This is a genomic window from Streptomyces lacrimifluminis, from assembly GCF_014646095.1.
GTDB classification, from domain to species: domain Bacteria; phylum Actinomycetota; class Actinomycetes; order Streptomycetales; family Streptomycetaceae; genus Streptomyces; species Streptomyces lacrimifluminis.
This window is the reverse complement of sequence record NZ_BMMU01000001.1, coordinates 221,532-682,904: the sequence shown is the minus strand read 5'-3', so window position 1 is coordinate 682,904 and position 461,373 is coordinate 221,532. Positions and strand designations below refer to the sequence as shown.

Annotated in this window: 398 protein-coding genes, 4 tRNA genes, 12 pseudogenes and 1 riboswitch (2 of these 415 running past the window's edge); of the genes and pseudogenes, 178 read left to right on the top strand and 236 right to left on the bottom strand. The window is 70.7% G+C overall.

The features are described from left to right. On the bottom strand, positions 1-412 hold the 5' portion of the coding sequence (locus tag IEY89_RS03135) for a DUF3499 domain-containing protein (protein WP_189145638.1). Its footprint begins 8 nt before the window's first position; 412 of the gene's 420 nt are visible here — the first part of the coding sequence; its start codon is at positions 410-412; the stop codon falls past the left edge of the window. A gap of 315 nt (positions 413-727) precedes the next feature. Here IEY89_RS03135 and IEY89_RS03130 point away from each other — a divergent pair, with 315 nt between their 5' ends. Beyond that, positions 728-1,177: a metallopeptidase family protein gene (locus IEY89_RS03130; RefSeq protein WP_189145704.1), complete on the top strand. Its 450-nt coding sequence runs from the start codon at positions 728-730 to the stop codon at positions 1,175-1,177. Between the two features lie 74 nt (positions 1,178-1,251). Here the strand turns inward: IEY89_RS03130 and IEY89_RS03125 are convergent, their stop codons facing one another. The 3 genes from IEY89_RS03125 to IEY89_RS03115 all read right to left on the bottom strand — a co-directional run bounded on the left by IEY89_RS03125 (position 1,252) and on the right by IEY89_RS03115 (position 6,898). Beyond that, positions 1,252-2,745, bottom strand: coding sequence for a DUF5719 family protein (locus IEY89_RS03125; protein WP_189145637.1), 1,494 nt, complete (start codon positions 2,743-2,745; stop codon positions 1,252-1,254). Continuing rightward, positions 2,742-6,419, bottom strand: coding sequence for a glycosyltransferase family 2 protein (locus IEY89_RS03120; RefSeq protein ID WP_189145636.1), 3,678 nt, complete (start codon positions 6,417-6,419; stop codon positions 2,742-2,744). The genes IEY89_RS03125 and IEY89_RS03120 overlap by 4 nt, the downstream gene beginning before the upstream one ends. Before the next feature lie 215 nt (positions 6,420-6,634). Next, the gene (locus IEY89_RS03115) at positions 6,635-6,898 is read right to left on the bottom strand and encodes a WhiB family transcriptional regulator (protein ID WP_010034659.1); all 264 of its coding nucleotides are present in this window, start codon (positions 6,896-6,898) and stop codon (positions 6,635-6,637) included. A 671-nt stretch (positions 6,899-7,569) separates the two neighbouring features. Here IEY89_RS03115 and IEY89_RS03110 point away from each other — a divergent pair. The 4 genes from IEY89_RS03110 to IEY89_RS03095 all read left to right on the top strand — a co-directional run bounded on the left by IEY89_RS03110 (position 7,570) and on the right by IEY89_RS03095 (position 11,675). After that, on the top strand, positions 7,570-8,064 hold the full coding sequence (locus IEY89_RS03110) for a cysteine dioxygenase (protein ID WP_189145635.1): 495 nt from the start codon (positions 7,570-7,572) through the stop codon (positions 8,062-8,064). A 111-nt stretch (positions 8,065-8,175) separates the two neighbouring features. Beyond that, entirely contained in the window at positions 8,176-9,135 is a 960-nt protein-coding gene (gene cofD, locus IEY89_RS03105) for a 2-phospho-L-lactate transferase (protein ID WP_189145634.1), read from the top strand. Beyond that, positions 9,132-10,520, top strand: coding sequence for a coenzyme F420-0:L-glutamate ligase (locus tag IEY89_RS03100; RefSeq protein WP_373287177.1), 1,389 nt, complete (start codon positions 9,132-9,134; stop codon positions 10,518-10,520). Before cofD ends, IEY89_RS03100 begins: the two co-directional genes overlap by 4 nt. 138 nt (positions 10,521-10,658) lie before the next feature. Next, positions 10,659-11,675, top strand: a complete 1,017-nt coding sequence (locus IEY89_RS03095) for a DNA-3-methyladenine glycosylase family protein (RefSeq protein WP_189145633.1) — start codon at positions 10,659-10,661, stop codon at positions 11,673-11,675. Positions 11,676-12,132: 457 nt separating this feature from the next. Here IEY89_RS03095 and manB read toward each other — a convergent pair whose 3' ends face one another. Both manB and IEY89_RS03085 read right to left on the bottom strand, forming a co-directional pair. Next, entirely contained in the window at positions 12,133-13,215 is a 1,083-nt protein-coding gene (gene manB, locus IEY89_RS03090; RefSeq protein WP_189145632.1) for a mannose-1-phosphate guanylyltransferase, read from the bottom strand. A 58-nt stretch (positions 13,216-13,273) separates the two neighbouring features. Next, positions 13,274-14,704 (bottom strand): peptidoglycan recognition protein family protein, encoded by a 1,431-nt coding sequence (locus tag IEY89_RS03085; protein ID WP_229695022.1) that lies wholly within the window; start codon positions 14,702-14,704, stop codon positions 13,274-13,276. 138 nt (positions 14,705-14,842) lie between these two features. On the opposite strand from IEY89_RS03085, the gene IEY89_RS03080 reads away from it, so the two are divergent. The 4 genes from IEY89_RS03080 (at position 14,843) to IEY89_RS03065 (ending at position 20,811) form a co-directional block, all read left to right on the top strand. Continuing rightward, a complete protein-coding gene (locus tag IEY89_RS03080; protein WP_189145630.1) occupies positions 14,843-15,601 on the top strand; it encodes a TIGR03089 family protein in 759 nt (252 codons plus the stop codon). A 280-nt stretch (positions 15,602-15,881) separates the two neighbouring features. After that, complete coding sequence (locus IEY89_RS03075; RefSeq protein WP_229695021.1) at positions 15,882-17,018, top strand: LCP family protein; 1,137 nt, start codon at positions 15,882-15,884, stop codon at positions 17,016-17,018. A gap of 223 nt (positions 17,019-17,241) precedes the next feature. Continuing rightward, on the top strand, positions 17,242-18,996 hold the full coding sequence (locus IEY89_RS03070; protein WP_189145628.1) for an LCP family protein: 1,755 nt from the start codon (positions 17,242-17,244) through the stop codon (positions 18,994-18,996). 132 nt (positions 18,997-19,128) lie between these two features. Continuing rightward, positions 19,129-20,811, top strand: a complete 1,683-nt coding sequence (locus tag IEY89_RS03065) for an LCP family protein (protein ID WP_189145627.1) — start codon at positions 19,129-19,131, stop codon at positions 20,809-20,811. A 78-nt stretch (positions 20,812-20,889) separates the two neighbouring features. Here IEY89_RS03065 and IEY89_RS03060 read toward each other — a convergent pair whose 3' ends face one another. After that, positions 20,890-21,939 (bottom strand): glycosyltransferase family 2 protein, encoded by a 1,050-nt coding sequence (locus IEY89_RS03060; RefSeq protein ID WP_189145626.1) that lies wholly within the window; start codon positions 21,937-21,939, stop codon positions 20,890-20,892. Between the two features lie 151 nt (positions 21,940-22,090). Here IEY89_RS03060 and IEY89_RS03055 point away from each other — a divergent pair, with 151 nt between their 5' ends. Next, positions 22,091-23,569: an LCP family protein gene (locus IEY89_RS03055; RefSeq protein WP_189145625.1), complete on the top strand. Its 1,479-nt coding sequence runs from the start codon at positions 22,091-22,093 to the stop codon at positions 23,567-23,569. A 48-nt stretch (positions 23,570-23,617) separates the two neighbouring features. Here IEY89_RS03055 and IEY89_RS03050 read toward each other — a convergent pair whose 3' ends face one another. Then, the gene (locus IEY89_RS03050; RefSeq protein WP_189145624.1) at positions 23,618-24,166 is read right to left on the bottom strand and encodes an acyl-CoA thioesterase; all 549 of its coding nucleotides are present in this window, start codon (positions 24,164-24,166) and stop codon (positions 23,618-23,620) included. Between the two features lie 119 nt (positions 24,167-24,285). Between IEY89_RS03050 and IEY89_RS03045 the strand changes: the two genes are divergently transcribed. After that, positions 24,286-25,599, top strand: coding sequence for an LCP family protein (locus tag IEY89_RS03045; protein WP_189145623.1), 1,314 nt, complete (start codon positions 24,286-24,288; stop codon positions 25,597-25,599). Positions 25,600-25,702: 103 nt separating this feature from the next. Further along, positions 25,703-27,016, top strand: coding sequence for an MFS transporter (locus IEY89_RS03040; protein WP_189145622.1), 1,314 nt, complete (start codon positions 25,703-25,705; stop codon positions 27,014-27,016). Positions 27,017-27,023: 7 nt separating this feature from the next. On the opposite strand, the gene IEY89_RS03035 is transcribed toward IEY89_RS03040, so the two are convergent. The 6 genes from IEY89_RS03035 to IEY89_RS03010 form a co-directional block, all read right to left on the bottom strand. Further along, a complete protein-coding gene (locus IEY89_RS03035; protein WP_189145621.1) occupies positions 27,024-27,806 on the bottom strand; it encodes a class I SAM-dependent methyltransferase in 783 nt (260 codons plus the stop codon). Then, a complete protein-coding gene (locus tag IEY89_RS03030; RefSeq protein ID WP_189145620.1) occupies positions 27,803-28,747 on the bottom strand; it encodes an HTTM domain-containing protein in 945 nt (314 codons plus the stop codon). The genes IEY89_RS03035 and IEY89_RS03030 overlap by 4 nt, the downstream gene beginning before the upstream one ends. Continuing rightward, a complete protein-coding gene (locus tag IEY89_RS03025) occupies positions 28,740-29,081 on the bottom strand; it encodes a hypothetical protein (RefSeq protein WP_189145619.1) in 342 nt (113 codons plus the stop codon). The genes IEY89_RS03030 and IEY89_RS03025 overlap by 8 nt, the downstream gene beginning before the upstream one ends. A 30-nt stretch (positions 29,082-29,111) precedes the next feature. Continuing rightward, complete coding sequence (locus IEY89_RS03020) at positions 29,112-29,702, bottom strand: DUF5825 family protein (protein WP_189145618.1); 591 nt, start codon at positions 29,700-29,702, stop codon at positions 29,112-29,114. Then, on the bottom strand, positions 29,684-31,618 hold the full coding sequence (locus IEY89_RS03015; protein WP_189145617.1) for a RiPP maturation radical SAM C-methyltransferase: 1,935 nt from the start codon (positions 31,616-31,618) through the stop codon (positions 29,684-29,686). Before IEY89_RS03015 ends, IEY89_RS03020 begins: the two co-directional genes overlap by 19 nt. Positions 31,619-31,961: 343 nt before the next feature. After that, positions 31,962-34,811, bottom strand: coding sequence for an AfsR/SARP family transcriptional regulator (locus IEY89_RS03010; RefSeq protein ID WP_189145616.1), 2,850 nt, complete (start codon positions 34,809-34,811; stop codon positions 31,962-31,964). A gap of 254 nt (positions 34,812-35,065) precedes the next feature. Between IEY89_RS03010 and IEY89_RS03005 the strand changes: the two genes are divergently transcribed. Continuing rightward, positions 35,066-35,803 carry an IclR family transcriptional regulator gene (locus tag IEY89_RS03005; protein ID WP_189145702.1) on the top strand — a complete coding sequence of 246 codons (738 nt, stop codon included), beginning with the start codon at positions 35,066-35,068 and terminating at the stop codon, positions 35,801-35,803. 100 nt (positions 35,804-35,903) lie between these two features. Here the strand turns inward: IEY89_RS03005 and IEY89_RS03000 are convergent, their stop codons facing one another. Further along, entirely contained in the window at positions 35,904-37,061 is a 1,158-nt protein-coding gene (locus tag IEY89_RS03000; RefSeq protein ID WP_268240716.1) for an acyl-CoA dehydrogenase family protein, read from the bottom strand. Between the two features lie 222 nt (positions 37,062-37,283). Between IEY89_RS03000 and IEY89_RS02995 the strand changes: the two genes are divergently transcribed. Next, positions 37,284-38,627, top strand: a complete 1,344-nt coding sequence (locus IEY89_RS02995) for a UDP-glucose dehydrogenase family protein (RefSeq protein WP_189145614.1) — start codon at positions 37,284-37,286, stop codon at positions 38,625-38,627. Between the two features lie 154 nt (positions 38,628-38,781). Here IEY89_RS02995 and IEY89_RS02990 read toward each other — a convergent pair whose 3' ends face one another. Further along, positions 38,782-39,291 (bottom strand): CGNR zinc finger domain-containing protein, encoded by a 510-nt coding sequence (locus IEY89_RS02990; RefSeq protein ID WP_189145613.1) that lies wholly within the window; start codon positions 39,289-39,291, stop codon positions 38,782-38,784. 96 nt (positions 39,292-39,387) lie between these two features. Between IEY89_RS02990 and IEY89_RS02985 the strand changes: the two genes are divergently transcribed. Then, positions 39,388-39,747: a VOC family protein gene (locus IEY89_RS02985; protein ID WP_189145612.1), complete on the top strand. Its 360-nt coding sequence runs from the start codon at positions 39,388-39,390 to the stop codon at positions 39,745-39,747. A 187-nt stretch (positions 39,748-39,934) separates the two neighbouring features. Here IEY89_RS02985 and IEY89_RS02980 read toward each other — a convergent pair whose 3' ends face one another. The 4 genes from IEY89_RS02980 to IEY89_RS02965 all read right to left on the bottom strand — a co-directional run bounded on the left by IEY89_RS02980 (position 39,935) and on the right by IEY89_RS02965 (position 44,499). Then, positions 39,935-41,095 carry a dipeptidase gene (locus IEY89_RS02980; RefSeq protein ID WP_189145611.1) on the bottom strand — a complete coding sequence of 387 codons (1,161 nt, stop codon included), beginning with the start codon at positions 41,093-41,095 and terminating at the stop codon, positions 39,935-39,937. A 418-nt stretch (positions 41,096-41,513) separates the two neighbouring features. Further along, positions 41,514-42,692, bottom strand: a complete 1,179-nt coding sequence (locus IEY89_RS02975) for a dipeptidase (RefSeq protein WP_373287183.1) — start codon at positions 42,690-42,692, stop codon at positions 41,514-41,516. Positions 42,693-42,697: 5 nt separating this feature from the next. Next, positions 42,698-43,252, bottom strand: a complete 555-nt coding sequence (gene purE / locus IEY89_RS02970; protein WP_189145609.1) for a 5-(carboxyamino)imidazole ribonucleotide mutase — start codon at positions 43,250-43,252, stop codon at positions 42,698-42,700. Next, positions 43,249-44,499, bottom strand: coding sequence for a 5-(carboxyamino)imidazole ribonucleotide synthase (locus IEY89_RS02965; protein WP_373287174.1), 1,251 nt, complete (start codon positions 44,497-44,499; stop codon positions 43,249-43,251). The genes purE and IEY89_RS02965 overlap by 4 nt, the downstream gene beginning before the upstream one ends. A 54-nt stretch (positions 44,500-44,553) precedes the next feature. Between IEY89_RS02965 and IEY89_RS02960 the strand changes: the two genes are divergently transcribed. After that, positions 44,554-45,123 carry a GtrA family protein gene (locus IEY89_RS02960; protein ID WP_189145607.1) on the top strand — a complete coding sequence of 190 codons (570 nt, stop codon included), beginning with the start codon at positions 44,554-44,556 and terminating at the stop codon, positions 45,121-45,123. A gap of 31 nt (positions 45,124-45,154) precedes the next feature. Here the strand turns inward: IEY89_RS02960 and IEY89_RS02955 are convergent, their stop codons facing one another. Both IEY89_RS02955 and IEY89_RS02950 read right to left on the bottom strand, forming a co-directional pair. After that, positions 45,155-46,429, bottom strand: a complete 1,275-nt coding sequence (locus IEY89_RS02955; RefSeq protein ID WP_189145606.1) for a sensor histidine kinase — start codon at positions 46,427-46,429, stop codon at positions 45,155-45,157. Positions 46,430-46,608: 179 nt separating this feature from the next. Continuing rightward, positions 46,609-47,286 carry a response regulator transcription factor gene (locus IEY89_RS02950; protein WP_164409730.1) on the bottom strand — a complete coding sequence of 226 codons (678 nt, stop codon included), beginning with the start codon at positions 47,284-47,286 and terminating at the stop codon, positions 46,609-46,611. A 337-nt stretch (positions 47,287-47,623) separates the two neighbouring features. Here IEY89_RS02950 and IEY89_RS02945 point away from each other — a divergent pair, with 337 nt between their 5' ends. Then, on the top strand, positions 47,624-49,120 hold the full coding sequence (locus tag IEY89_RS02945) for an oligopeptide:H+ symporter (protein WP_189145605.1): 1,497 nt from the start codon (positions 47,624-47,626) through the stop codon (positions 49,118-49,120). Between the two features lie 57 nt (positions 49,121-49,177). Here the strand turns inward: IEY89_RS02945 and IEY89_RS02940 are convergent, their stop codons facing one another. Both IEY89_RS02940 and IEY89_RS02935 read right to left on the bottom strand, forming a co-directional pair. Continuing rightward, a complete protein-coding gene (locus IEY89_RS02940; protein WP_189145604.1) occupies positions 49,178-49,387 on the bottom strand; it encodes a DUF397 domain-containing protein in 210 nt (69 codons plus the stop codon). Further along, entirely contained in the window at positions 49,369-50,211 is an 843-nt protein-coding gene (locus IEY89_RS02935) for a helix-turn-helix domain-containing protein (RefSeq protein WP_189145603.1), read from the bottom strand. Before IEY89_RS02935 ends, IEY89_RS02940 begins: the two co-directional genes overlap by 19 nt. A gap of 201 nt (positions 50,212-50,412) precedes the next feature. On the opposite strand from IEY89_RS02935, the gene IEY89_RS02930 reads away from it, so the two are divergent. Genes IEY89_RS02930 through IEY89_RS02920 form a run of 3 tightly spaced genes read left to right on the top strand, consistent with a single transcriptional unit; the run spans position 50,413 to position 50,938 of the window. Next, on the top strand, positions 50,413-50,571 hold the full coding sequence (locus tag IEY89_RS02930) for a hypothetical protein (protein ID WP_189145602.1): 159 nt from the start codon (positions 50,413-50,415) through the stop codon (positions 50,569-50,571). Then, complete coding sequence (locus IEY89_RS02925; RefSeq protein ID WP_189145601.1) at positions 50,568-50,741, top strand: hypothetical protein; 174 nt, start codon at positions 50,568-50,570, stop codon at positions 50,739-50,741. Before IEY89_RS02930 ends, IEY89_RS02925 begins: the two co-directional genes overlap by 4 nt. Then, positions 50,738-50,938: a hypothetical protein gene (locus IEY89_RS02920; RefSeq protein ID WP_189145600.1), complete on the top strand. Its 201-nt coding sequence runs from the start codon at positions 50,738-50,740 to the stop codon at positions 50,936-50,938. Before IEY89_RS02925 ends, IEY89_RS02920 begins: the two co-directional genes overlap by 4 nt. 93 nt (positions 50,939-51,031) lie before the next feature. On the opposite strand, the gene IEY89_RS02915 is transcribed toward IEY89_RS02920, so the two are convergent. The 6 genes from IEY89_RS02915 to IEY89_RS02890 form a co-directional block, all read right to left on the bottom strand. Then, entirely contained in the window at positions 51,032-52,315 is a 1,284-nt protein-coding gene (locus IEY89_RS02915; RefSeq protein WP_189145701.1) for a hypothetical protein, read from the bottom strand. 44 nt (positions 52,316-52,359) lie between these two features. Then, positions 52,360-53,496: a hypothetical protein gene (locus IEY89_RS02910; protein WP_189145599.1), complete on the bottom strand. Its 1,137-nt coding sequence runs from the start codon at positions 53,494-53,496 to the stop codon at positions 52,360-52,362. Continuing rightward, positions 53,496-54,365, bottom strand: a complete 870-nt coding sequence (locus IEY89_RS02905; RefSeq protein WP_189145700.1) for a COG1470 family protein — start codon at positions 54,363-54,365, stop codon at positions 53,496-53,498. The genes IEY89_RS02910 and IEY89_RS02905 overlap by 1 nt, the downstream gene beginning before the upstream one ends. 38 nt (positions 54,366-54,403) lie before the next feature. Continuing rightward, entirely contained in the window at positions 54,404-55,165 is a 762-nt protein-coding gene (locus tag IEY89_RS02900) for an LPXTG cell wall anchor domain-containing protein (RefSeq protein WP_189145598.1), read from the bottom strand. Between the two features lie 169 nt (positions 55,166-55,334). Further along, positions 55,335-55,832: an ATP-binding protein gene (locus IEY89_RS02895; protein WP_189145597.1), complete on the bottom strand. Its 498-nt coding sequence runs from the start codon at positions 55,830-55,832 to the stop codon at positions 55,335-55,337. 182 nt (positions 55,833-56,014) lie between these two features. Continuing rightward, complete coding sequence (locus tag IEY89_RS02890; RefSeq protein WP_189145596.1) at positions 56,015-56,419, bottom strand: STAS domain-containing protein; 405 nt, start codon at positions 56,417-56,419, stop codon at positions 56,015-56,017. Between the two features lie 287 nt (positions 56,420-56,706). On the opposite strand from IEY89_RS02890, the gene IEY89_RS02885 reads away from it, so the two are divergent. The 3 genes from IEY89_RS02885 (at position 56,707) to IEY89_RS02875 (ending at position 60,450) form a co-directional block, all read left to right on the top strand. Continuing rightward, positions 56,707-57,639 carry an RNA polymerase sigma factor SigF gene (locus tag IEY89_RS02885; RefSeq protein WP_229695018.1) on the top strand — a complete coding sequence of 311 codons (933 nt, stop codon included), beginning with the start codon at positions 56,707-56,709 and terminating at the stop codon, positions 57,637-57,639. 176 nt (positions 57,640-57,815) lie between these two features. Next, positions 57,816-59,408 carry a ricin-type beta-trefoil lectin domain protein gene (locus IEY89_RS02880; RefSeq protein ID WP_189145595.1) on the top strand — a complete coding sequence of 531 codons (1,593 nt, stop codon included), beginning with the start codon at positions 57,816-57,818 and terminating at the stop codon, positions 59,406-59,408. 163 nt (positions 59,409-59,571) lie between these two features. After that, positions 59,572-60,450 carry a hypothetical protein gene (locus IEY89_RS02875; RefSeq protein WP_189145594.1) on the top strand — a complete coding sequence of 293 codons (879 nt, stop codon included), beginning with the start codon at positions 59,572-59,574 and terminating at the stop codon, positions 60,448-60,450. Between the two features lie 10 nt (positions 60,451-60,460). On the opposite strand, the gene hutI is transcribed toward IEY89_RS02875, so the two are convergent. The 4 genes from hutI to hutU form a co-directional block, all read right to left on the bottom strand. Beyond that, positions 60,461-61,717, bottom strand: a complete 1,257-nt coding sequence (gene hutI, locus IEY89_RS02870; protein WP_189145593.1) for an imidazolonepropionase — start codon at positions 61,715-61,717, stop codon at positions 60,461-60,463. Positions 61,718-61,791: 74 nt separating this feature from the next. After that, positions 61,792-63,180 (bottom strand): formimidoylglutamate deiminase, encoded by a 1,389-nt coding sequence (locus tag IEY89_RS02865; protein WP_189145592.1) that lies wholly within the window; start codon positions 63,178-63,180, stop codon positions 61,792-61,794. After that, on the bottom strand, positions 63,177-64,424 hold the full coding sequence (locus tag IEY89_RS02860; protein WP_268240718.1) for an allantoate amidohydrolase: 1,248 nt from the start codon (positions 64,422-64,424) through the stop codon (positions 63,177-63,179). The genes IEY89_RS02865 and IEY89_RS02860 overlap by 4 nt, the downstream gene beginning before the upstream one ends. A gap of 290 nt (positions 64,425-64,714) precedes the next feature. Beyond that, complete coding sequence (gene hutU / locus IEY89_RS02855) at positions 64,715-66,379, bottom strand: urocanate hydratase (protein ID WP_189145590.1); 1,665 nt, start codon at positions 66,377-66,379, stop codon at positions 64,715-64,717. A 112-nt stretch (positions 66,380-66,491) separates the two neighbouring features. On the opposite strand from hutU, the gene IEY89_RS02850 reads away from it, so the two are divergent. From IEY89_RS02850 to IEY89_RS02830, 5 genes are all read left to right on the top strand, one after another. Beyond that, entirely contained in the window at positions 66,492-67,991 is a 1,500-nt protein-coding gene (locus tag IEY89_RS02850) for a type III PLP-dependent enzyme domain-containing protein (RefSeq protein ID WP_229695017.1), read from the top strand. Positions 67,992-68,233: 242 nt separating this feature from the next. Next, on the top strand, positions 68,234-68,671 hold the full coding sequence (locus IEY89_RS02845; RefSeq protein WP_189145588.1) for a hypothetical protein: 438 nt from the start codon (positions 68,234-68,236) through the stop codon (positions 68,669-68,671). Continuing rightward, positions 68,668-69,540: a transcriptional regulator gene (locus IEY89_RS02840; protein ID WP_189145587.1), complete on the top strand. Its 873-nt coding sequence runs from the start codon at positions 68,668-68,670 to the stop codon at positions 69,538-69,540. Before IEY89_RS02845 ends, IEY89_RS02840 begins: the two co-directional genes overlap by 4 nt. A gap of 37 nt (positions 69,541-69,577) precedes the next feature. Then, positions 69,578-70,093: a roadblock/LC7 domain-containing protein gene (locus tag IEY89_RS02835; RefSeq protein WP_189145586.1), complete on the top strand. Its 516-nt coding sequence runs from the start codon at positions 69,578-69,580 to the stop codon at positions 70,091-70,093. Between the two features lie 26 nt (positions 70,094-70,119). Further along, positions 70,120-70,494: a roadblock/LC7 domain-containing protein gene (locus tag IEY89_RS02830; protein ID WP_105973396.1), complete on the top strand. Its 375-nt coding sequence runs from the start codon at positions 70,120-70,122 to the stop codon at positions 70,492-70,494. 33 nt (positions 70,495-70,527) lie between these two features. On the opposite strand, the gene IEY89_RS02825 is transcribed toward IEY89_RS02830, so the two are convergent. The 3 genes from IEY89_RS02825 to IEY89_RS02815 form a co-directional block, all read right to left on the bottom strand. Next, complete coding sequence (locus tag IEY89_RS02825; RefSeq protein ID WP_189145585.1) at positions 70,528-71,121, bottom strand: hypothetical protein; 594 nt, start codon at positions 71,119-71,121, stop codon at positions 70,528-70,530. Positions 71,122-71,227: 106 nt separating this feature from the next. Beyond that, positions 71,228-72,151 (bottom strand): MurR/RpiR family transcriptional regulator, encoded by a 924-nt coding sequence (locus tag IEY89_RS02820; protein WP_229695016.1) that lies wholly within the window; start codon positions 72,149-72,151, stop codon positions 71,228-71,230. Beyond that, positions 72,148-73,719, bottom strand: coding sequence for an aromatic amino acid ammonia-lyase (locus IEY89_RS02815; RefSeq protein ID WP_189145584.1), 1,572 nt, complete (start codon positions 73,717-73,719; stop codon positions 72,148-72,150). Before IEY89_RS02815 ends, IEY89_RS02820 begins: the two co-directional genes overlap by 4 nt. A gap of 175 nt (positions 73,720-73,894) precedes the next feature. Between IEY89_RS02815 and IEY89_RS02810 the strand changes: the two genes are divergently transcribed. Further along, a complete protein-coding gene (locus IEY89_RS02810) occupies positions 73,895-74,338 on the top strand; it encodes a hypothetical protein (protein WP_189145583.1) in 444 nt (147 codons plus the stop codon). 417 nt (positions 74,339-74,755) lie between these two features. Here IEY89_RS02810 and IEY89_RS02805 read toward each other — a convergent pair whose 3' ends face one another. Continuing rightward, positions 74,756-76,147 (bottom strand): cystathionine beta-synthase, encoded by a 1,392-nt coding sequence (locus IEY89_RS02805; RefSeq protein ID WP_189145582.1) that lies wholly within the window; start codon positions 76,145-76,147, stop codon positions 74,756-74,758. Between the two features lie 150 nt (positions 76,148-76,297). On the opposite strand from IEY89_RS02805, the gene IEY89_RS02800 reads away from it, so the two are divergent. From IEY89_RS02800 to IEY89_RS02790, 3 genes are all read left to right on the top strand, one after another. After that, positions 76,298-77,341 (top strand): SGNH/GDSL hydrolase family protein, encoded by a 1,044-nt coding sequence (locus IEY89_RS02800; RefSeq protein WP_189145581.1) that lies wholly within the window; start codon positions 76,298-76,300, stop codon positions 77,339-77,341. Between the two features lie 359 nt (positions 77,342-77,700). Further along, entirely contained in the window at positions 77,701-78,921 is a 1,221-nt protein-coding gene (locus IEY89_RS02795; RefSeq protein ID WP_189145580.1) for an acetyl-CoA C-acetyltransferase, read from the top strand. A 319-nt stretch (positions 78,922-79,240) separates the two neighbouring features. Next, positions 79,241-80,038, top strand: a complete 798-nt coding sequence (locus tag IEY89_RS02790) for a hypothetical protein (protein ID WP_189145579.1) — start codon at positions 79,241-79,243, stop codon at positions 80,036-80,038. 116 nt (positions 80,039-80,154) lie between these two features. Here the strand turns inward: IEY89_RS02790 and IEY89_RS02785 are convergent, their stop codons facing one another. Then, positions 80,155-80,466: a hypothetical protein gene (locus IEY89_RS02785; protein WP_189145578.1), complete on the bottom strand. Its 312-nt coding sequence runs from the start codon at positions 80,464-80,466 to the stop codon at positions 80,155-80,157. A 104-nt stretch (positions 80,467-80,570) separates the two neighbouring features. Between IEY89_RS02785 and IEY89_RS02780 the strand changes: the two genes are divergently transcribed. Further along, positions 80,571-80,801, top strand: coding sequence for a DUF4287 domain-containing protein (locus tag IEY89_RS02780; RefSeq protein WP_189145577.1), 231 nt, complete (start codon positions 80,571-80,573; stop codon positions 80,799-80,801). Positions 80,802-80,946: 145 nt separating this feature from the next. On the opposite strand, the gene IEY89_RS02775 is transcribed toward IEY89_RS02780, so the two are convergent. The 3 genes from IEY89_RS02775 to IEY89_RS02765 form a co-directional block, all read right to left on the bottom strand. After that, the gene (locus IEY89_RS02775; protein ID WP_189145576.1) at positions 80,947-81,855 is read right to left on the bottom strand and encodes a Bax inhibitor-1/YccA family protein; all 909 of its coding nucleotides are present in this window, start codon (positions 81,853-81,855) and stop codon (positions 80,947-80,949) included. 239 nt (positions 81,856-82,094) lie between these two features. Beyond that, on the bottom strand, positions 82,095-83,270 hold the full coding sequence (locus tag IEY89_RS02770) for a 4-hydroxybenzoate 3-monooxygenase (RefSeq protein ID WP_189145575.1): 1,176 nt from the start codon (positions 83,268-83,270) through the stop codon (positions 82,095-82,097). Between the two features lie 169 nt (positions 83,271-83,439). After that, positions 83,440-83,523, bottom strand: a tRNA-Leu gene (locus tag IEY89_RS02765). A gap of 447 nt (positions 83,524-83,970) precedes the next feature. Here IEY89_RS02765 and IEY89_RS02760 point away from each other — a divergent pair. Both IEY89_RS02760 and IEY89_RS02755 read left to right on the top strand, forming a co-directional pair. Beyond that, positions 83,971-84,747: an ABC transporter ATP-binding protein gene (locus IEY89_RS02760; RefSeq protein WP_189145574.1), complete on the top strand. Its 777-nt coding sequence runs from the start codon at positions 83,971-83,973 to the stop codon at positions 84,745-84,747. Between the two features lie 68 nt (positions 84,748-84,815). Next, positions 84,816-87,353, top strand: a complete 2,538-nt coding sequence (locus tag IEY89_RS02755) for an ABC transporter permease (RefSeq protein WP_189145573.1) — start codon at positions 84,816-84,818, stop codon at positions 87,351-87,353. An 89-nt stretch (positions 87,354-87,442) separates the two neighbouring features. On the opposite strand, the gene IEY89_RS02750 is transcribed toward IEY89_RS02755, so the two are convergent. The 14 genes from IEY89_RS02750 to IEY89_RS02685 form a co-directional block, all read right to left on the bottom strand. After that, complete coding sequence (locus tag IEY89_RS02750) at positions 87,443-88,741, bottom strand: class I SAM-dependent methyltransferase (RefSeq protein WP_189145572.1); 1,299 nt, start codon at positions 88,739-88,741, stop codon at positions 87,443-87,445. A gap of 503 nt (positions 88,742-89,244) precedes the next feature. After that, on the bottom strand, positions 89,245-90,645 hold the full coding sequence (locus IEY89_RS02745) for an NAD(P)/FAD-dependent oxidoreductase (RefSeq protein ID WP_189145571.1): 1,401 nt from the start codon (positions 90,643-90,645) through the stop codon (positions 89,245-89,247). 409 nt (positions 90,646-91,054) lie between these two features. Next, positions 91,055-91,996: a Ppx/GppA phosphatase family protein gene (locus IEY89_RS02740; protein WP_189145570.1), complete on the bottom strand. Its 942-nt coding sequence runs from the start codon at positions 91,994-91,996 to the stop codon at positions 91,055-91,057. Then, positions 91,993-92,625 (bottom strand): DUF501 domain-containing protein, encoded by a 633-nt coding sequence (locus IEY89_RS02735; RefSeq protein WP_189145569.1) that lies wholly within the window; start codon positions 92,623-92,625, stop codon positions 91,993-91,995. Before IEY89_RS02735 ends, IEY89_RS02740 begins: the two co-directional genes overlap by 4 nt. A gap of 25 nt (positions 92,626-92,650) precedes the next feature. After that, positions 92,651-93,127: an FtsB family cell division protein gene (locus IEY89_RS02730; RefSeq protein ID WP_189145568.1), complete on the bottom strand. Its 477-nt coding sequence runs from the start codon at positions 93,125-93,127 to the stop codon at positions 92,651-92,653. 129 nt (positions 93,128-93,256) lie between these two features. Continuing rightward, on the bottom strand, positions 93,257-94,543 hold the full coding sequence (eno, locus tag IEY89_RS02725; RefSeq protein ID WP_189145567.1) for a phosphopyruvate hydratase: 1,287 nt from the start codon (positions 94,541-94,543) through the stop codon (positions 93,257-93,259). A 371-nt stretch (positions 94,544-94,914) separates the two neighbouring features. Then, entirely contained in the window at positions 94,915-95,631 is a 717-nt protein-coding gene (locus IEY89_RS02720; protein ID WP_189145566.1) for a LysM peptidoglycan-binding domain-containing protein, read from the bottom strand. Positions 95,632-95,634: 3 nt separating this feature from the next. After that, positions 95,635-95,806: riboswitch (cyclic di-AMP (ydaO/yuaA leader) on the bottom strand. Between the two features lie 184 nt (positions 95,807-95,990). Next, positions 95,991-96,929, bottom strand: a complete 939-nt coding sequence (locus tag IEY89_RS02715; RefSeq protein ID WP_308437413.1) for a transglycosylase family protein — start codon at positions 96,927-96,929, stop codon at positions 95,991-95,993. A gap of 229 nt (positions 96,930-97,158) precedes the next feature. After that, positions 97,159-98,466 carry a cytochrome P450 family protein gene (locus tag IEY89_RS02710; protein WP_189145564.1) on the bottom strand — a complete coding sequence of 436 codons (1,308 nt, stop codon included), beginning with the start codon at positions 98,464-98,466 and terminating at the stop codon, positions 97,159-97,161. 151 nt (positions 98,467-98,617) lie between these two features. Further along, entirely contained in the window at positions 98,618-99,670 is a 1,053-nt protein-coding gene (locus IEY89_RS02705) for a nucleoside triphosphate pyrophosphohydrolase (protein WP_189145563.1), read from the bottom strand. A gap of 134 nt (positions 99,671-99,804) precedes the next feature. Beyond that, a complete protein-coding gene (locus tag IEY89_RS02700; protein WP_189145562.1) occupies positions 99,805-100,467 on the bottom strand; it encodes a SurA N-terminal domain-containing protein in 663 nt (220 codons plus the stop codon). A gap of 253 nt (positions 100,468-100,720) precedes the next feature. Beyond that, entirely contained in the window at positions 100,721-102,202 is a 1,482-nt protein-coding gene (locus IEY89_RS02695) for a serine/threonine-protein kinase (protein WP_268240717.1), read from the bottom strand. Between the two features lie 38 nt (positions 102,203-102,240). Then, on the bottom strand, positions 102,241-102,888 hold the full coding sequence (locus IEY89_RS02690; protein ID WP_189145560.1) for a hypothetical protein: 648 nt from the start codon (positions 102,886-102,888) through the stop codon (positions 102,241-102,243). 187 nt (positions 102,889-103,075) lie between these two features. Beyond that, positions 103,076-105,487, bottom strand: coding sequence for an N-6 DNA methylase (locus IEY89_RS02685; RefSeq protein ID WP_189145559.1), 2,412 nt, complete (start codon positions 105,485-105,487; stop codon positions 103,076-103,078). A gap of 303 nt (positions 105,488-105,790) precedes the next feature. Here IEY89_RS02685 and IEY89_RS40365 point away from each other — a divergent pair. Continuing rightward, positions 105,791-106,157, top strand: a pseudogene (locus tag IEY89_RS40365) (hypothetical protein); the annotation flags it as partial. A gap of 24 nt (positions 106,158-106,181) precedes the next feature. Here the strand turns inward: IEY89_RS40365 and IEY89_RS02675 are convergent. Further along, positions 106,182-106,931, bottom strand: a complete 750-nt coding sequence (locus tag IEY89_RS02675; protein ID WP_189145557.1) for an N-acetyltransferase — start codon at positions 106,929-106,931, stop codon at positions 106,182-106,184. Between the two features lie 210 nt (positions 106,932-107,141). After that, positions 107,142-107,885, bottom strand: coding sequence for an HNH endonuclease family protein (locus IEY89_RS02670; RefSeq protein WP_373287181.1), 744 nt, complete (start codon positions 107,883-107,885; stop codon positions 107,142-107,144). A gap of 177 nt (positions 107,886-108,062) precedes the next feature. On the opposite strand from IEY89_RS02670, the gene IEY89_RS02665 reads away from it, so the two are divergent. Next, complete coding sequence (locus IEY89_RS02665; protein WP_189145555.1) at positions 108,063-108,251, top strand: Rv0909 family putative TA system antitoxin; 189 nt, start codon at positions 108,063-108,065, stop codon at positions 108,249-108,251. A 150-nt stretch (positions 108,252-108,401) separates the two neighbouring features. Here the strand turns inward: IEY89_RS02665 and mfd are convergent, their stop codons facing one another. The 6 genes from mfd to IEY89_RS02640 form a co-directional block, all read right to left on the bottom strand. Further along, positions 108,402-111,932 (bottom strand): transcription-repair coupling factor, encoded by a 3,531-nt coding sequence (mfd, locus tag IEY89_RS02660; RefSeq protein WP_189145554.1) that lies wholly within the window; start codon positions 111,930-111,932, stop codon positions 108,402-108,404. A gap of 228 nt (positions 111,933-112,160) precedes the next feature. Next, positions 112,161-112,388 (bottom strand): DUF7848 domain-containing protein, encoded by a 228-nt coding sequence (locus IEY89_RS40360; protein WP_229695015.1) that lies wholly within the window; start codon positions 112,386-112,388, stop codon positions 112,161-112,163. Then, positions 112,385-112,789 carry a hypothetical protein gene (locus tag IEY89_RS02655; protein WP_229695014.1) on the bottom strand — a complete coding sequence of 135 codons (405 nt, stop codon included), beginning with the start codon at positions 112,787-112,789 and terminating at the stop codon, positions 112,385-112,387. The genes IEY89_RS40360 and IEY89_RS02655 overlap by 4 nt, the downstream gene beginning before the upstream one ends. Positions 112,790-112,913: 124 nt before the next feature. Then, a complete protein-coding gene (locus IEY89_RS02650; RefSeq protein WP_189145553.1) occupies positions 112,914-114,155 on the bottom strand; it encodes a helix-turn-helix domain-containing protein in 1,242 nt (413 codons plus the stop codon). A gap of 259 nt (positions 114,156-114,414) precedes the next feature. Next, positions 114,415-116,988: an ABC transporter permease gene (locus tag IEY89_RS02645; protein WP_189145552.1), complete on the bottom strand. Its 2,574-nt coding sequence runs from the start codon at positions 116,986-116,988 to the stop codon at positions 114,415-114,417. Beyond that, positions 116,985-117,773, bottom strand: coding sequence for an ABC transporter ATP-binding protein (locus tag IEY89_RS02640; protein WP_189145551.1), 789 nt, complete (start codon positions 117,771-117,773; stop codon positions 116,985-116,987). The genes IEY89_RS02645 and IEY89_RS02640 overlap by 4 nt, the downstream gene beginning before the upstream one ends. Before the next feature lie 468 nt (positions 117,774-118,241). Here IEY89_RS02640 and IEY89_RS02635 point away from each other — a divergent pair. Beyond that, a pseudogene (locus IEY89_RS02635) lies at positions 118,242-118,698 on the top strand (MFS transporter); the annotation flags it as partial. A gap of 19 nt (positions 118,699-118,717) precedes the next feature. Here IEY89_RS02635 and IEY89_RS02630 read toward each other — a convergent pair. The 3 genes from IEY89_RS02630 to IEY89_RS02620 all read right to left on the bottom strand — a co-directional run bounded on the left by IEY89_RS02630 (position 118,718) and on the right by IEY89_RS02620 (position 123,703). Beyond that, positions 118,718-119,617 carry a cellulose-binding protein gene (locus IEY89_RS02630; RefSeq protein WP_189145550.1) on the bottom strand — a complete coding sequence of 300 codons (900 nt, stop codon included), beginning with the start codon at positions 119,615-119,617 and terminating at the stop codon, positions 118,718-118,720. A 212-nt stretch (positions 119,618-119,829) separates the two neighbouring features. Continuing rightward, positions 119,830-122,679 (bottom strand): SUKH-4 family immunity protein, encoded by a 2,850-nt coding sequence (locus tag IEY89_RS02625; protein ID WP_189145549.1) that lies wholly within the window; start codon positions 122,677-122,679, stop codon positions 119,830-119,832. 7 nt (positions 122,680-122,686) lie between these two features. Continuing rightward, positions 122,687-123,703: an SMI1/KNR4 family protein gene (locus tag IEY89_RS02620; RefSeq protein WP_189145548.1), complete on the bottom strand. Its 1,017-nt coding sequence runs from the start codon at positions 123,701-123,703 to the stop codon at positions 122,687-122,689. 343 nt (positions 123,704-124,046) lie between these two features. Here IEY89_RS02620 and IEY89_RS02615 point away from each other — a divergent pair, with 343 nt between their 5' ends. Both IEY89_RS02615 and IEY89_RS02610 read left to right on the top strand, forming a co-directional pair. Continuing rightward, positions 124,047-124,631 (top strand): YwqJ-related putative deaminase, encoded by a 585-nt coding sequence (locus IEY89_RS02615; RefSeq protein ID WP_189145547.1) that lies wholly within the window; start codon positions 124,047-124,049, stop codon positions 124,629-124,631. 92 nt (positions 124,632-124,723) lie between these two features. Continuing rightward, a complete protein-coding gene (locus IEY89_RS02610; RefSeq protein WP_189145696.1) occupies positions 124,724-125,218 on the top strand; it encodes an SUKH-3 domain-containing protein in 495 nt (164 codons plus the stop codon). A gap of 18 nt (positions 125,219-125,236) precedes the next feature. Here the strand turns inward: IEY89_RS02610 and IEY89_RS02605 are convergent, their stop codons facing one another. Further along, positions 125,237-126,550 carry a sensor histidine kinase gene (locus tag IEY89_RS02605; protein ID WP_189145546.1) on the bottom strand — a complete coding sequence of 438 codons (1,314 nt, stop codon included), beginning with the start codon at positions 126,548-126,550 and terminating at the stop codon, positions 125,237-125,239. A 178-nt stretch (positions 126,551-126,728) separates the two neighbouring features. Between IEY89_RS02605 and IEY89_RS02600 the strand changes: the two genes are divergently transcribed. From IEY89_RS02600 to IEY89_RS02570, 7 genes are all read left to right on the top strand, one after another. Continuing rightward, on the top strand, positions 126,729-127,595 hold the full coding sequence (locus IEY89_RS02600) for a hypothetical protein (protein WP_189145545.1): 867 nt from the start codon (positions 126,729-126,731) through the stop codon (positions 127,593-127,595). 8 nt (positions 127,596-127,603) lie between these two features. After that, positions 127,604-127,676 (top strand) — tRNA-Gln (locus IEY89_RS02595). 115 nt (positions 127,677-127,791) lie between these two features. Continuing rightward, positions 127,792-129,240 carry a bifunctional UDP-N-acetylglucosamine diphosphorylase/glucosamine-1-phosphate N-acetyltransferase GlmU gene (gene glmU, locus IEY89_RS02590; protein ID WP_189145544.1) on the top strand — a complete coding sequence of 483 codons (1,449 nt, stop codon included), beginning with the start codon at positions 127,792-127,794 and terminating at the stop codon, positions 129,238-129,240. A gap of 115 nt (positions 129,241-129,355) precedes the next feature. Further along, positions 129,356-130,339 (top strand): ribose-phosphate diphosphokinase, encoded by a 984-nt coding sequence (locus IEY89_RS02585; RefSeq protein WP_189145543.1) that lies wholly within the window; start codon positions 129,356-129,358, stop codon positions 130,337-130,339. A 233-nt stretch (positions 130,340-130,572) separates the two neighbouring features. Next, entirely contained in the window at positions 130,573-131,157 is a 585-nt protein-coding gene (locus IEY89_RS02580; protein ID WP_189145542.1) for a 50S ribosomal protein L25/general stress protein Ctc, read from the top strand. 70 nt (positions 131,158-131,227) lie between these two features. After that, entirely contained in the window at positions 131,228-131,830 is a 603-nt protein-coding gene (pth, locus tag IEY89_RS02575) for an aminoacyl-tRNA hydrolase (RefSeq protein ID WP_189145541.1), read from the top strand. A 114-nt stretch (positions 131,831-131,944) separates the two neighbouring features. After that, complete coding sequence (locus IEY89_RS02570; protein WP_229695013.1) at positions 131,945-132,451, top strand: hypothetical protein; 507 nt, start codon at positions 131,945-131,947, stop codon at positions 132,449-132,451. Between the two features lie 140 nt (positions 132,452-132,591). Here the strand turns inward: IEY89_RS02570 and ppc are convergent, their stop codons facing one another. Next, a complete protein-coding gene (gene ppc / locus IEY89_RS02565; protein ID WP_189145539.1) occupies positions 132,592-135,333 on the bottom strand; it encodes a phosphoenolpyruvate carboxylase in 2,742 nt (913 codons plus the stop codon). A gap of 322 nt (positions 135,334-135,655) precedes the next feature. Between ppc and IEY89_RS02560 the strand changes: the two genes are divergently transcribed. Genes IEY89_RS02560 through IEY89_RS02545 form a run of 4 tightly spaced genes read left to right on the top strand, consistent with a single transcriptional unit; the run spans position 135,656 to position 137,886 of the window. After that, positions 135,656-136,669: an acyl-CoA desaturase gene (locus IEY89_RS02560; RefSeq protein WP_189145538.1), complete on the top strand. Its 1,014-nt coding sequence runs from the start codon at positions 135,656-135,658 to the stop codon at positions 136,667-136,669. A gap of 7 nt (positions 136,670-136,676) precedes the next feature. Next, positions 136,677-137,342, top strand: a complete 666-nt coding sequence (locus IEY89_RS02555) for a TetR/AcrR family transcriptional regulator (RefSeq protein ID WP_189145537.1) — start codon at positions 136,677-136,679, stop codon at positions 137,340-137,342. A gap of 41 nt (positions 137,343-137,383) precedes the next feature. Continuing rightward, entirely contained in the window at positions 137,384-137,638 is a 255-nt protein-coding gene (locus IEY89_RS02550; protein WP_189145536.1) for a type II toxin-antitoxin system Phd/YefM family antitoxin, read from the top strand. Further along, entirely contained in the window at positions 137,635-137,886 is a 252-nt protein-coding gene (locus IEY89_RS02545) for a type II toxin-antitoxin system RelE family toxin (RefSeq protein ID WP_189145535.1), read from the top strand. The genes IEY89_RS02550 and IEY89_RS02545 overlap by 4 nt, the downstream gene beginning before the upstream one ends. On the opposite strand, the gene IEY89_RS02540 is transcribed toward IEY89_RS02545, so the two are convergent. Then, positions 137,861-138,241 (bottom strand): VOC family protein, encoded by a 381-nt coding sequence (locus IEY89_RS02540; RefSeq protein WP_189145534.1) that lies wholly within the window; start codon positions 138,239-138,241, stop codon positions 137,861-137,863. The two genes, IEY89_RS02545 and IEY89_RS02540, sit on opposite strands and share 26 nt — an antisense overlap. Before the next feature lie 3 nt (positions 138,242-138,244). Further along, positions 138,245-139,066 carry a trans-aconitate 2-methyltransferase gene (locus IEY89_RS02535; RefSeq protein ID WP_189145533.1) on the bottom strand — a complete coding sequence of 274 codons (822 nt, stop codon included), beginning with the start codon at positions 139,064-139,066 and terminating at the stop codon, positions 138,245-138,247. 189 nt (positions 139,067-139,255) lie between these two features. On the opposite strand from IEY89_RS02535, the gene IEY89_RS02530 reads away from it, so the two are divergent. Next, entirely contained in the window at positions 139,256-139,753 is a 498-nt protein-coding gene (locus IEY89_RS02530; RefSeq protein WP_189145532.1) for a MarR family winged helix-turn-helix transcriptional regulator, read from the top strand. Positions 139,754-139,819: 66 nt separating this feature from the next. Here the strand turns inward: IEY89_RS02530 and IEY89_RS02525 are convergent, their stop codons facing one another. Beyond that, entirely contained in the window at positions 139,820-140,593 is a 774-nt protein-coding gene (locus IEY89_RS02525) for a LuxR C-terminal-related transcriptional regulator (protein WP_189145531.1), read from the bottom strand. A 297-nt stretch (positions 140,594-140,890) separates the two neighbouring features. Here IEY89_RS02525 and IEY89_RS02520 point away from each other — a divergent pair, with 297 nt between their 5' ends. Both IEY89_RS02520 and IEY89_RS02515 read left to right on the top strand, forming a co-directional pair. Then, positions 140,891-141,358, top strand: a complete 468-nt coding sequence (locus IEY89_RS02520; RefSeq protein WP_189145695.1) for a GNAT family N-acetyltransferase — start codon at positions 140,891-140,893, stop codon at positions 141,356-141,358. Positions 141,359-141,440: 82 nt separating this feature from the next. Next, positions 141,441-142,352 carry a sulfotransferase family protein gene (locus IEY89_RS02515; protein ID WP_189145530.1) on the top strand — a complete coding sequence of 304 codons (912 nt, stop codon included), beginning with the start codon at positions 141,441-141,443 and terminating at the stop codon, positions 142,350-142,352. Positions 142,353-142,387: 35 nt separating this feature from the next. Here the strand turns inward: IEY89_RS02515 and IEY89_RS02510 are convergent, their stop codons facing one another. Continuing rightward, complete coding sequence (locus tag IEY89_RS02510) at positions 142,388-143,263, bottom strand: LysR family transcriptional regulator (RefSeq protein WP_189145529.1); 876 nt, start codon at positions 143,261-143,263, stop codon at positions 142,388-142,390. 105 nt (positions 143,264-143,368) lie between these two features. Here IEY89_RS02510 and IEY89_RS02505 point away from each other — a divergent pair, with 105 nt between their 5' ends. Further along, positions 143,369-143,734 (top strand): YybH family protein, encoded by a 366-nt coding sequence (locus IEY89_RS02505; protein WP_189145528.1) that lies wholly within the window; start codon positions 143,369-143,371, stop codon positions 143,732-143,734. A gap of 30 nt (positions 143,735-143,764) precedes the next feature. On the opposite strand, the pseudogene galK reads toward IEY89_RS02505, so the two are convergent. From galK to IEY89_RS02470, 7 genes and pseudogenes are all read right to left on the bottom strand, one after another. Next, a pseudogene (gene galK / locus IEY89_RS02500) lies at positions 143,765-144,908 on the bottom strand (galactokinase). Positions 144,909-144,967: 59 nt separating this feature from the next. Next, a complete protein-coding gene (gene galE, locus IEY89_RS02495) occupies positions 144,968-145,930 on the bottom strand; it encodes a UDP-glucose 4-epimerase GalE (RefSeq protein ID WP_189145527.1) in 963 nt (320 codons plus the stop codon). After that, positions 145,927-146,988, bottom strand: coding sequence for a galactose-1-phosphate uridylyltransferase (gene galT, locus IEY89_RS02490; protein ID WP_189145526.1), 1,062 nt, complete (start codon positions 146,986-146,988; stop codon positions 145,927-145,929). Before galT ends, galE begins: the two co-directional genes overlap by 4 nt. A gap of 206 nt (positions 146,989-147,194) precedes the next feature. Next, the gene (locus tag IEY89_RS02485) at positions 147,195-147,911 is read right to left on the bottom strand and encodes a helix-turn-helix transcriptional regulator (protein WP_189145525.1); all 717 of its coding nucleotides are present in this window, start codon (positions 147,909-147,911) and stop codon (positions 147,195-147,197) included. A 262-nt stretch (positions 147,912-148,173) separates the two neighbouring features. After that, the gene (locus tag IEY89_RS02480) at positions 148,174-149,796 is read right to left on the bottom strand and encodes an outer membrane protein assembly factor BamB family protein (RefSeq protein WP_189145524.1); all 1,623 of its coding nucleotides are present in this window, start codon (positions 149,794-149,796) and stop codon (positions 148,174-148,176) included. Between the two features lie 58 nt (positions 149,797-149,854). Further along, positions 149,855-151,636, bottom strand: a complete 1,782-nt coding sequence (locus IEY89_RS02475) for a PQQ-binding-like beta-propeller repeat protein (RefSeq protein ID WP_189145523.1) — start codon at positions 151,634-151,636, stop codon at positions 149,855-149,857. Positions 151,637-151,899: 263 nt separating this feature from the next. Continuing rightward, positions 151,900-153,705, bottom strand: coding sequence for an ABC-F family ATP-binding cassette domain-containing protein (locus IEY89_RS02470; protein ID WP_189145522.1), 1,806 nt, complete (start codon positions 153,703-153,705; stop codon positions 151,900-151,902). Positions 153,706-154,100: 395 nt separating this feature from the next. Here IEY89_RS02470 and IEY89_RS02465 point away from each other — a divergent pair, with 395 nt between their 5' ends. The 5 genes and pseudogenes from IEY89_RS02465 to IEY89_RS02445 all read left to right on the top strand — a co-directional run. Next, on the top strand, positions 154,101-154,547 hold the full coding sequence (locus IEY89_RS02465) for a peptidoglycan-binding domain-containing protein (RefSeq protein WP_189145521.1): 447 nt from the start codon (positions 154,101-154,103) through the stop codon (positions 154,545-154,547). 50 nt (positions 154,548-154,597) lie between these two features. Next, positions 154,598-155,044, top strand: coding sequence for a peptidoglycan-binding domain-containing protein (locus IEY89_RS02460; RefSeq protein WP_189145520.1), 447 nt, complete (start codon positions 154,598-154,600; stop codon positions 155,042-155,044). A 249-nt stretch (positions 155,045-155,293) separates the two neighbouring features. Further along, a complete protein-coding gene (locus IEY89_RS02455) occupies positions 155,294-155,605 on the top strand; it encodes an SH3 domain-containing protein (protein WP_229695012.1) in 312 nt (103 codons plus the stop codon). 615 nt (positions 155,606-156,220) lie between these two features. Then, positions 156,221-157,810: a S8 family peptidase gene (locus IEY89_RS02450; protein WP_189145519.1), complete on the top strand. Its 1,590-nt coding sequence runs from the start codon at positions 156,221-156,223 to the stop codon at positions 157,808-157,810. A gap of 141 nt (positions 157,811-157,951) precedes the next feature. Then, positions 157,952-158,233, top strand: a pseudogene (locus IEY89_RS02445) (IS30 family transposase); the annotation flags it as partial. 121 nt (positions 158,234-158,354) lie between these two features. On the opposite strand, the gene IEY89_RS41640 reads toward IEY89_RS02445, so the two are convergent. The 7 genes and pseudogenes from IEY89_RS41640 to IEY89_RS02420 form a co-directional block, all read right to left on the bottom strand. Next, positions 158,355-158,531 (bottom strand): LAETG motif-containing sortase-dependent surface protein, encoded by a 177-nt coding sequence (locus IEY89_RS41640; protein ID WP_308437415.1) that lies wholly within the window; start codon positions 158,529-158,531, stop codon positions 158,355-158,357. Beyond that, positions 158,528-159,421: a hypothetical protein gene (locus tag IEY89_RS40350; RefSeq protein WP_229695037.1), complete on the bottom strand. Its 894-nt coding sequence runs from the start codon at positions 159,419-159,421 to the stop codon at positions 158,528-158,530. The genes IEY89_RS41640 and IEY89_RS40350 overlap by 4 nt, the downstream gene beginning before the upstream one ends. 169 nt (positions 159,422-159,590) lie before the next feature. After that, positions 159,591-160,121, bottom strand: a pseudogene (locus IEY89_RS40345) (ice-binding family protein); the annotation flags it as partial. A gap of 981 nt (positions 160,122-161,102) precedes the next feature. Next, positions 161,103-162,197 carry a peptidoglycan recognition protein family protein gene (locus IEY89_RS02435; RefSeq protein WP_189145517.1) on the bottom strand — a complete coding sequence of 365 codons (1,095 nt, stop codon included), beginning with the start codon at positions 162,195-162,197 and terminating at the stop codon, positions 161,103-161,105. Between the two features lie 316 nt (positions 162,198-162,513). Beyond that, positions 162,514-163,407 carry a 4-(cytidine 5'-diphospho)-2-C-methyl-D-erythritol kinase gene (locus tag IEY89_RS02430; RefSeq protein WP_189145516.1) on the bottom strand — a complete coding sequence of 298 codons (894 nt, stop codon included), beginning with the start codon at positions 163,405-163,407 and terminating at the stop codon, positions 162,514-162,516. Then, positions 163,404-164,315 (bottom strand): 16S rRNA (adenine(1518)-N(6)/adenine(1519)-N(6))-dimethyltransferase RsmA, encoded by a 912-nt coding sequence (rsmA, locus tag IEY89_RS02425; RefSeq protein WP_189145515.1) that lies wholly within the window; start codon positions 164,313-164,315, stop codon positions 163,404-163,406. The genes IEY89_RS02430 and rsmA overlap by 4 nt, the downstream gene beginning before the upstream one ends. Positions 164,316-164,480: 165 nt before the next feature. Continuing rightward, complete coding sequence (locus tag IEY89_RS02420) at positions 164,481-164,936, bottom strand: Lrp/AsnC family transcriptional regulator (protein ID WP_189145693.1); 456 nt, start codon at positions 164,934-164,936, stop codon at positions 164,481-164,483. A 123-nt stretch (positions 164,937-165,059) separates the two neighbouring features. On the opposite strand from IEY89_RS02420, the gene IEY89_RS02415 reads away from it, so the two are divergent. The 3 genes from IEY89_RS02415 (at position 165,060) to IEY89_RS02405 (ending at position 166,808) form a co-directional block, all read left to right on the top strand. Further along, entirely contained in the window at positions 165,060-165,626 is a 567-nt protein-coding gene (locus tag IEY89_RS02415) for an RBBP9/YdeN family alpha/beta hydrolase (RefSeq protein ID WP_189145514.1), read from the top strand. Positions 165,627-165,716: 90 nt separating this feature from the next. Then, positions 165,717-166,118: a VOC family protein gene (locus IEY89_RS02410; RefSeq protein ID WP_189145513.1), complete on the top strand. Its 402-nt coding sequence runs from the start codon at positions 165,717-165,719 to the stop codon at positions 166,116-166,118. A gap of 126 nt (positions 166,119-166,244) precedes the next feature. Next, positions 166,245-166,808: a hypothetical protein gene (locus tag IEY89_RS02405; RefSeq protein WP_189145512.1), complete on the top strand. Its 564-nt coding sequence runs from the start codon at positions 166,245-166,247 to the stop codon at positions 166,806-166,808. Between the two features lie 152 nt (positions 166,809-166,960). Here IEY89_RS02405 and IEY89_RS02400 read toward each other — a convergent pair whose 3' ends face one another. Together IEY89_RS02400 and IEY89_RS02395 are read right to left on the bottom strand one after the other, a co-directional pair. Then, the gene (locus tag IEY89_RS02400) at positions 166,961-168,163 is read right to left on the bottom strand and encodes a PTS fructose transporter subunit IIC (RefSeq protein ID WP_229695011.1); all 1,203 of its coding nucleotides are present in this window, start codon (positions 168,161-168,163) and stop codon (positions 166,961-166,963) included. Between the two features lie 238 nt (positions 168,164-168,401). After that, on the bottom strand, positions 168,402-169,778 hold the full coding sequence (locus tag IEY89_RS02395) for a chymotrypsin family serine protease (RefSeq protein ID WP_189145511.1): 1,377 nt from the start codon (positions 169,776-169,778) through the stop codon (positions 168,402-168,404). A gap of 966 nt (positions 169,779-170,744) precedes the next feature. Between IEY89_RS02395 and IEY89_RS02390 the strand changes: the two genes are divergently transcribed. Further along, positions 170,745-171,329 carry a DinB family protein gene (locus IEY89_RS02390; protein WP_189145510.1) on the top strand — a complete coding sequence of 195 codons (585 nt, stop codon included), beginning with the start codon at positions 170,745-170,747 and terminating at the stop codon, positions 171,327-171,329. A 114-nt stretch (positions 171,330-171,443) separates the two neighbouring features. On the opposite strand, the gene IEY89_RS02385 is transcribed toward IEY89_RS02390, so the two are convergent. From IEY89_RS02385 to IEY89_RS02375, 3 genes are read right to left on the bottom strand one after another with little or no spacing between them, the layout of a single operon-like run. Further along, positions 171,444-171,635, bottom strand: a complete 192-nt coding sequence (locus IEY89_RS02385; protein ID WP_189145509.1) for a DUF397 domain-containing protein — start codon at positions 171,633-171,635, stop codon at positions 171,444-171,446. Beyond that, a complete protein-coding gene (locus tag IEY89_RS02380; protein WP_189145508.1) occupies positions 171,632-171,832 on the bottom strand; it encodes a DUF397 domain-containing protein in 201 nt (66 codons plus the stop codon). Before IEY89_RS02380 ends, IEY89_RS02385 begins: the two co-directional genes overlap by 4 nt. Before the next feature lie 8 nt (positions 171,833-171,840). After that, complete coding sequence (locus IEY89_RS02375) at positions 171,841-172,692, bottom strand: helix-turn-helix domain-containing protein (RefSeq protein WP_189145507.1); 852 nt, start codon at positions 172,690-172,692, stop codon at positions 171,841-171,843. Positions 172,693-172,924: 232 nt separating this feature from the next. On the opposite strand from IEY89_RS02375, the gene IEY89_RS02370 reads away from it, so the two are divergent. After that, positions 172,925-173,383, top strand: coding sequence for an ATP-binding protein (locus tag IEY89_RS02370; protein WP_189145506.1), 459 nt, complete (start codon positions 172,925-172,927; stop codon positions 173,381-173,383). 23 nt (positions 173,384-173,406) lie between these two features. On the opposite strand, the gene IEY89_RS02365 is transcribed toward IEY89_RS02370, so the two are convergent. The 4 genes from IEY89_RS02365 to rsmI all read right to left on the bottom strand — a co-directional run bounded on the left by IEY89_RS02365 (position 173,407) and on the right by rsmI (position 177,300). Continuing rightward, positions 173,407-174,771, bottom strand: coding sequence for a resuscitation-promoting factor (locus IEY89_RS02365; protein ID WP_189145505.1), 1,365 nt, complete (start codon positions 174,769-174,771; stop codon positions 173,407-173,409). Positions 174,772-174,875: 104 nt separating this feature from the next. Further along, on the bottom strand, positions 174,876-175,754 hold the full coding sequence (locus IEY89_RS02360; RefSeq protein WP_189145504.1) for a TatD family hydrolase: 879 nt from the start codon (positions 175,752-175,754) through the stop codon (positions 174,876-174,878). A 67-nt stretch (positions 175,755-175,821) separates the two neighbouring features. Then, the gene (locus tag IEY89_RS02355; protein WP_189145503.1) at positions 175,822-176,238 is read right to left on the bottom strand and encodes a hypothetical protein; all 417 of its coding nucleotides are present in this window, start codon (positions 176,236-176,238) and stop codon (positions 175,822-175,824) included. Positions 176,239-176,415: 177 nt separating this feature from the next. Then, positions 176,416-177,300 (bottom strand): 16S rRNA (cytidine(1402)-2'-O)-methyltransferase, encoded by an 885-nt coding sequence (rsmI, locus tag IEY89_RS02350; protein ID WP_189145502.1) that lies wholly within the window; start codon positions 177,298-177,300, stop codon positions 176,416-176,418. A gap of 62 nt (positions 177,301-177,362) precedes the next feature. Between rsmI and IEY89_RS02345 the strand changes: the two genes are divergently transcribed. From IEY89_RS02345 to IEY89_RS02335, 3 genes are all read left to right on the top strand, one after another. Then, on the top strand, positions 177,363-179,105 hold the full coding sequence (locus IEY89_RS02345) for a dolichyl-phosphate-mannose--protein mannosyltransferase (RefSeq protein WP_189145501.1): 1,743 nt from the start codon (positions 177,363-177,365) through the stop codon (positions 179,103-179,105). Between the two features lie 99 nt (positions 179,106-179,204). Then, a complete protein-coding gene (locus tag IEY89_RS02340; protein ID WP_189145500.1) occupies positions 179,205-180,836 on the top strand; it encodes a penicillin-binding transpeptidase domain-containing protein in 1,632 nt (543 codons plus the stop codon). A 96-nt stretch (positions 180,837-180,932) separates the two neighbouring features. Continuing rightward, positions 180,933-182,621, top strand: coding sequence for a penicillin-binding transpeptidase domain-containing protein (locus IEY89_RS02335; RefSeq protein ID WP_189145499.1), 1,689 nt, complete (start codon positions 180,933-180,935; stop codon positions 182,619-182,621). A gap of 50 nt (positions 182,622-182,671) precedes the next feature. On the opposite strand, the gene IEY89_RS02330 is transcribed toward IEY89_RS02335, so the two are convergent. Continuing rightward, on the bottom strand, positions 182,672-183,022 hold the full coding sequence (locus IEY89_RS02330; protein ID WP_189145498.1) for an SsgA family sporulation/cell division regulator: 351 nt from the start codon (positions 183,020-183,022) through the stop codon (positions 182,672-182,674). 149 nt (positions 183,023-183,171) lie between these two features. Here IEY89_RS02330 and IEY89_RS02325 point away from each other — a divergent pair, with 149 nt between their 5' ends. The 6 genes from IEY89_RS02325 (at position 183,172) to IEY89_RS02300 (ending at position 188,218) form a co-directional block, all read left to right on the top strand. Beyond that, positions 183,172-184,236: an energy-coupling factor ABC transporter permease gene (locus IEY89_RS02325; protein ID WP_189145497.1), complete on the top strand. Its 1,065-nt coding sequence runs from the start codon at positions 183,172-183,174 to the stop codon at positions 184,234-184,236. Position 184,237: 1 nt separating this feature from the next. After that, positions 184,238-184,999 (top strand): cobalt ECF transporter T component CbiQ, encoded by a 762-nt coding sequence (gene cbiQ / locus IEY89_RS02320; RefSeq protein ID WP_189145496.1) that lies wholly within the window; start codon positions 184,238-184,240, stop codon positions 184,997-184,999. Beyond that, on the top strand, positions 184,987-185,787 hold the full coding sequence (locus IEY89_RS02315) for an energy-coupling factor ABC transporter ATP-binding protein (protein ID WP_189145495.1): 801 nt from the start codon (positions 184,987-184,989) through the stop codon (positions 185,785-185,787). Before cbiQ ends, IEY89_RS02315 begins: the two co-directional genes overlap by 13 nt. Positions 185,788-185,812: 25 nt before the next feature. Further along, on the top strand, positions 185,813-186,301 hold the full coding sequence (locus IEY89_RS02310) for a MarR family winged helix-turn-helix transcriptional regulator (protein WP_189145494.1): 489 nt from the start codon (positions 185,813-185,815) through the stop codon (positions 186,299-186,301). Between the two features lie 247 nt (positions 186,302-186,548). Then, positions 186,549-186,953 (top strand): organic hydroperoxide resistance protein, encoded by a 405-nt coding sequence (locus IEY89_RS02305; protein WP_189145691.1) that lies wholly within the window; start codon positions 186,549-186,551, stop codon positions 186,951-186,953. Between the two features lie 77 nt (positions 186,954-187,030). Then, positions 187,031-188,218 carry a serine hydrolase domain-containing protein gene (locus IEY89_RS02300; RefSeq protein WP_189145690.1) on the top strand — a complete coding sequence of 396 codons (1,188 nt, stop codon included), beginning with the start codon at positions 187,031-187,033 and terminating at the stop codon, positions 188,216-188,218. A gap of 78 nt (positions 188,219-188,296) precedes the next feature. Here IEY89_RS02300 and IEY89_RS02295 read toward each other — a convergent pair whose 3' ends face one another. Then, on the bottom strand, positions 188,297-188,575 hold the full coding sequence (locus IEY89_RS02295; RefSeq protein WP_189145493.1) for a DUF1876 domain-containing protein: 279 nt from the start codon (positions 188,573-188,575) through the stop codon (positions 188,297-188,299). On the opposite strand from IEY89_RS02295, the gene IEY89_RS41455 reads away from it, so the two are divergent. The 4 genes from IEY89_RS41455 (at position 188,574) to IEY89_RS02280 (ending at position 192,664) form a co-directional block, all read left to right on the top strand. Then, positions 188,574-188,705, top strand: a complete 132-nt coding sequence (locus IEY89_RS41455) for a hypothetical protein (RefSeq protein WP_268240715.1) — start codon at positions 188,574-188,576, stop codon at positions 188,703-188,705. The two genes, IEY89_RS02295 and IEY89_RS41455, sit on opposite strands and share 2 nt — an antisense overlap. A 166-nt stretch (positions 188,706-188,871) precedes the next feature. Continuing rightward, positions 188,872-190,341 (top strand): purple acid phosphatase family protein, encoded by a 1,470-nt coding sequence (locus IEY89_RS02290; RefSeq protein ID WP_189145492.1) that lies wholly within the window; start codon positions 188,872-188,874, stop codon positions 190,339-190,341. Further along, entirely contained in the window at positions 190,338-191,003 is a 666-nt protein-coding gene (locus IEY89_RS02285; protein WP_189145491.1) for a GNAT family N-acetyltransferase, read from the top strand. The genes IEY89_RS02290 and IEY89_RS02285 overlap by 4 nt, the downstream gene beginning before the upstream one ends. Positions 191,004-191,125: 122 nt before the next feature. Continuing rightward, a complete protein-coding gene (locus tag IEY89_RS02280) occupies positions 191,126-192,664 on the top strand; it encodes a hypothetical protein (protein WP_189145490.1) in 1,539 nt (512 codons plus the stop codon). A 279-nt stretch (positions 192,665-192,943) separates the two neighbouring features. Here the strand turns inward: IEY89_RS02280 and IEY89_RS40340 are convergent. From IEY89_RS40340 to IEY89_RS40330, 6 genes and pseudogenes are all read right to left on the bottom strand, one after another. Next, a pseudogene (locus IEY89_RS40340) lies at positions 192,944-193,057 on the bottom strand (EamA family transporter); the annotation flags it as partial. 5 nt (positions 193,058-193,062) lie between these two features. Then, complete coding sequence (locus tag IEY89_RS02275; protein WP_189145489.1) at positions 193,063-194,001, bottom strand: bile acid:sodium symporter family protein; 939 nt, start codon at positions 193,999-194,001, stop codon at positions 193,063-193,065. Positions 194,002-194,131: 130 nt separating this feature from the next. Further along, positions 194,132-194,274, bottom strand: a pseudogene (locus IEY89_RS40335) (EamA family transporter); the annotation flags it as partial. Further along, positions 194,271-194,756 carry a YbaK/EbsC family protein gene (locus IEY89_RS02270; protein WP_189145488.1) on the bottom strand — a complete coding sequence of 162 codons (486 nt, stop codon included), beginning with the start codon at positions 194,754-194,756 and terminating at the stop codon, positions 194,271-194,273. The pseudogene IEY89_RS40335 and the gene IEY89_RS02270, both read right to left, overlap by 4 nt. A 10-nt stretch (positions 194,757-194,766) precedes the next feature. After that, positions 194,767-194,964 carry a DUF397 domain-containing protein gene (locus tag IEY89_RS02265; RefSeq protein WP_189145487.1) on the bottom strand — a complete coding sequence of 66 codons (198 nt, stop codon included), beginning with the start codon at positions 194,962-194,964 and terminating at the stop codon, positions 194,767-194,769. Next, positions 194,961-195,098 (bottom strand): annotated as a pseudogene (locus IEY89_RS40330) (transcriptional regulator); the annotation flags it as partial. The gene IEY89_RS02265 and the pseudogene IEY89_RS40330, both read right to left, overlap by 4 nt. A gap of 135 nt (positions 195,099-195,233) precedes the next feature. Here IEY89_RS40330 and IEY89_RS02260 point away from each other — a divergent pair. Next, entirely contained in the window at positions 195,234-195,587 is a 354-nt protein-coding gene (locus IEY89_RS02260; RefSeq protein WP_189145486.1) for a hypothetical protein, read from the top strand. Positions 195,588-195,724: 137 nt separating this feature from the next. On the opposite strand, the gene IEY89_RS02255 is transcribed toward IEY89_RS02260, so the two are convergent. Both IEY89_RS02255 and IEY89_RS02250 read right to left on the bottom strand, forming a co-directional pair. Then, the gene (locus IEY89_RS02255) at positions 195,725-197,968 is read right to left on the bottom strand and encodes an MMPL family transporter (RefSeq protein WP_189145485.1); all 2,244 of its coding nucleotides are present in this window, start codon (positions 197,966-197,968) and stop codon (positions 195,725-195,727) included. A gap of 145 nt (positions 197,969-198,113) precedes the next feature. Beyond that, complete coding sequence (locus IEY89_RS02250; protein WP_189145484.1) at positions 198,114-198,719, bottom strand: TetR/AcrR family transcriptional regulator; 606 nt, start codon at positions 198,717-198,719, stop codon at positions 198,114-198,116. Positions 198,720-198,945: 226 nt separating this feature from the next. Between IEY89_RS02250 and IEY89_RS02245 the strand changes: the two genes are divergently transcribed. Beyond that, positions 198,946-202,212, top strand: a complete 3,267-nt coding sequence (locus IEY89_RS02245; RefSeq protein WP_189145483.1) for a S41 family peptidase — start codon at positions 198,946-198,948, stop codon at positions 202,210-202,212. Positions 202,213-202,329: 117 nt separating this feature from the next. On the opposite strand, the gene IEY89_RS02240 is transcribed toward IEY89_RS02245, so the two are convergent. From IEY89_RS02240 to IEY89_RS02225, 4 genes are all read right to left on the bottom strand, one after another. Further along, entirely contained in the window at positions 202,330-202,575 is a 246-nt protein-coding gene (locus IEY89_RS02240) for a hypothetical protein (protein ID WP_189145482.1), read from the bottom strand. 88 nt (positions 202,576-202,663) lie between these two features. Next, the gene (locus tag IEY89_RS02235; protein WP_189145481.1) at positions 202,664-203,572 is read right to left on the bottom strand and encodes an SDR family oxidoreductase; all 909 of its coding nucleotides are present in this window, start codon (positions 203,570-203,572) and stop codon (positions 202,664-202,666) included. After that, positions 203,569-204,549 carry an alpha/beta fold hydrolase gene (locus IEY89_RS02230; protein ID WP_189145480.1) on the bottom strand — a complete coding sequence of 327 codons (981 nt, stop codon included), beginning with the start codon at positions 204,547-204,549 and terminating at the stop codon, positions 203,569-203,571. Before IEY89_RS02230 ends, IEY89_RS02235 begins: the two co-directional genes overlap by 4 nt. Then, the gene (locus tag IEY89_RS02225) at positions 204,546-206,099 is read right to left on the bottom strand and encodes a flavin-containing monooxygenase (protein ID WP_189145479.1); all 1,554 of its coding nucleotides are present in this window, start codon (positions 206,097-206,099) and stop codon (positions 204,546-204,548) included. Before IEY89_RS02225 ends, IEY89_RS02230 begins: the two co-directional genes overlap by 4 nt. Positions 206,100-206,275: 176 nt before the next feature. Between IEY89_RS02225 and IEY89_RS02220 the strand changes: the two genes are divergently transcribed. From IEY89_RS02220 to IEY89_RS41830, 3 genes are all read left to right on the top strand, one after another. Continuing rightward, positions 206,276-206,902, top strand: a complete 627-nt coding sequence (locus IEY89_RS02220; RefSeq protein WP_189145689.1) for a MerR family transcriptional regulator — start codon at positions 206,276-206,278, stop codon at positions 206,900-206,902. 136 nt (positions 206,903-207,038) lie between these two features. Then, positions 207,039-207,410, top strand: coding sequence for a recombinase family protein (locus tag IEY89_RS41835; RefSeq protein ID WP_373287173.1), 372 nt, complete (start codon positions 207,039-207,041; stop codon positions 207,408-207,410). Beyond that, the gene (locus IEY89_RS41830; RefSeq protein ID WP_373287172.1) at positions 207,311-208,165 is read left to right on the top strand and encodes a recombinase family protein; all 855 of its coding nucleotides are present in this window, start codon (positions 207,311-207,313) and stop codon (positions 208,163-208,165) included. The genes IEY89_RS41835 and IEY89_RS41830 overlap by 100 nt, the downstream gene beginning before the upstream one ends. A gap of 47 nt (positions 208,166-208,212) precedes the next feature. Here IEY89_RS41830 and IEY89_RS02205 read toward each other — a convergent pair whose 3' ends face one another. Continuing rightward, complete coding sequence (locus IEY89_RS02205) at positions 208,213-209,070, bottom strand: exodeoxyribonuclease III (protein ID WP_189145476.1); 858 nt, start codon at positions 209,068-209,070, stop codon at positions 208,213-208,215. Between the two features lie 14 nt (positions 209,071-209,084). Between IEY89_RS02205 and IEY89_RS02200 the strand changes: the two genes are divergently transcribed. Further along, positions 209,085-209,564 (top strand): GNAT family N-acetyltransferase, encoded by a 480-nt coding sequence (locus IEY89_RS02200; RefSeq protein ID WP_189145475.1) that lies wholly within the window; start codon positions 209,085-209,087, stop codon positions 209,562-209,564. A 22-nt stretch (positions 209,565-209,586) separates the two neighbouring features. On the opposite strand, the pseudogene IEY89_RS40325 reads toward IEY89_RS02200, so the two are convergent. After that, positions 209,587-209,661, bottom strand: a pseudogene (locus tag IEY89_RS40325) (DNA-binding response regulator); the annotation flags it as partial. A 741-nt stretch (positions 209,662-210,402) separates the two neighbouring features. On the opposite strand from IEY89_RS40325, the gene IEY89_RS02195 reads away from it, so the two are divergent. From IEY89_RS02195 to fxsT, 4 genes are read left to right on the top strand one after another with little or no spacing between them, the layout of a single operon-like run. Beyond that, the gene (locus IEY89_RS02195; RefSeq protein WP_229695010.1) at positions 210,403-211,524 is read left to right on the top strand and encodes an FxsB family cyclophane-forming radical SAM/SPASM peptide maturase; all 1,122 of its coding nucleotides are present in this window, start codon (positions 210,403-210,405) and stop codon (positions 211,522-211,524) included. Further along, positions 211,521-213,302: an HEXXH motif domain-containing protein gene (locus tag IEY89_RS02190; protein WP_189145473.1), complete on the top strand. Its 1,782-nt coding sequence runs from the start codon at positions 211,521-211,523 to the stop codon at positions 213,300-213,302. Before IEY89_RS02195 ends, IEY89_RS02190 begins: the two co-directional genes overlap by 4 nt. Next, a complete protein-coding gene (gene fsxC, locus IEY89_RS02185; protein ID WP_229695009.1) occupies positions 213,214-214,389 on the top strand; it encodes an FxsC protein in 1,176 nt (391 codons plus the stop codon). The genes IEY89_RS02190 and fsxC overlap by 89 nt, the downstream gene beginning before the upstream one ends. After that, a complete protein-coding gene (gene fxsT / locus IEY89_RS02180) occupies positions 214,386-218,375 on the top strand; it encodes an FxSxx-COOH system tetratricopeptide repeat protein (RefSeq protein WP_189145471.1) in 3,990 nt (1,329 codons plus the stop codon). The genes fsxC and fxsT overlap by 4 nt, the downstream gene beginning before the upstream one ends. A gap of 67 nt (positions 218,376-218,442) precedes the next feature. On the opposite strand, the gene IEY89_RS02175 is transcribed toward fxsT, so the two are convergent. From IEY89_RS02175 to IEY89_RS02155, 5 genes are all read right to left on the bottom strand, one after another. Then, a complete protein-coding gene (locus tag IEY89_RS02175; protein WP_189145470.1) occupies positions 218,443-219,660 on the bottom strand; it encodes a toll/interleukin-1 receptor domain-containing protein in 1,218 nt (405 codons plus the stop codon). 51 nt (positions 219,661-219,711) lie between these two features. Then, positions 219,712-223,020 carry a WD40 repeat domain-containing protein gene (locus IEY89_RS02170; protein WP_189145469.1) on the bottom strand — a complete coding sequence of 1,103 codons (3,309 nt, stop codon included), beginning with the start codon at positions 223,018-223,020 and terminating at the stop codon, positions 219,712-219,714. Then, on the bottom strand, positions 223,017-224,213 hold the full coding sequence (locus IEY89_RS02165) for a hypothetical protein (protein ID WP_189145468.1): 1,197 nt from the start codon (positions 224,211-224,213) through the stop codon (positions 223,017-223,019). Before IEY89_RS02165 ends, IEY89_RS02170 begins: the two co-directional genes overlap by 4 nt. Further along, positions 224,210-225,118, bottom strand: a complete 909-nt coding sequence (locus IEY89_RS02160) for an AAA family ATPase (RefSeq protein ID WP_373287171.1) — start codon at positions 225,116-225,118, stop codon at positions 224,210-224,212. Before IEY89_RS02160 ends, IEY89_RS02165 begins: the two co-directional genes overlap by 4 nt. A 188-nt stretch (positions 225,119-225,306) precedes the next feature. Continuing rightward, complete coding sequence (locus IEY89_RS02155) at positions 225,307-227,736, bottom strand: TIR domain-containing protein (protein ID WP_229695008.1); 2,430 nt, start codon at positions 227,734-227,736, stop codon at positions 225,307-225,309. A gap of 206 nt (positions 227,737-227,942) precedes the next feature. On the opposite strand from IEY89_RS02155, the gene IEY89_RS02150 reads away from it, so the two are divergent. Beyond that, positions 227,943-229,064: a hypothetical protein gene (locus IEY89_RS02150; protein ID WP_229695007.1), complete on the top strand. Its 1,122-nt coding sequence runs from the start codon at positions 227,943-227,945 to the stop codon at positions 229,062-229,064. Next, positions 229,061-229,888 (top strand): AAC(3) family N-acetyltransferase, encoded by an 828-nt coding sequence (locus IEY89_RS02145; protein ID WP_189145465.1) that lies wholly within the window; start codon positions 229,061-229,063, stop codon positions 229,886-229,888. Before IEY89_RS02150 ends, IEY89_RS02145 begins: the two co-directional genes overlap by 4 nt. 73 nt (positions 229,889-229,961) lie before the next feature. Here IEY89_RS02145 and IEY89_RS02140 read toward each other — a convergent pair. The 7 genes from IEY89_RS02140 to galU form a co-directional block, all read right to left on the bottom strand. Continuing rightward, a tRNA-Ala gene (locus tag IEY89_RS02140) sits at positions 229,962-230,035 on the bottom strand. Between the two features lie 105 nt (positions 230,036-230,140). Beyond that, positions 230,141-231,400, bottom strand: coding sequence for a divisome protein SepX/GlpR (gene sepX / locus IEY89_RS02135; RefSeq protein ID WP_189145464.1), 1,260 nt, complete (start codon positions 231,398-231,400; stop codon positions 230,141-230,143). Between the two features lie 188 nt (positions 231,401-231,588). After that, a complete protein-coding gene (locus IEY89_RS02130) occupies positions 231,589-232,194 on the bottom strand; it encodes a GNAT family N-acetyltransferase (protein WP_189145463.1) in 606 nt (201 codons plus the stop codon). A gap of 26 nt (positions 232,195-232,220) precedes the next feature. After that, positions 232,221-232,760: a MogA/MoaB family molybdenum cofactor biosynthesis protein gene (locus IEY89_RS02125; protein ID WP_373287180.1), complete on the bottom strand. Its 540-nt coding sequence runs from the start codon at positions 232,758-232,760 to the stop codon at positions 232,221-232,223. 5 nt (positions 232,761-232,765) lie between these two features. After that, positions 232,766-233,248 (bottom strand): cyclic pyranopterin monophosphate synthase MoaC, encoded by a 483-nt coding sequence (moaC, locus tag IEY89_RS02120; protein WP_164409875.1) that lies wholly within the window; start codon positions 233,246-233,248, stop codon positions 232,766-232,768. 82 nt (positions 233,249-233,330) lie between these two features. Then, on the bottom strand, positions 233,331-234,653 hold the full coding sequence (gene glp / locus IEY89_RS02115; protein ID WP_189145461.1) for a molybdotransferase-like divisome protein Glp: 1,323 nt from the start codon (positions 234,651-234,653) through the stop codon (positions 233,331-233,333). A 5-nt stretch (positions 234,654-234,658) separates the two neighbouring features. After that, the gene (galU, locus tag IEY89_RS02110; protein ID WP_189145460.1) at positions 234,659-235,585 is read right to left on the bottom strand and encodes a UTP--glucose-1-phosphate uridylyltransferase GalU; all 927 of its coding nucleotides are present in this window, start codon (positions 235,583-235,585) and stop codon (positions 234,659-234,661) included. Between the two features lie 119 nt (positions 235,586-235,704). Between galU and IEY89_RS02105 the strand changes: the two genes are divergently transcribed. Beyond that, entirely contained in the window at positions 235,705-236,313 is a 609-nt protein-coding gene (locus IEY89_RS02105) for a 5-formyltetrahydrofolate cyclo-ligase (RefSeq protein WP_189145459.1), read from the top strand. A gap of 91 nt (positions 236,314-236,404) precedes the next feature. On the opposite strand, the gene IEY89_RS02100 is transcribed toward IEY89_RS02105, so the two are convergent. Beyond that, on the bottom strand, positions 236,405-239,155 hold the full coding sequence (locus IEY89_RS02100; RefSeq protein WP_189145458.1) for a penicillin acylase family protein: 2,751 nt from the start codon (positions 239,153-239,155) through the stop codon (positions 236,405-236,407). Between the two features lie 199 nt (positions 239,156-239,354). On the opposite strand from IEY89_RS02100, the gene IEY89_RS02095 reads away from it, so the two are divergent. From IEY89_RS02095 to IEY89_RS02070, 6 genes are all read left to right on the top strand, one after another. Then, complete coding sequence (locus IEY89_RS02095; RefSeq protein WP_229695006.1) at positions 239,355-240,920, top strand: potassium/proton antiporter; 1,566 nt, start codon at positions 239,355-239,357, stop codon at positions 240,918-240,920. A gap of 226 nt (positions 240,921-241,146) precedes the next feature. Continuing rightward, complete coding sequence (locus IEY89_RS02090) at positions 241,147-242,424, top strand: MFS transporter (RefSeq protein WP_189145457.1); 1,278 nt, start codon at positions 241,147-241,149, stop codon at positions 242,422-242,424. Positions 242,425-242,492: 68 nt separating this feature from the next. Further along, entirely contained in the window at positions 242,493-242,828 is a 336-nt protein-coding gene (locus tag IEY89_RS02085) for an FmdB family zinc ribbon protein (RefSeq protein WP_189145456.1), read from the top strand. Positions 242,829-242,931: 103 nt separating this feature from the next. Next, a complete protein-coding gene (locus tag IEY89_RS02080) occupies positions 242,932-243,783 on the top strand; it encodes an S-methyl-5'-thioadenosine phosphorylase (protein ID WP_189145455.1) in 852 nt (283 codons plus the stop codon). A gap of 247 nt (positions 243,784-244,030) precedes the next feature. After that, positions 244,031-244,543, top strand: coding sequence for a hypothetical protein (locus IEY89_RS02075; RefSeq protein WP_308437412.1), 513 nt, complete (start codon positions 244,031-244,033; stop codon positions 244,541-244,543). A gap of 138 nt (positions 244,544-244,681) precedes the next feature. Beyond that, positions 244,682-245,224, top strand: coding sequence for a large conductance mechanosensitive channel protein MscL (locus IEY89_RS02070; RefSeq protein ID WP_189145454.1), 543 nt, complete (start codon positions 244,682-244,684; stop codon positions 245,222-245,224). A gap of 69 nt (positions 245,225-245,293) precedes the next feature. Here the strand turns inward: IEY89_RS02070 and IEY89_RS02065 are convergent, their stop codons facing one another. Further along, positions 245,294-245,479, bottom strand: coding sequence for a hypothetical protein (locus IEY89_RS02065; protein ID WP_189145453.1), 186 nt, complete (start codon positions 245,477-245,479; stop codon positions 245,294-245,296). Positions 245,480-245,790: 311 nt separating this feature from the next. Here IEY89_RS02065 and IEY89_RS02060 point away from each other — a divergent pair, with 311 nt between their 5' ends. The 3 genes from IEY89_RS02060 to IEY89_RS02050 all read left to right on the top strand — a co-directional run bounded on the left by IEY89_RS02060 (position 245,791) and on the right by IEY89_RS02050 (position 249,158). Further along, on the top strand, positions 245,791-246,834 hold the full coding sequence (locus IEY89_RS02060) for a P1 family peptidase (RefSeq protein WP_189145452.1): 1,044 nt from the start codon (positions 245,791-245,793) through the stop codon (positions 246,832-246,834). Positions 246,835-246,989: 155 nt separating this feature from the next. Beyond that, a complete protein-coding gene (locus IEY89_RS02055; protein ID WP_229695005.1) occupies positions 246,990-248,231 on the top strand; it encodes a L,D-transpeptidase in 1,242 nt (413 codons plus the stop codon). A gap of 180 nt (positions 248,232-248,411) precedes the next feature. Further along, positions 248,412-249,158, top strand: a complete 747-nt coding sequence (locus IEY89_RS02050) for a DUF6227 family protein (RefSeq protein WP_189145451.1) — start codon at positions 248,412-248,414, stop codon at positions 249,156-249,158. A gap of 197 nt (positions 249,159-249,355) precedes the next feature. Here the strand turns inward: IEY89_RS02050 and IEY89_RS02045 are convergent, their stop codons facing one another. The 4 genes from IEY89_RS02045 to IEY89_RS02030 all read right to left on the bottom strand — a co-directional run bounded on the left by IEY89_RS02045 (position 249,356) and on the right by IEY89_RS02030 (position 255,212). After that, positions 249,356-251,440 (bottom strand): PTS fructose transporter subunit IIABC, encoded by a 2,085-nt coding sequence (locus IEY89_RS02045; RefSeq protein ID WP_189145450.1) that lies wholly within the window; start codon positions 251,438-251,440, stop codon positions 249,356-249,358. 316 nt (positions 251,441-251,756) lie between these two features. Then, positions 251,757-252,704 carry a 1-phosphofructokinase gene (pfkB, locus tag IEY89_RS02040; RefSeq protein ID WP_189145449.1) on the bottom strand — a complete coding sequence of 316 codons (948 nt, stop codon included), beginning with the start codon at positions 252,702-252,704 and terminating at the stop codon, positions 251,757-251,759. Between the two features lie 12 nt (positions 252,705-252,716). Next, a complete protein-coding gene (locus tag IEY89_RS02035) occupies positions 252,717-253,481 on the bottom strand; it encodes a DeoR/GlpR family DNA-binding transcription regulator (RefSeq protein ID WP_189145448.1) in 765 nt (254 codons plus the stop codon). Between the two features lie 219 nt (positions 253,482-253,700). Then, positions 253,701-255,212 carry an MFS transporter gene (locus IEY89_RS02030; RefSeq protein ID WP_189145447.1) on the bottom strand — a complete coding sequence of 504 codons (1,512 nt, stop codon included), beginning with the start codon at positions 255,210-255,212 and terminating at the stop codon, positions 253,701-253,703. Positions 255,213-255,274: 62 nt separating this feature from the next. On the opposite strand from IEY89_RS02030, the gene IEY89_RS02025 reads away from it, so the two are divergent. Further along, entirely contained in the window at positions 255,275-256,240 is a 966-nt protein-coding gene (locus tag IEY89_RS02025; protein ID WP_189145446.1) for a helix-turn-helix transcriptional regulator, read from the top strand. Between the two features lie 30 nt (positions 256,241-256,270). Here the strand turns inward: IEY89_RS02025 and IEY89_RS02020 are convergent, their stop codons facing one another. Next, on the bottom strand, positions 256,271-256,909 hold the full coding sequence (locus IEY89_RS02020) for a TetR/AcrR family transcriptional regulator (protein WP_229695004.1): 639 nt from the start codon (positions 256,907-256,909) through the stop codon (positions 256,271-256,273). A gap of 411 nt (positions 256,910-257,320) precedes the next feature. Next, on the bottom strand, positions 257,321-258,322 hold the full coding sequence (locus IEY89_RS02015) for a sigma-70 family RNA polymerase sigma factor (protein WP_189145445.1): 1,002 nt from the start codon (positions 258,320-258,322) through the stop codon (positions 257,321-257,323). 224 nt (positions 258,323-258,546) lie between these two features. Between IEY89_RS02015 and IEY89_RS02010 the strand changes: the two genes are divergently transcribed. Next, on the top strand, positions 258,547-259,065 hold the full coding sequence (locus IEY89_RS02010; protein ID WP_189145444.1) for a GNAT family N-acetyltransferase: 519 nt from the start codon (positions 258,547-258,549) through the stop codon (positions 259,063-259,065). 78 nt (positions 259,066-259,143) lie between these two features. Here the strand turns inward: IEY89_RS02010 and IEY89_RS02005 are convergent, their stop codons facing one another. Beyond that, positions 259,144-259,935 (bottom strand): dioxygenase family protein, encoded by a 792-nt coding sequence (locus IEY89_RS02005; RefSeq protein ID WP_189145443.1) that lies wholly within the window; start codon positions 259,933-259,935, stop codon positions 259,144-259,146. A 133-nt stretch (positions 259,936-260,068) separates the two neighbouring features. Between IEY89_RS02005 and IEY89_RS02000 the strand changes: the two genes are divergently transcribed. Next, on the top strand, positions 260,069-260,578 hold the full coding sequence (locus IEY89_RS02000; RefSeq protein WP_189145442.1) for a MarR family winged helix-turn-helix transcriptional regulator: 510 nt from the start codon (positions 260,069-260,071) through the stop codon (positions 260,576-260,578). A gap of 102 nt (positions 260,579-260,680) precedes the next feature. On the opposite strand, the gene IEY89_RS01995 is transcribed toward IEY89_RS02000, so the two are convergent. Together IEY89_RS01995 and IEY89_RS01990 are read right to left on the bottom strand one after the other, a co-directional pair. Next, positions 260,681-262,213, bottom strand: a complete 1,533-nt coding sequence (locus IEY89_RS01995; protein WP_189145441.1) for an MFS transporter — start codon at positions 262,211-262,213, stop codon at positions 260,681-260,683. Between the two features lie 157 nt (positions 262,214-262,370). Next, positions 262,371-263,012: a TetR/AcrR family transcriptional regulator gene (locus tag IEY89_RS01990; protein ID WP_189145440.1), complete on the bottom strand. Its 642-nt coding sequence runs from the start codon at positions 263,010-263,012 to the stop codon at positions 262,371-262,373. Between the two features lie 282 nt (positions 263,013-263,294). Here IEY89_RS01990 and IEY89_RS01985 point away from each other — a divergent pair, with 282 nt between their 5' ends. The 4 genes from IEY89_RS01985 (at position 263,295) to IEY89_RS01970 (ending at position 268,057) form a co-directional block, all read left to right on the top strand. After that, on the top strand, positions 263,295-264,596 hold the full coding sequence (locus tag IEY89_RS01985; RefSeq protein ID WP_189145439.1) for a M6 family metalloprotease domain-containing protein: 1,302 nt from the start codon (positions 263,295-263,297) through the stop codon (positions 264,594-264,596). Between the two features lie 82 nt (positions 264,597-264,678). Next, positions 264,679-266,355 carry an IclR family transcriptional regulator domain-containing protein gene (locus IEY89_RS01980; protein ID WP_189145438.1) on the top strand — a complete coding sequence of 559 codons (1,677 nt, stop codon included), beginning with the start codon at positions 264,679-264,681 and terminating at the stop codon, positions 266,353-266,355. 109 nt (positions 266,356-266,464) lie between these two features. Continuing rightward, positions 266,465-267,817 carry an enolase C-terminal domain-like protein gene (locus IEY89_RS01975; protein ID WP_189145437.1) on the top strand — a complete coding sequence of 451 codons (1,353 nt, stop codon included), beginning with the start codon at positions 266,465-266,467 and terminating at the stop codon, positions 267,815-267,817. 164 nt (positions 267,818-267,981) lie between these two features. After that, positions 267,982-268,057: transfer RNA gene (locus IEY89_RS01970), tRNA-Arg, on the top strand. Between the two features lie 244 nt (positions 268,058-268,301). On the opposite strand, the gene IEY89_RS01965 is transcribed toward IEY89_RS01970, so the two are convergent. Further along, positions 268,302-268,517 carry a hypothetical protein gene (locus IEY89_RS01965; RefSeq protein ID WP_189145436.1) on the bottom strand — a complete coding sequence of 72 codons (216 nt, stop codon included), beginning with the start codon at positions 268,515-268,517 and terminating at the stop codon, positions 268,302-268,304. A 23-nt stretch (positions 268,518-268,540) separates the two neighbouring features. After that, a complete protein-coding gene (locus IEY89_RS01960; RefSeq protein WP_189145435.1) occupies positions 268,541-268,921 on the bottom strand; it encodes a winged helix-turn-helix transcriptional regulator in 381 nt (126 codons plus the stop codon). 145 nt (positions 268,922-269,066) lie between these two features. On the opposite strand from IEY89_RS01960, the gene IEY89_RS01955 reads away from it, so the two are divergent. Continuing rightward, on the top strand, positions 269,067-269,474 hold the full coding sequence (locus tag IEY89_RS01955; RefSeq protein ID WP_189145434.1) for a RidA family protein: 408 nt from the start codon (positions 269,067-269,069) through the stop codon (positions 269,472-269,474). A gap of 506 nt (positions 269,475-269,980) precedes the next feature. Here IEY89_RS01955 and IEY89_RS01950 read toward each other — a convergent pair. After that, entirely contained in the window at positions 269,981-270,427 is a 447-nt protein-coding gene (locus IEY89_RS01950; RefSeq protein ID WP_189145433.1) for an anthrone oxygenase family protein, read from the bottom strand. Positions 270,428-270,517: 90 nt separating this feature from the next. On the opposite strand from IEY89_RS01950, the gene IEY89_RS01945 reads away from it, so the two are divergent. Beyond that, on the top strand, positions 270,518-271,096 hold the full coding sequence (locus tag IEY89_RS01945; RefSeq protein ID WP_189145432.1) for a TetR/AcrR family transcriptional regulator: 579 nt from the start codon (positions 270,518-270,520) through the stop codon (positions 271,094-271,096). A gap of 263 nt (positions 271,097-271,359) precedes the next feature. Next, positions 271,360-272,313, top strand: a complete 954-nt coding sequence (locus tag IEY89_RS01940) for an endonuclease/exonuclease/phosphatase family protein (protein WP_189145431.1) — start codon at positions 271,360-271,362, stop codon at positions 272,311-272,313. A 328-nt stretch (positions 272,314-272,641) separates the two neighbouring features. Here the strand turns inward: IEY89_RS01940 and IEY89_RS01935 are convergent, their stop codons facing one another. The 4 genes from IEY89_RS01935 to IEY89_RS01920 all read right to left on the bottom strand — a co-directional run bounded on the left by IEY89_RS01935 (position 272,642) and on the right by IEY89_RS01920 (position 278,729). Continuing rightward, the gene (locus IEY89_RS01935; RefSeq protein WP_189145430.1) at positions 272,642-273,061 is read right to left on the bottom strand and encodes a roadblock/LC7 domain-containing protein; all 420 of its coding nucleotides are present in this window, start codon (positions 273,059-273,061) and stop codon (positions 272,642-272,644) included. Continuing rightward, on the bottom strand, positions 273,058-275,259 hold the full coding sequence (locus IEY89_RS01930) for a sensor histidine kinase (protein ID WP_189145429.1): 2,202 nt from the start codon (positions 275,257-275,259) through the stop codon (positions 273,058-273,060). Before IEY89_RS01930 ends, IEY89_RS01935 begins: the two co-directional genes overlap by 4 nt. A gap of 676 nt (positions 275,260-275,935) precedes the next feature. After that, entirely contained in the window at positions 275,936-277,615 is a 1,680-nt protein-coding gene (locus tag IEY89_RS01925) for a cellulase family glycosylhydrolase (RefSeq protein WP_229695003.1), read from the bottom strand. A 136-nt stretch (positions 277,616-277,751) separates the two neighbouring features. After that, a complete protein-coding gene (locus tag IEY89_RS01920; protein WP_189145428.1) occupies positions 277,752-278,729 on the bottom strand; it encodes a helix-turn-helix domain-containing protein in 978 nt (325 codons plus the stop codon). Positions 278,730-278,864: 135 nt separating this feature from the next. On the opposite strand from IEY89_RS01920, the gene IEY89_RS01915 reads away from it, so the two are divergent. Beyond that, on the top strand, positions 278,865-279,914 hold the full coding sequence (locus tag IEY89_RS01915) for a saccharopine dehydrogenase family protein (protein ID WP_189145427.1): 1,050 nt from the start codon (positions 278,865-278,867) through the stop codon (positions 279,912-279,914). 41 nt (positions 279,915-279,955) lie between these two features. Here IEY89_RS01915 and IEY89_RS01910 read toward each other — a convergent pair whose 3' ends face one another. Both IEY89_RS01910 and IEY89_RS01905 read right to left on the bottom strand, forming a co-directional pair. Further along, the gene (locus IEY89_RS01910) at positions 279,956-281,377 is read right to left on the bottom strand and encodes an ATP-binding protein (protein ID WP_189145426.1); all 1,422 of its coding nucleotides are present in this window, start codon (positions 281,375-281,377) and stop codon (positions 279,956-279,958) included. 101 nt (positions 281,378-281,478) lie between these two features. Next, positions 281,479-281,853 (bottom strand): cupin domain-containing protein, encoded by a 375-nt coding sequence (locus IEY89_RS01905; RefSeq protein WP_189145425.1) that lies wholly within the window; start codon positions 281,851-281,853, stop codon positions 281,479-281,481. A gap of 71 nt (positions 281,854-281,924) precedes the next feature. On the opposite strand from IEY89_RS01905, the gene IEY89_RS01900 reads away from it, so the two are divergent. Together IEY89_RS01900 and IEY89_RS01895 are read left to right on the top strand one after the other, a co-directional pair. Continuing rightward, on the top strand, positions 281,925-282,365 hold the full coding sequence (locus IEY89_RS01900) for a MarR family winged helix-turn-helix transcriptional regulator (RefSeq protein WP_189145424.1): 441 nt from the start codon (positions 281,925-281,927) through the stop codon (positions 282,363-282,365). A 299-nt stretch (positions 282,366-282,664) separates the two neighbouring features. Continuing rightward, positions 282,665-282,928: a hypothetical protein gene (locus IEY89_RS01895; protein WP_189145423.1), complete on the top strand. Its 264-nt coding sequence runs from the start codon at positions 282,665-282,667 to the stop codon at positions 282,926-282,928. Positions 282,929-283,036: 108 nt separating this feature from the next. Here IEY89_RS01895 and IEY89_RS01890 read toward each other — a convergent pair whose 3' ends face one another. The 4 genes from IEY89_RS01890 to IEY89_RS01875 form a co-directional block, all read right to left on the bottom strand. After that, complete coding sequence (locus IEY89_RS01890) at positions 283,037-283,849, bottom strand: phosphotransferase family protein (RefSeq protein ID WP_189145422.1); 813 nt, start codon at positions 283,847-283,849, stop codon at positions 283,037-283,039. Between the two features lie 489 nt (positions 283,850-284,338). Continuing rightward, positions 284,339-285,871 carry a hypothetical protein gene (locus IEY89_RS01885; RefSeq protein ID WP_189145421.1) on the bottom strand — a complete coding sequence of 511 codons (1,533 nt, stop codon included), beginning with the start codon at positions 285,869-285,871 and terminating at the stop codon, positions 284,339-284,341. Between the two features lie 198 nt (positions 285,872-286,069). Next, positions 286,070-287,932, bottom strand: coding sequence for an ABC transporter ATP-binding protein (locus tag IEY89_RS01880; RefSeq protein ID WP_189145683.1), 1,863 nt, complete (start codon positions 287,930-287,932; stop codon positions 286,070-286,072). A gap of 279 nt (positions 287,933-288,211) precedes the next feature. Then, positions 288,212-289,435 carry an MFS transporter gene (locus IEY89_RS01875; RefSeq protein WP_229695002.1) on the bottom strand — a complete coding sequence of 408 codons (1,224 nt, stop codon included), beginning with the start codon at positions 289,433-289,435 and terminating at the stop codon, positions 288,212-288,214. Between the two features lie 98 nt (positions 289,436-289,533). Here IEY89_RS01875 and IEY89_RS01870 point away from each other — a divergent pair, with 98 nt between their 5' ends. The 4 genes from IEY89_RS01870 (at position 289,534) to IEY89_RS01855 (ending at position 294,235) form a co-directional block, all read left to right on the top strand. After that, positions 289,534-290,529, top strand: coding sequence for an ArsR/SmtB family transcription factor (locus tag IEY89_RS01870; protein WP_189145420.1), 996 nt, complete (start codon positions 289,534-289,536; stop codon positions 290,527-290,529). A 9-nt stretch (positions 290,530-290,538) separates the two neighbouring features. Next, positions 290,539-291,066 (top strand): glutathione peroxidase, encoded by a 528-nt coding sequence (locus tag IEY89_RS01865; protein WP_229695001.1) that lies wholly within the window; start codon positions 290,539-290,541, stop codon positions 291,064-291,066. A 113-nt stretch (positions 291,067-291,179) separates the two neighbouring features. Beyond that, entirely contained in the window at positions 291,180-292,079 is a 900-nt protein-coding gene (locus tag IEY89_RS01860; protein ID WP_189145419.1) for a MerR family transcriptional regulator, read from the top strand. Positions 292,080-292,399: 320 nt separating this feature from the next. Continuing rightward, positions 292,400-294,235 carry a DUF8823 domain-containing protein gene (locus IEY89_RS01855; RefSeq protein WP_229695000.1) on the top strand — a complete coding sequence of 612 codons (1,836 nt, stop codon included), beginning with the start codon at positions 292,400-292,402 and terminating at the stop codon, positions 294,233-294,235. Positions 294,236-294,345: 110 nt separating this feature from the next. On the opposite strand, the gene IEY89_RS01850 is transcribed toward IEY89_RS01855, so the two are convergent. Further along, the gene (locus IEY89_RS01850) at positions 294,346-297,630 is read right to left on the bottom strand and encodes a D-alanyl-D-alanine carboxypeptidase (RefSeq protein ID WP_229694999.1); all 3,285 of its coding nucleotides are present in this window, start codon (positions 297,628-297,630) and stop codon (positions 294,346-294,348) included. 233 nt (positions 297,631-297,863) lie between these two features. Here IEY89_RS01850 and IEY89_RS01845 point away from each other — a divergent pair, with 233 nt between their 5' ends. The 3 genes from IEY89_RS01845 (at position 297,864) to IEY89_RS01835 (ending at position 300,429) form a co-directional block, all read left to right on the top strand. Continuing rightward, entirely contained in the window at positions 297,864-298,619 is a 756-nt protein-coding gene (locus tag IEY89_RS01845; RefSeq protein ID WP_189145417.1) for a GOLPH3/VPS74 family protein, read from the top strand. Positions 298,620-299,099: 480 nt separating this feature from the next. Continuing rightward, the gene (locus IEY89_RS01840) at positions 299,100-299,957 is read left to right on the top strand and encodes a helix-turn-helix domain-containing protein (RefSeq protein WP_189145416.1); all 858 of its coding nucleotides are present in this window, start codon (positions 299,100-299,102) and stop codon (positions 299,955-299,957) included. Between the two features lie 262 nt (positions 299,958-300,219). Then, positions 300,220-300,429 carry a DUF397 domain-containing protein gene (locus IEY89_RS01835; RefSeq protein WP_189145415.1) on the top strand — a complete coding sequence of 70 codons (210 nt, stop codon included), beginning with the start codon at positions 300,220-300,222 and terminating at the stop codon, positions 300,427-300,429. An 89-nt stretch (positions 300,430-300,518) separates the two neighbouring features. Here IEY89_RS01835 and IEY89_RS01830 read toward each other — a convergent pair. The 3 genes and pseudogenes from IEY89_RS01830 to IEY89_RS01820 all read right to left on the bottom strand — a co-directional run. Beyond that, a pseudogene (locus tag IEY89_RS01830) lies at positions 300,519-300,947 on the bottom strand (Scr1 family TA system antitoxin-like transcriptional regulator); the annotation flags it as partial. 193 nt (positions 300,948-301,140) lie between these two features. Continuing rightward, positions 301,141-301,623: a hypothetical protein gene (locus IEY89_RS01825; RefSeq protein ID WP_189145413.1), complete on the bottom strand. Its 483-nt coding sequence runs from the start codon at positions 301,621-301,623 to the stop codon at positions 301,141-301,143. Positions 301,624-301,801: 178 nt separating this feature from the next. Beyond that, the gene (locus IEY89_RS01820) at positions 301,802-302,653 is read right to left on the bottom strand and encodes a hypothetical protein (protein WP_189145412.1); all 852 of its coding nucleotides are present in this window, start codon (positions 302,651-302,653) and stop codon (positions 301,802-301,804) included. A 278-nt stretch (positions 302,654-302,931) separates the two neighbouring features. On the opposite strand from IEY89_RS01820, the gene IEY89_RS01815 reads away from it, so the two are divergent. Beyond that, complete coding sequence (locus IEY89_RS01815) at positions 302,932-303,717, top strand: SDR family oxidoreductase (protein ID WP_189145411.1); 786 nt, start codon at positions 302,932-302,934, stop codon at positions 303,715-303,717. Positions 303,718-303,903: 186 nt separating this feature from the next. Further along, positions 303,904-305,466 carry a sodium:solute symporter family protein gene (locus IEY89_RS01810; protein ID WP_189145410.1) on the top strand — a complete coding sequence of 521 codons (1,563 nt, stop codon included), beginning with the start codon at positions 303,904-303,906 and terminating at the stop codon, positions 305,464-305,466. A gap of 199 nt (positions 305,467-305,665) precedes the next feature. On the opposite strand, the gene IEY89_RS01805 is transcribed toward IEY89_RS01810, so the two are convergent. Together IEY89_RS01805 and IEY89_RS01800 are read right to left on the bottom strand one after the other, a co-directional pair. Continuing rightward, entirely contained in the window at positions 305,666-306,799 is a 1,134-nt protein-coding gene (locus IEY89_RS01805) for an ADP-ribosylglycohydrolase family protein (protein ID WP_189145409.1), read from the bottom strand. Positions 306,800-307,031: 232 nt separating this feature from the next. After that, on the bottom strand, positions 307,032-310,397 hold the full coding sequence (locus IEY89_RS01800) for a tetratricopeptide repeat protein (protein ID WP_189145408.1): 3,366 nt from the start codon (positions 310,395-310,397) through the stop codon (positions 307,032-307,034). A gap of 121 nt (positions 310,398-310,518) precedes the next feature. Between IEY89_RS01800 and IEY89_RS01795 the strand changes: the two genes are divergently transcribed. Beyond that, positions 310,519-311,073 carry a DUF2165 domain-containing protein gene (locus IEY89_RS01795; protein WP_189145407.1) on the top strand — a complete coding sequence of 185 codons (555 nt, stop codon included), beginning with the start codon at positions 310,519-310,521 and terminating at the stop codon, positions 311,071-311,073. 216 nt (positions 311,074-311,289) lie between these two features. Here the strand turns inward: IEY89_RS01795 and IEY89_RS01790 are convergent, their stop codons facing one another. Together IEY89_RS01790 and IEY89_RS01785 are read right to left on the bottom strand one after the other, a co-directional pair. Beyond that, positions 311,290-311,859, bottom strand: coding sequence for a hypothetical protein (locus IEY89_RS01790; RefSeq protein ID WP_189145406.1), 570 nt, complete (start codon positions 311,857-311,859; stop codon positions 311,290-311,292). 123 nt (positions 311,860-311,982) lie between these two features. Further along, complete coding sequence (locus IEY89_RS01785; RefSeq protein WP_189145405.1) at positions 311,983-312,879, bottom strand: calcium-binding protein; 897 nt, start codon at positions 312,877-312,879, stop codon at positions 311,983-311,985. 305 nt (positions 312,880-313,184) lie between these two features. Between IEY89_RS01785 and IEY89_RS01780 the strand changes: the two genes are divergently transcribed. The 3 genes from IEY89_RS01780 (at position 313,185) to IEY89_RS01770 (ending at position 316,622) form a co-directional block, all read left to right on the top strand. Continuing rightward, positions 313,185-314,573: a glycoside hydrolase family 43 protein gene (locus IEY89_RS01780; RefSeq protein WP_189145404.1), complete on the top strand. Its 1,389-nt coding sequence runs from the start codon at positions 313,185-313,187 to the stop codon at positions 314,571-314,573. Between the two features lie 136 nt (positions 314,574-314,709). Continuing rightward, complete coding sequence (locus IEY89_RS01775) at positions 314,710-315,579, top strand: RNA polymerase sigma factor (RefSeq protein ID WP_189145403.1); 870 nt, start codon at positions 314,710-314,712, stop codon at positions 315,577-315,579. Beyond that, positions 315,576-316,622, top strand: coding sequence for a CU044_5270 family protein (locus IEY89_RS01770; RefSeq protein ID WP_189145402.1), 1,047 nt, complete (start codon positions 315,576-315,578; stop codon positions 316,620-316,622). The genes IEY89_RS01775 and IEY89_RS01770 overlap by 4 nt, the downstream gene beginning before the upstream one ends. Before the next feature lie 155 nt (positions 316,623-316,777). On the opposite strand, the gene IEY89_RS01765 is transcribed toward IEY89_RS01770, so the two are convergent. Beyond that, on the bottom strand, positions 316,778-317,740 hold the full coding sequence (locus IEY89_RS01765) for an alpha/beta hydrolase (protein ID WP_189145401.1): 963 nt from the start codon (positions 317,738-317,740) through the stop codon (positions 316,778-316,780). A gap of 156 nt (positions 317,741-317,896) precedes the next feature. Between IEY89_RS01765 and IEY89_RS01760 the strand changes: the two genes are divergently transcribed. After that, on the top strand, positions 317,897-319,414 hold the full coding sequence (locus IEY89_RS01760; RefSeq protein ID WP_444545538.1) for a fused MFS/spermidine synthase: 1,518 nt from the start codon (positions 317,897-317,899) through the stop codon (positions 319,412-319,414). A gap of 136 nt (positions 319,415-319,550) precedes the next feature. Here the strand turns inward: IEY89_RS01760 and IEY89_RS01755 are convergent, their stop codons facing one another. Both IEY89_RS01755 and IEY89_RS01750 read right to left on the bottom strand, forming a co-directional pair. Continuing rightward, positions 319,551-322,166, bottom strand: a complete 2,616-nt coding sequence (locus IEY89_RS01755) for a bifunctional FO biosynthesis protein CofGH (protein WP_189145399.1) — start codon at positions 322,164-322,166, stop codon at positions 319,551-319,553. A 143-nt stretch (positions 322,167-322,309) separates the two neighbouring features. Continuing rightward, a complete protein-coding gene (locus IEY89_RS01750) occupies positions 322,310-323,155 on the bottom strand; it encodes an LLM class F420-dependent oxidoreductase (protein ID WP_189145398.1) in 846 nt (281 codons plus the stop codon). A 229-nt stretch (positions 323,156-323,384) separates the two neighbouring features. Here IEY89_RS01750 and IEY89_RS01745 point away from each other — a divergent pair, with 229 nt between their 5' ends. Then, the gene (locus IEY89_RS01745) at positions 323,385-324,950 is read left to right on the top strand and encodes a CehA/McbA family metallohydrolase (RefSeq protein WP_189145397.1); all 1,566 of its coding nucleotides are present in this window, start codon (positions 323,385-323,387) and stop codon (positions 324,948-324,950) included. 133 nt (positions 324,951-325,083) lie between these two features. On the opposite strand, the gene IEY89_RS01740 is transcribed toward IEY89_RS01745, so the two are convergent. Next, positions 325,084-325,902 (bottom strand): endonuclease/exonuclease/phosphatase family protein, encoded by an 819-nt coding sequence (locus IEY89_RS01740; RefSeq protein WP_189145680.1) that lies wholly within the window; start codon positions 325,900-325,902, stop codon positions 325,084-325,086. A 101-nt stretch (positions 325,903-326,003) separates the two neighbouring features. On the opposite strand from IEY89_RS01740, the gene IEY89_RS01735 reads away from it, so the two are divergent. Continuing rightward, positions 326,004-326,399 (top strand): nitroreductase family deazaflavin-dependent oxidoreductase, encoded by a 396-nt coding sequence (locus tag IEY89_RS01735; protein WP_189145396.1) that lies wholly within the window; start codon positions 326,004-326,006, stop codon positions 326,397-326,399. Between the two features lie 255 nt (positions 326,400-326,654). On the opposite strand, the gene IEY89_RS01730 is transcribed toward IEY89_RS01735, so the two are convergent. From IEY89_RS01730 to IEY89_RS40315, 4 genes are all read right to left on the bottom strand, one after another. Then, on the bottom strand, positions 326,655-326,891 hold the full coding sequence (locus tag IEY89_RS01730; RefSeq protein WP_189145395.1) for a helix-turn-helix domain-containing protein: 237 nt from the start codon (positions 326,889-326,891) through the stop codon (positions 326,655-326,657). Between the two features lie 14 nt (positions 326,892-326,905). Then, positions 326,906-327,244 (bottom strand): helix-turn-helix domain-containing protein, encoded by a 339-nt coding sequence (locus IEY89_RS01725; protein ID WP_189145394.1) that lies wholly within the window; start codon positions 327,242-327,244, stop codon positions 326,906-326,908. Further along, on the bottom strand, positions 327,241-327,624 hold the full coding sequence (locus IEY89_RS01720) for a type II toxin-antitoxin system RelE/ParE family toxin (RefSeq protein WP_189145393.1): 384 nt from the start codon (positions 327,622-327,624) through the stop codon (positions 327,241-327,243). Before IEY89_RS01720 ends, IEY89_RS01725 begins: the two co-directional genes overlap by 4 nt. A 109-nt stretch (positions 327,625-327,733) precedes the next feature. Then, positions 327,734-327,907 (bottom strand): ATP-binding protein, encoded by a 174-nt coding sequence (locus IEY89_RS40315; RefSeq protein ID WP_229694998.1) that lies wholly within the window; start codon positions 327,905-327,907, stop codon positions 327,734-327,736. Positions 327,908-328,434: 527 nt separating this feature from the next. On the opposite strand from IEY89_RS40315, the gene IEY89_RS01710 reads away from it, so the two are divergent. Together IEY89_RS01710 and IEY89_RS41825 are read left to right on the top strand one after the other, a co-directional pair. Next, positions 328,435-329,286 (top strand): helix-turn-helix domain-containing protein, encoded by an 852-nt coding sequence (locus IEY89_RS01710; protein WP_189145392.1) that lies wholly within the window; start codon positions 328,435-328,437, stop codon positions 329,284-329,286. A gap of 11 nt (positions 329,287-329,297) precedes the next feature. Continuing rightward, the gene (locus IEY89_RS41825) at positions 329,298-329,480 is read left to right on the top strand and encodes a DUF397 domain-containing protein (RefSeq protein ID WP_189145391.1); all 183 of its coding nucleotides are present in this window, start codon (positions 329,298-329,300) and stop codon (positions 329,478-329,480) included. Positions 329,481-329,719: 239 nt separating this feature from the next. Here IEY89_RS41825 and IEY89_RS01700 read toward each other — a convergent pair whose 3' ends face one another. Together IEY89_RS01700 and IEY89_RS01695 are read right to left on the bottom strand one after the other, a co-directional pair. Then, positions 329,720-330,559 carry a hypothetical protein gene (locus tag IEY89_RS01700; protein WP_189145390.1) on the bottom strand — a complete coding sequence of 280 codons (840 nt, stop codon included), beginning with the start codon at positions 330,557-330,559 and terminating at the stop codon, positions 329,720-329,722. A gap of 180 nt (positions 330,560-330,739) precedes the next feature. After that, on the bottom strand, positions 330,740-337,876 hold the full coding sequence (locus IEY89_RS01695) for a ricin-type beta-trefoil lectin domain protein (RefSeq protein WP_229695031.1): 7,137 nt from the start codon (positions 337,874-337,876) through the stop codon (positions 330,740-330,742). 372 nt (positions 337,877-338,248) lie between these two features. On the opposite strand from IEY89_RS01695, the gene IEY89_RS01690 reads away from it, so the two are divergent. Further along, on the top strand, positions 338,249-341,752 hold the full coding sequence (locus IEY89_RS01690) for a DNRLRE domain-containing protein (RefSeq protein WP_189145388.1): 3,504 nt from the start codon (positions 338,249-338,251) through the stop codon (positions 341,750-341,752). Between the two features lie 151 nt (positions 341,753-341,903). Here IEY89_RS01690 and IEY89_RS01685 read toward each other — a convergent pair whose 3' ends face one another. Then, entirely contained in the window at positions 341,904-342,641 is a 738-nt protein-coding gene (locus IEY89_RS01685; RefSeq protein WP_229694997.1) for an ANTAR domain-containing protein, read from the bottom strand. A gap of 371 nt (positions 342,642-343,012) precedes the next feature. Here IEY89_RS01685 and IEY89_RS01680 point away from each other — a divergent pair, with 371 nt between their 5' ends. Both IEY89_RS01680 and IEY89_RS01675 read left to right on the top strand, forming a co-directional pair. Next, the gene (locus tag IEY89_RS01680) at positions 343,013-343,387 is read left to right on the top strand and encodes an STAS domain-containing protein (protein WP_373287169.1); all 375 of its coding nucleotides are present in this window, start codon (positions 343,013-343,015) and stop codon (positions 343,385-343,387) included. Then, on the top strand, positions 343,384-344,343 hold the full coding sequence (locus IEY89_RS01675; protein WP_189145387.1) for an anti-sigma factor RsbA family regulatory protein: 960 nt from the start codon (positions 343,384-343,386) through the stop codon (positions 344,341-344,343). The genes IEY89_RS01680 and IEY89_RS01675 overlap by 4 nt, the downstream gene beginning before the upstream one ends. A 119-nt stretch (positions 344,344-344,462) precedes the next feature. Here the strand turns inward: IEY89_RS01675 and IEY89_RS01670 are convergent, their stop codons facing one another. From IEY89_RS01670 to IEY89_RS01655, 4 genes are all read right to left on the bottom strand, one after another. Then, on the bottom strand, positions 344,463-345,914 hold the full coding sequence (locus IEY89_RS01670; protein WP_189145386.1) for an aldehyde dehydrogenase family protein: 1,452 nt from the start codon (positions 345,912-345,914) through the stop codon (positions 344,463-344,465). Further along, positions 345,911-347,641: an N-acyl-D-amino-acid deacylase family protein gene (locus IEY89_RS01665; RefSeq protein WP_189145385.1), complete on the bottom strand. Its 1,731-nt coding sequence runs from the start codon at positions 347,639-347,641 to the stop codon at positions 345,911-345,913. The genes IEY89_RS01670 and IEY89_RS01665 overlap by 4 nt, the downstream gene beginning before the upstream one ends. Positions 347,642-347,721: 80 nt before the next feature. Next, complete coding sequence (locus tag IEY89_RS01660) at positions 347,722-348,840, bottom strand: LLM class flavin-dependent oxidoreductase (protein ID WP_189145384.1); 1,119 nt, start codon at positions 348,838-348,840, stop codon at positions 347,722-347,724. Between the two features lie 136 nt (positions 348,841-348,976). Next, positions 348,977-349,753, bottom strand: a complete 777-nt coding sequence (locus IEY89_RS01655; RefSeq protein ID WP_189145383.1) for an SDR family NAD(P)-dependent oxidoreductase — start codon at positions 349,751-349,753, stop codon at positions 348,977-348,979. A gap of 242 nt (positions 349,754-349,995) precedes the next feature. Here IEY89_RS01655 and IEY89_RS01650 point away from each other — a divergent pair, with 242 nt between their 5' ends. Both IEY89_RS01650 and IEY89_RS01645 read left to right on the top strand, forming a co-directional pair. Further along, on the top strand, positions 349,996-350,736 hold the full coding sequence (locus IEY89_RS01650) for a hypothetical protein (RefSeq protein ID WP_189145382.1): 741 nt from the start codon (positions 349,996-349,998) through the stop codon (positions 350,734-350,736). Between the two features lie 89 nt (positions 350,737-350,825). Further along, complete coding sequence (locus IEY89_RS01645; protein ID WP_189145381.1) at positions 350,826-351,617, top strand: hypothetical protein; 792 nt, start codon at positions 350,826-350,828, stop codon at positions 351,615-351,617. A 62-nt stretch (positions 351,618-351,679) separates the two neighbouring features. Here IEY89_RS01645 and IEY89_RS01640 read toward each other — a convergent pair whose 3' ends face one another. From IEY89_RS01640 to IEY89_RS01615, 6 genes are all read right to left on the bottom strand, one after another. Next, entirely contained in the window at positions 351,680-352,339 is a 660-nt protein-coding gene (locus tag IEY89_RS01640; RefSeq protein WP_229695029.1) for a helix-turn-helix transcriptional regulator, read from the bottom strand. Between the two features lie 206 nt (positions 352,340-352,545). Further along, positions 352,546-353,460, bottom strand: a complete 915-nt coding sequence (locus tag IEY89_RS01635; protein WP_189145379.1) for an LLM class F420-dependent oxidoreductase — start codon at positions 353,458-353,460, stop codon at positions 352,546-352,548. Between the two features lie 259 nt (positions 353,461-353,719). Then, the gene (locus IEY89_RS01630) at positions 353,720-356,047 is read right to left on the bottom strand and encodes a hypothetical protein (protein WP_189145378.1); all 2,328 of its coding nucleotides are present in this window, start codon (positions 356,045-356,047) and stop codon (positions 353,720-353,722) included. Between the two features lie 66 nt (positions 356,048-356,113). Next, positions 356,114-356,962 carry a PP2C family serine/threonine-protein phosphatase gene (locus tag IEY89_RS01625; protein WP_189145377.1) on the bottom strand — a complete coding sequence of 283 codons (849 nt, stop codon included), beginning with the start codon at positions 356,960-356,962 and terminating at the stop codon, positions 356,114-356,116. 2 nt (positions 356,963-356,964) lie between these two features. Beyond that, positions 356,965-357,807 (bottom strand): vWA domain-containing protein, encoded by an 843-nt coding sequence (locus IEY89_RS01620; RefSeq protein WP_189145376.1) that lies wholly within the window; start codon positions 357,805-357,807, stop codon positions 356,965-356,967. A gap of 253 nt (positions 357,808-358,060) precedes the next feature. Continuing rightward, entirely contained in the window at positions 358,061-359,326 is a 1,266-nt protein-coding gene (locus IEY89_RS01615; RefSeq protein WP_189145375.1) for an amidohydrolase family protein, read from the bottom strand. A gap of 209 nt (positions 359,327-359,535) precedes the next feature. Here IEY89_RS01615 and afsR point away from each other — a divergent pair, with 209 nt between their 5' ends. Together afsR and IEY89_RS01605 are read left to right on the top strand one after the other, a co-directional pair. Next, positions 359,536-362,559: an SARP-family global regulator AfsR gene (gene afsR / locus IEY89_RS01610; protein WP_229694996.1), complete on the top strand. Its 3,024-nt coding sequence runs from the start codon at positions 359,536-359,538 to the stop codon at positions 362,557-362,559. Between the two features lie 236 nt (positions 362,560-362,795). Beyond that, on the top strand, positions 362,796-362,996 hold the full coding sequence (locus tag IEY89_RS01605) for a hypothetical protein (RefSeq protein ID WP_189145373.1): 201 nt from the start codon (positions 362,796-362,798) through the stop codon (positions 362,994-362,996). A 105-nt stretch (positions 362,997-363,101) separates the two neighbouring features. Here IEY89_RS01605 and IEY89_RS41820 read toward each other — a convergent pair whose 3' ends face one another. The 7 genes and pseudogenes from IEY89_RS41820 to IEY89_RS01570 all read right to left on the bottom strand — a co-directional run bounded on the left by IEY89_RS41820 (position 363,102) and on the right by IEY89_RS01570 (position 366,781). After that, positions 363,102-363,302 (bottom strand): hypothetical protein, encoded by a 201-nt coding sequence (locus tag IEY89_RS41820; protein ID WP_189145707.1) that lies wholly within the window; start codon positions 363,300-363,302, stop codon positions 363,102-363,104. A 91-nt stretch (positions 363,303-363,393) separates the two neighbouring features. Further along, positions 363,394-363,636, bottom strand: a pseudogene (locus IEY89_RS41815) (ATP-binding protein); the annotation flags it as partial. Between the two features lie 71 nt (positions 363,637-363,707). After that, positions 363,708-363,881, bottom strand: coding sequence for a hypothetical protein (locus tag IEY89_RS01590; protein ID WP_229694995.1), 174 nt, complete (start codon positions 363,879-363,881; stop codon positions 363,708-363,710). Further along, positions 363,878-364,249: a fic family toxin-antitoxin system, toxin component gene (locus tag IEY89_RS01585; RefSeq protein ID WP_189145372.1), complete on the bottom strand. Its 372-nt coding sequence runs from the start codon at positions 364,247-364,249 to the stop codon at positions 363,878-363,880. The genes IEY89_RS01590 and IEY89_RS01585 overlap by 4 nt, the downstream gene beginning before the upstream one ends. After that, positions 364,246-364,473, bottom strand: coding sequence for a hypothetical protein (locus IEY89_RS01580; RefSeq protein WP_189145371.1), 228 nt, complete (start codon positions 364,471-364,473; stop codon positions 364,246-364,248). Before IEY89_RS01580 ends, IEY89_RS01585 begins: the two co-directional genes overlap by 4 nt. Positions 364,474-364,906: 433 nt before the next feature. Then, positions 364,907-365,074: pseudogene (locus IEY89_RS01575) on the bottom strand (CsbD family protein); the annotation flags it as partial. A 123-nt stretch (positions 365,075-365,197) separates the two neighbouring features. Further along, the gene (locus tag IEY89_RS01570) at positions 365,198-366,781 is read right to left on the bottom strand and encodes a FadD3 family acyl-CoA ligase (protein WP_189145370.1); all 1,584 of its coding nucleotides are present in this window, start codon (positions 366,779-366,781) and stop codon (positions 365,198-365,200) included. A gap of 110 nt (positions 366,782-366,891) precedes the next feature. Between IEY89_RS01570 and IEY89_RS01565 the strand changes: the two genes are divergently transcribed. The 4 genes from IEY89_RS01565 (at position 366,892) to IEY89_RS01550 (ending at position 370,296) form a co-directional block, all read left to right on the top strand. Further along, entirely contained in the window at positions 366,892-368,076 is a 1,185-nt protein-coding gene (locus tag IEY89_RS01565) for a lipid-transfer protein (protein WP_189145369.1), read from the top strand. Positions 368,077-368,085: 9 nt separating this feature from the next. Next, positions 368,086-368,502, top strand: a complete 417-nt coding sequence (locus tag IEY89_RS01560) for a Zn-ribbon domain-containing OB-fold protein (RefSeq protein ID WP_189145368.1) — start codon at positions 368,086-368,088, stop codon at positions 368,500-368,502. After that, the gene (locus tag IEY89_RS01555; protein ID WP_189145367.1) at positions 368,499-369,269 is read left to right on the top strand and encodes an enoyl-CoA hydratase/isomerase family protein; all 771 of its coding nucleotides are present in this window, start codon (positions 368,499-368,501) and stop codon (positions 369,267-369,269) included. Before IEY89_RS01560 ends, IEY89_RS01555 begins: the two co-directional genes overlap by 4 nt. Before the next feature lie 67 nt (positions 369,270-369,336). Beyond that, on the top strand, positions 369,337-370,296 hold the full coding sequence (locus IEY89_RS01550; RefSeq protein WP_189145676.1) for an alpha/beta fold hydrolase: 960 nt from the start codon (positions 369,337-369,339) through the stop codon (positions 370,294-370,296). Positions 370,297-370,421: 125 nt separating this feature from the next. Here the strand turns inward: IEY89_RS01550 and IEY89_RS01545 are convergent, their stop codons facing one another. Both IEY89_RS01545 and IEY89_RS01540 read right to left on the bottom strand, forming a co-directional pair. After that, positions 370,422-371,849 carry a vanadium-dependent haloperoxidase gene (locus IEY89_RS01545; protein ID WP_229694994.1) on the bottom strand — a complete coding sequence of 476 codons (1,428 nt, stop codon included), beginning with the start codon at positions 371,847-371,849 and terminating at the stop codon, positions 370,422-370,424. Between the two features lie 339 nt (positions 371,850-372,188). Next, the gene (locus IEY89_RS01540) at positions 372,189-372,332 is read right to left on the bottom strand and encodes a hypothetical protein (protein WP_189145366.1); all 144 of its coding nucleotides are present in this window, start codon (positions 372,330-372,332) and stop codon (positions 372,189-372,191) included. Between the two features lie 27 nt (positions 372,333-372,359). On the opposite strand from IEY89_RS01540, the gene IEY89_RS01535 reads away from it, so the two are divergent. Beyond that, complete coding sequence (locus IEY89_RS01535) at positions 372,360-372,599, top strand: hypothetical protein (RefSeq protein WP_189145365.1); 240 nt, start codon at positions 372,360-372,362, stop codon at positions 372,597-372,599. 227 nt (positions 372,600-372,826) lie between these two features. Here IEY89_RS01535 and IEY89_RS01530 read toward each other — a convergent pair whose 3' ends face one another. Further along, on the bottom strand, positions 372,827-373,132 hold the full coding sequence (locus IEY89_RS01530; RefSeq protein WP_189145364.1) for a hypothetical protein: 306 nt from the start codon (positions 373,130-373,132) through the stop codon (positions 372,827-372,829). Between the two features lie 215 nt (positions 373,133-373,347). On the opposite strand from IEY89_RS01530, the gene IEY89_RS01525 reads away from it, so the two are divergent. From IEY89_RS01525 to IEY89_RS01500, 6 genes are all read left to right on the top strand, one after another. Beyond that, complete coding sequence (locus IEY89_RS01525) at positions 373,348-374,499, top strand: sensor histidine kinase (protein ID WP_189145363.1); 1,152 nt, start codon at positions 373,348-373,350, stop codon at positions 374,497-374,499. Continuing rightward, on the top strand, positions 374,496-375,152 hold the full coding sequence (locus IEY89_RS01520; protein WP_189145362.1) for a response regulator: 657 nt from the start codon (positions 374,496-374,498) through the stop codon (positions 375,150-375,152). The genes IEY89_RS01525 and IEY89_RS01520 overlap by 4 nt, the downstream gene beginning before the upstream one ends. A gap of 204 nt (positions 375,153-375,356) precedes the next feature. Then, entirely contained in the window at positions 375,357-375,734 is a 378-nt protein-coding gene (locus IEY89_RS01515; RefSeq protein WP_189145674.1) for a Tat pathway signal sequence domain protein, read from the top strand. Beyond that, entirely contained in the window at positions 375,731-376,372 is a 642-nt protein-coding gene (locus tag IEY89_RS01510) for a class F sortase (RefSeq protein WP_189145361.1), read from the top strand. The genes IEY89_RS01515 and IEY89_RS01510 overlap by 4 nt, the downstream gene beginning before the upstream one ends. Positions 376,373-376,476: 104 nt before the next feature. Next, positions 376,477-376,968 (top strand): RNA polymerase sigma factor, encoded by a 492-nt coding sequence (locus tag IEY89_RS01505; RefSeq protein WP_189145360.1) that lies wholly within the window; start codon positions 376,477-376,479, stop codon positions 376,966-376,968. Further along, positions 376,952-377,533, top strand: a complete 582-nt coding sequence (locus IEY89_RS01500) for a hypothetical protein (protein WP_229694993.1) — start codon at positions 376,952-376,954, stop codon at positions 377,531-377,533. The genes IEY89_RS01505 and IEY89_RS01500 overlap by 17 nt, the downstream gene beginning before the upstream one ends. 80 nt (positions 377,534-377,613) lie before the next feature. On the opposite strand, the gene IEY89_RS01495 is transcribed toward IEY89_RS01500, so the two are convergent. Next, positions 377,614-378,042, bottom strand: coding sequence for a DUF6069 family protein (locus tag IEY89_RS01495; protein ID WP_189145359.1), 429 nt, complete (start codon positions 378,040-378,042; stop codon positions 377,614-377,616). Positions 378,043-378,215: 173 nt separating this feature from the next. Here IEY89_RS01495 and IEY89_RS01490 point away from each other — a divergent pair, with 173 nt between their 5' ends. After that, on the top strand, positions 378,216-378,743 hold the full coding sequence (locus IEY89_RS01490) for a MarR family winged helix-turn-helix transcriptional regulator (RefSeq protein WP_189145358.1): 528 nt from the start codon (positions 378,216-378,218) through the stop codon (positions 378,741-378,743). Positions 378,744-378,803: 60 nt separating this feature from the next. On the opposite strand, the gene IEY89_RS01485 is transcribed toward IEY89_RS01490, so the two are convergent. Further along, positions 378,804-379,490 (bottom strand): TetR/AcrR family transcriptional regulator, encoded by a 687-nt coding sequence (locus IEY89_RS01485; protein WP_189145357.1) that lies wholly within the window; start codon positions 379,488-379,490, stop codon positions 378,804-378,806. Positions 379,491-379,628: 138 nt separating this feature from the next. Between IEY89_RS01485 and IEY89_RS01480 the strand changes: the two genes are divergently transcribed. Then, positions 379,629-380,756, top strand: a complete 1,128-nt coding sequence (locus IEY89_RS01480; protein ID WP_189145356.1) for an FAD-dependent oxidoreductase — start codon at positions 379,629-379,631, stop codon at positions 380,754-380,756. A 79-nt stretch (positions 380,757-380,835) separates the two neighbouring features. Continuing rightward, positions 380,836-383,985, top strand: a complete 3,150-nt coding sequence (locus IEY89_RS01475; protein WP_189145355.1) for an ATP-binding protein — start codon at positions 380,836-380,838, stop codon at positions 383,983-383,985. Here the strand turns inward: IEY89_RS01475 and IEY89_RS01470 are convergent. The 4 genes from IEY89_RS01470 to kbpA form a co-directional block, all read right to left on the bottom strand. Next, positions 383,966-384,757, bottom strand: a complete 792-nt coding sequence (locus IEY89_RS01470; protein ID WP_189145354.1) for an ABC transporter permease — start codon at positions 384,755-384,757, stop codon at positions 383,966-383,968. The genes IEY89_RS01475 and IEY89_RS01470 overlap by 20 nt on opposite strands. Continuing rightward, complete coding sequence (locus IEY89_RS01465; protein WP_189145353.1) at positions 384,754-385,728, bottom strand: ATP-binding cassette domain-containing protein; 975 nt, start codon at positions 385,726-385,728, stop codon at positions 384,754-384,756. Before IEY89_RS01465 ends, IEY89_RS01470 begins: the two co-directional genes overlap by 4 nt. Before the next feature lie 201 nt (positions 385,729-385,929). Then, on the bottom strand, positions 385,930-388,314 hold the full coding sequence (gene afsK, locus IEY89_RS01460) for a protein serine/threonine kinase AfsK (protein WP_189145352.1): 2,385 nt from the start codon (positions 388,312-388,314) through the stop codon (positions 385,930-385,932). Between the two features lie 240 nt (positions 388,315-388,554). After that, positions 388,555-389,274, bottom strand: coding sequence for an AfsK-binding protein KbpA (gene kbpA, locus IEY89_RS01455; RefSeq protein ID WP_189145351.1), 720 nt, complete (start codon positions 389,272-389,274; stop codon positions 388,555-388,557). Positions 389,275-389,443: 169 nt separating this feature from the next. Between kbpA and IEY89_RS01450 the strand changes: the two genes are divergently transcribed. After that, positions 389,444-390,091, top strand: coding sequence for a TetR family transcriptional regulator (locus IEY89_RS01450; protein WP_189145350.1), 648 nt, complete (start codon positions 389,444-389,446; stop codon positions 390,089-390,091). Positions 390,092-390,214: 123 nt separating this feature from the next. Here IEY89_RS01450 and IEY89_RS01445 read toward each other — a convergent pair whose 3' ends face one another. Both IEY89_RS01445 and IEY89_RS01440 read right to left on the bottom strand, forming a co-directional pair. After that, positions 390,215-390,712: a nitroreductase family deazaflavin-dependent oxidoreductase gene (locus IEY89_RS01445; protein WP_189145349.1), complete on the bottom strand. Its 498-nt coding sequence runs from the start codon at positions 390,710-390,712 to the stop codon at positions 390,215-390,217. Then, the gene (locus IEY89_RS01440; RefSeq protein WP_189145348.1) at positions 390,712-391,926 is read right to left on the bottom strand and encodes an acyl-CoA dehydrogenase family protein; all 1,215 of its coding nucleotides are present in this window, start codon (positions 391,924-391,926) and stop codon (positions 390,712-390,714) included. Before IEY89_RS01440 ends, IEY89_RS01445 begins: the two co-directional genes overlap by 1 nt. Before the next feature lie 172 nt (positions 391,927-392,098). On the opposite strand from IEY89_RS01440, the gene IEY89_RS01435 reads away from it, so the two are divergent. Beyond that, entirely contained in the window at positions 392,099-393,280 is a 1,182-nt protein-coding gene (locus IEY89_RS01435; RefSeq protein ID WP_189145347.1) for a thiolase C-terminal domain-containing protein, read from the top strand. A gap of 15 nt (positions 393,281-393,295) precedes the next feature. On the opposite strand, the gene IEY89_RS01430 is transcribed toward IEY89_RS01435, so the two are convergent. Together IEY89_RS01430 and IEY89_RS01425 are read right to left on the bottom strand one after the other, a co-directional pair. After that, positions 393,296-394,495 carry an esterase-like activity of phytase family protein gene (locus IEY89_RS01430; protein ID WP_268240714.1) on the bottom strand — a complete coding sequence of 400 codons (1,200 nt, stop codon included), beginning with the start codon at positions 394,493-394,495 and terminating at the stop codon, positions 393,296-393,298. 105 nt (positions 394,496-394,600) lie between these two features. Next, a complete protein-coding gene (locus IEY89_RS01425; protein ID WP_229694992.1) occupies positions 394,601-394,795 on the bottom strand; it encodes an isochorismatase family protein in 195 nt (64 codons plus the stop codon). Positions 394,796-395,231: 436 nt separating this feature from the next. On the opposite strand from IEY89_RS01425, the gene IEY89_RS40305 reads away from it, so the two are divergent. Beyond that, a complete protein-coding gene (locus tag IEY89_RS40305) occupies positions 395,232-395,381 on the top strand; it encodes a helix-turn-helix domain-containing protein (RefSeq protein ID WP_229694991.1) in 150 nt (49 codons plus the stop codon). Between the two features lie 123 nt (positions 395,382-395,504). Here the strand turns inward: IEY89_RS40305 and IEY89_RS01415 are convergent, their stop codons facing one another. After that, a complete protein-coding gene (locus IEY89_RS01415; protein WP_189145671.1) occupies positions 395,505-395,915 on the bottom strand; it encodes a Fur family transcriptional regulator in 411 nt (136 codons plus the stop codon). 302 nt (positions 395,916-396,217) lie between these two features. On the opposite strand from IEY89_RS01415, the gene katG reads away from it, so the two are divergent. Then, positions 396,218-398,446: a catalase/peroxidase HPI gene (gene katG / locus IEY89_RS01410; RefSeq protein WP_189145346.1), complete on the top strand. Its 2,229-nt coding sequence runs from the start codon at positions 396,218-396,220 to the stop codon at positions 398,444-398,446. Positions 398,447-398,660: 214 nt separating this feature from the next. Continuing rightward, the gene (locus IEY89_RS01405; RefSeq protein WP_189145345.1) at positions 398,661-399,287 is read left to right on the top strand and encodes a pyridoxine/pyridoxamine 5'-phosphate oxidase; all 627 of its coding nucleotides are present in this window, start codon (positions 398,661-398,663) and stop codon (positions 399,285-399,287) included. On the opposite strand, the gene IEY89_RS01400 is transcribed toward IEY89_RS01405, so the two are convergent. Together IEY89_RS01400 and IEY89_RS01395 are read right to left on the bottom strand one after the other, a co-directional pair. Continuing rightward, positions 399,265-399,966 carry a GNAT family N-acetyltransferase gene (locus IEY89_RS01400; RefSeq protein ID WP_229694990.1) on the bottom strand — a complete coding sequence of 234 codons (702 nt, stop codon included), beginning with the start codon at positions 399,964-399,966 and terminating at the stop codon, positions 399,265-399,267. The genes IEY89_RS01405 and IEY89_RS01400 overlap by 23 nt on opposite strands. Then, positions 399,966-400,442: a Zn-ribbon domain-containing OB-fold protein gene (locus IEY89_RS01395; RefSeq protein WP_189145344.1), complete on the bottom strand. Its 477-nt coding sequence runs from the start codon at positions 400,440-400,442 to the stop codon at positions 399,966-399,968. The genes IEY89_RS01400 and IEY89_RS01395 overlap by 1 nt, the downstream gene beginning before the upstream one ends. Positions 400,443-400,630: 188 nt before the next feature. Between IEY89_RS01395 and IEY89_RS01390 the strand changes: the two genes are divergently transcribed. The 4 genes from IEY89_RS01390 to IEY89_RS01375 all read left to right on the top strand — a co-directional run bounded on the left by IEY89_RS01390 (position 400,631) and on the right by IEY89_RS01375 (position 405,924). After that, entirely contained in the window at positions 400,631-401,806 is a 1,176-nt protein-coding gene (locus IEY89_RS01390) for a flavin-containing monooxygenase (RefSeq protein WP_189145343.1), read from the top strand. A 276-nt stretch (positions 401,807-402,082) separates the two neighbouring features. Continuing rightward, entirely contained in the window at positions 402,083-404,362 is a 2,280-nt protein-coding gene (locus IEY89_RS01385) for an acetate--CoA ligase family protein (RefSeq protein WP_189145342.1), read from the top strand. Positions 404,363-404,393: 31 nt separating this feature from the next. Then, the gene (locus tag IEY89_RS01380; protein ID WP_229694989.1) at positions 404,394-405,254 is read left to right on the top strand and encodes an enoyl-CoA hydratase/isomerase family protein; all 861 of its coding nucleotides are present in this window, start codon (positions 404,394-404,396) and stop codon (positions 405,252-405,254) included. 67 nt (positions 405,255-405,321) lie between these two features. Continuing rightward, entirely contained in the window at positions 405,322-405,924 is a 603-nt protein-coding gene (locus IEY89_RS01375; RefSeq protein ID WP_189145669.1) for a flavin reductase family protein, read from the top strand. Positions 405,925-405,954: 30 nt separating this feature from the next. Here IEY89_RS01375 and IEY89_RS01370 read toward each other — a convergent pair whose 3' ends face one another. From IEY89_RS01370 to IEY89_RS01360, 3 genes are all read right to left on the bottom strand, one after another. Next, a complete protein-coding gene (locus tag IEY89_RS01370; protein ID WP_229694988.1) occupies positions 405,955-406,299 on the bottom strand; it encodes a PIN domain-containing protein in 345 nt (114 codons plus the stop codon). A gap of 20 nt (positions 406,300-406,319) precedes the next feature. Continuing rightward, complete coding sequence (locus tag IEY89_RS01365; RefSeq protein WP_189145341.1) at positions 406,320-406,595, bottom strand: type II toxin-antitoxin system Phd/YefM family antitoxin; 276 nt, start codon at positions 406,593-406,595, stop codon at positions 406,320-406,322. Positions 406,596-406,676: 81 nt separating this feature from the next. Further along, on the bottom strand, positions 406,677-408,029 hold the full coding sequence (locus IEY89_RS01360) for an MFS transporter (RefSeq protein ID WP_189145340.1): 1,353 nt from the start codon (positions 408,027-408,029) through the stop codon (positions 406,677-406,679). A gap of 71 nt (positions 408,030-408,100) precedes the next feature. Between IEY89_RS01360 and IEY89_RS01355 the strand changes: the two genes are divergently transcribed. Continuing rightward, positions 408,101-409,138, top strand: coding sequence for a GlxA family transcriptional regulator (locus tag IEY89_RS01355; protein WP_229694987.1), 1,038 nt, complete (start codon positions 408,101-408,103; stop codon positions 409,136-409,138). 10 nt (positions 409,139-409,148) lie between these two features. On the opposite strand, the gene IEY89_RS01350 is transcribed toward IEY89_RS01355, so the two are convergent. The 3 genes from IEY89_RS01350 to IEY89_RS01340 form a co-directional block, all read right to left on the bottom strand. Further along, positions 409,149-410,198, bottom strand: coding sequence for a Zn-dependent alcohol dehydrogenase (locus tag IEY89_RS01350; RefSeq protein ID WP_189145339.1), 1,050 nt, complete (start codon positions 410,196-410,198; stop codon positions 409,149-409,151). After that, positions 410,198-411,349: an acyl-CoA dehydrogenase family protein gene (locus tag IEY89_RS01345; RefSeq protein ID WP_189145338.1), complete on the bottom strand. Its 1,152-nt coding sequence runs from the start codon at positions 411,347-411,349 to the stop codon at positions 410,198-410,200. The genes IEY89_RS01350 and IEY89_RS01345 overlap by 1 nt, the downstream gene beginning before the upstream one ends. 107 nt (positions 411,350-411,456) lie before the next feature. Further along, positions 411,457-412,371, bottom strand: coding sequence for an SDR family NAD(P)-dependent oxidoreductase (locus tag IEY89_RS01340; RefSeq protein ID WP_189145337.1), 915 nt, complete (start codon positions 412,369-412,371; stop codon positions 411,457-411,459). Positions 412,372-412,477: 106 nt separating this feature from the next. On the opposite strand from IEY89_RS01340, the gene IEY89_RS01335 reads away from it, so the two are divergent. Next, positions 412,478-413,413 carry a cyclase family protein gene (locus IEY89_RS01335; protein ID WP_189145336.1) on the top strand — a complete coding sequence of 312 codons (936 nt, stop codon included), beginning with the start codon at positions 412,478-412,480 and terminating at the stop codon, positions 413,411-413,413. 406 nt (positions 413,414-413,819) lie between these two features. Here IEY89_RS01335 and IEY89_RS01330 read toward each other — a convergent pair whose 3' ends face one another. From IEY89_RS01330 to IEY89_RS01315, 4 genes are all read right to left on the bottom strand, one after another. Further along, complete coding sequence (locus IEY89_RS01330; protein WP_189145335.1) at positions 413,820-414,359, bottom strand: ATP-binding protein; 540 nt, start codon at positions 414,357-414,359, stop codon at positions 413,820-413,822. 514 nt (positions 414,360-414,873) lie between these two features. Continuing rightward, positions 414,874-415,770, bottom strand: coding sequence for an acyl-CoA dehydrogenase family protein (locus IEY89_RS01325; protein ID WP_189145334.1), 897 nt, complete (start codon positions 415,768-415,770; stop codon positions 414,874-414,876). A gap of 9 nt (positions 415,771-415,779) precedes the next feature. Further along, positions 415,780-416,913, bottom strand: coding sequence for an acyl-CoA dehydrogenase family protein (locus IEY89_RS01320; protein ID WP_189145333.1), 1,134 nt, complete (start codon positions 416,911-416,913; stop codon positions 415,780-415,782). Beyond that, the gene (locus IEY89_RS01315) at positions 416,913-418,106 is read right to left on the bottom strand and encodes an amidohydrolase family protein (RefSeq protein ID WP_189145332.1); all 1,194 of its coding nucleotides are present in this window, start codon (positions 418,104-418,106) and stop codon (positions 416,913-416,915) included. The genes IEY89_RS01320 and IEY89_RS01315 overlap by 1 nt, the downstream gene beginning before the upstream one ends. Before the next feature lie 152 nt (positions 418,107-418,258). Between IEY89_RS01315 and IEY89_RS01310 the strand changes: the two genes are divergently transcribed. After that, positions 418,259-419,827, top strand: coding sequence for a class I adenylate-forming enzyme family protein (locus IEY89_RS01310; protein WP_189145331.1), 1,569 nt, complete (start codon positions 418,259-418,261; stop codon positions 419,825-419,827). Here IEY89_RS01310 and IEY89_RS01305 read toward each other — a convergent pair. Continuing rightward, complete coding sequence (locus IEY89_RS01305; protein ID WP_189145330.1) at positions 419,782-420,318, bottom strand: EF-hand domain-containing protein; 537 nt, start codon at positions 420,316-420,318, stop codon at positions 419,782-419,784. The two genes, IEY89_RS01310 and IEY89_RS01305, sit on opposite strands and share 46 nt — an antisense overlap. 241 nt (positions 420,319-420,559) lie before the next feature. Further along, positions 420,560-420,961 carry an STAS domain-containing protein gene (locus tag IEY89_RS01300; RefSeq protein ID WP_189145329.1) on the bottom strand — a complete coding sequence of 134 codons (402 nt, stop codon included), beginning with the start codon at positions 420,959-420,961 and terminating at the stop codon, positions 420,560-420,562. Positions 420,962-421,381: 420 nt separating this feature from the next. On the opposite strand from IEY89_RS01300, the gene IEY89_RS01295 reads away from it, so the two are divergent. Both IEY89_RS01295 and IEY89_RS01290 read left to right on the top strand, forming a co-directional pair. Beyond that, the gene (locus tag IEY89_RS01295; protein ID WP_189145328.1) at positions 421,382-422,014 is read left to right on the top strand and encodes a sigma-70 family RNA polymerase sigma factor; all 633 of its coding nucleotides are present in this window, start codon (positions 421,382-421,384) and stop codon (positions 422,012-422,014) included. Beyond that, entirely contained in the window at positions 422,011-423,405 is a 1,395-nt protein-coding gene (locus tag IEY89_RS01290; protein ID WP_189145327.1) for a zf-HC2 domain-containing protein, read from the top strand. The genes IEY89_RS01295 and IEY89_RS01290 overlap by 4 nt, the downstream gene beginning before the upstream one ends. Positions 423,406-423,413: 8 nt before the next feature. Here the strand turns inward: IEY89_RS01290 and IEY89_RS01285 are convergent, their stop codons facing one another. From IEY89_RS01285 to IEY89_RS01250, 8 genes are all read right to left on the bottom strand, one after another. Continuing rightward, complete coding sequence (locus IEY89_RS01285) at positions 423,414-423,776, bottom strand: DUF6415 family natural product biosynthesis protein (protein ID WP_189145326.1); 363 nt, start codon at positions 423,774-423,776, stop codon at positions 423,414-423,416. Between the two features lie 435 nt (positions 423,777-424,211). Continuing rightward, entirely contained in the window at positions 424,212-424,919 is a 708-nt protein-coding gene (locus IEY89_RS01280) for a DUF1963 domain-containing protein (protein WP_229695026.1), read from the bottom strand. 284 nt (positions 424,920-425,203) lie between these two features. After that, complete coding sequence (locus IEY89_RS01275) at positions 425,204-425,632, bottom strand: nuclear transport factor 2 family protein (protein ID WP_189145324.1); 429 nt, start codon at positions 425,630-425,632, stop codon at positions 425,204-425,206. After that, complete coding sequence (locus IEY89_RS01270; RefSeq protein ID WP_189145323.1) at positions 425,629-426,513, bottom strand: SIR2 family NAD-dependent protein deacylase; 885 nt, start codon at positions 426,511-426,513, stop codon at positions 425,629-425,631. Before IEY89_RS01270 ends, IEY89_RS01275 begins: the two co-directional genes overlap by 4 nt. After that, the gene (locus IEY89_RS01265; protein WP_229694986.1) at positions 426,510-427,463 is read right to left on the bottom strand and encodes a protein-ADP-ribose hydrolase; all 954 of its coding nucleotides are present in this window, start codon (positions 427,461-427,463) and stop codon (positions 426,510-426,512) included. Before IEY89_RS01265 ends, IEY89_RS01270 begins: the two co-directional genes overlap by 4 nt. 116 nt (positions 427,464-427,579) lie before the next feature. Next, complete coding sequence (locus IEY89_RS01260) at positions 427,580-427,903, bottom strand: MoaF-related domain-containing protein (RefSeq protein ID WP_189145322.1); 324 nt, start codon at positions 427,901-427,903, stop codon at positions 427,580-427,582. A gap of 52 nt (positions 427,904-427,955) precedes the next feature. After that, a complete protein-coding gene (locus tag IEY89_RS01255; RefSeq protein ID WP_189145321.1) occupies positions 427,956-428,717 on the bottom strand; it encodes a nuclear transport factor 2 family protein in 762 nt (253 codons plus the stop codon). Beyond that, a complete protein-coding gene (locus IEY89_RS01250) occupies positions 428,714-429,427 on the bottom strand; it encodes a DsbA family protein (protein WP_189145320.1) in 714 nt (237 codons plus the stop codon). The genes IEY89_RS01255 and IEY89_RS01250 overlap by 4 nt, the downstream gene beginning before the upstream one ends. A gap of 109 nt (positions 429,428-429,536) precedes the next feature. Here IEY89_RS01250 and IEY89_RS01245 point away from each other — a divergent pair, with 109 nt between their 5' ends. After that, positions 429,537-430,451, top strand: coding sequence for a helix-turn-helix transcriptional regulator (locus IEY89_RS01245; protein WP_189145319.1), 915 nt, complete (start codon positions 429,537-429,539; stop codon positions 430,449-430,451). A gap of 54 nt (positions 430,452-430,505) precedes the next feature. On the opposite strand, the gene purU is transcribed toward IEY89_RS01245, so the two are convergent. Together purU and IEY89_RS01235 are read right to left on the bottom strand one after the other, a co-directional pair. Then, a complete protein-coding gene (gene purU, locus IEY89_RS01240; RefSeq protein WP_189145318.1) occupies positions 430,506-431,399 on the bottom strand; it encodes a formyltetrahydrofolate deformylase in 894 nt (297 codons plus the stop codon). A gap of 80 nt (positions 431,400-431,479) precedes the next feature. Further along, positions 431,480-431,980, bottom strand: a complete 501-nt coding sequence (locus tag IEY89_RS01235) for an SCO4402 family protein (protein ID WP_189145317.1) — start codon at positions 431,978-431,980, stop codon at positions 431,480-431,482. 117 nt (positions 431,981-432,097) lie between these two features. Here IEY89_RS01235 and IEY89_RS01230 point away from each other — a divergent pair, with 117 nt between their 5' ends. Further along, positions 432,098-433,399: an ABC transporter substrate-binding protein gene (locus IEY89_RS01230; protein WP_189145316.1), complete on the top strand. Its 1,302-nt coding sequence runs from the start codon at positions 432,098-432,100 to the stop codon at positions 433,397-433,399. Between the two features lie 32 nt (positions 433,400-433,431). Here the strand turns inward: IEY89_RS01230 and IEY89_RS01225 are convergent, their stop codons facing one another. Both IEY89_RS01225 and IEY89_RS01220 read right to left on the bottom strand, forming a co-directional pair. Further along, positions 433,432-435,234: a hypothetical protein gene (locus IEY89_RS01225; RefSeq protein WP_189145315.1), complete on the bottom strand. Its 1,803-nt coding sequence runs from the start codon at positions 435,232-435,234 to the stop codon at positions 433,432-433,434. A 130-nt stretch (positions 435,235-435,364) separates the two neighbouring features. Continuing rightward, the gene (locus IEY89_RS01220) at positions 435,365-436,750 is read right to left on the bottom strand and encodes an NsdA family TPR-like regulatory protein (RefSeq protein ID WP_189145314.1); all 1,386 of its coding nucleotides are present in this window, start codon (positions 436,748-436,750) and stop codon (positions 435,365-435,367) included. A 340-nt stretch (positions 436,751-437,090) separates the two neighbouring features. Here IEY89_RS01220 and IEY89_RS01215 point away from each other — a divergent pair, with 340 nt between their 5' ends. The 6 genes from IEY89_RS01215 (at position 437,091) to IEY89_RS41450 (ending at position 441,969) form a co-directional block, all read left to right on the top strand. Then, positions 437,091-437,744: a bifunctional DNA primase/polymerase gene (locus IEY89_RS01215; protein ID WP_229694985.1), complete on the top strand. Its 654-nt coding sequence runs from the start codon at positions 437,091-437,093 to the stop codon at positions 437,742-437,744. A 145-nt stretch (positions 437,745-437,889) separates the two neighbouring features. Then, the gene (locus IEY89_RS01210; RefSeq protein ID WP_189145312.1) at positions 437,890-438,666 is read left to right on the top strand and encodes an ABC transporter ATP-binding protein; all 777 of its coding nucleotides are present in this window, start codon (positions 437,890-437,892) and stop codon (positions 438,664-438,666) included. After that, positions 438,663-440,261 carry a transporter gene (locus IEY89_RS01205; protein WP_189145311.1) on the top strand — a complete coding sequence of 533 codons (1,599 nt, stop codon included), beginning with the start codon at positions 438,663-438,665 and terminating at the stop codon, positions 440,259-440,261. The genes IEY89_RS01210 and IEY89_RS01205 overlap by 4 nt, the downstream gene beginning before the upstream one ends. A gap of 134 nt (positions 440,262-440,395) precedes the next feature. Then, on the top strand, positions 440,396-441,208 hold the full coding sequence (locus IEY89_RS01200; protein ID WP_189145310.1) for a hypothetical protein: 813 nt from the start codon (positions 440,396-440,398) through the stop codon (positions 441,206-441,208). Between the two features lie 177 nt (positions 441,209-441,385). After that, the gene (locus IEY89_RS01195; protein WP_189145309.1) at positions 441,386-441,550 is read left to right on the top strand and encodes a hypothetical protein; all 165 of its coding nucleotides are present in this window, start codon (positions 441,386-441,388) and stop codon (positions 441,548-441,550) included. A gap of 290 nt (positions 441,551-441,840) precedes the next feature. Continuing rightward, positions 441,841-441,969, top strand: coding sequence for a hypothetical protein (locus IEY89_RS41450; RefSeq protein WP_268240713.1), 129 nt, complete (start codon positions 441,841-441,843; stop codon positions 441,967-441,969). 162 nt (positions 441,970-442,131) lie between these two features. Here the strand turns inward: IEY89_RS41450 and IEY89_RS01190 are convergent, their stop codons facing one another. After that, on the bottom strand, positions 442,132-443,013 hold the full coding sequence (locus tag IEY89_RS01190) for an alpha/beta fold hydrolase (protein ID WP_189145308.1): 882 nt from the start codon (positions 443,011-443,013) through the stop codon (positions 442,132-442,134). Between the two features lie 520 nt (positions 443,014-443,533). After that, positions 443,534-444,226, bottom strand: coding sequence for an iron-dependent transcriptional repressor DtxR (locus IEY89_RS01185; RefSeq protein ID WP_189145307.1), 693 nt, complete (start codon positions 444,224-444,226; stop codon positions 443,534-443,536). A gap of 268 nt (positions 444,227-444,494) precedes the next feature. Here IEY89_RS01185 and IEY89_RS01180 point away from each other — a divergent pair, with 268 nt between their 5' ends. Then, positions 444,495-445,283 carry an SIS domain-containing protein gene (locus IEY89_RS01180; RefSeq protein WP_189145306.1) on the top strand — a complete coding sequence of 263 codons (789 nt, stop codon included), beginning with the start codon at positions 444,495-444,497 and terminating at the stop codon, positions 445,281-445,283. Between the two features lie 98 nt (positions 445,284-445,381). Here IEY89_RS01180 and IEY89_RS01175 read toward each other — a convergent pair whose 3' ends face one another. Continuing rightward, positions 445,382-446,818, bottom strand: a complete 1,437-nt coding sequence (locus IEY89_RS01175) for a PAS domain S-box protein (RefSeq protein WP_189145305.1) — start codon at positions 446,816-446,818, stop codon at positions 445,382-445,384. Between the two features lie 251 nt (positions 446,819-447,069). Here IEY89_RS01175 and IEY89_RS01170 point away from each other — a divergent pair, with 251 nt between their 5' ends. Both IEY89_RS01170 and IEY89_RS01165 read left to right on the top strand, forming a co-directional pair. Then, entirely contained in the window at positions 447,070-447,513 is a 444-nt protein-coding gene (locus tag IEY89_RS01170; RefSeq protein WP_189145304.1) for a GNAT family N-acetyltransferase, read from the top strand. A gap of 148 nt (positions 447,514-447,661) precedes the next feature. Continuing rightward, entirely contained in the window at positions 447,662-449,866 is a 2,205-nt protein-coding gene (locus tag IEY89_RS01165) for a WD40/YVTN/BNR-like repeat-containing protein (protein ID WP_189145303.1), read from the top strand. Positions 449,867-450,230: 364 nt separating this feature from the next. Here the strand turns inward: IEY89_RS01165 and IEY89_RS01160 are convergent, their stop codons facing one another. After that, positions 450,231-450,866 carry a lipoprotein gene (locus IEY89_RS01160; RefSeq protein ID WP_189145302.1) on the bottom strand — a complete coding sequence of 212 codons (636 nt, stop codon included), beginning with the start codon at positions 450,864-450,866 and terminating at the stop codon, positions 450,231-450,233. Between the two features lie 118 nt (positions 450,867-450,984). After that, the gene (locus IEY89_RS01155) at positions 450,985-452,085 is read right to left on the bottom strand and encodes a citrate synthase 2 (protein ID WP_189145301.1); all 1,101 of its coding nucleotides are present in this window, start codon (positions 452,083-452,085) and stop codon (positions 450,985-450,987) included. A gap of 285 nt (positions 452,086-452,370) precedes the next feature. Here IEY89_RS01155 and pdxH point away from each other — a divergent pair, with 285 nt between their 5' ends. Continuing rightward, positions 452,371-453,042 (top strand): pyridoxamine 5'-phosphate oxidase, encoded by a 672-nt coding sequence (gene pdxH / locus IEY89_RS01150; RefSeq protein ID WP_189145300.1) that lies wholly within the window; start codon positions 452,371-452,373, stop codon positions 453,040-453,042. Positions 453,043-453,060: 18 nt separating this feature from the next. Here the strand turns inward: pdxH and IEY89_RS01145 are convergent, their stop codons facing one another. From IEY89_RS01145 to IEY89_RS01115, 7 genes are all read right to left on the bottom strand, one after another. Next, positions 453,061-453,699 carry a TetR/AcrR family transcriptional regulator gene (locus IEY89_RS01145; RefSeq protein ID WP_189145299.1) on the bottom strand — a complete coding sequence of 213 codons (639 nt, stop codon included), beginning with the start codon at positions 453,697-453,699 and terminating at the stop codon, positions 453,061-453,063. Next, positions 453,687-454,424: an enoyl-CoA hydratase family protein gene (locus IEY89_RS01140; RefSeq protein ID WP_189145298.1), complete on the bottom strand. Its 738-nt coding sequence runs from the start codon at positions 454,422-454,424 to the stop codon at positions 453,687-453,689. The genes IEY89_RS01145 and IEY89_RS01140 overlap by 13 nt, the downstream gene beginning before the upstream one ends. After that, positions 454,421-456,010, bottom strand: coding sequence for a 4-coumarate--CoA ligase family protein (locus tag IEY89_RS01135; protein ID WP_189145297.1), 1,590 nt, complete (start codon positions 456,008-456,010; stop codon positions 454,421-454,423). The genes IEY89_RS01140 and IEY89_RS01135 overlap by 4 nt, the downstream gene beginning before the upstream one ends. 59 nt (positions 456,011-456,069) lie before the next feature. Beyond that, entirely contained in the window at positions 456,070-457,251 is a 1,182-nt protein-coding gene (locus IEY89_RS01130; protein ID WP_189145296.1) for an acyl-CoA dehydrogenase family protein, read from the bottom strand. Positions 457,252-457,357: 106 nt separating this feature from the next. Next, the gene (locus IEY89_RS01125) at positions 457,358-459,226 is read right to left on the bottom strand and encodes an acetyl/propionyl/methylcrotonyl-CoA carboxylase subunit alpha (protein ID WP_189145295.1); all 1,869 of its coding nucleotides are present in this window, start codon (positions 459,224-459,226) and stop codon (positions 457,358-457,360) included. 28 nt (positions 459,227-459,254) lie between these two features. Next, the gene (locus tag IEY89_RS01120) at positions 459,255-460,859 is read right to left on the bottom strand and encodes an acyl-CoA carboxylase subunit beta (protein ID WP_189145294.1); all 1,605 of its coding nucleotides are present in this window, start codon (positions 460,857-460,859) and stop codon (positions 459,255-459,257) included. Continuing rightward, positions 460,856-461,373 carry the 3' portion of an acyclic terpene utilization AtuA family protein gene (locus IEY89_RS01115; RefSeq protein WP_229695025.1) on the bottom strand. The gene runs 1,126 nt beyond the window's last position, so only the last 518 of its 1,644 coding nucleotides appear in the window; its start codon lies beyond the right edge, outside the window; the stop codon is at positions 460,856-460,858. The genes IEY89_RS01120 and IEY89_RS01115 overlap by 4 nt, the downstream gene beginning before the upstream one ends.

The window sequence follows — 461,373 nt, the reverse complement described above, 5'->3', positions numbered from 1 at the left end:
CCGGGGAGCGCAGGACTCTCAGATGTCCGCGTCGTGCGACCTCGCGCGGGTCCGCCGTGCGCGGTCCGCCGGGCTCGGCCGTGCGACCCGGCGGGCGGGCCGCTTCACGGACCGCGTTGGCAAGCGCTTCCAGATCGTCTCCGCTGGGCCGCGCGGGAGCGGAGCTGTCCAGGAGCCGGACGACCTCCCAGCCACGCGGCGCGGTGAGGCGCTCGGAGTGCTCGGCGCACAGGTCGTAGCAGTGGGGTTCGGCGTAGGTGGCGAGGGGGCCGAGGACCGCGGTCGAGTCGGCGTAGACGTACGTCAGCGTCGCGACGGCGGGACGGCCGCAAGCGGTGCGCGAACAGCGACGTACAGGGCTCACGACGTTGGACGGTACCGCACTCTTGAGCGGGCCGCGACGACTCCCCACCAGGCCACTCTCCCGTGTCGTGGCGTGAAACCGCCCACACGGGTCTTCTGGGACACGTCGTTGACCTGGAGCGACGGCGGGTTACGAGATACCGAACAATGCTGGCTCCGATCGCCAGTTGGCATAAAAACGGTCAATTGCCGTGATATCGACGGCCATCGGCGATCCGGGAGACATATGAAATCGAGCCCAACCTTGGCTGGAATGATCATCCCGCGACAGGTCGTCGATGGGTCGTCCGCCCCCGGCCGATGCCGACGGGCGCAGCGTGCCCGGCGCCCGTGCGGCGGTCGCGGGGACTACGCTTCGTCAGTGATGGACAACCCCGTACCGCCCCGCGCCGCAGGCCCCGGGCCCCGCCGCCGTGATCGCCACGGCCGTGGCATGCGCGGCCCCGTGGCACCGCCGCAGGTTCCGCTCTCCGCGAGCCGCGCCGAGGCGTTCGCGGATCTGGTGCAGGACTCCGTGGAGCGGCTGGAGCGGCGGTGGCCGCAGCTCGCGGACTTCGACTTCCTCGTCCTCGAAGTACCGCAGCTCGAAGGGCCGCCCGAGGCCTGGGCCGACCAAACAGTCCCCCTGGGGGGCACGATCGCCGCCCGCGAGGGTCACCCCGCGCGCGTGGTGGTCTATCGCCGCCCGGTCGAGATCCGGACCAAGGGTCGCGACGAACGCGCGGCCCTGGTCCACGAGGTCGTGGTCGAGCAGGTCGCCGAGTTGCTGGGGCTCACCCCGGACACCGTGGATCCGCGGTACGGCGAGGACTGACGCCGGCCACCACGTGGCGGCCCCCTTCGACACCCCTTTGTCGCCGGGCGGCGGTGGTCACTTCCCGCTGACCGTCACTTCTGCAGTACCGACAGGTCCTGCTCCGCGTCCGGCACCGCCACCGTCCCCCGGTCGTCCGGCAGCGTCTGGATCGTGAACGCCGGGATGCCGTTCGCCGGGGCCGCGAGGGTCCGGGACGCGTAGAGGGGTCCCCCGGAGACCCGCTCCACCGTCAGCGCGTACGTGCCCTTCAGGCCGGCCGGGGCGGGGAGTTCGACGTCCTGGGTGGTCCCGCCCTTGATCGTGTACGTCTTCGTCGCCGCCGTACCGCCCTCGCTGCCCGCGGATGCCGTGACCTTCACCCGGGCGGCGCGGCCCGGGGCGGTCAGGGAGAGCGTGGTGCCCTTGGCGGTGTTGTCGACGACCGTCGCGCGCGCGGAGACCGGGCCCGTGGCCGGGATGAAAGCGGTCTCCTGCTTGGCACCCTTGCCGCGTACGACCTCCAGGGCGGCAACGAACGGCACCGCCCTGTCGGTCGGGGTGAGCACCAGGGAGCCCGCCTCGCCGCGCGTGAGGTCACCGAGGTCGACGGCCGCCGTCATGCCCGCCTTGATGTGCAGCGTCTCGGCGCCGACCGGGGTGATCAGGCCGGTCGGGGAGGCGAGGCGCACCTTCAGGTCGGCGTCGCTGTCGCTGGGCGTGAAGGCGATCAGGCGCACGGAGGTGGCGTCCTTGGGGATGCCCGGCAGGACCAGGCTGCCCGCCGGTTCCGCGGACGCGGTCAGCCAGTCGCCGCCGGTCTTCGCGTCCAGGGCCTGGACGGCGGCGCCGACCCGGCCGCTGCGCACGCTCACGTGCACGGTGAGGTCGGCCTGCGGTCCGTCGGTGAGCGTGGACAGCAGAATCGGCTCGCTGCCGTGCGGCGGAACCGTGATCCCCTCGCCCACCTCGGACTTGAGGCTGCCGTCCTTGCCGTACAGCTCGATGTCGACGACAGCGGCGGAGTCGTCCGGGTTGGTCAGGTGCACGTAGTCCGTGCGGTCGGCGGCGGTGCTGGCGCCCGGGAACCAGAACTCGGTGTCCGGGACGGTGCAGTTGACGCCCAGCAGGCCGCGTCCGGTGCCTGCGGCGACCTGGGTGGTCTCCTGCACGGTCCAGCCCGGCGCCAGCTTTCCCTCGGCGGTGCCGACGAGCGCGGGCGTGTCACCGCCCGAGGCGTCACCGGTGACGGACTTGCCGGGCTCCCCGGGGGTGAGGACGGGCTTGGTGGCCTTCGGCGTGCCCTTCCCCTTGGCCCCGGTGGCCGACTCCGCGGTGGCGGCGGCCAGTTCGGCCTTGCCGTCGCTCCCGGTGCCCTCCGTGACGGGCGTGAAGGACGTGTACGTCGTCTCCGCGAGGTCGGACGTGCTGGGAGCCGGGCAGAGCAGGCTCGTGCGCTCCACGGGCAGCTGGGCGGCGGCCTTGGCCGTGTCCGCGTCGGACGCGTCCGGGGTGCTGAGCGAGGCGAAGCCGGTGACGGCGGCGAGCGCGGTCGTGCCGGCGATCAGGGAGATGGTGGTGCGTTTCACTGCTGGCTCCCGTCGGGGTGCTCACCCTGCGGGTGTGGCTGCTGTGGCTGCTGCGGCTGGGCCGGGTCGTACGCGGGGTCGTAACCCTGGGTGTACGTCTGGTCGTACGCCGTCGGCTGCGGCGAACCGCCGTACGCGTACGGGTCGTACTGGCCGCTCTGGTACGGATCCCCCTGGTACGCCGGGTCGTAGGTGCCCGGCGGGTACTGCTGGGTGTTCTGGTACTGGTCGGCGCTGTAGCCGTCGTACTGGGTGCCCGCGTAGGCCGCCGTGTTCCATTCGTCGCCGTACGGCTGCTGCTGCGGGATCGCGGCCGGGTGCTCCTCCGGAGGAGGCGAGGTGGCGGAGGGGAACTCGGCCTGGTCGTCGGCCTGTTCGGTCTGGTCGGCCTCCGCCTGGGCGCGCAGGCGGCGGGCGCGGCGGCCCTCGCCGGTGGTGTCCTGGGCGGGGATCTGGCGCTCTTCCTCGGGAAGGTCGTCGTCGACGTCCCGGCGGCGGCCCGGCAGGGCCATGACGACGAGGACGACGGCGAGCGCGCCCTGCGTCCACAGCCAGGCGGTGTGGCCGACCGGGGTGTCGAAGGTGACGTCCAGCTTCCCTCCGGAGGAGGGAAGCTCGAAGCCCTGGGCCCAGCCGTCGAGAGTGGTGGGGGTGAGGGGCCTGCCGTCCAGCGTGGCCGTCCATGACTCGTCGACGGCGTCGGCGAGGCGCAGGACGCGGCTGCCGGAGCCGGCCGGGATCGTGGTGTGGATGTCGACGGGTCCGGCGGCGACGGGCTGCGCGTCGCCGGAGCCGGACGCCGGGACGATGGCTGCACGCGAAACCTGCTGGTCGACGCGCCACAGGGCACCGCCGTCCTGCTGGCTGAGCCTGGTCAGGCCTGGTGTGGCGTCGAGGACGCGGCCGACCTGGCGGGGCGCGCCCTTGTGGACGAGGACGTAGCGCACGGCGAAGCCGCCGAGTTCGTCGGCCTGGTCGGCGCCGGAGCCCGCGACGAGGTTGGCGACGACCTTGTCGAGGAGTTCGTTCTCACCGCTCTGTGCGGCGAGTTCGCCGTCGCCGAGGCGGACGCCGGATCCGCGGACGAGGGTGTAGCCGACGCGGGCGGTGGAGTCGCTGGCCAGGACCAGGGTGCGGGCCTGGTCGCGGGTGCCGCTCTCCTCGGCGACGAAGGCGGGCACCTGGACAGGGTCACGCCGTTCCACAGGACCGTCGGCGCCGCCGATCATCCAGCCGGCGGCGAGCAGCAGTGGGCCCGCCGCGGCGGCGAACGCGATCAGCGCGGCGACCGGCTGACGCCAGCCGAAGCTCTGCTCGGCCACGCGCGAGCGTGCCCCGTCGGCGCCGAGCGCGGCGGCGGCCAGCAGGGCGAGGCCGTAGACGAGGGTGGCGGGTCCGGCCCACGTCGAACTGTTCGAGAGGACCGCGAAGACGAGCGCCACCAGGGCGACCGCCCAGGCGGCCCAGATGCCGAACTGGCGCTCGGTGCGCAGCAGGGCGGCCAGTGCGGCCAGCACGACGCCGATGAGCATCAGCCCGCTGACCGTGCCGGGGCCGCCCGGGCTGGCGCTGAGGAGGTCGAGGGCGCCCGCGGAGCCGGAGCCGTACTCCAGGCCGGCTTCCTGGAAGAAGCCGAACGGGAGCAGGGACAGCGACCAGGGGGCCAGCACCAGCAGGGGCACGCCGAGCTGGGCCAGGAAGCGCAGCCCGTAGGCGGTGATCTCGCCCCGCCGCACGACGAGGAGCGCGAGACCGAGCAGCAGGGCGATGGGCCACACGATCGGCGTGAAGGCGGTGGTGATCGTCAGCAGCAGCGTGTACGCCCAGGTGGCACGCCAGCTGCCGCGCGCCCCCGACGCGTGCGTCAGACCGCTTGCCGCGACGCCCGCGCGGGCCATCAGCGGCAGCAGGACGGCGAGTACGGCGGTGCCGATCCGGCCGCCCGCCAGCGCGCCGGTGGTGGCGGGCAGGAAGGCGTAGACGACGGCGGCCCACGCGCGCAGGAGCCGTGATTCGACGAGCGGGCGGGAGGCGAAGTACGCGGTGAAGCCGGCCAGTGGCACCGAGGCGATCAGCAGGACGGTGACCGCGAGGCCCGCCGAGCCGAACAGCGTGGAGGCGAGCATCGCGACGAGCGCCAGATAGGGCGGCGCCGACGATGTGTCGCCCACGCCCACCGGATGCCAGGCGTCCAGATAACGCGCCCAGAGTTCGGCGGAGTCGGCCGGCGCGGGCAGCAGCGCGCCGCCCACGAGGGCGCCGCCGCCGAGCAGTCCACGGCAGGCGACGAGCGAGACGAGCAGGAGGACGAGGAAGAGCACCGGGCCGGGCTTGCGGGCGATGCGCTTGAGGCGGACGAACTGCTCGACCTCCAGGAAGTCGGCGTCGTCACCCCCGGGCCCGGACTCGACAGCGCCGCCGTGCCGGCCCGCGCCCGAGGTGACCTCGGGGTCGGAGCGGCCGCCGAAGTCGCCGGCGACCTGTTCGATGGTGGCCCGCACGGTCGCGCCGGGCGGCGGGAACAGGGCTCGCAGCTCGCCCTTGTCGATCCGGGCGGCGCCTCGTCGGCGGCGCCCCGCGATGATCCGCTCGGGCCGAAGGAGGGTGCCCAGGAGGCCGCGGATCTCGTCGACGGCCTGTCCGGGGACCTTGCCGACCAGGTACGCCACCACGCGGACCAGCGTGCCGAGCACCACGCGCAGCAGCACCCAGGGCAGCTGCGCCGTACGGCTGTTGACGAGCAGGGTGTAGACGGCGCCGGCCTTGTCGACCTTGTGCGGGGACGCGGAGGTGCGGCCCACGCAGTCGACGGTGCGACGCTCGCGGGAGGACGCCTCGGCGTGCCGTACGACCGCTTCGGGGGCGACGAGGACACGGTGGCCGGCGGCGGTGGCGCGCCAGCACAGGTCGACGTCGTCACGCATCAGGGGCAGTCGGCGGTCGAAGCCGCCGAGTGCGTCGAAGACGTCCCGCCGTACGAGCATGCCCGCGGTGGACACGGACAGCACCGGGCGGACGTGGTCGTGCTGGCCCTGGTCCTGCTCGCGGCGGTCGAGGCCGGTCCAGCGGCGGCCGGAGTTGGCGATGGTGACGCCGACTTCGAGGAGCTGTCTGCGGTCGTACCAGCCCCGCAGTTTGGGGCCGACCACCGCGATGTCGTCGCCCCGGCCCAACTCGTGCTCGTGCTCCACGACCCGCAACATCTGGGCCAGGGCGTCCGGGTCGGGGGCGCAGTCGTCGTGCAGCAGCCAGAGCCATTGCACCGGCTCACCGTGGGGCAGCTCGGGCATGTCGTACGCGTCGTCGCGCCAGCTGCGGGTGACGGGGTCCCAGCCGCTGGGGCGCTTCAGGTACGTCAGCTCGTCCGGGGTGAGGACGGGCGCGGTGCGGTTGGCCTCCTCGACGGCCTGGCCGAAGCCGGTGCGGCGGGCGAGGTGCAGGACGCGGTCGGCGCCGAGGGCTTCGGTGACCAGCTGGGCGGAGTCGTCCGCGCTGCCGGTGTCGGCCGCCATGACGTTCTGCACCGGGCGCTCCTGCCCGAGCAGTCCGGCGAGCACCTCGGGCAGCCAGCGGGCGCCGTCGTGGGAGACGAGTACCGCGGTCACCACGTGACGCGGGAACTCGGGCGTGGTGGCAGTGCCGTAGTCGGCTGCCGTGTGGCTGTGCGCGGACATCGAGGTACGGGCCCCGGTTCGGTGGACTGTGGTGGACGCCTGTGCCCTCTGTGAGCGGCGGGGCGTCTCGGACGAACAGCCACACTATCGGCTGGGCAGCACGGCGGCCCGCCGCCTGTGGACAACCCCACCCGCGACGGGCCGTTCGTTGTGCCGCGTTGCCGTGTTCTGCGTAGTCGCTGTGCCGCGTTACGTGGAGCCCGGTGCCGTACGCCTCAGACCGCGGCCTTCTTCAGCCGACGGCGTTCCCGCTCGGACAGCCCGCCCCAGATGCCGAAGCGTTCGTCGTTCGCGAGGGCGTACTCAAGGCACTCGGAGCGGACCTCGCACGCGAGGCAGACCTTCTTGGCCTCGCGGGTCGAGCCGCCCTTCTCGGGGAAGAAGGACTCGGGGTCGGTCTGGGCGCACAGCGCGCGCTCCTGCCAGCCGAGTTCCTCGTCCGCGTCGTCGACCAGCAGTTGCTGCACCGTCTCGGTCATGTGCGCCCCTCGTCTGTCTTTCGCGTCCCCGTGAGGTTGCCGCTGACCGGTATCGGCCGAACGACACGAGTGAAATTACAAGTGTGCTGATCCGGGCGAGTCAAGCCGAGATCTGCTATTGGGCCTCTTATTCACTCTGCGGAACCAAGGCCATGCGGAAAGTGTTCAAATCGGCATAAACCTTGACAGAGCAGAGGAGGCCCCGGGGGACGCCTACCCCCGCACAGCGCCTGTACGGGGGAGGACGCCCAGAAGTTCGATCTCGTTCCGAGCTCAGTGCGCCTGGTTGTGCGCCATGTGTCCCCGAAGGCGGGGGAACAAACCTTTCACCTGGGAGGTGAACCGGATGAGGTGAAACATGTCCCACATACCGGGCGTCGAGTTGACAGTGCTGGTGTGAACCGATGTCCTTGTGGGCATGCTCGCGAACTTGGCACTCACCTCGACCCGCCCCGCGCGGTCCCTCGGTGCTGACCGTGTTCGCTGTAGCTGTTGTTGCTGTTCCAGCTGTTGAGCCCAACGCGCTCCGGCTGCCTTTGAGTCCACCGCGACTCGGCTGCTGTTCCCCGAAGCCCACACCAGGGCGATGCCTTTCCCGCCCGTGACCCGGGCGGACGGTACGCGACACCCAGCCAGCCCCCACACTTCTCCCGCCGAGGACTCCGCACTCCATGAACAGCGACAGCGACCTCCAGATCGCCGGCGACATCCTCGAAGTACCGCACCTCCTCCAGGCGCCGCGCGAGCACCCGGCCACCGTCGCCGACTTCGTCGGCCTGGCCCGCACCATCGCCGCGGACCGCTCCCAGTGGGCGCACCTCGTCCAGTACGACGCGACCTCGCGCTGGTACCACCGGTTGCGCACCGGCCCCGGTTACGAGGTGTGGCTGCTCTCCTGGGTCCCCGGGCAGGGCAGCGGGCTGCACGACCACGGCGGTTCGTCGGGCGTCCTGACGGTCCTGGACGGGCAGCTGACCGAGCGGACCGACCGCGGCACGCGCGCGTTGCGGGCGGGTTCGCAGCGAGTGTTCGCTCCGGGGTACGTCCACGAGGTGGTCAACGACAGCCTCGAACCCGCCGTGAGCCTGCACATCTACTACCCGGGCCTGACGGAGATGCCGATGCACGCTGCGCGCTGCTCGCCGTCGGTGGCCGTGACCGGCTGAGAACGACCGAGAACGGTCGGGAACGGTCGGGAACGGCTGACAGCGGGGCTTCGCGGCCGGGCCCGGCGACCGGTCGACTCGTTGTCGTACCCGCCTGCAAGACTTGGCCGCATGCGCATTGTGGTTCTGGCAGGCGGCATCGGCGGTGCCCGGTTCCTGCGCGGTCTTCAGCGGGCCGTGCCGGACGCGGACATCACCGTCATCGGCAACACCGGGGACGACATTCACCTGTTCGGGCTGAAGGTCTGCCCCGATCTCGACACGGTGATGTACACCCTCGGCGGCGGCATCAACGAGGAGCAGGGCTGGGGGCGGACCGACGAGACCTTCCATCTGAAGGAGGAGCTCGCGGCGTACGGCGTCGGGCCGGAGTGGTTCGGACTCGGCGACCGGGACTTCGCCACGCACATCGTGCGGACGCAGATGCTCGGCGCGGGCTATCCGCTGAGCGCCGTCACCGAGGCGCTGTGCGACCGGTGGAAGCCCGGGGTGCGGCTCATCCCGATGTCCGACGACCGTGTGGAGACGCATGTCGCCGTCGAGGTGGACGGCGAGCGCAAGGCCGTCCACTTCCAGGAGTACTGGGTGCGGCTGCGGGCCTCCGTGCCGGCCGAGGCCATCGTGCCGGTCGGCGCGGAACAGGCGAAGCCGGCACCTGGGGTCCTTGAGGCGATCGCCGACGCCGACGTGATCCTCTTCCCGCCCTCCAACCCGGTGGTGTCCGTCGGGACGATCCTGGCCGTGCCCGGGATCCGCGAGGCGATCGCCGAGGCCGGCGTGCCCGTAGTGGGCCTCTCCCCCATCGTCGGGGACGCGCCCGTGCGCGGGATGGCCGACAAGGTGCTCGCGGCGGTGGGCGTGGAGGCCACGGCGGCGGCGGTCGCCGAGCACTACGGCTCGGGGCTGCTGGACGGCTGGCTCGTCGACACGGTCGACGCGGGCGCGGTGGAGCGGGTGGAGACGGCGGGCATCCGCTGCCGTGCCGTGCCGCTGATGATGACGGACGTGGAGGCGTCGGCGCGGATGGCGCGCGAGGCGCTCGCGCTGGCGGAGGAGGTGCGGGGCGCTTGAGCGGCGAGCTTTCCGGTGAGGGTGCCAGCGGTACCGGTGGCGGTCGCGGAACAGGCGACGGTGGCGGTGGCCGTGGCCGTGGCGGTGACGGGTATCAGGTCTGGGCCGTGGGTGGGCTGCCCGAGGTTCAGCGGGGGGACGACCTCGCGAAGCTCATCGCCGCCGCCGAGCCCGGGCTGCGCGACGGGGACGTGCTGCTCGTCACCTCGAAGATCGTGTCCAAGGCCGAGGGCCGCGTCGTCGAGGCGGCCGACCGGGAGGCCGCCATCGACGCCGAGACCGTGCGGGTCGTCGCCCGGCGCGGATCGCTGCGGATCGTGGAGAACCGGCAGGGGCTGGTGATGGCCGCGGCCGGCGTCGACGCCTCCAACACGCCTTCCGGGACGGTGCTGTTGCTGCCCGAGGATCCCGACGCGTCCGCACGTGCCGTCCGGGACGGGCTCCGGGACGCGCTGGGCGTCAACGTCGGGGTCGTCGTGACCGACACCTTCGGGCGACCCTGGCGCGCGGGGCTCACGGACGTGGCGATCGGCGCCGCGGGCGTGCACGTGCTCGACGATCTGCGCGGGGGCACGGACGCGTACGGCAATCCGCTCTCCGCGACGGTCGTGGCGACCGCCGATGAGCTGGCCGCCGCCGGGGACCTGGTCAAGGGCAAGGCTTCGGGGCTGCCTGTGGCCGTCGCGCGCGGGCTGCCGCATGTGGTGGTCGAGGGTGACAGCGAGGGGACGGGGGCGCGGGCCATGGTGCGCGACGCCCGCGACGACATGTTCCGGCTCGGTACGTCGGAGGCCGTGCGGGAGGCGGTGACCCAGCGTCGTACGGTGCGGGCCTTCACCGACGAACCCGTCGACCCCGGTGCGGTACGGCGGGCGGTGGCCGCCGCGGTGACCGCGCCCGCTCCGCATCACACGACGCCCTGGCGCTTCGTCCTGCTGGAGTCGGAGCGGTCGCGGACCGAACTGCTCGACGCGATGCGGGACGCCTGGATCGCGGATCTGCGCCGGGACGGGAGGAGCGAGGCGTCCGTCGCGAAGCGGGTGCGGCGGGGGGATGTGCTGCGGGGGGCGCCGTATCTCGTGGTGCCCTGTCTGGTGATGGACGGGTCGCACACGTACGGGGACGCTCGGCGGGACGGGGCCGAGCGGGAGATGTTCGTGGTCGCGGCCGGGGCCGGGGTCCAGAACTTCCTCGTCGCGCTCGCCGGTGAGCGGCTCGGGTCCGCGTGGGTGTCCTCGACGATGTTCTGCCGGGATGTCGTGCGGGAGGTGCTGGGGCTGCCGTCCGGGTGGGATCCGATGGGGGCGGTCGCGGTCGGGCATCCGGCGGAGGCGCCGCGAGCTCGGGTGGATCGGGATGCGGGGGCGTTCATCGAGGTGCGGTGAGATGCGGGGCAGGGCTGTGCGGCGCGGGGCAGGGTGGTGCGGGGCTGCGCGGCAGGGCGGTGCGGTGCGTTTGGGGGCTTCCGTCTTTAGAGGGTTTGCTTCTTCTGGGTTTGTTTCTCGCGTGCTAGGAACGGTTTCGTGGCAGGACGGTTCGCTTCTCGGCCTTCGCAGCCCACCCGTACGACTGTGCGGGGTGGGCATGTCGTCGTGCCCGGTGGGGTGCCCCGGCAGGCCGGCGCGCCGGGGCGGACGCGGACCTGGGCGCCCGGTGTGCCGCTCGACCTCGGGCTGGTGCTGGGGCCGTTGCGGCGGGGGCCGGGCGACCCCACGTTCCGTGCGGCGCCGGACGGGTCTGTGTGGCGGGCCAGCCGTACGCCTGCCGGGGCCGGGACGTTGCGGGTCGCGCTGCGGGACTCGGTGGTCCGGGCGGAGGCGTGGGGGCCCGGGGCCGAGTGGTTGCTGGAGCGGTTGCCCGAGTTGCTGGGGGCGGCCGACGATCCCGAGGTGTTCGCGCCTCGGCACCGGATTGTCGCGCTCGCGCGGCATCGGCGGCCGGGGCTGCGGCTGACGCGGACCGGGCTGGTCATGGAGTCGCTGATTCCGTCCGTACTGGAGCAGAAGGTCACGACCGATGAGGCGTATCGGGCCTGGCGGTTGCTCGTACGGAAGTTCGGGGAACCTGCGCCTGGGCCCGAAGGTATGCCCCAAGGGTTGTTTGTTGTGCCTGCGGCTCGGGACTGGGCTCTGATTCCGTCCTGGGAGTGGCATCGGGCCGGGGTCGACGACAAGCGGGCGTCGACGATTCTGCGGGCGGTTCGGGTCGCGGGGCGGCTGGAGGAGGCTGTGGCGCTGGATCCGGAGCGGGCGCGGGCTCGGTTGGAGGTGGTTCCCGGGGTGGGGCCGTGGACCTCGGCGGAGGTTGTGCAGCGGAGTCATGGGGCCGCGGATGCGGTGACCGTGGGGGATCTGCATCTGCCGGGGATCGTCGGGTTCGCGCTGGCGGGGGATCGGGATGCGGATGACGAGGTGATGTTGTCGTTGCTGGAGCCGTATGCGGGGCAGCGGCATCGGGCGGCTCGGCTGATCTTGTTGAGTGGGCGTACACCGGGGAGGCGGGGGCCGCGTATGCGTAAGGGGGATATCGGGCGGCTTTGAGGGGGGCGGTTTCTTCGCCCCCGCCGCCCCTACCCGTCCCATCCTGAACCTGGGGGCTGCGCCCCCAGACCCCCCAACGGCCCTGAACGGGCCTTGTCCTCAAACGCCGGACGGGCTGAAATGCGGGCCGGTGCTGAGGAAGTACCGGCCGACTGGAGGGGTGCCGCCTGGGCTGCCGAACGGCGGGGGCGGGTGGGTGGGAAACACGCTTGAGCTGAACGCGGCCTGGCCTCCGGGCGCTGGGCGGGGTTACGCGCTCGGCGCCGGCCCGAAGACAAAGGGTGAACGGGTGGGTGGGGAACGCCCTTGGGCTGAACGCGCCCTGGCCTCCCAGCGCCGGGCGAGATCACGTGCCCAGGGCCAGCCCGGAGGCAAACGGTGAACGGGCGGGTGCGTGGGTGGGAACCGCCCTTGGGCTGAACGCGTCGCCGGGGACTGGGCTGTGGCCCCTGTTGGGTTATTGGTCGGACGAGAAGCGGAGGGCGCCCGCTGGGATTCTCGCGTCGCACCACACCCGTACGCCTTCCCTGAGTTCGTTGTCGGCGCCGATGATCGCGCCGTCGCCGATCACCGTGCCCGTGAGGACCGAGCGTTCGCCCACGCGGGCCCTCGTGCCGATCAGGGAGTCGGTGATGACCGCGCCCGGTTCGACCACCGCGCCCGCCAGGATCGTGCTGCCCGAGACGCGTGCCCCCTGCGCCACGAACGCGCCCTCGCCGACCACCGTGCCGCCGGTCAGCTTGGCGTCGGGGGCCACCCGGGCGGAGGGGAGGATCAGCCGGTCGCCGCAGCGGCCGGGGACGGCCGGGGACGGGGCACGGCCCAGGACCAGGTCCGCCGAGCCGCGGACGAAGGCCGCCGGGGTGCCCAGGTCCAGCCAGTACGTCGAGTCCACCAGGCCCTGCAGGTGGGCGCCGACGGAGAGGAGTTCCGGGAACGTCTCCCGTTCCACCGACACCGGGCGGCCTGCCGGGATCGTGTCGATGACGGAGCGGCGGAAGACGTACGCCCCCGCGTTGATCTGGTCGGTGACGATCTCCTCGGGGGTTTGCGGTTTCTCCAGGAACGCTGTCACCCGGCCTGTCTCGTCCGTGGGGACCAGGCCGTAGGCCCTCGGGTCCGTTACGCGGGTGAGGTGGAGGGAGACGTCCGCCCGCGTCGACTCGTGGGTGCGGACCAGGGCCCTGATGTCCAGGCCGGTGAGGATGTCGCCGTTGAAGACGAGGACCGGGTCGTCGGGGGCGGAGTGGAGGCGCGAGGCCACGTTGCGGATCGCGCCGCCCGTGCCGAGGGGTTCGTCCTCGGTGACGTACTCCAGGTGGAGGCCGAGCGACGAGCCGTCTCCGAAGTGCGGTTCGAAGACCTCGGCCAGGTAGGACGTCGCCAGGACGATGTGCTCCACCCCCGCCGCTCTCGCTCGCGCCAGCTGGTGGGTGAGGAAGGGGACCCCGGCCGCCGGGACCATCGGCTTCGGGGTGTGCACGGTGAGCGGACGCAGCCGGGTGCCCTTGCCGCCGACCAGAAGGATCGCTTCTGTCACCTGTCGTCTCTGCTTCCTGCCGGGACCGACCGAAACGCCGTCCGGTCGGCCGAAGTCCTCAGCGCCCCTGGTATTTGGCCGCCGTTTTGCGCGCCGAGCCGAGCCTGTCGTACAGCAGTCGGCCCGGGCACTCGGTGGCGAAGCCGTCCCGGTGGCCGGAGATCGTGTTCAGTCGTACGTTCTTTCCCTTTGGGTAGAGATTGCCACCACCCGACTTCAGGTATGTCTTCCCGTTCGGATTGACCCCGTACAGACCCAGCTTCCAGGCGGTCAGCCGGGCGATCGCGCCCACTGACGCTTTGGACGGCTTGGAGCTGCCGAAAGTTCCGAGGACGGCGATCCCCATGCTGTCGGTGTTGAATCCGAGCGTGTGTGCGCCCATCACGGGCTTCGCCAGGCCCCCGGCGCGCCCCTCGTAGATGTTTCCGCACCGGTCGACGAGGAAGTTGTAGCCGATGTCCCGCCAGCCGCTGCTCTCCACGTGGTAGCGGTAGATACCGCGGATGAGGGACGGGACGTCCGAGCACCAGTACCTGTTGCCCGAGGCCGTGTGGTGCACGAAGGCCGCCTTCACCTTCTTCGTGAAGACGAAACCGCGTTCGCGCAGCGTCTCGTCCGCACCCCAGCCGCGACGCGTGACGATCCGCGGGCGCGGGCCGATGTACGGCTTCGCCTGTCGCTCTTCCGATACCGGTACCGATACCGATACCGATGCCGTTCCCGTCTCCTGTCGCCGCCGCAGCGTCAGCGCCTCTTCTTCCGTCTGCTGTCTGGTCAGGGCCGGGATCTCGGTGACGCCGAGGGGAGCGAGGTCCGCGTTGGCCGCGGCCGACTCCGCGGACGCGGCGGACGCGGGGGCGTGTTCGGTCTCCGGCGTCCCCATGGCGCGCGTGCGCTGTCCCACGGGTGCCGCGGGTGCCGTACCCGGGTCCACCAGTTCGAGGCGCAGGCCCGCCGGGAGGGGGGAACCGGCGCCCGGCGCGTCTCCCCCGCCGTCCGCCCGTACGCGAACCTCCACGCCGTCCGAGTCGCCCACCCACAGCGGTGCCGTGGAGCCACGGACCCGGCCCGAGACGCGTTCGGCGGTGTCGGGGTCGGCCGCGTGCTCGTGGTTGTGCGTCTCGACGTCCTGCCAGCCGGACCAGTGACCGCCGCCGGCCTCCCGGGTACGGACCTGGACCCTGCCGTGCAGCTCGGTGTCCGGGTTGTCCCAGACGACGCCGACCAGCGAGAAGTGCCGTACGTCCGGACGGTAGAGGCCCTGTTCGGTGGCCGGGCCGAGGGTGCGGTCGCCGGGGCTGGGGGCGAGCGGGAGCGACTGGGTGCTGCCGGGGACGGCGGAGGCGGCGGGCGCCGCCGGGGCCACCTTCGCCGGTCCTGCCTCGGCGGGTCTCGCCGAGGCGGAGGCCAGGGTTGTGGGCAGGGTCAACGGGAGCGCCAGCGCTGTTGCGCATACGACGCCGATGGAAGAAGAAAGATATCCACGCATGCCCCTGATCCTGGACATAGCCATACATACCTGTCCAACGATGAACTGACGGACCGTCTGCCGCGTTCACCCGAACCGGTGGCTCCGGCGGTCGGCCCGCGCCCACCGCCACGCGCGCTCTTGCGTACCCTTGCGCGGGTGAACGCCACCGACCGTACCCCTGCCGACCTGCTGCGTTCCGCGCTCGCCGCGGACCCCGCACGCCCTCTGGTGACCTTCTACGACGACGCCACGGGCGAACGCGTGGAATTGTCCGTGGCCACCTTCGCCAATTGGGTGGCCAAGACCGCGAATCTCCTCCAGGGCGAGCTGTCCGCCGAACCCGGTGACCGGGTCGCCCTGCTGTTGCCCGCGCACTGGCAGACGGCGGTGTGGCTGCTGGCGTGTTCGTCGGTGGGTGTCGTCGCGGACATGGCGGGTGAGCCCGGCGCCGCCGACATCGTCGTCAGCGGGCCCGACACACTGGACGTGGCGCGCGCGTGTTCGGGTGAGCGGATCGCTCTCGCGCTGCGGCCGTTGGGCGGGCGGTTTCCGCAGGCTCCGGCCGGCTTCGCCGACTACGCGGTGGAGGTGCCCGGACAGGGGGACCGGTTCGTGCCGTACGCGCCCGTCGATCCGGAGGCGGCGGCGTTGATCGTGGCCGGGGCGGAGTTCACGGGGGCGGAGGTCGTGGAGCGGGCCGCGGCGGATGCGGTGGGCTTCGGGCTCACGGGGCCGGGGTCCCGACTGTTGTCGGGGCTGGGGTACGACACGTGGGAGGGGGTCAGCGCGGGGTTGTACTCGCCGCTCTCCATCGGGGGGTCCGTGGTGTTGTGCCGGCATCTTGAACGGGCGAGTGAGGATGCGGTGGCCCGGCGGGTCGAGGACGAGCGGGTTACGGCTACGCGCCGCGGGTGAGAGGTTGCTGTTTCGGCTGCGGCCCGGTGGGGGCTTGTCGCGCAGTTCCCCGCGCCCCTGGGGGATGCCCGACCCCGACGAACAGTCCTCCCGCCCCACCAGCCGGACGCCTCAAGGCCGCCACAGCCCCGATGGGGGTGTTGCGCAGTTCCCCGCGCCGCTGGGTTCGCCCCTGGTCCGGCGTTCAGTCGTTCGGCCCATCAGCGGGGCACCTGGGCGGTGGCTTCGCGTCATGGTCGTAGGAGCACGTGCTCGTACGACCATGAGGGGGCGCCCAGCCGTGACCGACACCGTACGCACCCTCGGGCCGGGCGCCGGTGCCACCGGGCTCGTACGGCGGCGGCGTTGGCTGCGGTGGGCCGTTCTCGGGGCCGGGGTGCTCTCGCTCGGCGCCGTCGGGATCGGGCTGGGGATCTACGCCAGGCTCGACGGGAACATCACGCCGGATCATGACGCCGCCGCCGAGCTCGCCCGGTACGAGAAGGAACGGCCCACCTCGCTCGTGCGCGGGGCCCGGAACATTCTGCTGATCGGGTCCGACTCGCGGGCCGGGGCCGGGAACCGGAAGTACGGGCGGGACTCCGGGACCGAGCGGTCGGACACGGCCATCCTGCTGCATCTCGCCGCCGACCGGCGCAGCGCCACCGCCATGTCCCTGCCGCGCGACCTGATGGTGGACGTACCGAGCTGTCTGCGGCCGGACGGGAGCCGGGGCGAACCCGTGTTCACGATGCTCAACCAGGCCTTCCAGCAGGGGGGTTCGGCCTGCGCGATCCGTACCGTCGAAATGCTGACGGACATTCGGGTCGACCATCACATGGTGGTCGACTTCACCGGTTTCAAGGACATCGTCGATGCCGTCGACGGGGTCGAGATGTGTCTGGCGAAGCCCGTCGACGACCGGGAGGCCGGACTGCGGCTGCCCGCCGGGAGGGTGACGCTCGACGGCGAGCAGGCGCTCGGCTTCGTGCGTGCGCGGAAGTCTTTCGGCAATGGGAGCGACACCGCGCGGATGGACCGACAGCAGCGTTTTCTCGGGGCACTCGTCACCAAGGTGCAGAGCCACGACGTCCTGCTGAACCCGGTGAAGCTCTATCCCGTGCTCGATGCCGCCACGTCCTCGCTCACCACGGACCCCGCGCTGGCCAGTCTGCGTGGTTTGTACGAATTGGTGCGCGGTATGCGTGACATTCCCACCGAACATGTGCAGTTCCTGACCGTTCCGCGGGAGTCGTACGCCTACGACGCAAATCGTGACCAACTCGTCGAGCCGGACGCCGGTCGGCTGTTCGAGCGATTGCGCACGGACGCACCCGTCGCCGTCACGAAGGAAATGCCGGTTCGGGGTGATTCCTTCACCCGGCCGCCCGTCCCCACTTTTCGCGGCAACACCGCCGCCCGGGACACCTGCGGGTAAAGCGCTCGCCAAGTCGGCGAACGTTAGTTCAAGAAAATGGGTGGATTGCCCAGGTGTAGGGAAGTGGAATTTGTCACCGTCGTCGCTTGACACCCAACTGGACGGATAGTGTGAGCGATCCGGTGCGTCAGGACACGTGTCGTGTGCACACCGGCTGACCGAGACCCGAGCGCCTTGGAGGGGGAAAGGCGCCGCGTGGCCCCGACGGAGGATGCAGACAACCGTGGACGCGCAAGGCCGTGGGCGGGCGGACGACATCGACCCCGCAGACCAGTGGGTGCTCAATCCGAGCACCGGCGAATACGAACTGCGACTGACTCCCTCCGCACCGCAATCAGCGGTCCCGGGACCTCGTCGAGCCACACCTGCCAACGCGGGTGCGGGACGCGGGCGTTCGGCGGCACCGGAGCAGGAGCAGGAGACGCACGGGGTGCCCGGCACGCCCGGGCAGGTACCGCCGCCGAGACGGCGCCGCGGTGCGCCCGAGGAGCCGCTGCCCGGGCGGCGCCGCACGCGGGCCCCGGAGAAGAAGAAGTCGAAGGCCAAGAAGGTGGTGCTCTGGACGGGCGGATCCATGGCCTTCGTCCTGGTGGCCGCCGGCACGGCCGCCTACTTCTACGTCAAGCACCTTGAGGGGAACGTCCAGACGACGGACGTCGGTACGGCGGGCAAGGCCGGCTTCAGCAAGGACGAGGCCTTCAACATCCTCGTCATCGGCACGGACAAGCGCACCGGTGCGGGCAACGAGGCCTACGGAGACGCGGGCAGCGTCGGGCACGCGGACACGACGATCCTGCTGCACGTCTCCAAGGACCGGACGAACGCGACAGCGCTGAGCATTCCGCGTGACCTGATCGTCGACATCCCGGACTGTCCGACCGTGCAGGAGGACGGATCCGAGAAGATCATCGCCGGCGCCCAGGACGTCCGCTTCAACACCAGCCTCGGGCAGGACGAGCGTGACCCCGGCTGCACCATGCGCACGGTGAAGGAGCTCACCGGCATCTCGCCGGACCACTTCATGATGGCCGACTTCAACGCGGTGAAGACGCTGACGACGGCGGTGGGCGGGGTCGAGGTCTGCGTGACCAAGGCCGTCAACGACAAGGACTCGAAACTGAAGCTGCCCGCCGGCAAGTCGACGGTCGAGGGAGAGCAGGCGCTCGCCTTCGTCCGTACCCGGCACAGCTTCGGCAACCAGGGAGACCTGGACCGGATCAAGGTGCAGCAGCAGTTCCTCAGCTCACTGATGCGCAAGATGTCCTCCAGCGACACCCTGACCAACCCGTCCAAACTGCTGAAGCTGGCGGAGGCGGCCACCAAGGCGCTGACCGTGGACACCGGTCTCGGCAAGGTCTCCACGCTCAAGGACGTTGCGCTGGAACTGAAGAAGGTGCCGCCGAAGAACATCACCTTCCTGACCGTGCCGGTCATCGACAACCCGGCGGACGGTGTCGTCCGCAAGACGGTGATCGTCAACCCGACGACCGCTCCCCAGGTCTTCGACACCATCAACAACGATGTGTCGTTCACCGCGGTCAAGCAGCAGAAGGCGAAGGAGGCGGCTGCCGTCGCCGCCCGCCTCAAGGGCACCAAGTCCGCGGCCTCCGAGGTGCGGGTGCAGATCATGAACGGCGGCGCCCCCGCCGGCTCCGCACAGGAGACTCTCAGCTACCTGCAGAATGATGAGGGCGTGACCAAGTCCGAGAACGCGGGCAACGCTCCGGCGGAACTCGCGAAGACGACGCTGGAGTACGCGCCCGACCAGGCCGCCCAGGCCCGGCGGCTGGCCGCCATCATGGGGCTGTCCGGTTCGGCGATGAAGCCCGGCAAGAGTGTGACGAACTCCCAGGGGCTGCCCACCATGACGCTGACCCTGGGCAAGGACTTCAAGGGGGCCGGCGTCTCGCTCACCGCGCCGGCGAAGGCACCGGACGTGGACAAGTCCACGGCGGACAAGGTGCAGTGCGCCAGCTGAGCACTTCGATCGACCAATGGCGTCTGCGCCAGATGTTTTGGTGCGCCGGTTGACCTGACAGGCCTGCCTCGCGTCCTACAGGACGCGAGGCAGGCCTGTTCGACGGCGGCGCAAGGGTGGGGAGGCAGGGGAATGACGCAGAGCAGTGTGCACGGGGAGGGGACGCGACCAGGCGTCCGGCCCGCTCGGGTTCCGGGGCAGCGAGACGGCGCGCACGAGCAGGGGAGCGACTCCGGCGACAGTGGCAGCGCCGGCGGTGGTAGTGGCAGCGGTAGCGGTGGTGGTCCGGCGGGAAGACAGCGGCGGCCCGGCAAGCGCAGGGCGCTGCGCTGGTCGGCGGCGACCCTCTCGGTGCTGATACTCGCCACCGCCGGCGTCGGTTACCTGTACTACGAGCACCTGAACGGCAACATCCAGAAGGGCAAGCGCACCAGCGGCGACTCCAAGGCACGGAAGACCGAGCCGAACGCGGCCGGGCAGACTCCGCTGAACATCCTGCTGATCGGCTCGGACAGCCGCAGCTCCGACGCCAACGTCTCCCTGGGCGGTGGCAGGGCCAACCGCGACAACCCGCCGCTGGGCGACGTGCAGATGCTGATCCACGTCTCCGCCGACCGCAGGAACGCGTCCGTGGTGAGCATTCCGCGCGACACCCGGGTCGACATACCGAAGTGCACGGACCCCGACACCGGTGAGAAGTTCGCGGCGACCAACGACATCATCAACACCTCGCTGGCCCGGGGCGGCGCCGGCTGCACGCTGGCCACCTGGCAGAACCTCACCGGGGTCTACATCGACCACTGGATGACGATCGACTTCGCGGGCGTGGTGAAGATGGCCGACGCCATCGGCGGCGTCGAGGTCTGTGTGAAGCAGAACGTGTGGGACCACCCGCTGCCCGGCGTGCCCGGCGGCTCCGGGCTCAAGCTCAAGGCCGGCAAGCAGAAGGTCCAGGGCAAGGAGGCGCTGCAGTGGCTGCGTACCCGGCATGCCTTCTACAGCGACCTGGGGCGCGCCAAGGCCCAGCACATGTACATGAACTCGATGATCCGCACGCTGAAGGCGCAGAACGTCTTCACCGACGCGGGGCGGCTGACCGGTCTGGCCGAGGCGGCCACCAAGTCGCTGACGGTGTCCGAGGAGCTGGGCACGGTCAAGGAGCTGTACGACCTGGGCATGCAGCTCAAGTCGGTGCCGACCGACCGCATCACGATGACGACGATGCCGACGGTCGTGGACCCCCGGAACGCGAACCATCTGGTGGCGGCCGACACCGACGCCGAGCAGATGTGGACGATGCTCCGCGACGACATCGCCTTCGACGACAAGGGCGGCACGACGGCGACGAAGGCCCCGACGGCCGCTGCCTCGGCGACGGCATCGACCGACCCGGCGGCGGATCCCGGAAAGATCGGCGTGCTCGTGCGGAACGGCACCCGGACGGCCACCCTCGCCGCGGTCGGCGGCCGGGCGACCACGATCAGCGAAATCCTCTCGGCCAAGGGCTTCACGAACGCGGCGGCGGACACGTCCGGTTCGCTGTCCGTGGACAGGACGGTCGTGCTCTACCCGAGCGCCGACCTGGCGGGCGACGCCCAGCTCGTCGCCAAGTCCCTGGGGATTCCGGCGAGTTCGGTGAAGAAGTCGACAGATGTCTCCGGTGTGACGGTGACCGTGGGCGCCGACTGGCGCGAGGGCAAGGCGTATCCGAAGAAGACCGCGCCGAAGGCCGGCCAACTGCCCGCCACCGCCGACAAGGTGGTCGGTTCGGACACCAGCGCGTGCATGGAGGTCTACTCGCCCTATCGCTGGTAGAGGGCTGGCAAGGGTGCGGTACAACGAGTCGGGGGCCTGCCGTCGGTGGCTGACGGCAGGCCCCCGACTCGTTGTCGTTCAGGCCGCGTTCGCGCCGTCCAGCACCGCCGGCCGACGGGCCGCGATCACCTTGCGGGCAAGCGACTTCGGGCTCGTCAGGAAGCCCCAGCCCCAGCACATGTGCATGGTGGCGAGGGCGACGGGGATCTGCAGCCGGGCCTTCAGCGAGAGCCCCTTGCCGGCCGGGACCGAGCCCGCCGTGATCGCCGCGAGGTAGCCGCCGGGCACCAGGAGGGCCCACGGCGTCAGTACGGCACCCAGCACCACGCCCGCCGCTATGGCGACCACGGCGGTGGGCGGGGCGAGGTAACGCAGGTTGATGGAACCCTCGTGGTAGCGGGCCACGACATGGCGCCAGCGGCCGTAGTCCTTGTACTGCTTGGCCAGCGCGCGCACGGAGGGCCTCGGCCGGTACGACACCCGCAGCTCGGGCGAGAACCAGATGAGGCCGCCCGCCTCCCGGATCCGGAAGTTCAGCTCCCAGTCCTGGGCGCGGATGAACTCGACGTTGTAGCCGCCCTGTTGTTCGAGGGCGGCGCGCCGGAAGACACCGAGGTACACGGTCTCGGCGGGCCCGGCCGCGCCTCCCGTGTGGAAGGCGGCGTTGCCGACCCCGATCTTCGAGGTCATCGCGGCGGCCACCGCGTGCTCCCAGGCGTTCTCGCCCTCGGCGTGCATGATCCCGCCGACGTTCTGCGCGCCGGTCTCGTCGAGGAGACGTACGGCCGTCGCGATGTAGTCGGGCGAGAGCATGCCGTGCCCGTCGACGCGTACGACCACGGGGTGGCGGGATGCCTTGATCGCGGCGTTCAGCGCGGCGGGCGTACGGCCGGTCGGGTTGGGGACCGTGTGGACGCGTTTGCTCGTACCGGCCGTTTCGCGTACCAGCTCGGCGGCGATCTCGTCCGTGCGGTCCGTGGAGGGACCGAGGGCGATGACGACCTCCATCTCGCCGGCGTACTCCTGGGCGAGGATCGCTTGGACGGCTCCGCGCAGATGCCGCTCCTCGTCGAGGACGGGCATGATCACGGACACGGCGGGCGACTGCACGTCGGGCTTGGCGTTCATAGGGGGCTCACGTTACCGCGAACGGGGGACACCGACGCGCGCCGCCCGCTCCCTGACCCGGGCCTCAGATCGTATGGGCCTACGGTGCTCACGGATCCCACGTTCGGCCCACTCCCCCTCCCCCGGCCTGCCTTCGCGGAGGTGTTCCCCCATGCCCGCGTCCCCCGCATCCCCCCACTCCCCCGGTTCCCCGCAGCGGCGGCCACGGCCGTCGTCCGGCCGCCCGCGTCCCCCCGTACGGCGGAAGAAGCCCCGTTGGGCCATGCGGGCGGTGACGACGCTGTCCGTCGTGGTTCTCGCCGCGGCCGGTATCGGGCACGCGGTGGTCACCAGCCTCGACTCCGACATCGCCCGTGTCGACCCCTTCAAGGACATGAAGAACCGTCCGCGGGCGGGCCACGGCATGAACGTGCTGCTGGTCGGCACGGACGGCCGGGAGAAGATCAGCGAGGCCGAGCGGCGCAGGTACCGGCTGGGCGGCGCGCCCTGCCACTGCACCGACACGATGATGATCGTGCACATCTCGGAGGACCGGGAGCGGGCGAGTGTGGTCAGCCTGCCGCGCGACTCGTACGCACAGACGCCCCCGCACACCGACCGGACCACCGGGCGCCGGCACGGCGGACACGTCATCAAGCTGAACGCGGCGTACGCGGAGGGCGGTCCGAACCTCACCGTGCGGACGGTGGAGCACATGACGCACGTGAAGATCGACCACTACCTGGAGATCGACTTCACCAGCTTCATGAAGACGGTCGATGTGCTGGGGGGCGTCGAGATCTGCACGGCGAAGCCGCTGAAGGACTCGTACACCGGGCTGAACCTGGCCGCCGGTACACATGAGTTGAGTGGCGGGGAGGCGTTGCAGTACGTGCGTTCACGGCACGCCGACGGATCGTCCGACCTGGGGCGGATGCAGCGCCAGCAGCGGTTCATGGCGGCGCTGATCGCGCAGTCCACGTCGTCCGGGGTGCTGCTGAACCCGATGAAGTTCCGGGACATCACCCGGGCGGTGCTCGGGTCGGTGCGGGCGGACAAGGAGTTCGGCACGGGTGAGCTGCTGGACCTCGGGCGGGCCATGCGGAACTTCTCCCCGGCGTCGTCCGAGTTCACGACCGTGCCGATCGGGCGGATGGGATACGCCGTGAAGGGCGTCGGTTCGACGTTGAAGTGGGACGCGGCGAAGGCGGGGCGGCTGTTCCGGGCGCTGCGGGAGGACGAGCCGCTGGCGGTGCGCAAGAGCGGACGCGGCAGCGGCAAGGGAAGCGCGCCGGTACGGGTGGAGGTGGCACCGCAGCAGATCCGGGTGCAGGTCGAGAACGGGACGCGGACGGTGGGGCTGGGGCGGAAGGTGGACCGGGCGCTGGCCGCGACCGGGTTCCGGACGACCCGGGTGCCGGTGAACGCGCGGGAGCGGGGGGCGGCGGTGCGGACGGTGATCGCGTACGACCCCCGGTGGGACCGTTCGGCGAGGTCGCTGGCGGCGGCGTTGCCGGGGAGTTCGCTGCGGGTGGTGCGGGGGCAGGGTGCGTTGATGAAGGTCACTGTCGGGGCGGACTACCGGGGAGTGCGGAAGGTGCGGGTGGGTGAGTTCGGGGTGACTACCGGGGATCAGGTGGGGTGCAGGTGAGACGGCGCTGAGGATTCGGGTGGGCGGGGTCCGAAGGGCTGGGTCGCCTCAGTCGTCCAGGCCCTCCGCCGCTCGCCGTTCCCTCAGCTCCACGATCGCCCTGCGCCGTGCCAACCGGTGCGTGCGGCGGATCTGGGCCTCCTGGTAGCGGCGCTCGTCGCGTTCCGTCTCCGGGAGGACCGGGGGGACCATGCGTGGCTTGCCCTCGGCGTCGACCGCCGCGAAGACCAGGTACGCCGAGCCGACCTGTGTCGCCGGTGTCGACTCGTTCCAGCGCTCGGCGAGGACCCGTACGCCGACCTCCATCGAGGTCCGGCCGGTCCAGTTCACCTGGGCTTTCACATGGACCAGGTCGCCCACCCGCACCGGCTCCAGGAACGCCATCTCGTCCATCGACGCCGTGACCGCGGGCCCGCCGCTGTGCCGGCCGGCCACCGCGCCCGCCGCGTCGTCGACCAGTTTCATGATCACGCCGCCGTGCACCGTACCCAGGAGGTTGGTGTCGGCGTTCGTCATGATGTGGCTGAGGGTGGTCCGGGAGGCGGAGGTCGGCTTGCCCGGGGGTGCCTCGTCCGGCCCGGTGGCCTGGTCTGTCATGGCGTCCACCCTATGCGGGACGTACACATGGGCGATTTGTGTCAGCTTGGCAACAGGCCTGTTCCTAATTTCCTTCGACCCTTGTATAGGGCATGGCCCGGCACTGCACACTGGTCCGCATGAACGATTGGCCCGACGCGTGGTCCGACGACAACCGCAACAACCGCTACGGACGCGGCAGCGCGAACGCACAGCCCGAGAGTGCGCGCGTGATGCGGCAGGTCCAGCGCGGCCAGGGTGGCCAGAACCCGGCCGCCCCGCCGTACGGCGGCGGGGTGCCCCAGCAGCAGCCGTACGCCGGTGACCAGGGCCAGGACCCCTACGGGAACGGCTACGACAGCGGGTACAACACCGGCCAGGTCTACGGCGGCGCGCCGCAATCCGGCGGCTCGGGCCGCGGGCCGGGCGGGCCCGGTGCCATGGGGAGCGGCGGCCACGGCCCCCGCTCCGCCCCGGACTGGCGCAAGCGGATCAAGTGGACCGCGATCACCGTGGTCACGCTGCTGGTCGTGGTGTCCGTCGGTACGTACTTCTGGGCCGACGGCAAGCTGAACCGGCAGGTCGACCTGTCCAAGGTCATCGAGCGGCCGGAGGCGGGCGAGGGCACCAACTACCTGATCGTCGGCTCCGACAGCCGTGCGGGCCTGTCCGCCGAGGAGAAGAAGAAGCTGCGCACCGGGTCCGCCGAGGGCAAGCGCACCGACTCGATGATGATCCTGCACACCGGCGACAACGGCCCGACCCTCATCTCCCTCCCCCGTGACTCGGACGTGGAGATCCCGAGCTTCGTGGGCTCCGAGTCCGGCAAGACGTACAAGAGCACGGGCCGGCACGTGAAGCTGAACGCGGCGTACGCGGAGGACGGGCCCGAACTGCTCGTCCGTACCGTCGAGTTCAACACCGGACTGCGCATCGACCACTACGTGGAGATCGGCTTCGCCGGCTTCGCGAACATCGTGGACGCGGTCGGCGGCGTGGAGCTCACCATCCCCAAGGGCGGGATGAAGGACACCAAGTCCGGCGCCAACTTCACGGCGGGCGAGCAGACCCTCAACGGCGAGCAGGCCCTGGCCTTCGTCCGTACCCGGTACGCCCTCGCGGGCAGCGACCTCGACCGTACGAAGAACCAGCAGAAGTTCCTCGCGGCGCTGGCGAGCCAGACCGCGACGCCGAGCACGATCCTGAACCCCTTCAAGCTGTACCCGACGATGAGCGCGGGCCTCGACACCCTGATCGTCGACAAGGACATGGGCCTGTTCGACCTGGCCGACATGTTCTGGGCGATGAAGGGCGTCACCGGCGGCGACGGCAAGTCCATGAACATGCCGATCTCGGGCTCGAGCGGCGGCAACCTCGTCTGGGACAAGGCGAAGGTGAAGACGCTGGTGAACGAGCTGAAGAACGACGAGAAGGTCACGGTGTCGGGAAACTGACACACACCCTGGACCACCCTGGGCCCGTTGCCGCGGGCTGAACGGTTCCGCTGACCGGACCACGGGTCGACGTGCTCCGGTCGGCTGCACTACACGTGGGTCCGTGGACGAGGACAACGAGGAACGAGCCGCGCCTCCGGAACCGGAGCCCTTACCTCTGTGGCGCAACCGGGACTACACCATCTGGTGGTCCGGAGTGGCGGTGTCCAAGCTGGGCACCAGCATCTCCACGCTGGCGTTCCCGCTGCTGGTCCTGGCCGTCACCGGGTCCACCACGGCGGCCGGTGTCGTCGGTACGTGCGTCGGCGTCGGCGTGGTGGCGGGCCTGCTGCCCGCGGGGGTCGCCGCGGACCGCCTTCCGAGGCGCACCCTGCTCATCGGGGCCTCACTGGTCCAGCTGGCGGCCATGTGCGCCGTCTTCTGGACCGTGGCCGCCGGTCAGGTGCGGCTGCCGCTGATCTCGGCGCTGGCGCTGGTGCAGGGCCTGGCTGCGGCGGTGTTCGGCGGCGCGGCGGCGCCGGTGGTGAAACGTCTCGTTCCTCGGTCGCAGCTCAAGACCGCCTTCGCCCGGGTCGAGGCGCGCGACTTCGGCGCCCAGATGGCCGGAGCACCACTCGGCGGGATCCTGTTCGCGCTGGCGCACTCGGCGCCGTTCCTCGTGGACGCCCTGTCCTTCGGGGCCGTCGCTCTCGCCTGTGTGTTCCTGCGTACCCCGCTGGGACCCGATGTCGCCGACCGTGCCGCCGGGCGGCCTCCGCTGCACCGGGACCTGGGCGCGGGGCTGGCCTTCATCCGGGGCAGCGCGTTCCTGCGGTACGCGGTGCTGTGGTCGGCGCTGATCAACCTGTTCTTCACCGGGCTCGGCTTCATGTTCATCGTCTCGCTGCGGGAGCACGGTGCCTCGCCCTCGGAGATCGGCGCGGCCGAGTCGATCGCCACGGCGTGCGGCCTGGGGGGTGCCCTCGCCGCCGGGTGGGTCGTGCGGCGCGTCTCCGGCTACCGGATCGTCCTGGCCGTCTCCTGGATGGTCCCCGTCGGTGTCGGCGGGGTCGTCCTGCTGGCCTCCCGGCCGTGGCTCGCGGCGCTGTGCCTGGGCGCCAGCATCGTCCTGGTCACCCCGCTGAACATCGTGTTCGCCAGTGGCATGGTGACGACGGTCCCGGACGCGGTGGCCGCGCGCGTCCTGACGTCGGCGAACATGGCGGCGCAGTCCCTCGGCTGGCTCGCCCCGGTGCTGTGCGGAGCGCTGGCGGACGCCTTCGGAGTCGACTTCCCGCTCATCGCCATCGCCGTCGGCCTCGCCCTTCTGGCGCTCACCAACCATCTCGTCCCGGTCGTACGGCAGTTGGGGCAGGCGCCCGACGGGGGCGAGGAGGCGGAGTCCGGCACGGACCCGGCCCCGGAGACCGTCCGGTGAACAGGCCTCAGCCGGCGGCGGACGCCCCCACGACCAGGCACCTGTACACCATGTGGATCTCCCCGCCCGCCTCCGCGTCGAGGCGGGCGGTCACCTCGTTCAGCAACCGCCGCCGTACGGGCTCGGACAGGGCGAGATGGCGGCTCTCGGTGGCCAGCAGGGCGCAGAACTGCCGGGAGGTGAGAACGGTCCGCCAGGGCACGGCGGTCCTCGTCAGCTGCCGGAACCCGTGGGAGCGCAGTTCCTCGGCGTATCCGTCGAGGTCGGACTCCGACAGGGACGCCCGGCCGCCCGAACCGGTCGGCAGTCCGCCCGGCAGGGCGGAGGCGTAGACGCGGCCGAGGAGAGCCGCGCCGTCCGGTTCGTAGGAGCCGAAGTTCCAGGCGAGCAGGATCCGTCCGCCCGCGCGCAGGCACCGCGCCGCCTTGACCGCCCGCTCCCCCGTGCTCAGCCAGTGCCACGCCTGGCCGCACGCCACCATGTCGAACCGCCTGCCACCCGGATCCCACGCCTCGAACGTGCCGACCTCGACCGCCAGTCCCCTGGCCGAGGCGACCTCGGCCATCCGCGCGTCCGGTTCGACGCCGGTGACCTCGTGGCCGAGCGTCGTCAGAGCGGCGCCCAGCTTGCCGGTTCCGCAGCCGATGTCGAGTGCGGTGCCCGGTGGACCGCCACCCAGGGCGGCCAGGGTCTCGGCCAGGGCTTCGGCGGGATAGTCGGGGCGCAGCCGGTCGTAGTCGTGGGCGCGGGCGCCGAAACTGGTGGGCGCCCAGGCGGCCTGGTCCGTCATGCCGGTCCTCCGATCAGTGCCACGAACGAGTGCTGCGGCAGGAAGAGCACGTAGGTACCCGCCGACGCGAGGCCGAAGGGCAGGAGGCGTTTGGGCAGCAGCAGGGTGAAGGCGGCGTGCATCAGCAGGCCGAGAAGTGCGCCGGCCGGCCAGGTGGCGGGGAAGATCAGCAGAAGCGGGAGGGCGGCCTCCACGACGACCGTCGCCAGGGCGGGGATGCGCCAGCGGCGGGCGACGACCGACGGCTCGGCGGTGGCGAAGCGGCGGACGAACCACTCGGGGAAGTAGTTCTCGCGCCGTCCCCGGGGTAGTTCACCGCGTACGGAGGCCAACTGCTCGAACACCTTCTGCAGGACGTCCCCGCTGGTGAACTGGCGGGACGCGGCCTTGAACCAGGCGCTGCTCCAGTACATCTGGAACATCAGCACGACCACGGCGGCCTGCGGCCAGGAAGGCCCGCCGCCGGGCACCCGGGAGGGATCGGCGAACGCGGCCGGGGACGGGGCGTCCAGCAGCGACTGCAGGCTCAGATAGGCGTCGGCCCCGGTCGCGAAGACGAACGGGAGGCACATCATCCCCAGGAACAGGGTGTTGAACTTGCGGTCGAAGGTGAACTCGAACACGCACCAGGCGGCGACGACCGCTGCGGCCAGTGGGGTGAGCACCCCGGCGAACAGGCACACGACCGCCACGGCGCGGGCGGCGTAGAAGACCTTGTACGCGGACGGGCTCAGCAGCAGCTTCACGGCCATCTCGTCGCGCTCGTAGCGCCAGCGCAGCAGGGACCTGGGCCCGATGTCGAAGAACCGTGCCATGCCGTAGAGATGGTCGACGGTGATCTTCCACAGCAGCGCCGTTCCCAGGACCAGGCGGAAGGCGCACAGTGCGGGGCCGGCCGTCGTGCCGTGCACCGGAAGGGCGGCCGACAGCAGTTCAGGCACGGACGATCCGGCCGTTCACGACCCTGATCCTGATTCGGGTGAACGGCGCCAGGACGACACCGTCACCGGCCACCTGCCTGCCGTGCTCCTCGTCCAGGTAGCGCACCAGTGAGCGGAGCGCGTCCGGTGAGGTGAAGAAGTCCTGGGGCGCCTCGTACTCCCACGGGCAGACCGGCTGCCCGTCGCGCACGTCGTGCAGCCGGACATGGCAGGCACCGATGTGGGAGAACATGGCCCAGGAACCGAACGAGCCCGGCGCGGTGAAGAATCCGCGCCACACCAGCCAGCCCACGGCCGCGCAGGCGAGCACCGCGGCCGCGATGTCGTTGATCACCACTCCTCCTTCATGACGCCGGGGGACCGGTCACGCGACCATGGACGGCGCGGGCCACCGGTCGATCAGACAGGGCGCCCACCAGTCGTGGCCGCCGAAGTCCAGGACGAGGCGCTCGGCGCGCAGTGCGGCGAGGACATCGGGGCCGATGCCGTCGGTCCGCTGCTCCTCCAGCAGGTGCACGGCCTGTATGTACGCGGGTTCGGCCAGGTCGAACAGGCCGAGGGCCCCGTCCCGGCGGTCGCGGATCTGGACGAATCCGGGTCCCCGTCGCCATATGCAGCGGCCGACGTAGAAGCGCTCCCGCCACTGGGCGAGGCGCTCGGCGGACCGGGGGCCGTCGAGGGAGACCGGGGGCTGCAGGTGGGACAGGTCGCGGGCGGTCAGGGCGGGGTCCGCCCGCCGGCCGGCCTCCAGCCGCCAGCGCACCAGCAGCCCCCGGGCGGTGGCCACCCGGACGAAGTCGAGGGCCCGCAGGTCGCGCGGGGTGGGGTGCTTCAGGGACACCGGCTCGTCGAGGGCGGTGTACCGCACACCGCTCCGGTAGAGGCCGTGCACGTGCTCGCCGGTGGCAGGGGCGAGGGCGGGCGGCGCGGGCGGGGTCAGGAGATCGTCACGCATGTGGGCTCCTCTGCCAGTTCCAGGGCCAGTTCGGGTCCGCCGTGCTTGTCCGAGTCGCGCCTGATACGGCACATCAGCTGGTTCTCGTCGGCGGTGGCGAGCTGGACCGCGCGACCGGCCTCGACGAAGACCAGCCCGTGGGCGCGCCAGTCGGCCAGCAGCGCCTCGACGCGGCGCTCGTCCCAGGCGCCGTCGCTCCGGGCCGCGCGCTGTGCCAGTTGTCCGACGGACCTGGGGTCGTGCAGCGCGCGGAAGAGTTCGGCCTCGACGGGGTCCCGCAGGGTCAGGGTCCGCCAGGCGAAGCCCGGCCGGGAGTTGGCCAGTTCGATCCGGTCGCCGTGGTCGACGTAGGACAGGCTGCTGCGGACGTAGCTGTCGTGCCACTCCCGGAGGGCCTCGTTGAGCCGGTCGCCGAGCTTCTGGTCGATGCCGTGCGCCTCGGTCTCGAACATGTAGGCGAGATCGGCCAGTTCGGCTTCCGGCAGGTCGTAGGTGACCCGGTACTGCCGGTGCGGGCGCCGTTCGGCGAAGCCCAGCTCGGGGCGGTTGAAGTAGGGGCTGAAGCGCTCCAGCACGATCCGCGAGGCCCCGGTGGCGGGGTAGAGGTGGTGCAGGGCCGGGAACTGCTCGACGAGGGGCAGGTAGTCGTCCTGGGTCTCGCCCGGGAAGCCGAAGAGGTAGTTCCAGGCCACCGACAGACCGCTGCTTTCGGCGTCCCGGAGGAAGCGCACGTTGTGGGTGCCGCTCACTCCCTTGTCCATGATCCTCAGCACCCGGGAGCTGAGGTTCTCGATGCCCGGCTGGACGCTGACCACCCCCGCCTCGCGCATCCGGACGATCTGCGACAGCTTCATGTTCGACTTGACCTCGTACTGGATGCGCAGGTCGAAGGGGGCGTCGGCGAGCTCGGCCAGGACGGAGTCGAGGTAGGACATGTCCAGGATGTTGTCGACGGCGTAGAAGTCCAGTACGCGGTGGCGCCCGGCGAGGGCGAGGATCTCCTCCAGGTAGGTGTGCGGGCTCTTGCTGCGGAAGGTCATCGCCGACCCGTTGAGCCCGCAGAACGTGCAGTGGTGCTTCTCGCCCCACCAGCAGCCGCGCGCGCCCTCGATGACGAGCAGGGGCTCGTACCAGGACCGCACCTTGGAACGCCGGAGCCGGTCGAAGTAGGCGTCGTAGTCGGGCGACGGGATCTCGGCGGGCGACAGGAGCCGCTCGGCCGGCGGATTGCTGACACTGGCGTCGCCGTCCCGCCGGCACAGGGCGGGGATGCGGGACAGGTCCACCGGACCGTCGCCGTCCGCGCGCAGGGCCGCGACGAGCTGGGGGAACGTCCGCTCCGCCTCACCGCGTACGACGTAGTCGAGGAAGCCGAAGTTGCGGTGCAGCGCCTCCCCCTGCGAACCGTCGCAGTTGGCGCCGCCCATCACGGTCTTCGTGTCCGGGGCCAGCTGCTTGATCCGGCGCAGCAGGGCGAGCGACGCCACGTTCTGCTGGAACGTCGAGGTCGCGCCCACGAGATCCGGTTCGCCGGCGACGATCCGCCGGGCGAGCGTGTCGATGAACTCGGGGACCATCCCGTGCAGCCGGAGACTCGTCTCCCGCTGCTCGTCGGTGATCCGGTCCCGCATCGACTCGGTGAACTCGTCGACCCGCCACGTGGGGTCGTCGTAGAGGGCGGAGGAGAAGACCCAGTCGCCGCATCCCTCGAAGTAGCTGTTCAAAGAGTAGAAACTGTATTCCGTGCGGCCCAGTCCGCCTTTCTGGTCCATCCAGTCGGCGAAGTCGATGTTGGCGTAGACGGTTTCCGTCTCGATGTCCGGGAAGGTGTCCGCGATCCTTCGCGACAGGATCCCGAGCGCGAGCGAAGGGGTCGACAGCGAGGCCCACGGCATGCAGACCAACGTGATCTTCATGTGCCCTCCGGCATCCGGCGGTGCTCTGAAGGTGCTCTTTCGGTTCGTCACGCGCCCCTGGTGCGACCTGCGCTTCCGGTCATGAGTCGCGCCGGAAGCGCAGGCGGGTTCACGCGCTGAGGGGGCGTTGTCAGAACCTGACGCTGACCTCGACTATGATCGCGGATTCTTCTCCCGGATCGCTCTGGGGATCGTTGTTCACGACGGTCTTCTCCATGGTTTTCCCTCCCCTCGTCACATCGATGGAAGAGACGCGAACGGCGCACATCCGTGCGGGCGCGCGTCGTCGTTGCCATAGGAGAACGTGGACCAGTCCGGGCCGGTCTGTCGCGCCCGGTTCCGCTCAGCGGACCGGAACGTGGCCCGGCGATTCGTCCGGTGCGACCGCGAGGCGGAGGCGGTCGCGGATTCCGGCGCGGAGGGTGTCGTCGTCGGGCAGGCCGAGTTCGCCGGTGAGAGCGAGGGCCCGGGTCCACGCGTCGCGTGCGACGCCCGGCAGGCCCGCGCTGTGGCAGCTGTCGCCGAGGCCCATCAGACAGGCGGCCTCGGTGTTGCGCTCCCCGGCGGCGTGGAACAGTCGCACCGCCTGCTGGTACCAGTCGATCGCCTGCGGGTGCCGGCCCAGGTGATGGTGGATGTAGCCCAGGCTGTCCGCGATGTGCGCCTGCCCGTCCACGTCCCCGGACTCCCGTGCCAGCACCATGGCCTGCTCGCAGTGGGGCAGCGCTCCGCTGTGGTCGCCCAGCTGCGCCAGCCGCCAGCCGATGTGGTTCAGCGCCGCCGACTGTCCCGCCCGGTCGCCCGCCGCCCGGTAGTGCTCCAGACTCCGGTGCGCGTGCTCCAGCGCCTGCCGGCTTTGTCCCTGTGCCCCCGACATCCGCGCGAGATGCTGGTGCGTACGTGCCTGCCCCGCGTCACTGCCCAGCTCGGCGAACAGCTCCAGTGCCCGCACGTACTGCTCCCGGGCCCGCACGGGGTGCTTCAACCGGTCCAGCGCCAGCCCCAGGCCCCGGTGGGCGTTCGCCCGGCCGGCGCGGTCGTTGTCCCGCGTGGCCGCCTCCAACGCGTTGCGTCCGGCCATCAGCGCCGCCTCCCGGTACCCGTGCCGGTCCAGGTAGGTGTTCAACACCCCGACCAACCGCCACACATGGCCGTCGAAGTCCTCCGGCGGCTGCCGCACGATCTCCAGCAGCACCGAGTGCTCGGCCAGGAACCAGGCCAGCGCGGCCTCGTAGTCCCCGGGCTTCCCCGGATTCGCCCCCGGCCGGGCCGGCGGCAGTGCCACAGGGTTGGGCTGCGGGGTCACCAGTACGTCGGCCGCCCACGCGGTGTGCAGGTAGTGGTCCATCATCCGGTGCAGAGCCGCCCGCCGCGCCCACCCGCTGTCGTGTACGGCGACCAGCTCGGCGGCGTACACCCGCAGGAGGTCGTGGAACGCGTACCGCCCCGGGACGGCCTCGGACAGCAGGTGCCCCCCGGTGAGTTCGGTCAGCAGCACCCGGACCTGCTCCGGCGCGACCCCCGCCAGCGCGGCCACCGCGGCCGGCCCCATGTCCGGCCCGGGGTGCAGGGCCAGCAGCCGGAACACCTGGGCGGCGGGGGCGCTCAGCGCACCGTAGGACCAGGAGAACACCGCCCGCAGCCGGCTCGCCGCCTCACCGCCGTCCAGCGCGTCCAGCCGCCCGCCCGTCTCCCGGAGCTCCTCCGCCAGTGCCCCCAGTGGTCGGTGCGGCTGTGCGGCCGCCCGTGCGGCCACCACCGACAGGGCCAGCGGCAGCCCCGCACACCTGTTCACGATGTCGCCGACCGCCCCTGGCTCGCCGGCCACCCGGCCCGCCCCGAGCCGTTCCGCGAGCAGCTCGCGGGCGGCGTCCGGGGCCAGCAGGTCCACCGTCAGCAGGTGGGCGCCCTCCATCGCGGCCAGCCCCGTCAGCTGGTTCCGGCTGGTCACCAGCGCCATGCAGCCGGTCGCTCCCGGCAGCAGCGGACGGACCTGTTCCGCGTCCCGCGCGTTGTCCAGCACGACCATCATCCGGCGCCCGGTCAGCAGGCTCCGGTACAACCCCACCTGGCCCTGCAGACCGGGCGGCACCCGGTCCGGCGGCACTCCGAGCGCGTCCAGGAAACCCCGTACCGCCTCCGCGGGGTCCACCGCCGCCCGCTGCGGATCGAATCCCTGCAGGTTCACATACAGCTGCCCGCCCGGGAACGCGCGCTCCATCCGGCTCGCCCAGTGCACCGCCAGCGCGGTCTTCCCGACGCCGGCCATGCCCGACAGCACCACCGCGGCAGGCTTTCCCCGTGCCCCCGCGCGGATCCGCTCCAGGCGGACCAGCTCCTCCGCGCGCCCCGTGAACCCTCTTACAGTCAGGGGTAGTTGGGCGGGAAGTACGGCCGGCCACGGCGCCGGCCCCGCCCCGGACTCCTGCCGCCGGACGGGCCCGGCCCGGTGGCCCCGCAGGATCTCCTGGTGCAGTTGTTGCAGCGCCGGACCCGGGTCCGCGCCCAGCTCCTCCGCGATCCGGCGCCGCACCTCGGCATAGCAGTCCAGCGCCTCCGCGCCGCGTCCGGTCTCGTGCAGGGCCCGCATCAGCGCCTCGGCCAGGGGTTCCGCCAGCGGGTACTCGCCGAGCAGACTGGTCAGCGGGGCGATGACCGTCACCGGATCACCGAGGCGCAGCTCCGCGCGGGCCCAGCTGACGGCCGCGTCCTGTCGCTGGCGCCGCCATGTCTCGCGCATCCGGGCCCCCCACTGCCCGTTCAGGCCGGACAGCGGTTCTCCCCGCCACAGGGCGAGCGCCTGGCGCAGCGGTTCCACCTGCGCGGGGTCGGTCCGCCCCATCGCCCGGGCGCGTTCGACAAGTTGCCGGAACCGGTGTGCGTCGACATGGTCCGGGCGGGCGTCCAGGAGGTAGCCGCCGGAGCGGCGCACCACGCGCAGGGGCTGCGCGGCGGTCTCGGAGGCCCGCTCGCACACCCGCCGGATCCGGGCGACGTGGGCGTGCACCGCGCTGCGCGCCCCGTCCGGTGCGTACGCGCCCCACACCCGCTCGATCACCACGTCTATCGCGACGGGCCGACCGACGTCCACGGCCAGGGCGGCCATGACCGTACGCCGCTGCGGTGGCCCCACCTCCACCGCCCGGCCCCCCACCGACAGTTCCACGGGCCCGAGCAACTGCACGCTCACCATGCCGTCCGCCCCCCTCAAGGCAGATTCCCCCCGGGACAGCGTCCTCCATTTTCCGCAAGCATGTGCGAGAAGCGGCAAGCCTTCGACAAGGTTTCGATCCACACCTGGGTGCGAATCTGCTGGGGTGCATACCGACGGGACGGTCGGCAGGTCCCGTACCGCCCCGTCCGGCACGGGGCGGAGCCGTCGCTCGTCGGCTCCGCACGGGGAAACGGGGAAGCGGGGAGGCGACCAGCTTGACCGGACGTGGGGTGATGGCCCCGGCGACACAGGGGCCGGAGACACAGGGGCCGGCCTCGGCAATCGGGGGGCGGAGCGTCCTGGAGGGTGCTTTCGCACTACTGGAAGCGGTGGAACGGAACGGGGAAGCGGGGCCGACCAGGCTGGCGAACGAGTGCGGACTGCCCAAGACGACCGCGTACCGGCTGCTGGAGCAACTGGCCGACCTGGGGGCGGTGGAGCGGAGCCGGGGCAGCTACCGGGTGGGCCCGCGGATGTTCCGCCTCGGCCGCGCATGGCAGCCACACCCCCGGCTACGGGCCGCTACGCGGGCTCCCGTGAACCGGCTGGTGAAGGTCACCGGGGCGACGGTGGGGATCGCCGTGCTCTCCAAGGGCGAGACCCTGATGGTGGACTGGCAGGTCGGCGAGACCGAGCTCCCGATCCCGCCGCACCCCGGCATGACCTGGCCGTGGTTCACCGCGGCGGGGAAGACACTGGTGGCCGCGGCCGATCCGGCCGCTCCGCTGCTGGGCCCGCTTCCCACCGCCTGGCAGCGGCAGGCCGCGGCGATCCGGGACCGCGGTGCCGCGTTCGACCGTGAGGAAGTGGTGGCGGGCGTGTGCTGCGCGGCGGTACCGCTGATCGGCGCGGGCGGCGTCCCGGTGGCCGCGCTGTGCGTCGTGACCGACCCCGCACACCACCTGGAGCGGCTCGCCGACGCCGCCCGACAGACCAGCCGGATGATCGGCGCGGTCCTGCGAGGGCGTTGACCGACGGGCCCCGGCGGCGCCCATGGACCGCGGACCGGACGGAGCCAGGGCCCCACGGGGGTGGTGCCCTGGCTCCGCATCCGCATCCGCCGCGCCCCCGCTACGGCAGGTTCCTCGCCATCACGATCCGCTGGACCTGGTTCGTACCCTCGTAGATCTGGGTGATCTTGGCGTCGCGCATCATGCGCTCCACCGGGTAGTCGCGGGTGTAGCCGTAGCCGCCGAGGAGCTGGACCGCGTCCGTGGTGACCTCCATCGCCACGTCCGACGCGAAGCACTTCGCCGCCGCGCCCTGGAAGGTCAGGTCCTTGTCGCCCCGCTGGGACTTGGCCGCCGCCGCGTACGTCAGCTGCCGGGCCGCCTCGATCTTCATCGCCATGTCGGCGAGCATGAACTGGATGCCCTGGAAGTCGGCGATCGGCTTGCCGAACTGCTTGCGCTCCTTGACGTACCCCTTGGCGTAGTCGAGGGCGCCCTGCGCGATGCCCAGGGCCTGCGCGGCGATGGTGACGCGGGTGTGGTCCAGGGTCTTCATCGCGGTGGCGAAGCCGGTGCCCTCCTCGCCGATCATGCGGTCGGCCGGGATGCGGACGTTGTCGAGGTAGACCTCGCGGGTCGGGCTGCCCTTGATGCCGAGCTTCTTCTCGGGGGCGCCGAAGGAGACGCCCTCGTCGGACTTCTCGACGACGAACGCGGAGATGCCCTTGCTGCGCTTGGTGGGGTCGGTCACGGCCATCACCGTGTAGTACTCGGACTCGCCCGCGTTGGTGATCCAGCGCTTCACGCCGTTGAGGACGTAGAAGTCGCCGTCGCGGACCGCCCTCGTCTTCATGCCGGCCGCGTCCGAGCCCGCGTCGGGCTCCGAGAGGCAGTACGAGAACATGCCCTCGCCCTTGGCGAGCGGTGTCATGTACCGCTTCTTCAGCTCCTCCGAGCCGGACAGGATCACGGGCAGGGAGCCGAGCTTGTTCACCGCCGGGATCAGGGACGAGGAGGCGCACACCCGCGCGACCTCCTCGATCACGATCACGGTCGCCAGCGCGTCCGCGCCCGCGCCGCCGTACGACTCCGGTACGTGCACCGCGTGCAGGTCGTTGGCCACCAGCGCGTCATGGGCCTCCTGGGGGAAGCGGGCCTCCTCGTCCACCGCCGCGGCGTACGGCAAGATCTTCGCCTCGGCCAGGGAGCGGATCGCGTCACGGAGCATGTCGTGCTCCTCGGACGGGCGGTACAGGTCGAAATCAGCCGATCCGGCCAAGGTCTCTCACGCTCCAAAGACGCTGTATGACTGACGCTAACTACCGTTAAGTAACCCAGTAGGTAATCCAAATTTTAAGGGCCTGCCCACCCGAGTGATACGTGAGCTTGGCGACAAGGGGGAATTCTGCCCGGTGCGGGGCCGCAACAGCCCTCAGCAGGCCCGCGACTATGCTCGCCCTCGCACGCACGACCGCCCCCAGGCCATACCCCAGGAGCACCCATGGCTCTCAAGATCACCGTGATCGGCACCGGATATCTCGGGGCCACCCACGCCGCCGCCATGGCCGAGCTGGGGTTCGAGGTGCTGGGGCTCGACGTCGTCGAGGAGAAGATCGACCTGCTGCGGCGCGGGCAGGTCCCGATGTACGAGCCGGGGCTCGAAGAGCTGCTGCGCAAGCATGTCGCCGGGATCGAGGGGTCCACCGGGCGACTGCGCTTCACCATGGACTGGGCCGAGGTCGCCGCGTTCGGCGACATCCACTTCGTCTGTGTGAACACCCCGCAGAAGCACGGCGAGTACGCCTGCGACATGTCGTACGTCGACGCCGCGATCGAGTCCCTCGCCCCGCACCTCACCGCCCCCGCCCTCGTCGTCGGCAAGTCGACCGTGCCCGTCGGCTCGGCGGACCGGCTCGCCCGGACGATCTCCGGGCTGGCGCCGGCCGGCGCGGACGCCGAGCTGGCCTGGAACCCGGAGTTCCTGCGCGAGGGCTTCGCCGTCCAGGACACCCTGCACCCGGACCGGGTCGTGGTCGGCGTACGGAGCGAGCGGGCCGAGAAGCTGCTGCGCGAGGTGTACGCCACACCGATCGCGGAGGGGACGCCGTTCGTCGTCACCGACTTCCCGACGGCCGAGCTGGTGAAGACGTCCGCGAACTCGTTCCTGGCCACCAAGATCTCGTTCATCAACGCGATGGCGGAGGTCTGCGAGGCCGCCGACGGGGATGTGGCGAAGCTCGCCGAGGCGATCGGGTACGACGACCGGATCGGCAAGAAGTTCCTGCGGGCCGGGATCGGCTTCGGGGGCGGCTGTCTGCCCAAGGACATCCGGGCGTTCATGGCGCGCGCCGGTGAGCTGGGCGCGGACCAGGCGCTGACCTTCCTGCGCGAGATCGACTCGATCAACATGCGCCAGCGCGGCCAGATGGTGGAGCTGGCCCGGCAGGCGCTGGGCGGCGGCCCGTTCCTCGGGAAGCGGGTCGCGGTGCTCGGCGCCACCTTCAAGCCCGACTCGGACGACGTCCGTGACTCACCGGCCCTCAACGTCGCCGGCCAGATCCACCTCCAGGGCGGCCAGGTGACGGTGTACGACCCGAAGGGCATGGCCAACGCCCGTCGGCTCTTCCCGACGCTCGCGTACGCCGACACGGCCATGGAGGCGGTACGGGGCGCCGATGCCGTACTGCACCTGACGGAGTGGCGCGAGTTCCGCGAGCTGGACCCGGCGGCGCTGGGCGAGGCGGTGGCCCACCGGCTCGTCCTGGACGGACGCAACGCCCTCGACCCACAGGCGTGGCGAAAGGCCGGCTGGACCTACCGGGCCATGGGACGGCCCACCGCCTGACGGGTGCATGCGGCTGACGGAGTCCGGGCCCGGGGAAGGACGCCGGTCCGGCCGAGGCTCAGTCGGCCGGACCGGCGCCCGCCCATTCTCCACACCCCGGCCACCCTTCGGGAAGCGCATTCCACATCCCGAGCGGCCACCGGGCGCGGACCCGCTACTTCGCGCGGTAGCGCCGCATCTTCGCGCGCGCCCCGCACACCGACATGGAGCACCAGCGCCTGCGCCCGGCGGGGCTGCGGTCGTAGTACGCCCAGTGGCACTCGGGCAGCTCGCAGGCCTTCAGGCGCGGCCACGTGCCGTCGGTGAGCGCCTCCGCGACGGCCGCCGCCACGCGGGAGAGCAGCGGGCCCTCCTCGACGGCGGCCAGGCGGGCCGAGCCGTCCCGTTCGTCGACGGTCACCACCAGCGGGGCGCGGGACAGCAGTTGGCCCAGGGGTGTGACGACGTCGTGCGGCGGATGCCCCGCGTGGGCCAGGCAGACGGCCCGCAGGGACTCCCGCAGCTCCTTCACGGCGGCCAGCTCCCGTTCGGCGATCTCCTCGACACCGAACGCGGCGCGCCCCTCGGCGGTGTCCAGCGCGTCCCTGCCCTGTTCCAGGTCCCTGGTGTTCACCAGGGCCTCCACGAGGGCCAGCCCTCCGGGCGCGGACCCGTTCTCGCTCATGAACCCGACGGTACCTCTTCGCGTTACCGCCTATGCGCGGGCATGCGGTAACCGTTACCGTATGAAGCACATCAACAGGTAACAACGGAGGAAGCCATGGCCATCGCCAAGTTCGACACCGTCGTCCTGGACTGTCCCGACCCCGGCGTACTCGCCGCCTTCTACGCCGGACTGCTGGGCGGCACGCCCGAGGTCGAGGAGGACTGGATCGACCTGCGGATCCCGGACGGGCCGAAGCTGGCCTTCCAGGCCGCCCCCGGCTTCGTACCGCCGAAGTGGCCGGCGCCCGACGCCTCGCAGCAGTTCCATCTGGACGTGACCGTGCCCGACCTGGACGCGGCCGAGCGGGAGGTGCTCGCGCTGGGCGCGAAGCCCCTGGACACGGAGGACCGTGCCCGCTCCTTCAGGGTGTACGCGGATCCGGCGGGGCACCCGTTCTGCCTCTGCGCCGGCTGACCAGGCTGGACAGGCGTGCCGAACAGCCGTAGCGGGGCGGGCCCCGGGCCGGACCGGCCGACGAGGGCGGAGGCGGGACCTCAGGGTGTACGCCGATCCGGCGGGGCATCCGATCTGCCTCTGCCTCCGCCGGATCGAGCACCCTCCGAATCGGGTGGGACTGGACCCTGTCGGTCCCTGAAGCCGGTCAGCCGTCCAGCTCCGCGATCCGTACCGTGGACGGCTCCCGGCGTTGCTGGGCCGCCTTGGCCGTGAAATCGGCGCTGCGCAGGACGCGTTGGACGTTTCCCCAGGTGAGGAGCCCGATGTCGGGCTCCGTCCAGCCGCGGCACAGGAGTTCGGCGATCAGGTTCGGGTAGCAGGAGGCGTCGCCGAGCTCCTGGGGGTGGGCGCTGCCGGAGTCGTACGTGCCGGACAGGCCGACGCACTCCGGGCCCGCGACCGCGCGCACATGGTCGAGATGGTCGGCGACGTCACGGACGGACGGCCCGGTCTGCTCGGCCGTCAGCGGCACCAGGCACAGGCCGCCGGCCGCGCCCAGCTCGGCGAGCGTCCCGTCGGGGAGGTTGGCGGGGTGGGGGCGCAGGGCGCGGGCCGCGGAGCGGGTGCACAGGACCGGCGCCTTGGAGATCGTGACGGCACGGCTGATGGTGGCCGGGGAGGCGCCCGAGAGGTCGGCCAGCACGCCGAGCCGGTTCATCTCGCGGACCACCTCCTCGCCGAACCGGGTGAGCCCGGCCTCGCTCGCCCAGGACGTACCGGCGAGGGTGAGCACGCGCAGGCCCAGGGAGTGCAGGACGCGCAGGATGCCGATCGAGTCGTCGATCGCGGCTGCGGCGGCGGGCCCGAGGACGACGGCGACCCGTCCGCAGTTGCGGGCGTCGGTGACCTGCCCGGCGGTGCCCGCGAGGCGCAGCCCCTCGGGGTGGCTCCGGGCCACCGTCCTGACCAGGTCGAGCTGTTCCAGGGTGGCGCCGACGGCCCGGTCGCCGGTCAGCCCCTCCGGCAGGTGCAGCGCCCAGAACAGCGCGCCCACGTGACCGCGTCGCATCCGGGGCACATCGGTGTCGACGGTGCTCTCACCGAGCTCCAGGTCGTACCAGGGCAGGTGCCGCAGCGCCCAGGGCAGCCCGCTGTAGCCGTCGGCGACGGGGTGTGCGGCGAGGACGGCGTGGGCACGGTCGAGAGGGGTCGCGTCCGGATCGGGCAGGGGTGAGAGGTCGAGCGCCGCCCCGATGTGGTCGTCGGGGTACTCGTCGGGCTCCGGCAAGGCAACGGGCGGTGGGGCCGACTGGTCGAGTTCCCCGACCTCGGCTGTGGTGTGCAGTTCGTCCTGCAGGTCGGCCATGACGGGCTCCGTACGTCGTGATCTACCTCGTGATCGCAATACGGTCACCGTCCCACGGAGCCGAGGGGGCTTCCTGGTGGGTGGGGCGTTCGGGGGTACGCCGGGCCCGGGGCGCGCGTGCGCTCGGCGCCCTTCCGGAGCGGAGGACGGAACGCGCCTCGGGGCGGCGGGCCTGAGGCACCCCGGCCGGCGCCACCCACCCGTCCCGCTCGCCTCGCCCGCCGCGCCAGCCCCGTGCGTCGAGGGGAGCTCGCTCCGCGACGGCCGCAGCCCGACCCGGCCCGGCGCGAGGCGGCGCGAGGCGGCCGGGAGTGGTCGCCGTCCGTCATGGATCTGCGCGCGCTGCCCACGGGGAGGCGGCCCGGGGCGGCAGGAGCCCTGCCGTGGCCCCGGCGCCGGGACAGTCAGCGCCGCCGCGTCACCCGTCCAGCTCCTCCAACGTGGCGTTGGAAGGCCCTCGCCTCCCCCGCTCCTCCCGGGCCACGTCCTCCGCCGCCCCCAGCACCCGTACCGCGTTGCCCCAGGTCAGCTTGGCGAGGTCGGCCTTGGACCAGTTGCGGTCGAGCAGCTCGGCAATGAGATTCGGGTAGCCGGAGACGTCGTTCAGCCCGTCGGGGGTGAACGCCGTGCCGTCGTAGTCGCCGCCGATGCCCAGGTGGTCGATGCCGGCCACCTCGCGCATGTGGTCCAGGTGGTCGGCGACCGTCGAGACCGTGGCGACGGGGCGGGGGTTCGTCTCCTCGAAGGCCCGGTGGACCTTCATCGCCTCGGGGGTCGTGGCGAGGTGGTGGAAGCCGTGGACGCGCATGTTGTCGTCCGCGGCGGCCGTCCAGTCGACGGCGGCCTGGAGGACGAACTTCGGTACGAACGTCACCATCGCCATTCCCCCGTTGCCGGGCAGGCGTTCCAGCACGTCGTCGGGGATGTTGCGCGGGTGGTCGCACACCGCGCGCGAGGAGGAGTGGGAGAAGATCACCGGCGCGACGGACGTGTCCAGCGCGTGCCGCATCGTCGTCGCGGCGACATGCGAGAGGTCGACCAGCATGCCGAGGCGGTTCATCTCCCGGACCACCTCACGGCCGAACTCCGACAGCCCGCCGACGCCCGGCTCGTCCGTCGCCGAGTCCGCCCACGCCACGTTGTCGTTGTGGGTGAGGGTCAGATAGCGCACGCCCAGGTCGTACAACCCCCGCAGGGTGCCGAGGGAGTTGGCGATCGAGTGACCGCCCTCGGCGCCCATGAGGGAGGCGATACGGCCCTCACGGCGGCCCGCCTCCATGTCGGCGGCCGTCAGGGCGGGCCGCAGCTCGTTCCCGTACCGCGCGATCAACTGACGTACGCAGTCGATCTGTTCGAGGGTGGCGGGCACCGCGTCCGGCAGGTCCGAGCGGACGTACACCGACCAGTACTGCGCGCCGACCCCGCCCTCGCGCAGGCGCGGGATGTCGGTGTGCAGGTGGGCGTGCTGGGCGGTGGCGATGTCGCGGGCGTCGAGGTCGTAGCGGACCTGTTCGCGCAGCGCCCACGGGAGGTCGTTGTGACCGTCGACGACCGGGAACTCGCGCAGGAGTTCCCGGGCCTGCTCCAGGGAGCTCACCGACGTCACTTCCCGAAGCCGAAGCCGCCGCCGCCCGCGCCGCTCTCGACCTTGGCGCGCAGCCGCTTGCCCTTCTCGGTGGCCTGGTCGTTCAGCTCCTGCTGGAACTCGCGCATCCGGCCGAGGAGTTCCTCGTCGTGCGAGGCCAGGATGCGGGCCGCCAGCAGGCCCGCGTTGCGCGCACCGCCGACCGAGACCGTGGCGACCGGCACGCCGGCCGGCATCTGCACGATCGACAGCAGCGAGTCCATGCCGTCGAGGTACTTGAGGGGGACCGGGACGCCGATCACCGGGAGCGGGGTCACCGACGCCAGCATGCCGGGCAGGTGGGCGGCGCCGCCCGCGCCCGCGATGATCGCCTTCAGACCGCGCTCGGCCGCGTGCTCGCCGTACGCGATCATCTCGTGCGGCATACGGTGCGCGGAGACGACGTCGACCTCGTACGCGATCTCGAACTCGTCCAGGGCCTGCGCGGCGGCCTCCATGACGGGCCAGTCGGAGTCCGAACCCATGACGATGCCCACGACGGGTCCGGCACCGGGTTCTGCAACGGGGCTCATTCTGTGATCGTGCCTCTCAGATAGCCGGCTGCGTGACGGGCGCGCTCCAGCACGTCGTCCAGGTCGTCGCCGTAGGTGTTGACGTGGCCCACCTTGCGGCCGGGCTTCACGTCCTTGCCGTACATGTGGATCTTCAGTTGGGGGTCGCGGGCCATGCAGTGCAGGTACGCGGAGTACATGTCGGGGAAGTCGCCGCCGAGGACGTTCGCCATGACCGTCCACTTGGCGCGGGGGCGCGGGTCGCCGAGCGGGAGGTCGAGGACCGCGCGGACGTGGTTGGCGAACTGGCTGGTGATCGCGCCGTCCTGGGTCCAGTGACCCGAGTTGTGCGGGCGCATCGCCAGTTCGTTGACGAGGATGCGTCCGTCGCGGGTCTCGAACAGCTCTACGGCCAGGTGGCCGACCACACCGAGTTCCTTGGCGATGCGCAGCGCCAGTTCCCCGGCCTGGAGCGCCAGCTCCTCCGCGATGCCGGGCGCCGGGGCGATGACGGTGTCGCACACGCCGTCGACCTGCTGCGACTCGACGACCGGGTAGGCGACGGCCTGGCCGTGCGGGGAGCGGACGACGTTCGCCGCCAGTTCCCGTACGAAGTCGACCTTCTCCTCGGCCAGGACCGGCACACCGGCCCGGAAGGGGTCGGCGGCCTCCGCCGCGGAGCGGACGACCCACACGCCCTTGCCGTCGTAGCCGCCGCGGACCGTCTTGAGGACTACCGGGAAGCCGTCCCCCTGGGCGCCTTCGGAGAGGCCCTCGGCCGCGAAGGCCACCACGTCCGCGACGTCGCGGACGAGGCGATGGCGCGGGCAGGGCACCCCGATCTCGTCGAGCTTCGCCCGCATCACACCCTTGTCCTGGGCGTGCACGAGCGCGTCGGGGCCGGGGCGGACGGGAATGCCGTCCGCCTCCAGGGCCCGAAGATGCTCGGTCGGGACGTGCTCGTGATCGAAAGTGATCACATCGCACCCCTGCGCGAACGCACGCAGCGTCTCCAGGTCGCGGTAGTCGCCGATGACGACATCGCCGACGACCTGCGCCGCGGACTCCTGCGGGGTGTCACTGAGAAGCTTGAACCTGATGCCGAGCGGGATGCCCGCCTCGTGTGTCATACGAGCGAGCTGCCCCCCGCCGACCATGCCGACTACCGGGAACGTCACCCTCCCAGAGTATCGGTCCGGCCATCCCGGCCTGATTACACGCCTGTGACTCGATGCGCACAGGCAAGCCCCAGAGGGGGTGGTTAGCATGGCTGGGTTGACGAAATCCCACACCGCGATCCCACAGACAGGGGCCGACAGACCATGGAACGTGGTTCCGAAGGTGGTTCCGACGGGCTTCATACAACGCCCCGGAGCGCCGTGCGCCAGCGATTCGACCAGTTCGCGGCCGAGGTGGCGAAGTTCGGGGCGGTGGGCACGGCGGGGCTTCTCGTCAACCTGCTCGTGTTCAACCTGGTACGTACCGCGACCGACCTCCCGGTGGTCCGCGCCGGCGTGACCGCCACGGTCGTCGCGATCTGCACGAACTACATCGGCTTCCGCTACTTCACGTACCGGGACCGCGACAAGAGCGGCCGTACGAAGGAACTGACACTGTTCCTGCTGTTCAGCGCGGTCGGACTGGTCATCGAGAACGGCGTGCTGTACGCGGCGACGTACGGCTTCGGTCTGGACAGCCCGCTGCAGAGCAACGTCTTCAAGTTCGTCGGGATCGGCGTCGCGACCCTGTTCCGCTTCTGGTCGTACCGCACGTGGGTGTTCCGTACGCTTCCGGCGCGTGAGGCTGTGGCCAGCGCCGAGTCGTTCCTGGAGCCTCTCCCCGAGGGGCGGACGATTCCGGAGCGCCGGAACCAGCGCCAGCACGTCGGCTGACAGCCCCCGGACCGCCCAGGACCACCCACCCCTACCTGACCGTCCGCTCCCCCTCGTCTCCCGCCGACTTCTTCAGCGGGGTCCGGGACAGGAAGAGGCCGAAGACCGGCGGCTGGGCCTGGAGCATCTCCAGCCGGCCCGCGTCGGCCTCCGCGAGGTCACGGGCGACCGCGAGGCCGATGCCTGTGGAGTTGCGGCCGCTGATCGCGCGCTCGAAGATCCGGGCGCCGAGGTCGGCCGGGACGCCGGGCCCCTCGTCCGTGACCTCGATCACCGCCTGGTTGCCGATGACACGCGTGCGCAGAGCGACCGTGCCGCCGCCGTGCATGAGCGAGTTCTCGATCAGGGCGGCCAGCACCTGGGCGACCGCGCCCGGTGTGCCGACGGCCTGCAGATGCTGCTTGCCGGAGCTGACTATGGCGCGGCCCGCGCTGCGGTAGGCGGGGCGCCACTCGGCGAGCTGCTGCTGGATGACCTCGTCGAGGTCGAAGGAGACGGCCGAGCCGGTGCGCGGGTCGCGCGAGTTGGTGAGGAGCCGTTCGACGACGTCCGTGAGGCGTTCGACCTGCGTGAGCGCGATCGTGGCCTCCTCCTTCACCGTGTCCGGGTCGTCGGTGAGGGTGATCTCCTCCAGGCGCATGGAGAGGGCGGTGAGGGGCGTACGCAGCTGGTGCGAGGCGTCCGCCGCCAGCCGGCGTTCGGCGGTGAGCATCCGGGCGATACGTTCCGCCGAGCTGTCCAGCACATCCGCGACCCGGTCGAGCTCCGGGACTCCGTACCGCTTGTGCCGGGGACGCGGGTCGCCCGAGCCGAGGCGTTCGGCGGTCTCCGCGAGGTCGGTGAGCGGTGAGGCGAGCCGGTTCGCCTGCCGTACGGCGAGCACGACGGCGGCGATGACGGCGAGCAGCGCGACGGCACCGATGATCAGCAGGGTGCGGCCGACCTCACGGGTCACGGAGGAGCGGGGTTCCTCGACCCGGACGGTCTCGCCCTCCTCGCCGTTCTCCTCGGCGGAGATGACGTCACCGGTGGGCTTGTCCCCGACCTCGATCGCCGCGCGGCCGGGGATGCGCACGACGGCGTACCGGTCGCCGGTGACAAGGCCGCGGAGGACCTTGGAGTTGATCTGCTCGTCCCCGAGGATCCGGCTGTCCACGATGCTGGCCAGCCGCACGGCCTCGGAGTCCACCCGGTCCTGGGCACTCGCACTGATCGTCCGCGTCTCGACGATCACGAGCGACACACCGAACACGGCGATCACCACGAGCACGACGGCAAGGGTGGACTGAATAAGACGACGACGCACGGCCCCTCCGGGCAATGGCAGATGAACGACGAGACGGCCATGGAAGCCGCCCCGCAGGGGCGCTTCCAGGGGCGCGGGGCTGTACCCATAGGCGGCTACCGCCGCGCGGGCGCGAGAAGCCCCACGGGCCGGCAGCCGCCACCACGCACAAGCCCCCCGGCGGCTACGCGCGAGGTCGACTAACTCTTCTCGAACCGGAAGCCCACACCCCGGACAGTCGCGATGTACCGAGGGTTCGCCGCATCGTCGCCCAGCTTCTTCCGCAGCCACGAGATGTGCATGTCGAGCGTCTTGGTCGACGACCACCACGTCGTGTCCCACACCTCGCGCATCAGCTGGTCGCGGGTCACGACCCGTCCCGCGTCGCGCACGAGCACCCGCAGCAGGTCGAACTCCTTGGCGGTGAGCTGGAGTTCCTCCTCGCCCATCCACGCGCGGTGCGACTCGACGTCGATGCGCACCCCGTGTGTCGCGGGCGGCTGCTGCGGCTCGGACGCGCCGCGCCGCAGCAGGGCCCGGACGCGGGCGAGCAGTTCGGCGAGCCGGAAGGGCTTGGTGACGTAGTCGTCGGCGCCCGCGTCGAGGCCGACGACGGTGTCCACCTCGTCGGCGCGCGCGGTCAGGATGAGGATCGGGACCGTCAGTCCCTCGGCACGCAGCCGGCGGGCCACTTCGAGTCCGTCCATGCCGGGCAGCCCCAGGTCCAGGACGACCAGGTCGATACCGCCCTGGATGCCTGCGTCGAGCGCGGTCGGTCCGTCCTCGCGCACCTCGACCTCGTAACCTTCCCGGCGCAGTGCGCGGGCCAGCGGCTCCGAGATGGACGCGTCGTCCTCGGCGAGCAGTACACGGGTCATGACCTGATGGTAGACCGCCCTGGACACCGTCCGGGGTGTGACCAGGCGTTCTTGATTCTTACCTTCGGACGCTAGGGCGAGGGCACTCGGGACGGCGGGACCGGCGCCCGCCGCACGTCGACGCCCGGACCCGTGCCTATACGGTGAATTTCCGCCTCTTACCTTGGAATGAGTGACTAAGACGTGCCCATCACCTGTGATTCACGTCTCAAGTCCTTCCATTTACGACTGTGAACTGTCGTATGGTGAAAGAAAGCTCTTAGTGGCACCCGTGGACCTTTGGCGAGTTTTCTGCTGAAGGTCTTTTTTGTGCGTCCCGACCAGCAAGGAACGACCCATGGCGTCCAGCCTGACGAAGGAATCCCCCACCCCGGGTACCCCCGGCTCCCCGCGATCCTTCTTCGGCCACCCCCGCGGACTGGCCACCCTCTTCATGACCGAGATGTGGGAGAGGTTCTCGTACTACGGCATGCGGGCCCTGCTCCCGCTGTACCTGATCGCACCGAGCGGTCTGCACCTCAGCGTGCCGGCCGCGACCGCGATCGGCTCCGTCTACGTGTCCCTCGTGTACCTGCTCGCCCTGCCGGGCGGCTGGTTCGGCGACCGCGTCTGGGGCCCCCGCAGGACCGTCGCCGTGGCCGGCGGCGTCATCATGCTCGGCCACCTCACCCTGGCCCTGCCGACGGCGGGCACCTTCTACGCCGGCCTCGGGCTCGTGGCGATCGGCTCGGGCCTGCTGAAGGCCAACATCTCCACCATGGTCGGCCACCTGTACGACGGCCCGGACGACCCGCGCCGCGACGGCGGCTTCACCGTTTTCTACATGGGCATCAACCTCGGCGCGTTCGCCGCGCCCCTGGTGATCGGCACGATCGGCGAGAAGGTCAACTGGCACCTCGGCTTCGCCCTCGCCGCGCTCGGCATGGCGCTCGGTCTCGCCCAGTTCCTGCTGGGCAGCCGTCATCTGGACGCGCGTTCGAGCGTCGTCCCGACCCCGCTGTCCGTCGCGGAGAAGTCCGCGACGCTGCGCAGGGCGGCGATCTGGGCGGGCGTCGCGGCCGTCTTCTACGCGTTCGTCGGCTTCTCGGGCCACTACACCCTGAACTGGGTCATGGTTCCGCTGATCCTGCTCGGCCTGATCGTCCCGGTGGTCGTGCTGGCACGGATCAAGCGCGACCAGGACCTGAACGAGTCCGAACAGCGGTCGATGTCGGCGTACATCTGGTTCTTCGTGGCCGCCGCCGTCTTCTGGATGATCTACGACCAAGGCGCCACGACCCTGTCGATCTTCGCCGACGGCAACGCCGAGAACACCGTCCTGGGCTGGGAGTTCCCGGTCTCCTGGTACCAGTCGGTGAACCCGGTGCTGATCATGGCGCTGGCCCCGGTCTTCGCCTGGTTCTGGCTGGCGCTGAACCGGCGCGGCAAGGAGCCGAGCACGATCGTGAAGTTCTCGTCGGGCCTGGTACTGGTCGGCGTCTCGTTCTTCCTCTTCCTGGCCCCGCTGTCGATCGCCGGGGACGGCCACAAGGCGGCGGCGATGTGGATCGTGGCGATCTACTTCATCCAGACGGTCGGCGAACTGACCCTCTCGCCGGTCGGCCTGTCGGTCACGACCAAGATGGCCCCGGCGAAGTACGCCTCCCAGATGATGGGCGTCTGGTTCCTGGCGGTCACGGCGGGCGACGCGACGACCGGCCTGCTCTCCGTAGCGGGCGTCAACCTCGACCGCATGGGCGTGGTGGCCCTGGAGGCGGTGCTCGCGGTGGCGGCGGGCGCTGCGGTGTGGGCGTACCGGGGCAGGGTGAAGTCCCTGATGGGGAACGTGAACTGATCGACGCACACTCGGCCGGCCCGGCCGCCCTGACCTGCTGACGGGCGCGTACGTCCGTCAGCAGGTGGGGAGTTGGTCGCTGCGTACGGCGGTGACGAAGGAGGTCCAGGCGCCGGCCCGGAGTATGAGGGCGGGGGCGTCGGGGGTCTTGGAGTCGCGGACGGGGACGAGGGGGAGGTTGTCGGCGACTTCGAGGCATTGGCCGGCGTCAGTGTTGCTGTAACTGCTCTTGCGCCACGTGACGGTACTCAGATCGATGGATCGCATTGCGCTTCCTCCAACATCTCTCCGATGAACCTCCGCGACTCGGCCGGGGACAACGCCAAGTCACGCATCGCATCGTATGCAGATTGCAGACGCTCGATCTGGCTTCCTTCCACGATGACTTCGCCGTGCAGGTCGTTCTCCGTGTAGGCCACAGAGCGACCGTCTGCGGGCTGCAGGAACATCGCCTCCGTGTTCATCATGCCGAACGGCCCGACGCTGAACGGCAGTACCTGCACAGTTACGTTCGGGCGCTCGGACATCGCCAGCAGGTGTTCCAATTGCTGACGCCACACCTTCTCGTCTCGCAGCATCAGTCGCAGCACTGCCTCGTACAGAATCGTGCGGAACCGGGGCGCATCCTCCCTCACGAGCATCGCGCCACGGTTGAGGCGTGCTTCGACATGGCGGGCCAGTTCCTCGCCCTGCATGCCGCCTGCCGTGAGCACCTCGGTCGCGTACTCCCGGGTCTGCAACACACCAGGCACGCTGTTCAACCCGAAGTGCCACATGCTGAGCGCCTCGGCCTCCAACTGGAAGAACGTACGGTACTGATCCTTGTACTGAGACTGATCCCCCAGTGCCAGTTCCCACAGGATCACCAGGAACCCGTCCGCACCGAAGTACTGGTCAAGTGCCTGCACCACGTCGGCGCTGCCCAGCGTGTGGCCGTTCTCCATCTTCCCGAACAGGGAGAAGTCCCAGCCGACCTTCTCGCCCAGCTGTCGCAGACTGTCCCCCTTCGCCTCCCGCAACGCCTTCAGCTCCTCGGCGAACCGGGCGCGCGGCTGTTGGCTGAGGCTCGTCACGGTGCGTCGTTGTGACATCTCGTTCCCCTCCTGCGGTGACTGTGGGTTGCCGTTGGACGTAGTGGAAATAGCCCCCGCCGAACGTGGGCATCCGGCCCTGTCCACGACGTTTCCGCCCCTCTGAGGCGGCATGCTCGTCGTACCTGAACACGCACCGTAATCCGGCGACCGCATGCAGCACAGGCTTACGCCGGAACCTCCACCCGAGGAGTGACCCGCATGACGACGACCTCCCTCCCCCGTCTCCCCCGCCGTCCCCGCTCCATCACCCACCGCGCCGCCCCCGCGCCCACCTGGACCCCGTCCGGTGCCTGGGCGGCGCCGACCCCCGAGGTCCTGCGCTCCCTGGAGGCGGCTCTCGCACGGTGGTCGGCGTGAACACGTCCGCCACGCCCCCTACGACGGCCAAGGCCCCGCCCTGCGACGTGTGCGAGGCGCTGGCCGCGCAGCGGGACGCGGCTCTGGAGGCCGGTCGTGCGGGCGAAGTGGGCGACTGCGAGAGGGAGTTGATGGAGCACGGCAGAAACGGACGGGGGTGTGCGCCATGACACCGCGCCCGCCGCGCCCGCCGCTCTATCCGTCCTACGAGGAGTACCGCCCACCCGCACCGATGGACGGCTGCGAGGCCTGTCAGGAGTTCGCCGCGCGCCGGAGCGCCGCGCAGGCCGCGTTCGACTACAGCGCGGTCAGCGACGCGAACGTACGGCTCCGGGCCCATCTGCTGGATGCCCACAGCCGCACATGAGCAGCGCGTGAGCAGCACCTTCGAGACAGCGGAGAACGCCGGACCCCGCCCGCGGCAGCACGCTCCGGAGCGGGGTCCTGACGTTGTCGCCGTTCAGCCCAGGCGCCGCCGTCCCGGCATGAACGTGAACACCGCCACGCCCGCCAGGATCACCGTTCCGGCCACCAGTCCCAGCGCCTTCAGGGCGCCGTCGCTCTCGGCGCCCGTGTTGGCGAGGCCGCCGCTGGTCGACGTACCGCCGGAGCCGGACGTCGTGCCGCCGGACGTCGAGGAACCGCCAGCCGCTCCGCTCGCCTGTTCCTCCGTGTCCAGGGTCAGGGAGACCATCGACTCGGACGGGGTGCAGGTGGTCGTCGTGCCGAGGGCGTTCACCGTCAACACGCCTGGTGACAGAGTCGATTCACCGGTCGCGCCCGGCTTGTACGTGCCCGTCATGTCGGAGATCGTCATGGCGTCGCCGGTCTTGATCGGCTCCGTGTTGGCCGGGCCCTCGACATGGACCGTGCCCGTGTCGGACCCGCCAAGGACGACCTCCATGGACGGCTTCACCGAGTCCGCCGGGAGGTCCGCCGGACTGTCCATCACCGAGCCCTTGAACTGGACCGTGATGTCGTAACTCCCGCCGTTCTTCTTGGCGTTGATCTGAATGGGTGACGTCACGTCCTTGTCGCCGATGGGCGTCACGCACTTGTACGGGACCTGCACGAGTTTCCCGGTGAAGTCCGTCTCGCCGCCGTCCGTCGGAGTCGCACTCGGTGTGCTGCTCGGCGACCCGGTCGGAGTCGGCGTCGGTGTCGGGGTCGGGGTCGAGGACTCGGAACCCGTCGGCGTCGGCGTGGGCGAGGTCGACGTGGACGGTGAACCGCCGCCCCCCGCCGTCACCTTGATCGTCGCCGACGACTGCACCGCCTCGGTCGGCGCGCACTTCGTGTCCGTCCCGAAGGCGTTGATCGTGTACGCGTCCGGTGTCAGCGTCACGTCCCCCGCCGTGGTCAGTTTCACCTTGCCCTTCATGTCGGACAGGACCATCGCCCCGCCCTTGGGTATCGCCGGGTTCTCGCGCGGGCCCACCATCGCGATGTCGGCGGTCTGCGCCCCGGCCGCCTTCAACACCCCGCTCGGCTGGACCGAGTTGGCCGGGAGGTCGATCAGGTCCGGGTTCTTGGACGCGGCCTGGGTGAACTTCCAGACCACGTCGACCTCGTCGCCGACCTTCGCCGTCGCGGGCGCGGTGATCTCCACCTTGGTCGTGCCGTCGACCGGGTCCAGGCCGGAGGCCGCCGGTGGCACGCACCTGGTCGCGTACGACACCTCGGCGGCCTGGGCGGGCCCCGCCGCGGCCATGCCCAGCAGGACACCGCCCGCTCCGCCGAGCAGCAACAGGGCCCCTGCCGCGCCCACGCTCCGTCTCCGTTGCGTTCTCACGTGTTCCCCTTCGTCTTCGTCGTGTTGGTCGTCGCAGTGCCCGCGCCGGCGTCGATGCCCGTGTCCACACCCGCACCCGCGCCGGCGCCCGCTCCCGGGTCGGCGTCGGGGGTGAACCACGGCAGGGCGGTGGAAGCGGTCGCCGGCCGGGGCTGTTCGTGGTCCTCCCGTGCGCCCACCCTCGGCATGCGCAGGGTCAGTTCGGGCATCCGCAGCGTCCTGCCACGGCGCGCCGACGGCCGCCCGCCCGCGCCGCCCGCGCCGCCCGGTCCGCGTGGCCGTACCCGGTCCACCACAGCCATCCCGACGCGGAACAGCGCCGCCGGTACGACGACACCGGCCAGGACCCAGAACAGGGTCACGCCCCACGGCCGGCCCACGCCCCACGGCTGCTCGGCGAGCACCTTGTCGCCGTACCTCAGCGAGACCGTGTAGTCACCGTGCGCCCCGCTCGCCAGGGCGACCGGCAGCTCGACGCGTGCCTTCCCGCCCGGCTGGATCGTGCCGCGCCACTGCTGTTCCTCCCACTGCGGGGCGAACACCCCGTGGGAGGTGCCGATCCGGAAGACCGGGTCCTTGACGGCCGCAGTACCGAGGTTGCCGACGGTGACCGTCAGCGTCCGGGTGGGCGGCGCCCCGAACCAGGTCAACAGTCCGCTCGAACCGTCGAGCCGCGGGTCGGTGAGGACCGAGAGACGGCCCGTGCCGGTCTGCGCGGGCAGTGGTTCGACCGGGTGCCCCGCCACCGTGAACACCGCGTCGGCCGCCGCCTGCGACCCTCCCGTCACCGTCGCCACGTGCACCACGCAGGGACACGGCACCGGCGGTTCGGTCACCGGCAGGTTCTTGCTGAAGCCGCCCAACGTGTCGGTGGTGACGGCTCTCGCGTCCGCGTTGGCACAGGAGTTGGTGCCACCGATCACTCCCCGGCCCGGCGCGGACCGGCCGCAGATCAGCATCATCAGCAGCGTCTTCGGCTGCCAGCCGGCCCCCGTGACGACGATGGAGTCACCGGTTCCCGCCTGGGACTTGGAGACCTTGACGGTCGGTGGGTCGGCGGCCGTCGCGGTCGTCGTGGGCACCAGGAAGAGAGCGATCGCCAGTGCCACGACCAGTGCAGGAATCCGCCGCATCACGTCATCGCCCCCGTCAGCTCGTCCGACTTCGCCGCCAACTCCGGGCGCCTGTCCGTCCGTTCGTCGCGCCTACGGCGCCCGATCCGTCGTACGACCGCCAGGGTCCCGCCCGCCGACACCACCCCCGCGACCCCCGCCACCCCGCCCCACGGCACGAACCGCACGGACACGTACTCCTCGTCGCGCACCGTCCCGTCCGCCGCTGTGACCGTCAGACGTATGTCGACCGCGTCGAACCCGGGCCGCCCGGACCAGGGTTCGGTGAGGGCGAGGCGCCGGCCCGGGGGCAGGCGTACGGGGAGGGTGCGCGGCGCCCGGTCGAGGACGGGGCCGAGGACACCGTCCGCGTGGACGGCGAGCGTCGGGGTCAGGTCGGTGGTGCCGCGGTTGACCAGCTCGTACGCGATGCGGTCACCGCGTACCGTCACGTGTTCGACGGTCAGCGCGGGCAACCGGGGTCCCCTGACCCGCAGTCGGACGCCTACCGTCTCGGTCCGGCCCGATGCCCGGGCGGTGATCGTGGCGGTGCGGTCCCCGGGAGGCGTGCCCTGGGGGATGCGCACCGTGAAGGGCACGTCGGCGCGTGTGCGGGCGGGGACGTCGACGCCGGGGACGGCCAGGGTGAGCCAACCGCCACCGGTCAGCCGTACGTTCAGGTTCCGCTTCGTCGGGTTGCGGACGGAGAGCGTGTCCTGGAGAACCGTTCCCGGAGTGCCCTCGGCGTAGAAGTACGGCCGGCCGGTACCCAGGGGCGTGACGGACCAGCCCTCGTCGGCCACGGCCCGCGTCCCCGCGGACAGCAGCACGACGAGGCCGAGCAACCCGAAAAGGCTGAGGTGGCTGGGGCTGGGGCAGAGGACACGCATCGGCGGCTCCCGGAAGTCGTACGGGTCTCGTACGGTCCTCAGCGGCGTGCCGTCGGCTGCCGTCGTGCCGTCGTCCCCGTCTGGTTCCTGCGCGTCAGCCACAGCGTGCCCGCGGCGCCCGCGAGCAGCACGGTGCCGCCGAGCGTGCCCAGCGCGATGAAGGAGTCCTCGGGGCCGGTCTGCGGGAGTCCGCCGCCGGGGTCCGTACCGCCGGTGCCGCCACTGCCGCCCGTACTGCTCGTGCCGCCCGTGTCACCGCCGCCCGCGGCCCCTGTGACGTCGAGCGTCAGGGACGGCCCGGGGTTGTTGGTGGGCGTGCACGTGGTGGTCGTACCGGCGGCCTTGATCGTCAGGATGCCGGCCGTGAAAGTGACCTTGCCGTTCTTCGACGGCTTGTACGTGCCGCTCAGGTCGTTGATCTTTATGGGGGTGTTGGCGGGGAGCGCGGCCTGGTTGGCGGGCCCGCTGACGTTCAGGGTGCCGCTGTCCGCGCCGCCCAGCTTGATCGTGGCGCTCGGGCTCATCGCGCCCTTGCCCAGTTCCACCGGGCTGGACGAGACACCCTTCTGCCAGGACATCGTGACCGTGTAGGAGCCGCCGCTCCCGACCGCCTTGATGTCGATGGACGAGAGGGCGCTCTTGACGCCGATCGGCGTGTCACACCGGTAGTTGACGTCCACGATCTCGGCCCGGGCGGCGGGGGCGGCCAGCAGCACCGCCGATCCGGCCAGGGCCGCGAGGGACGCGAGCGCGGCGCCTCGTTTCGGGTGCGTTCGGCGGCATGTCCGGTGGTACGACATCGTCGTCCCCCATTCCTGGCGGTCCTGGCGGCATTTCTGACGACACATCAGATCGCGGATCGGCCGTCAAGGTACGCCGGGGGACCAACAGTTGGAAGACACAGCACACACCGGATCGCCGGGATCCCGGCCTGATGCGAGCGGTGCGTGCGCGCCGGAACGGCGGGAACTACGCCGGAGCGCCGAGTTCCGCCCACACCTTCTTGCCCGCGAGACCCGGAGTCCGTACGACCCCCCAGTCCAGGCACAGCCGTTGCACGATGAACATCCCGTGGCCGCCGGGGCGCCCGGCCCGGTGCGGGGTGCGTGGGGCCGGCTGGCCCGCGCCGCCGTCCGAGACCTCGACGCGGATCACCTTGTTGTCGCAGGTGATCCACATCTCGTCCGGACCCTCGGCGTGCAGGCAGGCGTTGGTCACGAGTTCGGAGACGACGAGCAGGACATCCTCGGCGGCGGCCCGCCGGTCGGCCGTCTCGGCGGGCAGCCAGCCCCAGGCGTACAACGCCTGCCGGGCGAAGTCCCGGGCGAGCGGAACGACACCGCTCTCGCCCGCGAGACTCAGACTGCGGGTCTGACGACCCCCGGAAGCGCCGCCGGACCCGGGGGACTCCTGGGAGCCCGCCGAGGGCTCCGGGGAGCCCGGCGAGTCGGGCCGGGTGGTGCTCATCAGCGCTTCACCTCACCGATTCACCAGTTCACGTACACGGTCTTCATTCACCACAGTTCCCTACACCCGTCATGGTGTGCGCATTCAGGATGTCTCCTGCCCGGCGGAACCGACAGAACACCCCCAAAAAGGAGCGCGCTCGAGAACCCGCCCGACCGACCGAGGAGACTCGGCCGGACAGGCTAGGAGGATTCAAGGGTCCCAAGGGACTCTGGAGGCTCATCGGCCAGGGCGTCGGCAAGCGTCTCGTGGACGGTGAAAACGGCATCCGCCCCCGTGATCTCGAACACCCGAGCGACCACCGGCTGCATCGCGGCGAGATGCACCCCGCCGCCCGCTTCCTCCGCCTTCAGGCGGGCGCCGAGCAGCACGTTGAGACCGGTGGAGTCACAGAACTCCAGTCCCGCGCAGTCGACGACCAGCCGCGCGATGCCCTTCGCGAGGCAGTCCTCAAGTGGTTCACGCAACAGGTCGGCGGTGTGGTGATCCAGCTCACCCGTCGGCACCACGACGGCACTGGAGCCTTCGTGGCGCACCTCCACCAGAAGCCGGCCAGGCTGTGCGCTGCCGACCGTCTCGCGGTCCATGCCGTCTCTCTCCCGAGCTCGTGTCTGCTTGCCGGCGCACACTCGCGCCCAACTGACGTCCACGAACACTACGCCTTCCCCACACTCTTCGACACCCGAACTAAAGACCATATGCGGACATACAGGAATACAATGCACTTGCGGTGGCCTCGGGAAAGCGGGTAGGGCTAGTACTGAGCCAGTTCCCGCAGTGAGCCGGCCCACGACGAACACCCGACACGGCCGGCTTTGGAGGCGCCGCACACCGCACGGCACGCACCGGCTTCGGCAGCCTTATGCCGAGAACCATGGAGGACACCATGTCACCCCGGCTCGACGCATCGCATACCCAGAGGGCGACGTCGACACCCCCTCCGGAACACACGGACTCCCCAGAGCTGGACCAGCACCTCCCGGGTGCGCGAGTTCCGGACGCCTTGGACGGGCTCCCCGAGATCCCGCCGTTCGACGAGGTGGGGGCGGTCGACGCCCGGGCCCTGTCCAAGACCCTCTTCGCGCGGCTGGAGTCCCTCGAAGAAGGCACCCACGACTACTCGTACGTCCGTAACACCCTCGTCGAGCTCAACCTCGCGCTGGTGAAGTTCGCCGCCTCCCGCTTCCGTTCGCGCAGCGAACCCATGGAGGACATCATCCAGGTCGGCACGATCGGCCTGATCAAGGCGATCGACCGCTTCGAGCTGAGCCGCGGCGTCGAGTTCCCGACGTTCGCCATGCCGACCATCGTCGGCGAGATCAAGCGCTTCTTCCGTGACACGTCGTGGTCCGTCCGTGTACCGCGCCGGCTCCAGGAGCTCCGGCTGGACCTGGCCCGGGCCGGCGACGAACTGGCCCAGCAGCTCGACCGCGCCCCCACCGTGGCCGAGCTGGCCGAACGCCTCGGCCTCTCGAAGGAAGAGGTCGTGGAGGGTATGGCGGCCTCGAACGCCTACACCGCCAGCTCACTCGACGCCCAGGCCGACGAGGACGACTCCGAGGGCGCGCTCTCGGACCGCATCGGTTACGAGGACCACGGCATCGAGGGGATCGAGTACGTCGAGTCCTTGAAGCCGCTGATCGCCGGACTCCCGCCCCGGGACCGGCAGATCCTCTCTCTTCGGTTCGTCGCCAACCTGACCCAGTCGGAGATCGGCGAAGAGCTGGGCATCTCCCAGATGCATGTGTCGCGGCTGCTGTCACGGACGTTGCAGCGACTGCGGAAGGGCCTGACCGCCGAGGACTGACGGTCAGGGTTCGACGGCCGGTCGTCGAGGACCGGCGGTCGTCGAGAAGGGGTTTCCGTTACCTACGGAAACCCCTTAGCTTCTTTTCCCAAAGGCCCCCTGCGTCACCCACACCACCCCCACACTGGCTGGTACGTCAGAACGGGGCGGAGTCGGGGGTGCGAGGAGGCGGACGGATGTCCCAGGACACCGACCACGGCGGGGCGGACGGGGTGTACACCGGCGTGTCCGACGCCCGCCTCACCGAGTTGCTGCGCACCAACTCCCCCACCGCGTATCCGGCGTTGCAGGAACTCCGTACCCGCCACCGCACGTCGGTCCTCGCCTACGCCCGGCTGTGCACGACAAGCGACTCCACGGCGGGGCAGCTGGCGGCCCAGGCGTTCACCGCGGCGGCCCGGGACACGGCACGCGGCACCGAGCCGGGCGTCCCGTGGCGCCACCAACTCCTTTTGCTGGCCGCCGATCTGGCCGCCACCTGGGCGACGGACGAACGCGCGGCGGGCCTCGACCCGAGCCTGCTCCTCGTCCTGAACACACTCGGTCCGTTGAACGCGGCGAACGCGCGGAGCGCTGCGGGCGGAGTCGGTCTGATCCCGCCCCCGCCCATGCTGGGCCCGTTCCAGTCGCTGTCGTCCCGCACCCAGGGCCTCATCTGGTACGGGATCGTGGAGCGCGAACCCGAGGAACGGACCGCCGCCCTCCTCGGCCTGACGCGCGAGGACGTCGCACACGAGACGGATTCGGCCCTCCAGGCCCTGGCACAGGCCTGTCTGCGGTTCCGGCTGGCCGTCTCCGACGATCCGCGCTGCCAGGACTTCCGACGGCTGATCGAGGAGTCGGTCCGGCCGGTCAACCCCCGCCACAGCACGGACCTGAACTCCCACATGGTCATCTGCCCGCACTGCTCGGTGGCGTACGGGGAACTCTCCGCCCTGCGCGACAACCCTCGCACGGCGCTGGGGGAGGGTCTGCTGCCGTGGAGCGGCCCGGCGTACGCGCGCGACGCGCCGACGGTCACGCGCGCCAGCACCCTTTCACCGGAAGGCAGTTGGCCATGGACTCCGGACCGGCCGTCCCGTCGGCGGTTCGTGCTGGCCTCGGCGGTGCTGGGCGTGACGCTGGTCCCGCTGCTGATCGCGCTGCTCTCGCGGGGCGGCGGCTCGCCGGATCCGCAGGGCGTGGCGGACACGCTGCCGGTCACCTCGGTACCCGACGTCCCCGAGGTGACGGTCCCCTCCTCACCTGCTGCCGACTCCCCTTCCCCGACGCCGACTTCACGGCCGCCGACGACTCCGCCCCCTTCTCCCACTCCGACCCCCACACCCACACCCACTCCCACGCCGGCGTTCCGGGCCCCCGGCGCCTCGTACGCCCAGGTGGTGAACGTCGCCTCGGGACGCTGCCTGGACATCCGGGGCGGTGTCCTGGAGAAGAACACGGACGTCGTCACGGCACCCTGCTCCGGGTCCGCCGCGACCCAACGCTGGCAGGTGGACGCCGACTCGGGGTTGCTGCGCTCGGGCGCGGACAGCGACCTGTGTCTGGACAGCCGGGGTGATGTGGACAAGGGCGTGGGCATCTGGGACTGCTCGTCGATCGGGGACCGGGAGAACGGCGACAACCTGCGCTTCACCGTGGACGACGACGGGGTGATCCGCCCGGCGATCGCCATCGCGACGGGGCTCACCCCGGACGTCGACGGCGGTCTGACCCTCGCACCGCTGACGGGGGGATCGGGGCAGCGGTGGCGGGCGGGCGCTAGCTGAAAAGCGCGTGTCCGCCAACCTCCCGCGACGGGGGCGCGTTTCACTCCGTCGGACGGGACCGGACGAGGAGTGAGTGAAATACCGCCGGGGACGCGTCGGCAACCCGCGCGCCACCGGTGACGACCCATGGGTGAATCCCGTTCCCCACAAAGGGAGTTCACCGATGCGCAAGCACATCGCACGTCTGCTGGCCGTCCTCGCGGCGCTGGCCGCGCTGATCGCCGCCCCCGGTCTGCCGGCGGCGTTCGCCGCTCCCACCGTGACGGCGGCACAGGCGCGGGCCGCCGACGACTGGAACCCGCCCGCGAACCTCGTACAGCCACTGAACGAGGTCTGGAACCACGTCCAGTCGACCTACCCGGACCTCTACGGTTTCCGCAACTACGGCTGGGACCAGGTCATGGCCAACCGGGGAAGCGTCAACTACTGCGTCCGCTGGGAGTCGGACGCCCCCGTCAGCGCCGCCCTGCGCGACCGGATCCACACCGCGCTGAAGAAGCAGTTCGGCAAGTGGATGGCTGCCATGGTCGACAACGGCAAGGGGCACAACGCCTGGCCGTACACCAGTGTGCCCGTCAACATCGTCGGCTGGGCGGTGAAGAACCGCTCGACCCTCCAGTGGACCGACAGCTCCGTCGACATCTACGCCGGAAACCTCGACGGCGGCGGCGCCCCGCAGTGCGCTCCCGACTGCGGCCGCTTCTTCCACCAGGACGGCAACTACTCACGGTGTCCCGGCGGCGCGTCCCGCCACTACGACCAGTCGCTGTGGCTGACGAAGGGCTTCCAGGGCGGGGCCGGCGGCGACTGGGGCCAGCGGGTCGGCCAGGAGTACTTCACCGGCACGCTCGACCAGGAGAACATCCACATCTACCTGCACGAGGTCGGCCACACCTTCGGGCTCGACGACTTCTACGACTGGACCCCGACCGGCCAGTGCTGCTTCCTCATGAGGGCGGGCAGCGCGGCCCAGATCACGGAGTTCGACAAGTGGATGTTCCGTGACTTCTGGCGCCACCTGAAGAACCGCTACGGCCTCTGAGCAGCTGGTTTCAGATGATCCGTACGCCCCGCCGCCACACCCCGCTGACCAGCGGAACCCCCGGCCGGTAGGCCAGGTGCACGTGGCTCGGGGCGTCCAGGAGCGTCAGGTCGGCGTACGCCCCGGGCGTGAGGCGGCCGACGTCTGTGCGGCGGAGGGCCCGCGCGCCCCCCGCCGTGGCGGACCAGACCGCCTCGTCCGGGGTCATGCCCATGTCCCGTACCGCCAGCGCGACACAGAAGGGGACGGAGGAGGTGAAGGACGATCCCGGGTTGCAGTCCGTGGAGAGCGCGACCGTGACACCCGCGTCGAGAAGACGGCGGGCGTCCGGCCACTGGGCGCGGGTGGAGAACTCGGCGCCGGGCAGCAGGGTCGCGACGGTGTCGCTGTTCGCGAGGGCGTCCACGTCGGCGTCGGTGAGGTGGGTGCAGTGGTCGGCGCTGGCGGCGTCGAGTTCTACGGCCAGCCGCACCCCGGGACCGTACGAGAGCTGGTTGGCGTGGACGCGCGGACGCAGCCCCTTCGTCTTCCCCGCCGTGAGGATCGCGCGGGCCTGGTCGCCGTCGAAGGCGCCCTTCTCGCAGAAGACGTCGACCCAACGGGCGTACGGGGCACAGGCGTCGAGCATCTCGCCGGTGACCAGGGCGACATAGGCGGCCGGGTCGTCGGCGTAGTCCGGGGAGACGATGTGGGCGCCGAGGTAGGTGACCTCGTCGGTGTGGGCGGCGGCGATGCGCAGGGCGCGGGCCTCGTCCTCGACGGTCAGGCCGTACCCCGACTTGGTCTCGAAGGTCGTCGTGCCCTGGTGGAGGGCCTCGCGGAGGTAACGGGTGAGGTTGGCCTCCAGTTCCGCGTCCGTGGCGGCACGGGTGGCGGCGACGGTCGTGCGGATGCCTCCGGCGGTATAGCCGCGCCCCGACATGCGGGCGTTGAACTCCTGGGTGCGGTCGCCCGCGAAGACGAGGTGGGAGTGGGAGTCGACGAAGCCCGGGAGGACGGCCCGGCCGCCGGCGTCGACCCGATTGTCAGTGGTGGGTGCTTTGCTGGCTTCACCGGTCCAGACGACGCGGTCGCCCTCTATGACGACGGCCGCGTCCTGGATCAGTCCCAGTGGAGAACCGTCGCCGAGAGAGGGGTCGTTGGTGACCAGGCTGCCGATGTTCGTGATGACAGTCGTCGTGCCGGTGGTGGTGTCGGTCGTGCTGCCGATAGCGCTGTTCGTCCGGTTCGGGCTGCCCGGACTGCTCGGTGTGCTGGTGCTGTTCATGGCGTCCTCGTGGGTGGCGGGCCGGGCGGGGGGACTTACCGGCGGGGTGCGTACGGGAGGCGTTCGTACGGGGTTCAGCCGCGCAGGGCTTCGACAGCCGCCGCAAGCGCCTGCGGCACCTCGGGGACGAGGGTGTGCGCCCCGTCCCGCACGACGTGCCGGCCGGCCACGACCGTATGGCGCACATCCGCTGCCGACGCTGCGAATACCGCGGTCTCCGCTCCCAGGCGAGGCACCGGCCCCGCAGTTCTGACCGAGTCGAGCGCGATCGTCGTGAAGTCGGCGAGCGCACCCGCCTCAAGGGTGCCCGCGTCGTCCCAGCCGAGAGCCGCGTGGCCGTCGGCGGAGGCTGCCCGGAGCAGGGCTGCAGCCGTCCAGTGACCACGCGTGCGGGTGCGCAGTCGCTCGTTCAGTTCCATGGCGCGCGCCTCTTCGAGCAGGTCGATGACGGCGTGGCTGTCGGAGCCGAGACTGAGCGGTGAGCCCGCGCGCTGGAGTGCGACGGCGGGGCCGATGCCGTCGGCGAGGTCGCGTTCGGTGGTGGGGCACATACACGTGCCGGTGCCGCTGCCGCCGAGGAGCGCGATGTCCTCGGCGGTGAGGTGGGTGTTGTGGACGCCGGTGGTGCGGGGGCCGAGGACCCCGTGGTCGGCGAGGAGCCGGGTGGGCGTGCATCCGTGTGCGGCCTGGCAGGCGTCGTTCTCCGCCGTCTGCTCGGACAGGTGCACGTGGAGCGGGGCCCGCCGCTCCTCGGCCCAGCGGGCCACGGTCGCCAGCTGCCCGGCGGGCACGGCCCGTACGGAGTGGATGGCGGCACCGATCCGCGCGTGGTCCCGTTCCTTGAGAACTGAACAGCGTTCCGCCCAGGCGTCGGCCGTGCCGTCGGAGAAGCGGAGCTGGTGGCGGTTGGGGGTCTGTCCGCCGCGCTTGTCCAGGATGCCGGCGGAGAGGTAGGCGGTGTCGAGAAGGGTGATGCGGATCCCGGCGTCGGCGGCGGCCTCGACGAGGGCCTCGCCCATCGCGTTCGGGTCGGCGTACGGGGTGCCGCCGGGGGCGTGGTGGACGTAGTGGAACTCGCCCACCGCGGTGATGCCGGCGAGGGCCATCTCGGCGTACACGGCACGGGCGAGGGCGTGGTAGCTGTCCGGGGTCAGCTTGTCGGCGAAGGAGTACATGACCTCGCGCCAGGTCCAGAAGGTGCCGGAGCCGACCTGGACGGTGCCGCGCAGGGCGCGGTGGAAGGCGTGGCTGTGGGCGTTGGCGAGCCCGGGAAGGGTGAGCCCGCGCAGGATCTCGGCGCCGGGCGGCGGGGCGTCGATCCCCGTCCGGACGGCGGCGATGCGGCCGTCCTCGACGTCAAGGGCGACGCCCGGCTCGACGTGGGTGTCGAGCCAGGCGTGCTCCAGCCAGTAGGTGCGCTGCGGATGCGGGTGCCGATGCGGGTCCTGATGAGGGTGCGTCACGTGCAGGCCAGCCCTTCCAGTACGTCGGCGAGTGCGATCACCCCGGCCACGCAGTCGTCCTCGGCGGCGTACTCCGCCGGGGAGTGCGAGACGCCCTTGGGGTTGCGCACGAACAGCATGGCGGTCGGGATGCTCCCGGAGAGAATCCCGGCGTCGTGTCCGGCACCGGTACCGAGGACGGGGACGGTGAGTTCGGTGTCCTTTCCGTCCTGGCCCAGCAGTCGGGCGAGTTCGTCGCGCAGGGCGTGGTCGAACTCGACGACGGGGGTGAACGACTCCCGGACGACGTCGAGATCGACGCCGTGCGCCTCGGCGTACTCGCGGGCCGCCTTCTCGACGCCGGTGACGACGGTGTCGAGGGCGTGCTGGTCGGCGGCGCGGGAGTCGAGCCAGCCGCGTACGAGGGAGGGGATGGCGTTGACGCCGTTGGGCTCGACGCTGATCTTCCCGAAGGTGGCGACGGCACCGGCGAGCTGCGCCTCGCGCCGGGCTGCGAGGACTGTCTCGGCGTAGGACAGCATGGGGTCACGACGGTCGACGAGGCGTGTCGTACCGGCGTGGTTGGCCTCGCCGCGGAAATCGAACCGCCACCGCCCGTGCGGCCAGATGGCGCTGGCGATGCCGACACGGTCGCCGCTCAGGTCGAGAGCCCGGCCCTGCTCGACGTGCAGTTCGACGAAGGCGCCGATGCGGGCGAGCCGCTCGGGGTCCGGCCCGATGGCGTCCGGGTCGTACCCGGCGGCCTCCATGGCCCGCGGCAGGGTGACCCCGTCGCCGTCGGTCAGCAGCCGGGCCTGCTCGACGCCGACGGCCCCGGCGGTGAGCCGCGACCCGACACAGGCCAGCCCGAACCGGGCACCTTCCTCGTCCCCGAAGTTGACGATGGCCAACGGCTTCGCGAACCGCACGCCCCGTCCCCGGAGTTCATCGAGCGCGGCAAAGGAGGAGACGACACCGAGGGGTCCGTCGAAAGCCCCGCCATCGGGCACGGAGTCGAGATGCGACCCGGTGACAACGGCGTCCCCGACGCCGGGATCCCCGAGCCAGGCCCACTGATTGCCGTTCCGGTCGACCTCGTAGGACAGCCCCCGTCCTTCGGCCTGCTCCTTGAACCAGGCCCGACATTCGAGATCGATGCCTGTCCAGGCGTAGCGGCGGTAGCCGCGGGAGTCGGGGTGGCGCCCGATGGGGGCAAGGTCCCGCCACATCTGGTGGAACGAGGCACCGGCCGACCCACCAGGCAGTACGGCTGGCGTGCCAGGCTGCGTGGTCGGGCGGCCGGGGTGTGCGGCTGTCCCGCCCGGGTGCGCAGGCGGCCCACCCTGCTGGCCGGGGGGCGTGCCAGGCTCCACCGCCGGCCCGCCAGGCTGGACGGTCGGCACGCCAGGCTGTGGGCAGTCGTTCCGCGGGGTGATGGGGGTCCCCCCGCTCGCCCGGCGTGGAGAGTGGGGGAGGGTGGGCGCGGCCGAACCCGTAGTCGGCGACGAACCGCCCGCCCCCACCGAGGAGTCGCCGCCCCCGCCCTCACCCTGGCTCACGCGTCACCACCCTCGCGCATCGGCACCCGCACACCCCGCTCGTCCGCGACCGACTCCGCGATGTCGTACCCGGCGTCCACGTGCCGGATCACACCCATCCCGGGGTCGTTGGTCAGCACCCGGCGGATCTTCTCGCCCGCCAGCTTCGTGCCGTCGGCGACCGACACCTGACCGGCGTGAATGGACCGCCCCATACCGACACCGCCGCCATGGTGGATGGAGACCCACGACGCCCCGGACGCCACGTTCACCATCGCGTTCAGCAGCGGCCAGTCGGCGATCGCGTCGGAGCCGTCGAGCATCGCCTCCGTCTCCCGGTAGGGAGACGCGACGGACCCGCTGTCCAGGTGGTCGCGGCCGATCACCAGCGGCGCGGCCAGCTCACCGCTCGCCACCATGTCGTTGAAGCGTTCGCCCGCCTTGTCCCGTTCGCCGTAGCCGAGCCAGCAGATCCGGGCCGGCAACCCCTGGAAGTGGACCCGCTCTCCGGCCATCTTGATCCAGCGGTGCAGGGATTCGTTCTCCGGGAACAGCTCCAGCATCGCCTTGTCCGTCTTCGCGATGTCGGACGCCTCGCCCGAGAGGGCCGCCCAGCGGAAGGGGCCCTTGCCCTCGCAGAAGAGGGGGCGGATGTACGCGGGCACGAAGCCGGGGAAGGCGAACGCCCGCTCGTATCCGGCCAGCTGGGCTTCGCCGCGGATCGAGTTGCCGTAGTCGAAGACCTCGGCACCTGCGTCCATGAAGCCGACCATCGCCTCCACGTGCCGGGCCATGGACTCGCGTGCCCTGGTCGTGAAGCCTGCCGGGTCCTTCGCCGCGTAGGACGCCAGGTCGTCGAAGTCGACGCCGACCGGCAGGTAGGACAGCGGGTCGTGGGCCGAGGTCTGGTCGGTGACGATGTCGATGGGGGCACTCTCGGCGAGCATGCGCGGAAGCAGCTCGGCCGCGTTGCCCAGCAGGCCGATGGAGAGCGGGCGGCGGGCGTCACGGGCCTCCACCGCGAGCTGGAGGGCGTGCTCCAGGGAGTCGGCCCTCACGTCGAGGTACCGGTGCTCGATACGGCGGTCGATGGCGCGCGGGTCGACATCGATACAGATCGCGACGCCGTCGTTCATCGTCACGGCGAGCGGCTGGGCGCCGCCCATCCCGCCGAGGCCGGCGGTGAGGGTGATCGTCCCGGCCAGGGTGCCGCCGAACCTCTTGGCGGCGACGGCGGCGAAGGTCTCGTAGGTGCCCTGGAGGATGCCCTGGGTGCCGATGTAGATCCACGAGCCGGCCGTCATCTGCCCGTACATGGTCAGGCCGAGGGCCTCCAGGCGCCGGAACTCCTCCCAGTTGGCCCAGTCGCCGACGAGGTTGGAGTTGGCGATCAGGACGCGTGGGGCCCACTCGTGGGTCTGCATGACACCGACCGGGCGGCCGGACTGGACGAGCATCGTCTCGTCCTGCTTCAGGGTCCGCAGAGTGCGGACCATGGCGTCGAAGGAGCGCCAGTCGCGGGCGGCCTTGCCGGTGCCGCCGTACACGACGAGCTTGTCGGGGTGTTCGGCGACCTCGGGGTCCAGGTTGTTCTGCAGCATCCGCAGGGCGGCCTCCTGCTGCCATCCCAGGGCACTCAGTTCCGTACCGCGCGGGGCTCGTACGGGGCGGGGTCCTGACATGGTCTGCCTCCCAGCGGACTGAAACCGGCGACTATTGCAGCTGATATTCACATCCTGACCTTCTGAATAGAACTAGTCAATACCCTCTCGGCCCAGCACGCGCGCGCCGCGAATGTTTGGCTTGACCCATCGACATGGATCGATACCGACCGACACCACGGGGGAAGCAGTGGAAAACACGGAGAACAACGGTCCCGATCGCACGGGCCGCCGGAACGAAGCCGTACGCGCCGCCGTGGAGCAGGGGCTGCTCAGCGCCGACGCACCCATCGTCGGTCTGCTCGACGTCATCGGCATCCGCGAGTCCGCCGCCGAACTGCGCGCCGCCTTCGAGGCGGTCGTGGCGCCCGGGACGCCCGTCCTGCACGCCTTCGCGGTGAAGGCGACCCCGCTGGTGCCCGTACTGCGGCTGCTGCGCGAGGAGGGCATCGGGGCCGAGGTGGCGAGCCCGGGGGAGCTGGCGCTGGCGCGGGCGGCAGGTGTGCCGCCGGACCGGACGGTGCTCGACTCGCCCGCCAAGACGCCCGCCGAGCTGCGCGAGGCGCTGGCACTGGGCATCGCCGTGAACGCCGACAATCCGCAGGAGCTGGACCGGCTCGACGCGCTGATGGGCTCGGCGACCAGCCGGTCCCCGATCGGGATCCGGGTGAATCCGCAGATCGGCGGAGGGTCGATCGGGGCCACGTCCACCGCCACCGCGACCTCGAAGTTCGGGGTCGCACTGCTGGACGAGGGGGCGCGCGAGTGGATCGTGGGGGCGTACGCCGAGCGCCCGTGGCTGACCAGGCTGCACGCGCACACCGGGTCGCAGGGCATCCCGCTGTCCCTGATGGTGCGGGGCGTGGCGGAGACGTACGCGCTCGCCGAGGAGATCAACCGGCGGGTCGGGCGGCGGCAGATCGACACCCTCGACATCGGCGGCGGGCTGCCGGTCAACTTCGCGTCGGACGCGACGAGTCCGGCATACGCGCAGTACGCCCGGCTGCTGGGCGACGCGGTGCCGGGACTGTTCTCGGGACGGTACGGGCTGGTCACCGAGTTCGGACGGTCACTGCTGGCCAAGCACGGCACGGTGGTGGCGCGCGTCGAGTACGCGAAGAGCGCCGGCGGGCGGCGGGTCGCGGTCACGCACGCGGGCGTGCAGGTCGCGACGCGGACGGTGTACGCGCCGGCGTCGTGGCCGCTCAGGATCGCCGCGTACGACGGGAAGGGGCTCCCCAAGTCCGGGGCCGACGTGGTGCAGGACGTGGCCGGGCCCGCCTGCTTCTCGGGTGACCTGCTCGCCGAGGGGCGTGAGCTGCCGCTGCTCGAACAGGGCGACTACGCCGCGGCGCTGGACACGGGCGCGTACTACTTCGCGCACCACTACGCGTACAACTCCCTCGCCCGGCCCGGGATCTACGGCTTCGCACCAGGCGGAGGCGCGGGCGGAGGCGCGGGCGGAGGCGCGGGCGGAGGCGAAGGAAGCGGCCAAGAGACCGACGGCAGGGTCGCCTTCGCGGTCGTGCGGGAGCCGCAGACCGTCGCGGAGATCGTGGCCGAATCCGGAGGGGCGCACGCGTCCGCGCTCACCACCCTCGCTCCCACCGGCTTCCCCTCCGCACGCCCTTGACGGACTCCGGGGACCATGCAGGTCAACTGCCCCGAAAACGGGGTCAGTCGACCTACCTTAGTCATCCGCCGCATGTTCCACCGGAAAATGCCAGAACTCTCACTCCTCGCGCACACGTTGCGTAGCGTCTGCGTCACTCAGCCGAACGTCGGCTCGGCCGAACATCTGTCGGCCGAACGCCAGGCGGGACGGCCGAACACCAGCCGGACGGACGCGAGCGGGACAGGCGGGAGGGGCCAAGGGTGCCCGGAATCGACGAGTGCTTACTGGAAGCCATGCGGCTGCCCGGGGCCCGGGGCGCCGCGCTGGTCGACTGGACCAGCGGGCTGGCACTGGGCACCGTCGGGGAATCCCCGGGCGGTGATCCGGAGACGATGGCGGCCGAGGCGGCCGAGCTGGCCCGGCTGGCCGTCGAGCACCGGGCGTTCGCCCCGGAGGAGGAGTACGACACCGGTGCCGCCGCCGACACCGGTGAGTTCACCGGCGGCCGGCTGGAGCGGGATCCTCCGGTCGAGGACCTGATCATCAGCAACCGCGACAGCTACCACGTTCTGCGGTTCGTCACGACGAGCTTCGACAGCAGTGTGTTCCTGCACCTGTGGCTGGCCCGCGCGGAGGGCAATCTCGCGCTGGCCCGCATCCGGCTCGGCGAGATGGCCGGACGGCTGGTGCTGGGATGACGACTCTGCACAGGAATCTGACGACCCCGCCGCCACGTCTGCCGGTGCGGGACAAGGCCGCGGCCCGGCAGCGGGCCTGGGGAGGGGTCTCGCCGATGCTCGGCCGGCTCGCCACCGAGCGGGCCACCGGCGTCCTGGTCCGCGAACGCGGCTCGCTCTACCTGGCCGACGGCCAGGTCGTGCATGCCGAGAGCCCGGCCGTACCGGGCCTCGACGTGCTGCTCACGGCGCGCGGCACGCTGGACGCGGAGGGCTGGCGGGACGCGGTCGGCGCGGCCGGCAAGCTGCACCGGGTCGGGCGGTTCCTCGTCGAGAGCGGCCGGATCGGCGCGGGCGCCCTGGAGGTGTGCCACCTGGGAGCGCTGTACGACGCGGCGTACTTCGCCCTCGCGCCCAGCGGCACGCCGGGGCACTTCAGGTACGGGGACACGCACTGGCTCGGCCCGGTGCGCCCGGTGCCGGTGGCTGCGGTGGAGCACGAGACCCTGCGCCGGCGCGCCCTGTTGCACCGCATCTGGCCCGACCCGGCCCCCGACAGCGCTCCGTTGCTCCTCTCGGGCAGCCCGGCCACGCCGACGGTCACCGCCCGCCAGCACGCCGTACTGGCCCTGGTGGACGGGGTCCGTACGGCGGCGGACATCGCCCTGGCGCTGGCCCGCCCGGCCTTCCACACCCTGGTGGACGTACGGCGCCTGGCCGCCGCGGGAGCCATAGCCCCGGAGGCCGTGCCACCACCCCCTGCTCCCGCTCCTCCACCACCGTCGGAGTCCTCGGCTCCCCCGGCTCCCCCCGGGACACTGCCGCCGTCGTTCGCCGACCCCAACATCACGCTGCTGAAGAGGCTCAGGGATGCGCTGGAGGCCCTTTGAACGGCAGCGCCCGCGTGCCGAGAGGAGACACACGCTCATGGCAGCCGAGGCCGAAGTCATGGACGAACTACGCCGGTTGCGGGCCCGCGTCCCTCAGCTCACCGGCGCGCTCGCGGCCAGCGTCGACGGTCTCGTCCTCGTGCAGGACACCCCGGGGGTCGAACCGGAGACGGTCGCGGCGCTCACCGCCACCGCGCTCAGCGTCGCCGTGCGCATGGCGGACGCCACCGGCCAGGGTGACTTCCGCGAGCTGCTGATACGCGGGGTGTACGGCTATGTCGCGACGTACGCGGCGGGCCGTACCGCCGTCCTGACGCTGCTCGCCCAGGACCGCGTCAACGTCGGCCGACTGCACCTGGAGGGCCGCCGGGCCGGCCTGCGTATCGGCGAACTGGTGGACGCGGCGGCCGAGACGGAACCGGCCACCGCAGCGGCCGGACCGGCCCTCACGCCCCCGACGGCACCCGAACCCATGCCCACCCGAACCAGAACCCCACGCGCGCCACGCACACCGACAACCACGCCCAACGCGCGTACCACCACTGATAGTTGAACCTGAAGCAGGAGAGGAAAACCGTCATGGCCACCACAGAGACCGCGTTGAAAGAAGCGCTGACCTCCATCGAGGGCGCCACCGGAGTAGCACTCGTCGACTACACCAGCGGCATGGCCCTGGGCACCATGGGCGGCAGCAAGACGTTCGACCTGAACGTCGCCGCCGCCGGCAACACCGACGTCGTACGCGCCAAGATGCGCACCATGGAGCACCTGGGCCTGAAGGGCGAGATCGAGGACATCCTGATCACGCTCTCCAGCCAGTACCACCTGATCCGGATGATGAAGGGGCGCGGCGGCAACGGCCTCTTCCTCTACCTCGTACTCGACATGAACCGCTCCAACCTGGCGATGGCCCGCCACCAGCTGAAGCGGATCGAGGCGGAGATCGAGGTCTGAGCCCCTCCCACCCCCGCACCCGAAGCGACGAGGCTAGACCAGTACGCCGCCGCGGCGGCGCGCCCCGCCCGGGGTCGCGTCGCCCGCGGCGATTCCCGTGGCGCGGTAGGCCTTGACCGGCTTGCCCGCCGGGGCTCCGGAGCGCGGGCCGAGCCAGTCCACCCGTACCCACAGCAGTACGTCGTCGGCGCGCTCGCGGCGGCCCAGCCAGGCGGCCTTCAGCCGCAGCCCGGTGCCGGCCCCGGCGAGCAGCATCCCGCCCGCCGCGGGCACGGCGAGGGAGCCGGCCAGGGCGGCGGCGAAGGCGAGCAGCAGCCACCAGCGGTGGCCACGGCGCCAGTTGCGCACGGTCACCGCGCGGTCCTGGAGCACGTCGTGCCTGCCGGCCCGGGCGGGACCTGCGGCGAGCGCGGTGTAGCGCCCGCGCCGCAGGTACGCCACGACACCGGCCGCGACGATGAACAGCGCGGCTCCCGCCATCACCCCGATCCGGCGGCCGGTGATCCCCGGCACCACGACGCCGATGCCCGCCGCGAACACTCCGAGCCACCACATGGGCGCCGCCCCGGCCCGTACGACCACGGCCACCCGAGCGAGACCCTGCCCTCCGCGAACTCCGCGTGCCATGTCCGCCTCCCGGTTCGTCCATCCCGGCACAGTCCTGTCGGAGCGGGAGAGTAGCGAGCGAACGTGAGACGAGTCTGAGAGTCCGGACAGCTGCCTCGCCGGATGTCTACTCGACGAACAGCCCCCGGTTCGCCGCCCGTACGTCGAACTCCTCCAGGCGGGCCTGGGCGTCCGGCAGGTCGTCGCACATGGCCTCCAGCAGGACCCGGCCGAGCAGCATCGGCGCGCAGACGGTGTCGAAGGCGAGCCCGGTGCCCACGGCGGCCGGCAGCAGCAGGTCGGAGACCTTCGCGACCGGCGCGAACGCCGAGTCGGCGACGGTGACGACGGTCAGCCCCGCGGCCCTGGCGTAGGCGAGGGTGTCGACGACCTCGCGCGGATGCCGGGGCAGCGCGAAGCACAGCAGGGTCGTGGCGCCCGCCCGGACGGCGGCGTCGATACGGTCGTGGATCATCGTGCCGCCCTCGTGGAGCAGCCGTACGTCCGGGTGGACCTTGGCGGCGAAGTAGGCGAAGCCGTACGCCTGGGAGGCGGCGGCGCGCAGCCCGAGGACGGGCAGGGGACGGGACGCGGCGAGCAGTCGGCCCGCCCGCCGCACCGGGCGCGGGTCGGCGAGCACCTCGGCCAGGTGCTTGAGGTTCTCGATCTCGGCCTCGACGGCCTGCTGGTACTCGTTGTACGAGCCCGGCTCGGCGCTCTGTTCGGCGGGGGCGACCTCGCGCAGGTGCTTGCGCAGCGCCGGATAGCCGTCGAAGCCGAGGGCGACGGCGAAGCGGGTGACGGACGGCTGGCTGACACCGGCCAGTTCGGCCAGCTCGACGCTGGAGAGGAAGGGCACCTCGGAGGCCCGGCGCACCATGCTGTGCGCGATGCGCCGCTGCGTCGGGGTGAGCCGGTGCCCTTCGAAGAGGGCCTGGAGCCGGACGGCGGCGCTGTCGGACAGGTGTCCGCCCGCGCCCGCCTCCCCCTCCGCCGCCGTGCCCGCGCCCGTACCGGCGCCCCCGCTGTCGTCCGCACTCGGCGTGCTCATGCCCCGCTCCCCCTCCAGATGTCCGTGAACCGGTCCAGCATTGCCGCCGCCGCTGTCACGTCGTCCGTGAGCGGCCGGTCGGCCGAGTCGTCGTCGAGGACCGACTCGGCCAGCTCCAGCGCCCGTCCGGCCGGCAGTTCCGGGTCCGGCCGCAGGTCGCGCTGGCGCAGCGCCCAAACGGCGGAGACCAGTTCGCAGCCGACGACGAGACGGTACGCGGCGCAGGCGCGCAGCGTCTGGCGGGCGGCGAGCGAGGCGAAGCTGGCCTGTTCCTCGACGCCCCGGGAGAGTACAGCGTGCCCGAGCGAGGCGGGCGCGGAGAAGGCCCGCAGGTCACCGAGGGCGGCAGCGGCGGCGTACTCCAGGATCATCACCCCGGAGGCGGCGGGCTCGTGGTCGGCGAGGAAGGGGCGCAGACGGGTGAAGGCGGGCTCGTTGAGGGTGGACAGACGCGAGGTGGACAGCCGCGCCACCTGGGTGACGGCCAGTCTGAAGTGGTCGAGCGCGAGGGCCAGTTGGGCCTGGTAGAAGCCGCCGTGGTGGTAGGCGGTGAGGTCTTCGGGGGAGATCAGCGGGTTCTCGGCGGCGGCGTTGATCTCGATGGCGAGCACCCCCTCCAGGGCGTCGGCCGCGTCGTGCGCGGGCCCGTGGATCTGCGGCAGGCAGCGGAAGCCGTACGGGTCCTGGATGCGCCCGAGGGGCGGGGTGGGCCGGTCCGCGGAACCGATCAGCTCCCGCATCCGGCGGGCGACCTCGACCGAGCCGCGGTGCGGACGGGCGGCGTGCACGGGTGCGGCGTACGCCTCGTGGGAACCGTCGACGGCGAGCAGCGAGAGCGCGGCGACGACCTGTGTGGCGGCGATGAGCCCGCGCAGCTCGTGCAGGGCGAGCGCGGCCTGCCCGAGGGTGAGGGCGTTGCTGCTGATCAGGGCGAGGGCGTCGTTGTTGTCGAGGGCCTGGGGCTCGGGGGCGCCGGCGACACTCCACCCCCGGGGAGCCGATCCGCCGGCCCCGGCCCCCGCCTGCGCCCCGATCCACTCGTGCTCCCCCGCCAGTGCCAGCCCGACCTGTGCCAGCGCCGCGATGTCCCCAGTGCCCACCGACCCGAACTCGTTGACCACCGGGTGCGCGCCGTTCTCCAGCGCCTCGCACAGGGCGGTGACCACCCCGGGCCGGAGTCCGGCACCCCCGGCGAGCAGCTGGTTGGCGCGGACGGCGAGCATCGCCCGTACCTGGCGGGCCGGCAGTTCCGCGCCGATGGCACCGGCATGGCTGCGCAGCAGGCGCAGTCCGTGGTCGGCGGCGGCCTCGGTCGGGACGGCCTCGTTGCGGTTGGCGCCGACGCCGGTGGAACGGCCGTACACCCGGCCGGTCGCGGCGATCCGGCGGGCGATGTCCCAGACCTCCTCGACGCGCTTCATCGCGTCGGTGCCGGGGACCGGCCGCGCGGCTCCGTCGGCGAGGCGTACGACGTCCGCGACGCCGAGGCCGACACCGTCGAGGACGACGATGCCGGTGGCCGCCGGGGGCGCCGCCGGGAGCGATACATCCACAGTCCGAGACGGCATAAGGCGCAGACTCCCATTCCATTCAGTCCCAGAGAACTCTGCATGACGATATACAGCCCCGGCAAGCCCCACCGGTCCACCGGATGGCCGGCGACGTCCCCTGGGGGTCGGCCCAGGGTCAAGAGGGGGGCTAACCCCAGTGCCGGGCGGGTGCCGTTTCTCTACCGTGGTGCGCATGACCGGTATGGACACCACGGGCGCGCACGACGCCGACCTGAAGAAGGAACTCAGCGCCACCCTGCAGGCCCGCAGGGAACTGGGCGAGGAGTACGAGTCCGCGCTGGTCGACTCGTTCCTGGAGAAGGTCGACCAGCGGATAGACGGCTCGGTGGAGCGCCGGGTGCGGCGGCAGCTCGCCGAGCAGCAGATGGTGGTGGCGCGTGACTCACGCGGGCCGAAACCCACCGACACCTTCGGCGAGCGCTTCGGCTTCGCCATCGTCTCGCTGGTCCTGGCGATACCCCTGTCCGCGATCGGCGGCGGCGTCGCGGGCTTCCCCGGCCTGCTGGTCGCGTGGGGCGGCATCGTGGGCGTCAACGCGTTCCAGGCTGCCGGCAGTTCGGCATGGCTCTTCGGCCGGCGCAAGAGGTCCGGCCGAGAGGGCGACTGGGAGGACTGAGGACTGCCGACCGACGACCAGGAGTCACCGCGCGCAGGGAAATCCCCACCGTACGCCGGGTAGTAAAAGCTTGCGCGGGGACCGCCGCACCCCCGTTGCCGGGGGGCGGGACGACGGCGGTCCCCGCGAGGGACGCGGGCCGGGTCAGGGCCAGGCTGGCGCGTCCTTGGCGTCGGTGGAGGTCCGGGAGCCGCTCCGGAGGTCCGTGACGCCGTTTCGGTTGTCGGCCCGGGCGGGGAGCCGCTCCCGCCCTTGCCGACATCCACTACTGTGCCGGTCCCGTGTTAAGCGTGTGCTGCGCGGACGTGACACCCTCGTACCACTTCCACGAAGTCTCCGTCGGAAGGGAAACGGAACGGGACATCGCGGCGGACGCCGCAAGTTCCCCTCCGACACGCTCCGTTCACCGGACGTTCGTTACTGATTGCCGCCCTTGGCCAGGAAGGCCAGGAGGTCCTGGCGGCTGACGACTCCGGTGGGCTTGCCCTCGACCAGCACGATCGCCGCGTCGTGGGCGCCCAGTACGGACATGAGGTCTGCGACCGGTTCACCGGAGCCGACCTGCGGCAGCGGCGCCGACATGTGCTTCTCCAGCGGGTCGTCGAGCGAGGCCAGCTGGGTGAACAGCGCGGCGAGCAGTTCGCGTTCGACGACCGACCCGACGACCTCCGCCGCCATGACGTCGGGGTGACCCGCGCCGGGCTTCACGATCGGCATCTGGGAGACGCCGTACTCACGCAGCACCTCGATGGCCTGACCGACGGTCTCGTCCGGGTGCATGTGGACGAGGGAGGGGATGTGGCCGTGCTCCTTGTAGTCGAGGACGTCGGCGACGCGCGCGGAGGTGCCGGAGTCCTCCAGGAAGCCGTAGTCGGCCATCCACTCGTCGTTGAAGATCTTGCTGAGGTATCCGCGCCCGCTGTCGGGCAGCAGCACGACGACCACATCGTCCGGCCCGAGCCGCTCCGCGACCCGCAGCGCGGCGACGACGGCCATCCCGCAGGAGCCGCCCACCAGCAGGCCCTCCTCCTTGGCGAGGCGGCGGGTCATCTGGAAGGAGTCCTTGTCGGACACGGCGACGATCTCGTCGGCGACGGTCCGGTCGTAGGCGGTGGGCCAGAAGTCCTCGCCCACCCCCTCCACCAGGTACGGCCGCCCGGACCCGCCGGAGTACACGGACCCCTCGGGGTCGGCCCCGACGACCTGGACACGCCCCTCACTGGCGTCCTTCAGATAGCGCCCGGTCCCGGAGATGGTCCCGCCGGTGCCGACGCCCGCCACGAAGTGGGTGATCCGCCCCTCGGTCTGCTCCCACAGCTCGGGGCCGGTGGAGTGATAGTGCGAGAGGGGGTTGTTGGGGTTGGAGTACTGGTCGGGCTTCCAGGCACCCGGCGTCTCGCGCACGAGCCGGTCGGACACGTTGTAGTACGAGTCCGGGTGCTCGGGGTCAACGGCGGTGGGGCAGACCACGACGTCGGCGCCGTACGCGCGCATCACGTTGATCTTGTCGGTGGACACCTTGTCCGGGCAGACGAAGATGCACTTGTAGCCCTTCTGCTGCGCCACGATGGCCAGCCCGACCCCGGTGTTTCCGCTGGTCGGCTCGACGATCGTGCCGCCCGGCCGGAGTTCGCCGCTCTTCTCCGCCGCCTCGATCATGCGCAGGGCGATGCGGTCCTTCACGGACCCGCCGGGGTTGAAGTACTCGACCTTCGCGAGGACGGTCGCCTGAATGCCCGCGGTCACACTGTTGAGCCTCAGCAGCGGGGTGTTGCCGACGAGACTGATCATCGAGTCGTGGAATCGCACCGTTGTCTCCGGTTGCCGCACATAAAAGTGGTTGTCATTGGTGCGGCCAGCCTAAGGCTCCGCCTCAGCATTCACCTCACGTCACGATTGGCGGACCGCAGGTACGGGGCAAGGAGTGGGTGTACGGCTAAGAGGAGGTGGCGGCGACGCATGACGAGCATGTCCAGGGCAAGAGTGGCCCGGCGGATCGCGGCCGGCGCTGCGTACGGCGGTGGCGGGATCGGCCTGATGAGCGCGGCGGCCGTGGGACTGGTGCTGGCCGAGGTCCGGATGGCGAGACGCCAGGTGGGAAACGGCCGCAGTCCGCACGCGCCGAACGCGGACGGCCTGTACGGAAGTGGATACGCCACCCCCGGTGAGCCCCCGCTCCGACTGGTCCTGCTGGGCGACTCCACGGCGGCCGGCCAGGGCGTCCACCGGGCCCGCCAGACCCCGGGCGCCCTGCTCGCGTCGGGTCTGTCGGCGTTCGCGGAACGCCCGGTGGAGCTGCGCAACGTGGCGCTGCCCGGCGCCCAGTCCGACGACCTGGACCGCCAGGTGGGGCTGACCGTCTCGGCGTCCGACTGGATCCCGGACATCTGCGTGATCATGGTCGGCGCGAACGACGTCACCCACCGGATGCCTCCGACGCGCTCGGTCCGCCACCTTTCCTCGGCGGTACGCCGGCTGCGTACGGCGGGCGCGGAGGTGGTCGTGGGCACCTGTCCCGACCTGGGCACCGTCGAGCACGTCCAGCAGCCGCTGCGCTGGCTGGCCCGGCGGGCGTCCCGCCACCTGGCGGCGGCACAGACGATCGGGGTCGTGGAGCAGGGGGGCCGCACGGTTTCGCTGGGCGACCTGCTCGGCCCCGAGTTCGAGGCCAACCCGCGCGAACTGTTCGGCCCGGACAACTACCACCCCTCCGCGGAGGGCTACGCGACGGCGGCGATGGCGGTCCTCCCGACGATGTGTGCGGCGCTGGGTCTGTGGCCGGCGGACGAGGAGCGTCCGGACGTGTCCCGCCGCGAGGGCTTCCTGCCGGTGGCGCGGGCGGCGGCGGAGGCGGTGTCGGAGCCGGGCACGGAGGTCACGGCGGCGATGCCCACGGGACCCAGGGGCCCCTGGGCACTCCTCAAGCGCAGGCGCCGGAGGCGGGTACCGGCAACGGACCCGTCCCCCGCCCCGACCACTCCGAGGGGAGTGTCGAGCGGCTGATCCCGGCGAGGCCGTACCGGATGCGCGACCGCGCCCCGAACGGGGCGCGGGGAACCGCGCGACCAGCCCCCCGTTCCGCCTCAAATACCTCCAGCCCTACGCCGAGGCGGCCCGCACCTGGCTGCACGCCGAGGCCGAGGTCGTCGACACCACCCGCCTCACGCCCGCCCAGGCAGCCCTGCGGATCGCGGAGGCCGTCAAGAGCCGAGGTCCCACCCCCACCCCCTGAGCAAGCGCTTAGAAAAGTGCGGCCCGAGTCACACCGTCACACCCGTGACCGGGGGCATACGTACGGGTAACTTCCCAAGCAGGTCTGCTTACACCCTCGTACCGCACCCACGCACGCCAATGGAGCCGTCATGCCGGAAGCCGTCATCGTCTCGACCGCCCGCTCCCCCATCGGGCGCGCCTTCAAGGGCTCCCTCAAGGAGCTGCGCGCCGACGATCTCACCGCCACGATCATCCAGGCCGCGCTGGCCAAGGTCCCCGGGCTGGACCCGCGGGACATCGACGACCTGATGCTCGGCTGCGGGCTGCCCGGCGGCGAGCAGGGCCACAACCTCGGGCGGATCGTCGCCGTGCAGATGGGCATGGACTTCCTGCCGGGCTGTACGGTCACCCGCTACTGCTCCTCGTCCCTCCAGACGTCCCGTATGGCGCTGCACGCCATCAAGGCGGGCGAGGGCGACGTCTTCATCTCGGCCGGTGTCGAGATGGTCTCCCGGTTCACGAAGGGCAACTCGGACTCGCTGCCCGACACGCACAACCCGCTCTTCGCCGAGGCCGAGGCCCGTACCGCCGCCGTCGCGGAGCAGGAGGGCACCTCGTGGCACGACCCGCGCGAGGACGGCCTCGTGCCTGACGCCTACATCTCGATGGGACAGACCGCCGAGAACCTCGCCCGGGTGAAGGGCGTGACCCGTCAGGACATGGACGAGTTCGGCGTCCGTTCGCAGAACCTCGCCGAGGAAGCCATCAAGAACGGCTTCTGGGAGCGCGAGATCACGCCGGTGACGCTGCCCGACGGCACGGTCGTCAGCAAGGACGACGGTCCGCGCGCGGGTGTGACGCTGGAGGGCGTCCAGGGGCTGAAGCCGGTGTTCCGTCCGGACGGGCTGGTCACCGCCGGCAACTGCTGCCCGCTGAACGACGGCGCCGCGGCCGTCGTCGTCATGAGCGACACGAAGGCACGCGAGCTGGGCCTCACGCCGCTGGCCCGGATCGTGTCGACCGGCGTCTCCGGCCTCTCCCCCGAGATCATGGGCCTCGGCCCGGTCGAGGCGTCCCAGCAGGCGCTGCGCCGCGCCGGCCTCACCGTCGACGACATCGACCTGGCCGAGATCAACGAGGCGTTCGCCGCCCAGGTGATCCCCTCCTACCGCGACCTGGGCATCCCGCTGGAGAAGGTGAACGTGAACGGCGGCGCCATCGCGGTCGGCCACCCCTTCGGCATGACGGGCGCCCGCATCACCGGCACGCTCATCAACTCCCTCCAGTTCCACGACAAGCAGTTCGGCCTGGAGACGATGTGCGTCGGCGGCGGCCAGGGCATGGCGATGGTCATCGAGCGCCTGAGCTGAGCCCCGGGCGCCCGACGCGACGTCGCCGCGATCCCCAACTGGCGGAATCGTTTCGGTAGTCGAGCGAACGCACTGCGTGAGAAAGCGGCCCGGAACCCGGTAACCACCGGGGTTCTGGGCCGTTTTGTGATCCAATCTCCCCCAGGATGTGACCTATCTCGCTCCGGCGAGGCATTTCCGCAGGTCAGGGCAGGTTCGATACCAAACCTCGGGCCCAAAGTCCTGTCCGATTCGTGACGTTACGCACTGACAGGTGGTTAGTCCACCCTTCAAGCTGATGTAGGAAGTCGGGGGTCGACTTTGAACCGGGAGTACGTCAGTGAGCGCTACGCCTCTTGCTCTGCTGCTCGCCACAGCCACCGTCACCACGGCTGTGGGCGTCGCCGTTCTGCGCACCCTGCTGGGGCTGCGTCGACAGATCGCGGCGCTGCACGCGGAGCTCGCCGCCCAGAGTCTCGCCGTCGGCGCGCACGGTCGTGTGCCGCAGGCCCGCACTCCTGGCGACACCGACCAGATACGCGCTGCCGTGGCCGAGGCGCTCGCCGAGGAGCGGGAGCGGGAGCTCGCCGAGGCGCGTGCCTTCTGGGCCGCCCAGGAGGCACGTGACGCCTCCGACGCACCCTCCCTGCTCGGCCTCCCCGACAGCGAGCTGTTCCTGCCGCGCCCGGTGGATTTCGCGGGCCTGGAGGCCCTGGAGCCGGTGACCGAGTCCAGCACGGACACCGACGAGTTCGCGGGAGAGTCCGCCGAGCTGGCCGCCGCCCGGCGCCGGCACCCCTCGCACCCCGACTTCGTACCGGCCCAGTCGCCCATCGTGAACGACCACGAACGCACGGTCGCCTGCCTGGAGGACCTCGCCGAGTCCCGCACCGCCCTGGCCGACGTCCGCCCGGGCCCCCTGGGCACCCTCGACGTCTACGTCTTCACCGACGGCACGACCCTCTGCATGACCCCGGGCCACCGGGAGACAGCGGAACGCCTCTCCGCGGCCCTGCGCACGGGAGAGGCCCCCGTCCTCCTCGGCGGCTCGGGCATCTCGGGCGCCTACGCCCTGACCTTCGAATGCGGCGAGGAAACGGTGTACGTACTGGCGGACAGGGTCATAGCGTCTCTGTGAGACGTGCCTGAGGGGGAGCGCCCCGACAGGGGCGCGGGGCTGTGACATCCACGGCTCCGCCGCGTGCGCGCGACAAGCCCCCACCGGCGAGGCAGGGGCAGTCGGCAACGAACCCCTTACACCGCCGCCCGCTGCTGAGCCTCCGCGACCAGAGCAAGTGCCGCGGCCAGTTCCCCCTCGCTCCTCAGAACGAGCGCCAGATCGTGCGCGGCGACAGTCACCTGATCCGCCGCGGCGAACATCCCCACGTCCGGCATCACCCGGGGCTCACTCCCCGGCGACTCCAGCAGCTGGGCCCGCCGTGCCAACTCCCTGGCCAGCCCCAACGCCTCCGCCGCGGCCCCCCTCTGCAACCGACTCTGCGGCGCCGCCCGCAACCGGTCGGCAAAGTGATCCACTGCGAGCGTCAAAGGCGAGGTATCCAGCACGCCGCGAGACTACGCGTCGTACCTGGACTGTTGCCAACAACCCAACCCTCAGGCACCGTGGCGTGAAGGACCGGCTTACATCCCCTTTGCGTCCGGAGGCGCCGATGTCCCACGTCCTCTCCGAGGAGACCCACCGCAACATGCTCGCCCGCATCCCTCACTGCACCGGTCGTGAAGTGTCCGACTGGTTGCGCACCGTCGACGAAGGCCCCTCCCTCTTCCGCTTCGAGGAGAAGGTCAGCTGGCTCCGGCACGAGCACAATCTCGCGTACGGGCACGCCAAGGCGATCATTCACGAGTACGACCTGAGGAGGGCCGCGCGCAAGTTCCTCTGAGAGCACGGCTCTCTGAGAGCCCAGCCCTCCGAGAAACCCGGGGCGCGCACCGACACCACGACGAGACGAAGGGCCCCGGGATCGCTCCCGGGGCCCTTCTGCTGTCTGCCTGCCGACCACTACGGGCCGGCCCTCTTACTGCCTACTAGTCGTCACCCTGAAGGATGGCGATCAGCCGCAGGAACTCCAGGTAGATCCAGACCAGCGTCATCGTGAGGCCGAAGGCGGCGAGCCAGGCCTCCTCGCGCGGCGCGCCGTAGGCGATGCCGTCCTCGACCTGCTTGAAGTCGAGGGCGAGGAAGCACGCGCCGAGCAGGATGCCGATGACCCCGAAGATGATGCCGAGGGGGCCGCTGCGGAAGCCGAGGCCGTCACCGCCGCCGAACACCGCGAACAGCAGGTTCACGGCCATCAGCAGCACGAAGCCGAGCGCCGCAGCCATCACGAAGCCGTAGAAGCGGCGGTTGACGCGGATCCAGCCCGCCTTGTACGCCACGAGTACGGCGGTGAAAACCGCCAGCGTGCCGATCACGGCCTGCATGGCCGCACCGCTCGCGATGCGGTTGTCGACGACGCTGGAGACGACGCCGAGGAAGACACCCTCCAGCGCCGCGTACGTCAGGATCAGCGCGGGCGAGGCCTTGCGCTTGAAGGACTGGACGAGGCCCAGGACCATCGCGATCAGACCGGCGCCGATGGCGATGCCGTAGGACCGGCTGATGTTCGCGTCGTCCACGGGCAGCAGCGCCCAGGCGAGCGCCGCCGTGACGACCAGCACACCGAGCGTGGTGGCCGTCCGCATGACGACATCGTCGATCGTCATCCGGCCGGTGGTGACCGGGGCCTGCGGCGGCGCGCCGTGCTGAAGGTCCTGCTGGGCGTAGGGGTTGGTCGCGTACGGGTTGCCGCCCTGCTGGGCGTGCTGGTCCGCATACGGGTTGCCCGACTGCGTGCCGACAGCGGCGCCCCCGGCCTGCGGCGCGGTGTGGAAACCCGCGTGGCCGTTGTCGCGGCTGAACCCCCGTCGCGAGAAGACCGGGTTGCTGCTCCTCATTTCACTCCTCCATGGCCACAGTGCGTGGTCTTGGGCTCAAGAGTAATAGGTGGGCAAAGGATTGACCCTAGTGCTTGGGGAGGATCTTTCCCTCGTCCTGTCACGAACACGCTACGCGCCCCCTTGATTCCCGGCCACGGACCCCCGGGACCATGACCAACCCGGTACAGAGCCGAGACCGCCCGCTGATCGACCGGCACCACCGGTCGGCCACCCGCCGGTCTCCCCCGACTTTCCCGTCAGTCCAGGGGGAAACCCGTGTACCCCTCGGCCAGGTCCGTCTCCGCCGAACGGGCGCCCGCGATCCGCTCCAGCCGGGCCAGCTGGAGCCGGTCCTCGAAGGGAGTGGCGTCCGGGCTCCGGTGCAGGAGGGTCGTCATGTCGTACGAGAACCGCTCGGCCTGCCAGACGCGGCGCAGACAGGTCTCGGAGTAGGCGTCGAGCAGCTGGGCCGACCCCGTCTCCTTCTCGTGCGTCAGTGCGCGCGCGAAGGTCACGACGTCCCCGACGGCGAGGTTGAGCCCCTTGGCGCCGGTGGGCGGCACGATGTGCGCGGCGTCCCCGGCCAGGAACAGCCGTCCGTACCGCATCGGCTCGTGGACGTAGCTCCGCATCGGTGTCACGGACTTCTGGGTGATGGGTCCCCGGTCGAGCTTCCAGCCGTCGGCGGTCTCGAAGCGCCGCTCCAGCTCGTCCCAGATCTCCTCGTCGCTCCACGCCTCGGCGTCGGTGCCGTCCGGTACCTGGAGGTAGAGGCGGGAGACGGACGGGGAGCGCATGGACAGGAGGGCGAAGCCGCGGTCGTGGCGGGCGTAGACCAGCTCGTCGTGCGAGGGCGGTACGTCGGCGAGGATGCCGAGCCAGCCGAAAGGGTACGACCGTTCGAAGACCCGGGTGAGTTCGGCGGGGACCGCCGTACGGGCCACCCCCCAGAAGCCGTCGCACCCGACGACGTACTCGCACTCCAGTACGTCCTCGCGCCCCTCGTGCCGGAACCGCACCCGGGGGCTGCCGCTGTCGGGGTCCTCGACGGCGAGCGCCTCCGCCTCGAAGAGCAGCGGGCCGCCCTCCGCCAGCTGGAGGGCGATGAGGTCCTTGCAGACCTCGGTCTGCGCGTACACCATCACGGACCGGCCGTCGGTGAGGGCGGGGAAGTCGACGCGGTGGCGTTTCCTGTCGTAGCGCAGCTCGATGCCGTCGTGACGCAGACCCTCGCGGTCCATGCGCGCGCCGGCTCCGGCCGCGCGCAGCACGTCGACGGTGCCCTGCTCCAGGATCCCGGCCCGCTGCCGGTGCTCCACGTACTCCCGGTCGCGGCTCTCCAGGACGACCGAGTCGATACCGGCATTGTGGAGCAGCCGGGCGAGCAGGAGCCCGGCGGGGCCGGCTCCGATGATGCCGACGGTGGTACGCATCGGTCGTTCCCTTCGTGCGGTGCGGTCACCCAGCTTGTTCGCATGGTGAAATTTTCTTCACGAACTCTCTGCGATGAGTGTCCGACCGCACACGCCCGCTGTCAACGCTTCCGCGATGAAGTCCTCAATGAACACAGCACCGACAAATCCGGCATACGGCAGTCGGAAGTGCCCGGAGCCGGACTTGAACCGGCACGCCCGCGAAGGGGCAGCGAGGTTTAAGCTCGCCGTGTCTGCATTCCACCATCCGGGCAGGCCCTGGGCTCCGCAACGAGGTTCCGAGCCTATCGGGACACCCCACCCGAACTGCGGGTGAGGGGCCCGATGTTGTCTTATTTTATTGACTTCTGAGGGTGCATCAGCACCTGGAACGAGCCATCCGCACTTGCCAATAGCCTTTCGCGAGGAGGCTCGGCGCACATGCGGAATGACGGAATTTCACCGTCTGAACAAGGGGGCTCCACCTGTTCTTGCCATCACCGCGTCCGGCGGTCCGCGCAGAGCTCCTAGGGGACGGCCGTCATCCCCAGGTATGACACAGGCACCCGGGGTCCGCCCCGGGTCTGCCTTCGGAACCGGAACAACGGGTGACTACACGGCGGCCTCGGGCCATGACGATGGGTTCACGAGCTTCAGATCTCGAACCCAGCACACCCCTGGCCCATCGCCGCGCACCGCTGTCCCGACAGGAGCCCCACCCGTGACCACCACTCCCCTCGCCGACCGGCCCACCACCACGGTGGCCGCCCGCGCCACGGAACTGTCCAAGGTCTACGGACAGGGAGAGACACAGGTCGTCGCCCTCGACCGGGTCTCCGTCGACTTCAAACAGGCCGAGTTCACCGCGATCATGGGCCCGTCCGGCTCCGGCAAGTCCACGCTGATGCACTGCGTGGCGGGCCTTGACTCCTTCTCGTCCGGTTCCGTGCGCATCGGCGACACCGAACTGGGCTCACTCAAGGACAAGCAGCTCACCAAGCTCCGCCGGGACAAGATCGGCTTCATCTTCCAGGCGTTCAACCTGCTGCCGACGCTGACCGCCCTGGAGAACATCACCCTCCCGATGGACATCGCGGGCCGCAAGCCGGACAAGGAGTGGCTGGAGTCGGTGATCTCGATGATCGGCCTCGCCGACCGGCTCCGCCACCGCCCGTCCCAGCTCTCCGGCGGCCAGCAGCAGCGCGTCGCCGTGGCCCGGGCCCTGGCCTCCCGCCCCGACATCATCTTCGGCGACGAACCGACCGGAAACCTCGACTCCCGCGCCGGCGCCGAGGTACTGGGCTTCCTGCGCAACTCCGTACGGGAGCTGGGGCAGACGGTCGTGATGGTCACCCACGACCCGGTGGCGGCGGCCTACGCGGACCGGGTGGTCTTCCTCGCGGACGGCAGGATCGTGGACGAGCTGTACGGCCCGACGGCGGACGGCGTCCTGGACCGCATGAAGCGGTTGGACACCAGGACCGTCCGCACCAGCTGACGCGCACTCAATTCCCGCGCCCCCGGCCTGACTTCACACTTCACGACGACGGACTGAGACGACACCCCATGTTCCGTACCGCGCTGCGCAACGTACTCGCGCACAAGGCCAGACTTCTGATGACCGTGCTCGCCGTGATGCTCGGCGTGGCGTTCGTGTCCGGGACCCTGGTCTTCACCAACACCCTCTCGAACGCCCTCCAGAACAGCTCCGCCAAGGGCTTCGACCAGGTCGACGTCGCCGTACTGCCGGGCGTCGGGGACGATGCGGGCGACACGACCGGCCAGCCCCCGCAGCTGACGCAGGCCCTGCTCGACGAGAGCGCGAAGGTTCCGGGCGCCGCCTCCGTCATCGGGGTCGTGAGCGGCTTCACGGCCATCGCCGACAAGGACGGCAATCTCGTCGGCGACGGTTTCCAGTCGCAGGGCGGCAACTACTGGAGCGACAAGGACGCCCGATACCCGCTGAGCGACGGCGCCGCGCCCAAGGGCGCCGGCCAGGTCGCCCTCGACGCGAAGACCGCCGAGCGGGCCGGTTACCAGGTCGGGGACACCGTGCGCCTGTCGGTGGACGGCCCGGTGCTCTCCCCCACCCTCTCCGGCATCTTCACCACGGACGACGGCAACGTGACGGCCGGCGGCAGCCTCGCCCTCTTCGACACGGCGACCGCGCAGCGGCTGTACGGCAAGGTGGGCGCGTACGACGAGATCGACGTCAAGGCGGCGGCCGGGACGAGCCAGGCCGCACTCAAGGCGGCGCTGGACAAGGCCCTGCCGCGAAACGCCGTCGAGACGACGACGGCCACGAAACTCGCCGACGACCAGGCGAGGAACATCGCCTCCGAGATGAGCGGCCTGAAGCAGGGCCTGCTGGTCTTCGCGGGCATCGCGCTGTTCGTCGGTACGTTCATCATCGCCAACACCTTCACCATGCTGGTCGCCCAGCGCACCAAGGAACTGGCGCTGATGCGGGCGGTCGGTGCCTCGCGCCGGCAGGTCACCCGGTCCGTGCTGATCGAGGCGTTCGTGGTCGGCGCGGTGGCGGCGGTGACCGGGCTGATCGCGGGCATCGGCATCGGGGCCGGGCTGAAGGCACTGCTGGGCACGCTCGGCGCGACCGTGCCCGACGGGCCGCTGGTCGTCACCCCGGGCACGGTCGGCGCGGCCCTCGCGGTCGGCATCCTCATCACCATGCTGGCGGCCTGGCTGCCCGGCCGCCGCGCCGCGAAGATCCCCCCGGTGGCCGCCATGAGCAGCGTCCACGCGACCGCGACCACCAAGTCACTGGTGCTGCGCAACACGCTGGGCGCGCTGTTCTCGGGCGCGGGCATCGCCGTGGTCCTGGCCGCGACGTCGATGAGCGGCTCGGACGGCCAGGCCCCCATGGGCATCGGCGCGGTACTGCTCATCATCGGCGTCTTCATCCTCACCCCCCTCCTCTCCCGCCCGCTGATCGCCGCCGCCGGCCCGTTCATGCGCGTGTTCGGCGTCTCCGGGAAGCTGGCCCGCCAGAACTCGGTCCGCAACCCCCGTCGTACGGCCGCCACGGCCTCCGCGCTGATGATCGGGCTCACCCTCATCACCGGCATGACGGTGATGGCGGGCAGCCTCCAGCAGGCGATCGACAAGATGGCGTCGGCCTCGATCAGGGCGGACTACATCGTCTCGATGGCCAACGGCAATGGGCTCTCCCCCGACGTCGCCGAAAAACTGGCGAAGACCCCCGGAGTGACCGCCGTCAGCCCCCTGACCGACGCCGCCGTCCTCATCGACGACACGTCGGAGTGGATCACCGGCGTCACCGGCGGCGCGATCGGCGAGCTGACGAGTCTGACGGTCGACGACGGCACGTTCAAGGTCGGCGGCAGCCAGGTTGTCGTGGACGACCGAACAGCCAAGTCCCGTGGCTGGAAGGCAGATTCGACCTTCACGGTCATCTACGACGACGGGCAGAAGCAGCGGCTGACCGTGGCGGGCGTGTACGAGGGCAACGAGGTGGTGAGCGGCATCATGCTCGACAACACCCAGCTGGCCCCGCACCGCACGGACGCGGCCGACCACACCGACATGCAGGTCATGGTGAAGACGTCGGACGGCGCGACGAGCGCGACGAAGGACAAGCTGGCGAAGGCCCTGGGTGCCAACCCGGCCATCAAGATCCAGGACAAGAAGGACATCTCCAACGAGATCGCGCAGATGTTCACGCTGATGCTGAACATGCTCTACGGCCTGCTGGCCATGGCGGTCCTGGTCGCGGTCCTCGGGGTCGTCAACACCCTGGCCATGTCGGTCTTCGAACGCTCCCAGGAGATCGGCATGCTCCGCGCGATCGGCCTCGACCGCAAGGGCATCAAGCGGATGGTCCGTCTGGAGTCCCTGGTCATCTCCCTGTTCGGCGGCGTCCTGGGCATCGGCCTGGGCGTGTTCTTCGGCTGGGCGGCCGGCGAACTGGTGGGCACGAGCATGCCGACGTACGAACTCGTCCTGCCCTGGGCCAGGATGGCGCTCTTCCTGCTTCTCGCGGCCACGGTGGGCATCCTGGCGGCCCTTTGGCCGGCCCGTCGCGCGGCCCGCATGAACATGCTGGCCGCGATCCAGTCGGAGTAGGAGTTAAGCGGCATCTGTACGGGAGTTGGGTTCCGCCGATACAACAGCGGAGCCCAACTCCCGTCTCGTTGGCGTCAGTTCCAGGTACGTCAGTTCCAGGTACGGGCCCGCAAGGGCATCCCGGAGCCGCCGGCCTCCAAACTCCGCACGGCGAGGATCTGGTTGACGCCGAGCCGGTTGCGTTCGAAGGCGAGGGCGGAGGCGGCCATGTACAGCCGCCAGACGCGGGCCCGCCCCGGGCTGGTGAGGTCCAGGGCCCGCGTCCAGTCGGCCTCCAGGTTGGCGACCCACCGACGCAGGGTCAGCGCGTAGTGCTCCCGGATCGGCTCGACGTCGCGCACCTCGAACCCGGCCCGTTCGAGCTGGGTGACGGTGGTGCCGAGGGGCGCGAGTTCGCCGTCCGGGAAGACGTACGCGTCGATGAACCCGTCGAGGCTGTACGCGTCCTCGTCCGCGTGCGGCCGACGGGCGATCTGGTGATTGAGCAGCCGGCCGCCCGGCTTGAGCAGGGCGTACAGATCGCGCGCGTACGTCAGGTACTGCTCGCTTCCCACATGCTCGGCCATCCCCACGGAGGAGACCGCGTCGAAGGGTGCGTCGGTGACGTCCCGGTAGTCCTGCACCCGGATCTCCACCCGGTCGGCGAGCCCTTCCTCCGCGACGCGCTTACGGGCGTACGCGGCCTGTTCCTGCGAGAGGGTGACGCCGACGACGTGTACGCCGTGCTCGCGGGCGGCGTGGATGGCGAGGGAGCCCCAGCCGCAGCCGACGTCGAGGAGGCGCCGGCCCGGCATCAGGGCGAGCTTGCGGCAGACGAGTTCGAGCTTGTCGCGCTGGGCGTCTTCGAGGGTGTCGCCGCCCTCGGCGGTCTCCCAGTAGGCGCAGGAGTACACCATGGACGGCCCGAGGACGACCTCGTAGAAGTCGTTGCCGACGTCGTAGTGGTGGCTGACGGCGCGTTTGTCGGTGCGCTTGGTGTGGAGCCCTCGGCGCCGCCGCGCAACCTCTTCACGGGGCGGCGCGGGAGGGACGGGGAGCCCGGCCATCCGCACGAGCCCGCGCACCGCGGCCCGCACCCCGGGTTCACGCAGTGCCTCGGCGAGACTCCGGGCGTCCTCCCCACGGTTCCAGACCAGCCCGGACAGGTGATCGAGGGCGGCGTAGAAGTCCCCCTCGATGTCCAGGTCGCCGGCGACCCAGGCCCGGGCGAGCCCCAGTTCGCCGGGTTTCCACAGCAACCGGCGCAGGGCGCGGCGGTTGCGGACTACCAGGGTGGGGGCACCGGGCGGCCCTGCCTGCGAACCGTCCCAGGCGCGGATACGCATCGGGAGCGGAGCCCCCAGCAACTGCTCGGCGAAGCTCTGGAGCCGCGACGCGGCTTCGGGCATGACGCACACCTCCGTGACGACATCACCGGGATTGTCCAACACCCACGAGAACACCACCGCCCTCGACGCGCAGTCCCCGGAAGCGATCAAGACTGGGCAAAGGGAGGCACACGAACGGCGACGCCGGTCCAGACCAGGCCCAGCCCCTCCCAGCCCGCCCGGCGTTTCCCACCCACCCGCCCCCACCGCGTCTACAGCCCGGGCCCAGGCCCACCCAGCCCACCCGACATTCGAGGACGAGGCCGTTCAGCCCAACCGGCGTTTCCCACCCACCCGTTCACCGCCTGTATCCAGCCCAGGCCCAGGCACATCCAGCCCGTCCGGCGCTTGAGGACAAGGCCCCTTCAGGGCCGACAGCGGGGGTCTGGGGGCGCAGCCCCCAGGAACAGGACGGGACGGGTAAGGGCGGCGGGGGCGAACAAACGCCTGAAGGGGCCCCTCGCACCACGGATGGCGAGCGGCCCCTTCAGGGGTGTTTCAGTGACCGGAGGTCGAAGAGGAGGTCAGGAGGCCTTGGCCTCTGCCTTCTTCTCGGCCTTCTCCTCGGCCCTCTTCGCGGCAGCGACCGGCGCCGGCTTGGCGGCCTCGTAGAACTCCTCACGAGGAGTCTCCAGCGCCCCCAGCGCCACAACCTCACGCTTCAGGAACATCGCCAGCGTCCAGTCCGCGAACACCCGGATCTTCCGGTTCCACGTCGGCATCGCCAGACCGTGGTAGCCGCGGTGCATGTACCACGCCAGCCGGCCCTTGAGCGTGATCTTGAGCTTGCCCATGACGATCATCGCGACGCCCTTGTGCAGGCCGAGACCCGCGACAGCGCCCTTGTTGGAGTGCGCGTAGTCCTTCTGCGGGAAGCCCCGCATACCGGAGACCACGTTGTCGCCGAGCACCTTCGCCTGCCGCAGCGCGTGCTGGGCGTTCGGCGGGCACCAGGCGTTCTCCACGCCGGCCTTGCGGGCGGCCACGTCCGGCACCTGGGCGTTGTCGCCCGCGGCCCAGATGTAGTCCGTACCCGTGACCTGGAGCGTCGGCTGCGCGTCCACGTGGCCGCGCGGACCCAGCGGCAGGCCGAACCGCGACAGGACCGGGTTGGGCTTGACGCCCGCGGTCCACACGATGGTGCTGGAGTCGACCTCGAGGCCGTTCTTCAGGACCACATGGCCGTCGACGCACGAGTCCATCGACGTCGAAAGATAGATCTCGACCCCGCGGCTCTCCAGGTGCTCCTTGCCGTACTGGCCCAGCTTCGGGCCGACCTCGGGAAGGATCTTGTCGGCGGCGTCGACGAGGATGAACCGCATGTCCTCGCGGGACACGCTGGTGTAGTACTTCGCCGCGTCGCGCGCCATGTCCTCGACCTCACCGATGGTCTCCGCACCCGCGAAGCCACCACCGACGAAGACGAAGGTGAGCGCCTTGCGGCGGATCTCCTCGTCGGTCGTGGAGTCGGCCTTGTCCAGCTGCTCCAGGACGTGGTTGCGCAGGCCGATGGCCTCCTCGATGCCCTTCATTCCGATGCCCTGTTCGGCCAGGCCGGGGATCGGGAAGGTGCGGGAGACCGCGCCCATGGCGATGACGAGGTAGTCGAAAGGCAGCTCGTACGCCTCACCCACGAGGGGGGCGATCGTGGCGACCTTGCGGTCCTGGTCGATGGTGGTGACCCGACCGGTCAGAACTTCCGCCTTGGGCAGCACACGTCGCAGCGGTACGACGACGTGGCGCGGCGAAATGCTGCCGGCGGCGGTTTCGGGGAGGAAGGGCTGGTAGGTCATGTACGACCGGGGGTCGACGACCGTGACGGTCGCCTCGCCGTAGCGCATCTTCTTGAGGATGCGCCGAGCTGCGTACAGGCCTACGTACCCACCGCCTACTACGAGGATCCTGGGACGCTCCGTGGTGCTCATGCCATCGAGTATCCACCCGCTCCAGGGGGGTCGCTCGTGCGCCCCTTCACAAGCTTCTTCACCACCTCTGCTACACTGCGCGGCCCGCATGGCCGAGGCGGTGCCACGCGAGAGGTACCAGCGGGCGGTACGCCCCGATGTCAATGCCGCGTGAACTGCCCTTCCGGCCCGCCGGAGTGACTGGACCAGCCCTCGCCCGCACCCCCGGGAAACACCACCGAAACGCTCCCCCGAGCAGGCTCCCACCCCAGGTGAGCCCCCGAAAGGGCCCTCCGGACCACGTTCGTCGCCCAACAGGACCGATTTCCTTGTGAAGAACTTCACGAAGTTTCCCGCAGGGACGTCACCGGGGGGCCTCGAACAGCCCCCCAAGTGCGCTCATACGTTGTCCGACCTGCTCAGGCGAGGGTCACGCGACCGACCACGCGATCCCGTCGAGGATGTCGTGCTCGCTCACCACGACCTCCGACGCCCCGATCCGTTCCATGATCGAGAGCAGTACGAGCGCCCCCGCACCGATCACGTCGACGCGTCCCGGATGCATCGAGGGGATCGCCGCCCGCTCGGCGTGGGTGGAGCGGAGAAGGGTCTCGGTGATCTCACGGACGCGGTCGTAGGAGACCCGGGAGTGGTGGATGGCCTCGGGGTCGTACGCGGACAGGTTCTGCGCGATCGCCGACACCGTGGTGACCGATCCCGCGAGCCCCACCAGCGTGCGCGCCTCGCTCAGCGGGACCGTCTCCTCCGCCAGGTCCAGGGCCGCCTCGATGTCCGAGCGGATCGCCGCGATCTGCTCCTCGGCGGGCGGATCGGCGACGGCGCCGTCCCGCACGAGGTGCCGCTCCGTCATGCGTACGCACCCGATGTCCACGGACCGTGCCCCGCGCACCTGGTCGTCGCCGACCACGAACTCGGTCGAGCCGCCGCCGATGTCCACGACCAGGTAGGGCCTGGCCAGGTCGTCACGCCCCGTCAGTTCCCTGGTGGCGCCGGTGAAGGAGAACTCGGCCTCCCGCTCGCCCGTGATGACCTCGGGCTCGACACCCAGGATGTCCAGCACGCCCCGGACGAACTCGTCCCGGTTCTCCGCGTCGCGGGAGGCGGACGTCGCGACGAAGCGGAGCCGCTCCGCGCCGTGCTCCTTGATGACGGCGGCGTACTCACGGCAGGCCGCGAAGGTCCGCTCCAGCGCCTCGGGGGCCAGCCGCCCCGTACGGTCGACGCCCTGACCGAGGCGGACGATGGTCATCCGCCGGTCCAGGTCGACGAGTTCACCCGTCTCCGGGTCCGCGTCGGCGACGAGGAGGCGGATCGAGTTCGTACCGCAGTCGACGGCGGCGACGCGGGTCACTTGCCGCCCTCCCCGGACTCCCCCGGGGCTGCCGGGTCCGAAGACTCCACCGGCTTGAACGCGAAGTGGCCGGACCCGCTCGCGTCCACCTCCCAGCCCTCACCCTCCGGAGGCGCCGAGGGCAGCACGCAGGGACCCTTCGCCCACCACTCGGGCAGCATCGCGATCGCCTCGTCGCCCAGCGGGTTCACGCCGGGTCCGGCGGCCAGCGAGTGGCCCACGAGGACGTGCAGGCACTTCACGCGGTCCGGCATGCCGCCCGCGCTCGGGAAGCCCTCCAGGACCTCGATCGCGTCGCGGCGCTCGATGTAGTCGTCGTGCGCGGCCCGGTACGCGGCGGCCAGCTCCGGGTCCGTCGACAGGCGTTCCGTCATCTCCTTCATCACGCCGTTCGCCTCCAGCGTGCCGATCGCCGAGGCGGCGCGCGGGCACGTCAGGTAGTACGTCGTGGGGAAGGGCGTGCCGTCCGGCAGCCGCGGAGCCGTCTCCACGACGTCCGGCTGACCGCAGGGGCAGCGGTGCGCGATGGCGCGCAGCCCGCGCGGCGGGCGGCCCAGCTGCTGCTTGAAGGCCTCGACGTCCGCGTCGGTCGGCTCGGTGCGCGGGGTGGGAGGCGGGGGCGTGTCCATACCTGTCTTTTCTGTTCCGTTCACTTCACTGGTCGGCGGCGTCGGCCTTGTCCACGCCGTCCCAGACGTTCGCGTACCAGGGGCGGTCCGCCGCGCCCAGGTCGGCGCGCGACTGCTTCGCCGCGTCGGGGTCGATCACGATGTACCCGGTCTCGCCCGGCAGGACGTAGTGCAGCCGCTGCCGGATCTGCTGCTCCGCGTACGCGTCGTCCTGCCAGCGTGCCTTCAGGTCGCGGAGCTGTTCGACCCGCCGGCTGGCCTGGTCGCGTTCCCGTTCCATCTCGGCGATGTCGGCGCGCTGGGAGACGTACTGCCTTATCGGGTAGGCGAGGGCCACGATCAGCGAGCACAGGACCAGGACGAGCAGGGCCGCCCGGCCGGTCAGGCGGGAGCGGCGGGCCTGGCGCTTGGTCTGCGAACGATAGACGCGGGCCGCCGTCTGCTCGCCGAGCAGCTTGATCCTGGTCGCGGTGGAGAACCGGTCCCGGTCCTTCACAGCCATTGTCCCGCCTCCCCGAGCGTCTGCGCCTGTACCTGCTGTACCTCTGCGCACGTGCGTACGTCCCCGCACACGGTACGGGACCGGGTACGGGGACGTACGTACGACTGGCTATGCCTTAACTCTGGCTGGTCAGCCCTTGAAGCGCGGGAAGGCGCTGCGGCCGGCGTACACGGCGGCGTCGTCGAGGATCTCCTCGATGCGCAGCAGCTGGTTGTACTTGGCGACGCGGTCCGAGCGGGCCGGGGCGCCGGTCTTGATCTGGCCGCAGTTCACGGCGACGGCGAGGTCGGCGATGGTGACGTCCTCGGTCTCGCCGGAGCGGTGGGACATCATGCACTTGAAGCCGTTGCGCTGGGCCAGCTCGACGGCGTCCAGGGTCTCGGTCAGCGAGCCGATCTGGTTGACCTTGACGAGCAGGGCGTTCGCCGAGCCCTCCTCGATGCCACGGGCCAGACGCTCCGGGTTGGTGACGAAGAGGTCGTCGCCGACGATCTGGACCTTGTCGCCCAGCTTGTCGGTGATGGTCTTCCAGCCGGCCCAGTCGTCCTCGTACAGCGGGTCCTCGATGGAGATGAGCGGGTACGCGGAGACGAGCTCCTCGTAGTACTCGGTCATCTCGGCGGCCGTGCGGGACTTGCCCTCGAACTCGTACTTGCCGTCCTTGTAGAACTCGGACGCGGCGACGTCGAGCGCGAGGCCGATCTGCTCGCCGGGCACGTAACCGGCCTGCTTGATGGCCTCGATGATGAGGTCGAGCGCGGCGCGGTTGGACTCCAGGTTCGGGGCGAAGCCGCCCTCGTCGCCGAGACCGGTGGACAGGCCCTTGGTCTTCAGCACCTTCTTGAGGGTGTGGTAGATCTCCGCGCCCCAGCGCAGCGCCTCGGAGAAGGACTCCGCGCCGATCGGGGCGATCATGAACTCCTGGATGTCGACGTTGGAGTCCGCGTGGGATCCACCGTTGAGGATGTTCATCATCGGGACGGGCAGCAGGTGCGCGTTCGGGCCGCCGAGGTAGCGGAAGAGCGGCAGGTCGCTGGCCTCCGACGCGGCGTGGGCGACGGCGAGGGAGACGCCGAGGATGGCGTTGGCGCCGAGGGAGCCCTTGTTGTCGGTGGCGTCCAGGTCGAACATGGCCTGGTCGATCAGGCGCTGCTCGGTGGCGTCGTAGCCGACGAGCTCCGGGCCGATCTGCTCGATGACGGCGAGGACGGCCTTCTCGACACCCTTGCCGAAGTAACGGTTGGGGTCACCGTCGCGCAGCTCGATGGCCTCGAAGGCTCCGGTGGAGGCGCCGGACGGGACGGCGGCACGACCGGTGCTGCCGTCATCGAGGCCGACCTCGACCTCGACGGTGGGGTTGCCTCGCGAGTCGAGGATTTCCCGGGCTACGACGACGTCGATGGACGGCAAGAGCATCTCCTTCTGACTGGGATGTGACGCGGGTACGCGGGGCTGCTGGGCCTCGCGAGTACGGGGCCGCGGCGGCTCCGCGATGATGAGCCTAACCGGCTCCGGGGGATCGGCCAGCCTTCCGACCACCCCATGGACGGAACACGAACGGAACCGAGGGTAAACATTGTTCCCCCGGGAAACAAAAAGCCCCGCTCCGGTGCGTACGGGGGAAGACGCACCGAAGCGGGGAGCCCGTGGGGACGGGGGTGACCCTCACAAGGCCTTCACTATGGAGGGCACGGATGTGAGGGCCCTGTGGTTCACCTGCGAGCCGGCCGGGATCCGGGGGAAGCTCCGGCCCGCCGGTGACCGGGGTGGGCGGCGACTCAGCCGTGTCAGCTGAGGTGCAGCTGCTGGCCCGGGTAGATGACGTCGGCGTCGTCGACGATGTCCTTGTTCAGCTGGAAGAGCTTCTCCCAGCCGCCCTTGACGTCGTGCGCCTCGGCGATGGCGCTCAGGCTGTCGCCCTTGACGACCTTGTACTCGCCGTCACCCTTCTCGACCTTCTTGCCGGTCGGGGTGGTGACGGTCTTCTTCGCGGCCGGCCGCTCCTGCGAGCGGGAGGCCTGCTGGTTGTCACTGGAGCGGGTGGAGCTCTCGCCGGAGCCGCTGGAGCTGCTGGAGTTGCCCGAGCTGCTGGAACCGCTGGACGAGTTGTCGCTGGAGCCGCCGTCGTAGGAGGCGCTGGACAGGCCCACACCGCAGACCGGCCAGGCACCCTTGCCCTGGCCCGCGAGGACCTTCTCGGCGATGGCGATCTGCTGGGACTTGGAGGCCTGGTCGGCGGTGGAGGCGTACGCCGAGCCGCCGTACCCGGCCCAGGTCGAGGCGGAGAACTGCAGACCGCCGTAGTAGCCGTTGCCGGTGTTGATGGACCAGTTGCCGCCGGACTCGCACTGGGCGACCGTGTCCCACTCGGCGGAGGTGGCGGCGGAGGCGGAGCCGGCCGCCAGGAGCGGAGCGGCGACCGCGGCGCCGGTGACACCGGCGATGGCGACGACCCGGGTGGCCTTGGACGGACGGCGGTGCTTGCCCTTACCGGTAAACAGCATGCGTGATCCCCTCACCGACGCCTGCGAGGTGAGCTGTCGGGTTCGGGCCGGTTGAGTTGCCCGGCCGTACGTCCCTTGCGGGCGGCGTACGGCTTCACCCCAAGCCGCTCCGGACAACTGCCCGGTGCGGCACTTACCTTGGGTCCCCCGCTCCTGCCTACGGCGCTTGATAGCGACGACTGTTCCCGTACGGCCGTTGGCAGGATTCGGCGTTGCGACCGGCGGGGCCCACTGTGGCGGGCGATGACGACCGTAAACAGCTGATCCTCTGAAATACAAAGACGATCAGGGCTTCTGAGACCTATCTCTCACCGCATCGATAACGGACATTCAGCGCGAAAGTGGGACGTGAACTCCGGTTAGTTTTGCCCCGGTTCGCTACCTACGGCAAGGGTCTGACCGGGAAGGATGAGACCCGAGTCCGCGTCAAGGAAGGACGCGGTCCCGGCGGGCTCCGCGGGCTGTCCGCCCGCGAGATCGAGGGAGTCGGTGACACCCCAGAGGACGTCCCCGATGCTGCCGGTGTACGTGCCCTCGGCCTTGCCACGATGACGGCCGGTGCCGACGGAGGTCTCGGTTCCGCTTTCACCGCCCTCTTTTTCGACACTCTGGCCCGAGTTGCCCAACTCTTGACCCACTGCGACATCTATAGGCGAACTGTCGCTTTCCTTCCCGTCGCCCGCGCCGGGCAACGAGGAGGAAGGCGACGGCGAGGTGACCGACCCGGCGGGGTCGGTGGAGTCGGCGGAGCCTGTCGCCGCCCCCGCGGACGGTGTGGGGGACGGCGACGAGTCGGAGGCCCCGGGCGAGGCCGGGGAGCCGGTGGAGGGGGACGCCGAGGGCGTGGGCGACTCCGAAGTCGAGGAGGAGGGGGAGGAATCCGAGCCCGAGGCCGGACCCAGCCCCAGCCCCAGACCCAGGCCCGAACCCCCGGTCGAGCCCGAGGTGTCACCTTCGACCACGCCGGTGTCGACGTCGGCCGAGCCGGCGTCCTTGCCGAGCCCCGACAACAGCGCACAGGCTCCCCAGGCCCCCGCCCCCTGGTCGGCGAGTATCTTCTCGCCGACGGCGATCTGCTGCGAACGGCTGGCCTGGTCGGCCCTCGCGGCGTACGCGAGGCCGCCGTACTTCTCCCAGTCGTCCTGGGTCAACTGGAGCCCGCCGTAGAACCCGTTGCCGGCGTCGGCACTCCAGGAACCGCCGCTCTCGCACTCCGCGACCCTGTCCCAGGTGGTACCACTGGCCGCGCTGGCGCCTGTCGCGCCGAGCAGCGGGATCGCCATGGCGGAGCTGGTCACGCCGGCCGCGACAAGCAGAGCCGGAGCCTGACGGGGGCGACGGTGACGACCGTTCCCGGAGAGCATGCGGTTGCCTTTCACGAGACAGCGGGGGACCAGTGCGACGGGTGACGCAGAACATCGCACTGATGCACGAACGTATCGACAGACGATCACTTGTCACAAGTTCATGCCGCGCAGATCACGTGAAGATCACATTGCTGAGGGAGTGTCACCTTCGCGCGATCTTCTACGACACCACCGTCGGCGCGTGCCCGGTCCCACGGACCGGCGTGAACTCGACGGGCAGGGTACGCAGTCCACGCATGATGAGGCCGCCCCGCCATCTCAACTCGGCCGGGTCTGAGGCGAGTTGCAGGTCGGGGAGGCGGGTGAGGAGGGTGGCCAGCGCACTGCGCCCCTCCAGGCGGGCGAGCGGGGCGCCGAGGCAGTAGTGGATGCCATGGCCGTATCCGAGGTGCTGGTTGTCCCGACGACCGAGGTCGAGGGTGTCGGGGTCGGCGAACCGCGCCGGGTCACGGTCGGCGGCGGCGAGGACGACGAGGACGGGATCACCGGCCGCGATGCCCTGCCCGCCGATACTGAGCGGCTGGGTGGCGAAGCGCCAGGTGGCCAGTTCGACGGGGCCGTCGTAGCGGAGGAGTTCCTCGATGCCGGTTTCGAGGAGGGAGGAGTCCTTCACGCCGAGGGACGCCTGGAGGCGGGCGCGCTGCTCGGGATGAGTGAGCAGGGCAAAAACGCCATTGCCGATCAAATTCACAGTAGTTTCAAAACCGGCGAACAGTAGGATAAAGGCCATGGCGGCGGCCTCGTTCTCGGTGAGGTGCTCGCCCTCGTCCGAGGCGCGGATGAGCCCGGAGATGAGGTCCTCGCCGGGTTCGGGTACGTCGGACAGCGCCTCGCGCTTGCGGTGGATCAGCTCGGCGAGATAGCCCCGCATCTTCTTGACGGACCGAGCGACTCCACCCCGGGGCCCTCCCCCGTGCCGGATCATCATCCCGGCCCAGTCCCGGAAGTCGTCCTGGTCCTCGCGGGGTACGCCCAACAGGTCGCAGATCGCGTAGATGGGCAGGGGGAACGCGAACTCGTGGATGAGATCGGCGGAGCCGCTCGCCGCGAACTGGTCGATCAGGTGATCGGTGAGCTCCTGGACGCGGGGGGCGAACTCGGCGACCCGGCGCGGCGTGAACGCCTTGGCGACCAGCCTGCGCAGCCTGGTGTGGTCCGGCGGATCGATGTTGAGCAGATGGGTCATCAGCTCGGTCTTGCGCTCACCGGGGATACCGGTCTTGCCCTTGGCGTGCGCGGGCTCGTCGTGATGGGCGGGATTCTTGGAGAGCCGGGGGTCGGCGAGGGCCTGCTTGGCGTCTCCGTACCGCGTGACCAACCAGGCCTCGACCCCGCTGGGCAACTTCGTCCGGTGCACGGGCGCGTGCTCACGGAGCCAGGCGTAGGCGGGGTAGGGGTCCGTCGCGAACTCCCAGGTGAAGAGTTCCGGGGCGGGAGTCGGGGGCGTGGAGAGGGGCTGGTTGGTCACCCGGTGACGGTATCGGGAGGGCGGGAGGCTTCAGCGGGGCCCTGCTCGGCGTCAGGGCGGCCACACTCCCGGCCCGCCCGCACGCCCTCATGTCTCAGCACCGCCCTGGGACATGGGGCAGGGTACTGACGGCCGCCGGGCCCGGCTCAGCTCACCGTCGCTCCTCCGTGGCCGCCCCCGTCGCCCCTTCCCTCACCCGCACCGCATCCCGATAGGCCCGCGCGGCGGCCCGCAGTGCCGCCTCCGGGTCCACGCCCTCCGCCTCCGCCCGGACCGCCATCTCCAGCAGTTCGTAGCCGATGCCCTCGCCCTGCGGCAGGGGGACGTCCAGGGCCGCCGTGTGGACCCGGGACGCCAGTTTCGCCGCGAGGGCCAGCGCGGGCTGGCCTAGTGGGATGCCCTCGGTGACCGAGGTCCGGCGCTTCTCGACCGCCTTGGTGCGCAGCCAGTGTTCCTTGACGTCCTCCGGTGTGGACGCCGTCTCGTCGCCGAAGACGTGCGGGTGGCGGTGGATCAGCTTCGTGACGATGCCGGCCGCCACGTCGTCGATCGAGAACGGGGCTGTGCCCTCCTCGTCCTCCTCCTCGCTGCCCTCCTCGGCGATGCGCGCGTGGAAGACGACCTGGAGCAGGACGTCCCCCAGTTCCTCGCGCAGCTCGTCCCGGTCGCCCTCCTCGATGGCCTCGACGAGTTCGTACGCCTCCTCGATGCCGTACTTCGCCAGGCCCTTGTGGGTCTGGCGGGACGACCAGGGGCACTCCAGGCGGATGCGGTCCATGACCTGGACGAGGTCGAGGAGGCGGGCGCCGGGGAGGTCGTAGGAAGCGGGGAGGAGTTCCAGGTCCGGCATCCGTATGCGGCCCGAGCCAGCGAGGCGTGCCAGGCCGTCGGTGAGGGCCGGGTCGCCCTCGCCTGTCGTCACGACCACGACCGTCCGGCCGCCGGCGCAGGCGTCGATCAGCTCCTCGGCGGTCGGGGAGGTCTCCTCGACCGCCGTGCCGGCGTCCCGCAGATACGGCAGCTGCGGATGCGTACCGTCAGCGCACAGCACCCTGTCTGCCGCGTGCAGCACCTGCCAGGCGGGCCAGGACAGCAGGCCGGGCGCGACACGGTGGCTGGTGGTGAGCAGGACGACACGACCGGGGTCGGGGTCGGTCCCCGTCCCCGTCTCCGGAGCGGTCTCGAAGCCGCTGGTTGCGTTCACCCACCGAACGTATCCCACGCCACCGACAGCCCCAGCGGTTGTCCACAGCCGGTTGTCCACAGGCTGGGCACCGAGGGACACACCGGCGTCCCTACGCCCGGACGCGCGTACGGACGACCGTTACGCCGTGGCCGTCACGCGGTTCCCTGGGCCGTCTGCGGCGCCGTGATCTCCCGTACCCAGGGTGTCTTCGCGTCGACGCGGCTGCTCTTCTGGACGTCCCAGCTGCCGTAGCGCGGGTTGAGGTCGACGTCGAGGGTCTTCGATGCCTCGGACATCGCCTTCCAGAAGGTGGCCTGACCGTCGGGCGAGTTCATGTCGACACCGAGCGCGGCGGCCAGTTTCTGGGCGACGATCTCGGTGTGCAGGCTGTCGTCGAGGCGTGCCGGGGCGACGCCGTACTGCTGGAGCCAGGCGTCCGCCAGCGCCTTCGCACTGCCCGCCTGCTGTTCCAGGGAGGCACGCAGGGTCTGGACGTCCTTGCGGGTCACACTCACGCCCGCGTCCTTGGCGGCCTGGTTCAGGACGCGGTCGAGGACCATCGTGTGCAGGGTGTCCCGGGTGAGGCTGCCGGTCCTGGCGACGGCCTGCGCGTACTGGGCCTGGTCCGGGGTGGCCGCCCGCTGCGCCGCGCGTACCTCGTTCACCCTGCTCTCCAGCTGCGCGACCGTGATCCGCTGCCCGCCGACGACGGCCGCCGCGCCAGGATGCGCGTCGTTTCCGCAGGCGGTGAGGAGGGGTGCCGCGGCGACGATCGCGGCGGAGAGGAGGAGCGCGGTGCGACGGCGGCGGTGCAAGGAAGCCTCCTGAGGAGATTGTGCGGCGGAGCACAAGGTCTTGCGATGATCGATGTTAGGCAGTGGCAGGGCTCCGGCCAAGCCATTCGACCAACGATTCACCGGGACTTCGGGCACCGCCTCGTTCTCCCCGTGGCCTCCGGCCGTCTCGGCCGGTGATCGTGCAGCCGCCTCGCGGTTCCTTGCTGTTGACCATGTACTGGCCGTTGACCATGTACATGGTGGGCCCGGCTGCGGTGGGTCCACCGAGGGGCTACCCCCGCACCTGTCCCAGCCACTCCAGTGTCCGCCGGATCTCCGCCGCCAGGGGATGCCCGGGGCCGCGCAGGCGGTCCACGTCGTGGAGGAGGCGGGCGAGGGTGTCGCGGGCGGCGTTGCGGTCGCCGAGGGCGAGGAGGAGGTGGCCGATGCGGCGGCGGACGTCGAGGGCGAGTTCCGGGTCGCCGGCGACGTACTGGTTCTCGTAGTACGGCAACAGGGCGCGGTACTCGGCGAGGGCCGCCGCGGGTTCGCCGAGCTGTTCGAGGCACTGGGCGGCCTCGTAACGGAAGCGCAGCACCTGGGGGTCTGCCTGGCCGGCCTCGGCGGCGCGTTCGTCGGCGAGGCGGCGCAGCTCGGGCAGGGCGCGGCGGTACTGACCGTCGTCCATGAGGGTGGCCGCGTACTGCTTGCGCAGGGTGCGGACGACCGGGGAGTGCTCGCCGTGCTGGTCGGCGGCGGCGGGCAGGATCCCGCCGAGGATGTCGACGGCCTGGGTGATCCGGCCCTCGCCGAGGAGGCGTTTGACCTCGTCGACGGCTCTGGCGACGTCGGGTCTCTCGGCCGCCGGGACGGCCGTCGGCTGGGGCGCGGGGGTGCGGGCCCGGTCCGGCCAGGGGGCGTGCGGGCGCAGGAAGGGGCGTGTGGGGTCGAGGGGCGCCCCTGTGGGCGTGCCGCGCTCGGGGAGGAGCAGCGCCAGGTGTTCGTACACCTCCTGAGCGGAGGCGGGCCGGTGCTGCGGGTCCTTGGCGAGCAGCCGCAGGACGAGCGCTTCCAGGGACTCGGGCACCTCGGGTCTCTGTCGGCGCACGGGCAGCGGCGGCTCGTAGAGATGGCGGTGGAGCACCCCGAGGGCCGTCGAGCCGGAGAACGGCACGTCCCCGCTGAGGAGTTCGTGGAGGAGTACGCCGAGTGCGTACAGGTCGGTGTACGGGCCGACCGCGCCGCCCATCGCCTGCTCGGGGGCCATGTAGGCGGGCGAGCCGATGGGTGAACCGGTGTGGGTGAGGCGGGTCGTGTCCGTGTCCATGACGGAGGCGACACCCAGGTCGAGGACGGTGACCGTGCCGTCCTGCTTCACCATCACGTTGCGCGGCTTGAGGTCGCGGTGGACGATCGGCACGGCGTGCACGGCGCTCAGCACGGCGCACAGTTGCGCGGCCACCGCGACCGCCCACTGCCAGGGGTAGGGGTCGTGCTCGGCGAGGTGGTCGGAGAGGTCGGCGCCGTCGACGTACTGCATGACGAGGAACAGTTCGTCGCCCTCGCTGCCCGCGTCGTGGACCGTGACCAGGCCGGGGTGGTCGACCTGCGCGGTCACCCGGCACTCGCGCACGAAGCGGCGGCGCAGTTCGTCCGCCTCCTGGCCTGCGACCTTGTCCGGGCGCAGCAGCTTGACCGCCACGCGCCGGTCGAGCCGCTGGTCGTACGCCGTCCACACCTGGCCCATGCCGCCCTGTCCGATGAGCGTGGACAGTTCGTACCGCTCGGCGATGACACGGCCCGCCGCCACGCTCACCGTCCGCCCTCGGGGCCGGCGTCGCGGTTGCCGCTGTCATTACCGCTGCCGTTGCTGTCGTGCTTGCGCAGGTAGTCGCTGAGCTCGTCGAGTTCGGCGCGCACCTGGTCGATACGGGCGGGCGCGGGGCGCTGCGGCGGGGGCGGCACGGAGCCCTGGGCGACGGGTGGCCGGGGGGTCGGCGTCTGGGGTGTGGATATCGGCGTGTGGGGCACGGGGGGCTGCTGCGGCCCGGTCCGCGGGTTCGCGTACGGCGACGGGTAACCGTACCCGGGGGGAACGGTCGCGCCCCGGTCCGGTACGTAACCGGCGTACGGGTGCTGCCGGTTGTTCGGCCGTATGTCCATGACCAGGAAGTACGTGCTGGCGACGGCGCCCAGGAGCATCACGGCGGCGAGGGCGATGTCGCCGTCGGCGTTGCCCTCGTCCACCGTGCCGACCACCGCGAAGCACAGGATGGACAGCGGCAGACTCGCCCAGGCCGCCGTCCAGTTGAACCACCGGCCACGCAGGAAGGCGACGCGGAACAGCGGCAGGCACGCGAGGAGGCCGCACGAGAGGAACCCGGCGGCGGTGATCAGCACGCGAAGGGTGATGACGGTGCCCGCGCTGCGGGTGGGCGGCGGCGCGCCGGGGCCGTACATGACTGCTCCTGGACCGGATGATGCCGACGGGGACGGACGGACGAGTGACAGGTTCGGTGTCGGAGCATGAGCGTATAGGCCGACGCCGACAACGGGTCCGGGTTGTACCGAACCGTTGTCGTCCTGTCGTCCTTCGTCCCGCATCGCGGCGTGTGGGCCGTCGGAACGCCGGAACGCCATCAGCGTGTCAGTCGGGCGCGACGGTCCCGTCCGTCAGCCCGTCGTACATGCCGCGCACGAGCTGTCCGCCGAGCCTGCCCGCGTGCCGCAGGGCCTCCTCGAACTCGGCGAGCGCCCTGAACCGCGCCCCGTAGCGCCGCTGTTCGTCCAGTGACAGCCGGGGCAGCTGCAGTCGGCGTACGTCGAGCCGGGTCGCGGTGGACGCGTAGCTGCTGGCCTGGCGGTTGTTGGCGGTGCCACGCAGGAAGCCGGCGAGGAACCAGGGGTCGAGGGCGGCCGGTTCGGGCCGCAGGAGGACGAGGCTGCGGCCGAGGACGGCCCCCGCGGTCGCGTCGTCGACCACGCGCGCGACGGAGCCGCCGCCCAGCACCGGGACGACGACGTCGCCCGCCGCCACCCGCACGGCCGCCTCGTCGCTCTCGGGGAGCGTGCCGGAGGGGGCGGTTCCGGCGAGGACGTCCTGGTCGGTGAGTACGGGCACGCGCGCGTGGCCGCCGTTTCCGCCCGTACGCATCACCAGGGCGCCCCCGCGCGCGAGTTCGCCGATGGTGATGAGCGGCCAGCGCCCGGGCTGCTCCTCGGTGGGTCCGGCGGGGGCGGGCGGAGTGAGGTCGACGGTCAGCCGCAGGGTCTCGTCCAGCCGCTCCCGTACGTCGCTCAGCTGCTCGCCGTCGCCCGCGGTGGCGGGCGGGAGGTGTCGGGCCGGGGCGAGGTCGACGTCGTCGTCGAGGAGTTCGATGACGGGCACGGAACGCGCCGCTCCCGGCCGCTCGACCGCCGTACCGGCCCGCTCGAAGGGCCGCCAGGCGTCGAGGACGGCGGTGCGCACGGCCTCCCAGTCGAGCCCGCTGTGCCCACTGTGCCCGCTGTGCCCGCTGTGCCCGCTGTGCCCGGCGACGGCCCCGGTGTCGGCGAGCAGCACCTCGGGCTGCGCGGGCGCCTTGCCGGGCCGCTGCAGCACCCACAGGTGCAGCGGGATGTTGTACGGGGGTGCCGCGCCGACCGGCAGCGCGATCACCGCGCGCAGCGCACCCCGCCGCAGCAGATCGGCTCGGATACGGCGTCCCGAACGCCGGGACGCGGCGGCCGGCGGCATCAGCAGTACGGCGGTGCCGCCGTCCCTGAGCCGGGCGAGGGCATGCTGCACCCAGGCCAGCTCGGACTCGTTGCGGGCGGGGAACCCGTACTCCCAACGGGCGTCGTACCCGAGTTCGTCGTGACCCCAGTTGCGCTCGTTGAACGGCGGATGGCAGAGGACGACGTCGGCCCTGAGCCCGGGATAAGCGTCGGCCCGGAGGGTGTCCCCGACGGCCGTACGGACGAGCGCGTCCCGGCCCTGGAGCGCGAGCCGGAGGGCGGTGAGCGCGGCCAGCTCGGGGGCGCTGTCCTGGCCGTACAACTCCCGCTCGGAATGGTCCCGTTCGACCTCCCGCGCACCCCGCACCGGAAGGGCGCGCAGCAGCGCGCCGGTGCCGCAGGCCGGGTCGAGGACGGTGCGCGCCGGACCGGCGAGGTCCCCCATGAGCCGGGCGAGCTCGGCCGGGGTGGGCGTGTACTGCCGCGGGTTGGCGTCGAGATGCCGCCCGACCAGGAACTCGTACGCCTGCCGCGCCCCCATCTTGGCGGCGAGCTCGGCGACACCGCGGAGGAGGGGGACGGAGGGGAGGAGTTGGGGGCCGGTGGGGGTGTGTACGGCGGGGGTGTGTACGGCGGGGACGGCTGCGGGGGCGGTGGTGACGCCGTCGCTGTGTACGGCTGGCGTGCTGTGTACGCGGAGCGGGGCGGGGGTGGTGTGAACGCCGGGTGCGGGAGGGGAGGCGTGAACGGCTGATGCGGGGGGAGCCGCGTGTACGCCGGGCGGGGTGTTCACACCCTCCGGCCCGTTCACAGCCGACGGCGCACCGCGCCCACCCGGAGGAGTGTGAACTCCCCGAACACCAGTCGGACTGTGAACCCCTTGTGCGGCAGACACCGCGTGAACTCCCCGCGCGGCCGGTGAGGCGTGAACGCCCCGCTTCCCGGCAACGCCGAACCGCGGGGCGATCACCTGCTCCAGCGTGGCGGGGAGGCGGGCGGCGAGGCGTTCGTCGGAGACGGCGCCCAGTTCCAGCCAGACGGTCGGGCGGTCATGGATGAGCAGCAGGACACAGCCCGCGTGGACGAGGGCGGTGGCCGGGCCCTCGGGGTGGCCGACGAGTTGCTGCCAGACGCGTTCACGGAGGGGCACTTCGGCGAGTTTCCCCTGGCGACGGAGCCAGGACTCGACCTCGATGAGGGCGAAGGCGGGGCTGGTCTCGGTGCCGCCGACCGGTTTGGGGAAGTCGGCGTGCCGGCGGCGCCAGTTGCTGACGGCGGCGCGGCCGACGCCCGCGAGCCGTGCGATGCCGGCGGCGGTCACTTCCGTGGCGTTGTCCTGCACGCGCCGCGCTCCCCTCGTCCGCGCACGGCTTCGGCGTTCCCGCGTACGGCCTCTGATCCCCGTACACAGCCCTGGTCGTGCAGCCCTCGATCACTGTGAAGCCGAGCATACCGACGTACGCAGGATCTACCCATTCACGGCGTGCACATGAGGCACTTCGCTAACCGTGTTGACTCGGTTCACATGTCTTGCTGTTATTGACCCGGCGAGCGAGCAGCTCGTCAAAAAAGCGCCGCCCCCACCGCAGCGGCGGTGACGAAGCGCCGGGGACTGCGCCACCGCCGCCCGCCCTTGGTCACGCCGGCCGGGAATTGGACCGAGATGTCCGCGACCGGCGCCGACACCAAGGACATCGCCGGCTTCTGCGACCTGGACAGCTCGCTCGCCGAGTTCAAGGACGCCGGTTCCGGGGCCGGTTCGGGTGTGACGCGCGGCGCCACGACGACCGTCGGCGGTGTGCCCGCAGTCGTCGTCGCGGAGAAGGACGGCAAGGACAGCAAGGACACGTACACGATGTACGTCGCCTGGTAAGGGCAAGCCCTATCTGCTGCGGGTCGACAGCAAGTCGGCGAAGGACCCGGGGACCGTCGTCTTCAGCGACTACGACAAGCCTGTCGCGGCCCGGAAGCCCAGCGGGGAGATCCTCGACCTGGACGCGCTGGGCGGTTGAGCCCGGCCGCCGGACCGCGGCCGGTCACAAGGTGTGCCGCATCCACACGTTGGGCTCGACGTAGACCCCGTACCCGTGTTCCAGATCGCACCGCACCGGCACCAGCGCCCCGGGCACCTCCACCTCACCGTCGCTGTCGAAGGGCAGGCCCGTCCAGGCGCGCCACTCCTCCAGCGAGGCCGCGACGCACATCGAGGCGGGCGCCACGGCGACGATCGTGGCGCCGGCCCGGGCGTGCACGCGCAGCCAGGGGTCGTGGGGCAGCCCGTCCTCGCGCACCCGGTACGCGTACTCGGTGATCGGCGTCCGCGGCTCCAGATGCTTGGCGCTGGGCCGCACCGGGGCGACGACCTCGCGGAAGCCGTGCGCGGCGGCGTTGTCCCGCATCGCCGCGAGCATGCGTCCGGACAGTCCGGTGCCCTGTGTGTGCGGGGAGACGACGATCGAGATCGCGCTCACCGTGTCCGGGCGGGTACCGGCGCGCAGGTCCTGGAACGCCCACACCAGCACCTGGTCCCAGCCACGGGCGGGCAGTTCACCCCCGCCCCGCCCCTCGGCGCCGAGGGCGAAGGGCACGCTGTAGGCGTGCGCGACGACCTCGCCCCGCTCGTCCTCGGCGAACAGAACGTGCTCCGGGAGTTCGGTGGCGATCCGGTCGTAGTGGGCGTTGCCCGTGAAGTCGTGCTGCATCACCTCCGGCCAGCTGTCGGGCATTTCGACGACCCGGCGATACATCTCGGGACGCTCGGCGAGGGACGAGACCTTCAACTCCATGGGCGAAACGGTAACCGGATCGCGCGCTGCACCCCAGCCCCGGGCGACACCACCCAGGCCGAGCCGACACCCTCCAGCCCAGGCCGGCACCATTCAGCCCGTCCGGCGATTGAGGACAAGGCCCGTTCAGGGCCGGAGCGGGGGCCTGGGGGCGGCAGCCCCCAGAAGACGCCCACACCGACCCCGGTTCACCAACCCCCGGCAGCCACTTCAGCTCGCGTGGAACCGCGCGGGCGCCTCCGTCGGGTTGCCGCCGGTCGGCAGCTTCTGCCCGGCGCACCCCGACAGCACCTTCTTCATCGCGGTCTTCTCCGCCTCCGTGACCCACAGCTCGTACTTCTTCTTCACGGCGACCTGGTTGGCGACATACGTGCAGCGGTACGCCTTGTTCGGCGGCAGCCAGGTCGCCGTGTCGCCGTCACCCTTGCTGCGGTTGGTGCTCGCGTCGACGGCACGGAGGTTGAGGGGGTCGTTGGCGAAGGCTATGCGCTTGCTGTCGTCCCAGTACTTGGCGCCCTTCTGCCAGGCGTCCGAGAGCGCGACGATGTGGTCTATGTCGACCTCGCTGCGGCCCCGCGTGAACGTCACGTCCTTGCCGCTGTAGGGGTCCGGGTCCAGCTTCCCCGCCGACACCTTGCAGCCGCCGCCGCGGTACCGCACGTCGACCAGGTCGCGTTTGAGGATGTCGTCGCGGGTGCCGCACTTGTTGGAGTCGGTGTCCGCCCACGCGGTGCCGAACCGGTCCCGGTCGTATCCCGTCTTGGGCGCCCGACCCTTCACGGCCAGCGAGTCGACGGCGGCCAGCGCCGGACCCCCGCCACCGCCTCCCCCGCCCGCCGCACCGCTCGCGCTCTCCTCGGGCCCGGCGGACCCCAGGGTCTCGCCGTTGCACCCGCCGACGCCGAACACCACCACGAGCACGGCGGCGGCGACGCCCCCACCCCTCAGACACACCACGTTACGTCCCTCCCCTGCTGCCCCGTACACGTCTTCGCCCGTCTCATGCCCGCTGGCTGACAGGCTATCGGGCAGCCTCTGCCCACCACAGGGGCGCCCACCGGCACTCAAGGGGCGTATTTCCCAAAGCGGGCGTATCGTCGTTGCTGACTCACCTCCGAAAAGGAGTTCTGGATGGGCATCTTCGACAAGTTCAAGGGCCAGATGCGCGGCAGGACGGGACGCCATGCCTCCGACGCCGCGGAGAAGAAGGTCAACGAGAAGACGGGCGACAAGTACACGAGCCAGGTCGACGACGGGCAGCAGCGGGTCGAGGGCGCGATGGGGATGGACCGCGATCGCGACAGGCCCGAACAGCCGTAGCCCCAGCCCCGGAGGTCCCCGAAGCCTGAGATAAAAAGGAAGCCGCCCACGACCCCAACAGGCCACGGGCGGCTTCCTCTTGCCACTCCCTACGCGCTCACGACGACCTCGCGCAGGACCGCGAACTCACCACCTCATTCACGGCCTCGCTCACGACCCCAGGATCGAAGCCAGGAACTCCCCGGTCCAGCCCAGCAACTCCCGCCCGACCAGAGGCTTTCCGCCCACCTTCGCCGTCTTGGGGCGCGGTACGAGGATCTGGTGCGCGGTCGGCTTGATGACCGTCCCCGGGTAGAGACGCTTGAGCCGCAGCTCCTGCGACTCCCTCAACTCCACCGGCGAGAAGCGGATGTTGGTGCCCTGGAGCACGATGTCACCGACCCCGCAGGCCCGCGCGAGCATCCGCAGCCCCGCCACCAGCAGCAGGTTCTCGACCGGCTCGGGCAACTTGCCGTAGCGGTCGACGAGTTCCTCCCGTACGGCCTTGATGTCGGCCTCCGTGTTGGCGGCGGCGATGGCACGGTAGGCCGCGAGGCGCAGCCGCTCGCCGGGGGCGTAGTCGTGCGGGACGTGCGCGTCGACCGGGAGCTCGATCTTGACCTCCAGCGGCGGCTCCTCCTCCACCCCGCCCTCCAGCGAGGCCCGGTAGTCCGCGACGGCCTCGCCGACCATCCGTACGTACAGGTCGAAGCCGACTCCCGCGATGTGGCCGGACTGTTCGCCGCCGAGGAGGTTTCCGGCGCCGCGGATCTCCAGGTCCTTCATGGCGACGTACATGCCGGCGCCCATCTCGGTGTGCTGGGCGATGGTGGCGAGCCGCTCGTGGGCGGTCTCGGTCAGAGGCTTCTCCGGCGGATAGAGGAAGTAGGCGTAACCGCGCTCCCTCCCACGCCCAACTCGCCCTCTCAGCTGGTGGAGTTGGGACAGACCGAAGTTGTCTCCGCGCTCCACGATGAGCGTGTTGGCGTTGGAGATGTCGATGCCGGACTCGACGATCGTCGTCGACACGAGGACGTCGTACCGCTTCTCCCAGAAGTCGACGACGACTTGCTCCAGCGCCTGCTCGGACATCTGGCCGTGGGCGGTCGCGATCCGCGCCTCGGGGACGATCTCCCTCAGCCGTGCCGCCGCCCGGTCGATGGACTCGACGCGGTTGTGGATGTAGAAGACCTGGCCCTCGCGCAGCAGTTCACGGCGGATCGCGGCGCCGATCTGCTTCTCCTCGTACGGGCCGACGAAGGTCAGTACCGGGTGGCGTTCCTCCGGCGGGGTGGTGATCGTCGACATCTCGCGGATGCCGGTGACCGCCATTTCGAGCGTACGGGGGATGGGCGTCGCGGACATGGTCAGCACGTCGACGTTGGCGCGCAGCTTCTTCAGCTGCTCCTTGTGCTCGACGCCGAACCGCTGCTCCTCGTCGACGATGACGAGCCCGAGGTCCTTGAACTTGGTCTCGGAGGAGAACAGGCGGTGGGTTCCGATGACGACGTCCACCGAGCCCTCGCGCAGACCCTCCAGGGTGGCCTTCGCCTCGGTGTCCGTCTGGAAGCGGCTCAACGCCCGTACGTTGACCGGGAATTGGGAATAGCGCTCGCCGAAGGTGCCGAAGTGCTGCTGTACGAGGAGCGTTGTGGGGACGAGGACGGCGACCTGCTTGCCGTCCTGGACGGCCTTGAAGGCGGCGCGGACGGCGATCTCCGTCTTGCCGTAGCCGACGTCGCCGCAGATCAGGCGGTCCATCGGGACCGTCTTCTCCATGTCGTCCTTGACCTCGGCGATCGTGGTCAGCTGGTCGGGCGTCTCCACGTACGGGAAGGCGTCCTCCAGCTCGCGCTGCCAGGGCGTGTCGGGCCCGAAGGCGTGCCCGGGGGCCGCCATGCGGGCGCTGTACAGCTTGATCAGGTCGGCCGCGATCTCCTTGACGGCCTTCTTGGCGCGCGCCTTGGTCTTCGTCCAGTCGGCGCCGCCGAGGCGGTGGAGGGTGGGGGACTCGCCGCCGACGTACTTGGTGATCTGTTCGAGCTGGTCGGTGGGGATGTAGAGGCGGTCGCCGGGCTGGCCGCGCTTGGCGGGCGCGTACTCGACCACGAGGTACTCGCGGGTGGCGGTCTGCACGGTCCGCTGGACCATCTCGATGTACCGGCCCACACCGTGCTGCTCGTGCACGATGTAGTCGCCGGTCTCGAGGGTGAGCGGGTCGATGGTCTTGCGGCGCCGGGCGGGCATGCGGGCGCCGTCCTTGCCGGCGGCCTTCTGCCCGGTGAGGTCGGTCTCGGTGAGCACGGCGAGCTTCAGCTTGGTGTCGACGAACCCGAAGTCGATCGAGCCGCACGCCACCTGTACGACGGAGGGGGTCAGGGAGGTCAGGTCGGCTTCCAGGCGGGCCGCGATGCCCTCCCCGCCGAGCACCTCGACCGTACGGGCCGCCGGGCCGTGCGCCTCCGTGACGAACACCGTGCGCCAGCCGTCCGCGAGCCAGCCCTTGGTGTCGGCGAGCGCCTTCGCGGTGTCCCCGCGGTAGGTCTCGGGCGCGTGCATGCCCAGCTTGAGCGTGTCGGCGTCCAGTTCCTCGTCGGCGGCGAACGGCGACACCGACCACCACATCATGTCCAGCTCGCGCGCCCGGTCCCGGACGTCGGCGATGGACCACAGGGAGGCCGCGCCGACGTCGATGGGCGCCTCGCCGCCGCCCGCGGTGGCCGCCCAGGAGGCCTGCAGGAACTCCTGGCTGGTCGCCACCAGGTCGGCGGCCCTCGTCCGTACCCGCTCCGGGTCGCACACGACGGCCATCGACCCCTTGGGCAGGACGTCCAGCAGCAGCTCCATGTCGTCGACGAGCACTGGAGCGAGGGACTCCATGCCCTCGACGGCGATCCCCTCGGCGATCTTGCCGAGCAGCTCGCCGAGCTCCGGGTGGGCCTCGGCGAGGGCCGCGGCCCGCTCCCGCACCTGATCGGTGAGCAGCAGCTCGCGGCAGGGCGGCGCCCACAGTCCGTGCGCGGCGACTTCGAGGGAGCGCTGGTCGGCGACCTTGAAGTAACGGATCTCCTCGATGTCGTCGCCCCAGAACTCCACCCGGAGGGGGTGCTCCTCGGTGGGCGGGAACACATCGAGGATGCCGCCGCGTACGGCGAACTCGCCCCGCTTCTCGACCAGCTCGACGCGCGAGTACGCGGCGGCGGCCAGCGCCTCGACGACAGCGCCCAGGTCGGCGGTCCGACCGGTGCGCAGTGCGACCGGTTCCAGCTCGCCGAGCCCCTTGACCTGCGGCTGGAGTACGGAGCGGACGGGGGCGACGACGACCGAGACCGGGCCGGTCTCCGGGTCATCCGTGCTGGGGTGCGTGAGGCGGCGCAGTACGGCGAGGCGGCGCCCGACGGTGTCGCTGCGGGGGGACAGCCGCTCGTGCGGGAGAGTCTCCCAGGCCGGGTACTCGGCGACCGTGTCCGGCGGCAGCAGCGTCCTGAGGGCGGCGGCGAGATCCTCGGCCTCGCGGCCGGTCGCGGTCACGGCCAGCACCGGGCGCCCGGCCTCGCGGGCCAGCGCGGCCACGGCGAAGGGGCGGGCGGCGGGTGGTCCGACCAGGTCGACGTGCATACGGTTGCCGTCGCCGGCGGCCTTGATCGCTTCCGCGAGGGCGGCGTCCTTGACTACGACGTCGAGCAGACCGTGCAGGCTCATGAGGGGGCTTTCGTCAGGGGTTCGTCAGGAGTGGGCAACGGGAATCGCCCGACACGTCTAACGGGCCGGGGGTGTCCAGCGTACGACGCCGCGCCAACGGGCGCGGCGCCTGTGGACAACGTCCGCCTCGTCGGCCCCCTGAAATAGTCCGGTCCTCGCAACTCTGTTTCCCGCCCACCCGCCCCCACCGCTTCGGCAGCACAGGCCCGCATCAGCGGACCGGGTTCTCTACTCGTTCCGAGTCACACGGGCGTGGTCGGTCACGACGCGGCGAAAGAGGCCATGACCAGTACGGCCGGTGTGGCGCAGACACCAGTCCTGCGCCGTTTCCTGCTCTTCCTGCGAGCCGGAATTTTCGTCGCAGCCGGGTGTCACACAGAAGGCTTCGAAGGCGACTCCGCCTTCCGGCTCATGTCGGATGGTGTGGGGGACGTAGCGCAGAACGGCACGGCTCATGCGGACGCCTCGGCGGGCTGTGCGGGGCTGTCGTCGGCTTCGTCGCCCTCTTCGTCTTCGCTGCTCTCGGGCAGGGACAGGCGCAGTCCCCGGCTTTCTGCGATCCGCAGGGCGTCCGTCAGGCACTCCGTCAGCCGCAGCAACGTGTAGCGCACCTCTGCATGCGTGGACATGAGGTTGTTCAGCACCTTGGACGCTTCCTTGAGCGTGTCCGCGCCCATTGCGAGCCGCGCGGCTTCGAAATCGTCGGCAAGCCGGGACAAGAACCCGCCTTCGTCGTCAGTGCTCAGCAAGCAGCGTTTGCCGTCCTCCGTCGTCCAGGGCAGCAACCGCGGCCGGTGTCCGGATGGCACCTCGGCCAGGTCGCGCCGCCGCTGCCGACCGCCGTCCGTTTTCTGCATCGCTTCGGCTCCCTCTGATAGTTGCTCGGTAGAGGGAACCTACGGGCGGCTCAGTGGCTCGATCCACGTGCCCAGAGCGATAGTCCAGCGCCCTGCGCGACCGAACTGCTACGCTCCGCAATGCCTAGCCGGCGACCCGGAGATGGGCCGCCATGCTGCGCATGTCTTCCGTCAGCGTCCGCTTACGGGTCTTGAGGACGTCTTCCATCACGCGCCGGGCCATGGGCTGATGCGTCATCCACTCGCTGGACGAACGGCGGATGCGGGTCAGCTCATCCATGGCGTCCTGGTGCGAACCGAGCACCACGTGAGCGCGGGCGACGTCCAGCCGATGCCGGCCCCAACTACTGGGGCTCAACGCCCCGTAGTTCCGCACTGCTCTGGCACTCAGCGGTCCCTCGTCGGCCCGACGGAGCACGCCCCGCGAATCGCCGATCAACGACAGGTCCTCCACGGCCTTCGCCTCAACGGTGACGGGACCGAACGCACCCCAGTGCGCGGGGAAGTCGACGTGTTCACCGTCCAGCGCGCCCCCGGCGGTTCGTGCCATCCGGCGAGCTTCCTGCGCCACGTCCGGCCGGTTGTTCCGCACCGACGCCGCCGCGACCCTCAGCCACAGCTCACCCCACACTGCGAGACTTTCGGGCGTCGCACCGGACATGCGCGGTTCGACCTCCGCCGCCGTCTGCGCCGCGAGCTGCTCGGACTCGTCGAACCGGTCCTGCCGCAACAAGAGCCAGCACAACCCCACAACTCCCGTTGCCGCCAACTGAGTTCGGCTGGCCTCACGGGCAAGGCGAATAGCCTCGGCGAGCGCGAAATAGGCCATGTCGTACTGCCGGACCTGAGTCAGGAACTTACCCGTGAGCAACAGCGCATGCGCCCGCGCGATCGTGGCGTGCTGCTGCTCCTCGCCTTCGAGGACGGCAACAGCGGCTTCGGAAGAACGCAGCAGGCCGGGCAACTTCCGGGCGACAGACGTGTACCGGTCGGCCTGGTAGAGCGCGTGACCGTCCTGCACACCTTGCCGGATGGCGGACACTTCCCCCGCGTCACCGGGCTCGGACAGCGGCACCGAGAGCCCGACCGGAGGCATGAGAGCGCGCCTCAGCTCCGCCAGGTAGCGCCGGTTCTCCTCATCCTCCGTACCCAGTACGGGCTTCGGCGCTTCCGTGGCGAACAGGGCGGACGTCGAGACCCCCAACGCGCGGGCAAGGGCAGCAAGCGTGTCCATGCTGACGTGCCCGCCCTGCTCCACCTTGCGCACGGTGCTCAGCGACAGATCCGCCGCTTCAGCCAAGCCCTCTTGGCTCAGTCCGGCCGTACGCCGAAACTTCCTGACGTTGTCTGCCAACCCTGTGGACATCGGCACTCGCCTCCCGTCAAGCGTATGCCCGTGCCGTAGTCGGGCGACTCCGATCAGTCAAGCAAACCGCTCGCCAGACAATCTGATGCACCGGTGGGGTGGATGCAGGGCGTTCCCCGCGCCACCACAGGTACCGCAAGGTGGAGAGGCCCCTGAACCCACCTCAGCACAAAGCCCGGCGCCAGAGAGTCCGCAGGCTCTCCGACACCGGGCCCTCCCCCGTTCCCCCGTTCCCCCGTTCCCCGCTCCCCCCGGCCAGTCAGTCCGTAGCGATGGCGTTCAGCACGTTCATCCGTCCGGCCCTGAACGCCGGCACCAGCGCCGCGACCAGCCCCACGAAGGCCGATCCGACGAACACGCCGATGATCGTCGGCCAGGGGATCTCCAGGACCTTCAGGCCCTCCAGCGCCAGCAGCCGCTGGGCCGTCGCGCCCCAGCCCATTCCCAGGCCTAGGCCCAGCAGTGCGCCGAAGAGGGCGATCACCACCGACTCCATGCGGATCATCCGGCGCAGCTGGCGCCGCGACATACCGATCGCCCGCATCAGGCCGATCTCCCGCGTCCGCTCCACCACCGACAGGGCGAGGGTGTTGACCACACCCAGGACGGCTACCACGATCGCCAGGGCGAGCAGGCCGTAGACCATGTTCAGGAGCTGGCCGATCTGGTCCTTGAGTTCCTGCTTGTAGTCGGTCTGGTCGCGGACCTGGTACTGCGGGTAGGGGTCGAAGGCCTTCTTCAGCGCCGCGTAGGCCTCCTTCTCCTCGCCCTTCTTCGCCGAGGCGAACATCAGGCTGTTCGGCGGGATCCTGTCCGCCGGCAGGTACTTCTCCACCGTCGCGATGGACAGGTACTGCGAGCCCTTGTCGATCGCCACGTCGTCGTCCGTGATCGCGGCCACCTTGAGCTTCGCCGTCGAGCCGCCCTTGAAGGCGACGGTCATCGTCTCGCCGACCCGCACACCGTGCTCCTTGGCGTAGGCGGAGCCCAGCGACATGGCGTCCTTGCCGTACGCGGCGCTCAGCGTGCCCGAGATGGTCGTGCGGCGCAGGTCGGAGGCGTACGTCGGGTCGGCCGCCGTCAGCTGGGTCTTCTCGGCCCTGCCGTCGGGCGGGGTCAGCGTGACCTCGACCTCCTTGTAGCGGGTGACGTGGGTCAGGCCGGGCGAGCGCTTCATCGCCGCCTCCGCCTGCGGCACTATCCGCTGGTTGCCCTGGACGATGAAGTCCGCGCCGACCGACGCGTCCAGCTCGCTCGTCGCCGAGGCGACCATCGACGAGCCGACCACCGAGAGGCAGGCGACCAGGGCGAGCCCGATCATCAGGGCCGCACCGGTGGCACCCGTACGGCGCGGGTTGCGCAGCGCGTTGCGCTCGGCGAGCCGGCCGACGGGCCCGAAGCCCCGCAGCAGTACGGCGCTGAGCGCCCGTACGACGCCGCCCGCGAGGAGCGGGCCGATGATGACGAACCCGAGGAGCGTGAGCACGATGCCCGCGCCGAGGACCATCGAACCGTCGCTGGCCTTGTCGGCGGTGGCTGCCAGGTAGAGGGCGTAGCCGCCGGCGCCCGTCAGGACCAGGCCGATGAGACCCCGTACGAGGCCCGCCTTGCCGTCGGCCGGGGTGCCGGCGTCGCGGAGTGCGGCCATCGGGGAGACCTTGCCGGCGCGGCGGGCGGGGAGGTAGGCGGCGAGGACGGTGACGACGACGCCGAGGACCAGTCCGATCACCGGGGTGGTCACCTTCACCGTCAGATCGTCGGTGGAGAGGTTCATGCCGGCCATCGACATCAGCTTCATCAGGCCGATCGCGATGCCGACCCCCGCGCCGACACCGAGGACCGATCCTACGAAGCCGAGCAGCAGTGCCTCCACCAGCACGGACCGGTTGACCTGCTTGCGGGAGGAGCCGATCGCCCGCATCAAACCGATCTCGCGGGTCCGCTGGGCGACCAGCATCGAGAAGGTGTTGATGATCAGGAAGATGCCGACCAGGAACGCGATCCCGGCGAAGCCGAGCATGGCGTACTTGATGACGTTCATGAACTCGCCGATGCCCTCACGGCTCTCGTCGGAGTACTCCTTCTGCGTCTGTACCTTGAACGCGCCGCTGGCCGTGAGGGCCTGGGTGACGTTCTGCTTGAGCTGCGTGTCGGTGACCCCGTCGGCCGCCGTGACGTTGAGCTGGGTGAACCGGCCGGTGGCGCCCAGGAGTTCACGCTGTGCGGTGGCGGTGTCGAAGTAGACGACGGCGGCACCGGGGTTGGTCACCTTGAAGGTGGCGATGCCGACGATCCGCGCGGTGATGTCACCGGTCTGCGTGATGGTACGAAGCTCGTCACCCATCTTCAGGTGGTGCTTGTCGGCGGTGTCGGCGTCGACCATGACCTCGGTGGGCCCGCGTGGTGCGTGACCGCTGGTGATCTCCATCGAACGCAGGTCGTTGCGCGTCCAGTTGCCCGCGAAGGTCGGCGCCCCGGTGCTCGACCCCATGTTCTCGTTCTCGCTGTTGACGACGGTCACGTTCATCGAAACGACCGCGCCCTCAGCCGACTTGACGCCCTGGGCCTGCTGCGCCTTCGCCAGCACGGAGGCCGGCAGCGACTCGGGCACCCCGTTCTGCGGGGTACTGCCGTCGCTCTTGGCCGCCTTCGGCGACACCGTGACGTCGGGGGTGCCGACCGCGAACAGCTTGTCGAACGTCGTGTTCATGGTGTCGGTGAAGACGAGGGTCCCGCACACGAACGCCACCGACAGCAGCACGGCCACCGCCGACAGGGCCATCCGGCCCTTGTGCGCGAAGAAGTTGCGCATCGAGGTCTTCAGCACAGTCATGACGTACGCCCCCGCGCGTCGAAGTCCTTCATCCGGTCGAGGACGCTGTCGGCGGTCGGCTTGAACATCTCGTCGACGATCCGCCCGTCGGCCAGATACAGCACCCGGTCGGCGTACGAGGCGGCCACCGGGTCGTGCGTGACCATCACGATGGTCTGGCCCAGCTCGTCCACCGAGCGGCGCAGGAAGCCCAACACCTCCGCGCCCGCACGGGAGTCGAGGTTCCCGGTCGGCTCGTCACCGAAGATGATCTCGGGCCGCGCGGCCAACGCCCGTGCCACGGCGACGCGTTGCTGCTGACCGCCGGAGAGCTGGCCCGGCCGGTGCTTGAGACGGTCCGCCAGCCCGACGGTCTCGACGACCTGTGCCAGCCAGCCCTTGTCCGGCTTGCGGCCGGCGATGTCCATGGGAAGCGTGATGTTCTCCAGCGCGCTGAGCGTCGGCAACAGGTTGAACGCCTGGAAGATGAACCCGATCCGGTCCCGGCGCAGTTGCGTCAGCTTCTTGTCCTTGAGCCCGGTGATCTCGGTGTCGTCGAGATAGATCTGCCCGGACGTCACGGTGTCGAGCCCGGCGAGGCAGTGCATGAGGGTGGACTTGCCTGAGCCCGACGGGCCCATGATCGCGGTGAACTGTCCCCGTGCGATGTCCACGTCCACGGTGTCCAGGGCGACGACGCGGGTCTCACCGGACCCGTACGCCTTCACGACCTGCCGCGCTCGTGCGGCAACGGCCGTACGCCCTCCAGTGCCCCCGTGCCTGGTGATGGTCACAGCCGATGTCACGGTATGTCTCCTCAGTCGGTGAGTGCCGAAAGCGCACTGGCACCCGGCGATGCGTTGCTCTGCGGTATGTGATGAGTCTGCTGGTGGGAGGGGGTCCGGGTCCCTGGTGCCCAGCGCAGTCTTCTGCGGGGGAAAACCCCACCCCCGAAGTTCAGGAACGCCGTCCCCAGCGGCGTAAAGCCAGGTTAAGGACGGCCCGCACCCCGTCTCGTCCTCCGTCGGTACGACCCCTCCCCGAGCCGAAGTAAGGAGGTACCCCTAAGGGCTGTCCACCCTTCGGTGGAGCGGGTCTCGGGGTTGTCTCCACCCTCCGTCCCGGTCACGCTCCACCCTCCCGCCGCGTGAAGGTCAAGTGGCAGGGTGGCCGTCGGCAGATAGATGCAGGGGGAAACGAACCCGGTGGGCAGCAGCCGCCGTACGCGACCCGCGACACCCGGCGCGACGGAGCGCACCGGAAGCGAGAAACGCGGGGCCGTCGTCGCGGCCCTGATCCTGCTGGCGTTCCCCTTCCTCCCCCACCCGGGCTCCCCCTGGCAGCCCACACTTCTGGTGCTGCTGCTCGGCGGCTCCCTGGGTCTCCCCCAACTCCCCCTGACCGTCGGCGTCCAATCGACGGTCGGCCGGTCGGAACGCGGCACGGCGACTGCGTCGGTGCTCCTTCTGCCGCCAGACCGGCCGGACGATCGGCGCGGCCCTGTTCGGCGCGGTGGCCAACGGCGTACTCGCGTCCCGGCCGGGCGGCGCGAGCGACCCGGATTCGGAGAGCCGAGCGCTGGGCACGGGTACCGCGCCGGAGGCGACCCGCCGGGCGATCACGGAGGCGGTGCACGCGGTGTACTTCAGGGCGGCGGGGGCGGCGGCACTGGCGTTGGTGGCACTGCCGGTACTGCCGCCGCGCCGCTTCCCGGTCCTCGACAGCCCCTAGAGGGCTCTCTGCGCGGCGCTCATTCGGCCGCCGCCCGCCCTGTGAGCGAGGTCAGACTGCTGCGCACATGGTCCATGTGGGCCTGGACGTCGTCCCACTCCTCCCCGTGCTCCCGCAGCACGCGCTCGGTCTCGCGGGCGATGCGGTCCTCCTGGACGCGGGCCTCGGCGAGCAGCTCGGCGGCACGAACCCGCGCGTCGTCGTCACTCCGCCGGACCGACTCCTCGGCCTCCCCGAAGGCCCGCTTCGCCTCGGACAGCGCGGCCTCGGCAGCCGTCACCCGCTCCATGTGCCGTGCTTCCAGGGCGACTTCACGCTCGGCGGTGAGCCGTTCCTGCTCGGCCCATCGCTCGGCGTACTCCCTCTCCTGCTCGGCGAGCAGCCCCGAGGTCCGCCGCCGCATCTCGCGCAGCGCGGCCAGCGCCTCCCCCCGCCCCTCCTTGACCTCCCTGCGGGCACCGATCCGGATCTCGTCGGCCTCGGCGCGGGCGGCGAGCAGCCGGTGCCGGGCACGCTCCTCGGCCTCGCCGCGTACGGTCTCGGCGGCGGCGCAGGCGGCCTCCCGCAGGGCGTCCGCGCGGGCCTCGGCCGCCTCGACCAGCCGCCGCGCCTCGCTCCGCCCCCGCTCCCGCACGGCTCCGGCCTCCTCGGCGCCCAACTCCCACAGCCGCCGGGCGCGTTCGCCCAGACTGTCGTACGTCTGCGGGGCGAGCCGCGCCACGGCCTCCCGCAACCGCCCCGACTCCGCCGCCATCTCCCTGGCCAGCACGGTCAGCCGCGCGGCCCGCTCCCAGGCGGCGTCCCGTTCCGCGGAGAGCGCGACGGCGTACGCGTCGACCTGGTCGGGCCGGTAACCGCGCCCCCGTCCAGCCCCGAAACCGGCCACGAAACCGTGCGACGACATCGCTGCGCTGCTCATCCTGCAACCCCTCTCCGCGTACGACGTAATGATTTCGCGCACATCTTGATGGATGGGGATGAAATGTGCCTAACGCGACACTCCGGGCGGAGTCACGGCCGTACGCGGTCTCGGTTCGCGAAGGGCATACGGAAGGGGCATACGGAAGGGGCATACGGAAGGGGGTGGGTGGCCGCCCGGCCACCCACCCCCTTCCGCTTCCGCTCAGCGGGTCAGAGCAACCCGTCCCACATCTCCTCCAGCAGCACCGACCACCAGCTCTCCGGCGAGCCGAGCGCCGCCGGGTCGAGGGAGGCCAGCTGGGCCTGGAAGTCGACCGTCCAGCGGCCCGCCTGTTCCTGGTTGAGGCCGTAGCGCAGCCGCCACATACGGCCGAGCAGCGCGAGGCAGCGCGCGAACTCGGGCAGCCCCGTGTTCACGAACTGCGGCGGTACGGGTGCTCCGCCCGGCCCCGCCTCCACGGGCACCGCGACGATGTTCGCCGTCCCGTACTGCACGCAGATCGCCTTGCCGAAGTCGCTGCCCATGACGAGGTACGACCCGGCGTCCGCCGCCGGCCGCACCCCGCGCTCCTGCGCCAGCTCGGCGAGCGTCGGCACCGGCCGCCCCGGCTGGGCCTGCGCCCAGAAGAACGGCCCCATGTCGGCGGGCAGCCCGGCGACGACCAGGGTGTGCGCCACGATCGGCGGCACCCCCTGCCGCGACACCGCCGCCTGGTCGAACCGGAACACCCCGGGCCCGAACGCGGCGGCCATCTCCTGGGCGACCGCCTCCGGCGGGATCGGCGACGCGGGCTGCACGGGCGGCAGCGGCGTACGCACCGGCCCCGGACGCGCCGGACCGTCCGCCACCTGATGCAACTCACCCTGGTGCGCGAGGAGTTGGGCCATGCCCTGCTGACGGCTCGCGTGATCGGTGCCGTACGGGGCGATGCTCGTGATCCGGGCGTTCGGCCACTGCTCGCGGATCATCCGGGCGCAGTAGGCACCCGGCAGTTCACAGCTCTCCAACTCGGTGTGGAGTTCGAGGACCTGATCCGGCGGAATGTTCATCGCCCGCAGCTCATGGAAGATCTGCCACTCCGGATGCGGCGTCCCCGGCGCGGACCGCCGTATCACCTGCTGCTCGGACCCGTCGGACGCCCGGTAGCGCAGAACGGCCTGATAGCCGGGCCCGACCGTGGGCTGACCGGGCGGGGGGTAGCCGTAGGAGGGCGGCTGGGGGGCGGGCGGAGGCGGCGGCGCGGAGAGGCCGGGGGCGGGCGGCGGCGGGAACCCGGGGGTGTGCGCCGCCTGGGCGGGCGCCCCGGGACCGGGTGCCGCCATGCCTGGCGGCGGGGGCATCGCGCCGGGCGGCACGGGGGGCTGAGGGCCCGGAGTTCTGGGCGTACCGGGGAAGCCCGGGGCGCCCGGAGCACCGGGTACACCGACCGCCGGGGGCGGCGGAGGCACGTGGGGACCGCCGACCGGAGGACCCGCCAGCATGGTCTCGGCGCGGTGCACAGCACCGGGAGCACCGGGAGCGGGCGGTACGCCCGGCGCACCGGGTACGCCGAGGGCACCCGGAGGCTGGGGAGCACCCGGGGCGGCCGGCGGCCGGGGTGCACCCGGGGCGCCGCCCCGCTGAGGGTCGGCGAACATGGTCTCGGCCTGGTGGACACCGCCCGGCGGGGTACTCCCGGGCGAGTGGGGAACGGCGGGCCGGTTCGGGACACCCGGGCCTCCAGGCGGCCCCGGAGGCAACGGAGCACCGGGCGGATTCGGCGCTCCGGGAGGCTGAGGAGCACCGGACGCGCCAAGCCGGCCAGAGCCACCCGGAGCACCCGAAGCCCGGCCCGCACCCGGAACCCCGGGGGCCGCCGGAGGCTGGGGCCCGCCGGGCCCGCCCGGGCCGGAGAACATCGTCGCGGCCTGGTGAACGCCCCCGGAAGGCGCACCCGCAGGCGCGTTGGGGGCACCGGGCGGATTCGGAACCCCCGGGGCACCCGGAGTGCCTGAGCCACCCGGCGCACCGGGCGCACCGGGCCGATTCAGACCGCCGGGCGGATACGCGCCACCGGACCCAGCACCGGAGCCCGGACCACCGACCCCCTCGGCCCCGTCGACACCCGCAGGCCCTTCGGCCCCGAGCGCCGACACGAACTGCGTGGGCACATACCCGCCCGCGGGACCAGGCCCCGGCGGAGGCGGCCCAACTCCCGGACGTGCGCCCGGCGTTCCCGGCGCACCCGGCGGAGGCGGGGTACTCGCACCCCGGGCACCGCGCGGCGGCGGCGCCTTGCTGGTCGCCGCGTCGGCGATCTCGCCCGCGTGGGGCGCCAGCGCACGCGCCGGCGGACCGGGCACATCGGGCGCACCCTGCGGATACCCGTACGAGGGGCCATCCGCCCCCTGCGAATACCCGTACCCCGAAGCCCCCGGACCGCCGTCGAAGGCATCCCGGGGACGCGGAACGTCATCCCGGCCCTCGTCGCCCAACGGCGGCGCGAACACGGTCGCCGGCAACGGCACGGAACGGTCCTCGCCCGCGTCCACACTGGTCGTGTCGGTCCCGGTCCACGGCGTGGCACCCGGCGGCACCGAGTCCACCGGCTCCCCGCCCGAAGACGCGACGGAAACCGAGGGAGCCGGGGGCCCGGCCGAAGCCGCACCGCCACCCGAGGTACCCGAATCCGCCCGCCGGTCAGCGATCCCCAGCTTGTCCGCCGCCTCCTGCAACCACTCCGGCGGAGTCAGCAGGAACGACGTCTGGTTCAGGTCGACCCGGGCAGGCGGCGCCGGTACCGCGTCCTCGACGGAGGCCGCACGGCCGTACTGCTCCTCGTACCGGCGGATCACCTCACCGACCGGCAGAGCCGGCCACAGCGTGGCCTCGCCGCTGTCCCGGGCGAGAACCAGCCGCTGCGCACCACCGTCCGAACGCGGCCCCTCCGCCCGGTCCTCCGCCCAGACCACGAACCCCAGCTCGAACTCCCGCACCCGCACCTCCCGGTGCATGTACGCCGGCACATCCCCGTTGACCCATTCCTCGGCGCGCTCCTGCGCCTGCGCGAACGTCACCATCGGTCAGTCACTCCCCCACCGAAGACACCGAAGACGCCCCCGAAGCCGCAGGCACCGGCACCGCACGCGCGAAGCCGCCGTCCACCATCAGGTTCGCCACCGTCTCCAGCTCCGGCGGATTGCCCGCGAGCCGGGACAGGAACTGGTCGAAGTCGTCGCCGCACGGCAGCAGCAACCGCTGCACCCGGTCGGCCGGCGGCCACGTCGGATCGACGTCCCGCGCGTCGTCGTACGCGCTGAACCACACCGAACCGAGCCGCTCACCCTTCACCTTCACGGCCAGCAGACCACCCTGCACGAAGCCGACACACAGGTAGTCCTTCGTCAGATGATCCCGCAGGCACTTGTTGACGTAGACGAGGTCATTGACCGCCGCCTCGTCCCGCACCGTGAAGAACGGCTGGTCCAGCAGCAGTCCCAGCTCGGCGTCGAGCGCCGTACCCACCGGCGCACACCCGCCCGCCGCCTTCAGGAACGACCGGTACGCCCCCGGCAGCCGGTACCCGAGATCCTCCTCGACGCCCTGCACCTGCAACTCGGTCACCGCCACCGCCGACTTCGGCAGCGCGAAGTGCGCGGGCCGCGTCTCCTGCAGAGGCCGCGTACCGCGCTTGTGCTGGTCCACGGCCGACGTCGCGATACCACCGTGATGCCGCAGCAGCGCCTTCACCTCGACCGGGACAAGCTGCATCCGCCGCCCGCCCGGTACGTGGTGCCACGTCCAGCCGTGCGGGGTCGCCACCGCCGGGACCGTGTCCCACAGCTCGTGCCCGGACGCGGCCAGCGCCGCGTTCGCCGACACATAGTCCGTCAGCCGAAGCTCGTCGACCCCGAAGCCCTCGGGCGGCTCGGCGATCTCCGCCACCGCACGCGCGTAGAGCGAGAAGTCCGGATAGCCGTGTTCGTCGACCCGCACCCCTCTCGGATGCCGAGCCGCCCGTACCGGATCCGGGAAGTGCACGACCTGCCCGGCATAGGCCGCGTTCGGCGGCACGGCTCGCTGCCCGAGCCGACCTGTCGTCATGGCGGTTGCCCCCTGCGGCGTCCTGTAAGGCCTGTACATCAGTACGACCCGTACGTCTGTCACATCACGTCACGACACATCACCCCGTCCCACCTGTCAGCACATCAGTGCGGACAGCAACCCGGACGGTGCTGCGGATCGCGGCTGCCCGACAGCCTATGCGGTACGCCGACACCGGTCACCGGCACCAGTCACCGGCCCCCTGCTTCCGTGACCTGCCGTCACCCCACCGTGACGGTACGACGAAGCCCGGGCGTGTCACACCGCCCCAGCTACCGCACCAGGCACGCCATTTGGCACTCTGTGTCCGCCGAGGGGATGCACGGGGGAGGCACCGGAGGGGATGACGATCATGAACGCGACACAGACGGGGACAGCGACAGGACGGCCGGCAGAAGGCCCCGCGGGACCACCCGCGCCCGGAATGCCCGCTACGACCGGCAGACCCGGCGGCGACCCACGCGTCGGCTGGAGCGCCAACGAGACACCCCGCGTCCCCACCCTCCGCCACCGCCGCGACGGCATACTCCCGACCGTCGCCGCCGCCCTCTCCGTACGCGGCACCACCCTCACCGGCACAGCCGCACGCGCCGACCAGCCACCCACCCTGCACCCACTCGTCCAGGACTTCCTCGACACCCTCCCCAGCACCCAACGCGACCGATCCACCGGCCGCTGCGCCGAAGCACTCCTCATATCCCGCCAGATCACCAGCGCCGACGAAGCCCGCAGCCGACGCGCCGCCCGCAAACCCATGACCAACGGCGAAGCCCGCAGAGCACTCAAACAAGCCAAACTCACCGCCCGCCGCATCCGCGAGGACGGCGACCCCCTCCACGGCAGCTTCGCCCCACCCTGCCGCTCCTGCACAGCACTCAGCGCCCACTTCGGCGTCCGCATAGTCGACTCGTCGGCCCCCACCGACTGACACCCCCACCCCACCCCCAGGCCCCACCGCACGACGGCGCCGCACCAGGCACACCCTCGCGCCGGCCCATGACCTCGACGATCGAAGGGCAGATGCACACCGACCGCACCTCGACCACCCGCTTCCCCGTGGCCGTCGACGCCGCACTGCGCACCGCCGGATGGCAACCCGGCCGCTGGGACATAAAACAGGCCGAGATCTGGGCCGACGCCCTCCGCGGCCACACCTCCCCCGCCGGACACCGCCACGCCGTCTTCCCGGCCGCCGTGGAAGCCTGGGCCGAATTCGGCGGCCTGCACATCACACCCCCCGGCACCGGCCGCCAGATCGCCCCCACAGCCCTGCACCTCGACCCCCTGCACGGCCTCCACATGGCCCGCACCCTCGCCGACCTCGGCCGCGCCCTCGACACCGAGGTCTGCCCCCTCGGAGAGGAACCCGAGACCCAGTCCCTCCTGGCCATCGACACAACAGGCCGCGTCTACGCCCTCGACCACACCGGCGACTGGTACCTCGGCGCCGACCTCGACCAAGCCCTCGCCACCCTGGTCACCGGCCTGGAACCCGCACGCCTGACACCCCCCTGACCGCCGCCGGGCCAGGCCCTACGTCGGAATGACCGCCGACACCCGAAACCCCCCGGCCTCCGTCGGCCCGGACACGAAAACACCGCCCAGCGCAGTGACCCGCTCCTTCATCCCGAGCAGACCATTACCACCGGACGGAAACCGCACCGAGGCCGCCGACGACGGCTCCGGCGGCGGCTCGTTCTCCACCTGCATCGCGATCTCGCCACCCCGATGAGCCAGCCGCACGTGCGTCTTCGCACCCGCCGCGTGCTTGTGGACGTTCGTCAACGCCTCCTGCACCACCCGGAACGCCGTCTGCTCCACCTCCGCGCCGTACAACCGCACATCCCCCTCCACCGACAGCGCCACCACCATCCCCGCCGCCGCCGACTGCCCGACCAACTCCTCCAACTCGGCCAGACAAGGCCCCTCCCCCACACCGTCACCACCCCCGGCAGCACGAGAAGCAGCCACAGCCGCAGCCACCCCCACCGCCGCCAGCGGCACCCCCTGCGCCCGCCGCTCCAGCCCCTCCCCCGACCGCAGCACCCCGAGCATCTCCCGCAACTCGGTCAACGCCTGCCGCCCCATGTCCCCCACCAGAGCGGCATTCCGCACCGCCTTCTCAGGATCCTTCCGGGCAATCGCCTGCAACGCCGCCGCATGCACCACCATCAGACTCACCCGGTGCGCCACGACATCGTGCATCTCACGGGCGATCCGTGTCCGCTCCTCGTTCCGCGCCCACTCCGCCCGCTCCTCGGCCCGCTCGGCCAGCAACTGAAGCTCCCGCTCCAGACTGTAGGCCCGCTCCCGCAGACTCTCCATCAGCCGCCGCCGAGCCCCCACATACAGCCCCAGAAGCAACGGCGGCGCGGTCACACCCAACGACGTGGTGATGGCGACGACAGGAACCAGCCAGTCCCCGATCTTCAGACTCCCGTCCGCCATGTCCTGATGCGACCGCACGAACGTCACGATGAGCGTCCCCACCATCGCCATCCCCGCCAACGCCCCGATGATCCGCCGGGGCAGCTCGGAAGCGGCGAGCGTGTACAGCCCGACGATGCCCATCAGATAGCCCATCTGGGCCGGCGCGACAGCGATGGACACCAGCACGACAGCGATCGGCCACCGCCGCCGCAACACCAGCACGGACCCGGCGACAAGCCCGAACACGATCCCCGCCGCCACCGGGATCCCCGCGTCCCTGGCGAACGAAATCCCCTCCGCCGCGCACTCCCCGGCGGACAGCACCGCGAGACCCACGTCAAACGCCGCACTGCGCCACCGGGCCCACCACAACGGCCCGGTCAGGGCCGCGGTGTGGTCTTCCCCCGTAGTGGTCATGCGTCCAGCCTACGGGCGCCACCCCCCGCTTTTCCGGCGAGTTTCGACGACTGGCCTACACCACACGGGCCGCCGTGACCACAATCGAACAGAAGCGAAACCCACCAGAATCCCTCGAACTGCTGAATCGCGCACCGTTCGACCCCGGAAGCGAGGATTCCGCCGCAAGGGTTTGCCCATGGAACATGCATGTGGCAAGTACGCGGATTTCGAAGTGCTGCGGGAGCAGGCGGTGGCGTTGCGGCGGGAGGGCCTCAGCCGCCGCCAGATCCGCGACCAGCTTCGCGTCCACAACAACGACATCCTCAACCGCCTCCTGGAGGGCGAGCCGCCCCCGGACTGGACGAAGCGCCCGAACGCGAAGGACGATCTCCGGCACCGGGCGAGGGAACTCCGCCTCCAGGGGTGGACGTACGACCGGATCCAGCTGGAGCTGGGGTGTTCGAAGAGTTCGATCTCGCTGTGGGTACGGGACCTACCGAAGCCCGAACCGCGCTACAGCCCCGAGGAGCAGCGAGCACTCATGAACGAGGGGCTCGCACATCTGCGCGCCGCCCAGGACCGAGAGCGTCAAGCCACCAAGGAAAAAGCGGCGGCGGAAGTAGGCACCTTGACCGAGCGGGAGCTGTTCCTGGTAGGCGTGGGCCTGTACTGGGCCGAGGGCGGCAAGGACAAGCCATACGCACGCCGAGAGAACGTCGCTTTCGTCAACAGCGACCCGGTAATGATCAAGGTCTTCCTGTGCTGGCTGGACCTGCTCGGAGTGGAGCGCGAGCGCGTTCGCTACTGCGTGATGATCCACGAAAACGCCGACGTGGCAGGTGCCGAGCAGTATTGGGCGGACCTCGTTGGAGCCAGCCACTCAGCCTTCAACAAGACGACCCTCAAGAAGCACAATCCCAAGACGGTCCGCAAGAACGTCGGCGAGTCCTACCGAGGCTGCCTCGTGATCAAAGTCCGGCAGAGCGCAGACTTGTACCGTCGCATCGAGGGCTGGTGGAACGGAATCACTCTTGGCAGCCCGCCAAGCTCCGGTAAGGTCTGATGCAGCGATCCGCCGTAGTGTAATCGGCAGCACGGCATCCTTTGGAGATGTTCGGTCTAGGTTCGAGTCCTAGCGGCGGAGCTGCAAAATCGGGCCCTGACAGCACAGTCAGGGCCCACTCTCATGTCCCCCACGAAACGCCCCGGTATCCTGCGGATGTCACCCCCGCCCCCTCCGCAGCCGAAGGGCACCACCCGTGAGCGCCAATCGCCCCGCCGCCGTAGTCGTACTCGCAGCGGGTGAGGGCACCCGTATGAAGTCGGCCACACCCAAGGTCCTGCACGAGCTCTGTGGCCGTTCCCTGGTGGGTCATGTGCTCGCCGCCGCAGGCGAGTTGGACCCCGAGAACCTGGTCGTCGTCGTGGGCCACGCCCGCGAGAAGGTCACCGCCCATCTGACCGAGGCCGACGCCGGTGTCCGTACCGCCTTCCAGGCGCAGCAGAACGGCACCGGTCACGCCGTACGCATGGGCCTCGAAGAGCTCGGTGGGGCCGTCGACGGGACGGTGGTGGTCGTCTGTGGCGACACCCCGCTGCTCACCGGGGCGACCCTGCGCAACCTCGCCGCCACCCATGCCACCGACGGCAATGCCGTGACCGTGCTGACCGCCGAGGTGCCGGACGCGACCGGGTACGGGCGGATCGTGCGGGACGGGGCGTCGGGTGCCGTGACGGCGATCGTGGAGCACAAGGACGCGACGGATTCGCAGCGGGCGATCCGTGAGATCAACTCCGGTGTCTTCGCCTTCGACGGGCAGTTGCTCGCGGACGCGCTGGGGAAGGTGCGGACGGACAACAGTCAGGGCGAGGAGTACCTCACCGACGTGCTCGGGATTTTGCGTGAGGCCGGGCACCGGGTCGGGGCCTGTGTGGCCGCCGATCATCGTGAGATCGCCGGGATCAACAACCGGGTGCAGCTGGCGGAGGCGCGTCGGATCCTGAACGAGCGGCTGCTGACCGAGGCGATGCTGGCCGGGGTGAGTGTGATCGATCCGGCCAGTACGTGGGTCGATGTGACGGTGACGTTCGAGCAGGACGCGGTCGTCCATCCGAACACGCAGCTCCAGGGTGCGACGCATCTCGCGGAGGGTGCCGAGGTCGGGCCCAACTCGCGGTTGAAGGACACCCGGGTGGGGGCGGGGGCGCGGGTGGACAACACCGTGGCCGACGGTGCCGTGGTGGGGGCGCAGGCGAACGTGGGGCCGTTCGCCTATCTCCGTCCCGGGACCCGTCTGGGGGTGACGTCGAAGATCGGTACGTTCGTGGAGACGAAGAACACTTCGATCGGCGACGGGACGAAGGTGCCGCATCTGTCGTATGTCGGGGACGCGACGATCGGTGAGTTCACGAACATCGGTGCGGCGAGTGTGTTCGTGAACTACGACGGGCAGGACAAGCATCACACCGTTGTGGGGTCGCACTGCAAGACGGGTTCGGACAACATGTTTGTGGCGCCTGTCACGGTCGGGGACGGTGCGTACACCGCGGCCGGCTCGGTGATCACGAAGGACGTACCGCCCGGTTCGCTGGCCGTGGCCCGTGGCCAGCAGCGGAATATCGAGGGTTGGGTGGCTCGTAAGCGGCCGGGGAGTGCGGCGGCGAGGGCGGCCGAGGCGGCTTCCCGGGAGCCGGGTGGCGAAAGCTGACCGGAAACAGTCCGGTCCGAGTCGGGCTACCGTGATAGGGCACACCCGCACACCCCCAGCTGAGCAGGCCTCTCAGGGCTGATCACGGCTGAGACACCTCCGAGGAGACAGTGCTGTGACCGGGACCAAGACGACCGGCGGGAAGAAGAAGATGATGTTCTTCTCCGGCCGCGCCCACCCCGAGCTTGCCCAGGAGGTCGCCCAGCAGTTGGGGGTCGAGGTTGTGCCGACGAAGGCCTTCGACTTCGCGAACGGCGAGATCTACGTCCGTTACGAGGAGTCGGCGCGTGGCGCGGACTGCTTTGTGATCCAGAGCCACACGGCTCCGATCAACCAGTGGATCATGGAGCAGCTGATCATGATCGACGCGCTGAAGCGTGCGTCGGCCCGTTCCATCACCGTGATCGTGCCGTTCTACGGTTACGCGCGGCAGGACAAGAAGCACCGTGGACGTGAACCGATTTCGGCGCGTCTGGTCGCGGACCTGATGGCGACGGCGGGTGCGGACCGCATTCTGACCGTGGATCTGCATACGGACCAGATTCAGGGCTTCTTCGACGGTCCGGTCGATCATCTGTTCGCGCTGCCGTTGCTCGCCGACTACGTGGGCACCAAGGTGGACAGGAGCAAGCTGACGGTCGTGTCGCCGGACGCGGGCCGGGTGCGGGTTGCCGACCGTTGGTGCGACCGGCTGGGTGCGCCGCTGGCGATCGTGCACAAGCGGCGTGACAAGGACGTGGCGAACCAGGTGACCGTCCACGAGGTCGTGGGTGAGGTCAAGGGTCGTGTGTGTGTGCTCGTCGACGACATGATCGACACCGGTGGGACGATCTGCGCCGCGGCGGACGCGTTGTTCGCGCACGGTGCGGAGGATGTCATCGTGACGGCGACGCACGGCGTGCTGTCGGGTCCGGCGGCGGACCGGCTGAAGAACTCGCGGGTGAGTGAGTTCGTCTTCACGGACACGCTGCCGACGCCGGGTGAGCTGAGTGCCGATCTGGACAAGATCAAGGTGTTGTCGATCGCGCCGACCATCGCGAGTGCGGTGCGTGAGGTGTTCGAGGACGGTTCGGTGACGAGCCTGTTCGACGAGCAGTAGGCCCATCGGGTCTCGCCTGCGGGTTTCTTGTTCCCGGGATCTGCTGGATCGCTTCTGCATGATCGATTTTCCTGCGGCCTCTCGCGCCGAGTACTCTGTCGGAGTTGCTCGGCGAGGGAGGCCGTGTCCGTGTCGTTCACGGGCCGGTGATCCGTTATCGACGCGCTCTTCGTAGCAGGCCGTTCGTGGCCGGGTGACCTGTCCGTCTCTCACCCGTACGAGGAGTGAAAAGCATGTCCGACGTCAAGCTCACCGCCGAGACCCGCACCGAGTTCGGCAAGGGTGCCGCCCGCCGCATCCGCCGCGAGGCCAAGGTTCCCGCGGTCGTCTACGGCCACGGTGCCGACCCCGTCCACATCACGCTCCCGGGCCACGAGCTGCAGCTCGCCCTGCGTACGCCGAACGTCCTGCTGACCCTGGACATCGAGGGCCGCACCGCGCTGGCGATCCCGAAGGCCGTGCAGCGTGACCCGCTGAAGGGCTTCCTGGAGCACGTCGACCTGCTCACCGTGAAGAGCGGCGAGAAGGTCACCGTCGAGGTCTACGTCCACACCGAGGGCGAGCTGGCCCCGGGCGCCTACCTGCTCGAGCACGTGCTGAGCACGCTGACCGTCGAGGCCGAGGCCACGCACATCCCCGAGTCCGTCACCGTGTCCATCGCGGGCCTGGAGGCCGGTGCCGCCATCCTCGCCAAGGACATCCCGCTGCCCGAGGGCACCACGCTGGTGATCGACGAGGACGCGGTCGTCCTCCAGGTCCTGTCCGCGCAGGCGGAGGAGGCCCCCGCCGAGGGCGAGGCCGAGACCACCGAGGCCTGATTTCCCCGGAGTCTTCGTCCGTCGGCCGCCGTTCCCACCAGGGGCGGCGGCCGACGCGTAGCAAGGAGAGATGGACGTGACGACCGACGCGGGCGGCCCTTGGCTGATCGTGGGGCTCGGCAATCCCGGGCCGGAATACGCGATGAACCGGCACAACGTGGGATTCATGGTGGCCGACCTGCTGGCGGGGCGGATCGGCGGGAGGTTCAAGCGGGCCGGGAAGGCGCAGGCGCAGGTCGTCGAGGGGCGGATCGGGCCGCCGGGACCGGCGAGCCGTCGGGTGATCCTGGCGAAGCCGATGTCGTACATGAACCTGTCGGGTGGCCCGGTGAACGCGCTGCGCGAGTTCTACAAGGTGTCGCTCGACCGTGTCGTGGCGGTCCATGACGAGCTGGACATCGACTACGGGGTCCTGCGGCTGAAGCTGGGCGGCGGGGACAACGGCCACAACGGTCTGAAGTCGATGACGAAGGCGATGAGTGCGGACTATCACCGGGTGCGGTTCGGGATCGGGCGTCCGCCGGGTCGTATGCAGGTTGCCGATTTCGTGCTGAAGGACTTCTCGTCGGCGGAGCGCAAGGAGCTGGACTACTTCGTGGACCGGGCGGCGGACGCGGTGGAGTCCCTGGTGACCGAGGGCCTGGAGCGGGCGCAGAGCGCGTACAACTCCTGAGAGTTCGCTGTGAGCTGGTGAGGCGGGCGGGCGCCCGGCGATACGTGCGTACAACTCCTGACTTTTTCGGGCAGGAGTTGACCGATCGCCCGGCCATGGCCAATGATCCCGGCCATGCCAGCCACCGCCCACCGGCGCAAGTCCGCCCCCGCCATGCTGCGGCTCGGGCGTCTTGGGCGTCTGGGTCGGTTCGCGGTGATGGGTACGGTCGCCGCGCTGATCCTGATCGCGGGTGTGTGGGCGTCCTGGGGGTCGGCCCAGCACGTGATGCTCAGCAAGGGGCGCGAGCAGGGCACGATGACCGTGTCGGGGTGCGAGGACGGCGTCTGTACGGGGTCGTACCGGCCGGTGTCGGTGGGGTCGACGGCGCGGGGCCGGGTCGTGCTGGACCAGTCGGTCGGGGTCGGCGAGGGTGAGACGTACACCGTGGTCGTGAAGCCCGGCAGCCTCGATGTCGTGCGGTCGGGGCCGGCCGGTTTCCTGTACGCCTGGGTGCCGTTGGGCGGTGCGCTGCTGCTCGCGTCGGTCGTGGTGGCGGGTGGTCTTGGACTGACGCGGACGGGGTTGGCGCTGGCCGGGAGCGGCCTGGCGCTGGTGACGGCGGCCTGGGTGGCGTTGTGAAGGGCATGGCTTAGTCCCCGTTGTCTCCCTTCTCCCTTTGCCCTTCTCCCTGTTCGGCCTTGCAGACGACGTGAGGGTGCCCTCGTACGCGTGGATCGTGTGTCCGCGTACGAGGGCACCCTCAGCTGTTCGCGTCCGGGTCAGCCGGTGTTGCGCAGGCCCGCCGCGACTCCGTTGACGGTGAGGAGCAGGGCGCGGGCGAGGAGGGGGTCGGGTTCGGCGCCGGCTGCCGCCGCGTCGCGCTGGCGCTTGAGCAGGGTGACCTGGAGGTAGGAGATGGGGTCCAGGTAGGCGTCGCGGATGGTGAAGGTCTGCTGGAGGACGGGGTTGGCGTCGAGGAGCTTGTCCTCGCCGGTGATGCGGAGGACTTCGCGGACGGTGAGTTCGTGTTCGGCGCGGATGGTGTCGAAGACGTGCTTGAGGTCGTCGGGGACGAGGGTGTCGACGTAGTGCTGGGCGATGCGCAGGTCGGTCTTCGCGAGGGTCATCTCGACGTTGGAGACGAAGTTGCGGAAGAAGTGCCACTGCTCGTGCATCTCGTCCAGGACCGTGTCGAGGCCGGCTTCCCTGAGTGCCTTCAGGCCTGAGCCGACGCCGAACCAGCCGGGCACGATCTGCCGTGACTGGGTCCAGCCGAAGACCCAGGGGATGGCGCGCAGGCCGTCGAGGCCGGCGCCGGAGTCGGGGCGGCGGGAGGGGCGTGAGCCGAGGTGGAGGTCGGCGAGCTGGTCGACGGGCGTGGCGGCGAAGAAGTACGACGGCAGATCGGGGTCTTCCACCAGCCTGCGGTAGGCCTCGTGGGCCGCGTCGGAGACGAGGTCCATGGCCGCGTCCCAGCGGGCGAGGGACTCGTCGGACTGGCGGGGGGAGGTGTGCAGGGCGGAGGCCTGGAGGGTGGCGGCGACCGTCAGTTCGAGGTTCTCGCGGGCGAGTGAGGGGACGAGGTACTTGTCGGAGATCACCTCGCCCTGTTCGGTGACCTTGATCTCGCCCTCCAGGGTGCCCCAGGGCTGGGCGAGGATCGCGTCGTGGGAGGGGCCGCCGCCGCGGCCGACGGTGCCGCCGCGGCCGTGGAAGAGGCGGAGCCGGACGCCGTAGCGGTGGGCCACGTCGCGCAGGCGGCGCTGGGCGCGGTGGATCTCCCACTGGCTGGTGGTGATGCCGCCGAACTTGGAGGAGTCCGAGTAGCCGAGCATGACCTCCTGGACGTCGCCCCTGAGCGCGACGAGGCGCCGGTAGGACGGGTCGGAGAGCATGTCCTCCAGGATGGTGTCGGCGGCCTTGAGCTCGTCGGTGGTCTCCAGGAGCGGCACGATGCCGATCTTGGCCCAGCCGGCGTGCAGGTCGACGAGTCCGGCTTCGCGGGCGAGTACGGCGGCGGCGAAGACGTCGTCGGAGCCCTGGCACATGGAGATGATGTACGACTCGATGACCTCGGGGCCGAAGACGGCGAGGGCCTTCTTGACGGTTTCGAACACGCCGAGCGTCTTGGTGCCGGCCGCGTCGAGCGGGGCCGGGGTGGGGGCCAGCGGCCTCCTTGACCGCAGTTCCTTCGCGAGGAGCTTGTTGCGGTACTCGCGGGGCATGTCCTCGTACCGCCAGGACTCCTCGCCGAGGCGGTCGAAGAGCTGGCCGAGGGTGTGGTGGTGGGCGTCGGCGTGTTCGCGTACGTCCATGGTGGCGAGCTGGAGGCCGAAGGCGGCGAGGGTGCGGATGGTGCGGTCCAGGCGGCCGTCGGCGAAGAGGCTGCCGCGGTGTTCGCGCAGGGAGGTCTGGATGAGGGTGAGGTCGGCGAGGAGCTGGCCGGTGCCGAGGTAGTCGCGGCCGGGCTGGTGCGGGGTGTCCCTGGCCAGGCGCTGCTTGGTGTTCTCGAGCTTCTGGCGGATGCAGGTGGCCTTGAGCCGGTAGGGCTCCTCGGCGTTGAGGCGCTTGTAGCGGGGGCTGATCTCGGGCAGGAGTTCGATGTCGGCGCGGAGGGACTCCAGGAGTTCCTCGGTGGCGCCCGTGTAGCGGATCGAGTTGGAGAGGAAGCCGCGCAGTTCGTCGATCAGTTCCAGGGCGTCGTTGATGCCGTGCTCGTGCTGGAGGATCAGGACGTCCCAGGTGACCTGGGGGGTCACGTTGGGGTTGCCGTCGCGGTCGCCGCCGATCCAGGTGCCGAAGGTGAGGGGGCGGGTGTCGTCGGGGAGCTTGACGCCGACGCGTTCGAGTTCGGCGGTGAGGTCTTCGAGCACGTCCCCGACCGCACCCGCGTGCAGTTCGTCGAGGTAGTAGATGGCGTTGCGGGCCTCGTCGGCGGGTTCGGGGCGTACGACGCGCAGTTCGTCGGTCTGCCAGACGAGGTCGATGTTCTCGGCCAGACGGGTGTCGTAGCGGCGCCGGTCCGCCTCGATGACGGGGGTCTCCAGCAGGGCGGCGATGCGGCGCAGCTTGTTGAGGACCGAGCGTCTGGCCGCTTCCGTGGGGTGGGCCGTGAAGACCGGGCGAACGTTGAGGTTCCTGACCGTGGCGCGCAGGTGGTCGGGGTCGGCGTCCTTGAGGCGGTCGGCGGTGCGGGCGAGGAGGCCGCCTTCGGCGGCGCGCTTGGCGCGCAGTTCGCGGCCTCGGTGGACCTGCTCGGTGACGTTGGCGAGGTGGAAGTAGGTGGAGAAGGCGCGGACGAGCTTGGCGGCGGTCTCCAGTTCGGTGCCGCGCAGCAGTTCGGCGGCGGCCTCGCCGTCCTCGCGGGTCAGGTGGCGGACCTTCTCCACGAGTTCCAGCAGCTCAGGGCCCTCTTGGCGGACGAGGGTCTCTCCGAGCAGGTCGCCCAGGCGCCGGATGTCGGCGCGTAGCTCGCTGCTGGTCGTCGTGGTGGCCTGGCCATGGTCGTCGGCACTGCTCACAGGTGCGGCTCCTTGCAGTGTGGAGGCTCGGCGGGTGGGTACCCGGCCGGTGTCCGGGCGGCCGAACCGCCCCGGAACCGGGTGCCGGGCGGCATGGGGGCGGGGCATCCGGGAAGAAAAGAGAGCGGACCGCGCTGTCCGACCGACTCAAGGATAGGTGTCGAGAGGAACGCGCAGAATTTCGGGCTCTTGCCGCCGGGCAACGCGCTGACATACTTACGACGCCGTAGGTTACGCAACCGTAGGGAGCCTGATTCCGATGGCGCCCTCGGATTCCGTACCCCGGCATCTACCTAGACCCATCACCCCCCAGGGGATGCGCATGACCACCTCACCTTCCGATGCGATCGAAGACGCCGGGAAGAAGCCCGACGACTCTTCCCTGCCCTTGGCCACGCTGGGTGGCGAACAGAAGCGTTCGATCGAGCAGATCACGCTTCTCCTCTTCATCACCGTCCCGTTCCTGGCCGTGCTGGCGGCGGTGCCGCTGGCGTGGGGCTGGGGGGTGAGCTGGCTGGATCTCGGCCTGCTCGTCTTCTTCTACTACCTGGGCTGTCACGGCATCACGATCGGCTTCCACCGCTATTTCACGCACGGTGCCTTCAAGGCCAGGCGACCGCTGCGGATCGCGCTGGCGATCGCCGGTTCGATGGCGGTGGAGGGTCCGCTGGTGCGCTGGGTGGCCGACCATCGCAAGCACCACAAGTTCTCCGACGCGGAGGGCGACCCGCATTCGCCGTGGCGGTTCGGGGAGACGGTTCCGGCGCTGATGCGCGGCCTGTGGTGGGCGCACATCGAGTGGATGTTCGACGAGGAGCAGACGCCGCAGGACAAGTACGCGCCCGACCTGATCAAGGACCCGGACATCCGGGCGATCTCCCGTCAGTTCATCTGGTGGGCGATGCTGTCGCTGACGCTGCCGGCTCTGATCGGCGGCCTGGTGACGATGTCCTGGTGGGGCGCGTTCACGGGCTTCTTCTGGGGCTCCCTGGTCCGCGTCTGCCTGCTCCATCACGTCACGTGGTCGATCAACTCGATCTGCCACGCGGTGGGCAAGCGCCCGTTCAAGTCGCGGGACCGCTCGGGCAACGTGTGGTGGCTGGCCGTGCTTTCCTGCGGTGAGTCGTGGCACAACCTGCACCACGCGGACCCGACGTCGGCGCGGCACGGTGTGATGCGCGGGCAGCTCGACTCCTCGGCGCGGCTGATCCGCTGGTTCGAGAAGCTCGGATGGGCCTATGACGTGCGCTGGCCGTCACGCTCGCGTATCGATTCCCGTCGAAACACGGACCAGGACGGCTCTCGGCGCCGGACGGAGCCCGCGAAGGCTGCATGATTGACGCGTGGTGACCGACTCCAGCAACACTCCGAGCAATGAGAAACCGCGGCGCCCCCGCCGCACCCGGATGACGGGTGCCGAGCGCCGGGCCCAGTTGCTGGAGATCGGCCGCACGCTGTTCGCCAACAAGGGCTTCGAGGCCACGTCGGTGGAGGAGATCGCGGCCAAGGCCGGCGTCTCCAAGCCGGTGGTGTACGAGCACTTCGGCGGCAAGGAGGGCCTGTACGCGGTGGTGGTGGACCGCGAGATGCGGCGCCTGCTGGACATGGTGACGAGTTCCCTGACGGCGGGCCACCCCCGTGAGCTGTGCGAGCAGGCGGCGTTCGCGCTCCTCGACTACATCGAGGAGTACACGGACGGTTTCCGCATCCTGGTCCGCGACTCCCCCATCCCCCAGTCGACGGGTTCCTTCGCGTCGCTCATCTCGGACATCGCCACCCAGGTGGAGGACATCCTGGGCCGCGAGTTCAAACGCCGCGGTTTCGACCCCAAGCTGGCCCCGCTGTACGCCCAGGCCCTGGTCGGCATGGTCGCGCTCACCGGACAGTGGTGGCTGGACGTGCGGCGCCCGAAGAAGGCCGAGGTGGCGGCGCATCTGGTGAACCTGGCGTGGCACGGACTGGACGGGCTGGAGGCGAAACCACGCCTGATAGGGCGACGCAAAAGCTGAATGAACGTTCCTCTTGATTCACCTTGTGGCATCATTCGGCCATGACTCAGATTGCGATCAGCGCGGCCCGTTCCCAGCTCGGCGACCTTGTCCGCCGTGCGGCACACAGCCGCGAGACCATCGCCCTCACCGATCACGGGCACGTGGCGGCCCTACTGGTGTCGCCGCAGGTGATAGAGGATTTCGAAGACGCGCTGGCCGTGGCCGACTTCCAGCGACGCAAGGCTGAGGGAGCGCTTGAGCCCGGCATCCCGATGGCTGAGGTACGCAGGCGGCTGGGGCTCGAAACCCGGTGACGCACGAGATCGTCTTCGAGCCACACGCCCTCGACGCCGCGGCTCGATTCCTCCAGGAGGACCCGAGCGGCCTGTCCCTGGTCCTGGACACCATCGACAAGCTGGCCACCGATCCTCGCCCGGCAGGGTCGGTCCCCTATGGGTCACGCGACATTCGGCGCCTGCGCATCAACGACTACCGGGTCCTCTACTTCATCGACCAAGAGACGATCCATATCCTCATCACCCACCTGGGCCGCACGGCCTGATCCCCTCCAGGAACTCCAGCCGGTTGCCCACCGGGTCGTACGAGAAGAACCGTCGGTGGCCAGGGAGTTCGTCGTCCCAGGCCGCCGATGCCCCACCTGCGACCAGCCTTTCCGCGTACGCCTCGATCCCGGTGACCCTCAGCCCCGGGTGGGCCTTTCCCGCCGGCCGGAAGTCCTTCTCGATCCCCAGGTGCAGTTGGACCGGCCCCGCCCGGAACCAGCAGCCGCCCCGCGCGGCCAGGGTCGGCGGTTTCGGGATCTCGGTCATGCCGAGGACGCCGGCGTAGTACGCCCGCAGCGCGTCCTCCGAGCCGGCCGGCGCGGCCAGCTGCACATGGTCGACGGCGGCGATCACCTCTCAGCCCGCCTTCCGGGCCACGGCGAACAGCCGCTGGAAGGGCAGCACCGTGCCGTACGCCTCCGCCGGGTACACCGCGCGCAGCAGGTCCCGGTACTCGGTGACGAACGCGTCCCGGGCCTCCGGGTCGTCCGCCAGGGCGGTGAGGACCGGGCGCAGTCCCGTCCCCTTGACCCAGTCGAGCACCGGGTCCTCGCCCCGCAGGACGTGGAGGTACGTCGTCTCCCACACGTCCGTCTCGCAGCCGAGCCGGGCGAGGCGGTCGAGGTAGACGAGCGGTGCGTGGACGGAGTCGTCGGTGCGGAGCACCTCGCCGAGGCGGTTCTTCCAGCGGGCCCCGGTGCCCAGTTCGCGCATGAGGGTGTGCAGGGGCGCGTCGAGGTTGTGCGGCACCTGGAAGGCGAAGGTCCCGCCGGGCGCGACGGCGTCCAACCAGGCCGGGAACGCGTCGAGATGTCCCTCGACCCACTGGAGGGCCGCGTTGGAGACGATCAGGTCGTACGTCCCGGAGGGCGTCCAGGCCGAGGCGTCCGCGTGGGCGAAGTCGAGGCGTCCGCCGCCCGCCGTGGGGCCCGCGTGGCGCGCCGCCCGTTCCAGCATGGGTGCGGAGTTGTCGTACCCGGTGATGTGCGCGGTGGGCCAGCGGTCGGCGAGTACGGCGGTGACGTTGCCGGGGCCGCAGCCGAGGTCGGCGATGCGCGGCGGGGTGCCGGGGAGGTCGGGGACGCGGGCGAGAAGGTCGGCGAAGGGGCGGGCGCGGTGTTCGGCGTGGCGGAGGTACTGGGCGGGGTCCCAGATGGGGGCGGGGGTGGTGGCAGGCATGTGGGGGCTCTCCCGTGGGTCGCGGTCACCGGCGTCGGCTGTTGTTCGGCGGCCGTCCTGTGGCCGTCCATGGCCATCCATGGCCGTCTGCGGCCGTTCGTGGGTCCAGCCTGACCGAGAAAGTTTCTCGATGTCAAGAAACTTGACGCCAAGAGACTTCACATCGACACAACCACTACACTGATCGCCATGGAGGACGAGGTCGATCGGCTGGTCGCTGCGTGGCGCCGGGAGCGCCCGGACCTCGACGTGGAACCACTCGAAGTACTCAGCCGGGTCAGCAGGCTGGCCCGGCACCTGGACCGGGCGCGCAGGCTGGCGTTCGCCGAGCACGCCCTGGAGCCCTGGGAGTTCGACGTCCTGACCGCGCTGAGGCGCGCAGGAAACCCGTATCAGCTCTCCCCCGGGCAGCTCCTCACCCAGACCCTGGTCACCTCGGGCACGATGACGAACCGTATCGACCGGCTGACGAAGAAGGGCCTGGTCGAGCGCCTCCCCGACCCCAGCGACCGGCGCGGGGTACTGGTCCGGCTCACGGCGGAGGGCCAGGACAGGGCGGATCAGGCGCTCGCGGGCCTGCTGGACCAGGAGCGCGCGATCCTGGCAGAGCTGTCGCGAGGACAGCGCGGCGAACTCGCCGGACTGCTGCGCCAGTTGACGGCGCCGTTCGACAACATCCCCGGCTGACACCGGCGTACGCCGACCGGCGAGGCCGCCGGTCGGACGCTGCCGCCGGTCAGGCGCTGCCGCCGGTCAGGCGCTGCTGCTCTCCTCCACCGTGATCCGCCCACCGTGCCCGAGGTCGACGGGGCCGACCCCGGCCCGCCGGGCGAGTGCGACGGCGGCGAGGGTGGAGTGGACGCCCAGCTTGCCCAGCACGTTCTGCATGTGCGTGCGCACGGTGTGCGGGGAGAGGAACAGCCGTTCGGCGACGGCTTTCCGGCCCAGCCCGGCGACCATGCAGCGCAGCACCTCCCGCTCCCTGGGCGTCAGCGACTCGACGAGTCGCTCACTCTCGGTGCGGTGCTTGCGGGCGGCGGTCAACTCGCGCAGCACACCGGTGAGAAGGGCGGGCGGCAGATGCGTCTCGTCGCGCAGCACGCCCCGTATGACGGTCAGCAGCCGCGACAGCGAGCAGTCCTTGGCGACCCACCCGGAGGCGCCGGCCTGTAGAGCGAGCGCGGCCCTGCGGGGGTCGTCCTTCTCGGCGAGGACGACGATCCGTACGTGCGGATGCGCCGAACGGACGCCCGCGACCAGCGAGATGCCGTCGACAAGACCCTCCGCGTTGCCCTCCTGCACGGGCACCGCCGGACGCGCCCCGGGCACGTTGCCGCCCAGGTCGGAGTCGACGAGCAGGACGTCGAACCGGCGGCCCTCGGCCACCGCGCGCTCCAGACTGCGCAGCGCGGCGGGACCGCTGCCGGCGGCGGAGACGTCGACGTCGGGCTCCGCGGCCAGTGCGGCGGCGAGCGACTCGGCGAAGATGCGATGGTCGTCGACGACCAGGACTCGGATGCGAACCACTGAAACCCCCTTCCCCGAGCTCCTCAAGAGCTGGGGACACCCAATCGTCGGGGGGACAACCCGTGCGGACACGACGCCCGGAGCAGTCCCCGGCTGTTGTTTCTGGCCTGGGACGGGGCTGTCGCGGTCACCGGCCCACGACTGTCGCCGTGCGATGACTGCTACCCCCACTCCGGGCGTCGTACCCGACTGTCTCGCCCCCTGATCAGCACCGGCCCCCACCGGTGCTGTTCATCAGGGTACGGCCGGGAGGCAGGAGCGGAAGGTAATTCGCAGAACTGATTGGCCAGGGCGTTTATGGTGTGCCGCATGTTTCGTATCGAGACAGAAGTCGACAAGGAATGGCTCTCCCTGCTCCGGTCGCGGTTGCGCGACACGAACACGGCGGCTTCGCCCGTCCTGCGCGCCCTGCGGGGCACCCCCGCCGAGCGCGAACTCCCACTCCACGTATGGGCGTTGGACGAGAAAGGAAGCCTGGCCGGCGGGCTGGTCGGCCACACCTGGACGACCTGGCTGCACGTGGCGTACCTCTGGGTCGACACCCCGCACCGGGGCGGCGGCCTGGGCTCCCGCCTCCTCGCGGAAGCGGAGCGCACGGCACACGAGGAGCGCGCGTGCACCCACGCACGCCTGGAGACATGGGACTTCCAGGCACCGGACTTCTACCGGAAGCAGGGGTACGAGGTGGTGTGCGTGATCCCGGACTATCCGCCGGGGGTCACGGAGTACACGCTGACGAAGCGATTGCTGCCGAAGGCTCCCTGAGGCGCTCACCACGGGCCGCCTTTACGCCGGTCTCAGGCAAGACAAAGGCAAGCCTCAGGTAAGAGCTCTAACGTGCCGCCCCATGAGCATCCTGCGGAAGCTGAACTCCAAGCTTGGCGAGACGACCGGCTACCAGATCCGCCGGGTCCCCGCGCCGAAGGCCGCCGCGACCGTCGAGCCCGGGACCCTCGGCGCCGTACCGAAGCCGCGTTCGCCGCGGCCGGCCCGGCTGCCGGCCGCGCCCCGGCATCCCGTGGACCCGGAGGTGGACCGTCTCCTGGACCGCCCGGTCTTCGTGCTGGCCCCCGTGCGCTCGGGCTCGACGCTGCTCCGCATGATGCTGGGCGCCCACTCCGAGCTGCACGCCTCGCACGAGCTGCATCTGACCGGCCTGGAGGTCTACTTCACGTCGGGCAGCCCCACGGAGCGCTCCTTCGAGGCACTCGGCCTCGGCTACGAGGACCTGGAGGGCCTGCTCTGGGACCGCGCCCTGCACCGGGAACTGGTCAAGTCGGGCAAGCCGTTCATCGTGGAGAAGACGCCGGGCAACACCTTCCAGTGGCAGCGCATCGCCGAGACCTGGCCCGACGCCCGGTTCGTCTTCCTGCGCCGCCACCCGGCCGCGGTGTCCCGCTCCTGGCACGAGGCGGTCCCCGACCGCACCCGCGAGGAGGCGGCGACCAGGGTCCTCCAGTACATGGAGGCGATGGAGGAGGCCCACGCGAAACTCGGCGGCCACATCCTCACGTACGAGAACCTCACCGCCGACCCCGCCACCGAGCTCCGCGCCCTCTGCGACTTCCTGGAGCTGGACTGGCAGCCCGGCATGCTGGAGTACGGCGTCAGCCTGGAGGGCGCGGTCCTGGGCGGCGGCTTCGGCGACTGGAACGACAAGATCCGCTCGGGAAGGGTCCAGCCGGGGCGGCCGGCTCCGGCACCCGCGGAGATACCCGAGGTGCTGCGGGAGATGTGCCGGACGTGGGGGTACCTGTAGGGGCGGAGCCCTGTAGGGGCCAGGGAGGGCGGGGGTCAGCCGAACGCCCGGCTGCTGTGCACGAGCAGCTCGCGCAGGGCGGGGCCGGGCGTTCCTCTCCAGGTCAGGGCGAGCAGGGCCGGTGTCTCGACGTCGTCGATGGTGCGGGCGGTGAGGCGGTCGCGGTGGCCCGCGGCCATCGACTCGCTGAGGACGGCGACGCCGAGCCCGCGGGCGGCGAGGTCGGCGATGGCCTCCGCGGAGCTGGCCTGCAACGCGATGGCCGGGTGGATGTCCTGTGCTGCGCAGGCACGGTCGAACACCGCGCGCAGGCCGGTCCCGGGTGGCATACAGACGATCGGGTGGGCGGTCAGGTCGCGGAGAGAGACCCGTCGCTGTTCCGCCAGGGGGTGCCCGGCCGGAACCGCCACGACGAGCCGCTCGCTGATGATCGTCAGTGCGTCGAGCCCGTCGGGGGTGGCGGTCGCGGTACCGATGAGAGCCAGGTCGACGGCGCCGGTGCGCACCCCCTCGACGAGCCGGTCGGAGTTGTCCTCCAGCAGGGAGATCTCCACACCGGGATGGGCCCGGTGAAACGCGGCGAGAGCGTCGAAGAGCGGTGTGACCGTGCACCCGATGACCATTCCGACGGTGAGCCGGCCACGGATCAGGTCGGTCACCTCACCCACCGCCTGGCCGACCGCCTCGGCTGCGGCGAGCGCGGCGCGGGCGGGTCCGAGCGCGGCCTTTCCCGCGACGGTGAGGGTGGCGGTGCGCGTCGACCGGTCGAACAGCTCGGCGCCGAGTTCATGTTCCAGTCGGCGGATCTGGGCGCTGACACCGGACTGGCTGATGTGTACCCGCTCGGCGGCCCTGGTGAAGTTCCGCTCTTCGGCGACGGCGACGAAGTACTCCAACTGCCTCAGTTCCATGACTGCCGATTCTAGTTTCCAGAAGAACCATCTGTTGGACTTCTGACGGCCGGATGACCAGGCTGGGAAGCAGACCGCAGCCCCACGAACCGTCAGGAGGCAACCGTGCCGGAGTACGAGAAGGCCATGCGGCCCGAGGACATCACCCGCTTGTTCGTCGAACGGTCCAACGCGGGTGACGCGGCCGGGGTCGCCGCGCTCTACGAGGAGGACGCGGTGCTGGCGTATCCGCCCGGCGAGCGGACGGTGGGCCGGGAGGCGATCCGCGCGCTGTGGGAGAAGGTGCTGGCCGACCGTCCCCGCTTCGAACCGGAGCAGCCGCTGCCGACGCTGGTCAGCGGGGACATCGCCCTCACCTCGACCCCGCCGAAGGACGGGACCGGCGCCCGGGCCCAGGTCGTCCGCCGCCGGCCCGACGGAAGCTGGCTGCGCCTGCTCGACCAGCCGGAGTTCGCGCCTCCCACGCGCTGACCAGTTACGTCGACCGGCCGCTTCAACCGGTCACTTCACCCTGCGCGCCCCCGCCGAAGGCACCGCCGCGAACACCCGGGGCGCGGTGAACCCGGCCGCGCCGAAGGCCTCCTCCACGGCCTTGCCGACCCGGTCCGCGTCCTCCGCCTCGACCAGGACGATCGCCGAGCCGCCGAAGCCGCCGCCCGTCATGCGGGCGCCCAGGGCGCCGGAGTCGACCGCGGCCTCGACCACCAGGTCGAGTTCCGGGCACGAGACCCGGAAGTCGTCGCGGAGGGAGGCGTGGCCCTCCGTCAGGATCGGGCCGATGGCGCGGGTGTCGCCGCCGGACTTCAGCAACCGCACCACCCTCTCGACGCGGTGGTCCTCCGTCACCACGTGCCGTACCAGGCGCCGCACCTCCTCGTCGGCGCCCGCGTCGGCCAGGCGGGTCAGCGCCGCGTCCAGGTCCTCGTACGCCACGTCCCGCAGCGCGGTCACTTCCAGGAGTTCCGCGCCCCGTTCGCAGCCCGCCCGGCGCTTGCCGTACTCGCCCTCGCTGTGGGAGTGCTTGACCTGGGTGTCGACGACGAGGAGGCGCATGCCCTCGGCCGCCAGGTCGAAGGGGATCTGGTCCTGGGAGAGGTCCCGGGTGTCGAGGAAGAGCGCGTGGCCCGCGGTGCAGCATGCCGACGCCGTCTGGTCCATGATGCCGGTCGGGGCGCCGACGTACACGTTCTCCGCGCGCTGGCACAGGCGGGCCAACTGCCAGCGTTCCAGGCCGAGTTCGTACAGGTCGTTCAGGGCAAGGGCGACCACGACCTCCAATGCCGCCGACGACGAGAGGCCCGCGCCCGTCGGTACCGTCGAGGTCAGGTGGATGTCCGCGCCGGCCGATACCGACGCGTGGCCCGCGTCCCGCAGCGCCCAGATCACGCCCGCCGGGTACGCCGTCCAGTTCTTGTCCGACTCGGGCAGCAGGGCGTCGACCCGCAGCTCCACGACCCCGCCCTCCACGTCCGACGAGTGCAGGCGTACGACGCCGTCCGTGCGGCGGGAGACCGCTGCCACCGCCGTGTGCGGGAGGGCGAAGGGCATGGCCGATCAGGTTGACCCGGCCCGGCGCCGCCCACACTCCCTCCGGTGCCGTCCCGTACAGCCCCTCGAAAACCTCGGCGACATCCGCAGTCGTCATGCCCTCTACCTCTGACCTTTCCTGTCGTACGTGCCAGGCCTGGCAGGCCTTGCTACCTGCTACTTGCTGTGCCGCTGCGCGAACTCCCACGCGTCCGCGACGATTCCGGCAAGGTCGGACCGGGTCGGGTTCCAGCCGAGGCGGGTGCGGGCGCGGTCGGCGGAGGCGACCAGGACCGCCGGGTCGCCACCCCTGCGCGGGGCCACGACCTCCGGGATCGGGTGCCCGGTGACCCGGCGCACCGTCTCGACGACCTCGCGGACCGAGAAGCCCTCGCCGTTGCCGAGGTTGCAGATCAGGTGTTCGCCCGCCGTCGCGGACGCGAGGGCCAGCAGGTGGGCGTCGGCCAGGTCGGCGACGTGGATGTAGTCCCGTACGCAGGTGCCGTCCGGGGTCGGGTAGTCCTCGCCGTAGACCGAGATCGCGTCCCGCTTGCCCTGGGCGACCTGGAGGACCAGGGGGATCAGGTGGGACTCGGGGTCGTGGCGCTCGCCCTGGGTGGCGTACGCGCCGGCCACGTTGAAGTAGCGCAGCGACACGGCGGCGAGGCCGTGGGCCGTCGCCTCGCTGGTGATCATGTGGTCGACGGCCAGCTTCGAGGCGCCGTAGGGGTTCGTCGGGGACGTGCGGGCCGTTTCGACGATCGGGGTCGTCTCCGGCTCGCCGTACGTCGCGGCGGTCGAGGAGAAGACCAGCTTGCGTACGCCGGCCTCGCGCATCGCCGTGAGCAGCGCCATCGAGCCGCCGACGTTGTTGTCCCAGTACTTCTCGGGCTTGACGACCGACTCGCCGACCTGGGAGGAGGCCGCGAAGTGGAGGACGCCATCGAACGAGGAGTCGAGCCACTTGGCGGCGTCCTTGATGTCGCCCTCCACGAACGTGGCACCTGCCGGGACGCCCTCCCGGAAGCCCGTCGAGAGGTTGTCGAGGACGACGACCTCGTGGCCGGCCTCCAGCAGGTGCTGGGCGACCACCCCGCCGACATAGCCCGCACCACCGGTGACCAGGTACTTACCGCTCATGAACTCGCTACCTCTCGCAGTCGCTGGGCCGCGGATTCCGGCTGGATGTCGTTGATGAACACGCTCATCCCCGACTCGGAGCCCGCGAGGAACTTCAGCTTGCCGGAAGTACGGCGAATGGTGAAAAGCTCCAGGTGGAGTCCGAAGTCGTCGCGGTTGACGCCCTCGAACTCGTCCAGCGTGCCGAACGGCGCCTGGTGCCAGGCCGCGATGTACGGCGTCGGCGGCTCTCCTTCACCGAAGATCCGGTCGAAGCGCCTCAAGAGTTCCAGGTACACCTGGGAGAATTCTGTGCGGGCCTCCTCGTCGAGCGCCAGCAGGTCCGGCACCCGGCGGCGCGGGTAGAGGTGCACCTCGTACGGCCAGTGGGCGGCGTACGGCACGAAGGCCACCCAGTGGTCGGTCGCCAGCACGAGGCGCTCGCCCGCCAGTTCCTTCTCCATGATCGCGTCGAAGAGGTTCTCGCCGCCCGTCGCCTCCTTGTGCGCGGCCACCGAGCGGAGCATCAGGGCCGTGCGGGGCGTGGTGAAGGGGTACGCGTAGATCTGGCCGTGCGGGTGACCGAGGGTGACACCGATCTCGGCGCCGCGGTTCTCGAAGCAGAACACCTGCTGGACGGCGGGCAGGTGCGACAGCTCCGACGTCCGGTCGGTCCACGCCTCCAGGACCAGGCGCGTCTGCTCCTCGGTGAGGTCGGCGAAGGACGAGTTGTGGTCGGAGGTGAAGCAGACGACCTCGCAGCGCCCCGAGTCGCCGGCCAGGGAGGGGAAGCGGTTCTCGAAGACGACCACGTCGTACGACGAGTCCGGGATCTCGCTCAGCCGGTCGCCCTCGGTCGGGCAGAGGGGGCACTCGTCGGCCGGGGGGTGGTAGATGCGGCCCTGGCGGTGGGAGGCGATCGCCACCTCGTCGCCGAGCAGCGGGTCCCGGCGTACCTGCGACGTGGTGACCGTGCGCTCCAGGGGGCGCCGGTCCACCGCGTCGCGCACTGTGTCGTCGCGCAGGTCGTAGTAGATGAGCTCACGACCGTCGGCGAGCCTCGTCGAGGTCTTCTTCACGCCGGACTCTCCATCCGTACCCAAACCAGCCATTACAAGCCACGTCATGCCAAGACAAGCGAAGCCAAGCTTCAAACAGAACCGAACACATCAAATCATAAATCCACAACCATCGGTACACCCAGGCGAGCCGTAGAACGTCCGCGGAGCCGGAGTTCACGGGAACTCCGGCTCCGCGGTCCGAAACGTGAGGATGTACGCCGTCGTCAGAAGTCCGGTCCGGGAGGTGCGAGCGGCGAGGGCGGTGAGTGCGGATGCACCGGACCCGCCCGGTCCAGCAGTCCCGTACGGGCCGCCAGCGCCGCCGCCTCCAGCCTCGACCCGACCCCCAGCTTCATCAGCACCCGCTGCACATGCGTACGGGCCGTACTGGGCGCGATCCCCATGCCGGCCGCGATCAGGCGGGTGTCCTCGCCGTCGGCGACCCGGACCAGGACCTCGACCTCCCTCGGGGTGAGCATCTGGAGGAGGCGCTGGCCCTCGTCGTCGGGCTGGGCGGCGGGGTTGAGCAGTTCGCTGAACGCGCCCTGGAGCAGCTGCGGAGCGACCGCGGCCTCGCCCGCCCTGGCCTTCATGATGGCGCGCTCGACGCCTTCTATGCGCTCGTCGTGACGTACGTACCCGGAAGCTCCCGCGGCGAAGGCGGCGGCGATTCCGCGCGGGTTGGGCACCGGGCCCAGCACCACGACCGCCACCTGCGGGCGCTCGCGCTTGATCCGCACGACCGGGTCGAACATGCCCGGCTCGGCCGGGGTCGCCGTGCCCAGCAGGCACACCTCCGGCGCGCGCGTGATCACCAGTTCCGCCGCGCCCGCGGCGGGCGCCGCCGCGGCGAGCACGCGGTGTCCGCGCAGCTTCAACGCCGAGGCGAGCGCCTCGGCGAGCAGTCGGTGGTCGTCGACCACCATCAGCCGCACTCCCATCGAGCCACCCCCCAGTCCCCCCAATGGTTGTCCCTTCTGGATGTCCATTGGTCCCCACGGACGGGAGCCCCCCGGCTCCCCCCGCTTCTCATGACCCCGGAAGCTACACGCTTGTTCGACGTTGCGCTTCCCCTACCGGAGAGAAGTGCCCCGGATCGCGGAAAATCCTCTCATTCGAGGGTGATGAGTAGTACGTGCACGGCCCCGCCCCTGAGCAGGGACGGGGCCGTCAACGCGGCGGTCGGCGATCAGTCGATCGTGTTCACTTCGTGCCGTACGCGATCGCCAGGTACCTGGTCTCCCCCGTGGTGGAGGGCTTGCGGGCGTAGACCTGGGACATGTAGAGGCGTCCGTCGGCGTAGATGAGCTCGGCGTACTCGGGCCGCATGCTGGACTCGACCTGGCGCACCGACTTCGTCGCCGGGTTCTCCATCAGCTTCGTCTGCTCGAAGGAGCCTCCGTCGATGCTGACGATCTGCCCGCCCTTGTCGTAGGGCGGGCTCTTGTACGCGATCACGTTGCCGTCGTCCATGGTCAGCGGCGCGATCGTGTAGCCCTCGCCCGCGTCGGCCCGCCCGCCGTCCTGCCTGCCGGTGGCGAGGTCGAAGGCCACGATCTCGTTGGTCCTGCTGTACTCGCCGGTGCCGTCGTGCTCCTCCGTCGGGAGGTACAGCCGGTCGTTGCCGACGGCCAGCTGGGTGCAGTACTCGATCTTGGTGACGCCCTTGCAGGTGGCGGCGTACCTGTCGCCGGGCGCCGAGATCTTCGTACGCAGCTGGCCCGTCTTGTTGTCGATGGAGAAGAAGTCGGAGATGCCGCTGCCGTCGCCCGCGGAGCGGTTGATGTCGGCGGCCACGACGAGCGGGTTCGTCGACACGATGCTGGCGTACTCGATGCCCTTGGCCATCGCGTACTCGGAGAGCACCTTGCCGGAGACCGGGTCGATGGTCTGGATGTTCAGCTGCCGCGCGTCGTACGCACCGCACTTGCGGACCGCGACCAGCTTCTCGCCGCCGCCGTAGCCCGCGTCGTAGCAGGAGTCGGTGGGCTTCGGGGCCCACAGGGACTTGCCGGTGATGTCGAATGCGGCGCCACCGCTGGTGCTGCCGACGGCGACCGTGTTCGCGCTGACCGTCACGTTGTCCAGGTTGATCGCCTGGTCGCCGGACTTGACCGTGCGGGTCCACAGCTTCTTGCCCGCGACGAGGTCGATCGCCGCGACCTGGCTACAGCCGTTGTAGGGCTTGTCCTTGGTCGGATTGGCGGGCTCGTACAGGATGGCGGTCTTGTCGTCCGCGGTGGTGTGACGGCTCGCCGCGCACACCGGGCCGGGCAGCGGGACCGTCCAGAGCTTGGTGCCCTTCACGGGGTCGTATCCGACGATCTCGGCCCGGCCGCTCTTGGCGTACACCGTGTCGGTGAGCCAGGACCCGACGACGGTGACGCTGTTCTCGTCGGCGCCGACGGCGGGCTCGGGGAGCTGGAAGAGGACCTTGGAGGCGGTGTTCGCGGGCGCCTTGTCCGTACCGCCGCTGCCGCCGGATCCCCCGGTGGTTCCCTCGGTGGTGCCGCCGGTCGTGCCGGAGCCCGTGTTCTTGGCGTCGCTCCGGCCGTCCTTGGAGGAGGAGTACCAGACACCGCCGCCGATGATCAGCGCGATCGCGGCGACGGCCGACACGATGATGACCGCCTGTGCGTTCAACTTCCTTGTGGGCGTGGGAGGTTGAGTCGGGTAGGCGGGCTGCGGCTGCTGCGGACAGCCGTAACCGGGAGGACCCTGCGGCGGCTGGGGCTGCTGCGCGTACGGGTTCGGGCCGGCCTGGGGATAGCCGTAGCCCGGGGGAGGCTGAGGGGGCTGGTTGGGCGGGGGCGGCGGCTGGGTCATGACGTGGGTACCTCGGGAGCGGAGGAGGGGACGGGGAGACGAAGAAGGAGAGGGCGCCTCACTTGCCGTAGGCGAGCATCAGCTTCTCCTTCAGCTCGTCCCTGCCGCTCAGTCGGGTGGTGGAGAGATAGAAGCGGCCGTCGACCCAGTCGTACGCCCTGGAGTAGAAGCCGTTCTCGACGTCGGCCGCTGCCGCCGGGTTCTTCAGGAGCGTCGTCGGGGTGTGGCCGCTGCCGGTGACGGGGATCGACACGACCTGGCCGCCGGCGTCGTACGACGGCTCCACATAGGCGATGAGCTGGGCGCCCTCGACCTTCAGCGGCATCATCGACTCGTCGGCCGGTGACTTGGCGCGCCACTTCTCCTTGCCGGTGGCCAGGTTGATCGCGACGATCTCGTTGGCGCCGGTGGTCGCCTTGGTCGGCAGATAGAGGGTCTCGGCGTCGGTGGTGACGCCCTGGCAGCCCTGGAGGTCACGTTCGAGGATCGCCCAGCCGCACACGGGTGCGAAGGACTCGTCGACGGAGACCTCGGAACGGAAGCTGCCGTCGGCCTTGAGCGTGGAGATGTTCCACGACTTCTTGTCCTTGTTGGTGAGGTAGAGGACGACAGGGTCGACGGAGTACGCGCGCCCGACCGTCCAGCCCTTGGGGATCGGCCGGGTCCACTTGGCCGCACCGGTCTTCGGGTCCAGCTCCTGCACCTCGTCGTGCTCCGTGGAGGTGGACGCCCCGCAGGACGACACGACGATCAGCCGGGCGCCGCCGGCGAAGGCGGCGGGGAAGCAGGCGGCCCCGTACCTCACCTTGTCGAACAGCTTGGCGCCGGTCTTCAGGTCGTACGCCGTGCCGGACTGCGAGCGCCCGACCATCAGGGTCGTCCCGGTGAGCGTCAGCTCGACGCTGAGCGCGCTGTCGAACAGCGCCCCGTCGGCGACCTCGCCGCTCCAGCCCTTCGCCCCGGTGTTCACGTCGAGCACCTGGAGCTTGTTGCACTTGGCGCGATCACTGGCGCCGCTCATGTAGGCGATCACGATCTTGTCGTCGGCCGACTTCTGCGGAGTGACGGCACAGATCTTCTGCGGGAAGGCGACCGGCCCCCAGGCGGTGTTCCCGTCCCCGACCCGGAACGCGAAGACCTCCTTGTACGCCGCCTTCACGGCCACCTTGTCGGTGATCCACATGCCGTTGGCCTCGGCACCGGAGGCGGGCGCGTCCGGGGCGTCCTTGGACCAGAGCACCTTCGCCTCGCCGGCCTGGCGCCCCTCGTTGAGGTTGTCGGGGTCGGCGCCGGCAGCGCCGCCGCCAGCGTCGTCGCCGCCCTCACCGGCGTCGCCGGTGCTGGAGGGGGGCGCGGAGAGATCGGGACCGGTCTGCGTGCCGCCGGCCGCGGGCTTGTCGTCGTCGCCCCCGCCGCTGGTGACGGCGTACACCGTGCCCCCGATGACGAGCAGCGCGGCGACGGCCGCCCCGAGCATCAGCGCGGGCCGCCCCTTGAAGGGGTTACGGGAAGGCGGCGGCGGGGGTACGGGGGCGCCGGGGAACTGCGGGGGCTGCTGGCCCGGGTAGCCGTAGCCGGGGGTGGGCGCCCCGTACGCCGGGGGCTGCTGGGGGTAGGGGCCGGGCTGGGCGCCGTACGGGCCCGGTTGGGCGTACGGGCCGGGCTGCTGCGGATAGCCGTACCCCGGCTGGGGCGTGGGCGGGGCCGGCGGCAGGGGCGGCGGGGCCCCGTACGGCGATCCCTGCGCCCCTGGCGCCTCTGGCTGCGGAGTCTCCGGCGGTGGGCCGAAGCCGCCCTGGGGCGGTCCCTGGGGCGGTTGTTGGCTGGGCGGCTGGGTCATCAGCACGTTCCCCCTTCAGCTGATTTTTAGCCACGCCCCGAGGTACGCGATCGGTGCGCGGACGCACGCGGGAGGTACTCGGGGAGTTCTCAGAGGGCTCTTTCTACCACTCCGCGGCTACCCCTCACCGGACTGTATCCGCCCCTGGACACCTCTGTTCCCAAGGGCGAACCCGCCCGTGATACCCCCGTTATGCGCGTTCACGCGCCCTTCACACCCTGTCTGCGAGTTTCACGGTTCCCGCGCGTCCGCCCGTACGGCGGCTATGCCTCGTCCGCGAGTTCCAGCCACCGCAGCTCCAAGTCATCGCGCTCGCCGGAGAGTTCGCGCAGTTCGGCGTCGAGCTTGGCGACCTTCTCGAAGTCGGTGGCGTTGTCGGCGATCTGGGTGTGCAGCTTGCTCACCCGCTCGGACATCTTGTCCAACTGCCGCTCGATCTTCTGGAGTTCCTTCTTGGCCGCGCGGGTGTCGGCGGCGCTCTTCTCGGCGACGGCCTTGGCGGCGGGAACCGGTACGGCGGCTGCGGCCACCTCCTCCATCCGCCTGCGCCGCTCCAGGTACTCGTCGATGCCGCGCGGCAGCATCCGGAGGGCGGCGTCGCCGAGGAGGGCGAAGACGCGGTCGGTGGTCCGCTCGATGAAGAACCGGTCGTGGGAGATGACCACCATGGAGCCCGGCCAGCCGTCCAGGAGGTCTTCGAGCTGGGTGAGGGTCTCGATGTCGAGGTCGTTGGTGGGCTCGTCGAGGAAGAGGACGTTGGGCTCGTCCATGAGCAGACGCAGGATCTGCAGGCGCCGCCGCTCACCACCGCTGAGGTCCCCGACCGGGGTCCACTGCTTCTCCTTCCCGAACCCGAACGTCTCGCACAGCTGCCCGGCGGTCAGCTCGCGCCCCTTGCCGAGGTCGACCCGGTCCCGGATCTGCTGCACGGCCTCCAGCACCCGCAGGTTCGGGTCGAGCTCGCCGACCTCCTGGGAGAGATAGGCGAGCTTGACGGTCTTGCCGACCGCGACCCGCCCGGCGGCGGGCTGCGTCTCGCCCCCGCTGCGGGCGGCCTCGGCCATGGCACGCAGGAGGGAGGTCTTGCCGGCACCGTTGACCCCGACGAGCCCGATGCGGTCACCGGGGCCGAGCTGCCAGGTGAGGTGCTTGAGGAGCACCTTCGGCCCGGCCTGCACGGTCACGTCGTCAAGGTCGAACACGGTCTTGCCGAGGCGGGTCGAGGCGAACTTCATCAGCTCGCTGGTGTCCCGGGGCGGCGGTACGTCGGCGATCAGCTCGTTGGCGGCCTCGACGCGGAAGCGCGGCTTGGACGTCCGGGCGGGCGCCCCGCGCCGCAGCCAGGCCAGCTCCTTGCGGACGAGGTTCTGCCGCTTGACCTCTTCGGTGGCGGCGATGCGCTCGCGTTCGGCGCGGGCGAAGACGTAGTCGGTGTAGCCGCCCTCGTACTCGTACACATCGCCCTTCTGCACGTCCCACATGCGGGTGCAGACCTGGTCGAGGAACCACCGGTCGTGGGTGACGCAGACGAGCGCGGAGCGGCGCTCGCGCAGATGCCGGGCGAGCCAGGAGATGCCCTCGACGTCGAGGTGGTTGGTGGGCTCGTCGAGAACGATCAGGTCGGGCTCGTCGATGAGCAGCTTGGCGAGCGCGATCCGGCGCCGCTCGCCACCGGAGAGGGGCCCGATGACGGTGTCGAGGCCCTGCGGGAACCCGGGCAGGTCGAGTCCGCCGAAGAGCCCGGTGAGTACGTCCCTGATCTTGGAGTTCCCGGCCCACTCGTGGTCCGCCATGTCCCGGATGACCTCGTGGCGGACGGTGGCGGCGGGGTCCAGGGAGTCGTGCTGGGTGAGTACGCCGAGACGCAGGCCGCCGGAGTGGGTGACGCGCCCGGTGTCGGCCTCCTCCAGCTTGGCGAGCATCCGGATGAGGGTGGTCTTGCCGTCGCCATTACGACCCACGACCCCGATCCGGTCCCCCTCGGACACCCCGAGCGAGATCCCGTCGAGCAGGGCACGGGTCCCGTACACCTTGCTGACGTTCTCGACATTGACGAGGTTGACGGCCATTTCGCTCCTGAGATGGGGGTGGGTCGACCTTCCAGGGTAGTGGGCGGGTGGGGGCAGGGCTTCGGCGCAGTCGCCGGGCGTCCGGTTCGGGCGGTCTCGGTTCGGTGCTCAGCGAGGGCGGCCATCCCGTGCAACTGGTCACCTGGGGCCCGGACGAGTTGCTCGTGACCTCCCCGACGTCCGTAGACGACAGCGGCTGAGTTCCGGAGCCCCACCGTGGGCCTACCACGTGGGGTTGAGAGCGCTGGGAACTACCGCCGTGGTTTACCCGGAAAGTCAACCCAGCGGTGAACGCCCTCATGCCCCGCTCCTGGAAGGCTCCCCCTGATTGCGGGAGACCGCGATCACGACCGCACAACCACGACCGACAGCATGACCGACAGGGGGAACCACCCATGCGCATCCGTATGCTCGCGGCGACCACCACCGCCGTGGCCGCGCTGCTGGCCGGCGCTCCGACCGCGGCCTGGGCCGCACAGCCTTCCGCCGCCGCCGCTCCGACCGCGGCCTGGGCCGCACAGCCTTCCGTCTCCGCCGCCGCAGCCTGTTCCCTCCGCTGGAAGACCAGTGGCGGGTACTCCGGCTTCACCGCGGGCTACAGCTGGGCCTGGAACACGGTGGTCCAGCAGGGCGACGCCGGCAACAGCGTCCGTGAGATCCAGTGCCTGGTGAACAGCCACGTCTCGTACAACGGGCCGGACCTGGCCGTGGACGGTGACTACGGCGCCGCCACCAAGAGCGCGGTGCGGAGCCTGCAGGCCGACTGGAACCGCGACGTGAGTCCCATCAGCGTCGACGGCATCGTCGGCCCGCAGACCTGGCGCGTCCTGCGATCCGCCTGATCCGCACCACACCCACCACCCTGACAAAAACCAACAGGAAAGAGAAAACAGTGCGAGTTTCTCCGACGAGGACCGTTGTAAGCGTTGCTGCCGTCATCGGGATCGCCGCGGGGAGCCTGGCCGGCGCGAGTGCCGGCTTCGCGGCGTCCCAGCCGACTGCCAAGCCTGCGGCCAGAGCCCAGGGCGTCTCCGTCCTCGCGGTGAACAACCTCGGCCTGAACACGACCCAGGCCAAGCACTGGCAGTGCTGGCTGCGTGGATGGGGCTTCAACCCCGGCACGATCGACGGACAGCTGGGCACCAGCAGCTGGAAGGCGGCCCAGAATTTCTTCAACTACTACGGCGAATACGTCGACGGCAGACTCGTCGTGGACGGCGTCGTCGGGACCTCAACGATCAAGGCGCTGCAGAACTGGCTGGACGTCAGCGTCGACGGGGTCGCCGGAGCGCGGACAAGGTCCGCTTTCGCGAGCTTCAACAACACGAACTACTGCTAGGCCGAACCGCGGGTGCGGCCTGCTCGGGCAGTGCCGGGGATCCGGCCGTCCCGCTTCCTTCAGCCGCGCCTTCCGCACTGAAGCACGGTAGTCGACCGACTACGGACCCTTTCTCACCAGCATTTGCTGCCGCACGGCAGGAAAAACGGTAATCCCATCCGAAAGGTACGTGCATCGATGAGGGCCGAACTCTCCAAATACCGCGCACTTGCAGCAGCTCTCACCCTGGCGGCGGCTGTGATCACTCCAGTGGCAACCGCGAGTGGCGCTCAGGCGTACGCGGGCTGCGGGAGAACCGCACCCGACCGGGACGGCGGCGCGTGGCGTGGCACGGCGAACGGTGCCCACATGCGTTCCGGCTCCAGCACCGGGTGTTCCAGCAACGGGCTGGCCTACTCCGGAGACGCGCTGGACTACCACTGCTACACCTGGGGCGCGCAGGATTCACAGGGCACCACGATGGCCTGGACATACGCTCGGAATACCCGCACCGGCGTACAAGGCTGGCTGCGGACCGACGTTCTCAGTGACTTCGGCAGCATGGCCTACTGCGGCTTCTGACCACCGACAGCCGGACATCAGCCGGACATGACGACCCGGCGCCCGGCGGCCACCCGCGTCGTGTGGGCGTGGGCGTGGGCGAGGACTGAGCCGCAAGAACACCTGCCGAGGGCGACCTGAGCCGTAGCAGCCGCCCTCGGCACGTGGCGCACCTTGCCCGCTCCAGCTGCTCATCCGCGCCGTCTCCGCCCCCCCTCTACTACCGCCTGCTGACCACCGGCGACCGCCTCGGCGAAGCCGCCGCCGACCAGGCCGCCGCAGCCGCAGCGCGCGCGGGAGCCTACCTGCGGAGTGAATGAGGTCGTTTTCGTCAGCGTCTTCCCGCGCGGTCGAGGGCGTCCTCGGCCTGCGCGGCCAGGGTGGCGACCATGCCGCCGCACCACCAACAAGCCTGTGAACAAGCCCAGTTGGGGTCACATCTGCCCATCGCCCCACCTCTCGCACCGCCCATTACCCGGACGTAGGGATTCCCCTCATTGACGTGATCCCTTCAATTCCGTCACGGTGTGCCCACGGAGACGCCACCCCCCTCACCCCCCACACGTCCCCGTACCACTCGTGCACCTCGAACAAGAGGGGAACCACCCCGTGTCCGTACCGCACTCCCCCACACGCATGTCCACCGCCGGGCGCCCCAGACGCGGCAGGCTCGCCGCGCTCGCCGCCGTCGCCTCCGCGTTCGCTCTCGGTGGCGCCGCCGTCTCGCCCGCCGCCGCGGCCACCCCGCCCGTCGGGGTGATCCAGGGCGCCGACGCCGAAGGCGCCATCAAGGACAGCTACATCGTCACCCTCAAGGACAGCGCCGGTTTCCGGGCCGCCTCCAGCAAGGGCAGGGCGCTCGCCACCCGCTACGGTGCCGAGGTCGAGCGGACCTACACGTCGGCCCTCAACGGGTACGCGACCGAGATGACCGAGGCCGAGGCCGAGCGGCTCGCCGCCGACCCCGCCGTCGCGAAGGTCGTGCAGAACAAGACCCTGCACATCAACGACACGCAGACCGGCCCCACTTGGGGGCTCGACCGCATCGACCAGGCCGATCTGCCGCTCGACTCCGCCTACACCTACCCGGCCGGCGCGGGCAGCGGCGTGACCGCCTACGTCATCGACACCGGTGTACGGATCACCCACACCGACTTCGGCGGACGGGCCTCCTACGGCTACGACGCCATCGACGGCGACACCAGCGCGGGTGACGGCAACGGGCACGGTACGCATGTCGCCGGGACCGTCGCCGGTGCCACGTACGGTGTCGCCAAGGCCGCCAAGATCGTCGCCGTGCGCGTGCTCGACGACTCGGGGTCGGGGACCACCGACCAGGTCGTCGCCGGTATCGACTGGGTGACCGCGAACCACGTCAGCCCGGCCGTCGCCAACATGTCGCTCGGCGGCAGCGCGGACGCCGTACTGGACGAGGCCGTCGCCAACTCCATCGCCTCGGGCGTCACTTACGCCGTGGCCGCCGGCAACGACAACACCACCGCGTCCTCGAACTCCCCGGCCCGCGTCGCGTCCGCGATCACGGTGGGCTCCAGCACGAGTGCCGACGCGCGGTCCTCGTTCTCCAACTACGGCTCCGCACTGGACCTCTTCGCGCCGGGCTCCAGCATCACGTCGACGTACAACACGTCGAACACCGCCACCGCCTCGCTCTCCGGTACGTCGATGGCGTCCCCGCACGTCGCCGGCGCGGCGGCCGTCTACCTGGGCGAGAACCCCGGCGCCACGCCCGCCCAGGTCACCACCGCGCTGACCTCGGCCGCCTCCGGTTCCACCCTCACCGGCGTCGGCACCGGCAGCCCCAACCTGCTGCTCCAGGTCACCCCCAGCGGCGAGGACGACGACGGTGGCGACACCGGCACCGCCTTCGAGTCGACCACCGACGTGACCATCACGGACGCCGGATCGGCCGTCTACTCGCCGATCACCGTCAGCGGCATCACCGGCAGCGCGCCCAGCGACCTGTCCGTGTACGTCAACATCGTGCACACCTACCGCGGTGACCTCGTCATCGACCTGGTCGCACCGGACGGCTCCACCTACCGCCTGAAGAGCAGCAGTTCCTCGGACTCCACCGACAACGTCGACGCCACCTACACGGTCGACGCGTCCAGCGAGACCAGCGTCAACGGGACCTGGCAGCTCAAGGTCCAGGACGTCTACAGCGCCGACACCGGCTACATCAACAGCTGGAAGCTCACGTTCTGAGTCTGCTGACCTTTCTGGCCTGCTGAGTCACCCCAGCTCAGGGGGCGCGATGGCCTTCGAGGTAACGGTTCACACGCGAACGTCGGCCGGAAAAGGGCGGCGCCTCCGATCTACCAGGAGGCGCCGCCTCCTCCTGGGCCTTCCCTCACCTGGGACCAGGGCTCGGAGATGGCCGCCTACCAGGCGTTCACCATCGCCACCGACATCCCGGTCCACCTCTGCAACCCGGCCAGTCCCTGGCAGCGCGGCTCCAACGAGAACACCAACGGCCTGCTCCGGCAGTACTTCTCCAAGGGCACCGGCCTGTCCGTCCACACCCGCAAGCACCTGGACGCAGCCGCCGCCGAACTCAACAGCCGCCCACGCAAAGCGCTCGGCTGGGAAACCCCAGCCGAGCGCCTGTCGGAACTGCTCGCGGCCTGATCAACCGACCACGTGTTGCAACGACCTCTCGCATTCGCCATATGTCCAGGGGCTCAGTGGCCGAACGGCGGACCGGACGGCATATGTGGTTGATCGAGCTTCAACCCCTGCCTGCGATGGGCTAGTCCTGTCGGGTTGCTGTACCCCGCCGGGTCCGCTTCATGGCGAAGAAGGCCGCACCTCCAATGAATGCCAGCGCGGCCGCAGTAGCGGCCATGATGCCGGTCTCGCTGCTTGAGCCGGTCGCGGCGAGGTCTGGCGACGCCTCCTTCGACGGCTGGCCGGTGGCGGCGCTCACGGGGGCCAAGTTGACGCTCTTGGCTGTGTGGCCGGAACCGATGTGGCCCAGAGCATCGTCGAGGCCGCCTGGCAGGAAGTCGGCCCACGGGGGCTTGCCCTGGTCGTGGACGTCCTGACCGTGGCCGGGCTTGCCGTGGTCGCCCTCATCGCCCTGATCGTCGTGACCGTGGCCAGGCTTGCCGTGGTCGTCGCCGTGACCGTGGTCAGGCTTGCCGTGGTCGTCGCCGTGACCGTGCTCGCCCTCATCGCCTTCGCCGTGGTGACCGTGGTCGTGATCGTGATCGCCCGAGTCACCCTTTTCGCCCTTGTCGCCGCGAGGCCCCTTGGGCCCTGCAGGTCCGGCGGGTCCGGCGGGTCCGGCGGGTCCGGCAGGTCCAGCAGGTCCGGCGGGTCCAGCAGGTCCGGCGGGTCCAGCAGGTCCGGGGGAGCCGATGGGGCCGGCGGGGCCGGGCTTGCCGTTCGGACCAGGGGCACCGGTCGGGCCAGGAGCACCGGGCTTGCCGTTCGGACCAGGCGCACCGGGAACACCCGGGGAGCCATTCGGGCCAGCGGCACCGGGGGCACCAGTCGGGCCAGGGGCACCAGTCGGGCCAGGAGCACCAGTCGGGCCAGGGCTACCGTTCGGGCCAGGAGCACCGGCCGGACCAGGAGCACCGGGCGCACCAGGGCTACCGTTCGGGCCAGGAGCACCAGTCGGACCAGGAGCACCGGGCGCACCAGGGCTACCGTTCGGACCAGGAGCACCAGTCGGACCAGGAGCACCGGGCGCACCAGGGCTACCGTTCGGACCAGGAGCACCAGTCGGACCAGGAGCACCAGGACTACCGGTCGGACCAGGGGCGCCAGTCGGACCAGGGGCGCCAGTCGGGCCAGGAGCACCAGGAACACCCGGGGCACCTGTCGGGCCGGGAGAGCCTGTCGGGCCGGGAGAGCCCGTCGGTCCGGGAGGCCCGCTCGGTCCGGGAGGTCCAGGCGGGCCAACGGCGCAGGCCGCCCTCGTAATGGTGTTGTTGTCCAGCGTGACCGCGCCATTGCGCGCCAGAGCGCGGCCCTCGATCACGGCGCCGTTGTTCAGCGTGATGGATGTCAGGGCCAGGATGTTGCCCTTGAACTGGGAAGTCGTGTCGATGGTGGCGGAACTGCCCACCTGCCAGAACACGTTGCAGGCATTTGCTCCGTTGATGAAGGCCACGACGCTGCCCGGAGCCGTGATCAGGGTGGAGGGGATCTGGAAGATGAAGACGGCGTCGGGGTTGTTCTGGCCGTCGAGAGTGACCGTTCCGGTGATGTTCAGTGTCGACGAGGCCGTGTAGACGCCAGGCGCCAGCGTTTGTCCGCCGATGTCGGCCGAAGTGGCGGTGCCGGGTCCCCGGCTCGCCGCGTCGTTGTAGGCGATGACGAGGTCGGACTTCGCCTGAGCGGCGGCGGCGTCGGTGATGTGCTGCGTTCCGTTGACGATGCCGGGCGGAAAGCCGGTCACCGCGGTGCCCGGATGAAGCCCGAGGTCTCCGTTGATGACGGTGGGGTTCGTATTGGTGATCGTCGAGCCGGCCAGGACCGCGTAGTTGGTGGCGGTCCCCAGTCCCACGGGGGCTTCCAGGGCGCGAGCGAGGTTTGGGACCCCCAGGGTTACCGCCGCCAGGAGCGCTGCGGGGAGCAGTACGAGGGCTCCCCGTCTGAACAGATTGCGTCTAGGTCTTCTGTCGGGTGGACCCGACCGGATGACGTCCGATGCCACAGCATGACCTTTCTTGTTGCTTCGGGTCTCGGTCCCCTCAGGAGGATCCCGAGCGTCCACGACGATGGCTGTTCAGGGCCGCAAGCCCCTCCATTTGCGCCGGTGCGCAGGCTCCCCCTGCGGGGGGGGGACCGAGAGCGACTCCCTGCCCGAGAGGTAGTGATACGCCGTCATGCGGGAGTAGTCACGCATATTTCATAGTAATAGGCCGTAAATCAGAAAAAATAACCTATGCGAGTGACGTGACGTCAGGAACCGGCCGCACCCCATTGCGGCGGGCCGCCCGTGGGAGGTGTGGCGCACTTGCCGTCCTGCCGGGTGGGCGGACCGCCGCGAACCGTGACGTCGACAGCGTGTGCGACTGCGGGCCTCAAGGCCGGCGTCGGACGGGACGCGAAAGAGCCCGGCCGGGATGACTGCGGACCGGCGGGCTCTGGGCGCGTGCTGCTCTGGTCAAGGTTCTCGTCGTGCAGGTCCTCTTCGCGCAGCAGGTCGTCCTCGCGGCGACGCGCGGTCTCCTTCTGGCCCTGCTTCTGCCCCTGCTCGCGGGACGACCCGCCTGGCTGGGGGTGCGCGGGGTCTCCGGGGCGCTGGGCGCTGGTGCTCCTGCGCTTCGCGGCCCGTGCCCGGCTCCTGACGCTTGTCCTGCGTACCGCCAACCTCGACGCCGTCGCTGCCGTCGCCGCCGAACTCAACGGCCGACCACGCAAAACGCTCGACTGGGAAACCCCAGCCGAGCGTCTCTCTGAGCTCCTGGCCACAGCCAGTTGATCACATGTGTTGCAACGGCCCCTGGAATTCGCCAACTCGCCCGGGGCGCACGGCCGTTGGTTACGCGGGCTGGCCGGCGACGGCCGTACGGACCTCGGCGAGGAGGTCGTACATCGTCTGGCCGGGGCAGTCGGTCGCCAGCCAGTCGCGGTGGCCGCTGATCGCGTCGACGTCCTTCGTGACCCCGTTGACCGGGTTCACATAGGTCAGCTTGGCCTGCGGGTCCAGGCCCTTGAAGCGGGCGATCACCTTGATCAGGCGGATCAGCGAGGCCTTGGCCGCGTCCGTCGGCGGCTGGGCGACCAGGTTGCCGAGGAGGGCGATGCCGAGGTTGCCGGAGTTGAAGCCGCCGGTGTGGAAGGCGGTGACCAGCTTGCCGTCCTTGTCGAAGGCGGGGACGAGGTCGTCTCCGGAGTAGCGGCCCTCGTAGACGTTGCCCGCCTCGTCGATGAGGAAGTGGTAGCCGATGTCGCCCCAGTCCAGGGTGACCGCGTGGTACTCGTAGATGCCGCGCACGGTCGACGCCGGGTCGGGGTCGGCGTTCGGGGTGTCCGTGTGGTGGACGGTGACCGTCTGGAACGGGTAGTACACCTCGGGCGAGTTGACCTTCCCGTCCTTGTACCGCTTCGACTCGTCGGCGCCCCACGCCGGCCGCGACAGGTACTCCACCCCGCGCACCCGGGTCGGCTCGGTCGGCACCCGGAACGTCTTGCCGGCCCCGCCGGTCGTGTCGATCGCCAGCGACCGCGCCCCGCTCACGCTCACCCCGTCCGGCAGCCTCAGCTCGTACGCGGTGGCGTCCCCCGCCGCCACCAGCGCCGTGCCGCCGCCCTCGACGGTCGCGCAACCGCCGTTCAGGTCCTGCCACTTGCCGGGCGCGGAGGCACCGTCCGCGAACCTGATCCCGGCACCGTCCGCCGCGCCGCTCCAGCGCACGCCGACATACGAGATGGCGAAGGCGGCGCCCGCCTCGGCGGTGCCGGTGGCGGCCTCGGTGCGGGTGGCCGGGAACTTCTGCGGCTCGGTCCCCGCGGTACCGGACGTGCCGGACGCGCTGTCCGTCGTACCGGGGGCGGAGTCCTCACCGTTGGTGGCCGCGAAGACCACCGGGGTCAGCGCGCCGCCGACGGCGACAGCGCCCGCGGCGCCGATCACGCCGCGCCGGGTGAGGGGGACTTTCCGGCGATGGGAGGGAGCCGGAGAGGAAGAGGAAGAAGGGGGAGGTACGGACACGGAGATGCCTTCCGGAAGTGCTGGGGCAGTTGGCAACCCAAGGGGGACCCCACGCCGCACGCGCACTCTGGAATTCGGTGAACTCCTGGGACTCAGCGAAGACCTGCGACGGACGGCGAGTGCTTGAAGTTGAAAAAACCATACGCGTCACACCCGCCCCACCGCACAGGTCCAGGCCAAAGAACAGTGAATTCCCTGTGGGCGTCCGGCAATTGGGGCGGCCGGCAGGTACGCGCTGTTACAGCAGCCTGGCGCCCTGTACGGGCCCCGCGGTCACCCGTACGGCACGACAGGTACCGGACGCCGACAGCGCCCGCGCCACCTGCCGTGCGGCCTCCGCGTCCCGGGCGAGGAACGCCGTGGTCGGGCCGGAACCCGAGACCAGCGCGGTCAGCGCGCCCGCCGCGCGGCCCGCGTCGAGGGTGTCGGCGAGGGCCGGGAAGAGGGAGAGAGCGGCGGGCTGGAGGTCGTTGGAGACGGACGCGGCGAGCGCGTCGGGATCCCCCTTGGCCAGCGCGTCGAGGAGTTCCGGCGAGGCGACGGGCACGGGAACGTCACTGTCCGCGACCAGCCGGTCGAACTCCCGGAACACGGCCGGTGTCGACAGCCCGCGCTCCGCCATCGCGAACACCCAGTGGAAGGTGCCGCCGGTCTCCAGGACCGTCAGCTTCTCCCCGCGCCCGATCCCTAGCGCGGCCCCGCCCACCAGGCTGAAGGGCACATCGCTGCCCAACTCGGCACAGATGTCGAGGAGTTCGACATGCGAGGCCCCGGTCCCCCACAGCGCGTCGCAGGCGAGCAGCGCACCGGCGCCGTCGGCACTGCCGCCCGCCATCCCTCCGGCGACCGGGATGTCCTTGGCGATGTGGATGTGCACGTCGGGCGTACGGCCGTACCGCTCGGCGAGCGCTACGGCGGCACGGGCGGCGAGATTCGTACCGTCGAGGGGCACTTGGGCGGCGCCGGGCCCTTCACAGGTGATCCGGAGTTCCGCTGCCGGGGTGACGGTCACTTCGTCGAAGAGGCCGACGGCGAGGAAGACGTTGGCGAGGTCGTGGAAGCCGTCGGGGCGCGCGGCACCCACCGCGAGCTGGACGTTGACCTTGGCGGGAACCCGTACCGTCACGCTCACAGCTGCCCGGACTCCTCATCACCAGCGTGCTGTTGGACCTTGTTCTCCGCGATGCGGACGAACTCCTCGACGCTCAGGGACTCGCCGCGGGCCTGCGGGGAGACTCCGGCGGCGACGAGGGCGCTCTCTGCGGCGGCGGCCGACCCGGCCCAGCCGGCGAGCGCGGCGCGCAGCGTCTTGCGCCGCTGGGCGAAGGCGGCGTCGACGACCGCGAAGACGTCGCTCCGCGCGGCGGTCGTCTTCAGCGGCTCGGCCCGCCGGACGAGCGAGACGAGCCCGCTGTCGACGTTGGGCGCGGGCCAGAAGACGTTGCGCCCGATGGAACCGGCCCGCTTGACCTCGGCGTACCAGTTGGCCTTCACGGACGGGACGCCGTACACCTTCGACCCGGGCGGCGCGGCGAGCCGGTCGGCGACCTCCGCCTGCACCATCACGAGCGTCCGCTCGATGCTCGGGAACGTCTCCAGCATGTGCAGCAGCACGGGCACGGCGACGTTGTACGGGAGATTCGCGACCAGTGCGGTGGGCGGCGGCCCCGGCAGTTCGGTGACGCGCATCGCATCGGAGTGCACCAGCGCGAACCGGTCCGCGCGGGCGGGCATCCGGGCGGCGACGGTGGCGGGCAGCGCGCCGGCGAGCACGTCGTCGATCTCGACGGCCACGACCCGGTCGGCGGCCTCCAGCAGCGCGAGGGTGAGGGACCCGAGCCCCGGCCCGACCTCGACGACCACGTCGTCGGGCCGCACACCGGCGGTGCGCACGATACGGCGGACGGTGTTGGCGTCGATCACGAAGTTCTGCCCGCGCTGCTTGGTGGGCCTGACGCCGAGGACATCGGCCAGCTCACGGATGTCGGCGGCGCCGAACAGGGCATCGGAGGAGGCGTCGGGGACGGGGCTGGTACTCACGGGTCCAGGGTACGGGGGGTGGGAGGTGGGGGTGCGCAGGTGGGCCGGGGCCGAGAGCCGGGGGACCGTGACGTGGCAGCCGCCGGTGAGGAAGGGTTACGGGGGCAGGGCCGGTGTGGTGTGAGCTCGCGACCGGTGTAAGGGGCCGCGCCCGGGCGTCACGGGTCATGGCGTTGCCGACGGTGCCGTGGGCAGTGACTTGGGCGGGTAGCCGCGCAGGACGAGGGAGGTGGTGACCGGTCCGTAGCGGGCGAGGGAGTCCACGACCTGCTCAAGGCGTTCGGCGTGCGAACAGTGCACATCGAACAGCAGGCAGTCGTCGCCGGTCACGCGGAGGGTCGAGACGACCTCGGGAGTCCGGGCGGCGAGGGTGAGTGCTCGGGACAGCTGCGCGTGGGTGGTGCGCAGCCGGACGACGGCATGGATGTTCAGCCCCACCGCGGCCGGGGCGACGACAGCCCGGTAGCCGGTGATGATCCCGTTCTTCTCCAGGCGTTGGATACGGGCGCTGGCCGCCGGCTGGGACAGCCCGACCCGGCGTCCGACCTCGGCTCCGGTGAGTCGGCCGTCCGTCTGGAGCAGTTCCAGGATGGCGTGGTCGATCTCGTCGAGTGATTCCATCGTTGTCACCGCCACTTTCCTTGAGATCACTTGCTGTGCCCCGGTTGTCGCCGCTGATCCATCGAGAATCGCTCCGGGTGAGCCCGCGAGGCGCGGGGGACACGAATGGAAAGGCGGTGGGCGATGGTCGCGTACGTCATCATCCCCGGGATCGACGGTTCGGATGAGAGGCACTGGCAGAGCCTGTGGGAGAACCGGTGGGGAGCCTCAGCGGTCCGGATCGCCCCGGCCTCGTGGAGCACTCCGGACCTGCCGGACTGGGTGGCCGCGGTCCAGGCCGCCTACGAGATCGCCTCCGGGCGGGACAGCCAGGTGGCGTTGGTGGCCCACAGCCTTGGCTGCTGGGCCGCCGCTGAGTGGCTGGACCGGGCGCGGCCCGACGGGGCGGCGGCGTTCCTGGTCGCGCCGCCCGATCCCCGGGGACCGGCGTTCCCGCGTCAGGCCGCGTCGACGTTCCTCAACCTCACCGCTCGCCCTCTGCCGTGCCGAAGCCTCATGGTGGCCGGCGACGACGACCCCTACTGCGACCCGACGACATCCGCCTCGTTCGCGCGCGAGTGGCAGGCGCGAGGACATCTCGTCGAGAACCACGGCCACATCAATTCCGACAGCGGCCTGGGCGAGTGGCCGGCAGGGCGGACACTCCTGCGCGCGCTCGTCGGGCGGCCAGGGGGTTCCGGCCGGGCATGAGCGGGCGCGCGTCGCCGAACTCCGCCAAGGCTCACTCAAAAGATCGCCATCGGGCCGGACCTGGAGCCGGAGCCGGGCTAGAAGGTCCGTATGGAACTCACCCAGATACGCCTGTTGGTGTCCGACTTCCCCGCCGTCTACCGCTTCTACCGGGACGTGCTCGGGCTCAAGCCGCAGTTCGAAGCCGAGAGCGGCCCGTACGCCAAGCTCAGCCCCGACACCGGGCATGCCGCGATCGCGCTACAGAACCGGGCGGACATGGCCGGTGTGCTGGAGGGGCTGGGGGCGGAGCCTGCCGGACACCGCGCGCTGGTGGTGCTGCGGGTGGACGACCTGGACGCCGTCCACGCCGAACTCACCGCTCGGGGGGCGGACTTCACCCGCGCCCCCGGCCCGATGGGCGACCGGATGCGGGTCGCCTACCTGGCGGACCCGGAAGGGAACCTGGTCGAACTCCAGGAGTGGCTGGCGCCGCGCGAGCAGGGCGTGTGAGGCGTCGAAACCAGGAGGAGGAACAGCGCTGCGGCCGGCGGAAGAGCTGCTAATTTCACCACCTACATGTGTTCGATACCCGGTAGTGAAGTCGGCTGCCTCCGCCTGTCCACCATAGGAGTCGGCTTGGCACCTCGTACGGGAACCCGCTGGTACGGCGCTCTCCTGTTGACAGCCGCGTTGGCGACGGGAGCCCTCACCGGGTGCCAGACGCTCGCGGATGCCGCTTCCGCCACGGGCTGCGAGGGGACCGAGAGCCGGGTCGGCAAGCTGAAGTCGTACGACGTTCTCGACTCCCCGCCCCAAGGGGCGATCGTGCCCGAGGGCTTCGAGGACCTTGAAGCCGGCTGCTGGGAGGACAGCGGCGAGGCATGGCTGTATGCCGACCGGACCTACGTCTTCCCCGGCGACAAGGCCGACGTGACCCGGCACTACCGGGCCGCGGCGGAGCGCGAGGGCTGGCTGCCGTCGCAGGCCACCCGGCAGTCCTCGAAGGAGGACCGGCCCGCCGGCCTGTGCTTCACCCTCGGCAAGGCGGACGACACGACGATGCTGGACGTCTACTTCCTGACCGAGGAGATCCTCGACGCGGAGGAGAGCACGCCCGGGCCCGAGTTCAGCTCCGGAGCGGGCTATCGCGTAGCCGTCAGCTCCGCGGCCGACGGTTCCGCGACCAGTTGCTCGGACTGAGGCCGTGCCACGTTGTGGAAAACGACCGCGCCGACCCCGGGGGGCGCCCGTGGGGTCGGCGTCTGTCTGTCCTCCCTGTCCTCCCTGTCCTCCTTGGTACGCCGATACGGTGCGGTCACCCGGGCCGGGTCGGGTCGGCGGAGCGATCAGGGTCACCCGACCGCGACGGCCTTCTTGGGGCTGCGGGTGGCGGCACGTGCGGTGCTCGTGGCCGGGGCGGTGCGGCGCAGGCTCTTGAGGCCGATGGTGACGGCGGCGGTGGTGAGGACGCCTGCGGCCACGGCGGCGGCGAACAGCAATGGCGCGCCGATCTGATCAGCGACGAAGACACCGCCCCTGGGATAAGAGACCGTGCTGCCGAGCTGCATGACCAGGGCGCCGGTGACGGCACCGCCCGCCATGGAGGCCGGGATCACCCGCAGCGGGTCGGCGAGGGCGAAGGGGGCAGCGCCCTCGGGGATGAACGCCGCGCCGAACAGCCAGGAGACTTTGCCGTAACGCCGCTCGGCCTCGGTGAACAGGTGGCGGCGCACCACGGTGGCGAGGGTCATGGCCAGCGGGGGCACCATGCCGGCGGCCATGACGGCGGCCATGACGGTCATGTTGAACGGGGTGAACTTCGTCGGGTCGGGACCGCTCAGTAGCACCGCGCCGAAGCGGAATGCCGTCTTGGTGATCAACCCGCCGAAGTCGGCGGAGACCATCAGGCCGAGGACCAGGCCGAGAACGAGGGTGCTCTGGAATTGCACCGCGGCCATTTTGCTGTAAAGGAAGTTTGCCAGGAAGTTGAGGAGCGACCCGACGACCGCGAAGGTCACGAACGCCGTGACCACGGTGGCCAGCAGGGGGAACAGCACGGTGGTGGTGCTCTGTAGCGCCCGCGTGACGGGGATCCGCCGCAAAGCCAGGATGGCCCCACCGGCGATCACACCGGCGATCACACCGCCCAGGACACCGCCCTCGACAATGATGACGGCGACGCCGCCGAGGAAGCCGGGGATGGCCGCCGAGCGGTCTGCCGTGCTGTACGCGACGTAGGCCGCGATGACCGGGGGGAGGGACATCATCGTGGTGAGACCGGTGCTATACAGCATCGCGGCCCACTTCTGGGGCTCAGTCCAGTCGCCGTTGCTCATGGCCGTCGGGGCCCACTCACTGACGTCAGGGCCGCTGATGGCGAAGCTGAGGACGATCAGCCCGGCGGCGAGCGCGATGACGGCGCCGAGGTAGGGGGTGCCGGATACCAGACACCTGCTGAGTCTGTTGCCGGCGGGTCGGCCCCGCACGTCACCCCCGTCCATGGGTGCAGCCGGGTTGGTGGTGCGGTTAGTGGTGCGGTTACGGGGATGAGACACGGTGAAGCTCCAGGTGTGCGCGCCGCCCCCGGGACGGGGCGGTGGGAGGGAACGATGCGATGGGCCGGTGTGAGGTCGGCATCCGCGGCCCGCCCCGCCGGGAGAGCGGGGCGGGCGCAGCCGTGCGGGTGGGGGGCCGCTTCTCGAAGCATGTCCTGGTGTCGGTGTCGGCCGCCCAGGAGGCGGCCGACACCCTCAGGGGCCTGCGGCAGAGTCTGCCGGGGCTGTTCCCGGTGGCCTACTCCCAGTGCTTCACGAGGTCGAGGCGCGCCGCGTCGAGCTCCGGGCCGATCTTCACACCGATCATCTTCCAACAGCCACACTCGCCCCAGATGCGGGCTGAGTGAGTGCCGACGATGGTTGCAAACGCGCCGTACTGGTCCGTGTAGTAGACGGGGGCGCCGGAGTCACCTGGCTCGGTAGCCCTGCCCCACTGCCATCCCCACGGCTGGGCTGTCCCTCCCTGGTCGTAGGTGAACCCACTGTTTCCGCCAATCCAGGTTCCCTGATTGGACTGCGGGTAATAGTTGTAATTGGTTTCCCTGACGGGGTGGCCGCAGTGGTTGAGCGTCACGGCACCGCTCACACACACTTGCAGGCCGGGCCAGACGTTGCTGCCTCCACTGACCCCCATGAAGCTGGTACTCGCTTGGTAGCCCCCGGTCCAGATGTGGCCACCGTACGAGGCACCACCGAGGAGTTCCATGTCGAGGCTGTCCCACCGCGCTTCCACAGCGCCGAAATAGGGGCCCGGAGAATTATCGGAGTAGCGATGGAGGAAAACATCGCCTTCCTTGCCGCAGTGCCCCGCGGTCATCATTTTCCTTGCACCCGTGAAGACGTTCTTGACGGTGACTCCTGCGGTGCAGCCCGCCCAGGGACCTATGGTTTGATTGACGATCGAAGCTCCGCCGGAGAAGGGCGACCAGTCGTTGAACCGACTTCTCTGGGACTCGAATCGGGTCCGGTGCACCCTGATCTTGCCCGGGTTGGCGTCGAGCAGCGACTGCGTCACGGATGCCGGAGCGTCGGTGTCGACCTTGATCTTGTCCTGCTCCGCGTCATAGGCGAAGCCGAAGGCGTACTTGCCTGCGTCTGCGTGCCACTTTTTCGCCGAGAGCGTCTTCTCGGTCTTGTCCAACCCCTCCTTGGTGAACCGGCTGATCTTGACCGTGACGTCCATGCCGACCGGGATCGCCGCGACGAGCTTGCTCTTCTCGGCGGCGGACGTTCCCGCGGGCAGCGAGACCACCTGCTTGGAGGAATCTCCAAGGGCGCCGGCGAGGGAATGGTACTTCTTGGCGGCCTTGTCGAGTTGCTTCCACTGCTCCTGGCTCGGCCCCTTCGAGAAGGTCGCGGAGGAGGAAGAGGCCACCGCTGAGGAGGCGGGTACTGCCAGCGTCACCATCATGGCGACGGTGCTTGCGGCGACCACTCCGGCGAAACGCTTAGATCTCTTTTTCAGTTTCAACGTGCGTCCTTTCGGAAAGGTGGACCAGCGAATGGGATCCACCACGGTTTTCCCGGAGAAGGGTTTTTTCGGTCGACTCCGGATCGGCCGGTTCGGTCCTTCCTCCACTGGAGGCGGTCGGGCCGGCGGCGAATCCGTGCGCATTTCCTGCTTCCTTCCGCCACGCATGGGAGCGCTCCCGTGCGTTCGGTGATGAATAGGCATATTCGCCCTTGGGGTTGATTGCGTGGGTGGGTCAAAAACGATTTCCTCGCGGGATCACCCGGAGTGGACGGGTTTCCCGGCCGCGCTGTTCCGCCTCCCGCGCGGCGACGCACGCCGGTACCGGAGGCACAGAAGGGAGGAAAGTCGTGCGGGGGTAACTGCGTGTCCCACTGATCGCGACAGGTCGAGGCTCCTGGGACGTGCGCGGTCAGCGAGGAACGGCCCTGTTCCCTGCGGACGGGTAGCGCGGGTGACTTCGTGCGGCGCCCATGCCGCGGTGGTGATGTCGCCCGCAGGCGGCGGGGTGGCGTTCCGTGTCAGCTGCGGCCGTCGGCCGTCAACCGCCGCAGGCGCGCTGTCGAGCAGGGGGCGGACTGTCGTGTCGGCACGCGGGCCGTGTTCGACGGAGGTGGTTCTGCAGCGGAGCCGGACACCGTGGCCCCTCCTGTGTGGTTCATGTGAGGACTGTCGCCGCGGGGGTTCCGTCCCGGCAATGGGTACTTCTACCCATTGCCTACCCAGTGCTTGCCCAGTGAGCGCCTGTGTCGACGACACCCCATTCGCCCATAGCGGCGGCAGGGCGAGCGGCGGCGCCACCGCCCTCGTCAGGGATCGGGGCGGCCGCACGAGGCCGTCCAGGCCGCCGCATTCCGCGCAGGTGACAAGGTGCTGTTGAGTCGACCTGACTCCTCCTGATGGCCGGTGATGCCCCCCGCACAGGTCCAGCAGGGAAGACGACAACCGCGATTACCCGCACTCATAGAGGAACCGGGTGAAGGTGAGCCGCTGGACGGTCTGAGAGGTCAGCGGTTTCGTAGGCATGGCCAGGCCTCGGCTCTGCCAGTCGTTGCGGGTCACGTACGGGATCTTGAGGTCACGAGCAGCCCCGTGGCAGGCTCATGCCGCATGACCGATGACTTCGCGAAGGACAACCTGCACGGGAGACTGCGGCGGGACCGCAACGCGCTGCTCTGGAAACTCGACGGCTTGTCCGAATACGACGCCCGCCGGCCTTTGACAGCGACCGGGACCAACCTCCTCGGCCTGGTCAAACACGTGGCCACCGTCGAGGCCAGGTACTTCGGCGAGGTCTTCGACCGTCCTTCCCCGGAACCGCTGTCCCGGTGGCAGGACTACGACGGCAGCGATCTGTGGGCGGCCGAGGACGAGACCCGCGATCAGATCATCGGGTTCTACCGGCGCACGTGGGAACACTCGGACGCGACGATCAACGAGCTTCCCCTCGACGCCCCCGGCCACGTGCCGTGGTGGCCGAAGCCTTGTCCCAACACGAACCTGTTCGCCGTCATGGTCCATGTCCTCGGCGAGTCCAACCGGCATACCGGGCACGCCGACATCCTGCGCGAGGGCCTCGACGGCCGGACCGGATTGCGCGCCGAACACGAGAAGCAGATCGACGAGGAGGCCCGTGCGGCCTACTGCGCGAAGATCGAGCAGGCCGCCAGATCGGCCGCACCGGTCAAGGCGTAGGGCAACGCCGTGACTCTTCAGGTGAGCGTGGAAGACCCCTGGGCCGGAACCACTCCTACCTCGCCCCGGACCTCGACGGTGTGACACCGGGACTCGCAGGGTGCGGAAGCGGCTTTACCGGGTGGGCGACTTGACGGACTCGATGAAGATGGCGAAGGCGCCGCTCGGGAAGGTGAGGGTCGCTCGGGCCGGGACCTTTGAATCGCGGACGGCTATGCGGGTGTGCGAGTTGGCGATCTCCACACAGCCGTTGCCATCGCCGCCGCCGGAGTAGGACGACTTCCGCCAGGCAGTAGGGGCGGTCACTGGAGTTGGGCCGTGGGCGACTTGAGGGCCTCTACGAAGGGTGCGAAGGCGCCGACCGGGAAGGTGAGGGTCGCTCGGGCCGGGGTCTTGGAGTCGCGGACGGCTATGCGGGTGGGCGTGTTGGCGATCTCCACGCAGGCGTTGCCATCGCCGCTCCCGGAGTAGGAAGACTTCCGCCAGTTGTCGGGGGTGGTCACCGGACGCCTCACAGTTCCTTGGCCAGCCTGTGGATGAAGTCACGCGACCGTTCGGGGGCGAGCGACACCGCCTCCACTCTACGGAAGAGCGTTCGAAAGACTCCCAGTTGGGCTTCCGAGTCGATGAAGAGCGCGCCATGAGGGCCGTCGCGCACAACGGTGTCCAGCCTCGGGACAACGCCTCCGGCGTACACCATGTCGGCTGTGATGTCGGCGAAGGCCTCCAGCGCGAAGGGGATGACCCGCACGGTGACGTGGTCCGCTTCGGAGAGTTCCAGGATTCGGGCCAGTTGAGCCCGCGAGGTGGCACGACCGCCGACCTTGATCCGCAACGCTGCCTCGTGGACCAGCGCTTCGTACGGGATCGGCTGCGCCTCCTCGATGACGGCTCGCCGCTGCATTCGGTGGCGTACGCGCAACTCAAGCTCGCTTTCCGGCAGTTCCGGAACGCGGCACGAGAAGACTGCACGAGAGTAGTCCTCGACCTGGAGGAGGCCAGGGACATGCAGGAAGTCCACGTCCCATCGGTGGGTCGCATGGTGTTCCAACTCGGACAGGTCGAGGAACGATGTGGGCAGCAGCCCTCGGTACTCCTCCCACCAACCGCGTGTTCGGTCGGTCGCCATCATCGCCAAGGCGTTGACGAGCACCTCGTCTGTACACGCGTAGTGGGCGGCGAGTCGGCGCAGGCGCTGCTCACTCACGCCGGATACGCCGGACTCGATTTGGCTGATCTGGACAGAGTTGACGCCGAGCAGGGCCGCTGATTCACGGGCGCTGAGGCCTGCCGCCTCGCGGAGCCTGCGCAATTCGACCGCCAGGCGCATCTGCCGCGCTGTTGGTTCGCGCTTGGTCCCCATCGACTGCTCCTTGGCTCAACGCACGTGCGAGTGCGACTCGTTCGGGGGTCAGATTACGCGACCAGCTTGCCGATTCTTAAATCTAAGGTCTACCGTCGGTGATGCGACGCACACTCTGCGGAACGCCGGGGCCCCGGAAGCGCACCACTCCGTCCTGCCACGACGGCTGCGGCATGCCACCGCCCAACCGACCGCATCCCACATCCCCGCACCCCCGAACGGGAGTTGACGCATGCCCGAAACCGAGACAGACACCCAGCCCGAGCCCCAGCCCCAGCCCGAGTCCTGGGAGTACTCCCTCTACATCCCCAACGACCTCCGTGCCGTGACCGTCAGCCGCCGCACCCTCCGGCTGATCCTCACCATGCACGGACTGATCGGCCTCGTCGACACCGCCGAACTCCTCGCCACCGAGCTGGTTTCCAACGCCGTACGGCACACCAAGGGCCCCGCCGCCCTACGCGTCCGCTGGTCCGCCGGCGTCCTGCGCATCGGAGCCTGGGACGCCGACCCCCAACCACCCCAGCCGCCGCAGGAGTTGGACCGGATCATCGACTCGGAGGACGGGCGCGGGCTCGGCATGGTGCGGGCCTGTTCCGATCTCTGGGGGTGGCAGCCGCTGTCCCGATTCGGGAACCGGGGCAAGTTCGTCTGGTGCGAACTCGCCGCCGGTGTCAGCGCCTGCGCCTAGCCGAGCCCCGAAAAAGGACGGGCTCAGCCGTGCAACCGCCCCCCACAATGCGGCCAAGGCCCCGCCCCCCGCTGCACATACAGCCTCTTCGCGCGGAACGTCTGCTCCGTGGCCGTCGCGTCCTGGGGGCGCCCGGAGCCGCCCAGGCTCTGCCAGGTCTGGGTGTCGAACTGGTAGAGGCCGCCGTAGGTCCCCGACGGGTCCACCGCGTTCGGGCGGCCCCCCGACTCGCAGGCCGCCAGCGAACCCCAGTCCAGGTGGTCCGCCCCCTGCACTGAGGTCGGCAGGGGTTTCGAACCCACCCGCACCAACTGGGCCCGAGGTTCGCGCACCACCTCCGTGCGCACCCGGCGTGGCTTCTGCTTGACGCCGTTGACCGAGCGCAGGGCGAAGGTGACCCGGCGCAGACCCGGGCGGCCCGCCTGGTCGACGACCTCCGTGCCCTTGAACAGGGACGCGTCCTGGGTGCGCCGCACGTCGTAGGGGATCAGCTCCTCGCGCACCTCCTTCGAGCCCGTGATCCGCAGCACCGTCACGGTCTGGCCGTCGCGCGGAAAGCTCGCGGCGGCCACCGAGAGGGTGTCCTCGCCCCGGAGCGTGATCCCGGCCGCCTCCACCGCCTCGCCGACCGTCGCCGCGTTCGTACGGATCGTGCGGGCCCGGCCGTCCGCCATGATCGTCACCGTGCGCTCGGTGCGGACGTCGATGGTCAGCCCCTGGCGCCCGATTTTCCGGGAGCGCGCGAGCGACAGATACGCGCCCTCGACACGCACCCCGAACTCCGCGAGCGCTGCCTCCACCGTGTGTGCCGTCGTCCACACCTCGCGCTGTTCACCGTCCAGAGTGATCCGTACGGGTCGCCCGTAGTGGACGCGCACCTCGTCGCCGCTGGCCAGTTCGGTGCCCGGCGCGGGGGCCACCACGTCGTGGGCGCCGACCGCGACCCCCTCGTCGGCCAGCAGTTCGGTCACGTCGTCGGCGAAGGTGTGCAGGGTGCGCGGCTTGCCGTCGACGTTCAGTTCGATCGCCTTGTCCTTGGCGACGAAGGCCGTCGTACCGCCCGCCAGGAACGCCACGACCAGCGCCTGCGGCAGCAATCGCCGGAAGTCGGGTCGTTCGGAGCCCTTGCGGCGCCTGGCCGCCCGTCCCTCGCGGACCCGCCCGCCGGCCACCTGCTGCTGCCGGGGCAGTGTGGGCGACATCGGCGGCGCGGGGGGCTCCGGTGGCGCCGAGGGCTCATAGGCGGGCCTGTACGTGTCCTCGTACGGCACGCCGTACGGCACCCCGTACGCCACCGTCTCGGCGGTGTACGGGTCGTACCCCCCGTAGGGCGAGGGCGGCTGTGGCCCGCTGACGGGGCTGTACGTCTCGTACGGCGAACTGCTCACGACGACACGCTCCAGGTTCCGGCGACGGGCACCAGAACCTAGCGGAGCCGTCGTCACTCTCCAAAGCGACGCGACTACGGAGCGTCAACGCACGTCAGTACGCGTCAGTAATCGAAGGCACGTGCGGTGTTCGCCGAGATGGCCGCCGCCAGGCTGTCCTCGTCGATGCCCCGCACCTCGGCCATCGCCCGCAGGGTGACCGGGATGAGGTAGGGAGCGTTGGGGCGGCCCCGGTACGGCGCCGGGGTGAGGAAGGGCGCGTCCGTCTCCACGAGGACCAGCTCCAGGGGGGCCACCGCGAGCGCGTCGCGCAGGGGCTGGGCGTTCTTGAACGTCATGTTGCCGGCGAAGGACATGAAGTAGCCGTTCGCGGCGCAGACTTCGGCCATTTCGGCGTCGCCGGAGTAGCAGTGGAAGACGGTCCGCTCGGGGGCGCCCTCCTCCTTCAGGACCCGCAGGACGTCGGCGTGCGCGTCCCGGTCGTGGATGACCAGCGCCTTGCCGTGCCGCTTGGCGATCTCGACGTGCGCCCGGAAGGACCGCTCCTGGGCCGCCTTGCCCTCGGGTCCGGTACGGAAGTAGTCCAGTCCCGTCTCACCGACGCCCTTGACCTGCGGAAGCCCGGCCAGTCGGTCGATCTCCGCGAGCGCCTCGTCGAGGGCCGCGTCGCCGCCGGGTACGCGCGCGCCCTGCCGGGACCAGCCGTCGGGGTCGCCGTGGACGATGCGGGGGGCCTCGTTCGGGTGCAGGGCGACGGTCGCGTGCACGCTCTCGTACGTGGCCGCCGTCTCGGCCGCCCACCGGGAGCCCTTGATGTCGCAGCCGACCTGGACGACCGTCGTCACCCCGACCGACGCGGCCTTGGCGAGGCCTTCCGCGACCGTGCCGGACTGCATGTCGAGGTGGGTGTGGGAATCGGCGACCGCCACCCGAAGGGGTTCGGGCAGCGGCGGCGCGTCGACGGCTTGGGACTTGGCAGACATACCCCGATCCTACGAAAGGACCGTGGGACGGGGGCATGCCTGCCCTGCCCGGGGGAGCCAGGGGGAGCTAGCTCGCCCTGCGGTGGAACGGGTGGAGGAGATCCGAGAGGTGCCAGTGATGGTCCGCCTTCGGCTCCCCCAGCTTCCCCGGCTCCCCCGGCTCCCCGGAAGCCGCGTCGGCCGCCGGTGCCGCCTTCGGGGCCGAACGCTGCCGGTGCATCGAGTTCTGCACCGACGACACCTGTCCCGCCCGCATGATGCGGACGACATGGCCGTCGCAGTTCTGGCAGGTGGGCCGGGTGAGCGGCGACGGCACGACCTGGCCGTCCGCCACGTACATCACCATCTCGGCGCCGTTGCCGTCGATGTGGTGCTCGATCTCGTACGACTGTTCCCAGCCGTGCCCGCAGCGCATGCAGGCGAAGGAATACGACTCGTGAACGACGGCGGTGGCCGTGCTGCGGTGGCCGGTGATCTGGCTCATGCCAGCTCCTCTTGTCCGCTGGACAAAGGACGGATGCGTCCCTGTGAACCAGTGGACGCCTCCGCCGACGTGAAGGCATCCGACCTGTCGACTGTTGAAGGCGTCTTGGCCATTCCTTGTGGGAACAGCCCGGATCCGAGGGCTGTGCTTTGCCGTTCGCCGTACTCCTTTACCGGCCTATGGCGTGACCGGCGTCGCATTGCGCGAACCGGCCGTGCCCTCCGCGTTCTTCGCGGCCACCACCGCGTCGAACACCTCCCGCTTGGGCAGCCCCACCTCCGCCGCGACAGCCGCGATGGCCTCCTTGCGCCGCTCCCCCGCCTCCTCGCGCACCCGCACCCGCCGCACCAGTTCCTCGGCCCCGAGCTCCCCGCCGTCCCTCTCCGGGGCGCCCTCGACGACGACGGTGATCTCACCCCGTACGCCCGCCTCGGCCCACTCCGCCAGCTCGGCCAGCGGACCGCGCCTGACCTCCTCGTACGTCTTCGTCAACTCCCGGCAGACGGCGGCCCGTCGGTCCGAGCCGAACACCTCGGACATGGCGGCGAGGGTGTCGTCGAGGCGGTGCGGGGCCTCGAAGTAGACGAGGGTGCGGCGTTCCTCCGCCACTTCGCGCAGCCGGGAGAGGCGCTCGCCGGCCTTTCGCGGCAGGAAACCCTCGAAGCAGAACCGGTCGACGGGCAGCCCGGAGAGCGCGAGCGCGGTGAGCACGGCGGACGGGCCGGGTACGGCCGTCACCCTGATGTCCTTCTCCACGGCGGCGGCGACCAGCCGGTACCCCGGGTCGGACACCGACGGCATGCCCGCGTCCGTCACCAGCAGCACCCGCGAACCGCCGAGCAGCGCCTCGACCAGCTCGGGGGTGCGCGCGGCCTCGTTGCCCTCGAAGTACGACACCACCCGGCCCTTGGGCTGCACACCGAGTGCCTGGGTGAGCCGGCGCAGCCGCCGGGTGTCCTCGGCCGCGATGACGTCGGCGCCCGCCAGTTCCGCCGCGAGCCGGGGCGGCGCGTCCGTGATGTCGCCGATGGGCGTGCCTGCCAAAACCAAGGTTCCTGTCACGTTTCCATCCTCGCAGGGCCCTTCCGCGGGACGCACACAGCGCTGTTCCCTACGATGGCGCGGTGACCAGTACCGCGCCCTCAACGGACACCCGGCAAAGCGCCCCCTCGCCAGAGCAGCGCCCGTCGTGGCAGCAGCGGCTGCGCCGATACGGATACACGGCGAAGCCGAGAAGCGATGTCCGGGACCGGCTGGTGCCGCCGTACACCGAGCCGAACCCCCGCCTGTGGGCGACCCTCGGGCTGCCGCCGACCCTCACCGACCGGATCGCGCGCTGGTCCGGCTGGGGCGGCCCGCTGCTGGTGACGCTGCTGGCGGGCGTGCTGCGCTTCTGGGACCTGGGCAATCCGAAGCGGGTGATGTTCGACGAGACGTACTACGCGAAGGACGCGTGGGGCATCATCCACCGCGGCTTCGAGGTCAACTGGGACAAGGACGTCAACAACCTGATCCTGAGGACCGACGGGCATGTGGCGATCCCGACGGATCCGGCCTATGTCGTGCATCCGCCCGTCGGCAAGTACGTCATCGGGCTCGGCGAATGGATGTTCGGGTTCAACCCGTTCGGCTGGCGCTTCATGACGGCGCTGCTGGGCACGCTGTCGATCCTGATCCTGTGCCGGGTCGGCCGCCGCATCTTCCGCTCCACCTTCCTGGGCTGCCTGGCGGGCGCGCTGATGGCGGTGGACGGCCTGGCCTTCGTGATGAGCCGCACCTCGCTGCTCGACGGCGTCCTGCAGTTCTTCGTCCTCGCCGCCTTCGGCTGCCTGGTCGTCGACCGCGACAAGGCCCGCGAACGACTGGCGGCGGCGCTCCCACCGGACGCGGACGGGTTCGTACGACCGGACGCGCACATCGCCGAGACGACCCGCTTCGGCGTGCGCCCCTGGCGCTGGCTCGCGGGTCTGATGCTGGGCCTGGCCATCGGCACGAAGTGGAACGGCCTGTACATCCTGGCCGCGTTCTGTGTGCTGGCGGTGCTGTGGGACGTCGGCTCCCGCAAGGTCGCCGGCGCCCGTCACCCGTACGAGGCGGTCCTCAAGCGCGACCTGGGCTGGGCGTTCCTGGCCACGGTCCCGGTCGCCGTCGTCACGTACGTGCTCTCCTGGACGGCCTGGATCCTCTCCCCCTCGGACGGCACCGGCGGCTACTACCGCAACTGGGCGGCCACCGAGGGCAAGGGCAGCAGCTGGTCGTGGCTGTTCCCGGACTGGTGGCGCAGCCTCTGGCACTACGAGCACGCGGTCTACGAGTTCCATGTGGGCCTGCACACCCCGCACAACTACCAGTCGAACCCGTGGAGCTGGCTGGTCCTGGGCCGCCCGGTCTCGTTCTTCTACGAGTCCCCCCAACCCGGCGAGGGCGGCTGCCCCGCCAACGCCGGAGAGCAGTGCGCCCGCGAGGTCCTGGCCCTGGGCACGCCCCTCCTGTGGTGGGCGGCCTGCTTCGCGGTCCTGTACGTCCTCTACCGCTGGCTGCTGCGGCGCGACTGGCGGGCGGGCGCCATCGCCTGCGGTATCGCGGCGGGCTACGCCCCCTGGTTCATGTACCAGGAGCGCACGATCTTCTTCTTCTACGCGATCGTCTTCCTGCCCTTCCTCTGCCTGGCCGTGGCGATGATGATCGGCGCGATCGTCGGCCCACCGGGGTCGAACGAACGCCGCCGGGTCGCGGGAGCGGCGGGCGCGGGCGTGCTGGTGCTGCTGATCGCGTGGAACTTCATCTATTTCTGGCCGCTGTACACCGGGACGGCGATTCCCATCGATTCCTGGCGTTCACGTATGTGGCTGGATACCTGGGTCTAGTCACTCTTCGGACAAGAGTTGGGACAAGAGAAGAAACACCCCCCGCATCGGCCCCTCGGGCCACTTAAGGTGCAGTGGCCAACGGGGAGGGGAACACCCATGCGTAAGGGAGCCAAGGCCGCCGTCGTCGGGACCGTGTTCACGGTGATGGTCGTGGGGGCCGGGTACGGCGCGTTCAACATCGTGTCCGCGCTGAGCGAGGACAGCGGTGCGGAGAGCGTGAAGACGGGGCCGCCGTCGAAGGACGAGATCGCGGAGACCAGCGACAAGTTCTTCACGGCCTGGGAGAAGGGGCAGGCGCGGGCCGCCGCCGACCTCACCGACAACGCCGCCCCGGCGGCCACACTGATCGGCGACTACAGGGCGACCGCGCACATCACCGGCGTGAAGATCACCCCCGGAACGGCCACCGGAGCCACCGTGCCCTTCTCGGTGAAGGCCACGGTGTCCTTCCAGGGCAAGAGCAAGCCGCTCGCCTACACCAGCAGCCTGACGATCGTCCGGGGTACGACGACCGGGCGGGCGCTGGTCGACTGGAAGCCGTCGGTCCTCCATCCCGGCCTCGAGGCCGTCGGGGACGCGCTGGTCACCGGGGAGGCCGCGAGCCCGCCGATCGAGGCCGTGGACCGGGACGGCAAGGTCCTGACGAAGGAGAAGTACCCGTCCCTCGGGCCGATCCTGGACACCCTGCGGGCGCGCTACGGCGACAAGGCGGGCGGTACTCCGGGCATCGAGCTGATGGTGCGGCACGCCAACACCGACATCGCCGACACCTCGCTGGTGACCCTCGCCGAGGGCACCCCGGGCAAGCTGGAGACGACGCTGAGCGCGAGCGCGCAGGCCGCCGCCGAGCAGGCGGTGCGGAAGTTCTCCGAGTCGTCCGTGGTCGCCGTACAGCCGAGCACCGGTGAGGTGCTGGCGGTCGCCAACCACCGCGGGGACCAGTTCAACGCGGCCTTCGAGGGCACACTGGCGCCGGGTTCCACGATGAAGATCGTGACGGCGGCGATGCTGATCGACAACGGCGTGACGTCGATGAACGGCCCGGCGCCCTGCCCGCCGACCGCGGTCTGGAAGAGCCAGACCTTCAACAACCTCAAGGGCATGGCACCGAACGAGAACGCCACCCTCGCCAACGACTTCCTGCGCTCCTGCAACACCGGTTTCATCAAGCTGATCGACGGCACCGAGGCGAACCCGCTCACGGACGAGTCGCTGACGACCGAGGCCCAGGAGCGGTTCGGGCTCGGGCAGGACAACTGGAAGACCGGGATCACCTCCTTCGACGGCAGCGTCCCCGCCTCCGGCGGCCCGGACCGCGCGGCCAACGCGATCGGCCAGGGCCAGGTCCAGATGAGCCCGCTGAACATGGCGTCGGTCACGGCGACGGCGATCACCGGCGAGTTCCGGCAGCCGTACCTCGTCTCGCCGGACCTGGACAACCGCCGGCTGGCGACGGCGAAGGGCCTCCCGTCGAGCACGTCCGCGCAGCTCAAGGAGATGATGCGGATGACGGCCGCGCAGGGCACCGCGGCGGCGGCCATGGCCGGGCTGAGCGGGGACATCGGGGCGAAGACGGGGTCCGCCGAGGTGGACGGACAGACCAGGTCCAACAGCTGGTTCACCGGGTTCCGGGGTGACATCGCGGCGGCGGCCATGACCCAGGAGGGCGGCCACGGCGGCGACGCGGCCGGGCCGATTGTCGCAGCCGTGCTACGGACCGGCGGCTGAACTCACCCGCACAGGACGGGACTCTAGGCTGGTCGTTGTCGTTGGGATGGATGAGGGCAACGGGGACCCTGGGGATTTCGCGGAGGATCGGGAGCTGTGGGCAAGAGAAGGCGCGTCGCCGAGCGACGGAGTGCACGCAAGACCAGGCCCGCGGTGATCGGCGGGATGATCGCCGTGGTCGTCGGCGGCGCCGGCTTCGGCGGCTACGCGCTGTACGGCGGCGGAGCGGCGGCCGAGGACGGCTCCTCGACGGCGACGACGGCCGACGGGAAGCCGTCGGTGCCGACCGGCCCGGTGTCCGCGACCCAGGTCAAGACGGTCGCCACGCAGTTCCTGACGGCCTGGCAGACGGGCAAGGTCGCTGCCGCGGCGGCGTCGACGAACGACACCACGTCATCGGCTACGACCCTCCTCACCGGCTACACCAAGGACGCCCGCATCACCGGCGTCACGATCACACCGGGCACGGCCACGGGCGCCAAGGTCCCCTTCACCGTCAAGGGCACGGTGACCTACGGCGGCACGAGCAAGCCGCTGGCGTACGAGAGCGCCCTGACCGTGGTCCGGCGTACGTCCGACGGGAAGCCGCTGGTCGACTGGCACGCCTCGGTCGTCCACCCCGACCTGGCCGACGGCGACAGACTCCTCACCGGGGCGTCCGGCACCCCGCCGATCAAGGCCGTCGACCGGGACGGCGGTGAGCTGACGCTCGCCAAGTACCCGTCACTGGGCACGGTTCTGGACAGCCTCAGGGAGAAGTACGGCAAGAAGGCCGGCGGCAGGGCGGGCATCGAACTGCGCGTCGCGCGCGGTACGGCGTCCAAGGCGGCGAAGTCCGCCGACAAGACGCTGCTGGAACTGAGCAAGGGCACACCGGGCACCGTGAAGACGACGCTGAGCCCGGCCCTGCAGACGGCGGCGGAGGCACAGGTCGCGAAGAAGCCGAGGTCGTCGGTGGTGCTGATCCGCCCCTCGACGGGCGAGATCCTGGCGGTGGCGAACCAGTCGCACGGCTTCAACACCGCGTTCCAGGGCTCGTTGGCGCCGGGTTCGACGATGAAGGTGATCACGTCGTCACTGCTCATCGAGAAGGGGCTGGCGTCGGTGAACAAGGCACATCCCTGCCCGAAGTTCTTCACCTACGGCGGCTGGAAGTTCCAGAACGACGACAAGTTCGAGATCAAGGGCGGCACGTTCAAGGCGAGCTTCGCGCGCTCCTGCAACACCGCCTTCATCAGCCAGGCGAAGAAACTCGACAACGACAGCCTGACCAAGCAGGCGCAGCAGGTGTTCGGCCTCGGTATGAACGACTGGGCGATCGGCGTCTCGACCTTCGACGGGTCGGTGCCGGTGCAGTCGCAGGCGCAGATGGCGGCGTCGCTGATCGGGCAGGGCGGGGTGCGGATGAATCCGCTGAACATGGCGTCGGTGGCGGCGACCGTGAAGTCCGGGGTGTTCCGGCAGCCGTACCTGGTCTCGGCGGAGGTGGACGGACGCACCCTGGCGAAGGCGTCCCGGACGATGTCGTCGTCGACGCTGTCGCAGTTGCGGGAGCTGATGCAGTACACGGCGGGGTACGGGACGGCGGCCGAGGCGATGGCCGGGCTCGGCCCGGACTACGGGGCGAAGACGGGGTCGGCGGAAGTGGACGGCCAGGAGAAGCCGAACGGGTGGTTCACGGCGTACCGGGGAGATCTGGCGGGCGCGGGTGTGGTGGTCCAGGGTGGACACGGGGGGAGTACGGCGGGGCCGATCGTGGCGGCGCTGCTGAAGTCTGGGGAGTAGTCGGTTTCCCACCCACCCACCCGACTCGGCATGTCCATCAGGGCCCGGAGTCAGCTGGTGACCCGCGCTCCCGCCATATACGTACGCCGCAGAAACCTCATCAGCGTCTTCGACTCGAACTGCACCACCGACACACCCCCCGCCGCCGAGTGGAACTCGACCACCGCCTGCACCCGCCCGCACGGCCACACCCGTACCTCCCCCGACCCCACCGGCGCCCGCAGCCCCTCCTCCAGGAGGGACCGCGAGAACGTCCACTCGTGCGGGCCGGGCAGCCCGATGCGGACCGCGCGCGGATCCGCGTCCGGGTCGTAGCGCAGGACCACGGGGACCGCGTCGCGATCGTCGTCCTGTGTGTCCGTGACGATATGGGCTCGCGCGTACTGCTCGACTACGGACATCAGACGGCCCCTTACGCTGCGTGACCTGTGCAGAAGCTGTGTATCCGTTTCCGCTTCCTCTCCAATGTCGCATATTTTCCCAAATACGCAGCAAATTGCTTTCCCATCGCTCTTGCAAGACGTTCGCAACAAGCCACTATCATCGAACGGTGCATGTGCCCGATGGATTCATCAACGCCCCCGTCTCCGTAGCGGCCGGAGTCGTCGCCGCCGGTGCCGTCGCCGTGAGCCTGCGCGGCGCCCGGCGCGAGCTGGACGAACGGATCGCGCCGCTCGCCGGTCTCGTCGCCGCGTTCATCTTCGCCGTGCAGATGCTGAACTTCCCGGTCGCCGCCGGGACCAGCGGACATCTGCTCGGCGGTGCTCTGGCCGCGATACTCGTGGGCCCCTACACAGGGGTCCTGTGCGTGTCCGTCGTGCTGCTCATGCAGGGCATCCTCTTCGCGGACGGCGGCCTCACCGCGCTCGGCGTGAACATCACGGTCATGGCCGTCGTGACGACCGTCGTCGCCTACGCCACCTTCCGCGGACTGGTGAAGGTGCTCCCCAAGAAGCGCCGTTCCGTCACCGTCTCCGCCTTCGTCGCCGCCGCGCTCTCCGTACCGGCCGCCGCCCTCGCCTTCACCCTCGTCTACTCCGTCGGCGGCACGACGGACGTACCGATCGGCCGGGTCCTCACCGCGATGGTGGGCGTACACGTCCTGATCGGGCTCGGCGAGGCCGCGATCACCGCGTTCACCGTCGGCGCCGTCATCGCCGTACGCCCGGACCTCGTGTACGGCGCCCGGGGCCTGACCCAGAAGCTCCAGCTGCGCGTGAACGGCGAACTGGTCGACGCGACGCCCGAGCCACAGCCCGTGCCCCCCGCCCTCACGCCCTCTCACCGCACCCGCAACGTCTGGCTCACCGGCCTCGCCGCCTCCCTCGTCCTCGCCGGAGTCGTCAGCTTCTACGCCTCCGCCAGCCCCGACGGCCTGGAGAAGGTCGCCGCCGACAAGGGCATCGACGCCAAGGTCGAGGAGCACGCCGCCGCCGGCTCCCCGCTCGCCGACTACTCCGTCGAGGGCATCACCGACGGCCGGCTCTCCGGCGGCCTCGCCGGTGTGATCGGGGTCGGCGCCACGATCGTCGCCGGGACCGGCGTCTTCTGGACGGTGCGCAGGCGTCGTACCGACGAGGACACCCCGGCCGTCACTCCACGCGCGAGCGTCTGACATGGGCGCCGGCCACGCCCACCGGCTCTACCGGCACGCGCACTCCCCCGTGCACGCACTGCCGCCGCACACCAAGCTCGCCGCCGCGTTCACCTTCGTGATCGTGGTCGTCTCCACGCCCCGGGAGGCGGTGTGGGCCTTCGCCGCGTACGCCGTACTGCTGGCGGGGGTGGCCCGCGCCGCCCAGGTGCCCGCGGCCTTCCTGCTCAAGCGACTGCTGATCGAGATCCCCTTCGTCGCCTTCGCCGTGCTCATGCCGTTCGTGGCACAGGGCGAGCGGGTGGAGGTGCTGGGCATGTCGCTCAGCGTGAACGGCCTCTGGGGCGCCTGGAACGTGCTCGCCAAGGGCACCCTCGGCGTCGCCACCTCCGTACTCCTCGCCTCCACCACCGAACTGCGCGAACTCCTCCTCGGGCTGCAGCGCCTCAAGCTCCCGCCGCTGCTCGTGCAGATCGCCTCCTTCATGATCCGGTACGGCGATGTCATCGCCGACGAGATGCGGCGGATGCGGATCGCGCGGGAGTCCAGGGGGTTCGAGGCGAGCGGAGTCCGGCACTGGGGGGTGCTGGCGAAGTCCGCCGGAGCACTGTTCATCCGGTCGTACGAGCGGGGTGAGCGCGTACATCTGGCCATGATGAGCCGGGGATACACCGGGTCCATGCCCGTCATCGACGAGGTGACCGCGTCCCGGGCGCAGTGGTCGTACGCCTTCGCCCTGCCCGTCGCCGCGCTCGCCGTCTGTCTGCTGGGATGGTCCTTGTGACACCTTCACCGATCCAGCCACCGATCCCTTCGCCCGCCCCCTCCCTGGAGGTCTCCGGGCTCGCCTACGCCTATCCCGACGGCCACCAGGCGCTCTTCGGCGTCGACTTCTCCGTCGGGCGCGGGGAGCGGGTGGCGCTGCTGGGGCCCAACGGGGCCGGCAAGACGACGCTCGTGCTGCACCTCAACGGCATCCTCACCGGCGGGGCGGGGACCGTCACCGTGGCCGGGATGCCCGTCGGCAAGCGGCACATGGCCGAAATCCGACGCAAGGTCGGGATCGTCTTCCAGGACCCCGACGACCAGCTCTTCATGCAGACCGTCCGCGAGGACGTCGCGTTCGGGCCCGCCGCCGCGGGGATGAAGGGCGAGGAACTGGAGCGGCGCGTCCGTACCGCCCTCGGCCTGGTCGGTATGGCGGACTTCGCCGACCGGCCGCCGCACCATCTCTCCTTCGGGCAGCGGCGCCGGGTGGCGGTGGCGACCGTACTCGCCATGGAGCCCGAGATCCTCGTCCTCGACGAACCGTCCTCCAACCTCGACCCAGCCTCGCGCCGCGAACTGGCCGACATCCTGCGGTCGTTGGACGTCACGGTCCTCATGGTCACGCACGATCTGCCGTACGCCCTGGAGCTGTGCCCGCGTGCGCTGATCCTCAGCGAGGGCGTCATCGCCGCCGACGGACCCACCAACGACCTTCTCGGCGACGACGGCCTGATGCGCGCCCACCGCCTGGAACTGCCCTACGGCTTCGACCCGCGCTCCGTCCCGACCGCCCGCACTCCGTGACGCCGGGCGCGTGGACAATGGGCGCGTGATCGAACAAGAGGACGAGCACAACGACGCACACAGCCCCGGGTCGCCGCGCCTCGACGACCAGTTGTGCTTCGCGCTGTACGCGGCCCAGCGCGCGATGACCGCCGCCTACCGCCCGCTCCTGGACGAGCTGGGCCTCACCTACCCGCAGTACCTCGTGCTGCTGGTCCTGTGGGAGCGCGGCACGGTGACCGTGAAGGAGCTGGGGGCCGCCCTGTGCCTCGACTACGGCACGGTCTCGCCGCTGCTCAAGCGGCTGGAGGCGGCGGGACTCGTCCGCCGGGAGCGGTCGGTGCTGGACGAGCGGTCGGTGTCCGTCGGCGTCACCGGGCGGGGGGCGGAACTCCGGGAGCGCGCGGCGCGCGTACCGGGAGCACTGCTCGCGGCGACGGAACTGAGCGGGGGCGAGGTCGCGCGGTTGCGGGGCGAGCTGTGGGAGCTGGCGGAGCGGGCGCAGGGGGCGGCCGACCGGACCCGTTCGATCTGACGTCCCGCCACGGAGCCGAGGCCGACCACTGACCTGAGGTTACCGGCGGTTCCTACCCCCGGGTAATGGATACATCCCTACCAGCCGGTACCTTGTGCACGATGTAGTTGCGGCATTCGCAGTATCTACACATGTTCCTGTTGTCCGTTTTGGGGGAGGTTCTGCCGTGACTGACGCCGGTATCGACGTCGAGGCCCGTACCGAGGCCCTTACCGATACTCGTCCGGACACTCGTCCGACGAAGATCATGTACGTCGCCGAGGCCACCGCCCACGGCGGCCGGGACGGCGACGTCACCAGCCAGGACGGCCAGCTCGCGCTGAAGGTGGCGATGCCGCCGCAGCTGGGCGGCGACGGCAACGGCACCAACCCGGAACAACTGTTCGCCGCCGGTTACAGCTCCTGCTTCCACAACGCGCTGGTCCTGGTCGGCCGCCGCGAGGGCTACGACCTGACCGGCTCCACGGTCGCCGCGAAGGTCGGCATCGGCCCCAACAAGCAGCGCGGCTACGGCCTCGCGGTCGCCCTGAGCGTCTCGCTGCCGATCCTGGACCAGGACATCGCGGCCAAGCTCGTCGACGCGGCACACATGGTCTGCCCGTACTCCAACGCCACCCGCGACAACATCGATGTGACGATCATCCTGGGCTGATCCTCCTCACATCCTTCCGGGTCGAGGAATCGCGGGCAGCGGGCGCGCGTTGCACCGGCGTGGACTCGAACGTGGGTGTGGGCGTGAACGGCGTGGTGACCGAGGGCTTCGAGCCGGTCCGGGACGCGTTCGTACGGAACTTCGCGACCGGCGGGGAGCGCGGTGCCGCCGTCACCGTGTACCGGGACGGGCGCCGGGTCGTCGACCTGTGGGCCGGGGTACGGGACGTCGACGGGGACGCCGCCTCCGGCTCGGCGCTCTGGGAGCACGGCACCGCGCAGATCGTGCGCTCGGCGACGAAGGGCGTCGCCGCCGCAGTACTCCTCATGCTGGCCCAGCGAGGTGAGCTGGACCTTGACGCTCCCGTGGGCGAGTACTGGCCGGAGTTCAAGGCCGCGGGCAAGGAACGGGCCCTCGTGCGGCACCTGCTCGCGCACCGCGCGGGCGTCCCCGCGCTCGACCGGCCGCTCACTCCGGCGCAGGCCGCCGATCCCGCCCTCGGCGCCGCGGCGGTCGCGGCCCAGACGCCTGCCTGGGAACCGGGTACGGACCACGGGTACCACGCGCAGACGTACACCTGGCTGACGGGCGAGCTCGTACGGCGGGTCAGCGGGCGCCCGATCGGCGACTGGGTCGCCACGGAGATCGCCGGGCCGGCCGGCCTCGGCCTGTGGATCGGGCTGCCGGAAGCGGAGGCCGAGACGGGGCGCGTGGGCCGGGTGGGGCGGGTCCAGACACCGGAGACGGCTGGCCCCGGCCTCAGAACGCGCCCCAAGCGGTCCGTCGCCGACGCCTACGCCGACCCGGACTCCCTCACCAGCCGCGCCTTCGCCGCGATCACCCCGCCGCCGGACGAGAACGACCCCGCGTACCGGGCCGCCGCCCTCCCCGCCTCCAACGGCATCGCCACGGCCGACGGACTCGCCCGCTTCTACGCCTCCCTCATCGGCCAGGTCGACGACGGGACCCGCCTGTTCACCCCCGCGACGGTCGAACTGGGCCGGCGCGAACAGTCGGCGGGCCCGGACCGCGTCCTGGTCATCGGCACCCGCTTCGGCCTCGGCTACATGCTGCACGGCACCGCCTCACCGCTCCTGACCCCCGGCTCCTTCGGCCACCCGGGGCGCGGCGGCCCCCTCGGCTTCGCCGACCCCGACTCGGGCATCGCGTTCGGCTATGTGACGAACGGCTTCCGCAAGAGCGTGACGGCCGACGGGCGCGCGCAGGCGCTGGTACGGGCGGTGCGGGGGGTCGTGGGGCTGTAGGAGGAGGCGGGTCGGCCACCCGCCCACTCAGCCAGTCACTCACTTGGTCGCTCAGTGGCCCATCCACAGGCCTGTGGACTATCCAAGAGCAATGGACCTCGACCTGCGCCCCGACGCCTCGTCGATCTCGTCGTGGGCCTTCGTCAACAGCTTCATCGCCAGCTCGTTGAGGGCGCGGGCCCCGGCGATCTCCTCGCCGATCCGCGGCTGGTTCTCGTCGGACCGGTGACGGCTGGCGTACCCGTTGGCCCGTACCTCGCTCCCGTCGGCGAGCCGTACGAGGGCCGCGGCCCGTGTGCGCTGCTCGTCCTCCTCGAACTCCAGCTCGACATGCCATCCCACTGCGGTGTGCGTCATGACGATCACCTCCGGTACCGCTGCCTGCTTCCAGGGTGCTCCTGTCGACCCCCGCACGCACATGTGCCGCCTGCGCATCGTGGACCGCGCGTACCGGGGCCGCCGTCTCCGCGCGGCGTCCGTTGTGTGACGTTCGTCGCGATTACCCCGGGCGCGGGATGCGTGCTCACCCTCAGTCGTACGCTGCAAGAACCCCCGCACCGACCGCACCGACGCCAAGGAGTTGTCGTGCCCCATACCTCCGGCCGCCCCCGCCCCCACGGCAGCCGTTAACGGGCAACGGGCACGTTCCGATCATGCGCTGCTGTCTCTCCGCTCCCCTCGCCGCTCTGGCGGCGTTCCCCGCCCCCCGCGACCTCGTCCGATCCGGCGCGCTGCTCACGCCCGCCGTACTCCGGTCCGCGCTCGCCGCGCGCCGGGAACGCCTCACGCGCGCCGACGTCGTGACGGCCGTCAACCTTGAGCTGGTCACGCTCACCGAGGACAGTGCCGTCATCACCTGGTACACGGCAGTGCCAGGCACCGACGACGGTTTCGGCCACCTGGTCCCCGCGGTCACCGAGGGCGAGGTCGTGTACGGCACCCACCCCGCCCACCTCGACCGCACGGCTTCGGAGGGCCACCCGACCGCCCACCACTACGTCGAGCTGACGGACCTGGAACCGGGCCAGACGTACTACTACCAGGCCCGTTCGCGGGGCCGGGCGGCCACACCGACCCCGCTGCACCTGGTACGCGGCAACGCGGTGGGCACCTCCCTCCACGGCCTCGGCTCGCACGGCGGCCCCTACTCCTTCACGACCCCCCAACCGCCCCCCGGCCGGCACCTCCTCTCCATCGCGCTCTGCAACGACCTGCACCTCGGCGAGACCACTGCGGGCCGGGTGGCCGGCGTGCCGATGCTGCGCGGGGTCTCGCAGCGGCCCGGCCTCGACCCCTACCCGGAGATCATGAGCCGGGCCATGGTCGAGGAGGCCCACCGGCGCGGGGCGGACGTCCTGCTGGCGGCCGGGGACATCTCGGCGGCCGGGGCACCCCGGGACCTGGCCGAGGCCCGCCGCATCCTGGACGGTTTCGGCACCCACGGACGCGACTACTTCGTCGTCCGGGGCAATCACGACCGCCCGAGGCACCCCGACGACTCCTTCCGCGACGGATTCCTGGGCGGCGCCGACGGCCCCGGTTACTTCGCGCGCGACCTGGGCGGCCTGCGCCTGATCGGCCTGGACACCTACGAGAAGAACGGCAACGGTGGGGACGCGGGCGGGCTGAGTGCAGAGCAACTGGCCTGGCTTCAGGCCGACTTGAGGCGTGAGAGGGACCAGCCGACCGTTGTCTTCGGCCACCACCCGCTCACCACGCGGGACTCGGTCTTCCCCATGGGACGAGGTCAGCGTCTGGACCGTGGCCAGGCCCGCTCGATCGTCGACGCCTACGCCTCCTCCCCCGGTGTCTTCCTCCACCACGCGGGCCACACCCACCGCAACAAGCGCACGGTCCTGGCCGTCGCGCCGCACGTCACCCAGCAGGAGGTGAGCGCGGTCAAGGACTACCCGGGCGGCTTCTGCCTCCTGCGCGTCCACACCGGCGGCTACGCCCTCAACTACTACAAGAACAGCAGCGTTCCGGCCCGCGCCTGGGTCGAACGCAGTCGCCTCACGGCGGGCGGTCTGTGGCCGCACCACGCCCTCGGCCGCTCGGTGACCGACCGCAACAGCATGCGCCTCCACGATCTGTCCGGCGTCCGTGCTTACCTGCGCGGATGACAGGCACACCGGGCAACAGCCCCACCAGCACAGCCCTGTTCCGTATCCGCCCCCGCACGGAGGCCGACCTCGACGCGTGCGTGCGCGTCCTGGCGACCGTCCACGAGCAGAACGGCTACCCCGTCAACTGGCCCACCGACCCGGCCAGTTGGCTGACCCCACGGTCGCTGCTCGCGGTGTGGGTGGCGGAAGGGGAGGGGGAGGGTGGTCAGGGGATCGTCGGTCACATCGCCTTGTCCCGCAGCGAGGAGGGCGACGCGGCGGCGGCCTTGTGGAACCGGGGCCCGACGGCTGTGGTCAACCGGCTGTACGTCGATCCGGCGGCCCGTGGCCGGGGAGTCGGCGCGGCGCTGATGGAACGGGCGGTGGCGGAGGCCAACTCCCGCGCCCTGCACCCCGTACTGGAGGTGGCGTCGACGGACACGGCGGCGGCAGCCCTGTACGAGCGCCTGGGCTGGAAGCTGCTGGCGGCGGAGGTGGAGCAGGAGTGGGGCCCGGGCCAGCGGGTGAAGGTCCGTTGCTACGCGGCGCCGGGTAGGACGGGTTCGGCGCGTTCACCGGTTTCGGCGGGCTCACCGGGTTCGCCGCCGCGTTCGGCAGGTTCACCGGGTTCGGCTAGTCGCCAGACGCCAGGGAATTCCCTGACAGACAGCGCCCGCTGAGCCGGCGGACCTGTTCACCGTCAAGGACGCCCAGCTCACCGTGCCCGGCCGGCGGCGCCGCGAAGACCACCGTCACCGCCGACACGCGCAAGGGTGCCGTCGACGGTGTCTTCGGCGGCACCGTGCTGGCGTCGGGAGGCGGCCAGCAGGTGCGCACCGGTCTCGTCGTCGAGCGGGAGGTGGAGTCGTACAACGTCACGGTGCGGCACATCGACGCCGACGGGGCGAACCCGGCCACCTACGCGACGACGATCAACTCCGTCGGCGGGCAGGGCACCCGCACCGAGCTTCCGTACCGCGCGAACGGCACGGTGGTCCAGCGGCTGCCCAAGGGGTCCTACCAGCTGGACAGCCTGGTCTTCGCCGAGGACAACGAGGTGGGCTTCTTCGTCCAGCCGGTCCTGGAAGTGAACAAGAACGTCGCGGTCACCCTCGACTCCCGCAAGGCGAAGCCGTTGACGGTGAAGGCCCCGGATCCGGCCGCGAAGCTCGTCACCTCCATCGTCGGCTACTCCGACGATGCCGCGGGGGGCAACTCCTGGTCCACCAACGGGGTGCCGCCGATCCGCACCGCCGCCCTCGGCCCGGCTTCCGACACGATGCGGGCCCAGTTCAACGGCGTGTGGAAGACGCCCGGCAAGAACGCCGACTACCGGCTCGCGTTCCACCGCAAGGGGAGCTTCTTCACCGGCCTCAACCGCACCGTCACCCGGGCCGAGGTCGCCGAGGTGAAGCTCGGCTTCGGTGCCTCCGTGACCGGGGCCAAGGGCCAGGTCCACATCACGCCGCTGGACGAGGACGGGAGAAACATCGGCATAGGCGAACCGCAGGAGCAGAGCCTGCCGCTGGCCACCACGCACTACCTCAACACCGCCGGCGTGCGCTGGTCCTGGAGGGCCGCGCAGCTCAACGCCCGCAGCGAGGTGCGCATGGTCCACACGAAGGAGGAGGTGACCTACCGGCCGGGCTCCAGTCACACGCTGAAGTTCAACACCGGTGTGGTCGGCCCCGATCTCGGGGCGGGCAGCCCGTACCAGCAGGGCGCCGAGCGGATGGGGGACTCCATCCTCGCCATGGTCCCGCTGTTCAGCGACGGCACCGGCAACCTGGGGGCCTCGGCGGTCACCCGCGGCTTCACCCGGCTGGAATCCGGTGGGCGGATCCTCGCCGAGGGCCCGGCCACGGAATGGCTGAGCACCGAGGTTCCCGCCACCTCCGCCGCGTACCGCCTGACGGTCGAGGCGAGCCGTTCCGCCGCGGACACCTCCACCAGCACGAAGGTGGCAGGGGTGTGGACGTTCACCTCGGCCCGGCCGGCGTCGGGCACCACGGCCAGGCTGCCACTGTCGACGGTGCGGCTCGCACCGGCGCTGAGCCTGCGCGGAACGGCGCCGGCGGGCGGCACTCTCACGGTGCCGCTGAAGCTGAGCGGCCCGGCCGCCGCCACGGGGCAGGTCTCCACGCTGACCGTGAAGGTCTCCTTCGACGGCGGCCGGACCTGGAAACCGCTCACCGTGACGACCGCCGCGACGGGGGCGCGCTCCGTGAGCGTGAAGCACCCGGCGACCGCCAAGGCCGTGTCCTTCCTGGTGGACCTGAAGGACAAGGGCGGCAACACCACGCGCGAGACGATCACGAACGCCTACCGGCTCGCCCCGTGAGCTGACCCCACCACGGTGACCGTCGCCCGGCACCGATGAACGCTCCGGCCCGGTCCCCGCACCCGCGGGGGGCCGGGCGGAGCCATGTCCGGCCGACCGGCACGCGGTACTGGGCGAAACGGGCCGACGACCGTGCGGGACCGACAGCGTGCGCCCCCCTCAACGGCGCGTGCCAACCACCCCGGCCACCGCCCGGCATGCCTGGGCACCGCGCACAGCCTCACTCGTCGCGCCGACCCCGAACGCCCCCGGAGCCGACCACGCAGGCCCGGGCCCCGGCTACCCGGCGTGCGGCATCAGCCCGATCCCGCTGACGAGCAGCCCGGCCCCGGCGACCCTCGGCGCCCCGAACCGCTCCTTGAAGAACACGGCACCGGTCGCCGCCCCGACGGCGAGGTTCAGACAGCGGAGTCGGACGGGTCGCGTGTCTGGTCCTCTCCGGTCCCGGTCGCCTTCACGGGCTCAGCCCGCCGTCGACTGATTCCCGAGCGGGGCCGGGTGATGGCGTAGCCGAAAGCCGTCGCCAGTACGTACATGAGGACCGAGTAGACAGCACTGGGAACTGCCACCGTGGTGTTGTCGAGGACGCTCAGTGCGATGGTGAGGGCCACAGTGGTGTTGTGAATCCCCACCTCCATGGCGCTGGCGACAGCCTGAGGCTCACTCAGACGAAGGGCCCTGGCACCGCCGTAGCCGATACTGAGGCTCGCCAGGCAGAAGAGGCCGGTGACCAGGCCGACCTGGCGAAGGTAGTCCGCGAGGTTCTCCCGCTCTCCCAGCAGTGCCCCCAGGGACACCGCGACCAGGATGACGATGGAGAACACCCGGACCGGCCGGTCCGCTCGGGCGGCGAAGTCCGCGGAGCGTCTCCGGACGAGCATGCCGAGCCCGACCGGGATGAGCACGATGGCGATCACCTGCAACACCTTGCCGAACTGCAGTCCCAGGTCGCCCTCGGCATCGAAGTAGTTGATGGCCAGGTTGGTGATGAGGGGAATGGTGACGGCTGCCAGCACGGAATTGATCGCGGTGAGGGTGACGTTGAACGCCACATCCCCCCGGAACAGGTGGCTGAAGAGATTGGCGGTGGTGCCGCCCGGCGACGCGGCCAGCAGCATCACGCCCACGGCGAGCAGCGGGTCCACGTCGAAGATCTCGACCAGCCCGAAGGCGAGCAGCGGCAGCACCACTATCTGCACGATCAGGGCGAAAACAACCGCTTTCGGGGACCGGGCGACGCGCCTGAAGTCGGCGGTGGTGAGCGAGAGCCCGAGGCCGAACATGATGATGGCGAGCGCGACGGGCAAGCCGGTCGTGATCAGCGGTGAATCGTTCATGCCCCACGCTTCCTGGATGACAGGCAGCGGAGACTGCGAAATGCCGCCGCACGGCCCGTAGGTCGCCACAGTGAAGCAGTTGCCAAGTCCCTGTCACAAGGCTTGAGCTGGACAGGGCCATGTGTGAGGGCAGAAACGGCACCGCGGCCAGCCCCGAATCAGCATTCCGCCGCCCGCGATGAGCGTGAACCCGACCAGCTTGTCGGTGATGCGGTGCGCGAGCGCGTTCCAGCAGGCGTACGTGACGCCGGCGAGCAGTACGGCGGCGGTCACGAAGCCGCCGACTCGCGTACGTCCACGAGGGTCGCGCCGGCGTGGGCGATCAGGGCCTTCGGCTCCATGGGGAACACGGTGTACGGGGTACCGGCGGCGGCCCAGACGACGTCGTGCTCCAGCAGCGAACGGTCCGCGAGCACACGGGTCCTGGTCCGGTGCCCGAAGGGCGGCACGCCCCCGATGGCGTACCCGGTGGTCTCCCGTACGACGTCCACCTTGGCGCGGGTGACCTTCGCGGCCATGAGTTCGCGCCGGACGAGCTCGACGTCGACGCGGGAGGCGCCGTCCATGAGGACGAGCACCGGGACCCCGTCGGCGGAGAAGATCAGCGACTTGCAGATCTGGCTCAGCTCGCACCCGATCGCGGCGGCGGCCTCGGCGGCGGTACGCGTCTCGTCCGGGAACCGGCGGATACGGGAGTGGAGTTCGCTGAGGCCCAGCTCATCGAGAGCCTCGGCGAAACGGGAAGACGTGGTCATGCCCGGCACGTTAGCTGGCGGACAGATGCGTCACGAACGAATTCCACGTGGTGGGAGCGAGGGTCAGGTGCGGGGTGCTGGTGGGGGTGGGGGACTTGGAGTCCCGGATGTGGATGGCGTGCGGGGTGGTGGCTACTTCCACGCAGTCACCGGGTTCGCTGGTGTCGCTGTAGGTGCTCTTGAACCAGCGGAGTTCCGAGGTGCTCATAACGCTCCAAGCGCTCCCTCGACGAAGGCCAGTGACTCTCTCGGCGGGAGAGCCTGCGCCCGAATCATCCCATAGCGCAGTTCAAGGACCCGAAGATCCCTGGGACTTGAGACCGGGCGGCCGTTGAACGCGCTCATACCCACCTCCAACGGCGACCCGTACCCGAACGGCACTGCGGACAGCCGGGACAGACAGGACAGACCGCGGCGCGTTACCCACAAGGATGCTCTGCACCCGAACAGCAACGTTTCGCCACATACCTGAGCCATATGCTCGCCACCGTTTGCGTGGAGACCCGCGCCCCGGACAGGGCGGGACTCTTCGAGGAATTCACCGACCAGGGCCTGGACAAGACCAAGGCCTTCGAGATCCGGAGGCAACTCTTGGCCACCGAAACCTCGTTCTTCACGTCGTCGCTGTCGCAGGAACTCCGCGAAAAGGGGGAAGTCCGGGGGGAGGTCCGCAGGGCTACCACCAACCTCCTTGAGCTCCTCGAAGGCCGTGGCATTCCCGTCTCCGACGCCGAGCGCGAGCAGATCACCTCGTGCGACGACCTCGACACCCTTGGTCGCTGGTTCCGTCGCGCCATCACCGCAGCCTCCACCGCCGAGGTGTTCGCCTAAGTACCAGTCGGTGCCGAGTACACGGCCTCGACGGGCCGGATCCGTTCGTCGGTCTGGGCGGCAGGAAAGAAAGAGGCCGGTGAGGGCTCCCCGTCCCCACGGGGCCCTCACCGGCCGGTTTCCTCAGAGGCAGTACGTCAGACGCGTACCAGCTCCCGGTCCTCGTCCTTCGGACGGTTGTCGTCGTCCAGGGTGCGCAGCCCCTCGCCCTCCACGTCGACGTTGGGGAGTACGCGGTCCAGCCACCTCGGGAGCCACCACGCCCGCTTGCCGAGCAGGGCCAGGACGGCCGGAACTATCGCCATGCGGACCACGAACGCGTCGAAGAAGACCGCGATCGCCAGGCCGAAGCCGAAGAGCTTGATCATCGACTCGCTGGAGCTGATGAAGCCGCCGAAGACGGCCATCATGATGATCGCGGCGGCGACCACGACCCGGGCGCTGTGCTTGAAGCCGGTCACCACGGCGTTCGACGGCGACTCGCCGTGGACGTACGCCTCCCGCATCCGGGTCACGAGGAACACCTCGTAGTCCATGGCGAGACCGAAGACCACGCCGACCATGAAGATCGGCACCATCGACATGATCGGACCGGTCTCCTCGACGCCGAGCAGGCCGCTCAGCCAGCCCCACTGGAAGACCGCGACCACGGCACCGAGCGCGGCGAGGACGCTGAGCAGGAAGCCCAGGGCCGCCTTGAGCGGGACCAGGATGGAGCGGAAGACCAGGATCAGGAGGAGGAAGGCGAGGCCGACCACCAGGCCCAGGTAGGGGATCAGGGCGTCGTTGAGCTTCTGCGAGAAGTCGATGTTCATCGCGGTGGTGCCCGTGACCAGCGCGGTCGCACCGGTCTCGGCCTTGACCTCGGCGCTCTGGTCGCGGATCGCGTGGACCAGGCTCTCGGTCTGGGTCGAGGACGGCTTGGAGTCCGGGATCACGGTGATCGTCGCGGTGTCGCCGGCCTTGTTGAACTGAGCCGGGGCGACCGTGACGACGTCCTTGAGGCCCTTGATCCTGTCGACCAGCTTGTCGACGCCGGCCTGGGGGTCGGCGGTGCCCTGGGCGTCGTACACGACCATCAGGGGACCGTTGAAGCCGGGGCCGAAGCCCTCCGACAGCAGGTCGTACGCCCTGCGCTGCGTCGTGGACGTCGACTGCGAGCCGTCGTCGGGCAGGCCCAGCTCCAGCTGGGTGACCGGGAGCGCGATGGCACCCAGACCGAGCACGCTGAACATCAGTACGGCGACCGGCCGGCGGATGACGAAGCGCGCCCACCGGGTGCCCATGTTGGGCCCGACCGGCTTGGCCTCGCCTTCCTGGCCCTTCTGGCTCTTCTCGCTCTTCTCGCTCTTCCTGGCCTTCTTCTGGCCCGCCGGCTGGATCTTCCCGCCCGCGTATCCGAGCAGCGCCGGGATCAGGGTCAGTGCGATGAGCACGGCGACCACGACCGTGCCGGACGCGGCGAGGCCCATCTTGGTCAGCATCGGGACGTTGACGACCGCGAGGCCCGCCAGGGCGATCACGACGGTGAGGCCCGCGAAGACCACGGCCGAGCCGGCGGTGCCGGTGGCGCGGCCCACCGCCTCCTCGCGGTCGCGGCCGTCCGCCAGTTCGCCGCGGTACCGGGAGACGATGAACAGCGCGTAGTCGATACCGACCGCGAGCCCGATCATCAGCGCGAGCGTGGACGTGCTGTCGCCGAGGTCGAGCGCGTTGGCGAGCGAGGTGATGGTGGCGCCGGCGATACCGACGCCGATGATCGCCGTCAGCAACGGCAGTCCGGCCGCGACCAGCGAGCCCAGAGTGATGACGAGGACGACCGCGGCGATGGCGATGCCGATGGCCTCGCCGATCGCGCCCGGCTCGGCGGCTGCCTGCAGAGCGTCGCCGCCGACGTCGACGGTCAGACCGGTGGCCCGGGCCTCGGCTCCGGCCTTCTCCAGGGCATCGGTGGTCGACTCCGCGAGCTCCATGCCGGGCAGCTTGTACTGCACCGACGTGTAGGCGACCGTTCCGTCCTTGCTGACGGCGTTCGTCGTGAACGGGTCGGAGACTGAGACGACTTCGGAGCTGTCGCCCAGTTGCTTGACGGTCTTCTCGACGGTCGCCCTGTTGGCGGCGTCCGTCATCTTCTGGCCCTCGGGCGCCTTGAAGACCATACGGCCGGTCGCCCCGTCGGCACTGGCCCCGGGGAACCGCTGTTCCAGCAGGTCGAAGGCCTTCTGGGCCTCCGTACCCGGGATGGAGAAGGAGGTCGTGCCCGCGGTGGGCGCGCTGGCAGCGCCGACTCCCGCGAGCGTGAGCAGCGCCACCCAGAACAGGGCGACCACATGCCGGCGCCTGAAGGCGAGTCGGCCGAGTTTGTAGAGGAACGTGGCCACGAGGGGCTACTCCCGGTCAGGTCGTTGAACAGCAACAGGGCAGGTTTGATCGGCCTGTTGGGGCGCAGGAGTGATCAGCCCGACGGCGTGAGCGGTCGCGTCAGGTACAAGAGGAGTGGTTCGGAGGGAGGAGGGGCAGGCAGCCTTACGGGACCGGCACACCGAGGGCGGGGAGCACCACGGCGTCGATGTAGTCACGCAAGTAGGCCTGGGTCGGAGGCTGTTCGTCGATGAGCGTGCGGGCCACGAAGCCGCCGATCATCATGTGCAGCACATAGCCGATCGCCGGGTTGTCCGCGCTGACCTCACCGCGGTCGATCGCACGCTGCAGCACTTTGTGGAACTCGGCCATCTCCGGCTCGATGAGCAGTTCCCGGAACGCCTGGAGGAGATCCGGATTGGCGTGGATCGCCATGCCCAGGGCCCGCATCAGCGCGGAGCTCTGTTCCATGGCGCAGTCGTCCTCCCGGACCAGCAGGGCCTGGAAGTCGCCGCGCAGGGACCCGGTGTCGATGTCGGTGAGGGCGAGACCTCCCGGCTTGCTGTGCCGCAGCGCCCTGACCACCAGTTCGGCCTTGCCGCCCCACTGGCGGTAGAGCGTGGCCTTGCTGGACTTCGTACGGGCGGCGACGGCGTCCATGGTGAGGGCCTCGTAGCCGACTTCCCGGAGCAGGTCGAGCGTGGCGCCGTACAGCTCGGCCTCGCGCTCGGGCGTGATCCGACTACGACGCGCCGTTGCGACCTCGGTCATGCCACTCACCCTTTCCGGATCCGGTTTCGGACGACACCGTTTCGTCCAGCTCCGCCCTACGTCAATGAACATACCCTGAGAATCATAGAAACGAAACCGTTTCGTACGTGTCCTCGCTCACGGATGACATCCGGGCCCGGTCATGAACCGGATATTTCATGGATTCGACGGAAAAACAGACGCGTCCGAAGTTGCTGGGGTCCCGTTCCCGGAAAAGCATGGGGAGGTGAGCTATCTGCGCCTGCCCCACCTCAGCGGTGACCTGCTGTGCTTCGTCGCCGAGGACGACCTCTGGCTCGCCCGCCTCGACCCGGACGCAGGAGGACCCGGCTCGGCCGGCGACTGCCGTGCCTGGCGGCTCACCGTCGACCGTACGAAGGTCGGGCACCCGCGTTTCTCGCCCGACGGCCGGCACATCGCGTACACGAGCTGGCGCAGTCTCGTGCCCGAGATCCACCGGGCGCCGGTGGACGGCGGCCCCGCGCGGCGGCTCACCTACTGGGGCAGTGCCGACACCCAGGTCTGCGGCTGGTCCCCGGACGGCGACATCCTCGCCGTCGCCTCCCACGGCCAGCCCTTCTCCTACTTCACCTGGGCCTACAGCGTCCCGGCGGGCGGCGGCCCCGGCGGCCGGCTCCCCTGGGGCCCCGTCTCCGACATCCAGGTCGCGGACATCGGAGGGGAGCGAAAGACCCTCCTCCTCACGGGCACCCCGCCCCACGAACCGGCCGCCTGGAAGCGCTACCGGGGCGGCGCGACCGGCCGCCTCTGGCTGCACGGCGAACGACTGCTCCCCGACCTCGACGGCCACCTCCACTCCCCCATGTTCGTCGGCGACCGCATCGCCTTCCTCTCCGACCACGAGGGCGTCGGCAACCTGTACTCGTGCGCGTACGACGGTTCCGGCCTGCGCCGCCACACCGACCACGACGCCTTCTACGCCCGGCACGCGTCCAGCGACGGCACCCGGGTCGTGTACCAGAGCGCGGGCGACCTGTGGATCGTCGACGACCTCGCCGCCGACTCCCTCCCCCGCCGCCTCGACGTACGGCTCGGCGGGCCGCGCGCGGGCCGCCGTACGTACCAGGTACCCGCCGCGCAGCACGTCGACGGCATCTCGGTCGACGAGACGGGCCGCGCGAGCGCCGTCGTCGTCCGCGGCAGCCTGTACTGGCTGACGCATCGGGACGGCCCGGCCCGGACGATCACGGACACACCCGGCGTACGGGTCCGGCTGCCCGAGATGCTCGGCTCGGGCGGGCAGGTCGCGTACGTCACGGACGCCGAGGGCGAGGACGCGATCGAGATCGCCTACCTGCCGAGGGCCAGCGGGGAGCGGGAGCCTAGGCGACTGGCGTCGGGCCGGCTGGGCCGGGTGCTGGAACTGGTGTCCGACCCGGCGGGCGAACGCCTCGCCGTCGCCGCCCACGACGGCCGCCTTCTCCTCCTGGACGCCACCGAGGAGTCGAACGGCGAGGTCACCGAGCTGATCTGCTCCCTCAACGGCCCCGTCACGGACCTCGCCTTCTCCCCGGACGGCGCCTGGCTCACCTGGTCGCACCCCGGCATCGGCCGCTCCCTGCGCCAGATCAAGATGGCCCGCATAAAGGACCGCCTGATCGTCGACGTCACCAACGGCCGCTTCGAGGACGAGAACCCGGTCTTCACCAGGGACGGCCGCTATCTCGCCTTCCTCTCCTGGCGCGGCTTCGACCCCGTGTACGACGTCCACACGGGCGACCTCTCCTTCCCGCTCGGCTGCCGCCCCTACCTCGTCCCCCTCTCCTCCGCCACCCCCTCTCCCTTCGCCCTCTCTCCCGACGGGCGACCGGCCGCCGGTGGCCTGGACCCCGCCGAGAACGAGGGCGCCGACGGCACGGTGACCGTCGAGGCCGAGGGCCTGGAGAGCCGGGTGACGCCCTTCCCGGTCGCCGCCTCCAAGTACTCTGCGCTGTACCCGGTCGCGGGCGGCGGACTGGTGTGGCTGCGCTGGCCGATCTCGGGCGCGCTGGGCGAGACGTTCGCGAACCCGGACGACACGAGCGGCCGGCCGACGCTGGAGCACTTCAACCTCAGCAAGGGCAAGAAGTCCGAACTCGTCGGCCACCTCGACTGGTTCGCGGTGAGCGGCGACGCCTCCAGGCTGGTCGTCGTGGACGACGACGAGCTGCGCGCGGTGCCGTCCACCGACCCGGGCGACGGCGACACGACCGTCTGGATCGACCTGCGCCGGGTCCTGCACGAGGTCGACCCGCCGGCGGAATGGCGCCAGTCGTACGAGGAGGCGGGCCGTCTGATCCGCGCCTACTTCTGGGAACCCGAGATGTGCGGCATCGACTGGGACGCGGTGCTGGAGCAGTACCGCCCGCTCGTCGAACGGGTCGCGTCCCCCGACGAGTTCGCGGACCTGCTCCGGGAGGTCCTGGGCGAACTGGGCACGTCCCACGCGTACGTGACGGCCGCCCGCCGCAACGAGGGCCCGCCCCACTACCAGCGCAGGCAGGGCCTGCTGGGCGCCAACTTCGTTCGCAGGGAAGGCGGTTGGATGCTCGACCGGATCCTCCCCGGCGACTCCTCCGACTCCAAGGCCCGCTCCCCGCTGGCCGGTTCGGGAATCCGGGAGGGCGCGCTGCTCACCCATGTGGACGGGCGCCCGGTGGACCCGGTGACGGGCCCGTTCCCGTTGCTCGCGGGAGCGGGCGGTACGACGGTGGAACTGACGTTCACCGCGGCGGAGGACGCTCCGGCCGAGGGCGCGGGCAGGGCGCGGAGGGTCGCGGTGGTCCCCCTCGTCGACGAACGTCCGCTGCGGTACCAGGACTGGGTGGCCAAACGCCGGGAAGTGGTACGGGAGTTGAGCGGCGGACGGTGCGGCTACCTGCACATCCCCGACATGGGCGGCTCGGGCTGGGCCCAGTTCAACCGCGACCTGCGCATGGAGGTGTCGAGGCCCGCCCTCATCGTCGACGTGCGCGGCAACGCCGGCGGCCACATCAGCGAACTGGTGGTGGAGAAGCTGACGCGCACGATCCTGGGCTGGGACCTCACCCGCAACGCCCAGCCGGTCTCGTACGCCTCGAACGCCCCCCGGGGGCCGGTGGTCGCCCTCGCCGACGAGGCGACGTCCTCCGACGGCGACATGATCACGGCGGCTTTCAAGCTGCTGGAACTGGGCCCCGTGGTGGGCCAACGGACCTGGGGCGGAGTGGTCGGCATGACCGGCCGCCACCGCCTGGGCGACGGCACGGTGATCACGGTCCCGATGAACGCGGCCTGGTTCGACACCTACGGCTGGACCGTGGAGAACCAGGGCGTGGCCCCGGACCTGGAGGTCCTGCGCACCCCGCTGGACTGGGCAGAGGGCCGCCACGTCGAAACGGACGACGCCATCCGACTGGCCCTGGCCCTCCTGGACACCCACCCCGCGGCAACACCCCCGGACTACACCGAGGTCCCGAACAGAGCCAGACCAAAACTCCCGCCACGTTCTTGATCCGGGCGGCGTTCCCCCACCCACCCGCACCCGACAACGCACCCCCAACACCCCAAACAAAAACGCAGGGTGCCCTCGAATAACAGAGGGCACCCCACATCAACCGCTCAAGCCGGACTAGATGTCATAGTCCCGGTTGAGCCGCTCCTCCTCGTCCCGCATCCCCCGCTCCGTCTCCTCGTCGCGCGACCGCCCGCGCTCCGGGTTCTCCTCCTGGCCCGGCCGACGCCGACCCTGCTGGCCCGCCTGACCCGGCTGGCCCGGCTGGCCCTCCTGGCCCTCCTGGCGGTGACCCTTCCGGGCCTGCTCCATCTTCTCCTTGGCCTGGCGAGCCTTGTCCTGCATCTCGTCCTTCATGCCCATGTGGGTTCACTCCCGTAAGTGGGTGAGGGGATGGGGGCTCGACCAGATTTGCACGCCAGGACAACGCACGCATTTCGATCAGTCACGTTCAGTCACCGACCGCGCCGGACCCCCGCCGTGCCCCCGCTCCCCGGGCCTGCTCGTCCGCCGCTCCACCCGCGCCCACGAGCCCGGTGCCCATCCCCTGCAACCGCCCGGAGAACCGCCCGACCTCCCGTTGTCCCACCGCGCCGATCAGCCCCGGCAGATACCCGCGTACCCCCTGCATCCCGCGCAGCCACCACTGCCCGTACACATGGCTGGAGCGCCGCTCGATCCCCGCCACGAGCCGGTCGACGGCGGGCCCCAGCGGATACGTCTTGCCGGCCGGCCACGGCAACCGCTGGCGCAACTCTCGCATGACGTCGTCCTGGTCGGCCCCGCGCACCATGTCGGTGTCGGTCCACGACAGATACGCGACCCCCACCCGGACACCCTTGTACCCGACCTCGGCCCGCAGACAGTGCGCGTACGCCTCGACCCCGGACTTGGACGCGCAGTACGCGGTCATCATCGGCGCCGGGGTGATGGCGGCCAGGGACGCGATCTGGAGCAGGTACCCCCGGCTCTCGGTCAGCACCGGCAGGAACGCCCGGGCGGTGACCGCCGACCCGATGAGGTTCACCTCGATGACCCGCCGCCACGCCTCCGGGTCGGAGTCGGCGAAGGGCCCGCCGCTCGCGACCCCGGCGTTGGCGACGACGATGTCGACCTTCCCGAACCGCTCCTTGACCTCCTCCGCCACCCGGGACATCGCCTCGTGATCCGTGACATCGGCGTACCAGTACGCGCTGTCGGTGTGCAGACGCTCCGAGACCTGCTTGAGCTCGCCGGCCTCCAACCCGACCAGCGCCACCCTGGCCCCGCGAGCGGAGAGCTTGCGCGCGAGCAGCTCACCGACCCCTCGAGCGGCTCCCGTGACGACAGCGACCTGCCCGTCCAGACCGACCTTGCTCATGCGCTCTCCTCGATAGGTACGCCGATGTCCACCTGGGTGCCCCGCGAAGCCGACCGCCCACTCGACCGCCCACCCGACTGCCCATACTCCGCGACGAGTTCACGGATCACCGCGGTCACCGCCCCCGGCGCCTCGACCGGCGTCATGTGCCCGACCCCGGCCAGCTCGGTCACCCCGTGGCAGTGAGGCAGTGCGGCGGCCAGCGCCCGCGCGTGAACGGGCGGGGTCATCCGATCGGCCGTACCGACGACGACAGCGGCCGGAACCGTCAAATCCCGTACATGAGCGTCGAGTTGCACCCCGTCCAGTACCCGCGCCCACGCGTACCGCACCTTGCGCGGGCACGCGTGCACGATGCGGGCGCACGCCTCGACCATGACAGGTGACGAACCGGCGCCCATCGTCGCGTACTTGAGGATGCGCCGGGAGACCGGCGTCACCGGCCCCATCGGCGCGCGTGAGGTGAGGCTCCGCCGGGTGAGCCAGGTGCGCAGTCGCCCGGCACGCATCGGGAGGACCAGTGATTCGACGACCAGCCGTGAACTGCCGGTACTGCACAGCAGTACGGCCGCCGCATGCTCCCGGAACCCCGGACGAGCGGACGCGGCCAGGACCGTCATCGCGCCCATGGAGTGCCCCACGACCACGGCCTTCTCCCCGGGGGCGAGAGTGGCGGCGAGGACGGCGTCCAGGTCGTCGGCGAGTACGTCGGTACTGCAGACGGGGCTCGCCGGGCTGCGTCCATGACCGCGCTGGTCATAGGCGACGACCCGGTGATCGGTGGCGAGTTCGCGGATCTGGGCGGCCCAGAAGGCGGTGGAGCAGGTCCAGCCGTGCGCGAGGACGACCACGGGCCCGTCGTCCACACCGTGCACCTCGACATGCAGCCGGGCCCCGTCCGCCGAAACAGCGGTGAGCTCACGGACGGGGACGGGCGGGGTGTACGGGCCGCCCGCCACAGACATCAGCCGGCTCATGCGCCCACCTCTACCGTCGAGTTGATGTCACCGGTGCTGGTGCTGGTGCTGGTGCTGGTACTGCCGACCGCCCGCAGCACCTCGTACTCGGCGAGATCCACGCGCCGGGTGGCCCGCCGGAACTCGGACGTCGTACCGGGCCAGATGGTGGTGTTGCGCCCGTTCGCGTCGAGGTACCAACTGCTGCACCCACCCGTGTTCCAGACCGTGCGCAGCATCCGCTCCTGGACCCGGTCGTTCCAGGCGTCGACGGCGGCGGGCCGGGCGTCGAGCGCCACCCGCCCCCCGAGAACGCCCAACTGCCTTACGTAGTCGGCCATATAGCTCAGCTGGGACTCGATCATCAGGATCATGGAGGAGTTCCCGAGGCCGGTGTTGGGCCCGATGATCGTCATCCAGTTCGGGAATCCGGCGGCAGAGGCACCGCGCAGTGCCCGCATCCCGCTGCCCGCCCAGGCCTCGGCGAGCGTACGCCCGTCGGCGCCGACGACCCGGTCGGCGATGGGCATGTCGGTGACATGGAACCCCGTACCGAAGACGATGGCGTCGACCTCTGCCGTACTCCCGTCGGCGCCGACCACGGTGGAGCCCCGTACCTCGCTCAACCCACTCGCCACGACATCGACGTTGGGCCGGGTGAGCGCCGGATAGTACGCACTCGACAGCAGGATGCGCTTGCAGCCGATGCGGTAGTCGGGGGTGAGCTTGGCGCGCAGGGCGGGATCCTTGACGGCCCGGCTCATGTTGCGCTTGGCCAGCGCCTCCACCACACCGAGCTCGCCCGGATGCTTGGTGAAGGCCTGGACCTGCAACTCCCGCATGCCCCACAGGAGTCCGCGCCGCAACCGGGTGGTGAAGGGCAGCGCGCGGTGCACGGCTCGCTCGGCGTCGCCGATGGCCCGGTCGACGCGGGGCATCACCCAGGGCGGGGTGCGCTGGAAGACGGTGAGGCGGGAGACGTCGGGCTGGATGGCGGGCACGATCTGGATCGCGGATGCCCCGGTCCCGACCATCGCGACCCGCTTGCCGCGCAGGTCGTAGTCGTGGTCCCAGCGGGCGGAGTGGAAGACCTTGCCGGGGAAGGTGTCGAGCCCCGGGACGTCCGGCACCTTGGGATCGGAGAGGGGCCCGGTGGCGGAGACGACGAGATCGGCGAGCAGGGTCCCGCTACTGGTCTCGATGACCCAGGCCAGCCGGTTCCCGTCCCACGTCATCTTCTTCACCTCGGAGTTGAGGCGGAGATGGGGCCGCAGTCCGAAGAGATCGGTGACGTGCTCCAGATAGGCGCGGATGTGCTCCTGCCCGGAGAAAGCGCGCGGCCAGTCGGGGTTGGGCGCGAAGGAGAACGAATAGAGGTGGGACGGCACGTCGCAGGCGCATCCCGGATAGCTGTTGTCGCGCCAGGTACCACCGACGCTGCCGGCCCGCTCCAGCACGACGAAGTCGGTGACCCCTTCGCGGCGCAGCCGCACGGCGGCCCCGAGCCCCCCGAACCCGGACCCGATCACCGCCACCCGCACATGTTCGTGTTCGGCTTCCCGTTCGGCCATGCCGATGCCCTTCCCTGCGCGACCGCGCCAGTGAACACTGGCGCAATGGGGAGAGTAGAGGAGGACCGTACTGATGGGTAGGGTCCGGAAGAAGGAAAGTTACCGACGGTACGTCCTAAGGTTCCGACGTGGCAGACGCAGACGCAGCGGAGAACACCGAACAGCGTGAGTACCGGATGGAGGAACTGGCCAAACTGGCCGGCATCACCGTCCGCACCCTGCGCTTCTATCGCGAACGCAAACTGATCCCGCCACCCCGCCGCGCGGGCCGCATCGCCTGGTACGACGACCACCATCTGGCCCGACTGCGCACGATCTCGGCGCTGCTGGAACGCGGGCACACCCTCAACGGCATCGCGGAACTGGCCGAGGCCTTCGACAACGGCCGCGACGTCGCTGACCTGCTCGGCCTCGGCGCCCCCACCGAGGAGACCCCGGTCCGCCTCACCCCCGAGGAACTCGCCGACCGCTTCGGCCCGGACGCCACCCCCGAGAACCTCGCGGCCTCGATGGACCTCGGCTACCTGGGCACCGACGGCGAACAGATCGTCCACATCAGCCGCAGCCTCCTGGACGCGTCGGCGGCGCTGGTCCAGGAGGGCATCCCGCTCTCGGCCGTCCTGGCGGCGGGCCGACAGGTGCGCGACCACGCGGACGCCCTGGCCGAGATCTTCACGACCGTCATCCTCACCCACGCCCCGCAAGCGGACCCGGCCCGCCTGCGCCCCCTGGCCCAGCGGGTGGTGGAGGCGGAACTGTCCCTGGCGCTGGACCGCCAACTCAACAGACGGTCGACTTCCTGAAGATTCACTCCATAGAAGTAATTTCCAACCAATAGAGAACAAACCTGAGTTCGCACTCCGAAAGTGGGACCGAAAGACCCCGGCGACTGTCCTACCAGCCCCGGGGCACGGCCGACACTGACTAAGGAGTGCCAACGTGCCCAAGAGTAGTTGCTCACAGGCTCCGCCGACTTCACCTTCCGGCGGTCAACCACGCGCCCTCGCCGCACTACGCCTCAGCAACTTGACCAGCGTGACCACCTCCCCCGCCCGGCAGCGCGCCACCATTCAACTCTGCGCCGAACGCCTCGACTTCGCGCTCATCGGCGAAGCTGCTGACCTTGGCGTCTCAGCGCGCCAGACGTCTCCATTCGAGAGGCCGTCCTTGTCCTCCTGGCTGCGTCGCCCGCAGGAGTACAGCGCTGTCGTGTGGTCCCACGTGGACCGCGCCGTGCGATCCGTGGCACACATGGACGAGTTGTCGGCTACCGCAAGGCGCCGCACCCGTCCGGTAGCGGATGGTGCCTGACTCCTGACCCCGAATCGACCACAGTCGTCCGAACCATCGTGGAAGAAGTTCATGCGGGACTCTCACTGATCGCCATCGCACGGAAACTCAACGAGACAGGCGCACTGGTGCCACGCGACCGCCACGCCCAGCTTCAAGGGCGTCCACTGGGAGGCCGACGCCACGGACGCGACTTCGAACGCTTCCGCTGGACGTCCGGAACCCTGTCCAAGGTGTTGCGCAGCCCGTCGCTCATGGGTCATCGCGTGCATCAAAGGCAGACCGTTCAGACCGTTCACGATGCCACAGGAGCACCCGTACTGATCGGTCCACCGTTGCTCACCGAAAGCGCGTTCCACCTACTCCAGGCCGTTCTCCTGGCCCGTTCGAACGGCACCCGTCGCAAACGCTGGACGGCAAATGCCCTGCTCACTGGAGTGGCTCACTGCGCAGGCTGTAAGGGGCGCATGTACTTCGCCCTACGGAAGGGGTATCCGTACGGCGACTACGGGTGCCGCGCCACTGCTCGAGGCGACGTGTGCCCTGCGCCCTCCTCAGTGCGCTCGGACTGGCTTGAGGAATACGTCCTCAGCCACTACCACCAGACAGCCCCGGCGGAAGCGGAGGTTACCCGGGAGGCCCTTCTTCGCGACGGAGTCCGCGTCACGGTCGCCAAAGGCCGTAAAGGGGGAGACGCCAAGCGCATGACAGGGCCTGACACCTCGCGCCTGGCCTTCACCATGCAAGCACCACCAGCCGTACGGCCTGAGAACTGAGACCACCGGGGCGGGCCGCAGAGATCAGCGCGGTCCGCCCCACACTGTCAGCTCGCGAAGACCACCGTCACCGGAGCATGGTCCGACCACCGCTGCTCATGGCTGGCGGCGCGTTCCACGATCCCCTTGACCGCGCGCCCTGCGATCCCAGCTGTCGCGGCAATCAGGTCGATCCTCCACCCTGAATCGTTATCAAAGGCACGCCCCCGGTAAGACCACCACGAGTACGGCCCCTCGACCTCCGGATGCAGCGCCCGCACCACATCCACGAACCCGCCGTCCGCCGCGTCGAGCACCCGCCCGAGCCACTCCCGCTCCTCCGGCAGGAACCCGGAGTTCTTCTGGTTGGCGCGCCAGTTCTTGAGGTCGGCGGGCTGGTGGGCGATGTTCCAGTCGCCGCAGACGACGACCTCGCGCCCGTCGGCGGCGGCCCGCTCCCGCAGGCCCTTGAGATAGGGCAGGAACTCGTCCATGAAGCGGATCTTCTCGTCCTGCCGCTCGGTGCCGACCTCGCCGGACGGCAGATACAGGCTGGCGACGGTGACGCCGGGCAGGTCGGCCTCGACGTACCGGCCGCTCCCGTCGAACTCGGCGGAGCCGAAGCCGACCTGGACGCGGTCGGGCTCGCGGCGGCTGTAGAGGGAGACACCGGCGCGGCCCTTGGCGGCGGCGGGCGCGTGCGTGACGTACCAGCCCTCGGGGGCGCGGACCTCCTCCGGCAGCTGCTGCGGTTCGGCGCGCACCTCCTGGAGGCACAGCGCGTCGGCGGAGGTCCCGGCGAGCCACTCCACGAAGCCCTTCTTGGCGGCGGCGCGGAGTCCGTTCACATTCACAGTGGTCACAGTCAGCACGCGGGCACGATACCCGGAGAGCGAAATCACCTGGCGACAGCGACATGCATACATGTACCGTGAACGGCATGAATATCCGACGGGTCTCCTTCGACCACCCCGACGCCGTCAAGCTCAACGACCAGGTCCAGGCCGAGTACGCCGCCCGCTACGAGGACGAGGGCGACGCCACCCACCTCGACCCGGCGATGTTCGACCCGCCGTCCGGCCTGTACCTGATCGCGTACGACGAGCAGGACCGCCCCGTCGCCACCGGCGGCTGGCGCGGCCACGACGACGACACCGACGAGGGCTACCTGACCGGCGACGCCGAGCTGAAGCGGATGTACGTCGTCGAGGAGGCGCGCGGACTCGGCCTGGCCCGCCGCATACTCGCCGCCCTGGAGGAGGACGCCCGCGCCGCCGGCCGCACCCGCATGGTCCTGGAGACGGGCGACCGGCAGCCGGAGGCCATCGCCCTGTACACCTCCAGCGGGTACGAACCCGCCGAGAAGTTCGGCTACTACCGCCACCACGAGGCGAGCCGCTGCTACGCCAAGAGCCTGTAGGGCCGACAGAGGGGTCGGTTCCTCACGCCCGCGGAAACGCCGGCACCGCCAGTACCCGGCGATGCGTCTCGTCCGCCGGGGGCAGATCCAGCTTGGTGTGCGCGGTACTGGCCGTGGCCTCGGCCCTGGTCCCGGCGGCGTTGTCGCCGCGGCGGAGGCCGGTGGACCTGGCAGGGATCCGGGACTGACCGCCCCGGGCATGCCGAGGCCGTACAGCCCGGCTTCAGGCCCGCTTCGCCGCCATCGGCTTGGATCGCCGCGTCTACTTATGGGTCACCTCGCCGTGCCGAGGGGAAGACTCATGGTGACGTGGAGTCGCGCGGATGCCGACACCGCGTCGTGAGGGGAAGGCTGGTGGGCGTCATGGCGAGAACCGGCCGCTGGCCGTGGAGCGCGGTCGTGGGCTTCTGGCCGCCGGGCGATCAGTGTGCTTCCCTGAAAGCAGAACTGCATGAATCCGTCCGCAACTCAGCATACTCAAAGCCGAGTTGTGGGCCGACGCACGCCCACAACGACCACATCCACACCGTCGTGCCCGGGGCAACTGCCGGGTGCGGCAGTCCAAGTGAGCACGGGGGGTTCGTGGAGAAGCCACCGACCGACGTGGACCTGGGTATGCCGGACCTGGCCGGACAGTCGGAGCAGGATCTCGGCGCCCTGCCCGCCGGCCCACTCGGTCAGATCCTGAGGCGGGTCGTGTACGGCCACGCGGACCCGAACAGCGGTGCGTCCTCGTTCGATTCAGCACTGCCGCCGGACACCGCGTCGCGCTCGATTCGGATGCGCGCCGGGTCTCGGGAGGTGGCGCATGGAGACGGTACGGCCTTTTCGTGAATGGGTGGTAAAGGTCTCTCAGCAGTGCAACCTCGCCTGCGACCACTGCTACGTGTACGAACTGCGGGACACCAGTTGGCGGCACAAACCCGGGGTGATCGCGGAGGAGTCGGCCGCGCGGCTCGCCGAGAGGGTGGCGGAGCACGCCCGGGTTCACGGCCTGCCCGAGGTCCGCGTCGTGCTGCACGGCGGGGAACCGCTGCTCGCCGGGAGACGGCGGATCGAACACATCGTCTCGGCCTTGAGGTCCGCGCTACAGGGCGTGTCGGATTGTGATATCTCAGTACAGTGCAACGGGACACTCCTCGATCCTGAGTGGCTGGATCTGTTCCGCCGGTACGGGGTGTCTGTGGGGGTCAGCCTCGACGGCGACCGCGCCGCGAACGACCGCCATCGGCGTTCCAGGAACGGCCGGAGTAGCTACACCGCCGTTCTGAAAGGGCTGGAACTGTTGAGGCGACCGGAGAACAGAGCGCTGTACAGCGGTCTGCTCTGCACGGTGGACATAGCCAACGATCCGGTGGCGGTGTACGAGGAGTTGCTCTCCCACGAGCCCCCCATGATCGACTTCCTCCTTCCCCACAGCACGTGGGAGCATCCGCCGCCCGGCCATGACACCGCGGCGACGCCCTACGCCGACTGGCTGCTGGCCGTCTTCGAGCGCTGGTACACCGCGCCGGTCAGGGAGACGGGGATCCGCCGCTTCGAGAACATCATGGAACTGTCGCTCAGCGGCCGGCTCCCGTCGGCGCCCACAGGGCCCGTGGTCTCCGACTTCATCGTGGTGGAGAGCGACCTGTCGGTGGAACTCCCCGACAACCTCAAAGCCGCCTACGACGGCGCCGCGGCGACCGGACTGAACCTGCTCGACCACGACTTCGACACGGTGGCCCGGCATCCGAGTGTGGTGACGGCCCGTGGAGCGGAACCGGCCCCGCTCGCCGCCGACTGCCTCGACTGCCCCGTGGTCCGGCTCTGCGGCGGAGGGCTGCGGGCCCACCGCTTCCACCCCCGCAACGGATTCGACAATCCGAGCGTCTTCTGCGCCGACCTCCGCCCGCTCACCGCGCACATCCGGGACCGAGTGGCGGCCGACGTCAGAGAACTCCTCGGGAGGGCCTCGTGACCGAGCCCATGGGATTACGCATGACGTCCGAGGACTTCGGCGCGCTGGCCCGCTGCCGTCCTGCCGCCTCGGCGCTGGCCGTACTCCGCAGAGGGCAGATCAGCCGACGTCTGCTGCTCCTGAAGGGCCTGGCCGACTCCGCCCGGCGGGCCGTGCCGGGCCTGGGGGCGGAGAGCGCGATCGCGGGCTGGGGGCTGTGCGTCCAGGCGTACGCGGCGAATCCCCAGGCCTTCGAAGAGGTGTTGCTGCACCCGCATGCCGGCGTCTGGCTCGGGCGGAGTCTACGCGCCCTCCACGGCACCGGCACGGACAAGGACCTCGCCGTCGACCTCACCCGGCTGGGGACGTTCGGGCACGCCGCCGCGTTACGCGCCGGGCTGCGGCCGAGACTGACCCTTCCAGCCCATGACGGGCTGCTCTGGCTGCCCACGCTGGGCGGAGTCCGGCTGCCGGAGGGCACGGGCACCGTCCGGCTGGACGGCTGGATCCTGCAGCTCCCGGACCAGGAGACGGACCTTCGCGAGAACGAACGGGACGACGGACATCGTGGCGGCGCGGCGCGCCGGTTCACGCCCTGTCGTCTGACGGTTCCGTCCGCCGCGCCCGTACCCCGCCTGTCGGTGGTGGTGGAAGACATCGATCCGTACCGGGACGTCCACGGTTTTCCGGTCCAGGACCGGCAGACCCCGGCACAACTCGCCGCCTGGCACACCGTGCTGGAGCAGGCGTGGAGACTGCTCGACGACCTGATGCCCGAGCGGGCCGCCGACTGTGCCGTCCTGTGGTCGGCGCTGGTCCCGCTGCAGCCCGGGCCGCGCGGGCGTGGGCGCAGTTCATCCACCCGTGAGGCGTACGGAGCGGTGGCTGCCGCTCCCGAGCGGGATCCGGTGCGGCTGGCCGAGACCGTGCTCCACGAAACGAACCACATAGCCCTGGCGGCTCTGACCGATCTGGTCGACCTGACCGACCCGCACGACCGGACCCTCCTCCGCGTGGGCTGGCGCCCCGATCCCCGGCCGCTGGGCGCCGCGTTCACGGGGACACACGCCCACCTCGGCCTGCTGGAGTTCTGGTCGCGTGTCTACCACGCGCTCGACGGCGCACCGGCCCGTGCGGCCGAGGCACGGCTGCACCGGTACGGCCGGCAGGTGGCCGCGGCCCTGCGGGTTCTGCGGCGCAACGAGGCCGCTCTGACGTCCTGGGGAACCTACTTCCTCGAACGCATGACCGACGAGGCGGAGCTGCACGGCTTCCGGGTGCGTCGACCACGCGTGATTCACCCCTCCGTGGGGTCGGGCATCGAGAGATCGACGCCCGTCCGGGTGATCCAGGGAGAAGGGGAGAACATCCCTCCTTCCGGAACCGCCGAGGCCAGGCCTCCACCGCCGTGGTCGACGGGCAGCGCGGCAAGCAGCGGTTCCGCTGTCGCGCAACGCGCGGACGGGGCGGTCAACCATGGGGAGGAGGGGGCGTGGGCGGAACGGGTTGCGCGGCGGTGCGCCTGCAGCGAGACATCGAATGCCGCCTATTGTGCACAAAAACCCTTTGTCTTTATTTCTCCTATATTCGAATATCAAGCCGTTTTGGTGTGGCTGAAGTCGGGGAGGGTGGCGGCACGCTCCTGGCCTCTGTCCGGCGCAGCCCGAGGCTGCCCGCGCCATGGGGCCGTGCCAAGCAACTGGAGTCACCTTGAGCCACTTCTATCTGAGTCACGTCCGCACCGTCGACGAGGAGTGGGTCGCGTCGTTCTTTCACGACCTCTGCCGGGTGGTCGCTGAGCGCACCGGGCGTTCCCCGGAGGCCGTGGGTGTCCGCGGGAAGCCTCACTCGCCGGACGTGTCGGTGGATCTGCTGGGCCGGTCGACCGTCCTGGTCGTGCTGCACTCATCACGCTACTTCAGCCAGTCCTACTGCCGGGCCGAGTTGTCCTACTTCCAGCGGCGGCTCAACATGCAGTGGTCCAGGACCGGCCGCAGTGCCGACGCGGTCGTCCCCGTCATGTGGGAGCCCGACCCCGCGCACACGCTGGACGCCGTCGCCCCGGCCACACCCCTGAGCGTGCGGTCGGCGGCCTATCGGCGCGACGGGCTGCTGCACCTGCTGCGGCTGAAGGCGCGCTACCGGTCCGAGTACGAGGAGGTGCTGAGGGCCACCGCCGACCGCATCGTCGTCGCCGCGGAACGGCTTCCCGAGGTGCACGGATTCGATGCGACCGGCAGTCATTCCCCCCTCGGCGTGCCCACTCCCGTCGGCGGCCAGACGGTCAGTTTCGTCGTGGCGTCCACCGCCCAGGACGACCTGCCCGCAGAGCGGCACTCCAGCCAGTACTACGGCAAGACGGCCCTGAACTGGTCTCCGTACGCTCCGGGGGAGCACGAGGCCCTGGTGTCGCTGGTGAAGAACACCGCCACGGCACTGGACTTCACCGCCACCGTGCTGCCGCTGAACGAGGAGACCGTCGACCGGATCACCCGGGAACAGGACCCCGAGCAGCTCGTCGTGCTCCTGGTGGACGCCTGGGTGGCCATGCGGCGGGAGGAACGCCGGCTGCTGGCGGCCGTGGACGAGCGAAGTCCCGAGGCGACCACGGCGCTCGAACCCAGGGCCCGCGACGACACCGAGTCGGTCGAACGGACGGTCACCCTCGACGAACTCCTGGACCACACCCTCCCTCTGATGCGCGGTCAGCACAGCGAGGACGAACGCTGGGGGCTGCCGGACGCGGAGAGCTTCACCTCGTCCCTGCGCAAGGTTCTCATCCGCCTCCAGAACGAGGCGCTCAAGTCGGTCGAAGCCGTTCGGTCCCCGGCAACGCCGGCCGATGGCCTCCATACGTTTCCCCTGCTCGGAAGGTATTCCTCATGACGTTCGACTCGGGTGACGCCGACACCCGCGAGTCCGGCACGATCGTCACGTTCTACTCGTTCAAGGGCGGCACCGGTCGCACCATGGCCCTGGCGAACGTGGCCTGGATCCTGGCCAGCAACGGTAAACGTGTACTGGCCATGGACTGGGACCTGGAGGCGCCGGGTCTGCACCGCTACTTCGCGCCGTTCCTCGGCGACCCGGAGCTCGACTCCACTCCCGGTGTCATCGAACTCGTCCGCGGGTTCGACCTGGCCAGGCCGAGGCCCGCCGACGGCGACTACAGCCAGTACGCCCGAGTGGAGCGCTTCGCCTCCACCCTGGCGGTGAACTTCGACAGCGGCGGCTACGTCGACTTCGTGTCCCCGGGACGCAAGACCCCCGAATACTCCGAGACGATCAACACGTACGACTGGAAGGGGTTCTACGACCGTCGGGGCGGCGCGGCCTTCCTGCAGGCCCTGCGTGAGGACATGCGGCGCAACTACGACTACGCCCTGATCGACAGCCGGACAGGCTGGAGCGACACGTCCGGCATCACCACGACGGCCATGCCCGACGTGCTGGTCGACTGCTTCACGCTGAACACCCAGTCGGTGGACGGCAGTGCCAGCGTGGCCGCGGAGGTACGGCGCAGCGTCCCGCACGTCAGGATCCTCCCCGTGCCCATGCGGGTCGAGGACGCCGAGCAGGAGAAGCTCGCGGTCAGCCGGGGCCATGCCCGCCAGCGCTTCCAGGAGTTCCTGAAGGACACACCGCGGGCCGCCGACCCCGACGGTTACTGGGGCGCGGTGGAGATCCCCTACAAGCCGTTCTTCGCCTACGAGGAGGTGCTGGCCACCGTCGCGGACACACCTCGCCAGCCTGCCTCCCTACTGGGCGCCTACGAACGCCTCACCTCGGTGATCACGGACGGTCAGGTGACGGCCCTGCGGCCGGTCGAGGAGCCGGTGCGCAGGCAACTGCTCGCCCGCTTCCAGCGGGTACCGGTACCCGGCGGTCGCCTCGTGCCCCGGGTACGGGTCGACTACGCGCTGCGCGACGGCGCCTGGGCGGAGTGGATCGCGGCCCAGTTGCAGGCCGCGGGGATCTCCGTGGCACTGCGCGGAAGCAGCCCGTCCATGCGGTTGCCCAACGAGCCCGCGGCCGGGGCCGACGTGGTCATCGCGCTCCTCTCGCCCGACTTCGCCACCACACCGGTCGCCGACGAGGTACGCGCGCTGGTGACGGCCCCCGAACCGCCCAAGATCATCGGCCTGCGCACGCGGGAGCACCAGCCGGAGCCGGCGCTGCGCGGGCTGCCGGGATTCACGCTGGTGGACGTGTCCGCCGCTCAGGTGCTCAGCAAGGTCTTCGGCCTGCTCGAACTCGAGGCCCCGGCCTCCGCCGTCAGTGAGTTCGCCTTTCCGGGCCTGGCCCCCCAAATCTTCAACGTGCCGCGCCGCAACAACGCCTTCACCGGGCGCGACGTACAGCTGGACCGGCTGCGGTCCGAACTGAGTTCTGAATCTCTGCGTTCGGACACGCCCGCGGGCAGGGTCTTCCTGTACGGCCTCGGCGGGATCGGAAAGACCCAGATCGCGCAGGAGTACGTCCACCGGTACGGTTCCCAGTACGACCTCGTGCACTGGATCCCGGCGGAACAGCCCAACCGGATCCCGCAGCTCCTCGCGGAGCTCGGACTGGAGCTGGGAATTCCGGGCGACACGGTCGACGAACGTGCCCAGGCGACCATGACGGCGCTGGAAAGCGGCAATCATGGTCGCTGGCTGCTGGTTTTCGACAACGTCACCGAAAGCCAGGGCACGAACGGCGAGACCCAGAACAGGGACGAGGGAGACACGACGGTGGAGCGGTATCTTCCCGCCGACGGGCCGGGGCACGTCATCCTCACCGCCCGGCGTTCGCCTCACGAGGAGAACCGGATCGCCGTGGAGGTCGACGCCTTCAACAGGTCCGAGAGCATCGCCCTGCTGCGCCGCAGGGTGGACGGCCTCTCCGTGGGCGACGCCGACCGGATCGCCGAGACGCTCGGCGACTTCCCGATGGCCATGGAGCTCGCGGCGGCCTGGCTGCGGCAGACAGCCATGCCCCTGGACACCTACCTCCAACAGGTCAGGAGCCGGGTCAGCGCGCTTCTGAGCGGAACCGGCGACAGCGGAGACAGCCAGCAGGGGTCCCTCCTGGCGGTCTGGCGGCTGACCGTCGACCGGCTCGGCAACGAGCGGCCCGCGGCGGTCCGGCTCCTCGAACTCTGTGCCTTCCTCTCTCCCGAGCCGATCGCACACTCCCTCCTCTACAGCGACGCCATGCGCAACCGGCTCGCCGAGGAGACCAGCGACGCATCCGTGCTCGACCCCATGGTGATGGGGTATCTGATCCGTGACCTCGGGCGGTACGCGCTGGCCACCGTGGACCAGCAGAGCGGCTCCATCCAGGTCCACCGCCTGGTTCAGGCCGCGGTGCGCGAATGGCTGGGCGAGGACCCCGAGCGCGAGGAACGGACGCGGCACCAGGCACAACTCGTGCTGGCGGGAGCCCTGCCCTCGGCCTCCTTCCACGAGGACAGCACACCGGCCCAGCAGCGGTTCGCGGAGCTGCTGCCCCATCTGGAACCCTCCGACGCGCTGGCCAACACCGATGCGCGGGTGTGCGAGTGGGTCATCCGCCAGGTCCGCAACCAGTGGCGGATCGGCGACCACCGGGCCGCCGCCGCCCTGGGGCAGAAGGCACTCGACAGCTGGACGGAGTCCCTGGGGGCGGACCATCACCTCCGGCTGCGGCTGGCCGCCCAGGTAGCCAACCCGCTGCGCTCCCTGGGCCGTTACCGGGATGCCCACGCGCTGGACGCCGACACACTGCGGCGTCAGCGCGAGCAGCTCGGCCCCGACGACGGCTACACCCTCGTCACCGCCCGCAACTACGGCGCCGATCTGCGTGGCCTGGGCCGTTATCAGGACGCGCTCGACGAGGACCGCCGAACCTACGAACTTTATCTGCACAGCCCGCGCTTCGGCCTCGACCACGAGGAGACCCTCCGGGCGGCGAACAACCTCGGGGTCTCCCTCAACCTCGCGGGCAAGCCCGGCGAAGCCCTGGATCGGGCCACGGAGGCGTACCAGAGGTGCCGGCAGTCCGTAGGGCTGCGGCAGCGGCTCACCTGGGTCGTGGCCAACGGAGTGGCGCTGGACCGCCGGGAGACGGGCGACTACCAGGGTTCCCTCGACCTCCTCATCGAGGTCCGCAGGCAGTTCGTCAAACTCCGGGGCGAGACGTCCAACGACGTGCTGCGCACGGACGCGTCCCTCGCGGTGACCCAGCGCCGCCTCGGCAACTACGCCGAGGCGGAGGCTCTGACGCGCTCCACCCTGAACGTGTACCGGGAGCTCTACGGCGAGGGGCACCCCGACACCATGTCGTGCACGGCCAATCTCGCCTGTGACCTGCTCGCCCTGTCGCTGCTGGATCCGGCCCGGGGATCGGAGGCGATGGACCTCGGAGAGCAGAACTTCGAGCGCTACCGCGAGCGCCTCGACACCGACCACCCGTTCACCCTGGCAGCCGCGACCAACCTGGTGGCCATCCTCAGGAGCCGCGGCGAGACCGAGCGCGCGATGGCACTCGCCGACGAGACGCTCCCGCTCCTCGTCGCACGACTGGGCGACTCGCACCCCGCCACCATCGGCTGCCGCTCCAACCGGGCCGGCGTGCTGGCCGCGCTGGGCCGGTACGACGAGGCGCTCGCCGAGGACGAGAACGCCCGAGAGGCCTATCGCGTCCTCTACCGCGACCATCACCCACGGGTGCTCTGCGCGGAGTACAACGTCGCCCTGGACCGCAGCCTCATGGGTGACGACAACACCCTCCAGGGCGTGCGCGGGGCGGTGCTGGCCGCCGAGCAGGAGTTCGGGTCGGACCATCCCATGGTCCGGGTCATGAACGACCGGAAGCGGATCGACTTCGACCTGGAGATGCCTCCCACCTGAGCCGGCAGTGCGCGTGACCGCCCCGGGCCGGTACCGGGGCGGGGCGGGGCGGTCACGGCACACCGGGTCAGTTGCTCAGGGTCGACCCGTACCTGCGCACGAACCGGCGGACCGTGCGGTTCATCTCCTCCTCCCGCCAGGCGGGCAGGCCCTCCAGGCGGGTGTGCGCCCCGGTGGCGCCGAGCAGTTCCCCGTCCACCACGAACAGGAACAGCAGCCCCACCGGATACGTCGTGTCGAGCGCCCTGACCAGGTCGGCGTCCGGGGGATGCGGGACGATCACGACCACCGGCCCGAAGTCGTGCTCGTGCTCGCGCAGCGTCTCCTCGTCGTGGATGTCGAACTCCTCCAGCAGTTCCTCTCCGATGCGCTGCACCAGATCACCCAGGACACCTGCGCCCGCGGTCAGCGTGACGACGAAGTGGTCCCAGGGCAACGGCTGTTCACTGGCCCGGTGGATGTACCGGCGTGCCGTGTCCGTGGAGAGCGCGGGCAGCACCGCGACCCTGGGGAAGCCGGTGCCGAGGACTCCGCGCATCCGGTCCGCGTCGTCGGCGGGCACCCGGGCGTGGGTCACGCTCAGCTGGATGAGCTCCCGCGAGGCGTCCGGGCCGGACAGGGGCAGCAGTTCGGTGAGGGCGGCGCGCAGCGGGTCGGTCTCGGGCTCGCTCGGCCGTTCGGACAGGAGCCCCGAGGCGAGCCGGTGACGCATCAGCGGGGACAGTGTCTCGACCGGAACCCCCAGCGTCGCGCCGGCCCGGCTCAGGCTCTGCGCATCCACCTCCCGCAGATGGTGGACCACCCGGTGGTGCACCTTGGCTCCGCTCAACTCGGAGTGCATCAGATCGAGTTGGGGACTGATGTCGCGCCGTACGGATTCGATGTCGGCCTTTCCCGACCACACCACCGTCTGGCGTCTGGTCGGGCTGAGCGACCCGAGCCCGCTCTTCTCCAGCGCGTCCAGGGTCACTTCCGGCAGCATCAGCAGGATCACCGGGAACCCGTCGTGCCGGTTGCGCAGCTCCGCCATGGCCAGCTCGTTCTGCACGTGCTCGGACTTCAGGGCATGGCTCGACACGATCAGGAGCATGCCGTGGGCGCTGCCCATGCCGTCGGAGATGGCCTCCATCCAGTCCTGTCCCGGCACCAGGGACTCCCGGTCCACGACGACCGGCTCGCAGCCCTCCTGGTGCAGCAGTTCCTCCATGGCGCGGCGGGCCGGCCAGCAGTTGCAGGTGCAGCCCACAGGTTCGCTGCGGCTGAGGAAGACATGAGGACCGGGCATGGGACTCCTCGTACTGAACGAGTACTGGACCGAGTACTGGACCGTTGTGTGTCAGGGAGCGGGTGGGGCGAAGGGGTCCGGGGCCCCGTCCGGCGGCGGGTGGGCGTGCGTGCGGATGCGGAACCAGCGGGTGCGGCCGGCGTCGAGGTCGACCGTGACCAGACCGTCGGGAGCCGGCCGCAGGACCCTCGGCGGCGCGGCGGGCGGGTGCTCCGGGGCGTCGTGGGCGATCTCGATCAGCTCGGTCCCGGCGGTGGCCTCCGGCAGGGGCACCCGGGCGGTGACCGGGACGTCGGCCGTACTGGTCAGACACAGGACGGCCTGTCCGGCATGGTCGCGCCGGACGGCGGTCAGGCGCGCGTGGCCGGTGGGCAGTCGTTCCACTCCGCCGTGGCGCAGGGCCAGTTGTGCGGCGCGCGCCGCGAGCAGGGGGCGTAGCGCCGAGGACGCCCGCCCTGCCGGGGCCAGGACCGAGGCGGGTACTTCGTGGCAGCCCGGCAGGGCCAGGAGCAGGCAGGCCTGCGGGTGGGGGAGCCCGTCCGGGAGGAACCAGGTGCCGTACGGGAGGAGCGGTGCGGTGCGGGGTATGCGGACCTCGGCTTCGGTGTTCCCACCCGTACCCCCCGTACCCCCCATACCACCGGTGCTGTTCCCGTCCTCCTCGGGCTCGTGAGGCGGGCCCAGGGTGGTCGCGGGGTCCGGGGCGGCGTTCAGGACGAGGTGGCCGGTACCGAGTGCGATGCGAGGGGTGCCTGTCGTGACCACCGCCGCCTGCGGGTAGGCGTCCAGCAGATGGCGCAGGCGGGTGAGGAGGGACACCGGCCAGTGGGCCGTGTCGCCGATCCGGAGTCCGTCGACCGCTTCCTCCAGCAGGTCGTGGGCCCGCCTGAGCAGTTCGCCGGGCGGCAGGTCCTCGCCCGGGGGCGCCAGTTCCGCCAGTACGCGCAGTCCCTGCTCGCGGGCGCGTGCCAGCAGCGTGGCGAACTCCTCCGAGTCGGGCGGCAGGGAGGCGGGCAGGCAGACGTGCCCGATGCCCCGGCGCCGGATGCCGGTCGGCAGCACGGCGTCACCCGCCGGCAGCACCACCCCGACGCTGTCCCGGAGCCAGCCGGGTCCCGCCTCGTCGGGTGGGGAGGGTACGGGACCCGGGGTCAGCAGATGGGTGCGGCCGTCCTCCGCGCGGATCTCCACCTCGCCACCGTGCCCCGACACCAGCAGCAGCCCGCCCGTCGCCGGATGGACCTCCCGTACCCGGAAGGGCATCGGCACCGCCGTGACCGGCCCGCCCTGCGGCCAGGCGAGCCGTAACAACCGGTCCCCACCGTCCGCGGCGACGACCAGCCCGGCATCGGAGAGCAGCGCGAGCGAGGAAGCGGGCGCCGGCAACATGCCCAGCAGCACGACACCACCGCCCGCACCGCCGACACCGCCGACACCAACTGAGTCACCGGCCACGGCTTCCGCCGCCCGGCCGACGGTGCCGGACACCGGGTCCGCCGCCCCGCCGGCCGGCCCGGACCCGGGATCCGCCGCCTCCGTGGTCGCACCCGCCGGGGAATCCCCCGCCCCCGCAGAAACACCAGACGCAACCCCCGCCCGGTCCGCCACCCCACCAGACCGGCCGGACCCGGGATCCGCCACCCCCGCAATCGCACCCACCGCAGAATCCCCCGCCCCCGCAGAAACACCGGACGCGATCCCCTCCACCCCGCCAGAACCCCCGGACGCCGAATCCCCCACCCCCACGGACACATCCGCCGGGACATCACCCACCCCAGCAGAAGCACCAGGTGCGATCCCCTCCACCCCGCCAGAACCCCCGGACGCGGGATCCGCCCCTCCCCCGGCTGCCCCTGCCGAGCCCCCCGACGTCCTCGCCCTCGTCCCGTACACCCGCCCATCCGCCGAGCCCCACACCACCGCCCCCGACCACGGGTCCCCGCACAGAGTCGTGACCCCGGCCCCCGGACCCTGCTGCCACCGTTCGAGGCCGGCGGCCGGGCTCCCGGCCAGGTCGTGCACGGTCACGCCGCCGTGCGCGTCCGCCACGGCCACCAGGCCCGCCCGGACCGAGGACCACAGGCGCACCACCGGCGCGGGATGCGACAGCGTGCCCAGTGTCCGGCCGGGGTCGGCGTCGTCGACGAGGAGGACGTCGTTCGCGGTGGCCAGGCACAGCACGCCGCGTTCCCGGGTCCGGGACCAGCCCACGGCCGTCGGCCGCACCGACAGCGAGTGCGGTACGGCGTCGGCCGTACCGTCCACGGCCGTCGTCACCACGTGCAGTTCCTTGCCGGTCACCACCGCCGTGGCGGCGGGCCCGGCGTCGGCGACCGCGAGCAGGCGCGGCTGCTCGGGCAGATCGACCGCGAGCACGGACTCGCCGTCGTCGATGCGCAGTACGGTCCGGCCGTCCGCGGTCGTCGCGGCTGCCGCCCGGTGGCCCGCCCGTGCGCACAGCAGCGTGCCGCCCAGCTCCGCCTGCGCGGCGAGGAGCGTACCGTCCGCGCGGGCTTCGGCGGCCACGCCGATGCTCAGGGCGGTGTGCTCGCCGTCGTACAGGTCCAGTTCGTGCCACTGGGCGCCGGGCAGCGCCGCACGCAGTCGCAGCTGGACGCGGCCCGCCCCGCTCGCCCCGCAGACCAGGGCGCCCCGCTCCGGGGGCCGGCTCAGGACCAGGCCGTCCGCCGAGGCCCGGACGCCGATGTCCACCTCGGTGTGGACCAGCGCCCGCACCGTCCGTACCTCGTCGGCGTCGGCCCGGGTCAGCAGACCGCGCGGCGGCTCCATGCCCAGCCGTTCCGCCGCCATCACCTGGAGCCGCCAGGCCGGCAGCGACTCCCGTACGGCTTCCGGCAGCCGGGGGAGGAAGCGCAGGATCCAGCGACTGGCCTCGGCCGCCGCGACGCCCTCGGCGAGCACCTGGCGGAAGAGCGGGGTCAGGGTCCGTTCGACCTCGGCCTCGGCGGGCGGTGGGCCGATGGTCGCCGACCACAGCAGTTCCTCGAAACCGCGGACCAGGGGCGGTGCGCAGCGGTGGGCGGTGAGGGTGAAGTCGCGGACCGAGCCGAGCAGGTCGGGGTCCTGGTGGTACAGCTCGCGCCGCAGCTCCGCGCTGACCTCCGGGTACAGCACCAGTGCGCGGCTGTCGGCGGCCTCCACCAGCGGTGAAAAGTACAGCCTGGCCTCCAGACCGGCGCTGCTGTCCGGGGCGAAGCGGAGCCGGGCGCTTCTGAGGAAGTACGGCTCCGCCTGCGCGGCCAGGCACAGCGACCGCGCCAGCCGTACCACGGCGGGCCGGTGCCGGCGCTCTTCCGCGATCAGCCGGAACGCCCTGCCGTGCTCGGGTGCCGCCGTCATCGCCGCCGCCCCGCCCGGCGCGGGTCCTGGCGGGCCGCGGTCTGCGCGAGCCGTACGGACACCCGGCGGTCCAGCGGAACCAGCGCGACCGTCTGCCGTACGGCCGCCGGGTACTCCTCGGCGGGATAGGGCGTGAGACAGACGACGGGGCTGCCCGCCTCCCGCAGCCGGCGCAGATACGGCAGCCAGCTCGCCGGCGAGGAGTGGTGGCGGCCCGGCGACGGCGGTTGCAGGTGCCCGAGGTCGGAGAGCAGGAGCACCGGCTGCCCGTACGGCGACACCGGGTGGGGTTCCCAGGTGCGCCCCCGGTCGCGGCTGACGCCCTGGGCGATGCGCAGGTCCAGCACGCGCAGCCCGCCCGCCGGCAGGATGCGGGCCGCGAGCCGGGTGATCCACTCCTGGTCGTGCCGGAACGGCCGCATCGACTCGCCGCGGTCGATCAGCAGCAGCGCTCCGGCCCGGGTGGTGGTCCGCTGTCGGTAGGGCACCCGCGGTCGGGCGAGCCGGCCACCGGCGAGACTGCGCACGAAGAGGTCCACCAGCCGCAGGTGGTCGACCGCGCGTCCGGTGGTGTGCGTGCCGGCCATCGCGAGGAAGACGGCCCGCTCGGTCTGCGGGTTCCACGGCGGGGCGGGCCGTGGCAGGGCCGTCGGCCAGGGCACGTCGAACGCCTCGGTGTGGCCGAGGAGTTCCTCGGTGCCGTCGTCCGGGGGACCGGACGGATCCGTCTCGCGCCACCAGCCCTCCGCCTCCCGGCCCGGTGTTGGGCGCGCGGCACGGACCAGCAGCAGCGAACCGCCGGTGGCCGACCGGGTGTCCGGGCCGGGAACCTCCTCGGGCGGGCTCGCGGGCGGGCGGGAGGCCCGGTGGTACGGCCCCGCGGCGGCAGCGTTCTCCTCGGCGGGCCCGGATGGTGCGCTCCCCCCGTGGGCCCGGTCGGAGGAACCGGTGCCGTTCCGCGAGCGGCTCGCGCGGGCCGCCGTACCCTCGCCCCGGGACGGCCGAGCCGGGTCCGCGCCACGGCGGGCGGGGCTGTCGGACGGGGTGTCGGCGCGGGGGGACGGGGTGTGATCGGCGGAGGGAAGCGCCACTCCCAGGGCCGCGGCCAGCGTGGTCAGGCCGTCCGGGTCGGACACCCCGAGGGCACGGGCCGTCCGCAGGAGATCCCCCAGCCGGGCCGGGCCTCGGTTCATGTGTAGGGAAAGGGGTCGGAGGATGCCTTCGTCATGGCGAGGCCCGCGACCGCCCGCCACTCCGGCGACGCGGCCGTCAGGCCCATCTGGCGGCAGGCCCGCAGGGTGTCCAGGAACTCGGCGGTGCTCGCCGTCGGCCGGGTCGCCATCGACTCGTTCTCGAACATGGCGGCCAACTCCACGGTGAGCGCCTCGTCGTAGTCGTCGCCCATGTGCAACCGGGCGACCTTCAGCAGGTGTTCACGGTCGGGCGACTCCAGCCTCAGCAGGATGCAGCGCCGCAGGAAGGCGGCGGACAGTTCCCGTTCCTCGTTGCTCGTGATCACCACCAGGGGTGCGCCCGTGCCCTCGGTCGCCGTCACCGTGCGGCGGTCGGGGCCGACGAAGCGGAGGTTGTTGAGCGGATCGAGAAGGGCGTCCGGGACATCGGGGTCGGCCTTGTCGATCTCGTCGATGAGGACCACCGCGGGACGGTCGCGCAACGCGGGCGGGTCCTCCTCGTCCAGGGTCGGATCGAGCGCCTTCCACAGGGGGCCGGGCCGGAAGTAGGCCCGCGAACCGGGTTCCTGGAGCGTGCCCTGCGTGGCGTCGTTGAGCTGGCGGAACGCCTCCTCGCGCCAGAGCAGGTCGTGCGGTTCGGTGCGGGCGGTGACCACCTCGGCGTAGTAGCGGAAGCGCATCAGCCGTGCCACGTTCGGCGCGAGCGCCGACTTCCCCGAGCCGGGCGGACCGAGCACCAGCAGGGGACGGCCGGACGCCAGAGCGACGTTGACGGCGAGGACGGTCCGGTCGTCGAAGAGGTAGACCTGGTCGTCGAGGCGGCCCGTGCCGCGTGCCGGCGTACGGCCGGCCCTCGCAGGCCGGTAGGTCTCCTCGGCCGGGTCGAAAAGCTTGATCAAGCCCACTGCCCCCCGTCATCAGCCCGCGCCTACGGCGCACCGCACCCCGTTGCACTCTTCCCCATGGGACGTACGGCCACTACTCGGTCGCCGAATATGGCCGACAGCACGGTTCTCCCCGAGAAGCCGAACCGGTCGGGCTCGGAGCGGTCGAATCAGAGGACGCCGGACAAACCGCAGGCCGCGCGAAAGCGTCAGCCATGGAGCCGCCGCCGTATCCGGACCTCGGGCAACTCCGGCATCTCCGACAGCTCTGACAGCTCCGGAAACACAGTGACCGGCTGCCCGGCCGCGCCGACCGACCCCGCCACCCCTACTGCCCCTACTGCCCCGGTCCCCGATCCGCCGGTCACCAGATCCACCCCGCTCAGCCAGGGTGCCCGGCGCAGACCGGCCGGCACCGGGAGGTCCGGCCACGGGTCGATGCCGAGGAACATGACGGCCGAGGACTCCAGCGCCGTCAGATCCTTCAGGTTCGGGCAGCGCAGCACCCGCAGCGACCGCAGCGACCGGCATCCACTCAGCTCCGGCAGGGCCGCGAGCGACGGATCGTCCGCGAGGACCAGCGAGCGCAGTCCGGGCAGCCGCGGCAGTGCCTCGGCCAGCCCGTCCACGGGGCCGGTGCAGCGCAGTTCGGCCACGGCGGTGCCGGCCCGGAGCAGAGCGCGCAGCTCCGCGGCCGACCGTGCGCCCGCCCGCCGCACGGCGGGCCGGGGCGGCGGGCTGCCGGCGGACAGCCGGCGCGGCGGCCCGCCCGTCGTCGCGAGAACACTGCGCGGGGTGCCGGTGCCGGCCTCGGCGGTCCTCAACTGGGCCAACAGTTCGCCGAGTTCGGCGGACGGGTGCCGCCCGAGCAGCTCGTCGGCGTCCGCACCCGGCGCATGCGCCAGGTGGTGGGCCGCCAGGAAGGTCCTGACCTCGGGGCCGGGGAAGGCAACGGTGTCGGGCCCCGGCCGGAACACCACGCCCGCGCGGTCGGCGAGCGCGGCCAGCAGCCGCTCGGCCGGGACACCGTCGGAGTCGGCCGGGTCCCGCACCGCGCCGAGCGCGGTCCGCAGCGGAATGCGGGAGCTGTCCAGCCCGAGTGCGGCGACGGCCAGTCGGCCGGAGGCGGCCCTCAGGACGCTGTCGGGCACCCGGTCGGCGGCAGGGCCGGGCACGGGCACGGAAAAGGAGGACGCCCCGGCCGTCTCCTCCCGCCCTCGGCGCCACATCGCGGAGACTCCGGCACGCAGCAGCCGACGCCGCGAAACCGGCCCCGGCCGGCCCGGACCGCTCACCACTCGCAGCAGTGCCGCGGCGGCGGCCGGGCGGCCGGCGACGCCGAGGAGCAGCGGATCGGTGTCGAACCGCCGCAGCAGCGCGCCGAGGACCCGCCGGTCACCGGGGGACGTCGCCACGAGGGAGTCGAGCAGGGTGCGCACCCCGTCCGGGGGCAGGGGTCCGAGGCCGGCGACCCGGAAGGCGTCCCCGAGCCTGTCCCAGGGCACTCCGGTGCCGTTCGTGGCGATCACGCAGGGCGCCTGGGGGTGGGCCCGCAGCAGGCGCAGGAGCCACTCCCACACGGCGGCGCGATTGCCGGTGGGCACCGCGTCCAGGTCGTCGACGGCCAGGAAGGCCCGCCCGGACCGCAGTTGGCGGGCAGCCCAGCCGGCCGGTTCCCGCGGTGCCGCCCGTGGGGCGAGCATCGGCACCATCCCGTCCAGCCGGGGCAGCGCCCCCGACCTCGCCGACAGCACGAACGGTATCCGGCAGCCCCAGGGCGCTCGGCCCGCGTCGGTCCGCCCCGGCACCAGGTCGGCCAGCGCCCTTCCGGCGAGCCTCGCCAGTTCGGTGCTGTGACCGGCCCCCGGCGGCCCGACGAGGAGGATCCGCCGTCCCAGCTCCGGCATCCGCTCGGCGGCCAGGACACGCTCCGGCGGCGACGCGCCACCGTCCGGTCCGGCGCTCCGGGTGGCCCCGGGGCCACGGGCGTTGAGGGTGCGGGCGACCGGTATCGCGGGCAGGACCGGGGTCACCTCCCTGCGGAACTGCTCGGTGAAGGCGGCGTCCTCCGCCGACAGCGCGTCGGGCGCCTCCCCGCCGGACCGGTCGTCCAGCTCGGGCGCCGGGGTCGTCGCCTCGGCCATCGCCGTCATGCGGGCCACGATCGCGTCGAACACCCGGTCAAGCGCGGCGCGGTAGCGCGGGGCCTGCATCGTCATCAGCGCCAGCCCCAGAGAACGGTACTCGGGCAGCTGGTCCGCGGCGAAGGCGTCGGCCGTCGCGACCGGCCCCGGCAGCCGCCGGTCGACCGGCTCCCAGACCAGGGGCAGGGCCGTCTGCGGGGCGACGCCGGTGCGGGCCTGCCCCAGGCTCCGGCGCAGCGCCAGGACCGCCCAGTCGTGCTGGGCGGGACCCTCGTTGAAATACGCCGGACTGCACAGGGCCAGGACGATGTCCGCCGTCTCGACGCCGTACGACCCCTCCTGTCCGCCGGGCGGGAGGGACGGTGGGACGAGGCGGTGGAAACGCGGTCCGTCCGGGGTCTCCAGACGCCGTCTCAGCTCGTCCAGGAATCTCGCGACCCAGGCCTCGTCCCGGCCGTGCGCGTAGCTGACGGCATAGCGGCACACGGGCACCATCTCATCCCCCGGCGTGTGGCTTGCGTACCTGCCTGGTTTCCAGTTTCGCACGAGCCCGGCGGCCGACCGTGGCACAATCCAGGCCATCAACTCGTAACCATTCGGGCTTTATCAGCGAATTGTCAGGTCCCATGCACAACGCGTCCGAAGGGGTATCACCCCTGGGAAAGAAGCAGGCGAATCTGCTCACTGCCATCTTGCGGGGGGTGCCTGTCCTGGGGCCTGGCAAGGAACCCCGCCTCCTGACCGAGGCGGACGTCCGCGCCGCGCTGGCCACCCTGCCGGCGTGTGCCGACGCGCAGGAGACCGGTGAGGTCAACCGGCTGCGTCCCCGCGTGCTCGACGCGATCATCGGGGCCGGGGCCAGACGCTCGGGTTACCTCCAGGGGCTGCCGGGGCACGGAGTCGTTCCCCTCCTGCGGACCGCCGGCGAAGCCGTCCGCGCCCCGCTGGTCCTGCGGATCGTGTACGGCGCCAGCACCACGGTTCCGCTCCGGGCACTCAGCTATGTCCTCCCGGCCGTGTGCATGGCGTCCCGGCTGACCGCCGCGGGCCATCGCGCCCCCCACCTCCAGATCGTGCTCGCCGGTTCCCTCGGCGGCTGGGTCAACGGCCTGTCCGAGCCCGCCGTGGCCGCCGAGACCGACCTGCTCACCCGCTGTCTCGGCCGGCTCCTGTCGTATCTGACGCCGGGCCGTTACGGGGTGTACGGCACGCTTCCGTCGACCGATGTCGTGGCCGCGCTGGGCGACCTGGTGCGGACGCTGTCCCCCGCCCGGCGGGCGGCTGTCGTCGAACGGCTCGCGGGCAAGGGCGGCGCCATCACCGACGAACAGACCCTGCTGTACGCCGCCGCCCATGTCCTGGTGCACGACCGTTCCACCGTCCCGCTCGCCCTGCTCCAGGGCAGCCCCGTCCCGGACGAAGCGAGGGTGATCGACATCGGCAGCCTTCAGGAGCGTCACTTCCACGACGTACGACGCCTGTTCACGGCCGGGCCGGCCGAGGCCGGTGGACCGGGGGCGCTGGTGCTGTCCCGGCACTCGGTTCCGCCGTACACCATGGCCAGGGACGGGGACATCGGACTGCGCGAGTTCCTGGACGGCACGAACGCGCAGGGCAGGCCCGTGGCCTCCGCCGTCCGCCACGATCTGCGGCTGCTGTGGACCGCGCTGGCGCCGGAGGAACTGCGCCGCGTCGTCGCCCTGCCGCAGGACGACCCGCACCGGATGACCGACCTCCGGTACGCCGACCCACGGCAAACCGCCGCTCTCTCGCCGGACGACCTGTACGGAATCGTCGGCGTCCCGCAGGAAGCCCTGCGATGACCACCGGCATCACCCGTCCGGGCACTCCGGCCGCTCCTCTCGGTTCCGACGAACTCCTGGCCCAGTTCCGCGCGTTGGGAATCCGGCCGAAGGACACCGTGCTCGTCCACGCGTCCCTGAGCGCCGTCGGGCCGGTGCACGGGGGTGCGCGGGCCGTCGTCGACTCCCTGCTGGAGGCACTCGGCGCGGACGGCACCCTCGTCGTCTACACGCAGACCCCCGACAACTCCGACCCCTCCCGCTGGCCCGTCACACGCGGGTACGCGGTCCCGGCGAAGGAGTGGCCCCGACTGCGCACGACCCTGCCCGCGTTCGACCCCGAGCGGACCCCGAGCTTCGGAGTCGGCGTCCTGCCGGAGGAGGTGCGCACCCGCCCCGGCGCGCTGCGCAGCGACCACCCGCAGAGTTCGTTCGCCGCTCTGGGCCCGGCCGCCGCACGGATCACCGCCGGGCACGCCCTGGACTGCCACCTGGGCGAGGACTCCCCTCTGGCCCGCCTCGAGGAACTGGACGCCCGCATCCTGCTGTTGGGCGTGGGCTACTCCGTCTGCACCGCCTTCCACCTGGCCGAGTACCGCGTGCCGGGCCAGGGCACCCGCCTCTACGGCTGCGCGGTCGCCGACGGCCCGGAAGGACGGCGCTGGCACCACTACCGCGACGTGGACTTCGACGCGTCGGCCTTCCCGGCACTGGGCGACTCCTACGCGTCACTGCCGGAGCGTCCGGTGACCTCGGGCCGGGTGGGGGCCGCCGACTGCCTGCTGTTCGACCTTGCTCCCGCGGTGGCGTACGCGTCGAAATGGCTGATCGAACACCGGCAGTAGTTGCCGCACCTCACCGCCGTACGACACCAAAGAGCCCCTGCCGGATCTCCCCGGCAGGGGCTCTGAGCTGCGGTGGACCTGTGGGGATTTGAACCCCAGACCCCCTCGATGCGAACGAGGTGCGCTACCAGACTGCGCCACAGGCCCTTGCAACGAGTGAAACTCTAGCATCCCGATCCGGGTGCTCGGAAATCGGTTCCGCGCCGGTCGGTCGAGGTTGTCGCACGCTCCCCCACCTGCCCGTTCCGCTCGTTACTCGTTGGCCGCGCGGGGCCGCTCGCCGTCCTCGTACTGGTCGAACAGCGGTGTACGGACCCGCTCCCGGGACCGCCGGGCGGAGGCCGCGCGGCGCGCGTCGGTGCGGCCGTCCGAGCCCTCCGGGTCCGCCTCCGAGTCGGACTCCGGTCCCTCCGACAGCTCCGCCTCCGTCGCGTCCTCCGTCGTCTCCGGCTCGTCCGCCGACGACTCCGACTCGCGGCCCACCGTGCTGGACCGCGCCGAACTCCAGGCGTCCGGTGCGCCGAGGTCCACGTCGGACGTGGCGCGGGGGGCGACCGGGGCGGTCACGTACGTCGGCAGGGGTACCGGGACGGGGTCCCAGCTGTCGCCGTGGCCCGGGCGGCGCTGGCGTTCGCGCTGCTGGTCGACCCACTCCGCGTGGTCGGTCTGCTCGACGAGCGCACGCCTGTCGGCGGCGAGTGCGGACAGGCCGGGGTCGGTCTCCGGCTCGGGGTGCTCGTCCTGCTCCTCGGGCCCGGGGTCGGTGGACGGCCGGCGCCGGGGCTGGCGCTCACGCAGGCGCTGCGCGGCGAGTTCGGCCTGGCGCCGGTCCATCTGGTAGGTGAAGCGGCGCCGTTCCTGCGTACGCAGATAGGCGATGTATCCGCTCAGCAGGGCCGCCGGGACCGCGGGGGCCCAGAGGAAGGCGAGTCCGCCGACCGCCGCCACGACCGTGCCGAGCGTGAAGGCGAAGAACAGCATCACCGTCGTACGCCGTCGGCGCGCGAGTACCTTCGAGCGCCGAGCGCGCGCGGCGGCTTCCGCCGATGCGTTCGCGCTCCGACGAGCCACCGGTACGCGCTCCCGCTCCCGTTCCCTGGCCGGGGCCGGAGCGGACACCTGTGCGTGCTGCTCCCGCTTCGGCGCCCTGGCCTGTTCGTGCGCCTGGGCCGACGACTGCTCCTGGTGCGCCTGTTCCTGTGCCTGTGCCTGTACCTGGACCTTCGCCTGGGGGCGGGCCGGGGGCACGGCGAAGGCCCGGACGTCCACCGAGTCGGTGACACCCTCCGGGTCTCCGGCGCTGTGCTCCCCCTCGTCGGTGGAGCGCGCCCGCAGGTCCTTGGCGTACCGGCGCTCCATGCCCGCCCGTCCGGACAGGAGCCGGATGGCGGTGCTGAAGCGTTCCGTCGGACGAGCCTCGTTCAGCTCGTCCTGCCTACGGAGCCACATCGGCACCAAGTAGGCGGCCCAGGCCCCGACAATGACTGCGTAGATGAGGCCGCTGCTGCTCACGCCTCACACGGTAGAGGGGTTTCCGTGAGGCCATCTGCCAATTGAGCCGGTGTGTCGCACGATCTGGCTGATATTTCGAGCTTTTTTTGTGATCGATGCGATCAGCGGGTCATCGAGGGCGGGAATTTGACACAACAAGTCGATCGCCACTCGATCGTCGGCCGATCATTTTCGAACACTTATTCAATTTACGCGGGATTCCGCGGCGTGTTCCGGGAGCGTGCCCGCTGCCAGCGGCTCAGCAGCCCCTCCGGTACCTCTTCGGCGGTCAGCGCGAAGACGAGATGGTCGCGCCAGGCCCCGTCGATGTGGAGATAGCGGGGCCTGAGCCCTTCGTCGCGGAATCCGAGTTTCTCCACGACCCGGCGGCTCGGCCCGTTCTCGGGGCGAATGCAGACCTCGACACGGTGCAGTCCGACCGTACGGAAACAGTGGTCGACCGCCAGCGCGACCGCCGTCGGCATCACGCCCCGGCCCGCCACCGCCTCGTCCACCCAGTAGCCGACATGCCCCGAACACATCGAGCCCCAGGTGATGCCGGCGACGGTCAACTGACCGACCAGCTGCCCCTGGTACTCGATGGCGAAGGGCAGCATCCGGCCCGCGTTGGCCTCCGCGCGCAGATGCCGGATCATCTGGCGGTAGGTCGGCCGGTGGGCGATCGGGCCACTGGGCGTCGGCGGCGGGATCGTCGCCTCCCAGGGCCGCAGCCAGTCCCGGTTGCGCCGGTTGATCTCGCGCCAGATCCGCTGGTCGCGCAGCCTGACGGGCCGGAGGACGATGTCGCCGTCCACCAGCTCGACCGGCCAGGACGGGCTGTTCAGCTCGCACCCCCACTGCTGGCGCCGGGTCTGAGGTGATCGCCGCCCCGGATCTGGTCGACCGCGTGTTTCAACAGGGGCTCCAGCACGGCCAGTCCGTCCTTCACCCCGCCGGTGGAGCCCGGCAGATTGACGATCAGTGTCCCGGCCGCGACGCCTGCGAGTCCGCGCGACAGCGCCGACGTCGGCACCTTCTCGCGGCCGAACGCCCGAATGGCCTCGGCGATGCCCGGCACCTCCCGGTCGAGCACCGCGCGGGTCGCTTCCGGGGTGCGGTCGGTGGGCGAGATGCCGGTGCCGCCGGTGGTGACGACGACGTCGTACCCGGCCTCGACACCGGCCCGCAGGGCGTTCTCCACCGGGTCACCGTCGGGCACGACCCACGGTCCGTCGACGGCGAAGCCGAACCTCTCCAGCCCCGCCGCGATCAGGGGACCGCCCTTGTCCTCGTAGACGCCGGCGGCCGCGCGGTTGGACGCGGTCACGACCATGGCGGCGTAGGCCGTGAGCAGCGGGCCCCCGAAATCGAGAGGCAGCATCTGCGTCATGACCTGCTCCAGGTGCCCGACTTCCCGCCGGTTTTCTCCTCCACCCGGACGTCCGTGATGACCGCCCCCTTGTCGACCGCCTTGACCATGTCGATCACGGTGAGCGCGGCGACCGAGACCGCCGTGAGGGCCTCCATCTCGACGCCGGTGCGGTCCGTCGTCTTCACGGTGGCCAGGATCTCGACGGCGTCGTCCGCGACCGACAGGTCCAGTTTCACACCCGACACCGACAACGGGTGGCAGAGCGGGATGAGGTCCGGGGTCCGCTTGGCGCCCATGATGCCCGCGATCCGCGCGGTGGCCAGGGCGTCCCCCTTGGGAACCCCTTCACCGCGCAGCAGCTCGATCACGCGCGGCGAGACAAGGACACGACCGCTGGCGCGGGCGGTGCGCGCGGTCACGTCCTTGGCGGATACGTCGACCATACGGGCGGCGCCCGCCTCGTCGATATGCGTCAGTCGGTCGTCCTGCGTGCTCATGTGCTGCGGCGCTCCCGGTCGGGCCTGTTGTGCGCGACACGGTACTCCCAACCGGCGCCGTTCAGCCGCCCCCGGCCGCCGGTCAGCCGAGCAGCACGACCTCCACCTCGGCGCCGGGCTCCACGGACTCCAGGTCCTCGGGTACGACGATCAGCGCGTCCGCGTGGGCGAGGGCCGCGATCAGGTGGGATCCGGCGCCGCCTACCGGCGTCACCCGGCCGTCCGCGTAGGTACCGCGCAGGAACTGGCGGCGCCCGGCCGGAGAGGTCAGTGCCTTGTCCGTCGCCAGGACCGCCTTCGTCGTGGGCCGGTGGATGTCCGTCACGCCCATCAGGGCACGGATCGCGGGCCGCACGAACAGTTCGAAGGAGACGTACGACGACACCGGGTTGCCCGGCAGGGCCAGCAGCGGGGTGTGGTCGGGGCCGACGGTGCCGAAGCCCTGGGGCTTGCCGGGCTGCATGGCGAGCTTGCGGAAGTCGACGCCCGCGCCGGGCTCGTCCTCGTCGGCGACGTGCGAGAGGGCCTCCTTCACCACGTCGTACGCGCCGACGCTCACGCCTCCGGTGGTGACGACGAGGTCGGCGCGGACGAGCTGGTCCTCGATGGTGGAGCGGAGGGTCTCGGCGTCGTCGGCGACCGCGCCCACGCGGTAGGCGATCGCCCCGGCGTCCCGGGCGGCGGCGGTGAGGGCGAAGCTGTTGGAGTCGTAGATCTGGCCGTGCGCGAGCTTCTGGTCGGGCTGGATCAGCTCGCTGCCGGTGGACATGACGACCACGCGCGGGCGCGGGCGTACGCGTACGGTGCCGCGGCCGATCGCGGCGAGGAGGGCGATCTGCGGCGGGCCGAGGACGGTGCCCTCGGCGAGGGCGCGGTCGCCGGCCCGGACGTCGCTGCCCTGTTCGCGCACGTGCGCGCGTGCCGGTGCCGGGCGGTGCACGCGCACCTGGCCGTAGGCGCCCTCGGGGTCCGCGCTGCGGGCGCGCATCCCGGTGACGGGGCCCTCGCCGAGGCCGCCGTCGGTCCACTCCACGGGGACGACGGTCTCGGCGCCGGGCGGCAGCGGGGCGCCGGTCATGATGCGGGCGGCCTGGCCGGGGCCCACGTGGAGCAGTCCGTCCTGGCCGGCCGCGACGTCCCCGATCACCGTCAGGGCGGCCGGGTACTCCTCGCTCGCGCCCGCGATGTCGGCGACCCGGACCGCGTACCCGTCCATGGAGCTGTTGTCGAACGGCGGCAGGGAGACCTGCACCGTGACGTCCTCGACCAGGACGCAGCCCTGGGCGTCGAGGATCTGCAGCTCGATGGGTTCGAGGGGGCGGACGGTCGCGAGGATGTCCTCCAGGTGCTCGTCCACCGACCACAGGTGGTCGGGGCCGGCGGTGCGGGGCGCGGCGCTGCTCAACGTTGCTACATCTCCTCGGCTACGTAACTGCGAAGCCAGGTCCGGAAGTCCGGGCCCAGGTCCTCACGTTCGCATGCGAGTCTGACAATGGCACGCAGGTAGTCGCCGCGGTCCCCGGTGTCATAGCGACGGCCCTTGAAGACGACGCCGTGCACGGGGCCGCCGACCTTCCCCGCGGCGGTAGCCGCTGATGAATGCGTCTGGGCGAGCTGCTGGAGGGCGTCGGTGAGCTGGATCTCGCCGCCGCGGCCGGGCTCGGTCTGGCGGAGTATGTCGAAGATGTGCGGGTCGAGGACGTAGCGCCCGATGATCGCGTAGCTCGACGGAGCGTCCGCCTGGTCGGGCTTCTCCACCAGGCCGGTCACCCTGACGACGTCGCCGTCATTCGTCGGCTCCACGGCCGCGCAGCCGTACATGTGGATCTGCTCGGGCGCGACCTCCATGAGGGCGATCACGCTGCCGCCGTGCTGCTCCTGGACTTCGACCATGCGCTGGAGCAGGGGGTCGCGGGGGTCGATGAGGTCGTCGCCGAGGAGGACGGCGAAGGGCTCGTGGCCGACGTGCGGGGCCGCGCACAGGACGGCGTGGCCGAGGCCCTTGGGGTCGCCCTGGCGGACGTAGTGCATGGTCGCGAGGTCGCTGGACTCCTGGACCTTGGTGAGTCGCGCGGCGTCACCCTTCTTCTGAAGAGCCGACTCCAGCTCGTAGTTGCGGTCGAAGTGGTCCTCAAGGGCGCGCTTGTTGCGTCCCGTGATCATGAGGACGTCGTCGAGGCCCGCGGACGCGGCCTCCTCGACCACGTACTGGATCGCCGGCTTGTCGACTACCGGCAGCATCTCCTTGGGAGTGGCCTTGGTGGCCGGCAGGAACCGGGTGCCGAGGCCTGCTGCGGGGATGACAGCCTTGCTGATCCTGGGGTGCGACTCAGTCATGTCGGCAACCTTATCCGGAGCCTTTGTACGGATTCCGTGCCGCCGATTAAATGAAGCTCACATCTCCATATGAAGCACATGAGAAGACCGGACGCGATAGTGGGGAGAGCTGGAGAGCCATGGGGGCAGAGCCTGACAAGCGCACGTCGCGGCGGGACCTCCTCGCGGCGAGAGGCGGGCTGACGGCCGCCGACGTCGAGGCGGCGGGGGCCGCCCTGGCCTCCCGCGCGCTCGACCTGCCGGAGCTCGCGCACGCGCGCACGGTGGCCGCTTACGTCTCCGTCGGCACCGAACCCGGCACCCGGGCACTGCTCGACGCCCTCCACGCGCGCGGGGTACGGGTCCTGCTGCCGGTCCTCCTTCCGGACAACGACCTCGACTGGGGCACGTACACCGGGGAGGGGTCCCTGGTGGAGGTGCGGCACGGCGGGCGGACGGCCCTCCTGGAGCCGGCCGGCGACCGCCTCGGAGCGGACGCCGTGACGGACGCCGACGCCGTCCTGCTGCCCGGTCTGGCCGTGGACGGCCTCGGGCTGCGCCTGGGGCGCGGCGGAGGCTCCTACGACCGTGTGCTGGCCCGGCTGGAGCGCTCGGGCGCCGATCCGGCCCTGGTGGTGCTGCTGTACGACTCCGAGGTCGTCCCCCGGGTCCCGGCCGAGCCGCACGACCGGCCGGTGCACGCGGTGGTCACTCCGTCGGGAGTACGCCGCTTCCGCGACCCCTCCTGAAGCGGAACGGTGCTGAGCGGATGCAGATCAGCGCGCTGCGCAAGAAGGCCCTCCACGCGCGCGTGGAGGGCCTTCCCGGGTTACCGCGTGCTCACGGTTTCAGCAGCAGCGTGTCGCTCGTGCTGTCGTCGACCGCCCTGTCCGTGAAGGACCAGTCCAGCAGTTCGCCCTTGACCCACGAACCCGTCTGGTCGGTGTAGTGGTCGCTGAAGGCGTGCCCGGAGGCTCCTGTCAGGTTGATCCACTTCGACTTGTCGAGGTCGCCGAGGTTGACCACCATCCGCATCGACGGCACCCAGACGACGCCGTACCCGCCAGCCGCGTTCCAGCCGGTCGCGTTGACCGTCGCCTCGCCGCCGCCGAGCTTCCAGGGGCCGCGGTTGAGGATGTACTGAACGAACCCGGGGCCCGCGGTGCCCAGGGTCTGGTTCTTCAGGAACAGGCGGTGCAGCCTGCCCCAGCTCCAGGTGTCGATGTCCTTGCCGAGCTTGGCGGTCAGCTCCCAGCGGGCGTCCGACATGGCCCGCGCGAACAGCTGGTCGCGGTTGGTCGCGGCCTTCTCGGTGCGGGTGGCCGGCGTGCTCCACCAGTCGTTGTCCTGGTCGTTGATGAGCTTGCGGACCACCTCGAACCAGCGGTCGCCGCCGTCCGGCTGCGCCTGGTCCGCGTCCCGCTGACCGCACTCGAGCACCCGCTGGTCCGCGTCGGCGGGGCTGGTGGTGTTCACCGGCTTGACGTACAGGCACTGGCCCTTGACCCGCACCTCCTTGGGCAGCTTGTTGCCGAAGGCGAGCTTAAGGATGTTGCGCCAGACCGAGTTGAAGTAGGCCGCCGCGGCCGAGTCGGCGTCCTGGGTGTAGTCCCAGCCCACGAGGAGCTTCTGCGCCTCACGGACGTACTTGTCGTCGACGTCGATGTCCAGCAGCTTGGGCACCAGCAGCTTGGCGATCTCGCTGCTGTTGTCCAGCTGCATCTGGCGCATGTCGTCGGTGGAGATCTTGCCGCCACCCTTGATCTTCGAGGCGATCAGGTCGGCGATGCGCTGGCTGCGGGCGCCGTAGCCCCAGTCCGTGGTGAGGGTGTACGGGTACTTGGCCTTGTCGACGACAGCCTGGTTGGCGGTCACGATGTAGCCGCGCTTGGGGTTGAGCTCGAAGGGCAGCTCGGCCTGCTTGAGGTAGCCGGTCCAGCGGTACCTGGACTCCCAGCCGGGCACCGGGAGCGAACCGTCGTCGCCCGCCGCGCGCGTGGGGATGCGTCCCGGCAACTGGTAGCCGATGTTGCCCTCGGTGTCCGCGTAGACGAGGTTCTGCGACGGCACGTCGAAGGATGCGGCGCCCGCACGGAACTCGGTCCAGTTCGACGCCTTGTCGATCAGGAAGACGGCGTCCATGGAGGTGCCGGGGTCCAGCGCGGTCCAGCGCAGCGCGATGCCGTAGCCGTCACCCCGGTCGGGGGCCGAGGCGTCGACGGTCGCCTTCCGGCCGACCTTGACGAGTTCGTCGTAGCGGTCGGACAGCAGGGGCCCGTTCTCCGTCTCGCGGACGACGATCTTCTTGGACGCGCCGCCGGCGACCTTGATGGTCTCCTCGCGCGTGGTGAACGGCTTCGTCTTCCCGTCGTACAGGTAGCCGTCGCCGGAGAGCTTCTCCAGGTAGAGGTCCGTGACGTCGGCGCCCGAGTTGGTCATGCCCCAGGCGATGTCGGCGTTGTGCCCGATGACCACGCCGGGCATGCCCGCGAAGGTGTACCCGGAGACGTCGTACTGGCACTTGCTGGAGACGCTGCGGCAGTGCAGGCCCATCTGGTACCAGACGGAGGGCAGCGACGGCGACAGGTGCGGGTCGTTGGCCAGCAGCGGTTTTCCGGTGATGGTGTGGGCGCCCGCGACGACCCAGGAGTTCGAGCCGATGCCGTTGCCGTTCACCCCGACGGCCGTCGGGACGTCGTCGAGGACCCGGTAGAGGCCCTCCAGCTGGCTCTGGAAGGCCTCGGCGTCGGCGGCCGAGGTTCCCGTGCCCGAGGACGCGGACTGCGTGCTCGCGGCGCTGCCGCCCTGCACGTACGTCTGCGTCGTGGCATCGTACGCGCCTTCCTGGACGATCGGCTTGTTCCGGCTGTACGGGTACTCCGGGTACAGGTCGGCGATCTGCTGCGGTCCGAGGCGGCTGGTCAGCAGGGAGCGGTCGATCTCGTCCTGCATGTTGCCGCGCAGGTCCCAGGCCATCGCCTTCAGCCACGCGACCGAGTCGACCGGGGTCCACGCCTGCGGCTTGTAGTCGTTCTCGAACCCGAGGGCCGCGTACTCCAGGGAGATGTCCGCGCCGTCCTTGCCCTTCAGGTAGGCGTTGACTCCCTTGGCGTAGGCCTGGAGGTACTTCTTGGTGGCGGCCGACAGGGTCTTGTCGTACTCCTCCTTGGCCACCCGGTCCCAGCCCATGGTGCGCAGGAACTCGTCCTCGTCGACCTGCCCCTCGCCGAACATCTCGGAGAGCCGGCCCGACGTCATGTGCCGGCGTACGTCCATCTCGTAGAACCGGTCCTGCGCCTGGACGTAGCCCTGCGCCATGAACAGGTCCTCGTCGGAGGAGGCGTAGATCTGCGGGATGCCGTAGCTGTCGCGCTTGACGTCGACGGGCCCGGAGAGGCCTTCGAGCGAGATCGAGCCCTTGGTCTGCGGGAAGGAGGCCCGGACCGTACTGACGGACCAGTAGGCGCCGAAGGCGACGCCTCCGATGACGGCCAGAACCAGGACAATCACGAACAGTCGGGCTTTGCGCCCCTTCTTCCTGCCGGACTTGCCGGACTTGTGGCCGGAAGAGCTGGTGGTGGTGGGGGGCATCGCTGTCCTTGCTGTCCTAACGCGAGCGGCAGGCGGTACTGGAGTGCTGGAGCAACCATAGGCGCAGGGCCCGACACGACTTGACGCGGAGTCGGGTACGCGAACGGACGAGCGTTCGATCATGCCTGGGGAAGTGTCAAGAAATCGTCAAGAGTTAGGTAAGGTAACGAAGTACTTGGGTGCGCGGTGACCTCGACTCGTGTCCGATGTACGTGAGCCCCCGCGCGTGCCGCGCCCGGGCCAGGGAAGGGAACGGCCGCTGACTGTCCACCACCTCAACCAGCTCCTGCTCGTCTGCTCGCTCGTCCTCCTCATCGCCGTGGCGGCGGTCCGGATCTCCTCGCGCAGCGGGCTCCCCAGCCTGCTCGTCTACCTGGGGATCGGCGTCGCCATGGGCCAGGACGGCATCGGCGACATCCACTTCGACAACGCCGAACTGACCCAGGTCATCGGATACGCGGCCCTGGTCGTGATCCTGGCCGAGGGCGGACTCGGCACGAAATGGAAGGAGATCAAACCCGTCCTCCCGGCCGCCTCCGTGCTGGCGCTGGCGGGGGTCGCGGTCAGCGTCGGGATCACGGCGACGGCCGCGCACTACCTGGTCGGTCTTGAGTGGCGGCAGGCGCTGATCATCGGCGCGGTGGTGTCCTCGACGGACGCGGCGGCGGTCTTCTCCGTCCTGCGGAAAATCCCCCTCCCCGCGCGCGTGACGGGCACCCTGGAGGCCGAGTCGGGCTTCAACGACGCCCCGGTGGTCATCCTGGTCGTCTCGCTGTCCACGGCGGGCCCGGTCGAGCACTGGTACACGCTGCTGGGTGTCATCGTCCTGGAGCTGGCCATCGGCGCGGCCATCGGCATCACGGTCGGCTTCCTCGGCTCCTGGGGCCTGAGGCACGTGGCCCTGCCCGCGTCCGGCCTCTACCCCATCGCCGTGATGGCGATCGCGGTCACCGCGTACGCCGCCGGCGCACTGGCCCACGGCAGCGGCTTCCTCGCGGTCTACCTGGCCGCCATGGTCCTCGGCAACGCCAAGCTGCCCCACTGGCCGGCCACCCGGGGCTTCGCCGACGGCCTCGGCTGGATCGCCCAGATCGGCATGTTCGTCCTGCTCGGCCTGCTGGTGACCCCGCACGAGATGGGCGACGACATCTGGCCCGCCCTCGTCATCGGCCTGGTCCTGACCATGGTGGCGCGCCCGCTGAGCGTGTTCATCAGCCTGGCGCCGTTCCGGGTGCCGTGGCAGGAGCAGACCCTGATGTCCTGGGCCGGGCTGCGCGGCGCCGTGCCCATCATCCTGGCGACGATCCCCATGGTGAGCGGCATCGAGGAGAGCCGCCGCATCTTCAACATCGTCTTCGTGCTGGTCGTCGTCTACACCCTCCTCCAGGGCCCGACACTCCCCTGGCTCGCCCGCACCCTGCACCTCGGGAAGGGCGCGGAGGCCGCCGACCTCGGCATCGAGTCGGCCCCCCTGGAGCGGCTGCGCGGGCATCTGCTGTCCGTCGCGATCCCCGACGGCTCCAGGATGCACGGCGTCGAGGTGGGCGAGCTGAGGCTGCCACCGGGCGCCGCGGTCACCCTCGTCGTCCGCGAGGAGAAGTCGTTCGTTCCGCTGCCGACGACCGTCCTGCGCCGGGGCGACGAACTCCTCGTGGTGACCACCGACCCGGTCCGCGACGCGACGGAACGCCGGCTGCGGGCCGTCGGACAGGGCGGCAAGCTGGCGCAGTGGCTGGGGACGGGCGGGAACGGAGCAGAGGCGTGACGCACCTCGCTTCTTCCTTTCACAGGCCTACGGGCCCACTTCCCTGTACAGTGAAGGCGCACCCTGATCGAACCAACTCTGTCTGAAGCAGAGCTGGCGCGACCGTATGGCGGCCGGGACATCCTCTGCGGGGGCGTCGGCATCTACCGCAGTCCGCGCAAGAGGACAGCTCTCGGCGCCGCCCACGCAAGGGGGCCGCGCTACCAGGCGGCAGAAAGGCACGGCCGTGGCATCCACGGTCACCTACGGACAGCTCCTGCGCACCCCCGGCGCCTGGACGTTCCTGCTCCCCGGTTTCGCCGCGCGACAGCCGTTCGCGATGCTCACCATCTCCATCGTGCTGCTCGTCCAGCACACCAGCGGCTCGTACGGGACCGCCGGCGCCGTGGCCGCCGTCACCGGTGTCTCCATGGCCCTGTGCGCGCCCTACGGGGGCCGCCTCGCCGACCGCCACGGGCAGCGCGCGGTCCTCGTCCCCGGTGTCGTCCTGCACGCCCTGTCCGGCCTCACCCTGACGGCACTGGCGCTGACCGGCGCCCCCCTGTGGACGCTGTTCGTCGCCGCCGTCCTGACCGGTGCCTCCACGCCCCAGGTCGGTCCCATGGTGCGCGCCCGCTGGGCGGCGAAGCTCCAGGACTCGCCCCTGACGCCGACGGCGGCGGCCTTCGAGTCCGTCACCGACGAGCTGACCTTCGTCTTCGGCCCGCTGCTCGCCACCGCCCTGTGCACGGCCGTCGATCCGGCGGCCGGCCTGGTCACCGAGGCCGCACTGACCCTCATCGGGGGCCTGCTGTTCGCCGCGCAGAAGAGCACCCAGCCGCGCGCCCTCACCGACAGCCCGCTCGGCGGGCCGCACGCGCGCGTGGAGCGCGTTTCGGCACTGGGTGTCCCCGGGGTACGCGTCCTGATCGTCGCCTTCCTGGGCATCGGGGCCGTCTTCGGCGGTATGCAGGTCTCGCTCGCCGCGTTCAGCGAGTCCATCGGCAACCCCGGCCTGAACGGCGTCCTGTACGGGGTCTTCGCCGCCGGCAACATGCTCTCCGGCCTGGTCTGCGGAGCCGTCGCCTGGCGCATGGCCCCGCGACGGCGCCTGCTCGCCGGATACGCGGCCCTCGCGGTCACCGCCTCCGGTCTGTGGGCGGCGGAGTCCGTGCTGACGCTGGCCGGGCTCGGCCTCCTGGTCGGCATGTGCATCGCGCCCGCGCTGATCACCGGCTACACCCTGGTCGACGGTCTGGTCCCGGCCGGCGCCCGCACCGAGGCGTTCACCTGGCTGAGCGGCGCGGTCGCCCTCGGCCAGGCGGCGGCCGTCACCGTCGCCGGCCAGCTGGAGGACCGGCTCTGGGACGGCGCCGGATTCCTGGTCCCCCTGGGCGGCACGCTGCTGGCCCTCGTGACCCTCGTGACCCTGCGTTCACGGCTGGCCCCGGAGGCGAAGATCCACCCGGCGGGCCGGACTCTCGCACGTGGCGTCGGTCACCGCGTGCCGGTGACAGTGGACTGATCCTCGGGAATACGTCACACTGGACCGTCGTTAGCACTCATCGAGTGAGAGTGCCAGGAGGAAGACAAGTGCCGACCTACCAGTACCAGTGCACCGAGTGCGCTGAGGGCCTCGAAGCGGTGCAGAAGTTCACCGATGACGCCCTGACCGAGTGCCCCAGCTGCGGTGGCCGCCTGAAGAAGGTGTTCTCCGCCGTCGGCATCGTCTTCAAGGGCTCCGGCTTCTACCGCAACGACAGCCGCGGCTCCTCGTCGAGCAGCGCGCCCGCCGCGTCGAAGCCGTCCACGTCTTCGACGTCGTCCTCCTCGGACTCGTCGTCGAGCTCCTCGTCGTCCGGCTCGTCCTCGTCGTCCAGCACCTCGTCGGGCTCCAGCAGCTCGTCGAGCACCAGCTCGGCCGCGTAGACACCACCTCTTGGCCCACGGGACCCTGTCGTCGTACGGCGACGGGGTCTTCGGTGTTCTCGCTCGCGCACAAGGGCTTTCCGCGCCCGGCTAGTGTGCGTGCATGGTGAACCAGGTGAATCCCGCGGGTGCCGAGATCGGCGTGATCGGTGGCTCCGGCTTCTACTCCTTCCTCGACGACGTGACCGAGGTCCAGGTCGACACGCCGTACGGATCTCCCAGTGACTCCCTGTTCCTCGGGGAGGTCGCCGGCCGTCGGGTCGCCTTCCTGCCCCGGCACGGACGCGGCCACCATCTTCCGCCGCACCGCATCAACTACCGCGCCAACCTGTGGGCGTTGCGCTCGGTCGGCGTGCGCCAGGTACTGGCCCCGTGCGCGGTGGGCGGGCTGCGGCCGGAGTACGGCCCGGGCACACTGCTGGTGCCGGACCAGCTGGTCGACCGTACGAAGTCCCGGGTGGGGACGTTCTTCGACGGCCTGCCGCTGCCCGACGGCGCGGTCCCCAACGTGGTGCACGTGTCCCTCGCCGATCCCTACTGCCCGGTCGGCCGCGAGGTCGCCCTGGCGGCGGCTCGCGGGCGCGACTGGGAGCCGGTGGACGGCGGCACGCTGACCGTGATCGAGGGGCCGCGGTTCTCCACCCGCGCCGAATCCCTCTGGTACCGGGCGCAGGGCTGGTCGGTGGTGGGCATGACGGGCCATCCCGAGGCGGCACTCGCCCGTGAACTGGAGCTCTGCTACACGTCGCTGGCCCTCGTCACCGACCTCGACGCGGGCGCGGAGACCGGCGAGGGCGTCTCGCACGAGGAGGTGCTCCAGGTGTTCGCGGCGAACGTGGACCGGATGCGGGGCGTCCTGTTCGACGCGGTGGCCGCGCTGCCGCCGGGCGGGACACGGGACTGCCTGTGCACGAAGGCGCTGGGCGGGATGGATCCGGGGTTCGAGCTGCCCTGACGGGGGTCGGGGGTACGGGGTCGGCGCGCGCGAGGTACGGGGTCGGCGGGGCGGAACTTCCCGTTCGGGTGAGCGAGTTGTCCACAACCGGCGAGTAGTCCACAGGTCTCGGCACGGCTCGCCGAGAAGCCTCATCGTGAGAGCGCAAGCAGCTCCCTCGTCACAGGTGGTGGCCTCCGTGTCCGTGTCCTCCGTACGTCCCGTTTCCCCCGAACGTCCCGTGTCCTCCGCACATCCCGTACGTTCCGTGCGTTCCGTCCCTCTCGTGCCCGCGCCCTGCGAGGTGCCGCACTTCGCCCCCGTGCGGGTGCGCGGCGGGCGGTACCAGCTGCGGCGCCTGGTACGGCACCGGAGGCGGGCGCTGGCCGTCGGCCTCGCCGTCACGGCGGCGGCGATCGTCGCGGCGGGGCCACCGCCCGATGTCGGACGGGTGCGGGGTCACCCCGTGGCGGATCCCGTCCGGGAGCGGCCGGCGGTGGAGATGGTGACGGCGCCGGTACGGATCGCGGACGCGGACACGGTCCGGCTGCTGCGGGCCGGTGACCGGGTCGACGTCATCGCGGCCGAGGAGTCTCCGACGGGCACCGACGCCCGGGTGGTCGCGAGCCGGGCACGGGTGACGCAGGTGCCGCGGGTCCCGACGTCCCAGGACGGCATGGCCGAGGGCGGGGCCCTGGTCGTGCTCTCGGTGCCGCACGCCACGGCGTCCCGGCTGGCCGGCGCGGGTGCGACGGCGAGGCTGGCGGTGACCCTGTGGTGAGCCGTAGCGTGGTCGCCTCGAACCGGCAGGCGTCAAGTCCCTCGTTGGAGTTGTCCGATTGGACATGCCTGCCGGGCGTTGACGTAGGTTGCGGAACGGTTTGTTCCACCATCTGCGTGCATGAGGAGAGGCCCCGCGGTGAGCGAGAAGAAGCAACCGAGCGTCCTGGAGGGCTTCAAGGCCTTCCTGACGCGCGGAAACGTCGTCGATCTGGCGGTCGCGGTAGTCATCGGTACCGCTTTCACCAACGTCGTCAACTCGGTGGTGAAGGGCATCATCAACCCCATGGTGGGGGCGTTCGGGACCAAGAACCTGGACAACTACAGCTCCTGTCTCAAGGGACCCTGCACCGGCACCGGCGACACCGCGACCGGCGTCCGGATCATGTGGGGTTCGGTCCTGGGCTCGACGCTCACCTTCCTGATCACCGCGGCCGTCGTCTACTTCCTGATGGTCCTGCCCATGTCGAAGTACCTGGCCCGGGTGGCCGCACGGCAGAAGGCGAAGGAGGGCGCGCAGGAGGTCGTCGAGCTGAGCGAGCTGGAGGTGCTCAAGGAGATCCGCGACGCCCTGGTGTCCCAGCGGGGCGCCGGGCACAGCGAGGCCCTGGTGTCCCAGCGGGGCGCCGGGCACAGCGAGGCCCTGGTGGCCCAGCGGGACTCCGAGCACAAGGAGCGGTAGGCGCGCGTTCGGCCTCGTGCGGAGACCGTTCGGCCCGGTTCAGAGGCCGTTCGGTCTGGTCCGGAGGTGTCAGAGGTGGTGGGGCGGCTTCTCGTCGAGGAAGCGCTTCAGGTCGGCCGCGCTGTCGCCGCCGCCTTCGCCCGGGCGCTCGCCCCACCCCCGGTCCGTGTCGTCCGACGACTGCTGGTCCAGCGGGTCGTCGAAGATCAGCGCGGGCTTCGGGGCGCGTGGTTCGGGGGCGGCGGGGCTGCTCATGAAGTCCAGGGTACGGCCCCGGGGAGGCCGCCGTCCTGGTCGTCCAGCGGGATCTGCGGGGTCCGGCCGGCGAGGATGCAGTTCTGCACCGAGAGCGCCCGGCCTCGGGGTTACCGGCACCGAGCGGTTCGGGCTGTGCACGAGGGCCGACCCGGCGGTGCTCGCGGCGGGCCGCGTGTCGGCGTTCGCGGTGGCGGCAGGGGTGACACCGACCGCCCGGACGGTGACCGGGGAGCACCGGGCAAAAGACACGGGAGCGGCGAGCCGGGCAGGAGAAGCACGGCAGCGGGCCCTGGACAACACTGGGGGTCATGACAGTTGACGCTCTGACAGATGTCGCCGGCCTGCGCGTGGGACACGCGACCCGTATCGGCGGCGGGTGGCTCACCGGGACGACGGTCGTGCTCGCGCCGGAGGGCGGGGCCGTGGCGGCCGTGGACGTGCGGGGCGGCGGGCCCGGCACCAAGGAGACCGACGCACTGGATCCGCGCAACGTGGTGCGGAGCGTCGAGGCGGTGGTGCTGACGGGCGGCAGCGCGTACGGGCTGGACTCGGCGTCGGGGGTGATGGCCTGGCTGGAGGAGCGGGGCCGCGGGGTGCGGGTCGGGCCCGGTCCCGGGCACGTCGTGCCGGTGGTGCCCGCCGCCTGCGTCTTCGACCTGGGCCGGGGTGGCGACTTCCGGGCGCGGCCGGACGCGGCCACCGGCCGGGCGGCCGTCGAGGCAGCCGCCGCGAGTGAACTCGGCGCGCCCGTCCCGGAGGGGTGCGTAGGCGCCGGTACGGGGGCCGTGGTCGGGCATCTCAAGGGCGGGGTCGGCACCGCGAGCACCGTGCTCGCGTCCGGGATCACCGTGGCGGCGCTGGTGGTGGCCAACGCGGCGGGGTTCCCGGTGGATCCGGAAACGGGGGTGCTCTACGGGGAGTTGTTCGAGGGTCGGCGGGTCGTGTATCCGGCCGCCGGTGTGCACGAGGTGGCGCGGCAGCGGCTGGCCGAGGTCGCCGCGCAGACTCCCCTGCCGCCGCTGAACACCACCCTCGCGGTGGTCGCGACCGACGCGGCGCTGTCGAAGGCGCAGGCGCAGAAGGTGGCCGGCACGGCGCACGACGGCATCGCTCGTGCCGTACGACCGGTGCATCTGCTCACCGACGGGGACACGGTGTTCACGTTGGCGACAGGGGCGCGTCCGCCGGCCGAGGACAACCCCCTCGCGCTGAACGAGATCCTCGCGGCGGGTGCGGACCTGGTGACCCGGGCGATCGTCCGGGCGGTGCGGGCGGCGGAGCCGGTGACGGGGCCGGGCGGGGCATGGCCGTCGTACGGGGAGTTGTACGGGGAAAGGCCCGGGGAACGGTAACTCCGGGCGTTTTCTTCTCGGTTGAGGTGCGATTGTCGCGGTTCTGTCACGTGATGGGCGTGAACATGATCGGTGGGAACCCGGGCCGGGGGTGTTCCCCTCTTTCCTCACGCAGTGGAGCGGATCACCCACATCACACAAAACTGGAGCAGCCCGTGACAACGCCGAACACAACAGCTCGGCGCGCACTGGGGGCATGTGCCGTCCTGATGGTCGGCGCCCTGTCCCTCACCGCGTGCGGTGGCAACAACAGCGGAGGCGACGACGGCAAGGGGGGCAAGAGCGGTAACGGCAAGGGCGGCAGCGGTTCCGTCGCGACGTCGGCCGTGCGGATCGCGATCTCCGCGAAGGACGGGTCGGCGGGCGCGTCGATCAACACCACGGGCGTGAAGGTGAGCGGCGGCACGCTGACCGACGTGAAGATGACCGTCGCCGGGACGGGAGCGGCCGTGGCGGGGGCGATATCCGCGGACGGGCTGAGCTGGCGGCCGGGGCAGCAGTTGGAGCGTGGGACGCGGTACCGAATAGCGGCGACCGCGAAGGATGCCGATGGGCGGGCCGGGGCCGCCGACTCGACCTTCACCACGGTCACCAAGGCGAACAGCTTCATCGGGTCGTACACGCCGGACAACGGGACGACGGTCGGGGTGGGGATGCCGGTCTCGTTCACCTTCGACAAGGCCATCACCGACCAGGCGGCCGTGCGGAAGCACATCACGGTCACGTCGAGCAGCGGGCAGCAGGTGGTGGGGCACTGGTTCGGGGCACAGCGGCTCGACTTCCGGCCCGAGGAGTACTGGAAGGCCGGCTCCAAGGTCACCATGAAGATCGACCTGGACGGGGTCGAGGGTGCCAACGGCGCGGTCGGGGTACAGAAGAAGACCGTGAGCTTCACGATCGGGCGCTCGCAGGTGTCCACGGTCGACGCCGGCACGCAGACCATGACGGTCGTACGGGACGGGCAGACCCTCAAGAACATCCCGATCTCGGCCGGCAGCCCGGAGTTCACCACGTACAACGGGCAGATGGTGATCTCCGAGAAGCTGCGGGAGACGCGGATGGACAGCCGTACGGTCGATCTGGCCAACGCGTACGACATCAAGGACGTACCGAACGCGATGCGGTTGACCACCTCGGGGACCTTCATCCACGGCAACTACTGGTACAAGAAGGGCAATCCGCCCTTCGGGCGCGCGGGCACCAGTCACGGCTGTGTGGGGTTGCAGGACGTACAGGGGGCACAGGGGGACACACCCGCCAGGTGGTTCTTCGACAACTCGATGATCGGGGACGTCGTCGTCGTCAAGAACTCCGCCGACAAGCAGGTCGCGCCGGACAACGGTCTCAACGGCTGGAACCTGCCGTGGAGCGAGTGGACGGCCGGGAGCGACGCCTGAAGTACCGTCCCACCAGGGCGTGTTGACGGATCATTGCCGGTTTTCGGGGCCGTGCGGGAACTTTCCGTGCGGCCCTGGCGTCTTCCTGGCATACGTTTTCTCGGTTCGCGGACATGATGTCCGACCGAGGGGCTACGGTATGCACCCACAAGGTGACATGCAGCAACGCCGGGAGAAGCCTTGAGCGTTCCGTACGAGACGGCAGCGTACGAACAACCCGAGTCGCCCGAGTCTCCGGAGGAGCACCTCGAGCGACTCCTGGGTCGTGCGCTGAACTCCTTCGAACTGCCCGACGACGCGATACGTCGGCTCGACTGCGCGCTGGCGCACGACAGTTCGCTGCACTCCGCGCACCACAGCGCGGGGCTGCACCGCGAGACGTACCGCCACACCTGGCTGCTCGCCGACGGTTCGGCGCTCACCCTCTGGGAGCTGGTGCACAACACGGCGCCCGGGGCGGGTCCGCAGGCCGAGGTGTACGTCGACGAGGAGGAGCTGCGCGCCGCGACGGCCCGGCTACCGCTGCCGGCGGACGCCCCGGACTTCGAGCTGCCGGTGACGGTGCAGCTCACCGCGGTCGTCCAGCCGCGGCACAGGTACGTTCCGGACGACAACTCGGCGGATCACGCGCGCCGGTTACTGAGGCGGGCGGAGAACACGGACCGGCCGGGGACGGAGACCGCCGACCTGCTGCGTACGGCGTTCGCGCACCGGATCACCCAGGCGTTCGGACGCCCGTGCCGCGCGGGCCGGGCCGGTATCGGCTTCTCGCTCTACGAGCACGCCTTCCTGCTGCCCGGTGGTGAGGAGATCTCCCTCTGGGAGATCGAGCACACGGCCACGCCCGACGGCCGGCACATGTGTGAGGTGTATCCGACGGAGGACCGCGCGCGGGACGCGATGGAGCGCCGGGCGGCGCGGACGTAGAGCGAACGTAGGCGGACGTAGGCCGTAGAGCGGACGTTAGAAGTGCGGGAGGCCGCCGCGGCACTTGGCCGCGGCGGCCTCCCGGCTGTCCGGCTGTCCGGTTGTCCGGCTGTCCGGCTGTCCGGCTGTCCGGCTGTCCGGCTGTCCGGCTGTCCGGCTGTCCGGGGAAATCTCAGCCGGTTCGGTCCGGTCCGGCGTTACGCCGCCACCGGCTCCTTCTTCTCGGCCGTCCGCGCGGCGCCCTCCGGTGACTCGGCGGCCGTGGCCCCCGGTGTCGGCTTGCGCATGCTCTTGAGGAGGATCACCAGTGCCGTCGTGACGCAGGTACCGGCCGCGATGGCGATCAGGTAGAGGAACGGGCTGCCGATCAGCGGGACCACGAAGATGCCGCCGTGCGGGGCGCGCAGCGTGGCGCCGAAGGTCATCGACAGCGCCCCGGTGACCGCACCGCCCGCCATCGAGGCCGGGATGACGCGCAGCGGGTCCGCCGCCGCGAACGGGATCGCACCCTCGGAGATGAACGAGGCGCCCAGCACCCAGGCGGCCTTGCCGTTCTCCTGCTCGGCCGGGGTGAAGAGCTTCCGGCGGACGACGGTGGCCAGCGCCATGCCCAGCGGCGGGACCATGCCCGCGGCCATCACCGCGGCCATGACCTTCATCGCGGCGTCGCTCGGGTCCTGGACGGCGATACCGGCGGTGGCGAAGGCGTACGCGACCTTGTTGACGGGGCCGCCGAGGTCGAAGCACATCATCAGGCCGAGCAGGATGCCGAGCAGGACGGCGTTGGTGCCGGAGAGGCCGGAGAGCCAGTCCGTCATGCCCTTCTGGGCCTCGGCGATGGGCTTGCCGACCACGACGAACATCAGGAAGCCGACGATCAGCGAGGAGATCAGCGGGATCACCACGACCGGCATGATGCCGCGCAGCACCGGCGGGATCCTGATCTTCTGGATCGCCAGGACGATGCCACCGGCCAGCAGACCGGCGACCAGACCGCCGAGGAAGCCGGCCGCGATGTTCGAGGCGATCATGCCGCCGACGAAGCCGGGGACGAGACCGGGCCGGTCCGCCATGCCGTAGGCGATGTAACCGGCCAGGACCGGGATGAGGAAGCCGAAGGCCACCCCACCGATCTGGAACAGCAGCGCGCCCCAGCTGTCGACCTGGGTCCAGGAGAAGTGCTCCATGACCGAGGGTGCCTTGTTGATCTCCCAGCCGCCGATCGCGAAGCCGAGAGCGAGCAGCAGACCGCCCGCGGCGACGAACGGGACCATGTAACTCACGCCGGTCATCAGCCACTTGCGCAGCTTGGTGCCGTAGTTGTCACCGGACTCGCCGGCCCGCTCGACGGGCGTGCCGCCACCCGGGGCTCCGGCGGTGACCTCGCCGCGCTCGGCCTTGGCCCGTACGTCGGCGATGAGCTGGGCGGGCTTGTTGATGCCCGCCTTGACGCCGACGTCGACGGTCGGCTTCCCGGCGAAGCGTTCCTTCTCCCGTACGGGAACGTCGTGGGCGAAGATCACGCCGTCCGCGTCGGCGATGACCGCCGGGTCGAGCCGGGTGAACCCGGCCGAGCCCTGGGGCTCGACGACGAGCTCGACGCCCGCCTCACGGCCCGCGTTCTCCAGCGACTCGGCCGCCATGTACGTGTGTGCGATACCGGTGGGACAGGAGGTGACGGCGACGATACGGAACGGTCGCCCGCCCCCGTCGCCGGCCGCACCCGCGTCCGTACCCGTGTTCGCACCCGCGTCCGTACCCGGCGGGTTCGTGCCCGCGGCGGTTTCGGCGGAGGCCGCCGCCGAAACCGCCGCGGAGTCGTCGGCGCCCGTGGCCGGCGCCTCGTCGCCGCGGATCAGCGCGGCGGCGCTCGCCGCGTCGCCCACCGCCCGCAGCGCCGCTGTGAACTCGTCGTTCATCAGCTGCCGGGCCAGTGACGAGAGGATCGTCAGATGGGCGTCGTCGGCGCCGGCCGGCGCCGCGATCAGGAAGATCAGGTCGGCTGGTCCGTCCGGCGCGCCGAAGTCGATCCCGGCGGCGCTGCGCCCGAAGGCAAGCGTCGGCTCGGTCACGTGTTCGCTTCGGCAGTGCGGGATGCCGATACCGCCGTCAAGGCCGGTCGGCATCTGCGCCTCGCGGGCGGCAACGTCGGCGAGGAAACCGTCGAGGTCGGTCACCCGCCCCTTCGCCACCATGCGCTCGGCGAGGGCGCGGGCAGCCGCGTCCTTGGTCTGGGCGGACAGGTCGAGATCGACCAGGTCCGCGGTGATCATCTCGCTCATCGCGGGCTCCTTCGCGCGTGTATCGCCCGGGGCGTGGGGTGGGCGGGGGTGGGGCAGTGGGGGTTCAGGGGGAGGGGGGTGGCTGCGGCGGGGCCGGGGGAACCCCGCCGCGTCAGGGCCGGTTCAGGAGGGACGCGCAGGTGGGAGCTCATGACACCGGCTCCCTCAGCACGCGGTCCACAAGCACCTCGCTCGTCAGCGTCACGGCGCACAGGGCGTGGCAGCCGGGTCCCGGCACCACACCGTCGGCCAACCGGACGACCGCGGCCCGCTCGACAACAGAGAGCCGGATCAGCGAGGACGCACAGGGTGAAGCTCATGACACCGGCTCCCTCAGTACGCGGTCCACGGGAATCTCGCTCGTCACCGTCACGGCCGACAGGTCGAGGTCGGCCGGGGTCGGCATCACGCTGCCGGGCAGCTGGACGGCGGCGGCGCCGTGTGCGACGGCGGAGGCGAGGGCCTCGGGTCCGCTCCCGCCCGCGATCAGGAAGCCGGCGAGCGAGGAGTCACCGGCGCCCACATTGCTGCGTACGGTGTCGACGCGCGCGCTGCCGAACCAGGTGCCGGAGCCGTTGACGAGCAGTTGCCCGTCGGCGCCGAGGCTGGCGAGGACGGCGCCCGCGCCGAGTTCGCGCAGTTCCTCGGCGGCCTTGACCGCGTCGCCGATGGTGGCGAGGGGGCGACCGACGGCTTCGGCGAGCTCCTCCGCGTTCGGCTTGACGACGTCGGGCCGCTCACGCAGGGCCGCCAGCAGGGCGGGTCCCGAGGTGTCGAGGGCGATCCGGGCGCCCTCGGCGTGCGTACGGGCGACGATGTCGGCGTACCAGGACGGGCCGAGCCCCCGGGGCAGGCTGCCGCAGCAGGCGATCCAGTCGGCCGCGGCCGACTGCCGGCGCACGGTCTCCAAAAGCAACTCCTGCTCGGCGGCGGAGAGTTGGGGCCCGGGCGCGTTGATTTTCGTCAGGACGCCGTCGGATTCGGCGAGGGCGATGTTGGAGCGGGTGCCCCCGGAGATCGGCACCGGCGCGACCTCGATGCCCTGGGCGTCGAGCAGGTCGGCGACGAGCGCCCCGGGAGCGCCGCCCAGCGGCAGCACGGCCACGGTGCGCCGTCCGGCGGCGGCGACGGCCCGCGAGACGTTGACGCCCTTGCCGCCCGGGTCCATGCGTTCGCCGGTGGCCCGGATGACCTCGCCGCGGTCGAGCGACGGGACCTCGTACGTCCGGTCGAGGGACGGGTTGGGGGTGACGGTGAGGATCATGCGCACTCGTTTCTAGACACAGAGCACTTCCGTGCCGCCGCCGCGTTCCAGGTCGGTGGCGGCCTCGGGGCTCAGCCCGCTGTCGGTGATCAGCAGGTCCACGTCACCCAGGTCGCCGAAGCGGGCGAAGTGCTCCTGGCCATGCTTCGTCGAGTCGGCGAGGAGCACCACTCGGCGGGCGGCCTCCACGGCGGCCCGCTTCACGGCGGCCTCGGCGAGGTCGGGCGTGGTCAGCCCGTGCTCGGCGGAGAACCCGTTGGCGGCCACGAACAGGACGTCGGCGCGGATCTCGCCGTACGCCCGCAGCGCCCAGCCGTCCACGGCGGCGCGCGTGCGGTGCCGGACGCGCCCGCCGACGAGGTGCAGCTGGATGCCGGGGTGGTCGGCGAGGCGGGCCGCGATCGGGAGGCTGTGCGTGACGACCGTGAGCTTCGCCTCCAGCGGGACGGCGGCGGCGAGGCGCGCGACCGTCGAGCCGGCGTCGAGGATCAGGGTGCCCTCGGTGGGCAGCTCGGCGAGGGCGGCCTTGGCGATGCGGTCCTTCTCGTCGGCGTAGGTCGACTCGCGCTCGGTGAGGTCCTGCTCGAAGTCGAGGCGACCGGCCGGTATGGCCCCGCCGTGCACACGCCGCAGGAGGCCCGCGCGGTCCAGAGCCTTCAGGTCGCGCCGGATGGTCTCCGCGGTGACCTGGAACTGCTCGGCGAGGGACAGCACGTCCACCCGCCCGCCGTCACGGGCGAGCCGGAGGATCTCCTGCTGCCGCTCCGGTGCGTACATGTCCGTTTACCTCCGACCCATGCCCGAGTTTGTGGATTCATTCGGAGGCTACGCCCGGATTTCCGGAAAGTAAACAGGTTCGGGCGCGATGTGGACACCATCAGGCTTCTCCCTCCTCCAGGAAAAAGGCCCGGCACCTGAGGTGCCGGGCCCTGCTCCACCGCCTTGCTCCGCCGTACTAGCTCGCTCCGCCGTACTACTTCGCTCGGCCGTCCTCGCTCAGCCGACGAGGATCTTCTCCCGCTCCTCCTCCGCCACCGCGTCCTGCCCCTCCTCCACCACCGGGGCACGTCCCGGCAGCGCGAACATCACCACGAAGATCACGCCCATCAGCCCGGCCACCCACCCCAGCGCGTGCTGGAACGCGTCCACGAACGCCGGCCCCACCTCGCTCGGCGCCAGCCGGTCCCCCATCGCCCCGAAGAACACCACCGACACCAGCCCGAGCCCCAGCGCGTTGCCCATCTGCTGCACGGTGTTGATCAGGCCGGACGCCGACCCGGCGTGTTCCCTCGGTACCTCCGACAGCACCGCGTCGGTCAGCGGTGCGACGATCAGGCCCATGCCGGCGCCCATGACCACCAGCGGGAGCGCCATCTGCCAGGAGGTGATGGCCAGGCCGTAGCGGCCGGACTCCCAGATGTAGATCAGCACACCGAGGCCCATCACCAGGGCGCCCGCCTGGAGCACCTTGCGGCCGAAGCGCGGGACCAGCTTCTGGACGGACATCCCGGCCGCCACCGACACCGCGATCGAGAAGGGCACGCCGGTCAGCCCGGCCCGCAGGGCGCTCCAGCCGAGCCCCATCTGCATGTACAGCGTCCACACCAGGAAGAAGATGCCGAGGCCGACCCCGAACACGGTCTGCACGGCGATGCCCGCGGCGAAGCTCTTCACCCTGAACAGCGACAGCTCGATCAGCGGGGAGCCGTCGATCCGCGTCTTGCGCTTCTCGTACGCCACCAGCGCGCCGAAGACACCGAGCGCGCCCGCCATCGACAGGTACCCCCACAGCGGCCAGCCCAGCTCACGACCCTGCGTCAGCGGGTAGAGCAGCATCAGCAGACCCAGGGTCACCAGGGCGACGCCGACGAGGTCCAGCTTCATGGCCCGCGGGGCCTTCGACTCGGTGATGAAGCGGCGGCCCAGGATCAGCCCCGCGATGCCGACCGGCAGGTTGATCAGGAAGATCGGCCGCCAGCCGAGGCCGAACAGGTCCCACTCGGTCAGCAGCGCGCCCAGCAGCGGACCGGACACCGCGCCCAGGCCGACGATCGCGCCGAAGAGGCCGAACACCTTGCCTCGCTCGTGCGCCGGGAAGGTCGCGTGGACGATCGACAGGACCTGCGGCACCATCATCGCCGCCATGGCGCCCTGGAGGATCCGGGAGGCGACCAGCATCTCCGGGTTGGCCGCGAAGCCGCAGAGGGCGGAGGCGAGGGTGAAGCCGCCGATGCCGACGAGGAACAGCCGCTTGCGGCCGTGGATGTCGCCGAGCCGCCCGCCGGTGACGAGGCCCGCGGCGAAGGCGAGCGCGTATCCGGCCGTGATCCACTGGATCTGGCTGAAGGAGGCACCGGCCTCGCGCTGGATCGACGGGATCGCGACGTTGACGATCGTGACGTCGACGAGGTCCATGAAAGCCGCGGTCATCACGATGGCGAGGGCGAACCAGCGCCGCCGGTCCGGCACCACGGCCGGCGTGCCCAAAGGGGTCTCGGTGGAGTTCATGTGCTCAACCTAGAAGCCCATTAGGTCAGATCGTGTCCTAGTGGTGCGGCATCCTCTGACTCATGACGACGGACACACCGGCCCGGCTCCTTCAGCTCCTCTCACTCCTCCAGACGCCCCGCGAGTGGCCCGGCGGCGAGCTCTCCGACCGGCTCGGGGTATCGCGGCGTACCGTGCGGCGGGACATCGACCGGCTGCGTGAACTCGGCTATCCCGTGCAGGCGTCCAAGGGTTCCGACGGCGGGTACCGGCTCGTCGCGGGCAAGGCGATGCCGCCGCTGGTGCTCGACGACGAGGAGGCGGTGGCGATCGCGGTCGGCCTACGGGCGGGCGCCGGGCACGCGGTCGAGGGACTCGACGAGGCCTCCGTGCGGGCGCTGGCCAAGCTGGAGCAGGTCCTCCCGTCCCGGCTGCGCCGGCGCGTCTCCACCCTGCAGGCCGCGACCACCCCGCTGACCAGCGGAGACGGCGCGGTCATCGCGCCCGAGACGCTGACCGTGATGGCCTCTGCTGTGGCCGGCCAGGAGCGGCTGCGGTTCGCCTACCGCGCCAAGGACGGCACCCCCACCAAGCGCCTGACCGAGCCCCACCGGCTGGTGTCGACCGGCCGCCGCTGGTACCTCGTCGCCTACGACGTCGACCGCGCCGACTGGCGCACCTTCCGCGTCGACCGGGTCACCGACCCCTTCGCGACGGGCGCCCGCTTCGCCCCGCGCGAGCTGCCGACGGGCGACGCCGCGGAGTATCTGCGCCGGTCGATGTACGTACGGCAGGAGGCCTATGTGTTCGAGGCGACGTTCGCCGCCCCGGCCGCGTATGTCGCCGCACGTGTCCCGGCCTGGCTCGGCGTCCCCGAGCCGATCGACGAGGACAGCTGCCGTATCCGTTCGTCGGTCGGCGACGCGGTGGAGTGGCTGGCGGTGCGGCTCGCGTCGGTCGACTGCGAGTTCACGGTCCGGGAGCCGGCCGAACTCGTCGAGCGAGTACGGGAGTTGGGGGCCCGTATGACCCGCGCGGCGGGGAGCTGACTACCGGCCCCAGCGCCCTGCCGACCGCTCTCAGGAGTGCGCGCCGCTCCACGGGAAGTCCCGCAGCGTGCCCAGGTTGCGCACCGCCAGTGCCGCCGGGCCGGTCGGACCGTCGGCCGGGGCGTCCCCGGCCGACCAGGTCTCGAAGGCGACGCGTACGGCGGCGCCGGCGACGGCGGCGGTGAAGCGCGTCCCGGGTGAGTCGGCCGGCCCCGCGCCCCGGGAGGCCAGCGCCTCGGCCAGCGCGCGTTCCGAGGCACGGCACCGCTCCGCCCACACCCGCAGCAGGCCGGGACTCTCCTCCGCCAGCCGGAGCAGGGTGCGGGCCCGGTCCAGGGCACCCGGCGACACCCCGGCGCCGGGCGTCAGCACCTGCCGTGCCGCGTACTCCAGGGCCTGCGGCACGGACAGTGCGGCCGGGGCCTCACGCACCGCCTGGGCCCAGCGCTCCGTGCCCGCGCCGAACAAGGGGCCGATGGCCTCTTCCTTGGTGGCGAAGTAGCGGTAGAAGGTGCGCGGCGCGACCCCGGCGGCCTGGGCGATGTCCTCGGCGCGGGTGGCCCGCAGCCCGTTCGTCACGAAGAGCCTCCCGGCCACCAGGGCGATCTCCATCCGGGTCGCGTGCTTGCGCCGTTCGGTGAGGGAACTGGGGTGGGACACGGACGCCATGTTATGCCGCTGTGGCACAATCTGCCATTCGGCGGGCCACCCCGGGGTTCAGGTACGGGGTGCCCCGCCCTTGGACGACTCCCTGGACGACTCCTGGGCGCCTCGGGCGATGCCTGGGCACAAGAGAGCCGGGCCCCGGCACCTGGGGGGGGTAGGTGCCGAAGCCCGGCTCGGGGAGAGCCCCGACGCTGGGGGGGTTGCGTCGGGACTCGGCTCAGGGGGGCCGAGGCGTCTCCGCCCGGACCCGAAGTCCTGGGCCCTGAGGTCTTGTGCCCCGGGCCCGCGATTTGAACCAGCCTCGCACCGCAATCTTTGCGCGGCCTTCCGCCACCCCGCGCACGCGACCACCAACAGTCGTACGCCTCCCGGCGCGCGAGGCCCCCGAATGCGCCCCCTGAGGAGCGCGGGGCACTACGCCGCCGCGTCGAACCCGGTGTCCCGGGCCAGCTTCTTCAGTTCCAGGAGCGCGTGCTTCTCGATCTGCCGGATCCGCTCACGGGTCAGCCCGTGCTCCTTGCCGACCTCCGTCAGCGTCCGCTCCCGGCCGTCGTCGATGCCGTACCGCATCTTGATGATGGAGGCCGTGCGCTGGTCGAGGCGTCCGATCAGGTCGTCCAGTTCCTCGCTGCGCAGGAGCGTCAGCACGGACTGCTCCGGCGACACCGCCGACGTGTCCTCCAGGAGGTCACCGAACTGGGTCTCGCCCTCGTCGTCCACCGGCATGTTCAGCGAGACCGGGTCGCGCGCCCAGTCCAGGACGTCGACCACACGCGCCGCGTTCGTGTCCAGTTCGGCGGCGATCTCCGCGGGCTCGGGGTCCCGGCCGTTCTTGCGGTTGAACTCACGCTGGACGCGCCGGATCCGGCCCAGCTCCTCGACCAGGTGGACGGGGAGGCGGATCGTGCGCGACTGGTCGGCTATGGAGCGGGTGATGGCCTGACGGATCCACCAGGTGGCGTACGTCGAGAACTTGAAGCCCTTGCGGTAGTCGAACTTCTCGACCGCGCGCACCAGGCCGGCGTTGCCCTCCTGGATCAGGTCGAGGAGGGGCAGGCCGCTGCGCGGGTAGCGGCGCGCCACGGCGACGACCAGCCTGAGGTTGGAGCGGATGAAGATGTCCTTGGCCCGCTCGCTCTCGGCGACGAGCGCCTCCAGCTCCGGGGCGGTGGCGTCCGCCTTGGCCTCTGTCTCACCGTCGAGGATCTGGCGCGCGAACACACCGGCCTCGATGGTCTGCGACAGCTCGACCTCCTTCGCGGCGTCGAGCAGCGGGGTCCGGGCTATTTCGTCCAAGTACATGCCGACCAGGTCGCGGTCGGCGATCTCGCCGCCATGGGCGCGAACACTGCGTGCGCCGCCGACGGTCCCGCCGGTGGCGGACGACGTACGACGGGCGACGGCACGGGTTGCCATGCTTGCTCCCTTGCGAGTGGGGGTCCCCCCGCTCGAGCGAAGTCGAGAGTGGGGGAGGGCCAGCGGGTGGTCCTTGGTGTCCCTGTTGGTTACTGAACGCTCAGCACACTCCTCGCGTGCCCAGCTTCCGAAGGAAACAACGACTGGAATCAGGACAGAATTCCCCACCCTGCCCCCTGATTTTCTGATCTTGCAGTACCCTGTCCCGCCGCAGAGGAGGCCCAATGCCGTCGGAACGTACAGAGGTGCAGGTCAGACCAGGGGTCGAGGATGATCTCGCGGCCCTCACCGATCTCTACAACCACTACGTGCGGGAGACACCCACCACGTTCGACACCAGAACCTTCACATCGGAGGAGCGCCGGCCTTGGCTGCTCTCCTACCCTGAAGACGGCCCGCACCGCCTGATGGTTGCCACGGATGTGGACTCACAGCGGATTCTGGGGTATGTCACGTCCGGCCCCTTCCGCGCGAAGCCGGCCTACGGCACCACCGTGGAGGTCACCGTCTATCTCGCCCCGGACGCGGGCGGACGCGGTATCGGCACCCTGCTGTACGAGGCCCTCTTCGAGGCCCTGGCCGACGAGGACGTGCATCGCGCCCTCGCGGGAGTCGTACCACCGAACGAAGCGTCCGTGCGGCTGCACGAACGCTTCGGGTTCCGGTACGTCGGCACCTACCGCGAGGTGGGCCGCAAGTTCGGCCGGTACTGGGACGTGGCCTGGTACGAGAAGGAACTGTGAGCCTCTTCCCGCAACCCTTCCGATGCCCTTCCGGCCACCGCACACCCGCCCGAAGGGGCCGACCGCCTACCCCCGGGGTCAGCCGAACTGAACCGACCGCTTGGCCAGCCCCAGCCAGAAGCCGTCGATGACCGACCGCTGCGAGTCCAGCTCACCGGCCACGTCAGCGGCGCCCATCGTCACGAAGAGCGGAGCGAAGTGCTCGGTGCGCGGATGGGCGTACCGGCCCGCGGGAGCCTTGTTCAGGAAGTCCAGCAGGCCGTCCACGTCCCGCGCCTCCAGCGCCCGGCGGCCCCAGTCGTCGAACTCGTTCGACCAGGTCGGCACGCCGGGGCCCGGGTGCCGCAGGGCGGCCAGGTTGTGGGTGAAGAAGCCGGAGCCGACGATCAGCACGCCCTCGTCACGCAGGGGGGCGAGTTTCCGCCCGATGTCCATCAGTTTCACCGGGTCGAGGGTCGGCATCGAGATCTGGAGGACAGGAATGTCCGCCTCGGGGAACATCTCCACCAGCGGGACGTACGCGCCGTGGTCGAGACCGCGGTCCGGGATGTCCTGGACGGGCACACCGGGGGCCCGCAGCAGCTTGCGTACGGACTCGGCGAGTTCGGGGGCGCCCGGGGCGGCGTACTCGACCTGGTAGTAGTGCTCGGGAAAGCCCCAGAAGTCGTAGACGAGGGGGATCGTTTCGATGGCACCGAGGGCGAGCGGGGCCTCTTCCCAGTGGGCGGAGACCATCAGGATCGACTTGGGGCGGGGCAGGTCGGCCGACCAGGCGGCGAGTTCGCCGGGCCAGATCGGGTCGTCCGCCAGCGGAGGGGCGCCGTGACTGATGTAGAGCGCGGGCATGCGCTCCTGGATGTCGGCGGACATGTCGACTGCTCCCTTCCCGGGACCTCTACCACTCCTGCTTCAAGTCTGCACCTTGAAGTCTCAAGCTTCTCGCATACTGAACATACATCGTTTTGGTTTAATATTCAAGGACGGGGAACGTAGAGTGGAGTACATGAACACGGCATCTACACCTGACGAGGAGCCCCGCTGGCTCACCGACGAGGAGCAGCGCACCTGGCGCGCCTATATGCACGCCGTCACCCTGCTCGAGGACCATCTCGACCGCCAGCTCCAGCGTGACGCCGGCATGCCGCACGTCTACTACGGCCTGCTCGCCCGTCTCAGTGAAACAGCGGGCGCGCGGCTGCGCATGACCGAGCTCGCGATGCAGGCGAAGATCACCCGTTCCCGGCTCTCGCACGCCATCGCCCGGCTGGAGAAGAACGGCTGGGTACGCCGCGAGGACTGCCCCTCGGACAAGCGCGGCCAGTTCGCGGTCCTGACCGACCAGGGCCGGGAGGTGCTCCGGCGCACCGCACCCGGCCATGCGGGCGCCGTACGGCAGGCGCTGTTCGACCGGATCAGCGACGAGCAGCGCAAGACGCTCCACGACGTCATGGAGATCGTCGCCGAGGGCCTTCAGCCCACGGACGCGAACGCGGATCTGCCCTGGCTCCGCTGAGCGGAGCCAGGGCAGATCCTGGAGTCGTACGTCACGAGGCGTCCCCACCCCACGTGACGTACGGAGTGGCCCGAAGGGGTACGAGGGGGACGGCAGCCGGGGTCAGTGGGCGACCACCGGAACCTTCAGCTCCTCCTCAGCGCCCTCACCACTGACCGAACTCATGTCCGGGCGACCGGCGTTGATGAAGGTGAAGGCGATGCTCGCCGCGGCGACCAGGATGCCGACGGCGAACCAGATGGCGCTGGTGTAGCCCTCGACCATGGCCTCCAGCTGGACCAGCTGCTGCTGGGAGCGGGAGGTCGCCGTACCGATGTGGTCGGCGATGTACGACGTGGTCGCCGAGGCGGCGATCGTGTTCAGCAGGGCCGTACCGATCGCGCCGCCCACCTGCTGCGAGGTGTTGACCATCGCGGATGCGACACCGGAGTCACGCGGCTCGACGCCCAGCGTGGCCAGGGACATGGCCGGCATGAACGCCGTACCCATGCCGAGGCCGAGCAGGAGCATGGCCGGCAGGAGCAGGGCGGCGTACGAGGAGCCGATCTCCATCTGGGTCAGCAGCAGCATGCCGAGCGCGGCGAGCAGGAAGCCCGGGCCCATCAGCAGGCGCGGGGCGACCCGGGTCATCAGCCGGGCACCGATCTGCGTGGAGCCCGTGATCATGCCCACGATCATCGGCAGGAAGGCGAAGCCGGTCTTGACCGGCGAGTAGCCCTTCACGATCTGCAGGTAGTAGGTCAGGAAGAGGAACAGGCCGAACATCGCGATGATCGCGAGGCCGAGCGAGAGGTAGACACCGCCGCGGTTGCGCTCCGTGATGACACGCAGGGGCAGCAGCGGGGCCTTGACCCTGGACTCGACGAACACGAAGGCCGCGAGGAGCACCACCGAGGCGACGAACATGCCGATCGTCAGGGAGTCGCTCCAGCCCTCGGACTCGGCCCGCGTGAAGCCGTAGACCAGCGAGACCAGACCGAGGGTGGACAGGACGACACCCGGGACGTCGAGCGGCGAGCGGTTGCGGCTGCCGGACGGTTCACGGATGACGTAGTACGCGCCGACGGCGGCGACGATCGCGAACGGGATGTTCACGAAGAACGTCCAGCGCCAGTCCAGGTACTCGGTGAGGAAGCCGCCGAGGATGAGACCCACGGCGCCGCCGCCACCGGCGATCGCACCGTAGATGCCGAACGCCTTGGCGCGTTCCTTGGCGTCGGTGAACATCACCGCGAGCAGGGAGAGCGCGGCGGGCGCCAGCAGCGCGCCGAAGGCACCCTGGAGTGCGCGGGAGCCGAGCAGCATCGCCTCGTTGGTCGCCGCGCCGCCCAGGGCGGAGGCGCCGGCGAAGCCGATCAGGCCGGTGACGAAGGTGTTCTTGCGGCCCCAGATATCGGCGATCCGGCCGCCGAAGAGCAGCAGTCCGCCGAAGGCCAGGGCGTAGGCCGTGATGACCCACTGGCGGTTGCCGTCCGATATCCCCAGGTCCTGCTGGGCCGAGGGCAGTGCGATGTTCACGATGGTCGCGTCGAGCACGACCATCAGCTGGGCGAGCGCGATGAACGTGAGCGCCTTCCAGCGGTTGGAGTCGGGAGTCGGCGCCTTGGCGGCGACGGCCTGGGCTGTTTCGGACATGGAGATACCCACTTCGGGACTTCGGGAAAGAAAAAAGGATGCGAAAAGGATCAGTTCGTCGGCGCTGACGACTGGAAGCCTGGTGTGTGCTGGGGTGAGTGGCGCGAGTGGTGTGTGTGTGGGGGGGGTGACCCGCGTGGTGCTCTGAACTAATCGGTCAGGATCGGCGCAGGTCCTCCATCGTCGCGGGCTTACCGGGCAGTTCGGAGCGGGCCGGGGCCCGCAGCCCGTCCAGGAACAGCTGCAGGTGCCGATGGACGAAGCGGTCGATGTTCATGCACGCCGATCCCGCCGGAGGGCGGCTGAGCTGGGACACGACGACCATCACGTCGCCCACGCCCACGTCGGTGCGGAGCTGCCCGGCCGCCTTGGCGCGGTCCATGATCTCCCCGATGAGCTGCTCGACCCGCTCCCGCGCCGCCTCCAGGTCCGGGTGGTGCTGGTCGAAGGTGCTGGACATCATCGGGCAGAGCGCGCTGATCCGCTCGTCGGCGGCGACGTGCACGAAGCGCGACAGTGCCTCGAAGGCGTCGCCGGTCTCGGCGAGCGCGGACTCGGCCGCCTCGGACGTACGGTCCATGACCGAGCAGACGACCTCCCGCACCAGGGCGTCCCGGTCCGGGAAGTTGCGGTACACCGTGGCATTGCCAACGCCGGCCCGGCGGGCGATCTCGTCGAGCGGCACCTCGGGGCCGAACTCGACGAACATCTCGCGGGCGGCGGTGACGATCCGCTCCCGGTTGCGCAGGGCGTCGGCGCGGGGCCGGGTCACCTTCTGCACGGGGATCGCGGTCTGCACGGCGTACTCCTTCGGTCGAGCGGTGAGGTTCGGGATTCGAGAGTTTCAGATGCGATCCGGGGAAGCAGTCCCCGTTTCGCTCGGACACCTGGCTAAACGGGGAATCGATCCCCGGTTATTTCCCGCATCGGAGGAGAATTCATGTGACCTGAGTCACATACCTCTGGGACGGAGACCCACGATCGGTCTCCTCCAGCGCGCGCCCCCGCCGACCTCGACACAGGGTGATCGAAAGGGCGCAGTCCGAGACCGAACGGCTGCCGTGGCGCGAAGGGTCCGTGCATGCAGCAGCCGTCCAGCCGTGGTCGGATACGTCCGCCGGGCCCCCTGCGCCCCCGCCGGGCGGCGGCCCTCGTGTCCGTGGCCGCGCTGACCCTCGCGGTCAGCACCTCGGCCGGCACCGGGCACCTCACCAGGGGTTCCATGACGGCCGCGGGCTCCGTGCCACTGGCCCGCACCTCCCCGCTCGGCCCCTGCGCGATCCGGGGCGGTCTCGGCGTCCAGATGTCCGAGGGACTGCCCACCCCACCCGGCTACTCCCGCTCCACGGGCACCGTCCGCGCGCTGACCCTGATGGTCGACTTCTCCGACGCCCCCGGCCAGGGCAGCGCCCTCGACCGGCTCGCGGAGTTCTTCCCGCAGACCCGGGACTGGTTCACCACCAGCTCCTACGGCCGCCTCGACTACCGCCCCGAGGCCCCCGTCGCCGACTGGCTGCGGATGCCCCGGACCTTCCGCTCGTACGGCATAGAGCGCGGCGCCCCCTTCGACCCCGGCTACCGCCGCCTGGTCCACGACATCGTGGCCGCCGCCGACCCGACGGTCGACTTCCGCTCGTACGACCTGCTGAACGTGCTGGTCACCCCGAACGCGGGACCCTCCGCCCTGGACACCGTCCTGTCCGTCACCTTCGCCGGAAACAGACAGGCGCCGGTCGCGGACGGGGTGCCCGTCGCCAACGCGTCCTTCGTCTACTCCCGGCAGGACGACGGCTCCGGTTCGTACGACACCACGGGATACCGCGTCCTCCCGCACGAGAACGGCCATGTGTTCGGGCTGCCGGACCTCTACACGCAAGCCGGCGGGGGCGCGGTCGGCCACTGGGACATCATGAGCGAGGACTGGGGGGCCAACAACGACCTCCTCGGCTGGCACAAGTGGAAGCTCGGCTGGCTGGACCCCACGCAGGTCGGCTGCGCGGTGAGGGCCGGGACGAGCGAGTACACACTCACCCCGCTGGCCCGTCCCGGCGGCGCGAAGCTCGTCTTCGTGCCGGTCAACTCCCGTACGGGGTACGCCGTCGAGCTGCGTACGCGCGAGGGCAACGACGAGACGGTGTGCCGGCCGGGCGTGCTGGTCTACCGGGTCGACGCGAACGTCGACACCGGCCGCGGCCCGGTCACGGTGTACGACTCCCGCCGGAACAGCGGCGGCTGCACCCGCAGCCCGAACGTCCACGCGGAGCTCTCCGACGCGCCCTTCGCACCCGGCGAGACCTTCAAGGACCCGAGGCGGGGCATCCAGATCGCCGTGACGAGCGCGGACCTCGACGGCAACTACCGGGTGACGATCACCCGGCGGTGAGCCGGTGGTGGAGTCGGTGGGGAGTCGGCCGACGCCGACGGGCGTACCACCGGCGGTTCCGTACGGGCACTACGGTGTGCCCATGGTTGCCCCCGCCACGAATGTCCCGTCGGTCCTGGACGGTGGTCCCGTGCCCGCCGAGGCCGTCGCCCCGCTGATCCGGGGGATCGCCGTGCTGCGGCAGCTGACCGAGGCGGGCGGGACGCTGAGCCTGAGCGGTCTTGAGCGCGCGACCGGCCTGGCTCGCTCCACGGTGGACCGGATCACGGCGACGCTCGCCCGCATGGGGTACGTCCGTCTCGACGGCCGGGACGCGGTTCTCACCCCTCGGCTGATGGAACTCGGCAACGCCTACCTGGCCGCCCTCCGGCTGCCCGCCCTTCTCGACGCGCACGCGGACGCCCTGGCCGACGAGCTGGACGAGTCGGTGTCGCTCGCGGTCGGCGACCGGGACGGCATCCGGTTCATCCACCAGGCGACCCGCCGCCGCGCGATGTCGCTCAGCTTCCGCATCGGCGACCTCCTCCCCGCCGAACGCACCGCCCCCGGGCCGCTGTTCGCCACCGAGTGGACGCCCGCCGACTGGCACCGCTGGCACGAACGCCGGACGGCGGACCCGGCCGACCTCGGCTTCCCCGCGATACCCCCGCGAACCGACGACTCGGGCGCCGACTTCGAGGCGTACGTCGAGCGGGCCCGCGTCACCGGCTGGGCACTGGACGACCAGCTGATCGAACCCGGACTGGTCGCCGTCTCCGTACCCGTACGGGACCCCCGTACAGGCCGGGTGGCCTGTGTCGCGAGCGTCGTCAGCCATACGAGCCGCCGTACGGCGACCGACCTGCGCGAGGACCTGCTGCCGCGACTGCGCTCGACGGTGGCCGCGATGGAGACCGAACTGCGGGTGCGCCCGCCCGCCGGGACGCCGGCGCCCCCCTCCGGCCTGGCGGCCTGGACCGGGGCCTCGAAGCAGGAACTGGGCCGGGAGTTCATCGAGTCCCTGGCCAGGGGCCTCACCGTCCTGACGGCCTTCGGCGAGGGCCGCGCCGAGCTGACCCTGACGGAGGTCGCACGGGCGACGGGCCTGGCGAGAGCGACCGCCCGCCGGGCCCTGATCACCTACGAGCACCTGGGATACGTCGAGGCCCACGGCCGCACCTTCACCCTCACCCCCCGGGTCCTGTCCCTGGGCTTCCCGCCCCTCTCCCACACCTCCCTGCCCGAGATCGCCGCCCCGCACCTGGCCGAACTCGCGGGACGCGTCGACGAGTCGGCGTCACTGGCGGTCCTGTCCGGGGATACGGGCGCGGAGATCCAGTACACGGCGCGGGTGGCGACGAGGCGCATCGTGAGCGCCAACATCACCGTCGGGACACGGCTTCCGGCGTACCCGACCTCGATGGGCCGGGTCCTGCTGGCCGACACACCGGAGGCGGGGCGTCAGGTGCGGGACCTGGCCCCGCTGACCCCGCACACCGTGACGGACCCGGTGGCCTTCGCGCGCGTGCTGGCGCAGGTGCGGGAGCAGGGATACGCCGTGGTCAACGAGGAGTTGGAGGAAGGGCTGCGGTCGATCGCGGTCCCGGTGCGGGACCGTACGGGACGGGTGGTCGCGGCGGTCAACGTGGCGATGCACACGACCCGGCGCACGGCGGAGCAGTGCGTGGCGGAGGTGCTGCCGGAGCTGTACGGGACCGCTTCGCGGATCGAGGGGGAACTGCGGACTGCGGGACGGTTCACACGGGTGCCGCTGGCGTAGCCGCCGCTCCCATTGCCCCCGTGCGGTCACTCACCTAGTCTCGATCCACATACATGGACAACATCCACATACGCAGTCTGCGCGCAAGGATCGCAAGGATTCGACGACCATGAGTACGCGTACGAGTACCAGCACGAGTCAGCCGACCGTCACCACCCTCTCCGTCTACCCGGTCGCCGGCCGGGACAGCATGGAGCTGAACCTCTCCGGCGCCCACGGCCCCTACTTCACGCGCAACATCGTGATCCTCACCGACTCCGCTGGCCGTACGGGACTCGGTGAGGTCCCGGGCGGCGAGAAGATCACGCGGACGCTGCGTGACGCCGAGTCCCTGGTCGTCGGGGCGAAGGTGGGCGACTACAAGCGCGTCCTGGCGGAGATCGGGGCCCGGTTCGCCGACCGCGACTCGGGCGGACGCGGCGCCCAGACCTTCGACCTGCGCACCACCGTGCACGCGGTGACGGCCGTCGAGTCGGCCCTCCTCGACCTCCTCGGCCAGCACCTCGACGTACCGGTCGCGGCCCTGCTCGGAGACGGCCAACAGCGGGACTCTGTACGGATGTTGGGCTACCTCTTCTACGTCGGCGACCCGGACCGGACCGACCTGGACTACGTCCGCGAGCCGGATTCGGACGTCGACTGGCACCGCGTCCGGCACGAGGAGGCCCTGACGCCGGAGGCGATCGTCCGCCAGGCCGAGGCCACCCACGCCCGCTACGGCTTCCGCGACTTCAAGCTCAAGGGCGGTGTCCTGGAGGGCACGGAGGAGGTGAAGGCCGTACGGGCGCTGAAGGACCGCTTCCCGGAGGCCCGGATCACCCTCGACCCGAACGGGGCGTGGTCGCTGCGCGAGGCGATCGCACTGTGCGCACCCCTGAACGGCACGCTGGCCTACGCCGAGGACCCCTGCGGTGCGGAGGGCGGTTACTCGGGGCGCGAGATCCTCGCCGAGTTCCGCCGGGCGACGGGCCTGCCCACGGCGACCAACATGATCGCCACGGACTGGCGGCAACTGACCCACGCCCTGGCCCTCCAGTCGGTCTCCATCCCGCTGGCCGACCCGCACTTCTGGACCATGCAGGGCTCCGTCCGCGTGGCCCAGCTGTGCAACGCGATGGGCCTGACCTGGGGCTGCCACTCCAACAACCACTTCGACATCTCCCTGGCCATGGTCACCCACTGCGGCGCGGCGGCCCCGGGCGAGTACAACGCCCTCGACACCCACTGGATCTGGCAGGAGGGCCTGGAACGCCTCACGGTCACTCCTCCACAGATCACTGGGGGCGAGATCGCGGTGCCGGACGCGCCGGGGCTGGGCGTCCAGGTGGACATGGAGCGGGTGCTCGCGGCACATGAGCTGTACCGGGAGAAGGCGCTGGGCGCGCGGGACGATGCGATCGGGATGCGGTATCTGGTACCGGGGTGGGAGTTCGACGGGAAGCGGCCTTGTCTGGTGCGGTAGGGGCAGGGGGCAGGGGCGGAACGAGCATGGGGGACGAGCATCGGACCGAGGTGACACCGGCGCGCCCCTCCTCACCTCCGGAGTCCGATCAACGCGCTGGCCTCCCGAGCAGCACCCGCTAGACTGTCGGCGGTGGTGCAGCCGCACGTTGGTCGCGCCGCCTCGCCTTCGTAGCTCAGGGGATAGAGCACGGCTCTCCTAAAGCCGGTGTCGCAGGTTCGAATCCTGCCGAGGGCACCAAAGTAGTTGTATTCGAACCTTCGACACCCCGCACGGGGGCCGGAAGGTGAACAGAGAGACCCCCAGCCGGCGTGCTGGGGGTCTTCTTGTTGGCGGACGATGCGGGCTTGTTCCAGGACTCCGCGCAGCTTGGTTCGTCTCTCCGCACAATCAGCCAGGGCGGTCTGCCCCGCATCCAGTACGTCTGCGCCGAGCGGCGTGTCGAACGGTTCGGCGTACTCGCTGTGGGCGCCGTCCTCGTCGATCACGGGGTGGGTGAAAAACGCCTGGTTGCCAACCTGCGCAGCTGCGGATCGGCTGCCAGGTAAACGGCGTGACAGTTGCGGGCGAGGTCGAGTGCGCGCGGGAGGTCGGTCTCGATCGCGCCAAAGGCGGCCGTGACCACGCCGAGCCCCCGCAGACGCTCACGCACCTCGCGCTCCTGATCAGACGTCAACTCCACACGCGAGATCTTCGGCATGGGCAGCGACGCAATCGCCCCTGTCAGGCGTCGAAGCGGTGGCGGGAGGTCTCAATGTGACCCAGGTACCGGTGAGTCCAGTCGCACAGTCCGTCGATCGTCACCCGCAGGGCCTGGCCCGGCTCGGTGAGTGCGTACTCGACCCGCGGCGGCACGACGGGGTACACCGTCCGCTCGATCAGACCGTTGCGCTCGAGCATGCGCAGGTTCTGAGTGAGCATCTTGTGGCTGATGCCCTCGATCTCGTTCCGCAGCTCGCCGAAGCGCAGGGTGTGCTCCCCCAGAGCCTCGATGATCAGGAGCGCCCATTTGTTGGCGACGTCCGAGAAGATCTCCCGCGCCAGAGAGTCCGCGCGCCTCAGGTCCGCTTCGTCGGGCGAGCCCGTGAACTGCTTGGTCACCATGAGGTTCCCCAGTCACTGAAAAGTGCGTTCTTCCATGTCAGCGGCCACTCTCCTATGGTTCCTGAGTAACCGCAAGAGACCAAGGGAAACGTCTTGGTCGGGTGGAAGCGAGCCCACGGGCTCCCGTGACAAGGAGGCAGGCAGCATGGCCGTCACTCTGGTGAATCCCAGCGGATTGCCCACGATCGATGTCTACCGGCAAGTGTCGATCGCGACGGGGACGAAGCTGGTCTTCATCGCCGGGCAGGTCGCCTGGGACGCCAAGGGGGTCACGGTCGGCGAAGGCGACCTCGCCGCTCAGGTCGAGCAGTGCTACCTCAACATCGCCACCGCCCTGGCCGAGGTCGGCGGTTCCTTCGACGATGTGGCCAAACTGACCGTCCACGTCGTCGACTGGACCCCCGACAAGATGCCCCAGCTCCTGGAGGGGATCGGTCGGGCGTCCGCGAAGCTGGGGGCCGCCCCGGTCCCGCCGGCCACGCTGCTGGGCGTTGCGGCACTGGACGTACCCGACCATCTGGTGGAGATCGAAGCCACCGCAGTCCTCGACTGAACAGATCCTCTTAGCCCGCTGAGCACCGAAGTGGCCAACTACGGAGCTCAGGGGTCAACCACGTGCTCAGTCACATACCCGAACCGCACCCCACATCACCGAGACCGCCCTGGGCCCCGGAACTCCCATGTCAGGGAGGGTCCGGGGCCTATTTCGTGTAGCCGGCTCCCGGTCTGGCAACAGCCCGCTCTCACCCTGGACAGGCCTTCGCCACGAGTGCCGATCTCCCAAGTACCTCCCGAAAACCCTAACCGGATCATGCCGAAGTCGCAGGTCACCGCAGACCTGATCACCCCAGCCCGCGACGGGGGCCAGGCCTGCCCGACGGCGAAACCTGGATCAGCGACTGCCGCCGGGGCCATCGGCGCCCGGAGCTGCCCGTGTCGCTCCTGGCCGCCATCCGGCTACCGGCATTCCCGGATGTCGGGATTTCGGTGGTCCGCTGCTGTCGCCCGGGAGTGGGGATTGCGCAGCCGTCGGCGCGGTGTCGGCCCACGCCCACCGGCTCAGGTGAGGGCGGCGGCGAGCAGGGTGAAGGCGGCGATGATGACGGCGACACGGACGTAGTGGAAGCGGTTCCAGCGGTGGATCTGCTGCTTCCAGTCGGCGGGCCGGTTCTCGGGGGTCCATGTCTTGTTCCGGTTGTTGATCGGGACGAGCAGCAGGAGCGACATGACCACGCTGAGGAGCAGCAGCGCTCCGGCGGTGACGACGAGGCCGGTGCCGGGGTGGTCCCCTCCGGCGATGGCCCAGACCGCGACGAGGACGAGCGAGCTGATGTACCAGACCGGCATCACAGCGCCGAGCATCCGGCCCCCGTGGGCGTGGCCGAGTTGGCCACTGTCCTCCGGGAGTGCGTTGAGGATCGGGTTCATGACGAAGGCGACGGAGAACTCCACCCCCACCATCACGCCGACGACCACGGTGGTGAAGACCTCGAGTGCGTTGAGCATGATGACCCTCCAGGAATCTAGCGTTGCTAGGTACTGAGGCAACGCTAGTGCTGCCGCCGCTCACTTGTCTAGCGGTGCTAGGATCGAATCATGTCGGTACAGGAACGCAAGGAGCGCGAGCGGGCGGCCCGCGAGCGCCTCATCGTGGCGACGGCCCGCGAACTCGCCGAGCAGCAGGGCTGGGACGCGGTCACCACCCGCCGGCTCGCCGAGCGCATCGAGTACAGCCAGCCCGTCCTCTACAGCCACTTCCGCGGCAAACGGGAGATCATCGGCGCCGTTGCCCTGGAGGGCGCCGCCGAGCTGGCCGCGGCGGTGCGCGCCGCGACCGCCGCCGCAGACTGCCCGCGCGAGCGGGTGTACGCCCTCGCCCGCGCCTACCTCGACTTCGCCGCACGCAACCCGGCGGTCTACGACGCCATCTTCCAGCTCGACGGCGGCCTGGCCTTCGCCCACGAGGACACCCCGGAACCGCTCAAGGACGCCTTCGCCGCACTGCTGGAGAGCCTCGGCGAGGTCGCCGGGGACGGCGTCCACCCGGGGCTGTTCACCGAGACGTTCTGGGCCGCCCTGCACGGCCTGGCGACCCTGACCCGAGCGGGACGGCTACCGCCGGAGGACGCCGAGCTGAGGGTGGAGCTGCTGGTGGACCGACTCGCGGTGGTCTGACACACCGTCCCGGCAGGTAGGCGGCGGCGGGGCCCGTACTCCCGGACGGGCACCGGTGCCGGCCTCCGAGATCGATCGTCAACTCCTCGCCGGACGTGCCCGGTGAGGAGTTCGGACCGGAGCACGTCAGGCTGCACGCCGACCCCGCCGGCTGCCCGCCTTCTTCGACCGCGCGCCGACCGGGTCTTGTTGGGCGGGTCACCGTTCACCGTGGGGAACCGTCAGGTGGGCAGGGGCGTCGTCCGTCGGGACGAGGAGGGCGTGTGGTCGTGCGTGGAGATCGGCGAAGCCTGCGCTGGTGGGAGCACGGGCTCGCCGCGGGTGCCATCGGTGTCGCTTGTCTGCTGGCCCTGCACTCCGTCGTGCCCAACGGGGTCGGGCGGATCGGGAGCGCCCTGGAGACGTTTCTGCCGTGGCTGGGCGTTGCCGTGCCGCTCCTCGCGTGTCTCGCCCTGGTCAAGCGGTCGGTGGGAGGGCTGGTCGCCTGTCTGCTGCCCGCGCTGGCCTGGCTCTGGCTGTTCGGCGGGCTCTGGTTCGCCTCGTCCTCCGACGCGTACGACCTGACCGTCGTTCAGCACAACGTCGCCGACGACAACTCCGACCCGTCCGGCACCGCACAGGCGCTGCTCGCCACGGGCGCCGACCTCGTGGCCGTGCAGGAGCTGACGCCCGCAGCGCGGCCCGTGTACGAGGACGTCCTGGGCGCGTCCCATCCCCACCGGGCGGTCCACGGCACGGTCGGGCTCTGGTCCTCGTACCCCCTCACGGACGTGCGGGCCGTGGACATCCGGCCCGCGGGCTTCCCGGGCGGCTGGCAGCGCGGTCTGCGGGCCACGGTCGGCGCGCCCGAGGGAGCGGTCGCGGTGTACGTGGTCCACCTGCCGTCGATCCGTCTCGGCGCGAGCGGCTTCGCGTCGGCGGCCCGTGACGAGAGCGCGGCACTGCTCGGGGCGCGGATCGCGGACGACCCGGCGGTCCGGCTCCTGGTCGTGGGTGATCTCAACGGCACCGTGCAGGACCGGGGGCTGGATCCGCTCACCTCACAACTCGGCGCCCCGGAGGTGGGGTTCGCGTTCAGCTGGCCGGCTTCCCTGCCGGTGGCCCGGATCGACCAGGTGCTCGGCAGGGGGGTCGTGGTGACGGAGGTGTCGGCCCTGGACCCGACCGGGAGCGACCACTTGCCGGTGGTCGGGCGCGTACGCCTGGGTCGTGGCTGAACGCCGGGCGTCTGCGATCACCGCTGTATCGGCCTTGCGTCCCAGGTGAGGGACCCTCCGATCCGGTGGGTCTTTTCCGGCGGGGGCCGGTCGTACGGCTCGCCCGGCGGCGTCGGCCGGATGCTCGGCGGGGGCTGCGGTCCGGGCATCGAGGCTGATGGGGTGCGGCGGTCCGGGGGCACGTTCGTCTCTGGTGTCCGGTCCGCCTGGGGTCAGTAGCCCCGTCAGTAGCCCCGGAAGACCCCGCCGACGCGGCACCGCACCACCGACGGACACCTGACCCGTGCCGGCGGAGCCCCGAGCACGAGTTCCGCGCAGGAGACCGCGCCTATCCCGCCGCCAGGGGTGCCGAGTGGAGTTGGCGTACCAGTTGGGGGGTGAGGAGTTCGCCGGCGCGGTCGGCGAGGACGGACATCTCGTAGCCGACCAGGCCCACGTCACAGCCCTCGGCGGCGAGGACGCCCAGGCAGCTGCCGTCGCGGATGCGGCCGACCATGAGGAAGCCGCCGAACATCTCGATCATGACGAGCTTCATGCCGCGGAAGCCGTGTGTCGTCGACGCGTTCTGGGCGAGGCTGGTGATGCCGGAGACGACGGCCGCCAGGTGGTCGGCGCGGTCCCGGCCGAGGTTGTCGGAGGCGGCCATGAGGAGGCCGTCCGAGGAGACGGCGACCGCGTCGGTGACGCCGTCGGCGGTGCGGACGAACTCCGAGATGAGCCAGCCGAAACTCTGGACGGCGGTGGTCACGATGACGCTCCTTGGGTGCTTCGGGCCTCGGCTCGGGCGACACCTGCTCGGAAGCCGTTGAGCAGGGAGGAGACAGCGGGTGGGGTGGTGGGTGACGTGGTGGGCGGGGGTGTGAGCGGTGCGGCGGGGAGGGACTGGGCCGCGGGGGCGAGCAGGCGGTCGGGCAGGACGAGGAGTGCGGACAGGCCGCCGCCCGGGGTGTCGAAGAGGTGGACCCTCGTGCCCTCGCCGAGCCGGTGGGCGAGCCGGCCGACGACGAGGTGGCCGAGGAAACGGGTGGGCGCGGCGAGGAAGGCGTCCTCGTCCGAGCCGGAGAGGCGGGCGCTCGCGCGTTCCTTGTCCGCCGCGGACATGCCGACGCCGTGGTCGACGACGGCAAAGCTGTACGTGCCGTCCTCGGAGTCGTACCAGCCGTGGACCTCGACCGGTTCGTCCGGTGGCGAGAACGTCAGCCCGTTCTCGATGAGTTCGGCCAGGAGGTGTGCGACATCGGCGACGGCGTGCCCGCGTACGCGCACCGGCTCCACGGCCGCGATCAGGACCCTGCGGTACTGCTCCACCTCGGCGACGGCCGACTGGACGACCTCCAGGCCGCCGGCGGGTGCGGCCGTGGCCCGGGGCGGGTTCTGTCCGGCCAGGACCAGCAGGCTTTCGGCGTTGCGCCGCATACGGGTGGCCAGGTGGTCGAGTTCGAAGAGTTCGGCGAGGGCGTCCGGGTCGAGTTCCTGCCGTTCCAGTCGGGTGATGAGGCCCAGCTGACGGCGAACGAGATTCTGGTTGCGGCGGCCGAGGTTGGCGAGCGATTCGGTGGTGTTGCGGCGCAGGCCGGCCTGCTGGGCGGCCAGTTGGAGAGCGGTGTGTTCCACCTGGCGCAGGGACTCCGCGACTTCGGCGATCTCGGCCGCGCCGCCCAGGGGCTGGGCCTGTGCCTCGGGGAACTCCACCTGGTCCTGCGGTGACTGCTGGATCCGGGCGACGGTGGCGGGGAGCCGGTGCCGGGCCACGTCGTGGGCGGCCTCGGCGAGTGCGCCGAGGGGGCGGGTGAGGGAGCGCGAAGCGAAGGCGGCGAGGGCCGCGACGAGGGCGGCCATGAGCGTTCCGGCGACGAGGTAGGCGGCGAGACCCAGTTCGGCTTCGTGACTGAGGCGGTCGGCCCGGTCGCGTACGTCGTCACCCACCGTCCGCTGGACGGCGTACAGGTCGTCCACGAGTACGGTCATCGCGTCCCACCAGGTGCCGGCGTCGGCGCGCAGCGCGGAGCCGTCGGCGGCGGCCTCCGCCCGGGTCTCGTAGGCGGTGGCGCGTTCGGCGTCCTCGGTGCCGAACGCGCGCTTCAGGGCAGCGAGTTGGGGAGCCGTGGCGACCTGGCGGAAGCGGGCGAGGGCGGCGACGCGGGTGGCGCGCACCTCGGTGAAGGTGAGGTATTCGCGGTCGCGGAAGGCACCGTCGGCGAACACACCGTTGAGGAAGCCGCGTTCGAGGGCGACGGACTCCTTGGCGGCGGCCAGTTCCCGCAACGCCGCCAGTCCGTCGCGCAGTTGACGGTCGTCGCGGGACGCGGTGTCCGCCACCGGGTCGACCGCGTTGAGGGCGTCGACGGCGGTCGTGTAGAAGGTGAGGGTGGCGGTGCGGTCGACGGTGCCCGTTCCCACGGCCTCCCTGTCGGCAGCGGTGCGGATCGCGGTGAGGCGTCGCAGGTGCTTCTGAATGACCGCCTCGACGGCGCGTTCCGGGCGCATGGCCTCCAGTGCCGTGTCGACACGGCGGCGAGTGGTGGTGAGCGGTGTGCGGTAGCTCTTCTCGCCCCCCAACAGGCCGTTCGTCAGGCCGCGTTCGCGTTGCAGCTGGTGCACCAGTGCCTGGACACGCAGGCTGAGGCCGACCTCGGTGCGGGTCGTCCGGGCCTCGCCGACTGCCTCCGCGCGGCCGTACACGGCCAGACCGGCCACCGTCAGCAGCAGGCAGATCGGGACGGTGATGACCACCGCCACCCGGCCCCTGATGCTGCGCCAGCCGGGCAGCGGACGGCGGCCGGGAGTCGTTCGGTCACCGGGTCGGCCCACCGAACCGCCCGTGCCGACAACCCCCTTGCCGACGCCGCGTCTGCCGACGGCACCCTTGCCGGCATCGCGCCTGCCGACTTCGCCGAGTCTGGTGAGCCTGTCGAGCAGCGGCCGTAATGGCGTCCACACCCTCATGTCACGACGCTAGTCCGACTGCCGCAGCGGCCGGTTTCCGCTCTGTTAGGGCCCGTGGGAACTTGGGTTGCGTCACCCTCACACCCCAGGCCGGGGGCTGTGACCGACGCCCTGGTGGCGAACACGGCGCCGACATCGGGGAGTTCAGCGGTCCGACGACAGCGGTCCCGACCACAACGGTCCCGGCTGACAGCGACTCCGGCTGCGGACCCGACGGTCTGATCGGTATGACGTTCACTGTCTGGGGTTGGGACGCCAGGGGTGGCACCAACGGCACGGGGGTCGCCCCGGTTCGGAACACCTTACGGCTGCCCCGGGGCGTGGACATCAGCGAGTTGCGGGTGGACCGGGCGACGGGCTGCGGGGACGACGCCACGGCGACTCCGGGCGACTCTCGGCGTCTCTCAGCGGCTCCGGCGTCTCTCGGCGACCACCGGATCGAGACCTCACGGACGGCATCACCTGGGCCACCACCGCGGAGGGCCACTGCGGGCCCGCCGACCACGGCTGGGAGAACACTCAGGACCGACGGACAGGACCGACGGACAGGACTCGCGGACAGACTCGCGGACAGGACCGGCCGATTCGGTAACGAGCAGGCCGGAGGGCGGCGTTCCGGCTACGGAACGCCGCCCTCCGACGACTGGCGCGGATCAGGTGTTCATCGGACCAGGTATCAACTGGTCGCGCAGGTCGTGCCGTTGAGCGTGAACGACGTAGGCACCGCGTTCGTCGCCCCCTTCGTCCCGATGAAGCCGACCGAGACCGAGCCGGCGGCCGGGATGGTGGCCGTGTAGGCGGCGGGTGTGACGCTCACGTTGGCGCCGCTCTGGGTGGGTGTGCCGCCCCACATGTTGCTGATCGTCTGGCCATTGGCGAAGGCGAAGCCCAGCGTCCAGTTGGTGAGGGCGGTGGTGCCCGTGTTGCGCAGGGTGATGTCGCCCTGGAAGCCGCCCTGCCAGTCGCCGACGACGCGGTAGGCGACCGAGCAGCCGGCTCCTGGGGTGCCGCCGCCCGGGGACGTGGTGACGCTCACCGTGGCCGAGCGGGGCGACCGGTTGCCGGCCGCGTCCCGCGCGTACACGGCGAAGGTGTAGGCGGTGGCCGCGGTGAGGCCGGTCACCGTGACCGTGCTGGTGGTGGAGGCCGCGGCTGCCGTCTCCGTGGTGCCGTTGACGCGGACGACGTCGTAGCTGGCGATGCCAACGTTGTCAGTCGCTGCGGCCCAGGTGAGAGTGGTCGAGGTCGCGGTGGTCGCGGACGCGGTCGGCGTGCCGGGGGCGGTCGGGGCCTGGGTGTCGGTGCCCGTGCCGCCGCCGTAGACCGTGGCCTCCACGGACGTCTGGGCGATGCCGTTGGCGCCGTGGAAGATGCGCTGGCCCCACGTGCTGAGCTGCTTCGGGTCGAAGCCGATCGACAGGTCGAGGATCGGGTCCGTGTTGCCGCTCCACGACCAGGCCAGGTAGCCCAGCTTCAGCTGCTGGGCGGTCGCCATCATGGTGTCCTCGTCCGGATCGCCCCACTGGTCGGGCGGACCGCCGAATTCGCCGATCAGGATGGGGAGTTTGGCCGTGACGAAGGCGTTCAGGTAGTCCGTGATCTCCGCGGCCGTGTCGTAGACGCTGTACATGTGGATCGAGAAGATCAGGTTGCCGGTGGTGTCGGCGTTGTACACGGACTGGGCGTTGGCGCGCATGACGCCCTGCCAGTCCTGGCCCCAGTTGGGCGCGTCCACCATGATCGTGTGCTGGAAGCCCGCGGCGCGCAGCTTCTGTACGGCGGCGATGGTCGGGGCGGTCCAGCCGGCCGGATTCGTGTTGCCCCAGGGCTCGTTGCCGATGTTGATGACGACGTAGTCCTCTTGACCGGTGAGCACGCTCTTGAGGCCGATCCAGTAGTCGGCGGCCTGGTCGAGCGTCCCGGCGGCTGCTTCCTCGCCGTAGCCGGTGGTGTCGTGCACCTCCAGGACGCAGATCAGGCGGTTGGCCTTGCACTGCGCGATGACGGCGGCCACGTCGTCGGCGGTGTTCTTGGTCCAGCGGTGCCCGTCGGCGAGGACGACGCGGACGGTGTTGGCGCCCAACGCCTTGACGTCCCTGAGGGATTGGGTCTGGTTCGGGTACCAGGTGTGGGCGTGGTTGACGCCCCGCATCACGAAGTCGTTGCCGTTGCCTTCGAGGAGACGGCCGTTGGAGATGTGCAGGCCGGTGGCCAGGGCACGGGGTGACTCGGCCTGCGCCTGGGCGGAGGCCGGGGCAAGCACCAGGAGCCCGAGGATCGTGGCGAGCCCGGTCAGCAGGACGGTGATGGGGTTCTTTCGCGTGGAGCTTCGTGTCGTACTTCTCGTTGTTCTCACTGCGACTCCAGAGAATGAGCGCGAAGAGGACTTCAGCATCAGAGGAACAGGGGAGGTCAGGAGGAAGACGGGCAGCGGAAATATGGGAGCGCTCCCATGAACCCACCCCGGCAGGGACACGTCAAGATGTCGCGCATCATCCAGCGCTGGATCCCGCACTGGATCGCGCGTTGCGGAAGGTACGGCGGTACGCGTCCGGGGGCACACCGATCGTGCGGTTGAAGTGGCGGCGCAGAGTCGTGGCGGTGCCCATGCCGACGGCCTCCGCGATGGCGTCGACACTGTCGCCGGTGGCCTCCAGCAGCTCCTGGGCGCGCCGGATGCGCTGGACGAGCAGCCACTGCAGCGGGGTGGTGCCGGTGACCGTACGGAAGTGCCGGCCCAGATGGCGCGAGCTCATGCTCGCCCGGCGAGCCAGGTCCTCCACTGTCAGCGGGCGGTCGAGCCGTTCGATCACCCAGGGGAGCAGTTCGGCGAGCGGATGGTCGTCCCGGGCGGGCACCGGCGCGGTGACGAACTGCGCCTGACCGCCTGCCCGGTGCGGGGGTACGACGAGGCGCCGGGCGACGGTGTTGGCGATCGCCGAGCCGTGGTCGAGCCGTACGAGGTGCAGGCACAGGTCCATCGAGGCCGCCTTGCCGGCGGAGGTGAGGACGCTGCCGTTGTCGACGTAGAGCACGTCCGGATCGACCTCGACGAGGGGATGGCGGGCGGCCAGGACATCGGTGTGCGCCCAGTGCGTGGTCGCGCGCCGTCCGTCCAGCAGTCCGGCGGCGGCCAGCACGAACGCGCCGGTGCACAGGGAGGCGACGCGCGCACCCGCCTCGTGGGCCGCGCGCACCGCGTCGACCAGTTCGGCGGGCGGCTCCTGGTCGACGTCGGCCCAGCCAGGGACGATCACCGTGTCGGCGTACGGGAGCCGGTCGAGCCCGGAGTCCGGCTCCAGCAGGAACCGTCCGGCGCGGATCGGGCCCGGCCCGCAGAGGGCGACGTCGTACCAGGGGTCGACCAGGTGGGAGAGGTCGGAGCCGAAGACCTCGTAGGCGATGCCGAGTTCGAAGTGCAGCATGCCGTCGGTGACGGCGATCGCGACGGTCCTCGTGCCCACCCTCATCCGTTTCTCCTCCCCCTGCCCATGTCCGGAATTGTACGGGGCATGTCGTTCCGGACACTCGTGCGGAGTCGCTGCCGTCGCCAGGATGGTCACAGTCGATCAGCGGATGATCACTCATGACGACGGGGAGAAGCCATGGGATCGGTATCGGAGTCAGCGTCAGGGCAGGCGGTCGTGGTGTTCGGCGCGTACGGGCACACCGGGCGCTTCGTGGTGGCGGAGCTGCTGGACCGGGGGTTCGTCCCGATCCTCTCCGGGCGGGACCCGGAGCAGCTGCGGGAGCTGGCCGCGTCCCGCCCCGGGCTCGACGCCCGGCCGGCCACGGTCGACGACCCGGGCTCGTTGGACCGCGCGCTCGCCGGAGCCTCGGCCGTGATCAACTGCGCCGGGCCCTTCGCCACGACGGCCGCGCCGGTGATCGAGGCGGCGCTGCGGGCCGAGGTCCCGTATGTGGACGTGGCGGCCGAGATCGAGGCCAACCTCGACACGTTCACGCACTTCGCGGAGCGTGCCCGTGCCGCGAACGCGCTGGTGATCCCCGCGATGGCCTTCTTCGGCGGCCTCAGTGACCTGCTGGTCACCGCGGCGATGGGCGACTGGACGTCGGCCGACGAGGCGCACATCGCGTACGGCCTGAGCGGTTGGCACCCGACCGCCGGCACGCGCACCGCGGGCGCGGTCTCCCGGGACCGCAGGAACGGCCGCAGGGTCCGCTACAGCGGAGGGCGGCTGGAGTACCACGACGACGCGCTGCCGACCCTGAAGTGGCCCTTCCCAGATCCGACGGGCCCCCGGGAGGTGATCGGCGAGTTCTCCATGGCCGACGTCGTCACCGTCCCCAGCCACCTGGCCATTCCCGAGGTACGCGGCTACATGGCGGCGGACGCGGCCAGGGAACTGTCTGCGCCGGACACCCCGGCGCCGGTCGCGGTCGACGAGGACGGCCGCTCCGCGCAGACGTTCGTCGTCGATGTCGTCGTACGGTCCGGCGGGGCGGAACGGCGGGCGGTGGCGAGCGGCCGGGACATCTACGCGGTGAGTGCGCCGCTGGCGGTGGAGGCGGTGGGGCGGGTGCTGGCGGGACGGACCCGGACGGTGGGTGTCGCGTCCGCCGGGGCGGCCTTCGACGCGGTCGACTTCCTCGGCGCGCTGTCCGGGCACATCTCGCTCGAACTGTTCCGGTAGGGGGTAGGGGATAGGGAGTATGGGGAGTCGGTGGACCCGACTCAGGTCCTGCGCCAGGCGCCGAGCAGCTCGTCGGGGCCGTAGGTCGCCTGAAGGCCGGAACAGCTGACCCCGTTGCGGGAGACCGCGACGAGCGGTACGGGCTCGTCGGTGATCGCCGCCCGGTGCTTCTGCAGCGCGGCGAGGTCGTGGTTGTCGAACGGGGCACTCCCCAGCCACTTCACGGAGCCGAGGAAGAGCAACTCCTTGGCGACCGGCTGCCGGTCGGCGCCCACGAGGTCGATCTCGACATCGTTGCTGCGGGTCCAGTACCCGCCGATCGCGGGGGCGGCGGGCAGGACCCCGTCCGGCAGAAGACGGGCGAGGGATTCCCGGACCAGGGGTTCGATCGCACGACCCCGCCAGCTCGTCCACCGCTCCCTGATCCGGCTCAGGGTCAGGTCCCCTCGTCCACGTTCGATCTCCGCCATGTGCGGATCCAGGAACGCGAGCCAGAACCGCAGGTAGGGGTCGGTCACCCGGTAGCGGCGTTCCTTCGACGGCCGCAGGGAGAGGGGCAGTTCGGCCGCCACCACCCCCTTGGCGGTCAGGACGTCCGTGGCCCGGGTGAGAGTGGTGTGGCTGATGCCACCGGCGGCGCGCGCGATGTTGGTGAAGGTGCGTTCGCCGGTTCCGATCGCCCGTAGGACTTCCCCGCTCATCGCCTGGGGCGGAAACTCCGCGGCCAGTGAGCGCTCGGCGGAGACCAGCAGTGCCGAGATCGGATTGTCGAGTGAGTCGCGGAGGAACTCCCAGAGGTCCGCTCCGGGCCGCCACTCCGCGCAGATCAGCGGGAGGCCGCCGGTGATCAGGGTGGCGTCGAAGGCGGCTGCGGGTTCCAGGTCGAGCATCTCGCCGATGTCGACCGGGTTCAGCGGCCCCACGACCATCTCTCGCCCGCGCTGGTGGAAGGGACGGTCGTAGCTGTTCAGCGCCTCCATCATCGACAGGTCGGATCCGACCAGGAGGAGAAGCACCGGCTTGCGGCTGAACAGGCGGTCCCACGCCCTCTGCAGCATGCCCTCGAAGGCGTCGATACGGTCCATGAGATACGGGACCTCGTCGATGACGACCACGCTCGGGCGGTCGTCGGGCAGGACCTCGGCAAGCAGCCTGAAGGCCGCGTTCCACTGAGCCGGGGCCTCCTCCGCGAACAGTTCCCTCCCCGGCAGGGTGGACCGGGTGGCGGCGTCGAGGAGCTCCGCCAGCTCATCCTCGGCCGTGCCGCCCGCAGCGGTGAAGAAGAGGGAGGGCGTCTCGGTGCGCCGCAGGAACTCCTCGACGAGGCTGGACTTGCCGACCCGTCGTCTTCCCCGCATGAGGATGCACTGGCCAGGCTTGGCGGACCCGGCGGCGTCCTGAACGGCCTGGAAGGCGGTGCGGAGCACGGTCAGCTCGCGGTCCCTGCCGATAAAACGGCGCATGAGGAGACTCCCGTAGAGAATGGTATCGGCAGCGATACTATCGCCATCGATACCATCTTCCGCGAGTCACGCTCGGCTGCCCTACGCCGTTCGATACGGCCCTAATGAGCCCATGGCGGCGCGATGGTGCTGCCGTCGGCCAGTGTGGCACTGAGTCCGACACGCGTGGTGACCCACATCTGGGCGGGCTGGTCGGTGGTGTTGGCAACCTCCAGCTCGGAGCCTGCCGGAGCCACCGCCGCGTCACCGACGCCGAGTTCGGCGCTCTCGCCGCCGATGGTGAGCCGGAGGCGACCGGAGAGGACGTAGAACGTCTCCTCGTGACTGATCGCGTGGGCCTGGCCCACCATTCCGGCCGGGACCTCGGTGCGCCAGGCGGCGAGGTCCCGGCCGCCCGTGTCCGGACGGATGTAGGAAACGAAGCGGGCACCGTGGATTTCGTGCGCGACGGCCTCCGCGCTGTGAATGAAAGGCATGCGTCAGCTCCCCTCTATAGACAAGTAACTTGTCCATAAAGACAAGCAGCTTGCCGAGTTATAGTCAAGCCATGGACGACGCTCTGGCCTTCTCCGCACTGGTGCTGGCACTCTCCGGACAATTGGTGCAGGAGATCCACGCCGGCGTGTCCGAGCAGGGATTCGAGGATTTGCGGCCCGCGCACGGCTTCGCCTTCGTCCGCATCTCCATGGGCGGCGCCACCACGGCCGCGCTGGCCGAGCATCTGGGGGTGACCAAACAGGCCGCCGCCCAACTGGTCGAGGAGCTGGTCCGCAAGGGGTACGTGGTGCGGCATCCGCACCCCCACGATGCCCGTGCCCGGCTCCTGGCCCTGACCGAGGCCGGCTGGGCCGCCACTCGCGCCGCCGACCAGGCAGCCAAGGCTGCCGTCGAACCATGGCGAGAGGCGCTGGGCGAGGCACGCTTCAGCGAACTCGTCGCCGACCTGACCCGGCTCACGCCACCGGGGCCGATCCGCCCCGCCTGGTGAGCCGCCGGGCCACCCGCCACCCCTCCCCCGGGCAGCAGCCGATGGCCCGTCAGGCAGTCCTCACGCAAACCGCCGACGCGGGCTCGCTACGGGGTCCTGGGACTGGCTGCGTGCGGCGCTCTGGGGAGAAACGGGGCTGAGTTTCGGGGCTCGGAGGTCGGGGCCCGCGTTCCGATGAAGTGGATCGTGAACCTTGAGCCCCTCCCCTCGCGCTCGACGTGCGGACAGGCGCCCGCCGGGCCATCGTGGGCGTAGGGGCGAGACACTCCTCGCCGCCACCTCCATCTCGGGACGGCAACATGCAGCAGTACAACCTGACAGACGCCCAGAAGAAGGCTTTCGAGGAGAACGAGGCCGACTTCCGCAGACTCGACGACCAATTGCGTGGCATCCGGGAAACCGCCCGAGCGCGACTGACGAGCAACGACTGGGAGCCCGACTCCAACGGCACCATCCCGTGTCTGTCCTGCCCGTGCCCCGACTTCCAGTCCGGCGGCCCAGAGGGAAAGTGCAAACGAGTCAGCTGCCGGCACTCATTCAGCGGCCACGACCTGCCCGAGTGAAAGCTGACACAGGACAGTCCGTCCCGTGACAGCGAATCCCTGAGCCCCGAGCTTCGGGCGCCGAGATCCGAGATCCGAGCCTCCTTTTGTCAGGGCGCGCGTAGTCAGTCAGGGCGTCCGTACGCGGTGGTCTGCCCACAACTTGGCGGCCGTACGGACTCCATGGGTCCAGGAGTTGGGCGACTCCTCCGCGATCTGGGCCCAGACGCTTGCGTTGGCCGCCGCGAACGCGTTCAGTCCGACCTCGGGTGCCTCGCGGAAGGCGGGGACACAGGAAGCCCATCGTTCGGCGCTCTCGGGAGTGTGGCCGCCCTCGGCGATCAGCCAGACGACCCAGTAGCCAGCGTCCAGCCACGGCGCGCCTCGGGTGGCCCACGCCCAGTCGACGAGCCACGCACGTCCCTGGTCGACCATGACGTTGGCGGGGTTCGGGTCGGTGTGACAGAGGGCGTCTCCCGCGAAGTGCGCGAGAGCTGCGGCAGGCGCGTGCTCACGCAACCGGTGTCGGGCCTCCTTGAGTTCCACGTCGTCCGGCGCGCGCAGCCCGGCCAGCCGTTCCAGAGTCGCCGCGACGAGTGGGAGGTCGTCCGAGCCGGGCGCGTAGTCGGCGTGGCGGCCGTCGAGTGCGTCGAAGGCGACGAGGTCCCATCCGCCGGCCTGGAGGTGCCACCGCACGCGGGGAGAAATGCCGCCCGCATACGGGCCGACGGCCGCCTCTCGCTGCTGCGTCCACACGCGGGGGTGATCCGTCGGCAATCCCTTGACGTACACCTGACTCTGCTCGGTCGTCAGGCGCGCGGAGATGGCCGAGTTGAAGCCGGAGGACACTGTTTCGACGCGCAGGAGCGGACCAGTGCGGGCGAGTACGGAGCCCTGAACGTCGTCGGGGAGGTCGGCGAAGTCGATGCGGTCGGTCGGCATGGGTGCACTTTCGCAGAGACAGGGTGGCCCCGCACGGCACGACTGTTGCGCGGGGCCACCAGGGGCGTTGTTACTGCCGCACCCTGCTGATGGAGTGCACCGACTGCGGGGTGCCGGGGCGGCCGGAAGCCCTGCCCGGTGGGCTCTGCCGGGGGTGCCGGAACCGGGACGGGAGTGGGCCGACGGCGCCCGATCGGTCGGTACGCCGTCCCGATCCGACCGTCCGCACACTGGCCGCGCAGGTGCGAGCGGGGATGCGCGCGCCTCAGCGCGTCTGAGACCTGGGCCCTGAGACCTGAGATCTGCGGCGGATGGTCCACGCACAGGCTGCCGCAGGGCAGAGTGACAGGGGTGGCCCGGCGCAGCACGACGGCCGTGCCGGGCCGGGGAAGCAAGCAACTGGGCTGACTCCAGAGGCACATGGCCGAAGGGGCCCCTCCGTCCGGTACTGGACGGAAAGGCCCCTCGCGGTGGGACAGCGCGTGTACGTCAGGCCGCCGGTTTCACCGTCGGTGTCGATGCCGACGCCTCGCCCTTCGCCAGTGGCCACTCCTTGTGCAGCTCTCCCAGCGGGATCCGGTGCTGGAAGATCGGGGTGCCGAAGATGGTCAGCTGGATCTGGAGGGCGCCGGAGAGGTCGAGGCCCCCGTACAGGGCCCAGGAGCCGCTCGCCGAGCCCGTGCCGTCGCTGGAGCCCTCGGCCGCGGCGTCCGCCTCCACGCGGAGGTACGGGGCGAGGTCGGCGCTGACACCGACGGTGCCGTACAGGCCGATCGCGGCCTCGGCGCCCAGGGACGCCTTGACGTCGCCCGTCGCCGAGACGCCGACGTCCAGCGGCGTGCCGGTCATCTCGGACTCGCTGACCGACTGCCAGCCCTTGCTCCAGGAGAAGGTGCCGCCGACGCGGAAGTCGCCCTTGAGGTCCTGCTCGACGTCGACCGTCACCTTGCCGTCGGCGTCGACCTGGAAGTAGCAGACCAGGTCGAGGTTGACGACGATCGGGACCGGGCCCGCGTAGATGACGGGGTCGGAGTGGAGTTCCGCGAAGGGGATGCGCAGGGGCTTGCCGTTGGTCGTGGTGGTGCCGGCCGCGCGGCCCTTCAGCGACCACTTCGAGGCCCAGTCACCGGTCAGGCCGAGGAACGCGCCGCCGGGCGCGGAGCCCGTCCCCTTGCCGGAACCGTCGTACGAGAAGGCGACCTCGGGCGCGAGCTGGACGAAGCCCTGCACCGAGGCCGACGCCGAGGCGGGAGCGCCCTCGGCGGTGGCGATGGCGGCGCCCACGTCGATACGCAGGCTGCCCAGCGGAAGCCTGGCGCCCTCGGGGCCGAAGGTGAGGTCGCCGGTCTTCGCCCAGGAGACCTTCACACCCTCCACGAGCGGCTCGACCTCGATGGTCGACGGGTCGACCGGGACATCGCCCTCGGCCTTGCTCTCACCGAGTACGGAGCTGAGCTCGGAGGGCTTGGTGATCACCTCCGTACCGCCGCCCGCGGCGTCACCGACGACCTCGGTCACCTCGGCCAGCAGACCGTCGGGGGCACCGGGAGCGGGGGCGCTGGCGATGACGTCACCGACGGCAACAGCCGCTGCGGGGGCGTCAGTTGTCTCCGACTCGGAGGGCGAGGGAGACGTGGGAGCGGAGGACTCGGGGGATTCGAGTGAATCGGAGGAAGAGGAGGAGGGCGGGGTCGCCTTGCCTTCGGCCGGCGCGGTCACCGACTTCGCGGTGATGACCGCCCGGCCGCTCTTCTTGTCGTAGGAGGCGACCTTGAGCGACGACGTCCGCGCCCCGGCACCCTCCTTGGCCGCGCCCTGGGTTGCCACGGCGGTGGGGGCCCCGTTGCCCAACGGGGCTTGTACGACGGCTAGTTCGTCCGGCGTGTTGGCGGCGGCGGGTATCTCGGCCGCCGCCGCGCCGGCGCTGTCCGCCTCGTTCGACGAGCTTGCGGAGCAGCCTGTGGTGAGCAGCGCCGCGACGGTGACCGACGCCAGCAGGGCATGTCTGGTGAGCTTGTGCACGCGTGGGGGTCCTCGGGATCGAGTTGATCGAATGACGGGACGAGGCACGGGGGTTGGGCCGGGGATCGAGCACGAACGGTTACCCCTCGGTAGCCACGCATGAGCATGCCAGCCCCACACGCCCCCGAGGCACACTTCCTTTACTTTCTTTACATCACGGTCTTGTGATGTGAATCACTGTGCGGTTTACGGCCCGGCTCACCGTTCGGTGTCCAGCCGGTACTGCTCCGACTGCACGAGGTACATCCGCCGGAAAAGCCCCGGTCCGTCACCATCGGGCCTCAACAGGGCCTCGAACGTGCCGTGTTCGGCGACCCGGCCCCGTTCCAGGACGTAGATCTCGTCCGCGTGCCGGACGCTGTGCAGGCGGTGGGTGATCAGGATGACCGTCTGGCCCGCCGCGGCAAGGCTGCGGATCTGGTCGAACACGCGCTGCTCGGTCTCCGCGTCCAGGGCGCTGGTCGGTTCGTCGACGACGAGGACGCGGGCGTCGCGGTGCCGGGCGCGGGCGATGCCGAGGCGCTGCCACTGGCCGCCGGAGATCTGGTGGCCGCCCCGGTAACCGCGGGCGAGAAGGGTGTCCCACCCTCGGGGCAGGGCGGCGATGGTCTCGTCGGCGCCCGCGTACTCGGCGGCGGCGCGCAGGAGTTCGTCCTCGTACGGGGCGTCCGGGCGGCCGATGGCGATGTTGACCCGGGCGGTGAACGGCCAGCGGTAGAAGTCCTGGGCGACGACCGCGATCCGGTCGAAGAGGTCGGCACGGTCCAGCTCGGTGGAGTCGAGGCCGTCCCAGAGGATCCGGCCGGCATCGGGCGCGTACAGCCCGCACAGCAGCTTGGCCAGGGTCGACTTCCCGCTGCCGTTGTTGCCGACGAACGCGACGATCCGGCCGGTGGGGATGGTGACGTTCACCGCGTCGAGGGCGGGTTCGGTGGCCGTGCCCGGGTAGGTGAACGAGACGTTCTCGAAGTGGATGGCGTCCACGTGGGCGGGCAGGGGGCGGCCGGTCTCCGGGATGAGCCGACGGTCCGCCTCCCCGCAGAGCCGCTCCAGGTCGGCGACGAACAGGCTCTCCTCGTAGAGTTGGTTGAGCTGGACGACCAGCGCCTCCAGATTGGCGGACCCGGTCCGGATGGCGATGACCGCCGTACCGGCCACGGCGAGATCCATGGCCCCCGTCCACAGCAGCAGCCCGAGCACGCCGTACGCGCCGGCGGTCGCGATGCCCGTCCACCCGGAGGCGATCAGCCCGGTACGGGCCGCCAGCGAGGCGAGCCGGGTCTGTTCCCGCTCCCCCGTCTCGGCCATGGTCCGGAAGTGCCGCAGCAGAAACGGCCCGATGTTGTGCACCCGCACCTCGGGCGCGGCCTGCGTGTCGATCAGCAGCCGCCCCAACAGCTGCCCCGCGCGGGCGTGTTGGACCCAGGTGTGGAAGGAGACGTACCTCCGTCGGGCGATGGTGAGCGCGCTCCAGGCGCTGGGCAGCGTCATCAGGGCGAGGAGCGGGAGGAGGGCCGGATGCAGCACGGTGAGCACACTGGCCGCTGCGGCCAGCGCGATGCTCGCCGTCATGACGGACGTACAGAACCGGATCATGCGCCGCGCGGACTCGGCCCCCCACTGCGCGGAATCGAGGAGCTTGTGGAACTCCTCGTCCTCCACGGCGGCCAACTCGACCCTGGCCACCCGCTCCAGGTACTCCTCGGTCGCCACCCGGAACACCTTGGGCTCCAGCCGCCCGGTACCGGCGGTGGACGCGGACCGCAGCAGCGCGCCGACGAGCGCGGTGACCGCGACGACGACCAACGCGGGTACGGCGGACCGCAGCCGGTCGGTGGTCTCACCGTCGCCGAGCAGGTGGGTGAGCACCCGGCTGACGGCCACGAGCCCGACCGCCTGCGCCACTCCCCCGCCCAACTCGGCGATCACCACCCGACGCAGGGCGCGTGGGTCGGCGCGGTGGGCGAGCCGGATGGTGGCGCCGACAAGCCGGGGCATCCGCGCGACCATGGTCCGCAACCCCAGCTCCAGAAACGAACCCTGGTGATGGTTCCATCCCATGTCGTACCGCAACGGCCCCCCGAACAAAAGCCGTTCGGACTCGGAGACACCGTCGTCGTCGCTACCGGTTTCCCCTGCGGCTTCCTCCGTCACCTCCTCCGCCGCCTTCTCCGCCCGGTCCTCCCCGTCCCCCTTCTCGGCCTTCTCCGCCTTCTCCGTACGTTCGTCACGCGTCGTCATGCGAGTGGGTCCCCCTTGGCAAGCCGGTCGAGCCGCGCATGTCCTGCCCAGTTCTTCCCGCGCGCGGAATTGCTCACCCGGTCCGGGGACCGCCAGGAGTCACGTACCGGAGCGCGACCACTCCGCCGGGCTCGAAAGCGCGCCCTCCCTTCCGCCCCGGCCGCGCCCCTCCCGCCGCCCCGCCGCCACCAGAGCCGCCGTCACGCACACCGAGCCCGCCGCCATCACCGTCATCGCCGCTCCGGGGGAGGTGAGTTGGGCGATCGTGCCCGCCAGGGCCGCGCTCACGCCCTGCATCGTGAGCATCCCGGCGGAGTGCAACCCGAGGGCGTGACCGGAGAGTTCGGGTGGGGTGAGGGACATCAGGCGTTCCTGCTGGACCAGGCTCGCGCCGTAGCCGACCGAGGCCACGCAGACCGTCACGGCCGCCGCCCACATCTCCGGGGTCAGGGCGAACAGCAGATTCGGCACCGCCAGCAACAGCAGCAGCGGTACGGCCAGTTGACGTCGCAGCCGGGGTGCCACGAACCGGCCGATCGTCACGTCCCCGATCAGCATGCCAAGGGCGGCGCAGGCGAAGAGGGTGCCCGCGGAGCCAGGGTCGTAGGACACGTACAGGGACTCGACGCCGACGATCATGCCGTTGGGAATCCAGAGGCCCAGGTAGGTGAGCCTGCGAGGCCGGGCCGACCACAACTGGGCGTTCGTACGCCAGGTTTGGCCGATGGACGGGCGGCCGGAGAGACGGGGCGGCCGGTGGGTCAGGCCCAGGCGAGTCGTCAGCGCGCCCGTCAGGTAGAGAGCCGCCGAGGTCAGGAGTGCGGTGCGCGGGGAGAGGGTCGCCACCATGACCCCGCCCGTCGCGAATCCCGCGATCTGCATCAGCCCGTTCGACATGTTGAAGACCGAACGCCCCAGCAGATAGCCCTCCTTCGCCAGGATCTCGTTGAGCAGACCCCACCCGACTCCCGCCCCCAGCGACGCGACCAGCCCCAGGACGAACAGCAGGGCGAAGACCGCCCCGATCGGCAGGCCCGGGGTAGCCATGGCCGCCGTACCGAGCGCGAAGGCGAGCGCGATGCCCGTCAGGGTCGCGCGCGGGGGCAGGCGATCGGAGGCGGAGAGGAGGGTCGTCGCGCCCACCACCTGGGCGAGTTGGGGGCCGAACATGCTCAGGGCGGCGAGCAGGGGCGAGCCGGTGGCGCGGTAGGTGAGGGTGGCGAGGGCCAGGCCGCCGATCGTCGAGGCGGCCGAACTGAGCGCTGTGGAAAGGAAGAAGGGTGTGAACTCACGGGTACGGAACAGGGCGGAGTAGCTGCGCATCCGGGGAGTCTGCGAGGGGCTCCCGCTCACCGTTATTGTTTCGCGCACGCGCGAAAGGTCAGTCATGCGCGACGTCGACGGAGGACGGGGATACGGGCATGGGCTGGTGGCAGGTGAACGCCGACACCCTCGCCCGCAGCCGGTTCGTCATCTCGCCCCTCGCCGAGACCTTCGCCAGCCTCCGGCTGCTGCACTCGGGGGCGGCCACGCACCCCGGCGAGCGCGCCTGGCTGGCCGCCCACCTGCCCGCGTACCGCCGGCGTCTCGCGCACGACCCGACGACCGCGCTCCTCGTCCACGCCGGCCTCGGGCGCGACTGGACCGCCGACTTCCTCACCCCCACGCCCCGGTACGGCGAGACGTTCGACGCGGCCGTCGATCGCGTCCGTACGGTCGCCCCCGCCCTCGCCCGCGGCCACCTCACCCTCTCCCGCCCCGGCCCGCTCCCCGCTGCCCTCGTCGGCCGGGACGATCTCCCGGAGCGCGCCGCCGACCTCCTCACGTATGTGTGGGAGGAGGCTGTACTGCCGTACTGGGACCGGCGCCGACGCGTCCTGGAAGCCGATGTGGTCGCGCGGACCGCTCAGGTCAGTCAGGGCGGCTGGGCCACTGTGCTGGACGCGCTGCGGCCGGGCACGCGCTGGCTCGGCGGCAACCGGCTCCAGGTCAACGCGCACGAGTACCCGCCCCGCGAGATCTCCGGCGCCGAGCTGGTCTTCGTCCCCGTGACGCCGAAGTCGGGGTGGGTGGCCTGGGAGGAGCCGGAGCGGTACGCGGTGATCTACCCGTGCGCGGGGGCACTGGCCGAGCAGCGCGGTGGGCGCGGGGCGTCCGCCTCCCTCGGGGCGCTCCTCGGACCGGCCCGGGCCGCCGTGCTCGTCCTCCTCGACTCACCGCACAGCACCACCCAGCTGACCGCCGTGACGGGGCAGACGCTCGGCTCCGTCGGGCGGCATCTGCGGGTGCTGCTGGACGCGGGACTGGTGGACCGGCGGCGGGCGGGGCGGTCGGTGCTGTACTCGCGTACGGCGGCCGGTGAGGTTCTGGTCAAGGCTTCGGGGGCGGGACCCGGGGCCCACACCTACCGGAGTTAGCATCCGCTCATGACCACAGATGCCACCTCCCCTTCCTCCTCCCCCTTCGCCGACTCCCCCCTCGCCGTCGAGATCGGCGCCCTCACCGGCGGTTCCGCGGACCTCGCCCAGTACGCGGGCAAGGCCGTCCTCATCGTCAACGTCGCCTCCAAGTGCGGGCTGACCCCGCAGTACGCGGGGCTGGAGAAGCTCCAGGCGCGGTACGCCGAGAAGGGTTTCACCGTGCTCGGGGTGCCCTGCAACCAGTTCCTGGGCCAGGAGCCCGGCAGCTCCGAGGAGATCGCCGAGTTCTGCTCGGCGACGTACGGCGTGACCTTCCCGATGACCGAGAAGGTCGAGGTCAACGGTGACGCCCGGCACACCCTGTACGACCGCCTGGTCGGGTTCGCCGACGCCGAGGGCCACACCGGCGACATCCGCTGGAACTTCGAGAAGTTCCTCATCGGCCGCGACGGCCAGGTCGTCGGCCGTTTCTCCCCGCAGACCGAGCCGGAGACGGACGAGCTGGTGGGCGCGGTGGAGAAGGCCATCGGCTGACCTGTCCCGGTTCGCTGGCCCGGTTCACTGCTCCGGTTCATGCTCCGGTTCAGTGGTTGACCTTGTCCCTGGGGCAAGGCTGAGCGTCCTTGTCACCGGGCCGACCGTGCCCGGTGACGGAGGATGTCGGGGTGAACGGCTACGGGGACGACGACCTGCTCACCATCGGCGCGTTCGCCGCGCGGGCCCGGCTCTCGCCCAAGGCCCTGCGGCTGTACGACCGGCTCGGGCTGCTCGCCCCCGCGTACGTCGACGAGGCGAGCGGCTACCGCTACTACCGCACCGAGCAGACCGAACGCGCCCGTCTGGTGGCCCTGCTCCGGCAGCTGGACATGCCACTCGCCCTCATCGGCGAGCTGGTGACCCTGGCCGAGCTGGACGGGACGGCCGCCGCCGCGCGGCTCGCCGCCTACTGGGCGGACGTCGAGGCGCGGATCGCGGGTCAGCGGACGCTCGCCGGCTACCTCCGTGGACGACTGTCGGGGAGGAGCTCCGAGATGGAAGAGCTGTACGGAACGTTCGTGGTCGAGACCGTGGACGTGCCCGAGCGGGTGGTGCTGACCGAGACGCGGCACACTCTCGCGGATGAGTTGCCCGCGTGGATCGGGGCGTCGCTGGGGCGGCTGGAGACGGGGGCCCGGGAGTGCGGGGGCGTGACGGCGGCGCCGTTCGTCGTCTACCACTCCGAGGTGTCCATGGAGAGCGACGGCCCGGCCGAGTCGTGTGTCCCGGTCGCCGACGAGACCGCCGCGCGGGCCTGGGCGAAGGCACACGGGCGGACCCGGGAGACGGCCGTACGGGTGGAACCGGCCCGGCGGCTCGCGTACACGCGGATCACCAAGGCGCAGGTGGCCCATCCGCAGATCATCGCCGCTTTCGAGGCGGTGGAGCGGTGGCTGGCCGGGCAGGGGATCGAGCCGGTGGGGCCGTGCCGCGAGGTGTACTTCGCGGACTGGGACGCGGCGGGACCGGACGACGCGGTGTGCGACATCGCGTTCCCGATCGGTTCCTGAAAATGCCCTGGGGGAACCCGTAGGAGACCCTGAGCAGTGCCCTGAGGAGTGCCCTGAGAGGTGACCGGAAGGGCGCGGCCGGAATTATCCGGTCGCGCCCGCCCGGGAACCATCCCAAGCTGATGGGGCTCTTTTTCGTCATGCCTCGGTCACCGCCTGGTCACATGGGGCCGTGCAAACCAACGCCCGGGGTGCGATTAGCGTCTACCTCGGAGAGACCTCCACAGGACAGACACCCGCCCGTCGTCCGCGCGCGCCCGAGCCGAAGCGAAACGGAAGTTGCAGTGGCCTTTGCCGAGCTGACCCCACGCAGACCTGTCATGCGCGCCGACAAGCCCACGCAGGCACGTGAGGTGTGGCACGAGCGCCACCGGGTGGCACTGACGGTGACCGCGTGCGCGGTGCCGCTGTACTTCGTGTGGTGGGCGGTGTTCGCGACCGGCGGCGGCGACCTGGCCGCCCAGGTGGCGTGGGCCGAGTTCGCGAAGATGTACCCGGACTCCGCGTACAACCTGTTCTGGTACGGCGGTCTGCACGCGGCCAACTACAGCCTGATGTCCCCGTACCTGATGGCCGCCATCGGTGTCGTCGCGGCCACCATGCTCTCCGGGGTCGCGGCGACGCTCCTCGGTGCGGAACTCGTCGCCCGCACAGGCGTGCGCAAGCCGCTGTGGCCGGCCCTGGCGGTGGGGTTCTCGCTGTGGTGCCAGGTGATCTCGGGGCGCTCGACGTTCGTGCTGGGCACCGCCTTCGGGATGGCGGCCGTCCTTGCCGTGGTGAACGGGCGCGGCGCACGGCATCTCGGCATCGCCGCCCTGTGCGCGACCCTGGCCACCACCGGCAGCCCCGTCGCCGGTCTGTTCGTCCTCGTCGTCGGCGCCGCCTACCTGCTGTCGCGCGACTGGGGCAGGGCCGCGGCCCTGCTGGTGCCCCCGGTGGCCGTCGTGGGCGTCACGACGCTGCTGTTCCCGTTCGAGGGCGAGCAGCCGATGCCGTTCTCCCGTATATGGCCGCCCGTCGTGCTGTGCGCGATCATCGTCCTGACGGCCCCGAGCGCCTGGCGCACCCTGCGGCTGGGCGCCGCGGTGTACGCGGTCGGCGTGGTCCTCTGCTACCTGATCCCGACCCCGATCGGTACGAACGTCGAGCGGCTCTCGGAGCTGGCGGCCCCGGCGACACTGCTCGCGATCATGATGTACCGGACCGGGTGGGGGAAGGCCGAGGAGGCGGGCGAGGGGCGGCGGAGTGAGGATCCGGGCGAGGAGCGGACCGGGGCAGCTGCCCTGACACCCGCCACCGCCGCTGACACGGCTACCCCTACCCCTGCCGGTACCGGTACCGGTACGACTTCCTGGCTGCCCTTTCCCCTCCCCCACCCCTGGTTCACGTCCAGGCGGCGCATGGTGGCCCTCGGGCTCGCGATGGCCGTCTCCGTGAGCTGGCTGTCGGGCAAGACGATCGCCGACATCGTCACCAACACCACGGTGCCCGAGTGGGCCGTCAAGACGGACGGCGTCGTGAACGAGCTGAAACGGCTGGGCGCCGAGCAGACGCGCGTCGAGGTCGTACCGGCCCGGGACCACCGCGAGGCCGCCATCCTCGCCCCGTACATCAACATGGCCCGCGGCTGGAACCGGCAGGCCGACGTCGAGCGGGGCCGGCTCTTCTACGAGGGCCACGGCGGCACGGCGGAGCCCGAGGGCGGCTTCTCCCCCGAGGCCTACAAGGCCTGGCTGTCCCAGTGGGCGGTGGGCTTCGTCGTCCTCGTCAACGGGGAACCGGACGGCCCGGCGAAGCTGGAACACGCCCTGGTGACCAGCGGGCCGAGCTATCTCCAGCCCGTCTGGGAGGACGCCAACTGGAAGATCTACCGGGTCAAGAACGCGACCCCGCTGGTCGACAAGCCCGCCTCCGTGGTCAGCGCCGACGGAGCCAACCTCGTCGTCCGGATGCCGAAAGCCGGCGAGGTGACCGTACGGATCGCGTACTCGCCCTGGCTGTGGGCGGAGAACGGCTGCCTGACGGACGAGGGCGAGTTCACCAAGCTGACCGTCGAGCAGCCCGGCGACATCCGGATCAGCTCCACATACGGCGGGCCGTCCCGGGAGACGGCCCTGCAGTGCGAGAAGGAAGCGGACGAGAACGAGAAGCAGTAACGGGGCGCGAGTACCAGGACGTGAGGAAGGGACCGCCCCGATCGGGCCGGTCCCTTCCTCACGTCCTGCGCATCCTGCGCGCGTCCTGCACGCTTCCTGCTTCGTACCGGTCAGCCGACCCGTGTCAGCTTCTTGTCGAAGCCGGGCTCGACCAGGTCCTTCTGGAGCTGTACGGGGACCTTCACCGCGCCACCCTTGCCGTCGCCCACGGTGAGGCTGCCCACCGTGGTACCCGCCTTGGCGGAGTGCGGCAGGTCGTCGGCGGCGACGAACGACAGCTCGACCTTCCGCCCGGCCCAGCCGACCGCCGTGACGTCCTTGGACAGCACGACCGGTGTCTGCCCGCCGAGTCCGTCGTCGACATACCCGACGACGTCGCCCTTCTTGAGGATCTTCGACGAGAGCAGCTCCTCCCGGGCGCCGATCAACGCCGTCCGGCTCACGTTGTTGACGGTGTCGATGATCGGCGGCGTGTGCTGGCCGAGGATCGCGCCCACGACGGTGACCGTCTCACCACCGACCTCCTTGGTACCGGCGAAGAGCAGGTTGCCCCCGGCCGCGGTGGTGGTGCCGGTCTTGATGCCGATGGCGCCGTTGTACGGGACGAGGTCGTTGTAGTTCCGCCACTTCTGCCCCGACGGGTCGACCCAGGAGGGCTGCTTGGTGATGTCCATCAGCGCCGGGATCTGCACCAGCTCGTTGCCCAGTTTCACCTGGTCCTCGGCGGTGGAGACGGTGGTCTCCTTGAGGCCGGAGGCGTCGGTGTAGACGGTGTTCTTCATCCCGAGTTCCTTGGCGGTGTCGTTCATCTTCTTGATGAACGCCGCCTCGGTCCCCGCGTCCCAACGCGCCAGCAGCCGCGCGATGTTGTTCGCGGACGGAATCATGACGGCCGAGAGCGCCTGCTTCAGGGTGAGGACGTCGCCCTGTTTGACGGTGTTGAGGGTCGACTCGTCCTGCTTGTAGTAACCGCCCTCCTCCTCGGCGGTCGCGTCGATCTTGATCTTCGGGCCTTCCTCGCCGGCCTTCAGCGGGTGGCTCTTGAGGACGATGTACGCGGTCATGGCCTTGGCGACCGACCCGATGGCGACCGGCTTCTGCTCGCCGAAGTTCCCCATGGTTCCGATGCCGTTGACGTCCATCCAGCCCTGGCCTTCGGTCGGCCACGGCAGCGCGGCGGCCTTTCCGTCGAAGGTGTAGGAGTCCTTGGCGGTCAGCGTGAGCTCGGGGGCCGGCAGCGAACGAAAAGACTGTACGACCGCAAAGACGATCGCCAGCAGGATGACCACCGGGGTCCAGATCTTGACGCGCCGCACAATCGTCCGCACGGCGGTGTCCCGGGGCGGCGGCGTGTTCGTCAGCTCGGCCAGCAGATCCAGCGGGGGCATGGGCGGCAACGGCTGCTGCGTCGTCCGCTCCGGCCCGACCTGCGGGACGACGGCGGTGGCCTCGGCGGCGGCCACCTTGGGCGGCGTCGCGGACGGTTCGGCGGCGGGCGCCTCCGGGGACCCGGCGGCGGGCGGCACGACAGGCGGCGGTTTACGCGTGGCCGGGTCGTCCAGCTGCCTCAGAGCCACGAATTTACTGGTTCGCTCCGAAACGGACTCGCCCTTGACGTCCACCTCGGCGTCCGCCTTGGCGTCCGCGTCGCGCTTGTCGCCCTCGGCACCCGCGTCACCCTTGGCCTTCGCAGCCGCGAGGTCGCCCAGCTTGAGCATCGTCGTCGGCTGGTCGACGGGGGGTGCGGCGGGCGGGCGTACGGCCTTGAAGACGGCGGTGGGCTGGTCGACGGGGCGCCTGGACGCCGGATCGTCGGCGTCCGCGCCGGTGACAGGAGCGGGGGCCGCGCCGCCTTCGGCCCTCACCTCCGACTCGGGCCGCGAACCGGACGCGCTCTGGACCTCGGACGCGGCCTTGGCCCCGGATGCGGCACCGCCCCCGGCGCCGGACCCCGACTCGGCCGCGGCCTCGGTACCGGATCCCGACGTCGCCTCGGTACCGGGCTCGGCCTCGGGCTTCGCCTCGCTGCCGGACTCAGTCTCGGACTTCGGCTCGACCTCGGGTGCGATGCCGGTGGCGGTGACGGGCTTGGCCGCGCCCCCGGATTCGATGCCGGTGGTGGACTTCGACTCGACCGCGCTCCGGGTCCCAGTGCCGGATTCGGTGCCGGTGCCGGGCTTGGACGCGGCCCCGGGCTCAGTGCCAGTGCCGGATTTCGACCCGGACGAGCTCTCGGCCTTGGTGCCGGAGTCGGCCTGGGTGCCGGTGCCGGTGCCGAATTCCGGCTCGGCCCCGGATTTGGTGCCGGTGGCGGATTTCAACGCAGGAGCACTCTCGGCCGCGCTCCGGGTCCCGGAGTCGTTGCCGGCCTCCGGCTCGACCCCGGTCTCGGCGCCAGAGTCGGACTTCGGCTCGGCCGCTTTCTCTGCCCAAGTCCCGGTGCTCGCGCCGGACTTCGGCTCGGCCGCGCTCCGGGTCCCAGTGCCGGATTCGGTGCCGGATTCGGACTTCGGCTCGCCCCCGCTCCCGGTGCTCGCGCCGGACTTCGGCTCGGCCGCGTTCCCGGTCCAAGTCCCGGAGTCGGCACCAGGCTTGGGCTCAGCCGCGCTCCGCGTGCCGGATTCGGTGCCGGTGCCTGAGTCAGCGCCGGACTTCGGCTCGGCCGCGCTCTCGATGCTGGCGTCGGACTTCGGCTCGGGGTTCGATTTGCTCTCCGGGGCGCTCTCCGGCTCGGAGGAGTCCTTGCCGGGATCGCCGGATGCCCCGCCAGTGGCCTCAGAGGCACCTTGGGCGGCCTCGGAGGGCTCATCGGGTCCGGGATCGTCGGTGGCGTCCGGCGCGGGCTTCTCGGCGCCCTCGGGGGCGTCGGCCGGAGCTTCCGCATCCGGGTCCGTGTCCTCGTCCGTATCGGGGCCGCGGTCCTCGGCGGCACCCTCGACGCCTTCTGACTCCCCCTCGCCCCTGTTCCCGGCCCCGCGCTCACCCTCGTCGGGGCCGGCGACCCACGCGGCCACCGCCGCACGCAACCGGGTGCTGCCCGTTCCGTCGGTGCCGTCGCCGGGTCCGTCGGCCGAGTCGGCCCCGGCGGCAGCCTCGGGCTCGCTCGCGGCCTCCGCGGCCGTGTCCGCCGTACTCGCGTCGTCGTCGGCCTCGGCCTCCGGGGCCGCGTCCGCGTCCGCGGCTTCCGCCGGGAGCGGCGGGCGTTGGAACACCCGTGTCGCCGTATCGACGCCCCCGCGCGCCGTGGACTCCCGGTCCCGGGCCACCGCGAGCCGTGGGTCGCGTGCCCCGGCGCCGGTTTCACCCCTGGCCCCGGGAACCGGACCCGCGCTCCCCGACGTCGGTTCTTCCGACGACTCGCGCTGCTTCGACCTGTCGGGGGACTCGCCCGCCACCGATGCCTCCTTCGTGCGCCGCACGCTCACCGTGCGCCTACCGAACCGTGAACCGCCAACCGCCGCCCGAACGACACTGTCCGAACGAGCTACCAGTGTCCTGTGCGCAGCATTGACTCCTGCGGTAGACGAGAACGACATACCTACTGGTTCCACTACGAACTGGTCACGCCCTCTCGACAGATGAATGTGAGAGGGGTCACCCTGTCATTCATCCACGCGGGGAGGCATGGATGGGCAGGAGCCGCAGATCAATTCCGGAAGAGCTTCTTCTGCTGGCGTTGGACCCGGCCACGGGTACCACCGCACAGCCGCAGTCGCTCGACCTCGGTCTGGCCGGAGCACAGCTAGTGGAGCTGGCGATGGCCGGACGGATAGCCCCGGACGGGGATCGTATCGCCGTGGTCGTACCACGGCCGACTGGAGATCCAACACTGGACTGTGCGTTGGAACTGCTTCGCCGACGCGGAGCACCCGTACGCGCAGTGAACTGGATTGGCGGGCCCCGCCTGGGGCTGCGCCAGACCTACCTCTCGCATCTGGAGCGGTGCGGCATGGTGCATGCCGTGGCGGGACAGATGTGCGGGGTGCTTCCGACGACTCGCTATCAGGCGACGGACACGGAGATCAGCCGGGAGATCAGAGCCCGACTGGACACCGCCATCCGCACCGGCGTCCCGCCGGACCCACGGACGGCGGCGCTCGCCGCGCTGGCCCATGCGGTCGGTCTCGGCAAGCACCTGTATCCGGGTAACGAGGGACGTTCGTCCCGCTCCCGGCTGCGGGACCTGATCCGGCACGACCCCATGGGCGGCTTGGTAGCCCACGCTGTCATGGACGTGCAGAACGGCGTCGCGGTCCAGCCGCGCCGCAGCCCGGCACCGGCCGGCCGTCAGGCCGCCCCCGGAGCCAGGTCCGCACCGGAGCCCGCACGCGACGTTCCGATGCAGCCGCACCGCGGAACCATGGCGCGCGCCGTGGCTCACTGAGCCGCAGTCCCACGGCGAACGCCCGATCCGCGAAGCACCCGCACGACCCGCACCACCCCGCTCGACGCGCACGCGCACCACGCAGGACCTCAACAGCGCCGCACCGCAGTCCCCAAGACCGGTTCGGGAGCCGCCGGCCCGCGCGGGGCGGTGAGGGACCGTAAGGACGTCCGCACGGACTCCGACACGGCCCTCGCCACCCCGCGCGGCCGCATGTCCGGAGCCGGGTATCCGGCGCTCGCGCTCAGGCACCTGTCCTCCGACATCAGGCGCCCGGCACATGCGCGTCCGGAGCCGGCGGGGAACGCCCCCGGGTGACGAGCGGAATCCACCGAACTGGCGTGTACCGGACGCATATCTCCCGCCTCGGCACCGCATATCCGCAGTTTCCCAGCGGTAGCAAGCGCCTTGGTGGCAGTCTGCTCAACAGCAGATACGGAAAGTGGCAAGTACAGGTACACAGCCGGAGGTGCACGTCCCATGGCGTCCAGTGTCAATCCCACCGTCAGGCGGCGCCGGTTGGGCCAGGAGCTGCGCAGGCTCCGTGAACAGAAGGGCATGACGGCCGAAGAGGTCGCCGAGCGGCTGCTGGTCTCCCAATCGAAGATCAGCAGGCTGGAGAACGGCCGCCGCAGCATCAGCCAGCGCGATGTCCGCGACCTGTGCGGGGTGTACGAGGTCGAGGACCAGCGGATGGTCGACTCCCTGATGGAGATGGCCAAGGACTCCCGCCAGCAGGGCTGGTGGCACGCGTTCGGGGACGTCCCGTACAGCGTGTACATCGGGCTGGAGACGGACGCGGCGTCGCTGCGGGCCTTCGAGTCGCAGATCATCCCGGGCCTCCTGCAGACCCGCCCCTACGCCGAGGCCCTCATCCAGGGGGCGTTGCCCGAGACGTCGACGGACGACGTCGAGAAACGCGTCCAAGTGCGCCTGCGCAGGCAGGACCGCGTCTCCACCGACGACAATCCGCTGCGTCTGTGGGCCGTCATCGACGAGGCGGCGCTGCATCGCGTCGTGAGCAACCGCCTGGTGATGCGCGAGCAGTTGGAACACCTGGCCGAGATGTCCCAGCAGCCCCACGTCACCGTCCAGGTGCTGCCGTACGAGGTAGGCGCGCATCCGGGGCTGAACGGCCAGTACGCCATCCTGGAGTTCCCCGACGCGGCGGATTCGAGCGTCGTCTACATCGAAGGCGTCACCAGTGACCTCTATCTGGAGAAGGCGCCCGACGTGCAGAAATACAGCGTGATGTACGAGCATCTTCGGGCACAGGCACTGAATGTGGACCAATCACGCCAGTTCATCCTGAACGTCGCGAAAGAGTACGCGCGCTGACCGTCCCGGTTCCCTCTGGATCCCCTCCAGGCTCCCTCAGCCCGAAGAAGTGCCGCACCATACACCGCTGCCACTCAGGACCGGAAGACCCCAGTGGAATATGCCATCCGGAAGAGTGAACGACCGCTTCAGACGGAGCAGTTGGCGAGTAGCGTCGATCACGCCATCGAGGAATAAACGTTGGCGCAAACCGAACCACGAGTTCCGCATCGAACCCGCAGTCCGGTGACAGCAATTCGACAACTGGTCCACTGGAGCAAAAATGGCAATTCTGCAAGGCGTCACGGGAACCTGGACGAAGTCCTCCTACTCCGCCGGAAACGGCGCGTGCGTCGAGGTCAGGTCCACCGTGGCGACCGCTCTCGCCGTACGTGACTCCAAGGTCACGGCCGGCCCGACGCTGGCGTTCCCCTCGGACTCATGGAACTCGTTCGTGACCGAGGTCGGCCGGGGAACTCTCGCCCCCGCCTGACACACCGTGACGACCGACAACTTCATAAGCACCACCGAAAGAGCCCTCTCGACTGGCCCGCCGTCCTAGCCGAGGGGGCTCGGCCATGCTCAGACCGCGGACTCTTCGAGCAATCGGTCGAGCAGACCCATGGAGTCCTCCACCGACAGGGCGACATCCCCCGCCAACGCCTCCATCGCAGCCCGATAGAGAGCCACTTCGGCAGGATCGTTGGTCATGACGCTGGAGGTGAGAAGTTCGTTGTAGACGGTTGCCCCACCCCCGCCATACGTCAGGATCGTGAAGTCACCGTTGGAGCCGGGATGGGACGACCGGCGCAGTGGCACGACCTGGATGGTGATGTTCGGGCGCGTGGCGAGTTCCCTGAGCCGTCGGCGCTGTTCGCGCATGATGTGCGGCTGCCCGTCGAACTCGTGCAGGAGCACTGACTCCTGCATCACCACATGCAGGTCGAAGGGCGATGCCAGCCGGGTGAGGATCGACTGGCGGGCGGCATTCATGTCCGCCACCACGTCCGCCTCGTCGAGGCCGGCTTGCGAGCTGTCCCGTCCGGAGCCCCCTGTGTGAGAACCACGGCTCGCGCCCTGCTGACCGTCTCAGCCGAGATGATCCCGCCGCTCTCGACGGAGCGCGCACAGGTCACCAGCCGCGCGAAACGGAGCGCCTGGTGGTAATCACGGTCCGCACCAATCTCCACCTGGGCGACGGAGTTCAGGATCCAGAGCGCAGTCCCAGAGCGCTGTGCTCCACCACACCCGCGGGAAGATCGCTCTTCCCCGAAGCCCGAGCAGTCAGCTCCACGAGTCCGGCCCGGAGGTCGGCAGCCGACTCGCCAAGGACGATCGCGCTGATGATCAGCTCCATCATCAAACAGTCGTACTCGTCGCCCATCCTCCGAACGCGCTCCCCATCGGCCTCCACGACAGCAGAGGTGATCCTCCTGCCACCGGCCACGGGGGCAAGGGACACCTCGTAGATGCCGTGCCCGGTCCAACTCCGGTGCATGTAAACGACATCGGCTTCGACGAAGACGTTCCACTTCTCATCCATGTCCCGGGCTCGATATCCGCGCTGGATCCGATCCCAGTCGCCGTCAGTCCAGACACGACCGGGCAACTGAGACACCGGCCTCGGCGCGTTCATCGGATGAAGGCGCCGAAACGACTCTCGGGTGAGCGGGGCATCGGAAGACATGGGGTGATCCTACGGATGCACCACTTCAACAGGGCGACGCACTACCTCCAACCGGGCAGAGGGTGACCCCAACAACGCGCACAACACGCACAGTTGGACGGCTCCGCGTCCGCGAGCCGTCCCATACGGCAACGCTCCCAAATCACGCCGACCGCCACCTCACTCGCGAGGCTCCCGGTCAACGCAGCTCGGCGACGTACAGGTCCGTCCCCGGCACCGTCGGAATGAACGGCGCCACCAACTCCACCCGCCCCAGCCCCACTTCAGCGACCGCCTCCCCCAGCCCCGCGAAGTGCGACTCCCAGCAGTCCCGTGGGTCCGCCTCCAGGAACCACAGTAGCGTCAGCCGTACGTCCACACCCTCGACCTGCTTCACGTAGGTCATACGGTCACCGGGCAGCGGGGTCGGGTGGAAGACGGTGACCATCGCGGCGGGCGACCCGGCAAGCCGCCCGGGCAGGTGCCGGGTGCGCAGCCACTCCAGCAACCCCGCCCGCGCTTCGGGGCTTTCGGCGTCGATGACCTGCAACACCAGGCCCGCGTACGGGTGGTCCAGCGCATGGAAGTCACGGGGGCCGGTGGCGCCGTCCCGGTAGACCGTCGTCTCGTGGTCCTGGAACGCGGTGAAGACGTGGGTACGCTGCTGGAAGACACGTCCGTCTCGGTTGAGCCTCTTGTTGATCCCGACGGTCCACCGCATGTGCTCCTCGTAACGACCGGCGGTCATCCAGTAGACCGAGAGGTAGCAGCCGTCCGTAACCGGACAGGCAACGGCCGACTCGCTCGGGTAGCGCAGAAGTTGGAGATCACGTGTAGCCACCCAGCGCCGTCCCGCGTACATCCAGGGCATGGCCATCGCTCCAGCGATGAAATGATCATCTTCGTACCATCTGTGGTAGGCGCGTTCATGCCCTTGATGAGGCTCGACCATCGTGATCAGCGCATGTCCGACGTCAACCCCGTAGGGCCCGACCGAGGCCAGCTCCGCGTACAGGTCAGGATGGGCCCCTTCGCGTCCTGCGCCTTGCATGCACTCTCCCTCAGTCTCATCCGCCGCTTCCCCAGAACCACTCCTGACGGTACGTCAGATATCCAATGCGGGGAATGGGTGTGCGATGGGTCGCCCGAACGGGCGAATGAGCTCAATTCACGTCATGCCGTCAGGGAAGGGACGAGCCCCGTTCGACCCAGCTCACATCCGCCCGGTCTACGCGAGCCGAGTCGCCCAAGCACGCCGCTGGCCTTCTCCGCCGGACATCTCTACCCTGACGCCCCGTCAGGCGGTGAGTCCGAAGCTGGGAGGCTCCGATGTCGCTATTGGAAGGCCGGACCGTGGTCGTGTCCGGTGTCGGCGCCGGGCTCGGGCGGCAGGTCGCGGCGGCGGTCGTGCGGGACGGGGGGAACGCCGTGCTCGGGGCACGCACCGAGGCACACCTCGCGAAGACCGCCGGGGAGCTCGATCCGGACGGGGCGCGTACGGCGTACCGCGCGACCGACATCACCGACGAGGGGCAGTGCCGGGAGCTGGCCGCGCTGGCGTGCGAGCGGTTCGGGCGGATCGACGGAGTCGTCCATGTCGCCGCCTGGGACAGCTACTTCGGCGGGATCGAGGACGCGGACTTCGAGAGCTGGGCCGGTGTCGTCGACGTGAATCTACTGGGCACCCTGCGGATGACGCGGGCCTGTCTGCCGGCACTGAAGGAGCGGGGCGGGAGTGTGGTGTTCATCGGTACGCAGTCCGCCGTGGCCGCGCCCTCGCAGGTGCGGCAGGCCGCGTACGCCGCCTCCAAGGGGGCGCTGACGAGCGCGATGTACTCGCTGGCACGGGAACTCGGGCCCCATCGGATACGGGTCAACACCGTGCTGCCGGGGTGGATGTGGGGGCCGCCGGTGGAGGCGTACGTGCGGTTCACGGCCCAGGGGGAAGGGGTGCCGGAGGCCGAGGTGCGGGGGCGGCTCGCGGAGCGGATGGCGTTGCCCGAGCTGGCCACGGACGGGGATGTCGCGGACGCGGTGGTGTTTCTGGCGTCGGAGCGGGCTCGGGCCATCACCGGGCAGTCGTTGCTGGTGAACGCGGGTGAGTTGATGCGGTAGCTGATATTCCGCCAATCTTTCAACGGTCGCGTCGAGTTCATGGACATGAACTCAAGTCAGTGCGGCGAACTTTTTTACTCCCTCTTGACTATACGAGCTGTTGTCGCTGCCATGCCGGCGAATCGACGATGAGCGGGCGCTCGACACCCCCGCTCCGCATGCTCGACCGCCCCTGGGAGGGAGCACATGAACGGTCTCGACTGGGCCGTGCTCATCGCTTACTTCGGTGTGATGGTCGCGATCGGCGTCTGGTCCCACAAACGGGTCGACAACGTCAGCGACTTCTTCACCGCGGGCGGGAAGATGCCCTGGTGGCTGTCCGGCATCTCCCACCACATGTCGGGGTACAGCGCGGTGATGTTCACCGGTTACGCCGGCATCGCCTACACGTACGGCGTCACGTCGTTCGTCACCTGGTCCTTTCCCATCGCGCTGGGCATCGCCATCGGGTCCAAGCTGTTCGCGCCCCGCATCAACCGGTTGCGGTCTCGGCTCCATGTGGCGTCCCCGCTGGAGTATCTGAAGAACCGGTACGACCTGAAGACCCAGCAGGCGCTGGCATGGTCCGGAATGCTGCTGAAGATCGTGGACGTCGGCGCCAAGTGGGCCGCGATCGCCACCCTGTTGTCCGTCTTCACGGGCATCTCCCTGAACCAGGGCATCCTCATCACCGGCACCATCACGGCCGTCTACTGCACGATCGGTGGCCTGTGGGCGGACGCGCTGACCGAACTGGGCCAGTTCGTCATCCAGTTGCTGGCCGGCGTCGCGATGTTCGTGGCCGTGGTCATGGAGCTCAACGACAAGAACATCGGCTTCCTCGGCGCCTGGGACGAGCCGGAGCTGAAGGGCCACGGGGAGCCGCTGGTCGGCCCCTACGGCACCGTCTTCCTCATGGCCTTCCTCTTCATCAAGCTCTTCGAGTACAACGGCGGCATGCTCAACCAGGCCCAGCGCTACATGGCCACCGCCAGCCCGAAGGAGGCCGAGCGCTCGGCGAGGCTGTCGGCGATCCTCTGGCTGGTGTGGCCGGTGGTCCTGTTCTACCCCATGTGGATGTCGCCGCTGCTGGTGGAGTCGCAGAAGCCGGACGGCTCCGACTCCTACGGGCTGATGACCGAACAGCTCCTGCCACACGGTCTGTTGGGCCTGGTCATCGTCGGCTTCTTCTCCCACACCATGGCCATGTGCTCCTCCGACGCCAACGCGATCGCCGCCGTCTTCACCCGGGACGTGGCGCCGGTGATCTCGACGCGGGCCCGGAACTGGAGCCAGCGGTCGGGGCTGATCGCGGCGCGGCTCGCGACGGTCGTCTTCCTCGGTCTGTCCATGGCGGCGGCCACGCAGGTCAACTCGCCCGCGTTCAAGGACATCATCACCGTCGTCATCAAGTGGGTGGCCGGACTGATGGGGCCGATGGCGATTCCGATGATGCTGGGGCTGCTGCGGCCGTTCCGGCGGTCGGGGCCGACGGCGGCGCTGGGAAGTTGGTCGATGGGGCTGTTCGCCTTCTGGCTGGTGAACTATCCGATCAACTGGAGTGTGGAGGGCGGGGTGCCGCTCCAGTACCAGGTGTCGATCCCGCTGGCTGTGTCGCTGGTGCTGTACATCCTGATCGGCTTCCTGCGGCCGGAGGACACGCCGGAGCGGTTGGCGGTCATCGAGACCGTGAACACGGACGGGGACGACGGGATGGCGGTGCGGGTGCCTGTGGGGGAGCCGGTGGACACGGTGCCCGGGAAGGGGTGAGCGAGGGTGTGTGGGGGCGGATTCTCGCCCCCGCCGCCCCTACCCGTCCCATCCTGAACCTGGGGGCTGTGCCCCCAGACCCCCCTTCGCGCTGAACGCGCTCGTCCTCAAACTCCCCCAGAGGGGAGGACCCCCGGACGGGCTGAGATGCCTGGGCCTGGGCTGAAATGCCTGAGCCCGGCCCGGAAGCATCTGCCTCTCACGCCCGCGGGTACCGCGTGAGCCACCCCGGGGACGACCCTGCCGGACCGTGCAGGGCCGGTCCCTGGGTCATCTCCATCGCGAAGTCGTCGGCGAGGACCAGCATCGTCGGTCGGCCCTCCAGCTCCGCCAGCCAGGCGGGCGGGAGGGCCGTCTCGCCGTGCAGGGCACCCAGCAGGCCGCCGGTCAGGGCGCCCGTCGCGGCCGACGGGCCGCCGTGGTTGACCGACAGGGACAGCCCGTGGCGGACGTCCTCGCCGACCAGCGCGCAGTAGACCGCCACGGACAGGAGGCCCTCCGCCGTGCCGGCGCCGGCCAGGTCCGCGACCCGCGCGGGGGACGGGATGCCCTGGCGTACGGCGCCCAGGGCTCGTTGGAGGGCCTCCGCCACCTGCTGGTGCCCGGGTCTGGCCGCCAGCATGGCCAGCGCCCGCTGCACCGCCGCGTCGAGGCTCTCGCCACGCGCCAGGCCGTGCACGATCACGGCGTACGCGCCCGCCGCCAGGTAGCCCGTCGGGTGGCCGTGGGTCTGCGCGGCACACTCCACCGCCAGCTGCATCACGAGCTGCGGTTCCCAGCCGACCAGGAGCCCGAACGGGCCCGAGCGGGCCGCCGCCTCCGCCCCCGCCTCGCCGGGGTTCTTGGGCGCTTCCAGGGTGCCCATCGTCTCGTCGCCGAGGCCGAGGAGACAGGCGAGGGCCGGGTCGCGGCGGACGTACAGCCACTCCTCGCGGGCCAGCCAGCCGTCCTCCTTGCGGCGCTCGTCGGGCCCCCAGTCGCTCTGGGTGGCCCTCCAGCGGCGGTAGGCGCGGTGCAGGTCGGTCGGCGGGTGCCAGGCGCCGGTGTCGCGGCGCACCTGGGCGCGGATCAGGCCGTCCACGGTGAAGAGGGTGAGCTGGGTGAGATCGGTGATCGCGCCGCGTCTGCCGTACGCCGAGGCCAGCTCGGTGAGTCCGTCCGCGCCGTACGCCTCGTGGATGGAGTCGAGGGCGAGTCCGTCGAGCGGGGCGCCCAGGGCGTCGCCGAGGGCCGCGCCGAGCAGGGTGCCGCGGACCCGGCTGCGGAAGTCCTGCTGTTCGGAGCGGCCCCAGATGGCGCCGGACGCGGCACCGGTCACGCCACCGGATGTCATCACACCCACCTCGGACCTCCCTCACAGCATCGTTCGTTCGATTGACAGCTCAGCACTGTAATCGACCGGGAACGGTCCGTTCAGGGCCCGATTGGTATGCGGAATGTGACCCGAGTGGGCATGAGTCGGCACGAGTGATCCCGGCTGGTCACCAATCGGGAGCCTTACGCCGTCCCCCACACCCCTCTCACACATCTCACGCCTCACACCCCCCGCACATCTCACGCCTCTGTCATTTCGCGTACCGCCTGCTGATCGCCTCCCGCGCGTCCCGCACGCGTTCCAGTCGTACGGTGATCCGCTCCCGTTCCTCCGCCGGCCCGCCCGGCGCCGCGGCCAGCTCGCTCAGCAGGTCGGCCAGCCATGCCACGTCCACCCACTCCCGTGTACCCGTGAGCAGACCGGCGAGGTGTTCGTCCAGGTCGGCCCAGTCGCCCAGGCCCGCCGCGATCACCGCGCGCAGGAAGCCCGAGGCGCCCTCGGCCAGGTTCCAGCCGGAGGCCAGCCGGTCCGCCTCGCGCCAGACCGGGCGGGCGGCCTCCCGGCCCTGCTCCCCGGCGACCGCGAGGGCGAGACAGAAGGCGCCGCCGGCCTCGTGCAGGCCGCGCATCCGGTCCGCCGTCTCCCGGGCCGCCCTCCACTCCCCCGTCCTGCGCTGGGTGCGGGCCAGCTCCTCCAGACCGGCCGGTTCCGCGAGCCCGTGCCGCGCCGCCTCCGCGAGCGCCGTCGCCGCCTCCTCGGGGCGCCCGTCCAAGAGGTGGATCTGCGCGAGGGTGTGGTGCGCCCAGGCGCGGTCGTCGCCGATCACGAGATAGCGGTGGAGGTCGGTACGGGCGTCCTCGGGGCGACCCACCGCCAGCAGGGTCATGATCCGGCGCATCAGCTGCCAGGCCCCGTCCGGGTCGAGCGCGACCGCCCGGTCCAGATCCGTCAACGCCTCACCGTACAGCCGGAGTTCGTGGAGTACGGCGCCCCGGCAACCGTTCGCCCACACGCTGTCCGGGGCCAGTGCGAGCGCCCGGTCTAGGTCCGCGCGCGCCTCCTCGAACCGGCCCAGGCAGCGCAGCGCCTCGCCCCGGTTCCACAGCGCCCACGCGCTCTCGGGCTCCAACCCGACCGCCCGGTGGGCGTCTTCGTAGGACGCCTCGTAGCCGTCGGCCCGGCGGTGCACCACCGAGCGCTGCACCAGCGCCCAGGCGTACGCCGGATACAGCTCCAACGCCTTGTCCAGGTCGGCCAACGCCTCGTCGTGGCGGCCGAGTCGGCTGTGGGAGGCGCCCCGGCTGGCGTACGCCGACGCGTACGCGGGGTCGAGCCGGAGGGCGCGGTCGTAGTCGTCGAGTGCCTCGGCGTCGCGGCCGGCGGCCCGGAGCGCGTCGCCGCGCTCGCACGCGACCCAGGCCAGCTCGGGTCCGAGGGCCACCGCCCGGTCCAGGTCGGCGAGTTGACCGGCCCGCTCCCCGCGCGAGCGGTGCACGCGGGCCCGCCGGACCAGCGCCCACACGTGCTCGGGGTCCAGTTCGAGGGCCCGGTCGAGGTCGGCGAGGGCGCGCTCGGTGTCGCCGGTGGCGTGCCGGGTGACGCCGCGGGAGGCCCAGGCGCCGGCCAGGTCGGGGCCGAGGGCGACGGCCCGGTCCAGGTCGCGGACGGCTTCCTCGTGGTGGCCGAGGATGCGGTGGTAGTCGCCGCGTACGAAGAGGACGCGGGCGGTGTCGGGGGCCAGTTCGTCGGCGCGGTCGAGGTCGGAGACGCCGGCCGCGTAGTCACCCTGTTCGGCGCGGGTGACGCCCCGGCCGTAGTAGGCGCGCTCCAGCCCGGGATCGAGGGCGATGGCCTGTTCGTACTCCCCGAGGGCCTTGTCGTACTCCCCGCTCATGCGCAGTGCGCGCCCGCGCAGCATGCGTGCGACGGCCTGTCCGCGCGCGTCGAGCCCGGCGCGGCCCAGCAGCAGCGCGAGCGCGCCGAGCACCCCGTCTTCCCCGCGCTCCCGTCCCTCGGCGTCGGCCGCGAGCGCGTCGAGAAGGTCGCGGCCCCAACTCCGCACCGCCGGAGCCTCGTTGTCGTCGCCCGCCTCCACCAGGACGCGCGCCCAGCGCCGGGCGACCACCGCCCCGTGGTCACAGGCTTCGACGACGTCCCGCAGGACGACGGGCAGGGCGGTACGGGGGGACGCGCACAGCAGGTGGTACGACTCCGCGAGCCGTAGCTCCCGCCACTCCTCCGTGGCCCACAACTCGTCGGCGGGAAGCGGTACTTCGGCCTCGGTGCGCCACCGGGCGAAGGTGTCGGCGAGGCCGGTGTGCTGCTCGGCCCAGCGGCGCGGGGAGCGGTGCCGCTGGAGTCGGAGCATGGGGGCGCGTACGACGTCGTGGTACTGGATGCGGTCGCCTCGGTCGCTCACGAACGGCAACGCCCTCAACCACGCGAACAGCAGGTCGAGTTCGGTGTCGTCCCGCGCCTGCCCGGAAGCGGAAGCCGGGAGGACGGCCCGGAAGATGTCCGCGTCCAGGCGCCGGGGCAGGGCGCAGGCGAGGGCGGCGGCCTGGCGTACCGGGTCGGTCTCCCACTTGAGGAACCGTCCTACGGCGGTCGCGCTCGGGTCGCCGATGCCGTCCGGGTCGGTGGGGCGGGCCTCGGCGAGGGTCGACACCAGCACCGGCAGCCCGCCGGTGAGCCGCAGCACCTCCGCGACGACCGGCTCGTCCGTCACCCCCTTGTCCGCGAGCAGTCCACGCGTCTCGGCCTCGGTGAACGGTCCGAGCGGCACCTCGGTCACGAAGTCGGCGAAGCCGCCCCAGCGCCCGGTGTCGAAGGGGCGTTGACCTGCGGTGACGAGGACGAGGTTGGCGGGGAAGGAGAGGTCGCCGTAGCGATCGGTGGTCATGATGTCGTGCAGCCAGCCGTCGAGGAACGGGCCGGTGCGCTCGTACGTGTCGAGGAACAGGACGATCCAGGGCACGGCGGCGCAGATGTCGTCCAGCTCGGCGAGCAGCACCGGGGTGAGGGCGCGCTCGGGCGCCAGGACGAGCTGTACGTCGTCCTGGTTGCGCAGCCGGGCGGCGATCCCGGCCCGTACCCGGTCGGCGCCCTGGGCGATCCGGTCGGCGTCGAGGGCGCCGGCGAACGGTCCGACGACCGGGATGAGTCCGGCGCCGACGAGGCCGATCCGGGCGGCCGTCAGACTGCCGGCCGAAGGGCCCTCGGGCTGCGGTTCGAGGCTCGCGACGGCGGACTCCGCCTCGTGCCGTCGCTCCCGGTGGGCCGCGAGCAGCCGTTCCAGCTCCTTGAACCGCCGCCCCTGGGCCGCGAACTGACGGCACATCACCACCAGTGCCTCCGGGACGCTGCCGGCGCCCTCGTCGACGTACGCGGTGAGCGCGCCGCGTTCCTTGGCCTGCTTCTCCAACTCCCGTACCAGGAAGGTCTTCCCGACGCCGGCGTTGCCGTGCACATGGAAGCGGAAGCGGTGGCGTTCGTCGTCCGGCGGCAGATCGAAGTTGGCTCGGAACGCGGCCCGTTCGGCGAGCCGGGCGACGAACCCGGCGTGTCTGCGCTGCTCGATCAGCTGCCGCATCGACTGCCGCGGGGCCTGAGCCATCCGTACGTCTCCTCGTGTCGTGGCCTGTCTGGGGGTGCCTGGTCGGGGCGCCCTTCAGTCTGGCTCAACTCCCGGGCAGGGGCGGGGAGACGGCGACCGGGCCGTTCCATAGGGTTACCTCATGACCACGACAGGTACCCCCCACCCCACCCGTACCGCCCGGCCCTCCCACACCGCGCTCACCCTCGCCGCGACCCTGCTGACGGCGACGGTCGCGCTCTACATCGCCCTGGTGGCGCTCGGCAACATCACCGACTTCGACTCGAACCAGCAGTTCGTGCGCCATGTCCTCGCGATGGACACCACGTTCAAGGACGACGATCTGATGTGGCGGGCCATCACGTCCGAGGGCCTCCAGGACACCGCGTACGTGGCGATCATCGTGTGGGAGACGCTCGCCGCGTGCGTCCTCATCGGCGCCACCTGGCTGTGGGTCCGCCGCGACCTCGAACAGGCACGGCGCATCTCGACGTACGGCCTGCTGATGCTGATGCTGCTGTTCGGCGCCGGTTTCATCGCGATCGGCGGCGAGTGGTTCGCCATGTGGCAGTCGGACGACTGGAACGGGCTGGACGCGGCGACGCGCGTGTTCACGCTGAGCGGGGTGGTGCTGCTGGTGATCCACCTGCCGATGGGCGCGCCCTCACCGGCCTCCGCCGCGAAGTCCACCGACTGAGGAACACACCCGCGTCTCTCCGGGAACGGGAATGGGAATGGGCCCGTTCCCGGAATCCGGCACCAGGATCGACCCCGGAATCCGACCCCGGAATCCGGTCAGGACAGTCGCTTCTTCTCCGCGTAACAGGCGGGAGCGAAACCGTCGTTGTCCGTGCCGGTCGGGCCCGCCCGCCGCAGAGGTGAGGGGACCCGCGACCGCGGCAGCAGCCGTCGGCTATTCGACCACCGTGACCGTGGTCCCCGCGGAGCCGAAGGCCCAGACAGCGTCCCCGTCCGCGACCTTCATCCGGATACCGCCGGTCTGTGTCCCCGACACCGGCGGAGGCGACGAGCCGTCGAGCGCGTTGGAGAACGCGATGTTCACCCCGGACTTGGCGGCGAAATACACGACGTGCTCGATCTGGACGCCGTCCGAGCCCGTGAGGGCGTCGGTGCGCTTGGACACCGTGTACGTCCCCGGGTCCGGGCTCACCGAGCCCGGCCACACCGCGAACGTGCGGCGGGACTGGTCGCTCGCGTCGATGAGCCAGACCCGCTTCTGGCCGAGCGAGTAGACGACCCGCCGTCCGGTCCCCGAGCCGTCCGGCACGGCCGCCTCGGCGGCCTGGCTGGGCTTGGCGGAGGGCTTCGCCGAGGCCGACGCGCTGGGTTTGGCGGCGGCGGTGGCGTGGGGCTGCGGACCCTGCTCGGCCTTCACCGCCAGTACGGTGACCGCGGCGACCGCGCCCAAGGTCAGACCGGTGACCCAGACCGATGAGGGAAGCCGTCGGGCAGCCACGGTCACGCATCTCCTCAGCAACGGAACCCGCCGCCGGGTCCTCCGCCGGGGGTCGGATCATCGTACTCCGGTGCGGGGTCCGTCCCCGGCGGGACGGGGGCCGGGCGTCGGGCGGGCGGGATGCCGGTGTCAGTCCTGGCGGACGACGTTGCGGCCGGGGCCGCCCGTGAGAGTGTCCTTGCCGGGGCCGCCGTAGACCTTGTCGTTGCCGCTGTTGCCCTGGATCGTGTCGTTGCCGCTGTTGCCGTAGAGGATGTCGTTGCCGGGGCCGCCGTAGATCGTGTCGTCTCCGGTGCCGCCGCGCACCGTGTCGTTGGCGTCCCCGCCCCACAGGGTCTGGTGGCCCGCGCCGCCGTAGACGAAGTCGTTGCCCGTGCCCCCGTCGGCATGGCTGTCGACGCCGTCGGCGTAGAGCTTGTCGACGCCGTTCTGGCCCCTCACCCAGGACTGGGCACCGATGTGGACGGTGTCGTTGCCGTCCCCGGCGTCGACGGATGAGTCGGAACCCGCCGTGACGGTGTCGTCGCCCTTGCCGCCCTGGATGTAGTTGCCGCCGACACTGCCGATCTCGGCCGCCCTGTCATTTCCGGGGCCCAGTTCGATCTCAACCTGGTAGTTGGTCTGGCCGGTGGTGTTGTTGGCGGTGATCGTGTCGTTGCCGTCGCCGAGATCCATGGACAACCCATCGCCCCCGCGCTCGAAGATGTTCGTGCAGGAGACCCTGGTGAGGTCCGCACTGTCAGGGCGGGTGCAGTGACCATCGCTCATGGCGATGTCGACCGGGACCACGTCGTCGATGACGTAGGTGTATCTCCAGCCGTTGGTCCCCGACGTTGTGACGGTCAGCTTGTTGGTCTGACCGGGCGCGGCATCGTAGAAGAATTCGCCTGTGTAGCCGAGCACCACCCGGGCCTCCGGTACCGCGGCGGAGGCGGGCTGCGCGATCAGGGCGGTCAGCCCGGCAGTGAGCAGGGTCAGGGCCGAGGCCACACGTAGCGACTTGCGGCTGACGCGCTGAGAGGACATTGCACAACCTCCGTGAGGGGCAAGCGGTTTCAACACCCCCAGGTGACTCACGACGCCTACAGAGGGTTGTGCGCAAAGAATCCCCACAGCCTCGCCAGAGTGATTGACGAGCAGGGTGGGGCGATCTACCTTCTGATCGACTTTCCGAACCTAGTTCGAAATTTCGGCCATTTCGCTTGCCTGGGCTGCGCGTTCCACGTCCCCGTTCACCCCGTTCCCCCTCCCCCACACACGGGTCGCGCAGCCGCTCACTCCACTCCTGGACCCGCATCCACCCCCTCGCCAGCACCCGCTTGGAGACAAAGATGAGCGCAAGACCCCAGCCGTCCCGCCGTCTCTTCCTCGGCATGGCCGCCACCGCTCCTCTCGCCGCGTCCGGCGTCCTGACCCTCGGCGCCGGCACCGCCCACGCGGCGGACTCGGCGTACGTGATGTGCTACTTCACCGAGTCGACGAGCCTCGGGCTGGGCACCGACTACGGCCTCCACCTGGCCGTCAGCACCGACTCGCTCAACTGGACGCCGCTGAACCAGAACAACCCCGTGGTCACCCCCACCGCGGGCGCCCTCGGCCTGCGCGACCCGTTCCTCATGCGCAAGCAGGACGGCACGTTCGTCGTCATCGCCACCGACCTCAAGGGCACGGACTGGTCGTACAACAGCCAGTACATCCACGTCTGGGACTCCGCCGACCTGCGCACCTTCACGGGCTACCGGCGCCTGAAACTCCACGACATGACCACCCACAGCTGGGCGCCCGAGGCGTTCTGGGACGCCGGGCGGGGCCAGTACGCGGTGATCTACTCGTCGGTCAACTCCAGCGGCCACAACGTGATCATGGTCAACTACACGAGAGACTTCGTCACGGCATCGAGCCCACAGGTCTTCTTCGACCCCGGGTACGACGTGATCGACGGGAACATGGCCGTCGGCGTCAACGGCTACAACTACCTGTTCTACAAGAAGAACCAGACGCTGGTGTCGGCGCGTTCCACGTCCCTCGACCCGGGCAGCTTCACCGAGTACAGCGCGGGCGTGGCGCACGGCGGCACCGAGGCCCCGACCGTGTTCAAGTCACTGACGTCGAACACCTGGTACCTCTGGGGCGACACCTACACGCCGAACGGCGTCTTCTACGCCTGGCAGACCAGCAACCTGGCCTCGGGCACCTGGACCGCGCTGGACCAGAAGACGTACACCCAGCCGGTCAACTCCAAGCACTGCGGCATCGCGACGATCACTACGGCCGAGTACAACAACCTGCTCACCAAGTGGGGCTCCCCTGCCTGGAACCGCCTCAAGTCGTACAACTACCCCTCCCGTTACGTCCGCCACGCCGACTACAAGGCCCGCATCGACGAGTACCCCTTCGACCTGTACACCGACTCGGAGTGGAAGCTCGTCCCCGGTCTGGCCGACAGCGCCGGGGTCTCCTTCCAGTCGGTCAACTACCCGACCCGCTACCTCCGGCACTACAGCTACGCCCTCCAACTCGACGTCAACGACGGCACGTCGACCTTCGCGGGCGACGCGACGTTCTACCGTACGGCCGGGCTGGCGGACAGTTCGTGGGCGTCCTTCCGGTCGTACAACAACCCGACGCGGTACATCCGGCACGCGGGCTACGTGCTGCGGATCGACCCGATCTCCACGACTGGTGAGCGGCAGGACGCCACGTTCCGGGTGGGGTACTGAAGCGGGCGGACCCCACGGTGACCACGATGAGGTGAACCGCCTCGGGTTCCCGCCCTTCCGCGCGGATCCGGCACGGGCGTGAGCACCGTCACAGAGAATCTCGGAGACGAGGGGCGCCGGGCGGACAGGGCTGGTCGTGGAACTTTCCCTGCGTGACCGGATACGGGCCGGTGACCCCGAGGCCTTCGCCGAGCTGTTCGGTGCCCACGCCCGCGCCGTGTACGGCCATGCCGCCCGGCTGACCGGGGACCGGGGGCTCGCGGAGGACGTGGTGTCCCTGACCTTCCTGGAGGCATGGCGACTCCGGGAGAAGCTGAGACCCGGGGCCACGGCGTCCGACGGGGACGAAGGGAGCCCCGAGGACGCGGGTGGGGACAACGGGGGCCCCGCGAGCGAGGACGCGGGCGGAATCTCCGGGGGCGCGGGCGCGATTTCCGGGGGCGCGGGCGGGATTTCGGCGGGCGACGGCCTGCGGCCCTGGCTCTACGGCATCAGTACCAACGTCCTGCGCAACACCCGCCGGGCCGCCCGCCGGCACAGCGCCGCCCTCGCCCGGCTCCCGGACCGCCCGGCGGATCTCGGCACGGTGCCCGATTTCGCGGACGGCCTCGTCGGGCGCATGGAGGACGCCGAACGGCTCGCCGCCGCCCGCATCGCGCTCGGCCGGCTCCGCAGACCCGAGCGCGAGGTGTTCGCCCTGTGCGTCTGGTCGGGGTTGAGCTACGCCGCCGCTGGCGAGGCCCTCGGCGTACCTGCCAGCACCGTTCGGTCACGGCTCGCCCGGGCCAGGGAACGCCTTCGGCGCCTGTCGGAGGCGGAGCTGGCCAGGCGGGCGGCCGACAGGCGGCCACCGAAGAGCCCGGTGGCGCCAAGTGCCCTCGTACCAGCGGATGTTGGCTCCCTCTCAGCACCTCTCGCGAAAAAACCGAGACTCCGCCCTCGTACCGGACAGGTACCGGGTGGCCGCCCGGAAGCGGCCCGGTCGACACAGGAGAAACGCCGATGAACCCCGTGGAACGCGAAGAGCACGAGGAGTTGGCCAGGCTGCTGCCGAGCCCGGGGGAACCGGTCCTGCCGAGCGACCGCCATGACCTGCTGAGGAACCATCTGATGCGAGAGCTCACCCAGAAAGTCCGGGACGCCCAGGGCACCCTGGACACCGCGGGAACTGCGGGAACTGCGGGAACCGCGGAGACCACGGCGGCACTCGGCTCGCCCGAGCCCGCACCCCGTCTTCGCCCCCGCCCCCGCCCCCGCCCCCGCCCCCGTCGCCGTCGCCGTCGCCGGTTCGCCATGATCGCCGTACCCCCTGCCACGGCCGTCGTGGTCGCCGGCGCGGTCGTCGTCGGCGCCGTCGTGTCCAGGTCCCCCACGCCCGATCAGAAGGCGGTCGACCTCCTGAACCGCATCGCCACGGTCGCCGCCGCGAAGGAGGCCGTCACCGTCCACGACGACCAGTACGTCTATGTCAGCGTCGAGGGCTCCCTGGAGATCACGGAGGTGCCGGACAGCGGCACCCAGATCTACCGCCGCTCGGACTGGACCGCCGTCAACGGCAAGCGCCTCGGACTGGCCCGGACCACGGTGCTGTCGGGCCCGAACCTCCCGGGAGACCGGGCTCCCAAGGGCGTCGCCCAGGACATGCGGCTGAGCGCCGACCCGAACGTCACCACGTACCGCGAACTGGAGGCACTGCCCACCGACCCCGACGCACTGCTCAAGAAGATCTACGCCGACACAGGCGACGGGGGCTCGGCCGACCGGGGCCAGGCACTGGAACTGATCGGCGACATGCTCGCCACCGCGACCCTCCTCCCCGAGGTGAACGCCGCGCTCTACCGTGCCGCCGCGAAGATCCCGGGCGTCTCGGTGGTCGAGAACGCCAAGGACCTGGCCGGCCGCCCGGGCATCGGCCTGCGTTTCAAGGACCGCGACGATCACGAGACCTGGGTGTTCGACAAGGGGTCCCTCACCTACCTCGGCTCGGACGAGAAGGCGTTGCTCGGCACGGGGGTGGTGGACAAGGCCGGTGAGACGCCGGGCGGTTGAGGGCCGGTCGAGCGGCAGGACGGTGCGGGGCGGGGGCGGGCGAACGCCCCTGTGGCGAAAGCAGACAGCCGGTAGCCACGTTCGGAGAGGTCACAGCCGGTAGCCACGTTCGGAGAGGCCGACGACCCTCAGCGCCCCGCCCGACAAGGACGAACTCAAGCCACCAGCAAGGACTCCAGCAGGCCCGGGAGGCGACGGCCGAAGTCCGCAGGAAACTCGTGACCCACGCCGGGGATGGTCTCCAGCGTGACGTCCGCGCCCGCGTCAGCGAGCACCGCGTGGGCGTCGAACACCTCGGGGGTGACGTCGTCGTCCTGCTCCCCCACCAAGATCCGGCCGCGCACCGCACCCTCCGCGGCCCTCACGCGCCGTTCCCCGTCGAGGTGCGCCGGTGTGAGGGCCGGGCCCACCGCCAGGAATCCGGAGGGCCGTACCGCTACGTCGGACGCATCGGACAGGGCCCACAGGACGGCCACTCGGGCGCCCGCGGAGAAGCCCGCCGCGAGGAGCGGCAGGGCGCGGTCGGCCTCGTCCAGTTCGGCGAGGGCGGCGGTGATGTCCCGGAGGGCGAGGCCGGTGTCGGGCCAGCTGCGGTAGAGCGGGGTCGACCGCTGGGAGGAGTCGACGGCGACGAGGACAAGTCCCGCGTCCACCGCGGCTGCCCACTGCTCCGCGGCCAGAGCGGCGTCCTGGTCGGCGCCGTGCAGGGCGACCAGGACACCTCGGGGGATGCCGTGCGGCCGGCGTACGACCGGGGGAAGAGGAACTCCGGTGGCCGTCGCGTGCCGGGCCGTCGACTCGCGCAGCAGCGGGGCGAACCCCGCAAGGTCACGGACGGCCGCCAGGTCGTCGTCATCGACAAGGATCGCGGGGCTCCACCAGGCACCGTCGGCGAGCGCGGTGTTCAGCTCCGCCAGCGCGTCCTCGGGCCGCCCGGTGAGCGTCAGCAGACAGGCCGCCAGGTGTGCGGTGTCCGCCCGACGCGAGGGGATCCGGGGAGCCTCGTCCTCCACCGCTTTCAGCGCGTCGGCCAACCGGCCTTCGCCGTACAGACGTGACACCGTCTCGTCGAGCGCGCGGTAGAGCGCCTCCTGGCCCGCGCCTGTTTGACCGTCCATCGGCACATCGAACCACAGCGCAGGGAGAGGTGAGGGAGAGGGAGAGAGGGGAAGACAAGTGAGAGGAAAGGCCGTTGCGCAGTACCCGGGGTGGAGGCGACCGGTGGATTTCCTCAACTCGCGGCTGTGGGTGGGGCGCGTGCGAGGATGTCGGCCGTGACCGAATCGTCGTCCACGCCTGTCGCCGGGGGCACGCCTCACGGCTACGGCATGGGTCCCCGTGTCGCTGCCGCGCTCGTGTTCGGGTCCTCGGCCGCGGTCCTCGTTGTCGAGATCGTCGCTCTGCGGCTGCTGGCTCCCTATCTCGGTCTCACCCTTGAGACCAGCACCACGGTGATCGGCATCGCCCTCACCGCGATCGCCTTCGGCTCCTGGCTGGGTGGGCGTATCGCCGACCAGGTCGATCCGCGCCGGCTCATCGGCCCCTCGCTCGGGGTGTCGGGAGCGGTGGTGGCGTTCACCCCCGCCGTGCTGCGCATGACCGCGGAATGGGCACCGGCGATACTCCTGCTCATCGCGTCGCTGACGATCCTCGTGCCGGGCGCGCTGCTGTCCGCGGTGACGCCGATCGTCACGAAGCTGCGTCTCACCAGCCTCGCCGAGACCGGAACGGTTGTCGGCGGGCTGTCCGGTGTCGGCACTGTCGGTGCCATCGTCGGCACCGTCCTCACCGGCTTCGTCCTGGTGTCGCGGTTGCCGGTCAGCGGCATCCTGATCGGCCTCGGGGCGCTGCTGGTGGTGGGCGCGGCGCTGGTCGAGTGGCGAACTCGCGGGTGGAGCGGCACCCCTGCCCTGGCACTCGTGGTCGTTGCCGGCGGCCTCGCCACCACGGTCGCGCCCGGTCGCTGCGACACGGAGACCAAGTACCACTGCGCACGGGTCGTCGCGGACCCCGACCGGGACGGCGGCCGGACACTCGTCCTGGACGGACTGCGGCACTCGTACGTCGACGTCGACGACCCGACCTTCCTGGATTTCGAGTACGTGCGGGGCATCGTGTCGGTGGTCGATGCGGCCTTTCCCGAGGGTGAGCCGCTTGTCGCCCACCACCTGGGCGGCGGCGGGCTCACCTTTCCCCGTTACCTCGCGGCCACGCGGCCCGGGACGCGCAGCCTCGTGTCGGAGATCGACAGCGGCGTCGTACGCATCAACCGCGACCGGCTCGGTCTGCGATCAGGAGCGGGTATCGACGTACGCGCCGAGGACGGCAGGCTCGGCCTGCGGCGACTGGACGACGGCAGTCGTGATCTCGTCGTGGGCGACGCCTTCGGCGGTGTCAGCGTGCCGTGGCACCTCACCACGGTGGAGGCGATGACCGACGTACGGCGGGTGCTCGACGAGGACGGCCTGTACGTCGCCAACCTCATCGACCACGGTGCTCTGGCCTTCGCACGTGCCGAAGCAGCCACCCTCGACGAGGTCTTCGAGCACGTCGCCCTGGTCGGCGAACCCGGCGACATCGGTCTCGTCCCCTCCTCCGCCTCCGGGGGCGGCAACATGGTGGTGCTCGCCTCCGACCGCCCTGTCGACCTACGCGCGGCCCAGAAGGCGCTGGATGCCCGGCAGACCAGCTGGAGAATCGCCACCGGCGACGGCCTGACCTCCTGGATCGGCGACGCCCGACCACTCACCGACGACTACGCACCCGTCGACCAACTCCTCCAGCCCCAATAGGACACAGAGCACGCGGAGCACACATGGCGGCCCGAGCGGCCGGTGCCGGGACGCTTGTCCGGGGAATGCCGGGGCGAGGCGGAAGCACCATCGGCGTCACGTGTCCTGCTTCGCCCTCATGCTTCCTGCACCGCCCTCACTCCAGCACAGGCAGCAGCTCCGGCAGATGACCGTCCGACAGAGCCGCAGCCTGCTGCCGTTCCTCCGAGACCTCGCCGTACAGGGTGGTCCGGGGCTTCGCCGGCCGCCCCGCCGCCTCCGCGACCGCGATCAGGTCCTTGACCGACTTGTACGACCCGTAACTCGACCCCGCCATACGCGAGATCGTCTCCTCCATCAGCGTGCCGCCCAGGTCGTTCGCACCCGAGCGAAGCATCTCCGCCGCACCCTCCGTGCCCAACTTGACCCAGCTGGTCTGGATGTTGGGGATGTGGGTGTGCAGGAGAAGGCGGGCCATGGCGATGACCGCCCGGTTGTCGCGCATCGTCGGGCCGGGGCGCGCGATGCCCGCGAGGTACACCGGGGCGTTGGTGTGGATGAAGGGGAGGGTGACGAACTCCGTGAAGCCGCCCGTCTGTTGCTGGATGCGGGCCAGGGTGCGGAAGTGCCCGAGCCAGTGGCGGGGCTGGTCGACGTGGCCGTACATCATCGTCGACGAGGAGCGGATGCCGAGCTCGTGGGCCGTCGTCACGACCTCGATCCAGGTGGCCGTCGGCAGCTTTCCCTTGGTGAGGACCCAGCGGACCTCGTCGTCGAGGATCTCCGCCGCCGTGCCCGGGATCGTGTCGAGGCCGGCTTCCTTCGCGGCGGTCAGCCACTCGCGGATCGACATCCCGGTGCGGGTCGCACCGTTCACCACCTCCATGGGCGAGAAGGCGTGTACGTGCATGCCGGGGACCTTCTCCTTCACCGCGCGCGCGATGTCGAAGTAGGCGGTGCCGGGCAGGTCGGGGTGGATGCCGCCCTGCATACAGACCTCGACCGCCCCGACGTCCCAGGCCTGTTGGGCGCGGTCGGCCACCTGGTCCAGGGACAGGGTGTAGGCGTCGGCGTCGGTGCGGCGCTGGGCGAAGGCGCAGAATCGGCAGCCGGTGTAGCAGACGTTGGTGAAGTTGATGTTCCGGGTGACGATGTAGGTGACGTCGTCACCGACCGCCGACTTCCTTACCTCGTCGGCGACTTGGCACAGCGCGTCCAGTGCCGGCCCGTCCGCGTGGAACAACGCCAGCGCCTCGTCGTCCGTCAGCTTCGTCGGGTCGTCGGCCGCCGTGCGCAGCGCCTGACGTACGTCCGTGTCGATGCGCTCCGGCACCATCCCGGGCGCCGCCGCCTCGCGCAGGGCACCCCAGTCGCCGTACACCTCGTCGAAGTCGTCGCGCCGGTCGGACGTACGGCCGTCGGTGTCGATCGTGGTGTGCAGGTCGGTGCGGCCGGAGGCGACGAACGCCTCCTCCGGTTCCTGCCACGGGTGGCCCTCGACGACCGCGTCCTCGCGCGCGAGGCCCGTCTCCGGGTCGGCGAGGGCCCGGACGTGCGGGAGCAGCCGCGGGTCGAGCCAGGGCTCGCCGCGCTGGACGAACTCCGGGTAGACGCAGAGGCGTTCGCGCATCTGGAAGCCGACTGCCGCCGATTTCGCGGCCAGTTCGTCGATCTGGGGCCAGGGGCGTTCCGGGTTGACGTGGTCGATGGTGAGCGGGGAGACCCCGCCCCAGTCGTCGATGCCGGCGCCGATCAGCCGCTCGTACTCGGAGTCGACGAGGTTGGGCGGGGCCTGGAGGCAGGCGCTCGGGCCCATGATGTGGCGGGCCACCGCCACCGTCGCGACGAGTTCGTCCAGTTCCGCGTCCGGCATTCCGCGCATCGCGGTGTCCGGCTTGGCGCGGAAGTTCTGGATGATCAGCTCCTGGACGGAGTGGTAGGCGCGGGAGACGCGACGGAGTGCGAAGAGGGACTCCGCCCGCTCCTCGTACGTCTCGCCGATCCCGATCAACAGGCCCGAGGTGAAGGGGACGGACGACCGGCCCGCGTCCTCCAACACCCTTAGCCGTACGGCGGGTTCCTTGTCCGGGGAGCCGTAGTGCGGGCCGCCCGGCTCGGACCACAGACGCGTCGCCGTCGTCTCCAGCATCATGCCCATGCTCGGGGCGACGGGCTTCAGACGCTGGAAGTCCGTCCAGGACATCACGCCCGGGTTGAGGTGGGGCAGCAGGCCCGTCTCCTCCAGGATGCGGATCGAGATGGCGCGGACGTACGCGATCGTGTCGTCGTAACCGTGCGCGTCGAGCCACTCGCGCGCCTCCGGCCAGCGGTCCTCGGGCTTGTCGCCGAGGGTGATCAGTGCTTCCTTGCAGCCGAGCGCGGCACCGCGCCGCGCGATGTCGAGCACCTCGTCCGGGGACATGAACATGCCGTGTCCGGCCCGGCGGAGCTTGCCGGGCACGGTCACGAACGTGCAGTAGTGGCACTTGTCCCGGCAGAGGCGGGTCAGGGGGATGAAGACGCTCTTCGAGTACGTGATGACGCCTGGGCGCCCCGCCGCCTCCAGGCCGGCGTCCCGTACTCGGGCCGCCGACGCGGTGAGGTCGTCGAGGGCCTCCCCGCGGGCCTGGAGCAGCACCGCCGCCTCGCCGACGTCGAGGGCGACACCGTCCCGGGCGCGTTTGAGGGCGCGACGCATGGAGTTCTCGGTCGGGCCGGTGGCGCCGCCGGGGCGCACGGTGGGGCCGGTTCCGGAGGTCTCGGGAGTCGTCATCCTTCGAGCATACGATCGATGTGATCAGGTCCCGCAGGGGCCGCCCTGTCCGTTCGGGCAGCCGAACGTTACAGGGCGGAACTGGCGGCCATCGCCCACGGAGCCCGCGCGGTCCGCCGAGCCGGCGGTGAACCAGCGCCGAGCTACAGGTACGGGGCGTACCCGTCCAGCAGGCCCAGCACCTCCGCCTCCCCGGCCGGCGGGAGCTGCACCACGGTCTCCTCGATGCCCAGCTCCGCATAGTGGGCGAGCTTGCCAGGGGTGGGCTGGACCGCGTACGGGACGACCTGGAGGGCGGCCGGGTCGCGGCCCGCGTCCGCCCACACCGACCGCAGTACGGGCAGCGACTCGGACAGGCCGCGCCCACCGATCGGCAGCCAGCCGTCGGCGTACTCGCTGATGTGGGCGAACAGTTTCGGCCCGGCCGCTCCGCCGACGAGGGTGCGGGGGCCGACGACCGGGCCGCGCGGCTTCTGTACCGGCTTGGGGTACGCGCTGCTCGCCCGCACACTCCCGAACTCGCCCTCGTACGCGGTCGGTTCGTCCGCCCACAGGGCGCGCATCAGCGCCATCCGGTCCCGGGTCAGCTCGCGCCGCGTACGCCACTCCACACCGTGGTCGGCGGCCTCCTCGACGTTCCAACCGTAGCCGAGGCCGAGGGTGAAGCGTCCGCCGGAGAGGTGGTCCAGGGTCGCGATCTGCTTGGCGAGGTCGATCGGGTCGTGCTGGGCGACGAGCGTGATGCCCGTGCCGAGGCCGAGCCGCTCGGTGACGGCGGCGGCCTGGCCGAGCGCGACGAAGGGGTCGAGCGTACGGCCGTACTCGGGCGGCAGGTCGCCGCCCATCGGGTACGGGGTGGTCCGCTCGACCGGTATGTGTGTGTGCTCGGGCAGGTACAGCCCGGCGAACCCGCGCTGTTCCAGCTCACGGGCGAGTCGGGTCGGGGTGATCGTCTCGTCGGTGAGGAAGATCGTGACGGCTAGGCGCATGTCCATATCTGTACCGGGCGGCGCCCCACCTGTCCATACCGACCGGTCGGCATCGGTCGAACGTCACTCGGGCCACTGTTCGGAGCACATGGTGTGCTGCGTGCTCGAAAGACGCCGATCTCCCTGTCTTGTACGGGAGTTCACTCCCGGGCACGACAGTGACTATGAAAGTGGTACGCGCCACCACTGCGTCACCCACGTCACACCCCGACACCCTGGGAGCAGCAGCATGTGCGAAGACGACCACGCGACCGGCACGGAAAACGCCCTGGCCAGACGCGCCCTGTTCGTGACGGGAGCCGCCGCCGCGCTTACGTTGGGAAGCGTGACCTTCTCCCACGGCACTCCGGCCGAGGCGGCGGACGGAAATGCCGGCACCGCCGACCGCACAGAGACGAAGACGGTACGGGGCACACTGCCCACCGGCTCCCCCGACTTCGTCTATCTGCCCGTCGAAATCCCGCACGGGGTGCGGGAGTTGAGGGTCTCGTACAGCTACGACCGCCCGACCGTCCCGGCCGGCACCGCGGGCAACGCGCTCGACATCGGTGTCTTCGACCAGCGCGGCACCGAACTGGGCGGCAAGGGCTTCCGGGGCTGGTCGGGCGGGGCGCGCACGGAGTTCTTCGTCCGCGCGGACGACGCGACGCCCGGCTACATCCCCGGCCCGGTGAAGGCGGGCACCTGGCACATCGCGCTGGGCCCGTACACGGTCTCCCCGCAGGGCCTCTCCTACGAGATCACCATCACGCTGACCTACGGCGAGCCCGGCGAGGCCGTCGACCCGGTCTACCCGCCGGAGCGCGCGAAGGGGCGGGGCCGCGCCTGGTACCGGGGCGACTGCCACCTGCACTCCTGGTACTCGGACGGCCGCCGCACCCCGGCCGAGATCGCGGCCCTGGCGCGGGCGGCGGGCCTGGACTTCATCAACTCCTCGGAGCACAACACCCAGTCGGCGCACGCCCATTGGGCCGACCATGCGGGCGACGACCTCCTCGTCATGCTGGGCGAGGAGGTGACGACCCGCAACGGTCACGTGGTCGCGCTCGGGGTCGATCCGGGGACGTTCGTCGACTGGCGCTACCGGGCCCGTGACAACCGCTTCGGCAAGTTCGCGCGTCAGATCCGCCGCGCCGGGGGCCTGGTGGTCCCGGCCCACCCGCATGCCACCTGCGTCGGCTGCAACTGGAAGTTCGGCTTCAACGACGTGGACGCGGTGGAGGTGTGGAACGGCGCGTACTCGCCGGAGGACGAGGTGGCGCTGGCGGACTGGGACGGCATGCTGGTGGCGTCGGTGCGGGAGGGCGCCTCGGACGGCCAGGGGTGGATTCCGGCCATGGGCAACAGCGACGCCCACCGCGACCCCGACCCGGTGGGCGTCCCGCAGACGGTGGTCCTGGCCGACGACCTGACCCGGGAGGCGATCCAGGAGGGCCTGAGGGCAGGACGTTCCTACGTAGCCGAGTCCAAATCAATCACCCTCTCCTTCACGGCGTCCGGCCCGAAGGGCGAACACGCGGACATCGGGGGCCGGTTGAAGGTGTCCAAGGCGGCCCCGGTGACGGTCCGCCTGGAGGTGTCGGGCGCCCCGCGCTGCACGGTCCGCTTCGTCACGGACCAGGGCGTGCTGTTCACGAGCGCGGTCCTGCCGGTGGCGGGCGCGGGGGTCGTGGAGTGGCGTACGACGGCCCAGTACGCGGCGTACGTCCGGGCGGAGGTACGACACGAAGCGGTACTGGCGCCACTGCCGGGGGCGTTGGCGGCGTTCACGAACCCGATCTTTCTGGGGCGGTAGGCCGGGGTCGGCTCAGGCTGACGATCCCTTGTGGGGCGGTGGGCCGGAGCCGACTCAACCGGACGATCTCTCCGCAGCGTGAGCCGCCGTCGGCTCAGGCTGACGATCTCTCCGGGGCATGGCCGGTGTCGGCTCAAGCTGACGCCAGATCCGCCATCACCGCCGCGTGATCGGACGGCCAGATGCCGCCCACGGACCCGTGCCCCGCCCGCTCCACCCTGCGCACATGCCCGAGTCCACCCCGGCCCGAAGGCCCGACAAAGACGTAGTCGATCCGCACGCTGGGGCCGAAGCCTGCGGCGACATACGGATTGGCGGCGTCCCAAGTCGCCGACGGAGCCGCCGGGTCGGCCAACTCCCAGGCGTCCAGGAAGACTTGGCCGGGGACGGGCGGGGCCGTCTTGTAGCCACCGAACAGACGGATCTCGTCGGAGTCGGGCCAGGCGTTGAAGTCGCCGGTGATGACGGGCGGGAAGGCGGTGCCGTCACGGCGTTTCGCCACGAACTCCGCGAGTGCGGTGACCTGTCGGCGGCGGACCGCCGAGGCGTGGGGCGCGGAGGTGAGGTGCGTGGTGAAGAAGGGCACGTGATGGCCGGGGGCGGCGAGCCGGGCGTACAGGGCAAGACGCCCGTCGTCCAGGTCGTCCGGCGCCGGCAGCCGCATCGCCTCGCTCTCGACGACGGGCCAGCGACTCAGCACCGCGTTGCCGACGTTGACCTTCTCGCCCCCGATACGCCGCTGCCAGCGCTCGGGAACCTCGGACGGCGCCCAGGTCCAGTGCAGCCCCAGCTCGTCGGCAAGCCACCCGGCGAGATTCTCTCCGTCGCACTCCCAGACCTCCTGCAGCCCCACCACGTCGGGCCGCAGATCCCGCAGGACGGACAGAATCGCCTTCTGCCGCGCTTCCCAGGGCCCGAACCGCCACCACAGGTTCCAGGTCACCACGCGCATACCCGCCACCGCCCACCCGCTCGCCCAGCCGTCGTCTCTCTGGGAGACCATTCAAGAGCACGCAGCGGCAACCACACGAGCGCAGGAGGCACAGGAACAGGATGTCCGGCTTCAGAGAGTTCAGATTCAAGGCCGCCACCGCCTTCCAGCGGCGGATCGGCAACCCCGTCACGCGCCGTCTCCCCTTCCAGACCCTCCTGGAGACCACGGGCCGCACGTCCGGACTCCCCCGCGTCACCCCGCTCGGCGGACGCCGTGTCGGCAACGAGTTCTGGCTGGTCTCGGAGTTCGGCGAGAAGTCCCAGTACATACGGAACATCAAGGCGAACCCGCGGGTACGGGTGCGGGTCGGGGGGCGATGGCACTCGGGCACGGCCCACCTCCTGCCGGACGACGACCCGATCGCCCGCCTGCGCACACTGCCGAAGGTCAACAGCACAGGCGTACGGACCCTGGGGACGAATCTGCTGACGGTGCGGGTGGATCTGGACGGCTGAACCTACGTCCGCCCGCACTCGGCCCACAGCAGCTTCCCGCCCTTCGATGCCCCCGGCTCCCGCCCCGCGGACACACCCCACGAGTCGGCACACGCCCGTACTAATGCAGCCCGCGCCTGCCTTCGGAGTCTTCCGGGCGTACGGCACGGCTACAGAGACTGGGGCGACCTTCCCGCTGCCGAGAAACCGGACGAGACCCGAGGGCCGGTGTCCCACACCACGACGCGGAGGTTTCTCGGGATTTCGAAGTCCACGTCAAGCGGCTTCGTCGTGCGGAGTGAGACTGATGGTCAAGTCGGCACCAAGGGCACGCGCCAGGCGGCGCAGCAGCGGAAGGGTGGGGACCGTGCCGCCAGCTTCGAAACGGGAAATCTGCGGCTGTTTCATCCCGCACCGACCAGCCAGCTCGGCCTGGGACAGTCCGAGCTCGGTGCGCCGGTCGTGGACGAGTCGACCCAGCTCGCGGGCAAGTGCTGTGGGGGCGTCGTGCATGGCCTCTCCCGGGCTCAGGCGGCCGGGGTGACGATGGTGACAGTAGGCTCGTCACCAGGGGCAAGGTGCATGTCGACGGTGAGGTCCAGGGCTCGGGCCAGACGCATAATGACGGCGATGGGCGGCAGTTCGGTGGCGGTCTCGATGCCTTCGATCTCGTCGGTGGTGGTGTGCAGGCGCTCGGCCAGGTCGGCCTCGCTCAGCCCGAGTTCCTTGCGCCGGTCGTAGACGGCCTTGCCCAGCTTCATGGCCAGGCTGGCCTCTTCGTAGACGCGGTCGTACTCAGGGTCGGCCTCGAGGTGTTCGCCGATCAGCTGGCGGTGCCGACGGGTTCTCCATTGGCTGTGATTCATCGAGTCTCCTTGAGGTCACGGCTGTAGAGGTCGTGCTCGGCGGCTGCCTGGTGCTCGGCTTCGCACAGCCGCTGAGCGGCGTGCGCGCGGTCCACTTCGGACTGCTCGCGCATCTTCGTCTTGCGGAACACGGTGAGCAGCACTACGCGTCGGTCGGGTGCCAGCCAGTAGGTAACGCGCTGGTGGGCATCACCGAGCCGGAAACGCAGCTCGCGGAGCTTGCCACCCAGGTGGCGGGAGTGGGGTTCGTCGAGCGTGGTGGGCTGTTCGGCGAGCAGGTCGGCGACACGTTCGGCCTGCTTGTAGTGCTGGGCAGGAATGTTCTCCAGCCACAGCCGGACCTCCGGCTCGATCTCGATCGAGTACCCTCCGCCATCCATAGCACGCATGATATATGGAGCAGGGGGCCGAACGCGATTTCGTAGCTCAGGTCGTGCGCCGTCGCCGCGACCGCCGACGCCGCTCACGGAAGACGGACAGGGCGTGTGATCATCCGGTCACCCTCGTCCGCCCGCACTCCGCCCACAGCAGCTTCCCACCCGTCGACGCCCCCGGCTCCCGCAGCATCACCACGCCCCACGCGTCGGCGCACGCCTGTACGAGGTGCAGGCCGCGCCCGCTTTCGGCGTCGTCCGGCGGTACGACCAGGGGGGGCTCCCTCATCGCGGAAGCCCGGTGGGACCCGAGGGTCCGTGTCCCAGACCGCGACCCGGAGTCGGTCGGGTTCGGTGGCGAGGAGGCGGAGCATGTACGGACCCCTGGTGTGAAGGTGCGCGTTGGTGAGCAGTTCGGAGGCGAGGAGTTCGGCGGTGGGGGTGAGATGGGCGAGGTCGTGGGCGGCCAGGACTGTGCGCAGGGTCGCACGGGCGATGCCCGGTGCGCGGGGATCGTGCGGGAGCGTGAGGGCGTAGCTCCAGGAGGGGGATGACGGCGATACGGTGGCCATCGGAAGTCTCCGATCACGGAGGGGAGTTGGATGGTGTCGGTACGTTGTGCTCGCTTGCGTTGTGTCGCGTTGCATTGCCCAGTGACCGTGGCCGCTCCGTCGAGCGGGGTGCTTCTGGGCGGGGGCGCCTGGGATCCAGACTAAGGTCGAGCAAGGATTACTTTCACCGTATGACCGGATTCCTTTAGAGTTCCACTCGTGTGGGTGACGCCTCAATTCGGGACATTTTAGGGAGATTTCTAACATGGCAGGCAGGGCAGCTCCCACCGCCCGACGCACACGGCTCGGCGTCGAGCTGCGCAAGCTGCGCGAGCGCGCCGGCATGACCACCACTCAGGCGGCTGCCTTGCTGGGCACCAGCTCCGGGCAGCTGAGCAACATCGAAGTGGCTCGGTTCGGCGTCAGCGCGGACCGTGTACGGGTGATGGCACGCACGTACTCCTGCACGGACCCGGCGCTCGTCGAGGCCCTCGTCGCCATGATCGGGGAGCGCAAGCGCGGCTGGTGGGAGGAGTACCGGGACATTCTCCCGCCCAAGCTGCTCGACCTCGCGGAGATCGAGCCCCACGGCACAAGCCTGTATGCCGCGCACAGCATGCACATCCCCGGCCTGCTCCAGACCGTCGACCACGCGCGCGAGATCTACCGCCAGGCCGTCCCCGAACTGTCCCCGCCGGAGATTGAGCACCGTGTCTCGTTCCGGGTCAAACGCCAGGCCGTCCTCTACCGGGAACACGCCGTCCCCTACCGGGCGGTGATCCACGAAGCGGCCCTGCGCATGAAGTTCGGCGGCCCGGACGTGACCCGCGCCCAGCTCCAGCACTTGATCAAAGTGGGCGAGCACGAGCACGTGTCGATCCGCGTGATCCCGTTCGACGCGGGTTCGTACCCCGGATCGGGCCAGTCGGTCTACTACGTGAGCGGCCCCGTACCAACACTCGACACCGCACAGCTGGACCAGTCTCACGGCCCCGGGTTCATCGACTCCGAGGCCCAACTGGCCCAGTACCGGCTGCTCCTCAAGCGTTTGGAGGCCGCCGCCCTCCGCCCGACGGAGTCCCAGAACCTCATCCACGACATCGCCAACCGCCTGTGAAGGAACCCGAGATGCCCGCCATAACCTGGCAGAAGTCGTCCTACTGCGCCCAAGGCGAGGCCTGCGTCCATATAGCCGTCACCAGAGAAACAGTCCTGCTCGCCGACTCGTCAGCCCCCGCCTCTTCATCCATCCTCTCGGTCGGCCACGACGCGTTCTCCAGCCTCATCCGCATACTCAAGACCTGCAGATGAGCCTGTGCAGATGATCGACGGGAACAACTCTCATAGCTCCTCCGGCGAACCACTCGATCGCTCTGGACTCCCCACACGTGGTCCAAGTAGTGAAGATCCTTCAACATCAAACCGACGCAGGAACCTTCCACCCGACTGCGAAGAGCACCAACGAGCCAACTCTCAGTCGTAGTCCGGAAACGCACTACGCCATACGGATCGGAGCAGAGAAACTCTACGCGAACACCGCAATTCAATAGTCACCTGGGACGCCGCCCGAATCGACCGGCGTCTTCCGGAACGAACCGCACCATGGGATTTGCCGGGTCGAAACGTGGAAGGCCAGAGGGCAGGACCGGGGCCAGGATCTCGAACGTCCTGTGCATTGCCTCCTCCGAGTACCCCGAGACCGTCTCGGTCGCCTGCAACACGGTTCCACCCGATGCGAGAGGGAAAACTCGATGAAAAGCACCGGTTCGCTCCAAGGAGCCAGCGCCGCCCAACTCTTCAGTGAGTTCCTCAGGGCACACCGTCACCCACGCGTAGCCACGCAGGAAATGCCGCGCCTCGGAAACAGACCTCCAAATTTTTTTCCTCAAGACTGTATCTAGGTTCGTCTTTTCCTTCATAGGCTCGCCTACACAGACCCGACCGAATGCGGGATTAGTCGAATCCAACGCCGAAACCAAGAAATTGACGATGTCGGCTGAGAAAGAAGAATCATCACCCATCGACATGCCATCTCCACTCAGCAAAAGCTGGACTTCGACGTTTGGTCGCCTCACAAGAATACTTGAACTATGCACATGCGCCGCTGGACGATCCGAATCCGAGCGGGTAACAAGTACATCCGCGACTTCAGGGCCAATCATCAACTCCTGACGCATCGAGCCCCATTCACCCGAGGGTAGCGAGAATTCTTTACGCTTCTCGCCTTCCCCCATCTGAGTTGCAGCCAGTGACGTAGCGGAGCCCCGCCGCTCAAGATCCAAGAACCTGGCCAGCGGCCCTTCGAAGGCAGCCTCGAACCATGACGCGATTCCGTTTCCCACCCCGCCTTCCGTCCTGGAATCGAGGGTCACACTCGCCAGCAAGCTCACCGTGGACCTCCTTCATTCACAATGTATGCCGTCGATGCCCACCAGGCCCATCTTCCAATGGAACCCGGTAACTCTTGAATCGACCCCTACGCCGATACCGACGGCCCCGCGAGTACACGGGGCGGCTTCTCGTGAACCACCCGATGTCTCAGCGGCCGACCAAAGGCCTTCAAGAACATCTTAAGCCGCGAGTTCGTAGAGGATTGTGGCCCCGGCGCCGATACCGTGACCCACAGGAGTCATCATCGCAAACCCCCCGAATGCAGACAGAATCTGAGCAGTCTCCGTACCCCAGAACGCCCCCTGTCCCGGCGGAAGTGTCTCGTAGAAACCCGTGTTCGACGGCGAAGGACCAGGATTTGGGTGGCTCGACGTGCGAGGAATGACCTCCGCGTTCGGGCTAGCCCCTGGGCTGGGACTCGGCACTGCAGACCCCTGCCTCCTTCTGTCACTGTCGGTTCCGTAGTAACGCATCCCTGCATAGTCCTGGTCGGACCACACTCTGCCCTTCTTGTTCACCCGGTACATAAAACTCCCGGAAGAAAGCGCTGGGCCCGCGTCGACGACTCGATCGTCTCCTTGCCCCTCCAAGAACGTCTCCAGCTTGTTAATGTAGCGAGCAAGCTGTTCAGGTCCCTTCACGAACGAGTACTGGTGTTGCTTGGAATTCGTCGCGAACTTACTGGCGTTTGGCTTCACTTCCCAGATGTAGACCTCTCCATTCGCCCAAAAGATCACATCCGCATGCCCCTTACCCCCCAAGCCATCCGCCTTAGCACCCGGAATCATGTTGGCATCCCTACCGCCAGTGCCGACATCAACCGTCACGTATCCTGCGATACCATTCTTCTGTGCCCAGCTCGCAGCAGCAAACCCGGTGGTGCAAACCGCTGCATCATGCGCGTTCGACTGCATCGACAGGCAGTTTCCGAGGTTCGTCCTGCCTCCATTACGTTCGGCCCCAGTGGTGTTGCCGCCACTGCCAGATCCGTTCCCGCCTGCAGCGTCATCAGAAGCCGTGCTCTCGGAGCCAGAAGGTCCGCCGCGCGACTCGCTGTGACCCGTGCCGTCATCGATCCACAGACCCGTCGGATCGGAATGGGAGACCGGGCTGTTGTTGGAGTACGCGTACCCGTTCATCTGGAGCGGATCGGCGATGTCCATGATCGGGTCCGCAGAGACAAAGCGCCCCGTCGACTGGTCGTACTCCCGAGCCCCGATATGAGTGAGCCCAGTCGTAGCCGTGTCATCAATACCGACACCCAGATAAGTGTGACGGTTTGGCCAGGCCGTGGCCGGCGTGCCCCGGGATTCGCCGTACGGCTTGAAAGCGCGACGCGTCAGAGGCTGGCCCGCGGATTCCTCGACGGCGGTGGTGGCCGTGCCGAGGGGGTCGTTGAGCAGGATGGTGAGTTTGTGGCCGGTGGCCGTGCCTGCGGTCGTGCGGACGACCGTCGGGGCGCCCGGGTGGGCGTAGGCGCGGACCGCGCGGGTGATCGTGCCGGCGGTGTTGGTGGTCACCTCGGTTTCGCCGAGGAAGAGCGTGGCGCCGGACTTCGTGCGCTCCAGGAGGCGGTTGCCGCTCGCGTCGTAGACGTAGTCGGTGCGGTCGGTGAGGGTCCAGCGCTGGTCGGTGGAGTTGGCGCAGGTGGCGATCTGGAGGGCGGTGCCGGAAGCCGGGCTGGAGCCGGGGATGTCCAGGCAGCGGGCGGAGGCCGTGTTCTTGAGGCTGCCGTTCGCGCCGAGCGTCCACTTCTGGGCGTCGGAGCTGTTGCAGGTGGAGAGCTGGACCGCGCCGCTGTCGGCGGTTCCGACGGCCGTAGCGCATTTGCCGAGCGCCTTGAGCTGGCCGCCCAGGCCCAGCGTCCACTTCTGGGCGTCGCCGCTGTTGCAGGTGGAGATCTGGATCACCGTGCCGTCGGCCGTGGCCGCGTTGCGGACGTCGAGGCAGAAGCCGCCCAGGCCGGTGATGGCCGCGGGGTTCTCGTTGCCGTCGGAGGCGGTGGCGAGCTTGCCCTGGGCCGTCCAGACGAGGGACTGGCCGGTGACGGCACCCGGGCGGGCGGTGGTGTTGCCTGCGGCGTCGTAGGCGTAGCTGCTGGTGACGGGGGTGGTGTTGGGCTTGGTGACCGTGCGGGAGGTGAGGAGGTGGGGGCGGGTTGTCGTGTTGGTGGTGCCGTACCCGTAGGCGGTGGTCGCCGTCGCGGCCGTCGCACCGGACGCGTGCTCGGTCAGCGACGTGCGGTTGCCGGTGACGTCGAACGTGTAGGCGTCCCAGTAGGCCGTGGAGCCGGTGGAGACCGTGCCCGAGGCAGGGGCCGTCCTGGACAGGGAAGCCGTCAGGTCACTGTCCGGGGCCGTGGTGTCCGTGGCGGAGTCGGCGGCCTCGGCGATGGGACCGGCGGAGGTCTGACCGTCCGCGCGGTAGCCCCAGTTGGTGCCGGAGGCAGACCTGCACCCCTTACCGCCGCTCGCCACCGTGTCGATGGCGACGTTGGATGTCCAGGCGTGGACGAGTTCGCCGAGTTGGTCGTAGGTGAAGCACTGGTTGTCGGTCGTGCCGACGGTGCCGTCCATCTGCTGACGGGCGGCGGAGGTGACGTTGCCCGCCCGGTCGTAGGAGAAGTAGGCGTCGGTGATGCGGTGGGAGGCGTCGGTCTCGCGGTCCCAGACGCTGCGCTGGACACGTCCGGTGTGCTCGTCGACGAAGTTGGTGGTCCACACGCGGTAGGGCTGGGGGCCGCTGACCGTGCGCAGGACCTCGCCGTACGGGGAGTAGGTGACGTCGGACGTGTACCAGCTGAGGCCGGAGGTGGACTCGGCCAGGCCGTCGCTGTCGTAGCGGGTGACGACCTTCTCCTTGGCCAGCCCGCCGACCGCCGGGAGGGTGGCCGTCAGCGGTTTGCCGGTCGGCGTGTACGTGTAGGCGTACGCGTACTTGCCTGCCAGACCGGCAGTCGCCGCACCGTCCGGGATGGTGACCTCGCGGCCCGTGGGGTGGTAGTCGGTGTCGTAGCCGGTGATCCGGTCCACGTAGTCGCCGGTCCGGTCATGGCGGGTCGTGGAGGACAACTGGCCGAGTGCGCCCGTCGGGTCGTACGCGTACTCGATGATCGGGGACGCGGTCGCCGATCCTTCGCGGACCGCCTTGACCCGGCCTGTCACGTCGTAGTCCGTGAAGGTGGTGAGGTTGCGGGAGTCCGTGGCGCTTTTGCGGCGGTCGAGGTCGTCGTAGGTGAAGGACGACGTGCCGACATCGGGGTCGGTGGAGTCGGTCATCCGGCCGCGGGAGTCGTAGTTGTACGTCCATACGTTGCCTGCCGGGTCCTTGACCTGCTGGCGGTTGCCACGGGCGTCGTAGGAGTACCGGGTGCTGCGCCAGTGGCTGAGGCCGCTGTCGGTGTAGTGCTGGACCAGGGTGACGCGGCCGAGGGCGTCGGTCGAGGTCTTGACGGGGGGTGTGGCGCCGCCGGCCGGGCTGGTGAGCGTCCAGTCGTCGCCGTAGGTGGCCGAGTTGGAGTAGACGGCCTTGCCGCTGTGGAGCGTCGTCGTCTTGATCGGGCGCTCCAGGCCGTCGTACACGGTCCGGTTCATGGTGGGCACGAGCGAGTCGGACTTGCGCTTGAACTGCGTGGCCTGCGGCTCGCCCTGGACCAGGTAGCCGCCGGTCTGCTCCCTGACCAGGCCGTGGTCGTCGTAGCGGGTGTCGGTGATGACGCGGCCCCGGCCGTGGGCTTCGGCCTGGGTCTGGAAGGGGCGCGAGAGTCCGTCGTAGATGGTGGTCTGCCTGGCGTAGGTGCCGTTGTCCCGGAGGGTCTCGACAGTCACCGTGCTGGGCTTGGTCACGCTGTCGGTGGCCTTGGCCATCTGGTAGGTGATCTTGACGTTCGGAGTCTGGTTGCCCGAGGAGCGGGCGGCGGACCAGCCGTTGACCAGGCGGCCGAGCGCGTCGTACTCGGTGCGGGTGACGCGGTTGTTGGCGTCGGTGACGGTGAGCGGAAGGCCACGGCCCGGGTCGAAGGTGGTGAGAGAGGTGTGGCCTGCCGGGTTGATCGTCTTGACGGCGGTCACCGGGCCACCGGAAGCGGGGGTGTACTGCGTCTCGGTTTTGACCACGCCGACGGAGTCGGGGGCCGTCACGATGCGGATCCGGCCCAGGTCGTCGTAGGTGGAGGTGGTGACGACGGAGTAGCCGGAGCCCGAGGCGGGGTTGCTCGCCACGCTGGTGGGCAGGCCCCGGACCGGCACGGCGCCGTAGGTGAGGGAGTCGTAGCTGGTCCGGGTGGCGCTGATCAGCTGGGTCGCGGGGTCGGCGGAGTCGTGGGCCGCGCAGGAGGTCGCCGTCGTACGGACCTGCTTGGGCAGGCCGATGATGTTGGCGGCCGTCACGTTGTTGGCGTACTCGGTCCTGGTGCAGCGGTACTCGCTGAAGGTCTCGGCGCCGCCGGACCCGGGCTTGACCACGGATGTCTGCACCTGGACGGGCAGGCCGTGGTCGGGGTCGACCTCGGTCTCGGTGCGTACCGCCTGCCAGCTGTCGGAGACCTTCTGAATCGCGTCGGTACGGCGGACGCCGGTCCGGTGGGCAAGTAGGGGCGAGGTGTCGTTGTCCCGGGTGCGGGAGGCGGTCTGCTTGGACCAGGGGTAGTTGAGGATCCGCTTGACGGCGGGGCCGCCGGTGCCCGTGTAGCTGATGGTCTCCGCGACCATGCCCGCATACTGGGGTGCGTCGTCAGCCAGGAGCGTCACTTCGCCCTTGGAGTCCTTGACCGCACCGCCCGCACCGCGGAAGTAGCGGACGACCGAGTAGGACTGGGTCTGGGTGACACCCGCAGTCGCGCCGCCGTTCTCGGCACCCTCGGCCGTCTCCACCTGCTGGTAGCCACGCCACACACCGTAGGTACGCAGGGACGGCTTGGAGAACTCGTCGTCGTCCTTGCCCCAGGCCGGGTTCTTGTAGGTGTACTTGGTGACCATCGCGTCGGAGACCCCGGAAATCCTGTCGGTCTCGATCACCGTGTCGACGACGTACTTGTTGAACCAGGCGATCTTCGGGGTCTCCACCTCACCGTCCGGAGACCACCGGACCGGGTAGCAGGTGCCGTCGTTGTTCTCGGGAGAAACCGTCGGCTGGGTCCGGCACCCACCTGTGTACCTCACCGCGATGGAACCGCCCTGCTCGGTGCGGACATTGCCGATGCGGGGGCGGATGAAACCCGGACGCGCGTCGTTCTTGCTGCGGGGGACGAGGTTGGGGAGATGGCTGTCGTTGTAGTGGCCGCTCAGCGGCTCGCCTTGTGAGGCGACGGTGTAGGGGGCGAAGCTGACGCCGTCCGCCGACATCACGGTGCCGGTGGTGTCACCGGGGGCGAAGCCGGTACGGGTGATGGAGTTGAGCCAGAGGGCCGGCGAGGTGTCGTACCAGTCGCGCGGGAATGACTGGCGAAGCGTGTACGTGTCGACCTTGGTCAGCCCGGGAGTGCCGGGGCGGGCGGCCTCGGTGGTCACGGACGCCAGGCGTATCCGGGTCCAGAAGGAGGGGAAGGCCGGGCAGAGCTTGGACGTGGACTTGCAGTTGAGGTTGCCGGGGCTGTCCCACCAGGGTTGGTACGAGGCCGGGTCGTCGGTGACGTCGAACTTCGCCGCGGCGCAGGATCCGTCGGCCTGAAGGCACCGCTGCTGGGCATTGAAGAGGACCCTCGCGGAGGGCGAGTTGAGGTCGCTGGTGCGCAGGCCGTACTCGATGGAGAGCGGGTAGCCACCGCGGTCGTACGACACCGGGGTCTTGAACTTCTTGTTGGCCGCGTAGTAGTTCGTCTCCCGCTTCCAGTTGACGATCATCGCGTTGTCGTTGACGTCGACGACCTTGTCCAGACCCCAGTGCCAGGCCTGGGAGCAACGGGAGTCGGCGAAGGCGGCCTGGCGGCAGGGCTCGCCGGGGTGGTTGCCGTAGACAGGGACGGTGAAGACGGAGTCGGTGTCGGCGTGCGAACCGCCCACCTTGTTCTGGCCGAAGTAGTACTTCGTGCCGTCGGGCGTGGTGACGAGCCAGTACTCACCGTTGTCGTCCTTGTTGTCACCCCCGGTTTTCAACTCGACGCGGGTTCCGTCGTCGTTCTGGGGACGGTAGATCTCGGAGGTGGAGCTGGCCCGCACCAGCTCGACCGTCCGGCCGCCGAGCGACATGACCGCGTTGTACGAGACCCAGCACAGGTCCGAGGTCTTGTACTTCTTCTCCTTGTTGTTGGCCGCCCCGTCGGTGACGTCGTCGCGGTCGTCCTTGCAACTGCGGTATCGGCGCTCGATGTGGCCCGGGTCGTAGTCCCAGCCCTCGCCGATCCATGACACCTGCGGGGATGAGGTGGCGGTCTTGCCGTCCACGGTCTGCGAGTTGTAGCCGAAGGCGATCTGCGGGGCGGGCCCGGCGGGCGCGGGCGGGACCGTGATCGGGTAGGACCAGGTGAACGCACCCGACGAAGTGCCGGCCGCCCATTTGCCGCTGGAGGCCAGAGGGGTCGCCTTGAACGAACCGCCCGCGCTCCCACCGGAGTCCACGGCGCCGATGACCGCCTTGTCGCCGGTGGCGGCTGCCGGTTGGGCCTGGGTGTACGAGGCCTGGATGACGCCGGAGGAGGCTGCGGGGGCGGCTGAGGCCGAGGCGCTGGAGACGGTGCCGTCGGCGGCGGTGTCGACGGTGGCGGTGATGGTCTTGGCGCTGGTGTCGTTGTCCGTGTCCAGCTCGGTGTACGCCTGGCACTCCTCCAGGTCCGGGGTCGTGAGGTAGCACTCGGGGAACTGGACGAAGTGCAGGCGGGAGGCCCAGTCGGCCCCGTAGAGATTCTCGAACGTCTTGTAACTGAGCTGGACGGAGATCGGCACCGAGCCGGTGGCGGGCGCGGTCACCGAGACCACCGCGCCGTCGACGCCGGTCGACACGGGCGCCGTACGCGGGGAGACGGTGACAGACCAGGAGCCTGTCGGCGCGGCGGCGTCCGGGGCCTGGCCCAGCTTCACCGGCAGGCTGCCGGCGGGTTTGTAGGCGGCCTGGGTCACAGCGGAGCCGGTCTGCAGAGCGGCCGTTGACGTGGCGCTCCCGAAGTCGACCGGTTCGGTGCCGGAGGTGGCCGGGGTGGTGGTACCGGCCGGGGCTCTGTCCTGGTTGGCCGGAGCGGACAGCCCGATCTTGCCGAGCTTGGCCTCGACATTCGTCCCCGTGACGAGCTGTTCGTCGGGGAGTTCCTCCAACGGGACGTCATCGCGGGGTACTTCCGCGCTCGCCGGATCCGGCGGGGTGGCCAGGGCCTGCGTCGGCAGCATGGCGATCGACAGTGTCAGCACCGCGGTCGAGAGCAGGACGGACCGACGGTTTCTGAAGCGCGCGGACGAAAAGAATGACACTGCTGGTCCCCCCGGACGGCATGAAGCGGCCGCCTGGGAAGGCCGCACGCAGGCAAAACCACATCAAAGAACGTGTGGAGATTCTTTGTCGCGGTTGTAAGGAAAGCCAGAGTTCCCTGCGGGTTAGTGGAAATGATCACATCATGTACGGGTCAATCGCTTCCAAAGTGGCTCTTTAGGGCACATCAAGAGACCACCTTCTGCTCGTCCCCGAAAACCGGCACGTGACGGCAGCCGCGCATTGGGCCATGCTCTGGTCCCGTTGTCCCAGGGGGGAAGGAAAACTCGCGCATGTCGAGCACACGGCCGAGCAGATGGCGCCGCAGACCCGGTCGCCGGATCATCGCGGCGGCCGTCGTGGCCGCCGTCGCGGCCTCCGGCCTGACGTACGCCGGGTTGCGCGGCGGCGGGGAGCGGTCACAGCCGGAGGCGAAGCCCCGGCACAGCGCGCCGCTGAGTCAGGCCGAGGCCGCGGCGAAGGCGGCGCGGACCGGAAAGCCGGTCGAGATCACGGCGCTGCGCACCGCGTACGAGACCACGTGGGCACGACCGGACGGCCTGTTGCAGCGGCGAATCCACGCGACGCCCATCAGGGCCAAGACGGACGGGACTTGGCGAGCGATCGACACCGCGCTCGGGCAGACCAAGGACGGCTGGTCCCCCAAGGCGACGAACGTACGGATGACCTTTTCGGCGGGTACGGATGCCCGTGGACAGGACGACCGGGCCGACCGTGGCGCGGGCGCGCTCCGTGTCCCCCTGCTGGCGCAGGCGGACACCACGACGACCGGCAACGCGCTGGTGACCCTGACCACCGGCGACCACGACATCGTCCTGACCTGGCCCTATGACATTCCGACGCCCATCATCGATGGTTCGCGAGCGCTCTACCCGGAGATCCTGCCCGGCGCCGACCTCGTGCTGACGGCGGACGACGGGGGCTTCGCGCAGTTGCTCGTCCTGAAGACCCGTGCGGCGGCGGCCGATTCCCGGGTGGCGCAGCTGTCGTACGGTCTGTCCTCCCCCGATCTCAGCTTCTCCCTGGACCCGACCACCGGCATCATCAGCGCCGAGGACGGCGACGGCGAGGAGGTGGCGGTCTCCCCCACCCCCTTGATGTGGGACAGCTCGGGCACTCCGGCGCTCACCAACGGCCAGGCCGGCAGCAGCGCTTCACCGACCACCTCGGAGTCGTTGTCCGAGGACGAGTCGAGCGCACCCGACGACTCCGAGTCCCCGACGGAGTCCCCCGAGCCGAGCGACACCTCCGACTACGTCGACTCGGGGGACACGGCCGCCGAGGTCCTCCCGGACGCCACCGACGAGGCCCCGGACCCGTCCGCTTCGGAAGGCGAAGGCGCCAATCCCTCTGTACCGGCCGAGGCTTCGCCTGATCCGACGCATTCGGGTGCGGGCGCGACGTTCGATCTGCCGTCGCTGGCCGGCCCTCAGCCGGACTCGAAGGGCACGCTCATCGAGACCGACCTGAACGGCTCGACCTGGACGCTGACGCCTGATCAGGAGTTCCTCGACGAGGCGGACACGGTGTACCCGGTCTTCGTCGACCCGTCGATCCGCAAGCACCACAACGAATGGACGACGGCCTACAGCCGTCACCCCAACGCGAACTTCTACAACGGTCGCAACTTCAACCAGGGAACGAGCGAGGCGCGGGTCGGCTTCGAGTCGGACACCTGGGGGACGTCCCGGTCCTTCTTCACCATGGACTGGAACCCCGATCTGAAGGGTTCCACCGTCACGACCGCGAAGCTGCACATTCTGGAGACGTACTCCTGGTCGTGCACCCCCCGCAGTGTGAACGTGTACGTCACCGGGCCGATCAGCAACAAGACGACCTGGCGGAACGCACCCAGCATGACGGCCGGCAACAAGCTGGCCAGCAAGAGCTTCGCCCACGGGTACAAGGCAGCGTCCTGCCCGGACGAGTACGAAGAGTTCGACGTCAAACGTGCCGCCCAGAAGGCGCTTTCGGACGGCGCGGACTCCCTGACCCTCGGTCTGCGCGCGGGTGACGAGGGCTCCGCGTACTCCTGGAAGAAGTTCGCGGCAGACAAGGACAACGGCCCGTACATCGAGCTGGTCTACAACCGCCCGCCGGGCGCACCCACCAGGTTGGACCTCGATCCCGACCTGTCGTGCGACACCATCGCGCCGTATGTCAACGTGGGCGCTTCCTCGATCACCTTCTGGGCGAGCGCGACCGACAAGGACAACAACCTGGCCTCGCTCCGCTTCGAACTGTGGCCGACGAACGGCAGCGGCAACCTGCTGGGTTCCAAGAGCACGGTACCGATCGACGGCCAGTCCGGTTCGACCCGGGAACACACCGAGCCGTTCTCCACCAGCGGGCTGAAGAACGGCACCACGTACTCCTGGCGAGTGAGGGCCGTGGACAAGGCAGGGGCCACGTCCGCATTCGCGCCCTCGAAGTCACCCTACTGCCGCTTCGTCTTCGACAGTTCACGGCCGACGCCACCGGTCGTCACCTCGGTCCAGTTTCCCGACGGGGACAGCAACAGGAACGGTTTGCACAACGAGGCTGCGGACTCCATCTGGAGCAAGGTGAAGTTCGGCACGGCGGGGTCCTTCGTCTTCAGGGCCACGCAGACGGATGTGGTGAAGTACGAGTTCGCCTTCAACACGCCCACGTACACCGCTTCCCTCCCCCGCCTGAACGGCGCCACGACGTCGACCACGACCACCTGGAACGGCGCCAAACCGCCACTCGCCGGGCCGAATGTGCTGTACGTACGGGCAGTTGACGACGTGGGCCATGTGTCGGAACCCCGGAAGTACTTCTTCTACGTCACCCCCAGGGACAAGGCCGACGCGGCGGGCGACCTCACCGGTGACGAGTTCGCGGACCTGATGGTGGTGACCGCCACCGGCGACCTCTGGATGTATCCCAACAGGGGCAACTCCGACCTGACCAAGGGGACCGGTACGTTCGGGCCCGCGATGTCCGGCTCCTACCGGGAGAACCCGGCGAAGGACCCGAACGGCAACGTGGCCGACGACGAGCCGCTCTATCTCGGTCCGCTCTCGGGGTATTGGAAGAACACGATGCTCGCGCACCTCGGCGACATCTACGGGGGCGACGGTCTCCAAGACCTCGTCGCCGTGCGTGAGGGCAAACTGTGGGTCTACCCGGGCGACGGCTACGGCGCGGTCAACATCGACAAACGGCAGGAGATCCTGCTCCCGGCAGGAGGGCCCAACCTCGCGGCCGTCACCCAGATCGTGTCCTCCGGGGACGCCACGGGGGACGGCAAGCCCGACTTCTTCCTCACCGTGAAGGACAGCGACACCGTGGAAACGGTGTGGGCTCTCACCGGCTACAACGGGGCCACCGTCGAGGCGGCCAGGGCGCTGAACACCGGCCCGGCGTGGGCGACCCGTGACCTGGTCAGTCTCCAGGACATCACCGGGGACGGGGTCACGGACATGCTCTACCGGATCGTCAGCAGCGGCCGTCTCGCACTGCGTACGGGAATCAAGAACAGCGCGACCGGCGGCGTCGACCTCGACTCGTTGTCCACCTCGGGGCTTTCGGCCGGCGGCGTGGACAACACCGACTACGCGACGTCCGGCTGGACCACCACCGACATCAAACTGGCGTTCGGCACGGCCGACGCCAACGGTGACGCCATCCCGGACATCTGGGCGGTCACGGGAACCGGATCCGTCCGCTTCTACCCGGGTGGCCGTTCAGCCGTCGGAGCCTATACCGCGGTCCCCAGCGGCGGCTGGTCGGGCATGCTGACCCTCGGCTGAGCCCCTGGGACAGGTTCACAGGGCCGCGATGTTCCCGGCGCCATGCGTGAGGGGTGGCGCCGGGGCCATGGGGCCATCCCGCCGCCGAACAGGGCGCAGAGCGGGCCGGGGACTCGCTCGGATGACCCCGTGCGCCTCCGCGCGACAACCGTCAGGGCGCCTGATCGCGCGCGTGCTGGCGCCGCACCGCATTCCGTAGCGCCGTCCGTACGGGTTCCGGGGGAGGTGGGCCGCCCGTGCTCACCGTGACGATCGCCTCGGCGACGTCGCGGAGTTTGGTGTTCGTGTGCTGGGAGGCGTCTCGCAGGGCCTCCCAGGCCTGTTCGGCGGTGCACGCCTCGACGGCCATCAGGATCCCGCGGGCCTGGTCGATGACCGGGCGGGACTCGATGGCCTGCTGCAACTGCTCGACCTTGGCCTGGAGTCGCCGCACCTGTTCCGCGCGTTCCGCGGCCACCGCGGAGAGTCCCTGGTCGGAGCGGAGGAGGGTGAGCAACTGGCGGACGTCCGGCGGCAGCCACGCGGTGGAGTCGCCGGGGTCGGACGCGGTGGCGGGCACCGCCAGGCCCGTGATCTCCAGGACGCGGCGGGGCTGCCCGTTCCAGTTGACCGACCATAAGGGGATGCCGGAGACAGCTCTGAAGTCCTCCAGGCGCTCCAGGAACTGCAGCCCGGCCGAGTCCATGAAGGTGACCTCCGTCATGTCCAGGATCAGCCCGTCCGTGGTGTCGGGGAGCTTGCTCAGAACGGGGTCGAGCATCGTGGTGCAGCCGTGAACGATCTCCCCGCTCGGTGACAGGACCGCGGCATTGCCCCACATCTCGGTGCGGATGGTCAGCGGCCCGTTGGCGCCCGGCGACGGCAGGGGAGAAGCGGGGGCGACAGACATGTACTCACCTCGGGTCTGGGATCCAGATGTGCCGTCGGGTGTTCGCGCCACGCTGCACGCGACTCTGACGTGGGCCGCGGCCGTTGTGCTGTCGCGCCTTCCCCGTCCGGGAGGGCATATTCCGGAACCGGCGTGGAGATACGGGGTCTTTTTGTGACCGCCGGCGACTCGGCCGCAGCGGGGAGCGGGCGCTGCGCACGCGCTCCCTGTGCGCTGAATCATGCATGAATGCGACCATGCGGGGGCAGAGGGAGGTGGCAACATCGTGCCGGTCGTGACCGGTCGTGTCGGCGGTGCCGTATCAGCGCCTCTCCTCCGCCGACCGCGCGACCGAGGGATACTGGGGTGCAACCGGCACACAGGAGTGAGGCGTGGACAGTTTGCGACGGGCGAATGCCTCTACGTCGGTGGCTGCTCCGTCGGGGAACGCGCTGCGGCTACGCCCGCTGCCGGACCGCGCGGGGTGGCGGGCGGTCGGCGAGATCACTTCGGCCACGCGCCCGGCCTGGGAGCAGACGCTGGAGCGGCTGACCCTTCGTATGACCCTAGGTGAAGAGATCGTGTGCCATCTGGAGATGTCCGCCGTGACGTTCGTCGATGTCGCCGGTGCCTCGGCCCTGGCGGTGGCCGCTCAGGACCTTCCGGCCGAGCGGCGCATCGTGATCGAACGGCCGCCTGTCACTCTGCCACGGTTGCTCGAAATGTTCTGGCCTGATTTGTCCGTGATCGAGGTGGTGGCACGATGACGGCCACGAAGACCGCTGGGCCGACCGAAGGGTCGACCGACGAGCCGTTCGTGCATCCCGCCCTGTTCTACCGGGGCGAGGAGGAGTACCTGGACGGCACGGTGCCCTTCATCCGTGAAGGGCTGAAAGTCGGGCATCCGGTGGCGGTCGCCGTGCCCGGCCCGAACCTGACCCTGCTCAGGGACAGCCTGGGCGGGGATGCCGCGTCCGTGCACTTCCTCGACATGACCGACGCGGGCCGCAACCCGGGGCGGATCATCCCGAGGGTGCTGCGCGCCTTCGCCGACGCCCATACGCAGACGCATGTGCGGATCATCGGGGAGCCGATCTGGGCAGGCCGCAGCAGCGTCGAGTACCCGGCGTGTGTGCAGCACGAGGCGCTGATCAACCCGGCCTTCGAGGGCCGGGACCTGACCATCCTGTGCCCGTACGACGCCGAGCGCCTCGACGAGGACGTGCTCACCGACGCGTACGCCACCCACCCGGTGACCATCTCCGGCGGCAGTCGGAGCACCAGCCCGTCCTTCGCGCCCGGACAGATCGTCGACCGGTACAATCGGCCGCTCCCGGAGGCTCCCGCGACGGCCGAGCCCCAGCACTTCGGCGTCGACGAGCTGCCGGTCGTCAGGCGTTTCGCCGTCGCGCGGGGCGCCGAGCTGGGCCTGTCGGGCGTACGCCTGGACGATCTCGCGCTGGCGGTGGCCGAGCTGACCACCAACAGCGTGGTGCACGGCGGCGGCTTTGGCAGCCTGCGGATCTGGGCCGGGGACTCGCAGGTGGTGTGCGAGGTCCGCGACCGCGGGCAGCTGAACGACCCGCTCGCCGGCCGCCGCCCCGCCGCCCGGGACCAGCGAGGCGGACGCGGCCTGCTCCTGGTGCACACCGTCGCGGACCTCGTCCGCATCCACACCGGCGCCGAGGGTACGGCGATCCGGTTCTACCTCGGAGGCTGTTAGGCGACCCCGCGCGAAGCGTGGTGAGCGACCTACGGGCGGGCGAGGGGTGAGGGGTGAGGGCTGGTCGCGACCGTCCCTCGGCGGGGGTTCGGACCCACGGCCGTCGGCCGTCCCCGCGCTCAGCCCGCCCAGACGACCGCCTGCACCTCTCCGTACGCGTGCAGCGCGTACGACCCCACATCGCGCCCCACTCCGCTCCGCTTGAACCCGCCGAACGGTGCCTCCATGTTCCGCCCGACGGTGTTCACGCCCACGCCGCCCGCCCGAAGTCGGCGCGCGACCCGGAACGCGCGGGCCACGTCCCCCGACCAGACGTAGTCGATGAGGCCGTACTCGCTGTCGTTGGCCAGCGCGACGCCCTCCTCCTCGTCGTCGAAGGGGATGACGGTCACCACCGGCCCGAAGATCTCCTCCCGGGCCACCCGCATGTCGTTCGTGCAGTCGGCCAGCAGGGTCGGGGCGACATAGAATCCCCGGTCGTACGGCGGCCGTTCGCCCCCGGTGACCACCACCGCACCCTCCTTCCGGCCGAGTTCGACGTACGCCTCGACCCGGTCCCGGTGCGCCCCCGAGATCACCGGCCCGACCACCGTGCCCTCAGCGCGCGGGTCACCCACCTTCAAGTGGCCCGCGTAGGCGGCGAGTTGGTCCACCACTCGCCCGTACACACCCCGCTGCGCCAGCACCCGGGTCGGCGCCGTGCAGATCTGACCGCTGTAGAAGGAGAACGTCGTGCCGATGCCCGCGACCGCCGAGCGGACGTCCGCGTCGTCGAAGACGAGTGCCGCGCCCTTTCCGCCCAGCTCCATCAACTGGCGTTTCATGCCACGGCCGCACACCTCGGCGATCCGCTGCCCGACGGCCGTCGAGCCGGTGAAGCTGACCATGTCGACGTCCGGGGAGTCGACGACCGCCTCCCCCACCTCGGACCGCGTCCCGCTGACCACGTTGACGGCACCCGGCGGCGCGCCCGCCGCCTCCAGCGCCTCCGCCATCCGGTACACCGACAGCGGGTCCTGGGGGGCGGGCTTCACCACCACCGTGTTGCCCATCGCCAGGGCGGGCGCGATCTTGCCGGCCGGGTTGGCCCACGGGTTGTTGTACGAGGTGATGCAGGCGACCACGCCCACCGGCTGACGGATGGCCAGCGCGCCCATCACCGCGGCCTTCCCGAACGGGCCCCCCTCGTTGACCTGCGGCTCGATCGCCCACTCGGCCGGTTCCACCTTCGCGTACCGGCGGAAACGGGCAGCTCCCACGCCCACCTGCATCCCGCGCGCCGTCCCCGTCGTGGCGCCGGTCTCCGCCTGGGCGAGGGCGGCGTACGGCACCAGGTGGCTCTGGATGATGTCCGCGGCGCGGGCCAGGACGGCGGCCCGTTCCTCCGGTGAGGTGCGCGACCACGGTCCGAAGGCCTCGCGGGCCGCCGCGGCGGCGGCGTGCGCCTGATCCCGCGAGGCCTCCGGCGCCCACCCGACGACTTCCTCCGTCGCCGGGTCGATCACCTCGTAGTGCCCGTCGGCCGGCTCCACCCACGAACCGCCGACGAACAGCCGCTGTCCGTCGCTCACTTGGTGCTCACCGTCGCCGTGTCCCGGCCCGAGCGGAGCACCCTGCCCGGCACCGCACCGGTTACCGTGTCGTCCCTGATCGTCTCCACTCCGTTGACCCATACGGCTGTTACGCCGATCGCCTTCGAGTCGAGACGCGGGCTGTCACCCGGCAGGTCGTGCACCAGGGTGGCCTTGCCGGCGGCGATGCGCTCCGGGTCGAAGAGGACCAGGTCCGCATGGAACCCCTCCTGGACACGACCCCTCTCCCGGAGGCCGAACAGCCGCGCCGGGTCGTCGGTCAGCATCTGCACCGCCCGCTCCAGCGGCACGAGTTTCCGGCCGCGCAGACAGTCGCCGAGGAAACGGGTCGTGTACGGGGCCCCGCACATCCGGTCCAGGTGCGCACCCGCGTCGGACCCGCCGAGCAGCACGTCCTCGTGCCGCCAGGTCTCGGCGCGCAGCGCCCAGGACGCCGGGTCGTTGTCGGTGGGCATGGGCCACAGGACCGTACGCAGGTCGTCGGCCACGCAGATCCCGACGAGGCAGCTGAAGGGGTCGAGGCCGCGTTCGGCGGCGATGTCCTCCACCACCCTCCCGGTCAGGCCCTCGTTCGCCGCGCTGTACGTGTCGCCGATGACATACCGGCCGAAGTCCGTCAGCCGCCGGAAGACACCGGCCTCCTCGCTCTGCCCCCGGCGGACCAACTCGGCCCGTACCGCCGGGTCTCCGAGCTTGGCGATGCGCTCGGCGATCGGCAGGCCGAGCACCGGTCCCCACCCGGGGATCAGGTTCAGGGCGCAGAAGGTGCCGAGGGACATGTTCATCGGCGTGAGGATGGGCATGGTGAGGGCCACGACCCGGCCACCCGCCTTGCGGGCACGCTCACTTGCCTCCAGCTGGCGGGGTACGCGGGCCGGTACCGACGCGTCGATGGTGAGCACGTTCCAGTTCAGCGGGCGCCCGGCCACCGCGCTCATCTCGACGAACAGATCGATCTCGGCGTCGCTGAACTGATCGAGGCAGCCCGCGACGATCGCCTCGATCTGGGTGCCCTCGTGCTCGCCTACCGCCTGGGACAGGGCGAGGAGTTCGGCGGGCAGCGCGTGCCGGGACGCCACCGGTTCGCCGTCCCCGTCGGAGTGCGAGGACGACTGTGTGGTGGAGAATCCCCAGGCTCCGGCGTCCATGGCCTCGTGGAGCAGCCGCAGCATGTCGGCGAGTTGGGCCTCGGTCGGCTGTCCGCCCACCGCGTCCGGCCCCATGACGTACCGCCGCAGCGCGCAATGGCCCACCATGAAACCGGCGTTGACCGCGATCCGCCCTTCCAGCGCGTCCAGGTACTCCCCGAAGCCGCTCCAGTTCCAGGGCGCCCCCTCCTCCAGCGCGACCAGCGACATCCCCTCGACCTTGGACATCATCCGCCGCGTGTAGTCGGCGTCGTCCGGCCGCTCCGGGTTCAACGGGGCCAGCGTGAAACCGCAGTTGCCGGCGGCGACCGTCGTGACTCCGTGGTTGAGGGACGGCGTGGCATACGGGTCCCAGAAGAGCTGGGCGTCGTAGTGCGTGTGCGGATCGACGAACCCGGGCGCGAGAACCAGCCCCGACGCGTCTTCCGTCGTCCGGGCCTCCTCGTCCACTTCTCCGATGACGGCGATACGCCCGTCACGCAGCCCCACGTCGGCGACGTAGGCAGGGCGACCGGTCCCGTCAACGACGGTAACCCCTCTGACCAGATGATCAAGCAAGACGGCACCTCACTCCTACCTAAGGGGCGCGGGGAACTGCGCGAACAACCCCCACACACCCGCACCCGCCGACGAGACCCTCAAGCCACCCCTCGGAACCGCGAAGTCCGATGCACAGGATCAGTGTCGATCTTCGGAATCACGTGCTCCCCGACCAACCGAATGGTCTGCAACGTGTCCTCCTTGGAGATCCCGATGGGCATCCCAAAGCTCAGCTGGTCCGCCCCCGCCTGCTCCCACCGCTTGCACTGCGTCAGCACCTCGTCCGGATCCCCGCAGATCAACAGCTCCTCGGCGATGAGCAGTTCGATGATCTCCTCGTTGAACTCGAGCAACGTCTCCGGCCAGACAGGGAACCCCTCGGGACGAGGGAACGTGTCGTGGTACCGGAAGAGCAGCGACTGCAGATAGTGCAGCCCGCCCCCCGCCGCGATGCGCACCGCCTCGGCGTGCGTGGGCGCGCAGATCGCCGTCGACGTCACCATCACGTTGTCGTTGACGTAGTCCCCGACCGGCTCGGCGTCCACGATCGCCGTCTTGTACTGCTCCAGCACCCACTCCATGTCGGAGACCCGCTGCACGCTGAAGCCGAGCACCCCGAGCCCCTTGCGGGCGGCCATGGCGTACGAGGGCGGCGAGCCGGCGGCGTACCACATCGCGGGGTGCGAGGGCCCGTACGGCTTGGGCAGGATCTTGCGCGGCGGCAGCGACCAGTGTTTGCCCTGGAAGCCGACGTACTCGTCCTGCATCCACATCTTCGGGAACTCGGCGATCGTCTCCTCCCAGAGCTCCTTCGTGTGGTTCATGTCGGTGATGCCGGACATGAAGCCGAGGATCTCGTGCGAGCCGGCGCCCCGGCCGGAGCCGAACTCGAAGCGGTTGCCGGTGAGATGGTCGAGCATGGCGACCTTCTCGGCCACCTTCACCGGGTGGTTGACCGGGGCGAGCGGGTTGAAGATGCCGGAGCCGAGGTGGATGCGCTCGGTGGCGTGGGCGAGGTAGCCGAGGTAGACGTCACTGGCCGAGATGTGCGAGTACTCCTCCAGGAAGTGGTGCTCGGACACCCAGGCGTACTTGAAGTTCGACTTGTCCGCCTGAATGACGTACTCGGTCTCCTCCATCAGCGCCTTGTGCTCCGCGAGCGGATCGGTCTCGGCCCGCTTGCCCACGTATCCCTGTACAAAGAGCCCGAATTCCAAGGAGGTTCACCGTCCCCAGTAACCGTTCCCGACGTTCCCGATGTTTCTGACGCAGCGTCAGATTTGTTGGGTCGACTGTTCCACCGGCCCCCGGGACCGTCAATAGCTGACGGTCAGTCAGATACGGTCGGGTCGGTCAGACGACGGAGACGCCCGCGAGCCAGCCCCCGTCGATCACGAACGGCTGCCCGGTGATGTACGAGGAGTCCTCCGAGGTGAGGAACAGCGCGAGCCGCGCCACCTCGTCCGGCCGCCCGATCCGCCCCAGCGGCACGAGCTTGCGGTACAGCTTGTCCAGCCCCTGCGAGGCGCCCTCGGCGTCCGCGTCCGGGTCGAGTACGGCCGGGTTGGACATCGCGGTGTCGATCGCGCCCGGGCACATCGCGTTGACGCGGATCCTCCGCCGCGCCAGTTCCAGCGCGGCGACCCGGGTGAGCCCGACGATGGCGTGCTTGCTCGCCGCGTACGCCCCGACCGCCGCCATCCCGGTCACCCCGGTGTACGAGGCGGTGTTGACGATCGTCCCGCCGCCCGCGGCGGCGATGCGCGGCGCGACCGTCCTGATCCCGAGGAAGCAGCCGACCTGGTTGACCTGCACGACCTGCATGAACTCGTCGAGGGGCGTGTCGAGAAGGGTGTTGAAGCGGAGGATGCCGGCATTGTTGACCAGCCCGTCGACCCGGCCGTACGCCTTCTCGGCGGCGGCGACGGCGGCCTGCCAGCCCGCCTCCTCGCGTACGTCGAGATGGACATACAGGGCGCCCAACTCCTTTGCCAGGGACTCCCCCTGGTCGTCGAGCACATCCGCCACGACCACCCGCGCACCCTCCGCCACGAAGAGCCGGGCCTCCTGCTCACCCTGGCCACGCGCCGCGCCGGTGACGAGTACGACCCGTCCGTCGAGCTTGCCCATGCGGAACCCCTTCGCAGCGTTCACATCGTTCGGATCGGTGGAGGCCAGCATCGTACCGCCGGATCTGACGATGCGTCAGAGGCGGCGATCGAGTGTGCTGTGTGTGCGAGAGCACACCCCAAGTAACCGAGGAGTAGGGATATTTGACCCTGTCGCGAACCCACAGGTGACACCAATAATTATTCACGAACAGGCAAAGCGGTCACCAAGGAACACCAGAGGAACACCAGGGACGGAGCGGCATGGCCAAGAGGCGTCTGAAGAACAAGAAGGTCCGGCTCGTGGCGGTCGGATCGGCGCTCGCGACCGGTGGCGCGATCATCGCCCTCCTTCCGTCGGCGAACGCGGCCGAGGAGAAGACACCGGAGCAGATCATCACGTTGTGCGAGAGGGCCAAGGTACTCAACGGTAAACAGCAGGACATCTTCGACTTCGGCGGACACCCGATCGCCGGACCGAGTTTCGAGTCCGACAACTGCAACTACGTCGAGACGAATTTCGAGTCGTTCGACGGCCCCACGGAGAAGGCCTCGATCGACTTCCCGAACTGCGAACCGAACGCCACCGAGCCGGCGAAGGTCTCGATCACCTGGAAAGCGACCGTGGCCCAGGGTTCGGGCAAGTACACCGCGACCCAACAGGGCGCCGGCGGCGGGCTCTTCGGCTTTCTCAGCGGGTCATGGCTCAAGCACAAGGGGACCAGCGACATGACCGTCAAGTCCGTGACCGCCGGCGACACGGAGAACCGCGAGGTTCCGGTCGGCAAGGTCCTGCACATGGAGTTCACGCCGAAAATGCAGCGCATGACGGGCGAATGGCGGGTGCGGATCGACGCCAACCCCGGGAGCTTCGCCGTGAACCCCTCGCCGGAGAAGAACTTCGTCGCGTCGGAACTCGTCGAGGGACCCGCTGTCCTGCCGGGCGCCGCCGGAGCCGCCGGCATCGCGGACGGGGTCGTCAAGCCCGTCCTGACCGACTGCTGACGGCACCCCCCATGTCCCGCTTCCCTCCCCCACTCGTCCCACCTGGCCAAATGCCCTCAACTCCGCCATTCCCCGCAAGGAGACGCACGATGACCCGCACCAGCCGCAAGGGCAGTCACCGGAGCAAGAAGAAGCGCATTGTCATCGCCATGGCTCCGGTGGTGGCCATCGCGGTGGCCGTTCCGCTGATGAACCAGGCGGGTGCCGCCACCCCCTCCGAGGTGACCAAGGACTGTGCGGAGAACTCCGCCAGGCTCGACAACTGTGAGTTCGTCGACGTCCAGTTCAAGAGGGACAACCTCGGGCCCAACAAGCGCGTTTCCACCATTACCGACAACTGTGGTTCCACCAGTGCCCTGTCGAAGAGCTTCAGTGTGTCCGCGTCGGTGACGAGGTCCATCACGCTGGAGGACGGTTTCACCGCTTCCGCCGACTCGAAGCTGGGAAACTCGTTCTTCGAGATCGGCGCCAAGTTCAACACGACGGAGATCGACCTCAAGCGTGACGACACCGGTACCGGATTCGACTTCTCCCGGACCGACACCGTGAAAGCCAACCACATCGGGTTCTTCATGTGGTCGGAGAAGCGGACCGACGTGAGCGGATTCCTCAGGGCCACGTACAAGGACGAGCAGGACGGCCAGAAGGTGTTCTTCTCACCGAGCGAGGGCGGCACGAGCGTGCACGTCTTCTATCCGCAACTCCTGAAGAACGGCACACCCGACGGACGCCTCTGGCTGCGCAACGTCGAGTGCGGAACCCCCCAGGCCAACGGCCTCCAGAACGCGGAGAACAGCAGCAGGGCGGAGCCCGGATTCGGCGAGGGCGGCGAGAACGTCACGGACGTGGATATCCCCGTTTCGGAGATTCCGGCGCCGTAGCGGTCTCCGGTTATCCGGTTATCCGGGACGGAATGCAGCGAACAGGGCGACACCGGTTGTTCTCAGGTGCGAACAGCCGGAGTCGCCCCCAGCCATCTCAGCACCGCGTCCGTACTCCCCCTGGCGTCCAGCTTGGCGTAGATGTTGCTGAGGTTGTTGCGGACGGTCTTCTCGCTCAGCGTCAGCCGCAGCCCGATCTCCTGGGCGCCGAGGCCCGTCGACAGCAGCTCCATGATCTGCCGCTCGCGCGGCGAGAGCAGACTCCGCAGCCGCTCCATCGCCACCCCGGCGACGGACACGCCGCCCGCCCCCTCCCGGGACACCCGCTGGGCCCCCTCCCGGAGGGCGGCGCACGCGATCGGCGAAAGGTAGGTGTGCCCGACGGTGGCCGCCATGACCGCCGAGGCCAGCATGCAGGTGCAGTAGTCACCCTCGACGAGATAGCCGGCCCCGCCCCGGAACACCTCCACCACGGTCTCCGTGTCCCGCCGGGGACTGACGACGATCACCGGCACACTCACGGCCCCCATGGCCTTCAGCAGCACCGGAAACGCGGTCGCCGGCTCCTCGCAGCGCAGGACGACGACGTCCACGGCGCCTTGCTCCCGCAGTTCCCGGTAGGGCGGGTCCAGGCGCAACGCCCGCTCCACGTACGGGTCGTCGGGCTCGGGCCACCCCTCGTGCGGCCACTCGCCCTCGGCGCAGGCGAGCGCGACGGACAGCCTGGGCGAGGACGCGGGCGAGGACGCCGGTGAGGGTGAGGAGGTGCGTGAGGAGGGGTCGACGAGCCGGGAGGTGCGCACCGTGCATGTCCTTCCGCCGGAACCATGACGCCCGTACGTTCATACGTACGCACCCCAGCGTGGACATGTTCAAAGATTCAAAGAGAGCCGGTCAGGCTGTCAGACAGGTTCCCCTCCCTCCCGTTCTACAGCAGCGGGCCCACATCCTCCCCGAACTGCCGTATCTGGTCGGTGAGTTCAGTGAGACTCCGGCTTCGGAAACGCACCTGGATCTGGTCCACCCCCATCGCTCCGTACGCTCGTAGCGACTCGGCGAGGGCCTCCGGTGCCCCGCTGATCGTCCGCCGCCCGACGTCCCACCCGGGCTTGCCGACGTACAGCGGCTCGGTGATGGCTCCGACGGTGAACGGACCCTGGACGGCGGCCTCTTCGCGCAGCCGCCGGATGCGTGCGATCTGGTCCGGGAGGCGGTCGCGCGGGTCACCCTGTGGCAGCCAGCCGTCGCCCTTGAGCGCGGCCCGGCGTACGGCGACGGGGGACGACCCGCCGACCCAGAGCGGTACGCGTTCCTGCGCGGGCCGTGGACGCTGACCAAGGCCCTCGAAGTCGTACAACTTGCCGTGGTGCTCCGGGAACTCGTCCGGGCCGAGGGCGGCGCGCAACGCGTCGATCGTCTCGTCGAGCACGGCACCCCGGCGCTCGAAGTCGGCCCCCAGCGCCTCGAACTCCTCCTGTACGTGGCCCGCCCCGACCCCGAGGATCAGGCGCCCGCCGGAGAGGTGGTCGAGGGTGGCGTACTGCTTGGCGGTGAGGAGGGGGTGGCGGAGGCCCACGACGGCTACGTGGCTGAGGAGTTGGACGTGTTCGGTGACGGCTGCGAGGTGGGCGAGGGTGGCGACGGGGTCGTACCAGACGGTGCTCATCGCGGGGGCGAGGCGGCGTGGGATGGCGACGTGGTCGCAGCTTGCCAGGTAGGCGAAGCCGGCGCGGTCGGCTGTGCGGGCGATGTCGAGGAGGTCGGCGGGGGTGGCCGAGGTTTCCCAGGGTTCGGTGTAGAGGGTGGACTGGGACTGGATGGGGAGTTGCATGCCGTAGGTCATGGGCGCGGGTCCCTTTCCCTTTCCCTGACAAGAATCTGACGGTCCGTCAATACGGACCGCGAGGGCCATCGTCATGGCTGACGCATCGTCAGGCAAGGGGGCCCGGTGACCGACCTTCGTTCTTCGCCCCCCGCCGCCCCTACCCGTCCCATCCCTGGGAGCTGCGCCCCCGGACGGGCTGGGAGTGCCTGAGCCCGCGCTAGACACAGACGGCGAACGGGCGGGTGGGAAAAAGGAACGGCCGGGGACGGATGCCGCCTCACCGTCCCGTCACCAGGAACCGTACGTACCTGCCCACTCCCAGCGCCCCCCGAGCCTCCCCTCGCACAACCCCCAGTTCCGCCTCCACCCTCCCCCGCTCCGCCTCCGCCCCCGCCAACTGCTTCTGCTGCTGGAGGAGTTCGGCACGCCTGCGCTGCGTGTCCATCGCTCGCTGCTGGCGTTGGCCGGTGAGGCGCCCGCGTTCGTCGGTGATGCGCTGCTGAAGGGCGGCCTTCTTCTGCAGTGCCTCGGCCTCCGCCTGCTTGATCTCCGCCTTGTGGGTCCGCCGGAGTGCGGCGATGTCCGCCTTGATCTGGGCCTTCGCCGCCGGCGGCACCGTGGTGGGCGCGGACGCCCTGGCCCGGTGTTCCAGGCCCTGCCGCCAGTCACTCAGGGCGGTGGCCCGGGCCTCGCCGATGCCGGGCACCCGTATCCGCTGGCCGCCGGGACGCACCAGGTACACGACGGACGGGTTGTGCGAGAAGTCCACGCCGATGAAGTCCGCCGCGGTGCGGATCCCCGCGTCCTGGAGTGCCTGCACCATCTTGTTGCCCATGTTGCTGAGCGACCGTGCGTCCTGGATCGACGTCCTGCGCAGCTTGTCCTGGATGTGCGCCCTGATCGCGGGCTCCAGCGCCTTGTCGACCCGGCGCCGCTCCTTCGCCGCCAGCCCCGCCAGTTGCTGCTGGGCCTGGTCCGTACGCCGGTTCAGGTCCATGGTGATACGGGCCTGGCCGTCGCGCAGTTCGAGCTGGAGGGCCTGGACACGCTGGTCGGAGGCCGTGTTGTCCTTGGCGATGGCGTCGTCGAGGACGCGGATCTCCTTCTCCAGGCGCTGATGGAGGCTCGCCGGGTCGGCCAGCTCGCGCGAGCGCCGTTTGAGCTCGCGTACCCGCTTCCGCGCCGCCCGGTACTCGGGGCGCCGGCGTCGGCCGAACCCGACCAGGGCCGCGGAGGTGAGCAGGGCTACGCCCTGTGCGGCCGGCAGGACGTCCACCGGCTGGGCCGCGGCGAGGACCAACGCACCCGGCACCGACGTACTGAGCAGCGCGCCGAGAGCCGCGGCCAGGTCACCGGCGCTGCGCCCGCCGAAGCCGGAGAGCCCGGCGCGCCCACCGGCGGGCTGCTGAACCGGGCTCTGCGTGACACCCGGGGCAGCGGTGGACGCGGCTATGCGTCCCGCCATCCAGGCCGGCACCCCGGACGCGGATGCCCCGGAGGCGGCCGGCGTCCAGGACGTGACCGTGGGCCGGCTGCCGCCCAGGCCGCCCCCGGCCCCGTAGCCCCCCGCACCCGATGCCGAGGCTGGGGCTGGGGCCCTCCGTTGCGCCGGGAGCCGCACGGCGTCGGCGGTCAGGGGCGGCAGGGCGGACGTCGGCCTGCCGAGGAAGCCCTTGACCCGGCCGGCCACGTCCCGTACGCGCCGGTCGGGGTGGCTCAGCAGGACCGGCCAGGCCAGTGAGGTCGCCGGTTCCTTGAAGTCCATCTCGGAGAGGATGAGGAACTCGCCCTGTCTGTCGTGGAGTTGGGTCCACAGGCCGGGGTCCGTGGCGACGGCGAGCAGGGCCAGTTCGATGGTCCAGGCGGAGAAGCGGTCCATGGCGGGGCCGAAGTCCGCGGCCGTACGGGAGGGGGACTGGTAGTTGCGGTGGCCGTTCTCGGTCGCCTGCTCGCCGCGCAGGGCGGGGACGTACATGCCGTCGTAGTCGACGAGGCGGAAGGTCGCGTCGGCGGCGACGAGGAGGTTGCCGTGCTGGAGGTCGCCGTGGGCGATGCCGTTTTTCTCCAGGTCGGCGGTCATGGCCAGGAACCGGTCGGCGAGGGAGTGCAGGGCGGCCGGGTCGTGCAGGTTGCCTTCGATCCAGTTGATGAGGCCGGTGCCCTGGACCCAGGTCATCTTGACCGCCGGGTACCACTCCCGGCCGACCAGAACGCCCTGCTCCAGGAAGTCGAACCCCACCGGCCACGGCTGGGACAGACCGCCCGCGCCGGGACCGCCGAGTCCGCCGAGCGCCGTACTGATGGCGGAGTAGCGCTTGCCGAGCGTCGCGCTGTCCCGGGTGAAGCACTTCAGCGCGTACCGCTGCCCGTTCGTCGCCGTGACGGAGAAGACGCTGGCGAAGTTCCCGGAGATCGGCTTCGGGCCCAGCACCGGGCTCTGTTGAACCGTGCCGTGCTTCAGGTCCGGGTCGCTGAAGCAGAGTTCGGGGTGCTGCAACGCCTCCGCGTAGTTCGCTCCCGTCGGGAACTTCCTGGCCGATCCGGCACCGGGACCATGACCGGAACCGGGGCCGTGACCGGGGCGACCGTCGCGGGACACCGCCATTCGTGCCTCCCCTCTCGCCACCGTCCGGAAGAACGCCCCACCGTCATACGGGTATACGGATGACCGTCACACTCTCGCTCGGACGAGGGTCACATCGTCGTTGCGCATCCGGGCGCGCGCCCGCTGGTCGTCCACCCAATCGGCGAAGTCCTGCTGGTCGAAGGCGGCGAAGGCCGGGAGAGCCGAGGCCTGTTCAGCCTCGCCCCCTGCCTTCCGGGACAACATCCAGGCCGCCAACGCATCGGTGGTGAGCAGGAGTTCGTCGCCCGGCAGCAACTCCCCGTGAGCCACCCGCATCCGCTCCGCGACCAGCCGCACATCGTGGTTGCGGCTGCCCAGCAGCTGGGGCGTGATCCCGAACTCCTCGACCGCGCACAGCGGAAAGGAGTCGAGGAGGCGCCCGTCGCGCAGCTGGAACAGACAGCTGTCGCCGAGGGCGAAGGCGTACCAGAACCAGCGGGTCGTGCCGTCCTCCAGGACGGTGGCCCGGATCTCGGCCCCCAGCACCGTGGCGAACGCCCCTTTTTCCAGGCCGGGTTGCTCGTACCAGGTGATGGGTCTGCCCTGGGCGGCTCGTTCGGCCTGGTAGCGGGTGAGGAAGGCGTCCCAGTGCAGTGCGGAGCGTTCCATCAAGTCCCGGACGAACGTGGCGAGTTCCTCCCACCAGTCACCGGCGAGCCGCATGGACTCGACGGCGTCGGCGACGAGGAGCGTGGCCCAGTCACGGGCGAGCAGGCTCTCCGAGGCTCCGTCGGACACAGCGGCGTACAGCGACGCGACGGCCCGTCCGGCGCTGTCGACGCCCGCCTCGTCGGACTGCCAGGAGTACGCGGCGTCCTCGCACTCCTGCTCGCTGCTGCCCGACTTCTGCGTCCACAACCACTGCGCCCGCGGCAGCGCCGGGATGTCCCCCATGGTCAGCGCAGCTCCGTCGCACGGGTACCGATGTCGAGGAACTCCACGATGGAGACGATGTCGGCGTTGTAGACGAAGCCCCGGGTCGACTCGCTGACGCGGTGGCCCTGGGAGGCGGCGTACGAACGCATGTGGCTGGGCAGGACGCTGGACATCTGGAACAGCAGCTTCGCGTACGTGTCCGGCAGCGCTTCCTCGCTGTCCGGGAACGTGATGGGGGCGCCGCCGCTGCCGGAGACGTGCAGGTTGAAGAGGAGCACCGGGCCGTCGGCGGTGGCGTGCGAGGCCAGGCCGATGGCGGCGCTGGTCGGGTCGCCGTCGGTGGACTCGCCGTCGGTGAGGTTGAGGACGATGGGCGGGAATCCGCCGGGGTGCATGTCCACCCAGTGCCCCACCAGGGTGTTCGCGTAGCCTAGGGCCCGGGTCATGGGCGTGCCGCCGTTGGTGACCGGGTCCATCCACACCGGGAACTGCACGGACGTCTCGACCAGACCCCCGGCGCCGTCCGACACCTTCTTGGTACGGCTCTCCACCCGGGCCGGGTTGTTGGCGACCTCGCTCAGCGGAACGAGGTCGCGGCCGGCGAGGGTGCCCTGGTAGGCGGAGCCGACGCGGTTGTGGCCGTAGCCGATCACGGCGACGTGGAAGTAGTCGCGTACGCCCTCTTCCTTGGCGCACTTGACCGACAGTTCCGTCAGCAGCCGGTTGATGGCGTTGGAGACGACCTCGGCCCGCGGCTGTGTCGTCTCACCGCTCTCCATGGGGTCGCTCATGGAGGCGGACTGGTCCACGAGGAAGATGAAGCATCCTGGGTTGGTCCGGCTGATCTCTGCGGTGTACGGCAACGGACGTCCCCCGTTTGTCCCTGTGCGGTCGCCAGGGGGACGGTCACGTCCGGCAGCGCGTCTTCACCATCCGACCACTTGGCCCCCCAAGGGAATTCACGGTACCGGATGACCAGCCGCTCCATGGGGGGCTACGAGGGAATCCGCTGATACGTGCCCCGGGCTCCCCCCGGCACTGCCCGCGCGGTGCCGGGGGGAGCCCCTGAGCTGCCCGTGAGTCGCCCGCAAGCTGCCCGTGAGCTGCCCGCAGTGCTCAACTCCCGGGATTCCACAGCCCGTCCGGCGTCAGCCCCAGCAGCTCGATCGCGTTCCCTCGGACGATGCGCTCCACGACCTCCGGGTCCAGATGGCCCATCTGTGCCTCGCCGACCTCGCGCGAGCCGGGCCAAGTGGAGTCGGAGTGGGGGTAGTCGGTCTCGTAGAGGACGTTGCCGACGCCGATCGAGTCGAGGTTGCGCAGCCCGAAGGCGTCGTCGAAGAAGCAGCCGTAGACGTGCTCGGCGAACAGCTCGGACGGCGGACGGTGGACCTTGTCGGCGACTCCGCCCCAGCCCCGGTTCTCCTCCCAGACCACGTCAGCGCGCTCCAGGATGTAGGGGATCCAGCCGATCTGGCCCTCCGCGTACATGATCTTCAGCTGCGGGAAGCGTTCGAACTTGCCGCTCATCAGCCAGTCGACCATCGAGAAGCAGCAGTTGGCGAAGGTGATGGTGGAGCCGACGGCGGGCGGGGCGTCGGCGGAGGTGGACGGCATCCGGCTGCTGGAGCCGATGTGCATCGCGATGACGGTGCCCGTCTCCGCGCAGGCGGCGAGGAACGGGTCCCAGTCGTCGCCGTGGATCGAGGGCAGGCCGAGGTGCGGGGGGATCTCGGAGAAGGCGACCGCGCGCACGCCCCGGGCCGCGTTGCGCCGGACCTCGGCCGCCGCCAACTCGGCGTCCCAGAGCGGGATGAGGGTGAGCGGGATGAGGCGGCCCTGCGCGGCCGGGCCGCACCACTCGTCCACCATCCAGTCGTTGTAGGCGCGTACGCCGAGCAGGCCGAGTTCGTGGTCCTCGGCCTCGGTGAAGGTCTGGCCGCAGAAGCGCGGGAAGGTCGGGAAACAGACGGCGGACTGGACGTGGTTGATGTCCATGTCGGCCAGCCGCTGCGGGACGTCGTACGAACCAGGGCGCATCTGCTCGTAAGTGATGACTTCCAGCTTGATCTCGTCCCGGTCGTAGCCGACGGCGGTGTCGAGGCGGGTGAGGGGGCGGTGCAGGTTCTCGTAGACCCACCAGTCGCCGATCGGGCCGTCGTCGCCGGGTTCGCCCATGACGGGCTTGAACCGGCCGCCGAGGAAGGACATCGACTTCAGCGGCGCGCGGACTATGCGCGGGCCTGTGTCCAGGTACTTCTTCGGCAGCCGGTCCTGCCAGACATGGGGTGGCTCCACCGTGTGGTCGTCCACCGAGATGATCTTCGGGAAGGTGTCGGCCGTCTCCGTACCCTCCACCGCGCTGTCCACAGTCGTCTCCATAAGGGCACGGTAGCGCCGATCTGACGAACCGTCAGCTGCGCGACGGCACGTCCCTTCCTGTTCCCATTGCGTGGAACCCTGTGCGAAGACCGTGTGAGAAGCGTGCAATACCTCGCACGCGGCCTGTGATCGCCGTCTCCGGAGCTGACGCACATGCCATGGACAAGGCAAACTGCTGTTCTAGTCATGATGTTCGGCAGGGAGCGGTGATGGGTGACATACCGGCTGTACCGCGGGTGCCGGCACAGCGGGATCCCAGGGATACGCCGGTGAGATCCCCGGTGGACTCCTCGGCTGATTCCCCGGCGGCGCTGCGCTTCAGCGTGCTCGGGCCGGTCCGGGCCTGGCACGACGACGAGCCACTGCCCACCGGTTCCCCGCAGCAACGGGCGCTGCTGGCCGCACTGTTGCTGCGCGAGGGCCGGACGGCGACGGCGGCCGAGCTGATCGACGCCCTGTGGGGCGACGAGCCGCCCTCGCAGGCACTGGCTGCCGTACGGACGTACGCGTCGCGGCTGCGGAAGGTGCTGGGCGCCTGGGTGCTGGTGAGCGAGTCGGGCGGGTACGCGATCCGTTCGCTCGCGGAGGGCGCGCTGGATCTGACGGTGGCGCAGGAACTGGCCACGGAGGCGGAGAAGTCCAGGAGCGCCGGGGATCTGCGCCATGCCCGGGACGCCCTCAACCAGGCGCTGGACCTGTGGGACGGGCAGCCACTGGCAGGCCTCCCGGGCCCGTACGCCGAAGCGCAGCGGGCCCGGTTGGAGGAGTGGCTGCTCCAACTCCTTGAATCCCGCCTCGACATGGACCTCGAACAGGGCTGCCACGCGGAGTCCGTGAGCGAGTTGACCGCCCTCACGGCCGAACACCCCCTCCGTGAGCGCCTGCGCGAGCTGCTGATGCTGGCGCTGTACCGCAGCGGTCGGCAGGCCGAGGCGCTGGCGGTGTACGCGGACACGCGCCGCCTCCTCGCCGACGAACTCGGCGTCGACCCCCGGCCCGGCCTCAGGGAGCTGCAGAAGCGCATCCTCCAGGCGGACCCGGGACTCGCCGAGCCCTCCGCCCCGCTCGCGCCCGAAGCGGCCCCCGCGCCCGTCCGTCCCGCCCAACTCCCCGCCACTGTTCCGGACTTCACGGGTCGCGCCGCCTTCGTCTCCGAGCTGAGCAAGGTCCTGGCGTCCGCCTCGTCGGCGTCGTCGGCGCAGGGCCGGGTGATGGCCGTGTCCGCGCTGGCCGGTATCGGCGGCGTGGGCAAGACGACCCTCGCCGTCCATGTGGCCCACCAGGCCCGTTCCGCCTTCCCCGACGGGCAGTTGTACATCGACCTCCAGGGCGCCGGTATGCAGGCGGCCGAACCGGAGACGGTCCTCGGCACGTTCCTGCGTGCCCTCGGCACCGCCGACTCGGCGATCCCCGACTCACTGGAGGAACGCGCGGCCCTGTACCGCTCGGTGCTGGACGGCCGCCGGATCCTGGTCCTGCTGGACAACGCCCGCGACGCCGCCCAGGTACGCCCGCTGCTGCCGGGCACGGAGGGCTGCGCGGCCCTGGTCACCTCCCGGGTACGGATGGTGGACCTGGCCGGTGCCCATCTCGTCGACCTGGACGTCATGTCCCCCGAGGAGGCCCTCCAGCTCTTCACGAAGATCGTGGGCGAGGAACGGGTCGCCGCCGAACGCAAGGCCGCCCTGGACGTGGTGGCGGCCTGCGGTTTCCTGCCGCTGGCGATCAGGATCGCGGCGTCCCGGCTGGCGGCGCGCAGGACGTGGACGGTGTCCGTCCTGGCGGAGAAGCTGGGCGACGAACGCCGACGCCTGGACGAACTCCAGGCCGGCGACCTCGCCGTGAAGGCGACCTTCGAACTCGGCTACGGCGCCCTCGACCGTCAACAGGCCCGCGCCTTCCGTCTGTTGGGTCTGGCCGACGGCCCCGACATCTCTCTCGCGGCGGCAGCGGCCGTACTGGATCTGCCGGTTGACGACGCGGAAGAAGTCCTGGAGTCCCTGGTGGACACCTCGCTGCTCGAATCGGCGGCTCCGGGCCGCTACCGCTACCACGACCTCGTACGACTCTACGCGCGTGCGTGCGCGGAACGGGACGAACACCCGCCCGGCGAGCGGGCACTGGCCATGTCACGCCTCCTCGACTTCTACCTCGCGACGGTCGCCGCGACCTACCGGATCCAGCGCCCCGAGGACAGGCTCGTCGACCATCTGGAGCACGCGGAGTACCCCGGGCTGGCGTTCGCCGACAGCCACGCCGCGCAGGACTGGGTGCACGCGGAGGCGGTGTGCGTGCTGGCCTGCGTCCGGCAGTCCGCGACCCGGCCGGACACGCTGCGCCGCGCCGCCGACGTGCTGTGGGCGGCGGTCGAACTGGCCGAGTCCGGCACCAACTCCAAGGAGTACGAGGCGGTCGCGGCGATCGTGCGGGACGCGGCCCGGGCCGCCGGTGACCCCCGTACGGAAGCCCGCGTCCTGACCGCGATGGCCTTCGTGCACTGCTTCTCGGGCAGCCGTTTCGATGTCGCCATCCAGGAGTCGGAACGGGCGTCGGAGTTGGCGCTCGCGGCCGACGACCGTCTCACCGCCTGCTGGTCGTCCAACATCAGCGGTGTCGTGGCCCTCTACCAGAACCGGTACGACTCGGGCGAGGCCCACCTCACCCGGGCGATCGAGAGCTTCCGCGACTGCGCGGACCGCCCCGGCGAGGCCAGCGCGCTGTGCAACCTCTCCCGCATCCACCTCGCCACGGGCCGCACCGACAGCGCGGTCGCCCTGGCCGAGCAGGGCACGGCGATGTACGACGCGATGGGCCACGCCCTGCGAGGAGCGAACGGCCGGTACGCACTCGGCCTGGCACTCACCCAGAGCGGCCGGTTGACGGAAGCCGCCGGCCATCTCGACGAGGCCCTGCGGGTGTTCCGGGACAGCAGGCAGCGCCTGTGGGAGGGCATGACCCTGTTCCGCCTCGCCGAGGTCGATCTCGCGGCGGCCCGTTCGGCACGGGCGGCCACCAACGCCGAGCAGGCGCTGACGGTGCTGCGCGGCATCGGCGGCGAGTGGCGGCGGGGCAACGTCCTCACGGTCCTCGGCCGCGCCCTGCACGGCATCGGCCAGCTGGACCGCGCCCAGGTGTGCTGGCAGGACGCGCTCGGCATCTTCGAGTCACTGGAGGCACCGGAGGCGGACGCGGTGCGCGGTCTGCTGGGGCGGGCGACATGTACGAACTGCTGACGGTTGCCCGGCCGAAGCCTCGGGCGTTCGGCGTTCATCATTCGTTTATCGCGGTCCGGCAGGCTCGTCCCTGTCGAGCCGTCGCGTCGGGGGGCAGGCGGAACGACAGGGGGCCGGACCTCTTAAGGTGAACCGGCCCAGGGCCCGCCCCGCAGTCCGCGGGGGAGTCGCGGGGCGGGCCCTCAGTCCACCGGTCACCATCACAGGCCGGTCACCATCACAGGGGAGACAGCAAGATGAGCGACGAGAACAAGCCGAACGACATCCACGCGACGAGCGAGCCGGCCACCGCCACCACCCTGGGCGACATCCACGCCACGACCGAACCGGCCAAGAAGACCAAGGCCACGGCGACGGTCCTGGGCGACATCCACGCCACGACGGAACCGGCCACCGCCAAGCCGAACGACATCCACGCGACGGACGAGACCGTCTGAGCCACTGGCTTCGACACTCCAACTGACGTACACCTGCATGGGGAACGACCGCGGCGGCGCGGAGGGGGAGCCGCCGCGGTCGTGGTGTGTCCGGGGCGGGGCGGGTCAGGCATCCATCGGGGTGGCGGAACCACGCTCACACTCGCGGTCACGGTCACGGTCACGGTCACGGTCGGCGAAGATACGGCCGGCTTCCCGCCGTTCGGCCTCCGCCGCCGCCAACTCCGCCTCGGTGACCGGCCCGCCCTTCTCCTCCATCCACGCCACCAGTTCCCCCAGCCGCGCCTGCTCCCACCGACGCTCCATGGCCCGCGGGACACCGGCGCCCGCCACCTCGCACGACCACCGTCTTGCCCACGGCCTCGATCTCCACGCCCCACCGCACGGCGAGGGCGCCCAGCAGCGCCAGCCCACGCCCGGATCCATCGCCCCCTGTAGCGCTGAGCAGCACGGGAAGGGCTCGCGGGTCAGGATCACTCACCTCCACCCGGATACGAGCGCCGTCCACACAGGCCACCCGCACGGAGACGGGCGTCCCCTCCCCCACATGCCGGATCACGTTGCCGACCAACTCGGTGGCGCGCAACTGGACGTCCGCACCCACTCGCCCGTACGCGTCCTCCCCGAACCACTCCCGCACGGCTCGCCGCAGCTCCGGCAACGCCTTGGCGACGGCCAGCGGTTCGGCTCCGAAGTCCGTCGTCGCCGCGTTCACTGCCCCGGCGCGTTCCTCAGCACGGCGGCCAGCTTCAGGGCGGTGGCCGCGTTACGGCCGCCCAGCTCGACCAGTCCCATCGGCAGGCGGTAACTCCCCGCGAAACTCGGCAGATCGATCCGCAGGGACGGCAGGGCAACCCCCCGCCGCCCGCTCGCGAAGGCCCTCACACAGCCCAGGACTTGAGCAACTCGGCCACGCTACGGACCGTGCAGCTCTCCCTCTTCAGCTCGTTCGCGAGTGCGGAGACCCGCTGCTGATCGAGTTTGGCCGGGATCCCGGAGGCGACGAGGTACGCGTGGGCGACCGCGACCGCCACCTTGAGATTCGACGTCTCCAGCCAGCGCATTCGGCCGAGGGAGAGCGCGAGGGCCGCCGCCTTGGCGTACGGCCCCTGGTAGACCTCCTGTCCGACGAGTACGGCGCGCTGCCGCTCGACGGCCGCGAGGGGAACGCCGTAGTCGTCGACGGCCGGATCACCCTGCCCCGCACGCTGCGCAACCTGCAGAATCCACGCGAGGTCGACGTTGACATTCACGTACGGGGCTCCTCCTGCTCCCCCTCGATCTCGTCCAGGAGATCGCCGTACTCGTCGAGCACTTCCTGCGCTGCCGCCATGAAGACAGCACGCACCTGCTCGTTGTCGTTCCGAATGAGCTGCTCGACGTACTCGTTGACCGGTATACGCCTGGTCTCCGCCGCGTGCCGGGCCATCTCGGCGGTGTCGTCGTCCATGCGGATGTTGATCTGTGTCTTGGCCACAGAGCGAAGATACCAGGTGATACCAATCGCGTTCTCGGCCTGCAGCATCCCTCCCAGGATCGTCAGACGGGGTACCAACGCGCGCAGCCATTCCCGCGGGGCGTAGACCGTGATGAGGCCGTCCGGAGATTGATCCTCAGCGAAGACACCACAGCGCAGATCCCGACAGCTCGCGGGAGGCGTGCCACCGGGATCAGCGGACGTGTGCTTACTTGGGCTTGGCCACACTCTTCGGCTTCGTCACGCCCTTGGGCTTCGTCACACCCTTGGGCTTCGTCACTGCCTTCGCCTTCGTCACTGCCTTCGGCTTGGCCACGCTCTTCGGCTCGGCCGCGCTCTTCGCCTTCGTCACTGCCTTCGGCTCGGTCACACCCTTCGCCCCGATCGCGCCCTTGGACTTGGCCGCGCCCTTGGGCTTGGTCGCGTCCTTGGGCTTGGTCGCGTCCTTGGCCTTCTCCTTGGCCGCACGCAGGTCCCCCTTGGACTCCTCGGCCTGCCCCTTGGCCTTCAGGGACTTGTTGCCCACCACGCCGCCGGCCACCTTCTTGGCCTTGCCCTTGGCCTGTTCGCCCTTGGCCTTGGCCTTCTCGTCCACAGCCACAGTCACTCATCTCTGTCTCACTCGAAGGAACCTTCTCCCCTCCGTCTCGCCTCAGATTCCCCTCCCAAACGGGGAAGGCTCACTGCCTCGTTTCGGCAGGACCGGCCATCCGTCCCCTACCGGTTACCGCCCCGCCCGCAACTCCCCCTTGACCACCTTCCCGCTGGCGTTCCGGGGCAGCCCGCCCACGAACTCGACCGCCCTCGGCACCTTGTAGTTGGCCATCTCCCGTCGGGCCCAGGCGATCAGGTCGTCCCCCGTGAGGGACACTCCCGGCCGCCGCACCACGTACGCCTTGCCGACCTCGCCCAGGCGTGGGTCAGGTACGCCGATCACCGCCACGTCCGCCACATCCGGATGCAGTCCCAGCTGCTGCTCGATCTCCGCCGGGTACGCGTTGAAGCCGCCGACGATGAACATGTCCTTGAGGCGGTCGGTGATCCGGAGGTTGCCGTCGGCGTCCAGCACGCCGACGTCACCCGTCCTCAACCACCCGTCCCCCGTGATGACTTCGGCCGTGCTCTCCGCGTCCTCGAAGTACCCGCGCATGACGTTGAAGCCCCGGACCAGCACCTCCCCTGGCTCCCCCACCGGCGCCTCGACCATCACCTCGACCCCGGGAACGGCCCGCCCGGACGTCGACGCGATCACCGGTGCCGCGTCTCCCCGGCGGCACATCGTCACGATGCCGCTCGCCTCGGACAGGCCGTACGCCGTCAGGACCGTGCCCACGCCCAGCTCCGTACGCAACCGTTCCACCAGCCGCAACGGCACCACCGCCGCCCCCGTCACCACCAGCCGCAGGCTCGACAGGTCGTACGCGGCCCGGGAAGGGTGGTCCAGGAGCGACTGAAGCAGAGTGGGCGGGCCGGGGAGGACCGACACCCGCTCCGCCGCCACGTTCGCCAGCACCGTGTCGACGTTGAACACCGGCTGCGGGATCAAGGTCGCGCCGCGCATCAGGCACGCCAACACCCCCGCCTTGTAGCCGAAGGTGTGGAAGAACGGGTTCACGACGAGGTAGCGGTCTCCTTCTCGCAGTCCCGCCAGCTCGCTCCAGATCTCGTACGCCCGCAGCGACTGCGCGTGCGTGATCACCGCCCCCTTGGGCCGGCCCGTCGTGCCCGACGTGAAGACGATGTCCGACGGATCGGAGCCCTTCACCTCTTCCGCCCGCGCCCGGACGACCCGCGCGTCCACCCCGTCGCCGCCCGCCAGGAAGTCCTTCCAGGTGCGGAACTCGGCCGGCGCGTCCTCCCCCAGCACCACCACGTCCGTCAGCTCCGGCAGCCCCGGCAGGGGCCCGTCACCGTCGCCACTGCCCGCCGCCCTCCGCAGCGAGGCCACGTACGACGTGCCGAGGAACGTCCCCGTCACGAACAGCAGCCTCACCCGGCTGCGCGCCAGTACGTACGCCGCCTCCGCCCCCTTGAAGCGGGTGTTCAGCGGTACGAGCACCGCGCCCGCCGACACCGCGCCCAGCGCGGACACCATCCAGTCGAGGGAGTTGGGCGCCCAGATCGCCACCCGGTCACCGGCCGCCACCCCGCTCGCGACACAGGCCGCCGCCGCCCGCTCCACCCGCGCGCCCAACTCCGCGTACGAGACGCGCGTACGTCCGTCCACGACCGCCTCGGTGTCGCCGTACCGCTCCACCGCCGCCCGGACCAGCCCCGGAATGCTGCCCCACTCCACGTCACCGCGCACCGCGAGCCTCCCCACAACACCCCACCGCACAAGAGCTGACTGACCGTCAGATTAGCTGTAACCTGACGCCCTGTCAGCAGCCGGGCACGCGTGCGGAGGTGTGTGCAGTCATGGCAGTCGCACCAGACATGGCAGGTATCAGGGGCGTCACCGGCATCAAGGACGCCACCGCCGTCGCCGGGATCGGCCAGACCGCCTTTGCCCGGCAACTCCCCGAGAACGAACGGACGTTGGCGTGCCGTGCAATCCTCGCCGCGCTCGACGACGCGGGCATCGCGCCCGCCGAGGTCGACGCCCTCGCCTCGTACACCATGGAGGAGACCGACGAGGTCGAGGTCGCCAAGGCACTCGGGCTCGGTGATCTCACCTTCTTCTCCAAGGTCGGCTACGGCGGCGGCGGTTCCTGCGCCACCGTCGCCCATCTCGCCGCCGCGATAGCCACCGGACAGGCCACGGTCGGCGTCGCCTGGCGGTCACGGAAGAGGGGCTCCGGGCCCCGCCCCTGGCGGAACACCAGCGCCCAACTCCCCACCCCGGCCCAGTGGACGCGCCCCTTCGGGCTGCTGCGCCCCTCCGACGAGATCGCCATGCTCACGCGCCGCCACATGCACGAGTACGGCACGACCCGCGACCACCTCTTCAACGTCGCCCTCGCCTGCCGCAACCGGGCGAACCAGAACCCGGCCGCGATCATGTACGACCGTCCGCTCACCCGCGAGATGTACATGACCTCCCGCTGGATCAGCGAACCCCTCTGCCTCTTCGACAACTGCCTGGAGACGGACGGGGCGTTGGCCTGTGTGGTCGTGTCGGCGGAGCGGGCGCGGGACTGCCGCCGGACCCCCGTCTACATCCACTCCGCCGCCCAGGGCCTGCCCGCCCAGCACCACGGCATGGTCAACTACTGGAACGACGACCCGCTGACGGGCCCGGCCTGGACAGCCGCCCGACACCTCTGGAAACACGCCGACTTCACCCCGGACGACGTCCAGGTCGCCCAGCTCTACGACGCGTTCACCGCCCTCATCCCGCTCTCCCTGGAGGGCTACGGCTTCTGCGGACGCGGCGAGGGCGGCGCCTTCACCGAGGGGGGCGCCCTGGAGAGCGGCGGCCGGCTGCCGATCAACACCGGCGGGGGCGGCCTCAGCGAGGCGTACGTCCATGGCTTCAACCTCATCACCGAGGGCGTACGGCAGCTGCGCGGCACCAGCACCGCCCAGGTCCCCGGCGCCTCCACCTGCCTGGTCACCGCGGGCGAAGGCGTACCGACTTCGGCCCTGTTGCTGAGAAGTTGAGGAGCTGAGATGCTGACACCTGTCGTCGACGAAGACGGCGCCCCCTTCTGGGGGTACGCGGCCCAGGGCGAACTCCGCGTCCAGGCCTGCGCGGACTGCGCCGAACCCCGCTTCCCGCCCCGCCCCTGCTGCCCCCACTGCCAGTCCTTCGCGAGCGAGTGGCGGGCGGTCAGCGGACGCGGACGTGTCTGGTCGTACGTCGTCCCGCATCCGCCGCTCCTCCCGGACTACGCCGAGCTGGCCCCGTACAACGTGATCGTCGTCGAGCTGGCGGACGCACCCCGCATCCGGCTGGTCGGCAACCTGGTCACCGGCCCCGACGCACCGCTCAACTCCTTTCCCCCCGACCGGATTCGCATCGGCGCACGGGTGCAGGTCGTCTTCTCCTCGGCCGGGCTTCCGCAGTGGATCCTGGAGCGCCCGTGAGCCTGAGCCTGTCGGCCGACAAGGACACCGGGGTCGCCGTCGTCACCCTCGACCGGCCGCGGAAACTCAACGCCCTCGACCTCGCCACCGCTGGCGAACTGGCGGCAACCTGGCGGGAGTTGCGCTTCGACGACACCGTAAGGGCCATCGTCCTCACGGGAGCGGGCCCACGCGCCTTCTGCACGGGCCTCGACCGCGACGCGACCGTCCCCCAGCCCGGCTCGCCCTACATGGTGGACGACCCGCTCGAAAGGATCGGCCCGAAGGCGAACGACCTGTGGAAACCGGTGATCGCGGCGGTGAACGGCATGGCGTGCGGCGGCGCCTTCTACCTCCTCGCGGAGTCGGAGTTCCTCGTCGCCGACCCGGGCGCGACGTTCTTCGACCCGCACACCACGTACGGCATGGTCAGCGCGTACGAGTCGATGGGCATGGCGCAGCGGATGCCGTACGGCGAGATCGCGCGGATGGCGCTGATGGGGACTGCGGAGCGCGTGTCGGCGGCGCGGGCGTACGAGATCGGCCTGGTCAGCGAAGTCACCGAGCCGGGTGGGTCGTTGGCGGCCTCCGTGGAGCGCGCCCGTGTCATCGCGTCGTACCCGCCGGAGGGGGTGCAGGGCACGGTACGGGCGGTGTGGGCGGCGAAGGAGGCGGCCCGCGCGCACGCGCTCGCGTTCGCCCCGCACCTGGTCCGCCTCGGCAACCTCCCGGGCGACCGGCAGGCGGAACTGTTCGCGGCAAGGACCCCGGATTTTCGATTGCGATAGCAACGCATACCCTTTGCGCATGGCTGAGAACCGCACAGTGGTCGAGCACCACAAGGTCGAGCACCGCATGGTGGACGTGAACGGCGTCCGGCTGCACATCGCGGAGGCGGGCGAGGGTCCGCTCGTCGTGCTGCTGCACGGGTTCCCGGAGTCCTGGCACTCCTGGCGCCACCAGTTCGGGCCACTGGCCGCCGCCGGTTTCCGGGTCGTCGCCCCGGACCAGCGCGGATACGGCGAGAGCGACCGCCCCGAGGACGTGTCCGCGTACAGCATCCTGCACCTGGTCGGCGACGTGGTCGGGCTGATCCACGCGCTCGGCGAGGAGACGGCGTACGTCGTCGGGCACGACTGGGGCGCGCCGGTGGCCTGGCACACCGCCCTGCTGCGCCCGGACGTCGTGCGTGGGGTGGCGGGTCTGAGCGTGCCGCCGCCGTTCCGGGGCGAGCACCGTCCCCTGGGCGTGATGGACGCGATGTTCGGCGGCCGTTTCTACTGGAACTACTTCAACCTCCCCGGCGTCGCCGACGAGGAGCTGGCCCGCGACCCGCGTACCACCCTCCGCAAGGCCCTGTACGGTGCCTCCGGCGACAACCCCGACTCCGGCTCCGGCAAGCAGCCGCTGGTCGAGCCCGGCCAGGGCTGGCTGGCGACGATGCCCGACCCGGAGAAGCTCCCGGTCTGGCTCACGGAGGCGGACCTCGACTCCCTCACCGACAGCTTCGCGGGCAGCTTCACCGGCGCCCTCAGCTGGTACCGCAACATCGACCGCAACTGGGAGCTGACGGCGGCCTGGCACGGGGCGGTGGTCAGCCCGCCCGCGCTGTACGTGTACGGCGACAGGGACCTGGTGCCGGCGTTTCCCGGGACGCCCCAACTCATCGAGAAACTACCGGAGTTGATGCCCAATCTGCGGCGCGATCCGGTGGTGCTGAAGGGCTGCGGCCACTGGACGCAGCAGGAGCGGCCGGACGAGGTCAACGCGGCGCTGATCCCGTTTCTCACGGAGTTGAGGGACGCCGCGAGCTGAGCGCGTTGCGAAGAACGGAACTCCTGCTCGATGAGCAGGAGTTCCCTCCAAGCCGCGGCGCCGCCTCAGATGATCCGATCCCGATCCCGATCCCGGTCGGTCCAGGTCACCTTTCGGGCCTTGGCCTAGAACTCGCGCAACTTCGTGGTGAAGACGTGGGCTGCGACCTTGTCACCGAGGGTGAGTCCGTCCTCCGCGTCCCACGGGAAGTGGACTCCGAGCCAGACCCTGCTGTAGGCGTCCTCGGTGGCCGCCGCGCTGAAGCTGGTGAAGTGGCGGGTCTTCACCGGTGACTGAGGGTCGTCGGTGGTCATGTCGAAGGCGATGTTGTCGCTGCCGAAGTAGCGCTTCATCACCCCTGCCCAGGCCGCGCCGAACGTCGCGTGCCCCGAGGCCCAGGCCGGGAAGCACGGAGTGACGTTCACGCCCGCCCGGGTTTTCAGCAGCGGCTTCCACTCCGGGTCGAGCCCGCCTTCCCGGATCGCGGACACCGGCCGCCACAGGTCGATCGGTGTCAGGAACTTCACGTCCCGTACCGCGATCCCGGCGTCCGCCATGGCGAGGGAAACGAGCGCGAACAGCCGAGCGTTCTCGTACGTGTTCAGGCCGCGGGCCTCGGCGACTTCCCGGGTCGCCTGAAGCAACTGGCCCGGCGGCTTGTAGGTGCCGTCCAGATCGTTGGCCCAGAACCAGGCCGCCGCCTCCTGCTCCGGCGTCCGGTTGACGACGGGCGTACGCGCGGTCGGTCTGTCCGCGCCGGCCGACCGCACCGCCTCGACCTGAGCCTTGTAGGCGTCACTGGCCAGCAGCTTCTCGTACGTCCCGTACAGGCCCGGGTTCGCCGGACGGAACTGCGACCCGGAGGTGAGGGCGAAGGGCTTCACCTCGCCCCAGAACGGTGTGACCGCCTGGCTGTCGCGCTCGCACGAGGGATCGGGCATGTCCGGGTAGCTGGTGGGCCGCCACGCGCCCGGCTTGTTGTCGCCGACGTACACCTTGTCGTTGTCGGAGCCGTCGCCGTTTCGCGCGTTCCTCATCTGCGTGACCATGCGGTTGACCACCGTGACGTCGAGCAGATCGAACTCGGTGGGCTTGGTGCCGAACCGCTCGAGGAACTTCGAGTCGAGGAACTGCGTCTGGTCGCCGTACAGCCCCAGCAGGATGTTGTACGCCGTACGGCCGATCACCCGTTCCTCCTCGTCGGGACCCTCGACCCAGCCGTCGTACCTGTGGGCGTAGATGTACTGCTCCGAGGTGATCTTGCCCTTCCACTTCAGCTGGTACGAGCTCTCCGCGTCGTAGATCGCCGCGTTCAGCATCGCCGCGGAACGGGCCATCGGCCCCGGTCCGCCACCCTCACGCCGGATGACCTGGAGCAGGACGTCGTTCCAGTAGTGGACGGGATCGGCGATCTGCTGTTGCGGCAGCGCCGCCTGTGCCGGCTGTGAAGCGACGGTGAGCACGCTGCCGGTGGTGGCCAGCACCGCCGCCGTGGCCAGCACCCGGCGCCACATCCCCGTGCTCGGCCGGGCAGATCTGGTCTTCGTGGACATATCAACTCCCTGATTTTGTACAGACGTTGGTGTGCGGTAGGGCCCTCCTGGTCGGTCCGGGCTCACACTCGACGGATGATCCGTTCGAACGCGACGGGCGGTTTCCCGCCCGCCGCGTTGTGGCGCCGCTTCGTGTCGTAGAAGTCCGTGATCCCGGTGGCGGTCTTCAGCCTCACCTCGGTGCGGATGGCGAAGGCGTGCCGGTGGACGTACTCGGCTTGGGATCAGGTGGAATGACTCCGCCGAGGTGTTGTCCGGGGCCGACCCGACTCGCCCCATCGGCTGCGCCGCTCCCCTGCGGCGGCACAGCCGATGGAACGCCTCGGACGGCTTGTCGGATCAGTGCGGATCGGCGAGGTCCCGGCGGCAGCGCTCCGGGCGCCGCTGTCGGATCCACGCGCTGACGGTGATGCCCTGCGGCGGGAACAGCCGGTGCAGGTACCGCACGGAGATGTGGTGACAGGCGGCGTGCGCCAACTCCACGTCGTCCAGGTTGTGTTCGATGAAGAAATGGATACCGACCGTCAGCGCCTGGTGGCGGCTCTCGGGTGGAACGCCGTCCGCGTGGTGCGCGAGGATCGCGTCGATCTCCGCCTGGACCCGCGGTGTCGCCGGCACGGGAAGCTGGACAACACGCCCGAGGTCACCGGTTTCGCCGAGCCCCTGGAGCAGGTCCGCGTCGAGACGGTCGAGGGTGGTCGGATGACGAAGGACCTGACGTTGGTGATCGGCCCCGAGCAGCCGTGCTGACGGCCGAGCGGTTCCCGGACGTGCTGGACGCAGGCCTGCAGCACAAGACGGCTTCTGCCTGACGCGGTGATTCCGTCCGACGCGGCGGGCGATCGGGGCGGCCTCAGCGCCCGCCGCGCACCACGGCGGCCCGTCCTCACCCCCGGGGAGTACGGGCCGCCGCGCGTCCGGCGCCGTGTTGCCGCGGCAGGCTGGGTGTCAGCGAACTCCTGCGCCCGGGTGACGGATCACCACTGGTCGACCCAGTAGTGGGTCACCTTGCCGTTGCCGCAGGCGGCGTACTTCGTTCCGCGGCCACTGCTGATCCCGGAGTAGTAGTGCTGGCCGTCGGTGCACTTGACGCCGACGCGCCAGTCCCTGCCGCCGGAGCACCAGCCGGACGCACGGTAGTTGCTGATCTTGCTGGTCGAGCAGGACATGGCCAGGGCGCCCGTCTCGGCGGAGGAGGCGGCGGAGGCCGCAGGGGCGAGCGCAAGCCCGCCACCGAGAGCGACCGCCGCAGTGGCGAGGGCGAAGGTCCTACGTATCCTCATGAGTTCCGTTTCCCCTTCTCGGAAGCGACGGCCAGTGGTCAGCCGACTCGTCGTGGTGCTGGTGCAAGACGCTACGGGCGGGCCGCATGTGGCGTCGTCCCACGCTGGTTGGCACTCCGAGCAGACCCAGCGTGGCAGGCGCGCGGTTCCTGCAACTTCCGCGGTACCGCGGAAGGTTGACGCCCATCTGCCGGGTCCGGCCTTACGCTGCTGCGATGCGGATCCACCCCCTCGCCGTCGACACGCTGATCGTGGCGGCGCTGACCGGTGTGGCTCTACTGCTGGGGCCGGAGGCCGCGCGCCAGGGAGAGAATCCGCTCGACGCGACCGCCTACGCACTGGTGGTCCTGGTCCACCTGCCGCTCGTCCTCCGTGGCCCGGCCCCTGTCGTGGTCTGCTGCGTCGTGCACGCGACCTGGCTGGTGTACATCACCGCCGGCTACTGGCCCGTGGTGTGCAGCTTCGGTCCCATGCTCGCCGTCTACACCGTCGCCTCGCTGCGGGGGCTGCGCGTGTCCGTTCCCTGCGCGGTGCTGATGGGCGGGATGTGGATCTACGCGGCTGCGGTGAACCACACCGACTCCTGGGAGTCCGTCGCCGGACAGGCCGTGGTCTACCCGGCGATGCTGTGGCGGTTCGGCGTCATCGCCCGCCGCTCGACCGAGCTGGCCCGGCAGCTGCGCCGGGAACAGGCCGAGCGGGCCCGGCGCGAGGTGGCCGAGGAACGAGGTCGGATCGCCCGTGAACTGCACGACGTGGTCGCCCACCACATGTCCGTGATCTCCGTGCAGGCCGGCCTCGCCCGGTTCGTCTTCGACACCGACCGCAGGACCACACGTACCGCGCTCGACACCATAGAAGCCACCGGCAAGGAGGCTCTCGACGAGCTGCGCCGCATGCTCATGCTGCTACGCGCCGCCGACGACGGTGCCCCCGCCGGCCCGATGCCGGGCCTGGCCCGCCTGAGCGAGGTGACCGAACGCGTCCGCGCCGGCGGGACCCCGGTCACCCTGACCGTCGAGGGCACCCCGCGCCCCCTGGCACCCGGCGTGGAACTGTGCGCCTACCGGGTGGTGCAGGAGGCACTCACCAACGTCCTCAAGCACGCGCCCGGCGCCAGTGCGCACGTGCGGCTGAGGTATGAGCCGCATCAGGTGACCGTGTCCGTCACGGACGACGGAGAGGGGGTGATTCCAGACAGAGTGCGAACCGGCGGCGGACACGGCTTGCTTGGCATGCGGGAGCGGGCCAAGCTCTATGGCGGGCAGATCGACATCGGCCCGCAGGACCAGGGTGGCTTCGCCGTGCGGCTGATCCTGCCGACCTCCGCGCGGGCCGCACAGCAGGGGGATGACGCCACCACATGACCACAGTGCTTGTCGTGGACGACCAGTTCCTCATCCGGGCGGGCCTGGTGGGACTGCTGCGTGCCGCACCCGGCATCGAGGTGGTCGGCGAGGCGAGCGACGGCGCGGAGGGCGTGAAGCTGGCCGCCCAGACCGCCCCCGAGGTGATCCTGATGGACGTCCGGATGCCCGGCATGAACGGCATCGAGGCCACCGAACGCATCCTCGCCGAGGCCGGCGACCCCCCGCCCCGGATCCTGATGCTGACCACCTTCGACCTCGACGAGTACGTGTACGGGGCGCTGCGCGCCGGAGCCTGTGGGTTTCTGCTCAAGGACTCCGGCCCGGAGCGGCTGCTCGCCGCAGTGACCGCCGTCGCCGGTGGTGACGCGCTCTTCGCGCCCAGCGTCACCCGCCGCCTGGTGGAGGCGTACGCCCGCCAGACCGCCTGCGAACAGCCCCCCGATCTGGAGGCGTTGACCGCCCGCGAACTGGAGGTCCTGAAACTGATCGCCCGCGGACTGTCCAACCCGGAGATCGCCCACCGCCTCTACATCAGCGAGGCAACTGTCAAGACCCACCTCAACCGCACGATGACCAAACTGGACCTGGACAGCAGGGCACAGGCCGTGGTGGTGGCGTACGAATCGGGGCTCGTGACCCCAGGCGGATAATGGATCGACTACGCCGATTTCTGCTGTGCAACTCATTGATTCCTCTGGACACGCTTGACGGCTTTGCCATCTCTTTACAACCTGTCCGGCCGCCGAGTCGTCTCTCCGCTCGATCCGTCACATAGCCCGCCCAGCCCAACCCGCCCTCTTCGGGGCGCGGTTCGGGGCGGACCGACGAAAGAGAGCGATTCCATGCGCCGTACCGTGCGCCGTACCGTCCTCAGCGCCGTGGCACTCGCGGCCACCGCCGTACTGGCGGGCACCGCCCCCGCGTTCGCCGACGGGACAAGCCCGACCCCGGCCCCCTCCGTCGCGCCGACCGAGGCCACCCCGGAGCCGAGCACCGCACCGACCCAGGCACCGGCCGACCTGGCGCCCTCCGAGGCCGCGACCACCGACCCCAACCAGGAGCCGTCCCAGGTCGCCGAGGTTCCGAAGGGCGCGCCCGACACCGGCGTGACGCCGACGTCGACGGACTCCGGAACGCCGGGGACGCTGATCGGCGGGGGCGCTGCCGCCGCGTTCGCCCTGGGCGGCGCCGCGCTGTTCGTCGTACGCCGTCGGCGGGCGACCGGGGCGTGACCGTGCTCTCCAGGCGCGCGTTCGGCACGGGAGCCACGGCTGCCGCGGCCTCACTGCTCGTGGGCTGTTCCTCCGGCGGCGAGGGCGTACGGACGTCGGGGACCCCGAGCTCCGGCGCCACCCCGACGCAGTCGGCCACCGGTAACCGCACCTCCGCGAAGTCCGCGCGTGCGGTGGGCCGTTCGGCCCCCGTCCGGCTGCGGATACCGGCCCTCGGGGTCGACACCCCGGTCATGCGGCTGGGACTGGCGTCCGACGGCACGGTCCAGGTCCCTCCGCTCACCGACCACGACCAGGCCGGCTGGTACGAGCACTCGCCCACGCCGGGTCAGACCGGCCCGTCGGTGATCCTCGGACATGTCACGGTCGGCGAGTACGGGGACGGTGTCTTCCACGACCTCACGCGGCTGCGCCGGGGCGAGAAGATCGTGGCGCGCCTGGAGAACGGCACGGAGACCGAGTTCACGGTCACCTCCCTGCGGACGGTGGCCAAGGCCGACTTCCCGGTGGACGACGTCTACGGGAACGTGGACCGTCCGGAGCTGCGGCTCATCACGTGCGGCGGCCCCCGGGACGAGAACGGCTACCTCGACAACGTGATCGCCTTCGCCGCGCTGACGTCGTCCACGAGCCCGTGAGCACGCTGGAACACAAAGGATGGCGGGCCGCCGGAACGTACGCCGCCGGCCCGTCGTCCTCCCCCACGAGTGCCACACCCGTGGCAACAGCACCATGGAGAGCGTTGAAACGGTCCCGCGACAAGGCAGCGTCCGAGCTGTTCGCCGCCCTCTACCCGCGCCTGGCCGGCTGGTGCCGCCGTCTTGTCGACGACGACGAGACGGCCCACGAGATCGCCTCGGAGGCGTTCACCCGCCTGTGGGCGCGCTGGACGTCGGTGGAGGAGCCGCGCGGCTTCCTCTACGTGACGGCGGCCAACATCGTCCGGGACCACTGGCGCAAGATGGAACGCGAGCGCAGGGCCATGCGGCACGTGACCACGGAAGCGGCGCTGCGCACCCACACCGAGCCGTCGGACCCGTCCGTCCGCCTGCTGGTGCAGTCGCTGCCGGAACGACTGCGCGTCCCGATCCTCCTCCACTACTACGCTGACATGCCCATCCGGGAAGTGTCCGCACTGACCGGACGTAAGGAAGGAACCATCAAGGCCGACCTCCACGCGGCCCGTGAACTACTCCGCGCCCACCTGAGGAAAAGCCTTGACCACACGCTTTGACGACGACGAAGACCCGGCATTCGGACCGATCGACCCCACCGCCCCGGGCCACGACCCCGACGACCCTCTCCTGGTCCTCCTCGGCCCCGACCCCGCCTACCTGGGCGCGCCCCAGGGCCGCTTCGAGGAGATCCGCCGCACCGCGACCCGGCGCCGCCGGACCCGCGCGGCGGCCGGAGTGGGCATGGCCTGCGCCGTCGCCGCCCTCATCGCCCTGCCCCTGAGCCTGACGACGGCCGAGAATCCCCGCTCTCCCACGGTCCCCCAGGCCCCGCCGGTCCCGACGAGCCCGGCGACACCCCCCGCCGACCACTCGCCGACGCCCGCGCCCGCCACACCGCGACCGTCCGATCCCGCCACCACCGACCCCAGCACCCCGGGCGAAGAACCCACCGAGGGACTCAACACCCCCAGCCAGGCACCCGACGAAGCGTCCGACTCCTCGTACGAGGAGTCGCCAATGCCCACACCCGCGGCTTCGGCACCGCCGACCCTGGCGGGGATCGCGCCGTCGGCGAGCGCGGACGGGACCACGGCGGCACCGGAGAGCACCGTGGCTCCGTAGAGCACACGACCGCCGCCCGCCGGGGCTACCCGCGCCGTCCCTCCGGCCTCACCCGAGGCTTCCGCGCCGCCCACGGGACGTCACCCGAGGGGCAGAAGCCGCCGGAAGGCGGGGACGGCGACGGCGGCGACAGCGACGTGCATGATCATCAGGGCGATGACGGCCCCCCAGCTGGTACCGGCCTGGCTGTCGGAGACACCGACCATGACGTCCGGGATCAGGCTGACGAGCACGACAACGGGGACGAGGGTGCGCAGCAGCCGGGCGGGATGCGACGCACGGGCCCGGATGATCGCCCAGGCGCCGGCGGCGGCCAGGACACCGAAGACGGTGAAGACCGCGTAGGCGCCCAGTTGGAGGGGCTGGAAATCGTCCGAGGCGCCGGCGGCGTGGGCTATCGCGGCGATGACGGCGTTGACGGCCACGGCGACGACGGCGGTGCCGACCAGACCGCCGGCGACGACGAGGGCGCCCGGGCGGGCCGGGTGCGTGGCGAGCTGTCCGCTCATGATGTTTCTCCGAATCAAGGGGTCGTCATGGGGTCGCCAAGGTGTCAATGCTGCTCGACACCCCGGGAAGTCACTTCAAGCGTTAAGTCGAAACTAGCCGCAATAACTTCAAGCTTCAAGTGAAAAGAAGGTTGGATTCACTTCACGCTTGAAGCCTCGGTACATTGGAGGGCATGACGAACACCCCGACCGACGAGGCGCCCCGCTGGCTCGACGAGGAGGAGCGCCGCGCCTGGCTCGGCCTGGTCGGCATCATGCGGCGCCTTGAACACGCGCTCGACGCGCAACTGCGCGAGGAAGGGCTGACGCACTTCGAGTACGGGGTGATGGCAGCGCTGTCGGAGTCGCCGCAGCGGGCCCTGCGCATGAGCGTGCTCGCCCTGTACGCCGAGGGCTCGCTCTCCCGCCTCTCCCAGGTCGTGGCCCGCCTCGAACGCAAGGGGTACGCCCACCGCCGCCCCGACCCGGACGACGGCCGCTACACCCTGGCCACCCTGACCGACGAGGGGTACGAGAGGATCGTCAGCGCGGCTCCCGGCCATGTCGCGGAAGTGCGCCGACTGGTGTTCGACCCCCTGACGAAGGCGCAGGTCAAGCAGCTCGCCCACATCGGCCAGCGCGTCCTGCACGCCATCGACCCCGGCGGCGTCGGCCCGCGCGCCATGCATGCCGTCGACCCCGGCGACAGTGACCGCGACTGAGGCCCCTCCCCCCGCCGGGCGCCCCTCCCTCGGCTCGGCCCGCCGGAGGCGGACACCGGTTCACCGCAGCGCGGTGATCCCGGCGACGATGAGGTCGACCCCCGCCAGGAACTCCTCCCGGTCGTCGTGATCCCGTAGCTGGTCCGCGACGCTTCGGGTGAACGCGTACTCGTCGGCATCGAGGTTCGCCCAGGAGGTCGAGACGGTGTCCAGGAACTCGGCCCGGGTCGTGTCCGGCCGGCGTTCGAGGGCGTTGGCCGCGTTCTGGCCGCCCACGCCGAGGATGTAGTTCAGCAGCGCGGACGCGGCGGTGAAGTGGGCGGCCTGGGGCACCCCGAGCGCCTGGACCTGACGCCCGAGGTGCTCGAAGATCCGCAGCAGCGGCGACTGCGCGGGGGCGCGGGCGAGTTGGGTGCCGATCCACGGGTGGGCGTCGATCGCGTCGAACACGCCGACCGCGAGGGAACGGACCGCTTCCCGCGGCGTCGCACCGGCGGTGGCCGTGGCCGTGGCGGCGGTCATCGCGCCGGTGACGACGGCGTCGGTGGCGGCGCCGAGGAGTTCGTCCTTGCCCGTGACGTGCCAGTAGATCGCACCGGGCCCCGTGGCGAGGCGCCGGGCCAGCGCCCGGAACGTGAGCCCGCCCTCGCCCGACTCGTCGAGCAGCCCGATCGCCGCCTCGACGATGCGCTCCCGGGAGAGCGGCTCCTCCCGTCGCTCCGGACGACGTGCCCTGCTTGCAGCCATCCGGCCATTTTGGCACACGCCTGGAACGTCGTTCCAGCTTGACAACTCTGGAACAACGTTCCAGGCTGACGCCCGAAGGCATTGGAACGACGTTCCATAGATGCCCCCGCAGACCGCGACACACAAGGAGCCACCACCATGACCACCCCTGACGTCACGATCATCGGCGCCGGACTCGGCGGACTGACCCTCGCCCGCGCCCTCCACGTCCACGGCATCCCGGCGACGGTCTACGAGGCCGAGCCCTCCCCGACCGCCCGCGCACAGGGCGGGATGCTCGACATCCACGAACACGACGGCCAGCTCGCCCTCAAGGAGGCCGGCCTGTTCGACGAGTTCCGCGGTCTCGTTCTGGAGGGCCGCGAGGCGACGCGGATCCTCGACCGGGACGGCACCGTCCTGTTCGAACAGGCCGACGACGGTACGGGGGGCCGCCCCGAGGTGCAGCGCGGCGAGCTGCGACAGCTGCTGCTCGACTCGCTCCCGCCCGGCACCGTCCGGTGGGGACACAAGGTCGGCGGTACCCGCACCCTCGGCGACGGCCGCCACGAGGTGACCTTCACCGACGGCACCACCCTCACCACGGGCCTGCTCGTCGGCGCGGACGGCGCCTGGTCCCGCGTCCGGCCGCTGCTCTCCGACGCGACACCCGAGTACACCGGCATGTCGCTCGTCGAGACCTATCTGTTCGACAGCGACACCCGGCACCCGGCCCACGCGAAGACGGTCGGCGGCGGGGCACTGTTCGCGCTCGCGCCGGGAAAGGGCCTCGGGGCCCACCGCGAGAGCGGCGGCACCCTGCACACCTACGTGATGCTCACCGAGGCGCGGGGCTGGTTCGCGGGCATCGACTTCACCGACTCCGCCGCGGCCACGGCACGGATCACGCAGGAGTTCGACGGCTGGGCGCCCGAACTCACCGCGCTGATCACCGAAGGGGAGACCGCGCCGGTCCTGCGCCCCCTCAACGCCCTGCCCGTCGGGCACCGCTGGGACCGGGTTCCGGGGGTGACCCTGCTCGGCGACGCCGCCCACCTCGCGATCCCGAACGGCGAGGGCGCCAACCTGGCCATGTACGACGGCGCCGAACTCGCCAGGGCCATCGCCGCCCACCCCGACGACATCGAGACCGCCCTCACCGAGTACGAGCAGGCCATGTTCCCCCGCGGCGCCACTGCCGCCGCCGACGGCAACCAGCTCCACGAGGTGCTCTACGGCGACAACGCGCCCCACAGCCTGGTCGACCTGTTCACCGGGCACGCGTAACCCCGACAGCCGCCCACGCGACGGGAGTTCGGCCCCCAGCAGGAGTTCCGCGGACCGGCCCCTTGGCTACGCTGCACGGATGACCACCGACCTGACCCTCCTCCCGCGTGTCGCCTATCGCGGACAGGAAGTCACCGCACCCCGCCTGCGCGCCCTCCTCGCGCTGCTCGCGGGCGATCTGCGCACCGGCTGCGGCACCGAGCGGCTGGTGGCGGGGCTGTGGCCGGAGGAGCTGCCGGAACGGCCGGGCAAGGCGTTGCAGGTCCTCGTGTCCAGGGCACGGGCGCAGTTGGGCGCCGAGGTCCTCGCCAGCACGCCGTCCGGATACCGGCTCGCCCTCACCGAGGACCAGGTCGACACCTCCGCCCTGCTGCTGCACGCCGCCGCGAGCGCGGACCGGGCCAGGGCGGGGGACCACGCGGGATCACTGGCCGCCGCCGAGGCCGGGCTCGCCCTGTGGGAGGGGACCACGGACGGGGACGGTGACGGCGACATCCACGACCCCGTGGCCGCGCTGCGCGCCGAGCGCGCCCCCGTGCGCGGCACCCTTGCCCGCGCGCGGGCGCTCGCGCTCGCCCGACTGGGACGGCACACGGAGGCCGCCGGGCCGCTGGCCGTCGCCGCCTCGGAGCATCCGCGCGACGAGGAGGTGCTCGCCGAGCTGCTGCGCGCCGAGGCGGCCACGGCGGGACCGTCGGCCGCGCTGACGCGGTACGAGGCGTACCGAAGGGGGCTGCGCGAGACGCTCGGCACGGATCCGGGATCTCAACTCAAGTCCGTACAGCAGGAGTTGCTGTCCGGCGAGGCACCCACGGTCAGGCACGGGGTGCCGCACGAGCCGAACCCGCTGCTGGGCCGGGACGAGGACATCGCGGCGGTCGAGCGGCTGCTGCGCGCCTCCCGCGCCGTCACCGTCATCGGCCCCGGCGGTCTCGGCAAGACCCGGCTCGCGCACGCCGTCAGCCGCCGGGCCGAGCAGCGCGTGGTGTACTTCGTGCCGCTCGCCGGTGTCACCGCCGACGCGGACGTGGCCGCCGAGGTGGCCTCCGCACTCGGTGCGGGCGAGAAGCGGCCCGGCGCCATGGGCGGCCACACCCCGGGCGACCCGGTGCCCGGCATCCTCGGCGTGCTCGGCGCCGGGCCCGCCCTGCTGGTCCTGGACAACTGCGAGCAGGTCATCGCCGGTGCCGCCGCCCTCGTACGGGCCTTGGTCTCGTCCTCCAAGGACCTGCGGGTGCTCGCCACCAGCCGGGCCCCGCTGGGCCTCACGTCGGAGGCGGTGTACGCGCTGCCCGAGCTCGAACTCGCCACCTCCGTCGAGCTGTTCACGCAACGGGCCAGAGCCGCCCGGCCCGGTGTGGAACTGCCGCCGGACGCGGTGGCCGGGCTGTGCCGCCACCTCGACGGGCTGCCGCTCGCCGTGGAGCTGGCGGCGGCGCGCGTACGGGTGCTGTCCGTGCCGGAGATCGCCCGCCGCCTCGGCGACCGGTTCGCGCTGCTGCGCGGCGGGGCGCGGGACGTCCCGGAACGTCACCGCACCCTGCACGCGGTCGTGGACTGGAGCTGGAACCTCCTCGACGAGGAGGCCAGGGCGGGGCTGCGCCTGCTGTCCGTCTTTCCCGGCGGCTTCACCGGCGAGACGGCGGAGCACGTCCTCGGCGAGGACGCGCTGGTCCTGCTGGAGCAGTTGGCCGACCAGTCGCTGATCGTGGTCGCCGACACCCCGGCCGGTGCTCGGTTCCGGATGCTGGAGACCGTACGGGAGTTCAGCGCAGCCCGGCGTGCGGAGGCGGGCGAGGAGGGGGAGGCCGTCGACCGGTTCCTCGCCTGGGCGCGGGACTTCGGGGTCGCGAACCACGACTGGCTCTTCCGCTCGGAACCGCTGACCGATTTGGAGCGGATCAGGGCGGAGCAGGACAACCTCGTGCTGGCCCTGCGGCACGCCCTGGCCTGCACGGACAGCCCCACCACTGCCGCCCTCACCGCCGTCCTCGCCGCCCTGTGGTCCATCGGTTCCAGTTACCCCCGCCTCGCCGCCCTCGCCGCGGACACCGGCCCGCCGCTGTCGCACTACTACCCCGAGCCCGAACACGTCGAAGTCGCCCGCGCCGCCGCGGTGTTGTGCACAGTGAGTCTGTTCATGGGTTACGGCCCGCACGTCGTACGCCAGCTCGTCACCCTCAGGCGGCTGCCCTCGGCCCCGCCGGACACGCTGCTGCGCGCCATCGCGCTGGTGCTGATCGCGGTCCCCGAGATGCTGGCCCCCGACTACGAAGTGCTTCAGAAGCTCTGCGACAGCGAGCAGCCGCTGCTCGCCGGCACCGCCGAGTGCGTCGCCACCTACGTCTGGGAATCGGAGCACGACATCGACCGCGCGCTCGCCTCGGCTCGGCGGATCATCGCCGCACTGGGGCCGGTCGACAACCCGTTCCTACAGGTCATGGGCCACTCCCGGCTGAGCGAGCTGTGCTTGCAGACGGAGCGGGGCGAGGAAGCGTACGGACACCTCAAGGCGGCGCTCCAGGCGCTGCGGCGGCTCCGCGACGAACACGACCTCATCGGCATCCGCTGGGGCCTCGTCCTCGCCTGCCTCCAGCGGGGCGACCCCGACGAGGCCGAGTACTGGCTGCGGCAGGCGGAGAGCGCCAACACCACGCAGCAGGACGACTCCGGCATGGACCTCCTCGGGCGCGCCGAGATCGCGCTCGCCCGCGGACTGACGGAGGTCGGGCTGGGCCTGTGGCGCAGCGCCGTGCAGCCGCTGCCCGCAGTCGGCTCGATACACGGCGGCGACCCCTTCTTCGACCGGTGGGTGCTGGAGATCCTGGCGGTGGCGGTGACGGCGCACGCGCACGCCGGCCGTCTCGAACTCGTCGCGGAGCCGGTCGACCGACTGCGGCAGGGGCTGCGGACCCTGCTCTCCGGTCCGTCCGGCACGCCCATGGAGCTCCCGGTGTTCGGGACGGTGCTGCACGCGCTCGGCCTGGCGGGGCTCGCGTCCGGCGACACCACCGCCGGACGGATGATCGCGCTGGCCGAACGGCTGCGGGTGCTGCGCTCGTTCCAGCCGACGATGTCGGCGGACCGCGCCCGGCAGGCGGTCGGAGCCGCCGGGAACGCGGCCAGGGCGGCCTACGCCGACGCGGTGTCGGAGTACGCCGCCCTGGGGCGGGACGAGTTGCGGGACGCGGCCCGCGCTGTCATGGCGGTTACTTCGGGTCGCGGTTGAACTGCGCGGTCGACCAGCGGTAGCCGAGCACGCTCAGGCCGACGCACCAGGCGACCGCGATCCACCCGTTGTCGCCGATCTCGGTGCCGAGGAGGAGTCCGCGCAGGGTCTCGATGGCGGGCGTGAAGGGCTGGTACTCGGCGATCGGCTGGAACCAGCCCGGCATCGTGTCGGCCGGGATGAAGGCGCTGGAGATGAGCGGGAGAAGGATCAGCGGCATCGCCATGTTGCTGGCCGCCTCGGGGTTGGGACTGGCCATGCCCATCCCGACCGCGATCCAGGTGAGCGCCAGGGAGAACAGCGTGAGCAGCCCGAACGCCGCCAGCCACTCCAGGGCCGTCGCGTCCGTGGACCGGAACCCGATGGCCACGGCGACGGCACCGACGAGGACCAGACTGGCGAGCACCTGCAACACGCCGCCGACGACGTGCCCGACGAGCAGCGAGCCCCGGTAGATCGCCAGCGTACGGAAGCGGGCGATGAGGCCCTCGGTCATGTCCATGGAGACGGCGATCGCGGACCCGATCACGGTGCTGCCGATCGTCATCATCAGCAGGCCCGGGACGATGTAGGCGATGTAGGCGGACCGGTCGGCGCCGCCACCACCGATGCCCGCGCTCATCACGTCGCCGAAGATGTAGACGAAGAGCAGGAGCAGCATGATCGGCGTGAGCAGCAGGTTCAGCGTCATGGACGGGTAGCGGCGCACGTGCAGCAGGTTGCGGCGCAGCATCGTGGACGAGTCGCGCACGGCGAGGGAGAGGGCACTCATCGGACAGACTCCTTGGACTGGCTGGACTGGCTGGTGGTGGGGCCGGTGAGGGCGAAGAACACGTCGTCGAGGTCGGGGGTGTGCACGGTCAGCTCGTCCGCCTCGACGCCGGCCGAGTCCAGCCAGTCGAGGATGGAGCGCAGCTCGCGCTGGCTGCCGTCGCTGGGGATCTGGAGCGTCAGCGCCTCGTCGTCCCGGGTGACCTCGCGCAGGGCGGCGGCGGCCGACCGGTAGGCGACCGGGTCGGTGAAGCGGAGCCGGACGTGCCCGCCGGGGACGAGCCGCTTGAGCTCCTCGGCGCTTCCCTCGGCCGCGATCGTGCCGTCGTGCAACACGGCGATGCGGTCGGCGAGTTCGTCGGCCTCCTCCAGGTACTGGGTGGTGAGGAAGACGCTCACCCCGTCGGCGACGAGCCCGCGGATGATGCCCCACATGTTGTGGCGGCTGCGCGGGTCGAGGCCGGTGGTCGGCTCGTCGAGGAAGATGATCCGCGGGTCACCGACCAGCGTCATGGCGAGGTCGAGGCGGCGCTTCATCCCGCCGGAGTAGGTGGAGGCGGGCTTCTTCGCGGCCTCGGTGAGGTCGAAGCGCTCCAGGAGTTCGGCGGCGGTACGGCGGCCCTCCTGCCTGGGCAGGTGGTGCAGGTCCGCCATGAGGAGCATGTTCTCCTCGCCCGTGATCAGACCGTCGACGGCGGAGAACTGCCCGGTGACACCGATCGCGGCCCGTACGGCCTGCGGGGCTACGGCCAGGTCGTGGCCGCCGACGTGCAGTTCGCCGGCGTCGGCGGTGACGAGGGTGGAGAGGATCTTGACGGCGGTGGTCTTGCCCGCGCCGTTCGGGCCGAGCAGGGAGAAGACCGTGCCGGTCGGCACCGCCAGGTCGATGCCGTCGAGGACCGTCTTGTCCCCGTAGGCCTTCCGCAGCCCCTTGGCCGCGATGGCGAGTGAGTGCGATGTCGTCGTTGTCATGCCGCAGAGACTGCGGCAGGCCGCATTCAGCGCGGTTTCACGATGGTTTCAGCACCCTGGAACCGGGTCCGCGGGACCGCGCCCCTATGGGGCGCGGGGAACTGCGCGACAAGCCCCCACCGACCCGCAGCCGGACAACCCACCGACACCCCCCGGCGGAACGGGTGGCAGGGGGGCGGTGCCAACACCGCCGCCCCCCCCTCACCCGGTCCGAGCCGTCCCGGTCCCCTTCTCCGCGTCCAGCGCGTACACGCACCGGTCCTTGCTGCACGCGTACACGACGCCGTCCTTGACCACGGGGGCGCCTGTGATCTCGCCGCCGGTCGCCAGTTTCCATCTGAGGCGGCCGTCGTCGGCCTTCAGGGTGTACAGGAGGTGGTCCGTCGAGCCGAAGTGGATGCGGCCCTCGGCCACCGCCGGGGCGCCGACGATGTCGCCGCCCGCCTGGAAGCGCCACTTGGGGGTGCCGGTGACCGCGTCGAGCGTGTAGAGGCCCTTGCCGCTGCCCACGTGGACGTGTCCCGCCGCCACCAGTACCGGTTCGACCGAGGCGCGCGACTCCGTCGCGATCCGCCATCTGTCCCGTCCGTCGGCCGCGTCGAGGGCGTAGACCGTGCCGAGGTAGTCGGCGAGGTAGACGCCGCCGCCCGTGACCGCCGGGCCGGGCGCGAAGGTGGGCGGCGAGAGGAAGACCGCCGGCGCCTCGAAGTGCCAGCGGACGTGGCCGCCGGCCACGTCGATCGCCAGGACGCGGGTGCCGGCGGATACGTACACCTGGCCGTCGGGGCCCGGGGTCAGCCGCACCGGGACTCCGCCGCAGGAGGCGGCGTCGCCGATCGGGTAGGACCAGCGCTCGTCACCCGTACGGGCGTCCAGGGCGCGCAGTCGCGCGTCCTGCCACACGAACACCGTGCCCTCGTGGACCTGGGGCCCGGCCTCCGGGGACTCGAAGTCCGTCTGGGCACCGCCGTGCTCCCACAGCTTCCGGCCGGTCGCCGCGTCCCAGCCCTGGACGCCGCCACCGCGCGTACCGGTGACGACCGTGCCCCGGTCGGCCTTCAGGGAGTACACCCAGGCGTCCGTGGACAGGCGCCACAGGTCCATGCCCTCGCGGGCGTCCAGCGCGAACAGGGTCGGTCCGTCGGAGGCGTGGATACGGCCGTCCGCGACCGCCATCGACCAGGCGACGTCCCTCGTCTTGAAGCGGCGGCGGCCCGTCATCACGTCGAGGGCGTGCACCTCGAAGGAGGTGACGTAGACCAGGTCGCCGGCGACGGACGGGGTGCCCCAGACGTCGTTCGACATACGGAAACGCCAGGGGCGCCACCCCGCCGGGGACTCCGGGGGCAGCTGCGGCGCGACCGGCACGGGGTTGGGGTCGGCGCCGTTGACGCCGGGACGCGCACGCGACCAGGAGGCGACGAGGCCGGCCTCCGGAGGGGGCGCCTGCACGGCGGCGGCCCTGGCGTCGGCGACGCGGGGACCGGGGCCGATGGGCACGGGGGCGCCGGCCAGCCGCACGGGGCCGGTGTCGGGCGCTCCGGTCGGCAGGGCGGACGGCATGGGCCCGGGTACGAGACCCGGTCCCGGGCCGCGTCCGAAGCCCGGCGCCGGATCATGGGCCGGTGGGGGCGGGATCGCCGGTCTGCCGCGGCTGCGGCCCCCGGAGGACGGCGGCTTCGGCGCGGGGCGTCCGCCGCGCCGCGCCTCGATGAGGGTCACCGCGTGCTCGGGCAGCCACGCGGACGCCGTACCGCTGTCGTCGGAGCCGGAGCCGAAGAGGTGGGGGGCCAGCTGGGCCTGGAGGTCGGCGGGGTTGGGGCGGCTGGTCGCCTCCATCTGCATCAAGGACTCGATGAGGGGGCGGAGTTCGTCCGGCAGGCCTTCGAGGTCCGGGCCCTCCCGCAGCAGCATGAAGACCGTCTCCACGGGGTTCGCGCCGTGGAAGGGGGCGTGGCCGGTGGCCGCGAAGACGAGCATCGAGCCGAGCGAGAACACGTCGCTGGCGCCGGTCACACTGCGCGAGTCCTTCGCCTGTTCGGGCGACATGTAGGCGGGCGTACCGACGGCGACGTTCGTCATCGTCAAACGTGTGTTCGAGACGCCAGACGCGATACCGAAGTCGATGACCCGGGGACCGTCCTCGACCACGAGCACGTTCGACGGCTTCAGGTCACGGTGGACCAGGCCCGCGCCGTGGATGGACTGCAGCGCCTCCGCGACACCCGCCGCGAGCCAGCGCACCGCCTGGGCCGGCATCGGCCCGCACTCGTTCACTATCTCTTCGAGGGAGGGCGCGGGGACGTACGCGGTGGCCAGCCACGGTACGGCGGCACGCGGATCGGCGTCGACGACGGCGGCCGTGTAGAAGCCGGAGACGGCCCGCGCCGCCTCCACCTCACGGGTGAAGCGGACCCGGAACAGCTGGTCCTCGGCGAGCTCCGTCCGGACCGTCTTGATCGCCACGCGGCGACCGGAGGCCGAGCGCGCGAGATAGACCAGCCCCATGCCGCCGGCGCCCAGCCGCCCCAGCACCTCGAACGGCCCGATACGCCGCGGATCGTGCTGCGTCAGCGGATCCACCACTTGCCTGCCACCTCCCCGTACGAGCCGCGTCACCCACATATGTACGCGACCTCGTGCAGCGTCTCACCACCGCCACCGCGTTGGCGGCACGCACCCCGATTCTTCCTGGCCGGGGCACAGGTTGCGAACTCGGATACGAAACTGGATGTCTCCACCCAATCCGCCACAAAACTCCGCCCCGCGGGCGCCTCGGCGCCGGATCGAAGCCGTTCCCGGCAGCTCATTGGGGCTGATGGGCGCTCATTTTCGGAGGAGTGCGAACGACGCTCCCTGATTGTCCGTGACGACCGCCACATTCCCGTACGAAGTGTCGAAGGGCGGTGCCTGGACACGACCGCCGAGCCGGTTCACCGTCCCGAGCGCCGCCTCCAGGTCCTCGACGGCGAAATGGACCACGAAATGCGGGGGCATCTCGGCCGGGAACACCTCCGAGACGGCGGCCCGGCCGAAGTCGGGGGCCGCGCCGGGTCCGAAGAGGGCGTCGCGGAAGAGGTTGCCGTAGAAGGCGTTGGCCACCGCCGTGTCCCGGGCGTACAGCTCGGCCCAGGCGAAGGTGCCGGGCTCGTGGCGGCGGCCGAATCCGGTGTGCGTACCGGCCTGCCAGAGGCCGAACACGGCCCCCTCGGGGTCGGTGGCCAGCGCCGTCGTGCCCAGTTCGCCCACGGGAACCGGCGCGGTGATCACCTGTCCGCCGGCCGCGTGGATCCGGGCGACGAGGGCATGGACGTGCGGGGTGGCGAAGTACACCGTCCAGACGGTGGGCATCCGGCCGTCGGCCTTGTGCGCGAGGGAGGCGACGGGTTCGCCGTCGCACAGGGCGTGCACGAGGCCGTCCTTCTCCCGGAAGGTCCACCCGAAGAGCTCACCGTAGAAACGCTTGCCCGCCTCGACGTCGGGCAGCTGGGCGTCCACCCAGCAGGGGACGCCCTCTGTACGGGCGGATGCCCTGTTTTCGGCCATACCGTCAAGTTAACGGTCCTTCACCCATCCCGCAGAGCAGGCGCGGGATCCGGGCGCGGGACCAGGCACAGCCGCCTCTCACCGCCCTCCGGACGCCCTCTCACCTCGTACGCACCCCATTTGCAGTCGGCCGAATCGCGCTCCGATCACCCCTCGGTAAGCTGACGTCATGACAGGACAAGTGCGTACCGTCGACGGCCGTGTGGCCGGTCGGCGTGGGCAGGCGACCCGGCAGAAGCTGCTCGACTGCCTCAGCGAGATGCTCAGCTCCTCCCCTTACCGGGACGTCAAAGTCATCGATGTCGCCCGGAAGGCGGGGACTTCGCCCGCCACCTTCTACCAGTACTTCCCGGACGTCGAAGGCGCCGTCCTGGAGATCGCCGAGCAAATGGCCACCGAGGGCGCCGGGTTGACCCAGCTGCTCGCGGGCCGGTCGTGGGTCGGCAAGGCCGGCTGGCAGACCGCCCAGGAACTCGTCGACGGCTTCCTGGAGTTCTGGCGGCGCAACGACGCGATCCTCAGGGTCGTCGACCTGGGCGCCGCCGAGGGCGACAAGCGGTTCTACAAGATCCGCATGAAGATCCTCAACTCCGTGACCAACTCCCTTACGGACACCGTCACAGAGCTCCAGGCCAAGGGCAGGGTCGACAAGGACGTCAGCCCCGCCGCCATGGCCGGTTCCCTCGTCGCGATGCTCGCGGCGGTGGCCTCGCACCAGAGAGGCTTCCAGACCTGGGGTGTGAAGCAGGCCGAACTGAAGCCGAACCTGGCCCAGTTGGTCCATCTGGGCGTGACCGGCAAGAAGCCGACGAAATAGCCCCAGCCCACTTATCCAGGTTCCGCGGCCCCTTCAGGCCCAAGTCCTGTCACCCAGGCGGTGGTTCACTCCGGTGGACCACCGCCTGTCGCGCGTCAGCGGCGGATGTCCTCTCTCGGGTGCTCATCGCCTCACGATCCGGAAGATCCGTATCTCCCGCTCGACCCGCGCCTGATACGTCGCGTACGGCGGCCAGAAGGCCAGCAGTGCCTGCCAGGCGGCGGCCCGTTCCTCGCCCGCCAGCAGCCGGGCCGTGACCGGGATGTCCTCCCCTTTCCAGCTGACCTCGGCGTCCGGATGGGCGAGGAGGTTGGCGGTCCAGGCGGGATGACCGGTACGCCCGAAGTTGGACCCGATGAGCAGCCAGCTGCCGCCACTCTCCTTGCCCGCCCCCTCCGGCATACAGGCGAGCGGCGTACGCCGCAGCTGCCCGCTCCTCGCCCCGCGCACGCTGAGCACGACCCCCGGCAGCAGTTGGGCGCTGAGCAGCACCTTTCCCCTGGTCAGCCGGTGGACGGCACGGTCGAGCGCGGGCACGACGTACGGAGCGATCCGCGCGAAGGCCGGCGCCGAGGAAACCTTCTGGACGGCTTTCACGACCCGCGCCGCTGTCACAGGCATCAGACGGCCACCTCTCCCGTGTCGAAGATCCGCGCGGCATCGGCCGCGTGCGCCCGGAGCCGGTGCACCGGCCCGAACAGCAGCTCGTCACCGGCGGCGCGCTTGAAGTACAGCTGGGCCTCGTGCTCCCAGGTGAAGCCGATACCGCCGTGCAACTGAATGCCCTCGGCGGCGGCGGTACGGAGGGAGTCGAGGGCCTGGGCGAGGGCGAGCCCGCCGACTCGCTCCCCCTCCTGGGCAATTGCGGAGGCCGCGGCTGTCGAGGCACATTCCCAGGCAGCGTAGTAGGCGGCCGAACGTGCCGCCTGGACCTGGACGTACACATCGGCGAGCCGGTGCTTCACGGCCTGGAAGGACCCGATGGCCCGCCCGAACTGCTCGCGCCGCTGGGCGTGTTCGACGGTCAGCTCCAGGATCCGGTCGGCGGCCCCGACGGCCTCGGCGGCCAGCACGGTGGCGGTGACGTCTCCGGTGCGGGCGAGGCATGCACCGACATCGGCCTCCTCGTCCCCCAGCAACCCGGCCGGCACGTCCCGCAGTTCGATGCGGGCCTGCGGGCGGGTGGCGTCGAGGGAGGTCTGCCGGGTGCGGACGAGGCCGGGGGCGTCGCCGGGGACGAGGAAGAGAAGGGTGCGCGACCGGGCGTATCCGCCGGCGTGGGCCGCGACGAGGAGGAGCTGGGCACTGTGTCCGTCGAGGACCTGCCCGACCTGCCCGTACAGCCGCCAGCCACCTTCCCGTCGGGCCGCCTGCACACCGCCGGCCCGTCCTCCCCCGGCCCAGTCACGCCGGGGTTCGCCGGTGAGGGAGAGCACGCCGGCCAGACAGGCACCGGGGACGGCGAGGGTGGCGGTCAGGGTGCCGGAGGCGATGCGCGGGAGGAGATCGGCGCACTGGGCGTCGGTGCCGAGGGCGGCGACGAGGGGGGTCGCCAGCACGGCGGTCGCGAGCAGCGGGGAGGGGGCCAGAGCCCGCCCCAACTCCTCGGCTGCAAGCGCGAGTTCGGTCGTGGTGCCGCCCACTCCGCCGTGGGCCTCGGACAGCGCGAGACCGGGCAGACCGAGGTCGCGGGCGAGGGCGGTCCACAGGGCGGGGTCGTACCCGGCCGGGGTGTCGACGGCGGCCCGCACGTCACCGGGCGAGCAGCGCTTGTGGAGAAGCTCGCGGAGGGTACGGCGGATGTGGTCCTGCTCGGGGGTGAAACGGGCGTCCATGACCTGCCCCTCCTGGGCGTCCGCGGCGCCCGTTCAGCGGGATCTGACGGTTCGTCATATTAGGGCGGACGCACCCTGCCGCACAGAGCCCGAGCTGATATACCGTCAGATTCATGCTGAGTCGACGACGAACAGGCAGACGGCGAGAGGGCGGACGGCGAGAGGGCGGACAGTGAGCCGGAAGGTCGCGATCGTCGGGGTGGCCCTGTCGGACTGCGGCCGGGTGGACGACGTGACTCCGTACGCCCTGCACGCACAGGCGGCCCGGCGGGCACTGGCGGACTCGGGGCTCGGCCGGGAGGTGGTGGACGGCTTCGCGTCCGCGGGTCTCGGCACGCTGGCCCCCGCCGAGGTCGCCGAATACCTGGGCCTGCGCCCCACCTGGGTCGACTCCACCTCGGTCGGCGGCTCGACCTGGGAGGTCATGGCGGCACACGCGGCGGACGCGATAGCGGCCGGCCACGCGAACGCCGTACTCCTCGTCTACGGCTCCACGGCCCGCGCGGACGTCAAGGCCGGCCGGCGCACGGGGAACCTCTCCTTCGGCGCGCGCGGACCCCTGCAGTTCGAGGTCCCGTACGGCCACACACTCATCGCCAAGTACGCGATGGCCGCCCGGCGCCACATGCATCAATACGGCACGACGATCGAGCAGTTGGCGTCGGTGGCGGTCCAGGCCAGGGCGAACGCGGCGCTGAACCCGGAGGCGATGTTCCGGACGCCGATCACCGTCGACGAGGTGCTCGACGGCCCGATGATCGCGGACCCCTTCACCAAGCTCCACTGCTGCCTGCGCTCGGACGGGGGCGCGGCGGTGCTGCTGGCGGCCGAGGAGTACGTACAGGACTGCCGTACGCGGCCGGTGTGGATCCTCGGGACCGGGGAGCACGTCTCGCACGTGAGCATGTCGGAGTGGGCGGACTTCACGGTGTCCCCGGCGGCGGTGAGCGGGCGGATCGCCTTCGAGCGGGCGGGAGTCCGGCCGCAGGAGATGGACTTCGCGGAGATCTACGACGCGTTCACCTACATGACGTTGGTGACGCTGGAGGACCTCGGCTTCTGCGGGAAGGGCGAGGGCGGCGCGTTCGTGGACGCCGCGAAGGGCCGCCTGAGAGTGGAGGGCGGGGAGCTGCCGGTCAACACGGACGGGGGCGGACTGTCGGCCCAGCACCCGGGAATGCGGGGGCTGTTCCTTCTGGTGGAGGCGGTGCGGCAGTTGCGCGGGGAGGCGGGAGAGCTGAACGAGGCGCGGCAGGTACGTGCCCGGGACGGGCAGTTGCCGCGCCTCGCGGTGGCGTCCGGGACGGGCGGATGGTTCTGCTCGTCCGGGACGGTCGTACTGGGAGGCGACTAGTGGAGTGACCGCCTGTCAGACGAAGGCGCGCCAGTCCGCGTGCAGCCGGTCGGAGAGGCGGATGGTGATGAACTCGTTGTTGTCCGCCTTGCCCGCCGTACGGCCGGACGAGAAGGGGAAGTTGTTGTCGTTCAGGACGGCGAGGGTGCGGTCGTCGAGCAGGACGACGTCCTCGATCGTCTGGAACGGGAAGGTGAAGGTCTCGTCGAAGCCGCCGAGCTTCTTCGGGTTCGCGATGTTCATCAGGTCGGCGACGAGCGTCTTGTCCATCAGACCGTCGCCGTCGCGGTCGCGGTTGTCGGCGAGGTAGATCCGCTTGAACTTGGCGGTGGCGCCCTGGCCGCCGTCCCGCTCGATGATCAGGAAGCGGTGCTTGTCGACGGCGATGGCGTCGCCGATGGCGTTGGAGGGCGATTCGAGCCGGTAGGTCCAGTGCGTGCCGGTGTACTTCCGCTTGCGCAGGTCGAAGTCGTTGAGGCGCAGGTCACCGGGGGTGTCACCGGTGACGGTGCCTTCGAGGAGCGGGTAGAGGTGCCGTCCGTCGACGGACCGGACCATCCCCTCGAAGCCCTTGCTGCCGCCGAGGGTGGGCGCCTGGCCGTTCAGGTACGGGTTCTCGGGGGCCTTCACGCCCTCCAACGAGACCGGCGCGTCGAGCAGCCGCCCCCACGCGTCGAAGTGCAGCAGGAACGGCCCGAACTCGTCGCCCATCCAGTACGTGCCGTCGTACGCCTTCACGATCGACTCGACGTCGAAGTCTGCGCCGGTCAGCACACGGTCGGCGCGGGTCAGGGCGAACGGGACGCGGTGGTGGGGGTCGCTGAGGTTGAAGCCGCCGAGAACGGTGACCTTCCCGGTACGCGTGTCCGGCTTGATGCGGTGGACCCGGAGCAGGAAGTCGGCGCTGTTGGCCTTGCCTCCGTAGCCGTTGTCGGACAGCACGTCGTACGTGCCGTCGTGCCGGTTGACGATGCCGCTGAAGCCCTGGACGGGCTGGGCCGCGAAGGGGGCGGCGATGCCGTTGAACGGGCCCGCGCCGATGGCGGACCCGGACGGCTCGCTGTGCGGCACGAAGGTCTCGGCGGGGAGGGAGGAGAAGCCGGTGAGGGTGGCCCGGCCGTACGGGTCCGGCGTTCTTTCGGCCACGGCGGAGGCGGGCGCGGAGAGCCCGGCGGTCAGCGCGGCGGCGCCGAGCATGATCAGAAGTCTTCTCATGGCCCGCACGGTAGGGACACCTGGTGACGGGCGGCCCAACGGAAGGCGACGTTCAGGCCAGTCACCCGACTCCCACGACCCCCACGGCTCACTCGACGGGCCTGGTCACGGGCACAGTCCGGGGATCTCGTCCGTCGGCAGGGCGTCGGCGCAGACGGTGACCTTGAATCCGGTGCCGATTGCCCACCTGGTGGTGGACAGCACGGTCCCGGAGGTGGCGACGCCCGCGACGACGAGCCGGCCGACCCCGGCGGCCTCCAGCAGCTCGCAGAGACCTGGCGAACACGGGTACGAATCCATGACTGGCACTGACTGGCGGTGCTGTGCGACGGGTCGCGGGCGGGGGCGGGGGCGGGCACTGAGGGGGCGCGGCGCGCCGGGGCTACCCGTCCGGGTGAATCCAGACCGAACGGGACACGTGAGTTAACGCTTGCATTAACTTCCCGGGACAAGGCCGGGAACTGGAGCAGTTGGTACGACACCAACATCCCGATCGCCGAGAAGCGCTACCAGCAACACATCGCCGAGCTGCACACGAGGGAGTATGAATGAGCACCGTCAGCTGGGAGGAAGTCAAGCGCCGGATGCACGAGCAGCAGAGGGCTGCTGGTATCCCCGTGCGATCCCCTGAGGAGAAGCAGGCCGACATGGACCGCCCCCTCGCCGAGGTGCGGGCCTACAAGCTGGCCGAGATCCCCGCGAACAGGAGCTCACCCAGCGCGACATCGCGGACTCGATGGGTGTCTCCGCACCCCGCATCTCCGCGATCGAGCACGGCGAGATCGACCGCACCGAGGTGGCCACCCTGCGCTCCTACGTTCGGGCCCTGGGCGGGGAGCTCAGGGTGATCGCCGACTTCGGGGACTCCGCGTACACGGTGGCGTAACGGCCACCGACCGCGAGGGCCCGTTCGGCCTTCGCGGCACCCCTGCGGTCGGGAAGCACACCCGCGCGCCTGTCGGGCCGACCGGACTCGCCCACCGAATCCGCTGCCCGCGAATCCGCTCCACTACGCGCAAGCTCCGCAGAGCCCCCGATACGTCACCTCGACCTGGGACACCGTGAAGCCGAAGCGTTCCTCCGCGGGGAGGTCCGCCAGGGGGTCGCCGGCGGGGTGGACGTCCCTGATCATGCCGCAGCTGGAGCAGATCAGGTGGTGGTGGGGGTGGTGCGCGTTCGGGTCATAGCGCTTGGCGCGGCCGTCCGTGGCGACCTCTATGACCTCCCCGAGGGAGACCAGCTCGCCCAGGGTGTTATAGACGGTCGCCCGGGAGATCTCCGGCAGCCGCTGGGCCGCGCGGGCGTGCACTTCGTCGGCCGTGTAATGGACGTGTTCGCCGTCGAGGACCTCCGCAACGACACGCCGCTGGGAGGTCATCCGCCAGCCGCGTCCACGCAGTCGCTCCAGCAGGTCGCTCATGTCGTTCACCTATTCAGGTTCGATGGAATACACGGATTTTACCAGTGGACGTCCGGGTTCCGATAGGATATGGATTTGTCACACTTCTTGACTTGGACCTTGTCCATTGTAGGATCGCTTACGGCGATGGCCAAGGGAGCCAAGGGACGGAAGAGACTCCAGTGCGGCAGGAGACGGCAGAGACGTGACGGCACGTGTGACCTCCTCCATGTGCCCGAGCGTCCCACCACCCCCCACCCCCCAGTTCCTGAGAACGCAGTTCGTGAGCAGCACCGAGATCTGTTCCGTCCGGAAGGATTCCCATGTCTGAAAACCATGACGCGATCGTCACCGACGCGAAAACCGAGGGCACGGGCGGCTGCCCGGTCGCGCACACGCGCGCCCCGCACCCGACCCAGGGCGGCGGCAACCGCCAGTGGTGGCCCGAGCAGCTGAACCTGAAGATCCTCGCGAAGAACCCCGCGGTCTCGAACCCGCTGGGCGAGGAGTTCGACTACGCCGCCGCGTTCCAGACCCTCGATCTTCCTGCCGTCAAGCAGGACATCGCCGCGGTGCTGACGGACTCGAAGGACTGGTGGCCGGCCGACTTCGGGCACTACGGCCCCTTCATGATCCGTATGGCCTGGCACAGCGCGGGCACCTACCGCATCAGCGACGGCCGCGGTGGCGCCGGCGCCGGTCAGCAGCGCTTCGCCCCCCTGAACAGCTGGCCGGACAACGGCAACCTCGACAAGGCCCGCCGTCTGCTGTGGCCGGTCAAGAAGAAGTACGGCCAGAACCTCTCCTGGGCCGACCTCATGATCCTCGCCGGCAACGTCGCCCTGGAGTCGATGGGCTTCGAGACCTTCGGCTTCGGCGGCGGTCGCGCGGACGTGTGGGAGCCCGACGAGGACGTGTACTGGGGTCCCGAGAAGGTCTGGCTCGACGACGAGCGCTACACCGGCGACCGTGAGCTGGAGGAGCCGCTCGGCGCCGTCCAGATGGGCCTCATCTACGTCAACCCGGAGGGCCCCAACGGCAACCCGGACCCGCTCGCCGCGGCCCGCGACATCCGCGAGACGTTCCGCCGCATGGCGATGAACGACGAGGAGACCGTCGCCCTCATCGCCGGTGGCCACACCTTCGGCAAGACCCACGGCAACGGCCCGGCGGACGCCGTCGGCCCCGACCCCGAGGCCGCCCCGATCGAGCAGCAGGGCTTCGGCTGGAAGAGCACGCACGGCTCCGGCAAGGGCGGCGACGCGATCACCAGTGGCCTTGAGGTCACCTGGACGAGCACGCCGACCCAGTGGAGCAACGGGTTCTTCAAGAACCTGTTCGAGTACGACTACGAGCTGACCCACAGCCCGGCCGGCGCCCAGCAGTGGGTAGCCAAGGACGGTGCCGGCGCGGGCACCATCCCGGACGCCCACGACGCCTCGAAGTCCAAGCCTCCGATGATGCTGACGACCGACCTCTCGCTCCGGTTCGACCCGGCGTACGCGGAGATCTCCCGTCGCTTCTACGAGAACCCGGACCAGTTCGCGGACGCCTTCGCCCGCGCCTGGTACAAGCTGACCCACCGTGACCTGGGCCCGGTCGTCCGCTACCTCGGCCCCGAGGTCCCGTCCGAGACGCTGCTGTGGCAGGACCCCCTGCCCGCGGTGACGCACGAGCTCGTCGACGCCGCCGATGTCTCCGCCCTCAAGGCGCAGATCCTCGCCACCGGCCTCACGGTGTCCCAGCTGGTCTCCACCACCTGGGCCGCCGCGTCCTCCTTCCGCGGCAGCGACAAGCGCGGCGGCGCCAACGGTGCCCGCATCCGCCTCCAGCCGCAGGCCGCCTGGGAGGTCAACAGCCCGGACGAGCTCGCCACGGTGCTGCGCACCCTGGAGGGCGTGCAGGAGTCCTTCAACGCCGGCCAGTCCGGCGGCAAGCAGGTCTCGCTCGCCGACGTGATCGTCCTCGCGGGTGCCGCGGGCGTCGAGAAGGCGGCCAAGGACGCCGGCTACGACATCGAGGTCCCCTTCACACCGGGCCGCGTGGACGCGACGCAGGAGCAGACGGACGTCGAGTCCTTCGCCGCCCTGGAGCCGACCGCCGACGGGTTCCGCAACTACCTCGGCAAAGGCAACCGCCTCCCCGCCGAGTTCCTGCTGCTCGACAAGGCCAACCTGCTCAACCTGAGCGCCCCGGAGCTGACCGTCCTCGTCGGCGGCCTGCGCGTCCTCGGCGCGAACCACCAGGGCTCCTCGCACGGCGTCTTCACCGACACCCCGGGCAAGCTGACGAACGACTTCTTCGTCAACCTGCTCGAACTGGGCACGGAGTGGACTGCGACGTCCGAGGACCAGAACACGTTCGAGGGCCGCGACGCCTCGGGCCAGGTCAAGTGGACCGGCACCCGTGCCGACCTCGTCTTCGGCTCCAACTCCGAGCTGCGCGCGATCGCGGAGGTCTACGCGAGCGACGACGCCAAGGAGAAGTTCGTCAAGGACTTCGTCAAGGCGTGGGTCAAGGTGTCGAACGCGGACCGCTTCGACCTCGTCTGATCCGCAGGTTCACTGGTTCATCGGTTCGCTGACGTCCAGGCCGGCCCGTACGGGTCGGCCTGGACGTTTTCGTCGGTACGCCGTCCTCGGTACGTCGTCCTCGATACTCGTCCCCATGCCACCTTCTGCTTCTGCTTCTGCTTCTGCTTCTGCTTCTGCTTCTGCTTCTGCGCGACCGGATCCGGATCTCCACGACCTGCTCCGGACCCTGCGGGTGTGGTCCCCCGAGGTCACCACGCTGCCGGCCTTCGACCCGGACACGACACCGGCCGAACCGCTGGCCCTCTTCACCACCTGGTTCGCGGAGGCGGTGGCCGCCGGGCAGCCCGAGCCGCACACCATGTCCCTGGCCACGTCGGACCCGGACGGCCTGCCCGACGTACGCACCGTCATGCTGCACGGCGCCGACACCGACGGCTGGTCCTTCGCCTCGCACTCCGGGAGCCGCAAGGGACGCCAACTGGCGGCACGCCCCTACGCGGCACTCCACTTCTACTGGCCCGCGCTGGGCCGCCAGATCCGGCTGCGGGGCCCCGTCGAGTCCGCCCCCTCGACGGAGGCACAGGCCGACCTGCACGCCCGCTCGACGGGAGCACTGGCCGCCGCGCTGACCGGCCGCCAGAGCGAAGTACTGGGCTCCGTGGCCGAGTTGGAGCACGCCTCCCAGGAGGCCTGGGAACGGGCCCAGCGTGAACCGGACGCGCCCGCGCCGACCTGGACCCTGTACCGCCTGCGCCCGGACGAGGCCGAGTTCTTCCAGGGAGACGCCCAGCGCCGCCACGTACGCCTCAAGTACAGCCGTACGGACACGGGTTGGCTCAGGGAGTTGCTCTGGCCGTAGGCGTCGTCGCTTCCCGATCCGGGACCGGCTCCGACTCCAGGTCCTCTCCCGACTCCTGGTCCGGGTCCTGATACGGCTCCTGGTCCTGGTCCTGGGCGATCCGCGCGTGCAGGTGCACGTCCCGGAACATGTCCTGGCGCTCCTCCGCGAACATCGCGCCCCGCAGGGTCCCCTCGTACCGGAAACCGCAGTGTTCGGCGACGCGGCAGGAGGCGTCGTGGCCGATGGCGTGGCCGAGTTCCAGGCGGTTCAGGCCAAGGACGTCGAAGGCCCAGCGCGTGCCCAGGGCGAGGGCGCGGGTGGCGACGCGCTTGCCGCGGGCCTCGGGCAGAACCCAGTAGCCGACGCGGCCGACGCGCATGAAGGGGTCGATGTCGTTGACGCCCAGGTGGCCGAGTATCGCGTCGGTGACGACGTCCGTGACGCAGAAGGACACCCGGGTGCCGTCCGCCGCGGTCCCGGAACGGGTGCCGAGGGAGTCGCGGGCGCTGTCGAGGTCGGTGACCGGCTTCATCGGGGTGTTCCAGCGCCGGAAGTCCGGGTCGGTCAGCCCGCGCAGCCACGCGTCGACGTCGGTGTCGGAGTCCGCGCGCCACTGCCGCAGCCGCAGTCCATGGCCGAGCAGCTCGGGAAACTCGGGGATGGGGTGGGCGAGGGACCGCTCGTGATTGTGGGCCATCAGCCCATTGAAGCCCGTACGGCTGTACGACCCCCACCCCGGGGACGGAAAACGGGCACACCCTCCCGAAAGGCGACCTCCAGCCCCATCCCGACCCTCAACCCGCCTTCCGTACCCTCCACCACCTCCGTCATCATCCGCGGCCCCTCGTCGAGGTCGACGACAGCGGCGACGTACGGCGTGCGCTCCCCGAAGGGCGGCAGGTCGTTGCGGTGCACGACGGACCAGGTGTAGAGCGTGGCCCGTCCGCTCACCGCCTCCCACACCACGTCCTCGCTCCAGCAGTACGGGCAGAACTCCCGGGGATAGTGATGAGCGCGCCCGCAGTCCCCGCACCGCCTCACGAGCAGCCGTCCCTCGGCCGCCGCGTCCCAGTAGGTCCGCGTGAAGGCGTCGATCCCGGGCAGGTCGAACCGCCCCCTGTCCTCGCCCGTATCTGCGCCCCCGCCCGTACCCCTGTCCGCGCTCCTGTCCATGCCCACGGCCCCCTGACGACTTCCTGAATCTGACGGTACGTCAGCTGAGTATGGCCTCACCGTGCCCCCACAACCAGGCCTCCGATACCACCAACCCCGCCCACCTCCCCCACCGCCGTGATCAATCCGCAACCGATTCCGGTCTTGACCGAGACCTAACAAGTGAGCGGGTGAATACGCTCGGACACATGGCCCAGTCACCGACACCGTCACCCTCGTCAGCCGCCCCCGTGTACGTCATCGGCGGCGGACCCGGTGGCCTCGCCGTCGCGTACGCGCTGCGGGCCCAGGGTGTGCGGGCGGTAGTGCTGGAGCGGGGCGACCGGGTCGGGTCGTCCTGGCGACGGCACTACGACCGGCTGCATCTGCACACCACCCGGCGGCTGTCCTCGCTGCCGGGGCTGGCGATGCCGCGTTCCTTCGGGCGGTGGGTGGCGCGGGACGACGTGGTCCGGTACCTCGAGAAGTACGCCGAGTACCACGAGCTGGAGGTCGTCACCGGCGTCGAGGTGTCCCGGGTCGAGCGGACCGCCGACGGCACCGGCTGGCTGCTGCACGCCACCGGCGGGCGCGAGCTGACCGGCAGCGCGGTCGTCGTCGCCACCGGGACCAACCACACCCCCCGGATCCCCGAATGGCCCGGGCTCGACGCCTACCGCGGCGAACTGCTGCACGCCGGCCAGTACCGCAACCCCGAGCCCTACGCCGGCCGTGACGTCCTCGTCGTCGGGATCGGCAACACCGGCGCCGAGATCGCCGTCGACCTGGTGGAGGGCGGGGCCTCGCGGGTGCGGCTGTCGGTGCGCACCGCGCCGCACATCGTGCGGCGGTCCACGGCCGGCTGGGCGGCCCAGTTCACGGGCATCCTCGTACGACGGCTGCCGGTGCGCCTCGTCGACCGGCTCGCCGGACCGATGGCCAAGCTGAGCGTGCCCGACCTGTCGGCCCACGGACTCCCCCGCCCCGACACCGGGCTGTACTCGCGCGTCAACGACGGCTCGATCCCCGTCCAGGACGTCGGCCTCATCGACGCCGTTCGCAAGGGACGGGTCGAGATCGTGGCCGCCGTCGAGGGGTTCGAGGACGGCAAGGTCGTCCTCGCCGACGGCGAGCACCTCGAACCGGACGCCGTCATCGCCGCCACCGGATACCTCCGCGGCCTGGAAGACCTCGTCGGCCACCTCGACGTCCTCGACGCACGCGGCAAGCCGGTCGTCAACGGACCCCACGCCCCGAAGAACGCGCCAGGCCTCTTCTTCAGCGGCTACACCAACCCCATCAGTGGCATGTTCCGCGAAATGGCGATCGACGCGGTACGCATCGCGAAGGTGATCGCCCGGCAGCAGTCCCTCGCCGGGAAGTAGCCAGTCCTCGCCCGCCCGCACCATCACCTCCCACGGGTGGACAGCCAGTTCAGCCGAGCTGCCGGGTGCACTGGGTGCCGTCCTTGCCGCCGCCCGGCCGGAAGGCGCACGAGCGCCCGGTTCCGCAGGGGACCCGTACGGAGTTCACAGGGGACCGGTACGGAGTTCGCAGGCACGGCAAAGAAGTTCCTCGCACGCCGGTTCCTGACGGAGTGTCAGTTCAGTAACCTGACACTGCGTCAGTTAATTGGCTGTCACACAGGAGCGGGCGGACCGATGCTTGGATCAACCCACGGCACCCTCACCACCGACTCCCGCCGGGCCCGGGTCATCGCCTGCGGCGAGCAGCCCTCGCCTGTCGTGCACGGCAGGCCCGCCGACGTCGACGATCTCGACGTCAGCGGCCGGCCGTTGTACGCCGGCGTGCCCGATCTCGACCGCTTCTTCCGGCCCGAGTCCCTGGCGGTGATCGGTGCCTCGGACGCCGAGGGGCGGCCGAACACCGGTATCACCCGGCAGTTGCTGGCGTGGGCCGAGCGGGTCGGCGCCCGGCTGCACCCGGTGCACCCGACCCGCGAGGCGGTCTTCGGCATACCCTGCTTCCCCTCCGTCGCGGACCTGCCCGAGCAGATCGATCTCGCCGTGCTCCTGGTCGCCGACCCCCTTCCCGTGGTCGAGCAGCTCGCCGAGGCCAAGGTGAAGTTCGCCGTCGCCTTCGCCTCCGGGTTCGCGGAGACGGGCGAGGCGGGCGCGGAGGCACAGGCCCGGCTCGCCGCCGCCGTCCGCCGCTCCGGCCTGCGCCTTCTCGGCCCGAACACCAACCTCAACGCCTTCGAGAACTTCCGCGAGGACCTCGACGGCCCCGCGATCGCCCTGATCACCCAGTCCGGCCACCAGGGCCGCCCCGTCTTCGCGCTCCAGGAACTCGGCATCCGCCTCTCCCACTGGGCCCCCACCGGCAACGAGGCCGATCTGGAGACCGCCGACTTCATCTCGTACTTCTCCGAGCGGCCCGAGGTGGGCGCCATCGCCTGCTACGTCGAGGGCCTGAAGGACGGCCGCTCCTTTCTCCTCGCCGCCGACCGGGCCGCCCGGCGCGGAGTACCCGTCGTCGCGGTCAAGGTGGGCCGCACCGAGACCGGCGCCCGCACCGCCGCCTCCCACACCGGCAAACTGACCGGCGCCGACGCGGTGGTGGACGCGGTGATGCGGCAATACGGAGTGATCCGCGTCGACGGACTCGACCAACTCCAGGACACCTCAGCCCTGTTGGCGCGCGCCCGCCGTCCACTCGCCGACGGGGTCGCCGTCTATTCGATCTCGGGCGGCACGGGCGCGCACTTCGCGGACCTCGCGACCGAGGCCGGGCTGAACCTGCCGCAGCTGTCCGCCGGCAAGCAGGACGAGCTGCACCAGTGGATACCCGACTACCTGAACGTGGCCAACCCGATCGACAGCGGCGGGCATCCGGTCGGCGACTGGCGCGGCCGGAAGATCATCGACGCGATCCTCGCCGACCCGGCGGTGGGCGTCCTGGTCTGCCCCATCACCGGCCCCTTCCCGCCGATGAGCGACAAGCTCGCGCAGGACCTCGTGGACGCGGCCGAGCAGACGGACAAGCTGGTGTGCGTGATCTGGGGCTCGCCGGTCGGCACGGAGACCGCGTACCGCGAGACGCTGCTCGGCTCCTCCCGGGTGGCCACCTTCCGCACCTTCGCGAACTGTGTGACCGCCGTCCGCGCCCACCTCGACCATGCCCGGTTCACCGCCTCCTACCGCTCCCCCTTCGACGAGGCACCGCGCACCCCGTCGCCCAGTTTCCGCAAGGCGCGGGCGCTGATGCGACCGGGCCAGGCGCTGAGCGAGCACGCCGCCAAGCTGCTGCTGCGCGCGTACGGAATCCGGGTGCCGCGCGAGCAGTTGGTGACCAGCGCGGCGGCGGCCGTCCGGGCGGCGGGGCTGGTGGGCTACCCGGTGGTGATGAAGGCGTCGGGCGGCGAGATCGCGCACAAGACGGAACTCGGGCTGGTGAAGATCGGGCTGACCTCGGCCAGCCAGGTCCGGGACGCCTATCGGGAGCTGACCGACATCGCCCGCTACGAGGGCGTGGACCTGGACGGCGTACTCGTGTGCCAGATGGTCGAGCGGGGCGTCGAGATGGTCGTCGGCGTCACACACGACGACCTGTTCGGCCCGACGGTGACGGTGGGGCTCGGCGGCGTGCTCGTGGAGGTGCTCCAGGACACCGCCGTACGCGTGCCGCCCTTCGGCGAGGTGCAGGCGCGGGACATGCTGACCGAGCTGCGCGGGCGGGCCCTGCTGGACGGGGTCCGGGGGCGCCCCCCGGCCGACCTGGACGCGCTCGTCGAGGTCGTCATGCGGGTGCAGCGCATGGCGCTGGAACTCGGGGACGAGCTGGCGGAGCTCGACATCAACCCGCTGATGGTGCTGCCCAGGGGGCAGGGAGCGGTGGCTCTGGACGCGCTGGCGGTGTGCGGGCCTGGTCCGGACGGCCGGCACGGCACGGACACGGACGTGAACCAGCCGCCGTTCTAGCCACCACCACAGGAAACGGAGCAGCACCCACATGTTTTCCTCCCCCGAAGAATCGAGCCCGCCGGAAAATGCGAGAGAAACGGAAAAATCCGCCTTGCCGGCTGACTCATTGGTACTGCACGCCACTGACAATCAGGTCTCGTGGATCACCCTCAACCGTCCCGAATCCCTCAACGCCATCACTGCTGACCAGCGAGAACGCCTCATCCAACTTTTCTCGGACGCCTCCGCGGACCCCGCCGTACGAGCCGTCGTCCTCACCGGCACGGGCCGCGGCTTCTGCACGGGCGCGGACCTGCGGGGAGGCGGGCAGGCCACCGGGGAGCGGATCGCCGGTGACGTGGCCCGCGTCATCCGCCTGGGCGCCCAGCGCCTGATCTCGGCGGTCCTCGACTGCGAGAAGCCGGTCATCGCGGCGGTGAACGGCACGGCGGCCGGCCTCGGCGCCCACCTGGCCCTCGCCTGCGACCTGGTCCTGGCAGCAGAATCGGCGAGGTTCATCGAGGTGTTCGTACGGCGCGGACTCGTCCCCGACGGCGGTGGGGCGTACCTCCTCCCCCGCCTGATCGGCCCGCAGCGCGCGAAGGAGCTGATGTTCTTCGGCGACGCGCTGACGGCCCCGGACGCCGAGCGCCTGGGCCTGGTCAACCGCGTCGTCCCGGCCGAGGACCTCCACAAGACGGCCCGCGAATGGGCGGAACGCCTGGCCACCGGCCCGACCCGTGCCCTCGCCCTCACCAAGCAGCTGGTCAACGCCTCCCTCGACTCCGACCGCGCCACCGCCTTCGCCGCCGAGGCCGCCGCCCAGGAGATCAACATGACGACGGCGGACGCGCGGGAAGGGGTGGCCAGCTTCGTCGAGCGCCGCAGCCCGCGCTACGGCGGTAGTTGACTGCCTTGCGGGGCTTCACTTCTGACGCCCCGTCAGTTCCAATGGACGTATGTTGGGACAAGCGGGAATGGCGGCAGCTGCCGTCCGTTATCTCAGGTCGACCGGGGCTCCGACAGTGGCACCCACCGTCGCGGGCCCCGTCGAGGCGCTGCCCCGGCCGGACTTACGGGCGGTCGGCGAGGACGAGCGGGCGCCGGTCGCCCCGGCCGAATTCCGGCGCGTACTGGGGAACTTCGCGACCGGCGTCACCGTCATCACCGCACCGGCCGCCGAAGGCGGGACCACCCCCGCCGGCTTCGCCTGCCAGTCCTTCGCCGCCCTCTCCCTCGACCCGCCCCTCGTCGTCTTCATGGTCGGCCGTACGTCGAGGACATGGCCGCTCATCGCCCGCGCGGGCGTCTTCTGCGTCAACGTACTGGGCGCCGGGCAGGGCGAGTTGTGCCGCGGGTTCGCGCGGAGCGGCGCGGACAAGTTCGCGGGCGTCGACCACGAGCCGACGCCCGTCTCCGGCTCCCCCCGCCTGGCGGGCACCGCCGCCTGGATCGACTGCACGATCCAGGCGGTGCATACGGGTGGGGACCACCTGATCGTCGTAGGAAGGGTGGAGGCACTGGGGTCGGGCGAGGGCGAAGACACTCCGCTGCTGTTCCATCGCGGGCGGTTCCTCTGACCCGGACCCTCCCGGGTCACCGGACGTTGCCTATATGGCATGAGCACCGGCAACGAGGCACGAGCAGGATGCTCGTCCCGTGCGGCAGCGACACGTCCTCGATCGGACGGCGACCACGGCCACCGCGCCCTCCAGCCCCTTGAAGTCGTCCGCGTTCCGGGTGTACAGCGGCAGGCCTCTCACCGATGCGATCGCAGCGATCATCAGGTCCATGCGACGCGGACGGGGATCCCTGTGGGCCGCGATGGTCAGCGCGACCAGGGTGCCGTACCTGGCAGCGGCGTCCCCGTCGAACGGCAGGGGATCGAAGTCCGCGACCGCGGCTCCCAGCTTCTCCACTGAGAACGCCCAGGTCGACGTGGGTGCAGATGTCAAGGGCACCCTCCGGGCGACGGTCAGCCCCACTCGCGCTCCCAGGGGTCGTCGTCGACCCGCTCCTCGCCCTCGAACACCTCGTCCGCCTCCGCACGCATCTGCGCGTAGTCCACACGCGGAAGCATGAGGTGTCGGGCGACCAACTGCTCGGCGCTCGGCCTGCACCGACGCGTCAGCGGACGCAGTTCGGCGACCTCTATGCCGTTGTGTGTGATGCGGTACGTCTCACCGGCCGCGACATCATCCATGACAGCGGCGGAGTTGTCGCGGAACTCACGTTGAGAGATCGTCTTCACATGCCAAGCGTGGCCCCGCGTGTCTCAGTGCGCTACGTCTTTCGTCCGCGGCGGATTCCTGCCGAACCTCGCCGGAATCCCTCAGGCCAGCGCTCCCGCCGCCCGGCCCGCCCCCCGCCGCCGTATCACCAAGGCCATCAACGCCGCCGCCGCACACAACGCCCCCGACGCGTACCAGACCACGTCGTACGACCCGAAGACATCCCGCGCCATCCCCCCGAGGAACGCCACCAGCGCCGCGCCCACCTGGTGGGAGGCGAGGACCCAGCCGAAGACGATCGCGCTGTCGTCGCCGTAGTGCTCGCGGCAGAGGGCGACGGTGGGCGGGACCGTGGCGACCCAGTCCAGGCCGTAGAAGACGATGAAGAAGATCATCGGCGGGTGGACGGAGGGCGCCAGCAGCATCGGGAGGAAGAGGAGCGAGACGCCCCGCAGCGCGTAGTAGACGGCCAACAGCCTGCGCGGGTCGTAGCGGTCGGTGAACCAGCCGGAGGCGATCGTGCCGATGACGTCGAAGACGCCGATGACGGCGAGCAGTGAGGCGGCGGCCGTGATGGGCATGCCGTGGTCGTGGGCGGCGGGCACGAAGTGGGTCTGGATCAGGCCGTTGGTGGAGGCCCCGCAGATCGCGAAGGTGCCGGCGAGGAGCCAGAACGGGCCGGTGCGCACCGCCGAGAACAGCACCTGGACCGTTCGCCGCGCCGCGCCCGGCACGGGGGCCGGCTTCGGTACGAACTCCCGGGCCCCGTAAGGCTTCAGGCCCACGTCCGCCGGATGGTCGCGCAGCAGCAGCCAGACGAAGGGGATGACCGTCAGGGCCGCCAGGGACACCGTCACCGCCGCCGGGCGCCAGTCGTACGTCTCGATGATCCACGACAGCAGCGGCAGGAAGATCAGCTGGCCGGAGGCCGAGGCCGCGGTCAGGATGCCTGTCACCAGGCCCCGGCGCTCGGTGAACCAGCGGTTGGTGACCGTCGCCGCGAAGGCGAGCGCCATCGAACCGGTGCCCAGGCCGACCAACAGGCCCCAGCACAACATCAGTTGCCAGGCGGCCGTCATCCACACGGTGAGGCCGGAGCCGAGGGCGATGACCGCGAGGGCGACCGCGACGACCCGCCGGATGCCGAAGCGGTCCATCAGCGCGGCGGCGAAGGGGGCGGTGAGCCCGTAGAGCGCGAGGTTGATGGAGACGGCGGCGCCGATCGTGCCGCGTGACCAGTCGAATTCCTCGTGGAGGGGGTCTATGAGCAGGCCGGGCAGGGAGCGGAAGGCGGCGGCGCCGATGATCGTCACGAACGCGACGGCGGCGACGAACCAGGCCCGGTGGATGGGGCGGCGCGGGGTCCGGCCGGGCTTCCGGAGGCGGCCGGAGGCGTCGTCGGCATCGGCGTCGTCGGCGGCGGCATCGGGTGTCTGTCTGGAGGTCGTCGTCACGCTGTCAAGCTTTCGACCTGCGCACTCCCCGATCGAGTGGCCGGAAGGACAGCATTCGCTAGGATCGGGCCATGCCCATGCACACGCCCCTGCCCCCGACCCGGAAAGACACCCGGGCGGACCCGGACTTCCGCCCTCACCGCGTCGTCGTCCTCGCCCTCGACGGCGTGCTTCCCTTCGAGCTGGGCATCCCGCACCGCATCTTCGGCCGGCCCAGGGACACCCGGCGCCGGTACCTGTACGAGGTCGTGACCTGCTCGATCCGTCCGCCGGGCCCGGTCGAGACCGACGCCGACTTCGCCATCGAGGTCGCCCACGGCCCGGAGGCCCTGGCCACCGCCGACACGGTGATCGTCCCGGCGTCGTACGAACTCGGCCCGGTCTTCGAGGAGGGCGTGCTGACCGACGAGCTGGCCGCCGCCCTCGCCCACATCCGGCCCGGCACCAGGCTTGCCTCCATCTGCACCGGAGGGTACGTGCTCGCCGCCGCCGGCCACCTGGACGGCCGCCCGGCCGCCACGCACTGGGCCGACGCCGAGCACTTCCAGCGGATCTTCCCGAGGATCAGGGTCGACGCGGACGTCCTGTTCATCGACGACGGCGACGTGCTGACCTCGGCCGGCGTCGCGGCCGGGATCGACCTGTGCCTGCACATGGTGCGCCGTGACCACGGCACCGCCGTAGCCAACGAGGTGGCCCGCCGTACGGTCGTACCGCCCCACCGTGACGGAGGGCAGGCGCAGTACATCCAACGCCCGGTACCTGAACCCCAGTTGGCGACCACGACCGCCGCCCGCGCCTGGGCGCTCGGCCGCCTCCACGAACCGCTCCAGCTGCGCGACATGGCCGAGCAGGAGTCCATGTCGGTACGGACGTTCACGCGCCGGTTCCGTGAGGAGGTCGGCGTGAGCCCCGGCCAGTGGCTCACCCAGCAGCGCGTGGAACGGGCCCGGCACCTCCTGGAGTCCACCGACCTGTCCGTCGACCAGGTGGCCCGCGCCGCGGGCTTCGGCACGGCCCAGTCGATGCGCCAGCACCTACAGACGGCCCTCGGGGTCACGCCGACCGCGTATCGCCGTACGTTCCGGGCGACGACCGCACCCCACTAGGAACCGCGGATCAGAACGTCAGCACCCCCCGCGCCACCCGCCCCGCCTCCGCGTCCCCGACCGCCTTCTCGAAGTCCTCGACCGGGTATGTCTCCGTCACCAACTCGTCGAGCAGCAGGCGCCCTTCGCGATAGAGGTCGGCGTAGAGCGGGATGTCCCGCTGGGGGCGGGAGGAGCCGTAGCGGCAGCCGAGGATCGACTTGTCCAGGAACATGGACGAGACGACGAAGGACGCCTCCGCCGCGGCCGACGGGACGCCGAGCAGGACCGCCTGGCCGTGCCGGTCGAGCAAGTCGATTGCCTGGCGGATGAGTTCGACCCGGCCGACGCACTCGAAGACATGGTCCGCGCCCGTCGGCAGCACCTCCCGCACGCCCTCCGTCGAGGTCAGGAAGTGGGTGGCGCCGAACCCCCGCGCCATCGCCTCCTTCGCCGGGTTGGCGTCCACGGCGACGATCCGCGAGGCGCCCGCGATCCGCGCGCCCTGAAGGACGTTCAGCCCGACCCCGCCCGTGCCGATCACCACGACACTGTCCCCGCGGTCCACCCGGGCCCGGTTGAGCACGGCGCCCACCCCGGTCAGTACCCCGCACCCGATGAGCGCGGCAGACGTCATCGGGATGTCCTTCGGGATGCGTACCGCCTGCACGGCCTTCACCACCGTGCGTTCCGCGAAGGCCGAGTTGGACGCGAACTGGAACACCGGCCGCCCGCCCAGCGTGAACGGTCGCCCCGGTCGCCCGATCGACTGCCGGCACATGGTCGGCCGCCCCCGGTCGCACTCCGCGCACGCACCGCAGTTCGCGAGCGTCGACAGGGCCACATGGTCCCCGGGCACCACATGCGTGACACCGGCCCCGACGGCCTCCACCATGCCCGCGCCCTCATGGCCGAGCACGACAGGGACGGGGAAGGGGATGGTCCCGTCCACCACGGACAGATCGCTGTGGCACAGCCCCGCCGCCGAGATCGCGACCAGCACCTCACCGGCTCCGGGATCCCTCACCTCCAGATCGTCGACGACCTGGATCTGCCTACCGTCGAACAGCACACCGCGCATCAGACGACTCCCTTGGGCTCCCTGGGCAGACCGAGCACGCGCTCGGCGATGATCGTGCGCTGGATCTGGTCGGAGCCGCCGTAGATGGTGTCGGCCCGGGAGAACATGAACAGGTGCTGTGCGGCGTCGAGTTCGTACGGCGCCTCGGCCGACCACTCCGCCGGCCCGACCCCGGCCCCCGCACCCCGTACGAGCATCGCCAGCTCTCCCAGCCGCTGATGCCACCCGCCCCACAGCAGTTTGGCCACGCTCGGCGCCCCGGCGTCGCCCGAACCGCCCAGCGTGCGCAGAGCGTTCCAGCGCATGACCCGCAACTCGGCCCACTGCCGCACCAGTCGCTCCCGTACGACGGGATCCGCCACCGCGCCGCTCTTGACGGCCGTCCGGACCACCCGCCCCAACTCCCCGGCGAACCCGATCTGTTGGGCAAGCGTGGAAACTCCCCGCTCGAACCCGAGGAGACTCATCGCGACCCCCCAGCCGGCGCCCTCGCCCCCGACGAGGTGCTCCACGCGTGCGTGTGCCCCGTCGAAGAAGACCTCGTTGAAGTCGCTGGTGCCGGTCATCTGCCGGATCGGCCGGACCTCGATCCGCCCCGGCTGATCCATCGGGACGAGCAGAAAACTGAGCCCGTGATGCCGCACCGACCCCGCTTCCGTCCGGGCGAGCACGAAGCACCAGTCGGCCTCGTGGGCGAGGGACGTCCAGATCTTCTGCCCGGTGATCCGGTACGTCCCGTCAGTGGCCCGCTCGGCCTTCGTACTCACCCCGGCGAGGTCCGAGCCCGCGCCCGGCTCGCTGTACCCCTGACACCAGAGCTCCTCGCCCGCGGCGACCGGCGGCAGGAACCGGGCCCGCTGCTCGTCGGTACCGTGCGCGAGCAGCGTGGGAGCTAGCAGGTTCTCCCCGATGTGCCCGGAGCGCGTCGGCGCCTCCGAACGGGCGTACTCCTCGGCCCAGACGACCTGTTGGGTGAGAGTCGCGCTGCGATTGCCGTACCCGGTCTCCCCCCAGGAGAGCCCGATCCACCCGGCCTTCCCGAGAATCCGCTCCCAGGAACGCCGGTCGAGAGCCCCATCGACATGCGCGCGAAGCCAAGCCCGAGCCTCCGCCCGGAACTCCTCATCCCCAGCCTCAAACCCAAAGTCCACAGACCTCTCCTAATCAACTCAGGACGCGACCGACTCCGTAGGGGCGCGGGGAACTGCGCGATCAACCACAACGCACCCGCACCCGCCAAACCACACGCACCCCCGAGCTATTGGGCGTTCGGCCGCGACCCATCCCGCGCCGCCTCCTCCATCCGCTCCAACTGCAGAAGCATCGGCATCGGATCCACCCCCACCGACCCCGGCAGGAACTCCGCGATCCCTTCCGGCGTCCACCCGCCGGAGGCATAAGCCGCCCGCAACTCCCTCGGCTGCGCCCACACCGCGATCTTCGGCCCCGCGACCGTGTACACCTGCCCGGTGATCCGCTCCTCCTTGGCCCGGTCGGACAGCAGATACACGACCAGGGCCGCCACGTCCTCCGGCTCCCCGATCTCCGCCAGTTCCATGGGCACGTTCGCCGACATCCGCGTACGCGCGACCGGCGCCACCGCGTTGGCGGTCACCCCGTACTTGTGGAGCCCCAGCGCGGCGCTCCGTACGAGCGAGATGATCCCGCCCTTCGCGGCGCTGTAGTTGGGCTGCGACACCGACCCCTGATGGTTTCCGCTGGTGAAGCCGATGAGCGTCCCGGCCCGCTGCTGCCGCATCACCGCCGACGCGGCCCGGAACACCGTGAACGTGCCCTTGAGATGGGTCGCCACGACGGGATCCCACTCCTCCTCGGACATGTTGAACAGCATCCGCTCGCGCAGGATCCCGGCGACGCACACCACACCGTCCAGGCGCCCGTACGAGGACAGCGCCACGTCCACGACCCGCTGGCCGCCGGCCATGGTGGACACGTCGTCGGCCACCGCGACCGCCTCGCCGCCCGCCGCCTCGATCTCCTTGACGATGCCTTCGGCGATCTCGCTCGTCGGTGAGGCGCCGTCGATGGAGACCCCGTAGTCGTTGACGACGACCCGCGCTCCCTCGGCCGCCGCGCCCAGTGCCACCGCGCGGCCGATCCCCCGGCCCGCGCCCGTCACGGCGACGACCTTGCCTGCCAAGAAGTTCCCCACGTCCGGCCCCTTCCCGCGGTTTCTGACGGACCGTTAGATTTTATGTCCCGGCGGATATCCGGAGGCAAGCCCCGGGAGCGACCGGACTCCAGGAAGGACCGGACTCATGTCATTGCCGGCCGAGTTCCACGCCATCGCCAAACGCGTGAACAACTGGGGGCGTTGGGGGGCGGCCGACGAGATCGGCACCCTCAACCTCATCACCGACGCCGTCGTACGCGAGGCCGCCGCGACCGTCCGCACCGGTCACCGCGTCCCCCTCGCGCTCCCGCTCCAGCAGGACGGCGTCCAGACCGGCGCGATCCCGGGCCGGGTGAATCCCGTGCACGCCATGGTCCAGATCAACCAGGAGCTGTTCGGGCCGCCGGGCGGTGGCACCGTCGCGACCAGCGACGACGTCGTGACCCTGGGGCTCCAGTGCGCGACCCACTGGGACGCCCTCGCCCACGCCTCCCACTCCGGGAAGCTCTACAACGGCCGCCCGGCGGCGACGATCACCGCCCACTCCGGCGCCGAGTTCGTCGGCATCGACAAGGCTCGGCACGTCGTCTCGCGCGGGGTGCTGCTGGACGTGGCCCGCGCGCGGGGCGTCGACCGGCTCGACGGGGGGCACGCGGTCACCCCGGAGGACCTGGACGCGGCGGAGGAGTTGGCGGGCACGCACGTGCGTGCCGGCGACATCGTGCTCGTACGGACCGGGCAGATCCAGGTGTACCTGGCAGGCGACAAGCACGGGTACATGCATCCCTCGCCCGGGCTTTCGGTCCGTACGCCGGAGTGGTTCCACGCGCGGGATGTGGCGGCGGTCGCGAACGACACGCTCACCTTTGAGATATTTCCTCCGGAATCGGACGATCTATGGATGCCCGTACACGCGCTCGACCTGGTGGAGATGGGCATGCCTCAGGGCCAGAACTGGAATCTCGAAAAGTTGTCCACAGCCTGTGGACAAGAAAACCGGTACGCGTTCCTGCTGTCGGCGACCCCGGAGCCGTTCACGGGTGCCACGGGCAGTCCCGTGGCACCCGTGGCCGTCCTCTGACCTCTGCCGGCCCGCCCCCTGCCGGCCGGTCGGCGGCGCGCCATTGCCCACCCCAAGTACGGCATCGCGCGCCGCCACCTGCCTTCGGCGTTCCCACCCCACCCCCCACCCCTGAAGGAGTCGACGCCGAACACACGACCCACACTCGTCGAGGACCCCGTCACCGGACCCTCGCCGTCCCCTCGCGGCGGATCGCGCTGAACACAAGCGTGTTCACACGGTCACGTCACGTCAACACCTGTTCGGCGATTTATCGCTTACGCCCTTTTTGCGACAACCGCGCACGGGGGCACACCCCGGCGCACCGCACCGCACCCGGCCGAGGAACCCGGACATTTCTGCGACCGTGCCCCGCCGAGCGCCGGACCCGACGCCACATCCAGCGGCACACCGACAGGGCGCCGGGTCAGACAGCTTCGTACGCCGCCATGCCCCCGTACGCGGAAGCGGTACCCGCGGTGGCGGTCGTGGCGACCCCCGGAGCGGTGGCCGAACTCCCGCCTCCGCACGGTGCCGGGGCCGGGCAGCGGTCCAGTTCGCACCAGATGCGCTTGCCGACACCTTCGGCGCTCCACCCCCACCGGTCCGCGAGCCCGTCGACCAGCTCCAGCCCGCGCCCGTTGGTCTCGTCGCCCTCGGCGTGCCGGGGCACGGGTGGACAGTCGCTCAGATCGACGACCTCCAGCCGCACGGTCCCGCCGGCCACACCCTGGACACCGGACCGCGTTCCGCGCACACCCTGGAACGACAGCCGCAGCACCGCCGGACACCCGGTGTGCACCACCGCGTTGGTGACCAGTTCCGAGACGAGAAGGATCAGCGTCTCGGCCAACGGCTCGTCGTCCGCGACCCCGGACCCGGCAAGCCGCGACCGCACCCATCTCCGGGCCCGCCCCACCTCTGCGGGGTCGGGCCGGATCTCCAGCTGCACTTGAAGCACCTGCACCGCTCACACCATCCGAACCGGCGGACACATCGCCTCGCGCCGCACGAGGGCCACGATCGTAGCCATTTTCTGCATGCCCAGAACAACGCTTGGGCCAACAGCCAGATCGGGGATCACAGAACGTGAATCCCTTACGAGAAAGCATGGTTGACGTACAGTCACGCCAACAAGCGCTTCGGGCATATTCCAACGCGAAGGAGTACGCCTGAGGCATACTGTGCGACGCTCACCGCGGGAAGTCGAACAGACGGGCGCGGAGCTCCGACCCGCCCCGCGAGCGGCGCGCACCGCCGAATCCGGGGCCACCTCAGGGGCGACACCAGGACGGCTCGACCTCGGAACCACTCGCATTCCACAGAAGGTACCGGAGCGAACACCTGACTCCGGGCCGTTACGAGTCGCGCGTAGGACACAACCCGGTATCGACGCTCAGTGATCTCACAACGTCTGGGTCACGGTTCGATCGCGCCACGATCGGCGACATCGATCCGGCCACTCCCGCTCCGGCTCCCGGTCACCGCGCCTCGGACAGTAACGTTTCGGCGAGCACCTCCTCACATTCCGTCACCGACCCGGGCCGCCGGGCCCTCACCCACGCGCGCTTCAGATGGAGATGGACGTCCGACTCCCAGGTGAAGCCCATCCCGCCGTGCACCTGGAGACAGTCACGGGCGCCCCGAACGGCGGCCTCGTCGGCGAGCAGCCGGGCCGCCGCGATGTCCGCCGGATCGGCGGTGACGGCAGCCGCGTAGACCGCCGCCCGCGCCAGCTCGACCCGCACCAGGATCCCGGCGCACAACTGCTGCACCGCCTGGAAGGCCCCGATCGGCCGCCCGAACTGCTCACGGGTCCGGGCGTGTTGCGCGGCCAGCTCACACACCCGGGCGGCGGTACCGAGCTGCTCGGCGGCGCTGAGGAGAGAGGTCAGGAGTACGTCCGTACGGTCGCCGGAGTCCGGACCGGCCACCCGGTGCAGGGGCGTGAGCGGATCCGCCGACCGCATCGGCACCGCCCCGGCCGCGTCCCCTCGTACGACGTCGGCCGCCCCCAGCCACTCCACCACCCCGCCACCGTCCACGACGGTCACCACCGTCTCCCCCGTCGCCGCCCCCGGCACCACCCCTGCCGCGAGATGCGTGGCGATCAGCGGGCCCGGCAGCAGGACGCGCCCCGCCTCCTCGAACGCCAACACCGCTTCGGGCAGCCCGAGTCCGACCCCACCCGCCGCCTCCGGCAACCGCAGGGAGAAGAACCCGGCGGTCCCCAACTCCCGCCACAGCCCCCGGTCCAGCTCAGGTGTCTCGGCGGCGTCCATGGCCGCCCGCAGCCGCTCGCGCCCGAACCGCGCCGTCAGCAGCTCTCGTACGCCTGCCCGCAACGCCCGCTGGTCATCGGTGAGTTGGAAACGCATGGGCGAATGTCACCGTCCTTTCGGCAGTCCGAGAACGCGTTCGGCCACGATGCTGTGCTGGATCTGGGAGGTGCCGGCGGCGATGGTGTACGACAGCGAGGACAACCGGTCGAGCACCCAGGGCTGTTCGAGATCCAGCGCCGCGCCGCCCTCGCCCAGAACCTCCGCCGCCGCCTCGTACAACTCCTGCCGGGCGTGCGAGTACCGCAGTTTGAAGACCGACCCGCCGACCCCGGGCACCCCTTCGCTCGCCTCGCTCACGTTCCACTGGGTCAGCCGCCACAGCGCCCGGAACTCGGCGTTCAGCCGCCCGAGCCGACGCCGCAGTACGGGATCGTCCCAGCGGCCGTTCTCCCGTGCCGCCAGGGCGAGTTCGCCCAGCACCCGGCGGCAGGCGACCACCTCCCCGACGAACGCCGTACCGCGCTCGAAGGACAGCGTCACCATGGTCACGCGCCAGCCGTCGTTCTCCTCGCCGACCCGGTTGGCGACAGGCACCCGGACCTCGTCGAGGAAGACCTCGGCGAACTCGTCGGTACCGGCGAGCGTGCGCAGCGGCCGTACGGTGATGCCCGGCGCGTCCATGGGCATGGCCAGCCAGGTGATCCCACGATGCTTGGGCGCGTCCGGGTCGGTCCGCACCAACAGCTCGCACCAGTCCGCGACTTCGGCGTGCGAGGTCCAGATCTTGGAGCCGCTCACCACGTAGTCGTCGCCGTCGCGCCGCGCGCGGGTGCGCAGCGCCGCGAGGTCCGAACCGGCGTCCGGCTCACTGAACCCCTGGCACCAGACCTCCTCGCCGCGCAGCACGGGCGGCAGCCAGCGCGCCCGCTGTTCACCGGTCCCCTCGGCGGCGATGGTCGGCCCGGCGTGCAGCAGGCCGACGAAGTTCGCGCCCACATAGGGCGCGCCGGCTTTCTCGGTCTCCTCCAGGAAGATCATCCGTACGGCGGGGTCGGCGCCCCAGTGGACGTCGCCGTACCCGGCGTCGTACAGCGTCCGCTGCCAGCCGAGGTCGTACGCGCGCCGCCCGGGCCAGTCGTCGGGCGAGGGCTTCGTCGGCAGCGAGGGGAGCGCCTTGCCCAGCCACTCCCTCAACCTGGCCCGGAATTCCACCTCTTGGGGGGTGTCGGAGAGGTCCACTACTTGTCCAGGTCGAGGCCGAGCATACGGATGGCGTTGCCGCGCATCAGCTTGTACACGGTCTCGTCGTCGAGGCCCTTCACATGGTCGAGGGCGACCTCCTTGGTGTGCGGGAAGGTCGAGTCGACGTGCGGGTAGTCGGTCTCGAAGGTGGCGTTGTCCCGCCCGACGACGTCCAGCGAGGCGACGCCGTGCTTGTCGCGGAAGAAGCAGCAGAAGATCTGCCGGTAGTAGTACGTCGAGGGCGGCTCCGGGATCAGATCCCGCACCCCGCCCCACGCGCGGTGTTCCTCCCACACGTCGTCGGCGCGCTCAAGGGCGTACGGGATCCAGCCCATCTGGCCTTCGCTGTACGCGAGTTTGAGCGCGGGGAACTTCACCAGGACCCCGGAGAAGAGGAAGTCCATCATCGACGCCATCGCGTTGTTGAAGCTCAGCGAGGCCTGGACGGCGGGCGGCGCGTCCGGGGAGGCGGCGGGCATCTGGCTGCTGCTGCCGATGTGCATGTTGACGACCGTCCCGGTCTCCTCGCACACCGCGAAGAACGGGTCCCAGTAGCCGGAGTGGATCGACGGCAGCCCGAGGTACGTCGGGATCTCGGAGAACGTCACCGCCCGTACCCCGCGTGCCGCGTTGCGCCGGATCTCCGCGACCGCCAACTCGATGTCCCACAGCGGGATCAGGCACAGCGGGATCAGCCGGCCGCCGCTGTCGCCGCACCACTCCTCCACCATCCAGTCGTTGTAGGCGCGCACGCACGCCAGCGCGACCTCCTTGTCCGCCGCCTCGGCGAAGGTCTGCCCGCAGAACCGCGGGAAGGTCGGGAAGCAGAGCGAGCCCTCGACGTGGTTGAGGTCCATGTCCGCGAGCCGTGCCTTCGGATCCCAGCAGCCGCGCCGCATCTGCTCGCGCGTGATGCCGTCGAGGGTCATCTCGTCCCGGGAGAACCCGACGGCCGCGATGATCCGCTTGTACGGGAACTGCAGGTCCTCGTACTGCCACCAGTCGGTGACCGGGCCGTCGGGGTCGGTCGTGATCCGGTATTTGCCTCCCACGTAGGCGAGTTCGCCGATGCCGGCGCTGAAGGGCTTCGGGCCCTTGTCCCGGTACTTGGCCGGCAGCCAGGTCTCGAAGAGGTGCGCGGGTTCGATCACGTGGTCGTCGACGCTGATGATGCGGGGCAGTTCGGTCATGGGTCCCCTCCGCCTGGCCGGCTGGTGATGATTATCTGACGGACCGTCAGTTCCAGCCCCTTAGAAGGTTAGTCCCGCACCTATGGACCGACAAGGCGTGAAGCCCTACGCTCCCCGCACGATCTGATGGCCCGTCAGCTACAGGGGGCAACGTGAACGCCGTCGACACCGCACACGCCCTGGGTTCGGCCCGTACCCTCTGGGAACTGGTGGCCCGCCGCGCCGAACTCACCCCGGACCGGCCCGTCCTCCTCCAGGACGACCGCTCCCTCACCTTCGGGGAACTCCGCGCCCGCTCCGAACGGGTGGCGGCGGGCCTGTACGAGAGGGGTGTACGCCCCGGCACGGTCGTCGCCTGGCAGCTGCCCACCCGTATCGAGACCGCCCTGCTCTCCTTCGCGCTGGCCCGCCTGGGCGCCGTGCAGTCGCCGGTCATCCCCTTCTACCGGGACCGTGAAGTCGGCTTCGCGCTGCGGGAGTCGAAGGCGGAGTTCTTCGCGGTGCCGGGCGTGTGGCGCGGCTTCGACCACACGGAGATGGCGCGGCGGCTCGGCGCCAGGGGGACCTTCCAGGCGTACGACGGCGACGAACTCCCGGACGCGGAACCGTCGTTGCTGCCACCCCCGCCCTCCGACGGCACCTCCGTGCGCTGGATCTACTGGACCTCGGGCACGACCTCCGACCCCAAGGGCGTGCTCCACACGGACCGTTCGCTCATCGCCGGCGGCTCGTGTCTCGCGCACGCGCTGCGGCTCACCGAGTCCGACGTGGGCTCGATGGCCTTTCCGTACGCCCATATCGCCGGCCCCGACTACACGGTGATGCTCCTGCTCTACGGCTTCCCGGCGGTGATGTTCGAGCAGTTCGCACTGCCGGACGCGCTGGAGGGGTACCGCGAGCACGGGGTGACCGTGGCCGGCGGCTCGACGGCCTTCTACTCCATGTTCCTCGCCGAGCAGCGCAAGCAGCCGGGCGTCCCGGTGATCCCGTCCCTGCGGCTGCTCGCGGGCGGCGGGGCTCCGAAGCCGCCGGAGGTCTACCACGCCGTCGTACGGGAGATGGGGGTGGAACTCACGCACGGGTACGGGATGACCGAAGTACCGATGATCACCATGGGGGCGCCGGACGACACGGCCGAGAACCTGGCGACGACGGAGGGGCGTCCGCCGGAGGGGATGGAGATACGGGTGGTGGAGGGCGAGGTGCGGCTACGGGGGGAGGCCGTGTGCCAGGGCTATCTGGACCCCGCGCAGACCGCCGAGGCCTTCGACGAGGACGGCTTTCTGCGCACCGGTGACCTGGGATTCCTCACCGGCAGCGGGCACTTGGTGCTCACCGGGCGACTCAAGGACGTCATCATCCGCAAGGGCGAGAACATCTCGGCGAAGGAGATCGAGGACCTGCTGCACACGCATCCGGCGGTGGACGATGTGGCGGTGGTCGGACTGCCGGACGCTGAGCGCGGGGAGTTGGTCTGCGCGGTGGTGGAACAGGCCGAAGGAGCCGGCGAGTTGACCCTCTCCGCGCTGGCCTCGTTCCTGCGCGCGGAAGGGCTGTCCGTGCACAAGCTGCCGGAGCGGCTGGAGGTGGTGGACGCCCTTCCGCGCAACGAGACCCTGCGGAAGGTGCTCAAGTACAAACTGCGCGAGCGCTACTCGGAGCCGGAGTTCTCGCCTCAGCCGGAGTCCTCGCCGGTGTCCGCGTCGGAGACGTCGAAGTAGCGGGCGAACGCGTCGACGATCTCCGTCTCGCCGACCCGGCCGTCGGCGTCGGTGTCGAGCGTCGCGGCGGCCGTGGCGGCGATGTCCTCGGGCACGCCGAGGGCCTTGAGGACGCGCTCGGTGTCGCCGACGGTCGCCGTGCCGCCGTCGTCCGGGGCCGCGACGGCCAGGGCAGCGTGCAGGAAGGGGCGGGCGATCTCGGCGAACCGACCGGGGTTGTCGTGCAGCCGCTTCACCGCGCCGTTCACGAACTCGACGCGGGTGATCCGCTGATCGCCGTCCCGGTCCGCTATCCCCGCCATGCCCTGCCAGAAGGCCTCGGCGCCGCTGTAGAGGGCCTGGCCCCTGTCGGACCGGGCGGGGGTGCCGAACTCGGCGAGCAGCGCCTTGGCCGCCACGCTGAAGTCCACCCGGTCGATGTAGCCGTTGCCGTCCTGGTCGAAGATGGTGAACCGGGCGGCGATCTTCCGTTCGTACTCGGAACTGACCATGTCTGTCGGGCCTGCCTTACGTCTGCGTCCTACGTCTGCGTCTTACACGCTTTACGTTGCGACTCGTCTCTGCGTCTCACCTCTGCGCGTCTCACCTCTGCGCCGAGGCCTTTCCCGCACGGAGCGTACGACGCGCGGGTGACGGCCGGGGCAGGATAGCGACGCCTGTGCCAGGACCGGGGGAATTCCGCGACAAGGGTGTCACGCGCGCGTGGGGGCCGGTCATGCGCGCGGCGGACCCTCACGCGCGCGTCAATGCCGCCTGGAGCGGGGCCGCCGTCTCGTCGGCGGCCGTGGTGACGTCCGCGTAGACGTCGAAGAGCCGACGGACTCCCAGGGCGCCGAGGACCCGGTTGACGTGGTGGGCGTGGGCGCCCTCCGCGGCCCCCTGCGCGGGCAGGATCAGACGCAGGTGCCCCTGGCAGGAGCGCATCAGCCGACGGGTGGCGATGAGCACGCCGACGCCGCTGGAATCGCAGAAGACGACCTCGGAGAGGTCGAGAACGACACGGTGACGGCCGTCGGCAACGGCGTCGTGCACCCACTGTCTCACCTCCGGCGAGGTGACCAGGTCCATCTCTCCGGACACCTGGAGCACGGTCCAGCCGCCTCGCTCGCCGTCGGTCACCTTGAACGCCACCATGAGGCCCCTCGTCCGACTTGTCCGGCAGAAACGGAACCTCGACCTACGCTTCCTGTCGACGCGGCTGCCCAACAGCCATGCCATCAAACACCGCACATCGAGTCGGCCCGGACCGCAAGAGACTTGTCAGCGGTTTGCAGGGTACTTGTTTCGGTCACCAACGATCTCTTTCGATCGAAAGCGGTGCAAAGTACGTCGCGATCGGTCGTTCTCCGTCGGTTCTCTACCATCCGAGGCCCTTCGGGAGGCGCACAATGCCGCAAAGCGGAGTGGGCTGTCAGAGGGGCCGACTACATTCGAGGAAAGGGTGGGCAATCACCGGACGACCGCCGGACGAGCGCCGGACCTGGACAGGAACACGGCACGGGCACGACCGACACGACTGACGCGACCGAGACGTACCGGGGGGTGAGGGGCAGCATGCCGAAGACGGACACACCGCCCCGCTGGGACCGCAAGATGCAGCAGCGGCTCGCGCGCGGCGAGGCAGCCGCGCTCGGTGAGCTGTACGACCGGTTCGCCTCCCTCGTGCACGGCCTCGCCCACCGTGTCCTCGCCGACGAACAGGCCGCCGACCGCATCACCCGTGAGGTCTTCGCCCACGTCTGGCAGCACCCCGACGCCTACGACCCCAAGCAGGGCCCCCTGCGTTCCTGGGTGGCCACCCTGACCCACCGCCTCGCGGTACAGCGCCTGCGCCAGAAGGAGACGGCAGCACTGGTTCACAGCGACCCGGACAGCCCGGACGCCCCGGACAACGCGTATGCCGGCCCCACGGGCTCCCCCGGCTCCATGGAGGAACTGGAGCGCAGGGTCCGCCGCGCCTCCGTCGCCGCCCGCGCCGACTACATCGTGACGTCGATGCCCGCCCCACTGCGCGCCGCCCTGGAGCTCGCGTACTTCCAACGGCGCGACTACCGCCAGACCGCCGCCGACCTGGGCGTCACGGAGGCCGAGGCCCGCCGGCGCCTCCGCCTCGGCCTCCAGCTCCTGTCCACGGCCCACGACACCGGCACACCGGGGGCACCCCCCGAACACGGGGGTGCGGTGTGAGCGGCGCGGGACACGAGGACGGGGACTGGGAGAAGCACGAGGGGTACGGCCCCCGCGGCCCCGACGACGGCGCCGGTGACAGCGACGGCGACGGCAAGGGCCCGGAACCCGGCACCGCCGGGCGCGCGGGCGACGGCTCGCCCCGCATACCGCTGCCGCGTTCCTCGGTCGAGGACACGGGGCTCCCCCTGCCCGCGCCGGAGCCCCCCGCGCCCGCCGCACCCCTCGTACCGCTGGTCCTGGAACACGACGTGCTGAGGTCGCTGCTGGGGGCGTGGGCGCTGGCCGCCTGTGCGCCGGAGGAGACACTGGCCGTCGAGGAGCACCTCGGGGAGTGCGGTGCCTGCGCCGACGAGGCGCGGCGGCTGCGCGAGGCGGTCGAGCTGCTCCAGCGCCCGGAGCCCCTCGACCTGGATCCGACCCTGCGCACCCGCGTCCTGGAGAGCTGCCTCGACCGGCGCCCGCCGCGCATCCCGGTACCGGAGTGGGCGGCCCCGTACGACGCGGAGACCGCCCGCCTCGACGCCCTGCTCCAGGACTTCGGCGACTCCGAGTGGCACGCGCCCGTACGGCTGCGCTGGTTCGAGGACGACGAGCAGACGACGCGCCGTACGACGGTCGCCGGTGTCATCGCGCACCTGCTGAGCGTGGACGGCCTGGTCGCGGTCGCACTGGGCCTCGACGACCCGGTGACCGGCGGGCAGGGGACACCGGTCGCGCCGAATCCCGCGTCCCGTACGGAGGCGTACTGGCGTGCCTCGTACTTCCCGCCCACCCGTTCCGTACGGGTGCCGTGGCGGGAGCAGAGCCATGGCATCGTCCGGCACGTGTCGTTCGCGGTCGGGAGTACCTCCCGCGCGGGCGAGGCCGAGCGTGGGGGAGGTTCGGGCAAGCTGCCGATCTCGTACGGCGACTTCGAACTGCCGCTGCGCGACGCGATGTTGGACCGTGCCTTCGAGTGCTGGGTGCACGCGGGCGACATCGCCGACGCGGTCGACTACCCCTACGAGCCCCCGGCCCCGCGCCACCTCCACGGCATGATCGACCTGGCGGCCCGCATGCTCCCGGAAGCGCTGGCCGCCCGCCGTCTGGCGGGCCTGGCCGCACCGAACCGGACGACCCGCCACCTGGTCCCGGCCGGCGAACCGGGCCGCAGCCTCCGCCTGGAGATCGAGGGCTCCGGCGGCGGCGAATGGCTGATCTCCCTGGACTCCCCGGCCGCGCTCGCCTCGTCCGCCCACGAGGTCGCCCATGTGGCCCTGGACGGCGTGGAGTTCTGCCAACTGGCGGCGGGCCACGTATCCCCGGAGGAAGCGGCGGCAGGCCAGGACGGCGACAGGGAGGCGATCAGGGACGTGCTGTTCGCGGCGGCCTCGCTGAGCCGGATGTAGGCACGCCGTCACGACGCCGCCCCGGTGAGGTTCTCGTGGTGGTCACAGAGGGCCACGACGGAACGCCCGAGCCGCTTGACGCGCTCGAACTCGCCGGTCAGTCCCGCGCGTTCGATCTCGTCGAGCCGACGTCGGGCCTCGGCGACACCGGCCAGCGCCACGTTCGCCGGCACATCCTCGTCAGGAAGGTGTCCGGCGAGCTGTTCGATGCGTGGGATCAGCCGCCACAGATCGCGGTGGAAGGCATGTCCGAAGGACTGCACGGTCTCGTAGCGCGGCAACGACGATTCGTTGAGGAACCGGACCGCCAAGTCGCGCATCGCCGTGATCTGGCCGGCGTCCAGGATCTCGACCGCGCACGAATCCGGCATGATCCTCTCCCGCCTCGGCGACCTCGATGCGGCTGAGGAACACCTGCACCTCGCCCTGGAGATCCATGGTCTGGACAGGCGCCGCACCCGCGCCATCGTCCTCGCCGGCCTGGTCGGCGCGCGCCTGCGGCAAGGCGACATGGACGGTGCCCTGTCTACGTGGAACGAGTTCCTCGACTGCGCGGACGGCATTCGCTCCGCGAGGGTCCACGGCGCCGTCGAGGACATGCGTGCGCCTGAACCGCTTCCGTGGAACGGCCGCAGCCGAGCAACTGAGCCACAAGGCCGACCAACTGATGGCCTGACAGCCGACGCGGCCTCCCTGCTGAATTGCTGGTCAGTCGGTCAGCCCTGGCGTGGACACTCCGCGCCGCGTACAGCGGACCGCCACGGCAGGCCAAGTGGCGTTGTGGTCGGCGCAGACGGAACCCGCTGTCACGGATTCCAGAAGACGGTGGCAACCGTGCGGTCGAAGCGTCGCGCGGTCAGATCCTCGCGTTGGATCGCCCAGTGGACGACGGCGCCCTCCCTGCCCTCGATTCGGGGGTTCCAGTCCGCCAGCAGCACCCAGTCCTCGACGGCACCCGACATCTCTCCTCCCCAGTCACGCGCCTCCGCCGTCTTCACCGCGCACTCCACGACGCTGCTGACCGGGTCGAGATGGACGGCCTCCTCCGAGGCGTATCCACCGATCTGGAGAGGCCCCCCGGTGACGATGTCACCGCGTGTCTGCTCCCACAGCTCGGCCAGTTTTCTGGAACGGGGATGCCCGGGGAGCGGCACGGTGTGCGTGTTCCCGGAGACCTGGACCGCGTGGTGGCAGGGCAGGGAGGCATTGGTCGTTGCCCGTAGCCGACCCCGGGGAAACGCCTCGACCATCTCCCGGTACTCGTCGATCTCGAACCAGAACCCTGAGTTCTTGTCCCGTTCCTCCGTGGCCGCGCCGACGGGGACGTACACGACTTCCCCGATGTTGACGAGATCACCGTCGTCGTCGGGGAAGGCGAACAGCAGCAGGTGGCCGTCGGGAGGCAGGGAGAGATCCGTCGCGCCGTCGGGCAGTGCCGCGAGGTCGATGGAGGCGACGAAGGGGAAAACGGGGGTCGGGGTGTCGGCGGGCAGCATCAAGGGGCCGCCGAACATGCCCACGACCGGCCCTCCCCCGCCCTGCGACAGGGTCGCGCAAGGGCGAGCGGAGTCCAACCACCGCTCCACCTCGCCGGCCGGAACGCCCTGCGCAATCGCCTTGTCACGGAAGGGACTTAACGTGTCCCGCAGCTCAGGAGTCATGAAGGAACCGTAGAGCCAGGGTCTGACAACCCCGGCTGCGGCCACCCTTGCCGCACCGACAGGCCCGGTCTGCCCGGTCTGCCCGGCAGGGGTGATCGCGTGACCGTAGCGGTGCGCCACGCCGCGCCAGGCGATGGTCAGAACATCGTGTTGTCGTTCTTCGAGGTGGGCGGGATCACCTGGAGGACGTCCCAGTGTTCGACGATCCTGCCGTCCGCGTCGAAACGGAAGATGTCGATGCCGGCGTACTCCTCGTCGGGCCAGGTCTGGTGGCAGTGCAGGATCACGTGGTCGCCTTCGGCGAAGGCGCGCTTGACCTCCACGCGCTTGCCCGGGTACTCGGCGGCCATGCGCTCGAAGTAGTCGATGAACGGCTGCTTGCCGTCGCCGACGTGTGGGTTGTGCTGGGTGTAGGTGTCTCCGGCGTACTGGTCGATGGCCTCGGCGGGGCGGCACTGGTTGAACATCAGGTCGTAGAACGCCTGAGCCGTGGCCTTGTTCTTCTCCGCGTTCGTTTCCGCGTTCTCTCCCGCGTTCGTTTTCGCGTTCGTTTCCGGGTCGCTCATGGTGCCACCGTAGGGTCGGGTGCCGGGTGCGGCACGGTGAGTGCGTCGAGCAGGTGGTCGGCCCCGACGGGGACGGGCAGAGTCCGGCCTTCGAGGCCGGCGGGGGTTTCGGGGTGGGTGGGGTTGACGCGTACGAGGCGTGCGTGGGGGAAATGGCGGGTGAGGTGTTCCCCCGGCCATCGGACGACGCCGGGGGTGTTGAATCCGGCGCCGAACTCGAGGATGAGCAGCCGGGTGTCGGCGGTGGCGGTTCCCAGCCAGTCGTCGAGGCGGCGGCCCGCGGGGAGATGGGGGGCGTCGACGAACTCGGGGCCGATGCGGACGTTGATCTCGACCTCGCCGCCGCAGTTCGGACAGCTGGGCAGGGGGCCGGTGACAGCGCCGGTTGCCGGGTCGTACGTGGCGAGGAGCTGCTCGACGAGGGGACGGCTGTCGTAGGTGGTCGGGGTGCAGGGGGTCGAGCACTGGTAGCGGCCGTAGTCGCCCTGCGGGGTGAAGATCCGGTCGGGGTCGAAGCCGTTGCGCGCGAAGAGGGCGTCCACGTTGGACGTCATCACCCAGTGGTCCTTGTCGCCGACCAGGGAACTCAGCTGCCGGTAAAGGGGGTTGGGGCCCGAGGAGAAGCGGATGTCGTCGATGTGGACGGCCCAGTAGCCCCACCACAGCTCGGGCGGCAGGGGGACGCCGACCAGGTAGCGGGAGCGCAGGCCGAGGCGGTGCAGGGCGGGGAAGAGTTCCCGGAAGCGGTCTTCGTCGCCGTAGTCGTATCCGGCGGCGGCGCTGAGTCCGGCCCCGGCGGTGATCAGGACGCGGTCGGCCTCGTCGAGCCAGGTGCGTATCGTCCCTGCGGCGGCTTCCAGGTCGAAGGTGGACTGGTTCATCGGGGCTGGGTTCCTTCGGTCAGTGCCTGGAGGTAGGCGGCACGGTCGTCGTCCGCGTACACGTTGAGGATCACGCGGTCGAGCCGTCCGGGGTGGAGGTCGAGCCATTCGGCGACGGTGTCCAGGGCGATGCGGGCTGCGGGCGCCTTGGGGTAGCCGAAGACGCCGGTGCTGATGCCGCAGAACGCGAGGCCGCGGATGCCGCCCGCTTCGGCGGCGAGGTCGAGGCAGGCACGGTACGCGGCTGCCAGCGCCTGCTCGTGCTCCGGGAGCACGGGGCCGTCGACGATCGGACCGACGGTGTGCAGGACGTAGCGGGCGGGCAGGTGGTAGCCGCGAGTGATCTTGGCGGTGCCGGTCGGCTCCGCGTGCCCCTGCAGGGACATGACCGCGTGGCAGTCGTCACGCAGGCGGGGGCCGGCCGCGGAGTGGAGGGCGTTGTCGATGCACGGGTGCATCGGCCTGAAGCAACCGAGCAGGGCACTGTTGGCGGCGTTCACGACGGCGTCCGCGTCGAGGGTGGTGATGTCGCCCTGCCACAGCACCGTACGGTCGGCCGCCCGGTACGCGGTGTGGGGAAGCGTGTCGCGGACCGTGGGCAGCGAGGCCGCGTCGGTGGTGCCGCGTGCCAGGCGTTCGCCGGCCAGGAGCGCGTCCAGCACGCGCGCGGTCCCGGTGGGCAGCGGGCCCGGATCCCGGACCGTCAGCACCGCGCGCAGGAGCCGCCGGGCGGCGGCCTCGTCGACCTGGTCCGCCGCGCCGGGGCGCAGCCCCGCCCTCGCCGCCGCCGGGTCGTCGCCCAGCAGGCCGAGCGCCTCGCGGACCAGGTCGGCGGACCGGTCGTCCGGGTCATGGCCGACGTCCGGCCGGAACGGCTCGTCCAGGGCGATGGCGGCCCGGTAGGCGGCGAGCGACAGCGGGGCGGGGGCCGGGGTCGGGGTCGGGTACACGGTGGTCCTCCGGGCGGTGGGCAGGTGACGGGGCGAAGGTCGGACAGGTCCCCGCCGAACCGCACGCCGCCGTGCCCTCACCCGAAGGCTGGGAGCACGGCGGTGGGTGAGGCCCGTCAGGCGGGTTCGAGGACGCCGGTGTGGAGTTCGGCGACGCGGCCGTCGCCCGTCTCGTAGGTCCAGAAGGCGTGGACCGTCAGGGCGTCGAGGTTCATGAGGTGGGTGATCGTCATGCCTGACTCTTCGACCCAGCCGAGCATGAACAGGCCGGGGGCCACCTCGGCGGTGTGGAGGGTGACGTTCTCCTCGGCACCCTTGGCCGGGCCCTCCAGGGCCTCGTAGTGGAGGGTGGTGCCGTCGGCCGCGTAGGTGTTGCGGAAGACGACCCCGTTGTCGACGCGGAAGACGAAGGTCTTCCCGGCGTAGGTGAGCTCACTCATCGCGTTTGTCTCCTTGCCGGCCGGCTGTCTCCCTTGCCGGCGGTGGGTGGCTCTAGAACAGGCCGTTGCCGTGGGGCAGCTCGTCCGGGATCGGGGAGATGATGTCCCAGTGCTCGACGATCTTGCCGCTCTGGACACGGAAGAGGTCGTAATAGGCGACGGGGACGCCGAACTCGCCCTCCGACTGGAGGAGGACGAACTCGCCTTCGGCGATGACCTTGTGGACGGTCTTGTAGACGAGGCTCTTGCCCTGCTCGCCCCACTTCGCGGCGGCGGCGCCGAAGCCGTCGAGGCCGTCGGCGGCCTCCGGGTTGTGCTGGTGGTACCTCTCGGTGGAGATGTACTCGGTGAGCACCGAGTAGTCGGCGCCGACCAGGACCTTCTGCGCGAACTCGGCGACCAGGGCCCGGTTGGCCTCGGTCTCCCCGGGCGCGGTGACCTCGGTGGGGCCGTCGGTCTGCGAACGCCCGGAGGCGGTGTCCTCGACCAGCGGGGTCAGGGCGTCCCAGTGCTCGGCGAGCTTGCCGTCGGCGTCGACGCGGAAGAGGTCGAAGGCGATCAGCGGGTCGGGCCCGAAGCCGTGGTACGTGCCGTGCAGGGCGACCAGGTCGCCGTCGGCGATCACCCGGGCGCCCTCGTAGCCGAAGCCCTCCGGCAGGCCGGCGACCAGCTGGCGCAGGGCCTCGGGGCCGTCGGCGGCCAGGGTGCTGTGCTGGGTGTAGTCGGCGGCGACCCAGCGGTCCACCGCGCTCGGGTCCTTCTGGCCGAACAGTTCACCGGCGGCGGTCAGGACGGCGTTCTTGGCGTTGCTCATGACGGTTCTCCTTGCGAGGGCAGGTCATGGATGGGACGTGGGGGACGGTCACGGATGGGGACTTTGGGGACGGTCGTGGCCAGCCGCTGGTCGAGGGCGGAGGTCAGGGAGGCGGCGGTGGATCCCGTGCCGCCCATCTGGTCGCCGCCGTGCGCGGTGTCCAGCAGCAGCGTCGGGTACGAGGTCACGCCGAGGCGGCGCAGCGCGCGGAAGTCGGCGCGGGCCTTCACCCGGCCTGCCGGGGCTCGGTACGCCGCGGTCACGGCGTCCGTGTCCAGGCCGAGTTCGGCGGCTATGTCCCGGTACACCTCGGCGTCGGACAGGCTGCGGCCGTCGACGAACCACGCTCGCTGCATGGCCTCGGCCGCGTCCAGTGCGCCGGCTCCGGGCTGATCGCGCAGCACGGCCAGCCCCACCGCCGCGGCGGCGGAATCGAGCACGGCCGTTCCCCGTGACAGGGCACGGTCGTAGCCCGTGCCGAAGGCGACCCCGGTCAGCCGCGTGATGGTGTCGCGATCCGCCGACAGGTGCGGATGGGCCGCGATCGGCAGCGCCCGGGCGCCGGTGTAGAGGCCGGCCGACAGGACGCCGAGCCGGATGCGGTGGGCGTTGTCCTCGGCGAAGGTCCGCAGGGTGGGGCCGAAGCCGTAGCACCATGCGCAGTACGCGTCGAAGGCGTACGTCAAGGAGGTCTGTTCCACCGAAGGCATCACACTCCTCCTTTCTTGCTGCTTTCCGACATCGACCGAGGTCGGCTGGGCTGACGTCTCCAAACTAGGGGGCTTGAACAGGAGGATTCAGATACGCTGAGGACTACTGATGGTCAAAAACCGACATGATCCCGGCCGTGAGATCCCGGAGATCTCCTTCGCGCCGCCCGTCGGCACCCCCGCCGGCGTCGAAGTGCTGTCCCTCACCGAGCTGCGCCACCGCGTACCCGGCGAGCGGCTCACGGCCCCCCAGCGCCCGGACTTCCACCACCTGATCACCCTCACCGGCGGAACCCTGTGGCACACGGTCGACTTCACCGCCTACGCCCTCGAACCCGGCTCATGGCTGTGGGTTCGCCCCGGTCAGGTCCAGCAGTGGGGCGACCTCACCCACGCCGACGGCACCCTGATCCTCTTCCGCCAGGACTTCCTCGACCCGGCCACCGCGGCCGGCGCCCGCACCGAGGACCCGCACGCGCCGATCCTGCGCCGCCCTCTGCCCGACGACGCCCAGGCCCTGCGACTGGCCGCCGACCATCTCGCCGCCGAGTTCCACGCGCTCGGACAACTGCCCCTGGAGATCCACACCGCGGCCCTGCGCCACGTGCTGGCCGTCCTGGTCCTGCGACTGGCCCACCTCACCGGGCCCGTCGGCAGCCCCGCCCCCGACCCCGACGCCACCTACCTGCGCTTCCGTGACGCGGTGGAGAAGGACTTCGCCCGCACCCGACGGGTCGAGGACTACGCCGAAGCACTCGGCTACTCGGCCCGCACGCTCTCCCGGGCCACCCTCGCCTCAGCGGGCCTCGGCGCCAAGGAGTTCATCGACCGCCGCGTCGTCCTCGAAGCCAAGCGCCTCCTGGCCCACAGCGACCGGACAGCCGCCCGCATCGCCGACCGCCTCGGCTTCTCCAGCGCCACCCACTTCAGCAAGTACTTCCACCAGCGCACCGGCCAGACCCCGATCGCCTTCCGCGACACGATCCGCGGACACGCCCCGAGCACCACGAGCACCCCGAGGTGAGGAGCGGAGGTCGAACAGATCGGCGCCCCCGCCGTCGCACCACCGTTCGCCTGTCTACGCGAACACCACAGTCCGCCGCCCGTTCAGCAGGATCCGTCGCTCCGCGTGCCACTTCACGGCCCGCGCCAGCGCCTGGCACTCCACATCGCGGCCGATGGCCACCAGCTGGTCCGGGGTCACGTCGTGGGCGACCCGCTCGACCTCCTGCTCGATGATCGGGCCCTCGTCCAGGTCCGCCGTGACGTAGTGCGCCGTCGCGCCGATCAGCTTCACGCCCCGCGCGTGGGCCTGGTGGTAGGGCTTCGCGCCCTTGAAGCTCGGGAGGAAGGAGTGGTGGATATTGATGATCCGGCCGCTGAGCGCCTTGCACAGGTCGTCCGAGAGCACCTGCATGTAGCGGGCCAGGACGACCAGTTCCACGTTCTCCGCGCGCACCAGCTCCAGCAGCCGCGCCTCCGCCTGCGCCTTCGTGTCCTTCGTCACCGGGATGTGGACGAAGGGGACGTCGTACGAGGCGACCAGCTCGGCGAAGTCGGTGTGGTTGGAGACGACCGCCGCGATGTCGACCGGCAGCGCGCCGATGCGGGCGCGGAAGAGAAGGTCGTTGAGGCAGTGGCCGAACTTGCTGACCATCAGGACGACCCGCATACGGTCCTCGGCCCGGTGGATCTGCCACTCCATGTGGAAGGCGTCACCGATGGCCGCGAAGCTCGCCCGGAGCTTCTCCACCGTCACCGGTGGCTCGCCCGAGAAGTGGACGCGCATGAAGAACAGTCCCGTGTCCCGGTCGCCGAACTGCTGGCTGTCCTCGATGTTGCAGCCGGTCATGAAGAGGTAGCTCGACACGGCGTGCACGATGCCCTGTTTGTCGGGGCAGGAGAGGGTGAGGACGTACTGCTCGGTGGACTTCCCGGCGGGGGCCGCGGCTGCGCTGGACTGCTCGTTCATGCCGGACAGGGTCCCATATTCACCCGGAACGGCCGACTCCCGTCCGCCACCCGGAACGCACCGGACGTCGCACTCGGCCGCTACGCCGAGCGCGTCAGGATCCGCAGTACCTCCAGCGTGCGCGGCGGGACGTCCGGCTCCTCGCCGTCGCTCACCGCGAGGCGGACGTGGGCGTCCCGGGCCGCCCGGACCGCCTCCGGCCAGCCGGCGTGGTCGAGGTACGCCGAGACGGGTGCGTCCGGGCCGACCTGGTGCATGATCCGCAGGACACGGAGTACGGCGGTGTCGACGAGGGCGGCTTCCTGGGAGTCCCGGAAGATCGTCCCGACGTACTTCTCGGCGGACCAGCTGTCCAGCCAGGTGTCCTCGACCAGGCGGTACACGGCGTCGGTGACGTCCCCGTACCCGTCGACACCGGCCAGCCAGACGTCCCGTTGGAACGCCTGATCGGAGAGCATGTGCAGCGCGGAGCGCACATTGCTGCGCCAGCGCCACCACGGCATGTCGTTGAGTGGCATGCCGCCCATGGTGGGGGAGCGACGGCCGCGACGGGAAGAGTCTTCCGAACCTTGCACGGTCATCGATCGTACGGTCCCTGTGAAAACGAGATCAACGCCCCCCGTAATTCACCTCCCCGTCACCAGCTGTTGACCAAGGGTCACATCCGGGTTGGCCGTGTGACGGAATCGTGCATGTCCATGACCGGCAGGCGACGCACCCGCAGCACCTTCCGCACCAACCTCCCCAGGTCCACGCGCGCGAGATCCCTGAGCGCGCTGACCGTGTGCGCGGCGCTCGCCGCGGGCTGCGGGGTCGTACCCGGCACCTCGGCCGACTCCGAGGGCGGTGAGGTCACCGTCATGACCTGGGCGCCGGAGGGCACCGACGCGACCAACAAGCCCGGCATGCCGGCCATGGCGCAGGCGTACGCGCGCTGGATCAACTCCACGGGTGGCCTGAACGGGCGCAAGCTCAAGGTCCTGACCTGCAACGACCACAACGACCGGGTGTCCGCAGCGAAGTGCGCCCGGCGCGCCGCCGCCGAGGACGTCGTCGCGGTCGTCGGCTCCTACAGCCAGTTCGGTGACGGCTACCTGGGCCCGCTGGCCTCCGCCGGGATCCCCTACATCGGCGGCTACGGCGTCACCAACGACGAGTTCACCAACCCGATGTCCTACCCCGTCAACGGCGGCTCGCCCGCCCTCCTGGCCGGCCTCGGCAAGGAACTCGCCGCCGTCTGCGGTCCCGTCGCCCTGGTCCGCCCCGACACCATCGCGGGCGACCAGCTGCCCCAGCTCCTCGACTCCGGTCTGCAGGCGGGCGGGCACGCCCCGGCGCGGGACCAGCTGGCAGCCGAGAACGCCACCGAGTACGGGACGCACACGAAGCTCGCCCTGGAACGGACGACGGAGACGGCGAGCGAGAGGAAGGGCTGTGTGGTGCCGGCGCTCGGGGACCGCACCAACACCTTCATGGACTCCTTCCGGCGCGACCGCGACGACTACCCGGACGTGCGCACCGCGACCGTCCTCGGCAGCGTCGACCAGACGGTGATCAACGCGAACGGCGGAAAGACGGGCCCGTACGAGGACTCGTACATCACCGGCTGGTACCCGGTGGCCAGTGACGCCCGCTGGGACGAGATGAAGAAGGTCATCAAGGAGGAGGCCTTCGGCGACAACCGCATCGACCCGCAGGACGCGGGCGTGCAGACCACCTGGATCGCGTACACCGTCCTGAAGGCGGTCGTCGAGTCGCTGGAGGGCGGCGAGGTGTCCTCGACCACCGTCCGGCGGGCCCTCGACGACGGCCTGCGCGTCACCACGGGCGGCCTCACCCCGACGCTGCGCTGGCGCTTCGAGGACCTGCTCTCGGTGGTCGGGTTCCCGCGCCTGGTCAACGCGCAGGTGACCTTCCAGATCGTCCGCGAGGGCCGGCTCGTCGCCGCCCGCAAGGGCTTCATCAACACGACGAAGCTGCTGGAGAACGCGCAGGACTGACACGCGGCCCCTCCCCGAGGGACCGCGCCGGGTCAGAGCTGGGTGGACTGGCGCTCCGTCAGGCCGTACGTCCTCGCGATCGCGTTCCACAGCTCGGCAGCCCTGGACTTCTGCTCGGTGGCGATGCCGCTCTGCTGGTTGCCCTTCTGCGTCTGGCCCGTCGAACGGGCCTGGCCCTTCTTGCAGCCGTTCTTGCCCGCCGTCTGGTCCGCCCAGGCCGCGTAGTGGTTGTCGGCCGCCTGGGACGCCTGCCAGGCCTTGGTGAGGGCGTCGGTCAGCCCGGCGTGCTCGGGGAGCTTGTCGACGGCCAGCGTGGAGAGCCGGGTGACCAATTCGCCGCGCTGCTGGGCCGCGCCGCGCAGGTCGGCGGCGGCCTGGCCGAGGTTGGTGCAGGACTTGACGTCCGACACCGCCTTGATCACCGCGTCGCGGCTGTCGTTGCTGTCGGCGAGCAGCTTGTCCAGCTCGACGGCCTGCGCCTTGGCCGGGTCGGCGGCCGGTGCCTCGGACTTCTCCGGCGCGGACGAGGCCGCCGCCACCGTCTTGTTGCCCGGGTCCTCGCTGCTGTCCCCGCCCCCTCTGCTCAGCATGGCCCCGGCCCCGATCCCCAGCACGACGATGCCGACCCCGAGGGCCGCGATGACGGCCACCCGCGAACGCCGGCCCCCACCGTCACGCTCGTCGTCCATGTCGTGGGGCGCCCGGAAGCCGTACGGGGCCTGCTGGGCGGCGTACGGAGCCTGCCGGCCGTAGGAACCGGGGGCGGGCTGCTGGGGCTGGATGCGGGGCATCTGCTGGGTGGCGCCGGCCGGCGCCTCGGCACCGGGGCCGCTGCGGAAGAGGTTGTCGAAGTCGGAGGGCGGCTGACGGTCGTCCGCGCCGCCCGGGGGTATGCCGTACGACCCTCCGGGCACCGGCGGGATGTACTGCGTGGCGTCGGCGTCGGAACCGCCGGGGGCCGCCTGCGGCACACGGCCCAGATACGTGGTCGCCTCGGCGGACGGCTGGGGCGGCAGGGCGCCGGGACCCACGGGCGGCAGGAACTGCGTCGCCGCCTCGTTGACGTGCGGAGGTGCGGAAGTGTGCGCCGTGACCGGCGGGAGGAACTGGGTGGCCGGGTCGGCGACCGGCCCGGGGGTGCCCGGGACGGGCGGGATGTACTGCGTCGCGTCCTCGGCCGGCGGCAGTGGAGCACCGGCCCCGGCGGCGTACGGCCCGCTCGCACCGCCCTCGGGGGGCAGCGGGGCGCCACCGTACTGCCCGTACGGCTGGTGGGCCTGCTGCTCGTACTGCGGGGCCGCGGGCGGGAGCGGCGCGGCCCCGGCGCCATGGGCGGCATGCGGTACGGAGTGAGGGGCGACCGGGGCCGACTGGGCGTCGTAGCCGGGCTGCTGGGCCCAACCGCCGGACCCGCCCGGGTCGTTGTTCCACGCCGGCGCCGACGGCGCCTGCTGCTCGGGCTGTTGCTGCGCCTGGGGCTGGAACCGGCCCTGGTCACCCCACTGTTGGTGCTGCTGGGCGTCGGACGCCGCCGACCAGCCCCCGGTCGCCTGGGACGGGGCCTGGTACGGGTTCTGGTACTCGTCCCGGGCCGGCGCCTGGGCCTGGTAGTCGTCCTGGGCCTGGTTCGGGTCCGGGCCCCACGGCAGGCCCCAGGCCTGACCGCCGGTCGGGTTCGGGGCAGGGGTCGGGGGCGCGGCCGGCCCCGGAAGGGGCAGGCCGCCGTTGCCCCCCGTCATACCCGGCAGCAGCGGTTCGCCGCCGTCGGAGGGCAGCACGATGCCTTCGCGCGCCACGCGCGGCGAGGGCTCCTCGCCCTGTCCACTCTGCGTCACCGGGGACTCCTACTGATGGGGGACCTTCGGAATCGTCAGCTAAAGCTACCGGGTTCCCGGAATTCGATTCACGAAGCACGGGACCGGACCACTCCCCCACCAGCACCTCAGCGTCCCGCTGTGTCGCCCGTCACGCCGCCGCCCGCAGGTCCATCCGCGCCCCGAACTCCCGGACCACCGGCTCGTCGCGGTACGGCTCCAGGCGCAGCTGGAGGTCCTCCAGATACTCGGCGCCCCGGTTGGAGCGCAGGGTGCCGAGGAGTTCCACCGCGCGCAGGCCCGTGTGGCAGGCCTCCTCCACCTCGCGCTGCTGGACCTGTGCCGTGGCCAGCAGCACCAGCCCGATGGCCCGGCGCCGCGCCCGTGTCTCGGGGTGTCCGTCCAGCGACTCCCGCGCGCACCGCGCCGCCGCCTCGGCCTGGCCGAGGTCCCGGTGGCAGTGCGCCAGCTCGTCGGCCAGGTAGGCACCGTCGAAGTGCGCGATCCACGCCGGGTCGTCCCCGGACTCCGGATCCGCCGCCTCCAGCGCGTTGACCGCCCGCCCGGAGGCCAGCTGGGCCGCCCGCGCGTCCCCCATCAGGGCGTGCCCCCGGGCCTCGGCGGCGTGGAACATCGCCTCCGCGCGCGGGGTGACCCGGCCACGCGCCCCCTCCTGCGCCGCCCGCGCCAACTGGGCGATCTCCCGCGGGTTTCCGAGCTGCGCGGCGAGATGGCTCATGGAGGCGGCGAGTACGTACCCTCCGTACCCCCGGTCCCCGGCCGCCTGGGCGAGCCGGAGCGCCTGGATGTAGTAGCGCTGGGCGAGACCGGGCTGGCCGGTGTCGACGGCCATGTACCCGGCGAGCTCCGTCAGGCGGGCGACGGCGGCGAAGAGGTCGCGCCCGACGGCCTCCCGGTACGAGCCCGCCAGCAGCCCGGAGACGACACTGTTGAGGTAGTGCACGACGACCGGACGCACATGCCCGCTGCCGTACTGGTGGTCCAGGTCCGTGAGCGCCTGTGTCATCGCGCGCACCGCCGCCACGTCGGACGGCCCCACGCGGGGACCCGCCTGGCGCGCCACCTGGGAGTCGGGGGACGAGATCAGCCAGTCGCGGCTGGGCTCCACGAGCGCGGACGCGGCGACGGACGAGCCGGAGAGGAAGTCCCGCCGGCCCACGTCACTGCGCCACAGCTCACACACCTGCTCGATGGCGCCGAGGACGGTCGGGGAGAACTGGAGCCCGACGCCCGAGGCGAGGTTCTTGCCGTTGGCCATGCCGATCTCGTCGATCGTGACCGTACGGCCGAGTTTGCGGCCGAGGGCCTCGGCGATGATCGCGGGCGCCCGGCCCCGGGGCTGCTGTCCGCGCAGCCAGCGGGCCACGGACGTCTTGTCGTACCGCAGATCGTGGCCGTGCTCCGCGCCGCACATGTTGACGCGGCGGGCCAGTCCGGCGTTCGAGCAGCCCGCCTCCTGGATGAGTGCCTGCAGCCGTTCGTTCGGCTGCCGCGCGACGAGAGGCCTTGCGGCCATGGCGTACCCCCTGTGGCTGCGGTGCCGTGCCCACGCACCGAGTTGATGTGTCTTCCGTGCCCGGAACCCCTTCCGTACTCGGCCCGGTAAGCGGACGAGTACGGCGAAAAGATCCGGCCTTGAAGATCAATGCCCCGCAGGCATGCCGACAATGCGAGACATATGAGGATTGCCGGGGTAAAGGCGGATGCCCAGCCCCTCCCCTGCCTACCCAGCCCCGACCCGGATCCTCCTGCGCGCCCCCGCTCATGCATCCATGCGCCCCAGATGCGGAATCGATGCTCCTCCCCCGCGCATGTGACATGCGTAACTCATGATTCCCACTAGAGTTGTCCTCATCGTGGAAGAGACCATCGCGGGCCCTGATGCTGCCCAAATCCCCAAGCAACGCGGCGAATCCCTCTTGGAAACCGCCGTCCGTTACGCCGAAGAACGCCACTGGGACGTGTTTCCCGGTACGTGGCTGGAAGCAGTCGACGGGGTACAGCGCTGCTCCTGCGGCGACACCGCGTGCGCCCTGCCCGGCGCACACCCGACACGGCCCGACTGGATCACGCAGGCCACGGGCAGCGCGACCGTCGCGCGCCGACTGTGGACCGACCAGCCGACGGCGTCGATCCTGCTGCCGACCGGCCATACGTTCGACGCGATCGACGTGCCCGAGACAGCCGGGTTCCTCGCGCTGGCGCGCATGGAGCGCATGGAACTGACGCTCGGGCCGGTGATGTTGACACCGGATCGGCGCATGCGGTTCTTCGTTCTGCCGGGGGCGTCGGTGAAGGTGCCCGATCTTGTGCGCAAGTTGGGGTGGTCGCCGGCTTCGCTGGACCTGGTGGCGCTGGGCGAGGGGGCGTACGTGGCAGCGCCGCCCACTCGGTACGCGTCTCGGGGGGCTGTGCAGTGGGCCTGCCGGCCTACGCCCGCGAATCGGTGGTTGCCGGATGCGGAGGAGTTGATCTCGCCGCTCGCTTACGCGTGCGGGCGGGATCGGTAACTTTCGCGGTTCGGGGTGCCTGGTTGCGGTTGTTCGGCGGCTGCGGGCCGGCTGTGGCTGGTCGCGCAGTTCCCCGCGCCCCTAAAAAGCCTGCGGTTGCCGTTCGCGGAAGTCTGCGCGCCCCTGAAAACCTTAGGGTGACCGCATGGTTGATGGTGCTGCCGTGCGGGTGCAGGGGCTCTGGAAGCGGTTTGGGCAGCAGGTTGCTGTTGCCGGGATCGATCTGGAGTTGCCTGCGGGGAAGTTCGTCGGGCTCGTCGGGCCGAACGGGGCCGGGAAGACCACCACACTCTCGATGGTGACCGGGCTGCTGCGGCCCGACCAGGGCACCGTGGAGGTCGTGGGGCACGACGTGTGGCGCGACCCGGTCGAGGTGAAGGCGCGGATCGGGGTGCTGCCCGAAGGGCTTCGGCTCTTCGAGCGGCTGTCGGGGCGTGAACTCCTCGCCTACTCGGGGCGGTTGCGGGGGCTTCCCGGTGCCGAGGTCGACAAGCGGGCCGCCCAGCTTCTCGACGTCCTGGACCTGGCCGGTGCCCAGCACAAACTCGTCGTCGACTACTCGACCGGTATGCGCAAGAAGATCGGCCTCGCCGCCGCTCTCCTCCACAATCCCGAAGTCCTTTTCCTCGACGAGCCGTTCGAGGGCGTGGACCCGGTGTCGGCGCAGATCATCCGGGGTGTGCTGGAGCGGTACACGGCCTCCGGCGCCACCGTCGTCTTCTCCTCCCACGTCATGGAACTGGTGGAGTCGCTGTGCGACTGGGTCGCGGTGATGGCGGCCGGGCGGATCCGGACGCACGGCACGCTGGCCGAGGTGCGGGGCGACGCGCCCTCGCTCCAGCAGGCGTTCCTCGAACTCGTCGGCGCGGGCGGGCGCGACCACGGGTCCCACCTCGACTGGCTGGGCGGCGGCGCCCGATGACGGTGGAGGGGTCGGTGACGGCCGTCGTCGTCAGACTGAAGCTGTCGCTGCTGCGCAACGGGCTCAGGCAGTCCGCGGGGCGGCGGGCCGCGTACGTCTTCTCCGTCGTCGTCGTACTGCTGATCGCCGCGCTCCAGTTCCTCGGGCTGATCGCCCTGCGCGGCAACACGCACGCCGCGTCCGTCACCGTCCTTCTTCTCGCGGTCATGGCGCTGGGCTGGGCCGTCATGCCGCTGTTCTTTCCCAGCGGGGACGAGACCCTCGACCCGACCCGGCTGGTGATGCTCCCGCTGCGCCCCCGGCCGCTGGTCCGGGCGCTGCTCGCGGCCTCGCTCGTCGGCATCGGGCCGCTGTTCACGCTGTCCCTGCTCGTCGGGTCGGTGATCGCCGTGGCGCGCGGTGGCGCGGCGTTCGTGGTGTCGCTCGTCGCCGTTCCCCTCGCGCTGCTCGTCTGCGTGGCGCTCGCGCGGGCCGTCGCCGCCGCCAACATCCGGCTGCTCAGCAGCCGCAAGGGGCGCGATCTCGCCGTACTCAGCGGGCTGGTCATCGCGGTCGGTGCGCAGCTCGTCAACTTCGGTGTGCAGCAGATCGGTACGGCCGGCCTCGGCCGACTCGACCCGGTCGCAGAGGTGTTGGTGTGGGTGCCGCCCGCTTCGGCCGTCGGGGCGGTGGATGCGGCGAGTGCCGGATCGTACGGGATCGCGTTCGCCCAACTGGCACTCAGCGCAGGTGCGTTGGTGCTGCTGTTGCGGAGCTGGTCGCGTACCCTCACCCGGCTGATGACCTCGCCCGACGGGTCCACACTCCAGGCCGCCGAGCCGGCCGGCAAGGGAGAGCGGACATCCGGCGGGCTCGCGCGGCTGTTGCCGGACGGGCGTACCGGGACCGTCATGGAGCGGAGCCTGCGCTATGCGTGGCGGGACCCCAAGACGAAGGCCGCGTGGGTGACCTCGCTCGCGATCGGGCTGATCGTGCCGGTGTTCAACGCGTTGCAGGGCACCGGTTCGATCTACTTCGCCTGCTTCGCGGCCGGGATGCTCGGCATCCAGATGTACAACCAGTTCGGCCAGGACACCTCCGCCTTCTGGATGGTCGCGATGACGATCTCGTCCACCCGGGACGCGTACGTCGAACTGCGCGGCCGGGCACTGGCGTTGCTGCTGATCAGCCTGCCGTACGCCACCCTCGTGGTCGTTCTGACCAGCGCCCTGCTCAACGACTGGGCCACCCTGCCGGAGGCGCTCGGACTGTCCCTCGCCCTGCTGGGGGCGATGCTGGCGGCCGGGGCCTGGTCGTCGGCCCGGTTCCCGTACTCCATCCCGCAGGAGGGCTACAAGAACGTCGCCCCGGGGCAGTCCGGGCTCGCCACGGTCGCCATTTTCGGCGGCATGGTCGGGGCCGCCCTGCTGTGCGCCCCCGTCATCGCCCTCACGATCTGGCTGAACGTCGATCCGGGCGGCGACCGGTGGACCTGGCTGCTGCTGCCGGTCGGCGCCGGATACGGCGCCCTGCTCATATTCCTCGGACTGCGGCTCTCCGCCCCGCGCACGGCACGGCGGCTGCCGGAGATCCTGGCAGCGGTCAGCAAGGGCTGAGCCGGCCCGCGACCGCTGAGCCTGCCCGCGACCACGACTCGTGCGCAGGCCGAACTTGCCTACGGCATAGGGGGTTTGAGTCGCGAATCGCGGGGATTGAGGGGGAGACGGAAGCTTTCAGGGGGAGCGTGCGCATGGTCAAATGGTTCGGCAGATCCAGGTCCCGGAGCTACGACAAGGCCGGGGCGGCGGCGGAGTCCGAGCACCTCGAACCCCTCGGCGTCTCCGACGACCTGCGGCTGGCGTACGGCCGCACCGGCGATCCGAAGCTGCTGCGCGGCTCGCTCCAGGCGGCCGAGCTGGCCGTGGAGGTCTACCCGGTCAACGACCTCCGCCACGCCGCCGCCCTCTCCTCGCTGTGCATGCTGCACCGGCTGAGCTGGGAACGCGACCGGTCGGCCCCGGACCTGATCAAGGCCGTCGACTACGGGCGGCAGGCCGTCGACAAGTCACCGCTCGGCGACCCGGAACTCCCCCGGCACATGTCCTCGTTGGCCACCGCCCTCCAGGAGGTCTACGACAGCACCGAGGACGAGGAGTCCATCGACGAGGCCATCGCCCTCTACCGCAGATGCCTGGAGCTCATGCCGAAGGGCAGCACCGGGCACGGCGAGGAGCGCGTCGGCCAGGAGTCCAACCTCGCCAACTCGCTGCTCCGCAAGGGGCGCAGCAACGGCGACGGCGACATCCTGGACGAGGCCGCCACACACGCCCGCGCCGCACTGCGCGACACCCCGGACGACCATCCGATGCACCCGGTGCGCCTGGTCAACCTCGGCGGCGTGCTCCTGGGACTCGTCCAGACCGGCCGTCCGGAACACATCGGCGCGGCGGAGGACATGTACGCGCGCGCACTGCGGGAGTTCCCGGCCCGCCATCCCGCGCGCGCCGGCGTGGAGCAGTCGCTCGCCACGATCAAGGGCCTGCGCAGCCAGTTCGGGATCTGACCAGGACGCCGGATCAGTCCGAGGAATCCGGCCGGTCCGCCGAGCCCGATCGGTCCGACGAGCTTCGGCAGCCGATCCAGCGGGCGGTGGTCGCCACAGTGCCGCACTACCTCAACGAGGTGGAGGCGGCGGCCCGTTGCCCGACGGAAGGCAACCGCCGACTGGGATACTGCGCGTATGGCGGACGCCCCGAAGATCAACGAAGTACGGCTCGACGACAACGGCGTGCTGGAGTTCTACGACGGCACGGCGTGGGTCCCTTACCCGGACGTGCCCGATGCCGACGGGCCGCCCCAGGCGCTGACGAAGGACTCGCCCACCACAGAGGAGTGGCCGCAGTGACCACCCAGCCGCCGCGACCTGGCCCGCACCGGGCACCGTCACCCCCTTCGACACCCTCCCGCTCCCGCTCGACGCCGTGCGCGAACTGCGGGCCGCCGCACGGTGGATGACCGCCTCGTTCACCGCCACCGGCATCGACGACCTGCCGCGTCACCGGGCGGTCGCCGTGAGCATCCACCGCGCGCTCGCGCCGAGACCGACCCGCACCGCCGGGCACAGCCGCACGGGCAGCTGGAACGGACGAAGGCCGACATCGCCGCGCGGACCCCTTCGTACGCCGACTGCTCACCATGGCCCACGTCCGGCAGATCCGGGCCGCCTTCCACGAGGCCCGCCGCCGGTGCCCGCTCGCGGTGACCCTCGTCGCGACCGGCGCGGTGGCCTTCCTGACGGTGACGGGAAGAGCCGCCAACGGCTGAGGCGCGCCCTTCAGGGGCGCGGGGCTGTATCGATCTGCGGCTCCGCCGCAGGGCGCGACCAGCTCCTACCGGCCCGCGGGCAGAGAACCGCCTGCCCCGGAACCGCGCGACCCGACCAGCCCCACTCCCCGCGGCCGAAAGAACCGCCGACCCAGCGGAGCACTACCGCGTCAGCACGCCCTCCAGGAACGGTTCGATGGCCGCGCGCCAGGCGTCCGGCTGGTCGTAGTGCACGAGGTGGCCGGCGTCGGACACCTCCGCGTACTCGCCCCTCGGCAGGACGCGGACCATCTCCTGCGCCTCCGCCCGGCCCAGTTCGCCGTCCAGGCCGCGCACGACCAGGGTGGGGCACTGAACCTGCGTCAGCTCCTCCCAGTGCGCGTCGAACACCCAGGTCTCGCGGGACTTGAGCATCTGCTCCGGTTCGAAGACGGGGCGCCAGCCGTCGGGGGACTCCTGCATCACCTCGGCGTAGAACTCGCCGCGCGAGGGGCTGGGCCGCTCCACCCAGGGGTCGTCCTCACCGAACCACTTGCGTACGTCGGCGAGGGTGGCGAAGGGGACGGGCCAGGCCTTGAACCAGTCCTCCCACTCGCGCTGGGAGGCCGCGCCCAGCGCCGACGCCCGCATGTCGCAGATGATCAGGCCGTGCACCAGGTCGGGGCGTTTCGCGGCGAGCTGCCAGGCGGTCAGGGCGCCCATGGCGTGGCCGATGAGGACGACCGGGCCGAGGCCGAGCTGTTCGATCGCCGCCTCGGCGTCCTCGACGTACGCCTCGCGGGTGTAGACGGAGCCGGGCGGACGGTCGCTCTGGCCGTGCCCCCGCTGGTCGAGTGCGACGGCCCGGTGCCGCTCGCCCAGCCAGCGGGCGGCGGACGCCCAGTGCGAGGCACGGCCCATGAGCCCGTGCAGTAACAGCACGCCGGGTGCCCGGTCGGGTTCTCCCACCCGGGCCTGTTCCGCCCCGGCCTTGGGAGGGTCGGCGAACTCCCAGGCGGCAAGGCGCACACCGCCCGCTCCGGTCACGTCGATACGCCGCGCCACAGGTCCTGGCACCCCCCTAGCCATCGAAGCTTCCTCTGCCGAGCTGGACCACAGGTTATCGAATGACTATTCGAAAATGTGGTCTCCGGTCGCAACACCCCTCGTTCGAGTGACCCCGGTCAAGGAATGATCCGCGTGGCCGAGGGGAGATCTTCTGCGGGAGGCGGACCGCTCGGGGAAAACGGTCCGTAGGGGATGACCCTGGGAGCTCGGGGCTCCGGGTCAGCACAGGGGAGGACAGGCCCCGGCGCCACCTGGCGCCGGGGCCCTCTTCATGTCCGCGGCACATCCTCACGCTCCCCCTCCCCCGCCCGGCGACACCGCTGCCGCACCCGGCCAAGAGCCCTCACGTCATATGCCTCTCGCGACAGCGTGGCACGCGAAAGGGCCGGGCGCTGCGATTCCGCACACTGAATCTTGGATTGGCGCCCTGGAACCGCGCGGATCCCAGGACATGGCAAGTTCCTCGCCGGTCAGAGGAGTTGACGGTGCGGCGACCGGTGGCGCGGCGGGCGCCCGGTCAGCGCTTCGCCACGAACACGTGCGAGGCCACGTCCGCCTCCAGCTCGGCCGCCTCGCCGCCGCTGCCGACCAGCACCCCGCCGGGCGACTCCGTCACGCTCACCACCGAACCGGGCTGCACACCCGCGCGGCGCAGCGTGTACATCAGCTGCGCGTCCGTCTGGATGGGCTCGCCGATCCGCCGTACGACGACCGTCTTGCCGTCCAGCCCCGGGTCGAGGTCGGCCAGCGAGACCATGCCCTCGTGGAGGAAGGGGTCGGCGCCGTCCTTCTCGCCCAGCTCCTCCAGGCCCGGGATCGGGTTGCCGTAGGGCGACTCGGTGGGGTGGCGCAGGAGTTCGAGGACCCGGCGTTCCACCGCCTCGCTCATCACGTGCTCCCAGCGACACGCCTCCGCGTGGACCTGCTCCCACTCCAGCCCGATCACATCGACGAGCAGGCACTCCGCGAGGCGGTGCTTGCGCATGACGCGGGTGGCCAGGCGGCGGCCCTCGTCCGTGAGTTCCAGGTGCCGGTCGCTGGCGACCGCCACCAGACCGTCGCGCTCCATCCGGGCCACGGTCTGGCTGACCGTCGGGCCGCTCTGGTCCAGCCGCTCGGCGATCCGGGCGCGCATGGGGACCACACCTTCCTCCTCCAGCTCGAGGATGGTGCGGAGATACATCTCCGTCGTATCGATCAGTCCGGACATTCGTGCCCCTTGATGAGATGTGCCGGAGGCTCGACGGCTCCGGCGCGTGCGCTGGCCCTGGCTTCAATTCTGACGCATACCACCGACAACCGTGCCGCCGCGTGGGAACCACACGGTTACAGATGCTCGCGGCCGGGTAGACAGCACGTTTCACCGAGGGTACGGCGGCGGGCGCGGTAACGGTTCGTCGCGCTGTTGACAGGGCAGTGGTCCAGACCTCACCGTGATCGGCGACGCAGACGCTTCGAACCTCCGAGGGGCCACGGACATGCCGGAAACGAGCGACAGCAAGCCGGCCGGACAGCGGTCCGGACAACTGGCCGGGGAGTTCCTCGACGCCTCGATCGGGCTGTTGCGGCGGGTGCGCGACGAGGAGGCGGACGCCGTGAGAGCCGCCGGCACGCTCATCGCCGACACCGTGGCCGCCGATGGGCGCCTGTTCGCCTTCGGCGCCGGGCACTCCTCGCTCGCCGCGCAGGACCTCGTCTACCGCGCGGGCGGCCTCGCCCTGATGAACCTGCTGGCCGTCCCCGGCGTCGTCGGCGTCGACGTCATGCCGGCCACCCTGGGCTCCGCCCTGGAACGCGTCGACGGTCTGGCCACGGCCGTCCTGGACACGTCACCGCTGCGCGCAGGCGACGTCCTCGTGATCATCTCCCTCTCCGGCCGCAACGCCCTCCCGGTGGAGATGGCGCTGCACGCGCGTGCCCTCGGCGTGAAGGTCATCGGCGTGACCTCGGTGGCGTACGCGACGGAGACAACGCCCCGGAACACCTCCGGCACCTTCCTCAAGGACCACTGCGACGTCGTGCTGGACTCGAAGATCGCCCCCGGCGACGCCGAACTCACCCTCGACACCATCCCGGCGCCCTTCGCCCCCGCCTCGACGGTCGTCACCTCGGCGCTGCTCCAGTCGGTCATGGCGACGGCGGCGGGCATCCTGGCGGAACGGGGCATCGAGCCACCACTGCTGCGCTCCGGCAACGTGGACGGCGGCCACGACTGGAACGCCCGCATCCTGAAGCAGTACGGCGACCGCATCTTCTACGAGCGCTGAGCGCTCCGCGGGATCGGCGGGGACCGGGGGATCGGCGGATACGAAACCTGCCGGCCGGTCCGTGGCCGGTCGCGCAGTTCCCCGCGCCCCTTTCGGGGCTACCTGTCGAGGTCCTGCCCTCTGAGCCCGGCCAGGTCCAGGGCCGTCGCGATCCGGGTGGCGACGTCCTCCGCGTACATCGCGTCCGTGCGCTCGAACGGGCTTCGCCCGGTGCCCCGCAGAAACGTCACGACGCCCAGGGTGCGCCCCCGGCTGCGCAGCGCCGCGCACAGTGCGTGGACCGAGTCGGGCGGCCATCGGCGCTGGACGGCCCACTCGCGGGCCTGCTCGGCGGCGTACGACCCGGCGCTCGCCCGCACGGACCCGGCCCGCTCGACGCACTGCACGGCCGGGTGTCCCTCGCCGTAGCGCACCGGGAGTCCGGCGTGGCCGGCGAGGACGCTGGGCCCCGGCGCCCCGGAGGGTGTGGCGGCGGCGCGGACCAGCCGGACCGGACCGTCCCCGTCGTCCGCCGTACCGTCGGCAGCCTCGCCGCCGATGACGGCGATCCGGTCGATGAGCGCGTGGTCGGCGAAGCCGGCGAGGGCGAAGTCCAGGTGCACGGTCGCGGCCTCGGCGGGGTCCTCGCACTCGGCGGCGGCCCGTGCGGCGCGGTGCAGCTGGTGGGTGCGGAAGCGCAGCTGAGCCGCCTCCTGCTCGACCTGCTTGCTCTCGGTGATGTCCTGGAACAGCCAACCGACCCCGAGCGGAACCGGTTCCTCGGTGAGCGGCGAGGCCAGCCGCAGGAACCCGCTCCGCCAGCAGCGCCGCTTCTCGCCCTCGGACGTCCGCACGCTCACCCACATCTCGGCGGGCGCGGGCGGCGCGCCCTCGGCGAGGACGTGCGTCAGCGCGCTCTCCAGCTCCTCGACACCCTGCGCGAGCAGCTCGCCGAGGGGCCGCCCGAGCACAGCGGTACGGCCGGTGCCGAGCGACCGGGCGGCGTGCGCGTTGACGACGGCGGGCCGCAGATCGACGTCGACGAGCACGACACCCCAGCTGGCGTCCTCGAACAGGGCCTCGCTCAGCGCGATCGACCGCTCCAGGTCTATCTGAGCGTGCACCTCGCTGAACGCGCAGTACAGCCCGGCGGGCTTGCCGTCGGGACCGCGCACGGCGGCGGACTGGGTCCGGACGAGCACCCGCCCGCCGTCCTTGGTCAGCAGCGCGAACTCGTGCACCTGGCGCCCCGGGGCGTGCATCGCGGACAGCAGCCGCCCCTCGATCTCCTCGGCGTCGGCCTTGCGCACCGCCCATCCGGCGAACCCGTGGCGCCCGACGGCCTCGGCGGCCGTCCACCCGAGAATCCGCTCGGCCTCCCGGTTCCAGTGGGTGACCACTCCGTCGACGTCGAAGGCGCACAGGGCGGCGTCCATGCCGTCGAGAAGGGCGGCGAGCAGGTCGAACCCACCGCCGTCCGAGCCTTCCGGGCCGTCCCTTCCGGGCTCGTCCGGCCCCAGCTCGTCGGTGGTCCCACTACGCCGGGAAGCACTCACCTGGACCCCCTGCAGGCCGCGTCCGCACGTACTGCGCGACGGTTCGCTCACTCACCATCATTCAACTCGAACGTGACACAGCACACATCGAGTTCCCCCAAGTTCGCAGGAAATCGTTGTTCGGCGGAAATTCACCGTAGTCCGGGAACAAGCCCCTCCTGCCCCACAGTCGCCGGACCAAACCGACCGTCCGGAATGTCCGGCCCATCAGGGGCGGCGGGCCGTGCGCCCGGCCGGGTAGCGTGCCGATCATGGCGGACTGGGACATACGGCCGGCGACGGCGTCGGACGTCGAGGCGGTGGCCGACCTGCGCGCCGTGGTGATGCGGGCGGATCTGGAACGCCTCGGGCGGTACGACGGGCAGCGCGTCCGGCAGCGGTTCCGGGACGGGTTCGGGGCGAACCACACCTGGGTGATCGAGGTGGGTGGGGAGTTCGCGGGCTGCGTGGCGCTGCGCCCGGCCGAGGACGCCCACTGGCTGGAGCACTTCTATCTCGACCCGCGCAGGCAGGGCGCCGGCATCGGTTCGGGCGTCCTGCGCGCACTCCTCGAACGGTGCGACGACCAGAGCGCCCCTGTCCGGCTGAACGTGCTCCAGGGCAGCCCGGCCCGACGGCTGTACGAGCGGCACGGGTTCACGGTCGAGAGCGAGGACGCGGTGGACGTGTTCATGGTGCGCACACCGGCCCGATGAGGGCCGACAACACGCACCACCTTTGGCGCAACCAGACAGTCAGCTACAGAGAGCGCATGCACAATGGCGTGGAGTGATCATCGTGTGAGTCGATCACGACCGCACCGTGGCTCAACCTCCCCCTCAGCTCCACAGATTGAGGTATGTCATGCATGCGTCCGATCTGAGTCGGCGTACCGTTCTCGCCGGTACGGCGGCCACCGCCGCACTCGTCGGTCTCCCCTCCCTCCAGGGCCGTTCCCAGGCCATGGAATCGGCGATCGGTTCCGCCGCGGCGGCGCCCTACGAGTGGCGCAACGTGTTCATCGGCGGCACCGGATTCGTCACCGGTGTGGTGTTCCACCCCGCCGTGAAGGGACTCGCCTACGCCCGAACCGACATGGGCGGCGCCTACCGCTGGGACGACGGTGCGGCCCGCTGGATCCCGCTGCTGGACTGGGTCAGCCAGGCCGACCAGAACCTCCTCGGCGTCGAGTCCCTGGCCATCGACCCGGCCCGGCCGAACCGCCTCTACCTCGCCCTCGGCACCTACTCCCAGACCTGGGCGGACAACGGCGCGTTCCTGCGCTCCGACGACCGCGGGGCCACCTGGACCCGTACCGACCTCAAGGTGAAGCTCGGCTCCAACGAGGACGGCCGGGGCACGGGCGAGCGCCTCCTCCTGGACCCGCGCGACAGTGACACCCTGTGGCTGGGCACCCGGCACGACGGCCTCCTCAAGTCGACGGACCGGGGCGCCACCTGGAACACCGCGACGGGCTTCCCGCCCAAGCCCAGCGCCTCCGGCCAGGGCGTCACCGTCCTCGTCGCCGCCGAGCGCACGGTGTACGCCGGCTGGGGTGACGGCGACGGCTCCGCGACCGCGACCACCCTGTACAGCACCACCGACGGCACCACGTGGGTACCCGTCCCCGGGCAGCCGGCCGGGCCCGCGGCCAAGATGCCGATGCGGGCCGCGTACGACAGCCGCGCCAAGGAGCTGTACGTGACGTACGCCAACGCTCCCGGCCCCAACGGTCAGTCCAACGGCAGCGTGCACAAACTGGCCACCACCACCGGTACGTGGACCGATGTCACCCCGGAGAAGCCCGCCGGCTTCGGATACGGCGGGGCCGCTGTCGACCCCCAGCGCACCGGCACCGTCGTCGTCTCCACCAACAACCGCTGGTCGGCGGGTGACACCCTGTTCCGCACCACCGACGGGGGCCGGACCTGGACCTCCCTCGGGGACACGGCGGCCATCGACGTCTCGGAGACCCCCTACCTCAAGTGGGGCAAGGCCGCGCCGACGTTCGGCTGGTGGATCCAGATGGTCGCCATCGACCCGTTCGACTCCCAGCACATCGTCTACGGCACCGGCGCCACCCTCTACGGCACCCGCGACCTGAAGAACTGGGCCCCGCAGATCCGTGGCCTGGAGGAGACGTCGGTGCTCTTCCTGATCTCGCCGCCGACCGGCCAGGCACACCTGCTCAGCGGCTCACGGGACATCGGCGCGCTCTACCACGACCGGCTCACGGTGTCTCCGGCCGGCGGCCTGGCGGCCAACCCCCTCTTCACCACGGCGGCGGGCCTCGCGCAGGCCGCGAACAAGCCGTCCTACGTGGTCCGCACGGGCACGGGTGACAACGGCAACGGCGCCTTCTCGAACGACGGCGGACAGACCTGGGCGCCCTTCAAGTCCCAGCCCGCCGACGCCAAGGAGGCACCGGGGCCGATCGCCACCACCGCGGACGGCGGCGTGCTGGTGTGGTCCTTCGTCCACTGGGACGGCACGAAGCACGCGACGCAGCGTTCCACGGACAACGGGGCCACCTGGTCGGTGGTCTCCTCGTTCCCCGCCGGGGCCACACCGGTGGCGGACCCGGTCGACCCGAAGGTCCTGTACGCGTTCGACACCGCCACCGGAAAGCTGTTCGCCAGCACCGACAAGGGTCTGACGTTCGCCGCCCGGGCCACCGGACTCCCCTCGGGCGACGCCGGATACCAGCTGGCCGCGGCGCCGGGACGCTCCGGAGACCTGTGGCTCAGCACCAAGGGCAACGGACTGTTCCGGTCCACCAACGGCGGCAGTTCCTTCGCGAAGGTCACGAGCTGCCAGGCCTCGTTCACGCTCGGCTTCGGCGCGGCTGCCGAAGGCGCCTCCTACCTCTCGGTCTACCACGTCGCCACCGTGGGAGGCGTCACCGGCGTCTACCGCTCCGACGACGCCGCGAAGACCTGGCGGCGCATCAACGACGACCAGCACCAGTGGGGTTGGATCGGTCAGGCCATCACCGGGGACCCACGCATTCCCGGCATGGTCTATCTGGCCACCAACGGCCGGGGCATCCAGTTCGGGACGCCCGCCTGACACCCGTCCCAGGCGTCCGGGTCGTCTCCGACGTCTCCGTCGTCCGCGTCCCAGCCTCTCGGAAAATAGGTTGATGGGCGGCCGATCGCTTCCTAGGGTGTGGCTTACACATGATGGGAGGTGATCGGGTACATGAGTGAAACCCGGACGCGTGAGGTGGCTGCGGGCTAGCGGCTCGCCACCACGTTCAATGCGGTGCCGGACCGGCGTGGGCGACTGACACGCAGCCGGCCGAATCCAACGCAGTCACCCGACCCGCGAGCTCGCCGGTACGTCCGGCCGGCCCCTCGTCCAGAGGGACCGAGTTCGCGGGTCGTCTGCGTTCAGGGCGCAGGTTCCTTCGGGCCTCAGAGTTCTTCGGCCCTCAGGCCTCTTCGGTCCTCAGGGTTCGCTTGGCGAGTTCGTAGGCCGGGAGCATCGCCTCGTGTTCCTCGGTGTCCAGCCCTCCGAGGTGGACGACGACCGGACCGCGCGGGGTCGTGACGGCGAGGGCACGCTCTTTCTTCGGGGCATCGTCGAACTCGCTCTGGTAGACGTACTCCACCTCGGCGCCGGTGAGGCCGCCCGCCGCGAACGTGCCGTACCTCGCCTTGCCGGCTCCTTCCTCGGCGGCGACGAAGGCCTCCAGCACCGTGCGCGCGTCGGCGTCGCCCGGACCGGCTGTCCAGGCACGCAGGTAGCCGATGTGCCCGGCGGGCTTGGCGTCCACCTCGCAGGCGAGGGACACCGGGCCCTGGCGGAGAGACGCCTCGACCGCTTCCGCCGTCCAGTCCTCGGCGATGTCGAAGGTGACGGGAAGCTCGCAGGCCGAACCGGCGGCTCCGATGCTGCCGCCGCCGCTGACGCCGGTCCCGGCCGCCGTCGCCGAGGCGCTCGCGCTCGCCTTCGGCCCCGCGCCGCCGTCCGGCGCTTCCGAGCAGCCCGCAAGCGCCGCAAGGGCCGCCACCAGCAACGTCACCTGGACCGACCCGTGCCGTCCGTTCCCCGCCCCGACCACCATGTGCCGTGTCTCCCCTCGTCCGGGCGGGACACGTTATCGGAGCGGGCCGCAGTCGGTCGTACCGGCCGTCCTGCCCGGTCAGGGCGTACGTCGGCAGCGCCTCGACCGGGTGACGGCCTCAGCGGGCGATGCCCTCGAACCCCTCGATCTCGCGCGGGTCCCGGGTGCCGGGGCCGACGTAGCGGGCCGACGGGCGTACGAGCCTGCCGGTGCGCTTCTGCTCCAGGATGTGGGCGGACCAGCCGGCCGTGCGGGCGCACGTGAACATGGACGTGAACATGTGGGCCGGGACCTCGGCGAAGTCCAGGACGATCGCCGCCCAGAACTCGACGTTCGTCGCCAGTACCCGGTCCGGGCGGCGGGCGTGCAGCTCCGCCAGCGCGGCCTTCTCCAGGGCCTCGGCGATCTCGAAGCGCGGGGCGCCCAGCTCACGGGCCGTGCGGCGCAGCACGCGCGCGCGTGGGTCCTCGGCCCGGTAGACACGGTGGCCGAAGCCCATCAGACGTTCGCCCTTGTCCAGGGCCTGCTTCACGAACGCGTCCGCGTCGCCCGTGCGTTCGATCTCCTCGATCATGCCGAGGACCCGGGAGGGGGCGCCTCCGTGCAGGGGGCCGCTCATCGCCCCGACCGCGCCCGACAGGGCAGCCGCCACGTCCGCGCCCGTCGACGCGATCACCCGGGCCGTGAACGTGGACGCGTTCATGCCGTGCTCGGCCGCGCTCGTCCAGTAGGCGTCCACCGCGGCCACGTGTTTCGGGTCCGGTTCGCCGCGCCAGCGGATCATGAAGCGCTCGACGACGGACTGCGCCTTGTCGATCTCGCGCTGCGGGACCATGGCGTTGCCCTGGCCGCGCGCCGACTGGGCGACGTAGGAGAGAGCCATCACGGCTGCGCGGGCCAGGTCGTCGCGGGCCGTCTGCTCGTCGATGTCGAGGAGCGGGCGCAGGCCCCAGACGGGCGCGAGCATCGCCAGCGCCGACTGGACGTCCACCCGGATGTCGCCGGAGTGGACCGGGATCGGGAACGGCTCCGCGGGCGGCAGTCCGGGGTTGAAGGCGCCGTCGACGAGGAGGCCCCAGACGTTGCCGAAGGAGACGTGGCCGACCAGGTCCTCGATGTCGACGCCCCGGTACCGGAGTGCGCCGCCCTCCTTGTCCGGTTCGGCGATCTCCGTCTCGAAAGCGACTACTCCCTCTAGTCCGGGTACGAAGTCGGACATCAGGCGGCTCCTCTTGATGTGTGCGACAGATGCTGGGACGGGTGCTGGCTGCGGCTCCGGGTGTGCGGCTGGGTGGCCCGGGTGCGCGAAATTCTGTGTGTCCGGTTCGGTTCCACGGCCATTTCCACACTGCTCGCGGTCCGAAACGGTCACCCTGGTGATGCCCCGTTCGATCGGTCGTTCAATCGGACGGCAACAGCACGATATCCCCGAGTGCCACCTTTGGGGAGCCCTTGCGGCACTCAGTGCCACTCAGTGACGTCGCCGATACGGCAAGATGACTGTGTGACCGACCGCCACCACGCCGTCCCCCTCGACCCCGCCTCGATGCGCAAGCAGTACCGCGCCGACGGTCTCGCCGAGGGCGAGCTGGCCGACGGTCCCATGGAGCAGTTCGCGCGCTGGTTCCGGCAGGCCGCCGAGGAGGCCGGGCTCGTCGAACCCAACGCCATGGTCGTGTCCACGGCCGACGCCGACGGGCGGCCCTCCTCCCGCACCGTGCTGCTGAAGCAGTACGACGGGCAGGGCTTCGTCTTCTTCACCAACTACGGCTCCCGCAAAGGCCTCGACCTGGCCGCCAATCCGTACGTCTCGCTGCTGTTCCCCTGGCTGCCGCTGGCCCGCCAGGTCGTCGTCACGGGCGTCGCACGCCGTACGGGACGCGACGAGACCGCCGCCTACTTCCGCACCCGGCCGCACGGCTCCCAGCTCGGCGCCTGGGCCAGCGAGCAGTCCTCGGTGATCCGCTCCCGGGACGAACTCGAAGCCGCGTACGCCGAGTTGGCCGCCCGCTATCCGGAGGGCGAGCAGGTGCCGGTGCCGCCGAACTGGGGCGGGTACCGGGTGGCACCGGAGACGGTGGAGTTCTGGCAGGGGCGCGAGAACCGGCTGCACGACCGGCTGCGGTACGCGGCGGAGGCGGACGGGAGCTGGCGCGTGGAGCGGCTCAGCCCCTGACGGCCGGACACCGCCGGGTCACGGTGCCGGGCGGTCCAGGGTCTCGTCCAGCAGGGTCGCCCACTGGGCCACCACCCGGTCCCTGCGTCCGCCGTCGTCGGTGAGCAGGTTCGCCAGGCCCAGACCCCGGGACATGTCCAGCAGTCCCTGGACGGTCTCCCGTACACCCGGACGGGACTCGTCGGCGTCCAGCAGGTCCACCGCGATGCGGTGGGTCTCGCGGCCCACGCGGGCCTCCAGCTCGGTGACGCGCGGGCGCAGTTGCTCCTCGTTCGAGGCGGCCACCCAGAGGTGGAGGGCGGCGCGGAAGAGGGGGCCGGTGTAGAGGTCGACCAGGGCCGCGACCACCGCGCGGCGGTCGGCGGCGCCCTCGGGGAAGAGGGCGCGCAGGGCGGTGGAGCGCTCCTCGGCGACGTACTCGACGGCGGCCGTGAACAGGTCCTCGCGGGTCGGGAAGTGGTGCTGGGCGGCGCCCCGGGAGACGCCGGCGCGTTCGGCGACGACGGAGACCGTGGAGCCGGCCCAGCCGTGTTCGGCGAGGCAGGCCACGGCGGCCTCCAGCAGCCGCCTGCGGGTGGCCCGGCTGCGGTCCTGCTTCGGTTCGCGACGTGACGCGCGTGCTGCCTCACGCTTCGCTTCGCGCGCTACAACGTCCATGCCGGGTCCCGTCGTTCGAGGAAGGCCGTCATCCCCTCGCGGGCCTCGGCGGAGGCGAACAGCCGTGCCGACAGGGCGGTCAGCTCGGTGGTGTCCCGGTCGAAGATCTCCAGCACCTTAGCCGTGAGCAGCCGCTTCGTCTCCGCCAGGGCGCCCGGCGCCGCCCTGCGCAGCCCGTCGAGGACCGGCTCCAGGGCCGCGTCGACGTCCTCGGCCGCCTCCGTGAGAAGGCCGGTACGGGCAGCCTCCACTGCGTCGAAGCGGGCGCCGGTGAGGTAGTGGCGGGCGGCGGCACGCGGGGCGAGGCGTGGCAGCAGCGGCATCGAGATGACGGCGGGCGCGACGCCGATCCGTACCTCCGTGAACGCGAAGGACGCCCCCGGACCACCGATCGCGAGGTCGCACGCGCCCAGCAGGCCGAGACCGCCCGCCCGTACATGGCCGGTCACCCGTGCGACCACCGGTTTCGGCAGCTCCAGCAGTTGCCGGAGCAGACCGACGAAGGCCGCCGGGTCGGGCGGCTGCTTCAGGTCCGCACCCGCGCAGAACGTGTTCCCGGTGTGGGTGAGGACGACCGCGCGTACGGCCGGGTCCTTGCCGCAGTCCGTGAGCGCGTCCGCCAGATCCCGCACGAGGTGCGCGGACAGGGCGTTGCGGGTCGCGGGCGCGTCCAGGGTGAGCGTGGCGATGCCAAGCGCGCGCGTGGCGACGACTGCCGGTGTCACGTCTTCTCCCTCGGTTCCCTCAGCTGGCGGCGCAGGATCTTGCCCGAGGCGGCCCTCGGTACGCCGTCGACGAAGGTGACGTGCCGGACACGCTTGTACGGGGCGACGCGCTCGGCGACGTACATCATGACCTCTCCTTCGGAGAGGTCGGTGGCGGACGGCTGGCGGACCACGTACGCGTGCGGGACCTCGTTGTTGTCCTCGTTGTAGACGCCGATGACGGCCGCGTCGGCGATCCCGGGATGCGTGAGGAGCAGGGCTTCGAGTTCGGCGGGGGCCACCTGGAAGCCCTTGTACTTGATGAGCTCCTTCACCCGGTCCACGACGAACAGCCAGCCGTCGGCGTCGACGCGGCCGACGTCCCCGGTGTGCAGCCAGCCGTCGGCGTCGATCATCGCGGCCGTCGCGTCGGGGTTCTTGAGATACCCCTTCATCACCTGGGGGCCGCGGATGGCGATCTCGCCGGCCGCGCCGTCGTCGGCGTCCGCGTCCGCGTCGGGATCCGGGTCGTCGAGGGAGAGGATCCGCATCTCGGTGTTCGGGAGTAGCCTGCCGACCGTCCCGGGAGGGGCGGTGCCCATGTCGTCCAGGGGAACGATGTGGGTGCCCGGGGACAGTTCCGTCATGCCGTACGCCTGGCCGACCGGCGGCAGGCCGAGCCGCTTCGAGCAGGCGGCGGCGAGTGCCGCGTCCAGGGGAGCGGCGGAGCTGATGAGGTACTTCAGGGACGACAGGTCGTGGTTCGCGACCGCCGGGTGCTTCGCCAGGGCGAGGACGATCGGCGGGGCCACGAACAGGCCGGTGATGCGGTGCTTCTCGATGGCGGCGAGGAACGTGTCGAGGTCGAAGCGGGGCAGGACGATGACGGTGGCACCCTGCTTCAGGGGCATGTTCATGAGAGCGGTCAGGCCGTAGATGTGGAAGAACGGCAGAACGGCCAGGATGCGGTCGCCGGGTGCCACCGAGACGCACTGCGCGAGCTGTTCGAGGTTCGTGGCGATGGACCGGTGCGTGAGCATCACCCCCTTGGGGACACCGGTCGTCCCGGAGGAGTACGGAAGGGCCGCCACGTCCTCCGCCGGGTCGATGTCGATCTCCGGTTCGGGCGCGGCCGAGGCGAGCATGTCGATGAGCGAGCGGTGCCCCGGCGCGCTGTCGCAGACGAGGATCTCCCGTACGCCGCCCGCCCGTTCGGCCGCCTCCCGGGCCGCCTCCAGGAGCGGTGAGACGGTGACGATCCAGTCGGCGCCCGAGTCGCGCAGCTGCCCCGCGAACTCCTCGGCGGTGGCGAGCGGGTGCACGGTCGTCACGGTGGCACCCGCGCGCGTGGCGGCGTAGAAGGCGGTCGGGAAGGCGATGGTGTTCGGGCTGTGCAGGGCGAGGACATCACCCTTGCCGACGCCCGCCTCGGCGAGCCCGGCGGCCATCCGCCGGTGGAAACGGTCCAGTTGGTCGTACGTGAGCGTGGTCCCGTCGACGCCGTCGACGAGGGCGGGCGCGTCGCCGAACTCGGCGGCCCGGCCCAACACCGCCTCGTGGATGGGGAGATCGACGGGTTGGACGTCTGCGTACTCGCTGCGGAACATGGTTCCTCCTCGCGCAAAACCGTGCCGGGTCGGGCCGCGTGCGGTCGGGCTGTGCCGGGTCAGTACGACTTGGGCAGGCCCAGGGTCTGGTGGGAGACGTAGTTGAGAATCATCTCCCGGCTCACCGGAGCGATACGAGCCACGCGGGCGACCGTTATCAGCGAGGCGAGCCCGAACTCCCGGGTGAGGCCGTTGCCGCCGAGCGTGTGCACGGCCTGGTCGACGGCCTTCACACAGGCCTCCCCGGCCGCGTACTTGGCCATGTTGGCCGCCTCGCCCGCGCCGACGTCGTCACCGGCGTCGTAGAGCGCGGCGGCCTTCCGCATCATCAGGCGGGCGAGTTCGAGGTCGATGTGCGCCTGGGCGAGCGGGTGCGCGACGGCCTGGTGGGCGCCGATGGGCTCCTTCCAGACGGTGCGCTCCTTGGCGTACCGGACGGCCGTGTCGAGCGCGTACCGCCCGATGCCGATGGCGAACGCGGCCGTCATGACGCGTTCCGGGTTGAGCCCGGCGAAGAGCTGGAGCAGCCCGGCGTCCTCGTCGCCGACGAGCGCGTCGGCGGGCAGCCGTACGTCGTCGAGGGTCAGCTCGAACTGTTTCTCCGGGGACTCGATGTCCATGTCGATCCGGCGCCGCGTGAAGCCTTCGGCGTCGCGCGGGACGATGAACAGGCAGGGTTTCAGCCCTCCCGTACGGCCCTCTTTGTCGGACACGGTCTCCGTACGGCCGACCACCAGGACGGCGTCCGCGATGTCGACGCCCGAGATGAAGACCTTGCGGCCGGTCAGGAGCCAGTCGCCGGTGTCCGGGTCGCGGCGGGCGGTGGTGGTGATGCGGTGGCTGTTGGAGCCGGCGTCGGGTTCGGTGATGCCGAAGGCCATGGTGCGGGTGCCGTCGGCGATTCCGGGGAGCCAGTCCTGTTTCTGGGTGTCCGTGCCGAAGCGGGCGATGACGGTGCCGCAGATCGCCGGGGACACGATCAGCATGAGGAGGGGGCAGCCTGCGGCGCCCAGCTCTTCGAGGACGATGGAGAGTTCGGCTATGCCACCGCCTCCACCGCCGTATGCCTCCGGCAGGTTGACGCCGAGGTAGCCGAGTTTGGCGGCGTCTGCCCAGAGTTCGGTGGGGTGGCGGTTCTCTCGGGTGACTGCGGCCAGGTAGTCGCGGCCGTAACGCTTGCCCAGGGAGGCCACTGCGGTGCGTAGGGCTTTGTGTTCCTCGGAGTCGATCATTGCGGTCATGAAGGGTCCTAAGGGGGAAGGGGGATCGGTTGTGTGGTGGGTGCGGGCCCGTGGGGGCTGGTCGCGCTCACGCGGCGGAGCCGCATATCGATACAGTCCCGCGCCCCTAGGTCTGATCCACTACTGCCAGCAACATGCCGACCTCTACCTGTTGCCCAGGCCTGGCGTGAAGGGCCGTGAGCGTGCCTGTGGCGGGAGCCGTGATCTTGTGTTCCATCTTCATCGCCTCCAGCCAGAACAGGGGCTCTCCGGCCTGCACAGGGCCTCCTACGGCCAAGCCCTGCGCCACCCTCACCACCGTCCCCGGCATGGGCGCCAGCAGGGAACCCGGGGCGTGGTGTGCCGTCGGGTCCGGGAAGCGGGGCAGGGGGGTGAGGGTCGTGGTGTTGACGTGGGTCCGGTCGGCGTACCTCGTGACCTCGTACTTCCTTCGTACGCCTGCCACTTCGAGGACGACGAGAGCCGCGTCGGCGTGGACGACCCGTACCCCGTCCGCCTCCGCCGTCAGGCCCTCCCGGGTGTGGCGGTAGGTCACCTCGTGTTCCTCGCCGTCCGCCGTCGCGTACCGCTTGACCTGCGGTTGGGCGGGCAGGTTGCGCCAGCCGCCGAAGCGGGAGCGGCCGTGGGAGTCGGCCAGGGCCGCCGCCAGGGGGGCGTGGGGGTCGGGGGTCGGCTCGGTGAGTGAGGGGAGGTGACGGTCGTAGAAACCCGTGTTCATCCGGGCCGTCGTGAACTCGCTGTGGCGCAGGGAGCGGACGAGGAGGTCGCGGTTGGTGATCGGGCCGTGGATCGTCGCCCGTTCCAGGGCGCCCGCCAGTTTGCGGATCGCCTCCGCGCGCGTGGGGGCGTGTACGACGACCTTGGCGAGCATCGGGTCGTAGTGGACGGGGATCGGGTCGCCGTCGGCGTACCCGGTGTCCAGGCGGATGTCCGGCGATCGCGGGACCGCCAGGCGGTGCAGGGTGCCGGTCTGCGGGGTCCACCCTTGTGCCGGGTCCTCGGCGTACAAGCGGGCCTCTATCGCGTGGCCACGCGCGCGTGGAGGGCCGGTTTCGAGCGCCTCGAGAGCACAGCCCTCCGCGACGCGTATCTGCAGGGCCACCAGGTCGATGCCGAAGACGGCCTCCGTGACCGGGTGTTCGACCTGGAGGCGGGTGTTCATCTCCAGGAAGTGGGCCGTGCCGTCCTCCCCCACGAGGAACTCGACCGTGCCGGCGCCCGTGTAGTCGACGGCGCGGGCCGCCCGTACCGCCAGTTCGCGGAGTTCGGCGGTGAGTGTCTCCGGGACGCCGGGCGCCGGGGACTCCTCGATCACCTTCTGGTGGCGGCGCTGGAGGGAGCAGTCGCGGGTGCCGAGCGCCCACACCGTGCCGTGGGTGTCGGCCAGGACCTGGACCTCGATGTGCCGGCCGCCCTCCACATACGGCTCGACGAAGACCTCGCCGTTCCCGAAGGCGCTGTGGGCCTCGGCGCGGGCCGCCTCCAACTCGCCGTCCAGGTCGGCGAGTCGACGTACGACACGCATACCGCGCCCGCCGCCGCCCGCCGCCGCCTTGACCAGTACCGGCAGGTCGGCCTCGGTGACGTCGGCCAGCGGCTTGAGCCCCAACAGCTGCTTGGCGCGCGTCTTGGACGCCATCGCCTCGATCGCGGCCGGGGGCGGGCCGATCCACACGAGCCCCGCGTCGAGTACGGCACGCGCGAAACCGGCGTTCTCGGAGAGGAAGCCGTACCCGGGGTGCACGGCGTCCGCGCCCGCCGCCAGCGCCGCCTTCACGATGAGGTCACCGCGCAGATACGTGTCCGCGGAGGCGGTCCCCGGCAGCCGTACCGCCGCGTCGGCCATGCGCGCGTGGAGGGCGTTCTCGTCGGCGTCCGAGTGCACGGCGACCGTCCGGATGCCCAGTTCACGGCAGGTGCGGAAGACGCGGCAGGCGATCTCGCCCCGGTTGGCGACGAGCACGGACGTGATCACAGTTGATTCCCCAGGCACTGTTGATTCCTCACATTCGGAAGACGCCGAAGCCGCCGCGGGCGCCCTCGTAGGGGGCGGTGTGGATCGCGGAGAGGCACAGGCCGAGGACGGTTCGGGTGTCGCGCGGGTCGATGACGCCGTCGTCGTACAGCCGCCCGGAGAGGAACATCGGCAGGGACTCGGCCTCGATCTGCCGCTCCACCATGGCCCGTAGCGCGGCGTCGCCCTCCTCGTCGTACGGCAGCCCCCTGGTGGCGGCCGACTGACGGGCGACGATCGACAGCACGCCGGCGAGCTGCTGGGGGCCCATGACGGCGGACTTGGCGCTGGGCCAGGCGAAGAGGAAGCGGGGATCGTAGGCGCGCCCGCACATGCCGTAGTGCCCGGCACCGTACGACGCCCCCATGAGGACGGAGAGGTGCGGGACGCGGGAGTTGGCGACCGCGTTGATCATCATCGCGCCGTGCTTGATGATGCCGCCCTGCTCGTACTCCTTGCCGACCATGTAGCCGGTGGTGTTGTGGAGGAAGAGGAGGGGGATGTCGCGCTGGTTGGCGAGTTGGATGAACTGGGCGGCCTTCTGCGACTCCGCGCTGAAGAGGACTCCCTGGGCGTTGGCGAGGATGCCGACCGGATAGCCGTGCAGCGTGGCCCAGCCGGTCACGAGACTGGTCCCGTAGAGGGGCTTGAACTCGTCGAAGTCGGAGGCGTCGACGATGCGCGCGACGACCTCGCGGGGGTCGAAGGGCACCTTCAGGTCGCCCGGGACGATCCCCAGCAGCTCCTCCGCGTCGTACTTCGGCGGCTGGACGTCGGCGGGGCTCGGATCGGCGTACGCCTTGCGGTGGTTGAGACGGGCGACGACCCGGCGGGCCTGGCGCAGGGCGTCGTGCTCGTCGAGGGCGAAGTGGTCCGCGAGGCCCGACACGCGCGCGTGCATCTCGGCGCCGCCCAGCGACTCGTCGTCGCTCTCCTCCCCGGTGGCCATCTTCACGAGGGGCGGCCCGCCGAGGAACACCTTGGCACGCTCCTTGACCATGATCACGTGATCGGACATGCCGGGGATGTACGCCCCGCCGGCCGTCGAGTTCCCGAACACCACGGCCACCGTGGGAATCCCGGCGGCGGAGAGCCGGGTGAGGTCGCGGAAGACGGCTCCCCCGGGGATGAAGATCTCCTTCTGGGACGGGAGATCCGCGCCGCCGGACTCGACGAGGCTGATGAAGGGCAGCCGGTTGGCGAGCGCGATGTCGTCGGCGCGCAGGGCCTTCTTCAGACTCCAGGGGTTGCTGGCGCCGCCGCGCACGGTCGGATCGTTGGCCGTGATCAGACACTCGACACCCTCGACCACCCCGATCCCGGTGACGAGAGAGGCCCCGACGGTGTACTCGCTCCCCCAGGCCGCGAGCGGTGACAGCTCCAGGAAGGGCGTGTCGGGGTCGAGGAGCAGCTCGATGCGCTCGCGGGCGAGGAGCTTGCCGCGGGCGTGGTGCCGGGCGGTGTACTTCTCCCCGCCGCCCGCGAGTGCCTTGGCGTGTTCGGCGTCGAGGTCGGCGAGTCTGCCGAGCATGGACGCGCGGTGGCCGGCGAAATCGGCGCCGCTGATGTCGAGGCTGGAGGTCAGGACCGTCACAGCAGGGCCTCCGGTATGTCGAGGTGCCGGGAGCGCAGCCATTCGCCGAGCGCCTTGGCCTGCGGGTCGAAGCGGTGCTGCGCGGCGACGCCCTCGCCGAGGATCCCCTCGACGGTGAAGTTGAGGGCGCGCAGGTGCGGGAGGGTGTGGCGTACGACGGTCAGGTCGGCGGTCTCCGGGAGCAGTTCGCAGAATCGGGTGACGGTGAGGGTGTGCGCGAGCCAGCGCCAGGCCTCGTCCGTACGCGCCCAGACACCGACGTTGGCGTTGCCGCCCTTGTCACCGCTGCGGGCACCGGCGACGAGCCCGAGGGGGGCGCGGCGGGCCGGGCCGGACGGCAGCGGGTCGGGCAGGGGTGGTTTCGGCTGCTCTTCGAGTACGAGGGTGTCGTGCGGCGGCGGTACGGGGATCCGGCGTCCGTCGTCCAGGACGGCCACGTGGTCCACGGCGTCCTGAGGGACGTACTCCGCCTCGAAGATCCCGTAGGGGGCGCCCTTTCCGGGAGGCGCCAGGA

Bases quoted from the DNA above. Each gene is read 5' to 3' on its own strand.
- IEY89_RS03130 (WP_189145704.1), top strand. From the start codon at position 728: ATGGACAACCCCGTACCGCCCCGCGCCGCAGGCCCCGGGCCCCGCCGC.
- IEY89_RS03120 (WP_189145636.1), bottom strand. From the start codon at position 6,419: ATGTCCGCGCACAGCCACACGGCAGCCGACTACGGCACTGCCACCACG.
- IEY89_RS03115 (WP_010034659.1), bottom strand. From the start codon at position 6,898: ATGACCGAGACGGTGCAGCAACTGCTGGTCGACGACGCGGACGAGGAA.
- IEY89_RS03110 (WP_189145635.1), top strand. From the start codon at position 7,570: ATGAACAGCGACAGCGACCTCCAGATCGCCGGCGACATCCTCGAAGTA.
- cofD (WP_189145634.1), top strand. From the start codon at position 8,176: ATGCGCATTGTGGTTCTGGCAGGCGGCATCGGCGGTGCCCGGTTCCTG.
- IEY89_RS03085 (WP_229695022.1), bottom strand. From the start codon at position 14,704: ATGCGTGGATATCTTTCTTCTTCCATCGGCGTCGTATGCGCAACAGCG.
- IEY89_RS03065 (WP_189145627.1), top strand. From the start codon at position 19,129: ATGACGCAGAGCAGTGTGCACGGGGAGGGGACGCGACCAGGCGTCCGG.
- IEY89_RS03060 (WP_189145626.1), bottom strand. From the start codon at position 21,939: ATGAACGCCAAGCCCGACGTGCAGTCGCCCGCCGTGTCCGTGATCATG.
- IEY89_RS03055 (WP_189145625.1), top strand. From the start codon at position 22,091: ATGCCCGCGTCCCCCGCATCCCCCCACTCCCCCGGTTCCCCGCAGCGG.
- IEY89_RS03050 (WP_189145624.1), bottom strand. From the start codon at position 24,166: ATGACAGACCAGGCCACCGGGCCGGACGAGGCACCCCCGGGCAAGCCG.
- IEY89_RS03045 (WP_189145623.1), top strand. From the start codon at position 24,286: ATGAACGATTGGCCCGACGCGTGGTCCGACGACAACCGCAACAACCGC.
- IEY89_RS03035 (WP_189145621.1), bottom strand. From the start codon at position 27,806: ATGACGGACCAGGCCGCCTGGGCGCCCACCAGTTTCGGCGCCCGCGCC.
- IEY89_RS03020 (WP_189145618.1), bottom strand. From the start codon at position 29,702: ATGCGTGACGATCTCCTGACCCCGCCCGCGCCGCCCGCCCTCGCCCCT.
- IEY89_RS03015 (WP_189145617.1), bottom strand. From the start codon at position 31,618: ATGAAGATCACGTTGGTCTGCATGCCGTGGGCCTCGCTGTCGACCCCT.
- IEY89_RS03010 (WP_189145616.1), bottom strand. From the start codon at position 34,811: ATGGTGAGCGTGCAGTTGCTCGGGCCCGTGGAACTGTCGGTGGGGGGC.
- IEY89_RS03005 (WP_189145702.1), top strand. From the start codon at position 35,066: ATGGCCCCGGCGACACAGGGGCCGGAGACACAGGGGCCGGCCTCGGCA.
- IEY89_RS02995 (WP_189145614.1), top strand. From the start codon at position 37,284: ATGGCTCTCAAGATCACCGTGATCGGCACCGGATATCTCGGGGCCACC.
- IEY89_RS02990 (WP_189145613.1), bottom strand. From the start codon at position 39,291: ATGAGCGAGAACGGGTCCGCGCCCGGAGGGCTGGCCCTCGTGGAGGCC.
- IEY89_RS02985 (WP_189145612.1), top strand. From the start codon at position 39,388: ATGGCCATCGCCAAGTTCGACACCGTCGTCCTGGACTGTCCCGACCCC.
- IEY89_RS02980 (WP_189145611.1), bottom strand. From the start codon at position 41,095: ATGGCCGACCTGCAGGACGAACTGCACACCACAGCCGAGGTCGGGGAA.
- purE (WP_189145609.1), bottom strand. From the start codon at position 43,252: ATGAGCCCCGTTGCAGAACCCGGTGCCGGACCCGTCGTGGGCATCGTC.
- IEY89_RS02965 (WP_373287174.1), bottom strand. From the start codon at position 44,499: ATGCTAACCACCCCCTCTGGGGCTTGCCTGTGCGCATCGAGTCACAGG.
- IEY89_RS02960 (WP_189145607.1), top strand. From the start codon at position 44,554: ATGGAACGTGGTTCCGAAGGTGGTTCCGACGGGCTTCATACAACGCCC.
- IEY89_RS02950 (WP_164409730.1), bottom strand. From the start codon at position 47,286: ATGACCCGTGTACTGCTCGCCGAGGACGACGCGTCCATCTCGGAGCCG.
- IEY89_RS02945 (WP_189145605.1), top strand. From the start codon at position 47,624: ATGGCGTCCAGCCTGACGAAGGAATCCCCCACCCCGGGTACCCCCGGC.
- IEY89_RS02940 (WP_189145604.1), bottom strand. From the start codon at position 49,387: ATGCGATCCATCGATCTGAGTACCGTCACGTGGCGCAAGAGCAGTTAC.
- IEY89_RS02935 (WP_189145603.1), bottom strand. From the start codon at position 50,211: ATGTCACAACGACGCACCGTGACGAGCCTCAGCCAACAGCCGCGCGCC.
- IEY89_RS02930 (WP_189145602.1), top strand. From the start codon at position 50,413: ATGACGACGACCTCCCTCCCCCGTCTCCCCCGCCGTCCCCGCTCCATC.
- IEY89_RS02920 (WP_189145600.1), top strand. From the start codon at position 50,738: ATGACACCGCGCCCGCCGCGCCCGCCGCTCTATCCGTCCTACGAGGAG.
- IEY89_RS02910 (WP_189145599.1), bottom strand. From the start codon at position 53,496: ATGCGGCGGATTCCTGCACTGGTCGTGGCACTGGCGATCGCTCTCTTC.
- IEY89_RS02905 (WP_189145700.1), bottom strand. From the start codon at position 54,365: ATGCGTGTCCTCTGCCCCAGCCCCAGCCACCTCAGCCTTTTCGGGTTG.
- IEY89_RS02900 (WP_189145598.1), bottom strand. From the start codon at position 55,165: ATGTCGTACCACCGGACATGCCGCCGAACGCACCCGAAACGAGGCGCC.
- IEY89_RS02895 (WP_189145597.1), bottom strand. From the start codon at position 55,832: ATGAGCACCACCCGGCCCGACTCGCCGGGCTCCCCGGAGCCCTCGGCG.
- IEY89_RS02890 (WP_189145596.1), bottom strand. From the start codon at position 56,419: ATGGACCGCGAGACGGTCGGCAGCGCACAGCCTGGCCGGCTTCTGGTG.
- IEY89_RS02885 (WP_229695018.1), top strand. From the start codon at position 56,707: ATGGAGGACACCATGTCACCCCGGCTCGACGCATCGCATACCCAGAGG.
- IEY89_RS02880 (WP_189145595.1), top strand. From the start codon at position 57,816: ATGTCCCAGGACACCGACCACGGCGGGGCGGACGGGGTGTACACCGGC.
- IEY89_RS02875 (WP_189145594.1), top strand. From the start codon at position 59,572: ATGCGCAAGCACATCGCACGTCTGCTGGCCGTCCTCGCGGCGCTGGCC.
- hutI (WP_189145593.1), bottom strand. From the start codon at position 61,717: ATGAACAGCACCAGCACACCGAGCAGTCCGGGCAGCCCGAACCGGACG.
- hutU (WP_189145590.1), bottom strand. From the start codon at position 66,379: ATGTCAGGACCCCGCCCCGTACGAGCCCCGCGCGGTACGGAACTGAGT.
- IEY89_RS02850 (WP_229695017.1), top strand. From the start codon at position 66,492: ATGTTTGGCTTGACCCATCGACATGGATCGATACCGACCGACACCACG.
- IEY89_RS02840 (WP_189145587.1), top strand. From the start codon at position 68,668: ATGACGACTCTGCACAGGAATCTGACGACCCCGCCGCCACGTCTGCCG.
- IEY89_RS02835 (WP_189145586.1), top strand. From the start codon at position 69,578: ATGGCAGCCGAGGCCGAAGTCATGGACGAACTACGCCGGTTGCGGGCC.
- IEY89_RS02830 (WP_105973396.1), top strand. From the start codon at position 70,120: ATGGCCACCACAGAGACCGCGTTGAAAGAAGCGCTGACCTCCATCGAG.
- IEY89_RS02825 (WP_189145585.1), bottom strand. From the start codon at position 71,121: ATGGCACGCGGAGTTCGCGGAGGGCAGGGTCTCGCTCGGGTGGCCGTG.
- IEY89_RS02820 (WP_229695016.1), bottom strand. From the start codon at position 72,151: ATGAGCACGCCGAGTGCGGACGACAGCGGGGGCGCCGGTACGGGCGCG.
- IEY89_RS02815 (WP_189145584.1), bottom strand. From the start codon at position 73,719: ATGCCGTCTCGGACTGTGGATGTATCGCTCCCGGCGGCGCCCCCGGCG.
- IEY89_RS02810 (WP_189145583.1), top strand. From the start codon at position 73,895: ATGACCGGTATGGACACCACGGGCGCGCACGACGCCGACCTGAAGAAG.
- IEY89_RS02800 (WP_189145581.1), top strand. From the start codon at position 76,298: ATGACGAGCATGTCCAGGGCAAGAGTGGCCCGGCGGATCGCGGCCGGC.
- IEY89_RS02795 (WP_189145580.1), top strand. From the start codon at position 77,701: ATGCCGGAAGCCGTCATCGTCTCGACCGCCCGCTCCCCCATCGGGCGC.
- IEY89_RS02780 (WP_189145577.1), top strand. From the start codon at position 80,571: ATGTCCCACGTCCTCTCCGAGGAGACCCACCGCAACATGCTCGCCCGC.
- IEY89_RS02775 (WP_189145576.1), bottom strand. From the start codon at position 81,855: ATGAGGAGCAGCAACCCGGTCTTCTCGCGACGGGGGTTCAGCCGCGAC.
- IEY89_RS02770 (WP_189145575.1), bottom strand. From the start codon at position 83,270: ATGCGTACCACCGTCGGCATCATCGGAGCCGGCCCCGCCGGGCTCCTG.
- IEY89_RS02755 (WP_189145573.1), top strand. From the start codon at position 84,816: ATGTTCCGTACCGCGCTGCGCAACGTACTCGCGCACAAGGCCAGACTT.
- IEY89_RS02750 (WP_189145572.1), bottom strand. From the start codon at position 88,741: ATGCCCGAAGCCGCGTCGCGGCTCCAGAGCTTCGCCGAGCAGTTGCTG.
- IEY89_RS02745 (WP_189145571.1), bottom strand. From the start codon at position 90,645: ATGAGCACCACGGAGCGTCCCAGGATCCTCGTAGTAGGCGGTGGGTAC.
- IEY89_RS02735 (WP_189145569.1), bottom strand. From the start codon at position 92,625: ATGGACACGCCCCCGCCTCCCACCCCGCGCACCGAGCCGACCGACGCG.
- IEY89_RS02730 (WP_189145568.1), bottom strand. From the start codon at position 93,127: ATGGCTGTGAAGGACCGGGACCGGTTCTCCACCGCGACCAGGATCAAG.
- eno (WP_189145567.1), bottom strand. From the start codon at position 94,543: ATGCTCTTGCCGTCCATCGACGTCGTCGTAGCCCGGGAAATCCTCGAC.
- IEY89_RS02720 (WP_189145566.1), bottom strand. From the start codon at position 95,631: ATGCTGTTTACCGGTAAGGGCAAGCACCGCCGTCCGTCCAAGGCCACC.
- IEY89_RS02690 (WP_189145560.1), bottom strand. From the start codon at position 102,888: ATGTACGGCCCCGGCGCGCCGCCGCCCACCCGCAGCGCGGGCACCGTC.
- IEY89_RS02675 (WP_189145557.1), bottom strand. From the start codon at position 106,931: ATGGAGTTGAAGGTCTCGTCCCTCGCCGAGCGTCCCGAGATGTATCGC.
- IEY89_RS02665 (WP_189145555.1), top strand. From the start codon at position 108,063: ATGGGCATCTTCGACAAGTTCAAGGGCCAGATGCGCGGCAGGACGGGA.
- mfd (WP_189145554.1), bottom strand. From the start codon at position 111,932: ATGAGCCTGCACGGTCTGCTCGACGTCGTAGTCAAGGACGCCGCCCTC.
- IEY89_RS40360 (WP_229695015.1), bottom strand. From the start codon at position 112,388: ATGAGCCGTGCCGTTCTGCGCTACGTCCCCCACACCATCCGACATGAG.
- IEY89_RS02655 (WP_229695014.1), bottom strand. From the start codon at position 112,789: ATGCAGAAAACGGACGGCGGTCGGCAGCGGCGGCGCGACCTGGCCGAG.
- IEY89_RS02650 (WP_189145553.1), bottom strand. From the start codon at position 114,155: ATGTCCACAGGGTTGGCAGACAACGTCAGGAAGTTTCGGCGTACGGCC.
- IEY89_RS02645 (WP_189145552.1), bottom strand. From the start codon at position 116,988: ATGACTGTGCTGAAGACCTCGATGCGCAACTTCTTCGCGCACAAGGGC.
- IEY89_RS02630 (WP_189145550.1), bottom strand. From the start codon at position 119,617: ATGAGCAGCGCAGCGATGTCGTCGCACGGTTTCGTGGCCGGTTTCGGG.
- IEY89_RS02625 (WP_189145549.1), bottom strand. From the start codon at position 122,679: ATGGTGACGTTCGCGCAGGCGCAGGAGCGCGCCGAGGAATGGGTCAAC.
- IEY89_RS02620 (WP_189145548.1), bottom strand. From the start codon at position 123,703: ATGACGACAGGTCGGCTCGGGCAGCGAGCCGTGCCGCCGAACGCGGCC.
- IEY89_RS02615 (WP_189145547.1), top strand. From the start codon at position 124,047: ATGACGATCATGAACGCGACACAGACGGGGACAGCGACAGGACGGCCG.
- IEY89_RS02610 (WP_189145696.1), top strand. From the start codon at position 124,724: ATGCACACCGACCGCACCTCGACCACCCGCTTCCCCGTGGCCGTCGAC.
- IEY89_RS02605 (WP_189145546.1), bottom strand. From the start codon at position 126,550: ATGACCACTACGGGGGAAGACCACACCGCGGCCCTGACCGGGCCGTTG.
- IEY89_RS02600 (WP_189145545.1), top strand. From the start codon at position 126,729: ATGGAACATGCATGTGGCAAGTACGCGGATTTCGAAGTGCTGCGGGAG.
- IEY89_RS02580 (WP_189145542.1), top strand. From the start codon at position 130,573: ATGTCCGACGTCAAGCTCACCGCCGAGACCCGCACCGAGTTCGGCAAG.
- pth (WP_189145541.1), top strand. From the start codon at position 131,228: ATGGACGTGACGACCGACGCGGGCGGCCCTTGGCTGATCGTGGGGCTC.
- IEY89_RS02570 (WP_229695013.1), top strand. From the start codon at position 131,945: ATGCCAGCCACCGCCCACCGGCGCAAGTCCGCCCCCGCCATGCTGCGG.
- IEY89_RS02560 (WP_189145538.1), top strand. From the start codon at position 135,656: ATGACCACCTCACCTTCCGATGCGATCGAAGACGCCGGGAAGAAGCCC.
- IEY89_RS02550 (WP_189145536.1), top strand. From the start codon at position 137,384: ATGACTCAGATTGCGATCAGCGCGGCCCGTTCCCAGCTCGGCGACCTT.
- IEY89_RS02535 (WP_189145533.1), bottom strand. From the start codon at position 139,066: ATGCCTGCCACCACCCCCGCCCCCATCTGGGACCCCGCCCAGTACCTC.
- IEY89_RS02530 (WP_189145532.1), top strand. From the start codon at position 139,256: ATGGAGGACGAGGTCGATCGGCTGGTCGCTGCGTGGCGCCGGGAGCGC.
- IEY89_RS02520 (WP_189145695.1), top strand. From the start codon at position 140,891: ATGGTGTGCCGCATGTTTCGTATCGAGACAGAAGTCGACAAGGAATGG.
- IEY89_RS02515 (WP_189145530.1), top strand. From the start codon at position 141,441: ATGAGCATCCTGCGGAAGCTGAACTCCAAGCTTGGCGAGACGACCGGC.
- IEY89_RS02510 (WP_189145529.1), bottom strand. From the start codon at position 143,263: ATGGAACTGAGGCAGTTGGAGTACTTCGTCGCCGTCGCCGAAGAGCGG.
- galE (WP_189145527.1), bottom strand. From the start codon at position 145,930: ATGAGCGGTAAGTACCTGGTCACCGGTGGTGCGGGCTATGTCGGCGGG.
- IEY89_RS02485 (WP_189145525.1), bottom strand. From the start codon at position 147,911: ATGGGAGTGCGGCTGATGGTGGTCGACGACCACCGACTGCTCGCCGAG.
- IEY89_RS02480 (WP_189145524.1), bottom strand. From the start codon at position 149,796: ATGACCCAGCCGCCGCCCCCGCCCAACCAGCCCCCTCAGCCTCCCCCG.
- IEY89_RS02475 (WP_189145523.1), bottom strand. From the start codon at position 151,636: ATGACCCAGCCGCCCAGCCAACAACCGCCCCAGGGACCGCCCCAGGGC.
- IEY89_RS02470 (WP_189145522.1), bottom strand. From the start codon at position 153,705: ATGGCCGTCAACCTCGTCAATGTCGAGAACGTCAGCAAGGTGTACGGG.
- IEY89_RS02465 (WP_189145521.1), top strand. From the start codon at position 154,101: ATGCGCATCCGTATGCTCGCGGCGACCACCACCGCCGTGGCCGCGCTG.
- IEY89_RS02450 (WP_189145519.1), top strand. From the start codon at position 156,221: ATGTCCACCGCCGGGCGCCCCAGACGCGGCAGGCTCGCCGCGCTCGCC.
- IEY89_RS02420 (WP_189145693.1), bottom strand. From the start codon at position 164,936: ATGGAATCACTCGACGAGATCGACCACGCCATCCTGGAACTGCTCCAG.
- IEY89_RS02415 (WP_189145514.1), top strand. From the start codon at position 165,060: ATGGTCGCGTACGTCATCATCCCCGGGATCGACGGTTCGGATGAGAGG.
- IEY89_RS02410 (WP_189145513.1), top strand. From the start codon at position 165,717: ATGGAACTCACCCAGATACGCCTGTTGGTGTCCGACTTCCCCGCCGTC.
- IEY89_RS02395 (WP_189145511.1), bottom strand. From the start codon at position 169,778: ATGCGCACGGATTCGCCGCCGGCCCGACCGCCTCCAGTGGAGGAAGGA.
- IEY89_RS02390 (WP_189145510.1), top strand. From the start codon at position 170,745: ATGACCGATGACTTCGCGAAGGACAACCTGCACGGGAGACTGCGGCGG.
- IEY89_RS02375 (WP_189145507.1), bottom strand. From the start codon at position 172,692: ATGGGGACCAAGCGCGAACCAACAGCGCGGCAGATGCGCCTGGCGGTC.
- IEY89_RS02370 (WP_189145506.1), top strand. From the start codon at position 172,925: ATGCCCGAAACCGAGACAGACACCCAGCCCGAGCCCCAGCCCCAGCCC.
- IEY89_RS02360 (WP_189145504.1), bottom strand. From the start codon at position 175,754: ATGTCTGCCAAGTCCCAAGCCGTCGACGCGCCGCCGCTGCCCGAACCC.
- IEY89_RS02355 (WP_189145503.1), bottom strand. From the start codon at position 176,238: ATGAGCCAGATCACCGGCCACCGCAGCACGGCCACCGCCGTCGTTCAC.
- IEY89_RS02340 (WP_189145500.1), top strand. From the start codon at position 179,205: ATGCGTAAGGGAGCCAAGGCCGCCGTCGTCGGGACCGTGTTCACGGTG.
- IEY89_RS02330 (WP_189145498.1), bottom strand. From the start codon at position 183,022: ATGTCCGTAGTCGAGCAGTACGCGCGAGCCCATATCGTCACGGACACA.
- cbiQ (WP_189145496.1), top strand. From the start codon at position 184,238: ATGGGCGCCGGCCACGCCCACCGGCTCTACCGGCACGCGCACTCCCCC.
- IEY89_RS02315 (WP_189145495.1), top strand. From the start codon at position 184,987: ATGGTCCTTGTGACACCTTCACCGATCCAGCCACCGATCCCTTCGCCC.
- IEY89_RS02305 (WP_189145691.1), top strand. From the start codon at position 186,549: ATGTACGTCGCCGAGGCCACCGCCCACGGCGGCCGGGACGGCGACGTC.
- IEY89_RS41455 (WP_268240715.1), top strand. From the start codon at position 188,574: ATGACGATCACCTCCGGTACCGCTGCCTGCTTCCAGGGTGCTCCTGTC.
- IEY89_RS02295 (WP_189145493.1), bottom strand. From the start codon at position 188,575: ATGACGCACACCGCAGTGGGATGGCATGTCGAGCTGGAGTTCGAGGAG.
- IEY89_RS02290 (WP_189145492.1), top strand. From the start codon at position 188,872: ATGCGCTGCTGTCTCTCCGCTCCCCTCGCCGCTCTGGCGGCGTTCCCC.
- IEY89_RS02285 (WP_189145491.1), top strand. From the start codon at position 190,338: ATGACAGGCACACCGGGCAACAGCCCCACCAGCACAGCCCTGTTCCGT.
- IEY89_RS02275 (WP_189145489.1), bottom strand. From the start codon at position 194,001: ATGAACGATTCACCGCTGATCACGACCGGCTTGCCCGTCGCGCTCGCC.
- IEY89_RS02270 (WP_189145488.1), bottom strand. From the start codon at position 194,756: ATGACCACGTCTTCCCGTTTCGCCGAGGCTCTCGATGAGCTGGGCCTC.
- IEY89_RS02265 (WP_189145487.1), bottom strand. From the start codon at position 194,964: ATGAGCACCTCGGAACTCCGCTGGTTCAAGAGCACCTACAGCGACACC.
- IEY89_RS02260 (WP_189145486.1), top strand. From the start codon at position 195,234: ATGCTCGCCACCGTTTGCGTGGAGACCCGCGCCCCGGACAGGGCGGGA.
- IEY89_RS02250 (WP_189145484.1), bottom strand. From the start codon at position 198,719: ATGACCGAGGTCGCAACGGCGCGTCGTAGTCGGATCACGCCCGAGCGC.
- IEY89_RS02240 (WP_189145482.1), bottom strand. From the start codon at position 202,575: ATGGGCATGAAGGACGAGATGCAGGACAAGGCTCGCCAGGCCAAGGAG.
- IEY89_RS02235 (WP_189145481.1), bottom strand. From the start codon at position 203,572: ATGAGCAAGGTCGGTCTGGACGGGCAGGTCGCTGTCGTCACGGGAGCC.
- IEY89_RS02230 (WP_189145480.1), bottom strand. From the start codon at position 204,549: ATGAGCCGGCTGATGTCTGTGGCGGGCGGCCCGTACACCCCGCCCGTC.
- IEY89_RS02225 (WP_189145479.1), bottom strand. From the start codon at position 206,099: ATGGCCGAACGGGAAGCCGAACACGAACATGTGCGGGTGGCGGTGATC.
- IEY89_RS02220 (WP_189145689.1), top strand. From the start codon at position 206,276: ATGGAGGAACTGGCCAAACTGGCCGGCATCACCGTCCGCACCCTGCGC.
- IEY89_RS02205 (WP_189145476.1), bottom strand. From the start codon at position 209,070: ATGTATGCATGTCGCTGTCGCCAGGTGATTTCGCTCTCCGGGTATCGT.
- IEY89_RS02200 (WP_189145475.1), top strand. From the start codon at position 209,085: ATGAATATCCGACGGGTCTCCTTCGACCACCCCGACGCCGTCAAGCTC.
- fxsT (WP_189145471.1), top strand. From the start codon at position 214,386: ATGACGTTCGACTCGGGTGACGCCGACACCCGCGAGTCCGGCACGATC.
- IEY89_RS02175 (WP_189145470.1), bottom strand. From the start codon at position 219,660: ATGCCCGGTCCTCATGTCTTCCTCAGCCGCAGCGAACCTGTGGGCTGC.
- IEY89_RS02170 (WP_189145469.1), bottom strand. From the start codon at position 223,020: ATGACGGCGGCACCCGAGCACGGCAGGGCGTTCCGGCTGATCGCGGAA.
- IEY89_RS02165 (WP_189145468.1), bottom strand. From the start codon at position 224,213: ATGAACCGAGGCCCGGCCCGGCTGGGGGATCTCCTGCGGACGGCCCGT.
- IEY89_RS02155 (WP_229695008.1), bottom strand. From the start codon at position 227,736: ATGGTGCCCGTGTGCCGCTATGCCGTCAGCTACGCGCACGGCCGGGAC.
- IEY89_RS02145 (WP_189145465.1), top strand. From the start codon at position 229,061: ATGACCACCGGCATCACCCGTCCGGGCACTCCGGCCGCTCCTCTCGGT.
- IEY89_RS02125 (WP_373287180.1), bottom strand. From the start codon at position 232,760: ATGCTGCCTCTCGATTTCGGGGGCCCGCTGCTCACGGCCTACGCCGCC.
- moaC (WP_164409875.1), bottom strand. From the start codon at position 233,248: ATGAGCACGCAGGACGACCGACTGACGCATATCGACGAGGCGGGCGCC.
- galU (WP_189145460.1), bottom strand. From the start codon at position 235,585: ATGACTGAGTCGCACCCCAGGATCAGCAAGGCTGTCATCCCCGCAGCA.
- IEY89_RS02105 (WP_189145459.1), top strand. From the start codon at position 235,705: ATGGGGGCAGAGCCTGACAAGCGCACGTCGCGGCGGGACCTCCTCGCG.
- IEY89_RS02100 (WP_189145458.1), bottom strand. From the start codon at position 239,155: ATGCCCCCCACCACCACCAGCTCTTCCGGCCACAAGTCCGGCAAGTCC.
- IEY89_RS02080 (WP_189145455.1), top strand. From the start codon at position 242,932: ATGGTGAACCAGGTGAATCCCGCGGGTGCCGAGATCGGCGTGATCGGT.
- IEY89_RS02065 (WP_189145453.1), bottom strand. From the start codon at position 245,479: ATGAGCAGCCCCGCCGCCCCCGAACCACGCGCCCCGAAGCCCGCGCTG.
- IEY89_RS02060 (WP_189145452.1), top strand. From the start codon at position 245,791: ATGACAGTTGACGCTCTGACAGATGTCGCCGGCCTGCGCGTGGGACAC.
- IEY89_RS02045 (WP_189145450.1), bottom strand. From the start codon at position 251,440: ATGAGCGAGATGATCACCGCGGACCTGGTCGATCTCGACCTGTCCGCC.
- pfkB (WP_189145449.1), bottom strand. From the start codon at position 252,704: ATGATCCTCACCGTCACCCCCAACCCGTCCCTCGACCGGACGTACGAG.
- IEY89_RS02035 (WP_189145448.1), bottom strand. From the start codon at position 253,481: ATGTACGCACCGGAGCGGCAGCAGGAGATCCTCCGGCTCGCCCGTGAC.
- IEY89_RS02030 (WP_189145447.1), bottom strand. From the start codon at position 255,212: ATGAACTCCACCGAGACCCCTTTGGGCACGCCGGCCGTGGTGCCGGAC.
- IEY89_RS02025 (WP_189145446.1), top strand. From the start codon at position 255,275: ATGACGACGGACACACCGGCCCGGCTCCTTCAGCTCCTCTCACTCCTC.
- IEY89_RS02020 (WP_229695004.1), bottom strand. From the start codon at position 256,909: ATGGCGTCCGTGTCCCACCCCAGTTCCCTCACCGAACGGCGCAAGCAC.
- IEY89_RS02015 (WP_189145445.1), bottom strand. From the start codon at position 258,322: ATGGCAACCCGTGCCGTCGCCCGTCGTACGTCGTCCGCCACCGGCGGG.
- IEY89_RS02010 (WP_189145444.1), top strand. From the start codon at position 258,547: ATGCCGTCGGAACGTACAGAGGTGCAGGTCAGACCAGGGGTCGAGGAT.
- IEY89_RS02005 (WP_189145443.1), bottom strand. From the start codon at position 259,935: ATGTCCGCCGACATCCAGGAGCGCATGCCCGCGCTCTACATCAGTCAC.
- IEY89_RS02000 (WP_189145442.1), top strand. From the start codon at position 260,069: ATGAACACGGCATCTACACCTGACGAGGAGCCCCGCTGGCTCACCGAC.
- IEY89_RS01995 (WP_189145441.1), bottom strand. From the start codon at position 262,213: ATGTCCGAAACAGCCCAGGCCGTCGCCGCCAAGGCGCCGACTCCCGAC.
- IEY89_RS01985 (WP_189145439.1), top strand. From the start codon at position 263,295: ATGCAGCAGCCGTCCAGCCGTGGTCGGATACGTCCGCCGGGCCCCCTG.
- IEY89_RS01980 (WP_189145438.1), top strand. From the start codon at position 264,679: ATGGTTGCCCCCGCCACGAATGTCCCGTCGGTCCTGGACGGTGGTCCC.
- IEY89_RS01975 (WP_189145437.1), top strand. From the start codon at position 266,465: ATGAGTACGCGTACGAGTACCAGCACGAGTCAGCCGACCGTCACCACC.
- IEY89_RS01965 (WP_189145436.1), bottom strand. From the start codon at position 268,517: ATGCCGAAGATCTCGCGTGTGGAGTTGACGTCTGATCAGGAGCGCGAG.
- IEY89_RS01960 (WP_189145435.1), bottom strand. From the start codon at position 268,921: ATGGTGACCAAGCAGTTCACGGGCTCGCCCGACGAAGCGGACCTGAGG.
- IEY89_RS01955 (WP_189145434.1), top strand. From the start codon at position 269,067: ATGGCCGTCACTCTGGTGAATCCCAGCGGATTGCCCACGATCGATGTC.
- IEY89_RS01950 (WP_189145433.1), bottom strand. From the start codon at position 270,427: ATGCTCAACGCACTCGAGGTCTTCACCACCGTGGTCGTCGGCGTGATG.
- IEY89_RS01945 (WP_189145432.1), top strand. From the start codon at position 270,518: ATGTCGGTACAGGAACGCAAGGAGCGCGAGCGGGCGGCCCGCGAGCGC.
- IEY89_RS01930 (WP_189145429.1), bottom strand. From the start codon at position 275,259: ATGAGGGTGTGGACGCCATTACGGCCGCTGCTCGACAGGCTCACCAGA.
- IEY89_RS01920 (WP_189145428.1), bottom strand. From the start codon at position 278,729: ATGAGGGTGGGCACGAGGACCGTCGCGATCGCCGTCACCGACGGCATG.
- IEY89_RS01915 (WP_189145427.1), top strand. From the start codon at position 278,865: ATGGGATCGGTATCGGAGTCAGCGTCAGGGCAGGCGGTCGTGGTGTTC.
- IEY89_RS01910 (WP_189145426.1), bottom strand. From the start codon at position 281,377: ATGCGCCGTTTTATCGGCAGGGACCGCGAGCTGACCGTGCTCCGCACC.
- IEY89_RS01905 (WP_189145425.1), bottom strand. From the start codon at position 281,853: ATGCCTTTCATTCACAGCGCGGAGGCCGTCGCGCACGAAATCCACGGT.
- IEY89_RS01900 (WP_189145424.1), top strand. From the start codon at position 281,925: ATGGACGACGCTCTGGCCTTCTCCGCACTGGTGCTGGCACTCTCCGGA.
- IEY89_RS01895 (WP_189145423.1), top strand. From the start codon at position 282,665: ATGCAGCAGTACAACCTGACAGACGCCCAGAAGAAGGCTTTCGAGGAG.
- IEY89_RS01890 (WP_189145422.1), bottom strand. From the start codon at position 283,849: ATGCCGACCGACCGCATCGACTTCGCCGACCTCCCCGACGACGTTCAG.
- IEY89_RS01880 (WP_189145683.1), bottom strand. From the start codon at position 287,932: ATGGGATGGAACCATCACCAGGGTTCGTTTCTGGAGCTGGGGTTGCGG.
- IEY89_RS01875 (WP_229695002.1), bottom strand. From the start codon at position 289,435: ATGCGCAGCTACTCCGCCCTGTTCCGTACCCGTGAGTTCACACCCTTC.
- IEY89_RS01870 (WP_189145420.1), top strand. From the start codon at position 289,534: ATGGGCTGGTGGCAGGTGAACGCCGACACCCTCGCCCGCAGCCGGTTC.
- IEY89_RS01865 (WP_229695001.1), top strand. From the start codon at position 290,539: ATGACCACAGATGCCACCTCCCCTTCCTCCTCCCCCTTCGCCGACTCC.
- IEY89_RS01855 (WP_229695000.1), top strand. From the start codon at position 292,400: ATGCGCGCCGACAAGCCCACGCAGGCACGTGAGGTGTGGCACGAGCGC.
- IEY89_RS01845 (WP_189145417.1), top strand. From the start codon at position 297,864: ATGGGCAGGAGCCGCAGATCAATTCCGGAAGAGCTTCTTCTGCTGGCG.
- IEY89_RS01840 (WP_189145416.1), top strand. From the start codon at position 299,100: ATGGCGTCCAGTGTCAATCCCACCGTCAGGCGGCGCCGGTTGGGCCAG.
- IEY89_RS01835 (WP_189145415.1), top strand. From the start codon at position 300,220: ATGGCAATTCTGCAAGGCGTCACGGGAACCTGGACGAAGTCCTCCTAC.
- IEY89_RS01825 (WP_189145413.1), bottom strand. From the start codon at position 301,623: ATGTCTTCCGATGCCCCGCTCACCCGAGAGTCGTTTCGGCGCCTTCAT.
- IEY89_RS01820 (WP_189145412.1), bottom strand. From the start codon at position 302,653: ATGCAAGGCGCAGGACGCGAAGGGGCCCATCCTGACCTGTACGCGGAG.
- IEY89_RS01815 (WP_189145411.1), top strand. From the start codon at position 302,932: ATGTCGCTATTGGAAGGCCGGACCGTGGTCGTGTCCGGTGTCGGCGCC.
- IEY89_RS01810 (WP_189145410.1), top strand. From the start codon at position 303,904: ATGAACGGTCTCGACTGGGCCGTGCTCATCGCTTACTTCGGTGTGATG.
- IEY89_RS01805 (WP_189145409.1), bottom strand. From the start codon at position 306,799: ATGACATCCGGTGGCGTGACCGGTGCCGCGTCCGGCGCCATCTGGGGC.
- IEY89_RS01800 (WP_189145408.1), bottom strand. From the start codon at position 310,397: ATGGCTCAGGCCCCGCGGCAGTCGATGCGGCAGCTGATCGAGCAGCGC.
- IEY89_RS01795 (WP_189145407.1), top strand. From the start codon at position 310,519: ATGACCACGACAGGTACCCCCCACCCCACCCGTACCGCCCGGCCCTCC.
- IEY89_RS01785 (WP_189145405.1), bottom strand. From the start codon at position 312,879: ATGTCCTCTCAGCGCGTCAGCCGCAAGTCGCTACGTGTGGCCTCGGCC.
- IEY89_RS01780 (WP_189145404.1), top strand. From the start codon at position 313,185: ATGAGCGCAAGACCCCAGCCGTCCCGCCGTCTCTTCCTCGGCATGGCC.
- IEY89_RS01770 (WP_189145402.1), top strand. From the start codon at position 315,576: ATGAACCCCGTGGAACGCGAAGAGCACGAGGAGTTGGCCAGGCTGCTG.
- IEY89_RS01765 (WP_189145401.1), bottom strand. From the start codon at position 317,740: ATGGACGGTCAAACAGGCGCGGGCCAGGAGGCGCTCTACCGCGCGCTC.
- IEY89_RS01755 (WP_189145399.1), bottom strand. From the start codon at position 322,166: ATGACGACTCCCGAGACCTCCGGAACCGGCCCCACCGTGCGCCCCGGC.
- IEY89_RS01750 (WP_189145398.1), bottom strand. From the start codon at position 323,155: ATGCGCCTAGCCGTCACGATCTTCCTCACCGACGAGACGATCACCCCG.
- IEY89_RS01745 (WP_189145397.1), top strand. From the start codon at position 323,385: ATGTGCGAAGACGACCACGCGACCGGCACGGAAAACGCCCTGGCCAGA.
- IEY89_RS01740 (WP_189145680.1), bottom strand. From the start codon at position 325,902: ATGCGCGTGGTGACCTGGAACCTGTGGTGGCGGTTCGGGCCCTGGGAA.
- IEY89_RS01735 (WP_189145396.1), top strand. From the start codon at position 326,004: ATGTCCGGCTTCAGAGAGTTCAGATTCAAGGCCGCCACCGCCTTCCAG.
- IEY89_RS01730 (WP_189145395.1), bottom strand. From the start codon at position 326,891: ATGCACGACGCCCCCACAGCACTTGCCCGCGAGCTGGGTCGACTCGTC.
- IEY89_RS01725 (WP_189145394.1), bottom strand. From the start codon at position 327,244: ATGAATCACAGCCAATGGAGAACCCGTCGGCACCGCCAGCTGATCGGC.
- IEY89_RS01720 (WP_189145393.1), bottom strand. From the start codon at position 327,624: ATGGATGGCGGAGGGTACTCGATCGAGATCGAGCCGGAGGTCCGGCTG.
- IEY89_RS40315 (WP_229694998.1), bottom strand. From the start codon at position 327,907: ATGAGGGAGCCCCCCCTGGTCGTACCGCCGGACGACGCCGAAAGCGGG.
- IEY89_RS01710 (WP_189145392.1), top strand. From the start codon at position 328,435: ATGGCAGGCAGGGCAGCTCCCACCGCCCGACGCACACGGCTCGGCGTC.
- IEY89_RS41825 (WP_189145391.1), top strand. From the start codon at position 329,298: ATGCCCGCCATAACCTGGCAGAAGTCGTCCTACTGCGCCCAAGGCGAG.
- IEY89_RS01695 (WP_229695031.1), bottom strand. From the start codon at position 337,876: ATGCTGCCGACGCAGGCCCTGGCCACCCCGCCGGATCCGGCGAGCGCG.
- IEY89_RS01690 (WP_189145388.1), top strand. From the start codon at position 338,249: ATGTCGAGCACACGGCCGAGCAGATGGCGCCGCAGACCCGGTCGCCGG.
- IEY89_RS01685 (WP_229694997.1), bottom strand. From the start codon at position 342,641: ATGTCTGTCGCCCCCGCTTCTCCCCTGCCGTCGCCGGGCGCCAACGGG.
- IEY89_RS01675 (WP_189145387.1), top strand. From the start codon at position 343,384: ATGACGGCCACGAAGACCGCTGGGCCGACCGAAGGGTCGACCGACGAG.
- IEY89_RS01655 (WP_189145383.1), bottom strand. From the start codon at position 349,753: ATGGGCAAGCTCGACGGACGGGTCGTACTCGTCACCGGCGCGGCGCGT.
- IEY89_RS01650 (WP_189145382.1), top strand. From the start codon at position 349,996: ATGGCCAAGAGGCGTCTGAAGAACAAGAAGGTCCGGCTCGTGGCGGTC.
- IEY89_RS01645 (WP_189145381.1), top strand. From the start codon at position 350,826: ATGACCCGCACCAGCCGCAAGGGCAGTCACCGGAGCAAGAAGAAGCGC.
- IEY89_RS01635 (WP_189145379.1), bottom strand. From the start codon at position 353,460: ATGACCTACGGCATGCAACTCCCCATCCAGTCCCAGTCCACCCTCTAC.
- IEY89_RS01630 (WP_189145378.1), bottom strand. From the start codon at position 356,047: ATGGCGGTGTCCCGCGACGGTCGCCCCGGTCACGGCCCCGGTTCCGGT.
- IEY89_RS01625 (WP_189145377.1), bottom strand. From the start codon at position 356,962: ATGGGGGACATCCCGGCGCTGCCGCGGGCGCAGTGGTTGTGGACGCAG.
- IEY89_RS01615 (WP_189145375.1), bottom strand. From the start codon at position 359,326: ATGGAGACGACTGTGGACAGCGCGGTGGAGGGTACGGAGACGGCCGAC.
- afsR (WP_229694996.1), top strand. From the start codon at position 359,536: ATGGGTGACATACCGGCTGTACCGCGGGTGCCGGCACAGCGGGATCCC.
- IEY89_RS01605 (WP_189145373.1), top strand. From the start codon at position 362,796: ATGAGCGACGAGAACAAGCCGAACGACATCCACGCGACGAGCGAGCCG.
- IEY89_RS41820 (WP_189145707.1), bottom strand. From the start codon at position 363,302: ATGGAGCGTCGGTGGGAGCAGGCGCGGCTGGGGGAACTGGTGGCGTGG.
- IEY89_RS01565 (WP_189145369.1), top strand. From the start codon at position 366,892: ATGGCAGTCGCACCAGACATGGCAGGTATCAGGGGCGTCACCGGCATC.
- IEY89_RS01560 (WP_189145368.1), top strand. From the start codon at position 368,086: ATGCTGACACCTGTCGTCGACGAAGACGGCGCCCCCTTCTGGGGGTAC.
- IEY89_RS01550 (WP_189145676.1), top strand. From the start codon at position 369,337: ATGGTGGACGTGAACGGCGTCCGGCTGCACATCGCGGAGGCGGGCGAG.
- IEY89_RS01545 (WP_229694994.1), bottom strand. From the start codon at position 371,849: ATGTCCACGAAGACCAGATCTGCCCGGCCGAGCACGGGGATGTGGCGC.
- IEY89_RS01535 (WP_189145365.1), top strand. From the start codon at position 372,360: ATGGATACCGACCGTCAGCGCCTGGTGGCGGCTCTCGGGTGGAACGCC.
- IEY89_RS01530 (WP_189145364.1), bottom strand. From the start codon at position 373,132: ATGAGGATACGTAGGACCTTCGCCCTCGCCACTGCGGCGGTCGCTCTC.
- IEY89_RS01525 (WP_189145363.1), top strand. From the start codon at position 373,348: ATGCGGATCCACCCCCTCGCCGTCGACACGCTGATCGTGGCGGCGCTG.
- IEY89_RS01520 (WP_189145362.1), top strand. From the start codon at position 374,496: ATGACCACAGTGCTTGTCGTGGACGACCAGTTCCTCATCCGGGCGGGC.
- IEY89_RS01495 (WP_189145359.1), bottom strand. From the start codon at position 378,042: ATGAGCGGACAGCTCGCCACGCACCCGGCCCGCCCGGGCGCCCTCGTC.
- IEY89_RS01490 (WP_189145358.1), top strand. From the start codon at position 378,216: ATGACGAACACCCCGACCGACGAGGCGCCCCGCTGGCTCGACGAGGAG.
- IEY89_RS01485 (WP_189145357.1), bottom strand. From the start codon at position 379,490: ATGGCTGCAAGCAGGGCACGTCGTCCGGAGCGACGGGAGGAGCCGCTC.
- IEY89_RS01480 (WP_189145356.1), top strand. From the start codon at position 379,629: ATGACCACCCCTGACGTCACGATCATCGGCGCCGGACTCGGCGGACTG.
- IEY89_RS01475 (WP_189145355.1), top strand. From the start codon at position 380,836: ATGACCACCGACCTGACCCTCCTCCCGCGTGTCGCCTATCGCGGACAG.
- IEY89_RS01470 (WP_189145354.1), bottom strand. From the start codon at position 384,757: ATGAGTGCCCTCTCCCTCGCCGTGCGCGACTCGTCCACGATGCTGCGC.
- IEY89_RS01465 (WP_189145353.1), bottom strand. From the start codon at position 385,728: ATGACAACGACGACATCGCACTCACTCGCCATCGCGGCCAAGGGGCTG.
- kbpA (WP_189145351.1), bottom strand. From the start codon at position 389,274: ATGGCCGAAAACAGGGCATCCGCCCGTACAGAGGGCGTCCCCTGCTGG.
- IEY89_RS01450 (WP_189145350.1), top strand. From the start codon at position 389,444: ATGACAGGACAAGTGCGTACCGTCGACGGCCGTGTGGCCGGTCGGCGT.
- IEY89_RS01445 (WP_189145349.1), bottom strand. From the start codon at position 390,712: ATGCCTGTGACAGCGGCGCGGGTCGTGAAAGCCGTCCAGAAGGTTTCC.
- IEY89_RS01440 (WP_189145348.1), bottom strand. From the start codon at position 391,926: ATGGACGCCCGTTTCACCCCCGAGCAGGACCACATCCGCCGTACCCTC.
- IEY89_RS01430 (WP_268240714.1), bottom strand. From the start codon at position 394,495: ATGAGAAGACTTCTGATCATGCTCGGCGCCGCCGCGCTGACCGCCGGG.
- IEY89_RS01425 (WP_229694992.1), bottom strand. From the start codon at position 394,795: ATGGATTCGTACCCGTGTTCGCCAGGTCTCTGCGAGCTGCTGGAGGCC.
- IEY89_RS40305 (WP_229694991.1), top strand. From the start codon at position 395,232: ATGGGTGTCTCCGCACCCCGCATCTCCGCGATCGAGCACGGCGAGATC.
- IEY89_RS01415 (WP_189145671.1), bottom strand. From the start codon at position 395,915: ATGAGCGACCTGCTGGAGCGACTGCGTGGACGCGGCTGGCGGATGACC.
- katG (WP_189145346.1), top strand. From the start codon at position 396,218: ATGTCTGAAAACCATGACGCGATCGTCACCGACGCGAAAACCGAGGGC.
- IEY89_RS01400 (WP_229694990.1), bottom strand. From the start codon at position 399,966: ATGGCCCACAATCACGAGCGGTCCCTCGCCCACCCCATCCCCGAGTTT.
- IEY89_RS01395 (WP_189145344.1), bottom strand. From the start codon at position 400,442: ATGGACAGGAGCGCGGACAGGGGTACGGGCGGGGGCGCAGATACGGGC.
- IEY89_RS01390 (WP_189145343.1), top strand. From the start codon at position 400,631: ATGGCCCAGTCACCGACACCGTCACCCTCGTCAGCCGCCCCCGTGTAC.
- IEY89_RS01385 (WP_189145342.1), top strand. From the start codon at position 402,083: ATGCTTGGATCAACCCACGGCACCCTCACCACCGACTCCCGCCGGGCC.
- IEY89_RS01380 (WP_229694989.1), top strand. From the start codon at position 404,394: ATGTTTTCCTCCCCCGAAGAATCGAGCCCGCCGGAAAATGCGAGAGAA.
- IEY89_RS01375 (WP_189145669.1), top strand. From the start codon at position 405,322: ATGGCGGCAGCTGCCGTCCGTTATCTCAGGTCGACCGGGGCTCCGACA.
- IEY89_RS01355 (WP_229694987.1), top strand. From the start codon at position 408,101: ATGCCCATGCACACGCCCCTGCCCCCGACCCGGAAAGACACCCGGGCG.
- IEY89_RS01350 (WP_189145339.1), bottom strand. From the start codon at position 410,198: ATGCGCGGTGTGCTGTTCGACGGTAGGCAGATCCAGGTCGTCGACGAT.
- IEY89_RS01335 (WP_189145336.1), top strand. From the start codon at position 412,478: ATGTCATTGCCGGCCGAGTTCCACGCCATCGCCAAACGCGTGAACAAC.
- IEY89_RS01325 (WP_189145334.1), bottom strand. From the start codon at position 415,770: ATGCGTTTCCAACTCACCGATGACCAGCGGGCGTTGCGGGCAGGCGTA.
- IEY89_RS01315 (WP_189145332.1), bottom strand. From the start codon at position 418,106: ATGACCGAACTGCCCCGCATCATCAGCGTCGACGACCACGTGATCGAA.
- IEY89_RS01305 (WP_189145330.1), bottom strand. From the start codon at position 420,318: ATGGTCAGTTCCGAGTACGAACGGAAGATCGCCGCCCGGTTCACCATC.
- IEY89_RS01300 (WP_189145329.1), bottom strand. From the start codon at position 420,961: ATGGTGGCGTTCAAGGTGACCGACGGCGAGCGAGGCGGCTGGACCGTG.
- IEY89_RS01295 (WP_189145328.1), top strand. From the start codon at position 421,382: ATGCCGAAGACGGACACACCGCCCCGCTGGGACCGCAAGATGCAGCAG.
- IEY89_RS01285 (WP_189145326.1), bottom strand. From the start codon at position 423,776: ATGCCGGATTCGTGCGCGGTCGAGATCCTGGACGCCGGCCAGATCACG.
- IEY89_RS01280 (WP_229695026.1), bottom strand. From the start codon at position 424,919: ATGTTCGGCGGCCCCTTGATGCTGCCCGCCGACACCCCGACCCCCGTT.
- IEY89_RS01275 (WP_189145324.1), bottom strand. From the start codon at position 425,632: ATGAGCGACCCGGAAACGAACGCGAAAACGAACGCGGGAGAGAACGCG.
- IEY89_RS01270 (WP_189145323.1), bottom strand. From the start codon at position 426,513: ATGAACCAGTCCACCTTCGACCTGGAAGCCGCCGCAGGGACGATACGC.
- IEY89_RS01260 (WP_189145322.1), bottom strand. From the start codon at position 427,903: ATGAGTGAGCTCACCTACGCCGGGAAGACCTTCGTCTTCCGCGTCGAC.
- IEY89_RS01255 (WP_189145321.1), bottom strand. From the start codon at position 428,717: ATGAGCAACGCCAAGAACGCCGTCCTGACCGCCGCCGGTGAACTGTTC.
- IEY89_RS01250 (WP_189145320.1), bottom strand. From the start codon at position 429,427: ATGCCTTCGGTGGAACAGACCTCCTTGACGTACGCCTTCGACGCGTAC.
- IEY89_RS01245 (WP_189145319.1), top strand. From the start codon at position 429,537: ATGGTCAAAAACCGACATGATCCCGGCCGTGAGATCCCGGAGATCTCC.
- purU (WP_189145318.1), bottom strand. From the start codon at position 431,399: ATGAACGAGCAGTCCAGCGCAGCCGCGGCCCCCGCCGGGAAGTCCACC.
- IEY89_RS01235 (WP_189145317.1), bottom strand. From the start codon at position 431,980: ATGACCGTGCAAGGTTCGGAAGACTCTTCCCGTCGCGGCCGTCGCTCC.
- IEY89_RS01230 (WP_189145316.1), top strand. From the start codon at position 432,098: ATGACCGGCAGGCGACGCACCCGCAGCACCTTCCGCACCAACCTCCCC.
- IEY89_RS01220 (WP_189145314.1), bottom strand. From the start codon at position 436,750: ATGGCCGCAAGGCCTCTCGTCGCGCGGCAGCCGAACGAACGGCTGCAG.
- IEY89_RS01210 (WP_189145312.1), top strand. From the start codon at position 437,890: ATGGTTGATGGTGCTGCCGTGCGGGTGCAGGGGCTCTGGAAGCGGTTT.
- IEY89_RS01205 (WP_189145311.1), top strand. From the start codon at position 438,663: ATGACGGTGGAGGGGTCGGTGACGGCCGTCGTCGTCAGACTGAAGCTG.
- IEY89_RS01200 (WP_189145310.1), top strand. From the start codon at position 440,396: ATGGTCAAATGGTTCGGCAGATCCAGGTCCCGGAGCTACGACAAGGCC.
- IEY89_RS01195 (WP_189145309.1), top strand. From the start codon at position 441,386: ATGGCGGACGCCCCGAAGATCAACGAAGTACGGCTCGACGACAACGGC.
- IEY89_RS41450 (WP_268240713.1), top strand. From the start codon at position 441,841: ATGGCCCACGTCCGGCAGATCCGGGCCGCCTTCCACGAGGCCCGCCGC.
- IEY89_RS01185 (WP_189145307.1), bottom strand. From the start codon at position 444,226: ATGTCCGGACTGATCGATACGACGGAGATGTATCTCCGCACCATCCTC.
- IEY89_RS01180 (WP_189145306.1), top strand. From the start codon at position 444,495: ATGCCGGAAACGAGCGACAGCAAGCCGGCCGGACAGCGGTCCGGACAA.
- IEY89_RS01170 (WP_189145304.1), top strand. From the start codon at position 447,070: ATGGCGGACTGGGACATACGGCCGGCGACGGCGTCGGACGTCGAGGCG.
- IEY89_RS01165 (WP_189145303.1), top strand. From the start codon at position 447,662: ATGCATGCGTCCGATCTGAGTCGGCGTACCGTTCTCGCCGGTACGGCG.
- IEY89_RS01160 (WP_189145302.1), bottom strand. From the start codon at position 450,866: ATGGTGGTCGGGGCGGGGAACGGACGGCACGGGTCGGTCCAGGTGACG.
- IEY89_RS01155 (WP_189145301.1), bottom strand. From the start codon at position 452,085: ATGTCCGACTTCGTACCCGGACTAGAGGGAGTAGTCGCTTTCGAGACG.
- IEY89_RS01145 (WP_189145299.1), bottom strand. From the start codon at position 453,699: ATGGACGTTGTAGCGCGCGAAGCGAAGCGTGAGGCAGCACGCGCGTCA.
- IEY89_RS01135 (WP_189145297.1), bottom strand. From the start codon at position 456,010: ATGTTCCGCAGCGAGTACGCAGACGTCCAACCCGTCGATCTCCCCATC.
- IEY89_RS01130 (WP_189145296.1), bottom strand. From the start codon at position 457,251: ATGACCGCAATGATCGACTCCGAGGAACACAAAGCCCTACGCACCGCA.